Annotated in this window: 393 protein-coding genes, 4 tRNA genes, 1 other RNA gene, 5 pseudogenes and 2 riboswitches (2 of these 405 running past the window's edge); of the genes and pseudogenes, 204 read left to right on the forward strand and 199 right to left on the reverse strand. The window is 73.3% G+C overall.

Translation table 11 applies throughout. The features are described 5' to 3' along the window. Both nirB and AC6I72_RS21695 read right to left on the reverse strand, forming a co-directional pair. On the reverse strand, positions 1–301 hold the 5' portion of the coding sequence (nirB, locus tag AC6I72_RS21690) for a nitrite reductase large subunit NirB (protein WP_498004767.1). It extends 2,267 nt beyond the left edge of the window; the window shows 301 of its 2,568 coding nt (coding positions 1–301); its start codon is at positions 299–301; its stop codon lies beyond the left edge, outside the window. Positions 302–424: 123 nt separating this feature from the next. Beyond that, positions 425–1,642, reverse strand: coding sequence for an NAD(P)/FAD-dependent oxidoreductase (locus AC6I72_RS21695; protein WP_498002789.1), 1,218 nt, complete (start codon positions 1,640–1,642; stop codon positions 425–427). Positions 1,643–1,907: 265 nt separating this feature from the next. On the opposite strand from AC6I72_RS21695, the gene AC6I72_RS21700 reads away from it, so the two are divergent. After that, positions 1,908–2,690 carry a sulfite exporter TauE/SafE family protein gene (locus AC6I72_RS21700; RefSeq protein ID WP_498002791.1) on the forward strand — a complete coding sequence of 261 codons (783 nt, stop codon included), beginning with the start codon at positions 1,908–1,910 and terminating at the stop codon, positions 2,688–2,690. 174 nt (positions 2,691–2,864) lie between these two features. Here AC6I72_RS21700 and AC6I72_RS21705 read toward each other — a convergent pair whose 3' ends face one another. After that, positions 2,865–3,485, reverse strand: coding sequence for a class F sortase (locus AC6I72_RS21705; protein ID WP_498002792.1), 621 nt, complete (start codon positions 3,483–3,485; stop codon positions 2,865–2,867). Positions 3,486–3,609: 124 nt separating this feature from the next. Further along, a complete protein-coding gene (locus tag AC6I72_RS21710) occupies positions 3,610–4,182 on the reverse strand; it encodes a GVDTG sorting domain-containing protein (protein WP_498002794.1) in 573 nt (190 codons plus the stop codon). A gap of 323 nt (positions 4,183–4,505) precedes the next feature. Here AC6I72_RS21710 and AC6I72_RS21715 point away from each other — a divergent pair, with 323 nt between their 5' ends. Beyond that, a complete protein-coding gene (locus AC6I72_RS21715; RefSeq protein ID WP_498002796.1) occupies positions 4,506–5,102 on the forward strand; it encodes an NADPH-dependent FMN reductase in 597 nt (198 codons plus the stop codon). A gap of 216 nt (positions 5,103–5,318) precedes the next feature. Here the strand turns inward: AC6I72_RS21715 and AC6I72_RS21720 are convergent, their stop codons facing one another. Further along, positions 5,319–6,962, reverse strand: a complete 1,644-nt coding sequence (locus tag AC6I72_RS21720; protein ID WP_498002797.1) for a M4 family metallopeptidase — start codon at positions 6,960–6,962, stop codon at positions 5,319–5,321. A 328-nt stretch (positions 6,963–7,290) separates the two neighbouring features. Further along, entirely contained in the window at positions 7,291–8,136 is an 846-nt protein-coding gene (locus tag AC6I72_RS21725) for an arylamine N-acetyltransferase family protein (RefSeq protein ID WP_498002799.1), read from the reverse strand. Positions 8,137–8,308: 172 nt separating this feature from the next. On the opposite strand from AC6I72_RS21725, the gene AC6I72_RS21730 reads away from it, so the two are divergent. Continuing rightward, positions 8,309–9,742 (forward strand): IS1380 family transposase, encoded by a 1,434-nt coding sequence (locus AC6I72_RS21730; protein ID WP_498004681.1) that lies wholly within the window; start codon positions 8,309–8,311, stop codon positions 9,740–9,742. Between the two features lie 270 nt (positions 9,743–10,012). Here the strand turns inward: AC6I72_RS21730 and AC6I72_RS21735 are convergent, their stop codons facing one another. The 3 genes from AC6I72_RS21735 to AC6I72_RS21745 form a co-directional block, all read right to left on the reverse strand. Then, the gene (locus AC6I72_RS21735) at positions 10,013–11,263 is read right to left on the reverse strand and encodes an IS701 family transposase (RefSeq protein WP_498004768.1); all 1,251 of its coding nucleotides are present in this window, start codon (positions 11,261–11,263) and stop codon (positions 10,013–10,015) included. Positions 11,264–11,341: 78 nt separating this feature from the next. Then, on the reverse strand, positions 11,342–13,660 hold the full coding sequence (locus tag AC6I72_RS21740; RefSeq protein WP_498002801.1) for a molybdopterin oxidoreductase family protein: 2,319 nt from the start codon (positions 13,658–13,660) through the stop codon (positions 11,342–11,344). Between the two features lie 114 nt (positions 13,661–13,774). Then, on the reverse strand, positions 13,775–14,458 hold the full coding sequence (locus tag AC6I72_RS21745; RefSeq protein WP_498002802.1) for a SanA/YdcF family protein: 684 nt from the start codon (positions 14,456–14,458) through the stop codon (positions 13,775–13,777). A 348-nt stretch (positions 14,459–14,806) separates the two neighbouring features. Here AC6I72_RS21745 and AC6I72_RS21750 point away from each other — a divergent pair, with 348 nt between their 5' ends. The 5 genes from AC6I72_RS21750 to AC6I72_RS21770 all read left to right on the forward strand — a co-directional run bounded on the left by AC6I72_RS21750 (position 14,807) and on the right by AC6I72_RS21770 (position 22,102). Then, positions 14,807–15,628: a sirohydrochlorin chelatase gene (locus tag AC6I72_RS21750; protein ID WP_498002804.1), complete on the forward strand. Its 822-nt coding sequence runs from the start codon at positions 14,807–14,809 to the stop codon at positions 15,626–15,628. Positions 15,629–15,753: 125 nt separating this feature from the next. Continuing rightward, positions 15,754–17,124 (forward strand): deoxyguanosinetriphosphate triphosphohydrolase, encoded by a 1,371-nt coding sequence (locus AC6I72_RS21755; protein WP_498002805.1) that lies wholly within the window; start codon positions 15,754–15,756, stop codon positions 17,122–17,124. Positions 17,125–17,341: 217 nt separating this feature from the next. Further along, positions 17,342–18,607, forward strand: coding sequence for an NAD(P)/FAD-dependent oxidoreductase (locus tag AC6I72_RS21760; RefSeq protein WP_498002806.1), 1,266 nt, complete (start codon positions 17,342–17,344; stop codon positions 18,605–18,607). Positions 18,608–18,645: 38 nt separating this feature from the next. Then, positions 18,646–20,568, forward strand: a complete 1,923-nt coding sequence (gene dnaG, locus AC6I72_RS21765) for a DNA primase (protein WP_498002807.1) — start codon at positions 18,646–18,648, stop codon at positions 20,566–20,568. Positions 20,569–20,965: 397 nt separating this feature from the next. After that, positions 20,966–22,102, forward strand: coding sequence for an RNA polymerase sigma factor (locus AC6I72_RS21770; RefSeq protein ID WP_498002808.1), 1,137 nt, complete (start codon positions 20,966–20,968; stop codon positions 22,100–22,102). 59 nt (positions 22,103–22,161) lie between these two features. Here AC6I72_RS21770 and AC6I72_RS21775 read toward each other — a convergent pair whose 3' ends face one another. The 4 genes from AC6I72_RS21775 to AC6I72_RS21790 form a co-directional block, all read right to left on the reverse strand. Then, positions 22,162–24,090 (reverse strand): ABC transporter ATP-binding protein, encoded by a 1,929-nt coding sequence (locus AC6I72_RS21775; protein ID WP_498002809.1) that lies wholly within the window; start codon positions 24,088–24,090, stop codon positions 22,162–22,164. Further along, positions 24,090–25,823 (reverse strand): ABC transporter ATP-binding protein, encoded by a 1,734-nt coding sequence (locus AC6I72_RS21780; protein WP_498002811.1) that lies wholly within the window; start codon positions 25,821–25,823, stop codon positions 24,090–24,092. Before AC6I72_RS21780 ends, AC6I72_RS21775 begins: the two co-directional genes overlap by 1 nt. A 217-nt stretch (positions 25,824–26,040) precedes the next feature. Continuing rightward, complete coding sequence (locus tag AC6I72_RS21785; protein ID WP_498002813.1) at positions 26,041–27,516, reverse strand: xylulokinase; 1,476 nt, start codon at positions 27,514–27,516, stop codon at positions 26,041–26,043. 91 nt (positions 27,517–27,607) lie between these two features. After that, complete coding sequence (locus AC6I72_RS21790; RefSeq protein ID WP_498002815.1) at positions 27,608–27,892, reverse strand: YtxH domain-containing protein; 285 nt, start codon at positions 27,890–27,892, stop codon at positions 27,608–27,610. A 144-nt stretch (positions 27,893–28,036) separates the two neighbouring features. On the opposite strand from AC6I72_RS21790, the gene AC6I72_RS21795 reads away from it, so the two are divergent. The 3 genes from AC6I72_RS21795 (at position 28,037) to AC6I72_RS21805 (ending at position 28,472) form a co-directional block, all read left to right on the forward strand. Next, positions 28,037–28,109, forward strand: a tRNA-Asn gene (locus AC6I72_RS21795). A gap of 5 nt (positions 28,110–28,114) precedes the next feature. Continuing rightward, positions 28,115–28,187: transfer RNA gene (locus AC6I72_RS21800), tRNA-Asn, on the forward strand. A gap of 211 nt (positions 28,188–28,398) precedes the next feature. After that, positions 28,399–28,472, forward strand: a tRNA-Ile gene (locus tag AC6I72_RS21805). A 202-nt stretch (positions 28,473–28,674) separates the two neighbouring features. Here AC6I72_RS21805 and AC6I72_RS21810 read toward each other — a convergent pair. Both AC6I72_RS21810 and AC6I72_RS21815 read right to left on the reverse strand, forming a co-directional pair. Continuing rightward, the gene (locus tag AC6I72_RS21810; protein WP_199811557.1) at positions 28,675–28,848 is read right to left on the reverse strand and encodes a hypothetical protein; all 174 of its coding nucleotides are present in this window, start codon (positions 28,846–28,848) and stop codon (positions 28,675–28,677) included. A gap of 90 nt (positions 28,849–28,938) precedes the next feature. Beyond that, a complete protein-coding gene (locus tag AC6I72_RS21815) occupies positions 28,939–29,754 on the reverse strand; it encodes an ANTAR domain-containing protein (RefSeq protein WP_498002817.1) in 816 nt (271 codons plus the stop codon). A 227-nt stretch (positions 29,755–29,981) separates the two neighbouring features. On the opposite strand from AC6I72_RS21815, the gene AC6I72_RS21820 reads away from it, so the two are divergent. Beyond that, positions 29,982–30,350: an STAS domain-containing protein gene (locus AC6I72_RS21820; RefSeq protein WP_366724377.1), complete on the forward strand. Its 369-nt coding sequence runs from the start codon at positions 29,982–29,984 to the stop codon at positions 30,348–30,350. Beyond that, complete coding sequence (locus AC6I72_RS21825; RefSeq protein WP_498002818.1) at positions 30,347–31,279, forward strand: anti-sigma factor RsbA family regulatory protein; 933 nt, start codon at positions 30,347–30,349, stop codon at positions 31,277–31,279. Before AC6I72_RS21820 ends, AC6I72_RS21825 begins: the two co-directional genes overlap by 4 nt. 38 nt (positions 31,280–31,317) lie before the next feature. On the opposite strand, the gene AC6I72_RS21830 is transcribed toward AC6I72_RS21825, so the two are convergent. Next, positions 31,318–32,355 carry a rod shape-determining protein gene (locus tag AC6I72_RS21830; RefSeq protein ID WP_498002819.1) on the reverse strand — a complete coding sequence of 346 codons (1,038 nt, stop codon included), beginning with the start codon at positions 32,353–32,355 and terminating at the stop codon, positions 31,318–31,320. A 323-nt stretch (positions 32,356–32,678) separates the two neighbouring features. On the opposite strand from AC6I72_RS21830, the gene AC6I72_RS21835 reads away from it, so the two are divergent. Then, positions 32,679–36,356 carry a S8 family serine peptidase gene (locus AC6I72_RS21835; RefSeq protein WP_498002820.1) on the forward strand — a complete coding sequence of 1,226 codons (3,678 nt, stop codon included), beginning with the start codon at positions 32,679–32,681 and terminating at the stop codon, positions 36,354–36,356. A gap of 385 nt (positions 36,357–36,741) precedes the next feature. Here AC6I72_RS21835 and AC6I72_RS21840 read toward each other — a convergent pair. Then, a pseudogene (locus AC6I72_RS21840) lies at positions 36,742–37,323 on the reverse strand (PP2C family protein-serine/threonine phosphatase); the annotation flags it as partial. Between the two features lie 135 nt (positions 37,324–37,458). Here AC6I72_RS21840 and AC6I72_RS21845 point away from each other — a divergent pair. Beyond that, entirely contained in the window at positions 37,459–38,451 is a 993-nt protein-coding gene (locus AC6I72_RS21845; RefSeq protein WP_498002821.1) for an ATP-grasp domain-containing protein, read from the forward strand. 31 nt (positions 38,452–38,482) lie between these two features. Here AC6I72_RS21845 and AC6I72_RS21850 read toward each other — a convergent pair whose 3' ends face one another. Then, the gene (locus AC6I72_RS21850) at positions 38,483–39,085 is read right to left on the reverse strand and encodes a hypothetical protein (RefSeq protein ID WP_498002822.1); all 603 of its coding nucleotides are present in this window, start codon (positions 39,083–39,085) and stop codon (positions 38,483–38,485) included. Between the two features lie 132 nt (positions 39,086–39,217). On the opposite strand from AC6I72_RS21850, the gene AC6I72_RS21855 reads away from it, so the two are divergent. Together AC6I72_RS21855 and AC6I72_RS21860 are read left to right on the forward strand one after the other, a co-directional pair. Next, positions 39,218–39,991: an IclR family transcriptional regulator gene (locus AC6I72_RS21855; RefSeq protein WP_037854245.1), complete on the forward strand. Its 774-nt coding sequence runs from the start codon at positions 39,218–39,220 to the stop codon at positions 39,989–39,991. Then, complete coding sequence (locus AC6I72_RS21860; RefSeq protein ID WP_498002823.1) at positions 39,988–40,851, forward strand: SMP-30/gluconolactonase/LRE family protein; 864 nt, start codon at positions 39,988–39,990, stop codon at positions 40,849–40,851. The genes AC6I72_RS21855 and AC6I72_RS21860 overlap by 4 nt, the downstream gene beginning before the upstream one ends. Positions 40,852–41,087: 236 nt before the next feature. Here the strand turns inward: AC6I72_RS21860 and AC6I72_RS21865 are convergent, their stop codons facing one another. The 4 genes from AC6I72_RS21865 to AC6I72_RS21880 form a co-directional block, all read right to left on the reverse strand. Then, a complete protein-coding gene (locus AC6I72_RS21865) occupies positions 41,088–42,500 on the reverse strand; it encodes an FAD-dependent monooxygenase family protein (RefSeq protein ID WP_498004769.1) in 1,413 nt (470 codons plus the stop codon). A 293-nt stretch (positions 42,501–42,793) separates the two neighbouring features. Beyond that, positions 42,794–43,969: an MAB_1171c family putative transporter gene (locus tag AC6I72_RS21870; protein ID WP_498002824.1), complete on the reverse strand. Its 1,176-nt coding sequence runs from the start codon at positions 43,967–43,969 to the stop codon at positions 42,794–42,796. 79 nt (positions 43,970–44,048) lie between these two features. Next, positions 44,049–45,629 (reverse strand): MAB_1171c family putative transporter, encoded by a 1,581-nt coding sequence (locus AC6I72_RS21875; RefSeq protein WP_498002825.1) that lies wholly within the window; start codon positions 45,627–45,629, stop codon positions 44,049–44,051. Further along, the gene (locus tag AC6I72_RS21880) at positions 45,626–46,135 is read right to left on the reverse strand and encodes a toxin (RefSeq protein ID WP_498004770.1); all 510 of its coding nucleotides are present in this window, start codon (positions 46,133–46,135) and stop codon (positions 45,626–45,628) included. Before AC6I72_RS21880 ends, AC6I72_RS21875 begins: the two co-directional genes overlap by 4 nt. Before the next feature lie 579 nt (positions 46,136–46,714). On the opposite strand from AC6I72_RS21880, the gene AC6I72_RS21885 reads away from it, so the two are divergent. Genes AC6I72_RS21885 through arfA form a run of 4 tightly spaced genes read left to right on the forward strand, consistent with a single transcriptional unit; the run spans position 46,715 to position 51,433 of the window. Then, positions 46,715–48,070 carry an extracellular solute-binding protein gene (locus tag AC6I72_RS21885; protein WP_498002826.1) on the forward strand — a complete coding sequence of 452 codons (1,356 nt, stop codon included), beginning with the start codon at positions 46,715–46,717 and terminating at the stop codon, positions 48,068–48,070. After that, positions 48,067–49,011 carry a carbohydrate ABC transporter permease gene (locus tag AC6I72_RS21890; protein ID WP_498002827.1) on the forward strand — a complete coding sequence of 315 codons (945 nt, stop codon included), beginning with the start codon at positions 48,067–48,069 and terminating at the stop codon, positions 49,009–49,011. The genes AC6I72_RS21885 and AC6I72_RS21890 overlap by 4 nt, the downstream gene beginning before the upstream one ends. Continuing rightward, complete coding sequence (locus AC6I72_RS21895; protein ID WP_498002828.1) at positions 49,008–49,865, forward strand: carbohydrate ABC transporter permease; 858 nt, start codon at positions 49,008–49,010, stop codon at positions 49,863–49,865. Before AC6I72_RS21890 ends, AC6I72_RS21895 begins: the two co-directional genes overlap by 4 nt. Before the next feature lie 53 nt (positions 49,866–49,918). Beyond that, positions 49,919–51,433 (forward strand): arabinosylfuranosidase ArfA, encoded by a 1,515-nt coding sequence (gene arfA / locus AC6I72_RS21900; RefSeq protein ID WP_498002829.1) that lies wholly within the window; start codon positions 49,919–49,921, stop codon positions 51,431–51,433. 64 nt (positions 51,434–51,497) lie between these two features. On the opposite strand, the gene AC6I72_RS21905 is transcribed toward arfA, so the two are convergent. Beyond that, entirely contained in the window at positions 51,498–54,323 is a 2,826-nt protein-coding gene (locus AC6I72_RS21905) for a glycoside hydrolase family 35 protein (protein ID WP_498002830.1), read from the reverse strand. 78 nt (positions 54,324–54,401) lie between these two features. Between AC6I72_RS21905 and AC6I72_RS21910 the strand changes: the two genes are divergently transcribed. Further along, positions 54,402–54,869: an RrF2 family transcriptional regulator gene (locus tag AC6I72_RS21910; protein WP_037854530.1), complete on the forward strand. Its 468-nt coding sequence runs from the start codon at positions 54,402–54,404 to the stop codon at positions 54,867–54,869. A gap of 107 nt (positions 54,870–54,976) precedes the next feature. Here the strand turns inward: AC6I72_RS21910 and AC6I72_RS21915 are convergent, their stop codons facing one another. The 5 genes from AC6I72_RS21915 to AC6I72_RS21935 form a co-directional block, all read right to left on the reverse strand. Further along, positions 54,977–55,258 (reverse strand): type II toxin-antitoxin system RelE family toxin, encoded by a 282-nt coding sequence (locus tag AC6I72_RS21915; protein ID WP_498002831.1) that lies wholly within the window; start codon positions 55,256–55,258, stop codon positions 54,977–54,979. Between the two features lie 4 nt (positions 55,259–55,262). Continuing rightward, positions 55,263–55,544, reverse strand: a complete 282-nt coding sequence (locus tag AC6I72_RS21920; RefSeq protein ID WP_498002832.1) for a type II toxin-antitoxin system Phd/YefM family antitoxin — start codon at positions 55,542–55,544, stop codon at positions 55,263–55,265. 32 nt (positions 55,545–55,576) lie between these two features. Continuing rightward, positions 55,577–56,407: a M55 family metallopeptidase gene (locus AC6I72_RS21925; RefSeq protein ID WP_498002834.1), complete on the reverse strand. Its 831-nt coding sequence runs from the start codon at positions 56,405–56,407 to the stop codon at positions 55,577–55,579. Positions 56,408–56,663: 256 nt separating this feature from the next. Further along, positions 56,664–56,849, reverse strand: a complete 186-nt coding sequence (locus AC6I72_RS21930) for a DUF397 domain-containing protein (protein WP_498002835.1) — start codon at positions 56,847–56,849, stop codon at positions 56,664–56,666. Further along, positions 56,846–57,613 (reverse strand): helix-turn-helix domain-containing protein, encoded by a 768-nt coding sequence (locus AC6I72_RS21935; protein WP_498002836.1) that lies wholly within the window; start codon positions 57,611–57,613, stop codon positions 56,846–56,848. Before AC6I72_RS21935 ends, AC6I72_RS21930 begins: the two co-directional genes overlap by 4 nt. A 199-nt stretch (positions 57,614–57,812) precedes the next feature. Between AC6I72_RS21935 and AC6I72_RS21940 the strand changes: the two genes are divergently transcribed. Together AC6I72_RS21940 and AC6I72_RS21945 are read left to right on the forward strand one after the other, a co-directional pair. Then, positions 57,813–58,301: an ATP-binding protein gene (locus tag AC6I72_RS21940; protein ID WP_498002837.1), complete on the forward strand. Its 489-nt coding sequence runs from the start codon at positions 57,813–57,815 to the stop codon at positions 58,299–58,301. An 87-nt stretch (positions 58,302–58,388) separates the two neighbouring features. Continuing rightward, complete coding sequence (locus AC6I72_RS21945; protein ID WP_498002838.1) at positions 58,389–58,556, forward strand: hypothetical protein; 168 nt, start codon at positions 58,389–58,391, stop codon at positions 58,554–58,556. A gap of 54 nt (positions 58,557–58,610) precedes the next feature. On the opposite strand, the gene AC6I72_RS21950 is transcribed toward AC6I72_RS21945, so the two are convergent. The 7 genes from AC6I72_RS21950 to AC6I72_RS21980 form a co-directional block, all read right to left on the reverse strand. Then, the gene (locus AC6I72_RS21950) at positions 58,611–59,777 is read right to left on the reverse strand and encodes an aldose epimerase family protein (protein WP_498002839.1); all 1,167 of its coding nucleotides are present in this window, start codon (positions 59,775–59,777) and stop codon (positions 58,611–58,613) included. Positions 59,778–59,848: 71 nt separating this feature from the next. Further along, positions 59,849–61,090: a multiple monosaccharide ABC transporter permease gene (gene mmsB, locus AC6I72_RS21955; protein ID WP_498002840.1), complete on the reverse strand. Its 1,242-nt coding sequence runs from the start codon at positions 61,088–61,090 to the stop codon at positions 59,849–59,851. Then, complete coding sequence (gene mmsA, locus AC6I72_RS21960; protein WP_498002841.1) at positions 61,087–62,646, reverse strand: multiple monosaccharide ABC transporter ATP-binding protein; 1,560 nt, start codon at positions 62,644–62,646, stop codon at positions 61,087–61,089. Before mmsA ends, mmsB begins: the two co-directional genes overlap by 4 nt. Positions 62,647–62,687: 41 nt before the next feature. Continuing rightward, the gene (chvE, locus tag AC6I72_RS21965) at positions 62,688–63,800 is read right to left on the reverse strand and encodes a multiple monosaccharide ABC transporter substrate-binding protein (protein ID WP_037854221.1); all 1,113 of its coding nucleotides are present in this window, start codon (positions 63,798–63,800) and stop codon (positions 62,688–62,690) included. Positions 63,801–64,083: 283 nt separating this feature from the next. Beyond that, positions 64,084–65,052: a hypothetical protein gene (locus tag AC6I72_RS21970; protein WP_366724401.1), complete on the reverse strand. Its 969-nt coding sequence runs from the start codon at positions 65,050–65,052 to the stop codon at positions 64,084–64,086. 256 nt (positions 65,053–65,308) lie between these two features. Next, a complete protein-coding gene (locus AC6I72_RS21975) occupies positions 65,309–66,322 on the reverse strand; it encodes a zinc-dependent alcohol dehydrogenase (protein WP_498002843.1) in 1,014 nt (337 codons plus the stop codon). Next, a complete protein-coding gene (locus tag AC6I72_RS21980; RefSeq protein ID WP_037854213.1) occupies positions 66,319–67,482 on the reverse strand; it encodes a mandelate racemase/muconate lactonizing enzyme family protein in 1,164 nt (387 codons plus the stop codon). Before AC6I72_RS21980 ends, AC6I72_RS21975 begins: the two co-directional genes overlap by 4 nt. A 378-nt stretch (positions 67,483–67,860) precedes the next feature. Here AC6I72_RS21980 and AC6I72_RS21985 point away from each other — a divergent pair, with 378 nt between their 5' ends. Further along, positions 67,861–68,700 (forward strand): SCO2400 family protein, encoded by an 840-nt coding sequence (locus AC6I72_RS21985; protein WP_498002844.1) that lies wholly within the window; start codon positions 67,861–67,863, stop codon positions 68,698–68,700. 268 nt (positions 68,701–68,968) lie between these two features. On the opposite strand, the gene AC6I72_RS21990 is transcribed toward AC6I72_RS21985, so the two are convergent. Next, positions 68,969–69,412 carry a MarR family winged helix-turn-helix transcriptional regulator gene (locus AC6I72_RS21990; RefSeq protein ID WP_498002846.1) on the reverse strand — a complete coding sequence of 148 codons (444 nt, stop codon included), beginning with the start codon at positions 69,410–69,412 and terminating at the stop codon, positions 68,969–68,971. Positions 69,413–69,532: 120 nt separating this feature from the next. On the opposite strand from AC6I72_RS21990, the gene AC6I72_RS21995 reads away from it, so the two are divergent. The 3 genes from AC6I72_RS21995 to AC6I72_RS22005 all read left to right on the forward strand — a co-directional run bounded on the left by AC6I72_RS21995 (position 69,533) and on the right by AC6I72_RS22005 (position 72,110). After that, positions 69,533–70,555 (forward strand): NADP-dependent oxidoreductase, encoded by a 1,023-nt coding sequence (locus AC6I72_RS21995; protein ID WP_498002847.1) that lies wholly within the window; start codon positions 69,533–69,535, stop codon positions 70,553–70,555. A gap of 125 nt (positions 70,556–70,680) precedes the next feature. Then, positions 70,681–71,100: an organic hydroperoxide resistance protein gene (locus AC6I72_RS22000; RefSeq protein ID WP_498002848.1), complete on the forward strand. Its 420-nt coding sequence runs from the start codon at positions 70,681–70,683 to the stop codon at positions 71,098–71,100. Positions 71,101–71,240: 140 nt separating this feature from the next. Then, the gene (locus tag AC6I72_RS22005) at positions 71,241–72,110 is read left to right on the forward strand and encodes an EI24 domain-containing protein (protein ID WP_498002850.1); all 870 of its coding nucleotides are present in this window, start codon (positions 71,241–71,243) and stop codon (positions 72,108–72,110) included. Positions 72,111–72,216: 106 nt separating this feature from the next. Here the strand turns inward: AC6I72_RS22005 and AC6I72_RS22010 are convergent, their stop codons facing one another. Beyond that, positions 72,217–73,218: a LysR family transcriptional regulator gene (locus tag AC6I72_RS22010; protein WP_498002851.1), complete on the reverse strand. Its 1,002-nt coding sequence runs from the start codon at positions 73,216–73,218 to the stop codon at positions 72,217–72,219. 58 nt (positions 73,219–73,276) lie between these two features. Here AC6I72_RS22010 and AC6I72_RS22015 point away from each other — a divergent pair, with 58 nt between their 5' ends. Both AC6I72_RS22015 and AC6I72_RS22020 read left to right on the forward strand, forming a co-directional pair. Continuing rightward, positions 73,277–74,104, forward strand: a complete 828-nt coding sequence (locus AC6I72_RS22015; RefSeq protein ID WP_498002853.1) for an NAD(P)-dependent oxidoreductase — start codon at positions 73,277–73,279, stop codon at positions 74,102–74,104. 11 nt (positions 74,105–74,115) lie between these two features. Next, positions 74,116–74,505, forward strand: coding sequence for a RidA family protein (locus AC6I72_RS22020; RefSeq protein ID WP_498004771.1), 390 nt, complete (start codon positions 74,116–74,118; stop codon positions 74,503–74,505). Positions 74,506–74,892: 387 nt separating this feature from the next. On the opposite strand, the gene AC6I72_RS22025 is transcribed toward AC6I72_RS22020, so the two are convergent. After that, a complete protein-coding gene (locus tag AC6I72_RS22025) occupies positions 74,893–75,873 on the reverse strand; it encodes an aldose epimerase family protein (RefSeq protein ID WP_498002854.1) in 981 nt (326 codons plus the stop codon). A gap of 14 nt (positions 75,874–75,887) precedes the next feature. Further along, positions 75,888–76,784 (reverse strand): SGNH/GDSL hydrolase family protein, encoded by an 897-nt coding sequence (locus AC6I72_RS22030; protein WP_498002856.1) that lies wholly within the window; start codon positions 76,782–76,784, stop codon positions 75,888–75,890. Between the two features lie 249 nt (positions 76,785–77,033). Between AC6I72_RS22030 and AC6I72_RS22035 the strand changes: the two genes are divergently transcribed. Then, the gene (locus tag AC6I72_RS22035) at positions 77,034–77,528 is read left to right on the forward strand and encodes a DUF3145 domain-containing protein (protein WP_498002858.1); all 495 of its coding nucleotides are present in this window, start codon (positions 77,034–77,036) and stop codon (positions 77,526–77,528) included. A gap of 98 nt (positions 77,529–77,626) precedes the next feature. On the opposite strand, the gene fabF is transcribed toward AC6I72_RS22035, so the two are convergent. From fabF to fasR, 5 genes are all read right to left on the reverse strand, one after another. After that, positions 77,627–78,907 (reverse strand): beta-ketoacyl-ACP synthase II, encoded by a 1,281-nt coding sequence (fabF, locus tag AC6I72_RS22040; protein ID WP_498002860.1) that lies wholly within the window; start codon positions 78,905–78,907, stop codon positions 77,627–77,629. A gap of 87 nt (positions 78,908–78,994) precedes the next feature. Continuing rightward, entirely contained in the window at positions 78,995–79,243 is a 249-nt protein-coding gene (locus tag AC6I72_RS22045; protein WP_037854199.1) for an acyl carrier protein, read from the reverse strand. Between the two features lie 98 nt (positions 79,244–79,341). Beyond that, on the reverse strand, positions 79,342–80,373 hold the full coding sequence (locus tag AC6I72_RS22050; RefSeq protein WP_498004772.1) for a ketoacyl-ACP synthase III: 1,032 nt from the start codon (positions 80,371–80,373) through the stop codon (positions 79,342–79,344). A gap of 28 nt (positions 80,374–80,401) precedes the next feature. After that, the gene (locus AC6I72_RS22055) at positions 80,402–81,319 is read right to left on the reverse strand and encodes an ACP S-malonyltransferase (RefSeq protein ID WP_366728668.1); all 918 of its coding nucleotides are present in this window, start codon (positions 81,317–81,319) and stop codon (positions 80,402–80,404) included. 89 nt (positions 81,320–81,408) lie between these two features. Continuing rightward, positions 81,409–82,614, reverse strand: coding sequence for a fatty acid biosynthesis transcriptional regulator FasR (gene fasR, locus AC6I72_RS22060; RefSeq protein WP_498002862.1), 1,206 nt, complete (start codon positions 82,612–82,614; stop codon positions 81,409–81,411). A 140-nt stretch (positions 82,615–82,754) separates the two neighbouring features. Between fasR and AC6I72_RS22065 the strand changes: the two genes are divergently transcribed. Beyond that, complete coding sequence (locus AC6I72_RS22065) at positions 82,755–83,414, forward strand: pirin family protein (protein ID WP_498004773.1); 660 nt, start codon at positions 82,755–82,757, stop codon at positions 83,412–83,414. Positions 83,415–83,576: 162 nt separating this feature from the next. On the opposite strand, the gene AC6I72_RS22070 is transcribed toward AC6I72_RS22065, so the two are convergent. Together AC6I72_RS22070 and AC6I72_RS22075 are read right to left on the reverse strand one after the other, a co-directional pair. Then, positions 83,577–84,401 carry a serine hydrolase domain-containing protein gene (locus AC6I72_RS22070; protein ID WP_498002864.1) on the reverse strand — a complete coding sequence of 275 codons (825 nt, stop codon included), beginning with the start codon at positions 84,399–84,401 and terminating at the stop codon, positions 83,577–83,579. A 104-nt stretch (positions 84,402–84,505) separates the two neighbouring features. Further along, positions 84,506–84,976 carry a GNAT family N-acetyltransferase gene (locus AC6I72_RS22075; protein ID WP_498002866.1) on the reverse strand — a complete coding sequence of 157 codons (471 nt, stop codon included), beginning with the start codon at positions 84,974–84,976 and terminating at the stop codon, positions 84,506–84,508. Positions 84,977–85,083: 107 nt separating this feature from the next. Here AC6I72_RS22075 and AC6I72_RS22080 point away from each other — a divergent pair, with 107 nt between their 5' ends. Next, a complete protein-coding gene (locus AC6I72_RS22080) occupies positions 85,084–85,584 on the forward strand; it encodes a MerR family transcriptional regulator (RefSeq protein WP_498002867.1) in 501 nt (166 codons plus the stop codon). A gap of 78 nt (positions 85,585–85,662) precedes the next feature. Here AC6I72_RS22080 and AC6I72_RS22085 read toward each other — a convergent pair whose 3' ends face one another. The 3 genes from AC6I72_RS22085 to AC6I72_RS22095 all read right to left on the reverse strand — a co-directional run bounded on the left by AC6I72_RS22085 (position 85,663) and on the right by AC6I72_RS22095 (position 88,618). Next, positions 85,663–86,514, reverse strand: coding sequence for a DUF4429 domain-containing protein (locus AC6I72_RS22085; RefSeq protein ID WP_498002868.1), 852 nt, complete (start codon positions 86,512–86,514; stop codon positions 85,663–85,665). Positions 86,515–86,580: 66 nt separating this feature from the next. Further along, positions 86,581–87,798, reverse strand: a complete 1,218-nt coding sequence (locus tag AC6I72_RS22090) for an alpha/beta hydrolase (RefSeq protein WP_498002870.1) — start codon at positions 87,796–87,798, stop codon at positions 86,581–86,583. A 139-nt stretch (positions 87,799–87,937) separates the two neighbouring features. Next, on the reverse strand, positions 87,938–88,618 hold the full coding sequence (locus tag AC6I72_RS22095) for a TetR family transcriptional regulator (protein ID WP_498002871.1): 681 nt from the start codon (positions 88,616–88,618) through the stop codon (positions 87,938–87,940). Between the two features lie 204 nt (positions 88,619–88,822). Between AC6I72_RS22095 and AC6I72_RS22100 the strand changes: the two genes are divergently transcribed. Both AC6I72_RS22100 and AC6I72_RS22105 read left to right on the forward strand, forming a co-directional pair. Continuing rightward, positions 88,823–90,358 carry a DHA2 family efflux MFS transporter permease subunit gene (locus AC6I72_RS22100; protein WP_498004774.1) on the forward strand — a complete coding sequence of 512 codons (1,536 nt, stop codon included), beginning with the start codon at positions 88,823–88,825 and terminating at the stop codon, positions 90,356–90,358. A 284-nt stretch (positions 90,359–90,642) separates the two neighbouring features. Continuing rightward, positions 90,643–90,990: a small hydrophobic protein gene (locus AC6I72_RS22105; protein WP_498004775.1), complete on the forward strand. Its 348-nt coding sequence runs from the start codon at positions 90,643–90,645 to the stop codon at positions 90,988–90,990. Between the two features lie 90 nt (positions 90,991–91,080). Here the strand turns inward: AC6I72_RS22105 and aceE (AC6I72_RS22110) are convergent, their stop codons facing one another. After that, positions 91,081–93,828, reverse strand: a complete 2,748-nt coding sequence (gene aceE / locus AC6I72_RS22110) for a pyruvate dehydrogenase (acetyl-transferring), homodimeric type (protein WP_498002873.1) — start codon at positions 93,826–93,828, stop codon at positions 91,081–91,083. A gap of 443 nt (positions 93,829–94,271) precedes the next feature. Between aceE (AC6I72_RS22110) and AC6I72_RS22115 the strand changes: the two genes are divergently transcribed. From AC6I72_RS22115 to AC6I72_RS22150, 8 genes are all read left to right on the forward strand, one after another. After that, complete coding sequence (locus tag AC6I72_RS22115) at positions 94,272–94,709, forward strand: DUF3052 domain-containing protein (RefSeq protein WP_498002875.1); 438 nt, start codon at positions 94,272–94,274, stop codon at positions 94,707–94,709. Between the two features lie 147 nt (positions 94,710–94,856). Continuing rightward, positions 94,857–95,315: a peroxiredoxin gene (locus tag AC6I72_RS22120; RefSeq protein ID WP_498002876.1), complete on the forward strand. Its 459-nt coding sequence runs from the start codon at positions 94,857–94,859 to the stop codon at positions 95,313–95,315. A gap of 159 nt (positions 95,316–95,474) precedes the next feature. After that, a complete protein-coding gene (locus AC6I72_RS22125) occupies positions 95,475–96,050 on the forward strand; it encodes a TerD family protein (RefSeq protein WP_498002878.1) in 576 nt (191 codons plus the stop codon). Positions 96,051–96,147: 97 nt separating this feature from the next. Next, a complete protein-coding gene (locus tag AC6I72_RS22130; protein WP_037854182.1) occupies positions 96,148–96,726 on the forward strand; it encodes a TerD family protein in 579 nt (192 codons plus the stop codon). Positions 96,727–96,776: 50 nt separating this feature from the next. Then, positions 96,777–97,925, forward strand: coding sequence for a DUF475 domain-containing protein (locus tag AC6I72_RS22135; RefSeq protein ID WP_498002880.1), 1,149 nt, complete (start codon positions 96,777–96,779; stop codon positions 97,923–97,925). A gap of 139 nt (positions 97,926–98,064) precedes the next feature. Next, positions 98,065–98,802, forward strand: a complete 738-nt coding sequence (locus tag AC6I72_RS22140) for a TerD family protein (RefSeq protein ID WP_498002881.1) — start codon at positions 98,065–98,067, stop codon at positions 98,800–98,802. Between the two features lie 724 nt (positions 98,803–99,526). Beyond that, positions 99,527–103,357: a polymorphic toxin-type HINT domain-containing protein gene (locus tag AC6I72_RS22145; RefSeq protein WP_498002883.1), complete on the forward strand. Its 3,831-nt coding sequence runs from the start codon at positions 99,527–99,529 to the stop codon at positions 103,355–103,357. Continuing rightward, positions 103,350–103,700: a hypothetical protein gene (locus tag AC6I72_RS22150; RefSeq protein ID WP_498002884.1), complete on the forward strand. Its 351-nt coding sequence runs from the start codon at positions 103,350–103,352 to the stop codon at positions 103,698–103,700. Before AC6I72_RS22145 ends, AC6I72_RS22150 begins: the two co-directional genes overlap by 8 nt. Before the next feature lie 27 nt (positions 103,701–103,727). On the opposite strand, the gene AC6I72_RS22155 is transcribed toward AC6I72_RS22150, so the two are convergent. Further along, positions 103,728–104,561: a TerD family protein gene (locus AC6I72_RS22155; protein ID WP_498002886.1), complete on the reverse strand. Its 834-nt coding sequence runs from the start codon at positions 104,559–104,561 to the stop codon at positions 103,728–103,730. A 170-nt stretch (positions 104,562–104,731) separates the two neighbouring features. Here AC6I72_RS22155 and AC6I72_RS22160 point away from each other — a divergent pair, with 170 nt between their 5' ends. Genes AC6I72_RS22160 through AC6I72_RS22170 form a run of 3 tightly spaced genes read left to right on the forward strand, consistent with a single transcriptional unit; the run spans position 104,732 to position 109,280 of the window. Beyond that, positions 104,732–105,916 (forward strand): HpcH/HpaI aldolase/citrate lyase family protein, encoded by a 1,185-nt coding sequence (locus AC6I72_RS22160; RefSeq protein WP_498002887.1) that lies wholly within the window; start codon positions 104,732–104,734, stop codon positions 105,914–105,916. 50 nt (positions 105,917–105,966) lie between these two features. Continuing rightward, positions 105,967–108,468 carry a phosphoribosyltransferase gene (locus AC6I72_RS22165; RefSeq protein WP_498002889.1) on the forward strand — a complete coding sequence of 834 codons (2,502 nt, stop codon included), beginning with the start codon at positions 105,967–105,969 and terminating at the stop codon, positions 108,466–108,468. Beyond that, positions 108,468–109,280, forward strand: a complete 813-nt coding sequence (locus AC6I72_RS22170) for an HAD family hydrolase (protein ID WP_498002891.1) — start codon at positions 108,468–108,470, stop codon at positions 109,278–109,280. The genes AC6I72_RS22165 and AC6I72_RS22170 overlap by 1 nt, the downstream gene beginning before the upstream one ends. Before the next feature lie 44 nt (positions 109,281–109,324). On the opposite strand, the gene AC6I72_RS22175 is transcribed toward AC6I72_RS22170, so the two are convergent. Beyond that, entirely contained in the window at positions 109,325–109,540 is a 216-nt protein-coding gene (locus tag AC6I72_RS22175) for an FmdB family zinc ribbon protein (RefSeq protein WP_366728648.1), read from the reverse strand. 462 nt (positions 109,541–110,002) lie between these two features. Here AC6I72_RS22175 and AC6I72_RS22180 point away from each other — a divergent pair, with 462 nt between their 5' ends. From AC6I72_RS22180 to AC6I72_RS22190, 3 genes are all read left to right on the forward strand, one after another. Continuing rightward, complete coding sequence (locus tag AC6I72_RS22180; RefSeq protein ID WP_498004776.1) at positions 110,003–112,429, forward strand: transglycosylase domain-containing protein; 2,427 nt, start codon at positions 110,003–110,005, stop codon at positions 112,427–112,429. A gap of 95 nt (positions 112,430–112,524) precedes the next feature. Continuing rightward, a complete protein-coding gene (locus AC6I72_RS22185; protein WP_498002893.1) occupies positions 112,525–113,820 on the forward strand; it encodes a polysaccharide deacetylase family protein in 1,296 nt (431 codons plus the stop codon). A gap of 175 nt (positions 113,821–113,995) precedes the next feature. Then, a complete protein-coding gene (locus tag AC6I72_RS22190) occupies positions 113,996–115,129 on the forward strand; it encodes an amidase domain-containing protein (protein WP_498004777.1) in 1,134 nt (377 codons plus the stop codon). A 76-nt stretch (positions 115,130–115,205) separates the two neighbouring features. Here the strand turns inward: AC6I72_RS22190 and AC6I72_RS22195 are convergent, their stop codons facing one another. The 5 genes from AC6I72_RS22195 to AC6I72_RS22215 all read right to left on the reverse strand — a co-directional run bounded on the left by AC6I72_RS22195 (position 115,206) and on the right by AC6I72_RS22215 (position 118,509). Next, entirely contained in the window at positions 115,206–116,510 is a 1,305-nt protein-coding gene (locus AC6I72_RS22195) for a hypothetical protein (RefSeq protein WP_498002894.1), read from the reverse strand. 1 nt (position 116,511) lies between these two features. After that, positions 116,512–116,943 carry a hypothetical protein gene (locus AC6I72_RS22200; protein ID WP_498002895.1) on the reverse strand — a complete coding sequence of 144 codons (432 nt, stop codon included), beginning with the start codon at positions 116,941–116,943 and terminating at the stop codon, positions 116,512–116,514. 9 nt (positions 116,944–116,952) lie between these two features. Further along, positions 116,953–117,723, reverse strand: a complete 771-nt coding sequence (locus AC6I72_RS22205) for a DUF4097 family beta strand repeat-containing protein (protein WP_498002896.1) — start codon at positions 117,721–117,723, stop codon at positions 116,953–116,955. A gap of 246 nt (positions 117,724–117,969) precedes the next feature. Next, positions 117,970–118,041 (reverse strand) — tRNA-Val (locus AC6I72_RS22210). Positions 118,042–118,146: 105 nt separating this feature from the next. Further along, positions 118,147–118,509 carry a DUF8825 domain-containing protein gene (locus tag AC6I72_RS22215; protein ID WP_498002898.1) on the reverse strand — a complete coding sequence of 121 codons (363 nt, stop codon included), beginning with the start codon at positions 118,507–118,509 and terminating at the stop codon, positions 118,147–118,149. Positions 118,510–118,622: 113 nt separating this feature from the next. On the opposite strand from AC6I72_RS22215, the gene AC6I72_RS22220 reads away from it, so the two are divergent. Both AC6I72_RS22220 and AC6I72_RS22225 read left to right on the forward strand, forming a co-directional pair. Continuing rightward, positions 118,623–119,171, forward strand: a complete 549-nt coding sequence (locus AC6I72_RS22220; protein ID WP_498002899.1) for a GNAT family N-acetyltransferase — start codon at positions 118,623–118,625, stop codon at positions 119,169–119,171. Between the two features lie 13 nt (positions 119,172–119,184). Continuing rightward, the gene (locus AC6I72_RS22225) at positions 119,185–119,418 is read left to right on the forward strand and encodes a DUF2277 domain-containing protein (protein ID WP_498002901.1); all 234 of its coding nucleotides are present in this window, start codon (positions 119,185–119,187) and stop codon (positions 119,416–119,418) included. A 47-nt stretch (positions 119,419–119,465) separates the two neighbouring features. Here the strand turns inward: AC6I72_RS22225 and AC6I72_RS22230 are convergent, their stop codons facing one another. The 3 genes from AC6I72_RS22230 to AC6I72_RS22240 form a co-directional block, all read right to left on the reverse strand. Beyond that, positions 119,466–120,104 carry a DedA family protein gene (locus AC6I72_RS22230; RefSeq protein ID WP_037854155.1) on the reverse strand — a complete coding sequence of 213 codons (639 nt, stop codon included), beginning with the start codon at positions 120,102–120,104 and terminating at the stop codon, positions 119,466–119,468. A gap of 371 nt (positions 120,105–120,475) precedes the next feature. Then, positions 120,476–120,928, reverse strand: a complete 453-nt coding sequence (locus tag AC6I72_RS22235) for a DoxX family protein (RefSeq protein WP_498004778.1) — start codon at positions 120,926–120,928, stop codon at positions 120,476–120,478. Positions 120,929–121,906: 978 nt separating this feature from the next. Beyond that, on the reverse strand, positions 121,907–122,578 hold the full coding sequence (locus tag AC6I72_RS22240; RefSeq protein ID WP_498002903.1) for an HNH endonuclease family protein: 672 nt from the start codon (positions 122,576–122,578) through the stop codon (positions 121,907–121,909). A gap of 384 nt (positions 122,579–122,962) precedes the next feature. Here AC6I72_RS22240 and AC6I72_RS22245 point away from each other — a divergent pair, with 384 nt between their 5' ends. Further along, a complete protein-coding gene (locus AC6I72_RS22245) occupies positions 122,963–123,541 on the forward strand; it encodes a TMEM165/GDT1 family protein (protein WP_498002904.1) in 579 nt (192 codons plus the stop codon). A 522-nt stretch (positions 123,542–124,063) separates the two neighbouring features. Further along, the gene (locus tag AC6I72_RS22250; RefSeq protein ID WP_498002906.1) at positions 124,064–124,723 is read left to right on the forward strand and encodes an HAD-IA family hydrolase; all 660 of its coding nucleotides are present in this window, start codon (positions 124,064–124,066) and stop codon (positions 124,721–124,723) included. 324 nt (positions 124,724–125,047) lie between these two features. Here AC6I72_RS22250 and AC6I72_RS22255 read toward each other — a convergent pair whose 3' ends face one another. Further along, positions 125,048–126,406, reverse strand: coding sequence for a peptidoglycan-binding domain-containing protein (locus AC6I72_RS22255; RefSeq protein WP_498002907.1), 1,359 nt, complete (start codon positions 126,404–126,406; stop codon positions 125,048–125,050). Between the two features lie 163 nt (positions 126,407–126,569). Here AC6I72_RS22255 and AC6I72_RS22260 point away from each other — a divergent pair, with 163 nt between their 5' ends. Further along, on the forward strand, positions 126,570–128,729 hold the full coding sequence (locus tag AC6I72_RS22260) for a DHA2 family efflux MFS transporter permease subunit (RefSeq protein ID WP_498002909.1): 2,160 nt from the start codon (positions 126,570–126,572) through the stop codon (positions 128,727–128,729). Between the two features lie 110 nt (positions 128,730–128,839). Here AC6I72_RS22260 and AC6I72_RS22265 read toward each other — a convergent pair. Beyond that, a pseudogene (locus AC6I72_RS22265) lies at positions 128,840–129,412 on the reverse strand (GNAT family N-acetyltransferase); the annotation flags it as partial. 162 nt (positions 129,413–129,574) lie between these two features. Continuing rightward, positions 129,575–129,997 carry a DnaJ family domain-containing protein gene (locus AC6I72_RS22270; RefSeq protein ID WP_498002911.1) on the reverse strand — a complete coding sequence of 141 codons (423 nt, stop codon included), beginning with the start codon at positions 129,995–129,997 and terminating at the stop codon, positions 129,575–129,577. Positions 129,998–130,147: 150 nt separating this feature from the next. Here AC6I72_RS22270 and AC6I72_RS22275 point away from each other — a divergent pair, with 150 nt between their 5' ends. Continuing rightward, positions 130,148–130,540, forward strand: coding sequence for an FHA domain-containing protein (locus tag AC6I72_RS22275; protein WP_498002913.1), 393 nt, complete (start codon positions 130,148–130,150; stop codon positions 130,538–130,540). Between the two features lie 53 nt (positions 130,541–130,593). On the opposite strand, the gene AC6I72_RS22280 is transcribed toward AC6I72_RS22275, so the two are convergent. Beyond that, positions 130,594–131,265, reverse strand: coding sequence for an O-methyltransferase (locus AC6I72_RS22280; RefSeq protein WP_498002915.1), 672 nt, complete (start codon positions 131,263–131,265; stop codon positions 130,594–130,596). Positions 131,266–131,544: 279 nt separating this feature from the next. Next, complete coding sequence (gene proP, locus AC6I72_RS22285) at positions 131,545–132,921, reverse strand: glycine betaine/L-proline transporter ProP (protein ID WP_498002917.1); 1,377 nt, start codon at positions 132,919–132,921, stop codon at positions 131,545–131,547. A 753-nt stretch (positions 132,922–133,674) separates the two neighbouring features. Here proP and AC6I72_RS22290 point away from each other — a divergent pair. Continuing rightward, positions 133,675–135,708 carry a bifunctional glycosyltransferase 87/phosphatase PAP2 family protein gene (locus AC6I72_RS22290; RefSeq protein WP_498002919.1) on the forward strand — a complete coding sequence of 678 codons (2,034 nt, stop codon included), beginning with the start codon at positions 133,675–133,677 and terminating at the stop codon, positions 135,706–135,708. Position 135,709: 1 nt separating this feature from the next. Then, on the forward strand, positions 135,710–137,305 hold the full coding sequence (locus tag AC6I72_RS22295) for a glycosyltransferase family 39 protein (protein ID WP_498002921.1): 1,596 nt from the start codon (positions 135,710–135,712) through the stop codon (positions 137,303–137,305). Positions 137,306–137,350: 45 nt separating this feature from the next. On the opposite strand, the gene AC6I72_RS22300 is transcribed toward AC6I72_RS22295, so the two are convergent. Then, complete coding sequence (locus tag AC6I72_RS22300; protein ID WP_051812629.1) at positions 137,351–137,866, reverse strand: TetR/AcrR family transcriptional regulator; 516 nt, start codon at positions 137,864–137,866, stop codon at positions 137,351–137,353. A 293-nt stretch (positions 137,867–138,159) separates the two neighbouring features. Between AC6I72_RS22300 and AC6I72_RS22305 the strand changes: the two genes are divergently transcribed. Continuing rightward, complete coding sequence (locus tag AC6I72_RS22305; RefSeq protein ID WP_498002923.1) at positions 138,160–139,179, forward strand: aldo/keto reductase; 1,020 nt, start codon at positions 138,160–138,162, stop codon at positions 139,177–139,179. A gap of 76 nt (positions 139,180–139,255) precedes the next feature. Here AC6I72_RS22305 and AC6I72_RS22310 read toward each other — a convergent pair whose 3' ends face one another. Continuing rightward, complete coding sequence (locus AC6I72_RS22310) at positions 139,256–139,702, reverse strand: ATP-binding protein (RefSeq protein ID WP_498002924.1); 447 nt, start codon at positions 139,700–139,702, stop codon at positions 139,256–139,258. Between the two features lie 90 nt (positions 139,703–139,792). Here AC6I72_RS22310 and AC6I72_RS22315 point away from each other — a divergent pair, with 90 nt between their 5' ends. The 5 genes from AC6I72_RS22315 to AC6I72_RS22335 all read left to right on the forward strand — a co-directional run bounded on the left by AC6I72_RS22315 (position 139,793) and on the right by AC6I72_RS22335 (position 144,630). Then, positions 139,793–140,620, forward strand: coding sequence for a helix-turn-helix domain-containing protein (locus tag AC6I72_RS22315; protein ID WP_498002926.1), 828 nt, complete (start codon positions 139,793–139,795; stop codon positions 140,618–140,620). Then, positions 140,601–140,861: a DUF397 domain-containing protein gene (locus AC6I72_RS22320; RefSeq protein WP_498002928.1), complete on the forward strand. Its 261-nt coding sequence runs from the start codon at positions 140,601–140,603 to the stop codon at positions 140,859–140,861. The genes AC6I72_RS22315 and AC6I72_RS22320 overlap by 20 nt, the downstream gene beginning before the upstream one ends. After that, complete coding sequence (locus AC6I72_RS22325) at positions 140,858–141,427, forward strand: isochorismatase family protein (RefSeq protein ID WP_498002929.1); 570 nt, start codon at positions 140,858–140,860, stop codon at positions 141,425–141,427. The genes AC6I72_RS22320 and AC6I72_RS22325 overlap by 4 nt, the downstream gene beginning before the upstream one ends. A 576-nt stretch (positions 141,428–142,003) precedes the next feature. After that, positions 142,004–144,328: an RHS repeat-associated core domain-containing protein gene (locus AC6I72_RS22330; protein WP_498004779.1), complete on the forward strand. Its 2,325-nt coding sequence runs from the start codon at positions 142,004–142,006 to the stop codon at positions 144,326–144,328. A gap of 5 nt (positions 144,329–144,333) precedes the next feature. Continuing rightward, a complete protein-coding gene (locus AC6I72_RS22335) occupies positions 144,334–144,630 on the forward strand; it encodes a MafI2 family immunity protein (protein ID WP_498004780.1) in 297 nt (98 codons plus the stop codon). A gap of 263 nt (positions 144,631–144,893) precedes the next feature. On the opposite strand, the gene AC6I72_RS22340 is transcribed toward AC6I72_RS22335, so the two are convergent. After that, positions 144,894–145,604 (reverse strand): YoaK family protein, encoded by a 711-nt coding sequence (locus tag AC6I72_RS22340; RefSeq protein WP_498004782.1) that lies wholly within the window; start codon positions 145,602–145,604, stop codon positions 144,894–144,896. Between the two features lie 104 nt (positions 145,605–145,708). Between AC6I72_RS22340 and AC6I72_RS22345 the strand changes: the two genes are divergently transcribed. Then, positions 145,709–147,013, forward strand: coding sequence for an alpha/beta hydrolase family protein (locus AC6I72_RS22345; RefSeq protein WP_498002931.1), 1,305 nt, complete (start codon positions 145,709–145,711; stop codon positions 147,011–147,013). A gap of 131 nt (positions 147,014–147,144) precedes the next feature. Here the strand turns inward: AC6I72_RS22345 and AC6I72_RS22350 are convergent, their stop codons facing one another. The 7 genes from AC6I72_RS22350 to AC6I72_RS22380 form a co-directional block, all read right to left on the reverse strand. Then, positions 147,145–147,561, reverse strand: coding sequence for an aggregation-promoting factor C-terminal-like domain-containing protein (locus AC6I72_RS22350; RefSeq protein WP_498002932.1), 417 nt, complete (start codon positions 147,559–147,561; stop codon positions 147,145–147,147). 362 nt (positions 147,562–147,923) lie between these two features. Further along, positions 147,924–148,787, reverse strand: coding sequence for an ECF transporter S component (locus tag AC6I72_RS22355; protein ID WP_498002933.1), 864 nt, complete (start codon positions 148,785–148,787; stop codon positions 147,924–147,926). Further along, positions 148,784–150,559, reverse strand: a complete 1,776-nt coding sequence (locus tag AC6I72_RS22360) for an ABC transporter ATP-binding protein (RefSeq protein WP_498002934.1) — start codon at positions 150,557–150,559, stop codon at positions 148,784–148,786. Before AC6I72_RS22360 ends, AC6I72_RS22355 begins: the two co-directional genes overlap by 4 nt. After that, positions 150,556–151,719, reverse strand: coding sequence for an energy-coupling factor transporter transmembrane protein EcfT (locus tag AC6I72_RS22365; protein WP_498002935.1), 1,164 nt, complete (start codon positions 151,717–151,719; stop codon positions 150,556–150,558). Before AC6I72_RS22365 ends, AC6I72_RS22360 begins: the two co-directional genes overlap by 4 nt. Further along, positions 151,712–152,383: an SCO2322 family protein gene (locus AC6I72_RS22370; protein ID WP_498004783.1), complete on the reverse strand. Its 672-nt coding sequence runs from the start codon at positions 152,381–152,383 to the stop codon at positions 151,712–151,714. Before AC6I72_RS22370 ends, AC6I72_RS22365 begins: the two co-directional genes overlap by 8 nt. 47 nt (positions 152,384–152,430) lie before the next feature. Further along, positions 152,431–153,705 (reverse strand): SCO2321 family membrane protein, encoded by a 1,275-nt coding sequence (locus AC6I72_RS22375; protein WP_498002936.1) that lies wholly within the window; start codon positions 153,703–153,705, stop codon positions 152,431–152,433. Positions 153,706–154,452: 747 nt separating this feature from the next. Then, positions 154,453–155,091: a TetR family transcriptional regulator gene (locus AC6I72_RS22380; protein WP_498002937.1), complete on the reverse strand. Its 639-nt coding sequence runs from the start codon at positions 155,089–155,091 to the stop codon at positions 154,453–154,455. Positions 155,092–155,576: 485 nt separating this feature from the next. On the opposite strand from AC6I72_RS22380, the gene AC6I72_RS22385 reads away from it, so the two are divergent. Genes AC6I72_RS22385 through AC6I72_RS22395 form a run of 3 tightly spaced genes read left to right on the forward strand, consistent with a single transcriptional unit; the run spans position 155,577 to position 158,892 of the window. After that, complete coding sequence (locus AC6I72_RS22385; RefSeq protein WP_498002938.1) at positions 155,577–157,082, forward strand: glycosyltransferase family 4 protein; 1,506 nt, start codon at positions 155,577–155,579, stop codon at positions 157,080–157,082. Then, complete coding sequence (locus tag AC6I72_RS22390; protein WP_498002939.1) at positions 157,076–157,810, forward strand: class I SAM-dependent methyltransferase; 735 nt, start codon at positions 157,076–157,078, stop codon at positions 157,808–157,810. Before AC6I72_RS22385 ends, AC6I72_RS22390 begins: the two co-directional genes overlap by 7 nt. Beyond that, positions 157,807–158,892, forward strand: a complete 1,086-nt coding sequence (locus AC6I72_RS22395) for a prenyltransferase/squalene oxidase repeat-containing protein (RefSeq protein ID WP_498002940.1) — start codon at positions 157,807–157,809, stop codon at positions 158,890–158,892. The genes AC6I72_RS22390 and AC6I72_RS22395 overlap by 4 nt, the downstream gene beginning before the upstream one ends. A 40-nt stretch (positions 158,893–158,932) precedes the next feature. On the opposite strand, the gene AC6I72_RS22400 is transcribed toward AC6I72_RS22395, so the two are convergent. Then, positions 158,933–159,226, reverse strand: coding sequence for a hypothetical protein (locus AC6I72_RS22400; RefSeq protein WP_498004784.1), 294 nt, complete (start codon positions 159,224–159,226; stop codon positions 158,933–158,935). A gap of 172 nt (positions 159,227–159,398) precedes the next feature. Here AC6I72_RS22400 and AC6I72_RS22405 point away from each other — a divergent pair, with 172 nt between their 5' ends. After that, positions 159,399–159,980 carry a hypothetical protein gene (locus AC6I72_RS22405; protein WP_498002942.1) on the forward strand — a complete coding sequence of 194 codons (582 nt, stop codon included), beginning with the start codon at positions 159,399–159,401 and terminating at the stop codon, positions 159,978–159,980. A 106-nt stretch (positions 159,981–160,086) separates the two neighbouring features. On the opposite strand, the gene AC6I72_RS22410 is transcribed toward AC6I72_RS22405, so the two are convergent. The 4 genes from AC6I72_RS22410 to AC6I72_RS22425 form a co-directional block, all read right to left on the reverse strand. Next, positions 160,087–160,836, reverse strand: coding sequence for a hypothetical protein (locus tag AC6I72_RS22410; RefSeq protein ID WP_498002943.1), 750 nt, complete (start codon positions 160,834–160,836; stop codon positions 160,087–160,089). A 156-nt stretch (positions 160,837–160,992) separates the two neighbouring features. After that, on the reverse strand, positions 160,993–161,991 hold the full coding sequence (locus AC6I72_RS22415; protein WP_498002945.1) for an N-acetylmuramoyl-L-alanine amidase: 999 nt from the start codon (positions 161,989–161,991) through the stop codon (positions 160,993–160,995). A 10-nt stretch (positions 161,992–162,001) separates the two neighbouring features. Next, positions 162,002–162,664 carry a class I SAM-dependent methyltransferase gene (locus AC6I72_RS22420; protein ID WP_498002947.1) on the reverse strand — a complete coding sequence of 221 codons (663 nt, stop codon included), beginning with the start codon at positions 162,662–162,664 and terminating at the stop codon, positions 162,002–162,004. Between the two features lie 174 nt (positions 162,665–162,838). Then, positions 162,839–164,578 carry an MFS transporter gene (locus AC6I72_RS22425; RefSeq protein WP_498002949.1) on the reverse strand — a complete coding sequence of 580 codons (1,740 nt, stop codon included), beginning with the start codon at positions 164,576–164,578 and terminating at the stop codon, positions 162,839–162,841. A 455-nt stretch (positions 164,579–165,033) separates the two neighbouring features. On the opposite strand from AC6I72_RS22425, the gene AC6I72_RS22430 reads away from it, so the two are divergent. After that, entirely contained in the window at positions 165,034–166,461 is a 1,428-nt protein-coding gene (locus AC6I72_RS22430; protein ID WP_498002950.1) for a DHA2 family efflux MFS transporter permease subunit, read from the forward strand. Positions 166,462–166,593: 132 nt separating this feature from the next. Here the strand turns inward: AC6I72_RS22430 and AC6I72_RS22435 are convergent, their stop codons facing one another. The 4 genes from AC6I72_RS22435 to AC6I72_RS22450 all read right to left on the reverse strand — a co-directional run bounded on the left by AC6I72_RS22435 (position 166,594) and on the right by AC6I72_RS22450 (position 170,720). Beyond that, entirely contained in the window at positions 166,594–167,292 is a 699-nt protein-coding gene (locus AC6I72_RS22435; RefSeq protein WP_498002952.1) for a TetR/AcrR family transcriptional regulator, read from the reverse strand. A gap of 134 nt (positions 167,293–167,426) precedes the next feature. Next, positions 167,427–168,245 carry an SDR family NAD(P)-dependent oxidoreductase gene (locus AC6I72_RS22440; RefSeq protein WP_498002954.1) on the reverse strand — a complete coding sequence of 273 codons (819 nt, stop codon included), beginning with the start codon at positions 168,243–168,245 and terminating at the stop codon, positions 167,427–167,429. Positions 168,246–168,531: 286 nt separating this feature from the next. Further along, on the reverse strand, positions 168,532–169,581 hold the full coding sequence (locus AC6I72_RS22445; RefSeq protein WP_498002956.1) for an aldo/keto reductase: 1,050 nt from the start codon (positions 169,579–169,581) through the stop codon (positions 168,532–168,534). Between the two features lie 524 nt (positions 169,582–170,105). Next, entirely contained in the window at positions 170,106–170,720 is a 615-nt protein-coding gene (locus AC6I72_RS22450) for a TetR/AcrR family transcriptional regulator (RefSeq protein WP_498002957.1), read from the reverse strand. 135 nt (positions 170,721–170,855) lie between these two features. Between AC6I72_RS22450 and AC6I72_RS22455 the strand changes: the two genes are divergently transcribed. Both AC6I72_RS22455 and AC6I72_RS22460 read left to right on the forward strand, forming a co-directional pair. Beyond that, on the forward strand, positions 170,856–171,866 hold the full coding sequence (locus AC6I72_RS22455) for a hypothetical protein (RefSeq protein ID WP_498002959.1): 1,011 nt from the start codon (positions 170,856–170,858) through the stop codon (positions 171,864–171,866). A gap of 344 nt (positions 171,867–172,210) precedes the next feature. After that, on the forward strand, positions 172,211–172,957 hold the full coding sequence (locus AC6I72_RS22460) for a class I SAM-dependent methyltransferase (protein WP_498004785.1): 747 nt from the start codon (positions 172,211–172,213) through the stop codon (positions 172,955–172,957). 13 nt (positions 172,958–172,970) lie between these two features. Here AC6I72_RS22460 and AC6I72_RS22465 read toward each other — a convergent pair whose 3' ends face one another. The 3 genes and pseudogenes from AC6I72_RS22465 to AC6I72_RS22475 form a co-directional block, all read right to left on the reverse strand. Then, entirely contained in the window at positions 172,971–173,603 is a 633-nt protein-coding gene (locus tag AC6I72_RS22465; protein WP_498004786.1) for a response regulator, read from the reverse strand. Positions 173,604–173,932: 329 nt separating this feature from the next. Next, positions 173,933–175,315, reverse strand: coding sequence for a sensor histidine kinase (locus AC6I72_RS22470; RefSeq protein WP_498002961.1), 1,383 nt, complete (start codon positions 175,313–175,315; stop codon positions 173,933–173,935). 19 nt (positions 175,316–175,334) lie between these two features. After that, positions 175,335–175,652, reverse strand: a pseudogene (locus AC6I72_RS22475) (ABC transporter permease); the annotation flags it as partial. Positions 175,653–175,974: 322 nt separating this feature from the next. On the opposite strand from AC6I72_RS22475, the gene AC6I72_RS22480 reads away from it, so the two are divergent. Beyond that, a complete protein-coding gene (locus tag AC6I72_RS22480) occupies positions 175,975–176,880 on the forward strand; it encodes a MaoC/PaaZ C-terminal domain-containing protein (RefSeq protein WP_498002962.1) in 906 nt (301 codons plus the stop codon). A 171-nt stretch (positions 176,881–177,051) separates the two neighbouring features. Here AC6I72_RS22480 and AC6I72_RS22485 read toward each other — a convergent pair whose 3' ends face one another. Next, on the reverse strand, positions 177,052–177,210 hold the full coding sequence (locus AC6I72_RS22485) for a hypothetical protein (protein ID WP_366723265.1): 159 nt from the start codon (positions 177,208–177,210) through the stop codon (positions 177,052–177,054). A 105-nt stretch (positions 177,211–177,315) separates the two neighbouring features. Continuing rightward, positions 177,316–179,175, reverse strand: coding sequence for a hypothetical protein (locus AC6I72_RS22490; RefSeq protein WP_498002964.1), 1,860 nt, complete (start codon positions 179,173–179,175; stop codon positions 177,316–177,318). Between the two features lie 548 nt (positions 179,176–179,723). On the opposite strand from AC6I72_RS22490, the gene AC6I72_RS22495 reads away from it, so the two are divergent. Genes AC6I72_RS22495 through AC6I72_RS22505 form a run of 3 tightly spaced genes read left to right on the forward strand, consistent with a single transcriptional unit; the run spans position 179,724 to position 182,877 of the window. Then, on the forward strand, positions 179,724–180,581 hold the full coding sequence (locus tag AC6I72_RS22495; protein WP_498002965.1) for a Nif3-like dinuclear metal center hexameric protein: 858 nt from the start codon (positions 179,724–179,726) through the stop codon (positions 180,579–180,581). Continuing rightward, positions 180,578–181,321 carry a zinc ribbon domain-containing protein gene (locus tag AC6I72_RS22500; RefSeq protein ID WP_498004787.1) on the forward strand — a complete coding sequence of 248 codons (744 nt, stop codon included), beginning with the start codon at positions 180,578–180,580 and terminating at the stop codon, positions 181,319–181,321. Before AC6I72_RS22495 ends, AC6I72_RS22500 begins: the two co-directional genes overlap by 4 nt. 50 nt (positions 181,322–181,371) lie before the next feature. Then, positions 181,372–182,877, forward strand: coding sequence for a bifunctional RNase H/acid phosphatase (locus AC6I72_RS22505; RefSeq protein ID WP_498004788.1), 1,506 nt, complete (start codon positions 181,372–181,374; stop codon positions 182,875–182,877). Here the strand turns inward: AC6I72_RS22505 and AC6I72_RS22510 are convergent. Next, the gene (locus AC6I72_RS22510; protein ID WP_498002966.1) at positions 182,852–183,499 is read right to left on the reverse strand and encodes a bifunctional 4-hydroxy-2-oxoglutarate aldolase/2-dehydro-3-deoxy-phosphogluconate aldolase; all 648 of its coding nucleotides are present in this window, start codon (positions 183,497–183,499) and stop codon (positions 182,852–182,854) included. The genes AC6I72_RS22505 and AC6I72_RS22510 overlap by 26 nt on opposite strands. Before the next feature lie 176 nt (positions 183,500–183,675). Next, positions 183,676–184,473, reverse strand: a complete 798-nt coding sequence (gene yaaA / locus AC6I72_RS22515) for a peroxide stress protein YaaA (protein WP_498002967.1) — start codon at positions 184,471–184,473, stop codon at positions 183,676–183,678. Between the two features lie 424 nt (positions 184,474–184,897). Between yaaA and rnpB the strand changes: the two genes are divergently transcribed. Beyond that, positions 184,898–185,302: RNase P RNA component class A (gene rnpB, locus AC6I72_RS22520), an RNA gene on the forward strand. 86 nt (positions 185,303–185,388) lie between these two features. Here the strand turns inward: rnpB and AC6I72_RS22525 are convergent. The 3 genes from AC6I72_RS22525 to AC6I72_RS22535 all read right to left on the reverse strand — a co-directional run bounded on the left by AC6I72_RS22525 (position 185,389) and on the right by AC6I72_RS22535 (position 187,059). Then, positions 185,389–185,871 carry a hypothetical protein gene (locus AC6I72_RS22525; protein ID WP_498002968.1) on the reverse strand — a complete coding sequence of 161 codons (483 nt, stop codon included), beginning with the start codon at positions 185,869–185,871 and terminating at the stop codon, positions 185,389–185,391. A 51-nt stretch (positions 185,872–185,922) separates the two neighbouring features. After that, positions 185,923–186,327, reverse strand: a complete 405-nt coding sequence (locus AC6I72_RS22530; RefSeq protein WP_498002970.1) for a MazG-like family protein — start codon at positions 186,325–186,327, stop codon at positions 185,923–185,925. Positions 186,328–186,507: 180 nt separating this feature from the next. Continuing rightward, positions 186,508–187,059, reverse strand: a complete 552-nt coding sequence (locus AC6I72_RS22535) for a DoxX family protein (protein WP_498002972.1) — start codon at positions 187,057–187,059, stop codon at positions 186,508–186,510. A 105-nt stretch (positions 187,060–187,164) separates the two neighbouring features. On the opposite strand from AC6I72_RS22535, the pseudogene AC6I72_RS22540 reads away from it, so the two are divergent. From AC6I72_RS22540 to AC6I72_RS22550, 3 genes and pseudogenes are all read left to right on the forward strand, one after another. Beyond that, a pseudogene (locus tag AC6I72_RS22540) lies at positions 187,165–187,561 on the forward strand (nuclear transport factor 2 family protein). A gap of 11 nt (positions 187,562–187,572) precedes the next feature. Continuing rightward, entirely contained in the window at positions 187,573–188,682 is a 1,110-nt protein-coding gene (locus tag AC6I72_RS22545; RefSeq protein WP_498002974.1) for an aldo/keto reductase, read from the forward strand. 334 nt (positions 188,683–189,016) lie between these two features. Continuing rightward, positions 189,017–190,240: a D-alanyl-D-alanine carboxypeptidase family protein gene (locus AC6I72_RS22550; RefSeq protein WP_498004789.1), complete on the forward strand. Its 1,224-nt coding sequence runs from the start codon at positions 189,017–189,019 to the stop codon at positions 190,238–190,240. Between the two features lie 309 nt (positions 190,241–190,549). Here AC6I72_RS22550 and AC6I72_RS22555 read toward each other — a convergent pair whose 3' ends face one another. Both AC6I72_RS22555 and AC6I72_RS22560 read right to left on the reverse strand, forming a co-directional pair. Then, entirely contained in the window at positions 190,550–191,308 is a 759-nt protein-coding gene (locus AC6I72_RS22555) for an SDR family oxidoreductase (RefSeq protein WP_498002975.1), read from the reverse strand. A 105-nt stretch (positions 191,309–191,413) separates the two neighbouring features. Continuing rightward, a complete protein-coding gene (locus AC6I72_RS22560) occupies positions 191,414–192,439 on the reverse strand; it encodes a Gfo/Idh/MocA family protein (RefSeq protein ID WP_498002976.1) in 1,026 nt (341 codons plus the stop codon). Positions 192,440–192,609: 170 nt separating this feature from the next. Here AC6I72_RS22560 and AC6I72_RS22565 point away from each other — a divergent pair, with 170 nt between their 5' ends. The 3 genes from AC6I72_RS22565 (at position 192,610) to AC6I72_RS22575 (ending at position 196,197) form a co-directional block, all read left to right on the forward strand. Next, positions 192,610–193,998, forward strand: a complete 1,389-nt coding sequence (locus AC6I72_RS22565; protein ID WP_498002977.1) for a multidrug effflux MFS transporter — start codon at positions 192,610–192,612, stop codon at positions 193,996–193,998. Beyond that, complete coding sequence (locus tag AC6I72_RS22570) at positions 193,995–195,125, forward strand: serine hydrolase domain-containing protein (protein ID WP_498004790.1); 1,131 nt, start codon at positions 193,995–193,997, stop codon at positions 195,123–195,125. The genes AC6I72_RS22565 and AC6I72_RS22570 overlap by 4 nt, the downstream gene beginning before the upstream one ends. Before the next feature lie 61 nt (positions 195,126–195,186). Beyond that, positions 195,187–196,197 (forward strand): small ribosomal subunit Rsm22 family protein, encoded by a 1,011-nt coding sequence (locus AC6I72_RS22575; protein ID WP_498002979.1) that lies wholly within the window; start codon positions 195,187–195,189, stop codon positions 196,195–196,197. A gap of 122 nt (positions 196,198–196,319) precedes the next feature. On the opposite strand, the gene ddaH is transcribed toward AC6I72_RS22575, so the two are convergent. Then, complete coding sequence (gene ddaH, locus AC6I72_RS22580) at positions 196,320–197,141, reverse strand: dimethylargininase (protein ID WP_498002981.1); 822 nt, start codon at positions 197,139–197,141, stop codon at positions 196,320–196,322. Between the two features lie 264 nt (positions 197,142–197,405). Here ddaH and AC6I72_RS22585 point away from each other — a divergent pair, with 264 nt between their 5' ends. Further along, the gene (locus tag AC6I72_RS22585) at positions 197,406–198,032 is read left to right on the forward strand and encodes a TetR/AcrR family transcriptional regulator (protein ID WP_498002983.1); all 627 of its coding nucleotides are present in this window, start codon (positions 197,406–197,408) and stop codon (positions 198,030–198,032) included. A gap of 337 nt (positions 198,033–198,369) precedes the next feature. Continuing rightward, positions 198,370–199,122: a bifunctional DNA primase/polymerase gene (locus AC6I72_RS22590; protein ID WP_498002985.1), complete on the forward strand. Its 753-nt coding sequence runs from the start codon at positions 198,370–198,372 to the stop codon at positions 199,120–199,122. A 175-nt stretch (positions 199,123–199,297) separates the two neighbouring features. Here AC6I72_RS22590 and AC6I72_RS22595 read toward each other — a convergent pair whose 3' ends face one another. The 4 genes from AC6I72_RS22595 to efeO are packed head-to-tail and all read right to left on the reverse strand — an operon-like array spanning position 199,298 to position 203,575. Beyond that, positions 199,298–200,311, reverse strand: a complete 1,014-nt coding sequence (locus AC6I72_RS22595; RefSeq protein WP_498002987.1) for an SCO2278 family lipoprotein — start codon at positions 200,309–200,311, stop codon at positions 199,298–199,300. Then, positions 200,271–201,143 (reverse strand): iron uptake transporter permease EfeU, encoded by an 873-nt coding sequence (gene efeU, locus AC6I72_RS22600; RefSeq protein ID WP_498002989.1) that lies wholly within the window; start codon positions 201,141–201,143, stop codon positions 200,271–200,273. Before efeU ends, AC6I72_RS22595 begins: the two co-directional genes overlap by 41 nt. 4 nt (positions 201,144–201,147) lie before the next feature. Next, positions 201,148–202,413, reverse strand: a complete 1,266-nt coding sequence (efeB, locus tag AC6I72_RS22605) for an iron uptake transporter deferrochelatase/peroxidase subunit (protein ID WP_498002991.1) — start codon at positions 202,411–202,413, stop codon at positions 201,148–201,150. 10 nt (positions 202,414–202,423) lie between these two features. Beyond that, positions 202,424–203,575: an iron uptake system protein EfeO gene (gene efeO / locus AC6I72_RS22610; protein WP_498002993.1), complete on the reverse strand. Its 1,152-nt coding sequence runs from the start codon at positions 203,573–203,575 to the stop codon at positions 202,424–202,426. A gap of 222 nt (positions 203,576–203,797) precedes the next feature. Between efeO and AC6I72_RS22615 the strand changes: the two genes are divergently transcribed. After that, a complete protein-coding gene (locus AC6I72_RS22615; protein ID WP_498002995.1) occupies positions 203,798–204,451 on the forward strand; it encodes a PhzF family phenazine biosynthesis protein in 654 nt (217 codons plus the stop codon). A 319-nt stretch (positions 204,452–204,770) separates the two neighbouring features. On the opposite strand, the gene map is transcribed toward AC6I72_RS22615, so the two are convergent. Beyond that, positions 204,771–205,628, reverse strand: a complete 858-nt coding sequence (map, locus tag AC6I72_RS22620) for a type I methionyl aminopeptidase (protein WP_037855732.1) — start codon at positions 205,626–205,628, stop codon at positions 204,771–204,773. Positions 205,629–205,686: 58 nt separating this feature from the next. Here map and AC6I72_RS22625 point away from each other — a divergent pair, with 58 nt between their 5' ends. Then, positions 205,687–205,938, forward strand: coding sequence for a hypothetical protein (locus AC6I72_RS22625; protein WP_498002998.1), 252 nt, complete (start codon positions 205,687–205,689; stop codon positions 205,936–205,938). A 66-nt stretch (positions 205,939–206,004) separates the two neighbouring features. On the opposite strand, the gene AC6I72_RS22630 is transcribed toward AC6I72_RS22625, so the two are convergent. Together AC6I72_RS22630 and AC6I72_RS22635 are read right to left on the reverse strand one after the other, a co-directional pair. Continuing rightward, positions 206,005–207,270, reverse strand: a complete 1,266-nt coding sequence (locus AC6I72_RS22630; protein WP_498004791.1) for an MFS transporter — start codon at positions 207,268–207,270, stop codon at positions 206,005–206,007. A gap of 515 nt (positions 207,271–207,785) precedes the next feature. Beyond that, on the reverse strand, positions 207,786–208,385 hold the full coding sequence (locus AC6I72_RS22635) for a hypothetical protein (protein ID WP_498002999.1): 600 nt from the start codon (positions 208,383–208,385) through the stop codon (positions 207,786–207,788). Positions 208,386–208,525: 140 nt separating this feature from the next. Here AC6I72_RS22635 and npdG point away from each other — a divergent pair, with 140 nt between their 5' ends. After that, positions 208,526–209,230, forward strand: coding sequence for an NADPH-dependent F420 reductase (gene npdG / locus AC6I72_RS22640; RefSeq protein WP_498003000.1), 705 nt, complete (start codon positions 208,526–208,528; stop codon positions 209,228–209,230). Between the two features lie 116 nt (positions 209,231–209,346). Beyond that, the gene (locus AC6I72_RS22645) at positions 209,347–209,532 is read left to right on the forward strand and encodes a hypothetical protein (protein WP_037855740.1); all 186 of its coding nucleotides are present in this window, start codon (positions 209,347–209,349) and stop codon (positions 209,530–209,532) included. A 205-nt stretch (positions 209,533–209,737) separates the two neighbouring features. Here the strand turns inward: AC6I72_RS22645 and AC6I72_RS22650 are convergent, their stop codons facing one another. Further along, positions 209,738–210,538 (reverse strand): site-2 protease family protein, encoded by an 801-nt coding sequence (locus tag AC6I72_RS22650; protein ID WP_498003002.1) that lies wholly within the window; start codon positions 210,536–210,538, stop codon positions 209,738–209,740. 277 nt (positions 210,539–210,815) lie between these two features. On the opposite strand from AC6I72_RS22650, the gene AC6I72_RS22655 reads away from it, so the two are divergent. Further along, positions 210,816–210,995 (forward strand): hypothetical protein, encoded by a 180-nt coding sequence (locus AC6I72_RS22655; protein ID WP_498003004.1) that lies wholly within the window; start codon positions 210,816–210,818, stop codon positions 210,993–210,995. 58 nt (positions 210,996–211,053) lie between these two features. Beyond that, the gene (locus tag AC6I72_RS22660; RefSeq protein ID WP_498003006.1) at positions 211,054–214,515 is read left to right on the forward strand and encodes an AfsR/SARP family transcriptional regulator; all 3,462 of its coding nucleotides are present in this window, start codon (positions 211,054–211,056) and stop codon (positions 214,513–214,515) included. A gap of 30 nt (positions 214,516–214,545) precedes the next feature. Here the strand turns inward: AC6I72_RS22660 and AC6I72_RS22665 are convergent, their stop codons facing one another. The 6 genes from AC6I72_RS22665 to AC6I72_RS22690 all read right to left on the reverse strand — a co-directional run bounded on the left by AC6I72_RS22665 (position 214,546) and on the right by AC6I72_RS22690 (position 221,891). Then, on the reverse strand, positions 214,546–215,415 hold the full coding sequence (locus tag AC6I72_RS22665) for an ABC transporter permease (protein WP_498003008.1): 870 nt from the start codon (positions 215,413–215,415) through the stop codon (positions 214,546–214,548). Then, positions 215,412–216,437 carry an ATP-binding cassette domain-containing protein gene (locus tag AC6I72_RS22670; RefSeq protein WP_498003010.1) on the reverse strand — a complete coding sequence of 342 codons (1,026 nt, stop codon included), beginning with the start codon at positions 216,435–216,437 and terminating at the stop codon, positions 215,412–215,414. Before AC6I72_RS22670 ends, AC6I72_RS22665 begins: the two co-directional genes overlap by 4 nt. Positions 216,438–216,895: 458 nt before the next feature. Further along, complete coding sequence (locus tag AC6I72_RS22675; protein WP_498003012.1) at positions 216,896–218,116, reverse strand: MFS transporter; 1,221 nt, start codon at positions 218,114–218,116, stop codon at positions 216,896–216,898. Positions 218,117–218,206: 90 nt separating this feature from the next. Then, complete coding sequence (locus AC6I72_RS22680) at positions 218,207–219,265, reverse strand: endonuclease/exonuclease/phosphatase family protein (RefSeq protein ID WP_498003014.1); 1,059 nt, start codon at positions 219,263–219,265, stop codon at positions 218,207–218,209. Positions 219,266–219,460: 195 nt separating this feature from the next. Beyond that, positions 219,461–220,189, reverse strand: coding sequence for a TetR/AcrR family transcriptional regulator (locus AC6I72_RS22685; protein WP_498003016.1), 729 nt, complete (start codon positions 220,187–220,189; stop codon positions 219,461–219,463). A 103-nt stretch (positions 220,190–220,292) separates the two neighbouring features. Beyond that, positions 220,293–221,891: an MFS transporter gene (locus tag AC6I72_RS22690; RefSeq protein ID WP_498003018.1), complete on the reverse strand. Its 1,599-nt coding sequence runs from the start codon at positions 221,889–221,891 to the stop codon at positions 220,293–220,295. A 252-nt stretch (positions 221,892–222,143) separates the two neighbouring features. Here AC6I72_RS22690 and panB point away from each other — a divergent pair, with 252 nt between their 5' ends. Continuing rightward, positions 222,144–223,022 carry a 3-methyl-2-oxobutanoate hydroxymethyltransferase gene (gene panB, locus AC6I72_RS22695; protein WP_498003020.1) on the forward strand — a complete coding sequence of 293 codons (879 nt, stop codon included), beginning with the start codon at positions 222,144–222,146 and terminating at the stop codon, positions 223,020–223,022. Between the two features lie 88 nt (positions 223,023–223,110). On the opposite strand, the gene AC6I72_RS22700 is transcribed toward panB, so the two are convergent. From AC6I72_RS22700 to AC6I72_RS22715, 4 genes are all read right to left on the reverse strand, one after another. After that, positions 223,111–224,865, reverse strand: a complete 1,755-nt coding sequence (locus AC6I72_RS22700; protein ID WP_498003022.1) for an NAD+ synthase — start codon at positions 224,863–224,865, stop codon at positions 223,111–223,113. Between the two features lie 255 nt (positions 224,866–225,120). After that, the gene (locus tag AC6I72_RS22705) at positions 225,121–227,067 is read right to left on the reverse strand and encodes a S53 family peptidase (RefSeq protein WP_498003024.1); all 1,947 of its coding nucleotides are present in this window, start codon (positions 227,065–227,067) and stop codon (positions 225,121–225,123) included. 284 nt (positions 227,068–227,351) lie between these two features. Beyond that, positions 227,352–228,092, reverse strand: coding sequence for a DUF305 domain-containing protein (locus AC6I72_RS22710; RefSeq protein WP_498003026.1), 741 nt, complete (start codon positions 228,090–228,092; stop codon positions 227,352–227,354). After that, on the reverse strand, positions 228,089–228,859 hold the full coding sequence (locus AC6I72_RS22715; protein ID WP_498003028.1) for a thioredoxin-like domain-containing protein: 771 nt from the start codon (positions 228,857–228,859) through the stop codon (positions 228,089–228,091). Before AC6I72_RS22715 ends, AC6I72_RS22710 begins: the two co-directional genes overlap by 4 nt. 235 nt (positions 228,860–229,094) lie before the next feature. Here AC6I72_RS22715 and AC6I72_RS22720 point away from each other — a divergent pair, with 235 nt between their 5' ends. Further along, a complete protein-coding gene (locus AC6I72_RS22720; protein WP_498003029.1) occupies positions 229,095–229,553 on the forward strand; it encodes an RrF2 family transcriptional regulator in 459 nt (152 codons plus the stop codon). A 367-nt stretch (positions 229,554–229,920) separates the two neighbouring features. Here AC6I72_RS22720 and AC6I72_RS22725 read toward each other — a convergent pair whose 3' ends face one another. Continuing rightward, entirely contained in the window at positions 229,921–231,138 is a 1,218-nt protein-coding gene (locus AC6I72_RS22725; RefSeq protein WP_498003030.1) for a globin domain-containing protein, read from the reverse strand. A gap of 339 nt (positions 231,139–231,477) precedes the next feature. Between AC6I72_RS22725 and glnA2 the strand changes: the two genes are divergently transcribed. Continuing rightward, positions 231,478–232,839 carry a gamma-glutamylpolyamine synthetase GlnA2 gene (gene glnA2, locus AC6I72_RS22730; RefSeq protein ID WP_376360442.1) on the forward strand — a complete coding sequence of 454 codons (1,362 nt, stop codon included), beginning with the start codon at positions 231,478–231,480 and terminating at the stop codon, positions 232,837–232,839. A gap of 97 nt (positions 232,840–232,936) precedes the next feature. On the opposite strand, the gene AC6I72_RS22735 is transcribed toward glnA2, so the two are convergent. From AC6I72_RS22735 to AC6I72_RS22745, 3 genes are read right to left on the reverse strand one after another with little or no spacing between them, the layout of a single operon-like run. Further along, positions 232,937–233,998 (reverse strand): TolB family protein, encoded by a 1,062-nt coding sequence (locus AC6I72_RS22735; protein ID WP_498003031.1) that lies wholly within the window; start codon positions 233,996–233,998, stop codon positions 232,937–232,939. Beyond that, complete coding sequence (locus tag AC6I72_RS22740) at positions 233,995–235,425, reverse strand: MFS transporter (RefSeq protein WP_498003033.1); 1,431 nt, start codon at positions 235,423–235,425, stop codon at positions 233,995–233,997. The genes AC6I72_RS22735 and AC6I72_RS22740 overlap by 4 nt, the downstream gene beginning before the upstream one ends. Position 235,426: 1 nt before the next feature. Continuing rightward, positions 235,427–236,302, reverse strand: a complete 876-nt coding sequence (locus AC6I72_RS22745) for an alkaline phosphatase family protein (protein WP_498004792.1) — start codon at positions 236,300–236,302, stop codon at positions 235,427–235,429. A 278-nt stretch (positions 236,303–236,580) separates the two neighbouring features. Between AC6I72_RS22745 and AC6I72_RS22750 the strand changes: the two genes are divergently transcribed. After that, positions 236,581–239,589, forward strand: a complete 3,009-nt coding sequence (locus AC6I72_RS22750; RefSeq protein ID WP_498003035.1) for a bifunctional [glutamine synthetase] adenylyltransferase/[glutamine synthetase]-adenylyl-L-tyrosine phosphorylase — start codon at positions 236,581–236,583, stop codon at positions 239,587–239,589. A gap of 36 nt (positions 239,590–239,625) precedes the next feature. Here the strand turns inward: AC6I72_RS22750 and AC6I72_RS22755 are convergent, their stop codons facing one another. From AC6I72_RS22755 to AC6I72_RS22780, 6 genes are all read right to left on the reverse strand, one after another. Further along, entirely contained in the window at positions 239,626–240,462 is an 837-nt protein-coding gene (locus AC6I72_RS22755; RefSeq protein WP_498003036.1) for a phosphatase PAP2 family protein, read from the reverse strand. Positions 240,463–240,582: 120 nt separating this feature from the next. After that, a complete protein-coding gene (locus AC6I72_RS22760; RefSeq protein ID WP_498003037.1) occupies positions 240,583–241,611 on the reverse strand; it encodes a LacI family DNA-binding transcriptional regulator in 1,029 nt (342 codons plus the stop codon). Between the two features lie 25 nt (positions 241,612–241,636). Beyond that, complete coding sequence (locus AC6I72_RS22765; protein WP_498003039.1) at positions 241,637–243,301, reverse strand: glycoside hydrolase family 13 protein; 1,665 nt, start codon at positions 243,299–243,301, stop codon at positions 241,637–241,639. Between the two features lie 130 nt (positions 243,302–243,431). Then, entirely contained in the window at positions 243,432–244,352 is a 921-nt protein-coding gene (locus AC6I72_RS22770) for a sugar ABC transporter permease (RefSeq protein ID WP_498003041.1), read from the reverse strand. Between the two features lie 12 nt (positions 244,353–244,364). Continuing rightward, the gene (locus AC6I72_RS22775; RefSeq protein WP_199811590.1) at positions 244,365–245,363 is read right to left on the reverse strand and encodes a carbohydrate ABC transporter permease; all 999 of its coding nucleotides are present in this window, start codon (positions 245,361–245,363) and stop codon (positions 244,365–244,367) included. Positions 245,364–245,551: 188 nt separating this feature from the next. Further along, entirely contained in the window at positions 245,552–246,841 is a 1,290-nt protein-coding gene (locus AC6I72_RS22780) for an extracellular solute-binding protein (protein WP_498003043.1), read from the reverse strand. 811 nt (positions 246,842–247,652) lie between these two features. On the opposite strand from AC6I72_RS22780, the gene pulA reads away from it, so the two are divergent. Continuing rightward, positions 247,653–253,136, forward strand: a complete 5,484-nt coding sequence (gene pulA, locus AC6I72_RS22785; RefSeq protein WP_498003045.1) for a pullulanase-type alpha-1,6-glucosidase — start codon at positions 247,653–247,655, stop codon at positions 253,134–253,136. Between the two features lie 38 nt (positions 253,137–253,174). Beyond that, positions 253,175–253,531 (forward strand): 5-carboxymethyl-2-hydroxymuconate Delta-isomerase, encoded by a 357-nt coding sequence (locus AC6I72_RS22790; protein ID WP_498003046.1) that lies wholly within the window; start codon positions 253,175–253,177, stop codon positions 253,529–253,531. A gap of 173 nt (positions 253,532–253,704) precedes the next feature. On the opposite strand, the gene AC6I72_RS22795 is transcribed toward AC6I72_RS22790, so the two are convergent. The 9 genes from AC6I72_RS22795 to AC6I72_RS22835 all read right to left on the reverse strand — a co-directional run bounded on the left by AC6I72_RS22795 (position 253,705) and on the right by AC6I72_RS22835 (position 263,095). After that, complete coding sequence (locus AC6I72_RS22795) at positions 253,705–254,397, reverse strand: TetR/AcrR family transcriptional regulator (protein ID WP_498003048.1); 693 nt, start codon at positions 254,395–254,397, stop codon at positions 253,705–253,707. Between the two features lie 89 nt (positions 254,398–254,486). Continuing rightward, a complete protein-coding gene (locus tag AC6I72_RS22800; RefSeq protein ID WP_498003049.1) occupies positions 254,487–256,409 on the reverse strand; it encodes a hypothetical protein in 1,923 nt (640 codons plus the stop codon). A gap of 49 nt (positions 256,410–256,458) precedes the next feature. Next, entirely contained in the window at positions 256,459–256,971 is a 513-nt protein-coding gene (locus AC6I72_RS22805; protein WP_498003051.1) for a tetratricopeptide repeat protein, read from the reverse strand. A gap of 102 nt (positions 256,972–257,073) precedes the next feature. Then, positions 257,074–257,727, reverse strand: a complete 654-nt coding sequence (locus AC6I72_RS22810) for a response regulator transcription factor (RefSeq protein WP_498003052.1) — start codon at positions 257,725–257,727, stop codon at positions 257,074–257,076. Then, positions 257,712–258,998, reverse strand: a complete 1,287-nt coding sequence (locus AC6I72_RS22815; protein WP_498003053.1) for a sensor histidine kinase — start codon at positions 258,996–258,998, stop codon at positions 257,712–257,714. The genes AC6I72_RS22810 and AC6I72_RS22815 overlap by 16 nt, the downstream gene beginning before the upstream one ends. A 223-nt stretch (positions 258,999–259,221) precedes the next feature. Further along, entirely contained in the window at positions 259,222–260,232 is a 1,011-nt protein-coding gene (locus AC6I72_RS22820; RefSeq protein WP_498003055.1) for an NAD-dependent epimerase/dehydratase family protein, read from the reverse strand. Between the two features lie 128 nt (positions 260,233–260,360). Further along, positions 260,361–260,996 (reverse strand): winged helix-turn-helix domain-containing protein, encoded by a 636-nt coding sequence (locus AC6I72_RS22825; protein WP_498003057.1) that lies wholly within the window; start codon positions 260,994–260,996, stop codon positions 260,361–260,363. Between the two features lie 372 nt (positions 260,997–261,368). Further along, positions 261,369–262,406: a glutamine synthetase gene (gene glnII / locus AC6I72_RS22830; protein WP_037855799.1), complete on the reverse strand. Its 1,038-nt coding sequence runs from the start codon at positions 262,404–262,406 to the stop codon at positions 261,369–261,371. A gap of 326 nt (positions 262,407–262,732) precedes the next feature. Continuing rightward, positions 262,733–263,095: an arsenate reductase family protein gene (locus tag AC6I72_RS22835; RefSeq protein ID WP_037855801.1), complete on the reverse strand. Its 363-nt coding sequence runs from the start codon at positions 263,093–263,095 to the stop codon at positions 262,733–262,735. A 192-nt stretch (positions 263,096–263,287) separates the two neighbouring features. Between AC6I72_RS22835 and AC6I72_RS22840 the strand changes: the two genes are divergently transcribed. Both AC6I72_RS22840 and AC6I72_RS22845 read left to right on the forward strand, forming a co-directional pair. Continuing rightward, a complete protein-coding gene (locus AC6I72_RS22840) occupies positions 263,288–264,181 on the forward strand; it encodes a polysaccharide deacetylase family protein (protein ID WP_498003058.1) in 894 nt (297 codons plus the stop codon). Between the two features lie 203 nt (positions 264,182–264,384). Continuing rightward, positions 264,385–264,705 carry a hypothetical protein gene (locus AC6I72_RS22845; RefSeq protein WP_037855806.1) on the forward strand — a complete coding sequence of 107 codons (321 nt, stop codon included), beginning with the start codon at positions 264,385–264,387 and terminating at the stop codon, positions 264,703–264,705. Between the two features lie 335 nt (positions 264,706–265,040). On the opposite strand, the gene AC6I72_RS22850 is transcribed toward AC6I72_RS22845, so the two are convergent. The 4 genes from AC6I72_RS22850 to AC6I72_RS22865 form a co-directional block, all read right to left on the reverse strand. After that, complete coding sequence (locus tag AC6I72_RS22850) at positions 265,041–266,258, reverse strand: winged helix DNA-binding domain-containing protein (RefSeq protein WP_498003060.1); 1,218 nt, start codon at positions 266,256–266,258, stop codon at positions 265,041–265,043. A 76-nt stretch (positions 266,259–266,334) separates the two neighbouring features. Then, positions 266,335–266,919 carry a PspA-associated protein PspAB gene (pspAB, locus tag AC6I72_RS22855; RefSeq protein ID WP_498003062.1) on the reverse strand — a complete coding sequence of 195 codons (585 nt, stop codon included), beginning with the start codon at positions 266,917–266,919 and terminating at the stop codon, positions 266,335–266,337. Positions 266,920–266,921: 2 nt separating this feature from the next. After that, the gene (htpX, locus tag AC6I72_RS22860; RefSeq protein WP_366723327.1) at positions 266,922–267,845 is read right to left on the reverse strand and encodes a zinc metalloprotease HtpX; all 924 of its coding nucleotides are present in this window, start codon (positions 267,843–267,845) and stop codon (positions 266,922–266,924) included. 81 nt (positions 267,846–267,926) lie between these two features. Beyond that, positions 267,927–268,184: an SCO2583/SCO2584 N-terminal domain-containing protein gene (locus tag AC6I72_RS22865; RefSeq protein WP_498003064.1), complete on the reverse strand. Its 258-nt coding sequence runs from the start codon at positions 268,182–268,184 to the stop codon at positions 267,927–267,929. A gap of 276 nt (positions 268,185–268,460) precedes the next feature. On the opposite strand from AC6I72_RS22865, the gene AC6I72_RS22870 reads away from it, so the two are divergent. Then, positions 268,461–268,724 (forward strand): hypothetical protein, encoded by a 264-nt coding sequence (locus tag AC6I72_RS22870; protein ID WP_366723329.1) that lies wholly within the window; start codon positions 268,461–268,463, stop codon positions 268,722–268,724. 108 nt (positions 268,725–268,832) lie between these two features. On the opposite strand, the gene glnA is transcribed toward AC6I72_RS22870, so the two are convergent. Further along, positions 268,833–270,242: a type I glutamate--ammonia ligase gene (gene glnA, locus AC6I72_RS22875; protein ID WP_037855814.1), complete on the reverse strand. Its 1,410-nt coding sequence runs from the start codon at positions 270,240–270,242 to the stop codon at positions 268,833–268,835. A gap of 206 nt (positions 270,243–270,448) precedes the next feature. Here glnA and AC6I72_RS22880 point away from each other — a divergent pair, with 206 nt between their 5' ends. Continuing rightward, on the forward strand, positions 270,449–270,916 hold the full coding sequence (locus AC6I72_RS22880) for an RDD family protein (protein ID WP_498003065.1): 468 nt from the start codon (positions 270,449–270,451) through the stop codon (positions 270,914–270,916). A 96-nt stretch (positions 270,917–271,012) separates the two neighbouring features. Here the strand turns inward: AC6I72_RS22880 and AC6I72_RS22885 are convergent, their stop codons facing one another. The 4 genes from AC6I72_RS22885 to lipB form a co-directional block, all read right to left on the reverse strand. Beyond that, positions 271,013–271,714 carry a DUF4191 domain-containing protein gene (locus tag AC6I72_RS22885; RefSeq protein ID WP_498003067.1) on the reverse strand — a complete coding sequence of 234 codons (702 nt, stop codon included), beginning with the start codon at positions 271,712–271,714 and terminating at the stop codon, positions 271,013–271,015. 249 nt (positions 271,715–271,963) lie between these two features. Continuing rightward, positions 271,964–272,164: an SCO2195 family GlnR-regulated protein gene (locus tag AC6I72_RS22890; RefSeq protein WP_498003068.1), complete on the reverse strand. Its 201-nt coding sequence runs from the start codon at positions 272,162–272,164 to the stop codon at positions 271,964–271,966. Between the two features lie 274 nt (positions 272,165–272,438). Continuing rightward, positions 272,439–273,425 carry a lipoyl synthase gene (lipA, locus tag AC6I72_RS22895; RefSeq protein ID WP_498003070.1) on the reverse strand — a complete coding sequence of 329 codons (987 nt, stop codon included), beginning with the start codon at positions 273,423–273,425 and terminating at the stop codon, positions 272,439–272,441. Between the two features lie 155 nt (positions 273,426–273,580). Then, positions 273,581–274,378 (reverse strand): lipoyl(octanoyl) transferase LipB, encoded by a 798-nt coding sequence (lipB, locus tag AC6I72_RS22900; protein ID WP_037855820.1) that lies wholly within the window; start codon positions 274,376–274,378, stop codon positions 273,581–273,583. A 243-nt stretch (positions 274,379–274,621) separates the two neighbouring features. On the opposite strand from lipB, the gene AC6I72_RS22905 reads away from it, so the two are divergent. Then, positions 274,622–276,172, forward strand: a complete 1,551-nt coding sequence (locus AC6I72_RS22905) for an NsdA family TPR-like regulatory protein (protein ID WP_498003072.1) — start codon at positions 274,622–274,624, stop codon at positions 276,170–276,172. A gap of 39 nt (positions 276,173–276,211) precedes the next feature. On the opposite strand, the gene AC6I72_RS22910 is transcribed toward AC6I72_RS22905, so the two are convergent. Then, positions 276,212–277,711, reverse strand: a complete 1,500-nt coding sequence (locus AC6I72_RS22910) for an NAD(P)/FAD-dependent oxidoreductase (RefSeq protein WP_498003074.1) — start codon at positions 277,709–277,711, stop codon at positions 276,212–276,214. 544 nt (positions 277,712–278,255) lie between these two features. Continuing rightward, positions 278,256–279,152 (reverse strand): TIGR01777 family oxidoreductase, encoded by an 897-nt coding sequence (locus AC6I72_RS22915; RefSeq protein ID WP_498003075.1) that lies wholly within the window; start codon positions 279,150–279,152, stop codon positions 278,256–278,258. Positions 279,153–279,418: 266 nt separating this feature from the next. Between AC6I72_RS22915 and AC6I72_RS22920 the strand changes: the two genes are divergently transcribed. Then, positions 279,419–279,997 carry a GNAT family N-acetyltransferase gene (locus AC6I72_RS22920; RefSeq protein ID WP_498003077.1) on the forward strand — a complete coding sequence of 193 codons (579 nt, stop codon included), beginning with the start codon at positions 279,419–279,421 and terminating at the stop codon, positions 279,995–279,997. Between the two features lie 71 nt (positions 279,998–280,068). On the opposite strand, the gene AC6I72_RS22925 is transcribed toward AC6I72_RS22920, so the two are convergent. Further along, positions 280,069–281,262: a MarP family serine protease gene (locus AC6I72_RS22925; protein WP_498003079.1), complete on the reverse strand. Its 1,194-nt coding sequence runs from the start codon at positions 281,260–281,262 to the stop codon at positions 280,069–280,071. 474 nt (positions 281,263–281,736) lie between these two features. On the opposite strand from AC6I72_RS22925, the gene AC6I72_RS22930 reads away from it, so the two are divergent. Next, positions 281,737–282,558: a peptidoglycan recognition protein family protein gene (locus tag AC6I72_RS22930; protein ID WP_498003080.1), complete on the forward strand. Its 822-nt coding sequence runs from the start codon at positions 281,737–281,739 to the stop codon at positions 282,556–282,558. 24 nt (positions 282,559–282,582) lie between these two features. Here the strand turns inward: AC6I72_RS22930 and AC6I72_RS22935 are convergent, their stop codons facing one another. The 7 genes from AC6I72_RS22935 to AC6I72_RS22965 form a co-directional block, all read right to left on the reverse strand. Beyond that, complete coding sequence (locus AC6I72_RS22935; protein WP_498004793.1) at positions 282,583–283,101, reverse strand: DUF4240 domain-containing protein; 519 nt, start codon at positions 283,099–283,101, stop codon at positions 282,583–282,585. 243 nt (positions 283,102–283,344) lie between these two features. Beyond that, positions 283,345–284,541 carry a helix-turn-helix transcriptional regulator gene (locus AC6I72_RS22940; RefSeq protein ID WP_498003081.1) on the reverse strand — a complete coding sequence of 399 codons (1,197 nt, stop codon included), beginning with the start codon at positions 284,539–284,541 and terminating at the stop codon, positions 283,345–283,347. Between the two features lie 104 nt (positions 284,542–284,645). Continuing rightward, positions 284,646–287,348, reverse strand: coding sequence for a pyruvate dehydrogenase (acetyl-transferring), homodimeric type (gene aceE, locus AC6I72_RS22945; protein ID WP_498003083.1), 2,703 nt, complete (start codon positions 287,346–287,348; stop codon positions 284,646–284,648). A 400-nt stretch (positions 287,349–287,748) separates the two neighbouring features. Beyond that, the gene (locus AC6I72_RS22950) at positions 287,749–288,372 is read right to left on the reverse strand and encodes a GntR family transcriptional regulator (RefSeq protein ID WP_037855842.1); all 624 of its coding nucleotides are present in this window, start codon (positions 288,370–288,372) and stop codon (positions 287,749–287,751) included. Between the two features lie 261 nt (positions 288,373–288,633). After that, on the reverse strand, positions 288,634–290,433 hold the full coding sequence (gene sucB, locus AC6I72_RS22955) for a 2-oxoglutarate dehydrogenase, E2 component, dihydrolipoamide succinyltransferase (protein WP_498003085.1): 1,800 nt from the start codon (positions 290,431–290,433) through the stop codon (positions 288,634–288,636). 61 nt (positions 290,434–290,494) lie between these two features. Continuing rightward, positions 290,495–291,883 (reverse strand): dihydrolipoyl dehydrogenase, encoded by a 1,389-nt coding sequence (lpdA, locus tag AC6I72_RS22960; RefSeq protein ID WP_037855847.1) that lies wholly within the window; start codon positions 291,881–291,883, stop codon positions 290,495–290,497. Between the two features lie 354 nt (positions 291,884–292,237). Beyond that, on the reverse strand, positions 292,238–293,764 hold the full coding sequence (locus tag AC6I72_RS22965; RefSeq protein ID WP_498003087.1) for a leucyl aminopeptidase: 1,527 nt from the start codon (positions 293,762–293,764) through the stop codon (positions 292,238–292,240). Positions 293,765–294,064: 300 nt separating this feature from the next. Between AC6I72_RS22965 and AC6I72_RS22970 the strand changes: the two genes are divergently transcribed. Next, positions 294,065–294,976, forward strand: a complete 912-nt coding sequence (locus tag AC6I72_RS22970) for an endo alpha-1,4 polygalactosaminidase (protein WP_498003089.1) — start codon at positions 294,065–294,067, stop codon at positions 294,974–294,976. Here AC6I72_RS22970 and AC6I72_RS22975 read toward each other — a convergent pair. Both AC6I72_RS22975 and AC6I72_RS22980 read right to left on the reverse strand, forming a co-directional pair. Beyond that, positions 294,936–295,751 carry an RDD family protein gene (locus tag AC6I72_RS22975; protein ID WP_498003090.1) on the reverse strand — a complete coding sequence of 272 codons (816 nt, stop codon included), beginning with the start codon at positions 295,749–295,751 and terminating at the stop codon, positions 294,936–294,938. The two genes, AC6I72_RS22970 and AC6I72_RS22975, sit on opposite strands and share 41 nt — an antisense overlap. A gap of 109 nt (positions 295,752–295,860) precedes the next feature. Then, positions 295,861–296,682: an adenosylcobinamide-GDP ribazoletransferase gene (locus tag AC6I72_RS22980; protein ID WP_498003091.1), complete on the reverse strand. Its 822-nt coding sequence runs from the start codon at positions 296,680–296,682 to the stop codon at positions 295,861–295,863. A gap of 185 nt (positions 296,683–296,867) precedes the next feature. On the opposite strand from AC6I72_RS22980, the pseudogene AC6I72_RS22985 reads away from it, so the two are divergent. Next, positions 296,868–297,611 (forward strand): annotated as a pseudogene (locus tag AC6I72_RS22985) (hypothetical protein); the annotation flags it as partial. 341 nt (positions 297,612–297,952) lie between these two features. On the opposite strand, the gene AC6I72_RS22990 reads toward AC6I72_RS22985, so the two are convergent. Together AC6I72_RS22990 and cobT are read right to left on the reverse strand one after the other, a co-directional pair. Next, positions 297,953–299,722, reverse strand: a complete 1,770-nt coding sequence (locus AC6I72_RS22990; protein ID WP_498003092.1) for a phosphatidylglycerol lysyltransferase domain-containing protein — start codon at positions 299,720–299,722, stop codon at positions 297,953–297,955. A gap of 466 nt (positions 299,723–300,188) precedes the next feature. Continuing rightward, complete coding sequence (gene cobT, locus AC6I72_RS22995; protein ID WP_498003093.1) at positions 300,189–301,349, reverse strand: nicotinate-nucleotide--dimethylbenzimidazole phosphoribosyltransferase; 1,161 nt, start codon at positions 301,347–301,349, stop codon at positions 300,189–300,191. 276 nt (positions 301,350–301,625) lie between these two features. Between cobT and AC6I72_RS23000 the strand changes: the two genes are divergently transcribed. Continuing rightward, positions 301,626–302,717 (forward strand): class I SAM-dependent methyltransferase, encoded by a 1,092-nt coding sequence (locus AC6I72_RS23000; protein WP_498003094.1) that lies wholly within the window; start codon positions 301,626–301,628, stop codon positions 302,715–302,717. A gap of 22 nt (positions 302,718–302,739) precedes the next feature. On the opposite strand, the gene AC6I72_RS23005 is transcribed toward AC6I72_RS23000, so the two are convergent. Continuing rightward, a complete protein-coding gene (locus tag AC6I72_RS23005; protein ID WP_498003096.1) occupies positions 302,740–303,951 on the reverse strand; it encodes a bifunctional adenosylcobinamide kinase/adenosylcobinamide-phosphate guanylyltransferase in 1,212 nt (403 codons plus the stop codon). Between the two features lie 152 nt (positions 303,952–304,103). Here AC6I72_RS23005 and AC6I72_RS23010 point away from each other — a divergent pair, with 152 nt between their 5' ends. Further along, positions 304,104–304,322 (forward strand): hypothetical protein, encoded by a 219-nt coding sequence (locus tag AC6I72_RS23010; protein WP_360963209.1) that lies wholly within the window; start codon positions 304,104–304,106, stop codon positions 304,320–304,322. 384 nt (positions 304,323–304,706) lie between these two features. Here AC6I72_RS23010 and AC6I72_RS23015 read toward each other — a convergent pair whose 3' ends face one another. The 3 genes from AC6I72_RS23015 to AC6I72_RS23025 all read right to left on the reverse strand — a co-directional run bounded on the left by AC6I72_RS23015 (position 304,707) and on the right by AC6I72_RS23025 (position 307,745). Continuing rightward, positions 304,707–305,735, reverse strand: a complete 1,029-nt coding sequence (locus AC6I72_RS23015) for a S1C family serine protease (protein WP_498003097.1) — start codon at positions 305,733–305,735, stop codon at positions 304,707–304,709. A 595-nt stretch (positions 305,736–306,330) separates the two neighbouring features. Beyond that, entirely contained in the window at positions 306,331–307,032 is a 702-nt protein-coding gene (locus AC6I72_RS23020) for a methyltransferase domain-containing protein (RefSeq protein WP_498003098.1), read from the reverse strand. Between the two features lie 83 nt (positions 307,033–307,115). Further along, the gene (locus tag AC6I72_RS23025; RefSeq protein WP_498003100.1) at positions 307,116–307,745 is read right to left on the reverse strand and encodes a DUF3043 domain-containing protein; all 630 of its coding nucleotides are present in this window, start codon (positions 307,743–307,745) and stop codon (positions 307,116–307,118) included. A 255-nt stretch (positions 307,746–308,000) separates the two neighbouring features. Here AC6I72_RS23025 and AC6I72_RS23030 point away from each other — a divergent pair, with 255 nt between their 5' ends. The 5 genes from AC6I72_RS23030 (at position 308,001) to AC6I72_RS23050 (ending at position 314,639) form a co-directional block, all read left to right on the forward strand. Next, positions 308,001–308,798, forward strand: coding sequence for a PspA/IM30 family protein (locus AC6I72_RS23030; RefSeq protein WP_078884006.1), 798 nt, complete (start codon positions 308,001–308,003; stop codon positions 308,796–308,798). A 64-nt stretch (positions 308,799–308,862) separates the two neighbouring features. Beyond that, positions 308,863–309,141 (forward strand): PspA-associated protein PspAA, encoded by a 279-nt coding sequence (gene pspAA, locus AC6I72_RS23035; protein ID WP_498003102.1) that lies wholly within the window; start codon positions 308,863–308,865, stop codon positions 309,139–309,141. 181 nt (positions 309,142–309,322) lie between these two features. Next, complete coding sequence (locus AC6I72_RS23040) at positions 309,323–310,624, forward strand: sensor histidine kinase (RefSeq protein ID WP_498003103.1); 1,302 nt, start codon at positions 309,323–309,325, stop codon at positions 310,622–310,624. Beyond that, a complete protein-coding gene (locus tag AC6I72_RS23045) occupies positions 310,621–311,298 on the forward strand; it encodes a response regulator (protein ID WP_037855872.1) in 678 nt (225 codons plus the stop codon). The genes AC6I72_RS23040 and AC6I72_RS23045 overlap by 4 nt, the downstream gene beginning before the upstream one ends. A 215-nt stretch (positions 311,299–311,513) precedes the next feature. Continuing rightward, positions 311,514–314,639 carry an efflux RND transporter permease subunit gene (locus AC6I72_RS23050; RefSeq protein WP_498003105.1) on the forward strand — a complete coding sequence of 1,042 codons (3,126 nt, stop codon included), beginning with the start codon at positions 311,514–311,516 and terminating at the stop codon, positions 314,637–314,639. Positions 314,640–314,760: 121 nt separating this feature from the next. Here AC6I72_RS23050 and nadA read toward each other — a convergent pair whose 3' ends face one another. Then, positions 314,761–315,945, reverse strand: coding sequence for a quinolinate synthase NadA (gene nadA / locus AC6I72_RS23055; protein WP_498003106.1), 1,185 nt, complete (start codon positions 315,943–315,945; stop codon positions 314,761–314,763). A 306-nt stretch (positions 315,946–316,251) separates the two neighbouring features. Here nadA and AC6I72_RS23060 point away from each other — a divergent pair, with 306 nt between their 5' ends. Beyond that, a complete protein-coding gene (locus tag AC6I72_RS23060) occupies positions 316,252–316,608 on the forward strand; it encodes a HesB/IscA family protein (RefSeq protein ID WP_498003107.1) in 357 nt (118 codons plus the stop codon). Between the two features lie 83 nt (positions 316,609–316,691). Here the strand turns inward: AC6I72_RS23060 and AC6I72_RS23065 are convergent, their stop codons facing one another. Together AC6I72_RS23065 and AC6I72_RS23070 are read right to left on the reverse strand one after the other, a co-directional pair. Then, complete coding sequence (locus tag AC6I72_RS23065; protein WP_498003109.1) at positions 316,692–318,530, reverse strand: hypothetical protein; 1,839 nt, start codon at positions 318,528–318,530, stop codon at positions 316,692–316,694. Between the two features lie 400 nt (positions 318,531–318,930). Next, the gene (locus tag AC6I72_RS23070) at positions 318,931–319,155 is read right to left on the reverse strand and encodes a hypothetical protein (protein ID WP_498003111.1); all 225 of its coding nucleotides are present in this window, start codon (positions 319,153–319,155) and stop codon (positions 318,931–318,933) included. Positions 319,156–319,286: 131 nt separating this feature from the next. Between AC6I72_RS23070 and AC6I72_RS23075 the strand changes: the two genes are divergently transcribed. After that, entirely contained in the window at positions 319,287–320,261 is a 975-nt protein-coding gene (locus tag AC6I72_RS23075; protein ID WP_498003112.1) for a carbohydrate kinase family protein, read from the forward strand. Between the two features lie 45 nt (positions 320,262–320,306). Here AC6I72_RS23075 and AC6I72_RS23080 read toward each other — a convergent pair whose 3' ends face one another. After that, complete coding sequence (locus tag AC6I72_RS23080; RefSeq protein ID WP_498003114.1) at positions 320,307–321,686, reverse strand: cysteine desulfurase/sulfurtransferase TusA family protein; 1,380 nt, start codon at positions 321,684–321,686, stop codon at positions 320,307–320,309. Between the two features lie 344 nt (positions 321,687–322,030). Here AC6I72_RS23080 and ctaC point away from each other — a divergent pair, with 344 nt between their 5' ends. From ctaC to AC6I72_RS23100, 4 genes are all read left to right on the forward strand, one after another. Then, positions 322,031–322,990 (forward strand): aa3-type cytochrome oxidase subunit II, encoded by a 960-nt coding sequence (gene ctaC / locus AC6I72_RS23085; protein ID WP_366723361.1) that lies wholly within the window; start codon positions 322,031–322,033, stop codon positions 322,988–322,990. Then, positions 322,987–324,732 (forward strand): aa3-type cytochrome oxidase subunit I, encoded by a 1,746-nt coding sequence (gene ctaD, locus AC6I72_RS23090; protein ID WP_498003115.1) that lies wholly within the window; start codon positions 322,987–322,989, stop codon positions 324,730–324,732. The genes ctaC and ctaD overlap by 4 nt, the downstream gene beginning before the upstream one ends. After that, on the forward strand, positions 324,729–325,127 hold the full coding sequence (locus AC6I72_RS23095; RefSeq protein ID WP_498003117.1) for a cytochrome c oxidase subunit 4: 399 nt from the start codon (positions 324,729–324,731) through the stop codon (positions 325,125–325,127). Before ctaD ends, AC6I72_RS23095 begins: the two co-directional genes overlap by 4 nt. Positions 325,128–325,259: 132 nt before the next feature. Beyond that, the gene (locus AC6I72_RS23100; RefSeq protein ID WP_498003119.1) at positions 325,260–326,531 is read left to right on the forward strand and encodes a L,D-transpeptidase; all 1,272 of its coding nucleotides are present in this window, start codon (positions 325,260–325,262) and stop codon (positions 326,529–326,531) included. Positions 326,532–326,591: 60 nt separating this feature from the next. On the opposite strand, the gene AC6I72_RS23105 is transcribed toward AC6I72_RS23100, so the two are convergent. Then, entirely contained in the window at positions 326,592–326,987 is a 396-nt protein-coding gene (locus AC6I72_RS23105; RefSeq protein ID WP_037855891.1) for a response regulator, read from the reverse strand. A gap of 207 nt (positions 326,988–327,194) precedes the next feature. Here AC6I72_RS23105 and ctaE point away from each other — a divergent pair, with 207 nt between their 5' ends. From ctaE to AC6I72_RS23135, 6 genes are all read left to right on the forward strand, one after another. After that, on the forward strand, positions 327,195–327,815 hold the full coding sequence (ctaE, locus tag AC6I72_RS23110; protein WP_009188180.1) for an aa3-type cytochrome oxidase subunit III: 621 nt from the start codon (positions 327,195–327,197) through the stop codon (positions 327,813–327,815). Between the two features lie 62 nt (positions 327,816–327,877). Then, complete coding sequence (gene qcrC, locus AC6I72_RS23115) at positions 327,878–328,687, forward strand: cytochrome bc1 complex diheme cytochrome c subunit (protein WP_498003120.1); 810 nt, start codon at positions 327,878–327,880, stop codon at positions 328,685–328,687. Continuing rightward, positions 328,684–329,742 carry a cytochrome bc1 complex Rieske iron-sulfur subunit gene (gene qcrA / locus AC6I72_RS23120; RefSeq protein ID WP_037855896.1) on the forward strand — a complete coding sequence of 353 codons (1,059 nt, stop codon included), beginning with the start codon at positions 328,684–328,686 and terminating at the stop codon, positions 329,740–329,742. The genes qcrC and qcrA overlap by 4 nt, the downstream gene beginning before the upstream one ends. Then, entirely contained in the window at positions 329,739–331,376 is a 1,638-nt protein-coding gene (gene qcrB, locus AC6I72_RS23125; RefSeq protein WP_498003121.1) for a cytochrome bc1 complex cytochrome b subunit, read from the forward strand. The genes qcrA and qcrB overlap by 4 nt, the downstream gene beginning before the upstream one ends. A 149-nt stretch (positions 331,377–331,525) precedes the next feature. After that, positions 331,526–332,590, forward strand: coding sequence for an anthranilate phosphoribosyltransferase (trpD, locus tag AC6I72_RS23130; RefSeq protein WP_498003122.1), 1,065 nt, complete (start codon positions 331,526–331,528; stop codon positions 332,588–332,590). Positions 332,591–332,673: 83 nt separating this feature from the next. After that, positions 332,674–332,790, forward strand: a riboswitch (SAM riboswitch). 179 nt (positions 332,791–332,969) lie between these two features. Next, entirely contained in the window at positions 332,970–334,331 is a 1,362-nt protein-coding gene (locus AC6I72_RS23135; protein WP_498003123.1) for an aminotransferase class V-fold PLP-dependent enzyme, read from the forward strand. A gap of 98 nt (positions 334,332–334,429) precedes the next feature. Here AC6I72_RS23135 and AC6I72_RS23140 read toward each other — a convergent pair whose 3' ends face one another. After that, on the reverse strand, positions 334,430–334,711 hold the full coding sequence (locus AC6I72_RS23140; protein ID WP_498003124.1) for an Lrp/AsnC family transcriptional regulator: 282 nt from the start codon (positions 334,709–334,711) through the stop codon (positions 334,430–334,432). Next, a complete protein-coding gene (locus AC6I72_RS23145) occupies positions 334,708–335,460 on the reverse strand; it encodes a rhomboid family intramembrane serine protease (protein ID WP_498003125.1) in 753 nt (250 codons plus the stop codon). The genes AC6I72_RS23140 and AC6I72_RS23145 overlap by 4 nt, the downstream gene beginning before the upstream one ends. A 155-nt stretch (positions 335,461–335,615) precedes the next feature. Between AC6I72_RS23145 and AC6I72_RS23150 the strand changes: the two genes are divergently transcribed. From AC6I72_RS23150 to AC6I72_RS23170, 5 genes are all read left to right on the forward strand, one after another. Next, positions 335,616–335,855: a hypothetical protein gene (locus AC6I72_RS23150; protein WP_498003126.1), complete on the forward strand. Its 240-nt coding sequence runs from the start codon at positions 335,616–335,618 to the stop codon at positions 335,853–335,855. 59 nt (positions 335,856–335,914) lie between these two features. Continuing rightward, positions 335,915–337,264 carry an NYN domain-containing protein gene (locus AC6I72_RS23155; RefSeq protein WP_498003128.1) on the forward strand — a complete coding sequence of 450 codons (1,350 nt, stop codon included), beginning with the start codon at positions 335,915–335,917 and terminating at the stop codon, positions 337,262–337,264. A 291-nt stretch (positions 337,265–337,555) separates the two neighbouring features. Further along, complete coding sequence (locus AC6I72_RS23160) at positions 337,556–338,590, forward strand: C40 family peptidase (protein ID WP_498003129.1); 1,035 nt, start codon at positions 337,556–337,558, stop codon at positions 338,588–338,590. Positions 338,591–338,905: 315 nt separating this feature from the next. Continuing rightward, complete coding sequence (locus AC6I72_RS23165) at positions 338,906–339,961, forward strand: C40 family peptidase (RefSeq protein WP_498003131.1); 1,056 nt, start codon at positions 338,906–338,908, stop codon at positions 339,959–339,961. Positions 339,962–339,992: 31 nt separating this feature from the next. Next, a complete protein-coding gene (locus AC6I72_RS23170) occupies positions 339,993–341,183 on the forward strand; it encodes a hypothetical protein (protein WP_498003133.1) in 1,191 nt (396 codons plus the stop codon). Between the two features lie 85 nt (positions 341,184–341,268). On the opposite strand, the gene AC6I72_RS23175 is transcribed toward AC6I72_RS23170, so the two are convergent. Next, on the reverse strand, positions 341,269–342,573 hold the full coding sequence (locus AC6I72_RS23175; RefSeq protein ID WP_498004794.1) for a glycosyltransferase 87 family protein: 1,305 nt from the start codon (positions 342,571–342,573) through the stop codon (positions 341,269–341,271). Positions 342,574–342,755: 182 nt separating this feature from the next. Between AC6I72_RS23175 and AC6I72_RS23180 the strand changes: the two genes are divergently transcribed. Continuing rightward, entirely contained in the window at positions 342,756–343,898 is a 1,143-nt protein-coding gene (locus tag AC6I72_RS23180) for a glycosyltransferase family 4 protein (RefSeq protein ID WP_498003135.1), read from the forward strand. 239 nt (positions 343,899–344,137) lie between these two features. On the opposite strand, the gene AC6I72_RS23185 is transcribed toward AC6I72_RS23180, so the two are convergent. Next, complete coding sequence (locus AC6I72_RS23185; RefSeq protein ID WP_498003137.1) at positions 344,138–345,934, reverse strand: AMP-dependent synthetase/ligase; 1,797 nt, start codon at positions 345,932–345,934, stop codon at positions 344,138–344,140. A gap of 306 nt (positions 345,935–346,240) precedes the next feature. Here AC6I72_RS23185 and AC6I72_RS23190 point away from each other — a divergent pair, with 306 nt between their 5' ends. From AC6I72_RS23190 to AC6I72_RS23220, 7 genes are all read left to right on the forward strand, one after another. Further along, positions 346,241–347,038 carry a metallophosphoesterase family protein gene (locus AC6I72_RS23190; protein ID WP_498003138.1) on the forward strand — a complete coding sequence of 266 codons (798 nt, stop codon included), beginning with the start codon at positions 346,241–346,243 and terminating at the stop codon, positions 347,036–347,038. 143 nt (positions 347,039–347,181) lie between these two features. Then, entirely contained in the window at positions 347,182–347,652 is a 471-nt protein-coding gene (locus AC6I72_RS23195) for an SRPBCC family protein (RefSeq protein WP_498003140.1), read from the forward strand. 233 nt (positions 347,653–347,885) lie between these two features. Then, positions 347,886–349,070 carry an ArsA family ATPase gene (locus tag AC6I72_RS23200; protein WP_498003142.1) on the forward strand — a complete coding sequence of 395 codons (1,185 nt, stop codon included), beginning with the start codon at positions 347,886–347,888 and terminating at the stop codon, positions 349,068–349,070. A 57-nt stretch (positions 349,071–349,127) separates the two neighbouring features. Continuing rightward, positions 349,128–349,730 (forward strand): DUF5304 domain-containing protein, encoded by a 603-nt coding sequence (locus AC6I72_RS23205; protein WP_498003143.1) that lies wholly within the window; start codon positions 349,128–349,130, stop codon positions 349,728–349,730. 90 nt (positions 349,731–349,820) lie between these two features. Then, positions 349,821–350,774 (forward strand): ROK family glucokinase, encoded by a 954-nt coding sequence (locus AC6I72_RS23210; RefSeq protein WP_366723380.1) that lies wholly within the window; start codon positions 349,821–349,823, stop codon positions 350,772–350,774. A gap of 231 nt (positions 350,775–351,005) precedes the next feature. Then, a complete protein-coding gene (locus tag AC6I72_RS23215) occupies positions 351,006–351,752 on the forward strand; it encodes an endonuclease/exonuclease/phosphatase family protein (RefSeq protein WP_498003144.1) in 747 nt (248 codons plus the stop codon). 162 nt (positions 351,753–351,914) lie between these two features. Further along, complete coding sequence (locus AC6I72_RS23220) at positions 351,915–352,871, forward strand: IS481 family transposase (protein WP_498000915.1); 957 nt, start codon at positions 351,915–351,917, stop codon at positions 352,869–352,871. A 173-nt stretch (positions 352,872–353,044) separates the two neighbouring features. Here the strand turns inward: AC6I72_RS23220 and AC6I72_RS23225 are convergent, their stop codons facing one another. Continuing rightward, a complete protein-coding gene (locus tag AC6I72_RS23225; protein WP_498003145.1) occupies positions 353,045–353,575 on the reverse strand; it encodes a hypothetical protein in 531 nt (176 codons plus the stop codon). A gap of 712 nt (positions 353,576–354,287) precedes the next feature. Next, positions 354,288–355,067, reverse strand: a complete 780-nt coding sequence (locus AC6I72_RS23230) for an alpha/beta hydrolase (RefSeq protein ID WP_037863432.1) — start codon at positions 355,065–355,067, stop codon at positions 354,288–354,290. 198 nt (positions 355,068–355,265) lie between these two features. Between AC6I72_RS23230 and AC6I72_RS23235 the strand changes: the two genes are divergently transcribed. The 5 genes from AC6I72_RS23235 to AC6I72_RS23255 all read left to right on the forward strand — a co-directional run bounded on the left by AC6I72_RS23235 (position 355,266) and on the right by AC6I72_RS23255 (position 360,469). Next, entirely contained in the window at positions 355,266–356,102 is an 837-nt protein-coding gene (locus tag AC6I72_RS23235) for a lysophospholipid acyltransferase family protein (protein ID WP_498003146.1), read from the forward strand. 122 nt (positions 356,103–356,224) lie between these two features. Next, the gene (macS, locus tag AC6I72_RS23240) at positions 356,225–357,466 is read left to right on the forward strand and encodes a MacS family sensor histidine kinase (protein WP_498003147.1); all 1,242 of its coding nucleotides are present in this window, start codon (positions 356,225–356,227) and stop codon (positions 357,464–357,466) included. Continuing rightward, complete coding sequence (locus AC6I72_RS23245) at positions 357,463–358,146, forward strand: response regulator (RefSeq protein ID WP_498003148.1); 684 nt, start codon at positions 357,463–357,465, stop codon at positions 358,144–358,146. Before macS ends, AC6I72_RS23245 begins: the two co-directional genes overlap by 4 nt. A 154-nt stretch (positions 358,147–358,300) precedes the next feature. Further along, complete coding sequence (locus AC6I72_RS23250; RefSeq protein WP_037863436.1) at positions 358,301–359,329, forward strand: 6-phosphofructokinase; 1,029 nt, start codon at positions 358,301–358,303, stop codon at positions 359,327–359,329. Positions 359,330–359,473: 144 nt separating this feature from the next. Next, positions 359,474–360,469 carry a 2-hydroxyacid dehydrogenase gene (locus AC6I72_RS23255; protein WP_498003149.1) on the forward strand — a complete coding sequence of 332 codons (996 nt, stop codon included), beginning with the start codon at positions 359,474–359,476 and terminating at the stop codon, positions 360,467–360,469. Here AC6I72_RS23255 and AC6I72_RS23260 read toward each other — a convergent pair. After that, positions 360,421–362,301, reverse strand: coding sequence for an anthranilate synthase family protein (locus AC6I72_RS23260; RefSeq protein WP_498003150.1), 1,881 nt, complete (start codon positions 362,299–362,301; stop codon positions 360,421–360,423). The genes AC6I72_RS23255 and AC6I72_RS23260 overlap by 49 nt on opposite strands. A gap of 142 nt (positions 362,302–362,443) precedes the next feature. Then, positions 362,444–362,506: a trp operon leader peptide gene (locus AC6I72_RS23265; protein WP_107474434.1), complete on the reverse strand. Its 63-nt coding sequence runs from the start codon at positions 362,504–362,506 to the stop codon at positions 362,444–362,446. 77 nt (positions 362,507–362,583) lie between these two features. Here AC6I72_RS23265 and AC6I72_RS23270 point away from each other — a divergent pair, with 77 nt between their 5' ends. From AC6I72_RS23270 to AC6I72_RS23280, 3 genes are all read left to right on the forward strand, one after another. Then, entirely contained in the window at positions 362,584–363,960 is a 1,377-nt protein-coding gene (locus AC6I72_RS23270) for a glycoside hydrolase domain-containing protein (RefSeq protein ID WP_498003151.1), read from the forward strand. Between the two features lie 96 nt (positions 363,961–364,056). After that, positions 364,057–365,409: a class II 3-deoxy-7-phosphoheptulonate synthase gene (locus tag AC6I72_RS23275; RefSeq protein ID WP_498003152.1), complete on the forward strand. Its 1,353-nt coding sequence runs from the start codon at positions 364,057–364,059 to the stop codon at positions 365,407–365,409. Between the two features lie 180 nt (positions 365,410–365,589). Next, positions 365,590–365,871: a (2Fe-2S)-binding protein gene (locus AC6I72_RS23280; RefSeq protein ID WP_498003153.1), complete on the forward strand. Its 282-nt coding sequence runs from the start codon at positions 365,590–365,592 to the stop codon at positions 365,869–365,871. 180 nt (positions 365,872–366,051) lie between these two features. Here the strand turns inward: AC6I72_RS23280 and bfr are convergent, their stop codons facing one another. Beyond that, positions 366,052–366,555, reverse strand: a complete 504-nt coding sequence (bfr, locus tag AC6I72_RS23285) for a bacterioferritin (RefSeq protein WP_498003154.1) — start codon at positions 366,553–366,555, stop codon at positions 366,052–366,054. 181 nt (positions 366,556–366,736) lie between these two features. Here bfr and AC6I72_RS23290 point away from each other — a divergent pair, with 181 nt between their 5' ends. Continuing rightward, positions 366,737–367,393 carry a sulfite oxidase-like oxidoreductase gene (locus AC6I72_RS23290; protein ID WP_498003155.1) on the forward strand — a complete coding sequence of 219 codons (657 nt, stop codon included), beginning with the start codon at positions 366,737–366,739 and terminating at the stop codon, positions 367,391–367,393. A 90-nt stretch (positions 367,394–367,483) separates the two neighbouring features. On the opposite strand, the gene AC6I72_RS23295 is transcribed toward AC6I72_RS23290, so the two are convergent. The 5 genes from AC6I72_RS23295 to thiO all read right to left on the reverse strand — a co-directional run bounded on the left by AC6I72_RS23295 (position 367,484) and on the right by thiO (position 372,770). Continuing rightward, positions 367,484–368,383, reverse strand: coding sequence for a deoxyribonuclease IV (locus tag AC6I72_RS23295; RefSeq protein ID WP_498003156.1), 900 nt, complete (start codon positions 368,381–368,383; stop codon positions 367,484–367,486). A 61-nt stretch (positions 368,384–368,444) separates the two neighbouring features. Then, entirely contained in the window at positions 368,445–370,385 is a 1,941-nt protein-coding gene (gene pknB, locus AC6I72_RS23300; protein WP_498003157.1) for a Stk1 family PASTA domain-containing Ser/Thr kinase, read from the reverse strand. A 211-nt stretch (positions 370,386–370,596) separates the two neighbouring features. Next, positions 370,597–371,391, reverse strand: coding sequence for a thiazole synthase (locus AC6I72_RS23305; protein WP_037863451.1), 795 nt, complete (start codon positions 371,389–371,391; stop codon positions 370,597–370,599). Between the two features lie 3 nt (positions 371,392–371,394). Then, positions 371,395–371,607: a sulfur carrier protein ThiS gene (gene thiS, locus AC6I72_RS23310; protein ID WP_498003158.1), complete on the reverse strand. Its 213-nt coding sequence runs from the start codon at positions 371,605–371,607 to the stop codon at positions 371,395–371,397. Then, the gene (thiO, locus tag AC6I72_RS23315) at positions 371,604–372,770 is read right to left on the reverse strand and encodes a glycine oxidase ThiO (RefSeq protein ID WP_498003159.1); all 1,167 of its coding nucleotides are present in this window, start codon (positions 372,768–372,770) and stop codon (positions 371,604–371,606) included. Before thiO ends, thiS begins: the two co-directional genes overlap by 4 nt. After that, positions 372,768–372,879, reverse strand: a riboswitch (TPP riboswitch). Its footprint overlaps the gene before it by 3 nt. 52 nt (positions 372,880–372,931) lie before the next feature. On the opposite strand from thiO, the gene AC6I72_RS23320 reads away from it, so the two are divergent. The 6 genes from AC6I72_RS23320 (at position 372,932) to AC6I72_RS23345 (ending at position 378,093) form a co-directional block, all read left to right on the forward strand. Continuing rightward, positions 372,932–373,273 (forward strand): avidin-fold protein, encoded by a 342-nt coding sequence (locus AC6I72_RS23320; RefSeq protein WP_037863459.1) that lies wholly within the window; start codon positions 372,932–372,934, stop codon positions 373,271–373,273. Between the two features lie 175 nt (positions 373,274–373,448). After that, positions 373,449–374,678, forward strand: coding sequence for an NAD(P)/FAD-dependent oxidoreductase (locus tag AC6I72_RS23325; protein ID WP_498003160.1), 1,230 nt, complete (start codon positions 373,449–373,451; stop codon positions 374,676–374,678). A 77-nt stretch (positions 374,679–374,755) separates the two neighbouring features. Further along, complete coding sequence (locus AC6I72_RS23330; RefSeq protein WP_037863461.1) at positions 374,756–375,121, forward strand: Rv2175c family DNA-binding protein; 366 nt, start codon at positions 374,756–374,758, stop codon at positions 375,119–375,121. Between the two features lie 172 nt (positions 375,122–375,293). Then, positions 375,294–375,953 (forward strand): thiamine phosphate synthase, encoded by a 660-nt coding sequence (gene thiE, locus AC6I72_RS23335; RefSeq protein WP_498003161.1) that lies wholly within the window; start codon positions 375,294–375,296, stop codon positions 375,951–375,953. Between the two features lie 140 nt (positions 375,954–376,093). Further along, on the forward strand, positions 376,094–377,017 hold the full coding sequence (gene metF, locus AC6I72_RS23340) for a methylenetetrahydrofolate reductase [NAD(P)H] (protein WP_498003162.1): 924 nt from the start codon (positions 376,094–376,096) through the stop codon (positions 377,015–377,017). 56 nt (positions 377,018–377,073) lie between these two features. Further along, positions 377,074–378,093: an SCO2102 family sporulation regulator gene (locus AC6I72_RS23345; RefSeq protein ID WP_498003163.1), complete on the forward strand. Its 1,020-nt coding sequence runs from the start codon at positions 377,074–377,076 to the stop codon at positions 378,091–378,093. A 194-nt stretch (positions 378,094–378,287) separates the two neighbouring features. Here AC6I72_RS23345 and AC6I72_RS23350 read toward each other — a convergent pair whose 3' ends face one another. The 3 genes from AC6I72_RS23350 to AC6I72_RS23360 all read right to left on the reverse strand — a co-directional run bounded on the left by AC6I72_RS23350 (position 378,288) and on the right by AC6I72_RS23360 (position 382,211). Further along, the gene (locus AC6I72_RS23350; protein WP_498003164.1) at positions 378,288–379,790 is read right to left on the reverse strand and encodes a phytoene desaturase family protein; all 1,503 of its coding nucleotides are present in this window, start codon (positions 379,788–379,790) and stop codon (positions 378,288–378,290) included. 429 nt (positions 379,791–380,219) lie between these two features. Further along, positions 380,220–380,849 carry a TetR/AcrR family transcriptional regulator gene (locus tag AC6I72_RS23355; protein WP_037863471.1) on the reverse strand — a complete coding sequence of 210 codons (630 nt, stop codon included), beginning with the start codon at positions 380,847–380,849 and terminating at the stop codon, positions 380,220–380,222. Positions 380,850–381,008: 159 nt separating this feature from the next. Next, positions 381,009–382,211 (reverse strand): IS110 family RNA-guided transposase, encoded by a 1,203-nt coding sequence (locus AC6I72_RS23360; RefSeq protein ID WP_498003165.1) that lies wholly within the window; start codon positions 382,209–382,211, stop codon positions 381,009–381,011. Positions 382,212–382,689: 478 nt separating this feature from the next. Here AC6I72_RS23360 and AC6I72_RS23365 point away from each other — a divergent pair, with 478 nt between their 5' ends. From AC6I72_RS23365 to AC6I72_RS23375, 3 genes are all read left to right on the forward strand, one after another. Next, a complete protein-coding gene (locus AC6I72_RS23365) occupies positions 382,690–383,253 on the forward strand; it encodes an SAV_6107 family HEPN domain-containing protein (RefSeq protein WP_498003166.1) in 564 nt (187 codons plus the stop codon). A 213-nt stretch (positions 383,254–383,466) separates the two neighbouring features. Next, the gene (locus AC6I72_RS23370) at positions 383,467–384,297 is read left to right on the forward strand and encodes a class I SAM-dependent methyltransferase (RefSeq protein WP_498003167.1); all 831 of its coding nucleotides are present in this window, start codon (positions 383,467–383,469) and stop codon (positions 384,295–384,297) included. 276 nt (positions 384,298–384,573) lie between these two features. Then, on the forward strand, positions 384,574–384,963 hold the full coding sequence (locus tag AC6I72_RS23375) for an SCO2097 family morphological protein (RefSeq protein WP_037863395.1): 390 nt from the start codon (positions 384,574–384,576) through the stop codon (positions 384,961–384,963). A gap of 226 nt (positions 384,964–385,189) precedes the next feature. Here AC6I72_RS23375 and AC6I72_RS23380 read toward each other — a convergent pair whose 3' ends face one another. From AC6I72_RS23380 to AC6I72_RS23395, 4 genes are all read right to left on the reverse strand, one after another. After that, entirely contained in the window at positions 385,190–387,574 is a 2,385-nt protein-coding gene (locus AC6I72_RS23380) for a transglutaminase TgpA family protein (RefSeq protein WP_498003168.1), read from the reverse strand. 145 nt (positions 387,575–387,719) lie between these two features. Continuing rightward, on the reverse strand, positions 387,720–389,177 hold the full coding sequence (locus tag AC6I72_RS23385) for a DUF58 domain-containing protein (RefSeq protein WP_498003169.1): 1,458 nt from the start codon (positions 389,175–389,177) through the stop codon (positions 387,720–387,722). Next, positions 389,177–390,250, reverse strand: a complete 1,074-nt coding sequence (locus AC6I72_RS23390; RefSeq protein WP_498003170.1) for an AAA family ATPase — start codon at positions 390,248–390,250, stop codon at positions 389,177–389,179. Before AC6I72_RS23390 ends, AC6I72_RS23385 begins: the two co-directional genes overlap by 1 nt. 349 nt (positions 390,251–390,599) lie before the next feature. Next, entirely contained in the window at positions 390,600–391,145 is a 546-nt protein-coding gene (locus AC6I72_RS23395; RefSeq protein WP_037863387.1) for a beta-class carbonic anhydrase, read from the reverse strand. 421 nt (positions 391,146–391,566) lie between these two features. Between AC6I72_RS23395 and rsmH the strand changes: the two genes are divergently transcribed. The 16 genes from rsmH (at position 391,567) to AC6I72_RS23475 (ending at position 409,730) form a co-directional block, all read left to right on the forward strand. Continuing rightward, positions 391,567–392,523, forward strand: coding sequence for a 16S rRNA (cytosine(1402)-N(4))-methyltransferase RsmH (gene rsmH / locus AC6I72_RS23400; protein ID WP_498003171.1), 957 nt, complete (start codon positions 391,567–391,569; stop codon positions 392,521–392,523). Positions 392,524–392,536: 13 nt separating this feature from the next. Beyond that, entirely contained in the window at positions 392,537–393,148 is a 612-nt protein-coding gene (gene ftsL / locus AC6I72_RS23405) for a cell division protein FtsL (protein ID WP_498003172.1), read from the forward strand. A gap of 5 nt (positions 393,149–393,153) precedes the next feature. Then, positions 393,154–395,112, forward strand: coding sequence for a peptidoglycan D,D-transpeptidase FtsI family protein (locus AC6I72_RS23410; RefSeq protein ID WP_498003173.1), 1,959 nt, complete (start codon positions 393,154–393,156; stop codon positions 395,110–395,112). A 138-nt stretch (positions 395,113–395,250) separates the two neighbouring features. Beyond that, positions 395,251–396,930, forward strand: coding sequence for a UDP-N-acetylmuramoyl-L-alanyl-D-glutamate--2,6-diaminopimelate ligase (locus AC6I72_RS23415; RefSeq protein WP_498003174.1), 1,680 nt, complete (start codon positions 395,251–395,253; stop codon positions 396,928–396,930). A 119-nt stretch (positions 396,931–397,049) separates the two neighbouring features. Next, entirely contained in the window at positions 397,050–398,465 is a 1,416-nt protein-coding gene (locus AC6I72_RS23420; RefSeq protein WP_366723415.1) for a UDP-N-acetylmuramoyl-tripeptide--D-alanyl-D-alanine ligase, read from the forward strand. Next, positions 398,462–399,535 (forward strand): phospho-N-acetylmuramoyl-pentapeptide-transferase, encoded by a 1,074-nt coding sequence (gene mraY / locus AC6I72_RS23425; protein ID WP_498003175.1) that lies wholly within the window; start codon positions 398,462–398,464, stop codon positions 399,533–399,535. Before AC6I72_RS23420 ends, mraY begins: the two co-directional genes overlap by 4 nt. Then, positions 399,517–400,947, forward strand: a complete 1,431-nt coding sequence (murD, locus tag AC6I72_RS23430) for a UDP-N-acetylmuramoyl-L-alanine--D-glutamate ligase (protein WP_498003176.1) — start codon at positions 399,517–399,519, stop codon at positions 400,945–400,947. The genes mraY and murD overlap by 19 nt, the downstream gene beginning before the upstream one ends. Before the next feature lie 95 nt (positions 400,948–401,042). Next, positions 401,043–402,521: a putative lipid II flippase FtsW gene (gene ftsW / locus AC6I72_RS23435; RefSeq protein ID WP_498003177.1), complete on the forward strand. Its 1,479-nt coding sequence runs from the start codon at positions 401,043–401,045 to the stop codon at positions 402,519–402,521. Positions 402,522–402,527: 6 nt separating this feature from the next. Continuing rightward, positions 402,528–403,616 (forward strand): undecaprenyldiphospho-muramoylpentapeptide beta-N-acetylglucosaminyltransferase, encoded by a 1,089-nt coding sequence (gene murG, locus AC6I72_RS23440; protein ID WP_366723418.1) that lies wholly within the window; start codon positions 402,528–402,530, stop codon positions 403,614–403,616. Between the two features lie 27 nt (positions 403,617–403,643). Continuing rightward, positions 403,644–404,438, forward strand: a complete 795-nt coding sequence (locus AC6I72_RS23445; protein ID WP_498003178.1) for a cell division protein FtsQ/DivIB — start codon at positions 403,644–403,646, stop codon at positions 404,436–404,438. Between the two features lie 278 nt (positions 404,439–404,716). Then, a complete protein-coding gene (gene ftsZ / locus AC6I72_RS23450; RefSeq protein ID WP_037863365.1) occupies positions 404,717–405,934 on the forward strand; it encodes a cell division protein FtsZ in 1,218 nt (405 codons plus the stop codon). Then, positions 405,931–406,662 carry a peptidoglycan editing factor PgeF gene (gene pgeF / locus AC6I72_RS23455; protein WP_498003179.1) on the forward strand — a complete coding sequence of 244 codons (732 nt, stop codon included), beginning with the start codon at positions 405,931–405,933 and terminating at the stop codon, positions 406,660–406,662. Before ftsZ ends, pgeF begins: the two co-directional genes overlap by 4 nt. 6 nt (positions 406,663–406,668) lie before the next feature. After that, positions 406,669–407,388: a YggS family pyridoxal phosphate-dependent enzyme gene (locus AC6I72_RS23460; RefSeq protein ID WP_498003180.1), complete on the forward strand. Its 720-nt coding sequence runs from the start codon at positions 406,669–406,671 to the stop codon at positions 407,386–407,388. 127 nt (positions 407,389–407,515) lie between these two features. Further along, on the forward strand, positions 407,516–408,157 hold the full coding sequence (locus tag AC6I72_RS23465) for a cell division protein SepF (RefSeq protein WP_037863360.1): 642 nt from the start codon (positions 407,516–407,518) through the stop codon (positions 408,155–408,157). Between the two features lie 51 nt (positions 408,158–408,208). Further along, positions 408,209–408,499 (forward strand): YggT family protein, encoded by a 291-nt coding sequence (locus tag AC6I72_RS23470; protein ID WP_009188102.1) that lies wholly within the window; start codon positions 408,209–408,211, stop codon positions 408,497–408,499. 52 nt (positions 408,500–408,551) lie between these two features. After that, positions 408,552–409,730 carry a DivIVA domain-containing protein gene (locus AC6I72_RS23475; protein ID WP_037863356.1) on the forward strand — a complete coding sequence of 393 codons (1,179 nt, stop codon included), beginning with the start codon at positions 408,552–408,554 and terminating at the stop codon, positions 409,728–409,730. A gap of 239 nt (positions 409,731–409,969) precedes the next feature. Here the strand turns inward: AC6I72_RS23475 and ileS are convergent, their stop codons facing one another. Then, positions 409,970–413,125 (reverse strand): isoleucine--tRNA ligase, encoded by a 3,156-nt coding sequence (ileS, locus tag AC6I72_RS23480; RefSeq protein ID WP_498003181.1) that lies wholly within the window; start codon positions 413,123–413,125, stop codon positions 409,970–409,972. 602 nt (positions 413,126–413,727) lie between these two features. Between ileS and AC6I72_RS23485 the strand changes: the two genes are divergently transcribed. The 6 genes from AC6I72_RS23485 (at position 413,728) to AC6I72_RS23510 (ending at position 419,542) form a co-directional block, all read left to right on the forward strand. Then, a complete protein-coding gene (locus tag AC6I72_RS23485) occupies positions 413,728–414,744 on the forward strand; it encodes a TraR/DksA family transcriptional regulator (RefSeq protein WP_498003182.1) in 1,017 nt (338 codons plus the stop codon). An 89-nt stretch (positions 414,745–414,833) separates the two neighbouring features. Next, positions 414,834–415,574: a signal peptidase II gene (lspA, locus tag AC6I72_RS23490; RefSeq protein WP_498003183.1), complete on the forward strand. Its 741-nt coding sequence runs from the start codon at positions 414,834–414,836 to the stop codon at positions 415,572–415,574. A 78-nt stretch (positions 415,575–415,652) separates the two neighbouring features. Beyond that, on the forward strand, positions 415,653–416,597 hold the full coding sequence (locus AC6I72_RS23495) for an RluA family pseudouridine synthase (protein WP_498003184.1): 945 nt from the start codon (positions 415,653–415,655) through the stop codon (positions 416,595–416,597). Beyond that, the gene (locus AC6I72_RS23500; RefSeq protein WP_498003185.1) at positions 416,594–417,067 is read left to right on the forward strand and encodes a GNAT family N-acetyltransferase; all 474 of its coding nucleotides are present in this window, start codon (positions 416,594–416,596) and stop codon (positions 417,065–417,067) included. The genes AC6I72_RS23495 and AC6I72_RS23500 overlap by 4 nt, the downstream gene beginning before the upstream one ends. Before the next feature lie 86 nt (positions 417,068–417,153). Continuing rightward, entirely contained in the window at positions 417,154–418,740 is a 1,587-nt protein-coding gene (locus AC6I72_RS23505; RefSeq protein ID WP_498003186.1) for a Na+/H+ antiporter, read from the forward strand. 61 nt (positions 418,741–418,801) lie between these two features. Further along, complete coding sequence (locus AC6I72_RS23510) at positions 418,802–419,542, forward strand: SDR family NAD(P)-dependent oxidoreductase (protein ID WP_498003187.1); 741 nt, start codon at positions 418,802–418,804, stop codon at positions 419,540–419,542. A 19-nt stretch (positions 419,543–419,561) separates the two neighbouring features. On the opposite strand, the gene AC6I72_RS23515 is transcribed toward AC6I72_RS23510, so the two are convergent. Continuing rightward, positions 419,562–420,701, reverse strand: coding sequence for a mechanosensitive ion channel family protein (locus AC6I72_RS23515; RefSeq protein ID WP_498003188.1), 1,140 nt, complete (start codon positions 420,699–420,701; stop codon positions 419,562–419,564). A gap of 237 nt (positions 420,702–420,938) precedes the next feature. Between AC6I72_RS23515 and AC6I72_RS23520 the strand changes: the two genes are divergently transcribed. Next, positions 420,939–421,511, forward strand: coding sequence for a dienelactone hydrolase family protein (locus AC6I72_RS23520; RefSeq protein WP_366723432.1), 573 nt, complete (start codon positions 420,939–420,941; stop codon positions 421,509–421,511). Between the two features lie 81 nt (positions 421,512–421,592). Here the strand turns inward: AC6I72_RS23520 and AC6I72_RS23525 are convergent, their stop codons facing one another. The 4 genes from AC6I72_RS23525 to AC6I72_RS23540 all read right to left on the reverse strand — a co-directional run bounded on the left by AC6I72_RS23525 (position 421,593) and on the right by AC6I72_RS23540 (position 426,469). Then, complete coding sequence (locus AC6I72_RS23525) at positions 421,593–423,278, reverse strand: alkaline phosphatase D family protein (protein ID WP_498003189.1); 1,686 nt, start codon at positions 423,276–423,278, stop codon at positions 421,593–421,595. Between the two features lie 140 nt (positions 423,279–423,418). Continuing rightward, positions 423,419–424,237: a thioredoxin domain-containing protein gene (locus AC6I72_RS23530; RefSeq protein WP_498003190.1), complete on the reverse strand. Its 819-nt coding sequence runs from the start codon at positions 424,235–424,237 to the stop codon at positions 423,419–423,421. Positions 424,238–424,327: 90 nt separating this feature from the next. Next, the gene (locus tag AC6I72_RS23535) at positions 424,328–425,050 is read right to left on the reverse strand and encodes a hypothetical protein (protein WP_498003191.1); all 723 of its coding nucleotides are present in this window, start codon (positions 425,048–425,050) and stop codon (positions 424,328–424,330) included. A 69-nt stretch (positions 425,051–425,119) separates the two neighbouring features. Further along, entirely contained in the window at positions 425,120–426,469 is a 1,350-nt protein-coding gene (locus AC6I72_RS23540; protein ID WP_498003192.1) for a DUF2252 domain-containing protein, read from the reverse strand. Between the two features lie 248 nt (positions 426,470–426,717). On the opposite strand from AC6I72_RS23540, the gene dnaE reads away from it, so the two are divergent. Continuing rightward, positions 426,718–430,257: a DNA polymerase III subunit alpha gene (dnaE, locus tag AC6I72_RS23545; RefSeq protein ID WP_498003193.1), complete on the forward strand. Its 3,540-nt coding sequence runs from the start codon at positions 426,718–426,720 to the stop codon at positions 430,255–430,257. 212 nt (positions 430,258–430,469) lie between these two features. Here the strand turns inward: dnaE and AC6I72_RS23550 are convergent, their stop codons facing one another. Further along, the gene (locus AC6I72_RS23550; RefSeq protein WP_498003194.1) at positions 430,470–430,643 is read right to left on the reverse strand and encodes a hypothetical protein; all 174 of its coding nucleotides are present in this window, start codon (positions 430,641–430,643) and stop codon (positions 430,470–430,472) included. A gap of 236 nt (positions 430,644–430,879) precedes the next feature. Here AC6I72_RS23550 and AC6I72_RS23555 point away from each other — a divergent pair, with 236 nt between their 5' ends. The 4 genes from AC6I72_RS23555 to AC6I72_RS23570 all read left to right on the forward strand — a co-directional run bounded on the left by AC6I72_RS23555 (position 430,880) and on the right by AC6I72_RS23570 (position 434,904). Further along, on the forward strand, positions 430,880–432,106 hold the full coding sequence (locus AC6I72_RS23555; RefSeq protein ID WP_498003195.1) for an NYN domain-containing protein: 1,227 nt from the start codon (positions 430,880–430,882) through the stop codon (positions 432,104–432,106). A gap of 128 nt (positions 432,107–432,234) precedes the next feature. Beyond that, a complete protein-coding gene (locus AC6I72_RS23560) occupies positions 432,235–433,209 on the forward strand; it encodes an ABC transporter ATP-binding protein (RefSeq protein ID WP_037863682.1) in 975 nt (324 codons plus the stop codon). A gap of 65 nt (positions 433,210–433,274) precedes the next feature. Continuing rightward, the gene (locus AC6I72_RS23565) at positions 433,275–434,102 is read left to right on the forward strand and encodes an ABC transporter permease (protein WP_498003196.1); all 828 of its coding nucleotides are present in this window, start codon (positions 433,275–433,277) and stop codon (positions 434,100–434,102) included. 34 nt (positions 434,103–434,136) lie between these two features. Then, a complete protein-coding gene (locus tag AC6I72_RS23570) occupies positions 434,137–434,904 on the forward strand; it encodes a hypothetical protein (RefSeq protein ID WP_498003197.1) in 768 nt (255 codons plus the stop codon). Between the two features lie 184 nt (positions 434,905–435,088). On the opposite strand, the gene ybaK is transcribed toward AC6I72_RS23570, so the two are convergent. From ybaK to AC6I72_RS23590, 4 genes are all read right to left on the reverse strand, one after another. Continuing rightward, entirely contained in the window at positions 435,089–435,592 is a 504-nt protein-coding gene (gene ybaK, locus AC6I72_RS23575; RefSeq protein WP_498003198.1) for a Cys-tRNA(Pro) deacylase, read from the reverse strand. 61 nt (positions 435,593–435,653) lie between these two features. Further along, entirely contained in the window at positions 435,654–436,391 is a 738-nt protein-coding gene (locus AC6I72_RS23580; protein ID WP_498003199.1) for an LON peptidase substrate-binding domain-containing protein, read from the reverse strand. Between the two features lie 11 nt (positions 436,392–436,402). Beyond that, positions 436,403–437,533 (reverse strand): hypothetical protein, encoded by a 1,131-nt coding sequence (locus AC6I72_RS23585; protein WP_498003200.1) that lies wholly within the window; start codon positions 437,531–437,533, stop codon positions 436,403–436,405. Between the two features lie 295 nt (positions 437,534–437,828). After that, a complete protein-coding gene (locus tag AC6I72_RS23590; protein ID WP_498003201.1) occupies positions 437,829–439,406 on the reverse strand; it encodes an oxidoreductase in 1,578 nt (525 codons plus the stop codon). Positions 439,407–439,609: 203 nt separating this feature from the next. On the opposite strand from AC6I72_RS23590, the gene hisD reads away from it, so the two are divergent. From hisD to AC6I72_RS23640, 10 genes are all read left to right on the forward strand, one after another. Continuing rightward, complete coding sequence (gene hisD / locus AC6I72_RS23595; RefSeq protein ID WP_498003202.1) at positions 439,610–440,935, forward strand: histidinol dehydrogenase; 1,326 nt, start codon at positions 439,610–439,612, stop codon at positions 440,933–440,935. Next, positions 440,932–442,050, forward strand: coding sequence for a histidinol-phosphate transaminase (locus AC6I72_RS23600; protein ID WP_498003203.1), 1,119 nt, complete (start codon positions 440,932–440,934; stop codon positions 442,048–442,050). The genes hisD and AC6I72_RS23600 overlap by 4 nt, the downstream gene beginning before the upstream one ends. Continuing rightward, positions 442,047–442,640 (forward strand): imidazoleglycerol-phosphate dehydratase HisB, encoded by a 594-nt coding sequence (gene hisB / locus AC6I72_RS23605; protein WP_037863635.1) that lies wholly within the window; start codon positions 442,047–442,049, stop codon positions 442,638–442,640. Before AC6I72_RS23600 ends, hisB begins: the two co-directional genes overlap by 4 nt. Before the next feature lie 5 nt (positions 442,641–442,645). Then, the gene (locus AC6I72_RS23610; RefSeq protein ID WP_037863634.1) at positions 442,646–442,810 is read left to right on the forward strand and encodes a CG2302 family histidine operon protein; all 165 of its coding nucleotides are present in this window, start codon (positions 442,646–442,648) and stop codon (positions 442,808–442,810) included. Next, the gene (gene hisH, locus AC6I72_RS23615) at positions 442,807–443,454 is read left to right on the forward strand and encodes an imidazole glycerol phosphate synthase subunit HisH (RefSeq protein ID WP_498003204.1); all 648 of its coding nucleotides are present in this window, start codon (positions 442,807–442,809) and stop codon (positions 443,452–443,454) included. The genes AC6I72_RS23610 and hisH overlap by 4 nt, the downstream gene beginning before the upstream one ends. Then, positions 443,454–444,182 carry a bifunctional 1-(5-phosphoribosyl)-5-((5-phosphoribosylamino)methylideneamino)imidazole-4-carboxamide isomerase/phosphoribosylanthranilate isomerase PriA gene (priA, locus tag AC6I72_RS23620; RefSeq protein ID WP_498003205.1) on the forward strand — a complete coding sequence of 243 codons (729 nt, stop codon included), beginning with the start codon at positions 443,454–443,456 and terminating at the stop codon, positions 444,180–444,182. The genes hisH and priA overlap by 1 nt, the downstream gene beginning before the upstream one ends. Beyond that, positions 444,179–444,592, forward strand: coding sequence for a RidA family protein (locus tag AC6I72_RS23625; RefSeq protein ID WP_498003206.1), 414 nt, complete (start codon positions 444,179–444,181; stop codon positions 444,590–444,592). The genes priA and AC6I72_RS23625 overlap by 4 nt, the downstream gene beginning before the upstream one ends. Continuing rightward, a complete protein-coding gene (gene hisF / locus AC6I72_RS23630; RefSeq protein WP_498003207.1) occupies positions 444,589–445,344 on the forward strand; it encodes an imidazole glycerol phosphate synthase subunit HisF in 756 nt (251 codons plus the stop codon). Before AC6I72_RS23625 ends, hisF begins: the two co-directional genes overlap by 4 nt. 160 nt (positions 445,345–445,504) lie before the next feature. Continuing rightward, on the forward strand, positions 445,505–446,095 hold the full coding sequence (locus AC6I72_RS23635; RefSeq protein WP_498003208.1) for an ArsR/SmtB family transcription factor: 591 nt from the start codon (positions 445,505–445,507) through the stop codon (positions 446,093–446,095). Positions 446,096–446,329: 234 nt separating this feature from the next. Continuing rightward, positions 446,330–447,571 carry an MFS transporter gene (locus tag AC6I72_RS23640; protein WP_498003209.1) on the forward strand — a complete coding sequence of 414 codons (1,242 nt, stop codon included), beginning with the start codon at positions 446,330–446,332 and terminating at the stop codon, positions 447,569–447,571. 174 nt (positions 447,572–447,745) lie between these two features. Here the strand turns inward: AC6I72_RS23640 and AC6I72_RS23645 are convergent, their stop codons facing one another. Next, positions 447,746–448,381 carry a TIGR03085 family metal-binding protein gene (locus AC6I72_RS23645; protein WP_498003210.1) on the reverse strand — a complete coding sequence of 212 codons (636 nt, stop codon included), beginning with the start codon at positions 448,379–448,381 and terminating at the stop codon, positions 447,746–447,748. 83 nt (positions 448,382–448,464) lie between these two features. On the opposite strand from AC6I72_RS23645, the gene hisI reads away from it, so the two are divergent. The 11 genes from hisI to lgt form a co-directional block, all read left to right on the forward strand. Then, positions 448,465–448,887 carry a phosphoribosyl-AMP cyclohydrolase gene (gene hisI, locus AC6I72_RS23650; RefSeq protein ID WP_498003211.1) on the forward strand — a complete coding sequence of 141 codons (423 nt, stop codon included), beginning with the start codon at positions 448,465–448,467 and terminating at the stop codon, positions 448,885–448,887. Between the two features lie 11 nt (positions 448,888–448,898). Next, positions 448,899–450,389, forward strand: a complete 1,491-nt coding sequence (locus tag AC6I72_RS23655; protein ID WP_498003212.1) for an anthranilate synthase component I — start codon at positions 448,899–448,901, stop codon at positions 450,387–450,389. A gap of 83 nt (positions 450,390–450,472) precedes the next feature. After that, on the forward strand, positions 450,473–451,120 hold the full coding sequence (locus AC6I72_RS23660; protein WP_498003213.1) for a TIGR02234 family membrane protein: 648 nt from the start codon (positions 450,473–450,475) through the stop codon (positions 451,118–451,120). 140 nt (positions 451,121–451,260) lie between these two features. Continuing rightward, positions 451,261–451,509, forward strand: a complete 249-nt coding sequence (locus AC6I72_RS23665; protein ID WP_037863604.1) for an HGxxPAAW family protein — start codon at positions 451,261–451,263, stop codon at positions 451,507–451,509. Positions 451,510–451,619: 110 nt separating this feature from the next. Continuing rightward, complete coding sequence (locus AC6I72_RS23670) at positions 451,620–452,123, forward strand: DUF2752 domain-containing protein (RefSeq protein WP_498003214.1); 504 nt, start codon at positions 451,620–451,622, stop codon at positions 452,121–452,123. A gap of 185 nt (positions 452,124–452,308) precedes the next feature. Continuing rightward, on the forward strand, positions 452,309–453,118 hold the full coding sequence (gene trpC / locus AC6I72_RS23675) for an indole-3-glycerol phosphate synthase TrpC (protein ID WP_366723456.1): 810 nt from the start codon (positions 452,309–452,311) through the stop codon (positions 453,116–453,118). Positions 453,119–453,245: 127 nt separating this feature from the next. Next, on the forward strand, positions 453,246–453,410 hold the full coding sequence (gene trpM / locus AC6I72_RS23680) for a tryptophan biosynthesis modulator TrpM (RefSeq protein ID WP_199811710.1): 165 nt from the start codon (positions 453,246–453,248) through the stop codon (positions 453,408–453,410). Between the two features lie 126 nt (positions 453,411–453,536). Further along, on the forward strand, positions 453,537–454,820 hold the full coding sequence (gene trpB, locus AC6I72_RS23685; protein ID WP_498003215.1) for a tryptophan synthase subunit beta: 1,284 nt from the start codon (positions 453,537–453,539) through the stop codon (positions 454,818–454,820). Further along, positions 454,817–455,635, forward strand: coding sequence for a tryptophan synthase subunit alpha (gene trpA, locus AC6I72_RS23690; RefSeq protein WP_037863598.1), 819 nt, complete (start codon positions 454,817–454,819; stop codon positions 455,633–455,635). Before trpB ends, trpA begins: the two co-directional genes overlap by 4 nt. A 113-nt stretch (positions 455,636–455,748) precedes the next feature. Then, positions 455,749–456,522 (forward strand): DsbA family protein, encoded by a 774-nt coding sequence (locus tag AC6I72_RS23695; protein ID WP_498003216.1) that lies wholly within the window; start codon positions 455,749–455,751, stop codon positions 456,520–456,522. A 167-nt stretch (positions 456,523–456,689) separates the two neighbouring features. Further along, positions 456,690–456,705: the 5' end (the start) of a prolipoprotein diacylglyceryl transferase gene (gene lgt / locus AC6I72_RS23700; RefSeq protein WP_498003217.1), read on the forward strand. 1,127 nt of this gene lie beyond the right edge of the window; the window shows 16 of its 1,143 coding nt (coding positions 1–16); it begins with the start codon at positions 456,690–456,692; its stop codon lies off the right edge, out of view.

The raw sequence follows: 456,705 nt of genomic DNA on the forward strand, positions 1-456,705 counted from the left end.
GGTAGGAGCCGGTGGCGAGGACCAGCACGTCGTAGCCGACAGTGAGGCCGGAGCGGGCGGTGACCCGGCGCGCCTCGCGGTCGATCGTCTCGGCCGGGTCGCCCAGGTGCAGTTCGATGCCGTGGGCGTCGAGGAACGCGCTGTCGGTGAGGGAGAGTTCCTCGGCGGTGCGGCCCGAGAAGTACGAGGTGAGCTGGACGCGGTCGTAGGCGGGGCGCGGCTCCTCGCACAGCACGACCACGCGGTGCGTGGCGGTCAGGCCGCGCTCGGCGAGCGCTTCGAGGAAGCGCTGGCCGACCATGCCGTGGCCGACGAGCACGATCGTGGGCACCGGGCCGAGGGCGGCGCCGGTGGCACTCGTGGCGCCGGCGGCCTGCGTGGCGGTGGTGGCGTTCGCGGCCGCGGTGGCGGGGGTGGCGGTCATTCAGGAGCCTCCGTCAGGGGTGAGCAGGTGGAGCAGGGGGCCGCCGTCCGTGGGGAGCGGCTCTGCTCCCTCCCAGGCGCGGGCGAGCGCGCCGACGGTGCCGAGTTCGCCGACGAGGACCCCGCCGACCAGCCGGTCGCCGCGCACGACGACCCGGCGGTAGGTGCCGCGGGTGGCGTCGGCGAGCTGCACGACGTCGTCGCCGGGGCGGACGTCCGTCTCCCCGAACGCGGCCAGGTCCAAGGGGGCGTCCGGGCCGTGCAGGGTGAGCCGGGTGAGCGAGCGGGTGCCGGTGTAGGGGGCCGTGGCCGTGCCCGTGAGCAGTCCGGCCAGCGCGGCGACCTGTTCGAGGGCGGGGGCGGCGAGCCCGTAGACCGTGCCGGCGTGCTCGGCGCAGTCGCCGACCGCGCGGATGTGCGGATCGGAGGTGCGCAGGGCGCCGTCGACGACGACACCCTCGCGGACGGTGAGGCCCGCGTCCTCGGCGAGCCCCGTGCGCGGGCGCACCCCGCAGGCCAGGACCACGAGGTCGGCGTCGAGGGCGTACCCGTCGGCCAGTTCCACCGAGCGGACCGCGCCGCCCACGCAGCGCACGTCCCGGACCCGGCACTCGGTGTGCACCTCCACGCCGAGGCCGCGCAGGTGCCGCAGCACGAGCCGGGACGCGCCCGGGTCGAGCTGCCGCTCCATCAGCCGCTCGGCCTGCTGCGCGAGCACGACCTGCGCGCCCCGCTCGGCCAGCGCCCGCGCGGCGGACACCCCGAGCAGCCCGCCGCCGACCACCACCGCCCGCGCCCCGGGCCGCACCGCCGCGGACAGGCGCAGGCAGTCGTCCATCGTGCGGAAGGCGTGGACGCCCGCGGGCAGTTCGCGACCGGCGGAGAACAGGCCGCGCAGCGGCGGCAGCACGGGGTTGGAGCCGGTGGCCAGGACCAGCGTGCCGTAGCCGATGGCCGAGCCGTCCGCGCAGCGCACCTCGCGGGCCGCGCGGTCGACGCCGACGACGCGGGCGCGGACCAGCGCGGGCGGCGCGGGCAGCGTGATCACCTCGGGGCCGTACCGGCCGGCCAGCACCTCCGCGAGCAGCACCCGGTTGTACGGCCGGTGCTCCTCCTCGCCGACGACCAGCGCGGGCGTGCCCAGCTCGCCGAGCCGCCGGGCGAGCGTCACGCCCGCGAGTCCGGCGCCGATCACCACCACACGCGCATCCGAGGTCATGCCCACGAGCGTGCGGCGCGGAGGTTACCCGGCGGCATCGCCTCTGTTTCCCGCCAGGAACGCTGCCCTCAGCGGGGGCGGGCGGGCACTGTGAGGCCGGCCGGGGAGCGGGGAGGCCGGCCGGGGACCGGCTGCCGCCGGCCGGGGGCTCCGGAGGGCCGGCCTGGGACTCGGAGCGCCGGCCGGGGGCGGGTGCCGCCGTCCCACCTCAGAAGACGCTCATATGCGTGGACCGAGCACGTACCGCCTCCCTAGAGTCATGATCATGCCCGACATATCCCTGACCGTGGTCCTCCTCCTCTGCCTCGCCGCGCTCGCGGCCGGGTGGATCGACGCCGTGGTCGGCGGGGGCGGGCTCCTGCTGCTGCCGGTGCTGCTGCTCGGGCTGCCCTCCGGGACCTCGGCGGCGTCCGCGCTCGGGACCAACAAGGCCGTCGCCATCGTCGGGACGTCCGGCGCGGCGGTGACCTACGCGCGCCGGGCGCCCGTGGACGTACGCCTGGCCGTGCGGATCGGTCTCGCGGCGCTCGCCGGGTCCTGCGCCGGGGCGCTGTGCGCGGCCGGGATGAGCACCGACGTGCTGAAACCGGTGATCATGGTGGTGCTGCTCGCCGTGGGCGCGTTCGTGATCCTGCGCCCGGCGTTCGGCACGGCCCCGGCGCCCGGCCCGGCCACCCGCCGCCAGATCCTCGCGGCGATCGGCCTGGCGGGCCTGGGCATCGGCTTCTACGACGGGTTCATCGGCCCCGGCACCGGCACGTTCCTGGTGCTGGCGCTGACCGCCGTGCTCCACCTGGACCTGGTGACCGCTTCCGCCACCGCCAAGATCGTCAACTGCTGCACCAACGCCGGTGCCCTGGCCACCTTCGCCTGGCAGGGCGCGGTGCTGTGGCAACTGGCCGCCGTCATGGCCGTGTTCAACCTCGCGGGCGGCATGCTGGGCGCCCGCACCGCGCTGAAGAAGGGCAGCGGCTTCGTCCGGGTCGTGCTGCTGAGCGTGGTCTTCGCCCTGGTGGTGAACCTGGCGTACCAGCAGTGGGTGGCGTGAGCGTGCGGTGGGGGGCGCAGGAGGGGCGTGGGCGCGCGGTGGGGGCGGGCGCAGCAGGAGCGTGAGCGCGCACCGAGGGGCGTGGGCGCAGCAGGAGCGTGAGCCCGCACCGAGGGGCGTGGGCGCGCCCGCCGGGTCCTGCCGTCAGCGGCGTGAGCCTGCCCCTGCCCGCCGTCAGCGGCTGCCGGTCAGGTGGGCGAAGACGACGACGTTGCCCTGGTAGCCGGTGGCCCTGGAGTAGCCGCCGCCGCAGGTGATCACCCGCAGCTCCGGGCGCTCCGCGGCGCCGTAGACCTTCTTGTCGGGGAAGTCCTTCGCCGCGTACACCTCGATCGCGTCCACGGTGAACACCGCGACCCCGCCGTCGCGGCGGTCCACCTCGATCACGCTGTCCTTCTTCAGGGCACCGAGGTCGTAGAAGACGGCGGGACCCTGCGTGTTGTCGACGTGGCCGGCGACGATCGCGGTGCCGCGCTCGCCGGGGGTGGTGCCGGACTCGTACCAGCCGGCCAGGTTCTTGTCGGCGGCGGGCGGGACGTCGAGGCTGCCGGACGGGGTGAGGCCCAGTCCCATCAGGGGGGCGTCCACCCGGATCGAGGGGATGCGGATGCGGGTGGGCGGGGACGGCGGCAGCGCGGGGGCGCCCAGGCGCTGCGCGCCGGGGTCGGGCGTTCCCTCGGCCGCGGCGGGCTGGGGCGGGGCGTGCGTCGTGTCCGCACCGTTCAGCAGCCACACGCCGCAGCAGAGGCTGGCGACGGTGACGGCGGCTATCGCACAGTCGCCGATCCTGCGCATGGGAACCCCTCTCCCGGACGGGTACTGCGGTCGTGCCCCCCGCCCCCTCCGGGCCGCGAGGGGCGTCGCACCCGGAGGGGGAGGGGACGTGCGGTACCTGCGGACGGACAGCGGAGGGTGTCCGTCAGATCCCGTCGCCTCTCGCCCGGCGATGCAGGAGCCAGGTACCGCCCGCGGCGGCGACGGCGAGAGCCGCCACGCCGGCCGCGGTCTGCACGGGGTCGTGGCCCAGGGCGCCGCCGACCCCCGTCTTCACACTTCCCCGGGGCTCCACCTGCTGCCCCTGCGCCGCGGTCAGCGTGACCACCAGGTCGCCCCTGACCTCCCGGCCGCCCGCGGCGCACTCCGCGACGATCTCGTACGTCCCCGGCTGGGCGCTCTCGGGGACCCGGAACTGCCCGATCGCGTCGCCCTCGTGCGTGCTGGGGGCCAGCGGGAAGGGACCGGCGCCCACCGCGCTGGCGTCGCCCGCCGCGGAGGACTTCTCGCCGCACGCCTTGGTGTTCACGGTGACCTGCCCGCCCGGCACCACCGAGGAGGGGTACACCTCCAGGGTGGTCGCGGCCGAGCCGGCCGGGCGCGCGGCCACGGGAGCGGTGTCCGCGCCGTACGCGGGCCCGGCGAGTCCGCTCACGGCGGCGACGGCGAGCGCGGCCCCGGTCACGGCCCCGGCCGGCAGACGTGCGGTACGTCGCATCGGTGCTCCTTAGAGCTGCTCAGCGGTCGGGACACGGCCCGCGGCACCGGCATGTGCCGCCGTCGTCGCGTCCCTGCCCTTCCGAGGTAAGTGGCACAGGCGCCCGTCCGCTTCCTGAGAGACCGTCAGAAATACGATGAACGGGTGCTGCCGCTTTCGGCCCGCCGCGCGCCGTCACGTCCTTTTGCGCAGGTCAGCGGGCACGCCCTGACGGGGCGTCGGAATTTTCCCGAAGGGGGCGGCGGGCGGCGGTGAACGGGTGAGCGGGGTGCGCGGACCCTGCGCTTGACCTCAAGCAAGGTTGAGCTATCAGGCTGTCCCGCATGAACACCACCACGGCGCCCGGTGCGCCCCTGAACGTCACCCTCGTCCTCGGCAGCAACCGCCACGGCCGCTTCGGCCCCGTGGTCGCGGACTGGCTCCTGACCCGCCTGCGGGAGCGGTCCGGCTTCACCGTGCAGGTCGTGGACGTGGCCGAGGCGGCCGCCCTCCCGACGACCCTGGAGCCGGGTCCGGAGGCGAGGGCGGCCCTGGCGGAGATCACCCCGAAGCTGGCGTCCGCCGACGCGTTCGTCGTCCTCACCCCGGAGTACAACCACTCCTTCCCGGCCGGCCTCAAGAACCTCATCGACTGGCACTACACCGAATGGCAGGCCAAACCGGTCGCCCTCGCCTCCTACGGCGGTGTCGCCGGCGGTCTGCGCGCCGTCGAGCACCTGCGGCAGGTCTTCGCCGAACTGCACGCGGTCACCGTCCGCGACACGGTCTCCTTCGCCAACGCGGGCGACTCCTTCGACGGCGAAGGCAACCTGAAGGACCCCACCGCCCCGGACGTGGCGGCGAAGGTGATGCTGGACCGCCTGGAATGGTGGGGACGCTCCCTGCGGGAGGCAACGGAGCGCAGGCCGTACGGGGGTTGAGGGCGGGCGCGGACTCCTCCACCCGCGGTGGTAGTGCTGCCGCCGGGGCTCGCCGCCGGGTTCCCCCACCGGGTTGACGCCGCGGTGCCGGTGCAGCCCCTGCGTTCGGCGGCGATGCGGGCGTATGAGGGGCGACACGGTTCCCGGCGCGCGTGCAGGACGAACGGCCGCCCCCGCCGTGCGGGCGGGGGCGGCCGTCGTGTCCGGCGGGCGGGGTCAGTTCACGGCGACCGCGCTCCACGCCGCCGCCACCGCGTTGTACTCCGCGGAACCGGCGCCGTACAGGTCCTTCGCCGCGTTGAGGGTAGCCGTCCGGGCGGCCGCGTAGTTCGTCGAGGACGTCATGTAGACCGTGAGGGCCCGGTACCAGATCTTGCCGAGCTTGTCGTGGCCGATGCCCGTCACCGTGGAGTTGTTGCAGGTGGGGGAGTTGTACGCGACGCCGTTGACGGTCTTGGCGCCGCTGCCCTCGGCGAGCAGGTAGGCGAAGTGGTTGGCGACGCCCGAGGAGTAGTGCACGTCGAGGTTGCCCACCGAACTGCTCCAGCAGTCGGCCGAGTTGCCGTCCTTGGAGGGCTTGTCCATGTAGCGCAGGGCGGTGCCGCCGAAACCGGAGCGGACGATCTCCTCGCCGATCAGGTAGTCACCGGGGTCGGCCGGGTTGGCGGCGTACCACTCCACCATCGTGCCCAGGATGTCGGAGGTGGCCTCGTTCAGGCCGCCGGACTCGCCCGAGTACGTCAGGGCCGCCGTCTTGGACGTCACCCCGTGCGACATCTCGTGCCCGGCGACGTCGAGGGCGACGAGCGGCCCGAAGGTCGTACCGTCACCGTCGCCGTACGTCATGCAGAAGCAACTGTCGTCCCAGAAGGCGTTGTTGTAGTTGGTGCCGTAGTGGACGCGGTTGTACGAGCCCTTGCCGTCGCCCGCTATGCCGTTGCGGCCGTGGACGTTCTTGTAGTAGTCCCACGTCTCGTTCGTGCCGTACTGCGCGTCCACCGCCGCCGAGGCGCGGTCCGCCGTCGTGCCCGTGCCCCAGTGGTTGTCGGCGTCCGTGAAGAGGGTGGCGGGGGCCCGCTGGAAGCAGATGCCGAAGATGCACAGGTCGGTCTTGTTCTCCGCGTCGCCCGTGTACGTGTTGCCGCGCGTCGGGTCCTTGAGCTGGTACGCCGACCCGGACTGCGTCGTCTCCAGCGCGACCGTCCCGCTGTAGAGCGACTTGCCGTCGCCCGTCGCCGTCTCGATGCTGTCCCAGGCGTCGATCTGGGCACCGGTGAGCGCGTCGGTCAGGACGGTGCGGGCGACCGGGTTGCCGAGGGAGTCCAGGCCCGCGGCCACCGTGCGCCAGGCCAGGCGCGGCGCGCCGTGCAGGGCGTCGACGACCAGGCCCGGCTTGGCCTTGACCTGCTGGAAGCGGGTGGCGGGGTGCGCGGCGCGCAGCGCGTGCTCGGCGAGGTGGGCGGCCTCCGGGGCGGCGAGGCGCGGGGTGGTGGTCGCGAGCGACACGGTGGTGCGGGTGGCGCGGTCCGCTCCCCGGTAGGTTCCGTCCGGGGCCAGGTGCACCACGAAGTCGCCGCCCAGCACGGGGAGCCGGTCGTACGTGCGGTCGTAGCGGACGTGCTGGGTGCCGTCCTTGTCGACGATCACGTCCCGGACGCCGGTGCGCTCACCGGCGGTCAGCCCCAGGGCTCCGGCGTGCTCGGCGAGCGCCGACGCGGCGTTCTGGACGGCGGTGGCGCGGCTGGGTCCGGTCTCCGCGTGCGCGGCGGGGGACAGTGCGGTGGCCAGCAGGGCGGCGGCAGTGGCGGCGACGCCGGCTGCGGCAAGGCGGGAACCTCGGGTGTGCCGTGTCCGACTCATCGGTCTCCTTGAGCGCGGGCGCCCTGGGGCGCGCGGGGGTTGCGCTGACGGTGACCAAGATTTAAGTGGGCATGACATGTCATGTCCATAGCGCCTGCATCGGGAATGAGGGGCGGGGGGTGAGCGGGGAGCCGTCCACCGGCGCGGCGCGGCGCGGGCCTTCGGCGGCAGGCGGGCCCGCCCGCCGGTCCGGCCGACGGCGGCCCGCGCCACGCCGGTCCGGCGGGCGACGGCACGCCCGCCCGTCCGTCCCGGGGTGGCACCCCGGCCTGCTCGCCTGCCTGCCTGCCTGCCCGCCCGGCCGGTGGCCGGTGTCCTGCCCGCGCCCTCAGACCAGCAGGTTCATCCCCTGCGGCACCTTGATGCCGAACTCCTCGTCCGCGACGCGGCGCGCCTCCGCCTCGTCCGTGAGCGTGCGCTCGGTGACCGTGCCGTCGGCGCGGGACTCGGTGAACCGGGCGCCGTCCAGCGCGACATGCCGCTCCGCGGTGGCCTTCTGCAGGTAGGCGCGGCGCGTGAAGGGGGAGCGCGGGTGGGTGCTGACGTGCCAGTTGAACACCTCGAAGTCCGCCGCGGTGAACGGCTCCAGCGTGAAGGCGTACTGGGCGGCCCAGCGCGCCGATGCGCCGTCGTACGCCTCCAGCGCCCACAGCTCCAGGGGCCCGCCGTGCGGCAGCCGCGTGAACCGGTGCCTGCGCCCGGCGCCCTCGAACTCGGCGCCGAGGACCAGCGGCACCGGCAGGAGCAGCGCCCCCGTCGCCCCGAAGCCGACGTCCGCGAGATACGGCCGCGGCTCGCCCGGCACGCCGACCCGCAGCATCATGTGCGTGCGCGGCCGGCTCTGCGGCGAGTCGGCGCCCAGCACGACCCGCGCGGCCAGTCCCGACACCTCGAACCCGAGGGCGTCGAGCGCGCACGCCAGCAGGGTGTTGTGCTCGTAGCAGTAGCCACCGCGCCGTCCGCGCACCATCTTGGCCATCAGATCCGCCGGGGCCAGGGAGGGCGCGGTGCCGGACAGGGCGTCCAGGTTCTCGAAGGGGAGGGAGAAGGAGTGCGCGAGGTGCACCGCGCGCAGGGTCGCGAGACCGGGCTCCCGGTCGCCCTCCCGTCCGATGCGGCGCAGGTAGGCGTCGAGGTCGAACGGTTCGGGGGTGCTGCTCTGGGCGTCGGACATGCCCCGAACCTACGCCCCACCGCCCCGCCCCGGCCCCGGCCCCCGGCCCGGACCCCTCTCGTCCCGGGACAGCACACCTAGCCTCCGCGTTTCACTTGCGGTGGCGTCCGGATCTTGAGCGGGAACGCGAAAGTGCCTTCTGAGCTGGGATGATGAGGCTTGTCTAGGGCTTCTGTCACCACAGCAGGAAGGCACTTTCTGCGTGCACACTACCGGGTCGCGTCCCAAGCTCGTCGTATCAGCCGACGGTCGCGGAGTGGTCAGTCATGCCGGGTCCCGGCTGCTGGCCGATCTCGCCGATGCCACCGGCCTGACCACGGCCTTCACCGACGCGCTGCGCCAACTACGGCCGCGTGGCACCGGACACGCCCCCGGCCGGATCGCCGTGGACTTGGCGGTGATGCTGGCCGACGGCGGCGAGGCGATCGCCGACCTGGCCCTGCTGCGCGATCAGGCCGAGGTGTTCGGCCCGGTCGCTTCCAATCCCACCGCATGGCGCCTGCTGGCGGGCATCGATCCGGCCGCACTCGGCGCTCTGCGCGCGGCCCGTGCCACCGCCCGCGAGGTCGCCTGGCTGCAAGCCGGCGAGAGACGGGAGGCAATACCGGCCTCCCGCGCAGGCGGCCGCGAACTGCCGGGCCTGGTGCTGGACATCGACGCCACCCTGGTCACCTGCCACTCCGAGAAGGAGAACGCGGCGCCGACCTACAAACACGGCTTCGGCTACCACCCGCTGCTGTGCTTCCTCGACAACACCGGCGAGGCCCTGGCCGGCCTGCTGCGGCCCGGAAACGCCGCGGCCAACACCGCCGAGGACCACATCACCGTGCTCGACGCCGCGCTCGCCCAGCTCCCCGATGTCCACCGCCACGGCACCGACATCCTCATCCGTGCGGACAGCGCCGGATCCGCCAAAGCGTTCCTGGCCCACATCCGCGGCCTCCGCTCGCGCGGAATCCACACCTCCTTCTCCGTCGGATGGTCCATCACCGAACCGGTCCGCCGAGCGATACGCCAGCTGCCCGACCAGGTCTGGCACCCCGCCCTCGAACAGGACGGCACCCTGCGACAAGGCGCCCACGTCGCCGAGCTCACCGGCCTGGTCGACCTGCCGGGCCTGCCCGAGGACACTCGGGTCATCGTCCGCCGCGAGCGCCCGCATCCCGGCGCCCAGCTCTCCCTGTTCGATCTCGACGAGGGCATGCGCCACCAGGTCTTCCTCACCGACACCGCCTACGGCGAAGGCTCATTGCAGCACCTGGAAGTTCGCCACCGCGCGCACGCCCGCGTCGAGGACCGCATCCGCTGCGGCAAGACCACCGGCTTCGGCCGCTTCCCCTCCCGACACTTCCAGGTCAACCAAGCGTGGCTGGAGCTGTCCCTGACCGCCCTCGACCTGCTCGCCTGGACACGCATCCTGCTACTGGAAGGCGAACTGGCAGCCGCCGAGCCGAAGAAGCTCCGCTACCGGCTGCTGCACGCCGCTGCCCGCATCACTCGCGGCGGACGCCGCATGCACCTGCGGATCGCCGCGACCTGGCCCTGGCGAAACGAGCTGACCAGCGCATTCGCCCGCCTAGCGGCGCTGCCACGGCCAGCCACCTGAACCTCGGCACCGTCCCTGCACACCCACGACCGAGGAACCCTGGAGAACCCGACCCGCGCGTCGGGCCTCGACCATGCCCGCCCGGCTGCCAACAACCAGAACCCCCATTTCACGGCCATCACACCAGCTCAGCCACCCGAAGCGAAACGCGGAGGCTAGTAGGGCTTGGTCAGGTCCGTATCAGTGTGGGTATGTCGCGGTGGCAGGTGGGGCAGGCGCCGGCCCAGGCGGCGAGAAGGGTTTGGAGTTCTCGGACGACTTGGTAGAGGCTCAGACCTGCGCCGCGTCTTTTGGGTCTCGTGCCAGTCGTTGCAGCGTGCAAAAGGCATGGGCGGCCGATACGAGGGTGACGTGGTGATGCCAGCCACCCCAGGTGCGGCCTTCGAAATGGGCCAGGCCCAGAGCCTGTTTCATCTCCCGGTAGTCGTGTTCGATGCGCCAGCGCAGCTTGACCAGCCGGACCAGGGTCGCCAGCGGCATGCCGGAGGGCAGGCTGGAGAGCCAGAACTGCACGGGTTCGGCTTCAGTGGCCGGCCATTCGGCCAGCAGCCAGCGTTCGGGCAGCTCAGGACCGTCGGTGGCCTGGCGGACACCGCGTCCGGCCGGGCGGATGCGCAGAGCCACGAACCGCGAGCAGATGCGTTTGAAGCCGCTGATTCCTTTGCCAGGGCGGGAGCCTTCTCGCCAGGACACCGGTCTCGCGGCCGTCCTGCCGGCCGCGATGACCAGGTCTTTGACGGTCTGCGCAGGCTCGGGATACTGCAACTGCGGTGGCCGGCCGGTGCCGGCGTAGGCGGGCTGGACGGGCCGGGCGTCGGCCGGGTGGGCGGTGTGACGGCAGGAAATGCCCACCGCGTAGGGCAGGTTGCGTTCTTCCAGGCCGTGGCGGAAGGCGGCGGCATCGCCGTATCCGGCGTCCGCGACGACCAGGGGAATGTCGATGCCCCACGACCTGCTCTCGTCGATCATGTCCAGGGCCAGCTGCCACTTCTCCACGTGCCCCACCTGGTCGGGGATGCCGCAGCGACTGCGGCGGGCGACCTTGACCGCATCGGCCTCCGGCGAGTCGGGATCCCACGAAGCGGGCAGGAACAGTCGCCGGTTCACCGCGGCCGAGGCGTGATCCCGGGCCAGGTGCAGCGACACCCCGACCTGGCATTTGGTGACCTTGCCCGCGGTGCCGGTGTACTGCCGCGACACACACGCCGAGGCGTCCCCGTCCTTCAAAAAGCCGGTGTCGTCGACGATCAATGCCTCCGGACCGATCGCCTCGGTCATCCGCCAGGCCAGCCGGGCCCGGACATGGGCCGGATCCCACGGACTGGAGGTGACGAAGTGCGCCAGCGCCTGACGGTTGCCGTCCTCACCCAGACGTGCCGCCATCGGCTCCACCGACTTACGCCGGCCGTCCAACAGCAGTCCCCGCACATACGCCTGCCCCCACCGCCGCTGATCCGCACGGAAGAACCCGTCGAACAACTCCGCCGCGAACGCCTCCAGATCCTCCCGGACCCCGGCCATCTCCTCAGGTGTCACACCATTCCAACGACGCTCGCGAGCAGTAGACACGCATGCACGAGTGAAGATGACCAAGCCCTACTAGGACCGCTCGCCCGCGCCCCCCGGTCCCTCCGCGATCTCCACCCGTACCGCGCACACCTTGAACTCCGGCATCCGCGAGGCCGGGTCCAGCGCCGGGTTCGTGAGGGTGTTCGCGCGGCCCTCGCCGGGCCAGTGGAAGGGCATGAACACCGTGTCCGGGCGGATGCCGTCCGTGATCCGCGCGGGGGCGACCGCGCGGCCGCGCCGGGACACGACGGCCAGAGGGTCCCCCTCGGCCGCGCCCAGCCGTGCCGCCAGCCGGGGGTGCAGTTCGACGAAGGGGCCGGGCGCGGCGGCGTTCAGCTCGTCCACGCGCCGGGTCTGCGCGCCGGACTGGTACTGGGCGACGACCCGTCCGGTGGTCAGCAGCACCGGGTACGCGTCGTCCGGTTCCTCCGCGCTCGGCCGGTGCGACACGGCGACGAACCGCGCCCGGCCGTCCTCGGTGGCGAAGCGGTCGAGGAAGAGACGGGGGGTGCCGGGGTGCGGCGCGGGACGGGCACGGCGCGGGGACCGCGCGGCGCGCACGGGCTGAGCGGATGCGGTGGCGGCCGGGCTCGCGGTGTTCGCCGGACCCGCAGCGCACGCTGTTCCCGTGTCTGCCGTGTCCGCCGTGTCTGCCGGGTCCGCCGTGACCCTCGCGCCCGCCGTGCCCGTCTCGCCCGCCCGGCCGTCCGGGTCGCCCGGTCCTTCGGGAGCTGCCGGGCACGGCCAGAAGACCCCGTTCTCCTGCGCCAGTCGGCGGTAGGTGATCCCCGAGTAGTCCGCGGGGCCGCCCGCGCTCGCCCGGCGCAGTTCCTCGAAGACCTCCTCCGGGTCCGTCGGGAAACCCTTCTCCACACCCAGCCGGGCGGCCAGAGCGTGCAGTACCTCCAGGTCGCTGCGCACACCCCCGGGCGGGGCGAGGGCCCGGCGCCGCAGCAGCACCCTGCCCTCCAGGTTCGTCGTCGTGCCCGTCTCCTCGGCCCACTGCGTCACCGGCAGGACGACGTCCGCGAGCGCCGCCGTCTCCGACAGCACGACGTCGCACACCGCCAGGAAGTCCAGCGAGCGCAGCCGCTCCTCGACGTGTGCCGCGCGCGGCGCGGACACCACCGGGTTGGAGCCCATCAGCAGCAGCGTGCGGATGTCGGTGCCCAGCGCGTCCAGCAGCTCGTAGGCGCTGCGTCCGGGCCCCGGCAGACTGTCCGGGTCCACGCCCCAGACCCCGGCCACGTGCCGCCGGGCCGCCGGGTCGGTCAGCTTGCGGTAGCCGGGCAACTGGTCGGCCTTCTGGCCGTGTTCACGTCCGCCCTGCCCGTTGCCCTGCCCGGTCAGGCAGCCGTACCCGGACAGCGGACGGCCCGCCCGGCCGGTCGCCAGGCACAGGTTGATCCACGCGCCCACCGTGTCGGTGCCCTTGGCCTGCTGCTCGGGCCCGCGCGCGGTGAGCACCATCGCCGCCTCCGGCTCGCAGAACAGCCGTACGGCCTCCCGCAGGTGCGGGACGGGCACGCCGGTGACCCGTTCCACGTACTCCGGCCAGTGCGCCATGGCCGCCGCCCGCGCCGCGGCCCAGCCGGTCGTGCGCTCGCGGACGTACTCCTCGTCCACCCGCCCCCCGGCGACGACCAGGTGCAGCAGGCCGAGGGCGAGCGCGAGGTCCGTGCCGGGGCGGGGGGCGAGGTGCAGGTCGGCCTGCTCGGCGGTCTTCGTGCGGCGCGGGTCGACGACGATCAGCGTGCCGCCGTTCTCGCGCAGTTCGCTGAAGTACCGCAGCGACGGCGGCATCGTCTCCGCCGGGTTGGAGCCGACGAGGATCACGCACCCCGTCCTCGGGATGTCCTCCAGCGGGAACGGCAGCCCCCGGTCGAGACCGAACGCCAGGCTCGTGGCGGCGGCCGCCGACGACATGCAGAACCGGCCGTTGTAGTCGATCTGCGAGGTGCCGAGCGCCACCCGCGCGAACTTGCCGAGCGCGTACGCCTTCTCGTTGGTCAGCCCGCCCCCGCCGAACACCCCGCACGCGTCCGGACCGTGCTCCCCGCGCGCGCGTGCCAGCGCCCCGGCGATCCGGTCCAGGGCCTCGTCCCAGCCGGCCGGCTCCAGCACGCCCGCGCGCGAGCGCACCAGCGGCGAGGTCAGCCGCACCCGGGAGGAGAGCACCGCGGGGGCCGTACGGCCCTTGCCGCACAGCGCGCCCAGGTTCACCGGGAAGTCCGCGCGCTCACTCACCTCGACGCCCCCGCCGGGGACCGGGGTCAGGTTCATCCCGCACTGCAGGGCGCAGTACGGGCAGTGGGTGGGCGTCGCGGAGGCGGTGCGGGTGTTCGGCATGCCGCTCAGCGTGCGGCGGCCGTGTTACGCGCCCCTACGGCCGCTGTTACGCCGCCGGGACGGTGACCTCCCCGCGCCGGCGCCCGGACGGTGAGGCGGGCGGGCGGGCGCCGCTCACCCGGCCCCGGCCAGCGCCCGCGCGACCCCGTGCTCCTCGGGGCCGAGGAACCTCGGGTCCGGCCGGAAGGCCGCCTCCAGGGCCGCCTTGCCCGCGGCGAACACCTCTCGGGTGCCGCCGTAGTACCAGGTGGCGTCGTGCGTGGCCTCGACCCCGACACCGTAGGAGTCGATGCCCGCCGCCTCGCACAGCGCCACCGCCCGCCGGATGTGGAAGCCCTGGCTGACCAGGACCGCCCGGTCCACGCCGAAGATCCGTTTGGCCCGCACGCAGGAGTCCCAGGTGTCGAAACCGGCGTAGTCGGTCACGATCCGGGCGGCGGGGACGCCGTGCTCCGTCAGGTACGCGCGCATGGCGTCCGGCTCGTCGTAGTCCTCGCGGCTGTTGTCGCCGGTGACCAGGAGCACCTTGATCCGGCCTGCCCGGTAGAGCGCCGCCGCCGCGTCCAGGCGGTGCGCCAGGTACGGCGACGGTTCGCCGTGCCACAGGCCCGCGCCGAACACGACGGCCACGTCGGTGTGCGGCGCGTCGGCCGTGGTGCGCAGCCGGTCCCCGGTGGCGACGTACAGCCAGGTCGCCGGAAGCAGCGCCAGCACGCACACGGCCGCCACGGCCTGCACCAGGCGCCGCTGCCCGGTCCGCGTGCGCGGCAGGCGCGGCAGGCGCGGTCGCATCCGCATCGGACGGTTCCCCCTTCTGCCCCCGCCCGTACGTCGTACGGGCCTCGACCAGCTAGGACGAGGCGCGGCGCGGACCGGTTCGCTCCCCGTGTACCGCTCTCGCAACAGCGCACGCGCCGCGCACGCCCCTCCCGCGCCCTCAAGTCTCCCCTCCCGCGTCCCCGAGCCTCCCGCCCCACGCGCGAAGTCTCCGGTCCTCACGCCCCCTGCCCCGCGCGTGAAGCCCCGGGTCCTCAAGCCGCCCGCCCCGCCTCCTCACGCCCCCCGCCGTCGCCCGGCGCACCCCCCACAACACGGCCGACACGGTCACGCAACGGCGGCGCAACCCGTGCCCGCGAGGATCCCCCCATGACGGCCTCGTCCCCGCACGCCCCAGCCGGCCCGGTCCCACCGCTCGCTGCCCGCCCCGCCCCCGGTCCCTCCGCCACCGCCCCGCCCGCCCTCGTCCTCGTGGCGCACGGCAGCCGCGACCCGCGCGCGGTGAGCACCGTGCGCGCCCTCATGGAGCGCGTCCGCGCCCTGCGCCCTTCCCTGACCGTGCGCCTCGGGCACATCGAACTGGACGAACCGCCGCTGCCCGACACCCTGGCCCGCCTGGGCCGGTCCGAGGCGGTGCTCGTGCCGCTGCTGTTCGGGCGCGGCCACCACGTCAAGCGGGACATCCCCGAGATGGCGGCGGCGGCAGCGGCACGCACGCGCGTGGCCGCGCCGCTCGGCCCGCACCCGCTGCTCGCGCAGGCGCTGCACGCCCGGCTGACCGAGGCGGGCTGGCGTCCGCCGGCCGACGCGGCCGCCCGCCGCGCGAGCGCGGTCGTGCTGGCCGCCGCCGGGTCCCGCGACCCCGAGTCCGCGGCAGGCACCCGCCGCACCGCCCGGCTCCTGTCCGACCGCCTCGGCGTGCCCGTCGTCCCCGCCTACGCCTCCGCCGCCGCGCCCACCGTCCCCCAGGCGGTGCGCGCGCTGGCCGCCCGCGGCCGGCACCGCGTCGCCGTCGCCTCCTGCTTCACCGCCCCCGGCCGCTTCGCCACCGAGTGCGCCGCCGCCGCGCCCGGCCCGGCCGCGGCCCCGCTCGGCGCGCACCCGGCGATGGCCCGCCTGGTCCTCCACCGCTACGACCAGATCCTCACGCCCGCCCCGGCCGCGGCGCGCGCCGCGCTCGTCCCCGCCTGAGCCCCGTCCCGGCCCGCCGCCTTTGCCCCGGACGAACCCGCGGCGGCCCCGCCGGCCACCGCCCGCCACCCGCCGTGAGTGCACCGTGACATCCGGTTGTCAGTGGGTGCGCCTACTGTCGAGGCATGGAAGGGATCGATGGGACCGCAGGGACCGCGGAGCCGGCCCCCGAGGCAGCGCCGCCGTACGAGAACCACGTACCGCCCGTGGGCTACGACCCGGCGTCGGTCGACCGCTGGGCGGCCGAGCCGGACAAGCGGCCGGGGCGGACCGCGTTCCAGCGCGACCGCGCGCGGGTGCTGCACTCCGCGGCGCTCAGACGGCTGGCCGGCAAGACCCAGGTGGTCACCCCGGACGAGGTCCCGCGGACCGCCGGCGCGTGGGACGCCAGCCCCCGCACCCGGCTCACCCACTCCCTGGAGTGCGCCCAGGTGGGCCGCGAGCTGGGCGCCGCCCTGGGCTGCGACCCCGACCTGGTGGAGGCGGCCTGCCTCTCGCACGACCTGGGCCACCCGCCCTTCGGCCACAACGGCGAGCAGGCGCTCAACGAGTTCGCGCACGACTGCGGGGGCTTCGAGGGCAACGCCCAGTCGCTGCGCCTGCTCACCCGCATCGAACCCAAGCGGTTCGTCACCGGGCCGGTCCCGGGCGAGCCGGTCAGCGTCGGACTCAACCTGACCCGGGCCGCCCTGGACGCCGCCACGAAGTACCCGTGGCCGCGCGGCGCCCACCCCACCGACCCCGCCTCGCCCAAGTTCGGGGTCTACGAGGACGACCGGCCGGTCTTCGACTGGCTGCGCCGGGGCGCCCCCGGCACGCGCACCTGCTTCGAGGCCCAGGTCATGGACTGGTCCGACGACGTGGCGTACTCGGTGCACGACGTGGAGGACGGTCTGCACGCCGGCCACATCGACCCCGGCTGCCTGAGAGCCGCGCCCGAACGCCGCGCCGTCTTCGCCGCCGCCGTCGGCCGCTACGTCCCGGCGGACACCGACCATGCCGAGCTGGCCGAGGCCCTGGACCGCCTCCTCGACCAGGAGTGGTGGCCGCACGGGTACGACGGCTCCGCCATGGCCCAGGCCCGGCTGAAGGACGCCACCAGCCAGCTCATCGGCCGCTTCTGCCTGGCCGCCGAGGGCGCCACCCGGCAGGCGTACGGCGGCGGCCGGCTCACCCGGTACGGCGCGGAGCTGGTCGTGCCGAGAAGCACCCGGATGGAGTGCGCCGTCCTCAAGGCCGTCGCCGACCGGTTCGTCATGCAGCGCACCGAGCAGGAAAGACTCCGCGCCGACCAGCGGATCGTCGTCGCCGAACTCGCCGCGGCGCTCACCGCGCGCGCCCCCGAGGGCCTCGACCCGCAGTTCCGCGCCCTGTTCGGCCGGGCCGGCGACGACCGCGCCCGCAAGCGGGTGATCGTCGACCAGATCGCCTCCCTCACCGATGTCTCGGCGCGCTCGCTTCACGCACGTCTGACGGGGGCAGGCATGACGGCATGAGACTGACAGCGCGCTTACGGACCCCCGTGATACCGCTGTCACCCGTGGGACCAGGGTGACCGCTGAGCCCGGGCCCGGCGCCCGGAGGTGACCCTGCGTGGCCTGATCGGGCCACTCCCTCTTCCCGCATCACGCTCCGTGCGGGACGCTCGCATGTGGCGGCACACCCGCAGTTCCCCTGGGGGACACCCCCCAGACCCCCGGCAGGAGGCATCAAGTGGTCGACGCGGATCAGACATTCGTCATCGTCGGAGGAGGTCTGGCCGGCGCCAAGGCGGCCGAGACGCTGCGCGCGGAAGGGTTCAGCGGCCGGGTGATCCTCATCTGCGACGAGCGCGACCACCCCTACGAACGCCCGCCGCTGTCCAAGGGCTACCTGCTCGGCAAGGAGGAACGCGACAGCGTCTTCGTGCAGGAACCCGCCTGGTACGCGCGCCACGACATCGAGCTGCACCTCGGCCAGACCGTCGTCGCCATCGACCGCGCCGCCAAGACCGTCCACTACGGCGACGACGGCACCCACGTGCGCTACGACAAGCTGCTGCTGGCCACCGGCGCCGAGCCGCGCCGCCTGGACATTCCCGGCACCGGCCTCGCCGGCGTCCACCACCTGCGCCGCCTCGCCCACGCCGAGCGCCTGAAGAACGTCCTGACCCACCTCGGCCGGGACAACGGCCACCTGGTGATCGCGGGCGGCGGCTGGATCGGCCTGGAGGTCGCCGCGGCGGCCCGCGGGTACGGCGCGGAGGTCACCGTCGTCGAGCCGTCGTCCACCCCGCTGCACGGCGTGCTCGGCCCCGAGCTGGGACAGCTCTTCGCCGAGCTGCACCGCGAGCACGGCGTCCGCTTCCACTTCGGCGCCCGGCTGACCGAGATCGTCGGCCAGGACGGCATGGTGCTGGCCGCCCGCACCGACGACGGCGAGGAACACCCCTGCCACGACGTGCTCGCCGCGATCGGCGCCGCCCCGCGCACCTCGCTCGCCGAGGCGGCCGGCCTGGAGCTGGCCGACCGGGCGCACGGCGGCGGCATCGTCGTCGACGAACGGCTGCGCACCGCCGACCCCGACATCTTCGCCGCCGGCGACGTGGCCGCCTTCCCGCACGCCCTGTTCGGCACCCGGCTGCGCGTCGAGCACTGGGCCAACGCCCTCAACGGCGGCCCGGCCGCCGCCCGCGCGATGCTCGGCCAGGACCTCACCTACGACCGCGTGCCCTACTTCTTCTCCGACCAGTACGACCTCGGGATGGAGTACAGCGGGTGGGCGCCCCCGGGCTCGTACGACCAGGTGGTGATCCGCGGCGACGCGGGCAAGCGCGAGTTCATCGCGTTCTGGGTGAAGGAGGGCCGCGTGCTGGCCGGGATGAACGTCAACGTGTGGGACGTCACGGACCCGATCCAGCGCCTGATCCGCACGAAGACGCAGGTGGACACCGAGGCGCTGGCCGACCCGCACGTGCCGCTGGACACCCTCGCCTCCTGACGCACGGGGATGTCCGACCGCCCCCGTAGAATTCACCCGTGGCAGGACGGATCAACGACGAGGACGTGAAGGCGGTACGGGACGCGGTCCCGATCGACGCCGTGGTGTCCGAGTACCTCCAGCTGCGCAACGCGGGCGGCGGCAACCTCAAGGGCCTGTGCCCGTTCCACGACGAGAAGTCGCCGTCCTTCCAGGTCAGCCCCAGCAAGGGACTGTTCCACTGCTTCGGCTGCCAGGAGGGCGGCGACACCATCACGTTCGTGATGAAGGTCGACCACCTCACCTTCTCCGAGGCGGTCGAGCGGCTGGCCGCCCAGGCCGGCCTCACCCTGCGCTACGAGGAGGGCGGCTACAACCCCGCCCACCAGCGCGGCGAGCGCATCCGCCTGGTCGAGGCGCACAAACTGGCCGCCGACTGGTACGCCGAACAGCTCGCGAGCAGCGCCGAGGCCGAGACCGGCCGCGTCTTCCTGGCCGAGCGAGGCTTCGACCAGGCCGCCGCGCTCCACTTCGGCGTCGGCTACAGCCCGCAGGGCTGGGACCACCTCGTCCGCTTCCTGCGCGGCAAGGGCTTCACCGACAAGGAACTGCTCCTGTCCGGGCTCGCCCAGGAGGGCCGCCGCGGCCCCATCGACCGCTTCCGCGGCCGGCTGATGTGGCCGATCCGCGACATCGGCGGCGAGGTGGTGGGCTTCGGCGCCCGCAAGCTCCACGAGGCGGACACCGGCCCGAAGTACCTCAACACGCCCGAGACGCCGATCTACAAGAAGTCCCAGGTCCTGTACGGCATCGACCTGGCGAAGAAGGAGATCGCGAAGGCCTCCCGGGCGGTCGTGGTCGAGGGCTACACCGACGTCATGGCCTGCCATCTCGCCGGTGTCACCACCGCCATCGCGACCTGCGGCACGGCCTTCGGCGGCGACCACATCAAGATCCTCCGCCGCCTGCTGATGGACAACGGCAGCGCACGGGTCATCTTCACCTTCGACGGCGACGCGGCCGGGCAGAAGGCGGCGCTGCGGGCCTTCGAGGACGACCAGAAGTTCGCCGCCGAGACGTACATCGCCGTCGCCCCCGACGGCATGGACCCCTGCGATCTGCGCCTGGCCAAGGGCGACGACGCCGTCGCCGACCTGGTCCAGCCGCGCACCCCGCTCTTCGAGTTCGCGCTGCGCCAGATCGTCGCCCGCTACGACCTGGACACCCCGGCCGGCCGCGCCGCCGCCCTGGACGAGGCCGCGCCGGTCGTCGCCCGGATCAAGAACAGCGGCGCCCAGCACGAGGTCGCCGTCCAGCTCGCCGGGCTCCTCGGCATCCTCGACACCCAGTTCGTGGTCAAGCGGGTCGCGCAACTGGCCCGCTGGGCCCGCGAGCGCGGCACCGGCCGCAGCGGCGGACCGGGCCCCGACCGGCAGCAGCGCGGCGGGCAGCAGTACGCCGCCCCCGCACAGCCCGCCGCGCCCCGCGGCCCCGCGCTCACCCTGCGCAACCCCGTCCACGCCACCGAGCGCGAGCTGCTCAAGCTCGCCCTCCAGCGTCCCGAGCTGGTCTCCCCGGCCTTCGACGCCTACGGCGTGGACGAGTTCACCGCCCCGCCCTACGCGGCCGTACGCCAGGCGATCCAGGACGCGGGAGGCGCCGAGTACGGCACGGCCGACCCGCAGGAGTACCTGGTCCGCGTCCGCGACGCCGCCCCCGACGACACGGTCCGCGCCATGGTGACCGAGCTGGCGGTGGAGGCGATCCTGCTCCGCCGCGAGGTCGACGAGGCCTACGCGGGCGCGCAACTGGTGACGGTCCGCCGCCGTGCCGTCGAACGCCGCATCCGCGACCTGTCGAGCACCGTCGCCCGCCTGGGCACCGGCGGCGACCCCGCCCACCTGGCCGCCGCCCAGAACGAACTGTGGATCCTCCAGCAGTACGACCAGGCACTGGCCGTGAAGGGCGCGGCGGCGCTGTGAGAGACCCGGGGCTGCTCCTGTGAGGACGGCCCGGGCGGGGTGATCCCAGGCGGCCGGTGACCGCCTGGAGACGCGCAGTCACCGCGGGGGTGCCGTGTCGCGGCCCGCCGCTCCCGCCGGCGCCCCTCGGCCGATCCGCCGCCGGACGGCCCGGATATCCGCCTCGTAACGGACCGGATGCAAAAAGTCACCGCACGCCCCTCGTGGCGGCGATGTGTCGTACTCCACACTGGGGGCCGGTGCCCGAGTTCTCGGAGCGCGGCCGGCCCGTCCCCACGGAGCTTCTCCCGGCGACCGTGCTCCTCGCGTACGGACGGACAGCGGCGAGGCCGTCGTCCCCTGCCCCCGAGCAGCGCTGCGGCACAGGTCAGCAGCGATCACCCTGGAGGTCGCCCGCGTGCAGACCCAGACCCTCACCCCTACCGACAGCGCCACCGACCTCGTCCTGGGGGCGGCCGTGCCCCCGCAGGGCCGGGTCGCGCACCACCCGGAGGCGGCCGGGCCGGCCGAGGCGGAGGAGCCGCCCACCGCCGGTCCCGAGGAGCCGCCCGCCGGGGAGCCGGAGGCCGACGCCCCCGAGCCCGGCGGGCCGGCCGCCGCGCCCGCGCGGACCGAGAGCGGCGGGCCCTCCTCGGACCTGTTCCGGCAGTACCTGCGGGAGATCGGCCGCATCCCGCTGCTCAGCGCGGCCGAGGAGGTGGAACTCGCCCGCCGTGTCGAGGCCGGGCTGTTCGCCGAGGAGAAGCTCAGCAGCACGCCCGACCTCGACAGCGGCCTCGCCGTCGACCTGGACCGGCTCGTCGTCCTGGGCCGGATGGCCAAGCGGCGCCTCATCGAGGCCAACCTGCGGCTCGTGGTCTCGGTCGCCAAGCGGTACGTCGGCCGCGGGCTGACCATGCTGGACCTGGTCCAGGAGGGCAACCTGGGGCTGATCCGGGCGGTGGAGAAGTTCGACTACGCCCGAGGCTACAAGTTCTCGACGTACGCGACCTGGTGGATCCGCCAGGCGATGTCCCGGGCGCTGGCCGACCAGGCCCGCACCATCCGCGTGCCCGTCCACGTCGTCGAACTGATCAACCGGGTGGTCCGGGTGCAGCGCCGCATGCTCCAGGAGCGCGGCTACGAGCCCACCCCGGCCGAGGTCGCCGCCCAGCTGGAACTGCCGCCCGAGCGCGTGAGCGAGGTGCTGCGCCTCGCGCAGGAACCCGTCTCCCTGCACGCCCCGGTCGGCGAGGAGGACGACGTCGCCCTCGGCGACCTCATCGAGGACGGCGACGCCGCCTCCCCCGTGGAGTCGGCGGCGTTCCTGCTGCTGCGCGAGCACCTGGAGGCCGTGCTGTCCACGCTGGGGGAGCGCGAGCGCAAGGTCGTCCAGCTCCGCTACGGCCTGGTGGACGGGCGCCCGCGCACCCTGGAGGAGATAGGGCGGCTGTTCGGCGTGACCCGGGAGCGGATCCGCCAGATCGAGTCCAAGACCCTCAACAAGCTGCGGGACCACACCTTCGCCGACCAGTTGCGCGGCTACCTGGACTGAACGGGGGCCGCCCCGGGCGAACCCGGGCTGCGGCCCCCGTTCCGCGTCCTCCGGCCCGCTCAGTCGACCTCGGCGACCGCCTGCGCGAACTGCGCCTTGTACAGGCGCGCGTAGGCCCCGTCGGCGGCCAGCAGCTCGTCGTGGGCGCCCTGTTCGACGATGGCGCCGTTCTCCATGACGAGGATGGTGTCGGCGTCCCGGATGGTGGACAGCCGGTGCGCGATGACGAACGACGTCCTGCCGTGCTGGAGTTTGGCCATCGCCTTCTGGATCAGCACCTCGGTACGGGTGTCGACCGAACTGGTCGCCTCGTCCAGGACGAGGATCACCGGGTCGGACAGGAACGCCCGCGCGATGGTGATGAGCTGCTTCTCACCGGCGCTGACCCCGGTGCCCTCGTCGTCGATCACCGTGTCGTAGCCGTCGGGCAGCGTCCGGACGAACCGGTCCGCGTGCGCGGCCCGCGCCGCCTCCTCTATCTCCCCGCGGGTGACCTCGCGGGAGGCGCCGTAGGCGATGTTCTCCGCGATGGTGCCGCCGAACAGCCAGGTGTCCTGGAGCACCATGCCGATGGCCGAGCGCAGTTCGTCGCGCGTCATGCGGGCGATGTCCACACCGTCCAGGGTGATCCGTCCGCCGGTGACGTCGTAGAACCGCATCAGCAGGTTGACCAGCGTGGTCTTGCCCGCACCGGTCGGGCCGACGATGGCGACCGTGTGGCCCGGCTCGACCTTCAGCGACAGGTCCTCGATGAGCGGCTTGTCCGGTTCGTAGCGGAACGACACGTTCTCCAGCGCGACCCGCCCGCGCAGTTCCTCCGGCCGCACGCCCGGCACCGGGTCCGCCTCCTGCTCCTCGGCGTCCAGGAGTTCGAAGACCCGCTCGGCGGAGGCGACGCCCGACTGCACCAGGTTCGCCATCGACGCGACCTGCGTCAGCGGCATCGAGAACTGCCGCGAGTACTGGATGAAGGCCTGCACGTCACCGATGGACAGCGTGCCCGAGGCGACCCGCAGGCCGCCGACGACCGCGACGAGCACGTAGTTCAGGTTCGACACGAACATCATCAGCGGCTGCATGATGCCGCTGTTGAACTGCGCCCTGAACCCGGCCTCGTACAGCGCCTCGTTCTGCTCGGCGAACTGCTGCGCCGACTCCTCCTGCCGCCCGAACACCTTCACCAGGGCGTGGCCGGTGTACATCTCCTCGATGTGCGCGTTCAGCTTGCCGGTGGAGCGCCACTGCTGCACGAAGTGCGGCTGGGACCGCTTGCCCACCCGGGTCGCCACGACGAACGACAGCGGCACGGTGACCAGCGCGACCAGCGCCAGCAGCCAGGAGACCCAGAACATCACGATGAGCACGCCGACGATGGTCAGCAGCGAGTTGATGAGCTGGCCCATCGACTGGTTCAGGGTCTGCCCGATGTTGTCGATGTCGTTGGTGGCGCGGGAGAGCACCTCACCGCGCTGGCGCTTGTCGAAGTACGACAGCGGCAGCCGCGACAGCTTGGTCTGCACGTCCTCGCGCATCCGGAACATGGTCCGGTTGACCGACCGGTTCACCAGCCGGGTCGCCACCGCCATCAGCAGACCGGCGACGAGGAACGTGCCCAGCGCGAAGAGCAGGACCTCGCCGACGGCACCGAAGTCGATGCCCTGGCCGGGGGTGAAGTCCGTGCTCCTGAGCATGTCGGCGACCGAGCCCTGGCCGTGCGCGCGCAGTGAGGCGAGGGTCTCGTCCTTGGTCATGCCGGCCGGGAACTGCCGGCCGATGATGCCGGCGAAGACCAGGTCGGTGGCCTTGCCGAGGATCTTCGGCCCGATGACGCTGAGGGTGACGCTCACCACCACGCACGCCAGCAGGATGCCGATCGTGGCCCGTTCGGGTCTGAACTGGGTGATGAGCCGCTTGCCCGACTTCTTGAAGTCCATCGAGCGGCTGTCCGGGGAGCCCCCGGCCATCATCCGCCCCATCGGCCCGGCCATCAGGCAGCCTCCGCTTCCGTCAGCTGGGAGAGCACGATCTCCCGGTACGTCTCGTTGTCCGCCATCAGCTCGTGGTGGCGGCCGGTGCCGACGACCCGTCCCTCGTCCAGGACGATGATCCGGTCGGCCTCGCGGATGGTCGCCACCCGCTGGGCGACGATGACGACGGTCGCCTCGGCGGTCTCGCGGCCCAGCGCGGCGCGCAGGGCCGCGTCGGTGGCGTAGTCGAGTGCGGAGAAGGAGTCGTCGAAGAGGTAGATCTCCGGGCGCTGCACGAGGGTGCGGGCGATGGCCAGGCGCTGGCGCTGGCCGCCGGACACGTTGGTGCCGCCCTGGGCGATGGGCGCGTCGAGCCCGCCCTCCAGCCTGCCGACGAAGTCCTTGGCCTGCGCCACCTCCAGCGCGTGCCACAGTTCCTCGTCGGTGGCGTCCGGGTTGCCGTAGCGCAGGTTGGTGGCGACCGTGCCGGCGAACAGGTACGGCTTCTGCGGCACCATGCCGACGGTCTTCGCCAGCAGCTTCGCGTCCACCGTCCGCACGTCCACGCCGTCGACCAGGACCTCGCCCTCCGTCGCGTCGAACAGGCGGGCGACCAGGCCCAGCAGGGTGGACTTGCCGCTGCCGGTCGAGCCGATGACGGCGGTCACCTCGCCGGGGCGGGCGGCCAGGTCGACGGCGCGCAGCACGGGCTCCTCGGCACCCGGGTAGCGGAAGCCCGCCCCGCGCAGCTCCAGGTGGCCGTGGCGGCGCAGTTCACGCACCGGCGCGAGCGGCGGCACGACGCTGGACTCGGTGGAGAGGACCTCCTGGACGCGTTCGGCGCAGACCTCCGCGCGCGGCACCATCATGAACATGAAGGTGGCCATCATGACGGACATCACGATCTGCATCAGGTAGGCCAGGAACGCGGTGAGGTCACCGATCATCATCCCGCCGCTGTCGATGCGGTGCGCGCCGAACCACACCACCGCGATGGACGACAGGTTGACCACCGTCATCACGATCGGGAACATCAGGGCGAGCATCCGGCCGGTGGCCAGGGACATCTCGGTCAGGTCCCCGTTGGCCTCGCGGAAGCGGTCGTTCTCGTACTCGTCGCGGACGAAGGCCCGGATGACGCGGTTGCCGCTGATCTGCTCGCGCAGCACCCGGTTCACCGTGTCCAGGCGGGTCTGCATGGACCGGAACAGCGGGCGCAGCCGGCGCACGATCAGCGTCACGCAGATGCCCAGCACCGGTACGACGGCGACCAGGACCCCCGACAACGGCACGTCCAGACCGAGGGCCAGCACGACACCGCCCACACACATGATGGGCGCCGACACCATCAGGGTGAACGTCATCAGGGCCAGCATCTGTACCTGCTGGACGTCATTGGTCGTACGCGTGATGAGCGAGGGCGCGCCGAACTGGCCGACCTCGCGCGCCGAGAAGGACTGCACGCGGTCGAAGACGGCGGCCCGCACGTCCCGGCCGAGCGAGGAGGCGGTCTTGGCGCCGTAGTACACGGCACCGATGTTGCACCCCACCTGCACCAGCGAGATGGCGATCATCACGGCGCCGAACGTCAGGATGTAGTCCGTGTCGCCCTTCACCACACCCTTGTCGATGATGTGGGCGTTCAGGGTGGGCAGGTAGAGGGTGGCGCAGGTCTGCAGGAACTGCAGCAGCACCAGGAGGGTGATGGGTTTCTTGTAGGGCCTGAGATAGGTCCGCAGAAGTCGTATGAGCACGCTGGGTCTCTCGGAGTCGGCGGTGGGGGCGGTCGGTGTCCCCTGGCACCTATCGTCGAACACTCCACCCGCGTTACCTCAACTGATTAACCCGATAGAACCGCCGGGCCGCCCCCGGCCGACGCGCCGTCAGCCGGGAGACCGCCCGCAAGATGCCCCGTTCCGTCATACCTGCGGTGCTCCGCAGACGCTTTTCACCTTTCGTCCGCTCCGCGGCTCATGCGGTGAACGTACCGGGTTGCGCGGTGAAGGCACCCGGATGGGTCTGCTCCCGCACCGCCACGTACTGCTGACGGACCGCCTGGCCCACCGCCAGGTCCTCACCGGGCTCCAGGACCTGCGCGGCCGCGCCCTGCCAGGCCGGCGGGGTGCGCGGATCGAGGGCGCCCTGCGAGACGCCGAGCGCCCAGGCCGCCTGCCGGGCGGCGCCGATCGCCGCGTAGTCCGCGGGCTGCGGCACGACGACCTGCGCGCCGAACAGCGAGGGCGCCGCCGCCTGCACCGCGGGCAGTTCGGCGGCCGGCCCGAGCAGGAAGACCCGCCGCACCTCCACCCCCCGGCCGCGCAGCACGTCCAGCGCGTCCGCGAGCCCGCACAGCATGCCCTCGAACGCGGCCCGCGCCAGGTGCTCCGGCTTCATCGATTCGCGCCGCAGACCCGCCAGCGTCCCGGCGGTGTGCGGCAGCGCGGGCGTCCGCTCGCCCTCCAGGTACGGCAGGAGGACGAGCCCGTGGGCACCCGGGGTCGACTTCATCGCCAGCTCGGACAGGGCCTCCGGGTCGGGCAGGCCCAGCAGTTCGGCGGTGCCGCGCAGCGCCCGTACGGCGTTCAGCGTGGTGACCACCGGCAGGTGCATGCCGGTCGCGTCGGCCAGCGAGGTGATCATCCCGGTCTGGTCCACCAGCGCCTCGGGATGCACGGCCATCACCGACCCCGAGGCGCCCAGCGACACCACCGCGTCCCCGAGCTCCAGCCCCAGACCGAAGGCGGCGGCCATGGTCTCCCCGGTGCCGGCCGAGATCAGCAGCCCCTCCGGCGTCGTGCCGGCCGCCTCGGCCGGGCCGATCACCTCGGGCAGGACCGCCTGGTGGCCGAGCGCCAGCTCGACCAGATCGGGCCGGTAGGCGCCGGTGGCCGCCGACCAGTAGCCGGTGCCGGAGGCGCCGCCGCGGTCGGTGGTGCGCCGCACCGGACGGCCCAGCAGCTGCCACACCAGCCAGTCGTGCGCCTGCATCAGCACGGCGACCCGGCCGGCCGCCTCCGGCTCGTTCTTCGCCAGCCAGCGCAGCTTCGTCACCGGCTGCGCGGCCTGCGGCACGCAGCCGACCGCCTGCGCCCACGCCTCGCGGCCGCCGAGCGAGTCGATCAGATCCGCCGCGGAGACCTGGGCCCGCCGGTCGCCGCCCACCAGCGCGGGGCGCACCGTGGCGCCCTGCCCGTCGAGCGGGACCAGCGCGTTCTGCTGGGCGGAGACGCCGATCGCCTGCACGCCCTCCAGCAGTCCGCCGCCCGCGGCCTCCCCGAGCGACAGCAGCCAGGCCTGTGGATCGACGTCGGCGGGGCGCCCCCCTCCTTCGGGGCTCTCCACCGGATGCGGCGCGTAGCCCTGCCGGAGCACGGCGCCCGTCTCCGTGTCACAGACCACGATGCGAGTGAAATCGGGTGAACTGTCCAACCCGGCGACTATCCCCATGCGGAAAATTCTGCCGCATCGCCGCGGCCGTCCGGGCCGGGGGCGGGAAGTCGCCGGGGGAACCGGCGGCGCGTCACGTGTTGCTGGTGCCTCAGTCGTCGGCGCCGTCGCGGCCCGCGCGCTCGCGCAGGGAGCGGACCCGCTGGGCGACCGAGTCCGGCACGCGGTCGCCGACCTTCTCGCTCACCGCGTGGTACGCCTTGCCCGCGAACTGCCTCCCCTGCTGCGCGGCGGTCTCCGCGGTGTTGCGCACGGCCGGGTTCTGCGCCACCTGGCGCGCGGACTTGCGGAGCTGCTCGTAGCGCTCACGTCCCGCCTTGGTGCCCAGTACGTAACCCACGGCCAGCCCTGCGATGAACACGAGCCGGTAGCGCATGGTGCCACCCTTCCTTGCCTCGACGTCGGAGCCCGGGGGAACCGATTGGCGGAGCACCCCCCTGCTTGCGCTAATGTATGTGTCGCAGCGAGCGCACGCTCCCCGGGGACTACCCCGGAAGCCGCGTTCGATGCGACGAGGCATTCCTCCGTAGCTCAATTGGCAGAGCAGCCGGCTGTTAACCGGCAGGTTACTGGTTCGAGTCCAGTCGGGGGAGCTCGGTCCTCCGTAGCTCAATTGGCAGAGCAGCCGGCTGTTAACCGGCAGGTTACTGGTTCGAGTCCAGTCGGGGGAGCATGCTGAACGAGGACCCTTCGGGGTCCTTTTTCATGTCCGGCTCCGGACACGGGCACCCGCCGGACCTGTGTTCGGGGGAACCGCCGTGACCTCGCAGGAGTCCTCAAGGTCAGGAAGGACCGCAGCGAGCGACCACGGCGAAGCAGGAGATCGTATGAGCGGCTATGCTGCGGCAGACGGCGCGCACACGTGTACGCGACGCGCCGGACGGGGCGGTAGCTCAGCCGGTTAGAGCAGCGGACTCATAATCCGTCGGCCGTGGGTTCGAGTCCCACCCGCCCCACCGGGCGTTACGCGGGCAGAAGCGTTTCTACCTGCGAGGACGCGAACACGAGGGTCGCCGCGCTGATGCGGCGGCCCTCGTTCACTCGCTCGGGTCAGGACGGTACCCGCTCGGGCCCGGGCGGCGGCGGACGGATCCCGGGACGGGCTCCGCGGCGAGCCGGGCCGGCCGCGGTGCGGCCCAGGGACGGCGGGTCAGGAACTCACGGGCGGCGGCCGTCCTCCGCGTCGGCGGCGTCGGCCGTCTCCGGGAGGTCGTCGCGGTCGCCCTCGGCCTGGGAAGGCGTCGGGTAGGGCGTGTCCGGGGCCTCGGCGGTGCGCCGGGCGTCGTTGTCGTCCCGCTCGCCCTCGGCCTGGGAGGGGGTGTGCTCTCGCATGGTGACTCCTGGGGACGGGGTGGCCACTCGCCCGCCGGGTACCCGCCCCGGCCCGGAACGGAACGTCCGCGCGCCCCAGGGGGCCCCTCGTCACCCGGCGACGGGACCGGCCGGTCCGGTGCCCGTCGTCCGTACGACCGCCGAACGCAGGGCCGCGCGGATCTCCTCCGGGGGAGCGGGGCCGCCCGGCTGCGCGCCCGCGGTGACCGCGGCGGCCACCGTCCGCAGCTTGGTGTTGGACCGCTGGGAGGCCTCGCGGAGGATGTCCCAGGCCTGCTGCGGGGTGCAGGCGTGGGCGGCCATCAGGATGCCGCGCGCCTGGTCGATCACCGGGCGGGAGACGAGGGCGCGGCGCAGTTGCCGCACCTCCTGCTCCAGCTCCAGCAGCCGTTCCGTGCGCTCGTCGGCCACGGCGGAGGGCACCAGCGCGAGCAGCGCGGGCGTGCGGGGGGCGCGGGCGAGGGGCGGGTCCGTGGTGGACGCGTCCGGGGCGGGTGCCTGTGCGCAGGACCCGGGTCCGCGGGGCGGCGGTACGGCGCGGCCGATCGGGTCGAGCGGGTCGGTGGTGTCCAGGCCGGCCAGTTCCAGCACCCGGCGCGGCTGCCCCGTCCAGCCGGTCGCCGTCACCCGGGCGGGCGCCGTGCGGCCGAACGCGTCCAGGACGTCCAGGAACTCCAGTCCGGCCGAGTCCATGAAGGTCACCGCGGCCATGTCCAGGTCGACACGGCCGATTCCCGCGGGCAGGCGGGCCAGGGCCGTGGTCAGGACGCCCGCGCAGCCGTGGACCAGTTCCCCGCGCGGGGTGAGCGAGGCCCGGCCGTCCGGGTCCGTGCGGACGCCGATGGTCAGTGTGCGGGCCAGTGCGCTGAGCCGTCGAGCGAGAGGTGCTGGTGCCGCTGAGGTCATGTCCCCGCCTTGTTCCGTCCCCGCCTTGTTCCGTCCCCGGCCGTGCGTGTGCCGCCACGGCTCCGGCGCCGGTGTGCGGGACCGCGCGTGACGGCGCGGGGCCGCTCGGTCACCGGCGGCGCTGACGTCCGCCTGCCCGGTGGGCGGCTCCCTACACATGGCGGCGGCCCCGGGGCGTACTGTTCTCCCGTTCGTCGGCGACCGTTCAGGGGTGACAGGGAGACGGCGTGGACCTTCCTTACCGTGAGCCGGCCTCGCCGGACCCCGCTCTCGCGGACACCGCCGCACCCGTGCTGGCGGTGTCCCCGCTGGCCGGGCGCGCGGGGGTGAGGGCGGCGGGCGAGGTGAGCCTGGCCACCCGTGGGGTATGGGAGCGCGTGCTGGAACAGGCGCTGAGCGGAGGTGAGGACGTGTACCGCCTGGAGCTTTCGGACGTGACGTTCGTCGACGTGGCCGGCGCCGGCGCGCTCGCGGACGCCGCCCGGCGGCTCGGGCCCGGCCGCCGCATGGTGCTGCACCGTCCGCCGCCCGCGCTGCCCCGGCTGCTGGAGCTGTTCTGGCCGGGACTGCCGGGGATCGAGGTGACGGCCTCATGACCGCGACGGCCCGCCCCTTCGTCCACCCCGCCCTGTTCTACCGCGACGAGCAGGAGTACCTCGCCGGCACCGTGCCCTTCGTACGGGCCGCGCTGGAGGCCGGTGAGCCGGTCGCGGTGGCCGTGCCGGGCGAGAACCTGAGACTGATCGAGGCCGAACTGGGCGCCGTCGCACGGCAGGTGCGGCTGCTGGACATGCGGGAGGCCGGCCGCAATCCCGGGCGGATCATCCCCGGTGTCCTGCGGGCCTTCGCCGACGCCCAGCCCGCCGGCCGCCGGGTGCGCATCATCGGCGAGCCGATCTGGGCCGGGCGCACCCCGGCCGAGTACCCCGCCTGCGCCCAGCACGAGGCGCTGATCAACGCGGCGTTCGAGGGCCGCGAGGTGACCATCCTGTGCCCCTACGACGCCGTACGCCTGGACGAGCGGGTCCTCGCCGACGCGCACGCCACCCACCCCGTGGTCATCCCGGCCGGTGCCGCGGGGGAGCGGGCCAGCGAGGCGTACGACCCGGCGGGCGTCGTCGCCCGGTACAACGAGCCGCTGCCCGCCGCCCCGGACGCGCCGGCCTTCCGGTTCACCGCCGAGACCCTCTCGCAGGCGCGGCACGTCGCCGTCGCCGAGGGCGCGCGGCTCGGGCTGAGCGGGACCCGGCTGGAGGACCTCGCGCTGGTGGCGGCCGAACTGACCACCAACAGCGTGGTGCACGGCGGCGGCCGGGGCGAGGTGCGGGTGTGGGCCGCGGACGGCCAGGTGCTGTGCGAGGTGCGGGACGCGGGGCGCCTGGAGGACCCGCTGGCCGGACGCAGGCCCGCCGCCCGCGACCAGCGCGGTGGACGCGGCCTGTTGATGGTCAACCTGCTGGCCGACCTCGTCCGCCTGCACGCCGGCGGCGAGGGCACCACGGTCCGCGCCTGGCTCACCCCGTGAGCCCGGCGCACCCCGTGGGCCCGGCGTACAGGTAGGGCCTACGCCCCCAGCGGGTCCAGCACCAGTGGCTCGATCCGGCCCTCCAGCATGTCGCCCAAACCCTGCACCGCGCACACGTCGGGGCGTTCGGCGATGTGCACCGGCATGCCCGTGGCCCGGCGCAGCATCTGGTCGAGGCCGGGCAGCAGCGCGGAGCCGCCGACCATCATGATGCCGCGGTCGGCGAGGTCGGCCACCAGGTCGGGCGGGCACTCCCGCAGCACCTTGTAGATGCCGTCGAGCACGGCGGTCAGCGGTGTCTGGATGGCCTCCCGCACGGCGGCGGTGTCGACGAGGACGGACCGGGCGAGCCCGGTGGCCACGTCCCGTCCGTGGATCTCGGTGGCCGCCGGGCCGTGCGCGGTCAGCCCGTTGTCGTGCAGGGCGAGTTGCAGCGGCCGTACGGACTGGCTGGGCAGCACCAACGCGTGTTCCTGGCGCAGGTGCTGCACGATCGCGTGGTCGACCGCCTCCCCGCCCACGGGCATCCGTACGGCGGCGACGATCGAACCGAGGGAGAGGACGGCCACCTGGGTCGCGGCCGCGCCGCACACCATGATCATGGTGGCCTCGGGCCGTTCCACGGGCAGTCCGCAGCCGACGGCCGCGGCGATGAGCGTGTCGACGAGTTCGACCCGGCGAGCACCGAGGCCGACCAGCGTCTCCACGGTGGCGCGCCGGGCCAGCGGGTCGGCGTCGTGCGGGGTGCAGGCCGCCGCCCGCAACCGGGCCTTGCGGCGCAGCGAGCGGCGCATCCTGTCGCCGAGCAGGTGCCGCAGCATGCGCTGCGCCATCTCGATGTCGATGACCGTGCCGCCGGAGACCGGGCGGACCACGCGGATGTAGTCGGGGGTGCGGCCCGTCATCCGCTCCGCGAACTCGCCGACCGCGATCAGCGCACCGGTACGGGTGTTGACGGCGGCGACCGAGGGCTGGTCGACGACGACTCCGGCCCCCTTGACGTACACACGGGTCCGGGCCGCCCCCAGATCGACGGCGACATGGCAGCGGCGCAACTGCTCCAGACTGGCGGTCATGGCTGATCCTCCCGAGAGCGCGGACCGTGGCGGTCGCCGGGCGGCGGCCTCTTTCGCATCGTGCGCGGCACGGGGGAGCGGGCGCCTGTTCAAGGGGGCCGGGCGGGGTGCCGCTGGACGAGTGCATTTGGTGGCGGTCCGCCGGACGAACGCCGGATAAGCGTAAAGTGGGCGGCCTTGTCCTGGCGGGAACCTGCCACGGCAGCCATCCGCCAGCCCTCGTCAACTCCCCTGCCACACAAGTCTCCTGACACTCTTCGCAGCACTCGATGCAGCACTCGACGCACCATTCGACGCAGCTTCCGAAACGAAGAGAGGCACGGATGAGCAGAGGACCAGGCAGACGGAGAGCGACCCTCCTGTCGGCCGGGCTCGTGATCGCCCTGCTGCCCGCCGGGCAGGCCGCCGCCCAGCAGGCCGCCGCCCCCCGCCCCGGCGCCTCCGCCCCGGGGGCCGCCGGAGCCGCGAAGCCGGACGCCGCCCGCACCGTCACCCTCGTCACCGGCGACCGGGTCACCCTCACCCCGCTCGGCGGCGGCCGGAGCACGGTCACGGTGCAGCGGCCCGCCGGGGCCGTCGGCGCCGTGCGGACCAGCGTGGCCGACGGCGCCGTCACCGTCGTACCGGACGAGGCACGTCCCTATCTGCGGGCGGGCCGGCTCGACCCGCGGCTGTTCGACGTCAGCGAGCTGCTGCGCCAGGGGCTCGGCGACCGGAGCACCGGTGAGCTGCCGCTGATCGTGACCTACGGCAAGGGGCAGGCGGTGCGCACCCCGCGCGGCGCGGAGCGGACACGGAACCTCGCCAGCGTGCACGGCGCGGCCGTGGAGGCGGACAAGGGGCGGGCGTTCTGGCGGGAGTTCGCCCGGCCGGGCACGGCGCGCGGCCTGTCGGCGCAGGGCGTCGAGAAGGTCTGGCTGGACGGCCGGGTCAGCGCCGACATGGCCGAGTCCAACGCCCAGATCGGCACGCCGAAGGCGTGGGAGGCCGGGCTGACCGGCAAGGGCGTCACCGTCGCCGTCCTCGACACGGGAGTCGACACCACCCACCCCGACCTCGCCGGACGGGTCACGCAGACCAGGAGTTTCATCCCCGGCGAGGAGGTCGCCGACCGCAACGGCCACGGCACGCACGTGACCTCCACCGTCGGCGGCAGCGGCGCGGCCTCCGGCGGCAAGGAGAAGGGTGTCGCCCCCGACGCCACGCTCGCCGTCGGCAAGGTCCTCGACGACCAGGGCACCGGCAGCGAGTCGCAGATCATCGCCGGCATGGAGTGGGCCGCGCGGGATGTGCACGCGCGGATCGTGTCCATGTCGCTGGGCTCCACCGAGGCCAGCGACGGCACCGACCCCATGGCGCAGGCGGTGAACACCCTGACCGCGCAGACCGGCGCGCTCTTCGTGATCGCCGCCGGGAACACCGGAGCGCCCTCCTCCATCGGCTCGCCCGGCGCCGCCGACGCGGCCCTGACCGTCTCCGCGGTCGACTCCGCCGACCGGGCCGCCTACTTCACCAGCGCCGGACCGCGCCTGGGCGACAACGCCCTCAAGCCCGACCTCGCGGCACCCGGCGTCGACATCCTCGCCGCCCGCTCCCGCCTCACCGAGGGCAGCGGCGACTACACGACCATGAGCGGTACGTCCATGGCGACGCCGCACGTCGCCGGGGTCGCCGCGCTGCTCGCCCAGGAACACCCCGACTGGAGCGCGGCCCGGCTCAAGGACGCGCTGATGTCGACGTCGGAGCGGCTGGACGCCTCCGCCTACACGCTGGGCGCGGGCCGGGTCAGCGTGCCCGACGCGGTGGCCGCCGAGGTCACCGCCACCGGCAGCGCCGACCTCGGCTTCTACGGCTGGCCCTACGACGGGAACGAGCCGGTCACCCGCACCCTCACCTACACCAACTCCGCCGACCGGCCCGTCGACCTGACCCTGGCCGTGCAGGGCGCCCCCGAGGGCGTGGCCACCCTCGCCGCCACGAAGCTGACCGTGCCCGCCCACGGCACCGCCTCCACCACCGTCACGGGTGACGGCGCGAAGGCGCCGGTGGGGACCACCAGCGGGCAGATCGTGGCCTCGGCCGCCGGCACCCCCGTCGCGCACACCGCTTTCGGGCTGGTCAAGGAGGACGAGCGCTACACCCTCACCGTGCACGTCAAGGACCGGTCAGGCGCCGCCACCGCCGCCGACCTCGCCGTGCAGCAACTCGCCGCGGGGGCCGACCCGTTCAGCGCCCGCGTCGACGACTCCGGCACCCTGCGGCTGCGGCTGAAGCCGGGCGCCTACAGCGTCTCCTCCTTCCTGGACGTGCGCGGCAGCCACGGCGCCGACTCCCTCGGACTCGGTTTCCTCGCCGCCCCCGAGATCACCCTCGACCAGGACCGCGAGATCACCCTGGACGGACGCCGGCTGCGCGAGGTCCGCGCCGACGCCGGCCGCCGCACCGAACAGCGGCAGCTCCTCATGGAGTACGACCGCAAGGCGGGCGGCTCCGACCTGTTCGGCGCCGTCCAGGTGCCCCTGATGTACGACAGCGTCTTCGCGGCGCCGACGACGCCGGTGAAGCAGGGCAGCTTCGAGTACCGGACCGTGTGGCGGCTCGGCAAGCCCCTCCTGGAGGTCAAGGGGATCGGTGACGCCCTCGTCCAGGCGGGCAGCACCCTGGCCGAGGGCCGCAGCAGGCTCCCGCTGGTCGACGTCGGCACCGGGGACTTCACCGGCTCGGACGTGCGCGGCAAGGCGGTCCTGGCCCGGCTCCCGGAGGGCGGCGACCCCGCCGCCCTCGCCCAGGCCGCCCAGGACGCGGGCGTGCGGGCGCTGTTCGTGACCGACGACGCGCCCGGCCGGCTCAGCCTGTGGTGGGGCACCGACGACAACGCCGACCGCCCGCTCCAGATCGCCTCGGTGAACGCCGCCGACGCGGCCCGGCTGCGCGCCGCCCACCGCGTCGACATGACCGGCACCCGCCACACCCCGTACGTCTACGACCTCTCGGAGGGCCACCCGGGCGCCGTCCCCGACCGTGACCTGACCTACCGGCCGGACCACCGGCAACTGGCCGCCCTCGACGTGAAGTTCCACGCCGGCCGGGCGACGGGCGGCGGCGAGTTCCGGTACTCGATCACCGACACCTTCCCCGTCGGCATCGGCTTCCAGGAGAGCGTCGGCCTCCCGGCCGAGCGCACCGACTACGTCTCCACCGGCCCCGGCCAGCGCTGGCACGAGTCCGTGACGCTCGGCGAGGGCACCCTGGAGGAGCGCAGCGGCCTGGTCCGCTACACCGGCGGCTCGCACGGGGAACTGGACTGGTTCAAGCCCGTCCTGCACCCGTGGCTGGGCACCGGCCTCGGCTGGGGGCAGCAGCGGTCGGGCGACACCATCCGGTTCAACGCCCCCGGCTGGGGCGACTCCGGGCCCGACCACACCGGCTTCGGCGACGTGTGGAGCGCGGACAGCGGCATGACCCAGACCACGGTGGCCTACCTGGACGGCAAGGAGGTCGACCGGGGCGGCAGTTCGGCCGCGTACGTGTGGGACGCGCCCGCCGACGAGCACACCTACAAGCTCGTCACCGACACCGCGCTCGACCCGGCCCGCTGGAAGCTCGCGAGCCGGGGCCACGCCGAGTGGACGTTCCGCTCGGCGGCCACGCCCGGTGACAGGTGGACCGCGCTGCCGCTGATCAACCTCGGATTCGCCCTGGACACCGACCTCGCGGGCGAGCTGCGGGCCGGCGGCCGGATCCCGGTGGGCCTGCACGCCGAGTACGTGGCGGGCGCGCCCGGTACCGGCACCATCTCCGGAGGGCGGCTGGAGGTCTCCTACGACGAGGGCGGGACGTGGCAGGAGGTGCGGCTCAGCGGCTCCCACGCCTCCTGGAAGGGCACGCTCACCGTGCCGCGCGGCGCGGCCACCGTCTCGCTGCGGGCCTTCGCGGGCGACGACCGGGGCGGGTCCGTGCGGCAGGAGCTGGTCCGGGCCGTGGGTGTGGGGCGGCGCTGAGTCAGCGCGTCCCGAGAGATCCCGCGCACACGCGGGCGGCGCCGCCTCCCTGGGACGGGGAGGCGGCGCCGCCGTGCTGTCTGCGCTGTCGCTGCCGTCAGACCAGCCAGCCGACGATGTGGATCAGGCCGGCGAGGACGTCAGTGAGGAAGTTCATGATCGTGCGTTCTCCTTGTGTTGCTTCGTGTGGGACACGCGCCCGCCACGGTCTGCAGCCCGTCGCTTGCGCACCGTAAGTATCTGCCGCCCCACCGGCCCCGCACCGATCACTTCTGCGACGATCACCTGTTCCAGGGAACAACTGATCTCTTGTTCGGATCGTCATACGACTCCCCGCCGTCGCCCGCCGCCTCCCCCGCGGGCCCCCGCCCGGCGCCCCCGGGTGTCAGGCCGCTCCGGCCTCCGCCACGTCGGCCACCACGCAGCTGACGTTGTCCGGGCCGCCGGCGGTGTTCGCGGCCTCGACCAGGGAACGCACGGCCGCGTCCGGGTCCGCCGCGCGGGCCAGGAGGGCCTGGATCCGGTCGTCGGGGACGACTGCGGACAGGCCGTCGGAGCACAGCAGGTACCGGTCGCCGGGCAGCGGGTCGTGCAGGCGCAGGTCCGGGACGGGCGGGGTGCCGCCGCCGTCCAGCGCCCGCAGGAGCAGCGCGCGCTGCGGGTGGCTCACCGCCTCCTCGGGCGTCAGCCGCCCCTCGTCCAGCATCGCCTGGACCACGGTGTGGTCCTGGGTGACCCGGAACAGCCCGCCCCCGCGCAGCAGGTACGCCCTGCTGTCCCCGACGTGCACCAGGGCGAGCCGGGAGCCGGTCCACAGCAGCGCGGTCAGGGTCGTACCGGCCTCCTCGCCGCCGGCGGCGTCCGCCACCGCGCGGGTCGCGTCCTGGAGGGCGTCCTCCAGCAGGTTCAGCACGCTCCCGGCGGGCGGCTGTGCCGTGTCCAGCGTCCTCAGCGCCGGCAGAGGAGCGTGTTCCGGTTGCGGCGGTGGTTGTTAGCGTGCACCGCGGACCGCTCGCCCGGACCGTTCGCCCGCTGGAGCCGCGACCCGGCCGGCACGTGCCGCCGGCCGGACCCGAGAACCGCCCCGCAGAAGGAGCCCGCCGTGCCCCGTGTCGCCCTCGCCACCTACGATCCCGGAGCCGTGCCGAACCGCGACCGCGACCTCGGCCCGCTCCTCGGGGACCTGCGCGCCGCCGGAGCCGACGCCGACGCCGTGCCCTGGGACGACGCGGACGCCGACTGGGCCTCCTACGACCTCGTCGTCATACGGTCGACCTGGGACTACAGCTGGCGCGCCGCCGAGTTCGCGGCCTGGGCCGAGCGGTGCGCGAAGGTGACGCGGCTGGCCAACCCGGCCGCTGTCGTGCGCTGGAACACCGACAAGCGCTACCTCGGGGACCTCGCCGCGGCCGGGGTGCCCGTGGTGCCGACCCGCTACCTCGCACCCGGGGACCCGTGCGGGCCGCAGGACCTGCCCGGCGACCACGACTTCGTCGTCAAGCCGGTCTTCGGGGCGGGCGCCCGGTACGCGCCCGCCGAGCGGGAGACGGCCGCCGCGCAGGTGGCGCGCATGCACGCGGAGGGTCTGACCGCGATGGTGCAGCCGTACCTGACCCGCATCGACACCGGCGGGGAGCGGGCGCTGCAGTTCTTCGGGGGCCGGCTGCTGCACGCCAGCCGCAAGCAGGCCGTGCTCTCGCCCGGGACGGCCTTCGACGCCGAGAAGGTGGCCCACCCGGACCTCGAACCGTGGATTCCGACACCCGCCGAACTCGACGTCGCGCGGCGGGCGCTGGCCGCCGTGCCCGGGGCGCCCGAGCTGCTCTACGCCCGAGTCGACCTCGTGGACGGACCGGACGGGCAGACCGGACCGGACGGGCAGGACGGCCGGGGCGGACCGGCGGGGGCGGGCGGAGAAGGCGGTAAGGGCGGCGAGGGCGGTGCGCCGTGCGTCATGGAACTGGAGCTGGTCGAGCCGAACCTGTTCCTGTGGCTGCACCCCGGGTCGCGGGATCGGGTCGTGCGGGACATCCTGGCCGCCGTCCCGGCCCGCCCCGGGCACCCCGCGCGGGCCGCGCGCCCGGCCCGTCCCTGACCCGTGTCCGCTGGGACAGCGCCAGGACGGGCTACGCGCCGGGCCCGTCCCCGACCCGCGTCCGCTGGAGCAGCCCCCAGGTGAACTCCGCGACCACCTCGTGCCGTACGCCCTGTGCGTCGGGCGCGGTGAAGGCCAGTCCCCACCGCGTCGGCGCGGTGCCCTCCAGCGGGCGGGCGGGGGCGAAGGCGCGGGCGGCCTCGTCGACCGTGCAGGACCAGGGGGCGAGGTCGTCGACCGTCCGCAGGTCGGGGCCGTCGGCCCCGGGGGCGCGGACCAGCCACGCGTTCCAGACCTGGCCGTCGGGGCCGGCCAGCACCTCGAAGCGCAGCCCGGGCCAGAGCGGCAGCGGCCACTGCCGGGCCTCGCAGTCCAGGTCGCCGATGCGGCGGGCGGCCGTGGACTCGGGGGCGCCGAGGACGGAACGGTAGCGGGCGGCGGCCGAACGGGCCCGGGGCGAGCGCACCATCGCCTGCCAGCGCTTGTTGGCCTCCCGCATCTCCGTGAGCGACGCCCCCAGCTCACGCCGGGCGTCCGCGACCAGGTCCGGCTGGTGATCGGCCATGCGCCGCAGCAGCACCAGCTGGAAGTCACGTGCGGTGAAGGGCCCGGACGCGGAGGAGGAGACAGCCATGCGCACCATCGTCGCGCAGCGGCGCAGGGGCCGCCCCATTGCCCCCGCCCCCCGCCATGGCTAGCCTGTGTTCGTCATGCCGATCGCCTGTTGAAATCTCGAACAGGCCTGGATCCAGGGAGGGGACCGGTCGTGGGACGCCTCGTACCTGCCGTGACCCGGGCTCTCGACATACTCGAGCTGTTCCTCGACGGGGACGGCACGCTCTCCGCCCCCGACATCGTGCGCCGGCTCCAGCTGCCGCGCACCACGGTGCACGAGCTGGTCACCACGCTCGCCGCCCGCCAGTACATCGTCCCGGTGACCGGCCAGCCCGGACGCTACCGGCTCGGCGTCCGCCCCTACCAGCTCGGCAGCCGCTACGCCGAGCAGCTCGACCTCGCCGCCGAGGGCCAGCAGGTGGCCCGCGCCGTCGCGGAGACCTGCGACGAGACGGTGCACGTGGCGATCCTGGAGGGCGCCGACGTCATCTACATCGCCAAGGTCGACTCCACGCACGCGGTCCGCATGGTCTCCGCCGCCGGCCGCCGCCTCCCGGCGCACTGCACCTCCGTCGGCAAGATGCTGCTCGCCTCCCTCCCCGAGTCCGCACTCGCCGAACGCGTCCCGGACGGCGCCGAACTGGTCGCGATGACCCCCAACAGCATCACCGATCCGGCCGCCCTGCGCGAGGCGCTGGCCGAGATCCGGCGGCGCGGTCTGGCCGTGGAGAACCGCGAGTCCAACCCCGACGTCAGCTGCGTGGCCGCCCCGGTGCGCGACCGCACCGGCCGGGTGGTCGCGGCCCTGTCCATCTCCGTGCCGATGATCCGCTGGAGCGAGGAGCGCAGGAGCGAGCTGGAGCAGCTCGCCGTGAAGGGCGCGGCCCAGCTCTCGGAACGCCTCGGCCACCGGAGCGCGGCATGACGGCGACGGCGTACGACGTGGCGGTGGGGGCCCGGGCCGAGCTGGGCGAGGGACCGACGTGGGACCCGGCGCGGGAGCGGCTGATCTGGGTGGACATCCTCTCCTCCCGGGTGCACACCTACGATCCGGCGACCGGCCGGAGCACGGTCCGCGCCACGGGCCAGCACGTGGGCGCGGCCAAGCCGCGCGCCGGCGGGGGACTGGTGCTGAACCTGCGCGACGGGGTCGGCCTGGTGGACGCGGGTCCCGAGGGCGCCTTCCGCTGGCTGCACCGCGATCCGGTGCCCGGCCGCCGCGGCAACGACGCCGCCGTGGCGCCCGACGGCTCCCTGTGGGCCGGCACCATGCGCTACGACGAGGCCCCGGGCGGCGGCACCCTGACCCGCTTCACCGGTGACGGCGCGGCCGAGCCGTTCCTGACCGACGTGACGGTGAGCAACGGCACCGGCTGGAGCCCGGACGGCCGCCGGATGTACTACGTGGACACCCCGACCCGCCGGATCGACGTCTTCGACGTCCAAGACGGCGGCCGGCGGGCCGTGAACAGACGGCCGCTGGCACAGGTGGAGGAGGGCGCCGGCTACCCGGACGGGCTGACCGTCGACGCCGGCGGATGCGTGTGGGTGGCCCTGTGGGACGGCGGCGCGGTGCGGCGCTACACCCCCGACGGCGTGCTGGACCGCGTCGTCACCCTCCCTGTCCCGCGCCCCACCGCCTGTGCCTTCGGCGGCGCGGGCCTGAGCGACCTGTACGTCACCACGGCCCGCACCGGTCTGACCGCACCGCACCCGCTGGCCGGCTCCCTCCTGGTGGTGCCGGACGCGGGCAGCGGCCTGCCCCAGCCGGCGTTCGCGGGCTGAGGCACCGGGCCTGGCGGGGTGGGCCGGGCTGAGGGAACCGTCCTGGCTGGGTGAGCCGGGCTGAGTGCACGGCCCCGGCGGCCGGCCGCGGCTGGGGGCCGGGCCTGGCGGGCGTACGCGCTGAGGGAACCGCCCTGGCGAGATGAGCCGGGGTTGAGGGAACCGCCTTGGTGGGTGCGGGCCTCGGCTGAAGGAACCGCCCTGTCCCGCAGGCCGCGGCTGCGGGCCCGGTGGCCCTACCGCTTCGCCGCCGCTGCCCCCGTTTCCGCCCCCGCCCGGTCCAGTTCCCCGAGGATCTTGCGCTCGGACGCCGTCAGCGGCGGGCCGGACAGCGGGGGCAGCAGGGGGCCGCACGCCACGTCGAGGAGCGTGCGGGGGCGGAAGAGGCGCTCCGGGCCGGTGCGCAGGCTCGTCACGTCCCACAGGGCCGCCGCCGCCCGGTGGGAGCCGGTGGCGGCCCGGGTCAGCCGGCGGCTGTAGGCCGTGGTCAGCCGGTCCGCCGCGGTCGGCCGGGCGCCGCGCGTGTCCGGGTACCAGACGTCCTGGCCGACCGCCGCCGCCCAGGCCGCGTCGACCCACCGGGCGTTCCCGCGCTGCACCCGGCGGGCCAGGCCGGGCGCGTGGGGACCGCCCCGCCGCACCTGCCCGGCCAGCAGCCGCGCGCCCAGCGCGGCCACCGACATGCCCTGCCCGTAGGCCGGGTTGAAGGTGGCCACCGCGTCGCCCAGGGCGACGAAACCCTCCGGCCAGCGCGCGGTCCTCTCCAGGTAGCGCCGCACGTTGCTGGTGCTGCGGCTGATGTGTACGCCGGTGAGGGGTTCGGCGCCGGAGGCGAGGCGGCCCACGAGCGGGCTCGGCAGGTCGAGCGCGTACGCGAGGAAGCCGTCCGGGTCGGCCGGGGGCTCACCGCCGCCGCGGGTGCCGGCGAGGCTGACCATCCAGCGGTCCTGCTCGATCGGCAGGAGCATGCCGCTGCGGCCCGGACGCGAGCGGTACGGGTCGGCCTGCACGATCGTCAGCGGGAACTGTTCGGCGCCCGCAGGCGTACGGTAGACGCGCGTGGCGTTGACCAGGCCGCAGTCGACGCTCCTGGTCCGCACGTCCGTGACGCCGATCTCCTCCAGCCAGGTGACGACGCGTGAGCCGCGCCCGCTCGCGTCGACGACGAGGTCGGCGGCCAGTTCGGTCTCCTCCCGCGTCCCGTCTTCCGCCGCGCCGGGACCGGCCGCCGCGATCCGTACCCCGCGCACCCGCTCCGCGTCGCCCACCAGTCCCACGGCCCCCGCCCTGCGGACCTCGGTGCGGGTGTGCGCGAGGACGGCGTCGCGCACCGTCCAGTCCAGCAGCGCGCGGGTGCAGCTGAGCATGCGCGGGCCGTCGTGCCGCCAGCGCCGCAGCCACCCCTCGGAGGTGAGGGCCAGCATGCCCGAGCCGAGCGGTATCTCACGGGCGCCCGCCGCCAGCAGCCGCTCGCGCACGCCGCCGCCCGGCACCAGGTCCTCCATGGCGGCCAGGCCGCCGGCCATCAGCAGATGGGCATGGCGCCCCTGGGGCAGTCCCTTGCGGTGCTCAGGGCCGTCGGGCAGGTCGTCCCGGTCGAGCACGACCACCTCGTCCACGACGCCGGACAGCGCCGCCGCGGCCAGCATGCCGGCCAGGCCGGCACCGACGATCACAGCCCTGCGCCGGCCCGGACCGCGGCCCGGGGGCAGCGGCGGCAGGGGAGGCAGGGGCGGCAGGGACAGGGACATGGGGCTCCTCGGAGTGGATCACGGGCTGAGAGCTGCGGACAGAAGTGGGCCCCGGCGGGCGGCGCCCGGCACGCGCCCTCGCCGTGTTGCCGGAAGGCCCTGGCAGCTCCGCCACAAGGACCTTCCGGCGCCTTGCGATCGCACGCACCGGACACCGCCCGCTGACCGGAACCCACTTTTGTCCGCAGCTCTCAGCCATGGGAGGTCCTCACCGTTCCTCCCCGTACGGGGGTTCCGGCCGGCGGCCGGACCAGTGCCTGCGCCAGTTCCACCAGCCCGCTCGTCCCGGACACCTCCGTGGCGTGCAGGCGGTAGCCGCTCGGCGTCGGCAGGGGCTCCTCGCGGGCGGCGGCGCGGCGGGCGGCGTCGGCGAGCATCGCCGCCTCCGCCGCGATCCGGGCGTCGTGCGGGGTGCGGCCCGCGCGCCGGGCGGCTGCCAGGGCGCGTTCGCGGACCGTGTCGTCGAAGTACGGGGCGAGGCCCAGCAGCGCGTCGTGGATGGACACCTCACGCCAGTGCAGCCGGGCCCGCGGCAACTGCCACCAGCCGCTGGGCGGTTTGGGCGCGGTCGACACGAAGCGGATCCGCTCCCACAGCGGGGCGAGGGCGCGGTAGTCGTCCAGGCTGCGCAACTGGGCGAGGGCGGACGGCAGCAGTCTGGGCAGCACGAAACCCGCCGAGCACAGCAGCGCGCCGAGGGAGGCCAGCGGCGGGGCGACCTGCGTGGACAGCACGTCCAGGTCGTGGCCCGTCCACCGGGCGGCCACCGCCGTGTACTTGGTCAGCTGGAAGCCCACCACGTCCAGCGCGGAACCGGCGAGGATGAGGCGCAGCCCGGTCCGCAGCAGTCCGGTGACCTCGCGGCTCCACTTCACGCACAGCACGCACGTCGCCAGGGTCGCCGCGCTGTGCCCGACGAGGTAGAGCAGGATCATCTCGCACAGGTACGGGGTGTTGGCGTAGTACGTGTCGAGGTCGGTGAGCCGCTCGGTGCGGGCGTCGCCCAGCGCGAACAGGGCGACGATGGCGGCGATCAGCGGGACGTAGGCGGCGATGCTGCGCAGCACCATCCGCCGGACCCGCTCGGGGGGCCCGCCACGCCAGTGGATCAGCAGGATCAGCAGCGAGCAGCTGTACGCGCTGAGCATGCCGTACGTCAGCGGGGCGCCGAAGTTGGGGATGCCGGTGAGGTCGTTGACGGCGGCCAGGGTCAGCGGTGCCGAGCAGACGAACACCAGCGAGCCGAGCACGATCGCCACGCAGGTGGACACGGTCAGCGGGTCCCGCACGGCCCGCAGCGGCCGCCGGCACAGCACGACGGCCGACAGCCCGAACAGGCCCGCCGCGAGGTAGACGACGAGGCTCACGCGCGGCACCTCCGCCCGGCCGGGCCGGCGGCGCGCGGGCGCAGCGGTCCCCTCGCGCGCGCGGGCGCGGGTGCCCCCGTCACACCGCCTCCGACGGCCGCGGGCCGTGCGCCGGGCGCTGCGCGGCCCCCAGCGTGTCGGCGATCCGCACGAGCAGCGCGGGACCGGGCACCCGCCCGCCCGGCCGGCCGTACGGCCCTCCGTCCGCACCGGGCGCCGCCGGCCCGGCGGGGACCGCCGCGAGCGGCGCGCCGCGGACCGCTTCCCCGGCGGCCGGTGCGAACCGCTCCGCGTCCGGGACGAACCGCTCCGCGTCAGGGGCGAACCGCTCGGCAACCGGTGTGAACCACTCCGCGTCCGGGGCGAACCGCTCGGCGTCCGGGGCAGGCTGGGGCCGTCCGACACCGTCGAGCAGCACCGGCCACCGGCCGCCCCCGCCCTCGGACCCCGTCACCGGCCCGACGCCGTCGAGCACCCGCAGCGGCGGACCGGCCGCCTCCTCGGTCCGCGTACCGTCCCGCGGCACACCGCGCACCGCGGCCTCCGGCGCCGCACGGCCGGCGCCGGCGTCCGGCGCCGTGAGGCCGCCCCGCGCGCCGGATGCCGCGGCCCCGGTGCCCGCCTCGCGGGCCGGGCGGCCGCCGTGCTGCCGCAGCGCCCCGGTGATGACCGCCGCCCACGCCGCGGCCTCCGCCTGCTCCGGGTCGCCGGTGGCCGCCAGGGTCCTGGTCCGGGTGCGCTCGTACAGGGCGCGGTCGAAGAACGCGTCCAGGTAGCTGAGCGCGTTGTGGATGCTGGTCTGGCGCCAGATGAGCAGTGTGGTGGGGGAGCACCAGCGCGGGCGGGGAAGCCGGAGGGCGCGGCGGGTGAGGAGGCCGTCCAGTTCCCGCTCCAGCGGTGCCAGCCGGGCGTACGTCCGCCAGGACCGCCACCACTGCGCGAGCCGGGGCCCGGTCAGCGGCACCAGGATCCCGACCGAGGTGACCAGCGCGCCGAGCCCCGCGGCGGCGGGCGACACGTCGGTGCTGAGCGCCGACCAGTCCCGCCCGGTCCAACGGGCCGCCACCGCCACCGACTTGGTCACCCCGTACCCCGCGCTGCACAGCGAACCCAGGCCCAGGAGCACCAGCCCGGCGCGCAGCCAGCCCCGCACCTCACGGGCCCAGCGCAGCGCCGAGACCGTGGTGACACTCACCGCGGCGAGGTGCGCGGCCAGGTACAGCACGATCATCTCGGCGATGAACGGCGTCGTGGCGTAGTACGTGTCCAGGTCCGTACGGCGCTCCACCGGCGCCCGGCCGAGCACGAACATGGCGGCGATGCCGACGGCCACGCACGCGTAGGCGGTCATCCAGCGGCGGGTCACCCGGCGCACCCGCTCCCCGCCCCGCCAGTGGACGACGAGGACCTGGGAGGCGGCGCTGTAGGCGGTGATGGACGCGTAGGTGAGTGGCGCGGCGAGGTTGGGCACGCCGCTGAGCCGGTTGACGGCGCCGACCGTCGGCGCGGCCCCGAGGAAGAAGCAGGCGCCCGCCAGGGCCAGCACCACGCAGATCGCGCGCAGGTAGGGGTCGCGCCGGTGGCGGACGAGGTCGGGGGTCTTCACCGCCAGGCCGAGCCACAGCGCGCCGCAGCTGAGGTAGTTGATCAGTCCGCTCATCTCCGGCGCGCCCCACGGTAGTTGAGCGCGGATCCGATGCGCCCGGCGATGTCCTCCTCGGTGCCCGGCCGCGGGACGGCGTCCGCCGGGGCCTCCTCCAGCCAGGTGCGCAGCCTGCCGCCCATGAGCATGCCGAACCGGTCCGCCTCCTGCTCGTCGGCGAGGCTGAAGTCGGTGCGTGCGGCGACGGGCCGGGGCGGGGCGCCGGGCGGGACCGGGGGCGCCGCGTCGTCCGCGTCCCGCCGGTTCATGTGCCACACCTCGTGGCAGAAGATCACGATCTGGTGCCAGGAGGCGGCCCGCCGGTCGACGACCACCACGTCCTGGGACTCGCCCTCCAGCCACAGCCCGCTGGCGGTGTGCGGCGGGAAGATCTCCCGGCGGACGACGACCCGCCGGCCGCGCCAGGCGCTGACGGAGTCGACGAGGGCGGTGAACAACGCCTCCGGGTCCACGGGGACGGGCACCCGGATGGGGTCGATGAGAGTGTCGGCGAGGCGCCGCATCTCCCGTTTCCTACGCACGCGTTTCCCCTTGTTCCCCCGTTGTTCCGCCGGGACCGCCCCCCATCATCCCCGCGCCGCCCGCACCGGGAAAAGGTGCTTTCGCGGCGCGCTCGGCCCGGTGGCCGGCACGCCGCCCCGCCCGTCGGGCGGCACCGTGCCGTGCGCGGACGCCGCACACCGCACCGCGCCCCGAGCCTACGCGGCGGGCCGCCCCCGCCCCCGCCCCGCATCGGGCCCCGCCGCCACCACCGCCGCCGTACGCGGCACCCCGGCCGGCGCACGACCGGCGCCTGGCCGATATCCGACTCACGGCCCTCGGTGCCCGAACGACGTCCCCTCCGTGCCCGTTCCGTGCCCGTTCCGTGCCCGTGCGATCCCCGTCCAGCCCCCGGACGGTGCCCGTCCGGCGCCCGTCCGGCCCCGGCCGTCACCACGCCGACGCGGCGCCGCGCCGTCCCCGAGCCGCCCGCCGGCCGTCCGGAAGTCTTGTCCGACCCATTGACGCGCAAGCGCATCGATTCTACGGTCCCGTTCGAAGTTACGAGCATGTTTCGAAATCTCGAACAGTGAGGGCGGGTAATGGGACGACCTGGCCTGAATCGCAGGCAACTTCTCGCCGCCGCGGGCGGCGTGGCGGTCGCGGGCAGCTTCGGTTTCGCCGCGCTCGGCGCGGGCGCCGACGCCCTCGCCGCGAGCGCCCGCACCCGGGTGCGGTACTGGAACCTCTTCCAGGGCGGCGACGGCGCCAACATGGCCACGATGGTGGACGCCTTCCGCGCCGCCCACCCCGACGTGGCCGTCAAGGACTCCACGCTCACCTGGGGCGGCCCCTACTACACCAAGCTCGCCATGGCCGCCGCCGGCAACCGCGCACCGGACCTGGCCGTCATGCACCAGGGCCGCATCCCCGGCTTCGCGCCGGGCCGCCTCCTGGACCCCTTCGACATGGACCTCCTCACCCGGTACGGCGTCAGGGAGGCGGACTTCAACCCCGTGCTGTGGAAGCGCGGCATCGTCGACGGCAAGCTGTACGCGCTGCCCCTGGACATCCACGTCCAGCTCTGCTTCTACCGCAAGGACGTCTGCGCGAAGGCGGGCCTGCTCGACGAGCACGGCCGGCTGCCGGCCGCCACCAGCACCGACGACTGGTTCGCCGTCCTGCGCGCGGCCCGCAAGCAGCTGAAGAACGGTGTGCAGACCCTCGGCCTGCACGCCAACGACCAGAACTTCTGCTGGTGGTTCTTCGTCGCCTTCTACCAGCAGCTCGCCGGCACCTACTTCACCGACGACCGCACCGACGTCACCTTCGACACCGACAAGGCCACCGAGATCCTGGAGTTCTTCCGCAAGCACGTCACCGACGGGTACACCGTCGCGGGCGAGGCCGACGGCGAGGCCTTCCTGGCCGGATCCCCCTTCACCTGGGAGGGCGACTGGTCCGTCCCGTACTTCGGCGACCAGGTCGAGTACGGTGCCCAGCCGCTGCCGCCCGTCTTCGGCAGGCCCGCCACCCACGCCGAGTCGCACTCCTTCGTCCTGCCCCACCAGTCCGGCCGCGGCGGCGCCGCCAACGAGGGCGCCCACCGGCTCGCCGCCCACCTCGTGCGGCACGCCACCGCGTGGGCGGGCGGCGGCCACGTCCCCGCCTATCTGCCCACCTTCAAGGACCCCGCCTACCTGGAACTGGCCCCGCAGGACGAGTACTCCCGCCCGGCCATGGAGCACCCGGCCACCGAACCGCGCATCTGGTTCGCCGGCTCCACCGGCACCCTCGCCCAGCGCATCGGCCCGGTCATCGCCTCCTCCAACCTCGGCTCGGCGAAGCCGCCCACGGCCGCCCGCCGGATGCGCGGCGTCCTGGAGGAGCTGCTCGCCATGAAGAACCCCATGGACGGACGCACCGCCGCCCAGGAGCTGACGGGAGCCGCCGCATGAGCAGCACCACCGTCGCCACCGGCACCGCCCTGCGCCCGCGGACCACCACCGCCACCGACTCGGCCCGCGTCCGCTGGGGCCGCCGCTTCCAGCACGGAGGCTGGTTCGTCGCCCCCTTCCTCCTGCTGTACGCGCTGTTCGTCGTCCTGCCGGTCGTCCGCGGCCTCTACCTCAGCTTCACCGACGCCAACATCTCCGGCGACCACACCCGCTTCGTCGGCCTGGCCAACTACCGCGAGGCGCTGCACGACCCGCTGGTGTGGGACGCGCTGTGGCACAGCGTGCGGTTCACCCTCGAAGTCGTGCCCTGCATCGTCGTCGTCGCCCTGCTGATGGCACTGATCGCCCACCACGTCACCCACCTCAAGTGGCTGTGGCGGCTGTGCTTCTTCGCGCCCTTCCTGCTGCCGTCCGCGGTCGTCGGCAACTTGTGGAAGTGGCTGCTCCAGCCCACCAACGGCATGATCAACCACCTGCTCGGCCTCAACACCCCCTGGCTCACCCAGAAGTCCACGGCCCTGCTCGCCGTCGTCATCGCCACCCTGTGGTGGACCGTCGGCTTCTCGTTCCTGCTCTACCTGGCCGCGCTGCAGAACATCCCGCAGCACCTGTACGAGGCGGCCGAACTCGACGGCGCGGGCCCCTTCCAGCGGATGCTGCACATCACCGTCCCCAACCTGCGCGCCATCACCGGCCTCGTCCTCGCCCTCCAGGTGCTCGCCTCGCTCCAGGTCTTCGACCAGGCCGTCGTCATGTACGACTTCGGGCCCGGACCGGAGGAATCCACCCGCACCTTCGTCCAGTACACCCTCGAACAGGGCTTCACCAGCTACCGCGTGGGCTACGCCTCCGCCATCTCCTTCGTCCTGTTCGTCATCGTCGCCACCGTCGCCCTGGCCCGGATGTGGCTGCTGCGCCACCGTGAGGAGACCGCCCGATGACGACCCCGGCCCCCGCCGCGCGCCGGCCGCGCGGCACCTGGACCCCCGGCCAGATCGCCCTCACCCTCGTGGCCGCCCTCCTCTCCCTCCTGTGGATCTCGCCGCTCGCCTGGGCCCTGTCCACCTCCCTGAAGTCCCCGGCCGAGTCCGTCGCCTCCCCGCACTGGATCCCCGACCACGTCACCCTCGGTTCCTGGAAGGCGGTCTTCACGGCGGGCGACATCCCGAACTGGTTCGTGAACTCCGTCGTCGTCTCCGTCTGCGTCACCTTCATCGTGCTGCTGGTGAGCGCGCTGGCCGGATACGGCTTCGCCCGCACCGTGTTCCGCGGCAAGTCCGCGCTGATGGCGCTCACCATGGCCGGGCTGATGTTCTCCCCGGCGATCCTCGGCGTCCCGCTGTTCACCACCGTGCAGTCGCTCGGCATGGTCGACACCTACTGGGGCATGATCCTGCCGCAGTGCGCCCCGGCCGCGATGGTCCTCATCCTCTACAAGTTCTTCCAGTCCCTGCCCAGGGAGCTGGAGGAGGCCGCGTTCATCGACGGCGCCGGCCGCTGGCGGATCTTCTTCACCATCGTGCTGCCGCTGTCCAAGCCGTCCCTGTCGGCGGTCGGCATCTTCACCTTCATCGCCTCCTGGAACAACTTCCTGTGGCCCTACATGGTGACGAACAACCCCGACCTGATGACCATGCCCAACGGCATCGCCACCGTGCAGAACGCCTGGGGCATCGTCTGGCCCCAGCTCATGGCCGGCGGCCTCGTCGCGGGCCTGCCGCTGATCATCGTCTTCGTCTTCTTCCAGAGCCAGATCGTGCGGGGCGTCGCCCACACCGGCCTGGCGGGCCAGTGACCCGTCCCGGCCCCCGCTTCCCCGGGTTTCGCCCGCCTGACCGAAAGGACCCCATGCGCACCGCCCGTCTCACCCTCGACCCCGCCTTCACCGTCGGCGCCGTCGACCCCCGGATCTTCGGCTCCTTCGTCGAACACCTCGGCCGCTGCGTCTACACCGGTGTCTTCGAGCCCGGCCACCCGGCCGCCGACGAGGCCGGCCTGCGCACCGACGTGCTCGACCTGGTGCGCGAACTCGGCGTCACCGCGATCCGCTACCCCGGCGGCAACTTCGTCTCCGGCTACCGCTGGGAGGACTCCGTCGGCCCCGTCGAGGACCGCCCGCGCCGCCTCGACCTCGCCTGGCGCTCCACCGAGTCCAACCGCTTCGGCCTGTCCGAGTACATCGCGTTCCTGAAGAAGATCGGCCCGCAGGCCGAACCCATGATGGCCGTCAACCTCGGCACGCGCGGTGTCGCCGAGGCCCTGGAACTCCAGGAGTACGCCAACCACCCCTCGGGCACCGCCCTGTCGGACCTGCGGATCGCCCACGGCGACAAGGACCCCTTCGGTATCCGCCTGTGGTGCCTGGGCAACGAGATGGACGGCCCCTGGCAGACCGGGCACAAGACCGCCGCCGAGTACGGCCGCCTCGCCGCCGAGACCGCGCGGGCGATGCGCCAGATCGACCCGGACGTCCAGCTCGTGGCCTGCGGCTCCTCCGGCCAGTCCATGCCCACCTTCGCCGAGTGGGAGGCGACCGTCCTTCAGGAGACGTACGACCTCGTCGACCACATCTCCCTGCACGCCTACTACGAGCCGCACGACGGCGACGTCGACTCCTTCCTCGCCTCCGCCGTCGACATGGAGTCCTTCATCGAGAACGTGGTGGCCACCTGCGACCACGTCGGCGCCCGCCTCAAGTCGAAGAAGAAGATCAACCTCTCCTTCGACGAGTGGAACGTCTGGTACATGTCCCGCTCCGAGGAGCAGGCCCGCGCCGCCGACCCGGCCCACTGGCCCGAGGCCCCGCGGCTGCTGGAGGACAACTACAGCGTCCTGGACGCCGTCGTCTTCGGCTCCCTGCTCATCGCCCTGCTCCGGCACGCCGACCGGGTCACCGTCGCCTGCCTCGCCCAGCTCGTCAACGTCATCGCCCCGATCATGACCGAACCCGGCGGCCCCGCCTGGCGGCAGACCACGTTCTTCCCCTTCGCCCAGGCCTCGAAGTACGGCCGCGGCCAGGTCCTCGACGTCCGCGTGGACTCACCGTCGTACCAGACGCGCAAGTACGGCACCGCCGACCTGCTGCACGCCACCGCGGTCCGCGCCGAGGACGGCACCGTCACCGTCTTCGCCGTCAACCGCGACCGCACCGCCGCGCTGCCCCTGGAGGTCACCCTGAACGGCCTCGGCCTCACCCGGGTCGTCGAGCACAGCGTCCTCGCGGACGCCGACCCCGACGCCCGCAACACCCTCGCCGAACCCGACCGCGTCACCCCGCACCCGGCCGAGGGCACCGCCCTGAGCGACGGCACACTGACCGCGGCCCTGGAACCCCTCTCCTGGAACGTGATCCGCCTGGCGTGAAGGCCCGTGGACCTGCGAGGCCCGACGGTCGACGGGCCCGCGGGGCACCTGACGCGAGGCGGGCTCAGCGGCCGGGGGAGGACACCGGTGCCACCGGCACCCCTCCGGCCGCGCGGCCCAGCAGCGTCAGCCGCACCTGCCCCGGACCCGCCTCGCCCGAGCCCCCCGACAGGACGGCCAGCGCGAGCGTGTTGGTGCCCCGGGTGCGCAGGATGCCGTTCGGCAGCACGAACGTGTGCTGTGGGCCCACGTCGTTGACGTACTGGCCCAGGTTCCAGCCGTTCAGGAAGATCTGCGCCCGGTAGGAGCGGTGCGGCTCGTCCTGGAGGGTCAGCCCCACCGAGGCGTCCACCCCCGCGTCCACCGCCGGCCGGAACGTCGTCCGGTACCAGGTCACGCCCTGGCGCCGCACGGCACGCGGGAAGGACACCCTCTCCCAGTCGCCGTCCGCGAAGCCGGGCAGGTGCCAGCCCTCCCGCTCCCCGTACAGCCCGCCGTTGTTGAGCGGCCCGCGCACCGGATCGGGCGCGCCCGCGCCCTGGATGCGCCAGCGCACCCGCGGCGTGCCGCCGGTGAAGGTCACCGCCGTCAGCCCGCGCGCCGCACCGGACACGTCCTGCCCGGTGCCGCCCTGCTCGTGCGCCATCGGCCGCACCAGCACCGACAGCACGTGCCGCCCGCCGGTGCGCAGCCGCTCGGGCACGGCGAGGACGGCCGTGTCCGTCCAGGTCCCCCGGCCCGCCGCGTCCGCGCGCGGCACCGGCATGCGGCGCGTGCCCAGCGGCTCCCCGTCCAGCCACGCCATCAGCAGCCCCTGGGTGCCCGTGCTGTGGGCCAGGGACACCGACGCGATGCCGGACGCGTCCGTGAAGGTGCCCCGGTACCAGACGTCGCCGTAGTGGAAGCCGTAGTCGTCGGCGAACAGCACCGGCTGCCCCTCGGGGACGGGCGTGGTGCCGTACGAGGACGTCAGGTCGGCCTTCCGCCACGCCGAGTCGTCGAAACCGGGCGCGGACTCGGGGTTCTCCGCGCGCGCCCGCCAGCCGCCCAGCACGGGCAGCTCCACCGCGGGCGCCCCCTCCAGCGGCGCGAGGGAGCGCAGACTGCCGGTGCCGGTGGGGACGGTGCGCACCGGGCGGCCGTTCCACGTCAGCGCCGTCACGCCCTGCGGCGCCCAGACCTCCAGCTTCGCGGCCTCCACGGTGTCACCGGTCAGGTGCAGCGTCGCGCCCTCGACGACCGCCGAGCGCAGCAGCCTCGGCCCGCACACCAGCAACGAGCCCGACGGCGTCTCCCACGGCCACAGCCGCGAGGACGTCCGGTCGTCGGCGAACAGCATCAGCACCGCCCGGTCGACGGTCTCGCCCGCCTCCACCCGCGCCCCGGCCAGCCCCGCCCCGAAGGGGACGGTGATCCGCACCAGCCGGCGTTCGTACACGTAGGCGACCTGCTGGCTCAGCCGGGTGACCATCGGCTCCCCGGCCGCCTCCAGGGCCAGCCGGGCCGAGTCCCCGCGCCGCCCGCAGAACACCACGATGTCCTGCCGGCCGACGGTGAGGTACGCCATCGGCTGGGCGGTGGCGTACCGCAGTCTCAGCAGCCCCAGCCGCATCCGGGACAGCGCGATCCGGGCGTCCCGGGCGGGTACGGTCACCGGCAGGTCCTCGCCGGCGGCGGGCAGCGTGGTGGTGACGTCCTCGCCGGTGTCGTTGCGCAGGACGTGCACCCGGGCGCCCGTGTCCGGATTGCTCAGGTGGTACGTGGTGAGCCCGCGCGCGGTGCCGCCCTCGGCCCGGTCCAGCTTGGCGAGGTCGGGGACGTACCGCAGCATGTGCCCGATCTGGTGCGTCGCCACCGCCTTGTCGGTGACCTGCCGCCCCTCGTCGATCGCGGCACCGTAGTCGTAGGACGTGTACACCTGCGGGGCCGGCAGCCAGCCCCAGGAGGTGCCGCCGAAGGCCATGTACGTGGTGTGCAGGGTGAGGCCGTGGGCGAGGTCGGTCAGCAGCGTGCGCCGCTCGTGGGCCGCGTCGCGGGTGCGCCGCGCCCCCGCGTACCCTTCGCCGCCGAGGACGGCCCCGCCCCAGGGGTCCGCACCGCCGCCGGACTCCGGCAGGAACCCCGACGGCCGCGGGAAGGACGCCGGGGCCCACCGGCCGCCGCTGCCGTCACCGTGGAAGAGGGGCACGTCGATGCCGTCGGCGCGCACCTTCCGGTACAGCCGGGACACGGCGGCGGTCCCCGCGGCCCCGGCGGCCTCGTCCTCCAGCTGGTACAGCAGCACGGTCCCGTCACCCTTGGTGAACAGGTGCCGGGCGGCGATGGCGTTCACGCGCCCGAGCCACTCGCCGGCGTGCGCGAGGAGGTCCGCTTCGCCGGCGCCCGCGGTCCTCGCCGTGGCCGCCAGCCAGCCGGGCAGCCCGCCGCCGTCGACGTCGGCGCCGATGCGCGGACCCGGCCGCAGGACGACGTACAGCCCCGTCTCGGCGGCGGTGCGCAGGAAGAGACCGAGGTCCCGCACCCCGGTGAAGTCGTACGCCCCCGGCGCGGGGGAGTGCAGGTTCCACGCCAGGCGCACGCTGACCGCGTTGTGGCCGTGGGCCCGCATCTTCTGCAGCACGTCCCGCCACAGCGAGGGGCTGGGCAGCCGGAACGGGTGCATCTCACCGGCCCACAGCACCAGCCGCCGCCCGTCCACCAGCAGCGAGTAGTGGTCGAAGCCGACGGTGTGGCGCCGCCCGTCGGCGGACGGCACGGGCGGCGGGGGCCCGGTCGGCACACCGCGCACCGCGAACGCCGCCGACGCCCCCGGCCCGCCGCTGCCGCCCAGCGCGAGACCGAGCGCGGCGGAGCCCGCGAGGGCGCTGAATGTACGTCTGCTGAGCGCCAAGGTGTGTGCCTCCCGGGCGGATATTACGGGGCGCGGGTCCCGCCATTCTCCACTGTCCCGGACGCCACAATGGACGCCATGAGGATCTCGGCACGGGCGGACTACGCGGTACGGGCGGTTCTGGAACTGGCCGTACGGCAGGAAGCGGACCCGGCGAGCCCGGTGAAGGCCGAGGCGGTCGCCGCGGAACAGGGCATTCCGCACAAGTTCCTGGAGGGCATCCTCGGCGACCTGCGCCGCGCGGGCCTGGTCACCAGCCGCCGCGGCGGGGGCGGCGGCTACGCCCTGGCCCGGGAGGCGGCGCGGATCACGGTGGCGGACGTGATCCGCGCGGTGGACGGCCCGATCGTCTCCGTCCGCGGCGAACGCCCCACCGGCCTCACCTACACGGGCTCGGCCGAGCCCCTGCTCCCCCTGTGGATCGCCCTGCGCGCCAACGTCCGCCGCATCCTGGAGGGCGTCACGATCGCCGACATGGCGTCGGGCACGCTCCCGGCCCCCGTCCGCACCCTGGCGGCCGAACCGTCGGCCTGGGAGAACCCGTGAGGGGGCACTGCGTGGCGTGGGCGAGGAAGGCGTCCCAGCCAGGGGAGTACGTGGCCCGGGGGGCGGTCTTGGGTGTTGCGGACGCGGACGGCCACCGGCGTTGAGGACTACGGAACCTGACGGTAGACATCGCGGCGATTGCCGACGGCCAGGACCCAGACGATCAGTTGGCCGTTCTCGACGGTGTAGACGACGCGGTAGTCGCCGACCCGCAGCCGCCAGCGGACACTGTGTCCCTGAAGCGCTTTGATGTCGAACGCCGTGCCGTCCCCCGCGTCCATCGCCTTCTGGAGTTCGGCGAGGCGGTACAGGATCCGGAGGGCGTCCGGGCGCGGGATCTTGAGCATGTCCCGCTGTGCGTGCGGCGTGAAGCGTGTGACGTACCCCATGAGATCAGCCCTGATGAGCGCGCAGCAACGCGGCCATCTCCTCGAGGGAGACCGAGCCCTCCGTGCCCTCGGACTCGGCTTCGTCGGCCAGTCGGTTGAGCCACGCCTCTTCGGCGTTCTCCGCGACTTCGCGCAGGCGCTGGTACTCCTGGATGTCGATCACGACGGCTTCCTGCTTACCGCGCCGGGTGATGATCGTCGGGGTCTCCTCCCGGCGAGCACGATCGATGACGTCAGCGAGGTGGCTGCGGACCTCAGCCATGGACTCGATCACCGGATCACTCATGTCAGAAATGTAGCAGATGTACATGAAGTCGGTCAGCAGTAAGGATGCTGATTGGTCAGGGAGGCGGCCACTCGCATCCACACGCCGAAGAGGCGGTAGAGATGGGGCGCAGCGCCCTGCGCCTGGACGGTTCGGGAGTCCACCGAGGTGACGCCTGGGATTCCCAGGAGCGTCGAGGCGACGGAAGCCGATTGCCACCGCACCGTGAGGGCGGCGGGGGCCGCCGTGGCGGCCGGAGCCTTCGGCGATGCGGAGAGGTGCGCGGCGACCGCCTTCTCGATGGCCGTGCGTGCCTCTTCCGACGGCCGCATATCTGCCGAGAACCGGTCCCGGGCGTATTTCACGGCCACGGTCGTGACCGAGGCGTCCCATTCCGTCATCTCCGCGCAGGCGCAGTCGTCACCGGTGAGGACCGCCACCGGTACGCCGAAAGCGGCGGCGGTGGCGTGGGCCAGGCCGATCTCGCCCACAGGTCGGCCGTCCAGCCACATGTCCTCGATCTCGTGGCCCATGAAACTGTGGCTCAGCACACCGAGCGCACCGGCGCGTGAGTGGTAGCCGACGAAGACCGCGGCGTCGTGCTCGGGAGTGAGTCCTTCGAGCATGCCCATCTGTTTCGGCTTGCCGCGGATGAGGTGCGCGGCCGGGTGCAGCGACTCGGGCAGGAGGTTGCGCATCGGGCCGTGCGCGTCGTTGACGGTGATGTCGGTGGCACCGGCTGCGGTGGCACCGCGTATGGCCGCGTTGACGTCCTCCGCCATCATCAGCCGCCCGCGCTCGTAGTCCCGCCCGCCGGGCTGGACGTCGTCGGCATCCACCAGCCCGGTGACGCCCTCCATGTCCGCACTGATGTAGATCCGCACCGCTCAGTCTCCTCAGCCTTGATCGTCACAGAAGACGCGCTCGGTTTCCGCTCCGGTTCCTAGGACACAGACTCGGCGGCATGTCCCGGGGGCATCGACCTCACCTGATCCAGGAGCAGCGGCACCCGGCCGACCGCCCCGTGAGTGTCAGCCACTCGCGTCCAGTCCGTCACCTGGGTATTCAACTGTCCCGCGACCCTGCTGCCACCCCGCAGGAGGGCGCGGGCCGGGACTGCCGACGCGGAGACCGAGGAATTCAGCGTGCGGCGTGGGCGAGGAACGCGTTCCAGGCGGCGGGGGTGAGGGTGAGTGCGGCTCGGGGGCGGTCCTTGGTGTCGCGGACGTGGACGGCGACCGGAGTGAGGGCAACTTCGATGCAGTTGTCGCCGGAGCCGCTGCTGTAGCTGCTTTTGAACCAGGCCAGTTCCGCGGTGGTGCTCATAGGTCTCCTCGCATCCGTTGCAACAGGCTCACGGAGTCCTGCATGGTGAGTGCCTGTGAACGCATCCTGGCATACCTGCCCTGGAGCACGCTGATCACCTTCAGGTCGGAGATGAACTGACCACTCTCCTGCCCTTCGCTGTACCCGAACCACTTGTGTGCGGGGGCTTCGAGCAGGGCGATGGGGCCGTGCAGTCCCGCATGTGACGTCTGTACCAGCGGCATGATCTGGATCTCGACGTTCCGCAGTTCGGCCGACTCAAGAAGGTGGTCGACCGCCTCCTTGGTAACTTCCGACCCGCCGGTCCGGCGGAGGAGAACGTGCTCTTCGATGATGAAGTTGAAAGCGGTGTTCGGCCGCTCCCGCAACAAGCGCTGGCGTTCGGCCCGCGCAGCCCAACTGTCCTCGACCTGCTGGTCCGTGAGCGGTGGCAGCTCGTCGGTGAACAACTGCCTTGCGTACGGCTCTGTCTGGAGAAGTCCGGGGATCATCCGGCACTCATAGTTGAAAAGGCTGATAGCGGTCCTCTCCAAGGTCGCCCAGCGCCTGAACCAGGAAGCGAGACCCGGCTGCCGCTCCAAAAAGCCCGCCGCCCGACGCAACGCCCCCGTGTTCCCCAGTACGCCCTCGGCCGCCTCGACGAAGTCCACGTCCGGCATGCGCCTGCCCAGCTCGACCGATGCCACCGTGTGCTTGGAGAAGCCGACGTGCCTGCCGAACTCCTCCCGGCTCAGCCCCGCATGTTCCCGGAGTCCCTGGACCATCGCCCCGAACGTACGCAGACTGTCCGAAGACTCCGGTTCACCGCCCCTGCCCGCCCCAGCGTCCACCACTGTGCGTCACCTCCCGCGAACATGCTCACGGTCGGTCATCGGTACTGTCCAGTCGGTGACCGTGTACGCAGGCGCAGCGTACGCGGCTCAGGGCTGGTGAAGGGGTGGATCCAGGCCGCAGATTGAAGCCATGACCGCACCATCCACTCCCCGGACCTCCGTCACCGTACGTACGTTCGCGCAGCGGCTCAGTGCCACGCCGCGCGGCGCGCGCCTCGCCCGTCACCTCGCCCTGAACCAACTCGACGCCTGGGATATCCCGTACGGGTCGGCGCCGGCGGAGGCGGTGGCCGCGATCGTGGCGGAACTGGCCGCGAACGCCGTGACGCACGGCCGGGTCCCGGGCCGTGACTTCGAGCTGCGGCTCTCACTCGTCACCGGGAGCGTGCGGATCGAGGTGAGCGACACCCGGGTGGGCCCGCCGCTGCCGCCCGGCCCGGGCCACGTACCGCAACCGGACGGCCTCGCGGAGAGCGGGCGCGGGCTGGTGCTGGTCGAGGCGTACGCCGACCGGTGGGAGGTGGTGGACCGGGTGCCGCCCCCGGGCAAGACCGTCCGCGCGGAGGTCGACCTGCCACCGGGCCGGCGCCGGGCTCGCGGGCTTCTTGCGCCGGGGTGAGCGGCGGCCCCAGCATGGGGTGGTGCCCGGGTCCGGGCCGGAGGGGGAGGGGCCCTTGTGACGGAGCGGCGGTACAGCGTCGGAGGCGTGATTGGACTGGTCCTGGCGGTCGTGTGGACCGTCCTGGCCGTGCAGTGGCACGAAGTCGACTGCCCCCTCGTCCCGGATTCCTACGCCCTGGTCGTCACGCACGGCACCCCGAGCATCTTCGAGGGCTGCGGTGACGGCTACGCCGTGGACGTGCGGGGGGACTGAGGGGGCACCTCGGCCGACTGCCGGTGCCTCAATTCACTGGCGGCAGACCCGAATTCACGCGTCGAAGGAGTGGACCGTGGTCGTCCGGTAGGTCCGGCCCGGGCGCAGGACCGTCGACGGGAAGGCCGGCTGGTTCGGGGAGTCCGGGAAGTGCTGGGTCTCCAGGGCCAGGCCGTCGCCCTGGCGGTAGGTGTGGCCGGAGGGGCCGACCAGGGTGCCGTCGAGGAAGTTGCCCGAGTAGAACTGCACGCCGGGCTGGTCCGTGGAGATGCGCAGGGTGCGGCCGGAGTCCGTGTCGCGCAGGGTCACCACGTGGACCGGGCGCGCGGTGACGCCCTTGTCGAGGACGAAGTTGTGGTCGAAGCCCTTGGCGGTGACCAGTTGCGGGTGGCCGGTGCGGATGTCCCGGCCGATCTGCTTGGGGCGGGTGAAGTCGAAGGGGGTGCCCTTGACCCGGGCCAGTTCGCCGGTGGGGATCAGTCCCGCGTCGGTCGGGGTGTAGCGCCCGGCGGCCAGCCACAGCTCGTGGCCGTAGATGCTGCCGCTGCCCTCGCCCGCCAGGTTGTAGTACGTGTGGTTGGTGAGGTTGACGACGGTCGGCCGGTCGGTGACCGCCTCGTAGTCGATGCGCCAGTCCCCGTGCCGGGTGAGGGTGTACGTCACCTTCGTGCGCAGCGTGCCCGGGTAGCCCATCTCGCCGTCCGGGCTGACGTAGCGCAGGCGCAGCCCGACGTCGGTGCCCGAGGTGAAGGGCTCGACGTCCCACACCTTCGTGTTGAAGCCCTGCGCACCGCCGTGCAGGCTGTTCTCGCCGTCGTTGACGGACAGCTGGTAGTCCTTGCCGTCCAGGGTGAAGCGGCCCTTGGCGATGCGGTTGCCGTAGCGGCCGATGGTGGCACCGAAGAACGTGGTGCCGGCGACGTAGGCGTCCAGGTCGTCGTAGCCGAGGGAGACGTTGGCGTAGCGGCCGTGGCGGTCGGGGATCTCCAGCGACTGGACGATGCCGCCGTAGGAGAGGACCTTCAGCCGGGTGCCGCCGTTCGCCAACGACCAGCGGTAAACCTTCGTGCCGTCGGCGAGGGTGCCGAAGAGCTCCCTGACCGGTTTCCGGGCCCCGGAGGAGGACTCCTGCCCGGCGGCGTGGGCGGTGCCGCCCAGCGTGCTCGCGGCGACGCCCGCCGCCGCGGCTCCGGCGATGACCGTGCGTCTGTTCAGTTCCATGTACGGCTCCCGTGGAAGGACGTCGAAAGGAAAGGGCCCCGCCGGAGGAGGTCCGGCGGGGCCCGGCTGAGCTACGAACCGGACTTGCGCTTGTTCCACACGTCGAACCCGACCGCGGCCAGCAGGGCGAGGCCCTTGATGACCTGCTGCCAGTCGGTGCCGACGCTGAGGAGGTTCATGCCGTTGTTCAGCACGCCGAGGACGAGACCGCCGATGATCGCGCCGAGGACGGTGCCGACACCGCCGCTCATGGACGCGCCGCCGATGAACGAGGAGGCGATGGCCTCCAGTTCGAAGTTCAGGCCCGCCTTCGGGGACGCCGCGTTCAGCCGGGCCGCGACCACCAGACCGGCCAGGGCCGCGAGCACGCCCATGTTCAGGAAGACGTAGAAGGTGACCTTCTTGTCCTTCACGCCGGACAGCTTCGCCGCCGGCAGGTTGCCGCCGATCGCGTAGATGTGGCGGCCGAAGACCGCGTTGCGCATCACGTAGCCGTAGCCGACCACCAGCACACCGAGGACGAGCAGCACGATCGGCGCGCCCTTGTAGCTGGCCAGCAGCATCGTGACGACGAGGATCGCGGCGACCATGGCGGTCAGCTTGAGCAGGAAGAGCTTGAACGGCGGCACGTCGAGGGCGAACTCCTGCTGGCGCCGGCGGTCACGGACCTCCTGCCCGACCGTGAAGAGGATCAGGACGAGGCCCAGCAGCAGGGTGATGTTGTGGTAGTTCGTGTTCGGGCCGACCTCGGGCAGGAAGCCGTTGCCCATCTTCTGCAGGCCGTTGGGGAAGGGACCGAGGGTCTGCCCCGCGAGGAGGATCTCCGTCAGCCCCCGGAAGATCAGCATCCCGGCGAGCGTCACGATGAACGACGGTATGCCGAAGTAGGCGATCAGGAATCCCTGGACGGAACCCGCGACCGCGCCCACCACCAGGCACAGCACCAGTGCGAGAGGCCAGGCCAGATGGTGCTCCACCGTCAGCACGGCCGCGAAGGCGCCGACGAACGCGGTGAGCGAGCCCACCGACAGGTCGATGTGCCCCGCGATGATCACCAGCATCATGCCGATCGCGAGGATCAGGATGTAGCTGTTCTGCAGGACCAGGTTCGAGACGTTGCGCGGCAGCAGCAGGTCGCCGCCGGTCCATGCCTCGAAGAGGATGACGATCAGACCGAGCGCGATCAGCATGCCGTACTGGCGCATGTTGCGGCGCAGTCCGTTCAGCATCATCTGGAGCAGGCCGCCGCCGGCCGCTCCGCTGCCGCCCGGCGGCGCCGGGGCCGGGCTCTTGGCGGTCACATCCGTGCTCATCGCGTTACCTCTTTGTCCTGGGTGTCCTTCGTCATCCGACGCATCAGCACTTCCTGGGTGGCTTCGGCCCGCGGCACCTCGCCGGTCAGCCGGCCGGCGGACATGGTGTAGATGCGGTCGCACATGCCGAGCAGCTCCGGCAGCTCGGAGGAGATGAAGACGACCGCCTTGCCCTGGGCGGCCAGTTGGTCGATGACCGTGTAGATCTCGTACTTGGCGCCCACGTCGATGCCCCGCGTGGGCTCGTCCAGGATCAGCACGTCGGGACCCGAGAAGATCCACTTGCTGAGGACGACCTTCTGCTGGTTGCCGCCGGACAGCTTGCCCACCGGCTCGAACACGGTGGGCGCCTTGATGTTCATGGACGTGCGGAAGCCCTCGGACACCTGGCGTTCCTCGTGCTCGTCCACCACACCCCGCCTGGCGACCTTGCGCAGGGCGGTCAGCGAGATGTTGCGGTTGATGGTGTCGATGAGGTTCAGGCCGTAGTGCTTGCGGTCCTCGGTGACGTACGCGATGCCGTGCGCGACCGCCTCCGGGACGGTCTTCGTACGGATCTCGGTGCCGTCCTTGAGGACCGTGCCGCCCGCGTAGCGTCCGTAGGAGCGGCCGAAGACGTTCATGGCCAGCTCGGTGCGGCCCGCGCCCATCAGGCCCGCGATGCCGACGATCTCCCCGCGCCGCACCTGGATCGACACGTCGTCGACCACCTTGCGCTGCTGGTCGATCGGGTGGAACACGGTCCAGTTGCGGATCTCCAGCGCCGGCGCCGCCCCCTCCTCGGGCCGGTGCGGGGTGCGCTCGGGGAAGCGGTTGTCGAGGTCGCGGCCGACCATGCCCGAGATGATCCGCTCCTCGGTGGTGGTGGCCGCCTTCACGTCGAGGGTCTCGATGGTGCGGCCGTCGCGCAGGATCGTCACCGAGTCGGCGACCTTGCGGATCTCGTTGAGCTTGTGGGAGATGATGATCGAGGTGATGCCCTGGTTCTTCAACTCCAGGATCAGGTCGAGGAGTTTGTCGCTGTCCTCGTCGTTGAGGGCGGCCGTCGGCTCGTCCAGGATGAGCAGCTTCACGGACTTCGACAGCGCCTTGGCGATCTCCACCAGCTGCTGCTTGCCCACGCCGATGTCGGAGACGCGGGTCTCCGGGTGCTCGGCGAGGCCGACCCGGCGCAGCAGTTCGGTGGCGTGCTGCAGCGTGCCGTTCCAGTCGATGAACCCGCGCTTGGCGTGCTCGTTGCCGAGGAAGATGTTCTCCGCGATGGACAGGTACGGCACCAGCGCCAGCTCCTGGTGGATGATGACGATGCCGTGCTGCTCGCTGGCCCGGATGTCCCGGAACCCGCAGACCTCCCCCTCGAAGAGGATCTCGCCCTCGTAACTGCCGTGCGGATGGACGCCGGAGAGCACCTTCATCAGGGTCGACTTGCCGGCGCCGTTCTCCCCGCAGATGGCGTGGACCTCGCCCTGACGGACGGTCAGGGTGACGTCCGACAGCGCTTTGACACCGGGAAAGGTCTTGACGATCGAGCGCATTTCCAGGACGGGTCCCGCCATGGTCGTGCCTTCCAGTCGGTCGGTTCGGTGGGTGCGGCGGGTTACTTGCCCAGCTGGGCGTCGGTGTAGTAGCCGCCCTTGACCAGGACGTCCTCGTAGTTGCTCTTGTCCACGCTCACCGGCTGGAGCAGGTAGGCGGGCACGACCTTGGTGCCGTTGTCGTACGACTTGGTGTCGTTGACCTGCGGCTTCTTGCCGTTGATGAGGTCGTCGACCATGGTCGATGCGACGTCGGCGAGCTTGCGGAGGTCCTTGTAGACGGTCTGCGTCTGCTGCCCCGCGATGATCGACTTCACGGAGGCCAGCTCGGCGTCCTGCCCGGTGATGACGGGCAGCGGCTTGCTGCCGGACCCGTAGCCGTCCGACTTCAGCGCGGACAGCACACCGATGGAGATGCCGTCGTACGGCGACAGGATCGCGTCGACCTTCTCGCTCTTGTACGAGGAGGTGAGGATGTCGTCCATGCGCCGCTGGGCGGTGGCGCCGTCCCAGCGCAGGGTGGTCACCTTGTTGAGCTGCGTCTGGCCGGACCTGACCACCAGCTGCTTCTTGTCCATGTACGGCTTGAGCACGCTCATCGCGCCGTTGAAGAAGTAGCGGGTGTTGTTGTCGTCGTTGGAGCCGGCGAACAGCTCGATGTTGAACGGCCCCGTCTTGCCGCTGTCCAGGCCGAGCCGGTGCACGATGTACGTGCCCTGGAGCCGGCCGACCTTCTCGTTGTCGAAGGAGGCGTAGTAGTCGACGTTCTTCGTGCCGAGGATCAGCCGGTCGTAGGAGATCACCGGGATCTTGGCGTCGGCGGCCTGCTGGAGCACGTTGTTCAGCGACTTGTTGTCGATGGCCGCGATGATCAGGCCCTTGACGCCCTGGGTGATCAGGTTCTCGATCTGCGAGACCTGGGTGTCCGGGTCGTCCTCGCCGTAGACCAGCTTGGTCTTGTAGCCCTTGGCCTCCAGGTCCTTGACGACGTTCTTGCCGTCGGAGATCCACCGCTCGGAGGACTTGGTCGGCATCGCGATGCCGATCGTGCCGCCCTTGCTGCTGCTCTTGTCCTCCTTGCTGCCGCCCTCGCTGTTCTGCCCGCAGGCGGACAGGGCCAGGGCGAGGGTGGCGGCGGTGGCGGTCGCGGCGAGTGCGGCTCTGCGGTTGCGCATGGTCATCATCCTCGATGTGGGTGCGGGGTAGGTCCGGCGGTGCGGGGCGGTGCGGACGGTGCGGCGACGCCGGGGTGGTGCCGTGGTCCCGGAGGCGGTGCGGGTGGTGCCGTCGTGCCGGTGGTGCCGGTGGATCCGGTGGTGCGTCGGTCCGGTGGTGCCGTGGTGCCTGGTGGGTCGTGCCGGGCAGTGGTGCGGCGAACGGTCCGCCGGGGGACCGGAAACAGATGTGTGGGATTGTGCGCGGCTGTGTGGGCTTCTGTGAAGCTCAGTTTCCGGAACGTTATGCCGGTGTGTCGAAGCGGGTCAGCGCGCCCGGCAGCCGGGAGCCCAGCGGAGCCATGTCACCGCCCGCTCCGTGCCGCTCCAGCAGGTCCAGCGCCAGCCTGCCGCGCCGCACCCGCTCCCGCGCGGTCGCCAGGGTCACTTCGCGCAGCTGGTGCCCGTACGGGTAGATCCCCGGCGCCTTCGACAGCCCGAACTTCAGGTACAGCGGCGCACCGCGCCGGATCAGCTCCGCCACCTCGTACATCCGCACATAGCCCCCGAGGTCGTCCGGCGCCTCGATGTACATGTCCATCGGCGCGGCCGACACCCGCCGGATCTCGGTGAGGTGAGCGAGCGTCAGGTCGCTGGGCACGTTGACGGAGTCGGCGCCCAGATGCTCGTAGACGGCGTACGAGGCCGGGTTGACCGGACCGATCAGCGCGGACACCTTCAGGGTGGTGTCGGCCGGGACGATGCCGGCCAGCCGCGCCCGGTGCAGCGTCCACAGCACGCCCTCGTCGGCGACGAGCAGGCACTTGACGCCCAGCTCCGTCGCCCGCACCGCGTCCTCGACGCATCCGGCGACCGCGTCGTGGCCGCGGGCGCGCAGCCCCGCCCCGCGCGAGTCGGTGCGCACCGAGGCGCCGGTGTCCCAGGTGCCGCGCGGCCCGGTGAACAGGCACAGCTCGATGCCGCGTTCGGCGGTCGCCTCGACCATCTCGGTGATCTCGGCGTCGGTCAGCATCCACACGCCGCTGCCCTGGCTGATCCGGTGGATCGGCACGTCGAGCCGGGAGGACTCCTTCAGGACCGCCGCCAGCGCCTCGGGGCCCTCGCACGAGGGGATCTCGGTGCGCCAGCGGCCCCCGCCGGGGAAGGTGTGCGGGGAGGCGTCGGCGGGATCGGGGGCGGGGGCGGCGAGGCCGAGCGCGGTGAGCGCCGGCTCACCGGGCCTGCGGGCTGCCGTGTCGGGAGCGTCGGTCACAAGCTGTCCTTCGGGTCGAGCGAGCCGTGTCCGGTGTCCCGGACAGGGTTCGTGGCTCATGGCGTGGAAGCGTCGGAGGGGTGGCGCCGGGCGGTGCACCGGCCGCGGGGCCGTCAGGCAGTCCCGCGGCCGGCGTCCGGTGCGGAGCCGACCGGCGTACGGTCACGGGCGGACCGCGCGGGACCCGGGCGTACCGGTGCACGGGCGCGGGCCGCGGGACGGTGCGTGGTCACGGGTGGACCGGACCGGCGTGCGGTCACGGGCGGAGCAGGATCTTGCCGACCTCCGGATCACCGGACCCGGCCAGCTCGACGGCGTGCGCGAAGTCGGTGAGCGGGAGTTCGTGGGTGACCAGCGGCAGGGGGTCGAGCAGACCGGCCGCGAACACCCGGACGGTGTGCGCCCAGGCCTCCGGCGGCGCTCCGAAGACGGTCTGCACCTCCAGTTGCCGGACCACCAGGTCGGTCGGGTCGAGCCCGTCGGCGCCGGGTGCCGGGATGCCCGTCAGGACCAGCCGCCCGCCGCGCCGCAGCAGCGCGGCGGCGGTGCGGGCCGCGTCCGCGGACCCGGCGGTCTCGACGACCACGTCGAAGCCGCCCGGGAGCGCGGGATCGTCCTTGGTGCGGAAGTCCGTCGCCCCGAACCGCCGCGACAGAGCCTCCCGGTCACCGCGGGTGCCCACCACCAGCAGGCCGGCCGGCGAGAGCGCCTTCAGGAACTGCACGGCGAACATGCCGAGCGTGCCGGTGCCGACCACCGCGACCCGCTCGCCCGGCCGGGCACCGGCCTTGAGCACGGCGGCGGCGACGCACGCGGCGGGCTCCAGCAGGGCGGCGGCGGTGAGGTCGGCGTCGTCGGGCAGGATGTGCAGCAGCCGGGCCGGCAGCGTGAGCGTGCCCGCCATCGCGCCCGGCCGGGTGAAGCCGGTCTCCTCGTACCCGGCGGTGCACAGGGTGGTCTGACCGGCGTGGCAGCGGTCGCAGACCTGGCAGTTGCGGAACCCCTCCCCGACGACCTTGCGGCCGGTGAGGGAGGAGGGCACGCCCGCGCCCACCGCGCGCACCGTGCCGGACCACTCGTGACCGGGCGTCAGCGGGTAACGGACGTACCCCTCGGGCCGGTTGCCCTGGTACACCTCGCGGTCGCTGCCGCAGACGCCGACCGCGTGCACGGCGACCAGCGCCTCGCCCGGCCCCGGCTCGCGCGGCGTGTGCGGCACGAGCCGGTGCTCACCGGGTGCGTCGACGACGACGGCGGTCGCGGCGCTCACTTCGTGCCCTTGGGCTTGCGGGTCTCCCAGCCCTCGGCCCACAGGTCGAACCGGGCCTGCTGCTGCGGGAACTCGGCCGCCGCGTCGACGTCCAGCTCCACGCCGAGGCCGGGCGCCTGGGAGAGGTGGAAGCAGCCGTCCTCCGGGTCGACCTGCGGGGCGCCCTTGACGACCTTCTTGATCTCCGCGTCCGCGAAGTCGTTGAAGTGCTCGAGGATCTTGAAGTTGGGGGAGGTGAAGCCGACCTGGAGGGAGGCGGCGGTCAGCACGGACCCGCCGACGTTGTGCGGGGCGACCAGCATGTAGTGCGTCTCGGCGGTGGCCGCCAGCTTGCGGGTCTCCCAGATGCCGCCGATGTGGCCGACGTCCGGCTGGATGATGTCGACGGCCTGGCTCTCGAACAGCTCGCGGAACTCGATCCGGTCGTGGATGCGCTCACCCGTGGCGACCGGGAGGTCCACCTTCGCGGCGACCTTCTCCAGTGCCTTCAGGTTCTCCGGCGGCACCGGCTCCTCCAGCCAGGCCGGCTTGAAGGGCGCCATCTCCTTGGCCAGCCGCACGGCGGTGGCGGGGGAGAAGCGGCCGTGCATCTCCAGCATCAGCTCGGCGTCCGGGCCGATGGCGTCGCGCACGGCCTCGATCAGCGAGACGGCGTAGAGGGTCTGCTCGTGGTCCAGTTCGAAGTGCCCGGTGCCGAACGGGTCGATCTTCAGCGCCCGGTAGCCGCGCTCCATGACCCCCTGCGCGGCCTTGTGGTACGCCTCCGGGGTGCGCTCGGTCGTGTACCAGCCGTTCGCGTACGCCTTGACCTTGTCGGTGACCTTGCCGCCCAGCAGCTGCCACACCGGGACACCGAGGGCCTTGCCCTTGATGTCCCAGCAGGCCATCTCCACGACCGCGATGCCGGACATGACGATCTCGCCCGCGCGGCCGTAGTCGCCGTACTTCATGCGGCGCACCAGGTCCTCGGCGGCGAACGGGTCCGACCCGAGGATGTGGTTGGCCTCGGCCTCCCGCAGGTAGCCGATCAGCGCGTCGGTGTGGCCCAGCATCCGGGTCTCGCCGACCCCCGTGATCCCTTCGTCGGTGTGCACCTGGACGTAGGTCAGGTTGCGCCACGGCGTCCCGACCACGTGTGTGCTGATTCCGGTGATACGCACGGCAGTTGCCCCTCAGCTGTTCGCGATTGCTGTACTGGCTGTTCGAGATGACTGTTGCAAGGTGACCGGCCGGTCCGGTCCCGTCCGGCACGGCCTCGTCCCGCTTCCGGTCCGGTCCGGCACGGCCTGGTCCGGACCGGCGCGGGGCCGGCCGGAAACGGTCCGGGTCCGAAAGGTCCGGGTCCGAAACCGCCCGTTCGAGATTTCGTCACGCGTTCGAAATGCTGGCGTGACAGTAAGGAAGCGCCAGGGGGAGTGTCAATGGGGCGGGCAGGTAACGGTTTCGGCAAGCCTTTCGGGAGTTCTCGCGTTCCCCCACGGAACCTTCACAGATGCCCCTAGGAACGGCGGCCGCCCGGAACTTAGTCTTCCCGCGTCATGAACTACTGCCACCCGTGCCGACGGCATCTCAACGGCGCTCTCGCCTGCCCGGGGTGCGGCACCCCCGCCGAGTCCCTCCCGGCGGACGCGGAGGAGCCCGAACGCCCGCTGGCGGAAGCAGAGTTCGCGGCGGCGCAGCAGCCGGAGCACGAGACCGCCGACACCGGCCGCGATCCGGCGCCGGGGCGGGCGGCGCGCCGCAGGGCGCGGGAAGAGGGACGCGGCGCACCCGTCGAGGAGACCACCGGCAGGGCGGCGCGACGGGCGGCCGGCGGCGGTGCGAGCCGCCGCGACCGCAAGGCGGCGGCCCACCGCAGGCGGCGCCGCAAGGCCCTGCTGATCACCGCCGGGTTCGTGCTGGCGGCGGGCGGGCTGAGCCTCGCCGAACTGGGCTCCGACGCGCCCGGTCTGCCGGGCCTTTCCGGCCCGGGCCCCGAAACGGCGGGCGACGCGGCGGCCGACGGCGGCGCGAGCCCGGAGGCGGCGGCGGGCGCGACGGGGGCGGCACGGCCGCTCGCCGACGCGCCCGGGCGCACCGCGAGTGCGAGCGCGGACCAGCCCTCGGCGTCGGCCTCGCGCCAGGCGTCGCCGTCCGCCTCCGCGACGGACCGCACGCCCGGGCCGGGCGCCGGCGGTTCGGCCGGCCCGGGGCGGTCGGCTCCGGCCTCGGCGGGCGCGGTGACCGGCGCGGGCGGCCCCGCGGGGGGCAGCGCGCCGTCCTCGCAGGCCCCGCAGGCACCCCAGTCCCCGGCCGCGCCGGCCTCCTCACCCCCGGCCCCGCCCCCGACCCCCACCCCGACGCACACGTGCAACCGCTTCCTGTGGTGGTGCACGTAGCTGTGTAAGGAGCCGCGGCCGGGCGGCGCGCGGCACCCGGCCTCAGCCGCGCGTCACCCGGCCGCGGCCGGAGGCCGACGAGGCGGACGAGGCCGAAAGCCGCCGCTGGACCCCGTGGACCCCGCTCGACCCGTTCGTCCCGCTGGACCTCCTGCGCCCGACGCCCCCTGCGCTCACTGGTTCCCCCGCGCCCGCCGGCCTGCGCTCACTGATCCCCGCGCCCGCCGGTCCCACGCCGGCCGGCCCTGCGCCCGGGCGACCCCTTGGGTCAGGTGCCCGCCACCATGCGTCTGAGCAGGTCCCGCAGCACGCGCCGCTCCTCGTCGCTCAGTCCCGCCAGCGGCTCCCGCGCGAAACGCAGCCCCTCGCGCAGGTCGCGCGCCACCCGGCGCCCCTCCTCCGTCGCCGCCGCCAGCTTCACCCGGCGGTCGGCCGGATCGGGCCGCCGCTCCGCGAGCCCCCGCGCCTCCAGGCGGTCCACGATGCCCGTCACGTTCGACGGCTCGCACTTCAGCTTCTGCGCGAGTTTGCGCATGGGCAGCGGTTCCACGGACAGCAGGCTCAGCAGCCGTGCCTGCGGGCCGGTCAGCGCGTGCTCGCCCGCGGCCTCCTCGTAGTCCGCGTAGAACCGGGCCACGACGTCACCGATCAGCTCGACGACCTCCAGGGCCAGGGCGTCGGGGCGGCGGGGGTGCGGGTCAGTGGTGGCCATGGCGACCAGGGTACCCGCTTACTTGACAACCTGAAATATCCAGGAGCATGGTTGTTTCAGGTACTGAAATATTCGGCTCCGTCCGGACGGGCCGAGCCGCACCGAGGAGAGGCGCACCCCGTGTCCGACACCCCCACACTTCCCGCCGTCAGCCGTGAGTGGCACCTGCTCAGCCGTCCGGTCGGCTGGCCCAAGCCCGAGGACTTCGCCCTGGTGGAGGCCGGGCTGCCGCAGCCGGGCGAGGGCCAGGTCCTCGTACGGAACGAGTACCTCTCCGTGGACCCGTACATGCGCGGCCGGATGAGTGCCGCCAAGTCGTACGTGGCGCCCTACGAGCTGAACGAGCCCATGCAGGGCGGGGCCGTCGGACAGGTCGTCGCCTCCCGCGCCGCGGGCGTCGCGGTCGGCGACCACGTCCTGCACTTCGGCGGCTGGCGCGAGTACGCCGCCGTGGACGCCGCCCAGGCCGTCAAGGTCGACCCGGAGGCCGCGCCGCTGTCGACCTACCTGGGTGTGCTCGGCATGACCGGCCTGACCGCCTACGCGGGCCTGCTGCGCACCGCCTCCTTCAAGGAGGGCGACGCCGTCTTCGTCTCGGGCGCGGCCGGAGCGGTCGGCAGCCAGGTCGGGCAGATCGCCCGGCTCAAGGGCGCCTCGCGGGTCATCGGCTCGGCCGGGTCCGACGAGAAGGTGAAGCTCCTCGTCGACGAGTACGGCTTCGACGCCGCCTTCAACTACAAGGACGGCCCGGTCGCCGAGCAGTTGCGCGCCGCCGCACCCGACGGCGTCGACGTGTACTTCGACAACGTCGGCGGCGACCACCTGGAGGCCGCCATCGGCTCCCTCAACCGGGGCGGCCGGATCGCGATCTGCGGCGCCATCTCGGTCTACAACAACACCGAGCCCGCCCCCGGCCCGAGGAACCTGGCCCGCCTGATCCAGACCCGCGGCCGGATCGAGGGCTTCCTGGTGGGCGACCACTACGACCTCCAGCCGCAGTTCGTGCGCGAGGTCGGACCCTGGGTGCGCTCGGGCGAGCTGAAGTACCGCGAGACGGTCGTCGAAGGGGTGGAGAACACGCTGGAGGCGTTCCTCGGGGTGCTGCGCGGCGACAACACCGGAAAGATGATCGTCAAGCTCTGAGCCGGGACGCGGTCCCGTCCGGCCCGGCAGGCGTTCCCTGGATTTCCGTCATGCGGTAACTTCTTTCCGAAACCGCTGGCGACCGTGGGCGCGAGTCGCGGCGGACCGAGGAGGAGACGCACGCTATGGCCATCCAGCAGTCCGACGTCCTGTACACCGCCGTCGCCACCGCCGAGGGCGGACGCGACGGCCGGGTCGCCACCGACGACGGCAAGATCGACGTCGTCGTGAACCCGCCCAAGGAGATGGGCGGCAGCGGCACCGGAACCAACCCCGAGCAGCTGTTCGCCGCCGGCTACAGCGCCTGCTTCCAGGGCGCCCTCGGCGTGGTCGCCCGCCAGGAGGGCGCCGACATCTCCGGCTCGACCGTCACCGCCAAGGTCGGCATCGGCAAGAACGAGGACGGGTTCGGGATCATCGTGGAGATCTCGGCCGCCCTCCCCAACGTCGACGCGGCCACCGCGAAGAGCCTGGTGGAGAAGGCGCACCAGGTGTGCCCGTACTCCAAGGCCACCCGCGGCAACATCACCGTGACGCTGGCCTGAACCGGTCGTTGCCCCGTACGGCGGCGGTCGCACCTCTGGACGTGGGGTGCGGCCGCCGCCGTCGCGCGTCGGCGCCGGGCCGGGCCGTTGTCGCACCCCACGGGCGGGGCCGGGCCGCCGCCCCTCGCTACAGTGACCCCATGCGTGATCTCGGGGTGGGGTTCGGTTATCTCCTGAAGGGCCAGCGGTGGATGGCCCGGCACCGCAGGTCGTACGGTTTCGGCCTGCTCCCCGGTCTGATCACCCTCGTCCTGTACGCCGCGGCGCTCACCGCGCTCGCCCTGTGGGGCACGGACGCCGTCGGCTGGGCCACCCCCTTCGCCGACGGCTGGCCGAGCCCCTGGCCCGGTCTCTTCCGCGGCTTCCTCACGGCGGTGCTGTTCGCCCTCGGCCTGCTCCTGGCCGTCGTCACCTTCACCGCCGTCACCCTGCTGATCGGCCAGCCGTTCTACGAGAGCCTCTCCGAACAGGTCGACCGGGACGTCTCCCCGGACGGCACCGCGCCCGAGTCCGGCCTGCCGCTCTGGCGCAAACTGTGGATCTCGGGACGCGACAGCCTCCGCGTCCTGGTCCGCGCCGCCCTGTGGGGCGTCCTGCTCTTCGCGCTCGGCTTCCTGCCCTTCGTCGGCCAGACCGTCGTCCCGGTGATCGGGTTCTTCGTCACCGGCTTCTTCCTCACCGAGGAACTGGCCGCCGTCGCCCTCCAGCGCCGCGACGTCGACCTCCGCGCCCGCCTGCGCCTCCTGCGCTCCCGCAAGACCCTGGTCTGGGGCTTCGGAACCCCGCTGGGCCTGGCCTTCCTGGTGCCGTTCGTCGCCGTGTTCCTCATGCCGGGCGCGGTCGCGGGCGCCACCCTGCTCGCCCGCGACCTCCTGGACGAGGGGACGGGCGAGGGAGCGGACGGCGAGCGGGACGGGCAGCGGGGCCACCGCCCGGACGCGGATGCGGGCGAAGGGGGGACGGACGGCGGTCCGGCCCTCACCCGTAACCGGCACCCGTGGCCGGCCTAGGCGTGTTGTTCGGAAGGTTCGCCGGGCGTCGCGAGCCGGTGGGCCTTCCCGGTCTTAGCGCTGGTTCCTGGCCGAGGCCCGTCCGGCGGATCGGGCCGCGGGGCACTCACGGCGCCTGGTCGTCCGGGGCGTGATCCGCCGGACGGGCCGTGGCACCCACCGCCTGAGCCGCCTCCCGCAGCACGCCGATGAACGCCGCCGCGGCCGGTGACGGCGAGCGCCCCCTCACGGTCGCCGCGTACACCGCGCGAGCCGGCGCGTCCTCGTCGCGCACCGGGAGCAGGGTCACGTCCGGCCGTACGGACGCGGCGGCGAGCGCGGGGACCAGGGCGACCCCCAGACCGGCCGCCACATAGCCCTGCTTGGCGGTCCACTCGGCCACGACGTGGGCGATGCGCGGCCGGAACCCCGCCCGCAGCGCCGCGTCCAGCAAGGTGCCCTCCGGGCGGGCGCTGCCCGACACCCAGTCGGCGCCGGCGAGCTGACGCAGCCGCACGGGTCCGGGACGGTCCGCCAGGGGATGCCCGGCCGGGACGGCGACGTACAGGGACTCGTCGAGCAGGTGGTGCAGCGTGTACGCCTCCAGCGGGGCCCGCCCGGTGGTGGAGACCACCGCCAGGTCGAGGTGCCCGGCGGTGAGCCGTTCCAGCAGCCCGGCGGTCAGGCCCTCCTCCCGGGAGACCCGTACGCCCGGACGGCGGGCCCGGAAGGCGCCCAGCGCCCAGGGCACCAGCGCCGCGTCGGCCGAGGCGAACGCCCCGAACCGCAGCCGCCCGCCCGTCGCCTCCCGCAACGCGGCCAGTTCGCGCACGGCACCGTGCAGCGACTCGGCGACGGCCCGCGCGTACGGGACGAGCGTCCGCCCCGCCTCGGTGAGCCGCACCCCGCGCGGCAGCCGGTCGAACAGCGGGGCGCCGCCGAGCGCCGCCTCGAGCGCGGAGACCTGCCGGGACACCGCGGACTGGGTCCAGCCCAGCGTCCGCGCCGCCACGGTGAACGACCCGCACCGGTCCACCTCCAGGAACACCCGCAGCCACAGGGTGGACAGGTCGGGGACGGCGTCGTCGTGCCCGGACCCGGCGGGGTCCGCGCCATGCATGTTCGGCATGTCAGCCATGCCAGAGATTCGCTTGTCGCATCACTTGCCCGACCTTAGCGTCGACGGCATGCAGCACAGGGAGAAGATCGCCTTTCTGGGGCTCGGCCGTATGGGCACGCCCATGGCCCGCCGGCTCCTCGCCGCCGGGCACCCGGTGACCGTCTGGAACCGCACGGCGGCCAGGACCGGCCCGCTGGTCGCCGAGGGCGCCGTCCACGCGGCCCGCCCCGCCGACGCCGTCCGGGACGCCGACGTGGTCATCACGATGCTGGCCGGCCCGGACGCGCTCGCCGAGGTCGCCGACGCCGTACTGCCCGCCCTGCCCGGCGGCGTGCGCTGGGTGGAGATGTCCACCGTGGGCCCGGACGCCGTACGCGCGCTGGCCGCCCGCCTCGACGGCCGGGCCGTCCTCGTGGACGCGCCGGTCACCGGCAGCACCGACCGGGCCGCCGACGGGAGCCTCGGCATCCTCGCGGGCGGCGCGACGGCCGGGGTGGAGCACATCCTGGCCCGCCTCGGCACCGTCACCCGCACCGGCCCCCTCGGCACCGGGGCCGCGCTCAAACTGGTCGTCAACACCGCCGTGATCAGCGGCGTCGTCCTCGTCGCCGAGGCACTGCGACTGGCCGACACGCTCGGCGTCGACGGGGAGACCGCCCGCACCGCGCTGGCCGGCGGCCCGCTCGCCGGGGCGGTCGCCCGCGCCTTCGCCGAGGACGCCCACTTCGCCACCGCGCTGGCCGTCAAGGACCTCGCGCTCGCCACGGCCGCCGCCCGGCTCCCCGCCGTGCAGGCCGTCTCGGCGGCCCTGCGGCAGGCGGCCGGGGAGCCGGGGCTCGCCGGCGCCGACCTCTCCCGGGCCGCCGCCCGGATCCGTACCACCACCACCGCGTGAGGAGCAGCACCGTGCAGACCACCCTCGACAACCCCGTCGACGCCCCCCAGCCGCTCAGCCCCTACTACTCCCAGGTCGCCAGGGTCGAACACGCCGACGGCAGCGCCCTGCTGTTCCTCTCCGGCCAGATCGCCGAGGGCGAGACGCTCGCCGAGCAGAGCGAGGGCGTCTTCCGGGCCATCGCCGCGCTGCTGGAGGCGCACGGCGCGAGCTTCGCGGACGTCATCGGCGTGCGCACCTTCCTCACCGACATCAGCCGGCTCGCGGAGTACGGCGCCGTGCGGCAGCGGTTCCTCACCGGCACCCCGCCCACCAGTCTGACCGTCGAGGTGCCCCGGTTGTTCCGGCCCGGGGCGCAGATCGAGGTGGAGGTGGTGGCCGCCGTGCCCGGCCGTTTGTGAAGGGTTCGTACGAGGTTCCGGCCGGGCGCCTCCTGCCCGGCCGTCGCGCTCCCGCGGCGATTAGGGTCGGATCCGGGGCAAGCTCCCCACGTACAGCCCCGGCCCGGGACCTGACCCCTGGACCGGGGCTCGTGGCGTCCCGGCCGGATGGGGCGGACTCCCGGCCCGGGACGGCCGCCGACGGAGGCTCAGGCGGACGTCCGGGGGAGAGGCCGAGTGGATGCGCGGCGAGACCGCCGCAGGCGACCGGACGGCCGCACGGGGACGGGCCGCCGCACGGCGGCGAGACCGCCCGACGACCGCGTGACGCGACCGATGACGGCGTGACGCGCCCCGACAGGGCGTGACCGCCCGCGTGTTCTGCCCGCCGGACGGGCGCCCGGCGGCCTACCGCACCGAGAAGCCGTACACCGTCTCCGAGCGGAACACCTCGCCCGGACGCAGTACGGTGCTCGGGAAGTCGGGGCGGTTGGGGGAGTCGGGGAAGTGCTGGGTCTCCAGGGCGATCCCGGCGCCGGGCGCGAAGGGGCCTGCGGACAGGTGGTCGGCGGTGTAGAGCTGGAGGCCCGGCTCGGTCGTCGCCACCGTCAGCACCCGCCCGGACGCCGGGTCGTACAGCTCGGCGGCCTCCTCGGCCCGCTCGGTGACCCCCTTGTCCAGGACGAAGTTGTGGTCGTAGCCCGCGCCTGCGGTGCGCGCCCGGCGGAAGTCGAAACGGGTCCCCGTCACGTCCGCCGCGGCGCCCTCGGGGATCAGCCGCGCGTCGACCGGGGTGTAACGCGAGGCCGCCAGGCGCAGTTCGTGCCCGGCCGCCTCGCCGGAGCCGGCGCCGCCCAGGTTCCAGTAGGAGTGGTTGGTCGGGTTGAACACGGTCGGCGCGTCCGTGACCGCCTCGTAGCGCAGGTGCAGGGCGCCCGAGGCGTCCAGCGTGTAGGTCGCGGTGACCTCCAGACGGCCGGGGAAGCCCTCCTCGCCGTCCGGGCTGACCCGGGACAGCCGCACGCCGTGCTCGACCGGCGTCACGTCCCACACCCGCTTGTCGAACCCGCGCTCGCCGCCGTGCAGCGTGTTGGCACCCTCGTTCGGCGTGACCGTGCACGGCCGCCCGTCCAGCTCGAAGCGGCCGCCGGCGATCCGGTTGGCGTACCGGCCGACCAGAGCGCCGAGGTACGGCTCCGGATGGGTGAGGTAGCCGTCCAGACCGGCGAAGCCCAGCACCACGTCCGCCGTGCGCCCGTCCCGGTCCGGGACCTCGGCCGACTGCACGATCCCGCCGTACGACAGCACGCGCACCCGCACTCCGGCCCGCTCCAGCGTCCAGCGGTGCACCGGGGTGCCGTCGGAAAGTGTGCCGAAAAGTTCGTTCATGAGAGAAACTGTAGTCACGGGTTCCTGGCGGTGACAGTGCGGTACGCGATCTCCGCGAGCCTGGCCTGGCCGTTGCGGCTGGGGTGGAACCAGTCCCAGTGGCTGAGCTGCTTCGTGTCGAACTCGTACTCGAAGACGGCGTTCTTGTCGAAGCGGCAGCGGCGGTCCTTCGCGCACACCTCGGCCAGCACCTTGTTGTACTCCACCACCCGGGCCTGCACCGTCTCCCGCCGCCGGGTCGCCGCCGGGTCCAGCGCGTCCGCGTCGCCCAGCATCGACGGGCAGATGCCCAGCTTCCAGACCTGCTTGCCCAGCGCGTTCGTGCGGCCCTCGGACCACAGCCGCTTCAGGTTCGGCACGCTGGAGACGTACACCTCCGTCTTCGGCAGCGCCTGGCGCAGCGCGTCCATCGCCGACTGGAACTGCCTGCGGAAGTCGGCCACGGACGTCATCTGACCGGTGGAGTCGCGGCAGGCGTCGTTGGCCCCGGCCATCACCGTGACCAGCTCCGGCCGGTGCAGCGCCGCCCGGGTCATCTGGCCGCGCAGATCGGCCATCCGGGAACCGGTCACCGCCTCGTTCCAGCTGCGCTGGGCCGCGCCCGTCACGCCGAGCAGCCGCACGGCCAGGCTTTCCACGCCCGCGTCACTGCCCGTCGCCCAGGACACCTCCGGACAGTCCGTCAACACCATGCACGCGTCGAAGCCCCGGGTGATGGAGTCGCCCACCGCCGCGACGGAGTCCGGGTGGGTGTCCCACAGCGGCGTCGGCGACGCGGACGGTGCCGCCCCGGCGCCCGCGTCCCGGTCGCCGGAGACACCCGCACCGGCCGCGTCACAGCCGGCCACGGCCAGCACGGCAGCCGCCGTGACCGCATGGACGGCGCGCAGCCGGTGACTTCGCTTCCGCATGGCCGGTGCTCCCCTCGGTCGTCGTGCGGTGGTCCCTTCCAGAACAACGTCTGAGGGTTCCCAGCCTCACCCGAGGTGACGGCGCGCACCCGTACAAGCGTCCCCCTGGGTGAATGCGGGGTGTTTCCGGACCCCGGGACCGACGGTACGTCACACTCCCCACCCCGTCGCACGGTAGCCTCGCCATCAACGTGGCCGTCGCGCCACTGCCGCCCGCCCGCCCCTGACCCGCTCTGCCCGGAGGTCCCGGTGACGACACGTGGAGTTCTGTACGTGCACTCCGCGCCGCGCGCGCTGTGCCCGCACGTCGAGTGGGCCGTCGCGGGGGTGCTCGGCACGCGCGTCAGCCTGGACTGGATCCGCCAGCCCGCCGCCCCCGGCACCTGGCGCTCGGAGTTCTCCTGGCAGGGCGAGGCGGGCACCGCCTCCAAGCTCGCCTCGGCGCTGCGCGGCTGGCAGCTGCTGCGCTTCGAGGTCACCGCCGAGCCCTGCGCCAGTGCCGAGGGCGAGCGCTACAGCTGCACCCCCGACCTCGGCATCTTCCACGCCGTCACCGGCATCCACGGCGACATCCTCATCCCCGAGGACCGGCTGCGCGCGGCGCTCACCCGCTCCCAGCGCGGCGAGACCGACCTGGAGGCGGAGATCGCCAAGCTTCTGGGCAAGCCCTGGGACGACGAACTGGAGCCCTTCCGCTACGCGGGCGAGGGCGCCCCGGTCCGCTGGCTCCACCAGGTGGTCTGAGAGCCGCCCGCGAGGGGCGCGGGACTTCCGCACGAGAACGGCGCCGGCCCGGACCCCTCACGGGGGCCCGGGCCGGCGCCGTTCACGGCGACTGCGGCTCAGATCGTGCGGAACGCCAGCACGACGTTGTGCCCACCGAACCCGAACGAGTCGTTGAGGGCGGCGATCCGGCCCTCGACGGGCAGCTTCCGCGCCTCCCCGCGGACCACGTCCGCGTTCGCCTCGGCCTCGGGGTCGATGTTGTCCAGGTTGATGGTCGGCGGTGCCACCCGGTGGTACAGGGCCAGCACGGTCGCCACCGACTCCACGCCGCCCGCGCCACCGAGCAGGTGACCGGTCATCGACTTGGTCGCGGAGACCGCCATGTGGTCCGCGTCGTCGCCGAACACCTTGCGCAGCGCCTTCAGCTCGGCGATGTCACCGGCAGGCGTCGAGGTGGCGTGCGCGTTGACGTGCACGATCTCGGCCGGGTCCAGGTCGTTGCGGTCCAGCAGGTTCTGCAGGGCGTGCGAGATGCCGCGGCCCTCGGGCTCCGGCTGCACGATGTCGTGGCTGTCGGCGGAGATGCCCTGGCCGACCGCCTCCGCGTAGACGCGGGCGCCGCGCGCGGCGGCGTGCTCGGCGGACTCCAGGACGAGCACACCCGCGCCCTCGCCGAGGACGAAGCCGTCCCGGTCGACGTCGTAGGGGCGCGAGGCGCCCTGCGGGTTCTCGTTGTTCTTGGACATCGCCATCATGTTGCCGAACGCGGCGATCGGCAGCGGGTGGATCGCCGCCTCCGTGCCGCCGGCGACGACCACGTCGGCGCGGCCGGTGCGGATCATCTCGATGGCGTAACCGATGGCCTCGGCGCCCGACGCGCAGGCGGAGACCGGGGTGTGCACGCCCGCGCGGGCGCCCACGAGCAGGCCGACGTTGGCCGAGGGGCCGTTCGGCATCAGCATGGGGACGGTGTGCGGGGAGACGCGGCGTACGCCCTTCTCCTTGAGCACGTCGTACTGGTCCAGCAGGGTCGTCACGCCGCCGATGCCGGAGGCGATGACCGCACCGAGCCGGTCGGGGTCGACGGCGCCGTCGCTGCCGTCCTCACCGGCCTTGCCGGAGAAACCGGCGTCCTTCCAGGCCTCCTGGGCGGCGATCAGCGCGAACTGCGCCGAACGGTCCAGGCGGCGGGCCTGCGGCCGCGGAATGGTCTCGGTCGGCTCCACGGCGACCGGGGCCGCGATGCGGACGGCCTGCTCGGCCGCCCAGTCCTGGGTCAGCGGCTTGACGCCGGACTTGCCGGCGACCAGACCCTCCCAGGTAGAGGCTACGTCGCCACCCAGCGGTGTGGTTGCGCCGATACCGGTGACGACCACGGTGCGATTGGTCGGGCTCACGGGAATTCTTTCTCCAACGGAACGAGGATCAAAAACGGCGCCACCGCCGGGTGGCGGGGCAGTCAGCCCACAGCAGTGATCGGTAGATCAGCTCTGGTGCTTGAGGATGTAGTCGGTGGCGTCCCCGACCGTCTTGAGGTTCTTGACGTCCTCGTCCGGGATCTTGACGTCGAAGCGCTCTTCGGCGGCGACGACGACCTCGACCATGGACAGCGAGTCGACGTCCAGGTCATCGGTGAAGGACTTGTCCAGCTGGACGTCCTCGACGGGGATACCGGCGATCTCGTTCACGATCTCGGCGAGACCGTCGACGATCTCCTTCTGAGTGGCGGCCATGTCGGCGCTCCTTCGTAGTGTTCCAGAGGGTGTGGCGCCCGCCGCGGCAGCGGCAGGTGTGGCGGTGCCGTACCGGAGCATGATCCGGCACGGAGTGCCTAGGGGAGGGTAACGACCGTCGCGGCGTAGACGAGACCCGCCCCGAAGCCGATGACGAGCGCGGTGTCGCCGCTCTTCGCCTCGCCGGTCGCCAGGAGCCGCTCCATCGCGAGCGGGATCGAGGCGGCCGAGGTGTTGCCGGTGGTGCGGATGTCACGGGCGACCGTGACGTGCTCCGGCAGTTTCAGCGTCTTCACCATCGAGTCGATGATCCGCACGTTGGCCTGGTGCGGGATGAAGACGTCCAGGTCGTCCGGGCTGATCCCGGCCGCGTCCAGCGCCTGCTGGGCGACCTTCGCCATCTCGAACACGGCCCAGCGGAAGACCGCCTGGCCCTCCTGCGTGATCGCGGGGAACTTGACGTTGCCCTCGCTGTCCACGGGCAGCTCGGACACGTCGCCGATCCGGAACCGGTCCCAGGGGACGGTCTGCTTGATCGTCTCCGACTTGTCGCCCTCGGAGCCCCACACGGTCGGGCCGATCGCCGGCTCCCGCGAGGGGCCGACCACGACCGCGCCGGCGCCGTCACCGAACAGGAAGGCCGTCGCCCGGTCCTCCAGGTCGGTCAGGTCGCTCAGCCGCTCCACGCCGATGACGAGCACGTACTCGGCGGAACCTTCCACCACCATGCCCTTGGCGAGGGTGAGGCCGTAGCCGAAGCCCGCGCAGCCCGCCGAGATGTCGAACGCGGCGGCCTTGTCCGTGCCCAGCTTGTCGGCGATCTCGGTGGCGACGGCCGGGGTCTGGCTGAAGTGCGACACGGTGGAGACGACCACGGCGCCGATCTGCGCGGCGTCGATCCCGGCGTCCGCGATCGCCTTGCCCGCCGCCTCGATCGACATCGCCGCGACGGTCTCCTCGGGGCCCGCCCAGTGCCGGGTCTCGATGCCGGAGCGCGACCGGATCCACTCGTCGGACGAGTCGATCTTCTCGAGGATCACCTCGTTGGGCACCACCCGGGTGGGCCGGTAGCCGCCCACGCCGAGGATGCGCGCGTACGGGGCGCCCCTGCTCGGCTTGATCTTCGACATCGGCATGTTCGGTGGGCTCCTTCGGTCGTCAGGCGCTCGCGTGCTCGGTGATGAGCGCGCGGGCCGCGTCGAGGTCGTCGGGGGTCTTCAGCGCGAGCGTCTGGACGCCCGGAAGCGCCCGCTTGGCCAGACCGGTCAGGGTGCCGCCCGGGCACACCTCGATCAGTGCGGTGGCGCCCAGCTCCTTGAAGGTCTCCATGCACAGGTCCCAGCGGACCGGGTTGGCCACCTGGCCGACCAGCCGCTCCACGACCTCGGCGCCGCTCGTCACGGTCCGGCCGTCCTTGTTGGAGACGTAGGTGATCTTCGGGTCGCCCGGTTCGAGCGCCTTGGCGGCCTCGGCGAGCTTGTCGACCGCGGGAGCCATGTGGTGGGTGTGGAAGGCGCCGGCCACCTTCAGCGGGACGACCTTGCGCACGCCCTCCGGCTTGTCCTCGTTCAGTGCGGCGAGCTGCTCCATGGTGCCGGCGGCCACGATCTGGCCCGCACCGTTGACGTTCGCCGGGGTCAGGCCCAGCTTCTCCAGGTGCGCCACGGAGACCTCGGGGTCGCCGCCGAGCAGGGCCGACATGCCCGTCTCGGTGACGGCGGCGGCCTCGGCCATCGCCAGACCGCGGCGGCGCACCAGGGTCAGCGCGGCGGTGTCGCCCAGCACGCCCGCGAAGGCGGCGGCGGTGATCTCACCGACGCTGTGGCCGGCGACGGCATCGGGTGCCACGTCACCGAGCGCCGCGGCCGACAGGATCCCGGCGGCGACGAGCAGCGGCTGCGCGACCGCGGTGTCACGGATGGCGTCCGCGTCGGCCTGCGTCCCGTAGTGGACGAGGTCCAGGCCGATGGCGTCCGACCAGGCGGCCACACGATCGGCGGCACCGGGCAGTTCGAGCCAGGGGGTCAGGAAGCCGGGCGTCTGGGCGCCCTGGCCGGGAGCGACGAGTACGAGCACTCTCACACTCTCTCTTGGGGACGGGCACGGCCGCCCGTGGGGACAGGGACGAAGAACACGGAGGGGTTTTGTGGACCCCCGACAAAAAGCTAGGCCTGGGGATCTCCATCGGCCAGACGCCCCAGGATCAGCGCGATCCGCAGGGTGAACGCGGATCGTACATCGGAGGGCGACCACCCGGTGACGTCAGTCACACGTCGGAGCCGGTAGCGCACGGTGTTCGGGTGAACGAAGAGCATCCGGGCCGCGCCCTCCAGGCTGCTCGCCTGCTCCAGATAGACACTCAGCGTCTCCAGGAGCGCGGACCCGGCCTCCTCCAGCGGTCTGTAGATCTCCTCTACCAACTGGTCCCGCGCGCCCGGATCACCGGCGATGGCGCGCTCCGGCAGGAGATCGTCCGCGAGCACCGGGCGCGGCGCGTCCTGCCAGGCGTAACAGGCTTTCAGGCCCGCCGCGGCGGCCTGCGCGGAGCGGGTGGCGGCCAGCAGGTCGGGCACGATCGGCCCGGCCACCACCGGGCCCGCCGCGTACGGGCCGATCAGCGACTTGGCGACGGCCAGCGGATTGTCGTTGCCGCCCGCGATCACCACCAGCCGGTCCCCGAGGACCCCGGTGAGCACCTGGAGCTTGGCGTGCCGGGCGGCCCGCCGGATGGCCTCCACGGTCAGCTCGGAGTCCCCGTCGGGCGCGGTGCCCAGCACCACGCAGACGTGCTCGGGCGAGTTCCAGCCGAGGGCGGCGGCCCGGGACACGGCGCCCTCGTCGGCCTCCCCGCTCAGCACCGCGTTCACCACCAGCGACTCCAGCCGCGCGTCCCAGGCACCGCGTGCCTCGGCGGCCTGGGCGTAGACCTGCGCGGTGGCGAAGGCGATCTCCCGGGCGTACACGAGCAGCGCCTCGCGCAGCACGGACTCGTCGCCGGGCGCCGCCACCTCGTCGATGGCGGACTCCATGACCTCGATGGTGGTCCGCACCATCTCCACGGTCTGCCGCAGCGTGATCGCCCGCGTCAGCTCGCGCGGAGCCGTCCCGAACACGTCGGTGGAGATCGCCTGCGGGGCGTCCGGGCGCCGGAACCACTCGGTGAACGCGGCGATCCCCGCCTGGGCCACCAGCCCGATCCAGGACCGGTTCTCCGGAGGCATGGCCCGGTACCACGGCAGCGTCTCGTCCATCCGTGCGATCGCCTGCGCGGCGAGCGACCCGGAGGACTTCTCCAGCCGTTTCAGGGTCGCGGAGTGCGAAGGGGCGGGGCGGGCTGCGGCTTCGGGGCTGTGGGATTCGGGTTCGGGCACGGGACAAGACTGCCTTATCCGGACGTGCGTGCGTGCCGCGGGTCGGTCTGGGCGCCCGCACCCCGGCCGGCAGGGTCCCGGCCGGCCGTCGCGGGGCGGGCGGGAACCGGCCGGCAGGGCCTACGGTGGGGCCCGTGAGGATCGACGTACGACGCGCGGCGGACCGCTACCGGGGCGGCGAGGAGAGCGCCGGGATCACCACCCGGCACGCCTTCTCCTTCGGCCCCCACTACGACCCGGACAACCTCCGCTTCGGAGCCCTGATCGCCTGCAACGAGGAACACCTGGCCCCCGGCGCAGGGTTCGCCGAACACCCGCACAGCCACACGGAGATCGTCACGTGGGTGGTGGAGGGGGAACTGACCCACCAGGACTCCACGGGCCGGCGCACGGTGGTCCGCCCCGGCGACCTCCAGCACCTGTCGGCCGCGGCCGGCGTCCGCCACACCGAACGCAACGACGGCACCGCCCCCCTGACCTTCGTCCAGATGTGGCTGGCCCCGCGGGAGCCCGGCGGCGAGCCCCGCTACGAGGTGGTACGCGCCGTCGCGGACGCCACGCCGTACCCGGTCCCGGCGGCGGGAGCCGCCCTCCGTGTCCACCGCCCGGCGCCCGGCGGGCACACGGCCCTGCCGCCGGCCGCGTCCGTCCACGTCCACGTCGTACGCGGCGAAGTGGAGCTGGCCGGCGAGCGGTTGGGCCCGGGGGACGCGGCCCGGATCACGGCCGCGGACGGGGGCCTGGAAGCGGTGGCGGTGAGCGCGGCGGAGGTGCTGGTGTGGGAGATGGCGGCGGGGTAGGCGCGGACCGTCGGCCCCCGGCCGTGTCCAGGACGTCCGCCGCCGGAGGGCGGATCTCCAGCGGCTCGTCGAGGGCGCTGGAGGACAGCGCCCTCCCCGCCGACGACGGCCCACCGCGCATGCGCGTCCGTGTCCCCTCCCCTTCCCCCGGCGGCGCGGGGGTCAGGCCCCGCGCAGCTCCCTCAGCACCGCGTCCGTGAAGAGCGGCCACGCCTCGGTCGCCCACGGTCCGAAGGCGCGGTCGGTCAGGGCCACGCAGGCCGCGCCCGCGTCCGGGTCGGTCCACAGGAACGTACCGGACTGGCCGAAGTGGCCGAAGGTGCGCGGGGAGGAGGAAGTCCCCGTCCAGTGCGGGGACTTGGCGTCGCGGATCTCGAAGCCGAGGCCCCAGTCGTTGGGGTTCTGGTGGCCGTAGCCCGGCAGGACGCCCTTGGTGCCGGGGTACTGGACGGTCATCGCCTCGGCGACCGTGCGCGGGTCGAGCAGACGCGGGGCCTGGAGTTCGGCGGCGAAGCGGAGGAGGTCGTCGACGGTGGAGACGCCGTCCTTCGCGGGGGAGCCCTCCAGCGAGGTGTCCGCCATGCCCAGCGGCTCCAGCACCGCCTGGCGCAGGTACTCCGCGAAGGGGATGTCCGTCGCCTCGGCCACGTGGTCGCCGAGCTGCTCGAAACCGGCGTTGGAGTACAGCCGCCGCTCACCGGGCGGGGCCGTCACCCGGTGCTCGTCGAAGGCCAGGCCGGAGGTGTGGGCGAGGAGGTGGCGGACCGTGGCCCCGGGCGGGCCGGCCGGCTCGTCCAGCTCGACGGCGCCCTCCTCGTACGCGACCAGCACCGCGTAGGCCGCCAGCGGTTTGGTCACCGAGGCCAGCGGGAAGCGGTGCCCGGCCGGGCCGTGGGTGCCGGCGACCGTGCCGTCCGCGCGGACCACGCCCGCCGCGGCGGTGGGAACGGGCCAGTTCTCGATCGACGCCAGGCTGTTCAACGACATGGCCCGAGCCTACGACGAGGAGCGGGCCACGCCTCGGGTGGGGCGCCGGGCAGGGCCGGCGGCGACGCCGTGCCCGGCCCGGCGGTGCCGCCGGCCGCAAGCCCTCAGAGCCGCAGCTCCAGCAGCGGGTCCGGCTTCGGGAGGAAACCGAGCGAGGCGTACAGCGGCGCGGCCTCCGCGGACGCGGTGAGCTGGATCCGCAGCGCGCCGCGCGCACGGAACCACTCCAGGAGCGTCTCCATGCACGCGCGCGCGTACCCGCGCCTGCGGGCGGTGGGGTCGGTGGCGACGCTGAAGACGAAGCCGACCGCGCCGGTGGGGTTGCCGGCCCTTCCGATCCGGTACTCGATCGTTCCGGCCACCAGCGCCGCGAGCGTCCCCGGCCGCTCGGGGTGGTCGATGACGAAGGCCGCGAAGTCGCCCTCCGTGTCACCCAGGCGTGAGCGCAGTATGGGCAGCGACTCCGTGTGCCAGCCGGTGGACCGGTCGGCCTGGAACAGCGAGTCGATCATCACCTGGCGCAGGCGCAGCACTTCCTCGGCGTCCGCGGGTTCGGCACGTCGTACGAGACTCATGACTCCGCACGCTAGCCACCGCGGCCGCGCCGTGTCCTGCGCTTTCTCCACGGAGTTGACGGGTTCTCCTTGCCTGGAGTGCACTCGAAGGTCATAGCGTGGAGGGCATGACGGTGACGCAGACCACGGCCGTGGACATCCGGGACGCGCAGGAGCCCGAGAACGTGCCCGCGAGCGCGCTCAGCCGCGCCGACCTCTGCTCCGGCCCGCCCCGGCGGCATCCGCGCCCCGACGGACAGGACAGCTACACGATCAGCGAGGTCGTCGCCTTCACCGGGCTGACGGCCCACACGCTGCGCTGGTACGAGCGGATCGGACTGATGGCGCACGTCGACCGCTCGCACACCGGGCAGCGCCGCTACAGCAACCGCGACCTGGACTGGCTCGACCTGGTCGGCAAGCTGCGGCTGACCGGCATGCCGGTGGCCGACATGGTCAGGTACGCGGAGCTGGTGCGCGAGGGCGAGAGCACGTACGGGGAGCGGTTCGAGCTGCTGGAGGCGACCCGCCGGGACGTCCTGGCCCGGATCGCCGAACTCCAGGACACCCTCTCCGTGCTGGACCGCAAGATCATGTTCTATGGCGAGGCCGGGAGCCGGGCGCGCTGAGCAGGCGGGTTCCCTGAGCGGGCGGGCCCGCTGAGCGCGCCGGCCCGTCTCCCGGGCCCACCGGCGGCGCCGGGGCGTTCACAGCTCGGCGAGCAGTTCCGCCTTCTTCACCGAGAACTCCTCGTCCGTCACCAGCCCCGCCTGGTGCAGTTCCCCCAGGTGGCGGATCCGCTCGGCGATGTCGGCGGGGTCGCGGCGGCCCGCCGTGAGCGACATCGCCGGGGCGGGCGCGGCCACGCGCACCGCCGCCAGCACCGCCGCCGCGAACGGCAGCGATTCGTGCACCGGCCCGTACCCGAGCCCGAAGACGACCGCGGCCGGGTCCTGGTCCGGCTGCGGCGCCGGTGCGCCGTCCGCCTCGCGCGGCAGCAGCCGCAGGTGCCCCTCGAGCACCTCCGGCGAGCGCCACTGGACCCCGCCCAGCTCGTCGACGGGGAAGCTCTGGTCGCCGGCCTTCCACTTCGTCGACGACGCGCCCGTCCACGACCAGCGGAACCGGACCGCGCCGCCGTCGAAGGACGCCTTGCCGTCGTACGCCTTGAACTGCAGCGGCGGCTCGGGCGCGGCCACCAGGTGGCGGTCGGCCGGGCCGCTGTCGCCGAGCCGGGCGCGCAGTTCGCCGGCGTAGTGCCCGGCGAGCGCCTCGTGTTCGGCGGGCAGCACCAGCCGGTAGGGGTCGCTGCCCTCCTTGAGCTGGCCGTCGGCCGCGTCCATCAGCGGGTCGGCGCCCGGCCGCGGCTCGGCGCGCAGGACCACGGTCCCGCGCCGGCCCGGCGTGAGCGTCACCGACGCGAGCGCGGCCAGCGGAACGCGGCGCTCGCCGAGCGCCTGGAAGAGCTTCGGTGTCCGTATCCCCCGTTCGTAGCGGATGAGCACGGAATCGGACTCGAACTCCCAGGCAGCGTGAAATCCGGTCAGTACGTCACCCATGCGGCTCATCGTAGGGGGCACGAGCTGCTTCGTCCCTCCCCGCGCAGAGCGCACTTCCTGCTGTCTCTACGCGCGTCCGGCCGTCGTCGTGGCGGGCAGACCCGCCCGGCAACCGTCATTGTCATGGGCGCACTGCACCGACCCGTACGCCCCCACACCGATGTCGGCGAGGTTGACGAGGCTGTCGGTGCCCGGCTCGAAGTAGCCGGCGTGGCCCTGGGCCGCCTCGGCCGACACCACCCGGGCGCCGAACGCCGGGGAGACCGGGTCGGCACCGTGGCCGAGGCCGCCGAGTTCCAGGTAGGGCACGTCCCGGATCCAGTCGGTGGCGTCCCGCATCGCCCACACGTTCGCCGAGGTCCGCAGGCGGGAGGCGCTCGCCGCGCGCATGCCGGGGCTCGCGGCGACCGCCAGGTCGGAGACCCGGCCGGGCAGGGCGCGCGCGGCGACGCCGCAGAGCACCGAGCCGTAGCTGTGGCAGAACAGGGCCACGGGCGAGGTGCCGGGCAGCCCGCGCAGCAGCCCGTTCAGCCGGACGGCGCCCTCCTCGGCGCGCATCGCCGTGGCCGCGTCCACGCCGATCCCGCTGGGCGCGGTGTAGTCGGCCCAGGCGATCACGGCCGTCCGGGTGCCGGGGGCGGCGGTGCGCTCGGCGGCGAACAGCGACTGCGCCATGCCGTACGGCGCCGAGTACGGGCGGTAGGTCTTGCGGAACGTGACCAGGTCGGTGTCGACGCCGGGGACGACGACGGAGATCCGCTGGGCCCGGGGCAGGTCCCCGAAGACCTCGGCGATGCGGCCGGAGCCGGCCGGGTCGAAGGCGAGGATCTGGCGGCCCGGCGTCATCAGGTTGCCGAAGCGGTGCATCCGCAGGCCGGCGGCCTGCTGTCCGGCGGGGGAGAGCCTGCTGTCGTGCGTGCGCTCCCGCTCGGCGTCGCGTGCCTGGCCGAGCGCGATGCGGTTGGCCAGGTAGCGCAGCGGGACCGGGGCGCCGTTCATGTTGCCGACCGCGAGCGGGTAGCGGTGGGCGAGCCGGGCGCGGTCCTGGGCGGTGAGCGAGGCGAAGAAGCGGGTCAGCCGGGCGGGGCCGGCGTCCGGGTCGGGCAGCCGGTGCCCGTGCAGCCGGCCGGAGTCCCAGGCGGTCAGGGAGGCCTGGAGGGCGGTGGTCCCGCGGTGGTGGCGCACGGCGGTCCAGCCGGTGGTCGCCAGCATCACGAAGACGACGGCCAGCGCGAGCAGCGCGCGCCAGACGTTGAGCTGCGGGGAGGTCTCGAAGGAAGTCACTGGGAGGACACACTAGGAGAACGAGGCGGTCTCGCGTTAACCGAGTGATGGGGATCACGTTTCGCGTGGCGTGACGAAGTTCTCCGACCGTACACACGTTCAAGATCGGTGGTGGGTACGGAAGTTCATGATCCGGCGCTCAAGTGCCGCAGGGCCGTGCGCCGGTGGTACGCCAGTTCCCGGCCAGCGCCGGTCCCACCTGATCGAGGTACGCGGCGGTGAGCGCGCGGATCGCCTCCAGGCTGAGGTCCGGGCCCGTGCTCCACTGACGGCCCGTCACCCGCATCGCGCCGCCGAAGACGGCCACCAGCAGTCGCGGGCGCGGGTCGGCGTCCACGTCGAGCCCCTCGCGGGCGGCGAGCAGCCGGGCGATCTGCTCCTCGGTCTCCACCGAACGGCGCAGGTGGGAGGCGAGCAGGGCGGGGGTCGACTCGATCACCTGGAACATGCGCAGGTACAGCGCGACGGGGACGACGCTCAGCACGGCGTCGCTGATGGTGTCCCAGCCCTCCAGGACCGCGCGGCGCAGCGCCTCCAGCGGGGCCTCCTGGGGCGGACGGGCGCGCAGCGACTCGACGAAGTGCGCCTCGACCATGTCCTGCACGGCGAAGGCGGCCTCCTCCTTGCCGGGGAAGTAGCGGAAGAAGGTGCGCTGGGAGACGCCGACGGCCTCGGCGATGTCGTCCACGGTCGTGCGCTCGTAGCCGACGGTGGTGAACAGCTCCAGCGCGGCCCGCAGCAGGGCGTCCCGGGTGCGTTGCTTCTTGCGCTCGCGCAGCCCCGGGCGCGGTGCCGTCTCGGCGGAACCCGCCGTCTCCATGTACCTCTCCGGACCTCTCCAGCGAACTGTTTCCCCAGTTCAGCCTATAGGAGGGTGACATGTCAGTTACCGACTTGTGAATTGGTTTGTCATTTGTCAGCGGCTGACATTAGCCTCGAATGTATGACTAGTCAGACCACCGTCAACACGACAGGGCCGGGGGACAAGGCGTCAGCCCTGTCGGACCCCGCACCGGCCAAGGGGATGCGCGGACACCCGTGGTTCACGCTGATCACCGTCGCCGTAGGGGTCATGATGGTGGCCCTCGACGGGACCATCGTGGCCATCGCCAACCCGGCCATCCAGAAGGACCTGAAGGCCAGCTTCGCCGACGTCCAGTGGATCACCAACGGTTACTTCCTCGCGCTCGCGGTCTCGCTGATCACCGCGGGCAAGCTCGGTGACCGCTTCGGGCACCGCCAGACCTTCCTGATCGGCGTGACCGGCTTCGCCGCCGCCTCCGGCGCCATCGGCCTGTCCGACAGCATCGCCATGGTCGTCACCTTCCGCGTCTTCCAGGGACTGTTCGGCGCGCTGCTGATGCCGGCCGCGCTCGGCCTGCTGCGGGCCACCTTCCCGGCCGAGAAGCTCAACATGGCCATCGGCATCTGGGGCATGGTCATCGGTGCCTCCACCGCGGGCGGCCCGATCCTCGGCGGCGTCCTCGTCGAGCACGTCAACTGGCAGTCGGTGTTCTTCATCAACGTGCCGGTCGGCGCCCTCGCCCTCGTCCTGGGCACGCTGATCCTGCTCGACCACCGCGCCGAGAACGCGCCGCGCTCCTTCGACATCCTCGGCATCGTGCTGCTCTCCGCCGCGATGTTCTGCCTGGTGTGGGCGCTCATCAAGGCTCCCGCCTGGGGCTGGGGCGACGGCAAGACGTGGGCGTTCCTCGCCGGGTCCGTCCTCGGCTTCGCGCTCTTCGCCGTCTGGGAGACGAAGGTCAAGGAACCGCTGATCCCCCTCGGCCTCTTCCGTTCGGTGCCGCTGTCCGCGGGCGTCGTGCTGATGGTCCTCATGGCCATCGCGTTCCTCGGCGGCCTGTTCTTCGTCACCTTCTACCTGCAGAACGTGCACGGGCTGAGCCCGATCAGCGCCGGCCTGCACCTGCTGCCGCTCACCGGCATGATGATCGTCGGCTCGCCGCTCGCGGGCGCGATGATCACCAAGGCGGGCCCGCGCATCCCGCTGGCCGGCGGCATGGCTCTGACCGCCGTCGCCATGTTCGGCATGTCCACCCTGGACACGGGCACGGGCAGCGCCACCATGTCGCTCTGGTTCGCCCTGCTCGGCCTCGGCCTCGCCCCCGTCATGGTGGGCGCCACCGAGGTCATCGTCGGCAACGCGCCCATGGAGCTGTCCGGCGTGGCGGGCGGTCTCCAGCAGGCCGCCATGCAGATCGGCGGCAGCCTCGGTACGGCCGTGCTGGGTGCCGTGATGGCCTCCAAGGTCGACAACGACCTCGCCGGCAACTGGAAGGACGCCGGTCTCCCGCCGCTGACCGCCGCCCAGTCGGCCCAGGCCTCCGAGGCGGTGCAGGTCGGCGTCGCGCCGGTGCCGAAGGGCGTTCCGGCGGAGGTCGCCGCGAAGATCACCTCCGTCGCGCACGACACGTTCATCTCCGGCATGAGCCTCGCTTCGCTGGTCGCCGCCGGTGTCGCGGTGGTGGCCGTCCTGGTGGCCCTGCTCACCAAGCGCGGGGCCAACGCCGAGGCGGGCGCGGGCGTCGGGCACATCTGACCGGCGCGGTCCGGGGGTGCGGCCGAGGCGGCGCGGGCCGGTGCGGTTCCCCTATCAGGGTGACCGCACCCCGGAAGCGTCGCCTCCGGTCCGCGCCGCAGGTGACAGTGGGTCAAGTCCTCCGCAGGGGAACGGAGGCGACGGCCGCGGCGCGCTGCTGGAGGGGGGCAGCGCGCCGGGCGGCCCGCCGCGGACGGCGGTGCGATAGTCCGCCCGGACCCGGGTACCCGCAGGGATGAACCCCGATGGAACTCCAACCCGACCCGGGGTTCAGGGAGTTGATGATGGCGGGCTTCGGACACGGAACGCGCGGGTACCCCCGTTCACGGGGCCGGATGGGGCACGGGTGGGGGTCCCCCCTGTTCGAGCGGAGCCGAGAACTTGGGGGAGGGCCGGACCGCGCGACGCTCGGAATCATCGGAACCGTCTGCGCGGTCGCGGGCTTCTTCGCCCTGGGCATCGTGCTCGGCCCGGTGGCGGTGGTCTGCGGCTGGCTGGCCATGGGCCGCAGCTGGGCGGGCGCGAGCCGCTCGGTCCCGGCGCTGGTCGCCGTGGCACTCGGCGCCGTCGACACGCTCCTGGCCCTGGTCGCGCTCGCCGGAGCGGCGACCTGGGGCCACGGCGTGCTCTGACCCGGCCGGCCGGTCCCCGCGCGCATCGGGTGAACACCGCGGGGGCGGTGGAGCGACAGCTCCACCGCCCCCGCTGCGCTGCCGGTGCCCCTACGCGTCGCCCCCGGCCGCTCCGGGATCCGCTGCCGTGACCTCCAGCAGCCGGTAGCGGTCGACGGCCTGCTTGAGGGCCGAGCGGTCCACCTTGCCCGCACGGGCCAGTTCGGTCAGTACGGCCACCACGACCGACTGGGCGTCGATGTGGAAGAACCGCCGGGCCGCCCCCCGGGTGTCGGCGAAGCCGAAGCCGTCGGCGCCCAGCGACTGGTACGGGCCCGGCACCCAGCGCGCGATCTGGTCCGGCACCGACCGCATCCAGTCCGAGACGGCCACGAACGGCCCCTGCGCGCCGCTCAGCTTCCGCGTCACCCACGGCACCCGCTGCTCCTCCTCGGGGTGCAGCAGGTTGTGCTCCTCGCAGGCCACGGCCTCGCGTCGCAGCTCGTTCCAGGAGGTGGCGGACCAGACGTCCGCCTTGACGTTCCACTCCTCGGCGAGGATCTTCTGCGCTTCCAGCGCCCAGGGCACGGCCACGCCCGAGGCCATGATCTGGGCCGGGATCTCGCCGCCGGTGCCCTCGCTGATCCGGTGGACGCCCTTGAGGATGCCCTCGACGTCCACGTCCTGCGGCTCGGCCGGCTGACGGATCGGCTCGTTGTAGACGGTGAGGTAGTAGAAGACGTCCTCGCCGTGCGGGTGCTGCTCGTCACCGCCGTACATCCGGCGCAGGCCGTCCTGCACGATGTGCGCGATCTCGTACCCGTACGCCGGGTCGTAGGCCACGCACGCCGGGTTGGTGGAGGCCAGCAGCTGCGAGTGGCCGTCCGCGTGCTGGAGGCCCTCGCCGGTCAGGGTCGTGCGCCCGGCGGTCGCGCCCAGGACGAAACCGCGCGCCAGCTGGTCGGCCATCTGCCAGAACTGGTCGCCGGTGCGCTGGAAACCGAACATCGAGTAGAAGACGTAGACGGGGATCAGCGGCTCGCCGTGCGTGGCGTACGCCGAACCGGCCGCGATGGCGGAGGCCGTGCAGCCCGCCTCGGAGATGCCGTCGTGCAGCATCTGCCCGGTCGGCGACTCCTTGTAGGCGAGCAGCAGATCGCGGTCGACGGACTCGTACTGCTGGCCGAGCGGGTTGTAGATCTTCGCGCTCGGGAAGAACGAGTCCATGCCGAACGTGCGGTACTCGTCCGGCGCGATCAGCACGAACCGGCGGCCGATCTCCTTGTCCCGCATGAGGTCCTTCAGGAGCCGCACGAAGGCCATGGTGGTGGCGATCGACTGCTGGCCCGAACCCTTCTTCACGGACGCGTACGCCTTGTCGTCGGGCAGCGCGAGCGGCTTCGCGCGCACGATCCGGGTCGGGACGTAGCCGCCGCAGCCCTTGCGGCGGTCGTGCATGTACTGGATCTCGTCCGAGTCGCGGCCCGGGTGGTAGTACGGCGGCGCGCCCGACTCCAGCTCCTTGTCGGAGATCGGCAGGTGCAGGCGGTCCCGGAAGCGCTTGAGGTCGTCGACCGTGAGCTTCTTCATCTGGTGCGTGGCGTTGCGGCCCTCGAAGTTGGGGCCCAGTGTCCAGCCCTTGACCGTCTTGGCCAGGATCACCGTCGGCTGGCCCTTGTGGTCCAGGGCCGCCTTGTACGCCGCGTAGATCTTCCGGTGGTCGTGACCGCCGCGGCCCAGGTGCAGGATCTGCTGGTCGGTCATGTTCTCGACCATCTGGCGCAGCCGGTGGTCGTCGCCGAAGAAGTGCTCGCGGATGTAGGCGCCGGACTCGGTGGCGTACGTCTGGAACGCGCCGTCCGGCGTGGTGTTCATCTTGTTGACCAGCACGCCGTCGCGGTCCTGGGCGAGCAGCGGGTCCCAGGTGCGGTCCCAGATGAGTTTGATCACGTTCCAGCCGGCGCCGCGGAAGACGGACTCCAGCTCCTGGATGATCTTGCCGTTGCCGCGCACCGGGCCGTCCAGGCGCTGGAGGTTGCAGTTGACCACGAAGGTCAGGTTGTCCAGGCCCTCGCGGGCGGCGATGGACAGCTGGCCGAGCGACTCCGGCTCGTCCATCTCGCCGTCGCCCAGGAACGCCCACACGTGCGAGCCGGAGGTGTCCGCGATGCCGCGCGCCTGCATGTACCGGTTCATCCGGGCCTGGAAGATCGCCCCGATCGGGCCGAGGCCCATGGAGACCGTGGGGAACTCCCAGAAGTCCGGCATGGAGCGCGGGTGCGGGTAGCTGGAGAGGGCGTACGGGGCCTTGGACTTCTCCTGGCGGAAGCCGTCCAGGTGCTGTTCGCCGAGCCGGTCCAGCAGGTACGCGCGCGCGTAGATGCCCGGTGAGGCGTGGCCCTGGAAGAAGACCTGGTCGCCGCCGCGGCCGTCGTCCTTGCCGCGGAAGAAGTGGTTGAAGCCGACGTCGTAGAGCGAGGCGGAGGAGGCGAAGGTCGCGATGTGGCCGCCGACGCCGATGCCGGGGCGCTGGGCGCGGGAGACCATCACCGCGGCGTTCCAGCGGGTGGCGTTGAGGATCTTGCGCTCGATCTCCTCGTTGCCCGGGAAGAACGGCTCGCTCTTGGTGGGGATCGTGTTGACGTAGTCCGAGCTGCGCATCTCCGGCACGGCCACGCGCCGCTCACGCGCGCGTTCGATCAGCCGGAGCATGAGGTAGCGGGCCCGTTCGCGGCCCCGCTCGTCGACGGCGGCGTCGAGCGAGTCGAGCCACTCCTGGGTCTCCTCGGGATCGAAGTCAGGAACCTGACTCGGAAGGCCGCCAATGATGATCGGGTTTCGATCGGATCCGGAAGCCACGCTGTTCCTTACCTGTCAGAGGGATGACATGTCTCGGGCGTTCTGGGGCTTTTCCTGCTGATTTCCTGGGTTTTGCGTCGGTCTGCCAGTGTGTGCCTGCACCGTTCCCCATCGTGTACCTCGGGTGAGGCAAACGTCATCTTTACTCACCGGTAACAGGGGTTGCGGGCGTCCCCGGACCCCGATTCGGGGGTCCCCTTCCTGATCTCCTGCCGGGAGAGGGTTCCCAAACACGCAAAAGCGGGCAGAAGGGTGTGGTGTGTGTCACCGCTGATCGCGATACCGTGTCAGGAGTTGCGGCGACACAGCCGGGAACGTCACCGTTTCGGCGGTCCGGACCGCCGGGTACTTGCGCGATCCGGCCCGCCCGTGTGGACTACGGCCAACGCTTCGCGCACGCGCGGGGCTGAAGACCCAATCGCAACACCATCAGGAGGCAACCCGTGAGCGCGACCGCGGACCACGCGGAGGAGCGGACTAACCCGGCCGCCAGGCTGGGTTTCCAGCCCGGGCAGGTGGTCCAGGAGATCGGCTACGACGAAGACGTCGACCAGGAGCTCCGCGAGTCCATCGAGGAAGTCATCGGCAGCGAACTCGTCGACGAGGACTACGACGACGTGGCCGACGCCGCGGTGCTCTGGTTCCGCGACGAGGACGGCGACCTGACGGACGCGCTGGTCGACGCCCTCGGGTTCCTCGAGGAGGGCGGCGTGATCCTGCTCCTGACGCCGAAGACCGGCCGGGACGGGTACGTCGAGCCCAGTGACATCGGCGAGGCCGCGACGACGGCCGGCCTGTCGCAGACCAAGAGCGTCAGCGTCGGCAAGGACTGGAACGGCACCAGGCTGCTGCCGCCCAAGGCCGCCAAGCCGAAGAAGTAGCCCTCGCCCGCCCGCCCCGGACCCCGTGTCCGGGGCCCGGGCGTGCCCCCGGACGGGCCGGCTACGTGTCGGTCCGTCCGCAGGCCCGCGGTGGTCGCTGCGTAGGGTGGTCTCACCCGAACAGTCCCACCGAAGGGAAGCAGCACGATGGCGATCCAGGTCGGCGACAAGGCACCCGACTTCGAGCTGAAGGACAACCACGGCCGCACCGTGCGGCTGTCCGACTTCCGCGGCGAGAAGAACGTGGTGCTGCTCTTCTACCCCTTCGCCTTCACCGGCGTGTGCACCGGCGAGCTGTGCGCGCTGCGCGACAACCTGCCGAAGTTCGTCAACGACGACACCCAGCTGCTCGCCGTCTCCAACGACTCCATCCACACCCTGCGTGTCTTCGCCGAGCAGGAGGGCCTGGAGTACCCGCTGCTCAGCGACTTCTGGCCGCACGGCGACACCTCGCGCGCCTACGGCGTCTTCGACGAGGACAAGGGCTGCGCCGTGCGCGGGACCTTCATCGTCGACAAGGAGGGCGTCGTGCGGTGGACCGTGGTCAACGGGCTGCCGGACGCGCGCGACCTGAACGAGTACGTGAAGGCGCTCGGCACTCTGTGAGGCGACCTGTGCGCCGGCCCGGGTTCGGGAGACCCGACACCTGGGAATCTTCGGCCACAGGGCCTGCGTGGGTCGGGAACCCGTCACTAGGATCGACACGTTGATCCCATATCCGATGCACGACGGGGCTCCCCGCCCCCGGACACCAATGGAGGACTCGTGGGAGTCAGCCTCAGCAAGGGCGGCAACGTTTCGCTTTCGAAGGAGGCGCCGGGCCTGACCGCGGTCCTCGTCGGTCTGGGCTGGGACGCCCGCACGACGACCGGCACCGACTTCGACCTCGACGCCAGCGCCCTGCTGCTGAACAACTCGGGCAAGGTCGGCAACGACCAGAACTTCGTCTTCTTCAACAACCTCAAGAGCCCCGACGGCTCGGTCGAGCACACCGGCGACAACCTCACCGGTGAGGGCGAGGGCGACGACGAGGTGATCAAGGTCAACCTCGCGGGCGTCCCCGCCGACGTCGAGAAGATCGTCTTCCCGGTCTCCATCTACGACGCCGAGAACCGCCAGCAGTCCTTCGGCCAGGTCCGCAACGCGTACATCCGCGTGGTGAACCAGGCCGGCGGCGCGGAGATCGCCCGGTACGACCTCAGCGAGGACGCCTCCACCGAGACCGCCATGGTCTTCGGCGAGCTGTACCGGCACGGAGCGGAGTGGAAGTTCCGCGCCATCGGCCAGGGGTACGCCTCGGGCCTGCGCGGCATCGCCCAGGACTTCGGCGTCAACGTCTGAGCGACGAAGCACCCCCGCCGTCCGGCGCCGCGCGTTCTCGCGCGGCGCCGGACGCGCAGGAACCCACACACGCACCATCCACGGGGAGGACCAGATCATGGGCGTCACGCTCGCCAAGGGAGGCAACGTCTCCCTGTCCAAGGCCGCACCCAACCTGACCAACGTCATGGTCGGGCTCGGCTGGGACGCGCGCTCCACCACCGGAGCCCCCTTCGACCTCGACGCGAGCGCGCTGCTGTGCGGCGCCGGCAACCGGGTCCTGGGCGACGAGTGGTTCGTCTTCTACAACCAGCTCACCAGCCCCGACGGCTCGGTCGAGCACACCGGCGACAACCTCACGGGTGAGGGCGAGGGCGACGACGAGTCGATCCTGGTGGACCTCTCCCGGGTCCCCGTCCAGTGCGAGAAGATCGTCTTCCCGGTCTCGATCCACATGGCCGACGAGCGCGGGCAGACCTTCGGACAGGTGAGCAACGCGTTCATCCGCGTCGTCAACCAGGCCGACGGTCAGGAACTCGCGCGCTACGACCTCAGCGAGGACGCCTCCACCGAAACGGCGATGATCTTCGGCGAGCTCTACCGCTACCAGGGCGAATGGAAGTTCCGGGCCGTGGGACAGGGGTACGCGTCCGGACTGCGCGGCATCGCTCTAGACTTCGGAGTCAACGTTTCGTAAAGCCGGGTACGGCGACGGGGGAGACCCGTACACAACGGATTGGGTAGCCAGTGCTTCTGAAAACCTTCGGCTGGTCGTTCGCGATCACCGTGCTCGGCTTGATCGCGGCAGTGTTCTACGGGGGCTGGACCGCCTTCGGGGTGGTGGCGATCCTCGCGGTCCTGGAGATCTCGCTCTCCTTCGACAACGCCGTGGTCAACGCCGGGATCCTGAAGAAGATGAATGCCTTCTGGCAGAAGATCTTCCTCACGGTGGGCGTGCTGATCGCCGTCTTCGGTATGCGGCTGGTCTTCCCCGTGGTCATCGTCGCCATCACCGCCAAGATGGGACCCATCGAAGCCGTCAAACTGGCGTTCGACGACAAGGACCGGTACCAGCAGCTGGTCACCGACGCCCATCCGTCGATCGCGGCCTTCGGCGGCATGTTCCTGCTGATGATCTTCCTCGACTTCATCTTCGAGGACCGGGACATCCAGTGGCTGCGCTGGATCGAGCGGCCGCTGGCCAAGCTCGGCAAGGTCGACATGCTGTCGGTCTGCATCTCCCTGATCGTCCTGCTGATCACCTCCTTCACCTTCGCCACCCACGCCCACCAGCACGGCGGCGCGCACGCCGACAAGGCGCAGACGGTCCTGATCGCGGGGATCGCCGGCCTGATCACGTACATGATCGTGGGCGGTCTGTCCGGGTTCTTCGAGGACCGGCTGGAGGAAGAGGAGGAGCGTGAGCACGAGGAGGAGGAAGAGGCCGCCCGCAGCGGCAAGCAGCGCTCGGCGGTCAAGCTGGCCGGCCAGGCCGCGTTCTTCATGTTCCTCTACCTGGAGGTCCTGGACGCGTCCTTCTCCTTCGACGGCGTGATCGGCGCCTTCGCCATCACCAACGACATCGTCCTGATGGCCCTCGGCCTCGGTATCGGCGCCATGTACGTCCGGTCCCTGACCGTCTACCTGGTCCGCCAGGGCACCCTCGACGACTACGTCTACCTGGAGCATGGCGCCCACTACGCGATCGGCGCCCTGGCCGTGATCCTCATGGTCACCATCCAGTACGAGATCAACGAGGTCATCACCGGCCTGGTCGGTGTCGTCCTGATCGCCTGGTCCTTCTGGTCCTCCGTCCGCCGCAACAAGGCCCTGGAGGCCGCCGAGGGCGAAGCGGCGGGCCCGGGAGAGAAGACTGAGGTCGAGTCCGGGGTGTGACGCCCCACCCGGTACGGGAACGCTCTGAGCGGGGCGGCCGACGGAACCACACGGCGAGCCGAGCCGGGTGGCCTCCTCACCGGCCGTCCCGCTCCATGCGTGCGGGGGTGGTCGAACGCGGTGAAGGTGGGGGCAGGAGATGGGTTTCTTCGACGGTCTGCGGGGCGGACGCCTGGCCGAGTTCGACTCGGGCAGTGCCGCGTCCAACGCGATCGAACTGACCAAACGGCACAGCCAGGTGTCGCTGACCAAACAGGGCGCGGCCACCGGCAACCTGCGCATCAACCTGAACTGGCGGATGCGCACCTCGGACATCGGCGGCGCCGCCCGGCAGAGCCTGCTGCGCCACCCCTTCAGGGCGCTGAAGCCGCCGGAGGTGCTCGGGCACAGCCAGTCGATGGTCAACGTCGACCTGGACCTCGGCTGCCTGTACGAGCTGGCCGACGGCACCAAGGGCGTCGTCCAGCCCCTAGGCGGCCTCCTCGGCGACGTCAACGCACCGCCGTACGTCAAGCTCAGCGGCGACGACCGGTTCGGCTCCGCCTCCGGTGAGACGATCTACGTCAACCTCGACCACCGCGACGACATCAGGCGGCTGCTGGTCTTCGTCTACATCTACGACCAGACCCCGGCCTTCGACCGCACCCACGCCGTCGTCACGCTCTACCCGAGCAACGGCCCGCGCATCGAGATCGGCCTCGACGAGCGCCACCCCCAGGCCCGCTCCTGCGCGGTCGTCCTCATCGAGAACGTGAAGGGCGAACTCACCGTCCGCCGCGAGGTCAAGTTCGTCTACGGCTTCCAGTCGGAACTGGACCGGCTCTACGGGTGGGGACTCCAGTGGGGCAGGGGCTACAAGACGAAGGCGGACCGCTAGGCCCTGTCGTCAAATTCCCGCCTGCCTCGCGACGCCATGCACGCACTCTCGCCGCACCGGGCCCAGACCCGAGTACGTCCAGTACGAGGGTCAGGGCCCGGCACGCCGAGAGCACGCACCTGACGCCGCGAGGCCCGCCCTCCGGGCGGACGACGGGAATTTGACGACAGGACCTAGGTCCTGACGCCTGCCGGCTCAGCCCCGGGTCAGCTTCTTGTAGGTGGCCCGGTGCGGGCGGGCGGCGTCCGGGCCGAGCCGTCGGATTCCCGTCGTCGCCGGCAGGGCGGCCCTGCGGCGTCCGGTGGCTGCCCTCGGCGCGCCGGGCGGTCCGCCAGGTCCGCTCGCGCCCGGAAGGCGGTGCCAGGGCGCCGCTGCCGCTCGTATTCCGTCATGGCATGGCCGGTTCTGGCTGATAAGTTGCTGTGCACATGATCAAGCGCAGGTAATGATCACCAAGTTTTGTTGTGCCTGTTTCCGTGTGCTCGCGCACGCCGGGGCAGGGGGTGCGGGTCGAGGCGGTTCGCACACGGGGGAACACACACGGTGCCGCACGGACCGCCGGTGACCGACCGGATTCCTGGCCGCAAGGGCACCCTCCAGGAAGCGCCGCGCCGCCGAGCCCCCTGAACCGCTCTCCGTCCGCCGCACACCGCGGTGGACGGTCAGGGAGAAGGAGAAGGCATTGGCAACCGGATTCCGGGCTGTGCCGGGCGGGCGTGGCGTCGTGGTGACGCTCGTTGCCCTGGCGCTGCTCCTGGGACTGGATCTGCGCCCGGCGGCGGCCGACACCGCGCCGGCGTACGACAGAGCGGACGTCCTGGAGGTGTGGGGGACCGCGGGCCCGGGCGTGAAGCGGGCGGCGGAGGCCGCCCTGGTGGGCTCCGACCAGGACATCCAGACGTTCATGGGCAAGGACCTGCCCGTCCTGGAGGAAGAGGACCTGCGGGTCCAGGTCGCCCAGGTCATGGCCATCGGCGGCCCCGGCGTGCGGGCGGCGGCCGACACCGCGCTGAGCGGCGGGACCGACCAGCTCAAGGCGTTCCTCGACGAGGGCTTCGAGGCCCCGTACGACGAGGACCTGCGCGTGCAGGTCGCGCAGATCATGGCGTACGGCGGTCCGGGCGTGAAGGCCGCGGGGAACACGGCGCTGAACGGGACGCCCGCAGACTGGCAGGCGTTCATCGACAAGGGCCAGTTCCGGCCCCGTGAGGACGACAACCGGATCCAGGTCCTGCGGCTGATGTCCGCGGGCGGTCCGAACGTCAGGCAGGTCGCGCAGCAGGCGCTGGACGGGACGCCGGAGGACGTGCAGGCGTTCCTGGACGACGGGTGGCAGGTCGCTTCCGCCCGGGACCAGGAGACGCTGACCGTCGCCCAGCTGGCCGACCTGGCGGACCACGCGCAGAAGCAGGCCAAGGAGCTGACCGACAAGGCCAAGGAGGAGGCGGCCAAGGCTGCGGCGGCCACCGCGGCCGCCAAGGCGGCGGCCCAGACCGCCGCGCAGGAGGCGCTGGAGGCCAAGTCGTCCGCCGGGAAGGCGGCGGCGGCGGCTTCGCGCGCCGCTGCGGCGGCGGACCGGGCGGCGCAGGCGGCCCGTACGGCGGTGTCGGCGGCGGCTGCGGCCAACCGGACGGCCCGGGTGGCCGCCAGCGCCGCGGCGCAGGCGGCGTACGCGGCCTCGCGCGCGGGCAGCGCCGCGTCCTCGGCCCGTTCGGCCGCCGCGGCGGCGGCCGGTGACGCCAACCAGGCCCAGCAGGCCCGCGAGGCGGCGGAGAACGCGCGCAAGGCCGCCTCCGGCGCCAAGAAGGCGGCGGACGCCGCCGACCAGGCCGGTATCGCCGCGGACAACGCGGCGAAGGCGGCCGGTGCCGCCGCGTCGGCCGGTGCGAACGCGGCTGCCGCAGCCGCCGCCGCGGCGGACGCGGGCCGGTGGGCCGGTGAGGCCGGTTCCAAGAGCACCGAGGCGCAGCAGGCGGCGGCGCGCGCCAAGCGGCTGGCCGACCAGGCCACCCGGGCGGCCGGGGCCGCGCAGTCCAACGCCAACCAGGCCGCGACGGCGGCACGGCAGTCGCGCGACGCGGCCAACGCCGCCGCCGCGCACGCCGAGGCCGCCGCGACGGCCGCGGACAAGGCCGCCGACGAGGCGGGCAAGGCGGTGGACGCCGCCCAGGCGTCGACGGACGCGGCGAACGAGGCGAGCAAGGCGGCTGACGACGCGCAGACCGCGGCCGACCAGGCGGCGACCGTGGCCGACCTGGCCCGCAAGGCGGACGCCGAGCGGCTGGCCGAGCAGCAGGACGAGGACGTCCTCGCGGCGGAGGAGGCCAACAAGGAGCACGAGGCGCAGGTCGCCCAGGCCGAGTGGCAGGCGGGCCGGGTCCAGCAGCTGGACGCCGAGACCCGGCAGCTCGTGCAGGACGCCGCCGCCTCCACCGACCCGCAGGTCACGGCCGCCAAGGGCCGCCAGGCCGCGGTCAACCTGCTCACCAGCGGGGGCACGTGGGTGAAGGACGCGGCCGAGACGGCCGTGACCGGCACCGACGAGGACGTGGCCGAGTTCGTGCGCACCGGGCTGGACATCGCCCTGGAGCAGGACGACCGGGTGAGCGCGGCGAACATCGCCGAGACCAGCGACAAGCCGGCGCAGCGGCAGGCCGCGCTGGACGTGCTGGACAAGCCGATCGACCAGGTCCGGGAGTTCCTGCGCACCCGCGCCTACCCGGGCAAGGAGGACGACGACCGGATCGCCGTCGGCAAGATCATGGCCGAGGGCGGCCCGGGCGTGAAGGCCGCCGGCAGCAAGGCGCTGGACGGCACCGCCGCCGATCTGCAGGAGTTCCTGGAGAGCGGCCAGTACAAGGCGCGCGAGGACGACGACCGGGTCGCCGTCTCCGAGGCCCTGGCGAGCGGCGGGCCCGAGGTCCAGGCCGCCGCCCAGGCGGCGCTGACCGGACCGCCGGCCGGCCTGCGTCCCTTCCTCCAGGCGGGCCTGTACCGGGCGCGGCAGCGCGACGCCAACGCCGCGTCCCACATCGCGGAGATCAACACCCTGCTGAGCGCCGCCTACAAGTCGGCCGCGCTCGCCCACGCGGACGCCGCCGAGGCACAGCGCGTGGCCGCCCTCGCCCGCAAGGACGCCGCCAAGGCCCTGGAGTGGGCCGACAAGGCGAAGCACTCGGCCGAGCAGGCCTCCGACTACGCCGCGCAGGCCGACAAGTCGGCCGACGACGCGGCGGCCTCCGCCACCCGCGCCGCCGAGTCCGCGAAGACCGCCCGGAACGCGGCGGCCTCGGCCCAGAAGGACGCGCAGTCGGCCGCCCACTCCGCCCAGCAGGCGGAGCACTCCGCGGCGGTCGCCTCGGGCTACTCCGCCCAGGCGAGCACGGCCGCGTACCAGGCGGCGGCCTCCGCGAGCGCCGCGGGCAAGGACGCCGCCGCGGCGGCCAAGGCCTCCTCGGAGGCGCTGAAGATCGCCGCCGACAAGCTCGTGGCGGAGCTGAAGGCGCAGGTCCAGGAGGAGTCCAAGGACCCGAGCAAGCCGCTCTCGGACAAGGAACTGCGCAAGACCCTGGAGAAGCGGCTGTTCCAGTTCCGCAGGGAGCACGCCTTCAACGGCGACATCAAGGCCGGCGACACCATCCTGGTCTGCGGCGGTGACGGCGCCGGCGGCATGGGCTGCATCACCACCACCTACCTGGACCGCCTGATCGCCTGGTACGTGGGCATCGACGAGATCGAGAAGTGCTTCGACAAGTTCGACTCGTCGTGCATGAAGGACCTCGCGCTGCACGCTCTCATGTACAAGTTCCTGAGAAAGTCGCCGTGCAACAGCTTCGCGCCCGGCACCCGGGTGCTGCTGGCCGGCCGGCGGACCAAGCCCATCGAGGACGTCAGGGTCGGCGACCGCGTGGTGGCCACCGACCCGGAGTCCGGGCGGACGGTGGCCGAGCCCGTCGAGGCGACGATCACCGGCAGGGGACGCAAGGCACTCGTCGACGTCACGGTCGGCCGGTCGGCGGCCGGGTACGGCGGCACGGTGGTCGCCACCGACAAGCACCCCTTCTGGGTGGCGGACGGCCGCGGCGCCTGGCGCGACGCGGACCGGCTCGCCCCCGGGATGCGGCTGCGCACCGACGCCGGCAAGCGGGCGCGGATCACGGCGACCCGCGCCTGGACCGCCCCGGACCAGCGGGTCTACAACCTGACGGTCGCGGAACTGCACACCTACTACGTCCTCGCCGGTGACACCGCGGTGCTGGTCCACAACGCGGGCAAGTTCTGCGGGGCCGACGCGGACGCGCTGGAGCACTGGGACAAGGCGACCTTCAGCAGCGCGGAGGAGACCGCGGTCTACCATCTCGACAAGCACGGCAAGGGCAGGACCCTCGCCGAGTACACCAAGGAAGCGATGGATCTCTGGAACAAGACCAAGCCCGAGGACCGCATCCCGTGGAAGCTGAGGAACGGCGAGATGGGGTGGAAGATCCGCGGTGGCCTGTTCGGCGGCGAGGGGATCTACACCAAGGACGGGAAGATCGTCACCTGGCATGACTGAGACAGCAGCAGCCGGGTTCCGCGCGGCCTTCGAGGCCTTCCGGGCCCTGCCCTACCCCGACTACCCCCGTGAGGAGGCGCTGCGCGACTGGAACTCCCGCCTGCTCGACCTCGACGGGTACGTCGCGGGGTACGCGACACGGGTGTACGACGGCCGGATCGGCGCCGCCGAGGTGCCCGACACCGGGGCGCTGGTCCTGGAGGCCGAGACCCTCCGTCGGGACCTCGACGCGATCACCCCGCACGGGGCGGACGAGGCGAGGCTGGTGAGCGACTACCGCGCGTACACCGAGGCGCTGGAGCGGATGGTCCGGCTGCTCGCGGCGCTCGCCCGGACGGCGTGAGCGCCGGGGCCGCGGTTCACCGGCGGGTCACCGTCCGATGAACTGCGGCCCCTGCGGGGGAAGCCGGAAGTCCGGGTCGGGGACCGCCGCCACCGGCGGCGGGTACCCGTGGCCCGAGGGCGCCCCCGTGGGCTGCGGGCCGGAGCCGTACGCCGGCTGCGGATACCCGTAGGCCGGCTGCGGCGCCTTGGCCGGCGGAGTCTGCGGCGGGTGCGGATACCCGTACGTGGGGGGCTGCTCGGGCGGCAGCGGCTGGGCCGCCGGGGGCGCCGCCCCCGCCGCCGTGCCGTCCGTGCCGCCGCTCCCGGCGGACTCCTCCGTCTCGTCGACCGAGATGCCGTAGTCCGTCGCGAGCCCCATCAGCCCGTTCGAGTAGCCCTCGCCCAGCGCGCGGAACTTCCACGACTCGCCCCGGCGGTACAGCTCACCGCAGATCAGCGCGGTCTCCTGGCCGGTCTCGGGCTTGATGTCGAAGGACGCCAGCGGCTCCGCGTCGGCGGCCGCCGCGTCGTACAGCAGGATGCTCAGCTCCCGCACCCGCTCGAAGGCGACGCCGTCCGCCGAGGCGACCAGCAGGATCCGGCTCACCTCGGGCTCCACCCCGAGCAGGTCGGTCTGGATCGTGTCGGTCAGCATCTGGGCGGTCCGCCGCTTGCCCAGCCGCCACACCTTCCCCGACGGGTGCCGCGGCTGGTTGTAGAACACGAAGTCCTCGTCGGAGCGGGCACGGCCGCCGGGGCCGAGGAGCAGCGCCGACGCGTCGACGTCCGGCACCCCCTGGCCGGGCGTCCACCGCACCACGGCCCGTACCGTGGCGGCCTCCAGCGGGACGTTCGACCCCTTCAGCATCGCGCGCGTCATGCGGTCATCCTGCCCTCTCGGTCCTGGTCACGACAACGCGACCCGGACACCGCAAGGCCGCCCCCGCCCCGTTACCAGAAGTTCATGCCCCCCGGGAACTACCGACACCGACTCGTACGTACTATTACCGGCCACCTTTTCCACGTCGCGCGCCACCACGGGGGAGCTACATGCGTCATTTCGGGCACCTCGCTCCGCAGGTGCGTCAGCGCCTCTTCCACCGGGAGCCGGGGGCGTTCACCGCCGACTCCCCGGCGCGGCTGCTCTCCGCCGCCCTGGGCGCCACCCTGTACAGCCCGGCCACCCGCCCGCACCTGGCCGACGACGTCGTCAAGCAGGCCGCCCGCGGCGTGGTCTCCATGGTGCTGTGCCTGGAGGACTCCATCGACGACGCGGAGGTGGAGCAGGGCGAGGCGAACCTCGTGCGGCAGTTCGCGGCCCTGGCCGCGCTCCCCGGGCCCGCCCCGCTCCCGCTGCTGTTCGTCCGGGTCCGCACCGCCGGGCAGATACCCGACCTGGTGCGGCGCCTGGGACCCGCGGTCCGACTGCTGTCCGGATTCGTCCTGCCGAAGTTCACCGGCGAACGCGGACTGCCGTTCCTGGAGGCGGTGCAGGCCGCCGAGGCGGCCTGCGGACGGCGGCTGTTCGCCATGCCCGTCCTGGAGTCGCCCGAACTGCTCTACCGGGAGAGCCGGGTGGAGACCCTGGAGGGGATCTTCCGGGCGGTCGACAAGTACCGCGACCGCGTCCTCGCCCTGCGCCTGGGCGTCACCGACTTCTGCTCCTCCTACGGGCTGCGCCGGGCCCCCGACATGACGGCCTACGACGTCCAGATCGTCGCCTCCGTCATCGCCGACGTCGTCAACATGCTGGGCCGCGCCGACGGCACCGGGTTCACCGTGACCGGCCCGGTGTGGGAGTACTTCCGGGCCCAGGAGCGCATGTTCAAGCCGCAGTTGCGGCAGAGCCCCTTCCTTGAGGTGCAGGCGGCCGGGCTGCGCGAGACACTGATCGAGCACGCCATGGACGGGCTGCTGCGGGAGATCTCCCTGGACCAGGCCAACGGGCTGCTGGGCAAGACCTGCATCCACCCCTCGCACGTGCTCCCCGTGCACGCCCTGTCCGTCGTCAGTCACGAGGAGTACAGCGACGCGGCGGACATCCTGCGGCCCGAGCGCGGCGGCGGGGGCGTGCTCAGGTCGGCGTACACCAACAAGATGAACGAGGTGAAGCCGCACCGCGCCTGGGCCGAGCGGACCCTGCTGCGGGCCGAGGTCTTCGGCGTCGCCCGGGAGGACGTCGGCTTCGTGGAACTGCTCGCCGCGGGCATCCCCGGCGGACCGGCCGCCCCCTGACCGCCGCCCGCCCCGGCCTTTCCGACCCTGCCCCCCATCCCAAGGAACGCATGAACAAGGCAGTGCACGACGGCATATGGTCCGGCACCTGGGTCGCCGAGCGGCTCGGCGTGGAACTCGTGGGCGGCGGCGAACTGACCGGCCTGCTCGGTCTCGCGCTGCGCCGCAACCCCAAGCGCGCCCACCTCCTGGTCTCCCACGTCCTCGGCAAGCACGTACCGCAGTCGCCGTCGGTGGTCTACGGGCACGGGCTCGACCTGGGCCGCCGCGTCCGGGACCTGCTCGGCGAGGACGAGGCCGCCCGCGCCGTCGTCCTCGGGTACGCGGAGACCGCGACCGGCCTGGGCCACTCGGTCGCCGACGGCCTGGGAGCGGTCCCCTGCCTGCACTCCACCCGCAGGCCGGTCCCCGGCGTGCGCCCGGCCGGCGGCTTCGAGGAGTCCCACTCGCACGCCACCTCCCACCTGCTGCTGCCGGAGGACCCGGCGCTGCTGGCCACGAGCGGCCCGCTGGTGCTGGTGGACGACGAGTTCTCCACCGGCAGCACCGTCCTGAACACCATCCGCGACCTGCACGCCCGCCACCCGCGCACGCGGTACGTCGTGGTCGCCCTGGTGGACATGCGCTCGGCGGCCGACACCGCCCGCCTGGACGACTTCGCCCGCGGCATCGGCGCCCGCGTCGACCTCGTCGCCGCCGCCTCGGGCACGGTCCGCCTCCCCGAGGGCGTCCTGGCGAAGGGGCAGGAACTGGTCGCCCGGTACGAGAAGGCGGCGCCGCACGCCCAGGAACCCGCCGCGCCCCCCGCCCGGCACACGCCCGGCCAGGTCGTCCGGGTCGGACTGGACTGGCCCCGCGGCCTGCCGGACGGCGCCCGGCACGGCTTCACCCCGGCGCACCGCGAACGGCTGGAGCGCGCCCTGCCCGCCATGGCGGACCGGCTCGCCCGCGCCCTGCCCGCCGGCGCCCGCCGGATCCTGGTCCTCGGCTGCGAGGAACTGATGTACGTGCCGCTGCGGCTCGCCCACGAGCTGGAGCGCACCACCGGCGCCGAGGTACGCTCCTCCACCACCACCCGCTCACCCGTCCTCGCCGTCGACGACCCCGGCTACGCCATCCGCAGCCGCCTGGTCTTCCCCGCGCACGACGACCCGGCCGACGGCCCGGGCGAGCGCTACGCCTACAACGTGGCGGGCGCCGGCTTCGACGCCGTCCTCGTCGTCGTCGACTCGGCCGCCGACACCCCGTCCCTGCACGCGCCCGGGGGCCTGCTGGCCCGTCTCGCCGCCCACACCCCGCACGTCCTGCTCACGGTCGTGCCGTCCTACGTCCCCGCCTTCGCGCAGGAACCCCGGCCGGACCGGGGAGCCCAGGAAAGTCAGGAAAGTCCCCCCATGCTGCCCGAGCCCCTGCGCGGCCCCGCCTTCTCCTCGTACGCGCCCGAGGAGGTCGGCTGGCTGCTCCAGGACCTCTCGGACGTCACCCTGGAGGCACCGACCGAGGAGCGCGAGGAGGCCATCCAGAGCGGCGGCGCCCACTACGCCGAGTCCCTGCCGGTGGAGTACCAGCCCAGCGCCCAGTACCAGGAGCTGTTCCACGCGGCCCTCGGCGCCTCGGCGGGCCGGCTCGCCCAGGCCGTCGGCGCGGTCACCGAACTCGTCCTCGCCGAGCGCTCCCCCCGTCCGGTCCTGGTCTCCCTGGCCCGCGCCGGAACGCCCGTCGGTGTGCTGATGCGCCGCTGGGCCGCCTTCCGGCACGGACTCGAACTGCCGCACTACGCCGTCTCGATCGTGCGCGGCCGGGGCATCGACGCCAACGCGCTGCGCTGGCTGGCCGCCCACCACGACCCGGCCGACGTCGTCTTCGTCGACGGCTGGACCGGCAAGGGCGCCATCACCCGGGAACTCGCCGAGGCGGTCCGCCAGTTCGAGGAGGCGGGCGGCGCCACCGGCTTCGACCCGGAGATCGCCGTACTCGCCGACCCGGGCTCGTGCGTACGCACCTACGGCACCCGGGAGGACTTCCTCATCCCGTCCGCCTGCCTCAACTCCACCGTCTCCGGGCTGGTCTCGCGCACCGTGCTCCGCGCCGACCTGGTCGGACCGGACGACTTCCACGGCGCGAAGTTCTACCGGGAGCTGGCCGGCGCCGACCTGTCCGGCGTCTTCCTCGACACCGTCACCGCCCGCTTCGGCGAGGTCGCCGACGCCGTCGAGGTGACCGTCAAGGAACTGCTGGCCGGCGACCGCGCACCGACCTGGGCGGGCTGGGCGGCGGTCGAGCGGATCAGCGAGGAGTACGGCATCCACGACGTGAACCTGGTCAAGCCGGGCGTCGGCGAGACCACGCGTGTGCTGCTGCGCCGGGTGCCGTGGAAGATCCTGGCGCGGGCCGGGGCCGGCGCGGACCTGGACCACGTGCGCCTGCTGGCCGGGCAGCGCGGGGTGCCCGTGGAGGAGGTGGACGCACTGCCGTACACCTGCGTGGGGCTGATCCACCCCCGCTACACGCGCGGGGCGACCGGCACCGACGGGAAGGCGGTGGCGCTCTGATGCCGGTGATGGTGGCCAGCGACCTCGACCGCACGCTCATCTACTCCGCCGGGGCGCTGGCCCTGAGCGGCCCGGACGAGCGGGCACCGCGGCTGCTGTGCGTGGAGGTGTACGAGGGAAGGCCGTTGTCGTTCATGACGGAGACCGCGGCCAGGCTGCTCGGCGGCCTCGGGGACGCGGCGCTGTTCGTGCCGGCCACGACCCGCACCCGCGAGCAGTACCTGCGCGTCCGCCTCCCCGGCCCGGCCCCGGCCTACGCGGTCTGCGCCAACGGCGGCCACCTGCTCGTCGACGGCGTCTGGGACCAGGACTGGCACCGGCAGGTCACCGGCCGGCTGGCCGAGGAGTGCGCGCCGCTCGACGAGGTGCGCGAGCACCTGCTGCGGACCGCCGACCCGGCGTGGGTGCGCAAGCACCGCACCGCCGAGGACCTGTTCGCCTATCTCGTCGTGGAGCGCGAACTGCTGCCCGAGCAGTGGGTGAAGGAGCTGGTGGCGTGGGCCGGACAGCGCGGCTGGACGGTCTCGCTCCAGGGCCGCAAGGTCTACGCCGTCCCCGGGCCGCTGACCAAGGGCGCCGCCGTCCGCGAGGTCGCCCGCCGCACCGGGGCCGACCTGGTGCTCGGGGCGGGCGACGCGCTGCTGGACGCCGACCTGCTGCTGGCCGTGGACCGCGGCTGGCGGCCGGCCCACGGGGAACTGGCGGAGACGGGCTGGACGGCGCCCGGCATCAGCGCGCTGCCCGAGCGCGGGGTGCTGGCGGGGGAGCGGATCGTACGGGAGTTCCTCGCGGCGGCCGCCGCACCGCGCTGAGGCGGGCCGGGCGGGTGCGGACGCCGCCCGGCCGAGCGCCCCGGTCAGCCGCAGCAGCCCCCGCCGCAGCAGCCGCCCCCGCCGCCCGGTCCCTGGGCGCGCGGGGCGCTCGCGGAGCCGCCCACCGCGACCGTGGACAGCAGCTTGACGGTGTCGTCGTGCCCGGCGGGGCAGGTCGCCGGGTCGGCGGACTGCGCCATGGGACGGTTCAGTTCGAAGGTGTCGCCGCAGCTGCGGCAGCGGTACTCGTAGCGAGGCATGTGTCCAGGTTAGGACAGGCCCCGACGGGCGTGACCGGAGACACAAAGCTTGGTGGTTCTTGTGTGTTCGCTTCTGTCCCGTTCTCATGCGGAGAAATTGAAAAGACGGCTGATAATTTTGTCTCGCCGTGAGGGCCGCGAAGCGGCTGGGAGTGAGGGGGCAGGCGGCCGCGGTTGCGGCGGCTGTGTCGACCCGCGCGAGCAACACGGGGTGCGGAGGGAGACGCAGTCGTGAGCGAGGCAGGGCAGGGGGAGGGCCGTCCGGAGGAAGGCCGCCCGCCCCGGGCGCGCCGGGCCGGGCCGGGCAGCGCCCCGGACGCGCCGGACGTGCCGGACACCGGCGGGGACGGAGCCGCAACGCGCGGACGCGCGGACGAGACCGTCCAGTTGAGCGTCGACGCGCTGCGCAAGGAGCGCGCGGCACGGCAGGACTCCGGCGCCGCCCCGCGCCCGGACGAGACGATGCAGCTGAAGGTCGACGCCCTGCGCGCCCGCCTGCCCGGACGCCCGCGGCGGCCGCGGGAGCGCAGCGAGCGGGAATCCGGCGAGCCGCGCGAGCGGGGAGCGGACGAGCGGGGCACGCGGGAACCGGACGGCCGGGCTCCGCGGGAACAGGACGGCCGTGGCGGGCGGGAACAGGACGGGCCGCAGCCGCACGAGACCATGCAACTGCGCGTGTTCCGGCCGAAGTCGGACCCCACCCGCGCCTCCGGCCCGAGCGCATCGGACCCGACCCGCGCATCGGACCCGACCCGCGCCTTCGAGGCGTCCCCTGCGGCCGAGGATGCCCGTACGTCCGAGGCGTCCCGGGCCTCGGACAGCGCCCGCACGCCCCGGCGGCGGGCCGGGCGCCGCAAACCGAGCCGGCCGCGCATCCTGCCGCACGCCGTCACCCGCGTCACCGACCCCGTCGCCCGGCGCCTGGCGCCCTTCCTCGCGGTGCTCGCGCCCTGGGCCCGCAAGCTCAAACCGGTCTACCCGCGCCGCGGACGCACCGGCTGGCGCCGCTGGATGCCCTCCTGGCGGCAGTGGATCGGCCTCGCCTTCTCCGGCATCGGCCTGACCACCGTCTTCCTCGTCGTCGCCTACGCCGCCACGGACATACCGGAGAACCTGAACTCGTACGCCACCCAGCAGGACAACGTCTACTTCTGGTCCGACGGCACCCCCATGGCCCGCACCGGCTGGGTCCAGCGCCAGGCGATGCCGCTGAAGGACATACCCGAGGACGTCCGCTGGGCGGTGCTCGCCGCAGAGAACGAGAGCTTCTACAGCGACCCGGGCATCTCCTTCAAGGGCATCACCCGTGCCCTGTGGCGGACCGTCGGCAAGGGCGACACCGAGGGCGGCTCGACCATCACCCAGCAGTACGTCAAGAACGTCTACCTGACGCAGAACCAGACCGTCAGCCGCAAGTTCACCGAGGCGATGATCTCCCTCAAGCTCGACAACAAGATGAGCAAGGACAAGATCCTCGAGGGCTACCTGAACACCAGCTGGTTCGGCCGCGGCACGTACGGCATCCAGCGCGCCGCCCAGGCCTACTACGGCAAGGACGTCAGCGAACTCAACGCCAGCGAGGCCGCGTTCCTCGCCTCCCTGCTCAAGGGCGCGGGCCTGTACGACCCCACACTCGGCCCGGCGAACCACGCCCGCGCCGTCAAGCGCTGGAAGTGGACCCTGGACCGCATGGTCAAGATCGGCAAGCTGTCGAGGGACGAGCGCGCCAAGTACACGGCGTTCCCCGAGCCGCTCCAGCGCAACCCGCTCTCCGACACCGGCCAGCAGAGCGACTACCTGGTCGAACTGGCGTCGCAGTACGCCAAGGACACCGCACACCTGTCCGACAAGGACTTCGACCTGGGCGGCTACCAGATCTACACGACCTTCGACCGCAAGCGGGAGACCGCCCTCACCGACGTCGTCACCAAGGCCCGCAAGGAGGCCCGGGAGAGCGACCCGAAGACGGCGAAGACCGCGCACTACGGCGCCGCCTCGGTGGCCGCCGACGGCCGGATCGTCGCCGTCTACGGCGGCCCCGACCACCGTACGCAGGGCTACAACGAGTCCAACGCCGCCACCGTCCCGGCCGGTTCGGCCTTCCAGCCGTTCGTCTACGCGGCCGGCCTGGAGCACGGTGTCGTCAAACAGCGCGACGCCCCGCGCGTGCAGATCTCCCCGGACACCGTCTACGACGGGGACGACGCCGTGCCCGTCCACACGCCCGAGGGCCCCTACTGGGACCGCAGCGGCCGCAAGGTCGCCGCCCACAACGACGGCAAGAAGTCCTTCGGTCCCGTCACCCTGCGCAAGGCCCTCGCGCAGTCCGTGAACACGCCGTTCATGCAGCTGGGCATGGACACCGGCCTGGACAAGGTCAAGGAGACCGCCGTCGCCTCCGGGCTGCTGTCCTCCAGCATGGGACCGCAGGTGCCCGCCCTGTCCACGGGCAACGCCCGGCCCAGCGCCATCCGCATGGCCAGCGGCTACGCCACCTTCGATGCCGCGGGCGTGCACACCGAGCCGTACTCGGTGCTCCGCATCACCCGCAACGGCTCCGTCGTGCCGGTGGACCGGCCGCTGAGCGGGCAGGCGGTCAGCACCCGTGTCGCCCAGCAGGTCGACGACGCGCTCGCCGACGCCTTCCGCACCGCCCACCCCGGGGCGGCCCCGGCAGCGGCCAGGGTCACCGGCAAGGCCGGCACCACCGAGGACGACACCGCCGCCTGGTACGTGGGCAGCGCGCGGAAGGTGACCACGGCGGTCGTCCTCTACCGCATGGACCTGGCCAAGAGCCTGGAACCGCTGCCGCTGAAGGGGATCGACACCACCGGAACCGGCAGCGTCCCGTATTCCATCTGGGAGGGTGCCATGACGCCACTCGGCTGACCCGTCTCGTGAGCCGCCCCCGCTGCCGGCGTCCCCCGCCCAGCGGAGCCTGCGGCAGCCTCCCGCAGCCCTCCCCACGCAGATTCGAGCCGCCCATGAAGCCGCCCCCCGGCCGCCGTCGCAAGGCCCCCGCGCGCCGCCGCCCCTCCCGACCGCAGTTCATCACCCTGGCCGCCTTCCTGGTCGTCGCCTCCGTGGTGGCCGGCTTCCTCGCCCTGACCCGCCCCGACTCGACCGCGCCGACCGCCTCCGACGGCGTGAAGGGCACCACCCGCAAGAGCCCCGCCCCCTCGCCCACGGCGAGCAAGGAGCCCGAGTGGGACGGCAAGGTCAAGGTGCTCGGCGACGGCTCCACCTCCTACACCGGGCCGCAGAAGGGCGAGTTGAAGCCCGTACCGCTGAAACCGGGCGAGAAGCCGCCGCAGTTCGTGGTGTTCTCCTGGGACGGCGCGCTGGAGGGCAGCGACCACCTGTTCTCCCACTACCGGGAGCTGGCCAAGGAGTACAACGCCCACATGACCTTCTTCCTCACGGGCATCTACCTGCTGCCCAAGAGCAAGAAGAGCCTCTACCACCCGCCGATGCACAAACCCGGTGACGCCGCCATCGACTACGCCACCGACGAGCACATCCGCGACACCCTGGGACAACTGCGCCTCGCCTACGAGCAGGGCAACGAGATCGGCACCCACTTCAACGGCCACTTCTGCGGCTCCAAGGGCGGCGGCGACTGGAGCGTCAAGGAGTGGAAGAGCGAGATCGACCAGTTCTACGACTTCGTGGAGAAGTGGAAGACCAACACCGGCTTCAAGGACATCGCGCCGCTGCCCTTCGACTTCCGCAAGGAGGTCACCGGCGGCCGTGCGCCCTGCCTGGAGGGCCAGCCCAACCTGCTGAAGGCGATGAAGGACTACGGCTGGCGCTACGACGCCTCCTCGCCCGGTGACTTCCAGATCTGGCCCACGAAGAAGAACGGCATCTGGGACTTCCCGCTCCAGATGCTCCCCTACGAGTCCGGCAAGTACCAGGGCCTGTCCATGGACTTCAACTTCCTCTACAACCAGTCCGAGGGCGAGACCAAGGGCGACCCCGCCAAGTACCCGCAGTGGGAGAAGCAGACCGTCGACTCGTACATGGCGGGCTTCAACCGCGCCTACTACGGCAGCCGGGCACCGCTGTTCATCGGCAACCACTTCGAGGACTGGAACGGCGGCATCTACATGAAGTCCATCGACCAGGTCATCAAGAACGTCTGCACCAAAGAGGGCGTCAAGTGCGTGTCGTTCAGGGAGCTGGCGGACTGGATGGACGTGCAGAAGCCAGAGACGCTGCAGGCCCTGCGCGGACTGGATCCGGCGCAGTCGCCCGACTGGTCGTCGGTGGTCAAGTGAGCCCGGTAACCCCTTGGTTGCGCTTGCGCACACCCTCTTCACAACCGGCGCTCACATCATGCGAAGATGCGACCGCCCGGTAGGTGTACCGGCGTAGAGGGGAACATCATTGAAATCCAGAAAACTGAGCCGTAAGCGGCGTCGCGCCACCATAGTCACCGCCGCTGCCGCCTCGGTGGTCGCGGGCGTGGCCCTGGTGCCCAACTGGAGCGCGGGCGCGGCGGTCACCGACGACCCGACGGTGGACGCGGCCACCAAGGCCACCTTCCAGAAGCTCGCGGACGCGGTCTTCACCGACCGCACCCAGGCCCTGGTCGACGGCGAGGCCGGCGGCGGGCAGGGGAAGAAGGGGCACCACGAGCGGCTGTCCTCGCGCTTCTCCGGCAAGGTCCGCATGTCCGGCACGCAGTCCCACCACGAGGACTCCGCGCTGTCCGAACTGCGCGGCCGCAAGGACCGCCTGGAGAAGCTCGGCGAGAAGTACAGCGCGGGCAGCACCACCGTCACGCTGGACGCCACCCAGGTCAAGGGCCACGACGCCAAGGTCGCGGTGACCGAGAGCACGACCCTGACCTACGAGAAGGTCCGCGGCAACGAGCCGAAGAACACCGGCTTCCAGGCGCACCACGAACTGTCGTTCCACGCCGACAAGCACGGCAACTGGCAGCTCACCGGCATCCGCGACACCGACGACGGCGTGGCCGTGAACCAGCCCGCCGCCCCGTCGGCCGCGAAGCCCGCCACGGCCGCCGACGACGGCAACCCGCCGGACGCGCCGCGCTCGTCGACGGCGAAGAGCGCCCCGGCCGACAAGAAGAACCTCACTTCGGGCACGTACGACTACCAGGCCATGGCGGCGTACGCGAAGAAGTACTGGAGCAACTACAACCCGGACTACCCGAACTTCAACGGGCAGGGGGCGGGCGGCGACTGCACCAACTTCGTCAGCCAGTCCCTGAAGGCCGGCGGCTGGAAGCACGTCCCCGGCTACACGACCGACTTCCACAAGTGGTTCGGCAACAACGAGATCCAGTCGGACTCGTTCGTCGGGGTCAACGAGTTCTCCTGGTTCGCCCTGTCCTCCAAGCGGGTCACCAGCCTGCCGTACGTCTACCAGATGGACGTCGGTGACGTGCTGCAGGTGGACTTCAACCGGGACGGGTCCAAGGACCACTCCATGATCGTCACCTACCGCAGCCCGCAGGGCGTGCCGTACGTGTCGTACCACTCCACCAACACCTACAACAGGTCGGTGGCGAGCCTCATCGCGTCGTACCCGAACGCGTACTACTACGCCTACCGCACGTGACCGCTGCCGGTGCCACCACCGGTGTCTTAGAGCTGCGAACAACGGAGCGGGAGCCGGGCCACCGCGGGCCCCGGCCTCAGTGACCGGCTCCCCGCTCCTCGCGGATCTGCGACACCACCCGGGCCGCCGTCCGCCGGACCGCGTCGGTCTCCGTCAGGAAGTGCCAGTAGTCCGGGTGGCGGCCCTCCAGGTCCGTGACCGCCCGTTCCAGCCGGGCCACCGCGTCGTCCAGCGGACGCGCGTGCCGCGGATCCGGCGTCGTACGGCCCGTCATCGCCAGCCGCTGCGCGTCCCGGATCGCGAACCGGGTCTTCTCGATCTCTCCCTGCGGGTCCTTCTGCACGGCGTTCAGCCGCGTCAGCCGGTCCCCGGCCGCCGAGACCGCCTCGTCGGTGGTGTTCAGCAGCGCCCGCACCGTCGACAGCAGCGCCGTCGCGTCCGGCCAGCGCTGCGCGTCCCGGGCGGCCTGCGCCTCCGTCAGCCTCGCCTCGGCCTGCCGCACGTTCTGCGCGGCCTGCTCGGGGACGTGCTGGAGGTCCTGCCAGCAGGCGGCCGTGAACCGCCGCCGCAGCTCGCTGAGGACCGGCTCCACCTGGCCGCTGCGGGTGGTGAGCGCCTGCGCGCGGGTGCGCAGGGACACCAGCCGGTGGTCGATCTCGGCGGCCTTCTCCGGCAGCCGCCCGGCCTCGGCCCGGATCGCCTCCGCCTCCCGCGACACCCGCTCGGCCCGCTCCAGCGTCGCCTGCACGCCGTGCTGCCCCGCCCCCTGGTTCAGCTTCGTCAGCTCGGGGGCGAGCGCGGCCAGCCGGGCCGCGAGGTCGTCCGCCCTGAGTCCGGCGCCCCGGGTCGCGTCCAGCGCGTTGCTGGCGGCCAGCAACGCCTGCCGGGCGCGCTCGACGGCGGGCGCGAGCCGGGCCAGCTGGGTCTCGGCCTTGCCGAGCAGCGGCCCGAGCCCACTGCTGAAACGGTCCAGCTCGCGCTTGACGTCCAGCAGTTCGTCCTTCGCGGCGGTCAGGTCGGTGCGGGCCCGGGCGGCGGCGGAGGCCTCCAGGTCGTCGCGGTCCAGGTCGGTCGCGTCGACGGCCTGGATGTAGCGCCGGCTGGCCTCGTCGATCCGCCGGCCCAGCGCCTCGAAGTCGGCGACCGCGCGGCGGGCGGCCGGCGAGGCGTCGACGGCCGTGATGGTCTCCATCGAGATCCGCAGGTCGCGCTGGGCGGTGTCCAGTTCGTAGAAGGCGGACGCCGCCGCGTCCTTGGCCGCCTGTGCCTCGGCCCGCTGGCTCTCGGCCCGGCCGCCGAACCAGCGCCGGGTGCCGCCGCCGGCGAAGGCGCCGGGCAGCGCGAGCACGGCGAGCAGGGGCAGGGCCACGAGGGCGAGCACGTCACCGGCGGGCCGGGCGCCGGAGCGGGACCGCCGGGAAGCCGCGCGCGGCCGGCGGGAGGGGTGGGGCGCGGGCGGGACGGCTGGTTCCGGCGCAGCGGCCGGACCTGCCGGGGTGGCTGGTTTGCGCGCGGGGGGCGGTCCTGCCGATGCCGTCGGCACCGTGACCGTTGCGGTCGGGGTGACCGGTGCCGTGGACGTAACCGTGGCCGGGGCGGTCGGGGTGACCGGTGCCGTGGACGTAACCGTGGCCGGGGCGGCCGGGGTGGTTGGTGCCGGTGGAGAGGCCGGTCCTGTCCGCGTGGCAGGAGCAGCCGGAGTGGGCGGTGTCGCCCCTGCCGCCGGTGTGGCCGTCATCCCTCTCCCCGTGCCGTCGTCCGCCCCGCGTGGAATCAGCGTGGAAATCATTCTCCCACCAGTGCAGGACGAACACACGGGCCGATCAGTTCGCCGTACGCACCGTGATGCTTCCGTCGGCGGTCCGCGCGGACACGACGTGGGCGCTGGAGGCGTCGCGGGGCACCGACACATGGGTGGAGCCGTCGTGGGTCCTCGTCGTCACCCGGTACGGGGCCCGGGGCAGCGCCACGGTGACGGAGGCGTCGGAGGTGTGCGCGTCGACGAGGTCGGGCACGGCGCCGAGGTCGAGGTGGACCGAGCCGTCGACGGTGGTGGCCCGCACCCGGCGCGAGGACACCTGCGCCCGCACGGAGCCGTCGTGGGTGCGCAGTTCCAGCGGTCCGGTGCTGCCGGTGACGCGCACGGACCCGTCCGAGGTGCGGATGTCCAGCGGATCCCTGAAGCCGTGCGCCCGCACGCTGCCGTCCTTCTCCCGCACCTTCACGGTGACGCCGCGCGGCACCTCGATCCGGTGCCTGGCGTCGCAGTCCGCGACGATCCCGGAGCACTTCAGGCGCAGCACCAGCCGGTCGTCCTTCATGGACCAGGTCACCCGCGGGTCGTCGCCCACCAGCACGTGGCCCTTGAACCACCGGGTGACCCGGACGGTCTGCGCCTTGACGTCGTCGGCGGAGACGATCTCCAGCGCCGAGTCGTCGGAGTCCACGGTCAGGGTGCGGCCGTGCAGGGCGAAGGAGCGGTGTTCGGGGTCCTTGTCGTCCCCGGCCGAGCCGCCGCAGGCGGTCGCCGTGGCGAGCAGGGCCGCGACCACGCCGGTGACGGCGACGGCACGGACGGGAACGGTTCGGGACATGACGGTCTCCCCCTGGGACAGGCCGGTACGGACTGACGTGGACGGTGTGCGGACGGTGTGTTCCGCTGTGGTCACCATCGACCGTAGGGGGAGCGGGCGGGGCGGAGAATCCGGTGCACCGGCGGATCGGCGGTGGGGAAAACCCCCGTGCGTGCCCGGTGCGTGCCCCCGTGGGAATGCCGAAGGCCCAGGTCCTCGGGGGCAACCCCGTGGACCTGGGCCTTGGCTCGCGTGTCGCGACCGCGGTGGGCGCGGACGGTTTCGAACCGCCGACATCCTGCTTGTAAGGCAGGCGCTCTACCCCTGAGCTACGCACCCGGGACGAGTGGACAGCCTACCCTGCCGGGGGGACTGCCCCGCAAACCCGTTGCGCGCCCCCGGGCGCGGTGCGGCGGACCCGGGGGCGGGCCGGGCGGCGGCGGATCATGCGCCGTCGGTCCCGTCCCCGCCTCCGGGTCCGGCGTTCTCGTGGGCGTGCTTGAGCCGGCTGCGTGCGGTGACGGCGTCGGTGCCGGTGAACTCGGACCAGTACCGGTGGGTGGTGACGAACACCGCCAGCTCGTGCTCGCGGCGGCGGAGCTTCTCCACCTCGGCCTGTTCGTCGGCGGTCCAGCCCGGCGAGGCGGGGCGTTCCACCTTGCGCCAGCCGCCGTCGTCGCTGAACCCGTCCAGCGGTTCGACCGACCACGGCAGCCGTTTCAGCAGGGCGGACAGCTCGGCCCGGACCTGATGCAGTTCCTCCTGGCCGGCGAGGAGGTCACTCGGGAAGTCATAGGGCGTAGCCACGCCGCAATGCTACGCCTGTTCGATTTTGGGTCGCGACTTGCTTCGGTGGGCTCATCCGTTCGAGAACTCGCCGGTCACGGCCCGTTGTCAGACCCCTGTCCTACGGTGGCGGAATGGAGAAGACGGACGGTGGCACGGACACGACGGCGGTACGGCTGGAACCCTGGGGCGAGGACGACCTGTGGCTGCTGCGGCTGCACAACAGCCCCGAGATGACCGCGCACCTGGGCGGCTCCGAGAGCGAGGAGAAGCTCGCCGAGCGCCACCGGCGCTACCTGGAGCTGCCGGCCGGCCGGATGTACCGGGTGGTGTCGGCGGACGACGGGCGCACCGTGGGCTCGATCGGCTTCTGGGAACGGTCCTGGCGGGGCGAGACCGTGTGGGAGACGGGATGGGCGATATCGCCCGCCTTCCAGGGGCGGGGACTGGCGGCGCGCGCGGCGTCGGCGCTGGTGGAACAGGCGCGTGCCGCCGGCACGCACCGTCGGCTGCACGCGTACCCGAGCGTGGACCACCCCGCCTCCAACGGCGTCTGCCGCCGGGCCGGCTTCACCCTGCTGGGAGAGGCCGAGTTCGAGTATCCGAAGGGTCACTGGATCAAGACCAACGACTGGTGCCTGGACCTGACGGCACCGGCGGGCCGGCCCGACGGCCCGCGGTGAGGAGACTGGAGACATGTGCCGGAGCATCAAGACGCTGCGTCCGCCCGCCCTGCCCGAGGAGGCGACGGGTGACGAGATCCGCGCCGCCGCGCTGCAGTACGTCCGCAAGGTGTCGGGGTTCCGCGCGCCCGCCGCGCACAACCGCGAGGTCTTCGACCACGCGGTCGAGGTGATCGCGGCGGCCACGGAGGAACTGCTCGCGGGACTGGAGGTGCGGGGACAGGGGACGCGCACAGCGACCGGGTGAGGGCCGTCCGCCGGGCCGGGCGGACGGAGACCGACGACAGGGCCTAGCTAGGACGCCTTCGGGTGCTCCGGGGTGCGGCGCATCAGGTACGCCGCCCCGGCGCCCGCCACGAACAGGGCCGCCACGGAGACGCAGGTGGCGAGCCAGGCGGCGCCCAGCCAGCGGGTGCCGAAGTAGCCGAGCGCCACGCTGTAGGCGGCCCAGGACAGGCCGGCCAGCGCGGACCAGGGCAGGAACTCGCGCACCCGGCGGTGCGCCGCGCCCGCGCTGAACGAGACGACCGAGCGGCCGGCCGGGGCGAACCGGGCGATGACCACGAGCGCACCGCCGCCGCCGCGCGCGAGGGCCGCGCCGAGTCGTTCCTGCGCGGTGCTGAGCCTGCGGGAGCGGGCGATGGCCCGGTCCAGGCGCTCGCCGCCGCGCCGGGCCAGGCGGTAGGCGAAGAGGTCGCCCAGCACCGAGGCCGTCGCGGCGCACAGAATCAGCGCGAGGATGTCGGGCACGTCGTGCGGGACGTGCCCGGCCGCGGCGCCCGTGCCGGCGGCGGCCGCCGTGGCGGCCGTCACGATCAGGACACCGCTGGGCAGCACCGGCAGGAAGACGTCGAGCAGCACCGAGAGGGTCACCGCGACATAGATCCACGGAGTGCCGGTGAGCGCCCCCACCCTCGCCACACTCTCCAGCACCGCGAACTCCCTGAACTCCCCCGTGGACCGGACCGTGTGCCGCGATGTCGCGGGGGAGCGGCAGGGGCGGTCTGTGAACAGCCATACAGCGTACGCCTGGGGTGTGACAGGAGGTCCACGGGGGGGCTCAGGTGTTCGTGAGGGGAGCAGGAGACCGAGCGTTCGCGGGACCCGGCAGGCCACGCGGCTCAGGGGACGCGAGGCGGCCGGGGCACCCGCACCCGGCCTCGGATGCGCGCCACGGCGGAGCACCGGCACCCGTCCGGGATGGGCGCCGCGGCCGGGGCGCCGGCACCCGCACGGGGCGGGCGCCGCGGCGGGGGTGGGCGCCGTGCCGGGCGGGTGCCGCCGGGTGGGGTGCCGGGCGGCCGTCAGGCCGCGACCGGTGTCTGCTCGGTGGCGGGGGTGCGCTGCGCCGAGCGCCGGGCGAGCAGCCCGTCCAGGGCGAACGCGCCGGACCCGGTGAAGACCAGCAGCAGGAAGGCCCAGCAGAACATCACCGGCATCTCGCCGCCGTTCTGGATCGGCCACAGCGCCGCCTTCTGGTGCACGTCGAAGTAGGCGAAGGCCATGGAGCCGGAGGCGACGAACGCGGCGGCGCGGGTGCCCAGGCCCAGCATGACGAGGGCGCCGCCGACCACCTGGATGACCGCCGCGTACCAGTTCGGCCAGGTGCCGGCCGCGAGCGTGCCGCCGTGGGTGCCCGGCGCGCCGCCGAGCACGCCGAAGAGGGACGCGGCGCCGTGGCAGAAGAAGACCAGTCCCACGACGATGCGGAAGAGGCCGAGGACATAGGGCTGCGCGGAGTTGAGACGTCCGGTCAAGCCGGTCATGGGGGGTTCTCCTTCGGTCAGGCCGGCCCGGGGAGGGGCCGGCTGGGGGACGCGTCCGAACGGGTGACCTAGGTTAGGTCGGCCTAATCAGTACTTGCAAGTTCAACATCTGGCCAGAGTGGGGGTCCCGCCCGGGTTCCGTTTGACGCGGTACGCAGCGGATTGGGTGAAGTGCGCGAACCTCCCGCGGGGCGGACAACCTGGTGAATAACGGGGTGTGCCACCAGGTGGACCACCGGGCGCCCCGGAGACCGCGCGGGACTCCGCTACGGCCCCCGGCCGGTCCCGGCCGGCGGTCGCGGCCTGCGCCCGGAGCCGCCGCTGACGCGGCCGGCGCGCACGCTGACGAACGCCGAGTTGACGAACACATGACCGAACCAAAAGAGCCGGGTACGGCCCCGGGCGGCCGATGGCTCGGATCAGCCATCGGCGGGCGGGCGGCGCGCGGAGGCGGGCGGACCGTGTCCGGCCGGGCACCCCGCCGACCCCGCCAGGCGGCCCGGCTCGGACGGGCGCGCTCGGACAGGCGGGGCGGAGGGCCGGACGGAGCGGCGCGGCGTCTGGCCGGGCGATGCGACGGCGGGCGGCGGGCGGACGGCGGCCGGACGGCGCAGCGGCGGCCGGACGGCGGCGGTTGGGCGGCGACGGTGGCGGTCGTGGCGGGACGGCGCTGACCGGGCGGCGGTGGCGGGCGGCGTGACCGGATCCCGGTGGCCGGATGGCGGTGGCGGGCGGCGGTGACCGGATGCCGGTGGCCGGATGGTGGAGGAGGGTGGCGGTGGCCGGATGGTGGTGGCGGGCGGCGGTCGCCGGGAGGTGGCGGCCGGGCGATGGCCGCCGGACGGCGAAACCCGCCCTCCTCCGTCAGCCCGTACGGGCGTGCGCAGTAGGGCGGGCGGAGGGCGGGGCCGAAGGGGGCGGTGACGGGAGGGGCAGCCGTGGACGGGGCCCGTGGCGCGGCGGGGCCCGTCAGCAGCTTGCGAGGTAGCCCTGGAGGGCGCTCTTCTCCGCGGAGTCGACCGACAGGTTGTAGTAGTACTTCACCTGGACCCAGGCGCGCACGTACGTGCAGACGTACGCCGACCGGGACGGCACCCAGGTCGCCGGGTCCTGGTCGCCCTTGGCCTGATTCACGTTGTCGGTGACGGCGATGAGCTGCGGGCGGGTCAGGTCGTTGGCGAAGGCCTGGCGCTGCGCCGTGGTCCACTTGCTCGCCCCCGAGTCCCAGGCCTCGGCGAGCGGCACGAGGTGGTCGATGTCCAGGTCGGAGGCGGCGGTCCAGGTCGCGCCGTCGTAGGGCGAGTACCAGCTGCCGCTCGTCGCGGCGCAGGAGGAGTCGGTGGTGACGTTCGAGCCGTCCCGCTTGAGGACGGTCTCGCGGGTGTTGCAGCTGCCGCTGATGGTGATCCAGTGCGGGAAGAGGGCGCGGTCGTAACCGGTGCGGTTCTCGGTGGCGACGGTGAGGGAGGCGAGGTAGCCGCGGGCGGTGGCGGCGCTGACCGGTGTGGGCAGGGCGGCGGAGGCGGCCGGGGAGTTGATCAGTGCGGCGGTGGCGAGGAGGCCCGTGAGGGCCGTGAGTATGCCCAGTCGTCGACGCGCGTAGAACGCGGGCCGGGAAGACCTGCGGAACCTGCGGACCATGTGAACTCCCTTGAGTCGTGGGGGTTTTCGGCGCGAGTGTGGGAATGCTCGCGGCGGCGCGTTGCGGGGAGGTGTGCGCGCGGTGAGAAGTTAGTGACGCGTGCATGACATGACAAGCCCCGTGACAGAACTTCCGGTCGCGTAGGATGGACGGCGCAGAAGGGGAGTAGCTCTTCGCCGGACCGTCGACATACTGCTCAGCTGGGCTGAGCCGGCGCCCGGAGGCAGGCCTCGGACAGGGTCCGGGGGCGGCCAGCGAGACCTTCGGCACAGCAGTGCACGCCCGTGCGTACGGCACGGGTGCATCCGTGCGCTGCCCTGCCGAGGCTCTGGTCGCACGGATCGCAGCACTCTCGGCGGGGTGGCCCGACCGATTGAGGGACAGTGATCAGTCTCAGCGTCCTGGCGCTCGTCTTCGGCGTCGTCTTCCTCGCCGAGCTGCCGGACAAGACGGCCCTGGCGGGACTCGTCCTCGGCACCCGTTACCGCGCCTCCTACGTCTTCGCCGGAGTCGCCGCCGCCTTCCTGCTGCACGTCGTGCTGGCCGTGGCGGCGGGCAGCGTGCTGACGCTGCTGCCGCAGCGGATCGTGCACGCGCTGACGGGCGTGCTCTTCCTCGGCGGCGCGGCCGTGCTGCTGCTGAAGAAGGACGACGACGACGAGGAGATCCGGCAGCCGCAGGACCAGTCCTTCTGGCGGGTCGCGGGGACCGGCTTCATGCTCATCCTGGTCGCCGAGTTCGGCGACCTCACCCAGATCATGACGGCGAACCTCGCCGCCCGTTACGACGACCCCGTCTCCGTGGGACTGGGCGCGGTCCTGGCCCTCTGGGCGGTCGCCGGGCTCGGCATCGTCGGCGGCAAGGCGCTGATGCGGCGCGTACCGCTGAACCTGATCACCAAGGTAGCGGCCGTGCTGATGCTCGCCCTCGGTGTGTGGAGCCTGTGGGAGGCGGTGGCCTGAGCACCCGAGGCGGCCCCCGGCCGCGCGGCGCCCGCGGTGCTGTCGCTCGGCGGTGCGGCCCCCGATCGCGTGGCGCCCGCGGCGCTGTCGCTCGGCGGTGCGGCCCTGGTGCTGCCGTCCGGGGCTCCGGCCCGGAGCTGCGGCCCGGGTGCCGTCGCTCGGGGCTACGGCCCTGGTGCTGTCGCCCGGCGCCGCGTCCGCCGTGCTCCCGCTCCTCACTGCGGCCGGGCGCCTGGTCGCGGGGTGCCGTGCCCGCCGCTGGGCGTGCCCCGGGACGCCTGGTCGCGGGGTGCCGTGGGCGCCGCTGGGCGTGCCCCGGGGCCGGCGCGGAGCTGAACTCCGGATGAAGGTTTCGCCCGGCGGTGGCGTGATGCCCGACTTGTTTTGTACCGTGGAGGAACAAAGTGGCTCCCGCCCGCACTCCCTGACCGGCGGGCGGGGCCGCCTTGTCCTCCACCCCCGGAACGTCCGGCGGGTCACCCCGGGGCCCACCCCACGCCCCTGCGCGCCTTGGAGCTGCCGATGACGGCCACCGCCGTGCTCACCGCCCGAGCCTTCCTGCTGGACATGGACGGCACCCTCGTCAATTCGGACGCGGTCGTCGAGCGCGTCTGGCGGCGCTGGTCCGACCGGCACGGTCTGGACGGCGACGAGGTGATGAAGGTGGTCCACGGCCGGCAGGGACACGCCACGATGGCGCTGCTGCTGCCGAACCGGCCCCAGGAGCAGAACCTCGCCGAGAACGCCCGCATGCTCGCCGAGGAGACCTCGGACATGGAGGGCGTGGTGGCGGTACCCGGCGCGCCGGAGTTCCTGGCCGCGCTGCGCGGCCTGCCGCACGCGCTCGTGACCTCCGCGGACGTGGCCCTCTCCACGGCCCGGATGGCCGCCGCGGGCCTGCCCCTGCCGGACGTGCGGGTCACCGCCGAGTCCGTCGGCGCGAGCAAGCCCGATCCGGAGGGCTTCCTGAAGGGCGCCGCCGAACTCGGCATCGCCCCCGCCGACTGCCTGGTCTTCGAGGACTCCGGCGCGGGCATCGCCGCCGGGCGGGCCGCCGGGATGCGGGTGATCGGCATCGGCCCGCGCGCCGCCCTGCACCGGCCCGACGCGGCGGTGCGCGACCTCACGCAGGTCCGGGTCGAGCCGGCCGAGGACGGCACGGTCCGCCTGCACGTGGGCTGACGACCCGCCTGAACCTGGCCTGACCGGGTTGCCCGCCCGCGAGGGCCCGCCTCAACGTGGCCTGACCGGTCCGCCCGCACGTGGGGGACCCGGGTCGAATCGGCCCGGGCCCGCCTCGGCGGCGGGAAGAGGCTCCCGGTACCTGGGCCCACGGGTGGAATCAGGGGTGGAGATCCACCGCCTCCCCACCCCCACCCCCCCAAGCCACCCTCACCTCACGGGGCTCCCACGGGCTGACCACGCGCGGTCTGTCAGACCAGACCGGACCACCGGACCAGACCGGACCAGACCGGGTCGGACCTGGCTTGCCCGGCGGAACGGGCCTCACCGGTGGGACGTCTCCGCCTCCAGGCTCGCCCGCGTCGCCGGGCCGTAGACGCCGAGGCCGTCCGTGGTGATGCCGCGGGCCCACTGGTAGGTCCGTACCGAGTTCTCCACGTGCTGGTCGTAGAAGCCGTCGATCCGGCCGGTGTAGAGGTACAGCCGCGCCAGGCGCTCCTGCAGTTCGCTCACCTCGGGGCCGCGGTCGCCCCGGCGCAGCGTGGCCGGGGGGAGGGGCGTCCGCGTGACCCGGGGGGACGCGGAGGCGGTCTGGGCGGGGGCGGTGGGTGCGAGCCCCGGCGGGGCGGAGCCCGTGGACCCGGACGGTGACGGTGAGGCGCTCGTCGCGGAGGGCGACGGGGACGCGGACGGGCTCGCGGTGGCGGACGGCGACGCGCTCGCCGACGCCGACACGCTGGGAGAGGGCGCGGGGACGTGGCTCCTCGGCGGGGCCGCGGGCGCGGCGGACGTCGGGGCGTCGGGGATGCCCTCCCGTACCTCGTGGGCGGCGCCGTCCCGGGCCGGGGACTTGTACGAGAACAGGCCCCCGGCGTACGCGCACGCCGCCGCGAGCGCGACCACCGCCGCCGAGACGGCGAGCAGGGCGGCGGGCCGGCGGCGGCGACGGCGCCCTTCCGGCGCCGCGCCTTCACCGCCCGCACCGCCTTCACCACCGCCGTCGCCCGCCGCGCCCCCGATGCTCTCGAAGGCGTGGGTGCCGCCGGAGTCGAACAGGTTCAGGTCGGTCGCGCTCGGCGCGTCCGCCCGGGGCGTCAGCGGAGCGGGGAGCGCGACCGTCCGCAGCGGCATGGTGGCCTCGACGGCCGGGACGGCCCGCGTCGGCGCCTCCGTGCGGGCGCCGGCCGCCGTCTCGCCGTTGTGCGCGGCGTCGGCCGGGTGTGCCGCGCCGGTCGTACGCGGCGCGTCCGTCCCGTCGGTCGTCGGCACCGGCGTCGGCGTGGGCTTCGTGGCCGGGGGCGTCGTCGTGGTCGTGTCCGGCCCGGCACCCGGGGCGGCCTGCGGGTTCCCCGGCGCCAGGGTCACGCCCGAGCCTTCCGGGGACGCGGAGCCCTCCGTGCCCCGCGTGCCGCCTGCGCCCTCCGCGCCGCCCCGGCCGGTGCCGTCGCCGCCATGGTCCCAGGAGCCCTCCTGGCCTCCAGAGTCCCCGGAGCCCCCGTAGTCCCCGTAGTCCACGTATGGCCGTATGCGCAGCGGATCGAAGTCCTCCGCCGCTGCCGCTTCCGCCGTCCGCGCGTCGCGCAGGGCGTCGGCCGCTCGCTGCCGGCAGGCGCACGACGGGGAGTTGTCCGCGCTCCGGGGCGCTCCGCACTCCGGGCAGACATGCCCCTTCGGCTCTTCCACGCGTGGGTCCCCTCCCAGTCCGGACTCCAAGGATTATGCAGATCCTCTCCACACCTTCTCCCCGAAGCCCCCGGAACGGCGGGCCCGAAGGGGGGACTCGACAGGCCATACCGGGACACACCGGTGACGATGGAAGAGGTCACGAGAGCGTCGGGAGGTCTTCATGGCCGGGGATGGACAGGGCAGGGCCGGCATGTCGGAGACGCCCGGGGTGCCGACGACGGCCGCAGCGGCGGGAACGGCGGGAACGGGGGGGTCGCCCATACCGCCGTCCGTACCGCCGCCTCCGCACGGCGCCGACCCGGGTGAGTCCGAGCACGTCTCGGGCAACGTGCTCGTCTCCATCGGCGCGCTGCTCCTCGGCATGCTGCTCGCCGCGCTGGACCAGACGATCGTGTCCACCGCGCTGCCCACCATCGTCAGCGACCTCGGCGGTCTGGAGCACCTGTCCTGGGTGGTCACCGCCTACCTGCTGGCGTCGACCGCCGCGACCCCGCTGTGGGGCAAGCTCGGTGACCAGTACGGGCGCAAGAAGCTGTTCCAGACCGCCATCGTGATCTTCCTGATCGGCTCGGCGCTGTGCGGGATGGCGCAGAACATGCCCGAGCTGATCGCGTTCCGGGCGCTTCAGGGCCTGGGCGGCGGCGGGCTGATGGTGCTGTCCATGGCCATCGTGGGCGACGTCGTCTCACCGCGTGAACGCGGCCGGTACCAGGGGCTGTTCGGCGCTGTCTTCGGTGCGACGAGTGTGCTCGGACCACTGCTCGGCGGGATCTTCACCCAGCACCTCAGCTGGCGCTGGGTCTTCTACGTCAACCTGCCCGTCGGCATCGTGGCCCTGGCCGTGATCGCCGCCGCCCTGCACATCCCGCGCAAGGCGCAGCACCACGTCATCGACTACCTCGGCACGCTGCTGATCGCCTCGGTCGCCACCTGCCTGGTGCTGGTCGCCTCGCTCGGCGGCACGACCTGGCCGTGGGGTTCGCCGCAGATCATCGGCCTGGTGGTGGCCGGTGTCGCCCTCGTGGCGGCGTTCGTGGCCGCCGAGCGCCGGGCGGCCGAGCCGGTGCTGCCGCTGAAGCTGTTCCGCATCCGCACCTTCACGCTCTCCGCCGTCATCAGCTTCATCGTCGGCTTCGCGATGTTCGGCGCGATGACGTACCTGCCGACGTTCCTCCAGGTCGTGCGGGGCATCTCGCCGACGCTGTCCGGCGTGCACATGCTGCCGATGGTGGTCGGCATGCTGCTGGCCTCCACCGGTTCCGGGCAGATCGTCAGCCGCACCGGCCGCTGGAAGGTGTTCCCGGTGACCGGGACCGCCGTCACCACGGTCGGCCTGCTCCTGCTGCACCGCCTCGACGAGCACAGCTCCACCGCCGAGATGAGCGGCTGCTTCTTCGTCTTCGGCCTGGGGCTCGGCCTGGTCATGCAGGTGCTCGTCCTCATCGTGCAGAACGCCGTCAGCTACGAGGACCTGGGCGTCGCCACCTCCGGTGCCACCTTCTTCCGGTCCATCGGCGCGTCCTTCGGGGTGGCGATCTTCGGCACGGTCTTCGCGAGCCGGCTCGCCGACCAGCTCGCCGCCGCCTTCCGGGGCGCCCACCTGCCGCCGGGCGTCTCGGCGGGCTCCCTCAAGTCCGATCCGCGCGGCATCGCCGCCCTGCCGTCCGCGCTGCGCCCGGCCGCCCTGCACGCGTACGCCTCCGCCATCACCGACGTCTTCCTCTACGCCGCTCCGGTGGCCCTCCTCGCCTTCGTGCTGGCCTGGTTCCTGAAGGAGGACAAGCTGCGCGGCTCGGTCACGGCGCCCGACGGCACGCAGACGCTCGCCACCAACCCGGTCGAACGGTCCTCCTACGACGAGGTGTGCCGGGCGCTGTCGGTGCTGGGCACCCGCGAGGGGCGGCGCGAGATCTACCGGACGATCACGGCGCGGGCGGGCTACGACCTGCTGCCCGCCACGAGCTGGCTGGTGCTGCGCATCAAACGGTACGGCTGGGTGGAGCCCGCCCTGCTGGCCGAGCGGGTGCCCGTCCCGCTGACCGTCATCCTGGAGGCGGCCCGCCAGGTGGAGGAGCGGCACCTGGCCCAGCGGCTCGGTCTGGACCTCGTCCTGACCGACCGGGGGCGCGAGGTCGCCGAGCGGCTGGCGCGGGCCCGCGAGGAGTCGCTCGCCGAACTGCTCGGCGACTGGTGGGGCCCCGACCGGCCGACCGACCTGGCGCAGTTGGTGAAGGAACTGACCGGGGAGCTGTGCGGCTCGGACGCGGAACGGCCGCACGACGAGCGGGCGGTCACCCGGCAGACGCCCCGCTACGCGTGACCCGGCCGGCTCACCCCGTCCCGGTCGTGCGCGGCCGGGGCATCGGCGCCGACGCGCTGCGCCGCCCGGCCGCCCGCCACGGCCCCGCCGGCGCCGTCCTCGTGGACGCCGAGCGGCTTGCTGAACCAGTGCTCGGCGTACGGGTCGTCGTTGTGCCGGGCGGTCTCCGTGTAGCCGAGGCGCGCGTACAGGGCGCGGGCCTCCACCAGGTCGCCGCGGGTGTCCAGGATCATCCGCCGGGCGCCGAGCGCGCGGGCCGCGTCCTCGGCGGCGGTGACCAGCAGGGCCGCGCCGCCCCTGCCGCGCGCCTCCTCGCACAGGAAGACGCGGGTCAGCTCGGCGGTGGCCGCGTCCAGCAGCCGTACGCCCGCCGTGCCCGCAGGCCGGCCGCCGTACCGGGCGACCAGCAACCGGCCGGTGGGCGGGGCGAGTTCGGAGCCGGTGCGGGCGGCGATCTCCCGCTCCAGCTCGGCCGGGTCGGTGCGGTGGCCTTCGTGCAGCAGGTACCAGCGGTCGCTGACCTCGGTGTAGTACGCCCGCCAGAGTGCGAGGGCGACCGCGGAGTCGTAGGGCTCGGGGGCCACGGTCCAGGCCCCGGCCCCGCTCGCGGTCGCCGTCGCGGGCCCGGTCGGGGGCGCGGACGTGGGTGTGCGGGCGGGCGGGGGGTCGGTCCTGGGCGGCATGCGGACATTCTCGGCGGGGGGCGGCGGGGCCGCGCAACCGGTTATCGGGTGCGGCAGGGGGCCGACGCGGCAAGCGGGCGGCCGGACCGCAGGGGCCGTGGGGCAAGGAGGCGGCAGCGGTCGCAGGAGCCGCGCGGGAGCGCGCTCACCGTGCGGGTGCCGCTACTCGCCCGCCGTGCGGGTGCCGTGCGGTCCGCGCCGGGTGCGCCACTCGTGGACGACCTCCTCGACGTCGTACCGCTTCAGTCCCAGGGGCGGGCCCGGCGGCGGCTTGAGCATCATGTCGAGGATCTTCGTGTTGATGTCCGCGACGATCTTCCGGACGGTGCTCTCAGAGGGGGCGGCGTACGCCGCCGCCAGCGCGTCCTCGGCCTCCTTGCGCAGGGCGAGGGACGGGGGCAGCACGGACAGGCCCTCGCGGGCCATCTTGCGCTTGACCCACCACAGTTCGTCGTAGGTGGTGTCGTCCGGGAGGGGCTTGCCCGCGCCGGGCAGCCGGTCGAAGTCACCGCGCCCCTGCGCGTCCCGGATCTCCTTCTCGACCCAGGACTCGAACGGCACACCCGGTGGCTTTCGCTCGGTCATGAGGCCATTGTGCCGGACGCGCCCGGCCCAGGCGATTTATCATTCCGCCGCGGTGCGTCAACCGGGCGCTCCGTCACCGGTGTTGGCGCGCACGGCCGGGCACGCGGCGAAGGCAGCGGCCCGGGGCGCCCCGAACCACGAGGAGCGCACGTGCTCGAACTCACCATGGCCTCCGTCTCCGGGACGGAGGCGGGCGCCACGGCCGGCATGCTGATGGCCGACGCGCCCAGCGAACCGGGCGCAGTACTGCGCGTGGGCCGGGACGGGACCGCGTGCCGCCTGGTGACGCCCGACGACTGGCTGTTCGTCTCCCGGGTGCACCTGGAGTTCCGCTGCGGGGCCGAGGGCGCCTGGCAGGTCACCTGGCTGCGCGGCTCGCAGCCCGAGCCGTCCTCCGAGGTCCGCCTGACGGTCGGCGAGCACGCGCAGCCCCTCGCCTACGGCGCCACGGCGGCGCTGCCCCGGGGCGGCTCGGGCGAGATCGTCGTCCAGGACCGCACCAGCCCGCGCAGCGTGAACGTGGGCTTCTACCACGAGGTCTGAGCGCGGACAGGCGGTCTGCCTGCCGGGTGCCGGGTGCCGGGCGCCCGGTCCGGTCAGTCCAGTACGCGGGCGATGGCGAAGCCGTCGTAGCCCTTGCTGCCGACCGTCTGGATCGCGGTGCCGTCCAGGCGGGGGTGCTCCGCGATGAGTTCGAGGGCGGCCCGGGTGCCGCGCACGCTCGGGTCCGTGCTCGCCGGGTCGGTCACCCGGCCGCCGCGCACCACGTTGTCCAGGATGATCAGGCTGCCGGTGCGCGTCAGGCGCAGCGCCCACTCCACGTAGTGCGGGTTGTTGACCTTGTCGGCGTCGACGAAGACCAGGTCGAAGGGGGGCGGGTTCTCGTCGGCGAGCTTGGGCAGCGATTCCAGGGCCGGGCCCACCCGCACCTCGGCGATCCGGTCCAGGCCGGCGTGGGCGAGGTTGCGGCGGGCGACGTCGGCGTGGTGGGCGTCGTACTCCAGGGTGACCAGGCGGCCGTCGGCGGGCAGCGCGCGGGCCAGCCAGATGGTGCTGTAGCCGCCCAGAGTGCCGATCTCCAGGATGTTGCGGGCTCCCTGGAGGCAGGCGAGGAGCTGGAGCAGCTTGCCCTGGTTCGGCGTGACGTTGATGTGCGGCAGGCCTTCCGTGTCGCTGTCGCGCTGCGCGGCCTGGAGGGATTCGTCCTCCGGGGAGAGCAGGGCGGTGAAGTAGGCGTCCACGTCGTCCCAGAGCTGCGAGTCGCTCATGCACCATGCCTTTCGTGTGCCTAGTTAGATGCGCTAACTAGCTGCGCTAACGAATATAGCCCCGGAGTGGAGACCGCAGGGAACAGTTTCGGGGAATTTCCGCCGAGGGGCGCGGGGGCGCGCAGGCATGCGGACGTGCGGAAGGGGGCGGGCAGGGCGTGCGGAAGGGGGCGGGCAGGGCGTGCGAAAAGGGCTGGGCAGGGCAGGCGGAAGGGAGGCGGGGCCGGGCATGCGGAAGGGGTGGACGCGGCATCGCCACGTCCACCCCTTCCGTCCCGGTCAGGACTCCAGCGACGGCGGGGAGCCGGGCAGCGGGCGTCCCGCCGACTCCGTCATGAACCACACGGCCACGCCGCCGATCAGCGACGCCGCCATCATGTAGTAGGCGGGCATCATCATGTTGCCGGTGGCGCCGATCAGCGCCGTGACGACCAGCGGAGTCGTGCCGCCGAACAGCGACACGGAGATGTTGAAGCCGATCGACAGGGAGCCGTAGCGCACCCGGGTCGGGAACAGCGCGGGCAGCGCGGACGGCATCGCCGCGGTGAAGCAGACCAGGAGCAGGCCGAGCGCGGCCATGCCCAGGCCCACCGCCAGCAGGCTGCCCTGGCGGATCAGCAGCAGCGCCGGGATCGACAGGAGCAGGAAGCCCGCGCAGCCCGCCGCGATCACCGGGCGGCGGCCGACCCGGTCGGTGAGGGCGCCGGCGAACGGCTGGACGATCATCATCAGCGCCATCACGGCCAGCACGACCAGCAGGCCGTGCGTCTCGTCGTACTTCAGCTGACTGGTCAGGTAGCTCGGCATGTACGACAGCAGCATGTAGTCGGTGACGTTGAAGACCAGCACCAGGCCCATGCACAGCAGCAGCGTCTTCCACTGGCCCGTGACCATCTCGCGCAGCGGAACCTTCGGGCGGCTCGACTCGGCCTTCTCGACCTGGGCGGCGAACGCCGGGGTCTCCTCCAGGCGCATCCGCAGGTACAGGCCGATGATGCCCATCGGGCCCGCGATCAGGAACGGGATCCGCCAGCCCCAGGACGTCAGGTCGTCCGTGGACAGCAGGGCCGTCATCAGGGTCACCAGGCCCGCGCCGCCGATGTACCCGGCGAGCGTGCCGAACTCCAGCCAGCTCCCGAGGAAGCCGCGCCGCCGGTCGGGGGCGTACTCGGCGATGAAGGTGGAGGCGCCGGCGTACTCCCCGCCGGTCGAGAAGCCCTGCACCAGCCGGGCGGCCAGCAGCAGGATGGGGGCGCCGACGCCGATCGTCCCGTACGACGGGATCAGGCCGATGGCGAAGGTGCCCGCGGCCATCATGATCATGGTGACGGCCAGCACCTTCTGGCGGCCGATCCGGTCGCCGAGGGGGCCGAAGACCATGCCGCCGAGCGGGCGGACCAGGAAGGCCGCGGCGAAGGCGCCGAAGGTGGAGAGCAGCTGTGCCGTGGGGTTGCCGGACGGGAAGAAGACCTTGCCCAGGGTCACCGCGATGTAGCTGTAGACACCGAAGTCGAACCACTCCATGGCGTTGCCCAGCGCGGCTGCCTTCACGGCGCGCCGGACGAGTGCCGGGTCCGTGACGGTGGCGCGGGAGCGGTCGGAGCGGTTCTTGGTGAGGGACACGGAACGGGGCGCGGTGACGGTGGCAGCCGACAAGGCTTCGCTCGCCTACCTTTCGACGGGGGCAGGGACACGGCCCACGCGGCAGCGCTGTCGGCGGACCGAACCGGCCCGCGCCGAACGCGGACCGAAACCGGCCCGCACAGGGACGGACCGACACCGGCCCGCGCGGATGACGGACCGAGGCGGCCCGCGCGGATGCCGGACCGGAACCGGTCCGCGCCGGGCGCGAACCGGGCGGCCCGTGTGCGTCACGGACCGAACGGGACGGTCCGCCGTACCGCGTGGCCGGAAAGCGACCACCGCGGCGGGCCAGAAATCGACCATACGACCGGTTGGTCCCTTTACGTATCGTGAGCATGCAGATGCACAGTGCAGCTAAATGCGCGATACGCAGGTACGTATGCCCGCCGTCGGGCGCCGTGCACGTGCCGGCGCTGTGATCCTTGTCGCGCCGCACGGCCCCCCGGTGCACGCTTTTCCGCCGCCCGGAGGGCTCTCGCGCGCCCCCCGGACACCGCAGACGCTCCCCGCGGCCCCCGCGAGGGCGCCTGCCGAACCACCGCCGGACACTCTCCGTCACCCCTGTCCGCGCCCTCGGGCGCCCGTCACCGTCCGGCAAGCGGCGCGTTCCGGGGGCGGGGGGCGCACTGGAGGCAGGGGGAAACCGGCGCATAGGGGGTCTTTTCGCGCCCGTCCGCGCGCCCCATAGGGTTCGTACCGGGACAGAACCAGGAGATCCCGGACGTTGTGGGACGCATGACAAGTGGGGCGGGAGGCCGACAGGGCGTGGCGGATACGGAGCGCAGTGGCGGACCGAGGGCGGCCTACCCGGGAGCGGCGGCTGCCGCCGCCCCGGCCGGAGCGCGGATGCGGGCGGCCCGCCTGGGCCTCTGGCTGGTCGCCGGGCTCCTCGCGGCACGGCAGGTGGCCGCCGTCCTCGCCACCCCCCGCGGGGAACGGCTGCCGGCCCTGGAGACGTGGGCAGGGCCGGGCGGCGTCCTGCACGTCAACGGGTCGCTGTACGACTCGACCCGGTTCACCGGCACCCCTTTCAGCGGTCTCGTCCTCAAGCCGCTGACGAAGGCCGCCGAGGACGCACTCGGCTGGACCTGGATCTTCGGCACCCTCCTGCTCGTCGTCGCCCTCGGTCTGATCGCCGCCCACGCGCTGCCCCAGCCGGCGGGGCGCCGTGCCTCGCTGACGGCCGCGCCCGTGGCGATCAGCCTGCTCATGCTGTCGCTGCCGGTGCGCGACGCGTTCTGGCTCGGCCAGAGCGGCGTCATCCCGGTCCTGCTGGTGCTGCTCGGCCTCTTCGTGGTGCGCGGGCAGCGGGCCTGCGGCGTCCTGGCCGGTCTCGCCGCCGCCCTCCAGCCCACCGTGCTGCTGTTCGTGCCGCTGCTGTGGTGCACCGGCCGCAGACGGGCCGCCGCCGTCACCGGCGGCACCTTCGCCGCGGGCACCGCCCTCGCCTGGGCGGCCATGCCGCACGACTCCGCCACGTACTGGATCCACCACATCGCCGGGACGGGTCTGGGCGGCCGGGCCGACGGCCTGGCCAACCAGTCCCTGCACGGCGCGCTGCTGCGCCTCGGCCTGGCCGGACCGCTGGAGATCGGCCTCTTCCTGGCCCTGGGCGCGGCCGTCGCCGTCCTCGCGCTGCGCCGGGCGGTGCGCTACGCCCGCGACGGCCAGCTGCTGCTCGCGGTCGCCGTCACCGGCTGCGCCGCCATCGCCGTGTCGCCCACCGCCTGGCAGCACCAGCTGCTGTGGGTGCTGCTCGCGATCGTGGGCCGGGCCGGACGGCGCGCCTCGCACCGGTACGTCTGGCCGGTCGCGGTGGTCCTCGTGATGACCCTGCCGGCGAAGATGCTGCTGCCGGACATGCCGGTCCTGCACCTGGTGCGCGAGAACACGGTCCTGGTGGCCGCGCTGGCGGCGGCGACCTCCGTGCCGTTCCTGTCCCGGGCCTCGGACCACTACCGCACCCCGGTCCCCACCCGGTACGCGGCCCCGGTCCCGGCCCGGTTCCGGCACGTGCCGCTCGTCCCGTTCCTGCGCCGGGTGCTGACCCGCCCCAGCCTCCTGCTCGAACTCCTCCTGATCCGCGTCACCTACGCCGCCTACTCCCAGGTGCGGCTGGCCGCCCGCGGCAGCCGTGCCACCGCCGAGCACCACGGCCGCCAGATCCACTCCCTCGAGCACGCCCTGCACCTCGACGTCGAGCACTGGGCGAACCACGCGATGGTCCGGGTGCCCCGGCTGGACCACTTCCTCAGCTACTACTACGAGACGTTCCACTTCGTCGTGCCGCTGGCGGTCCTCGCCGTGCTCTACGTCCGGCGGCCGGTGGACTACCGGTGGGCGCGCACCGCCCTGGGCGGCGCCACGCTGTTCGGCCTGCTCGGCTTCTGGCTCTACCCGCTGGCCCCGCCCCGGCTCATGCCGGGCCTCGGCTTCATCGACACGGTGCACGGCGCCCAGGACTTCGCCAAGCCGGACTACGGTGCGATGACCGCGCTCACCAACCAGTACGCGGCGATGCCGTCGCTGCACTTCGGCTGGTCGCTGTGGTGCGGTCTGGTGATCGCCGTCGTCGCGCCGAGGTGGTGGATGAAGGCCCTCGGGCTGCTGCACCCGCTGTTCACGGTCTCCGCGATCGTGGGCACCGCCAACCACTGGGTGCTCGACGCGGTGGGCGGCGCCACCGTGGTCTGCGCGGGCTTCGCCCTGACGTACCTGCTGTCGGGCCCCCGCGCGGCGGCGGAGCCCCGCCCCGCCCACGCCGCCGAGGAGCCGAGACCCGCACCGGTCGGGAGCTGACATGGCGTGGCAGGGGGGCCGCCGGACGGCGCGCGTGTCCGCCTCCCTCGCGCCCGCCCTCCTGCCCGCCGCGCTCGCCGTGGCCCTGGGCCTGTGGGGGATCGGCCGGCAGGACAGCATGTGGCGCGACGAGTCCGTCACCTACCAAGTGGCCCACCGTTCGACGGGTGAGCTGAGGCACCTGCTGGGCCACATCGACGCGGTGCACGGCCTCTACTACCTCCTCATGCACGCGCTGTTCGGCCTCTGGGACGGCGGTCCGCTCGCCCTGCGGCTGCCCTCGGTGCTGGCGACGGCGGTGGCGGCGGCGGGTGTCGGGGTCACCGGCGCGCGGCTGGCGGGCCGCCGGACCGGTGTCCTGGCCGGGCTAATCTTCGTCCTGCTCCCGGTGACCCAGCAGTACGCGCAGGAGGGCCGGTCCTACGCGCTGGTCACCGCGGCGGTCACCTGGGCCGCGTACCTCTTCGTGCGCGGCACCGGCTCGGCGCCCCGCCGCTGGTGGGCGGGGTACGCGGCGGTCCTGGCGCTGGCCTGCTGGCTGCACGAGTTCGCCGTCCTCGTGCTCGCGGCCCACGCCCTGACGCTGTGGCGGCTGCGGGTGCCGCGCCGGGTGCTGCGCCGCTGGGCGGTCGCGTCGGCCGCCGTGCTCGCCGCGCTGCTGCCCCTGGCCGTCGTGAGCGCCCGCCAGGCGGACCGGCAACTGGGCTGGCTCGGCCGCCCGAGCGCCGCCCAGTGGCTCGCGTACGCGGCCGTCGCGGCGGTCTGCGCCCTGCTGGCCGGGCTGCTGCTGCCCCGCCGCCCGGTCCGTGACGACGGGGACGGCGGGATCACCCGGGATGGCGGCGGCCGGGACGGCGAGGGCATCCGGGACGACGGGGGTGAGGGTGACGCCGGGGACGAGGCTGACGGCGGGGATCACGGTGACAGCGGGCGCCGGACCCTCGTGTGGCTGGGCCTGTGGCTCGCGGTGGCCCCGGCCGGGCTGTTGATGACGGTCTCCCTCGCCGAACCCCTGTACGTCGACCGGTACGTGATCTACGGCATGACGGGCGCCGCCCTGCTCGCGGGCGCGGCCCTGGACCGTGCGCTCTCCGCCCGTTTCCGGGTTGCTCCGGCCATCCGGGTCCCGGCGGCCTGCCTGGCGGCCGTCACGGCGGTGGCCGTCCTGCTGCCCTGGTCGCTGTCGGTCCGCTCCCCGCAGAGCCGCAAGGACGACGTGGTCGCCGTCTCCCGCGCGGTCCGTAATCTCGCCCGGCCCGGGGACGCCGTCCTGTTCCTGCCCGCCCGGCGCCGTGAGTGGCTGCTCTCCCGCCCCCGCCTCTACGCCGGTCTGGACGACCTCGCCCTGGCCGAGTCACCCGCGTCCTCGGGCACCCTGGAGGGCACCGAACTGCCCGCCGCGACGATCCGGCGGCGCCTCCTCGCGGCCCGCCGGGTCGTCGCCCTCGCCGACCCGGCCGGGCAGCCCCTGGACCCCTACCCGCAGGAGGCGGTCAAACGGGACGTCCTGCGCCGCCGCTTCGAGGTCTGCGCCCGCACCCGCGTCCACGGCGCCCAGGTGATCGTCTACGCCCCCACCGGCCGCTGCGCACGCTGAGACGGGCCGCCCGGGCCCTGCGGCGACCCGGGCCTCCCCTCTGGCTCAGTCGGCCCGCCGCAGCCCCGCGACCAGGAGCTGGGCCAGGCGGCGTGCGTCGTAGCGCGGGTCGTTCTCCGCGCCGATGCAGAGGTTGCCCACGCCGCGCATCAGCTCGTAGGGCGCCACGCCGGGGCTGATCTCGCCGGCGGCCGCCGCCGCGTCGAGCAGCTCACCGCAGACCGGGACGAGGCGGTCGAGGAAGTAGGCGTGCAGCGTCTCGAACCCGGCGTCGTCGGACTGGAGCGCGGCGGCCAGGCCGTGCTTGGTGACCAGGAAGTCGACGAAGAGGTCGATCCACCGCGCCAGCGCGGCGTGCGGGCTCGCGCCGCCCTCCAGCAGGGCGGGGCCCGCCTCGGCGCAGGCCTCCACCTGGTGCCGGTAGACGGCGACGATGAGGTCCGCCCGGGTGGGGAAGTGGCGGTAGATGGTGCCCATGCCGACACCGGCCTTCGCCGCGATGTCACGGACCGGCGCCTCCACGCCCGACGTGACGAAGACCGCGGCCGCCGCGTCGAGCAGGGTCTCCTTGTTGCGCCGCGCGTCCGCCCGCTTGGCCCGCTCGCCCCCGGAGGCCGCGCCCGCCGCAGCCGAGCCGCCCCGGCCCGCGCCCGGGGCGCCCCCCGTCCCCTCGTCGCTGTCCTTCACCGTGCCGTGTCCTTCCCTGCCGGGATTGCGGGTTGCCAAAGCGGAACGATGTTCCGTATCGTTCGTCAGGGCTTACCGGAGCGTCGTTCCGTTTGTTCATGATGCCAGAACGGCGACCCTCCGGCCACCCCTGCCCGCCCCCGCTCCCCTCCCGGAGGAACCAGCTCATGCAGTACCGCACCCTCGGCCGTACCGGCGTACAGGTCAGCTCCCTCGCGCTCGGCGCGATGAACTTCGGCCCCATCGGCCGCACCACCCAGGAGGAGGCCACCGCCCTCGTCGACGCCGCCCTCGACGCGGGGATCAACCTCATCGACACCGCCGACATGTACGGCGACGGCGAGTCGGAGGAGATGGTCGGCAAGGCCATCGCCGGCCGCCGCGACGACATCGTGCTCGCCACCAAGGCGGGCATGCCGATGGGCGACGAGCGCAACCACCGCGGCGGCTCCCGCCGCTGGCTGGTCACCGCGCTGGAGGACAGCCTGCGCCGCCTCGGTGTCGACCACGTCGACCTCTACCAGCTCCACCGCTGGGACCCGGCCACCGGCGACGAGGAGACCCTCTCGGCCCTGACCGATCTGCAACGCGCCGGGAAGATCCGCTACTTCGGCTCCTCCACCTTCCCCGCCCACCGCATCGTGCAGGCCCAGTGGGCCGCCCGTGAGCACCGCCTGAGCCGCTACGTCACCGAACAGCCCAGCTACTCCCTGCTCCAGCGCGGTATCGAGGCGCACGTCCTGCCCGTCACCGAGGAGTACGGCCTCGGCGTACTGGCGTGGAGCCCGCTGGCCTCCGGCTGGCTGTCGGGCGCCGTCCGCGCGGGCCGCGACATCACCACCCACCGCTCCGGCCTCCTGCCGGACCGCTTCGACCTGAGCGTCCCCGCCAACCAGGCCCGCCTCGACGCGGTCGAGAAGCTCGCCCGGGTCGCCGACGAGGCCGGACTGACGATGATCCAGCTCGCCCTCGGCTTCGTGACCGCCCACCCCGCCGTGACCAGCGCCCTCATCGGCCCCCGCACCCTGGACCACCTGCGCGCGCAGCTCGCCGCCGCGGACACGGTGCTGCCCGCCGACGTCCTCGACGCCGTCGACGGGATCGTCGCCCCCGGCACCGACCTCGCCCCGGACGAGAAGTTCGACACCCCGCCGTCCCTGCTGGACGCCTCGCTGCGGCGCCGCTGACCGGACCGGCCGGGGGGACCCGGCCGCTCCGGCCGCTCCTGGACGTGCGGCCCGTACGGCGCGCAGGTCCAGCGGTTCAGCCGCCGAGGTGAGTGAGGCGGCGGGGCGCGGGACCGCATTCGAACCACACCGTCTTGCCGCCCTGCCGCATCCGCTCCACCCCCCACTTGTCCACCACCGCGTCGAGCAGCAGCAGACCGCGCCCGCCCTCCGCGTCCGGAGACAAGTCCCCCGGCGTCGCGGGCAGTTCGGACGAGCTGTCGGTGACTTCCACCCGTACCCCGGCCGTCTGCCGCAGCAACAGCAGCGTGCAGCGGCGGTCCGGGACGTGCCGTACGACGTTGGCGACCAGCTCGGTCACGGCCAGCTCCACGGCGTCGGCCAGCTCGACGAGGTCCCATTCGGCCAGGTACGAGCGGACGATGCGGCGGATGTGCCGCGCCGAGTGCTCACCGGCGGTGAAGGTCATGCGGTACTGGGCGGGGCGGGGACCGGCCAGGACCGAGGGGAAGTAATCGTTCACAGGACGAGACTGACGTGCTGTCACTACGCTGTGCCACGGAACGGACACAACGGGTCCGCCCGTGGGCGTCCCGTGGAAAGGGGACCGCGCGTGACCAACATCAATGTCCTCGACCCGGGGGCCTCGCCGCTGGACTACTACGGCTACGAGCTGCGGCGGCTGCGGGAGGCCGCGGGCCTGACCCAGCGGCAGTTGGGGGAGATCGTCAACTACACGGCGTCGCTGGTGGGACAGGTGGAGACGGCGCGGAAGCTGCCGACGCCCGCCTTCAGCGAGCGGGTGGATGCAGCTCTCGGCACAGGGGGACTGCTGTCCCGGCTGGTCGAGTTGGTGATGAGGAGCCAGCTTCCGGGCTGGTTCCAGCAGGTGGCGGAGTTGCAAGCGCGCTCTGCCCGGATCTACTCCTTCGAGATGGGCATGGTGCCCGGGCTCCTTCAAACCGAGGCGTACGCGCGTGCTGTGCTCGGTGCGCTGGACCAGTCCGATCTCGACGACCGCACCGCTGTGCGACTGGACCGCCAGCGCATCTTCGAGAAGGAGCAGCCCCCGGTCTACTGGGTGATTCTGCTCGAAGCAGCTCTCTACTTGGAGATCGACGGGCCGGAGACCATGCGCGAACAACTGGCCCGCCTGTTGTCGTTCGAACACCACCCCCTGATCAACATCCAGGTGCTGCCGTTCAAGAGCGGCGCACACGCGGGAATGACCGGCTCGTTCGACGTCTACCGCTTCGCCACCGATCCGACGATCGTCTACACGGAGGGCTATGGGAGCGGGCATCCGACCGCCAACCCGGAGACAGTAAAGGACTGTTCGCTCCGTTACGATCACCTTCAGGCCGCCGCACTCTCCCTCAAGGACTCGGCGGAGCTGATCCGGCGCGTGATGGAGGACCGCTATGGGAAGCAACTGGCGTAAGTCCAGCTACAGCAGCGACCAGGGCGGTAACTGCGTGGAGTGCGCGCCGCTCGGGTCCCTGGCCTGGCGCAAGTCCACGTACAGCGGCGACCAGGGCGGTAACTGCCTGGAGATCGTCGGCACCCCCTGCGCCTCCGTCGCCGTGCGCGACTCGAAGGTGGCCGCCGGGCCGGTGCTCACCTTCCGGCCCGGAGCGTTCACCGGTTTCGTGGGCTGGGTCTCGCAGGCCGGGCAGCGATGACCACGCTCGAAAACCGGCCCGGGACCGCGCTGCTGGTCGTGGACGTCCAGGTCGACGCCGTCGCCAGGGCCCACGCACGGGACGCGGTCGTCGCGACCATCGCGGCCCTGGTCGAGCGCGCCCGGCGGGAAGACGTGCCCGTCGTGTGGGTGCAGCACTCCGACGACGAGCTGGTGAAGGACAGCGACGGCTGGCGGATCGTCCCCGAGCTGACGCCGGCGGAGGGGGAACCCCTCGTCCACAAGAACTACGGCGACTCCTTCGAGGACACCACTCTGGAGTCCGTGCTGTCGGACCTCGGCGTCGGCCGGCTCTTCGTGGCCGGCGCGGCGACCGACGCCTGCATCCGCTCGACCCTGCACGGCGCGTTCGTGCGGGGGTACGACACGGTTCTGGTCGGCGACGCCCACACCACGGAGGACCTGACGCGCTGGGGCGCTCCGCCCGCGGACCAGGTGATCGCCCACACCAACCTGTACTGGCGCCACCAGGCGGCACCGGGCCGCACGGGCGGGACGGTGAACAGCACGGACGTGGACTTCGGGGGCGCGCCGGGCCGGGAGTGACCGCTCACGCGATCACTCCCGGCCCGACGGCGCCGGTGCCCGGACCCTCCCCTCGCTGCGATGGGCGGGCGCCCGGGTCAGAAGATGCCGGTGATGGTGGTGTCCCAACTACTGGTGCCCACGAGCCTCGGTTTGCGCAGGGTGGTGGCAGTTCCGGGATAGAAGAGCAGGCAGCCGGTGGGACATGTGGTGGTCTGCTCGGTGCCGCTGCTGTCGGCGTAACTGACGGTGTAGTTCGAGTCGGCCGGTGTCGTCGCCCAGACGTCGCCGTAGGCTTCTCCGGTGGTGGGCTGGTACTGGTGGTAGGTGATGTCGGAGCCCGCGTCGGGGTCGCTGTAGATGCCTGTGGTGACGGTTCCCTGGACGTTGCCCGGTGAGGCGAGGTGCGGACGCCGGTCCCAGCCGCTTGTCCCGTACAGGATGCGTGTGCCCAGGGAGTAGGTCCCGTCGGTGATGCGGCCGGGGTAGAGGAAAAGTTCGCCGGTGTCGGGATTGCGGGCGATCAGGTCCTGGACGCCGTCACCGTTCTGGTCTCCGAGGGCGAGGTTGGTGTAGTCCTTCCAGCCGCGGGTGCCGATGACGGTGCGGTTGTTGAGGTCGAACGGCTCGGTCTGGTCCCCTGCCGCCGCTTACAAAACGGAAGTCACGGGCTACGACACCGCAGGCAAGCCGACCGGCACCAAGGTGACAGTGCCCTCGGTGACCGGTGAGGAGAAACTCGCCGGCACGTACACCGTCGCCACCACCGCAACCTCCGTCAACGGCCTGCCCGCGACCACCGCCTACAGCACCACCAACACCAACGCCACCACAGCCCTGCCCGCGGAAACGGTCACCGACCACTACGTGCAGGACCAGCTCTCCATCGTCGACAGCACCCTGAACCAGGCATACCTGCGCGGCGCTACGTACACCCCGTTCGGCCAGCTTGCCCAGGCCCAGCTCGGCAACCTCGGCACTCTCGTCACCCCGACCCTCAGCTACGACCTCGTCACCCAGCGCCTGGCCACCTCGATCACCGACCGCCAGGCCGCGGGCCCGAAGACCCTGTCGAACATCAAGTACTCCTACGACACGGTAGGAAACCTCACCCGGGTCCGCGACGACCAGAGCGACGGCACCGTAGTCGACGACCAGTGCTTCGCCTACGACTGGGCGCGCCGCCTCAGCGAGGCATGGACCACGGGCGACGGATGCGCCACCAAGCCCGTCAACGGCACCGGCACCCCGAAGCTGGGGACCACCGACCCCTACTGGACCAGCTGGACCTTCACCGACAGCGGGGACCGCGCCACCGAGACCCAGCACAAGGCCGGCCCCGTCACCGCCGACACCACCCGCGCGTACAGCTACCCCACCACCGTCCGCGCCGCCCAGCCGCACGCCGTACGGACCGTCACCGCCACCGGAGGAGCGACCGGGGCGGATGCCTACCAGTACGACGCGACCGGCAACCTGACCAAGAAGACCCCCGCCGGCGGCCCCGCCCAGGACCTCACCTGGAACGAGGAAGGCAGACTCGCCACTTCCACCGTCTCCGGCGCCACCACCAGGTTCCTCTACGACGCCGACGGCACCCGCCTCCTCAAGCGGGAACCCACCGCCACCACCCTCTACCTGCCCGGCGGACAGGAACTCGTCCTCACCAAATCCACCAACGCCCTGGCCGGCACCCGCTACTACACCGTCCCCGGCGGCTCAGCCGTCCGCACCAGCAGCGACGGACGAGTCCGGCTCCTCGTCGCCGACCCCCACGGCACCAACACCCTCTCCATCTCCGCCACCACCCTCGCCACCAACCGCCGCAAGACCCTCCCCTACGGAGCCCCCCGCGGCACCGCCCCGACCTTCTGGCCCGGCCAGAAGGGCTTCATCAACGGCGACACCGACTCCACCACCGGCCTCACCCACATCGGCGCCCGCGACTACGACCCCGCCACAGGCCGCTTCATCAGCGTCGACCCCCTCCTCGAACTCGACAAACCCCAGACCATCGGCGGCTACGCCTACAGCGCCCACAACCCGACCACTTACAGCGACCCCACGGGTGAGGGCCTCGACAACGGCTGGGGCCACAACGGAACGCCCGACTGGATCATCAAGGACGACGGAACCACCCAGGCAGCCCCCTGGGCCGACCCTGGCAACGACGGAAACAGCGGAAACAGCGGCACCAACGGCGGAACAGCTGGTACTGGCAGTTCTGGGAGTAGCGGAACCGGTGTGAAGAAGGACTCCGGGAGTTCCAAAGGATGCGGCTCTTGGGGGTTCCTATCCCGTATCTGCTCAGGGGTGGGAGAGGCCTTTTATGGTGCAGTCAGCAATGTGCCCCACATGGCGGAATATGCTGGCTGGATTTTCGATAGCGACTGCCGTGGTGATGGCGGGCCCGGGGCGCCTGGTTGCGACTACGGCGCACAATTCGATAATTGGATCGCAGGGTACGGATACGACACCACTAGCGATGCCTATCAGGTCCCCACTGCGCTCGCAGCAATTTTTGGAACCCGAGAAGGAGGGCTGCAGAAGCCTAGTGCCAGGCAGGCCCCCAGGTTTATTGTCGGTGAGGCTGGTGATGTTCTTGAACTGCCGAGTGTTCAGGTAAAAATTAGTCGCCAAAAGCAGGATCGTCATATACTGAACGGGAATGGGTATAGAGGCGGCGGATACTTCAATTCACACGACGACGCCCAGGCGGTGCTTGACGCCTATCATGGAGGGCAGGCGCAGATCATGGGAGTGACCAAGACGGGAAATGTCCAAATCCGGGTTCCCGCGGTCACCGGCTTCGATAACAACCCGAGAGCGGGTCGACTGGGTGTACCGACGCACATCTTTATGATCAAGGGAACAAAAAGTCCAAGTGTGGTGCCGATGAACCCCAATGCAGGTGCTCCGTGACCGAGATGGATAGGCTAGACCGAGAGAACGGCATCGTTCTGAGCGCGGTTCAGGCGCTGCTGGGACTGATTTCCCCGGATGTGATCGCTGTTGCAGTCCTTGTTGAGGCGCATCGCGTGGAATTGTCCTTCTGGGTCCGACGCTACACGTCCGATATTGAAGAGGATGCCGATCAAGCAGCTTTCGAACTAGATGCTCTCTTTTCCGGAGAGCATCCGCTGGTCGAGCACAGGATTATTATGGGAGAGCCGGATCCGCATATGCTTAATTCATACGGGAGAATGATTTATTGGGCCAAATAGGGTAACGGTCTTGTGCGTGGTAGGTAATTACGGCCGCGGCACCAGGTGAAGATTGAGCGGCAGAGGGGCGAGCGCTACCGACCGACAGATGGAGCTCGCTTGGGAGTGTTCACCCGCAGCCGGTGGCCTTCGCCCGGCCAACAGTGCGACCAACCGCACCAGACGTCCACCCGGGGAGATGGCGAGTTCGGCCACGAACTCGCCCAACCCGGGGAAGCAGTCGTAAAACACGCCCTTGCGCCGCGTGGGCCCCTCTGTAGACGTCAGGGGCCCCGTTCCCGCCCCGAAGTAACCACCGCCAGCACCCCCGCCGCCAGCGCCGCGATCAGCAGTGGTGTGCCCAGGTCGCGGTGGACGACCAGCCAGGCGCCGAGCGTGGCGCCCGCCAGCATCGCGAACACGGATGCCGTGCGGCGCGGGGAGCGGTGGCCGGAGCCGCCGCCCGCGCGGGAGTCGGAGGCGAGGCCGGTCAGCGTCATCGTGAGGACCGTCGTCGTCAGGTCGGCCACGCCCAGCTTGCGGACCGTCGCGTTGCGCAGGCCCATCGCGAAGGCGGTCAGGGCGATGAGCGCGTACGTCGTGGTGGTGGCGTCCGGCACGGTGAACGCCACCACCGCCGAGGCCCCGACCAGGACCGCCTCCGCGGCCAGCGTCACCCGTGCCCAGGTGCGGCGCGAGCCACCGCCGTAGCGGACCGCGACCCGGCCGCCGGCCAGCGCGCCCGCCAGGAAGCACACCAGCGAGGTGAGGGTGTGCGGCACCGAGAAGCCGGGGGCGCCGGCCGCGGCGAAGCCGAGGACGACCACGTTCCCGGTCATGTTGGCCGTGAAGACGTGCCCGAGCCCCAGGTAGCTCACCGCGTCGATGATCCCGCTGACCACGGTCAGTCCCAGCAGCACCGGCACCAGGGGCAGCCCCCGCGCCTCCGGGTCGGCGTCGTCCGGCCGCGCGTCCTGTGCGCCCTCCGCTGTCATCGAACCTCCGGTCACCTGGACGGTCAGGGGTGTTCCCAAGTCCACCATGGAGGCGGGGGAGTCCCGGATGCCGGGGCGCCCCGCGTGTCCGTAGCGTCTGGGACATGACGATGCACATGAACAACACGCGTACAGCGCAGGGTGGTTGGCGGATGCGGCGCGGTCTCGCCGCCTCGGCGGCGCTGCTGCTCGCCTCCCTCGCCGTCGCCCCCGCGGCCACTGCGGCGACCGCGGCCTCCGCCGCCACGACCGACGTGCGCACCGCGACTTCCGCCCACGGCACCCGGGGCACACTGCTCTCGGTGGTCCCCGTCGCCGCGCACAGCCGTGCCGGGGTCGTGCGGTACCTGGCCGCCCTCCCCATGGACACCGGCACCGTGCGGTACGGCGTACGGGCGTACCGGCTGACGTACCGCACGGTGGACCCGTACGGCCGCCCCACCACCGCCACCGGGCTGCTCACCCTCCCCGAGGGCGGCGGGCGGCGGCTGAGTCTGGTGTCGGACACGCACGGCACCATGGTCGCCCGGGACTACGCGCCGTCCGTGGCGGAGGACAACCGGGCGCAGTCGTATCTGTTCGCCTCGGCCGGGCACGCGGTCGCCGCGCCCGACTACCTCGGGCTCGGCAAAGGGCCGGGCGTCCACCCGTACATGGACACGCGGTCGGCCGTGACCGCTTCGGTGGACATGCTGCGCGCCGCGCGTACGGCGGCGGCCGGACTCGGGCGGACAGTGACCGGGGACGTGTACGTGACCGGGTTCTCGCAGGGCGGGCAGGTCGCGATGGCGCTCGGGCGGGCCCTCCAGGAGGGCGCCGACCGGCACTTCAGGCTGCGGGCGCTCGCGCCGGTCAGCGGGCCCTACGACCTGGCGGGCACGGAGACGCCGGCGCTCACCGACGGGCGGGTCAACGACATCAGCGGTGTGTTCTACATGTCGTACTTCCTCGTGGCGCAGAACCGGCTGCATCCCATCTACAAGGACCCGGCCGAGGTCTTCCGCGCGCCCTACGCGGACCGGGTGGAAGCGCTCTTCGACGGGCGGCACACCGAGGAGGAGGTGATCCCGCAGCTCGCGCCGAACGTGCGGGAACTGCTGACGGACGGCTTCTACGCGCAGCTCACCCACCCGAGCGGCGGCCTCGCCGAGGCGCTGAAGGCCAACGACGGCACCTGCGACTGGAAGCCGGCCGTGCCGGTGCGGCTGTACGCGGGAAGCGGGGACACGGACGTGCCCATCGGCAACGCCCGCAGCTGCTCCCGCGCACTGGCCGGGCACGGGGTGACGGCACCGGTGATGAACCAGGGGGACGTCGACCACGGGGGCTCGGCCATGGCCGCACTGCCGAAGATCGCGCGGTGGTTCGGCGCGCTGGAGAACGGCCGCACGAGGTGGGCCACGAGGTAGGCACCGCACGTGCGGACATGGCGAAGGCGGCGGCCCGGGGATCGGGGGCCGCCGCCTTCGCGACTGCGGTGCCGGTGGCCCGCGCCGGGTGGATCGCACCCGGGGGCTCATTCCGACAGGGCCTGGTCGGCTCAGTACCAGCCGTTGGCCTGCCAGAAGTTCCAGGCGGCGGCCGGGCTGCCGTAGCGGGAGTTCATGTAGTCCAGACCCCACTTGATCTGGGTCTTCGGGTTGGTCTTCCAGTCGGCGCCGGCCGAGGACATCTTGGAGGCCGGGAGCGCCTGGACCAGACCGTAGGCGCCGGAGGAGGCGTTGGTGGCGTGCGGGTTCCAGCCGCTCTCGTGCTCGACGATGCGGCTGAAGGCGTTGAACTGGGCGGCGTCCGGGATCATCTGGTGCGCGATCGTCTTCGCGTCGGCGCCCGAGCCGGTGGTGGCCGCGTGAGCGGGGGCGGCGGTGAGGGCCATGCCGACGGTGGCGGCGGCCACGGCGGCGGTGGAGAGGGCCTTCTTCGGAGTGGCGATGCGGCGGATGAAGGAGACGGACACGGAGAACCTCTTGCGTCGGGGACGGGGGGCCGCGGACAGCCGGAGCCCGCGGGAGCGGGGGAGGAGCTGCCTGGTGCCGCGACCCCGGGGGGACCGTCGGCTCCTTGCGACGTCGTCCAGAGAAGCAGCCGGGAAATCCGTCCGCAAGCACCCCTTTTACTAGTGGTCGTCGCATCCGGGGTGATCCGTCCCCACGTGAGCGGCGTCTCAAAGCCCAGGTGGACGCGGGTAAAGCCGCGTGCATGACAGCCGCTCCTGGCTACGGCCCGGCATCGTAGGTGACCCACGTCATGTGGGGCGCCTCACCGCGGCCGTCACCGTGGGTCGGCGGGGCTCACCGACGGTTCACCGCGCGGCCGGGGTCAGGGACCGTCGAAGGTGACCGGCGTCTCGAACGCGGCCCGCCGGGTGGCCCGCCGCAGTGCCCGCAGCACCGCCGGACCCACCACGAGGGTCAGGACGACCGTGACGACGGCCCGGCCCAGGTCCCAGCCGAGCGAGGTGGCCAGGCAGTACGCGAGGAAGCGGGCCAGGTTGGCGCCGACCGCGGCGTGCGGGTCGAAGGCGACGGAGGAGGCGAGGGTGCCCATGAAGGGCCAGCCCGCGAGGTTCATGACCGTGCCGTAGGCGAACGCGGCGAGGAACCCGTACAGGGCCAGCATCAGCAGCTCGGCACGGCCGCGCAGCCGGTCGGGGCCCGGCAGCAGGCCCGCGCCCATGGTGAACCAGCCCATCGCCAGCATCTGGAACGGCATCCACGGGCCCACCCCGCCGGTGAGCAGCGCGGAGGCGAACATCGTCACCGAGCCGAGCACATACCCGAAGCCCGGCCCGAGCACCCGCCCGCTCAGCACCATCAGGAAGAACATGGGCTCCAGGCCCGCCGTCCCGGCGCCGATCGGGCGCAGCGCCGCCCCGGTGGCCGCCAGCACGCCCAGCATGGCGACCGCCTTCGGGCCGAGACCGGACTCGGAGATCGTCGCGGCGACTACGGCGACGAGCAGCACGAGCAGACCCGCGAAGAGCCAGGGCGCGTCCTGCGCGTGCGCGCTGAGCTGGGCGGTCGGCGGGGCCAGGAACGGCCAGGTGAACGCGGCCACCCCGACGGCGCTGACCAGGACGAGGGCGGCCAGCGAGCGCGGGCCCAGACGGACCGCGCGCGCCTGCCGGCCGGCCGGGGCGGCGGGCGCGGGGGCGGCGGCGCGGAGGGAGGAGGGCGCGGTCACGTCAGCGCCTCGCGGACCTGGGAGACCGTGAGCCAGTGCTGCGGGGCGAGGATCTTGGTGACCTGCGGGGCGTAGGAGGGGGAGGAGACGACGACCTCGGCCGTCGGGCCGTCGGCGATCACCTCGCCCTCGGCGAGCAGCACGACCCGGTGGGCGAGTTCCGCAGCCAGTTCCACGTCGTGCGTGGCCAGCACGATCGCGTGCCCCTCGGCGGCCAGGCCGCGCAGCACGGCGACCAGGCGCGCCTTGGCGCCGTAGTCCAGGCCGCGGGTCGGCTCGTCCAGGAGCAGCAGCGGCGGGCGCGCGGCCAGCACCACCGCGAGGGCGAGCGCGAGGCGCTGGCCCTCGGACATGTCGCGCGGGTGGGTGGCGTCGGCGACGCCGGGCAGCAGCTCGTGGACCAGGGCGCGGCAGGTGCCGGGCGCCGCGTGCGCGTCCCGGTCGGCCGCCTCGCACTCGGCGGCGACCGTGTCGGCGTACAGCAGGTCGCGCGGCTCCTGCGGGACCAGGCCCACCCGGCGCACCAGCTCACGGGGCGAGGAGCGGTGCGGCACCGCCCCGCCGACGCGGACCACTCCGCTCCGCGGCTCCACCAGGCCGGTCAGCGAGCCGAGCAGGGTGGACTTCCCGGCGCCGTTGCGGCCCATGAGCGCGATGGTCTCACCGGGCGCGACGGTCAGATCGACGTGCCGCAGCGCCTGGACGCCGTCGCGGCGGACGCCGAGGGCGCGGACCTCGGCTACGGGGGCACCGGCGGCCGGGACGGCGGCCGGGGACGCCGTCCCGGCCCCGGTCGCGCGCCCGCGCAGGAGCGCGCGCAGACCCGGCCGGCGGACCGTCCCGGGTGTGGTGGAAGCCGTCCCGGCTGTTCGGGGAGTCGCCGGTGCGCCGGGTGCCGTGGGCGTGGCGGGTGCGGGCGGCGCGGTCGGCGGGAGCGGCGCCGGGGCGGGCTCGCGGCCGCTCAGGCGCTCGCGCAGGTCCCCGGCGCGGCGCCGGGCGTCCCGGACCGTCAGGGGCAGCGGCGACCAGCCCGCGAGCCGGCCCAGGTCCACCACCGGCGGGTACACCGGCGAGACGGCCATGACGTCGGCCGGGGCGCCCAGCAGCGGGGCGGCGCCCGGCGCGGGCAGCAGGACGACCCGGTCGGCATACTGGACGACCCGTTCCAGGCGGTGCTCGGCCAGGAGGACCGTCGTTCCGAGGTCGTGCACGAGGCGCTGGAGGACGGCGAGGACCTCCTCGGCGGCGGCCGGGTCGAGGGCGGAGGTCGGCTCGTCCAGGACGAGGACCTGCGGGTGCGGGGTGAGCACCGAGCCGATCGCGACCCGCTGCTGCTGGCCGCCGGAGAGCGTGGCGATGGGCCGGTCCCGCAGGGCGGCCAGGCCCAGCAGGTCCAGGGTCTCCTCCACCCGGCGCCGCATGACGGCGGGGGCGAGCCCCAGCGACTCCATGCCGTAGGCGAGTTCGTCCTCCACGGTGTCGGTGACGAAGTGGGACAGCGGGTCCTGCCCGACCGTGCCGACGACGTCGGCCAGCTCGCGCGGCTTGTGGGTGCGGGTGTCGCGTCCGGCCACGGTGACCCGGCCGCGCAGGGTGCCGCCTGTGAAGTGCGGCACCAGCCCGCTCACCGCGCCCAGCACCGTGGACTTGCCCACCCCCGACGGGCCCGCCAGCAGCACGAGTTCACCCTCGGGCACCTCGAAGTCCACCGCGCTGACGGTGGGTTCGGCGGCCCCGTCGTACGTCACGGAGACGTCCTCGAAACGGATCACGACGGCTCCTTGCGCGAGGCGGCGTCCGCGGGGGCCACGAACGCGGGGACAAGACCGAGCAGCACGGCCGCCGCCGGCCACACCGGCAGGCCGGGGGCGGTCAGCGGGACGACACCGGGGTGCAGCGCCTGCGGGTCGCGGGCGGCGGCCAGCGTCAGCAGCGCCGCCACGGCCACACCGGAACCGGCCACCAGACAGGAGCGCGGGTTCCAGGTGTCGGGGCGGTAGCGGGTGCGCACCGAGCGCCGGCCGCCGAGCCACAGCCCGGCGAGCGCGGCGGCGAGCCCGGCCAGCAGCACCGGAAGCCCGTAACTGCCGCCCTCGGCGGTGAGCAGCCCGTACGTTCCCGCGCACACCCCGAGCAGCCCGCCCAGGGTGAGGGCGGCGGTGGTGCGGCGCACGGCGGGCGCGACCTCGGCGGTGCGGCCGTAACCGCGGGCGTCCATCGCGGCGGCGAGCGCCACCGAACGCTCCAGCGCGCCCTCCAGGACCGGAAGTCCCACGTGCAGCAGCCCGCGCACGCCGCGGTCGGGCCGTCCGCGCAGCCTGCGGGCGGCCCGCAGCCGGCGCCCGTCGGCCACCAGGTGCGGGGCGAAGGTGAGCGCGACGACGACGGCCACGCCCGTCTCGTACAGGGCGCCGGGCAGGGACTTGAGCAGCCGGGCAGGGGCGGCCAGTGCGTTGGCGGCACCCACGCAGATCAGCAGCGCGGCCAGCTTCAGGCCGTCGTACAGGGCGAACAGCAGCGCCTCGGCCGTGACCCGGCCGCCCAGCCGGATGCCCTGCGCCCAGTGCGGCAGCGGGACTTCGGGGAGCGTGAGGAGCACGTGCGTGCCGGGGATGGGGGAGCCGAGGGCTACGGCGAAGAAGAGCCGGATGACGAGGACGGCGAGCGCCAGCCGCAGGAAGGCGGAGTAGGAGCGCGCCGAGGGGGTGTTCGGGCGGCAGGTGACGACGACGTACCCGGAGACCGTGAGGAGCAGGGCGAGCAGCAGCGGGTTGGTGGTGCGGGTGGCACCGGTGCCGAGCGCCAGCGCCCACAGCCACCAGGCGCCCGCGTGGACCCGGGGTCCGCAGGAGCGGGCGCGGGGACCGGACTCGCGGGCGCGGGGACCGGACCGGTGGGCGCCCGCTCCACCGGCCCCGGCCCCGTCACGCATTCCTGCGCCGCCTGGCCTGCCAGAGGGCCGCGCCGGCGAGGACGACGACCACGGCACCGCCCGCGACGAGGCCGACGGACGGGCCGCCGCCGTCCTCGGCGGCGGCCGTGCCGGTGTCCTGGCCCGGCTTGCCGTCCTTGTCCCGGGCGCCGCCGTCCGACGAGACCTGCTCGCCGCAGCCCTGGCGCGGGTATCCGGAGATCGCGCACAGCAGCGCGTTCGTGTCGTACCGCAGGGGCTTGGCGACGGCCGCCAGAACCTCCGCCGTGGTGGCGTCGGAGGGCACGCGGGCGCAGGCCGTGCGCGGGGCGGGCGGGGTCTCGCCGGAGGGCGCGTCGGCCCGGGTGCCGAAGTCGAGGACCAGCGCGACGCGCTTGGCGTCGTCGCGGGCCGGGGTGCCCGCGCAGACGGCCGCGAAGTCCGCCGTCCCGCGCGGCCGGGCCGCGTCCTGCGAGTCCTGGCTCACCGCGAAGCGGAAACCCTGCACGTCGCCGTCGGCGGGCCGGGCCGTGGACGGCCCCTGCGTGGCGTACGTCCACCGCGCGCCGTCGCGGTCCCAGAAGGACCAGTACCGGTACCCGGCCGCCCGGGCCGGGGCGACGGCCGCCGACAGCAGGAACACGGCGGCCACCAGCAGCACGGCCGACGCGGACAGCACGGACAGCGGGGAGGCGGCGGACGGCGCGGGCAGGGCGCGCGGGCGGCGGAGCGTCACGGCTGCTGCCTCTCGGCGCGGCTGCCCCGGGTGACCAGCCAGGCGACGGCGCCGAGGACGACGACCAGGCAGATACCGCCGACGATCCACCAGAGGTGCGAGGAGCCCTCCCACCAGACGGTGTGCGACGAACTGCCGCTCTTCTCCGTCGCGGCCTGCCGGGGCGCCGGGCCGGTCGCGTTCAGCGCCTCGACCAGGTCGAGGCCGCCGAAGGCGCGCGGGTCGGTGCCGGTCGCGTGGGCCGCGAAGATCAGCTGGGCGTACGCGGCCGGGCCGCTCTGCGCCGCCCACTTCCCGGCGTTCTTCTCCAGCCACTCCAGCGGCTTCCGCGCTTGCCCGGCACCGCCCTGCGCGGCGAGCGCGACGACCGCGTCGGCGGTGTTGCCGTAGTCGGGCTGGTCGGTGGCGCCGGGCAGCGCGGAGGTGAGGTGGCCGTCCGCGGCGACGGCGCGCGCGAGGTAGGCGGCACCGCCCGCGGCTGCCCGCGCCGGGGTGGCGGTACCGGTACCGGTGCAGTGGGCCGCGTCACCCGTCTTCCCCTGCGGTGTGCCCTCCGCCTTCCCCTGCGGTGTGGCGGCCAGTCCCTGACCGAGCGCGGCGACCACACCGGCGGCGGTCGCGTCCGCGTTGGCGGCGAGCTTGCCGTGCTGGTCGGGCTGGTAGGCGAAGGCGCCCGCGCCGTCGCCCGAGCACGGCAGGGCCAGCTTCAGCAGGGCGTCGTAGGGGGACTTGCCGTCCTTGACGACGGAGGCGGGCCGGTCGCCCACGGCGGCGAGGGCGCCCACGACGACCGAGGTGGAGTTGGCGTCACTGGGTCCGCCGGGCGTGTACCCCCAGCCGCCGTCCTTGTTCTGCACGGACTTCAGCCAGGACACCGCCTTGCCGGTCACCGCGTCGTGCCCGCCGAGCGCGGCGAGCGCCTGGACGGCGGCGGCCGTGCTGTTGGAGTCGACGGCCGTCCTGGCGTCGCAGGCGCGCGACAGGTCGGCGCGGAAGGGCGCGAACGCGCCGCTCGCGCACTGCTGCCCGGCCAGCCAGTCCACGGCCTGCGCGGTGGGCCGCACCCCCACGGTGTGCTGCGCGAGCAGGGCGAGGGACTGGCGCCAGACGCCGTCGTACTTCGGGTCGGAGCTGCCGTAGAGGCCCGGCGGCAGCGCGGGCGAGGCGGAGGCGGCCGGGGAGGAGCCGGCGACGGCGGCCTGCGCCGGGGCCCCGATCACGGCGACGGCGGCGACGGCGGCCAGGGCCGCTGCGCTGCGGCGTATGTTCATGATCGGCGGATGCCTCTCCCTGCGGGGAGCCGGACAGCACGGGACACCCCGGCGGCTCGGCTCCGTATCCCTCGACGGTGCCGTACGGCGGCGGGCTGCCGGCGTACGCGAGCCGCTCACGCGCGCGCCCGGGGCATTCCGGCTCCCGCCACGGGGGGCGGTCCACGGTTGCGGGTCAGCGCCGGATTTCCACCGGCTTCCCCCCGGACAGGCGTGAAACGACCGGGCCACTCTACCGGCCCGGCCGGCGGCGGCCGTGGGGCGGCCGTGCGGACGCAGGGACGCAGGGACGCAGGGACGCAGGAAGGCAGGGCGTGCTGGGGCTGCGGTCCCGAGGCGGGTCCGTCGAACGGCAGGCGCAGGTCCGGGAGGCAGGCGGCCGGTCGCCGCTGCCCGTCCGGCCGATCCACGGGCCCCCAGCAGCCGCACACCGGCGCGGGCACGCGGAAACCCCCCGCGGGAAGCCGCAGAGGGTGGTGGCATGCGAGAACCTACGAGACGGGTTCCCTTCGCCGGTATGGTCCGGATCAGGTGATGGGGGTCGCCTTCCGGTTCTCTGCTACGAACCTTCCGGCCTCTCAGCCCTACCGTCGACGTCGGCCCCGGCGGATGCTTCGGCATCTCGCGGATGCCTCAGCGTCTCGCGGAAGTCGGCTACTCCGGTCGGACTCCCTCACTCGTCCCGTAGGCCCTTTCAGGATAGAACGCCAGCGGCCGGGCGCAATACCCTAAACCGGGAAATTCGGGCTATTTGCGCCTGCTCTCCGCGAGGCCGATCAGCCGGCACGCCGTCTCGATGTCCCCCTGGACCTGCGCGATGGAGGCACGGCCGGAGAGCCAGGTGATCAGGGCCGACAGCCAGGTGTGCTCGATGACCCGGACCGCGGAGAGCTGCTCGGGCGTCGGGTCTTGCTGGCCCATCGCGTCCAGGATGATCGCCGTCGTCTGCCGGGACACCTGATCGACCTCGGGGCTCACGCTGCGGTCGGCGAAGGTCAGGGCGCGGACCATGGCGTCCGCGAGATCGGGCTCGCGCTGGAGGGCGAAGAAGGCGCGCATCAGCGTCTCCGCCACCCGCTCGGCCGCGCTGTCACCGGCCGGGGGCCGCTTGCGCAGCGTGCCGTGCAGCCGCTCCAGCTGGTCCTGCATCGTGGCGACCAGCAGGTGCACCTTGGACGGGAAGTACCGGTACAGCGTGCCGAGCGCGACCTGCGAGGACTCCGCGACCTCCCGCATCTGCACCGCGTCGAACCCGCCCCGGGAGGCGAGCTGCGCGCTCGCGCGCAGGATGCGGCGGCGGCGCTCCTCCTGCCGCTCGGTGAGCGGCGGCGCGTCCGACCGGGAGGTACCGGCATGCGGCCGGGAGGTACTGGCGTGCGCAGGCATGGGTCGCGCTCCATGGCAGTCGGTGGGACGGGCGGTCGGACAGCGTGGCAGGGGCGCGGGCCGCCGCGCGACCCGGCGTACGTCCGGGCGTACGGCCGAGTGCCCGGCGCCCGCCCCGTCGTGCGCCCCGGCACCCGCCCCGGCGTGCGCCCCCGGACCGGAGGGCGCCGCCCGGCCGGGCCGGTGGCACCGCCCCGGCGGCGGACCGGGCGAGCCCCGGAGCGGACCGGGGCGCCACCGGCCGGACCCGGAGCGGGCCGGGGCGGACCGGGTGGCCCCGGACCGGGCCGACGCGCGGTGGGCCGGGACGGCGGAGCCGGGGCCCGAGCCGTGGCGCGAATCACCCGGTTCACTGCTCACAGCGCGGCTACCTGCCGGTAGATTCGGAGCCTCCTGAACGATCAAGACGATCAAGTCTGAAACTTGTTCTAGATTAGCGTCCCGGCGTAATCTCGCGGGACGGTGCAGTCAGAAGGGGGCCCAGAGTGACCGCTGAGGCCAGTCAGGCCGGGTCCCCGGCGGACCTCGCCGCGGACGGCGGGCGACCGCTCAGGATCGCGCTCCTCACCTACAAGGGAAACCCGTTCTGCGGCGGCCAGGGCGTCTACGTCCGGCACCTCTCGCGCGAACTGGCCCGCCTCGGCCACCACGTCGAGGTCATCGGCTCCCAGCCCTACCCTGTCCTCGACGAGGACGAGGAGTACGCCGGCGCGCTGCGCCTGACCGAGCTGCCCAGCCTCGACCTGTACCGCCAGCCCGACCCCTTCCGCACCCCCAAGCGCGACGAGTACCGCGACTGGGTCGACGCGCTGGAGGTCGCCACCATGTGGACCGGCGGCTTCCCCGAGCCGCTGACCTTCTCCCTGCGCGCCCGCCGCCACCTGCGCGCCCGCCGCGGCGAGTTCGACGTCGTCCACGACAACCAGACCCTCGGCTACGGCCTCCTCGGCGACGTCGGCGCCCCCCTGGTCACCACCGTCCACCACCCCATCACCGTGGACCGGCAACTGGAGCTGGACGCCGCGACGACCCGGCAGCGGCAGTGGTCGGTGCGCCGCTGGTACGCGTTCACGCGGATGCAGAAGAGGGTCGCGCGCCGCCTGCCGTCCGTGCTCACCGTCTCCGGCACGTCCCGGCAGGAGATCGTCGACCACCTCGGCGTACGCCCCGACCGCATCCACGTCGTCCACATCGGCGCCGACACCGACCTGTTCTCGCCCGACCCGTCCGTGCCGCAGGTGCCGGGCCGGATCGTGACCACCTCCAGCGCGGACGTCCCCCTCAAGGGCCTCGTCTTCCTCGTGGAGGCCCTGGCGAAGGTCCGCGCCGAACACCCCGGCGCGCACCTGGTCGTCGTCGGCAAGCAGCCGGCCGAGGGCCCGGTCGCGCGGGCCGTCGAGCGCTACGGACTCAAGGACGCCGTCGAGTTCGTCAAGGGCATCTCCGACGCCGAACTGGTCGACCTGGTCCGCTCGGCCGAGGTCGCGTGCGTGCCCTCGCTGTACGAGGGCTTCTCGCTGCCCGCCGCCGAGGCCATGGCCACGGGGACCCCGCTGGTCGCCACGACCGGCGGCGCGATTCCCGAGGTCGCCGGCGAGGACGGCGAGACCTGCCTGGCGGTGCCGCCGGGCGACGCGGGAGCGCTGGCCGCCGCCCTGACCCGGCTGCTGGGCGACCCGGAACTGCGGGCCAGGCTGGGAGCGGCCGGCCGCGCCCGCGTGCTGCGCCGCTTCACCTGGGCCCGTGCCGCCGAGGGCACCGTGACCCGCTACCGCGAGGCCATCGCGGACTCCGCACGCCCCCGCCGCGCACAGCGGTCCCCGCACCGCCCCGCGACCGCTCCGGCGGGGACGGAGGCGGCCCGGACCGCACCGGCAGCGGCGGCGGCCGACGCGGCCCCGACCGCACCGGCGGCGGCCGAGGCGGCACAGACCGCACCAGCAGCAGGCGCACCCGCCGCAGACGCATACGAAAGCAGGGCCACGTGCTGACCGTCGACTTCTCCCGGTTCCCGCTCGCCCCGGGCGACCGCGTCCTGGACCTCGGCTGCGGCGCGGGGCGGCACGCGTTCGAGTGCTACCGGCGCGGCGCCCAGGTCGTCGCCCTCGACCAGAACGGCGAGGAGATCCGCGAGGTCGCCAAGTGGTTCGCGGCGATGAAGGAGGCCGGCGAGGCACCCGCGGGGGCCACCGCCACCGCCATGGAGGGCGACGCGCTCGCCCTGCCCTTCCCCGACGAGTCCTTCGACGTCGTCATCATCTCCGAGGTGATGGAGCACATCCCCGATGACAAGGGCGTCCTCGCCGAGATGGTCCGCGTGCTCAGGCCGGGCGGCCGGATCGCGGTCACCGTGCCGCGCTACGGACCCGAGAAGGTCTGCTGGGCCCTGTCCGACGCCTACCACGAGGTCGAGGGCGGCCACATCCGCATCTACAAGGCCGACGAGCTGCTCGCGAAGATGCGCGAGGCCGGCCTGAAGCCGTACGGCACCCACCACGCGCACGCCCTGCACTCGCCGTACTGGTGGCTCAAGTGCGCCTTCGGCGTCGACAACGACCAGGTGCTTCCGGTGAAGGCGTACCACAAGCTGCTGGTCTGGGACATCATGAAGAAGCCGCTGGCCACCCGGGTCGCCGAGCAGGCGCTGAACCCGCTGATCGGCAAGAGCTTCGTGGCCTACGCGACCAAGCCCCACCTGCCCCGGGCGGACGCCAAGTGACCACCCCCCGGACAGAACACCTCGTCCTGCCCGGGGTCCTCACCGCCGAGCAGGCCGCCGCGACCGTGGACGGCATCCTCGCCGCCCAGCGGGAGGACGGCGCCATCCCGTGGTTCCGCGGCCACCACCTCGACCCGTGGGACCACACCGAGGCGGCGATGGCGCTGGACGCCGCGGGCGAACACGAGGCCGCCGGGCGCGCGTACGAGTGGCTGGCCCGGCACCAGTTGCCCGACGGCTCCTGGTACGCCGCCTACGCCGACGGCGCCCACGACGACGTCACCGACCGCGGCCGGGAGACCAACTTCGTCGCCTACGTCGCCGTCGGCGTCTGGCACCACTACCTCTCCACCGGCGACGACACCTTCCTGGACCGTATGTGGCCGGTCGTCTACGGGGCCGTCGAGTACGTGCTGCGCCTCCAGCAGCCCGGCGGGCAGATCGGCTGGAAGCGCGAGGACGACGGGACGGGCACCGCGGACGCCCTGCTCACCGGTTCCTCCTCCGTCCACCACGCGCTGTGCTGCGCCCTCGCCATCGCCGAGCAGCGCGAGGAGCCGCAGCCCGACTGGGAGCTGGCGGCCGGCGCGCTGCGGCACGCGATCCGCAGGCACCCGGAGCGCTTCCTGGACAAGGACCGCTACTCGATGGACTGGTACTACCCGGTGCTCGGCGGTGCGGTGACCGGCGAGGAGGCCAAGGCGCGCATCGAGGCCGGCTGGGACCGCTTCGTCGTGCCCGGCCTCGGGGTGCGCTGCGTGGTGCCCAACCCGTGGGTGACCGGCGGCGAGTCGGCCGAACTCGCCCTCACCCTGTGGGCGGCGGGCGAGTCCGACCGCGCGCTCGACGTCCTGAAGTCCATCCAGCACCTGCGCGACGCGGACAGCGGCCTGTACTGGACGGGGTACGTCTTCGAGGACGACGCCATATGGCCGCGGGAACTGACCACCTGGACGGCCGGTTCGCTGCTCCTCGCGGTCGCCGCGCTCGGCGGCCACGAGGCCACCTGCACGGTCTTCGCCCAGGACGGCCTGCCCAGGGGCCTGGAACCGGACTGCTGCGGCACGACCGCCGGCGGCTGAGGCACGCCCGCCGGCGGCTGGGGCCTCCGGCCCGCCGGGGTCAGCCGCGGTGGATGCGGTTGGCGATGGCGTGGCCGACGAAGAGGTACACCACGGCGGCCAGGCCGTACCCGGCGACCACCCGCGCCCAGGCCTCGTCGAAGGTGAACAGGTCGCGCGACCAGCCGGCGAGCCAGTCGGCCGCGTCATGGACGAACCGCACCAGGTCGTTGGCCCGGTTCGCGTCCAGCAGGTACATCAGGATCCACAGTCCGAGGATGACGGCCATGATGTCGGCGACCACCGCGATGACCGTCCCGGCGGAGCCGGAACCCGTGCGATATCGAGGGGACATGCCCTTGCGTCTGGCCGCGTGCCGCCGGTCGAAACCCGCACCCTCACGGAAAGTCAGGCGCACCGCACGGAAGGTGCCCTGTTTCGGGCGCCGCGGCCCGGTTCACACGGACCCCTGGAGTACCCGGAGCAACACCTTCCGGGACCGGAGCAACACCTTTCGGGAGGACACCGTGCCCGTACCGATACGGCGCCTCGCTGTGGCGCTCACCCTGTGCTGCGCCCTGCTCGCCGGATCCACCACCGCGTGGGCCACCGGCCAGGGCGACGGGCGGCAGACCAGTCCCACGGTCGCGGTCGCCGCGGCCACGCCCAGCCCGAGCACCTCCGCCGAGCGGCAGAAGTTCGCCAAGACACGCTTCGTGGCGAACGCGGCCCTGGCGGCCGGAGCCACCTACCAGTGGATCTGGAAACCGTACAAGGAGGGCAAGTTCAAGAAGGGCACCAAGCACCGCAAGGCGACCCTCGTCAAGGCCGGTCTGGCCGGCGCGTTCACCTACAACCGGCTCAAGGCGGCGGTGCACAACGCCCAGGGCGACCCGACCCTCTCCAAGGCGCTCGAACCGCTCAACGCGGCCATCGCCGGGCTGAAGGACCTGCCGGCCAAGCTCCGCAAGGGCGACGGCTCGGCGGCGAACGCGTTCAACGACACCCTCAACAAGGTGAAGGACGCGGGCAAGAGCGCGGGAGCCCCGGTCAAGGACAAGGTGCCCACGCCCTCCGAGCTGAAGAGCGGTGCCCAGTCCGGTTCCTGACAGGAGGTCCGGCCCGCCCGAGCACGGCGACGGCCCCCCGCCCGCGAGGACGAGGGGCCGCAGCAGGGTTCGCGGCGCGGAGGATGCGCGGCGCCGCAGGCGGCTGTCAGCCGCGCTGGATGTTCGAGGCGTCCTGGAGGACACCGCGGCGGCCGTCCTGCATCTCCGTCAGCAGGCCGTGGCCGCGCTGATCCACCGCCAGGTACCAGGTACCCGGGGCCAGTTCGGCGATCGGCGCGGGCGAACCGTCCTCCGCGAACAGCGGACGCGGCGCCGGGACGGCGAACCAGAACGGCGAGAAGGCGGGCGCCGGCTGACCACCGGCGGCCGGGGCCGGCTGGCCCGGCTGGGGCTGGCCGCCGTACGACGGCTGCGGGCCGCCCTGGGCGCCCGGGTAGCCGTAACCGGCCTGCGGCTGCGCGCCGTAGGGGTGCGGGGCGGCCGGCCTCGGTGCCGGGACGAGCGCGGCCTGCAGGGCGGGGACCAGCGGGGTCGCGACCGCCGCGCCCGCGAGGACGAGGGCCGCGATGAAGCCGAGGACCAGGCCCGAACCCGCGCCGTACATGCCCGGGTCCACCAGGTCCCAGAACAGGATCCACGCCACGAGCACCGTGAACGCCGTGCCCACCGTGCCCAGTTCCAGCCCGGCCACCTTGCGCGGCTGGGGCAGGCACCGGCTGACGACGACCAGCGCGGCGCCGGCCAGTCCGCCCACGTAGACGCCGAGCCCCATGCCGAGGCCGTCCCAGGCGGTGGAAGTCAGGTAGTCGTGGGTGTGGAGGAACGACGCGATGAACAGCAACACCGCTGCTCCGATCACCACGCCGTCGCCCCGAGTGAGGGAGCGGATATTCACTTCAGGTCCTTCAGGTCGTCTCGTCGTCGGTAGAGGCGTCGCTGTCACCAGGTCGCTGTTGCCGGGTCCTGGCGTGAAGCGCGGGGATGGCCCCTCATCGTACGGGTGACACTATCGCCCGTACGGTCGGCCTGTCCGCCGGGACGGCGGCGCCGGTCACGACCCGCGCAGGAAACTCACGATTCCCTCAGACATGCCCTCGGCCGCCTTCTGCCGCCACGTTCCGCTGGTCAGCAGGGCCGCGTCCGTGCTGTCGCGCATGTTGCCGCACTCGATGAACACCTTGGGAACCGTTGACAGATTGAGACCACCCAGGTCCTTCCGCGTGACGAGTCCGCTGCCGCCGCCGAGGTAGTTGGAGGGCGGCTCGCCGGTGACCCGCAGGAAGTTGCCCGCCACGCGCTCGCCCAGGTCGCGGGAGGCGGCGGCGATCGCCCGGGTGTCGGCCGCCCCGTCGTGGACGGCCGCCGGAAGGATCACGTGGAAGCCGCGGTCACCGGGCGCCGAGCCGTCGGCGTGGACGGAGATCGCCGCGTCGGCGTGCGCGGTGTTGCCGATCCGGGCGCGTTCGTCCACGCACGGGCCCCAGGCGGGGGAGCCGTCGTCGTGGGTCAGCTTCACCGTGGCGCCCTGCCGTTCCAGCAGGGTGCGCAGCCGGTGGGCGACGTCCAGGGTGAACCGGGCCTCGGCGTAACCGGCGTTCGTGGCGGTGCCGGTGGTGTCGCACTCCTTCCAGCCGGTGCCGATGTTCACCCTGCGGGCGATCTCGGACGTGTGCCGGAAGTTGCCCGGGTTGTGGCCCGGGTCGATGACGACGACCTTGCCCGCCAGCGGGCCCGCCGCGCCGCCGGGCCGCTTCCCGTCGTCACCGGGAGCGGCCGGGGACGAGGTGCTCCCGGACGGTTCCCCGGACGGCTTCCCCGGCGGTCCGCCCCCCGGGGAGGACGCCGGAGCGGAGGCGGCGGAGGAGGCCGGTGCGCCCGCAGAGGCGGCGCCGGCGCCGTCCGGGGCGCCCACCGCCTCGTACCCGAGCCAGCACAGCAGCCCGCCGCACACCAGCGCGGCCACGGCGAGGGCCGGCCCCCGGCGCGGCCGGCCGGGCCGCCCGGAGGGGTCCGGACGCGGGGGTTCGAATTCGGGGCCTGCGTAGGACACGACTGCGACCCTAACCGCGGGCCGGGGCGGCCGGGCCGGTTCGCCGCAGGACGCGCAGCGAGCCGGTCACCGAGACCTCGGTGAACTCACCGGACTCCAGCGCCCGCAGGTACACGCGGTACGGCGCCTGCCCGGTGAACTCGTCCACCGGGTCGGGGAACACGTCGTGGATGACCAGCAGACCGCCCTCGGCGACGTGCGGGGCCCAGCCCGCGTAGTCCGCGCCCGCGTGCTCGTCGGTGTGCCCGCCGTCGACGAAGACGAGGCCGAGCGGGGTGTTCCACACGGCGGCGACCTGCGGCGAACGCCCCACGAGCGCCACCACGTGCTCCTCCAGGCCGGCCCGGTGCAGCGTGCGCCGGAAGGCGGGCAGCGTGTCCATCAGGCCGAGTTCGGGGTCGACCGTCTCCGGGTCGTGGTACTCCCAGCCGGGCTGCTGCTCCTCGCTGCCGCGGTGGTGGTCGACGGTGAGCGCGGTGACCCCGGCCCCGCGGGCGGCGTCGGCGAGCAGGATCGTGGACCGTCCGCAGTACGTGCCGACCTCCAGCAGCGGCAGTCCCAGCCGGCCCGCGTCCACCGCCGCCGCGTACAGCGCCAGCCCCTCGTCCGTGGGCATGAACCCCTTCGCGGCCTCGAAGGCGGCCAGGATGTCGGGCTTCGGTGCCGCGGTCATGCAGCGGGTCCTTCCGGTCGTACGGCGTTCAGGGCGCCCATGCTGCCGCACCCGCTGCCGGGCGGGCGACAGCGGGTGCGGTGGCGTACGTCTCAGAGCTGCGGACGGCCGCGCGCACGCGGCGGTCCCGGGACCGCCCGGCCGGGCGGTGGTGGCCGGGCCGGGCGGGGTCCGTCAGGCCGTGACCGTCTCGGCCGGGAGGGCGAGGTCGAGGTCGACCGGGCGGTCGTCGCCCGCGTGGGTCGCCGCGGAGGCGTGCGGACCGTGACCGGCGGCGCGGGCGGCCAGGACGTAGGGGCCCTGGGCCGGCACCGCGAGGGTGTAGCGGCCGTCCGCCGCGGAGAGCGTGGCACCGGCCTGGCGGCCGTGCCGGTCGATCAGGGTGACCTTGGCGCGGGCGACCGGGGCGCCGCCGGCGTCCAGCACCCGGCCGCGGAAGCCCCGCAGCACCTCCTCGGCGTGCGCCAGGTTGGCGTCCTCCTCGCTGCTGGCGCGCAGCTGCGTGGTGGTGGAACGGTTCGGCCGGGGCAGGCACAGGGCGAGCACCAGACCGACGGCGACCGCGGCGGTGGCGATCAGGAAGGAGACGCGGAAACCGTGCATGGTCGGGATCGCGACACCGTTCACGTGGTGCGCGGTGTTGGCCAGCACCATGCCGATCACGGCGCTGGACACCGAGGTGCCGATGGACCGCATCAGCGTGTTGAGGCCGTTGGCCGCGCCGGTCTCGGAGGCCGGGACCGCGCCGACGATCAGCGCGGGCAGCGAGGAGTAGGCGAGGCCGATGCCCGCGCCCAGCAGCACCGAGGTGAGGACGGTCTGCCAGGCCGCGTTCATCAGGCCGAGGCCGCCGCCGTAGCCGACGGCGATGATCAGCAGGCCGGTGATCAGGGTGACCTTGGGGCCGTAGCGGGCGGACAGGCGGGCGTAGACGGGCGCGGTGAACATCATCGTCAGGCCCAGCGGGGCCACGCACAGTCCGGCGACCACCATCGACCGGCCGAGGCCGTAGCCGGTGGCGGCGGGCAGCTGGAGCAGCTGGGGCAGGACGAGCGAGACGACGTAGAAGGCGACGCCGACCATGATCGAGGCGAGGTTGGTGAGCAGCACCTCGCGGCGGGCCGTGGTGCGCAGGTCGACCAGCGGGGCCTTGCTGCGCAGCTCCATCAGGCCCCACAGCAGCAGGACGACGACGGCGGCGGCGAACAGGCCGAGCGTGGTGGCGGACGACCAGCCCCAGTCGCTGCCCTTGGTGATCGGCAGCAGGAACAGCACCAGTCCGGCGGACAGGCCGAGCGCGCCCGGCAGGTCGAAGGAGCCCTCGGCGCGCATCGGGGACTCGGGGACGGTGAGGAGGGTGAGGACGATGGAGAGGACACCGAGCCCGGCGGCGCCGTAGAAGAGGGCGTGCCAGTCGGTGTGCTGGGCGACCAGGGCGGCGGCGGGCAGCGCGAGACCGCCGCCGACGCCGATCGAGGAACTCATCAGGGCCATCGCCGAGCCGAGCTTCTCGCGGGGCAGCATGTCGCGCATCAGACCGATGCCGAGCGGGATCGCGCCCATGGCGAAGCCCTGGAGGGTGCGGCCCACGATCATGACGAGCAGGGCGTCGGTGAAGGCGCTCACGAGAGCGCCCACCACCATGACGGCGAGGCTGGCTATCAGCATCCGGCGCTTGCCGTACAGGTCGCCGAGGCGGCCCATGATCGGCGTGGCCACGGCGCCCGAGAGGAGGGTGGAGGTCAGGACCCAGGTGGCGTTGCTGGGCGAGGTGTCCAGCAGTTGCGGCAGGTCCTTGATGACCGGGACGAGCAGGGTCTGCATCACCGCGACAACGATGCCCGCGAAGGCGAGCACCGGGACGACGGCCCCGCTCGCGCTCCGGGTGGGCCGGTTGGTCGTCGTGAGCGTCATTGAGGGCGGCCTCCAGGCCTTGAGTCGAGAAGAATCGGTGATCATCCGTGCGGGATAAGTGGTGGGTAAACCTCGTTCGCCGAGGCACCTATTCCGATGCTTCGGCGTACTAACGAATTCTTGACCGTTCCGAAAGAATCTGACTGGACGTCAGGTGGAGGGCCGGTCACGGCGGGGTCAGGGGAGGGACGGGAGACGCCGGAGGGAGGAGCGGCGGGCGCCGGGAGAGGGGAGGGCAGGGGGCCGGGGAGCGGGAGGTGGCCGGGGAGGGAGGCGAGGGTGCCGGGGGAACCGGGAGGGGGGCTGGGCAGGGTGCCGGGAGGAGCGGGGGGTGTGCGGGGAGGCAGGGCAGGGTGCCGGGGGGAGCGGGGCGCGAGACGTAGGTCCGCGGGACCAGGCGGGTCGGCGCGAAATCCCGATGCAAGGGGCACGGGCGGCTTGAGACCATGACATCCATGCTCGAAGCCGCCGGTCTCACCCCGACCGCCCCCCACCGCCCCCCGCCGCCCCCCACCTGGCTCGTCATCGCCCTCGCCTGCGCCGGGCAGTTCCTGGTCGTCCTCGACGTGTCCGTCGTCAACGTCGCCCTGCCCTCGATGCGCACCGACCTGGGACTGAGCGGACCGGGCCTGCAGTGGGTGGTGAACGCCTACGCCATCGCGTTCGCCGGGTTCATGCTGCTCGGCGGCCGGGCCGGCGACCTCTACGGGCGCAAGCGCATGTTCCTGGTCGGGCTCGGCCTGTTCACGCTGGCCTCGCTCGGCGGCGGCCTCGCCCAGGAGGGCTGGCAGCTGCTGCTCGCCCGCGCCGTGCAGGGACTCGGCGCCGCCGTGCTCGCCCCCTCCACCCTGACCCTGCTCACCGCCGCCGTGCCCGAGGGGGCCGCCCGCGCCCGGGCCATAGCCACCTGGACGGCGGTCGGCGCGGGCGGCGGCGCGGCGGGCGGCCTGGTCGGCGGGATCCTCGTGCAGGGCCTGTCGTGGCGGTGGGTGCTGCTGATCAACGTGCCGGTCGGCGCCGTCGTCCTGGCGGCCTCCGCGCGCCGGCTGACGGAGAGCCGGGCCGGCGACCGCAGACGGCTCGACCTGCCGGGCGCCCTGCTGGTCACGGCGGGCCTGGCCACCCTCGCGTACGGCATCTCGCAGACCGAGGCCGAGGGCTGGACCGCCCCGGCCACCCTGGTCCCCCTGCTCGGCGGACTCGCCCTGGTCGCCGCCTTCCTCGCGGTGGAGGCGCGCACCGCCGCCCCGCTGATGCCGCTCGCCCTGCTGCGGGTGCGCTCGGTGGCGTCCGCGAACGCGGCGATGCTCGTCTCCGGCTCGGCGATGTTCTGCATGTGGTTCTTCATGACGCTGTACGCGCAGAACGTCCTCGGCTACTCCCCGCTGGACGCCGGACTCGCCCTCGTCCCCAGCTCGCTGGCCGTCGTCCTCGGCTCCAAGGTCGCGCCGCGCCTGATGCGGGCGGCGGGCGCGCGCAGCGTCGCCGTGCTGGGCACGCTGGTGGCGGCGGCCGGGTTCGGCTGGCAGTCGGCGATGCGGGCGGACGGGGCGTACCTGACGGCGATCATGTTCCCCGGGATCCTGATGATGCTCGGCGCGGGCCTGGCCGGGACACCGCTGGCCGCGCTGGCCACCTCGGGGGCCGCCCCCGGCGACGCCGGACTGGTCTCCGGGCTCATCAACACCTCGCGCACGATGGGCGGTTCGCTCGGCCTCGCCGTCATGTCCACCCTCGCCGCGGCCCGCACCGCCGGACGCACCACACCGGTGGGCCTCACGGAGGGGTACGCCCTGGTCTTCCGCACCGGCACCGCGGTCCTGCTCGCCGGGGCGCTGCTGATGCTGGTGTGGCTCCCGCGCGCGGCACGGAGGGCGCCCTGAGCAGCGGCTGTCCTCGCGGGCCGCTCACCGCGGTTCCGCCGGCCGGGCACAGGGCGGGCCCGGGGACGCGGTGACACGCCGACGAGGGGCCGGCCTCGTGGACGTCAGCCTGAATTCGGCGTGCCCCCGCCGTCAGGTGGTCCCTTCTCCCGCCCGTTCCCCCAGGTCGAGCAGTCCGGTGGCGGCGACATGGAGGGTGCGGCCCAGCCGCTCGGCGAAGTCGACCTTCGTGGAGGCGAGTTCGGGGTCGCGCTGCGCTTCGGCGACGGCCTGCGAGGGATGGGCGAAGGGCCACAGTCCGGCCGTGGACACCACGGTGATGGAGACCAGCTCGCGAGCGGCCGCGGGGCTCAGGGCGGTGATGTGCTCGCGCAGCAGCTCCGCCAGGGCGCCCAGCAACCGGCCGTGGGCCCGCTTGAAGGCGCGCGCCGACTCCGCGGAGATGTTCCGTTCCAGTTCGGAGCCCAGCGAGCTGAGCAGTTCGCACAGCAGGGTCCGGCGGGCCAGGGACCGGGCCAGGGACTCCGTCACGACGCGGGGCGATGCCGTTCCTGCGGCCCCGGCGGACGCCAGTTCGGCGGGCAGCTCCTCGATCCACCGGGCCAGGTCGCGGTTGAGGAGTTCGAAGAAGACCGCCTCCCGGGTCTCGAAGTAGCGCACGACGTTCGTCTTCGACAGTCCGACCCGCCGGCTGAGTTCCCGCAGGCTGATGTCGCTGACGGGCATCTCCGTGAGAAGTTCCGCGGCGGCCGCGAGGATGGTCTGCTTCCGGACCTCGCGCTGTTCGGCGCTGCGGGCGCGCTGGAAACCGGTCGGCCGGTCGTCTGTCATCGTCGCTTCCTCGGGAACTCTCGCGGCTCACCGCTGTGCCGCTCGCGGTAACCCTACGACCTGCCGGTGCCGCCGGGAGGGGCGGCGCCGGGCAGGCCGGCGGTGGGCGCGGGTGCCGGGCCCACCGCCGGGCGTCACACGGATTCGCTCACGTGACGCCACTTGGCGTCCGACGCGGCGAGGGTCTCCGCGGCGAACCGGCCCACCTCGACGGCGTCCTTGCCGAGCAGCAGGTGCAGCGGCGGCTCCTCGGCCTCCACGATGTCCAGCAGGACCTGGGCGACCCGGGCGGGGTCGCCGCTCTGCCTGCCGTCCGAGGCCCGCTGGCGGGCGATGGCGGGTTCGACCACCGGCTTGTAAGGGTCGCTGACGGGCGGGGTGGCCATGGAGGAGCCGGCCCAGTCGGTGCGCATGGCGCCCGGCTCGGCGACGGTCACCTTGACACCGAGAGGGGCGACTTCCTTGGCGAGGACCTCGGAGAAGCCGCCGACCGCCCACTTGGCCGCCTGGTAGGCGCCCAGTCCCGGGCCGCCCACGCGCCCGCCGACGGAGGAGATCTGGATGATGTGCCCGCGGCCCTGCGCACGCAGGACGGGAAGGGCGGCCCGGGTGACGTTCACCACGCCGTAGAGGTTGGCGTCGATCTGGGCGCGGAAGGCCTCGTCGGTCATGTCCTCGATGGCGGCCATGTCGGCGTAACCGGCGTTGTTGACGACCACGTCCAGGCGGCCGAAGGCGTCGACGGCGGCCCGGACGGCCCGGCGGGAGGCTTCGGCGTCGGTCACGTCCAGGGTGACCGGGCGGACCTTGTCACCGTACTCGTCGACGAGGTCGGTCAGGGACGCGGTGCGCCGGGCGGTGGCGACCAGATTGCCGCCGGCCTTGAGGACGGCCTCGGCGACAGCCCGGCCCAGTCCGCGGGAACTGCCGGTGACCAGCCAGGTCCTGCTCATGATGGTGCCTCGATCCTGTGTGTCGGAGGGTGTCTGTCGGAAACGGGGGGAGGGGAGCCCGAAGGCTGGGGGAGAGGGGGCCGGTGTCAGATGAGGCCGGTCGGCCGCCGCGGCGCGGGTCAGCCCGTGGGCGCCGTGCTTGCTCGCGCCGTAGGCGGCGCGGTGGGGCAGACCGCGGTGGCGAACACGCTGGGGATGGTGACGAGGGCACCGCCGCCGGCCGCTCAGCGGGCGGCCGTGGCGGCCGCTGCGGCCGGCCGTCGCGCGGGGTGTTCCGCGCCGGGCGTCACTTCGCGGTCTCGTCCGCAAGCGTGTTGAGGGCCCCGTACCGGCCGCCCTTGATCCGCGCGGGGTCGAACATGTCGCTGAGACGGGCCACGTCGTCGGCGCTGAGCCGGACCGAGGTGGCCGCGAGGTTCGCCCTGATGCGGGCCGGACGTCTGGAGCCGGGGATCGGGACGATGTCGTGGGGCCGCGCCAGCAGCCAGGCGAGAGCGATCTGGCCGGCGGTGCCGCCGGTGCCCGCGGCGAACTCCTCCAGCTCGGCGACCAACTGCCGGTTGTGCTCGAAATTGTCGCCCTGGAACTTGGGCAGCGTGGAGCGGAAGTCGTCCCGGCCGAACTCGGTGCCGGCGGCGAAGGCGCCGGTGAGCATGCCGCGGCCCAGCGGGCTGTAGGGCACCAGCGTGATCCCGAGCCGCCGGCACTCCGGCAGGACTTCGGCCTCGACGCCCCGTTCCCACAGCGAGTACTCGCTCTGCAGGGCGGCGACGGGATGAACCGCGTGGGCCCGCCGCAGGACCTCCGGGGGCACCTCGCTCAGTCCGATCGCACGCACCTTGCCCGCGGCCACCAGTTCGGCCATCGCGCCCACGGTGTCCTCGACGGGGACGGCGGGATCGAGCCGGTGGTAGTAGTACAGATCGATCCGGTCCGTGCCCAGCCGCCGCAGGCTCGCCTCGCAGGCGGCCTTCACGTACTCCGGACGACCGTCGAAGAAGCTGCGGCCCCCCGGACCGGGGCGCGCCGAGAACTTCGTCGCCACGATCGCGCGGTCGCGCCGTCCTCGAAGGGCGCGCCCCAGCAACTCCTCGTTGTGGCCGAACCCGGCGACCGGCCGGCCAGGGGTGGCGCTGCCCGCACCGTAGTAGTCCGAGGTGTCGAACAGCTCCACCCCGAGTTCCATCGCCGTCCGGATGGTGGTGACCGAGGTCTCGGGATCCGCCTCGCCGTAGAACTGCGACATCCCCATGAGCCCGAGCCCGACGGGCCGCACGGAGATGCCGGATCCGCCCAGGGGTGCCCGGGCCGTGTGCGCGGTGCTTTCGATCGACACCTGAACCCACCTTCGCTCGCGCCGTCGTGGCGCGTAAGAGGCCACTGGAACCTTACAAGCCGAAATTAACAGGCCACTGGCCTCTTGTCGAACGCGGGGTGGGGAGTGCTGCCGCGTCCGGTCGCGTGGCCGGGCGGAAGAAGGTGTGAGGGCGTGGGGTGGCGGGCCGAGTCCCGGCCGGGCGCCTGGTGTTCGCCGCTGCCCGTGTCGCGGGCTGGAGGGCGGCCGGTGTGCGGTGCCGTCCCGGTCGCTGCCCGGGCCGGGTCCTGCCCGGCGCCCCCACGGTCCGTAGGTCCAGACCCACTCGGTGATTGGGCGGCGGGTGCTGTTCCCGGTCGGGGCGCCGGATCACCGGGGCAGGGCGCGGACCGTCTCGGCCATGTGTGCCCGGCCGTCCCGGTCGGGGGGTGCCGGCCCCTCTCGGACGGGTGCCGGTCCGTCTCGGTCGGGGGTCGGGGTGCCGGGTCGTCTCGGTCAGGGCGCCGGGGCGGCGTCTTGAGGGCCGGACGGGCGGGTGCGCGTGGTCAGTGCGACAGGAGCGCCGTCGACGCCTGGGCTTGGAGCCATGCCGTCGCCTGGGGAGAGGGCCAGCCCATTTCCCTCATGGTGCTCCAGGCGGAGATGCCGAAGTAGAACCACATGATGTCGCGCGTCTGTCGGCGCGTCAGTTCGGCGCGCACCTCGCCGAGGTCGAAGAGCCGGTCGGCGATGACGTCCAGGACGCCTCGGTAATGCCTGATCTTGTATTCGGCGGCGCCGGCCACGTCGGCGTCGGAGTTGCGGGCGTCCAGCAGCACCGTGAGCGTCTTGGCGTGCCGCTCGATCACCTCGCAGGTGCCCGTGGCCGTCAGCCGCAGGATCTCGTGACCGTCGCCGGCCGCCAGCACCCGCTGCCGGGTCAGCTCCGCCTGCTCGTCGTCGGCGCTGTCCGCGGCCAGGGCCAGGATCAGGGCGGGCTTGCCGCCGATGCTGGCGTACACCGTGTTCAGCGCGACGTCGGCCTCCGCGGCGATGGTGGCGAGGCTCACCCGGCCGTATCCCCGCTCGGCGAAGAGATCCCTGGCCGTCTCGAGGATCGCCCTGCGGGTCTGCTCGGCGTTCTGGGCGCGGAGCCGGGAGGTGTACGCGCGCGGGCTCATGGGAGAGATCGTACCCAGCCGGGTTCGCCGCAACGCGAAGCTATTGAGTGTATGTTCCTTACTATGAAATCGGCGACGACACCGCGGTGCGGGTGGCGTGGCAGCCGGTGCCCCTCCGACAGGAAGCGGAAGATCATGAGAACCAGACTGGCCGTGCTCGCCTGCGCCGTCACAGCCGTGGCGGCGACCGCCGGCCCGGCCCTCGCTCAGCCCTCCGCCCCGGAGGCGACCCGTGCGGCGAACGGTCCTCGCATAGCCGCCCACTTCGACCTGCCGCACGGCCAGACGCCGGAGAACATCGCACTGGCACCCGACGGCACAGCTGTCGTCACCTTCGCCGCCGCCCGCCAGGTGGCCGCCGTCGGCCCGCGGGGCGTCACACGGATCCTGGCCACCCTTCCCGCGCCCGCCGATGGCGGGGCGCACACCCCGAGGCTCGGCTTCGCCCTGACCGCGGGCGTCGTCCGGGCCCAGGACGGAACGCTGTACTTCCTCTACGCCAGCGGCACCGCGGACCTGACCGGCCTGTGGCGACTGCGTCCGGGCCAGGCCCCGCACCGCATCGCGGCACTCCCCGCTGACGGACTCCCGAACGGGCTGGTGCTGGACGAGCGCCACGACCGGCTCTACATGGCCGACTCCGCGCTGGGGAAGATCTACACCGTGCCCACCACGGGCGGTACGCCCACCACCTGGTCCGCCGCTCCCGAACTCGCCCCGACCGGCTTCCTGGGCGTCAACGGCCTGAAGATCCACCAGGGCGCGCTGTGGGCGACCAACCTGGACCGGGGCACCGTGGTGCGCATCCCGTTCGGCCCGGGGGGCCGGCCCGGACCCGTCAGGATCACGGCCAGGGGGCTGGCCGGCATCGACGACTTCGCCTTCACCGGCCGGGGGGACGAGATCCTGGCCGCTCTCGACGGCCCCAACGAAGTCGTGCGCGTCCAGCCGGACGGCACCTCCACGACCGTGCTCACCGGCGCGGACGGCCTCCAGAACCCGACCTCCGTCGCGGTGCGCCGGAACGTCGCCTACATACCCAGTGCCGCCTACACCACCGCCCGCGACCCCAACCTCCTGATCGCTCCCGTGGCGGGACCCGAGGGCGGCGCCGGGCACACCCCCGACCACCGTCGGCCGCAGTAGAAAGAGGGGCCGGCGCGGCGGAGACAGATACCGTCCAGGCCCTCGGAGCGGTCCCCGACAGGACTTCGGCGGGCCGGCGGCATGATCCCCCACCGCCACCGCGCCGCCCCCGCACCGGCCCGCACAGAGCACCCCGCCCCCGTCGATAAACCCCACCTGACCTGGGCTTTCCGGTCGTCCGTCGCTACTGTCGCGGTACCGGAACGGGCCCGGCGGAGGGCCCGGTGAGAGGGGGAGCCCGCATGGGCCAGGACACGGACCGGGGCACGGAGCGGAGCGCGAACGGAGACGGGGGCGCGGACCGGAGCGCGGACGGGGGCGTGGACCGGAGCGCGGACGGGGGCGTGGACCGTGACATCCGTACCGTGGACGACGTACTCCGGCTGCTGGACGGGCTGTTCGCGCCGGACGCCGACCGGTGGTCGGACGGCGCGGCCGGCTGGTGGGACGGCTTCTACGCCGACCGGACGCGGCCGGTGCCGTTCTTCGCCGCCCGGCCGGACGAGAACCTGGTGGAGTGGCTCGACTCCGGGCTGATCGACGGCCGGCGTGCGCTGGACCTCGGGTGCGGGCCGGGCCGCAACGCCCTGCACCTCGCGGCGCGCGGTTTCGAGGTCGACGCCGTGGACCTGTCGCCGGCCGCCGTGGCGTGGGCGCGGGAACGGGCCCGGGAGGCCGGCGCCGAGGTGCGGTTCCTGTGCGGGGACGCCTTCGCGGCGGCCGGCGACCGTCTCACCGGGCCGTACGACCTGGTCTACGACTCCGGCTGCTTCCACCATCTGCCGCCCCACCGCAGGATCAGCTACCTCGCCCTGCTGGAGCGGGTCCTCGCCCCCGGCGGCCGGTTCGCCCTCACCTGCTTCGCCGCCGGCGCCATGGGCAGCGAGCTGCCCGACGCCGAGCTGTACCGCACCTCCCGGCTGCACGGCGGGCTCGCCTACACCCCCGCGTCGCTGCGCCGGATCTTCTCGGGGCTGCGGGAGGTGGAACTGCGCCGGATGCGCGACGAGCCGGACGGATCGCCGTGCTTCGGGGAGGACTTCCTGTGGACGGCACTGTTCCGGAACGAGCCCGCGAACGACGGGACCTGACCTCCCGCTCCCTCTACAGCCACCCCTGCTGCCGGGCCTCGCGCATCGCCTCCATGCGGTTGCGGGTGCCGGTCTTGCCGATGGCCGAGGACAGGTAGTTGCGGACGGTGGACTCCGACAGGTGCAGCTTCGCGGCGATGTCGGCGACCGTCGCCCCGTCCACGGACGCCTTCAGCACGTCGCACTCACGGGCCGTCAGCGGGTTCGGACCGGCGCTCAGCGCGGCGGCGGCGAGGGCCGGGTCGACCACCGTCTCGCCCGTCAGCACCCGGCGGATCGCGGCGGCCAGCTCCTCCACCGGCCCGTCCTTGACCAGGAACCCCGCCGCGCCCGCATCCATCGCCCGGCGCAGGTAGCCGGGCCTGCCGAAGGTGGTCAGGATGAGCACCCGGCAGTACGGCGCCTGCTCCCGCAGCTCGGCGGCGGCGTCCAGACCGCTCATGCCCGGCAGTTCGATGTCCAGCAGGGCCACGTCGGGCCGGTGGGCCAGCACGGCGTCCACGATGGCGTCCCCCGCCGCCACCTGGGCGACGACCTCGATGTCCTGCTCCATGCCGAGCAGCAGGGCGAGCGCGCCCCGCATCATCCCCTGGTCCTCGGCGAGCAGGACGCGGACGGACTTGGCGGGCCGGTGGTCCCGGGGCATCTCGTTCACGGACCAAGGGTAGGGAGTCGCGGCGGCGCCCGCCGGGGGAGTGCGGGGGTACGGGCAGAGCGGGGGAAGCGCATCGGGGCGGCCGCCCGGGAACGCGCCGGTGCACGGGGCTGCCGGCGCCCAGGCGCCGACCGCTCTCGCCGGCGACCGCCGTACGTCGCTCGCCGGGCACCGGCGGCGGCGGTTCAGCGGCCCGCCGCGCTTCCGCCTCCGGGATCGGCACTCGCGGCGTCCATGCTGCTCGGGGCCGTTCATGCTGCTTCCCGCACTTGCGGACTCGCGGCGTCTACGCTGCTCCCCGCGCCCCCCGCTCGCGGCGTTCACCTGCTCGCGGCGCTCGCCGCACCACCCGCGCTCGTGCTGCTCCCCGCCCTCGTGCTGCTCCCCGTGCCCCCCGCGCTCCCCCCGCTCCCTGCGCTCGTCGCGGCGGCCAGGGCCGCGGCCGTCAGTTCCTCCGTGTTCGTCGGGAGCCGCGCGGTGACCGTGAAGCCGCCGCGCGGTGACGGGCCCGCGTCGAGCGAGCCGCCCGCCGCCGCGAGGCGTTCGGTCAGGCCCTTCAGGCCGGTCCCGCCGATGCCCGGCACGGCCGGCTGGACCACGGCCGGCACGCCGTTCCCGTCGTCCGCGACCGTGAGGCGGACGTGCTCGGCCCCTCCGGTGACACTGATCTCGCAGCGGTCCGCGCCGCTGTGACGGACCGCGTTCGTCACCGCCTCGCGCACCACCCAGCCCAGCAGCGCCTCCGACTGCGGTGTCAGCGGCGGCCCCGAGCGGCGGACGACGGGCTCGATGCCGGCGGCGCTCAGCGCCGAACGCGCCCGGTCCAGCTCCGTGCTCAGGCTGCCCTCGCGGTAGCCGGTGACCGCCTCACGGATCTCGGTGAGCGCCTGCCTGCCGACCGACTCGATGTCGGCCACCTGCGTCAGCGCGGCGTCCATGTCCCGGGGAGCCAGGCGCCGGGCCGCCTCCGACTTCACGACGATCACCGACAGGGTGTGGCCCAGCAGGTCGTGCAGGTCGCGGGAGAACCGCAGCCGCTCCTCCTCCACCGCCCGCCGGGCCAGTTCCTCACGGGCCGCCCGCAGCTCCCGTACGGCCTCGCTCAGGCTCAGGATCGCGGCGGTCACCATGGTCGACAGGAACGTGGCGTAGGCGATGTTGATGCCGTCCCAGCCCTCGTGGAAGGCGGCGACGCAGCCGGAGAAGACGGCCAGCGCCATACCGGAGCGCCCCAGCCACGGGCCCCGCAGGATCGCGCCGGTCGCCAGCCCGAACAGCGGGAAGAACAGCAGCCAGTTGCCGCCGTAACCGAGCCCCAGCGCGGTGGTGACCACGCCCATCAGCGCCAGCGCCGTCCGCGTCGCCGTCGCCGCCCGCCGCTTCCTGTCGAAGGCGTTGAAGACGACGTAGATGTAGAGCGAGTTGAAGGCGAGCAGGCCCAGGCCGCCTATCCACGGGTTCGGGGTCTCGCCCTGGAAGATGTTGGAGAGCGAGCCCAGCCCCATCAGCAGCCAGGGCAGCAGGGCGAAACCGGAGGGCGGCGGCCCCGGGTTCTCGGGCACCTGCCCCGCCTTCTGCGCGGCCCGCCACTCGGCCTTGAGGTGTTCCTTGTTCGCCTTCCAGTGCCGCTGCGCCTCCCGCGCCTCGCGGACGGCCTCCCGCCACGACCGCGCGTGGCAGGAGATACTGCGCCTCCAGCTCATGTTCCGTTCCCCCCGAGTGTCAGACGGTTCCCGCGTTGCGGCGGTACGACAGCACAGCGTACGAACCGAACGCCACGAGCCGGCCCGTCAGCACGAGGACGGCCCCCGCGGCCGGGGTGTGCCCCTCGGTGACCGCGACCCCGAGCTGGGCGAACCGGCTCGTGGGCGTGTACGCCGACACCGAGCGCAGCCAGTGCGGGAAGAGGCCGGCCGGGAACCACAGGCCGCCGAGCGCCGCGAGCCCCAGGTCGCACACCAGGTTGGCCACGGCGGTGGTCCGCGGGGTCAGCCCGTAGCCGTTGCCGAGGCCCAGCAGCGTGAACGGGACCGAGCCCAGCGTCTCGCCCCGCACGGTGTCGAGGTCGATACCGTCGACGGCACGTACCGCCCCGCAGGCCTTGGCCGTCCCCCGGAAGGACACGGCACTTCGTGTCTGTGTCATGACAGCGACGCTACGGATCCGGGCGGGGCGTACGGCAGATCCGCATGTACGGAGTCGGACGGGACGTCCGCACCACGCCGGGCAGGACAAATGTCCCGGGCAGGCCGGGCAGGATCGATGCCCCGGGCAGGCTGGGCAGGATCGATGCCCTGGCCGCGCCGGCGGCCGGGCCGCCGGGAACTTCACGGGCCGCGAGCGCCGGGTGTACAGAGGGCGCATGCCCATCGACGCAGCCCGTGCCCTCGCGGCCGGACCCCGCACCCGTGAGATCTCCTGGACGCCCCGGGACGTGCAGCTCTACCACCTCGGCCTCGGCGCGGGCGTCCCCGCGACCGACCCCGGCGAACTGCGCTACACCCTGGAGACCCGGCTGCACGTCCTGCCCAGCTTCGCCACCGTCGCCGGCGGCGGGGCACCCGGCGTGATCGGCGCCCTGTCCGTGCCCGGCGTCGACGTCGGCCTCGCCCGGGTGCTGCACGGCGGTCAGGCGCTGACCGTCCACCGCCCGCTCCCCGCCGCGGGCACCGCCACCGCCACCAGTGAGATCACCGCCGTCTACGACAAGGGGACGGCGGGCGTCCTCGTCCTGCGCACCGAGGCCGCCGACCCCGAGGGGCCGCTGTGGACCGAGGAAGCGCGGATCTTCGTACGCGGAGAGGGCGGCTGGGGCGGCGACCGAGGGCCCTCCGCCCGGCTCGGCGCGCCCTGCGGTGAGCCGACGCGCACCGTGCGCCGCCCGGTGCGCGAGGACCAGGCCCTGCTGTACCGGCTGACCGGCGACGACAACCCGCTGCATGCCGACCCCGGCTTCGCGCGGGCCGCCGGGTTCGACCGTCCGATCCTGCACGGCCTGTGCACCTACGGCATGACCCTCAAGGCGGTCGTCGACACGCTGCTCGGCGGTGACGTGACCCGGGTGCGCTCCTTCACCACGCGCTTCGCCGGGGTCGTGTACCCGGGCGAGACCCTGCGCGTCCGCATGTGGCAGGGGCCGCAGGGGCGGGAGCAGGGGCACGGACACGAGCAGGGGCGGGAGCGGGGCGGTGTGGTGCGGGTGGCGGTGAGCGCGGTCGAGCGGGACGACGCGGCCGTACTGGCCGACACGGTCGTCGAGTACGGCTGAGCCCGGCCGGGGGCCCCACCCGTGGCCCCCGGCGCACCGGAGGCCACGCGTGGGGCCCCCGGTGCGCCGGGCCGGCGGCACCCGTCTCTCAAGTGTGTGCGCCGGGCCGGGACGCGGAACGGCCCCGTCCTCCTCCCGGGAGGACGGGGCCGCGTCTCGCTCTCCGTGCCGTCAGGCCGCCATTTCGGTCTGCCCGTCGCCCGTCTTGCGGTGCCGGCCGCTGGGGGCCGTCTCGCCGTCTCGGGAGGAGACCGGGCCGCGGTGCTTGCCGTGGCCCTCCGCCTCCTGGACATCGGTCGTCAGCGGCTGGGTCTTGCTGGCGTCGCTCATCGGAAAGAACTCACCCCGTCAACATCATCTTTCGTACAGCCGGGCGAGTTTAACCGGCACACCTCGGGCGAAATCCAGGCGGACGCGCCAACCGGCACGACTTCGTTACCTGGCCGCCATGCGCCCCGTGACCGGCCCTGTCATCCGCCCTGTGAGCGCGGCCTGTTGCAGGGTTACGGGCCGGGGAACGACGGGTGACGGAGGCTCCTGTTCCGGGAGCGGGAGGGGTTCGGAGGACGGCGGGAGGGGGCCGGCGGCGGGGGCTGCGGCCGGGGGGAGCGGACCGGCGGCCCGCTGGTCCGCCGCCTCCGGAACCGGACTCTGCGCGTGCGCACTCCCGGCGGGCGGCGCGTGGGTGTGCGGGGCCTGTGTGTGCGGGATCTGTGTGTTCGGGGTCTGTGCGAGCGCCGCTTGTGCGAGCGCCGCTTGTGCGAGCGCCGCTTGTGCGGGCGCAGCTTGTGTGGTCCGGCTCTGTGGGTGGTTCGGAGTCCGTGCGTGCGCAGTCCCCGTGCCCGGCGTCCGGGCGTCGGGGGCCTGCGCACTCCGCGCACTCCCGGTCCCGTGCGAACCGTCCCGCGGCTCGTCGTCCGGTGCGCCCGCGGGGGCCGGGAGCGACGGGTTCAAGGACTCCGGCACCGGCAGCGTGGGGGCCGGGAGCGACGGGTTCAAGGACGTCGGGTCCGGCAGCGTCGGGGCCGGGACGGCCGACGTCCGGCGCACCGGTACCCACCGCGCCCCCCGGATCACCGGGGACGGCCGGCGAGCCGCCGGGAGCGGCATCGGGAGCGGAGCCGGAAGCGGCGCCGGAAGGGGGGCGAGGCCCGTGGGCCCGGTCGCCGGCGCGCCGGACGGCACCCCGGGCGGAAGGGCCGCGGGAAGGGCCGTCCACGCGTCCGGCGCCTGACTTCCCGGCGCGGTCCAGCGCGCCACCCCGCACGGCACCGCGCTCGTACTGAACGGCAGCCGCAGCGTGCCCTCGGCCGTCCACACCCCGGCGCCGGCCAGCCACCCCTCGGGCGCGGGGACATGCCGCACCCTCCGCTCCGCGGGCCGCCACACCCCGACCCAGCTGCCGAACGGTCCGTCGCAGCGCAGCGCCACCGCGCAGTGCTCCGGGGTCAGCACCTGCCCCGGCTGGATCGCGAACGGCGTGACCGTGCAGTCGGGCACCCGCAGGCACTGCGGGAACCGCACCGGCAGGGTGCTGCCGAGCACGCCCCAGCCCAGCCGGTACCGCCCGGGGGAGGGCGCGTCCGAGCGGATCAGCAGCAGTCCGCTGTCGGGGTCGGCCAGCAGCAGCCGGTCGTCGCTGTGCGGCGCGATCTGGAGCAGCGGGGTCACCTCGCCGCCGCCCCCCAGATCGACCACGACCGTCTTGGTGCGCCCGGCCGCCCGCCGGTCCAGGGCGAGCATCCGCCCGGCCCGGTCCAGCCAGACCCCGCCCGAGCAGTGGCCCGGCACCTCGGCCACCATCTCCGGCCCGAAGGTGCCGCCGGCCACCAGCCACACCGCCGAGGACCGCGGCCCCACCGCGAGCGCGTACGCCCGCTCGCCGCCGGGAGCACAGGGCAGCAGCCGCATCCCGGTCTGTTCCGGGCACTCGACCGCGCCCAGGGGCAGTTCGCCGGTGCCGGGGCCGGTCGGGTACAGCAGCGAGAAGGTGTGGCGGCCTGCCACCAGGCGCCGGATGAGGACCCGGCCGTCGCCCATCGGCTGCACCTCGGTGCCCGGTTCCTCGGGCTGGTCGGCCGGCAGCGGCACGGCGTACGGCTCGGGGCCGTCCAGCGTCCAGCGTTCCGGGTACCAGGAGTCGCCGCTGCGGGCGAGCCGTGCGGCGTAGGCGCCGTCCGCCGTGATCGCGCAGCCCGCCGCGGGTCTGGCGCCGTCCTCGCCGACCGCCGACGGCGGTGGGGCGCCCTCCTGTTCGTGTGCTGCCGAGGGCCCCGGAGAGGCACAGACTGTCATCGCTCGGTCACCTCCTGTGAGGACGCTAGTTTTCGTACGCACAGGCGGAGGACCGGCGGGCGGGCGCTTCACACATACGGGTGGCCAAGGAACGATTCGCCTGAGAAAAGCGGAACGTTTGTGCTGGAGAAGTACGAATCCTCTGTGCGACCGATCCCGGCGCCGGTCCGACCCCGGCCGCGGCTTCTGTCCGACCTGGGCCGCGGCTCCGGTCCGGCCCCGCCTCCTGTTCCGGTCCGGCCCCGCCTCCTGCTCCGGTGTGACCCGGGCCGCGGCTCCGGTCCGGCCCCCGGCCCCGGTGTGATCCCGCGCCGGCCGCGCACCGGGCCCCGGACCGGACCCGGGTGGTCCCAGGCCGAACCCGGCGAGTCCGGGACCGGACCGGGAGGAGACCCGGACGGGACCTGGGCGGGACCCGGGTGGCGCGAGGCGTCCCCTCCGGGGCGGGCGCCGGGCGGGACCCGACAGGAGTCCCGGGCCGGGGCGGTCCCCTCCGGGGCGGGTGGCGCCGGTTCAGCCGCGCCGAACACCCAGGTAGCCTTGCACCCGTGCCCCGTCTGTCTGAAGTCATCACCGCGCTGGAGACCCTGTGGCCCCCCGAGCGGGCCGAGTCCTGGGACGCGGTCGGCACCGTCGCGGGCGACCCCGGCCAGGAGGTCGGCCGGGTCCTGTTCGCCGTCGACCCGGTCCAGGAGATCGTCGACGAGGCGGTGAAGCTGGGCGCCGACCTGCTCGTCACCCACCACCCGCTCTACCTGCGCGGTACGACGACCGTGGCGGCCTCCACCTTCAAGGGCCGGGTCGTGCACACCCTCATCAAGAGCGACATCGCCCTGCACGTCGCCCACACCAACGCGGACACCGCCGACCCGGGCGTCAGCGACGCGCTCGCCGGAGCGCTGGACCTCAGAGTCGTACGGCCCCTCGTCCCGGACCCGAGCGACCCGGAGGGCCGCCGGGGCCTCGGCCGCGTCTGCGAACTCGACCACCCGCTGACCGTGCGCGAGCTGGCCGCCCGCGCCGCCGAGCGGCTGCCCGCGACCGCGCAGGGCATCCGTGTCGCCGGCGACCCCGATGCGGTCGTCCGCACGGTCGCCGTCAGCGGCGGCTCCGGCGACAGCCTCTTCGACCACGTACGGGCGGCGGGCGCGGACGCCTTCCTCACCGCGGACCTGCGCCACCACCCGGCCTCGGAGGCCCGCGCCCACAGTCCTCTCGCGCTGCTCGACGCGGCGCACTGGGCCACCGAGTGGCCCTGGTGCGAGCTGGCCGCAGCCCAGCTCGACGAGATCTCCGACCGGCACGGATGGGGCCTGCGCGTCCACGTCTCCAAGACGGTCACCGACCCCTGGACCGCCCACGCGGCGTCCACCACCACCGACGAACCCATGGGAGCCCCCAACTGAACGCCGCGCCCGCCGACCAGATCCGACTCCTCGACGTCCAGGCCCTCGACGTCCGCCTGCAGCAGCTCGCGCACAAGCGGAGGTCGCTGCCCGAGCACGCCGAGATCGAGACGCTGACCAAGGACCTCACGCAGCTGCGCGACCTGCTCGTGGCCGCGCAGACCGAGGAGAGCGACTGCGCCCGCGAGCAGACCAAGGCCGAGCAGGACGTGGACCAGGTGCGCACCCGCGCCGCCCGCGACCAGCAGCGCCTGGACTCCGGTGCGGTCACCTCGCCCAAGGACCTCGCCGGCCTCCAGCACGAGATCGCCTCGCTCGCCAAGCGCCAGGGCGACCTGGAGGACGTCGTCCTGGAGGTCATGGAGCGCCGCGAGTCCGCGCAGGAGCGCGTCGCCGAGCTGACCGAGCGCGTCGGCTCCGTCCAGGCGAAGGCCGACGACGCCGTCGCCCGCCGTGACGCCGCCTTCGAGGAGCTGGACGGCGAGGCCGCCACCGTGACGAAGGAGCGCGAGGTCGTCGCCGCCTCCGTCCCGGCGGACCTGCTGAAGCTCTACGACAAGCTGCGCGAGCAGCAGGGCGGCATCGGCGCGGCCAAGCTGTACCAGCGCACCTGCCAGGGCTGCCGCCAGGAGCTGGCCATCACGGAGCTGAACGAGGTCCGCGCCGCCGCCCCCGACACGGTCGTCCGCTGCGAGAACTGCCGCCGCATCCTGGTGCGCACCGCCGAGTCCGGCCTCTAGAGGCGCAAGGGGCCGCTGGCGTGCGGGAGTCGGACGGGCGGGAGTCGGGCGTGCGGGAGTTCGTCGTGGAGGCCGACGGCGGGTCACGGGGCAACCCCGGGCCCGCGGGCTACGGTGCGGTGGTGCTCGACGCGGTGACGGGTCAGGTGCTGGCGGAGACCGCCGGGTACCTGGGCACCGTCACCAACAACGTCGCCGAGTACCGGGGCCTGCTGGCCGGCCTGCGCGCCGCGCACGCCCTGGACCCGGCGGCGACGGTGCACGTGCGCATGGACTCCAAGCTCGTCGTCGAGCAGATGTCCGGCCGCTGGCAGATCAAGCACCCGGACCTGCGCCCGCTCGCCACCGAGGCGGCCCGGGTGTTCCCGGCCGGGCGGGTCGACTACGAGTGGATCCCGCGCGAGCGCAACAAGCACGCCGACCGCCTCGCCAACGAGGCGATGGACGCGGGCGCCCGGGGCGAGCAGTGGTCGCCGCCGGCGTCACCGTCGCCGTCGACGGCGGAACCGGACGCCGGGGCCCGCGCAACCGAGGCACCCGCCCTCACAGGCACCGCACCGGCGACGCCCCCGGCCGTCAGCGGGACCGCACCGACGACGCCCCCGGCCGCCACCGCGCGGGACGCCGTGGCGGACCGCGCCAAGGCACCGGATACGCCGACCGCACCGGCCGCCCCCGGAACGACCCCGTCCGGAACGACCCCCTCCGGAACGGCCCCCTCCGGCGCCGCCGCCGACCCGCGGGCGGCTGCCGCTGCCGGTGCGGAGTCCGGTACCGACGCTGACGCCGCCCAACCCCCTGTCGCCGCCGACGCGCAGACCACCGCCGGCGCCGGGGCGAAGGCTGTCGGGGACGTGCGGGCCGCTCGGGCGGTCGCCGGTGCGGAGGCCGCCCGGCCCGTCGCCGCGCCCGGGTGGGCACCGGCCGACCTCGGGGCGCCCGCCACGCTCGTGCTGCTGCGGCACGGGGAGACCCCGCTGACCCCGCAGAAGCGGTTCTCCGGAAGCGGCGGCAGCGATCCGTCGCTCTCCGCCATCGGCCGCGAGCAGGCGGAGAAAGCGGCGGTCGCGCTCGCCCGGCGCGGCACGATCCAGGCCGTCGTCTCCTCCCCGCTGGCCCGTACCCGCGAGACGGCGGCGATCGTCGCCGCCCGTCTCGGCCTGCCGGTGACGGTCGACGACGGGCTGCGCGAGACCGACTTCGGGGCCTGGGAGGGGCTCACCTTCGGCGAGGTGCGCGAACGCCACCCCGAGGACCTGAACGCCTGGCTGGCCTCCCCGGACGCCGAACCGACCGGCGGCGGCGAGAGCTTCGTGACGACCGCCGTCCGGATCGCCGCGGCCCGCGACCGCCTGGTCGCGGCGCACGCCGGCCGCACCGTCCTGGTCGTCACCCATGTGACGCCGATCAAGACGTTCGTACGCCTGGCCCTCGGGGCCCCGCCGGAGTCCCTGTTCCGGATGGAGCTCTCGGCGGCCTCCCTGTCGGCGGTGGCGTACTACGCGGACGGCAACGCGAGCGTCCGGCTCCTCAACGACACGTCCCACCTGCGCTGAGCCGGGCCGCCTCGCGGGCCAGCCGTTCGACCCGGGCCCAGTCGCGGTCGGCGAGCGCGTCCGCCGGGACCATCCAGCTGCCGCCGACACAGCCGACGTTGGGCAGGGCGAGGTAGTCGGGAGCGGTGCCGGGACCGATGCCGCCGGTCGGGCAGAACCGCGCCCCGGGGAGCGGACCGGCCAGCGACTTGAGGTAGGCCGTGCCGCCCGCCGCCTGGGCCGGGAAGAACTTCATCTCGCGCACCCCGCGCTCCAGCAGCGCCACGACCTCCGAGGCGGTCGACACCCCGGGCAGGTACGGCAGCCCGGACGCGGCCATGGCCGACAGCAGGGTGTCCGTCCAGCCGGGGCTGACCAGGAAGCGCGCGCCCGCGTCAGCGCACCGGGTCACCTGCGCGGGCGTGACGACCGTACCGGCGCCCACCACCGCGTCCGGCACCTCGGCGGCCATGGCCCGGATGCCGTCCAGCGCGGCCGGTGTCCGCAGGGTCACCTCGATCGCGGGCAGCCCCCCGGCGACCAGCGCCCGGGCGAGGGGCACCGCGTCGGCGGGGTCGTCCAGCACGACGACGGGCAGAACGGGGGCGAGGTCCAGTACGGAGGCAGGCAGAGATGCGGGCATGGCGCCATCCTGCCGGGCCCGAACAACATGCGCAAAGCCCGTTGCGCATGCTGCAACAGTTGGAATTGGGGGTAGGTCGTCGGCGCCTGGTGACGTCCGCAGGGCTCGGGCGGTCTGTCCGTCGACGCTCCGGCGACGGTGGGACGGCCGAGAACGGGCCGGCGCTTCGAGGGGCGTCAGTGCACCTCGGTCACCAGCACGTCCAGGGACCAGGGCCGTCCCGCCGCCGTGGGAGCCTGCGCCTCCACCTCGTACCCGAGGTCGCGCAGCGCCTCCACCAGCTCGGCGGGACCCTGCGGGACGGCCCCGGCCGACAGCAGGCTCCGGACGATCCGGCCCTTGGTGGCCTTGTTGAAGTGGCTGACGACCTTCCGGGTGGGCGCGTGCAGCACCCGTACGGTCGCCGTCCGCTCCGCGACCTCCCCCTTCGGCTTCCACGCGGCGGCGTACGCGGCGGAGCGCAGGTCGAGCACCAGCCCGCTCCCGGCCGCCTCGGGCAGTACCGAGGCCATCGGCGCGCGCCAGTGCGCGCCCAGCGCGCCGAGTCCGGGCAGCTTCACCCCCATCGAGCAGCGGTAGGAGGGGATCCGGTCGGTCACCCGGACCGCGCCCCACAGCCCCGAGAAGACCAGCAGCGACCGGGCCGCGCGCCGCTTGGCCGCGGTGTCGAGGGAGGCCAGGCCGAGGGCGTCGTAGAGCACACCGGTGTAGATCTCCCCGGCGGGCCGGGTCCCCGCCGTGCGCAGTCCGGCGTTCTTGGCGACCTCGCCGCGCAGCCCCTCGCTCAGTCCGAGCACCTCGCGCGCCTTGTCGTTCCGCGCGGGGTCGAGGTCACCGGAACACAGGCCGACCAGCTCGTCGAGCACGGCCGTTCGGGCCTCGGTCAGCCCGGGCAGCGACAGCGACTCCAGGCGCAGCGGGGCGCCCCGGCCGGAGGCGGCCTTGCCTTCGGAGGGCGGCAGCAGGACGAGCACGGGTTCTCCTTCGGGTAGGGCTCCCGGCCAGCGTACGGGCAGGGCGCGGCGCCTTCGGGCGCGGGCGGCCGGGCGGTCCGTCAGCCCCGGCCGGGGGCGGCCACCAGCCGGTCCGGTTCGCCGGCGTGGAAGCGGACGACGCGGACCGGGCGCCGGCGGCCGGGGAAGCGTGTGGCGCCGTGACCGTGGGAACGCCGCCCGGCCTCCCGGGAGCAGCCCCGGTGGATGGTGGTGCCGCACGGTCCGCGTGGCGACGCTGACGTCCGCGGCGAGTTCTCCGCTCCGCATGAGAGCGGTGCGGACGTTGACGTCGCGACAAGGCCGGACGCGGACGGCAGGGCCGCCTGACCACCGTTGCGGCGCCCCGGACGGCGGAGCGGCGACCGGCCCCCGTCGCGCCCGGTATCATGGTCGGCACGGCAGACGAGCCGGGCGGACGGCCGCGTGAAGTTCCCGTCAGGGAACCTCCCGAGGAACGTCCGGGCTCCACAGGGCAGGGTGGTGGCTAACGGCCACCCGGGGTGACCCGCGGGACAGTGCCACAGAAAGCAGACCGCCGGACGCTTCGGCGCCCGGTAAGGGTGAAACGGTGGTGTAAGAGACCACCAGTGCCCAAGGTGACTTGGGCAGCTAGGTAAACCCCACCCGGAGCAAGGTCAAGAGGAGCGCCCTGAAAAGCGCTCTGCGCGGACGTTCGAGGGCTGCCCGCCCGAGTCCGCGGGTAGACCGCACGAGGCCGGCGGCAACGTCGGCCCTAGATGGATGGCCGTCACCGGAGGGCCCGCGAGGACCCCCGGTACAGAACCCGGCGTACAGCCCGACTCGTCTGCCCCACGCTCATGGGACCCTGCCGGCCGTCGCCGCCCCAGGGAGCGGTGCGACGAAGCTCGCGCCGAGGGCGACTCGGGCTCCGGCTCAGGGAGTGCGGGGCGAGATCCAGGCCTCGTCGCTCCGGTGACGGTCCAGGCCTACGGCCTCGAACTCGTCCTCGCCGAGAGTGCGCACCGCACCGAGCCGCCGCAGCGCCTGCGAGACCGGGCTGACCGTACGGGAGAAGCGTCTCTTCGCAGGCTTGTCCGTGGGGCCCCACACCAGTGCTCCGTCCGCCCACACGGCGGCTCGTTGCTCGCCGACGCCCCCGAAGTACTCGGCCTCGCAATAGGCGACCGGCCCTGCGGCGGACCACTGGGCGAGCAGCTCCTCGAGGCCCGGGGGCAGCCGCCGGAATTCCGGACCCCCCTCGGAGCTGCCGTCCGTGACCGAGTCGAAAAGCTCATCCGTGATCGGCAGCAGGGACAGGCCCTGGCGGAGACGCGCCACTCGGGCGCCGGGAATGTCCGCCGACGCGTCACGGAGCAATGCCTCGTCCGCGATCACTGCGTGCAGTTCGTACCCCACCCGGATCCTTTCACCGGTCGGTCGCTGATCGGTTCATCGAGGGCTGCCACGTCATGCCTGACCTGCCCGAGGAGACCCCGTCCCGGCGTCCTGTTCCCCTGCCCCGGCTCCCGTCGGTCCGGCCGGGCCCAGCGACCGTTCCCTGACCCTCGTCAGGTGGTGGGCGAAGACCTCGCCGGCGTCCGGGGTGAGGGTGCGCAGGGCCACCATGGCCGTGATCACCACGTCGCACAGTTCCGCCTCGACGTCCTGCCAGGTGTGCGTGGTGCCCTTGCGCGGGTTCTGGCCGGTCGCGCCGATGACCGCCTGGGCGGCCTCGCCGACCTCCTCGGAGAGTTTCAGCATGCGCAGGAGGAGCGTCTCGCGGGAGTCGTGCGCGCGGTGGCCGTCGAGCCAGGCCCACAGGGCGTCGATGGTCGCCCAGGGCTCGGCGGCGGGGTGATCCGGGTCGGTCATGGGCGCAGCATCCCACGGTCCCGGAACGGACGGTCTCGGAACGGACGGTCCGGGCACACACAGGCCCGGCACACACAGTCCCGGACCGGACAGTCCTGGACCGGACAGTCCCGGACCGGACAACCCCCGCACGGACCGTCCGGGTGCGGATGGCCCAGTACGGCGGAACCGCGGCGGCGGCTACCCCTCGTCCTCGAACAGGGCCTCCTGCCGGCCCTCCTTCTCCCGGCGCAGGTGCCGGACGCGGACGCCCAGGACCACCGCCGTGCCCGCGGCCGTCGCCGCGATGGCCGCCGGCACCATCCAGCCGCGGTTGACCGCGTGGCCGAGGGCGTGGTCCAGGGAGAGCCGGCCGGGGCCGGTGATCGCGAGGCCGGTGGCGGTGAGGCCCAGCGAGGCGGCGTACTCGTAGCCGCCGCTCTGGGCGAAGAAGCCGCTCGGTGCGTGCACCGCCGCCGCGCCCGCCATCGCACCGGCCGCCGCCGCGCCCGCCGCCGGGGTCGCCAGGCCCAGCGCCAGCAGGAGACCGCCGCCCGCCTCCGCCGCTCCCGCCGCCATGGCGCTCGCCTTGCCCGGGCGGTAGCCGACGGACTCCATGAACCGGCCGGTCCCCTCCAGGCCGGCCCCGCCGAACCAGCCCAGCAGTTTCTGCGCCCCGTGCGCGGCCAGGACGCCCCCGGTCCCCAGCCGGAGCAGCAGCAGACCGAGATCACGGCGGTCGTAACAGGTCACGGCGACTCCTCGGGAGAACCGGCAACACCGGTGAACACCCTGCCACCGGCCGGGCCAGCCGGCGCGTCCTGCGTGCCGTTCGGGTGGCCGGGTGCCGTGAGCGGTGTGACGCCGGCCGGCAGGACGATTCAGACCGCCGAGCCCAGCGACCCGGCCGTCCGCGCCTTCGTCACCGCCTCAACGCCCATGGCCGCGAGGGGTCCCCGCACCTCCTGGCGCCCGGCGCGACCCTGTCGGACGACGGCCGCGACCGCGATCTCGCCGAGTGGATCGAGCGGGAGATCTTCTCCCCGCACGGCCACCTGGAGGTCGACAACGAGTCCCGCGGCGGCCGCGCCTTCCCCGCCCGCTACCGCAACGTACCTGGGGCGAGATGCGCACCCGGTGGTCCTTCGCCGGCACCGGCGACGGACGGATCGCGCGGTTCGAGACCGGGCAGCCTGACCGGCCGGGAGCGGACACCGCGCGGAAGCCTTGCCTTCGGGTGCGCTTCAACTCCTAACGTCCCCAGGCATGGAGACCACCAGCAGCACCGATTTCCCCTCCACGGGAACCACCGGCTCTTCCTCCGCGGGGGCCGCCGCCTCGGCCGCCCCGGACGCACCCGGCACCCCCGGCTCCGCGGAGTCCACCGCCTTCACCGGTACCAGGACGCTCGGCCGCAGCGGCATCGAGGTCAGCGCGCTCGGGTTCGGCTGCTGGGCCGTCGGCGGGGAGTGGCAGACCCCGGACGGACAGCCCCTGGGCTGGGGGAAGGTCGACGACGAGGAGTCCGTGCGGGCGATCCACCGGGCCCTCGACCTCGGGGTCACCTTCTTCGACACCGCCGACGCCTACGGCTGCGGGCACAGCGAGCGGCTGCTCGGGCGGGCCCTGGGCCGGCGCCGGGACGAGGTCGTCGTCGCCACCAAGTGGGGCAACCTCTTCGACGAACGGACCCGGACCGCGGACGGCCAGGACGCCACCCCGGCGTACGCCCGGCGCGCGCTCACCGCCTCCCTCGCCCGGCTGGGCACCGACCACATCGACCTGTACCAGTTGCACATCTCCGACGCCGACCCCGAGGCCGCCGCGGAACTCCGCGACGCCTGCGAGGAGTTCGTGCGCGAGGGGCTGATCCGCGCGTACGCCTGGAGCACCGACGACCCCGGCCGTGCCGCCCTCTTCGCCCAGGGGCCGCACTGCACGGCCGTCCAGCACGCGCTCAACGTGCTCCAGGACGCGCCCGCGGTGCTCGCCCTCTGCGAGGAGGCGGGGCTGGCGAGCGTCAACCGCAGTCCGCTCGCCATGGGCCTGCTCACGGGCAAGCACACCGGCGGAGCGCCCCTGGAGGCGGGGGACATCCGCAGCCGCCCGCCCGTCTGGCTGCCCGGCTTCCGGGCCGGTGCGGGCGCCGATCCGGCGTGGCTGGCGCGGGTGGAGGCGGTGCGGGAGGTGCTGACCGGCGGCGGCCGTACGCTTGCCCAGGGCGCCCTCGCCTGGCTGTGGGCGCGCAGCCCGCGGACCGTGCCGATCCCGGGCTTCCGCTCGGTGGCCCAGGCCGAGGACAACGCGGGCGCCCTCGCGAAGGGCCCGCTCACCGCGGAGCAGCTCGCGGAGGTCGAACGACTCCTCGGAAGATGAGGCCGCGCCGCCACACCCCGGGCAGCGGGAAGAGGGCGTGCGGAAGGGGCGTACGGAAGGGGCGTGCGTGAGACGGCGCGCCGGGGCGGTACAGGAGAGCGCGGGGAGCGCGGGGGAGCGCGGCGGCGGAAAACAGCGTGCGGAGGAAGCGTGAGGGCGCGGTGTGGGGCGTGCGACCGGGTGAGCGACACGAGTGACACGACATCCCTCCTTCGGTGATCTTTTGATCAGCCTTTGAAGACCCGTCGTGCACCGGCCCGCTCTCCCTTTGTACGGTCCCGGGGTGCGCGATTCCTCTCCGTCCCCCCGGCCCGCCTCCCCGTCCGCCCCGCCGCTGCCGGCGTCCGCGCCGTCCCGGCGCTCCCTGCTCGCCGCCCTGGCCGCCGCGGCCCCGGTGACCGTGGCGGCGGGCGGCAGGGCCTCGGCCGCCACCCCCGCCGCTCCTGCCGCGCCCGCGGTCCCGGCTGCGCCCACCACCGTCATCGGCGGCGAGCGGCTGGCCCGTGCCGGGGTGCAGGTCCGGGGGGTGAGCGGCCTGCCCGGCAGACTCTCCGCCCGGGCCTGGCTCGTCGCCGACTGGGCGACCGGTGAGGTACTGGCCTCCTACCGCGCCCACCAGCGTCTCGCACCGGCGTCCACGCTGAAGATGCTCTTCGCCGACACCGTGCTGAAGAAGTTCGACCGCACCGAGCGGCACACCGTCACCGCCGCCGAACTGGCCGACATCCCCGCGGGTTCCAGCCTCGTCGGCATCCAGGCCGGGACCACGTACACCGTCGAGCAGTTGTGGCAGGGCGTGTTCCTGCGCTCGGGCAACGACGCGGTGCACGTGCTCGCGCACATGAACGGCGGGGTCGCCCGCACGGTCGCCGAGATGCAGGCCAGGGCGGAGGACCTGCAGGCCCTGGACACGCACGTGGTCAGCCCGGACGGGTTCGACCACCCGGGCCAGATCTCCTCGGCCTACGACCTGACGCTGTTCGCCCGGCACGGGCTGCGCAACGCCGACTTCCGCGGATACTGCGGCACCCGCACCGCGGACTTCCCGGCCGGCGGGAAGAAGACGTTCCAGATCCAGAACACCGACCGCCTGCTGACCGGTGCGTGGGGCCTGAAGCCGTACGAGGGGATGATCGGGGTGAAGAACGGTTACACCAGCCACGCCGGGAACACCTTCACCGGGGCCGCGGTCCGCGGTGGCCGCACCCTGCTCGCCACCGTGATGCACCCCGGGGTCGGCAGCAACGCCGTCTACGAGGAGACCGCCGCCCTGCTCGACTGGGGCTTCGCGCAGGGCGGTTCGGCGCGGGCCGTGGGCACGCTGGTCGAACCGCTGAGCGAGGGCGGCGCGAAGGCGGGCGGCGCGCCCGGCACCAGGGCGGCGGCGGGTTCCGGTGCGGGGGCGGCGGGGCCCCCGGCCGACGGCGGGCCCTCGGCCTGGCGGCTGCTGGAGGGGGCGGGAGGCACGGCCGCACTGCTCGCCGGCGGGGTGTGGGCGTTGCGCAGACGCCGCGCGGCGGCGCGGGCGGCGGACACGGGCGGCCGTCACCGGCGGTGAGAGGCCGGGCGTCATCGCTGTCGAGGCGTCGAGGGCCCAGGACGTGATCTGCACAACCGGAATCGACAATTCCGTGCCGTCCGGGCCGGTGGACGGCATATGCTCGACATCTCTTCACCAGAGCTTCACAGTTGGGGCATCGGGCGTCCGCCGCCGCGGCCGTCCGCCGCCCCCGTCGGCCACATCCAGGGGAGGGGATGCGGCAGCCGTTCCACCGCACCGGCTGGGGGTGGACCCCGCGCGGGACGCGGGATGCGCACCGGCGCGTGGAACGGCTGCCGCGCACACCGGGGCATGCGCCCCTTGCGCTCAGCCCCGGCCCACGTAGGGCATCGTCGTCGCCAGCACCGTCGCGAACTGCACGTTGGCCTCCAGCGGCAGCTCCGCCATGTGCCGCACCGTGCGCGCCACGTCCGCGACGTCCATCACCGGCTCCGGCACCACCTCGCCGTTCGCCTGGAGGGCGCCGGTCCGCATCCGGGACGTCATGTCGGTGGCCGCGTTGCCGATGTCGATCTGCCCGACCGCGATGCGGTACGGCCGCCCGTCCAGCGACAGGGCCTTGGTCAGGCCGGTCAGCGCGTGCTTGGTGGCGGTGTACGGCGCCGAGTGCGGGCGGGGCGTGTGTGCCGAGATCGAGCCGTTGTTGATGATCCGGCCGCCCTGCGGGTCCTGTTCCTTCATCTGCCGGTACGCCGCCTGCGCGCACAGGAAGGCCCCGTTGAGGTTGGTGTCCACCACGTGCCGCCACGCCTCGTACGACAGGTCCTCGACGGGCACGCCGCCGGGGCCGAACGTGCCCGCGTTGTTGAACAGCAGGTCCACCCGGCCGAACCGGTCCACGGCCGCCGCGAAGAGCGCGGCCACGTCCTCGGGGCGCGCCACGTCCGTGCGCACGGCGAGCGAGACGGCCCCGGGCACGAGGGCCGCCGTCTCCTCCAGGGGCTCCGGGCGCCGGCCCGCCAGGACCACGGACCAGCCCGCGCCGAGCAGTTCCACGGCGACGGCCCGGCCGATGCCGGAGCCCGCCCCGGTCACCACGGCGATCTTCGATGGGGTGTCAGTCATGGCACCGGAGCGTACGAGTCCGGTCCGCCATGCGGAATCCCGCGTCCGCCATACGGATGCCCGCCGCGGGGGGTGCGCCGGCCGGCACCTCCCGCCGGCCGAGCCTCACACGAGCGCGGGTGCGGACTCGGGCTCGGACTCGGGGTCCGCCGCCTCCCCCGGGTAGCGCACCCCGATCCGCTCCCGCACCGCGTCCAGCGTCCGCATCACCGCGAGCGTGCCGTCCAGCGGCACCACCGGCGACTCGGTCTCGCCCGCCCGCAGCGCGCGCATCACCTCCAGCGCCTCGTGCCGCATGCTGGTGCGCGGACCGTCGGCCGGGTCCGCCGTGAACTCCTCGGGGTCGCGGCCGTCGCGGTGGAGCACGAAACGCTCCGGGTGGAAGAAGCCGGACGGCACGTCGACACGGCCGCGGGAGCCGGTGACCGAGGCGGTCGTCCCCGTACCGCCGGTGATGGAGCAGTGCACCTGGGCCAGCGCCCCGCCGTCCCAGGAGAGCAGCGCGCCCGTCTGGAGGTCGACGCCCTCGGGCGAGAGCACCGCCTTCGCCGTGACGTCCGAGGGCTCACCGAGCAGCAGGTGGGCGAAGGACACCGGGTAGACGCCGAGGTCGAGCAGCGCCCCGCCGCCGAGTTCCGGGTCGCGCAGCCGGTGCGCCGGCGGGAAGGGCCCGGCCAGCCCGAAGTCGGCCTGCACCGTGCGCACCTCGCCGATCGCCCCGTCGTCGACGAGCGCCTTCAGCCGCCGCACCAGCGGGTTGCAGTACATCCACATGGCCTCCATCAGGAAGCGCCCGCGACGGCGGGCCAGCGCGACGAGTTCGGTGGCCTCGCGCAGGTTCAGCGTGAACGGCTTCTCGCACAGCACACCGCGCCCGGCCTCCAGGCACAGGCCCGCGGCGGCGCGGTGGGCGACGTGCGGGGTGGCGACGTAGACGACGTCGATGCCGGGGTCGTGCGCCAGTTCGTCCCAACTGCCGTACGCCCGCGGGATCCCGAACCGCTCCGCGAACGCCTCGGCGGAGTCCGCACGGCGGGAGGCCACCGCCACGACCTCGGCGTCCGGCAGGTCCACCAGGTCCGCGGTGAAGGCGGCGGCGATCCCGCCGGTGGCGAGGACGCCCCAGCGCACCTTCTCTCCCGCCCGGCCGGACGCTCGACCCGGCGCCCCGCCGGAGGTCCCACCGGACGCCTCACCGGATATTCCAGGCATTACCGGACCCCACCCTCGCTCATGCGTTCCTCGGCACGGTGTACGAGCTGAGAGCATAGGTGGCGGACCAGCCGGAGAGGGAGGGACACATGTCCGAGGGTGGGGCGTCGGCACCGCACAGGACGGCCGCGGGGGACACGGCCGTACCGAAGCCGAGGCCGGAAGCCACCCCGCCACCGCCGTCACCGGCGCCGGACCGCGCCGCCCGCCGGACCGGACTGCTGGTGACGCTGATCCTCGGCAGCCTGACCGCCACCCCGCCGCTCGCGATGGACATGTACCTGCCCTCGCTGCCGGAGGTCACCCGGTCCCTGCACGCGCCCGCCGCGACCGTCCAGCTCACCCTCACCGCCTGCCTGGCCGGCATGGCGCTCGGGCAGATCGTCGTCGGTCCGATGAGCGACCGGTGGGGCCGCCGCCGCCCGCTGCTCGCCGGTCTCGCGGTCTACGTCCTCGCCACCGCGCTGTGCGCGCTCGCGCCGAACGTCGAGGTCCTGGTCGCCTTCCGGCTGGCGCAGGGCCTGGCGGGCGCGGCCGGCATAGTGATCGCCCGGGCCGTCGTCCGCGACCTGTACGACGGCGTGGCCATGGCCCGGTTCTTCTCCACCCTGATGCTGATCTCCGGTGTCGCGCCGGTCGTCGCCCCGCTCATCGGCGGGCAGATCCTGCGGGTCACGGACTGGCGGGGCGTCTTCGTGGTCCTCACCGTGGTCGGCGCGCTGCTCGGCGCGGTGGTGTGGACCAGGCTCCCGGAGACCCTGCCGCCCGCCGAACGCCACGAGGGCGGCATCGGCGAGGCACTGGGCTCGATGCGCCGGCTCCTCGCCGACCGCGTCTTCACCGGCTACATGATCGCGGGCGGCTTCGCCTTCGCCTCCCTGTTCGCCTACGTGTCCGCGTCGCCGTTCGTGATCCAGGAGATCTACGGCGCCTCGCCGCAGACGTTCAGCCTGCTGTTCGGGCTCAACTCGATCGGCCTGGTCGCCGTCGGCCAGATCAACGGCAAGGTGCTGGTCGGCCGGGTCCGCATGGACCGGGTGCTGGGGGCCGGGCTCGTCGTCGTCATCGTGGCGGCGACCGCCCTGCTGCTGATGGCGGCGGGCGCCTTCGGGCAGGTGGGCCTCGTGCCGGTGGCCGCCGCGCTGTTCGTGCTCATGTCCGCGATGGGCATCACCCTGCCCAACACCCAGACGCTCGCGCTGATGCGCACCAGGCACAACGCCGGTTCCGCCTCCGCGCTGCTCGGCACGTCCTCCTTCCTCATCGGCGCGGTCGCCTCCCCGCTCGTCGGGATCGCCGGGGAGCACACCGCCGTGCCGATGGCCGTCGTCCAGCTGGCGGCGGCGCTCGTCGCGCTGGGCTGCTTCGCGGGAATGTGCCGTCCCTGGGACACGGCCACGGCGGCGGACCCGGCGCACGGCGCAGCGGGAGCAGGGGGAACACAAGGAGCAGCGGGAGCAGAGGGAGCGGAGAGCTGAGCGCGTCGAGACTGCGCCGGGACAGCCCGCAGAAGGCCGGGCTCGACCCCGCCGAACTGCGAGAACTCGTCCACGAGGTGCACGCCCTCACCGCCGGGAGACGCCCCTGGGCGGCGGGCGCCGTCGTGGTCGCCGGGCGCGGCCCGGTGATCGCCGTGGAGGAGGCGGCGGGCTGGGCCGTGCGGTACGCGTCCTACGACCCCGACACCGACCGCGGTGTCGAACTGCCGCCCCGGGCACGGGTCCCCATGACCGTCACCACCCCCTTCGACCTGGCCTCGGTCACCAAGCTGTTCACGGCGGTCGCCGCGATGCAGCAGATCGAACGGGGCACGCTGGGCGTCGACGCGCGCGTGGGGGCGTACCTCCCGGAGTTCCACGCCGCCGCCGCGCACGGCGTCACCGTACGGCAACTGCTCACCCACACCTCCGGACTGCGGCCCGAGATCCCGCTGTACGACTGCCCCGACCCCACCGCCCGGCTCGCACGGCTGCGCGCCGAGCCGCCCGTGGGGGTGCCCGGCACCTACACCTACTCCGACCTCAACCTGCTGCTCCTCCAGCACATCCTGGAGCGCGTCACCGGCCGGCCCCTGGACGACCTGGTCCGCGAGGGCATCACCCGCCCGCTCGGCATGACGGACACCCGCTTCGGCCCCTGCCCCGGCGCGGCGGCCACCGAGGACCAGCGGCGGCCCTGGGCCAAGGCGGACCGCGGGATGCTGCGCGGCGAGGTGCACGACGAGAACGCGTGGGCGCTGGGCGGGGTGGCCGGGCACGCGGGCCTGTTCTCCACGGCGGGCGACCTCGCGGTCTTCTGCCGCGCGCTCCTGGCAGGCGGGTCCTACGGGTCCGCCCGCATCCTCGGCCCCGACTTCGTCGAACTCCTCCTGGCCCCGCCGGGGCTCGGCTTCGCCGTGGACCAGCCCTCGTTCATGGGCGAGCTGGCCGGACGGGGAGCGGCGGGCCACACCGGCTTCACCGGCACCTCGGTGGTCCTGGACCCGGCGACGGACACCTTCCTGGTGCTGCTGGCCACCACCGTGCACCCCCGCAGACGGCGCCCCGACAGCCGGCCGCGCGCGGCGGCGGCCACCCGCCTCGCCCGGGCCGTGCGCGGGACCTGAGCGGGGACCGGGGCCCGGCGCGGGGGGCCGAGCACCCCGTGCGGACTGAGAGAATCGCGTGGTGAACGACGTCGTACTTCCGTCGGAGACCCTCCGCGCCGCGCTCTCCGGACTGCTCGACGGGCTGCCGCCGAGGCAGGCCGCGGGGGCCGTGGAGCGGCTGATCGCGAACTACCGCGGCAGCACCCCGACCGACGCCCCCATCCTGCGGGACCGCGCCGACGTGGCCGCCTACGCCGCGTACCGCATGCCGGCCACCTTCGAGGCGGTACGCGCGGCGCTGACGGCGTTCGCCCGGACCGTCCCCGGCTGGACGCCCGCCGACCACGTCGACGTCGGCGGCGGGACCGGCGCCGCGACCTGGGCCGTCGCCGCCACCTGGGCCGGCGAGCGCCCGGTCACCGTGCTCGACTGGGCGGAGCCCGCGCTCGCCCTGGGCCGGGAGATCGCCGCCGCCCACCCGGACCTGCGCGCCGCTCGCTGGCAGCGGGCACGCATCGGCGCGGCACTCGACCTCGGCACGGCCGACCTCGTCACCGTCTCCTACGTCCTCGGCGAACTGACCGGCCAGGACCGGACGGCCGTCGTCGACGCCGCCGCGCGCGCCGCGCGGACCGTCGTGGTCGTGGAGCCGGGCACCCCCGACGGCTACGCCCGCGTCATCGAGGCCCGTGACCGGCTCGTCGCGGCCGGCTTCCGCATCGCCGCGCCCTGCCCGCACAGCGCCGCCTGCCCCATCGTGCCGGGCACCGACTGGTGCCACTTCTCGGCCCGGGTCAGCCGCTCCTCGCTGCACCGCCAGGTCAAGGGCGGCTCCCTCGCCTACGAGGACGAGAAGTTCGGCTACGTCGCCGCCACCCGTCTGCCCGACGCCACGCCCGCGCCCGCCCGCGTCGTACGCCGCCCGCAGATCCGCAAGGGGCAGGTCCTGCTCGACCTGTGCGAGCCGGACGAGCAGCTGCGCCGCCGTACGGTCACCAAACGCCACGGCGACCTGTACAAGGCGGCCCGGGACACCGACTGGGGCGACGCCTGGCCGCCGGACGGCACCACCGGCGGCCCGGACGCGTAACCGCGGCCCACCGGCCACACGTGCGGCTCCGCCTCACCGGCGGGCCGACACACCGCGGGCCCGCGGGCAACGGCCGGTACGCACCGCGGGCCCCGGCCACGGGACGGACGCCCGGCTCCCTCTCAGTCACGCAGCTCCAGCGAGCAGCCCTTCACCCCGCCGCCGCCCTTGTGCAGTTCGCTCAGGTCCACACCGACGGGCGTGAAGCCGCGTTCCCGCAGCGCCCCGCAGAGTCCGGCAGCCGCCTGCGGCAGCACCACGTGCAGCCCGTCGGACACGGCGTTCAGCCCGAAGACGGCGGCGTCCTCCTCGCTCACCACCAGGGCGTCGGGGAAGAGCCGGCGCAGCACCTCCCGGCTGCCGGGGGAGAAGGCGGCCGGGTGGTACGCCACCTCGTCCGCCGCGTCGTCGAGGACGGCGAGGGCGAGCCCGAGGTGGTAGAAGCGGGGGTCGACCAGCTCCAGGCCGACCACCGGACGGCCCAGGAACTCCTGCGCCTCGCCGTGCGCGAGCGGGTTGGTGCGAAAGCCCCGCCCCGCCAGCACCCAGGAGGCGGTGACCGCGAAGTCACCCTCGCCCTCGTTGATGTGCACGGGCACGTGCAGGTGCCCGAAGCCGTTTTCGGCGAACCACCGCAGGTGCGCCTCGGCCTCCGGCTCCCGCCGCGCGTGGGCGAACCGGGCGCCGAACACCCGCCCGTCCACGACGAGGGCGCCGTCCGCCGTGAACACCATGTCCGGCAGCCCCGGCTCGGGGGCCAGCACGTCGACGGTGTGCCCCAGGGACCGGTACACCTCGCGCACCTGCTCCCACTGGGCCAGTGCCAGGGCCGCGTCGACCGGCTTGGCCGGATCCGCCCAGGCGTTGTCGGCGCAGGTGACGGTGAAGTGGGCGGGCGGGCACATCAGATAGCGCCGGGGACGGGCGCTGCGGGAACGGGCCAAGGCGGGCTCCTCGGAGAGATACCACAGGGACGGGGACGTCGTACCCGCGTGCGGAACAGGGACGCCGTACCCGCGTGGCCGGTGGCCGGGTCGCTTGCTGCCATGGTGCGCCGGGACCGGCCGTCGCGCGCGGGCCGGGGGGCCGCCTTCGCCCGCGCGGGTGGCGCGGGCGGCGGGGCGCCGCACGAGACCCGTCCCGGCGGCGCTCCGGCGGCGGGCGCCGCGGCGAGACGGCCCGTCTCATCACCCTGCTACCGTCGGCCCATGGTCAAGAAGCCCGCCCCCGACGCCGCCCGCCGCAGTGAGAAGTCCCGCCGTGCGATCTACGACGCCGCGCTCGCGCTCGTCGCCGAGGTGGGGTACCCGAGGACCACGGTCGAGGGCATCGCCGCACGGGCCGGGGTCGGCAAGCAGACCATCTACCGGTGGTGGCCGTCCAAGGCGGACGTCCTCCTGGAGGCCTTCCTCGACCTCTCCGAGCAGGGCGCACGGGACAGCGGGGAGAAGCTGGGGGAGACGCAGGGCGGCATCCCGGACACCGGTGACCTCGCCGCCGACCTGAAGGCCGTGCTGCGCGCCACCGTCGACGGGCTCCTCGACCCGAAGTTCGAGGCGCCCTCACGCGCGCTGGCCGCCGAGGGCCTGGTGAACGAGCCGCTCGCCCGCGAACTGGTGGCCCGGCTCCTGGAGCCGCAGCTCCAGCTGTACGTGCGCAGACTGCGCTCCGCGCAGGCGGCCGGAGCCGTACGCCCCGACATCGATCCGCGCATCGCCCTGGAACTCTTCGTCTCCCCGCTCGCCCAGCGCTGGCTCCAGCACACCGGCCCCCTCTCCTACGCGTACACCGACACCCTCGTCGACTACGCGCTGCACGGACTCGCCCCGCGCTGATCCCCCGGCGTCCTGGCGCTGATCCTCCGGTGTCCCTCGCGCTGAGCCCCTGGCGCCGCTCCCGCATGTGAGCCCCCGGCGCCGCCCGCGCGCCGAGTCCCCGGCGGCCCCGCCGCCCCCGCGCTCGACGGCCGTGCACCACGGCCGTGCGCCCGCGCTGCGCCCGCGCTGCGTCGGACCGCGCCCGCGCTGCGCCTGCGTGCTCCGCCCCGCGCGAAGCGGCCGCCGCCCCTGCCCGCAGGACCCCGGATACCGGCTCCGGTCACCGAAGGCGCAGGATGGTGGGACCATGGGAGGCCATGGAGCATGCTGTCCAACCAGCGAGGCGAGGGGATAGATGAGCGGCGCGGAGTTCGGCGGCCGTACCGGCCGGCAGGGCAAACTCTCCCAGTGGCTGCGCGGACGCCGCCCCAAGGAGGCCGCCGGGGACGGCGGCCGGGAGGCCCTGCTGCTCGCCGCCGCCGGCGCGGGACTGCCGCTGGCGCCCGCCGCGCACCCGGGGTCCGGCTACGGCTGTTCCTGCGACCGCGTCGGCTGTCCCACGCCCGCCCGGCACCCGGTGTCGTTCGCCTGGCAGACGCAGTCCACGACCGACCGCGCGCAGGTCGAGCGCTGGGCCAGGCACCAGCCGCAGGCGAACTTCATCACGGCCACCGGCATGACCCACGACGTCCTCGACGTGCCGCTGGAGGCCGGACAGGAGGCGCTGGAGCGGCTGCGGGCCACCGGCGTCGACGTCGGCCCGGTCGCACGGAGCGACGACGGCCGCATGCTGTTCTTCACCCTCACCCGCGGCACCCCCGAGGACGAGGACGAGTGGTGGCCGTGCGAGCTGGACTGCCACCCCGAGACCATGGACGAGCATCCCGGCCTGCGCTGGCACTGCCGCGGCTCCTACGTCCTCGTCCCCCCGGCCCGGCTGCCCGGTGACGGGGGCCGGGCGGTGCGCTGGGTCGAGGGCCAGGGCCCGGAACACGCCCTCCCGGACCCGCTCACCCTGCTGGAAGCCCTCACCGACGCCTGCGCCCGCCACACCGCCGACGACAGCGACCCGGGCCACGCGCACGCGGCCTGGCCCGTACGCCACTGACCGGGGACGGTCACTGAAGCGAGGACGGCCCCTGCCCGCGTGGACGGCCCCTGAAGCGGGGACGGCCACTGACCGCCGAGGTCACTGACCCCGGACCAGCCCCTGAGCCCGCACGCCCCGGCCTCCTGAGCCCGGACCCCCGCTCCCTGCCCCCTCGAAGGGGACCCGGCGCGCGTCAGCCGCCCTGCGCCGACGTCATGCCCTGCACACGGCCCACGACCGACACCTTCTTGCCGCCCGCGCCCGCGCCTGCTCCCGTGGCCGGGTCGAGAGCCACTTCGTTGGAGACGAACTCCATCGTCAGCGACTGCTTGATCTCGCCCTTGGTGAGCGCCCGCACGCCCTTGTTCGGGGTCGGCACCGAGGCGCCCGAGGCGGCCGTCTGCTTCTGGTAGTGGTGCGTGGCGAAGAACACCAGGGCCCCGCCGTCGGCCGTGCGCAGCGCCAGCGGGGCGTAGTCGCCGCCGGTCAGCGGCTCGTCGATGTACTGCGTGGCCAGCCCCGGCCGCACCGCGTTCTTCGCGCGCAGCGCACGCCAGCCCGAGGTGTGCACCCCCGCGGCGAACGTGTCACCGCCGTCCTTCAGGTACGTCGCGTAGCCACGGCTCAGCCCGCCCGGCGCGGCGGCCAGACCGGCGGCGCCGGCGGGCACGGCCTCCGCCCAGCCGTCCTTGTCCTCGCGGAACTTCGGCACCTCCTCGGGAGCCACCAGCGTCAGGTACGCCACCTGCCACTTCTCGGTGAGCGCGTGCCGGGTGAACACCAGCAGCCAGCGTGCGCCGCCGCCCTTGTTGCCCTTCGCGTCGGCGAGGAACCAGCGCGGCCAGCCGGCCTTCCGGGGGATCGTGAACTTCGCGTCCGTCAGCTTCAGCGGCGCGTGGGCGGTGTTGCCGCCCGGGCTGTTGATGTGGCCCGCCTTCAGCCGGGCCGCGTCGATCGCGCCGAACGCGCCGGTGACGTGACCGGCGTCCAGCGAACTGTCGTACGCCTTGTCGGCCTTGTTGTACGCGGCCGTGAACTGCGCCAGCGCCGTCGCGGCCTCGGCCCGGGTGGCCGAGGGGAGCACCTCGCGTTCCCCGTGCACCACCACGCACCCGCCGGCGGTCAGCGCCAGCGCGGTCACCGAGGCCGCCAGCGCGGTCGTCCGCTCAAGCCTGCGAAGCCTTCGAGGGCCGCGACCCCTGCTCATCAGCTACCGTCACCTTCCCCTTCCCGGAGGCGAACCCTACCGGGGCGAAGAACACGGTGAGCGTCGGGACCAGGTACAGCAGCCACACCGTGACCTGGAGGACGGTCGGGTCCGGCTGGAAGTTGAACACGCCCTTCAGGAGCGTGCCGTACCAGCTGTCCGGCGGGATGGTGCCGGAGATGTCGAAGGCCAGGTTCGTCAGCCCCGGCAGCCAGTCCGCCTCCTGGAGGTCGTGGAAGCCGTACGCGAGCACGCCCGCCGCGACGACGACCAGCATGGCGCCGGTCCAGGTGAAGAACTTGGCCAGGTTGATCTTCAGCGCGCCCCGGTAGAACAGCCAGCCGAGCAGGACCGCGCTGGCGATGCCGAGGGCCACGCCGATCAGCGGGCGCGGGGTGCCGTCGGAGGCGGCGTGCACGGACGCCCACACGAACAGCGCCGTCTCCAGGCCTTCGCGGCCCACCGCCAGGAACGCGGTGGCGACCAGCGCGCCGGTGCCCATCGCGAGGGCCGCGTCCAGCTTTCCGTGCAGCTCGGACTTCAGGTGCCGGGCGGTGCGCCGCATCCAGAACACCATCCACGTCACCAGGCCGACCGCCATGACGGACAGCGAACCGCCCAGCGCCTCCTGCGCCGCGAACGTCAGCTCCTGCGAGCCGAACTCGAGGACGCAGCCGAAGCCCATCGCGATGGCGACCGCGATGCCGATGCCGGTCCAGATCGGCCGCAGCGCGTCCCTGCGGCCGGTCTTGACCAGATAGGCGATGAGGATGCACACGACGAGGCTGGCCTCCAGCCCCTCGCGCAGACCGATCAGATAGTTGGAGAACACGGACCTACGCCTCCTCGGACAGCAGTGTGCGGCCCCACCAGTCGTCCGCGTCGCGGACGCCGGGCGGGATCGCGAAGACCGCCGAACCCACGTGCTGGATGTATTCGTTGAGCGCGTCGTGCGCGGCCAGCCTGCGCTGGAGCGGGATGAACCCCGTGCGGGGGTCGCGCTGGTAGGCCAGGAAGAACAGGCCCGCGTCGAGGCGGCCGAGGCCGTCGGTGCCGTCGGTGAAGGAGTAGCCCCGGCGCAGGATCGTGATTCCGCCGTTGGCGTCGGGGTGCGCGAGCCGGACGTGCGCGCCGGGCTTCATCGCCTTCAGGAACGGCTCGTCGTGCTCCTTGGCCTTGCCTACCGGCGCGCCCTCGCCCTTGTCCCGGCCGAAGACGTCCTCCTGCTCCTGCAGCGAGGTCCGGTCCCAGGTCTCGATGTTCATCCGGATGCGCCGGGCGACGAGGTACGAACCCCCGCTCATCCAGGCGTCCTTGGCGCCCCCGTCCCCGCCCTTGGCCCACACGAACTTCTCCAGCCGGTCCGTCTCGGTCCCGGCGATGTTGCGCGTGCCGTCCTTGAAACCGAAGAGGTTGCGGGGCGTCTGGGAGCCGGGGGTGGTCGAGGAGGTCTTGCCGAAGCCGAGCTGGGACCAGCGGATGGCGACCTTGCCGAAGCCGATGCGGGCCAGGTTGCGGATGGCGTGCACGGCGACCTGCGGGTCGTCCGCGCAGGCCTGGATGCACAGGTCGCCGCCGGTGCGGGTCCGGTCGAGGTTGTCGCCGGGGAACTTGGGCAGGTCGACGAGGGCCGCCGGGCGCTTCTCCTTCAGTCCGAACTTCTCGAACAGGGAGGGCCCGAAGCCGAGGGTGAGGGTGAGCCGGGAGGGCGGCAGACCCAGCGCCTCGCCGGTGTCGTCCGGAGGCGCCTCGGCGAGCCCGCCGTAGGCGCCCTCGCCGACCGCCCTGCCCGCGGTCATCCGGCGCGCGGCGGCCGTCCAGTCCTTCAGCAACCGGACGAACTCGGCGCGGTCGTCGGTCTTCACGTCGAACGCGGCGAAGTGCAGCCGGTCCTGGACGGGCGTGGCGATGCCCGCCTGGTGGGCGCCGTGGAACTCCACCGCGCCGGACTCCTGCGGACCGGAGGCGTCCGGGCCGTCCCCGTTCTTCGCCAGCGCCACCGCGCCGCCGGCCGCGACCGCGCCGAGCGCGAGCCCGGCGCCGCCCCAGCCGATCAGCGCCCGCCGGGAGGGCGCGGTGCCCTGCGTCTGTCCCTCTGCCATGACCCCGCCCCTACTTCTTCACCACGGCGACGGCGAGCTTGGACAGCGGCTCGGCGAGCGCGTTCACCGCGTCCGACAGCTCCTTGCGGCCGTCCTTGCCGACCGTGTCGTAGGAGACGAAGTCGTACTGCGTCTTGTCCGAGCCCTTGGTGCGGTAGCTGTCGAGGAGGGTGTTCAGCGCGCCGAACTGCTTGTCGAGGTCCTTGGTGAGCGCCGGGTCGTTCTTCGCCGCGACCGGCTTGAGCAGGTCGTACGCCTTCTGCGCGCCCTCGACGTTGCCCTTGAAGTCGACCAGGTCGGTGTGGGCGTAACGGTCCTCCTCGCCGGTCACCTTGCCGGTGGCGACCTCGTCGAGGAGTTCCTTGGCGCCGTTGGCCATGGAGGTCGGGGTGATCTCGGCGGTGCCGACCCGCTTCTGCCAGTCCTTGAGGTCGGTGACGAGCCGGTCGGCGAGGGTCTTCTCCTCGGCGCCGATCTTGCCGTCCTTGAACAGCGACTTCTCCAGCCGGTGCCAGCCCGTCCACTGCTGGCCGTCCTCCAGGCCGTCCTCGCGCACGTCGACCTTGGGGTCGATGTCGCCGAAGGACTCGGCGACCGGCTCGGTGCGCTCCCAGCCCAGGCGCGAGGGGGCGTAGGCCTTCTTGGCGGCGGCCAGGTCCCCGGCCTTGACGGCCTTCACGAACGCCTCGACGCGCGGCAGGGTCTCGTCGGCCTGGTCCTGGGCGTACTGGCGGTAGTCGGCGACGGCCTTGTCCAGCCGGGGGTCGCGCGCGGCGGCGGCGCCCTTGCCGGTGACGGTGAGCTTCTGCCGTACGCCGTGGCCCTTCATGCCGGGGCGGCAGGCGATCTCGTACGAGCCCGCTTTGACCTCGGCGGTCAGCGTGTACTTGGTGCCGGGGCCGATGTTCTCCTTCTCGGAGACGATCCGGTCGTCCGGGAAGACGATCTCCACCTCGGTCGCCCGGGACCCCTTGTTCTCTATCTTCAGCGTCACCTGGCCGGCCGGGACGCTCTTCGCGGACGTCTCGCACGTGGAGTCGGCCGCGGTCACCTGGATCGCGTCGCCGTCGGAGGCGTCGCTCTTGGCGGTGCAGGCCGTCACGGCGGTCAGAGCGGCCGCGGTGGCGGCGGCGGTGACGACGGAGAGTCGGACGGCTCGCATGCAGGCTCCAGGTGAGAACAGTTGGTGAGGCTGCCCTAACTTACCCGAGGCTTACCTCACCTCCACCCGTCCGGTCCGTGATTCAGCTCGCATCGGCCGCCCGGAAAGATCACAGGCACGGCTTGGTCTCGGCACCGCAAAGAGAAGGTCATGCAATGGCAAAGTGCCGGTAATGCCGGTCTGGCGCCGGGCCCCGGGCTCCGCTGGTGCTTCAATTCCCCGGTGACTGACTACGACGTGCTGCGCGTCTTCTGCGGCCCCCGCGGCGGCTACGGCAACGAACTGGGCGTGGTCCGCGACGGCGCCCTGCTCCCCGGCCGCGACGACCGCCAGGCGTTCGCCGCCGAACTCGGCTTCAGCGAGACGGTGTTCGTCGACGACCCCGAGCGCGGCGTCATCGACATCTACACCCCCACCCTGCGCCTGCCCTTCGCCGGCCACCCCTGCGTCGGCACCGCCTGGCTGCTGGACGTACCGGAACTGGTCACCCCGGCGGGCCGGGCCGGCGCCCGCATGGACGGCGAGTTCACCTGGATCGAGGCCCGCCCCGAGTGGGCCCCGCCCCGCACCCTGCGCCAGTACGCCACCCCCGCCGAGGTCGACGACCTTCCCGTCCCGCCGCCCGGAGAGTGGATCTACGCCTGGTCCTGGGAGGACGAACCGGCCGGCCGCATCCGCGCCCGCGCCTTCCCCGGCCGCGACGACGGCATCGACGAGGACGAGGCCACGGGCGCGGCAGCCCTGCTCCTGACGGCCCGACTGGGCCGCGCCCTGAACATCACCCAGGGCTCCGGCTCCCAGATCCTGACGGCACCCCAGCCGGAGGGGTGGGTGGAGGTCGGCGGGCGGGTGGTTCTTGAGGGGCGGGAACGCTGACCGGTGCCGGGCCCCGGGACGAGGGCGGGTCCGCGGGCGGGGGCGGCGGCGTCTCGTCCGGAGATACCAGCGGCGCTGTGCCGCCGCCGCTGCCCGAGGCATGCTCTTCCTCGCCGGGCCAGGTCATCTCCGCGTAATCGGCGAGCCGGGACCTGGGGACGCGCCTGGTCTCCTCGTTGTCACCCCCGTGATCAACCATGTCCGGAAGGGTCCCGACATCGGAGGGTGATGTGCAACGCGGGCAGCGGAGGGGCGTTCGTTTCCGGCCTTTCGCGTGGCGGGCTCGTGTCGTGCCGGCCGGTCCGCGGCAAGGGTGGGGCTACGGCAGCGTCAGAATGTCCGCGCCCGTTTCCGTGACGACCAGGGTGTGCTCGAACTGGGCCGTGCGCCTGCGGTCCTTGGTCACGACGGTCCAGCCGTCGTCCCAGACGTCGTACTCGATGGTGCCCAGCGTCAGCATCGGCTCGATCGTGAACGTCATGCCGGGCCGCATGACCGTGGTGGCGTGCGGGCTGTCGTAGTGCGGGACGATCAGGCCGGAGTGGAAGGACGTGTTGATGCCGTGGCCGGTGAAGTCGCGGACCACGCCGTAGCCGAAGCGCTTGGCGTAGGACTCGATGACCCGGCCGATGATGTTGATCTGCCGGCCCGGCCTGACCGCCTTGATCGCCCGGTTCAGGGCCTCGCGGGTGCGCTCCACCAGCAGGCGGCTCTCCTCGTCGACGTCACCGACGAGGTAGGTGGCGTTGTTGTCGCCGTGCACGCCGCCGATGTACGCCGTCACGTCGAGGTTGACGATGTCGCCGTCGCGCAGCACCGTCGAGTCGGGGATGCCGTGGCAGATCACCTCGTTGACCGACGTGCACAGCGACTTGGGGAAGCCGCGGTAGCCGAGGGTGGACGGGTAGGCGCCGTGGTCGCACATGTACGCGTGGGCCACCCGGTCCAGTTCGTCGGTGGTGACGCCCGGCGCGATGTGCTTCGCCGCCTCCTCCATCGCCTGCGCGGCGATCCGCCCGGCGACCCGCATCGCCTCGACGGTCTCCGGGGTCTGCACCTCCGGCCCGGTGTACGGCTTCGGCGCGGGCCTGCCGACGTACTCGGGGCGGCGGATGTTTCCGGGCACGGAACGGGCGGGGGACAGCTCCCCGGGGACGAGCAGCGACTGGCCAGACATGCCGGTGAGTCTATCGAGCGCCGATGGGGGAACATGTCGGTGGCGAGAGGAGCTGGTCATGGCCCTGTTCAAGAAGCGCACCGCGGGCAAGCCGGGCGAGTGGTTCTACTGCCTGGAGCACCAGAAGGTCGAGGAGGGGCCCGAGTGCCCGGCCAAGGACCGGTTCGGCCCGTACACCTCCCGGCAGGAGGCGCAGCACGCGATGGACACCGCCCGCGAGCGCAACCTCCAGTGGGAGACCGACCCGCGCTGGCACGACGCGCCGGCCGGCGGCGAGCGGGAAGAGGACGGGCGCGGCCCGCAGAGCTGACCGGACGGCGTCGAGGGCGGCCTCCCGGAGGCACCGGTGGCGGCGGACGCCTGGCGCGGCGTCCGCTCAGGTCGGTGCCCGTACGGCGGCCGCGCGGTCCTCGCGCAGCCGCACCGCGTGCTCGTCGGTGCGCGCGTCGTACCTCATCAGCCCCGGCAGGCACAGCGCCAGCAGCCCCACCGCCCCCGCGCACAGCACGCCGCCGGACCACACGGACGCCCGTACGCCCCACCAGGCGGCGACCGAGCCGGAACGGACCTGCCCGAGCTGTGGACCCACCGAGTACGACAGCAGTTCGATCCCGGCCAGCCGGCCGCGCAGCGCGTCCGGGATGGTCTGGTTCCACATGGCGCCCCGGAAGATCCCGCTCACCATGTCGCAGCCGCCCGCCACGGTGAGGCACAGCAGCACCAGCCAGACGTCGCCGGCGAGTCCGGCGGCGGCCACGGAAAGCCCCCACATCAGCGCCGCCAGCACCACCGTCCGGCCGTGCCGGTGCACCCGCGAGGTCCAGCCGCTGGTCACGCTGACCAGCAGCGACCCCAGCGGTACCGCCGCGTACATCAGGCCCAGCGACCAGCGGGCGTGCAGCTCGTCCGCGAGGAAGGGCAGCACCGCCAGCGGCATCGCCAGGAACATAGCGGCCAGGTCGACCGCGTACGTCCCGAGCAGCTCCTTGCGGCCCCACGCGTAGCGGGCGCCCTCGGCGATCGCCCGCAGCGACGGCTTCGCGGCCTCGTGCGCGGCGGGCTGGGCGGCGATCCGGACCACGAGGACCACCGAGACGGCGAAGGTCGCCAGGTCGGCCGCGTAGGCCGGGGCGAGGCCCGCGTACGCCACGATCACGCCCGCCACCGCCGGGCCCGCCACCCCGCCCACGGTCCAGCGCAGCGAGTTCAGCGCGGTCGCGGCGGGCAGGTGGTCGTGGGCCACGATCCGCGGCCACAGCGAGTCCAGGGCGGGCCGCTGCACGGCGGTCAGCGCGGAGGACAGGGCGGCGACCGCGTACAGCGGCCACACCGCCGGGTGCGGCAGCAGGGCGTCGAACAGCAGTCCGGCGCTGAGCACGCCGAGCCCGGCCTCGGTCCACAGGATCAGCCGCCGCTTGTCGGCCGCGTCGGCGAGCGCCCCGCCGTAGAGCCCGAACACGATCAGGGGCACCAGCTCCACGGCCCCGATCGCGCCCACCGCCGCGGCGGACCCGGTCAGCTCCTTGATCTGCACGGGCAGCGCGACGAAGGTCAGGAACGTCCCGAAGTTGGAGATCAGCCCCGACACCCACAGCCTGCGGAAGTCCCGGGAGGCCCGCCAGGGCGCGAGATCGGGCAACAGCGCGCGGAGACCGGCGGGCGGGGCAGAGGGCGGGGCAGGGGCGCCGGTGACGGCGTCCGCGGGGGCGCCGGTGGGGGGTGCGAGGGGCGGCCCGGCGGGCGGCGCGTCACAGGGCGGTGCGGAGGACGCCGCGGCGGGCGCGGCCGGGGAGGGGGCGGGGGAGGGCGCGGGGCCGTGGTCGGTCACGTCGGGCCATGCTCGGGCGGACGCCGGACGAGGGGCAACCGGTTTTCCGGGAGGCGGACGGAACCCGTGCCTGACGCGCTGTCCGGCCACCTATAGGGCGCGCTGCCTTCGCCTGTCCCTGACGGGGGCGTCGCCCAGCTTCGTGCTGGGCGCTTCGCCCAGCCACGTGCCGGGTGCGTCATCCGGCTCCTGTCGGGGCGGTTCCTGCCGGGAGCGCAGTCCTCGCTCCCGTCGGGCGCCGCCCTCTGCCTCCTGCCCGCGTCACCCCTGCGCCCGCCGGGCCGGGCGCCCTGTCTCCCGGCCCGACGCCGGTCGCCCCCTCGGCCCGGTCACCAGCGCGCAGGTGGCGGGGCCGTCAGGGTCTCCGCCAGGCTCGACAAGCGGTCCCGCCACCGGCCGCGTCCCCGGGGCCCGGGCAGCGGGTTCTCCCCGGCCGCCGCGCTGACCAGGTGCTGCACGGTGTCCAGGTCCAGCTCCGCCTCGTCCGGCACCGCCAGTGTCTCGTGGGCCATCGCCGCCAGCTCGCCCCCGCCCGTGCCCAGCGCCAGTACCGTCGCCCCGGCCCGCCGCGCCGCGTGCACCCGGGGCAGCAGCGGCTCGGGCTCCCCGGGCGCCACGACGAGCAGCGTCTCGCCGCGGCGGGCGGCCTCCAGCCGGCCGAGCCCGACCGCGAGGTGCGCCGGATCGGCGGGGCGCGCGCCGTGCCGCACCAGGGTGGGGACCAGCTCGGGCGTGCCCGACCAGGCGGCCTCGTCCACCAGGTGCGCCGCCAGGTGCCACGGCTCGTGGTCCGGGGTGCCGACCAGCAGCAGCCCGCCCCCGTGCGACACCACCGACCCGCGCAGCGCCCTCGCGAAACGCCGGGTGGCGTCCAGCCACTCGGTCCCGGCGAGCACCTCGCGCAGCAACGCGACCCGTACGGCGTCCATACGAGCGCATGGTGCCCCGAACCGCCGCGCGGGATGCGGAGTTCGGCCGGGATTCGCCCGCACCGGGGACACGGCGCGGGCCGCGGTGACGCGGCTCACCTGGGCGGGTGGGGGCCGGGCCGCGGACGTAGAGTCGGCCCATGACCTCTAGCGACAGTGCACAGAAGGCCCCCGCCAAGGACCCCTGGGACCTGCCCGACGTCTCCGGGCTGGTCGTCGGCGTGCTCGGCGGGACCGGCCCGCAGGGCAAGGGCCTGGCCTACCGGCTCGCCCGGGCCGGCCAGAAGGTGATCATCGGCTCCCGGGCCGCCGAGCGGGCGCGGGCCGCGGCGGAGGAGACCGGGCACGGCGTCGAGGGCGCGGACAACGCCGAGACCGCCCGCCGCAGCGACATCGTGATCGTCGCGGTGCCCTGGGAGGGCCACGGCAAGACCCTTGAGGCGCTGCGCGGGGAACTGGCCGGCAAGCTCGTCGTGGACTGCGTCAACCCGCTCGGCTTCGACAAGAAGGGCGCCTACGCGCTCAAGCCCGAGGAGGGCAGCGCCGCCGAACAGGCCGCCGCACTGCTCCCGGACTCCCGGGTCACCGCCGCCTTCCACCACCTGTCGGCCGTCCTCCTGCAGGACCCGGAGATCGAGCGGATCGACACCGACGTGATGGTCCTCGGCGAGGAGCGCGCCGACGTGGAGACCGTCCAGGCGCTGGCCGGCCGCGTCCCCGGCATGCGCGGCATCTTCGCCGGCCGGCTGCGCAACGCGCACCAGGTGGAGTCGCTCGTCGCCAACCTGATCTCGGTCAACCGCCGCTACAAGGCGCACGCGGGTCTGCGGATCACGGACGTCTGAGCCGTCCCCGCGCGCCCCGGCACGCCCCCGCACCGGTCCGGGGCACGGATGGGGGACACTGGTCGGCGAAGCAGTCCCGAGCAGTGTCCCCGTGTTCCCGACAGGAGCCCACCGTCATGCCCCGCCTCGCCCTCTACGCCCTGATCGTCTGCGTGCTCGCCGTGGCCGCGGCCGTCGTCTCCTTCGTGCAGGGCAGCTGGCTGGGGGTCGTGTGGATCCTGCTGGCGGGCCTGTCGTCCAACATGACCTGGTACTACGCGCGCCGGGGCCGGGCGGCCCGCGGCGGCTCCGTCACCGGCTGACCGACGGGCCCCTCACCGGACGGCCGGGCACCAGCGGCACCGGACGAGCGGGCACCAGCGGCTCCGGACGGCCGGAGGCGTACGCGGCTCCGGACGGCCGGACGGCCGCGGCACCCGCGGGCCGAAGCCGGCCGTCGCTCACTGCCCCGACGCCCGCCGTCACCCGCCGGCCGAAGTCCGCCGTCGATCACTGCCCGCAGTCCCGTCACCCGCTGACCGAGCAGAAGTCGCTCGGGCCCTCCCAGAAGCGGTACAGGTCCTGGCCGCAGTACTGCTCCAGGTCCCCGACGCCGAGATGGCGCATGACCGCGTGGATCACGTCGAAGAACGCGCCGTTGACCGCCGGCACCCACAGCAGCGCGAAGACGAACAGCAGTCCGAACGGTGCGAAGGGCTCCACCTGCCGCTTCACCCCGTACGACAGCCACGGCTCGATCACGCCGTAGCCGTCCAGGCCCGGGACCGGCAGGAAGTTCAGGATCGCGGCCGTGACCTGGAGCAGCGCGAGGAAGGCGAGCGCGTAGCGGAAGGCGGCCGGCACGCCGTCCAGCGCGTGCAGCCAGAACGGGGCCGTGCACACCACCGCGAACAGCACGTTCGTCAGCGGGCCCGCCGCCGAGACCAGGCTGTGCCGCCAGCGGCCCGGGATCCGGCCCCGCTCGATGAAGACCGCGCCGCCCGGCAGACCGAAGCCGCCCATGATCACGAAGATCACCGGCAGCACGATGCTCAGCAGCGCGTGCGTGTACTTCAGCGGGTTCAGCGTGAGGTAGCCCTTCGCGCCCACCGTGATGTCCCCGCCGTGCAGCGCGGTGCGGGCGTGCGCGTACTCGTGCAGGCACAGGGAGACGATCCAGGCGGCCGTCACGAACAGGAACACCGCGACCCCCGGCCGCTCGGCGAACCCGGTCCAGGTGGCCCACCCGGTGACGGCGGTGACGGCCAGGATCCCCACGAAGACGGGACTGATCCGGCGGTCGCTGCGGCGGGCGGTGGCGGTGGTCATGGGCGGGGCGCTCCTGGGGGCGGTGTGGGTGCCGCCGTGCTCGGCGGGTGGGGTCGACCGTACCGGTGCTACGGGGGGAACGTCCGGCGGAGAGCCTTCGGTTCCTCGATCGTCCCGCGACGGGAGGGCTGCTCGCCCGAACCGGACGTCTCCGCCGTCCCGGAGAGCGAGGTGGATGCCGGCAGGAGCGAGTTCGACGAGGCGCAGCCGCCCTTCGTGGCCGAGGTGGCATCGCCGGAGAGCGGGAACCGTCACTACAGCACGAAGCCGGACCACTGTGCGTCGCGAGGCAGCTCACCTCGCCGTCGGCGTGCTCGCGGCCCGCTGGACCCTGCTGGCCCGGCCCGCGGACGGTGTCCACCGGCACGAGGAGCCGGGTGACTTCGGGAACGAGATCCGGGTCCCCGTCGCCGACCAGACGCTGTCGCTCGATTCCTCCCAGTTCGTACGGATCTGAGGCAGGCGCGCCCGGTCGCGGGGAAACCCCGGGCGGCGTTCCCGCGTCCCCGGGGACAATGGACCCCGTGCGCTACCGCATCCTCGGCACCACCCAGGCGTTCCGCCCCGACGGCACCCCCGTCCCCGTCGGCGGGGCGCGGCTGCGTGCCCTGCTGACCGTGCTCGCCCTGCGGCCCGGCCGGACGGTCACGGTGTCCGTGCTCGTCGACGAGGTGTGGCTGGACGAGCCGCCCGCCGACGCCCCGGCCGCGCTGCAGGCGCTGGTCGGGCGGCTGCGCCGGGCGATCGGGGCGGACGCGGTGGCCTCCGCCGAGGGCGGGTACCGGCTCACCGCGGCGCCCGACGACATCGACCTGCACCGTTTCGAACGGCTGGCCGACGAGGGCCTGGCAGCGCTGGCCGACGGCGACCCGGCGAAGGCGGCCGTCGTCCTCGACGACGCCCTCGCCCTGTGGCACGGCCCGGCCCTCGCCGACCTGCCCGACCGCACCGCCGAGGCGGCCCGCCGGGAGACCCGCCGGCTGGACGTGCACCGGGCGCGGCTCGCCGCCGCCCTCGCCCTCGGCGACGCCGAGCGCGCGCTGCCCGAGCTGACGGCCCTGTGCGACACCCACCCGCTGGACGAACCCCTCCAGGCCCTGCGGCTGCGGGCCCTGCACGAGGCGGGCCGCACGGCCCAGGCGCTGGCCGCCTACGCGGACGTACGGCAGCTGCTGGCCGACCGCCTGGGCTCCGACCCCGGGCCCGAACTGCGCGCGCTGCACGAACGGTTGCTGAACCCGGAGGAACCCGCCGGGGGCGGCCGGCGGTACGGCCCCCCGGCCCGCACCGCCGCACCCGCCGTACCTGCCACACCCGCCGTACCCGCCGTACCTGCCACACCCGCCGTACCAGCCGCACCCGCCGAATCCTTCGCGTCCGCCGGATCCGCCGCGTCCGCGCCACCATCCGCCGGTTCCACGACGCCCGACGCGTCCACCGCCTCCACCGCCCCCGCCGTGCCCCCGAGCAACCTCCGCGCCCGGCTCACCTCCTTCGTCGGCCGCGAAACCGACATCGAGGCGCTCGGCGCGGACCTCGGGGCCGCCCGCCTGGTCACGCTGCTCGGGCCCGGCGGGGCCGGCAAGACCCGGCTGTCGCAGGAGGCCGCCGAGGCCCTGCGGCCGGCCCCGCGCGACGGGGTGTGGCTGGCCGAACTGGCTCCCGTCGACGACCCGGACGCCGTGCCCGAGGCCGTACTGACCGCCCTGGGCGCCCGCGAGACCGTGCTCTACGGCGCCGGCGCGGAGGAGATACGGGCCGCCGTCGCCGACCGCCACGACGACCCGGTCGAACGGCTGGTCGAACACTGTTCCCGGCGCCGGATCCTCCTGCTCCTGGACAACTGCGAGCACGTCGTCGACGCCGCCGCCCGCCTCGTCGAGGAACTCCTCGCCCGCTGCCCCGGCCTCACCGTCCTCGCCACCAGCCGCGAACCCCTGGGCGTGCCCGGCGAGGTGCTGCGGCCGGTGGACCCGCTGCCCGAGCCGGTCGCGCTGCGCCTGCTCGCCGAGCGCGGCGCGGCCGTACGGCCCGGGTTCCGCGTGGACGCCGACGAGGACACCGCCGCCGCGTGCGCCGAGATCTGCCGCCGCCTGGACGGCCTGCCGCTGGCCATCGAACTCGCCGCGGCCCGGCTGCGGATGCTCACCCCCCGGCAGATCGCCGACCGGCTCGACGACCGCTTCCGGCTGCTCACCTCCGGCAGCCGCACCGTCCTGCCCCGCCAGCAGACCCTGCGCGCCGTCGTCGACTGGTCCTGGGACCTGCTCGACGCGGACGAGCGGGACGTGCTGAGCCGCCTGTCCGTCTTCGCCGGCGGCTGCGACCTCGCCGCCGCCGAGGCCGTGTGCGGGCCCGCCGCCTTCGACGCGCTCGGCTCCCTCGTCGACAAGTCGCTGGTGGTGGCCGCGCCCGCCGCCGACGGCGAGATGCGCTACCGGCTCCTGGAGACCGTCGCCGAGTACGCCGGTGAGCGGCTGGAGGAGTCCGGCGGGCGCGCGCCCGCCCGGCGCGCCCACCTCGTGCACTACCGCGAACTCGCCCGCACCACCGACCCGCTGCTGCGCGGCCCCGGCCAGCGCGCCGCCATCGCCCGCTTCGAGCTGGAGTACGAGAACCTGCGCACCGCCCTGCGGCACGCCGTCGCCGCGCGCGACGAGCAGGAGGCGCTGTGCCTGATCCACTCCCTGTGCCGGTACTGGCAGATGCGGGACGTGCGCATCGAGACCCGCAACTGGTGCGCCGAGGTGATGGAGTTCAGCCCCGACCCGTTCACCGAGCCGGTGCGCCGCGCCGGCCCGGTGTGGCAGCGGTGCACGGACGCCCCGCCGCCGATGGCCGACGACGTCCTCGCCGAGGCCCGCCGCGGCCTGCACCTCCTCCACCTCGCCTGCATGGACACCGAGATGGAGGCGTGGCAGACCCCCGAGGCGCAACGGAAGCTGCGCGTCATCGCGCAGGTCTACGAGCCCGGCCTGCCCCAGACCTGCCGCCACCCCGGCATGCTGTGGTTCCTCGCCGTGGTGCTGAGCGGCGACATGGCGCGGCTGCGGGCCGTCCTCGACGCCTGCGTGGACACCTGCCGCAACGCCCAGGGATTCGACTGGGAACTGGCCGGCGCCCTGCAGATGCGGGCCAATCTGCTGGCCAACCGCAGCGACTGGACGGGTGACGCCGTCCGCGACGCCGACGAGTCGCTGGAGATCTTCCAGCGGCTCGGGGACGCCTGGGGCACCGCCGAGGCGCTCTCCGCACGCGGCGAGGCCCACGAACGCGCCGGGCACCACCGCAGGGCCGCGGCCGACTACGAGACGGCCGTGCGGCACGCCGACCGGCTCAGTGCCTGGGCGCAGGTGGCGGTGTTGCGGGCCCGGCTCGGCAGCTGCCTGATCGAGGCGGGCGACAGCGAGCGGGGCGAGCGGCTGCTGCGCGAGGTGATCGCGGGGAAGCAGGGAGCGTCGAACGAGGCGATGCCCGCCGCCCGGCTCTTCCTGGCGGGCTGGCTCGGCATGACCGGCCGCCTGTCCGAGGCGCGCGAGCAACTGCGGGAGCTGCGCGGGGAGTTCGGTATCTCGCATTTCGTCCTGTTCGACGCCTTCATCCTCGGTGCCGAGGCGTGGCTCGACGCCGTCGACGGGCAGGCGGAGGAGGCCCTGGCCAAGGTGCGCCAGGCGCTGCGGCATGCCGACGACCCGCTGTCCCGGGCCATCGCGCCGCACATGCGCTCGGTGTACCTGACCACCGGTGCGATGGCCCTGGCCGGGCTGGACGGCGGCGGCCGGGTCCGCGACGCCGCCCGCTGCCTGGCCGTCGCCGACGCCCTGCTGCCGGCCGGTCACCCGTCCTCCGGCCTGGAGCGCCACGTCCGCGACCTGGTCGTGGAGCGGATCAGGGGCGTCCTCGACGAGGCGGAGTTCGCGGCGGCGTACGCCGAGGGCGGCGGCCTGTCCCCGGAGGAGGCCGCCGCCCTGGTCTGAGCCCCGGTTCTCGGGTCGCGGTGCGGACGCTCAGGTCTTGGTGCGGAACTTGTGGATGGCGAGCGGGGCGGCGACGGCGGTGATCGCGACGGACCAGGCCACCGTGATCCACAGGTCGTGCGCGACCGGTCCGCCCAGCATCAGGCCGCGGGCGGCGTCCGCGAGGGTGGAGAGCGGGTTGTAGTCGGTGAAGTGCTGGAGCCAGCCCGGCATCGACTGGGTCGGCGCGAAGATCGACGAGCCGAACTGGAGCGGGAAGAGCACCAGGAAGCCCATCGCCTGCACGGACTGCGCGTTCTTCAGCATCACGCCCAGGGTGAGGAACACCCACATGATCGACGAGGCGAACAGCGCCGACAGGCCCACGGTCGCGAACAGGCCGGGCCAGTTGCCGATGTGGAAGCCCACCAGCACGGCGACGATCATCAGTACGGCCGTGGCGAAGACCATCCGGAACAGCTCGACCGCGATCTTCGCGAACAGCACCGAGCCGCGGCCGATCGGCAGGGACCGGAAGCGGTCCATGACCCCGCTGTTGAAGTCCTGGCTGAAGCCGGTGCCGACCCCCTGGGAGAGCGTCATGCTGTTCATCGCCAGCATGCCGGGGATGACGTACTGGACGTACTGCTTCTGGCCGCCGCCCAGCGCCTGCCCGATCGAGCCGCCGAAGACGTACACGAACAGCAGGGTGAAGACGATCGGCATCAGCAGCGCGTCGAACATGGACTCGGGGTCCTGGCGGATCCACAGCAGGTTGCGGCGGATCAGCGCGCCGGTGTGCCGCAGGTGCCCGCGCAGCGGGATACGGACGTCGGGGGCGGGGGCGGGGGCGGTGACGTCGAGAGGGGCGGCGCGAAGCGGCTCGTTCAGGGTGGTGGTGGGAGACGGGTGGGAGCTCATACGGCGACCTCCTCGCGGTCGTCGCTGGGGCGGGCGTCCTGCGGGGCACTGGCGCGGTGGCCGGTGAGGGACAGGAAGACCTCGTCCAGACTGGGGAGTTCGGTGGTGATGGAGCTGATGGTGATGCCGCGTGCGGTGACGGCGCCGACCACGGCGGTCAGCTGCTCGTCGCTGAGGACCGGCACGAGCAGGGAACCGTTCTCGGAGTCGACGACGGTCGTCGCCAGTCCGGTGATGCCCAGCTCGTCGAGCATCCCGGCGAGCGGGCGCAGCTCCCCTGCGTCGGCCGGCCTGACCCGCAGGGTGCGTCCGCCCACCTTCGCCTTGAGTTCCTCGATGCCGCCGTTCGCGATGACCTTGCCGCGGTCCACGACGGTCAGCTCGGAGGCCAGTTGCTCGGCCTCCTCCATGTACTGGGTGGTGAGCAGGACGGTCACCCCGTCGCCGACCATCGCCTCGACCTCGTCCCACACCTCGTTGCGGGTGCGGGGGTCGAGGCCGGTCGTCGGCTCGTCCAGGAACAGGACGGCGGGCCGGCCGATCATCGAGGCGGCGAGGTCGAGACGGCGCCGCATACCGCCGGAGTACGTGCGCGCCGGGCGCCGGGCCGCGTCGGTGAGCGAGAACCGCTCCAGCAGCTCGTCGGCGCGGGCGCGGGCGTCCTTGCGGGACAGGTCGAGCAGCCGGCCGATCAGGTAGAGGTTCTCCCAGCCGGGCAGCTTCTCGTCGACGGAGGCGTACTGCCCGGTGAGCCCGATCACCCGGCGCAGTTGCCGGGGCTGCCGTACGACGTCGTAGCCGGCCACGGTGGCCTGGCCCGCGTCGGGCGAGAGCAGGGTGGACAGGATCCGTACGAGGGTCGTCTTGCCGGCCCCGTTCGGCCCGAGCACACCCATCACGGTGCCCTCGCGCACGTCGAGGTCCACACCGTCGAGCGCCTTGGTCTCGCCGTAGTGCTTGACCAGTCCCCGTACCGTCACGGCGTCGCCCGCGCCGCCGGGGTTCTTGTCGATTCGCGTCATGCCGAAGACGATCCCACCCGCCACCGACAAACCACCGACAGTCCACCGACGCCCGCGCCCGGCCCCGACAGGACACCGACACGACGACGTCCTGTGACGGTCCCCGTGTTCCCGTGGCCGGCTTCCGTACTCCTGTGGCTCCCTGCCCCGTGACCCGCCGTGCCCTCCCTTGGCCAGCCGCGGTCCGCATGGCCCGTCACGGCCCGCATGGCCCCTCACGATTTCCATGGGCGCGTCACGGGCCGCAGGCTCCCGGGCCGACGCGCCGACGCCCGGCCGCGTGTGCTGCGGCCGGGCGTCGGGGGAGGGTTGCCGGCTGCCGGTCGGGGCTCGGCGGTTGGCGTTGATCGTGGGCGGCCGGTGGTCGTCCGTCGACGATCGGCGGCTCGACGTGGCGGTCGCCCGGCGTGGCGGTCGCCCGGGGTGGCGGGCGCCGGGAGACCGCGACCACGGGTTCCTCAGCGGTGCAGTGCCTCCGCCGGTTCCGGGACGTGGCCGGTGACGACCCGGGCGGGGTGCGCCGGTTCAGGACGCCGGTGGTCGACGGCGTAGGAGACGGCGGCCACGGCCAGGCCCAGTACGGCGAGGACGGCACCGGCGAGAGCCGGGGAGGTCGCACCGAACCCGGCGGCCAGGGCGAGGCCGCCGATCCACGCGCCGCCCGCGTTGGCCAGGTTGAACGCGGCCTGGTTGGCCGAGGAGGCCAGGGACGGCGCCGCCGACGCCTTCTCCATGACCATGAGCTGGAGCGGCGAGCCGGTGACGAAGGCGGCCATGCCGAGCAGGGTGACCGCCAGGGCGGCGCTCCACTCGGCCCGCATCAGCAGCGGGAAGAGGAACAGGACGACCGCCAGCGAGCCGAGACCGCCGAACAGGGTGCCCCGCAGGGAGTGGTCGGCCAGCCGACCGCCGAGCAGGTTCCCGGCCGTCGCACCGACGCCGAACAGCGCCAGCAGCAGCGTCACGCTGGACTCGGCGTAACCGGCCGCGCCGGTGAGCATCGGGGTGATGTAGCTGTAGGCGGCGAACAGCGCGCCGAAACCGGCCACGGTGGTCAGCAGGGCCAGCCAGACCGGGAGCGAGCGCAGGGCGGCCAGTTCGCCGCGCAGGCCGGAGGCCGGGGAGGCGTGGGCGTGGTCGCGGGGGACGAGCAGGGCGAGGGCGGCGATGGCCGCCACGCCGATCGCGCTCACGCCGAGGAAGGTCGCCCGCCAGCCCAGGTGCTGGCCCATGAGCGTGGCGACCGGGACCCCGGCGACGTTGGCGACGGTGAGGCCGAGGAACATCAGCGACACCGAGCGGGCCTTGCGCTCGGGCGGCACCATGCCCGTCGCGACCACCGCGCCGACGCCGAAGAAGGCGCCGTGCGGCAGACCGCTCAGGAAACGGGCGGCCAGCAGCCAGCCGTGCCCGGGGGCGAGCGCGGAGAGCGCGTTGCCCACGACGAACAGGGCCATCAGGCCGATCAGGACGTACCGGCGGGACATCCGCGCGGTGAGCGCGGCCAGCAGCGGTGCGCCGATGACCACGCCCAGCGCGTACGCCGACACCAGGTGCCCGGCGGTGGGGATCGAGATGTGCAGGTCGTCCGCGACGTCGGGCAGCAGGCCCATCATCACGAACTCGGTCGTGCCGATGCCGAAGGCGCCCACGGCGAGGGCGAGCAGGGCCAGGGGCATGAGAGACCTTTCGGGGTGGGGTTCCGTACAGCGTGCGCGTTTTATGTTCAGCTGCGGAACAAAGTCTCTCGGGCCTGGTATTCCGGCAGGTTACGAGCCGGTTGCCGATGTGGTGACCTTCACACGCGCCGCGATCGGCAGGTGGTCGCTGCCCGTGCGCGGCAGCGTCCAGGAGCTTACCGGTTCCACACCCCTGACCATGATCTGGTCGATGCGGGCCATCGGGAAGGACGCCGGCCAGCTGAACCCGAAGCCGCTGCCCGCCGCACCCTGCGTGGAACGCATCTGCGAGGTGATCGCGCCCAGCGAACGGTCGTTCATCGTGCCGTTGAGATCACCGAGCAGCACCACCCGGGGCAGCTTCTCGTGCGCGATGGCCGCGCCCAGCGCGTTCGCGCTCTGGTCACGCTGCGAGGCGGTGAACCCGGCGTTCATCTTCACCCGGACGGAGGGCATGTGGGCGACGTACACCGCGACCGCCCCCTCGGGCGTCGCCACCGTGGCGCGCATCGCCCGCGTCCAGCCGAGCCGGATGTTCACCGGCCGGACCGCGCTGAGCGGATACTTGCTCCACACGCCCACCGTGCCCTCCACGGCGTGGTACTTGTACGCCGACGCCAGCGCCCTCTCGTACACGGGCACCGCCGAGGCCTTCAGCTCCTCCAGCGCGAGCACGTCCGCGCCGGACGCCGCGACCTTGCGGGCGGTGGCGGTCGGGTCGGGGTTGTCGGCGTTGACGTTGTGCGTGGCCACCGTCAGGTCGCCGCCCCCGCCGGTCTTCCCGGTGACCAGGCCGCCGAAGAGGTTCAGCCAGACGGCGACGGGCAGCACCAGTGCGATCAGCGCGGTCGCCGACCTGCGCACCAGGGCCAGGACGAGCAGCACGGGGACGAGCAGCCCGAGCCAGGGCAGGAAGGTCTCGGTGAGACTGCCCAGGTTGCCGACGCGGTTGGGGATGTGCGAGTGCAGCAGCATCACCAGCGCCAGCAGCACCGCCAGCACGGCCGGCACGATGCCCCGGCGCCAGATCCGCCGGTCGCCGCGCCAGCCGCCGAAGAGCCGGTCCACCAGGCGCCGAATCCGGTTCTTCGCACGCTCGGGTCCCGAGCCGTCGTCGTCCGTCTCCGTCAAGAACGCCTGCTGCGCCATACCGTCGCCTCACTGCCTGCCGTGCACACCGTTCACCCCGTGGGCTACGACCCTAGGGGATGATCGGTTCCGATCCTGCCGTCCATGACGGCCGTACGGGCACGAGGACGAACGGGGCGGCACGGGGAGTTCCGGTTGGGGCGCCCCGGACGTGGTCTGTGACGAAACGGGCACATTACGGGGGGAGCGGCCGGTTCAGGTCCGAGTGACCGGCGTGGCCCCTTTCGCCGCCCCGGCCGGGCCCGGGGTGCCGGCCGCGCCGGGCCCGTTCGGCGTGTCCGCCGGGTCCCGCGGGGAGCCGACGTGCCGCGGGAGGGGGCGGAGCCCTTCGAGGACCGTGTCCACTATCTGCTCGGCGAGCCCCTCGGGCAGGTCCGCGTCGGGCCGCATGACGCTGCGCACCAGCATCGGGCCGACGAGCAGGTCGGTCAGCAGTTCGATGTCGACGTCCGTGCGCAGTTCGCCGTTGAGCTGGCCGCGGCGCAGGACCTCGATCTGGAGTCTGCGCCGGGGTTCGACGACCGTGGTGTGGTAGGCGCACCAGATCTTCGGGCTGGACTTCATCTGGGCGTACACGTTGTGCAGGATCGCCGAGGAACGGCTCACCAGTCCCCGGCGGCGCAGTTGCTCCAGGAGGGCGACGAGGTCGTCGCGCATCGAGGTGCCGGGCAGGTCCGCGTCGGGCGGCTCGGCGGCGCGCACGACGTCGACGAACAGCTCGTCCTTGCCGCTCCAGCGGCGGTAGATGGTGGCCTTGCCGACGCCGGCCGTGCGGGCGATGCGCTCGATGGAGAGTTCGGCGAGCGGCACCCCCTCCTCCAGCAGCTTCATCACCCCCTCGACGATGGCGCGTTCCACCGCCTCGCTCCGGGGCCGGCCCCGTGCGGGGAACCCGGGAGCGGTCTGGCTGTCGGCGAGGCTCACCTGAGACGTCCTTTCGTCGTACCGGGTCATTGTCCCCCGCTGGCGTTGCCGTCCTGTCGGCCCTCCCGTCCCGTCGGCCTTCCCGTCCCGCCGGCCCTCGTGGTCAGTCGGCCGCCGCGACCAGTTCCGGTTCCTCCCGGTCCCCGGGCCGCTTCGGTGTCCGGCCGGGCAGGAACACGGCGACCACGACCGCGCCGATCAGCGCGACCACGGTGCCGCACAGCGAGGTCACGTGCATCGCGTGCAGGAAGGCGTTGTTGGCCGGGTCGACCAGTGCCTGCCCGCGCGGGCCGAGCTTCGCGGCGACGCCGAGCGTGGCCTCGATGGACTCCCCGGCGGTGTCCCGCAGCGCGGGCGGCAGCATCCCGAGCCGGCCCTCGATGGAGTCGCGGTACGCCGTGGAGAGCACCGAGCCGAGCACCGCGATGCCGAGCGCGCCGCCGACCTGGCGGAAGGTGTTGCTCAGCGCGGAGGCCGAGCCGGCCTTCTCGCGGGGCAGGGCCTGCATGATGACCACGCTGGTCGGGGTCATGATGTGGGCCATCCCGGTGCCCATGAGGAAGAAGACGGCCTCCAGTACCCAGATGGGCGTGTCCGCCTCGAAGCCGGCGAACGCGGCCAGCATGCCGGCCAGGACGACGAGACCCGCCGTCGTGGTGGCCTTGTAGCCGAAGCGGTCGACGACCAGCCGGGCCCGCGGTGCGAAGATCATCTGCGCGGCGGCCAGCGGGATCATCAGCAGGCCGGACTCCAGCGGGGAGTAGCCGCGCACGCTCTGCGTGTAGAAGACGGAGAAGAACGTGACGCCCATCAGGGCGAAGAAGACCAGCGCGATGGCGGCCATGGCGGCCGAGAACACCTTGTTCCTGAAGTAGGTCACGTCCAGCGACGGGTGGTCGCTGCGCTTCTCGAACACGATGAACGCCGTGAGGACGGCGACACCGGCGACGATGGCCGCCAGGACGGTGCCGTTGGTGAAGTCGGCCAGTTCGCCGCCCTTGATGATGCCGTAGACCAGCAGGACCAGGCCGACCACGGACAGGACGACACCGACGGGGTCGAGCCGCCCGGGGCGCGGGTCGCGGGAGTCGGGCACCAGCCACACCATCAGCACCACCGCGGCGATCACGATCGGCACGTTGACCAGGAAGACCGAGCCCCACCAGAAGTGGTCCAGCAGCAGGCCGCCGGTGATCGGGCCGATGGCGATGGCCAGGCCCACCCCGCCGGCCCAGATGCCGATGGCCTTGGGCTGCTCCTCGCGCTCGAAGACGTTCATGAGGACGGCGAGGGTGGCCGGCATGACGAACGCGGCACCCAGCGCCATCAGGGCGCGGTAGGCGATCAGCTGGCCCGGGGAGCCGGACTCGGCGGCCAGGGCCGAGCCGATGCCGAAGACCACGAGGCCGCCGAGCAGGACCTTCTTGCGGCCCACCCGGTCACCGACGAGGCCCGAGGTGAAGAGCAGGCCGGCGAAGACGAGCGTGTAGGCGTTGATCGCCCACTCCAGCTCGCTCTGGGTCGCGCCGAGCCCGGTGGGGGCCGGGGTCGAGATCGTCTTGATGGCGACGTTCAGGATCGAGTTGTCGAGCACCACTATCAGCAGGCTCAGCATCAGCACGCCGAGGATCGCCCAACGGCGGCGGTGCACCGCTTCCGGCGTCCGGGGGCTGGTACCGGCGCGGTCGGCAGGAGTAGTCATGCCACCGAGCGTAGGACACTTTCGATACGAGACCGTCTCGTATCGAAATCCTTTACCCAGGCCTTACGGGCGAGGGCCCTTGCCGTGCCCGTCCGCCATCGGGCCGGCGCCCGCCGCGCGCACGGACCTCCGGCCGGCCGGGACGCGGAGCACAGGGGGGTGCTCTGGTCCACCGCGGCCGGAGGTGCCACCATGGAGGGGAGTCCGGGGACGCCGTCAGGGCGCCTCGAGATGACTGAAGGAGCCGTTGCAATGACGCAGCTTCCGGCTGCCCAGCCTGCACAGAAGAGCACCTCCGACGGCAGTGGCAAGACGCTGTACGGAGGCAAGGGCACCCGCCGCATCACCGTCCGCGACCTCGCCCTCGCCAAGGAGCGCGGCGAGAAGTGGCCCATGCTCACCGCCTACGACGCGATGACCGCGTCCGTCTTCGACGAGGCCGGCATCCCGGTCGTCCTGGTCGGGGACTCGGCGGGCAACTGCCACCTCGGGTACGAGACGACCGTGCCCGTCACCCTCGACGAGATGACCATGCTGTCGGCCGCCGTCGTGCGCGGCACCCGGCGCGCCCTGATCGTCGGCGACCTCCCCTTCGGTTCCTACCAGGAGGGCCCGGTGCAGGCGCTGCGCTCGGCCACCCGCCTGGTGAAGGAGGCGGGCGTCGGCGCCGTGAAGCTGGAGGGCGGCGAGCGCTCGCACGAGCAGATCCGCCTCCTGGTGGAGTCCGGCATCCCGGTCATGGCGCACATCGGCCTGACCCCGCAGTCCGTCAACGCCATGGGCTACCGCGTCCAGGGCCGCGGCGAGGAGGCCGCCCAGCAACTGCTGCGCGATGCCAAGGCCGTGCAGGACGCGGGCGCGTTCGCCGTCGTACTGGAGCTGGTGCCCGCCGAACTGGCGGCCGAGGTGACGCGGATGCTGCACATCCCGACCGTCGGCATCGGCGCGGGCCCCGAGACGGACGCGCAGGTCCTGGTCTGGACCGACATGCTCGGACTGACCGGCGGGCGGGTGCCCAAGTTCGTGAAGAAGTACGCCGACCTGCGCACGGTCATGGGTGACGCGGCCAAGGCCTTCGCGGAGGACGTCGTCGGCGGAACGTTCCCGCTGGAGGAGCACTCCGTTCACTAGACCATTGCGGTGACACAAAGGAGCCCCGGCCGATCTTCCCCCGTCGGCCGGGGCTCCTGCCGTGTGCCGCGGCGCTCGCGCCGGGCCGTCAGGCGTGCTCGCGCCAGCCGTTGGTGATCGGCAGCCTGCGGTCCTTGCCGAAGCCCTTCGCGGAGATCTTGGTGCCCGGCGGGTACTGGCGGCGCTTGTACTCGGCCCGGTCGACCATCCGCAGCGTCTTGACGACCAGCTCACGGTCGTAGCCCGCCGCGACGATCTCGTCGGCGCCCCGGTCCCGGTCGACGTACAGCTCCAGGATCGCGTCGAGCACCGGGTAGTCCGGCAGCGAGTCCGTGTCCACCTGCCCCGGGCGCAGCTCCGCGCTCGGCGGCTTGCTGATGGAGTTCTCCGGGATCGGCGGGGTCTGGCCCCGCTCGGCCGCGGCCCGGTTGCGCCACTCGGCGAGCCGGAAGACCGACGTCTTGTACACGTCCTTGATCGGACCGTACGCGCCCACCGAGTCGCCGTACAGCGTGGAGTACCCCACCGCCAGCTCCGACTTGTTGCCGGGGGCGAGGACGATGTGGCCCTCCTGGTTGGAGACCGCCATCAGCAGCGTGCCGCGCAGCCGCGACTGGAGGTTCTCCTCCGCCAGGCCGGTCAGGCCCAGCGAGCCCATGTACGCGTCGAACATCGGCTCGATCGGCACGGTGCGGAAGTGCAGACCGGTGCGCCGGGCCAGCTCGGCCGCGTCGTCCCTGGAGTGCTCGGAGGAGTACTTCGACGGCATGGAGATGCCGTACACGTTCTCCGCACCGACCGCGTCGCAGGCGATCGCCGCGACGAGGGCGGAGTCGATGCCGCCGGACAGGCCGACGAGGACGGAGCGGAATCCGTTCTTCTGCACGTACGCCCGCAGGCCCACGACCAGCGCCGAGTAGACCTCCTCGTCGTCGTCCAGGTGGGCCGTGTGCCCGCCGGTGCGCTCTGGCGCGTAGGCGGGCAGCGGCTCCTCGGACAGGACGACGCGGTCGATGCGCAGCCCGTCGTCGACCACGCCGTCGGGCGCGTCGGCCGCCGCGGCCGGCAGGTCCAGGTCGAGCACGACGCAGCCCTCGGTGAACTGCGGCGCCCGCGCGATCACCTCGCCGTCCGCGCCGACCACGATCGAGTCGCCGTCGAAGACCAGTTCGTCCTGCCCGCCGGTCATGGCCAGGTAGGCGGTGGTGCAGCCGGCCTCCTGGGCCCGCTTGCGCACCAGCTCCAGGCGGGTGTCGTCCTTCTCCCGCTCGTAGGGGGAGGCGTTGACGGAGAGCAGCAGACCCGCGCGCGCGGTACGGGCGGCCGGGACGCGCCCGCCGTCCTGCCACAGGTCCTCGCAGATCGCGAGGGCCACGTCGACGCCGTGCACGCGCAGGACGGGCATGGTGTCGCCGGGCACGAAGTAGCGGAACTCGTCGAAGACGCCGTAGTTGGGCAGGTGGTGCTTGGCGAAGTTCAGCACCACCCGGCCGCGGTGCAGCACCGCCGCCGCGTTCCGCGGGGCGCCGGCCGGCATGCCGTACTTCGGCTGGGCCGTCTCGCAGCGGTCGAGGTAGCCGACGACGACCGGCAGCTCGCCGAAGCCCTCCTCGGCGAGCCGGGCGGCGAGGGCGCGCAGCGCGGCGCGGGACGCCTCCACGAAGGACGACCGCAGGGCCAGGTCCTCGACGGGATACCCGGTCAGCACCATCTCCGGGAACGCCACGAGGTGCGCTCCCTGCTCGGCGGAGTGCCGGGTCCAGCGGACGACCGCCTCGGCGTTCGCGGCGAGGTCACCGACACGTGAGTCGATCTGGTTCAGGGCGAGACGTAGTTGAGGCACGCGCACCAGTGTAATCGTCAGAGCGACGCGATGGGGTGCCGAGCAGTGTGTGCCGCCCCACGCCCACACCCACGAGGCCGACCGTGCACCTCGCACTGTGCACCTCGGACCACCGCACCCGCAGCGCCCCCTCCCGCCCCGCGCCGCGGGAGGGCCGGCGTCCGGGCCGCTGTCGCGGGGCGCGCGGGTGCCGTACACGCACGCGCGCCCGCCCCCGGGTGCAGGGGCGGGCGCGTGACCGGTGGCCGGTGCGGGTCAGTGACGGCGACCGTAGGAGTCGACGTAGCCCTCCGCGGGGGAGCCGACGCCGGTGACGTCGTCGTACCCCTTGACGGCCTTGAGCGAGCTGTCCTTGCCGAGACTGCGGACGGAGACGCTCAGACCACCGGTGGCGTCGACGCCGTTGACGAAGTCGACGCGCGCGACCGCGAGGTCCTTGCCGGTCGGCTGGTCCACCACGTCGTGGTACAGCTCAGAGCCGTACTTCGAGTAGATCGCCGGGTTGGCGAAGCCGATCGCCTTGCCGCCCTGGGCCTGCTGGGCGAGGGCCTGGACGGCCGCGATGACCGGCGCGGCCAGCGAGGTGCCGCCGATGCGGTACTCGGCGTACTGCTGCGAACCGTCGGGGAAGGTCTGCGTCTGGCCGACGAGGAAACCGGTGTTCGGGTCGGCGATGGCCGCGATGTCCGGGACGACGCGGTTGCCGGCGGCGTTGTTGGCCGTGGCCAGCGCGCCGGGGACGACGCCCTTCTGGTAGTACGGCTGCGGAACGGTCTTGCTGGTGCCGCCGCCAGCGCCGGAGGTGTAGGCGCCGGGGAAGCCCTGCCAGCTCTTGCCGTCGGCCGACAGGGTCGCCTTGTCGGTGCCCCAGCCGGTCTCCCACAGGTACTTGTTCCCCTTGCCGACGGCCAGCGAGGTGCCGCCGACCGCGGTCACCCAGGCCGAGTTGGCCGGGGTGTCGACCTGCTTCGTGCCGGTGTTGGCGACCTCGTCGCCGTTGTCACCGGAGGAGAAGTAGAAGCCGATGCCCTCCGCCGCGCCGAACTGGAACACCTGGTCGTAGGCGGCGGCCAGGTCCGGCGTCTGGTTGGCCTCGATGTCGCCCCAGGAGTTGGAGACGATGTCGGCCAGGTGGTTGTCGACGACCTTGCTGAGCGAGTCGAGCAGGTCGTCGTCGTAGCAGGAGGCGGCGCCCACGTAGGTGACGTCCGCGTCCGGCGCGACCGCGTGCACGGCCTCGACGTCGAGGGTCTCCTCGCCGTACCAGCCGGCCGCCCCGCACTCCTCGGTCTTCGTGTACTGCGCGGGGAGCACCTGGCGCAGCTGGTCCGTCCGCCACGCCTTGTCGCCGTTCTTCTTCGCGTACGCGGCCGCGTCGAAGGCGATGGTCGGGGAGGCGTAGGCGTCGGTGATGGCGACGCGGACGCCCTTGCCGGTGTACTTGCCGGCGCCGTAGGCCGAGCGCAGCTGCTTGCCCGTGTAGCCCTTGACGGCGTACGGGATCTTCTCGCCGTAGGCGGACGGCAGCGTCGTCGCGATGTTCGAGCCGTAGTACGAGGAGAACGGCCCGGAGTTCTTGAACACCGCGTCCGGCGGCGGCAACTGGTCCTTGTGGTCGGACTTGTGCGGGGCGTTGTCCAGGCCGGTGACGGTCAGGACCGTGCTCCGCAGGCCCGCCGGCACGGACGCCGACTGCGCCGGCGCGCGGTAGGTCTTCGAGCCCTTGGCGAAGTTGTGCATCTGGGTGCCGAACGCCTTCTCGGCGGCGGCGACGTCACCGGAGACGGCGACGTAGTGAGCAGTGACCGAAGTGACCTTCAGGCCCGCCGACTTCAGCCACGACGTGACGGCGGCCACCTGGGCCTTCGTCGCACCGAAACGCGCCTGCGCCTCCTGGGCGCTCAGGTACTTGCCGTACTGCGGCGAGGACGGGTCGGCGACCGCCTTGGCGTACTCGGCCAGGCCCGCGGCGTCGCGGCCGGCCAGGTACACCCGGGCGTTGACCGGGGCGCTGTCCGCGGTGGCACCCTTGTCCGCCTTGGCCGTCGCCCACGCGGGCTTGGTGCCCGCGATCGCGTGGCGGGCGTCCGGGTGGCCCGCGGCGTGGGCCGCGGGTATGCCGAGCACCAGCGCACCGGCGACCATCGGCAGTGTCGCTGCCAGGCTCACTCCGGTACGCACGGTGGCGCGGTTGGATCTCATATAACCCCCTGCGATGCGGATCGCATGTAACGCAATGAGTGGTGGGACCTCGCGTGATCCGCATGCCGGCCGCGGCGGTTCGGCCCCTGAATGGATCACACGATCGAGTGCCACTCTTCCCGAAGAACCGTTCATGCCAGGGGAATGGGCAGGCCAAGAGAAGCCCAAGGAACCGTCAGGACCGGTGTATAGGGCATGAATTGCGGTCTTCGTTCCCCGGATTCCGGTCGCCCGTGCTCAGGAAGCGGGCGCCGTACGGTCGTGCGACGGGGGTCGTCCGGACCCTAACGGGACGCTGCCCCGCGCTCGTTGAGCATGTCGGCCATGAGCCGGATCTCCGACTGCTGCGCGTCCACCATGCCCTGCGCCAGCCGCTTCTCCACGCCCACCGTGCACTGGGCGGCGCACGCCTGCGCCATGTGGATGCCGCCCCGGTGATGGGCCGTCATCAGCCGGAGGTAGAACACCTCGGCCTGCCTGCCCCGGAGCCGGCCGAGCTTCTTCAGCTCGGTGTCGGTGGCCATGCCGGGCATCAGCGCCCCGTCCGCCCCGTCTGTCCCGTTCGCCCCGTCCCTGGCGTCCGCCCCGGCCGTACCGCCTCCGGCGGAAGCGGTGTTCCCCATTCCCATCCACGCCATCGGCGGGTCCGCCGACACCTTCGGCAGCCCCCACAGGTCCAGCCAGCCCAGCAGCATGCCGCGCTGGTTGGCCTGGGTCTGCGCCATGTCGTAGGCGAGACGGCGCACTTCCGTGTCGCTCGTGCGGTCGCGCACGATGTACGACATCTCCACGGCCTGCTGGTGGTGGACCGCCATGTCCCGGGCGAAACCGGCGTCCGCGGACGAGGCGGCCGGGACGGCCAGGGCCGGTGCCGTGGCCTGTCCGCGTGCCTGGGCCGTGGCCGCCGGGACGGCCGCGCCGCCGCCGGGCCCGCCGTCCTCGCCCGCGGCGACCGCGTAGGTGATCGCCCCGGCCGCGACCACCGCCGTGGCGACGGCGCCCGCGACCAGCCCGGCGACCCTCACCGGCCCACCCCGCCCGTGCAGGCGGCGCCCGGCTCCGGCGTCTGCGGGCCCTGCACGAACTTGGCGAGGAACGCGTCCACGGCCGGGTCGGTCGCACCCGTCACCGTGCGCTGGTGCGCCCACGCCGAGAGCATGATCGGGTCCTTCTGGCCGGGCACCGGGCTCATCAGCGTGTACGGCGTGCGGCGGACCTTCGCCGCGAGCGCGGCCACATCCGCCTCGGAGGCCTTGGCGTTGTACGTCACCCAGACCGCGCCGTGCTCCAGGGCGTGCACGGCGTGCTCGTTCTTCAGCGGGGCGGTGTAGACGTCGCCGTCGCAGTTCTGCCAGACCGGGTTGTGGTCGCCGCCGACCGGGGGCTCCATCGGGTAGGTCACCGGAGCGGTGGTGTGGGTGCGGCCGAGCGTGCCCTGCCAGGTCCGCACGCCGTCCGCGCCCGTGACGAAGCGGCCGGAACCACCCTTGCCGCCCTTGCCGTTCCCCCCGCTCGGGTCCGCCGCGTCCTGGCCGTTCTTGCCGCTCATGCCGCTCACGCCGGTCGGCGTCGCCGCGGACGCGCTCGCCTCCGCGACCGGTGCCGTGTCGTCGGACCGCGACTGGACCAGCACCACACCGCCGACGGCCAGGCCCGCGACGACGACCACGCTCGCCGCGATGGCCAGGAGGCGGTTGCGGCGCTCCCGGGACCGGTCGGCACGGCGCATCTCCTCGATGCGCGCCTTGCGCTGCCCGGCTGCGGTGCTGTCCGGCTTCTTGGCGGAGCCCATGGGGGAGTCCTTCGTGTCACGGTCGGATGGAGCGGGGCGGGTGGAGCGGGGAGCGGGTGCGCCGAGGGTGAGGCGTGCTGATCGTAGTGGGGAGGGCGGGGCACGGGGGAGACCGGGAAGCGCCAGAGGCGAGCGGCGACGGGCTGCGCGGCGGAGGTGAGCGTCGGCGGGCCGCGCGGCGAACGTGGGCGCCGGATAAGTTGAACCGCAGATGCGCATTATCTAGGCTTGCCGCATGCGGCTGCTGCGCTCCACCGACATGGCGCTGCGCGTCCTGATGAGGCTCGCCGTCGCGGGCGGGTCCAGCCCCACGACCCGGGAGGTCGCGGCGGACATGGGCGTGCCGTACACGCACGCCGCGAAGGTCGTCGCCGAACTCCAGCACCGCGGGCTGCTCGCGGCCCGCCGCGGCCGGGGTGGCGGCCTGACCCTCACGGAGGCGGGCCGCGGCGCGTCCGTCGGCGCGATCGTGCGCGCCCTGGAGGGCGAGGGCGACGTCGCGGACTGCGAGGGTGGTCCGACCCCGTGCCCGCTGAACTCCGACTGCCGCCTGCGCGGTGCCCTGCGCCGGGCCCAGGAGGCGTTCTACGCCGCCCTCGACCCGCTCACCGTCGCCGACATGGTCGCTTCCCCGACGGGTCCGCTGCTGCTGGGCCTGCCGAGCGCCCGGCGACCGGCCGGCACGGAGGACTGACCGGAACCGGCAGCTGCGGGGCGGAACCCGACGGATCCACCTGAGCTAGCGGACTCACCTGCCTCAGTGGACCCACCTGAGCTAGCGGACTCACATGACCCAGCGGACCCACGTGACCCGGTGGACTCCCCGCGCCACCTGAGTCAGCCACCAGACCCACGGCACCCCCCAGGGCGACGGGCCGGCCGGTGAGCGGCCCGCCGGTGAGCGGGAGGCCGGTCAGGCGGACGGGAGACGGGAACGGAAAAAGCCGGCCGGAGGCGGTCGGGGGAACCGCTTCCGGCCGGCGGCTTTCACACCGGGCCGGGCCGCGCAGCCGTCAGGTCAGGCGGCCGTCGGGCCACGCGACCGCCCGGCGGTACGGCTCTCAGGCCGCCTCGGTGGCCTCCTTGGCCAGCCACAGGTCCGGGCCGAAGACCTCGTAGTGGATGTCGGCCGCGGCCACACCCTTGGCGAGGAGCTGCTCGCGCACCGCGCGCATGAACGGCAGCGGGCCGCACAGGTAGGCCTGGGTGCCGGCCGGGACCTCGACGTCGCCGAGGTCGGCCAGACCGGGCCGGCCGGCGCCCGCCGCGTCCGCCGCGTCCTCGTCGTACTGCTCGTAGAAGAAGACCGTGCGCGCGTCCGCCAGCTTGGCCGCGTACGCCTCGTGGTCGGCCCGCAGGGCGTGCGCAGCGGGGGAGCGGTCGGCGTGCACGACGGTCACCGGGGCGCTGTGGCCGGCCTCGGCGAGCTGGTCCAGCATGGCGATCATCGGGGTGACGCCGATGCCCGCGGAGGCGAGCAGCAGCGGCGCGGCGGTGTCCTCCAGGACGAGGTCGCCGTAGGGGGCGGACAGCTGGAGGACGTCGCCCTCGCGCACGTGGGCGTGCAGGTGGTTGGAGACCTCGCCGTCGGGGGTCGTGGCGTCGCCGCTCACCCGCTTGACGGCGAACTGCCGCTCCGGGGAGCCGGGCGCCGCGGTCAGGCTGTACTGGCGGATCTGCCGGGCGCCGTCCGCGAGGGTGACGCCGACGGAGACGTACTGGCCGGCGCGGTAGCCGGGCACCGGACCCCCGTCGGCGGGGCGCAGCCTGAAGGTGGCGACGTCGGCGGTCTCCTCGATCCGCTCGACCACCTTCCACTCGCGCCAGCCGGTCTGCTCGCTCTGCTCGTACAGGCGCTTCTCGATCGCCATGAGGGCATTGGCCATCAGCCAGTAGACCTCGGTCCAGGCGGCGGCGACCTCGGCCGTCACGGCCTCGCCGAGGACCTCGGCGATGGCGGCGAACAGGTGTTCGTGGACGATCGGGTACTGCTCGGGGACGATGCCGAGGGAGGCGTGCTTGTGGGCGATGCGGTGCAGCATCAGGTCGGGGCGCTGGTCCGGGTTGTTCACCAGGTACGTCGCGAAGGCGGCGATGGATCCCGCGAGGGCCTGCTTCTGGGCGCCGGAGGCCTGGTTGCCACGGTTGAACAGGTCGCGCAGCAGTTCCGGGTGAGCGTCGAACAGCTTGGCGTAGAACAGCTCGGTGATCTCGCCGATGGCACCGCCCACGGCGGGCAGGGTGGCGCGGACGGTGGCTGCTGACTGTTCGGACAGCATCGTGACTCCTCGAAGGCTCGACCGGATCGCTCGACAGTTCGATCGCTCGACTGAGGTGAACGGTATTGAAACTTGCATTTGAGATGCAAATTAAACGGGCGTGGCGTCGCTCACTCGCGAAACGACTCGGCCATTACGAGGAGGCCGCTCAGGAGGCAAGATGGGCGGCAGGGCAGTACACCGCCCGTCCGCGCGGCGTTCGGCCCGGCGGCCACCGGACGATCAAGGTCCGCAACGCGCGTGAAACGCTGGTGTGGTGTGATGCTCGCGTGCCCGACCGCCTCCCGTGCCGACGTACGGACACAGGCGGCCTGACCAGCAAGGATGGGGAAGCGGAAGATGGACAAGCAGCAGGAGTTCGTGCTCCGGACGTTGGAGGAGCGCGACATCCGGTTCGTACGCCTGTGGTTCACGGACGTGCTGGGCTTCCTCAAGTCCGTGGCCGTGGCCCCCGCCGAGCTGGAACAGGCCTTCGACGAGGGCATCGGCTTCGACGGCTCCGCCATCGAGGGCTTCGCGCGCGTCTACGAGTCCGACATGATCGCCAAGCCGGACCCGTCCACGTTCCAGATCCTGCCCTGGCGGGCGGAGGCCCCCGGCACGGCCCGCATGTTCTGCGACATCCTCATGCCGGACGGCTCCCCGTCCTTCGCCGACCCCCGCTACGTCCTCAAGCGCGCCCTCGCCCGCACCTCCGACCTGGGCTTCACCTTCTACACCCACCCGGAGATCGAGTTCTTCCTGCTGAAGAACCGCCCGCTGGACGGCTCCCGCCCCACGCCCGCCGACAACTCCGGCTACTTCGACCACACCCCGCAGGCCATCGGCATGGACTTCCGCCGCCAGGCGATCACCATGCTGGAGTCGATGGGCATCTCGGTGGAGTTCTCCCACCACGAGGGCGCGCCGGGCCAGCAGGAGATCGACCTGCGCTACGCCGACGCGCTCTCCACCGCCGACAACATCATGACGTTCCGCCTGGTCATGAAGCAGGTCGCGCTGGAGCAGGGCCTGCAGGCGACCTTCATGCCGAAGCCGTTCTCGGAGTACCCGGGCTCCGGCATGCACTCCCACCTCTCCCTCTTCGAGGGCGACCGGAACGCGTTCTACGAGTCCGGCGCCGAGTACCAGCTCTCCAAGGTCGGCCGTTCCTTCATCGCGGGCCTGCTGCGCCACGCGGCGGAGATCTCGGCCGTCACCAACCAGTGGGTCAACTCCTACAAGCGCATCTGGGGCGGCAGCGAGCGCACGGCGGGCGCCGGCGGCGAGGCCCCGTCCTACATCTGCTGGGGCCACAACAACCGCAGCGCCCTGGTCCGCGTCCCGATGTACAAGCCCGGCAAGACCGGCTCGGCCCGCGTCGAGGTCCGCTCGATCGACTCCGGCGCGAACCCGTACCTGACCTACGCCGTCCTGCTCGCCGCCGGCCTCAAGGGCATCGAGGAGGGCTACGAACTCCCGCCCGGCGCCGAGGACGACGTGTGGGCCCTCTCCAACGCCGAACGCCGCGCCATGGGCATCGAACCCCTCCCGCAGAACCTCGGCGAGGCCCTGACCCTCATGGAGAACAGCGACCTCGTCGCAGAGACCCTCGGCGAACACGTCTTCGACTTCTTCCTGCGCAACAAGAAGCAGGAGTGGGAGGAGTACCGCTCCGAGGTCACGGCGTTCGAGCTGCGGAAGCATCTGCCGGTGCTGTAGGGGCGCGGTGGCGATGCCGGTGGGGCCGCTCCGCCGGCCCCACCGGCCGGTCCGGCCCGCGGCAGCACCGAAGGGAGGGCGGGAAGCGGCCTGCCCGTCAGTGCCTGGAGTCCGGGGGCGGCGCAGCCGGAACCGCCGGCCGGTCGGTGAACGCCGGTGACACCGCCGCCGTGCTGATGCGGCGCGAGCGGCCCGTGCCGTCGGCGGGGACCGCGTACAGGTCCGCGCCGTAGTCGCCGGGCAGGGCGTAGACGATGGTCCGGGGGTCCTGCCAGACCGCCTGGTCGTCCACGCTCCTGGGTTCTGCCAGGGGCGTTTCGCGCATCGTCCGGAGGTCCAGGACGTACAGGCGCCAGGGGGCGTCCCCGGGCAGGCCCGGTACCCGTTTCTTGTAGGCGATGCGCGTGCCGTCCGGGGACAGGGACGGGCATTCGACGTTCTGGTGGACCGTGGTGAGGGTGTTCGCCGTCAGGTCGCCTCTCACCAGGTACGTCTTGCCCTTCGTCGCCAGCGTGGCGTAGAAGGTGCGGTCGTCCGGTGCGAAGGTGACGCCCCAGAAGTTCACGTCGGGGGACGTGTAGGGCCGGCCGTCCTTGACGATGCGGAACTTCTCCAGGGTGGGGATCAGCCTCCCCGTGCGGACGTCCACGATCGCCGCGCGGGTCGAGAAGTCCGTGCCCGCGTACGAGTCTCCGCCCACGAACGCCGTCCATGCCGCGAAGCGGCCGCTGGGGGAGACGCGGGCGCGCGAGGGGATGCCGGGGACGTCGTACCGCGTGCGCTCCTTGAGCCGGGCGTCCAGGATCAGGGCGCGGTAGGTGTCCGAGACCGGGCCGTGCACCGACTGGAGGCACACTCCGGTGCCCGCGGCGGCGTAGAAGCGCAGGCACTTGACGCCCGAGGCGGTGCGCGGGGCGGCGGGGTCGGTGGACGGGACCGTCGTCAGTTCGTCGCGGTGCGGGCCCCACGCCATGTTGCGGAAGACCATCCGGCCGGGGGCCGTCAGGGTCACCTCGCCCGGCGACACCCGGGGGCCGCCCGCCTGCGGCAGGCCGCGGCGGTCCGCGCGGGCCGTGGCGTGCAGCACGGAGGCCACCGCCACCGCCGCCAGGACGAGGACCGTCCCGAGCAGGATCATGATGCGGGCGCGTGCCGTCATGCCGGTGCCGTGCCTTTCGGGCGGGGGCGCAGGGAGCAGGAGAGCACCGCGCACGCCGCCAGGATCAGTGTCGATGCCGTCAGTGCCGTGCGGTCGCCCCACACGGTCCACGCCGCCCCGAAGGCCAGCGAGCAGACGAAGCGGGTCGTGGCCTGGCCCGTCTGGACCAGGGCCAGGCCCGAGGAGCGCAGTTCCGGTGGTACGCCGTCCGAGGCCGCCGCCATCAGGACGCCGTCCGTCGCCGCGTAGAACGTGCCGTGCAGGAGCAGGACCGCGTACGGCAGCGCGGTGCCGTGCCAGGAGGTGAGCAGCAGGGCGTAGGCGAGGAGCAGGGCGCCATGGCCGGCCACGAAGACCGTCCAGCGGCCCACCCGGTCCGCCAGCCGGCCCAGCGGGACCGCCAGCAGCAGGAACGCCGCCGCCGTGCCCAGCGGGAGCAGCGCGAACCAGCGGTCGGGGACGCCCAGGCGGCGCTGGAGCAGGAGGTAGACGAAGGAGTCGCTGACCGTGGCCAGCCCCAGGAGGAGGGCGCAGAGGGTGATCCGGCGCAGGTCACGGTGGCGGAGCAGGGCGAGGGCCGCGCGCAGGGTGGGGGGCGTGGAGGGGGTGAGGGGCGTGGGCGGGGCGGGCGCCTCACGGGGCGCGGGCGCCTCACGCGGCGCGGTCGCCTCACGCGGGGTGGGCGCCTCACGCGGGGTGGGCGCCTCACGCGGCGCGGGTGCCTCACCTGGGGCGGGGTGTTCGCGCGGGGGTTTTGCCGGGGGACGCCCGGTCCGGCCGGACGGTACGAACAGGACCAGGACCACCACCCCCGCCGCCGCCACGCAGAAGCTCACCGTGAAGACCGCGTCGTAGCCGTCCACCGTCGCCCGCAGGATCCAGAACGCCGCCAGCGGGCCCAGCAGCGCGCCCGCCGTGTCCATCGCGCGGTGGACGCCGAAGGCGCGGCCCCTCGTCTCCGGGGTGCTGGACAAGGAGATCAGCGCGTCGCGCGGGGCGGTGCGCAGGCCCTTGCCGGTGCGGTCGGCGGCCAGGACCAGACCGATGGGGGTGAGGCTGTGCACGAGCAGCAGCAGCGGCTTGCACAGCGCCGAGATGCCGTAGCCCAGCCCGGCCACCCACTTGTGGCCGCCCCTGCCCCGGTCGGCCAGGTGGCCCCCGGCCAGCCGGACCAGGGCCGAGAAGCCGTTGTAGACGCCGTCCAGCAGGCCGAAGCCCAGCGGGGAGAGCCCGAGGCCCGTGACCAGGTACAGCGGCAGTACCGCCGTCACCATCTCCGACGACACGTCGGTGATCAGGCTGACCGTGCCCAGGGCGAGGACCGTGGGGGCGACCGCGGCGCGGCGCCGCCCGGCACCCGGCCGGGCGGCGCCTTCCGCGGACGCCGGTGCGTGCGCGGTGCCCGCGCGGCTGTCCGCTACGTACATGTCAGGACGCCCAGACGCCCGTGATGTCGTGGGCGTTCGCCGCGTTGCCCGCGTGCGTGCTCAGGCGCTGCGTGTCCTCCAGGGTGCGCAGCAGGTCGTAGTGGTTGTAGGTGGTGGCGCTGGTCGAGCCGGCAGCGACCGGCTGGCCGTACAGGACGGTGGGGATGCGGTTGCCGCTGAGCTTGTCGTCCTCGTCGAAGGTGACGACGAGCAGGCTGTTGTGCGTCTTCGCCCAGGTGGCGTACGCGCCGAGGTTGTTCTTCAGCCAGGTGTCGCCCGTGGAGACCGAGCAGTCGTGCATGTCGCTGCACAGGTTCGGGGTGACGAAGGACATCTGGGGGAGCGTCGAGTAGTCCGTCGGGAACTGCGCGAACGTCTTCGCCGACGACGTCGGCACGTTGCTGAAGCCGAACCACGGGTTGTGCTTGCGGGCGTACTTGCCGCTGCTGCACGTCGTCGAGCCCTGGCTGGGCAGCGTCTCGTTGTAGCTGGCCCAGCTGCGGCCTGCGGCGAGCTGCTCGGAGGCCAGGTTCGGTGCCGAGGAGAAGCCGGGCGTGTAGCAGCTGTCGTCGGTGACGCCCTGGGTGGAGCCGGAGAACAGGGCGAAGTAGTTGGGCTGGCTGGGGTGGGTCTCGGCGTAGGCCTGGGTGAGGTTCGCGCCGCCGGACTTGAGGGAGTTCAGGTACGGGGCACTGGAGGAGCCGATCACCTGGCTGTAGGCGTGGTTCTCGAAGACCACGACGACCACGTGGTCCGGCGCGGGCACCGCGGTCGCCGCCTGCGCGGACGCGGCGCCGCCGCTCAGGCCCGTCCACAGGCCCGCCGCCGCGGCCGCGAGGGCCGCGGCGGACGCCAGGGCGGCGCGGCCGCGGCGCAGCGCCCGCTTGCCGGGGCCGAGGGGAGCGCCGCAACGGCTGTCGGCAGCGAGGGGACTGTCGGACACGGTTACCTCCGGGGAATGAGGAGACTCGGCGGGGAAGAGCATGCACACGCCAAAGTGATGCCGTGCCGCCGTGCCCGGCCCAGCAGGTGAAGAGCAGGTGAACTGCTGACGCACGGTCCCCTTCCGGACCGCCGGCGCCCCGCTCCGCAGCCGTAGGGGGAGTCTCCCGCTACGCTCTGGCCAGGACCACGTAGATCCGACGGGAGGCCGGGATGACGGCGCCGGGGCGCAGGAGCAGTACCTTCACTCGGCTGCTGCGGCACGGCTTCACCGATGCCCTGGCCGCCGAACGGCTGCTGGACAGCGCCGAGCTGGCGCCGGTGCGCAACGACCCGGTGCTGCTGGAGGCGCTCGGCGCCACCGCCGACCCGGACCTCGCCCTGGGCGGGCTGGTGCGGCTGCTGGAGGCCCAGCCCTCCCCGACCGCCCGGCGGGAACTGCTCGACACGCTGATAGCGGCCAAGCCCCTGCGCGACCGGCTCCTCGGCGTGCTCGGCGCGTCCGCCGCGCTCGGCGACCACCTCGCCCGGCACGCCGGGGACTGGCGCGCCCTCGTCACCTACGAGCCGCAGGACCTGCACCCGGGGCTGGCCGAGTTCGAGCGCGGCCTCGCCGAGGCCGGTGACCCCGTCGCGCTGCGCGTCGCCTACCGCCGCTGCCTGCTGTCGATCGCCGCGCGCGACGTGTGCGGCACCACCGGCGTCGCCGAGACCGCCGCCGAACTGGCCGACCTCGCCACCGCCACGCTGCGCGCCGCGCTGCGCATCGCGGCCGCCGAGGCGCCCGAGGACGCCGCGCTGTGCCGGCTCGCCGTGATCGCCATGGGCAAGTGCGGCGGCCACGAACTGAACTACGTCTCCGACGTCGACGTCATCTTCGTGGGGGAGAGCGCGCACGAGGACGGCGGCGACGAGACCGCCGCGCTGCGCGCCGCCACCCGTCTCGCCTCGCGGATGATGCGCGTCTGCTCCGAGACGACCGTCGAGGGCAGCATCTGGCCCGTCGACGCCAACCTGCGGCCCGAGGGGCGCAACGGCCCGCTCGTACGGACCCTGAGCAGCCACGTCGCCTACTACCAGCGGTGGGCGAAGACCTGGGAGTTCCAGGCGCTGCTGAAGGCCCGCCCGGTCGCCGGGGACGAGCGCCTGGGCGCGGAGTACGTCGCCGCGCTCTCCCCGCTGGTCTGGCAGGCCGCCGAGCGGGAGAACTTCGTCGCCGACGTGCAGAAGATGCGCCGCCGGGTCGTCGAGAACATCCCCGTCGGCGAGGTCGAGCGCGAGCTGAAACTCGGGCCCGGCGGGCTGCGGGACGTCGAGTTCGCCGTGCAGCTCCTCCAGCTCGTGCACGGCCGCGCCGACGCCTCCCTGCGCAGCGGCACCACCCTGGACGCCCTCCAGGCCCTGGCCGCGGGCGGCTACGTCGGCCGCGCGGACGCCGGCCGGCTCGACGAGGCCTACCGCTTCCTGCGCTTCATGGAGCACCGCATCCAGCTCTACCGGCTGCGCCGCACCCACCTGCTGCCCGAGGACGACGCGGACCTGCGCCGCCTGGGCCGCTCGCTCGGCCTGCGCGCCGACCCGGTGGCCGACCTGACGCGGGAGTGGAAACGGCACACCGGTGTCGTACGGCGCCTGCACGAGAAGATCTTCTACCGGCCGCTGCTCGACGCCGTCGCGCAGCTCGCCCCCGGTGAGGTCCGGCTCAGCACCGAGGCGGCCCGCGAGCGGCTGGTCGCGCTCGGGTACGCCGACCCGGCCGCCGCCCTGCGCCACCTGGAGGCCCTCGCCTCCGGCGTCACCCGCAAGGCCGCCATCCAGCGCACCCTGCTGCCCGTGCTGCTGGGCTGGTTCGCGGACTCCGCCGACCCGGACGCCGGACTGCTCAACTTCCGCAAGGTCTCCGACGCGCTCGGCAAGACCCCCTGGTACCTGCGGCTGCTGCGCGACGAGGGCGCCGCCGCCGAGAACCTGGCCCGCGTCCTGTCCGCCGGACGCCTCGCCCCCGACCTGCTGATGCGGGCACCGGAGGCGGTGGCGCTGCTCGGCGACGGCGGCGGCGACGCGGGCGGCCTCCGGCCGCGCGGCCGGGCCCAGCTGGAACAGGAGATCCTCGCCGCCGTCGGCCGTGCCGAGAGCGCCGAACAGGGCGTCACGGCCGCGCGCGGGGTGCGCCGGCGGGAGCTGTTCCGCACCGCCGCCGGCGACATCGTCGGCTCCTACGGCACCGAGGCCCAGCCCGCCGAGACCGACCCGGGCCCGCTCGTGGACCGGGTGGGCGGCGCCGTGTCGGACCTGACGGCGGCGACGCTCGCCGGCACCCTGCGGGCGGTGGTGCGCGACGGGTGGGGGGACACGCTGCCGACCCGGTTCGCCGTCATCGGCATGGGCCGCTTCGGCGGTCACGAACTGGGCTACGGCTCCGACGCCGACGTGCTGTTCGTGCACGAGCCGCGCGAGGGCGCCGACGAGCGGGAGGCCGCCGACGCCGCGGGCCGCGTGGTCGCCGAGATGCGCAGGCTGCTCCAGATCCCGAGCGCCGACCCGCCGCTGCTCATCGACGCGGGACTGCGCCCCGAGGGCAAGTCGGGACCGGTGGTGCGCACCCTCAAGGCGTACGAGGCCTACTACCGGCGCTGGTCGCTGGTGTGGGAGTCGCAGGCGCTGCTGCGGGCCGAGCCGGTGGCCGGGGACGAGGACCTGGGACGGCGGTTCACCGCGCTGATCGATCCGCTGCGGTACCCGGCGGGCGGCCTCGGCGAGGACGCGGTGCGCGAGATCCGGCGGCTGAAGGCCCGCATGGAGTCCGAGCGGCTGCCGCGCGGCGCCGATCCCAAACTGCACACCAAGCTCGGACCCGGCGGTCTCTCCGACGTGGAGTGGACCGTGCAGCTGCTGCAGCTGCGGCACGGCGCCGAGGTGGCGGGCCTGCGCACGACCCGCACCCGGCAGGCGCTCGCCGCGGCACGGGCGGCCGGTCTGGTCACCGAGGAGGACGCCGTCGTCCTGGACGAGGCGTGGCTGCTGGCCACCCGGGTGCGCAACGCGGTGATGCTGGTACGCGGCCGGGCGGGCGACACGTTCCCCACCGAGTCGCGGGAACTGGCCGCCGTGGGCCGCTACCTCGGCTACGGACCCGGTCACGTCGGCGACATGCTCGACGCCTACCGGCGCACCGCACGCCGGGCCAGGGGCGTCGTGGAGTCGCTCTTCTACGAGATGTGAGGAGGCGGGGGCGCGGGCCCCCGCCCCGGCCCGCGCCTACGCCCCCGCCGCCTGCCAGGCCGCCCTCGGCAGGGCGTGCGGCAGGACGCCGTACCAGGCCCGCGCGGCGGTGAGGCCGAGGGCCAGGCAGAGCACCCCGCCGACCGCGTCCAGCCAGAAGTGGTTGGCGGTGGCGACGATGACGACCAGGGTCACCGCGGGGTAGAGGGCGGCGAGGACCCGCACCCACGGCACGGTGGCCAGGGCGAGCAGGGTCAGACCGCACCACAGGGACCAGCCGATGTGCATGGACGGCATCGCGGCGTACTGGTTGGACATGTGCTTGAGGTCGCCGGAGGCCATGGAGCCCCAGGTGTGGTGCACCTGGACGGTGTCGACGAAGCGACCGCCCGCCATCAGACGCGGCGGCGCCAGCGGGTACAGGTAGTAACCGAGCAGGGCCGTGCCGGTGGTCGCGAAGAGGGCGAGGCGGGCCGCCGCGTACCGGCCGGGGTGGACGCGGTAGAGCCACACCAGGACGCCCACGGTGATCACGAAGTGCAGGGTCGCGTAGTAGTAGTTCATGCCGACGATCAGCCAAGTCACCGAGTCGGCGGCATGGTTGACGGCCTGCTCGACGGCGATGCCCAGGCGGTGCTCGGTGTGCCAGACCCAGTCGGCGTTGCGCAGGGCCGCCGCCTTCTGCTCCGGGACCGCGTTGCGGATCAGGGAGTACGTCCAGTAACTCACCGCGATCAGCAGGATCTCGAACCAGAGGCGGGGCCGGCGCGGGGCCCGCGGCCGGCGCGCGGGCGGGGTGCGCCCGCCGGCCGTGACGGGGTACGGAAGGCCCTTTCCGGGACCTTCCCGTCGAGTCACGGCCGTATCACCCATAGGCACAGAGTGTGCCAGAAAAGCCCTCTTCCGCCGGTGATGCCCCGGCCGGGTCCCGCGCGCCTGTTCCGCGGCGGGCGCGGACGCGGGGGCGGGCGCGGCGGCGAGCTGAGGGCGGGGTCAGGAGCGGGGCTTGGGCGCCGACGCCGTCGAGCCGCGGACCACCAGCTCGGGCATGAACACGAACTCGCTGTGCGGCGCGGGCGTCCCGCCGATCTCCTCCAGCAGCGTGCGCACCGCCGCCTGGCCCATCGCCGGGACCGGCTTGCGGACCGTGGTCAGCGGCGGGTCGGTGAAGGCGATCAGCGGGGAGTCATCGAAGCCGACGACGGAGAAGTCCCGGGGAACCGCCATGCCCTGCTGCCGGGCCGCGCGGATGGCACCGAGCGCCATCATGTCGCTGGCGCACACGATCGCGGTGCAGTCTCGCGCGATGAGCGACGTCGCCGCGGCCTGGCCGCCCTCCAGCGTGTACAGGGAGTGCTGGACCAGCTCCGTCTCCACGGCGTCGGGCGCCAGGCCCAGCTGGTCCTGCATCGCGCGCACGAAGCCCTCTATCTTGCGCTGCACCGGCACGAACCGCTTCGGCCCGAGGGCCAGACCGATCCGGTGGTGGCCCAGCGAGACGAGGTGGGTGACGGCCAGCGTCATGGCGGCCCGGTCGTCGGGGGAGATGAACGGCGCCTGCACCTTCGGCGAGAAGCCGTCGACCAGGACGAACGGCACGCCCTGGGCGCGCAGCCGCTCGTAGCGCTCCATGTCGGCCGTGGTGTCCGCGTGCAGTCCGGAGACGTAGATGATGCCCGCGACCCCGCGGTCCACCAGCATCTCGGTCAGCTCGTCCTCGGTGGACCCGCCCGGCGTCTGGGTGGCCAGCACCGGGGTGTACCCCTGCCGGGTCAGCGCCTGCCCGATCACCTGGGCGAGCGCCGGGAAGATGGGATTCTCCAGCTCCGGGGTGATCAGGCCCACCAGGCCCTCACTGCGCTGGCGCAGCCGCACCGGACGTTCGTAGCCCAGAACGTCGAGTGCGGCGAGCACGGACTGGCGGGTGGTGGCGGCGACGCCCGGCTTCCCGTTCAGGACGCGGCTGACGGTCGCTTCGCTCACCCCCGCCTGCGCAGCGATGTCGGCAAGCCGTGTGGTCACAGGAGTGGACTGTACCGGCTGCATCTCAGACTGCCCACCAGACGGCGCAGTCCCCGGGAAGTTGCGTCAAGTCGGTGCCGGGCCCCACGTCGGAGCTGGCGAGCAGAAGAGTGCCCGGTGTGGCCAGCGTGACCGGTGTGGCGGTCAGGTTGACCGTGCACACGAAGGAGCCCTCGTCGGTGTCGCGACGGAAGGAGAGCGTGCCCTCGGGGCTGTCCAGCCAGGTGATCTGGCGGCCGGCGCCCAGCGCGGGGTGCTCGCGGCGGACGGCGAGCGCGCTGCGGTAGAACTCCAGCGTGGAGTTGGGGTCGCCCTCCTGCGCCTCGACGGTCAGGGCGCGCCAGCTCGCGGGCTGCGGCAGCCAGCTCGGGCCGCCCTCGACGGGACCGAAACCGAACGGCGGGAGCTGCCCGGACCACGGCAGGGGCACCCGGCAGCCGTCGCGGGTGCCGTCCTGGCCCGAGCTGCGGAAGAACGCCGGGTCCTGGCGGACCTCGTCGGGCAGGTCGACGACCTCGGGCAGACCCAGCTCCTCGCCCTGGTAGAGGTACGCCGAGCCGGGCAGCGCGAGCATCAGCAGCGTCGCCGCCCGGGCCCGGCGCAGACCACGCGCCTCGTCCCCTTCCGCGAGGCGCGTGGAGTGCCGTACGACGTCGTGGTTGGAGAGCACCCAGGTCGCGGGCGCGTGCACGGCGTTCATGGCGCGCAGCGAGCGGTCGATGACGTCGCGCAGCTCGGCCGCGTCCCAACCGGTCGTCAGGTAGGAGAAGTTGAACGCCTGGTGCAGCTCGTCGGGGCGCAGGTACAGGGCGCTGCGCTCCACGGTCGGCGTCCAGGCCTCGGCGACGGCGATCCGGTCCCCGGCGTACTCCTCCAGGATCCGGCGCCAGCTGCGGTAGATCTCGTGCACGCCGTCCTGGTCGAAGTACGGGACGGCCTGCGTGCCGAGCAGCTTGACCTGCTCGTCGTGGCCGATGTCGGGCAGCCCGGCGGCCTTGACCAGGCCGTGCGCCACGTCGATGCGGAAGCCGTCGATGCCCAGGTCCAGCCAGAACCGCAGGATGGAGCGGAACTCGTCGTGCACGGCCGGGTGGTCCCAGTTGAAGTCGGGCTGCTCGGGCGCGAACAGGTGCAGGTACCACTGGCCCGGGGTGCCGTCCGGCTCGGTGACCCGGGTCCAGGCCGGCCCGCCGAAGATGGACTCCCAGTCGTTGGGCGGCAGTTCGCCGCTGTCGCCCTTGCCGGTGCGGAAGTGGAAGCGGTCGCGCAGCGGGGAGCCGGGGCCCTCGCGCAGCGCCTGCTTGAACCACTCGTGCTGGTCGGAGCAGTGGTTGGGGACCACGTCGACGATGACCCGCAGACCCAGGGCGTGGGCGTCGCGGACCAGGTCGTCGGCGTCGGTGAGGGTGCCGAACATCGGGTCGATGGCCCGGTAGTCGGCGACGTCGTACCCGGCGTCGGCCTGCGGGGAGGCGTAGAACGGCGAGAGCCAGACGGCGTCGACCCCGAGCTTCTTCAGGTACGGCAGACGGGCGCGGATGCCGGGCAGGTCGCCCATGCCGTCGCCGTTGCCGTCGGCGAAACTGCGCGGGTAGACCTGGTAGATGACCGCGTCGCGCCACCACTCCCGGCGCCCGGAGGCGGCGGCGGAGGCTTCGGTGGGGACTGTGTCGGTGACGTGCTGGGTCATGGATTCCCTTAAGGGGTACGAGGGGAACGACGAAGGCGCTGGACCGGCGGGCGGGGCCGGGGTGGCGGCCGGGCCCGCCGGTGCCGGGCCCGGCGGGCCGGCCGGCGGGCGGCCGGGGAGCCGGGTGCGCTCAGGACTTGGTGCCGCCGGCCGTCAGCCCGGAGACCAGGCTGCGCTGGACGAGCATGAACACGAGGGCCGCCGGGATGGTGATGATGATGGCGGTGGCGGAGGTCCACGCCCAGTCGGGGCGCTGGTCCTGCGCGAAGGTGCGGATGCCGACGGCGAGCGTGTAGTGGTCGGACTGCATGAACTGCGTCGCGTAGGCGACCTCGCCCCAGGCGGTGAGGAAGCTGTAGAACGCGGTCACCGCCAGGCCCGGCTTGGCCAGCGGCACGATCAGCCGCCAGAAGGTGCCGATCGGGGTGAGCCCGTCCACCCGGCCCGCCTCGTCTATCTCCTTGGGGATGGTGTCGAAGTAGCCCTTCATCATCCAGGCGCAGAACGGCACCGCCGTGGTCGCGTACGCCAGGATCAGCCCGAAGTAGTTGTCGAGCAGGTGCAACTCGGACATCAGCAGGTACAGCGGCACGATCAGTACGATACTGGGGAACATCTGGGTGACCAGGAACGTCCACATCAGCTGCCGGCTGCCCGGGAACCGCATCCGGGACACGGCGTATCCGGCGGTCGAGGCGAGGAAGACGCCGAGCACGGTGGTGCCGCCCGCCACGATGACGGTGTTCAGGAACCACTTGGCCAGGTCCGAATGGGCCAGTACGTCGCTGTAGTTGTGCAGGCTCAGGTGCTTGAACACCTGCCCCGGCTCCTGCCAGGCGTTCTTCGGGCCGAGCGAGATGAACAGGATCCACACCACGGGGAACGCGGCGATCACGGTGGCGAGGATCAGCGTGCAGTGCAGGACCACGGAGGCCCAGGGACTGCGCTCCTCGCGCCCGCGCACCTTGCGCGGGCGCGCGTCGGCGGCGGCGGGGCGGGCGGGGGCGGCAGCGGGCGCGGCGGCGCCGGTCTCGTGCGTTGCTGCGGTCATGGCGGTGGCTCCTTACGCCTGCTCGGACTTCAGGGTGCTGCGGCGGTAGAAGGTCGAGAAGGCCAGCAGGAGAGCGAGGATGATGATGCCGTAGGTGGCCGCTCCCGCGTAGTCGGAGATCCCGTTGAAGGCCTTGTGGAAGGCGAAGGTGACGAGGATGTCGGTGTCGCCGGTGGTGTTGTTGCCCAGCAGCAGGTAGATGACGTTGAACATGTTGAACGTCCAGATGCAGCCCAGCAGGATCACCGTGCTGGAGACCGGCTTCAGGCCGGGCAGCGTGACGTTGACGAAGCGCTGCCAGGGCGAGGCGCCGTCCATCTCGGCGGCCTCGTACAGCTCCTTGGGGATCGACTGGAGTCCGCCGAGCAGGGCGACCATGTTGAAGGGGATGCCGATCCAGACGTTGACCATGATGACGGCGATCTTCTGGGCCAGCGGGGTGCCCAGCCAGTTCTGCGCGGGCAGGCCGAAGGCCGTGATGATGTCGTTGAAGACGCCGTACTGGGAGTTGAGCATCAGCCGCCAGGCGAAGACGCCGATGAACGACGGGACGGCCCAGGGCAGGATCAGCATCGCCCGGTAGAAGCCGCGCAGCCGCATCTCGCGGTTGAGCAGCACGGCGAGCGCCATGCCGAGACCGACCTGGAGCACCACGCAGGACACGGTCCACACGACCGTCCACACCAGGCGCGGGTAGAAGTCGCCGTCCGCGCCCGACAGGACGTGCCAGTAGTTGTCGAGGCCGACGAAGTCGTAGGTGGCCGGGCGGTGGAAGGCGCCGATGGTGGTGGCGACGTTCGACTCGTTCGCGTTCGTCAGCGACTGGTAGAAGCCGTACCCCAGCGGATACAGGACGAGCAGGGTGATGACGATGGCGACCGGGGCCACCATGGCCCAGGCGTACCAGTACTTGTCCCAGGATCGCCTGAGCGCCGAGGGGCGGGCCGGGCGCGGGGACCTGTCGCCGCTCGCTGTCTTGTGGGTCTGTCCGGTGCTCGCTGCGGTCGTCATACTCATCGGCTCTTTCGCGGACGAAGTCGGGTGGTTCCGCAGCCCCGGGGAGCCCCGGTCGGGGCGGCAGCGGGGAGGTCCTTTCCCCGGGGCTGCGTGTCCTTCGGTTGCCGTAGCGCTACGGCGGGCCGCCGCGCGGCCACGGCCGGCTGCCGTACGGCGGCGGCAGGGCCTGCGGCGGGTGCGGGTCAGCCGATGGAGAAGCCGGGCAGGAGCTTCTGGAACTCCTTGGCGGTGGCGTCGAGGCCGCCCTTGACCGACTGGTCGCCCTGGAGGATCTTCACGTAGTTCTGCTGCAGCGGGGTGAAGAGCGAACCGACCTGCGGCAGGGCCACGCGCGGGCGGGCGGTCTGCTCCAGGATCGGCTTGAAGCCGGCGATCTTGGCGTTGGCGGTGACCTCGCCGGTGTACGCCGACTTGCGGGTCGGCAGCGTGCCGGTGCCCTTGGCGATGGCGATCTGGCTCTCGGTGGAGGTCATGAACTGCGTGAACAGGTAGCTGGCGTCCAGGTTGCCGGAGCCCTGGTAGACCGTGAGGTTGTGGCCGCCGGTCGGGGCCTGGGCCTTGCCGCCGGCGCCGGCCGGGACGTTGGCGAAGCCCAGGTTGGACTCGTCGCCCTTGAACGCCGAGCCGGTGAGGTCGTCGCTGACGGACCAGGGGCCCTGGATCAGCATGGCGACCTTGCCGTTCTTGAAGGCCGTCTGCATGTTCTGGTAGGCGTTCGCGAAGTCGACCTTCATCGAGGCCTCGTCGTTGATCTTCTTCGCGGTGGTGAGCGCGGTGACGGCGGCGTCGTTGCTGATGGTGATCTTCTTGCCGGACGGGTCGGCCAGGTCCGCGCCGTTGCTGTAGAGCAGCGGCAGCAGGAAGTAGGAGTCCGGGTTGACGTAGGTGCCGTAGGCCCCGGTCTTCTGCTTGATGGCCTTGGAGTCGGTGATGAACTCGTCCCAGGTGGCCGGCGGCTTGGCGATGCCGGCCTGCTTGAGCAGCTTCTTGTTGTAGAGCAGGCCCAGCGTGTCGGTGACCGACGGGACGCCGTAGGTCTTGCCGTTGTACTTGGCGGTGTTCAGCGGCGTCGCGTTGAAGTCGGAGGCGTCCTTGAGGGCCGGGGTGCCGTCCAGCGGGGCGATGTAGCCCAGCGAGGCGTACTCCGCCATCAGGCCGACGTCGGTGCGGACCACGTCGGGCGCGCCCTTGCCGCTCTTGGCGGCCGACTTGAACTTCTGCTCGACGTCGGTGAACGGAACGCTCTGGTAGTTCACCTTGATCTTCGGGTACTTGGCCTCGAACTGCTTGACCAGGGCCTTGTACGTCGGGGCTTCGGTCGCCGCGTCCGAGGTGTCCCAGTACGTGATCGTCCCTGAGATGTCCTTGGGGTCCTTCGGCTTGCTCGACGAGTCGCTGTCCGACCCGCCGCAGGCCGAGGCGGCCAGCGCGACCACGGTGACCGCGGCGGCGATCGATATGCCACGTCGCATATGAACTCCCTAGAAGTGGGTGCCCGGATCATCCCTTGGGAGGACCGCGGGTGCCGTCTGTCCCAATCGACGGCCGCCGGGCGCGGGAGGAACGTAGCAAGACTGCAATCCCTTGCGAAAGACGTTGCAAGAAAATTTCCGCAAGGTCCTGCAAGCGTGACGTTTTCGTTACCGCCAGGTGTCGGGATCGGTCGCGGGCGGTCACCTGCCGCGTCGCACCCTAGGCCCTGTCGTCACATTCCCGCCTGCCTCGCGACGCCATGCACGCACTCTCGCCGCACCGGGCCCAGACCCGAGTACGTCCGGTACGAGGGTCAGGGCCCGGCACGCCGAGAGCACGCACCTGACGCCGCGAGGCCCGCCCTCCGGGCGGACGACGGGAATGTGACGACAGGACCTAGCGGGCGGCGCGCCCGCGGGGGAGGGTTCGCGGCACGCCGGCCGGGGAGAGGCCGCACCGGGCCGCCCCGCTCTCCGCCTTCGCTTTCCGCGCGGCACCGCCGGCGCCCGTTCGGCGCGGTTCCCTCCTGCCGCGCGCGGCGTGCGCGGGGCGCCCGCGCCCCCGTCGGCGGACGGCCCGTCAGGACGTGCCGCTCCCACGCCTCGCAGCGGCGTGACAGCCGGCCGAAGCCGCCGCCCCGAAGGAGGGGGAGTGTCAGAGGTGTCCCGTGAAATTTCTTGCCACGGTTTTCAAGACCCTTGCTGTAAACGATTCGTCAGGGATACGGTCACGCCCGGCGTCCGGCCACGAAGCCGTACCGCGGCGCGGGCACGGACCCGATCGAGCCGTCATCGCAAGGAGTTCACGCTCGTGATACCCAGATGGCCGGCGCCCCTTCGGCGCCGCTTCCACCAGGGCGGGCAGAGCGGACGGGGCAGACGCGTCGCGGCCCTCGCCGTCGCCGCACTCGCCGCCACCCTCGTCCAGCCGCAGGCCGCCGGGGCCGCCGCGCCCGCCCCGCCCCCCGCGCCGCCCTCCGACGCGCGACTCGCCGCCGTGCCCGCCCGGCACGACGCCACGCGCGAGCAGTTCTACTTCGTCATGCCGGACCGTTTCGCCAACGGGGACCCGTCCAACGACCGGGGCGGACTGACCGGTTCCCGCCTGGCCACCGGCTACGACCCCACCGACAAGGGCTTCTACCAGGGCGGTGACCTCAAGGGCATCACCCAGCGGCTCGACTACATCAAGGGCCTGGGCACCACCGCCATCTGGCTGGCGCCGATCTTCAAGAACCGGCCCGTGCAGGGCACCGGCAGCGCGGCCTCCGCCGGGTACCACGGGTACTGGATCACCGACTTCACCCAGGTCGACCCGCACTTCGGCACCAACGCGGACCTCTCCGCCCTCATCGCCAAGGCGCACGCCAAGGGCATGAAGGTCTTCTTCGACGTCATCACCAACCACACCGCCGACGTCCTCACCACCACGGACGCGTCGCACGCCTACCTGTCCAAGGGCGCCTTCCCGTACCTGACCGAGGACGGCAGGCCCTTCGACGACACCGACTACGCGGACGGCACCAGGAAGTTCCCCGCCGTGGGCACCTCCTCCTTCCCGCACCCCCCGGCCGTCGCCGCCGCCGAGAAGAACCTCAAGGTCCCCTCGTGGCTCAACGACCCGACGATGTACCACAACCGGGGTGACTCCACCTTCGTCGGCGAGAGCGCCCAGTACGGCGACCACACCGGCCTGGACGACCTGTGGACCGAGCGTCCCGAGGTCGTCAGCGGCATGGAGAAGATCTACGAACGCTGGGTGCGCGACTTCGACGTCGACGGCTTCCGCATCGACACCGTCAAACAGGTCGGCATGGAGTTCTGGACCCAGTGGGCCACGGCGCTCGACGCCTACGCCGCCCGGCACGGCCGCAAGAACTTCTTCATGTTCGGCGAGGTCCTCTCCTCCGACGCCTCCGTGACGTCCCCGTACGTCACCCAGGGCCGCCTGGACGCCACCCTCGACTTCCCCTTCCAGGACGCCGCCCGTGCCTACGCCTCCCAGGGCGGCAGCGCGGGCAAGCTCGCGGCCGTCTTCGGTGACGACTACAAGTACACGACCGACAAGGCCAACGCGTACGAGCAGGTCACCTTCCTCGGCAACCACGACATGGGCCGCATCGGGTCCTTCCTGAAGCAGGACGACCCGAAGGCCTCCGACGCCGAACTGCTGCGCAGGGACCGCCTCGCCAACGAGCTGATGTTCCTCAGCCGCGGCAACCCGGTCGTCTACTACGGCGACGAACAGGGCTTCACCGGCGCGGGCGGTGACAAGGACGCCCGCCAGACCATGTTCGCCTCCAAGGTCCCCGACTACCTCGCCGACGACGAGATCGGCACCGACCGCACCCACGCCAGCGACTCCTACGACACCGCCGCGCCCCTGTACCGGCAGATCGCCGACCTGGCCCGGCTCCGCAAGGAGAACCCGGCCCTCACCGACGGCGTCCAGACGGAGCGGTACGCGGCCGACGGTGCCGGCGTCTACGCCATGACCCGCACGGACGCCGGCAGCGGCGCCGAGTACGTCGTCGCCTTCAACAACGCCACCGAGGCGAAGACCGCCACCTTCGCCACCGGCTCGGCCGGCATGACCTACCGGGGCATCTACGGCACCCGCGCCACCGTGACCTCCGACGCGGGCCACCGGGTCACCGTCACCGTCCCGGCCGGATCCGCCGTCGTCCTCAAGGCGGCCGGACGGCTCGACGCGCCCGCCGCGAAGCCCGCCCTCACCCTGACCGCCCCGCCCGCCGGAGCCACCGGCACCGTCGATCTGAACGCCGGCGTCACCGGCGGACAGCTCGACCGGGTCGTCTTCGCCGCCCAGGTCGGCAACGGCCCCTGGAAGGTGCTCGGCTCCGCCGACCACGCCCCGTACAAGGTCACCCAGACCCTCGGCAAGGACGTACCGGCCGGTACCGCGCTGCGCTACAAGGCGGTCGCCGTCGACTCGGCGGGACGCACCGCGAGCGCCACCGCCGCCTCCGCCACCGGCACCCCGCCGCCCCCCGAGGTCCCCACCGCCTTCTCCCGCGACTACGCGGTCGTCCACTACAAGCGCACCGACGGCGACTACGCGGACTGGGGCCTGTACGCCTGGGGCGACCTCGCCGACGGCGAGGCGACCACCTGGCCCGCCACCCACCCCTTCACCGGCCGGGACGCCTACGGCGCCTTCGCCTACGTCAGGCTGAAGCCGGGCGCCTCCAGCGTCGGCTTCCTGGTCATCGACAAGGACGGCGACAAGGACGTCTCCGCCGACCGGACCGTCGACGTCACCAGGACGGGCGAGGTCTGGATCCAGCAGGGCGACGCGACCGTACGGACCGAGCGGCCCACCGCCGACTACCCGGAGCAGGACCGGACCAAGGCCGTCCTCCACTACCACCGCGCCGACGGCGACTACGACGGCTGGGGCCTGCACGTGTGGACCGGCGCCGCACAGCCCACCGACTGGTCGAAGCCCCTCACACCGGTGCGCACCGACGCCTACGGCGCGGTCTTCGAGGTGCCCCTCGCGGACGGGGCCACCAGCCTCAGCTACATCGTCCACAAGGGCGACGAGAAGGACCTGCCCAACGACCGCTCGCTCGACCTCAAGGCCGCCGACGGCCACGAGGTGTGGCTGATCGGCGGCCAGGACGGTGCCCTGCTGCCGCAGCCCGCGGGCAGCGCCACCGCCCTGGACCTGTCCACCTCCAAGGCCGTCTGGATCGACCGTGACACGGTCGCCCTCGACGGCTCGGCCGGTGCCGCCTCCACCCAGCTCCTCTACTCCCGCGACGGCTCGATCACCGTCAAGGACGGGACGCTGACCAGCGACGACGAGCGCTGGCTGCGACTGGGCAAGACGACGCTGAGCGACGCCCAGAAGGCGAAGTTCCCGCACCTGAAGGACTACACCGCCTGGTCCGTCGACCCGCGCGACCGCGGCCGGGTCCGCGAGGCGCTGCGCGGCCAGGTCGTCGCCTCCCAGCGGGCCGCCAACGGGGCCGTGCTCACCGCGACCGGCGTCCAGCTCGCGGGCGTCCTCGACGACGTGTACGGCACCGCCGCGGCCGGGACCCGGCTCGGCCCGGTCTTCCGCCACGGACGGCCCACCCTGAGCGTGTGGGCGCCGACCGCGCAGAGCGTCGCCCTGGAACTGGACGGCAGGACCGTCGCCATGCGCCGCGACGACGCCACCGGCGTGTGGTCCGTGACCGGACCGGCCTCCTGGAAGGGCAGGCCGTACCGGTACGCGGTGAAGGTGTGGGCGCCCAGCGTCCGCGCGATCGTCACCAACAAGGTCACCGACCCCTACTCGCTCGCCCTCACCGCCGACAGCGAGCAGAGCCTCGTCGTCGACCTCGACGACCGCCGGCTCGCCCCGAGCGGCTGGTCGCACCTGGCCAAGCCCAAGGCGGTACCGCTGCGCGACGCGCAGATCCAGGAACTGCACATCCGCGACTTCTCCACCGCCGACAAGACCGTCCCGGCCCGGGACCGGGGCACCTACCTCGCCTTCACCGACCGCTCCGGCGACGGCTCCCGCCACCTGCGCGAGCTGGCGAAGGCGGGCACCTCCTACGTCCACCTGCTGCCGGCCTTCGACATCGCCAACGTGCCGGAGAAGAAGTCCGAGCAGGCCACCCCGGCCTGCGACCCGGCCTCCTACCCGGCCGACTCCGACCAGCAGCAGAAGTGCGTCGCCGCCACCGCCGCGAAGGACGCCTACAACTGGGGCTACGACCCGTACCACTACACGGTTCCGGAGGGCTCCTACGCCACCGACCCGGACGGCACGGCCCGCACGGTCCAGTTCCGGCAGATGGTCCAGGCCCTCAACCAGGACGGGCTCCGGGTCGTCATGGACGTGGTCTACAACCACACCGCGGCCGGCGGCCAGGCCTCCGCCTCCGTCCTGGACAAGGTGGTGCCCGGCTACTACCAGCGGCTGCTGGCCGACGGCTCGGTGGCCAACAGCACCTGCTGCGCGAACACCGCGCCCGAGAACACCATGATGGGCAAGCTCGTCGTCGACTCGGTCGTCACCTGGGCCAAGGAGTACAAGGTCGACGGCTTCCGCTTCGACCTCATGGGCCACCACCCCAAGGCCAACATCCTCGCGGTCAGGAAGGCACTGGACGCCCTCACGCCCGAGAAGGACGGCGTGGACGGCAAGAAGATCATCCTCTACGGCGAGGGCTGGAACTTCGGCGAGGTCGCCGACGACGCCCGGTTCGTGCAGGCCACGCAGAAGAACATGGCCGGCACCGGCATCGCCACCTTCTCCGACCGGGCCCGTGACGCGGTGCGCGGCGGCAGCCCCTTCGACGCCGACCCCGGCGTCCAGGGCTTCGCCTCCGGCCTGTACACCGACCCCAACTCCTCCACGGCCAACGGCACCGAGGCCGAGCAGAAGGCGCGCCTGCTGCACTACCAGGACCTGATCAAGGTCGGTCTGAGCGGCAGCCTCGCCACGTACCGCTTCACGGACTCCGGCGGCAAGGAGGTCACCGGCGCGCAGATCGACTACAACGGCGCGCCCGCGGGTTACGCGGCCGCCCCCGGCGACGCCGTCGCCTACGCCGACGCCCACGACAACGAGACGCTGTTCGACACCCTCGCCTACAAACTGTCGAAGGACACCTCCGCCGCCGACCGCGCCCGGATGCAGGTCCTGGCGATGGCGACGGCCGCCCTCTCGCAGGGACCCGCGCTCTCCCAGGCCGGCACCGACCTGCTGCGCTCCAAGTCGCTGGACCGCGACTCCTTCGACAGCGGTGACTGGTTCAACGCCGTCCACTGGAACTGCGCGGACGGCAACGGCTTCGGCCGCGGCCTGCCGATGGCGGCCGGCAACCAGGCCAAGTGGCCCTACGCCAAGCCGCTGCTGACCTCCGTCAAGGTCGGCTGCCCGCAGATCCGGGGCGCCTCGGCCGCCTACCAGGACCTGCTGCGGATCCGTACGGGCGAGAGCGCCTTCTCCCTCGCCACGGCGGGCCAGGTGCAGTCCCGGCTCTCCTTCCCGCTCTCCGGCAAGGAGGAGACGCCCGGCGTGATCACCATGCGGCTCGGCCACCTGGTCGTGGTCTTCAACGCCACCCCGCAGCGGCAGGACCAGCGGATCTCCGCCCTGGCCGGCGCCCCCTACCACCTGCACCCGGTGCAGGCACGGGGCACGGACCCGGTGGTGAAGACCTCGTCCTACGCCCCGTCGACCGGCACGTTCACCGTGCCGGCCCGCACGGTCGCGGTCTTCACCGACCAGGGCCTAGCGGCTCGGCACGACCCGGACGCGAGGCCCTAGGGTGACCCCGTCACCGTAGAAGCAGAACAGGAGTGCTCATGCCGCAGATCACCGTCGACTACTCCGAGCAGTTGGCGGAGGCCTTCGACCGGCGTGCCTTCGCGCGGGACGTGCACGCACGCACCGTCGAGATCGCGGACGCCAGGCCCCAGGCCTGCAAGACGCAGTTCCGGCGCACCGAGGACACCACCGTCGGCCCGGACACCGAGGGACACGCGATCGTGCACGTGACCGTCGGGCTGCTGGCCGGGCGCACGGAGGAGACCAAGGCGCGCCTGGCCGAGGCGGTGCTCGACGCGGTGCGCGCCCACGTGAAACCGGCCGCGGATCTGGCCCTGCACGCCTCGGCCGAGATCCGCGACCTGGAAGCCTCGTACCGCAAGTTCGACAACTAGGACCTGTCGTCACGTTCCCGCCTGCCTCGCGACGCCATGCACGCACTCTCGCCGCACCGGGCCCAGACCCGAGTACGTCCAGTACGAGGGTCAGGGCCCGGCACGCCGAGAGCACGCACCTGACGCCGCGAGGCCCGCCCTCCGGGCGGACGACGGGAATGTGACGACAGGACCTAGGGCGCAGCCAGTTCCAGGAGCCGGCCGAGCAGGTCCCCGAAGGGGCCGTCGGCCGGCTCCGCCGTGAAGACGCCGCGCAGCAGCGCGGCCAGCTCCCCGTCGTGGGCGGCGGCGACGGCCATGAGCGCGGCGAAGTCGTGCACCAGCTGGACCTCCAGCTCCGCGCGCGGGATGCGGCGCCCGTCCAGCCAGATCAGCGCCGTCGACTCCGCCAGCGAGATCCAGGAACGCACCACCAGCTCCAGCCGCGCGGGCGGCACCTGGACGTCGAGGTGGGCGAGGATCTGGTCGTAGGCGGTCTGCCGTACGGCGTCGATGAGGGCGTCGGCCGTGCTCGAACCGACCGCCGGGCCGCCGCGCATCAGGGCCGAGAAGCCGGGCCCGTGCTCGTCCACGAAGTCGAAGAAGCGGCGCATCACGCGCAGCAGCCGCGCGCCCAGCGGCCCCTCGCGCGGTTCCGTGAACCGGCCGGCCAGATCGTCGACGGCGCGCTGCAACGCGGCCTCGTACAGGCTGATCTTGCCGGGGAAGTAGTGGTAGACCAGCGGGCGCGATATGCCCGCCGCGGACGCTATCTCGTCGATGGAGACGTCCTCGGGGGAGCGCCGGCTGAACAGTTCGAGGGCGACGCCGATCAACTGCTGCCGTCGCTCCTCGACTCCCATCCTGCGGCGCACCCCGGTAGTCATGAACCCACCCTACCGATCGGATCCGGCCGCGAACGATCAGGACCGGACGAGGTGTTCGTCCCGGTGGACAGGGGTCCTCCTTCCCGGGCCTAATGCAGAGCCTCCAGCGAGCCGCCGTCCTCCAGCGTGCCCTTCAGCTGCGCCCGGGCGCCCTGCCGGGCCCGGGCGGTGAGCAGGTTGCCCCGGGCGGTCGCGGCGACCCCGCCCGTCGCGGTGACCGAGGCTGTGTCCTTGCCGCCGGCCGCGAGCAGGTACCAGGTGCCGGCCCGCGACTTCCACAGCACCCCGGCCAGGACGTGCGGATCACGGGCGCCGCACGCCGGCACGTCCTCGGCCTTGGCGGTCACCGCCCCGTACGTCGCGCCGGGCACGCGGACCTGGGCGAGCACCCGCGGGCCGGCACCCCGCCAGGTCTCGGCCCGGGTGCACACCCACGCGGCCGTGCCGTTCGCCCCGGGCAGCGGCTGCTCGGCGAACTGCCAGGCGTTGACCGACCGCACGCCCTGCCCGCGCACCGCACCCAGTGAACAGGCGAACGGTGCCCAGGTGCGCAGGGCCGCCGTGCTCGCGGCCCCGTGCGGGGCGGCCGGCCGGCCCGTGGTGAGGCGGGCGGGCACCAGCTCGCCCAGGTCGCTCAGCACCTGCGAACCGCCGTCGCCGGTCAGCTGGAGCACCCGCCACGACGTGCAGGCCCCGGTCTGCTGCGCCGCGCCGGCCAGCGGCCCGGTCACCCCGTCCGCCGACAGGCCCAGGTCCAGCGCGGCCGACGCGGGCTTCAGCAGATCGCGCTGGGCCGCCCTGCGGACCCAGGGCGCCGTCAGGTAGCGGACGTTGCCGTCGGAGCGGGCCAGCACCACCGCGGACGCCTCCGCGCCGCTCGCCCCGTCGGCGCGGGCGAAGTCGAGGGCCGCCCCGGCCGTGGAGTCCTCGGGCTCCGCGTAACGGACGACGCGCAGGCCGTCGTAGAGGATCACCACGTGCGCGGCGTCGACGTCCCCGGCGTACAGGAGCTGCGGCGGTCCGGCGGGGGCGCCGGACGCGGTGCCGGGCGTGGCCGAGACCCGGACGGAGCCGCCGGGGCGGGCCCAGACGGCCAGCGCCCGGCGCAGCAGGGCCGTGTCCCCGGTCAGGTTCCCGCGCGCCGGCCACACGGAGAAGTCCAGCCGGCTGGAGGTCCGCCAGGTGGCCGGTGCGACCCTGGTCAGCCGGCCCGGGTCCAGGGCCGCCTCGGCGGACGGGTTCTGCGCGTAGGCGGGGGCGGCGGCGCCGTCCGGGCCCCAGCCCCCGCCGGGAAGCGCGACCAGCGCGCCGCACACGGCGAGCGCCGCGGCGGCGGCGAGCGCGGCCCTGGTGTGCTGCCTGCGCCGCACCAGGTCGGTGGGGCGTGCCTGCAGTGAGCACGGGTCGAACTCGGGGGACTCCAGCAGCGCGTGGTGGGCGGGCACCCGGTCCGCCTGGCGCAGCGCGGCCCCCGGATCGGCCACGCCCGCGGCCGACAGCACCTCGCGCACGGCGGTGTCCGGCAGCCGCTCCAGGCCGCGCAGGACGTAGGCCGCGCGGGCCGGACCGGTCAGGGACGACAACTGCTGGTCGAGCAGGAGTTCGTCGGCTCCTCCCGAGCGCGGGAAGAGGCGCAGACCCCACACCTGCGGCAGCAGCGGCGGCAGCGGGCGGCGCCGGGGCCACCGGCCGCGCCCGGCCGCCCGGCCCGCCTCCAGGGCCGTACGGAGCACCTGGAGGCGCAGGTAGGTGTAGCCGAGGTCGCCGTCGCGGCCGGTGGACTGCGCCGGGATCGCGGGCGCGCAGGAGCGGCCCCGGGGCAGCGCGCGCTGCACGAGGGAGTGTGCGAGCAGGACACGCCGGCCGCGTCCCCGGCCGGACGGCAGCACCAGGTAGGCGAGCCGGACCAGCCGGGGGTAGTGCTCGACGAGGGCGGCTTCGGCCTGTTCGACGCCGACGGCGGACCGGGAGGCGGACGAGGGGCGGCGCGGGGCGACATCCTGTGACTGCACGTTCAGCAGAACGAGCGGACCGGCGGTTGGTCACCGCCGCCCGGTGGGCTCAGGCGTGCCGCCCGTCGTCCGGATCCACCAGGAGGCGCGCGTAGTTGGCCATGGACCGCTGGTAGCGGGGCAGGTGGGGCGCGAGGGCGCCCAGCACGAGGGACAGGCCCTCGCGGTCGCGGCCCAGGCTCGACAGGCACAGCGCGAGGCACGCCCGTACCGCGTCGTCCAACTCGTCCGAGGGCGCGTCCAGCTCGGGGGTGAGCAGCTTGACGCCCTCCTCCGGCTGCCCCAGGTTCCGCAGCGAGCTGGCCAGCTGGATCTTCGCGCGGCGGCCCCGGTAGCCGTCCAGCCCGCGCGCCAGGGCCTCCCGGTACAGCGGCACGGCCCGGTCCGGGTGGCCGGTGGAGTCCCAGGCACTGGCCTGTTCGAACGGTCCGACCGGGCTGTCGCCGGGCAGTTCCGCGACGAGCGCGTCGAGCTGCGCACGGAAGGCGGGGGCCCCGCTCTCGGGGAGGTCGCCGATGCGGGCCCAGACGGCGGCCACGCGGTCTTCCCAGTCCTGGTTCATCGGCCCACTTTCGCACATGTGTGCCTGGCGGGCCGGGGATTCGAGCGGGACGCGGCCTCCGGCCCGTGAACCGCCGTGCGCCCCAGGCGGACCGGGGCGGTGTCAGCGGTCGCGGTCGAGGTGGGCGAGGACGGCCAGCACGCGCCGGTTGTCGTCGTCGGAGACCTCCAGGCCGAGCTTGGCGAAGATGTTCGAGGTGTGCTTGGCGACGGCCCGTTCGGTGACGACGAGCTGGGCGGCGATCGCCGTGTTCGAACGTCCCTGCGCCATCAGCTCCAGCACCTCCAGCTCACGCGGCGTCAGCCGGGACAGCCGCCGGTCCGGGCCCGCACGCCGGGCCAGCAACTGCTGGATGACCTGCGGGTCCATGGCCGTACCGCCCGTGGCGACCCGGCGCACCGCGTCCACGAACTGCGCCGCGTCGAACACCCGGTCCTTGAGCAGGTAGCCCACCGCGCCGGCGCCGTCGGCCAGCAGCTCGCGCGCGTACAGCTGTTCCACGTGCTGGGAGAGGACCAGCACCGGCAGTCCGGGCCGCTCCCGCCGGGCCGTGAGCGCGCACTGCAGCCCCTCGTCGGTGTGCGTGGGCGGCAGGCGTACGTCGACCACCGCGACGTCCGGCTCCAGTTCGCTCAGCGCGCGGGCCAGCTCGGGGCCGGACCCGACGGCCGCCGCGATCTCGAAGTCATGGGCCTGAAGGAGCCTGACCAGCCCGTCACGCAGCAGGAACAGGTCTTCGGCTAGGACAACGCGCACGGGATCTCCATGGTGACCATGGTGGGGCCGCCCGCGGGACTGCTGACGGCCAGGACGCCGTCGAATGTACCCAGCCGCCGCTCGACACCGGCCAGTCCCGAACCGGCCCCGACGACCGCGCCCCCCTTGCCGTTGTCGGTGACCGTGAGGCGCAGCATGCCGTCGCCGTGGTGCAGGTCGATCCACACGCGCTGCGCGCCGGCGTGCTTGACGGCGTTGGTGAGCACCTCGCTGACCGCGAAGTACGCCGCCGACTCCACCGGGGCGTCGGCCCGGCCCGCCAGGTCGACCGTCACCTCCGTGCCGACGGGCATCCGCAGCGCCAGCGCACGGACCGCGTCGCCCAGACCGCGCTCGGCGAGCACCGGCGGGTGGATGCCGCGCACCAGGTCCCGCAGTTCGGCCAGGGCGTCGGCGGAGTTCTTCCGGGCCTGTGCCAGCAGTTCCTTGGCCCGCTGCGGATCGCGGTCGACGAGCGTCTCCACGGTGCCCAGGTCCATGCCCATCGCGATCAGCCGGGCCTGCGCGCCGTCGTGCAGGTCCCGTTCGATGCGCCGCAGTTCGGCGGCGGAGGTGTCGACGGCGTCGCGGCGGGTCTCGGTGAGCACCCGCACCCGCTCGGCCAGCTCACCGCCGCCGCCGAGCAGGGCCCGGGTGAGCCGGAAGTGCCCCTGGAGCAGGAGCGGGGCGAGGTACCAGGCGGCCACCAGGAGGGCGGCCCCGAGGGCGGCCGCGCCGAGGGCGGAGGCCTGCCCCGAGACCGGCACGAACGCGTACCAGTACCCGACGTGGGTCCCGTCGGTGACCGCCCGCCACAGCCCCGCCGCCAGCGCGAACCCCTCCAGCGGGTAGAGCACCAGGACGGCGGGCAGCAGCGCGGTCACGAACCCGGCCGTCATGTCGGCCGGCAGCCAGCGCAGGTCCCGCCAGGTCGCCGGGTCGCCGAGCATGGCGGTGGTGCGCCGCCACGGGCCGGCGCCCTCGGGCAGCGGGCGGTAGGCGCGCGGTATCCGTACGCCGGCCCACTCGGCGGCCCTCACCCGCCGCCGGTCGGCGAACGTCCGTACGGCGTCGAGCACCGGCGGTGTGGTGAGGACGCCCACGCCGAGCGGGACCAGGGCGATCGACAGGACCGCCGACACGAACAGCGTGAGCGATCCGGCGAGCGAGCCGACCGCGAGGACGAGTCCCCGCAGCCCCGCCGTGACGACCGCCCGCACCCGCCCGGCCGTGTCCCGGCCGCCCCCGCTGTTCCCGCTCTTCGTCTCCATGCCCGTCAGTCTGGCCCGCTCCCTGGGCCCCCGTCACGGGGCCGGCCCCCCGCACCGGGAGTGTCGCCGGCACCACCCCCGGGACCCGGCGGACGGCAGAGGCCCGCTGCCCGGGGGCGGGCGGTACCGGCGGCACCTGTCTCGCTGCCGGGGCGGGCGGTACCGGCGGAACCCGCCCCCCGCTGCAGGGGCGGGCGCGGCACCGGCGGGGCCTGCCGCCGAGCTACGGCTGCTCCAGGCCCAGGACCTTCGCCTCCACCGCCGGGTCGAGGCCGACCGGGGGGAGGTCCGGGCGCCGCGGCGCGGTGCCGCCGACGGAGCGCAGCCACTCCCAGGTGTCGGCGACCGTCTCGGCGACCGGGCGGCAGCGCAGCCCCGTCGCGACGGCGCGGGAGACGTCGGCGGCGTGCAGGGCGTCGTGCATGTCGCTGCCCGGGGGCACCCACACCGGGAGCTGGGTCCACGGCTCGATGCCCGCGCCGAGGACGGTGCCGGGGTCCGTCCACCGCAGCTCCGCGCCGGCGCCGGTCACCTCCGCGCAGGCCTCCAGCAGCGAGCCCATGGTGGCGTGCCCCTGCGGGCTCATCAGGTTGTACGGCCCGCTCAGCTCCTGCTCCACCGCCCCGAGGATCCACCCGGCGAGGTCGCGCACGTCGACGTACTGCAACGGCAGGTCGCGCGGGCCGGGCGCCAGCACGGGACCGCCCCGGGCGATCCGGCCGAGCCACCAGGGCAGCCGGCGCATGTTCTCGTACGGCCCGAGGATCAGTCCCGAGCGCACCAGTACCGCGCGGTCGTCCCCGAACGCGCCGGCCGCCGCCAGCTCGCCGCCCAGCTTGTCCCGGGCGTAGTCGGTGGCGTCCGCGTCCGCGGCGGCGCCCTCCACCAGGGGCGCGTCCTCGGTGAACCCGGCGGGCGGCGCCCAGGCGTACACCGAGCACGTCGACACGTACACGTACCGCCCGGCGCGCCCCCGCAGCAGCCGCGCCGCGTCGTGGACCGGGCGGGGCGCGGCCGACCAGGTGTCGACGACCGCGTCCCACTCGCCGTCGTCGGCGGCGAGGGCGGCCAGTCCGTCGGGCGCGGTGCGGTCGCCGCGCAGCGCCCGCACCCCGGGGACCGGGTCCGGCAGCCGTCCCCGGTTCAGGACCGTCACCTCCCAGCCGCGCCCGGCCGCCGCCTCGACGACGGCCCGCCCCGCGAAATCCGAACCACCCAGCACCAGAAGTCTCATACCGGTGACTGTGCCCGGCCCGGACCCGGGAGGGAACGGGCCTCTGCTGTCGGCAGAGCGGCGGCCCGGCACGCGGGTCAACGGCCGGTCAGGGGCGGCGGCGGGTCAGGGCCGACGGCCGGTCAGGTTCAACGGCCCGTCGGCGGCACGTACTTGTAGCCGACCCGGCGCACCGTCCGGATGGCGCCCCGGTGTTCGGCACCGAGCTTGCGGCGCAGCCGGGCCACGTGGACGTCCACGGTGCGGCCGTCGCCGACGTGGCCGTAGCCCCAGACCGTGGTGACGAGCTGGTCCCGGGTGTGCACGCGGTGCGGGTGCGCCACGAGGTGCGCCAGCAGCTCGAACTCCAGGTAGGTCAGGTCGAGTTCGCGCCCGTCGACGCGGGCGACGCGCCGTACCGGGTCGACCCGGACGAGCGGGTCGCCGCCGCCGGTGCCGGCCTCGGCGGCCGCCGCGTCCGGTGCGGTGCCGGGGGCCGGCAGGGCCTGCGGCCGGCCCGGCACGGCCACCGGGGCGAACGGCGGCTGCTGGTCGGCCGGGACGAGCACCAGGTAGCCGACCATCGGCGGCCGGCCGGGCAGGGAGGGCAGCGCGTGCGGCGGGGCCGGCAGCCAGGTGGCGCCCGGCGGCAGGAAGTCCGCCGGCTCCACGACCTCGTCCCGGTCCACGGCCCGCAGCCGGTGCCGGGCTGCGGGGGGTGCGGGGGAGGGGGAGGCCGGAGCGGCGGGGAGGGCTGCGGTGGTCAGGGAACGAGTGGTCGCCATGAGAGGTCAGCTCTTTCGCGCGAGGAGTTCGTCGGACGAGGCGGCGGCCGCGAGTTCGTGGTCGGGCGCGCCGGGGGACGTACGTCGTTCCGCGCTGGCCGAAGGCCGGGGTGTACGGCTTTAGAGGGCCCGCGCGTTCGTCGCGCGGCAACACACCCGGTCGAAGTCGTGGTGCTGACGGGAAGGCCAGAACGGCTCGAGGTCATGGCGACCCGTCGCGGTGTGCTTCTGGAAGCTGGCCATGTGTCCATTGAAGCAGACACCGCGCCCGGACAGGACCCTCCTCTCACAGCGTGGACGGTTCCCGGACGGCCGCGAGGGCGCCCACCCGGCGGTGGGCGCCCTCGCGGGAGCGTGCGGTCCGGACCCGGCTCAGACCTGGCCGGCCTTCTCCAGCGCCGTGCAGCAGGTGTCGACGAGCAGCCGCGTCACGACGTACGGGTCGACGTTGGCGTTGGGGCGGCGGTCCTCGATGTAGCCCTTGCCGTCCTTCTCGACCTGCCAGGGGATGCGGACCGAGGCGCCGCGGTCCGAGACGCCGTAGGAGTACTTGTCCCAAGGGGCGGTCTCGTGCAGGCCGGTGAGGCGGTCGTCGATGCCCGCGCCGTAGTTCTTGACGTGGTCCAGCGGCTTGGAACCCTCGCCGAGCGACTCGCACGCGGTGATGATCGCGTCATACCCTCCCGGGCCCTCGCGCATGGCCCTGGTGGAGAAGTTGGTGTGCGCGCCGGCGCCGTTCCAGTCGCCCTTGACCGGCTTGGGGTCGAGGGTGGCGGAGACACCGAAGTCCTCGGCCGTGCGGTAGAGCAGCCAGCGCGCCACCCACAGCTGGTCGGCGGCCTGGAGCGGGGCGAGCGGGCCGACCTGGAACTCCCACTGGCCCGGCATGACCTCGGCGTTGATGCCGGAGATGCCCAGGCCCGCCTTCAGGCAGTTGTCCAGATGGGCCTCGACGATCTCGCGGCCGAAGATCTCGTCGGCGCCGACACCGCAGTAGTAGCCGCCCTGCGGGGCCGGGAAGCCGTTCTCCGGGAAGCCGAGCGGGCGGGCACCGCTGAAGAAGGTGTACTCCTGCTCGATGCCGAAGACCGGCTCCTGCGCGGCGAACCGCTCGGCCGTCCCGGCGAGCGCGGCCCGGGTGTTGGACGCGTGCGGGGTGAGGTCGATGTCGAGGACCTCGCACAGGACGAGGACGTCGTCGCCGCCCCGGATCGGGTCCGGGCAGGAGAAGACCGGCTTGAGCACGCAGTCGGAGGAGTGCCCCTCGGCCTGGTTGGTGGAGGAACCGTCGAAGCCCCACAGGGGCAGCGCGGCACCCTTGGCGTCGTCGCCGAGGATCTTCGTCTTGGAACGCAGCTTGGCCGTCGGCTCGGTGCCGTCGATCCAGATGTACTCGGCCTTGAAGCTCACGGGCCCTCATCCTTCGGGGTGTCACGGGCGCACTCGCGGGCGCGGTGGTACGGCCGGCGGCGCTGCGGCACTCGGGCGCCGCGGTGGATGACCGCAGCCTGGCAACGGCCGGTTTCCCGGCCGTTGCCCGAGTGTGAACCCCGCGTTACCGGTGTGACCGGCGGGCGACCGGCCACCGCCGTGCCCGGCCCCGTGCCCCCACTGCCCGCTCTCCGTGCCTCCGGCTGCCCGCTCCCCGTGCCCGGCCCCAGGCCCCCGCTGTCCGCTCCCCGTGCCCCGCCGCGCGCTGCCGCGCCTCCCGTTCCCGGTGGCGGGGGAGGGGCGGCTCAGCCGCGGCCGAGCGCGTCCCGGACGGCCTCCTCCGTCCGGGCCACCAGCGCCGTGCCGTCGTCGGCCGTGATGATCGGGCGCTGGATCAGCTTCGGATGCGCGGCGAGCGCGCCGATCCAGCGGTCGCGCGCCGCGGCGTCCCGCGGCCACTCCCGCAGTCCCAGCTCCTTCGCGTCGGCCTCCTGGGTGCGGGTGATGTCCCACGGTTCGAGACCGAGCCGGTCGAGCACCGCCCGGATCTCGTCCTCGGTCGGTACGTCCTCCAGGTAGCGGCGCACGGTGTACTCGGCGCCCTCGGCGTCGAGCAGGCCGATCGCGCTGCGGCACTTCGAGCAGGCCGGGTTGATCCAGATCTCCATACGGCCACGGTAGCCGCGGCACCCCGCCCCGCGGGACGCGCCCGCACGCGCGGCCCGCGGACGCGCACCGGTCACACCGGCCGGGACGCGCACCAGTCACACCGGCCGGGACGGCACCGAACGCGCGTGCGACACGTCTTCAGGGGTGCCAGTACGGCACGTCCTTACGCACTTCAGAGGGAGAACGGCGCGGTGAAGCGGCACACCAGGAGGAGCAGGTTCTACGGAGCGCTGGCGGGCACGGCCGCCCTGGCGCTGGCGGCCGGCGGCTGCGGCACGGGCGGCGGCGGGGACACGGGTGCACGGCCCGGCGACGGCGCCGGGTCCACCACCTCGGCGCGGCGCCCCGCGCCCCCGACGGGCTCCGGCGGCGACGCGGCCGGCGTCTCCGCCGCCGCCTGGCACAAATGGGGGCTCGAGCCCCTGCCCGCCGCCCCGCGGCCGCCGGCCGACAAGCCCGTCAAACTCTCCGCACACGGAACCGTCCCGGTCCTCACCCACATACCGACCGAGCAGAAGATCGTCTTCGTCACCCTCGACGACGGGCAGGAGAAGGACCCCGCGTTCATCCGGATGATGCGGGACCTGAAGGTACCGGTCACGATGTTCCTGATGAACGACGCGGTGAAGTCCGACTACGCGTACTTCAAGCCGCTGCAGGAGATGGGCAACCACATCCAGAACCACACCCTGCACCACCCGGTCATGAACACCCTCCCGCTCTCCCGCCAGAAGCAGGAGATCTGCGGCGACCAGGAGATCCTCACCCGGAAGTACGGCACCGCGCCGCTGCTGTTCCGGCCGCCCTACGGCGCGTACAACGCCGACACCAAGGCCGCGGTGGGCGCCTGCGGACCCCGGGCGATCGTGTGGTGGCGGGAGTCCATGCAGATCCGCAACATGCAGTACCAGACCGCGGACAAGAAGCTGCGCCCCGGCGACATCATCCTGGCCCACTTCCGCGGGCCGAGCGAACTCAAGGGCACCAGCATGACGAAGATGTTCGCCAACCTGCTCAGGCGCATCCAGGAGCAGGGGTTCGCCGTGGCCCGGCTGGAGGACTACGTCCAGCCGCCCGCCCGGTGACGTGCTGTTCGATTTTCTTCCGCCCCGCCCGCCCCGTCCGAACCAGTGCTGACGGGTCGCCAATTCTGCGGCTCACCTGGGGATTTCCGTATCGCTGCGACCCTCCCGTTGTCAGTGCCCGGCAGTAGAATGGAGGCAGTGTTCGAGGGAGTCGCCGGGGGTTCGGACCCCGGTCGGCGCCCGCTCGCGACAGGAGGATGCCTGTGCCCGCTGCCGCACTGAAGCCGAAGCCGAAGTCGTTGCCGACCCAGTCCACCGCGAAGCGCCCCGTCCTGCTCGACCAGCCCTACGCACCCGTGCACAAGCGTCCGTTGCCGCCCGGGCGTCCGCGCGAGTGGTACATCACGCACAACCGGCGCCTGAAGGCGATGAGGCTCGCCATCGCCCTGCTCGACTCCGGTGTCCACCAGCCGGGCCAGGCCCGCGACGAGACGATACGGAGCACCGCCGAACTCATCGGCGTGCACCCGCCGTCGGACACCACCTGCCACATGGTCCGCGCCCTGATGCGCTACGCCCGCTGACCCGCCACCGGGTGCCCCGCGCGACCGGGGCACCCGCCCACGGCTCGGCGCCCGCATGCCCGAACCGCCCACCGGCGCCCGCACGATGGCCGGGCCGGTGTCAGCGCTCCCGGCGGTGCGGGCGCGCCCGCACCGAGGCGCTCGCACGCCCGGCCCACCCGTCGGCGTCAGCGTGTCCGCACGCCTCAACCCGTCCGCCGACGGCTGCCCGAACCCGACCCGCCCGCCGGCGGCAGCGGCCCGCGCGCCGGTGTCCGTGCCCGCCACGGGCCCGCCTCCGCACAGGACCGAGCCGGGGCGCGAGCCGGGGTCGAGCCCCCGCGCCCCGGCACTCCTCAGACCGCCCCCGCCAGCTCCTTCTCCAGGGGTGTGCGGAAGCGCGGTGTCACCCGCGTCGGGCCCAGCAGGGCGCTCAGGGCCGCCGCCCGCTCGGCGACGGCCGTCTCCGCCTCCCGGCCCACACCGTCCCGGTCCAGGATCCGCCAGACGATCTCCCCGTCCGGGCGCTGCGCCCAGGCGCCGATCACCCGGCCGTTCCACCACACCGTCGGACCGATGTTGCCGCTCCTGTCGAACAGGGCGGGCCGCAGTTCGGGCGCGAGATACCAGTCGCGTCCCTGCCAGCCCATCGCCGTCGGATCCAGGCCGGGCAGCAGCGCCGCCCAGGGATCCGGCGGTACGGCCACCGGGTCCGTGTCACCGTCGACCACGTACCCCGTGCCCTCGTCCAGGGAGACCTCCCCGGCGCCCATCGCGGTCAGCGCCCGGCGCACCTCGGTCACCCGCCACCCGGTCCACCACTTCAGGTCGGCCTCCGTCGCCGGGCCGCACGCGGCGAGCCAGCGGCGCAGCAGCTCCCGCTGGGCGTCCGCGACGTCCAGTTCGGGGTGCGGGGGCGCGACGGCCCACCGGAACTGCGAGGAGATCCAGGAACCGACCGGCCGGCCCCGTACGACCTTCCCCTCCACGCCCAGCACCCGCAGCAGCCGGGAGGAGACCGTGTGCACGCCCTCGTAGCTCTTCCCGGCGGAGTGGGCGAACTGTTCGCGCAGGCGCGGCTCGTCCCGGGTCAGTTCGGCCGCCGTGGCCTGGCCGCGCCGTGCCAGCGCCGCCAGCACGGACTTCTCCACGTCCTCCAGCCAGGCCGCGTCCGGCGCCCCCGCCTTCGCCATGTCCCTGAGCAGCGCCGCCCGGGCCCGGGCGGCGATCGCGATGCCGGTGGAGGCGTGCACCACGGCGGTCAGCTCCGCGGGGAAGACGAACACCGTGTGCCGCATGCCGTGCATGCGCACCAGGGTGCGGTCCTCGTAGAGCGCGCGTTCGGTCACCGCGACCGCCTGCACCGGGTCCGCCAGCCGCGCGGCCACCCCCAGGTGCACCGTCGCCGGGTCGGAGCCGTGCAGTGCCACCAGGGAGTCCGCCACCTCCTCGGCCCGCGCTGCCCGCGCCCCGCCGGCCAGCCGGTGCCGCAGCCCCAGCCGGGCCCGCCGCTCGGTCACATCGATGTGCCGGTTCCCCATCGCCCCTCCGCCGCGCTCGTCCTCCACGGTCATCTTCGCCGACCCCACTGACAACGGGCCCCCTGACAACCGGTCCCCCTGCAACCGGCCTCCCCGACCGGCCCCCCGGTCACAGTCCCGGCGCCCCCCACACGGGGAACCAGCGGCTCAGGTCCTGCTCGACGCGCAGGTCACCGGCGAGCGCCGACTTGACCCGGATCTCCAGGGCGTTGTCGCGGCGCCGGTCCTGGCCGGGCAGCGGGGCGAACGGGTAGAAGGTGCCCCGTTTGTACAGGTACACCAGGGCGAGCCGGCGGCCGGCGCCGTCGTCGAAGCCCGCCAGGGAGCACAGGAGCTGGGGGCCGAAGCCGTCGGCCTCCAGGGCGCTGTTCACCGCGTGCAGGTCGTTGACGAGGTCGGGCAACTGGTCCGGGGTGCGGCGGGAGACCAGCCAGGAGTAGCCGTAGGAGTCCCGGGTCAGCTCCACCGGCGGGCCGCAGCGGCCGGTGTCCGCGCCCAGGAGGGCCCGGACCTCGCGGTGCGTCTGTTCGAAGGCCGCGCCCTCCACGGTGGCGAAACACACCGCGCCCCGCCCGGTCGGGGTGAACCCGGCCGCCGCCTGGAGCGTCACCGCCGCGGACGGCAGCGCGAAGAGCTGGTCGAGGTCGGGGAGGGCGGGCCTGGTGCGGCCGAGCAGGGTGTCCCAGAAGCCCATGCTCAGCCCGCCTTCCCCGGCGTGGCGGCCTCGCCCAGCTCGGCGGAGATCCGCCCCAGCTGTTCGAGGCGCTGCTCCAGGGTCGGGTGGGTGGAGAAGAGCCGGGCGAGGCCGGGGTCGGAGCCCAGCGCCGGCGTGAAGTAGAACGCGTTGAAGGCCTGGGCGGTGCGCAGGTCCTCCGAGGGGATCCGGGCGATGGTGCCCGTGACCTTGGTGAGCGCGGAGGCCAGCGCGGAGGGCCGTCCGGTCAGCAGCGCCGCGGCCCGGTCCGCGGCCAGCTCGCGGTAGCGCGACAGCGCCCGGATCAGCAGGAAACTGATCGCGTACACGGCCGCCGACACGCCCATCACCATGGCGAACAGGGCCAGGGTGTTCTGGTCCTTGCGGCCCCGCCCGCCGAAGATCTCCGAGTAGAAGGCGAACCGGACCACCAGCCCCGCGAGCACGCCGAGGAAGGACGCGACCGTGATCACGGCGACGTCCTTGTGGGCCACGTGCGACAACTCGTGGGCGAGGACGCCCTCCAGCTCGGCGGGCTCCAGGCGCCGCAGCAGGCCCGTGGTCACGCACACCACCGCGTTGTCCGGGTTGCGGCCGGTCGCGAACGCGTTGGGCATGTCCATGTTGGACACGGCGACCACCGGCTTGGGCATGTCCGCGATGGCGCACAGCCGGTCGACCACGGCGTGCAGCTCGGGGAACTCCTCGCGCTCCACCACCCGGCCGTGCATCGCGAACAGCGCGATCCGGTCGGAGAACCAGTACTGGGCGATGAGGACACCGGCCGCGATCACCACGACCAGCACCCACGACTTCAGCAACACGATCAACGCGGCCACGAACGCCACGTACAGCAACCCGAGCAGGAACAGCGTGAGACCCATGCGCACGGTCAGCCGCCGGTCGCTCCCGAAGCGGCTCTGCATCTTGCATCACCCCGCAGTCAGGCACTCGTCCCGCCATCCAGTGTGCACCTGGGAGAGCGCACGGGACCGGCTGCCTGCGGCTCAGTACAGCGCGCGGGTCCGGGCGTAGCCGATGAGGAGGATCAGGGCGGCGACGCAGCCGAGGACCACGGCCGTGGACACCCACGAGGAGCGGCGGGGGGCCGCGGGTCCGGGGTCGCCGCGGAAGGGGACCGGCCCGGGCGGGTTGTCCTTCCAGCGGGCGGCGAGCATCCGGGCCCGCGCGGAGGGCTCCTTGTGCTCGGCGGCGCTCACCCACCGGTGATCGAACTCACGCTCGAATTCGTCGTGTCCGGACATCCCCGTCACTGCTCCTGCCTCTCGGTGGTCCCGGCCGCCCGGCCGGGCGACGGCTTCCGTCAGTAGGAGACACGCGGGGCGCCGGAAGGTTGCACGGCGGCCGGGCAGGCCCGTGACGTGCCGCGACGCGGACCGGGGCGGGCCCGCGGTCCCTCGTTCGGCTCAAGATGCTGAGTCGTCCGGGGGAAGCTAGCCTCGTTGAGTGTGATCGCGCTGCGGCCGCGGCCTTCCGTCACGTTCCCCGAGAAGCTGCAGTGGGTGGAAGGAAGGTATTCCATGAAAGCACCACGCGCGAGGCGTCTGTTCGCACTCTCCGCCGCCGGCGTCCTGCTGGCGGGCGGCGCGGCGATCGGCGCGGCGGGCACCGCCTCGGCGGCCACGCCGCAGACCACCTCCGTCACGACCAACCACGGCTGCGGCTGGTGGAGCAGCAACTGCTACGGCCACCGCGGCGACCGCGGAGCCCTCTACGGCCCCGGGTACGGCTACGGCTACGGCTTCGGCTACAACCAGAGTTCCGTCGTCGTGATCGTGCTGTGACGCCGGCGGCCCCGGCCGGCACCACCGACGAGAACCGCCCCCCGTGCGGGAGACGCACGGGGGGCGGTTCCACGGCGGCACCGGCACCGGGGCGCCGGGCGGGGTCCGTCACACGTCGAAGTACAGCTCGAACTCGTGCGGGTGCGGACGCAGCTGGAGCGGGGCGATCTCGTTGGCGCGCTTGTAGTCGATCCACGTCTCGATCAGGTCGGGCGTGAACACGTCGCCCTGGAGGAGGAACTCGTGGTCGCGCTCCAGGCGGTCCAGGACGGCGCCGAGGGAGGTCGGGACCTGCGCGACGTTCGCGTGCTCCTCGGGAGCCAGCTCGTAGAGGTCCTTGTCGATCGGCTCGGCCGGCTCGATCTTGTTCTTGATGCCGTCCAGGCCCGCCATCAGCAGGGCCGAGAAGGCCAGGTACGGGTTGCCGGAGGCGTCCGGGGCGCGGAACTCCACGCGCTTGGCCTTCGGGTTCGAACCCGTGATCGGGATACGCATCGCGGCGGAGCGGTTGCGCTGCGAGTACACCAGGTTCACCGGGGCCTCGAAGCCCGGCACCAGACGGTGGTACGAGTTCACCGTCGGGTTGGTGAAGGCCAGCAGCGACGGCGCGTGCTTGAGGATGCCGCCGATGTAGTAGCGGGCGGTGTCCGACAGACCCGCGTACCCGGCCTCGTCGTAGAACAGCGGGTCGCCGTTGCTCCACAGCGACTGGTGCACGTGCATGCCCGAGCCGTTGTCACCGAAGATCGGCTTCGGCATGAAGGTCGCCGTCTTGCCGTTCTTCCACGCCACGTTCTTCACGATGTACTTGAAGAGCTGGAGGTCGTCCGCGGCGGCCAGCAGCGTGTTGAACTTGTAGTTGATCTCGGCCTGGCCGGCGGTGCCCACCTCGTGGTGCTGGCGCTCGACCTTCAGGCCGGACCGCTCCAGCTCCAGGGAGATCTCGGCACGCAGGTCGGCGAAGTGGTCGACCGGCGGGACCGGGAAGTATCCGCCCTTGTAGCGGACCTTGTAGCCGCGGTTGTCCTCCAGCGCACCGGTGTTCCAGGCGCCCGCCTCGGAGTCGATGTGGTAGAAGGACTCGTTCTCCGCGGTCCGGAAGCGGACGGAGTCGAAGACGTAGAACTCGGCCTCGGGGCCGAAGAACGCGGTGTCGGCGATCCCGGTGGAGGCCAGGTACGCCTCGGCCTTCTTCGCCACGTTGCGCGGGTCACGGGAGTACTGCTCGCCCGTGATCGGGTCGTGGATGAAGAAGTTGATGTTGAGCGTCTTGTCCCGGCGGAACGGGTCCACGCGCGCGGTGGACAGGTCGGGGCGCAGGGCCATGTCCGACTCGTGGATGGCCTGGAAACCACGGATCGAGGATCCGTCGAAGGCCTGCTCGTCGTCGGGGTCGAACGCCTCGGCGGGCAACGTGAAGTGCTGCATGACGCCCGGCAGGTCACAGAAGCGGACGTCGACGAACTTGACGTCCTCGTCCGCGATGAACTTCTTGGCCTCGTCGGCGTTCTGGAACATCCAGCTCCTCCTACTCCCGACCGTCCCGCCGGGGTGGTAGATCGTTCGTGCGGCCAGTGCGGTGGCACACGGTGCCTCGACCCTAGGGACGGGTGATTTCCCGGGCGTGACCCATTTGTTTCGCAGAAGTTAACCGGCCCGGGCGGGGTCACGTCGCGGACACCCCGGCCGCCTTCCTCCTTCCAGCCTCGCAGTACCGTGGACGGGTGGACAACAGGCAAGCAGTGGGATCGTGGCTCTCGGGGCCGCGCGCCGCCATGGAAGACGCGGGTGCCGACCTCGGTTACCGGGGTGAACGGCTGGGACTGCCCGAGGAGGGACCCGGCTCGATCGCCCGCCCGGGCAGGCGGCTCGGCGCCATCGCCGTAGACTGGACCCTGTGCATGCTGATCGCATACGGCCTGATCACCCACGGCTACCAGCAGGCCACCGGCAACTGGGCGCTGCTCATCTTCTTCGTGCTCGGCGTCCTCACCGTCGGCACCGTCGGCTGCACCCCCGGCAAGCGCCTGCTCGGCCTGCGCGTGGTCGCCCTGCGCACCGGCGGCGTACAGCCGCTGCGCGCCCTGCTGCGCACCGTCCTGCTGTGCGTGGCGATCCCCGCCCTCGTCTGGGACCGTGACGGCCGCGGCCTGCACGACCGGCTGGCGGGGACGGTCGAGGTGCGGATGTAGCGTCCACGCGAAGACGCCGTACGTACGACGAGGGGGCGCCCGGATCGATCCGGGCGCCCCCTCGTCGTACGACGTCTCGGGCCGGCAGGCGGAAGGTCAGCGGGCCTTCGGGCCGCCCCGCGGCATCCGCATGCCCTTGGGCATCGGGCCCTTCGGCACGGGCATGTTGCTCATCAGGTCGCCCAGGGCGCGCAGCCGGTCGTTGGTGGCGGTGACCTGCGGGCCGCTCAGCACGCGGGGGAACTTCAGCATGGTCGTGCGCAGCTTCTTCAGCTCGACCTGGCCCTCGCCGGTACCGACGATCACGTCGTGCACGGGCACGTCCGCGACGATGCGGTTCATCTTCTTCTTCTCGGCGGCGAGCAGGGACTTCACGCGGTTGGGGTTGCCCTCGGCGACCAGGACGATGCCGGCCTTGCCGACCGCGCGGTGCACCACGTCCTGGCTGCGGTTCATGGCGACGGCCGGGGTGGTGGTCCAGCCGCGGCCGACGTTGTCCAGCACCGCGGCCGCGGCGCCGGGCTGGCCCTCCATCTGTCCGAAGGCGGCGCGCTCGGCCCGCCGTCCGAAGACGATCGCCATCGCGAGGAACGCGAGCAGGAAGCCCAGGATGCCCAGGTAGACGGGGTGGCCGATCAAGAAGCCGATCCCGAGAAGGACACCGAAGACGACGATGCCGACGGCCGCGAGTACAAGACCGATCTTCGGGTCGGCCTTGCGGGTCATCTTGTACGTCAGAGCGATCTGCTTCAGTCGCCCCGGGTTGGCAGCCTCGGCTGCGGTTTCCTTCCTCGCCATGCCACGAAGTCTACGTGGCCCCGGGAGTGACCGACGACGCAGTCTCCGGGGGGTGTGCGGCCAGCGGCAGGCTAGGCCCTGTCGTCACGTTCCCGCCTGCCTCGCGACGCCATGCACGCACTCTCGCCGCACCGGGCCCAGACCCGAGTACGTCCAGTACGAGGGTCAGGGCCCGGCACGCCGAGAGCACGCACCTGACGCCGCGAGGCCCGCCCGGGCGGACGACGGGAATGTGACGACAGGACCTAGTTAGGGACCCACGGCGGTGAACCGGTCGAGGGCGCGTTCGGCCTCGACGCGGTCCTTGGCGCGGCGGCGGTCCTCCAGCACGGAGGTCCAGGCGTTGCGCCGGGCGGTGCGCTGGCCGCCGCTCATGAGCAGCGACTCGACCGCACGAAGTGCGTGCGTGAAGGACGGGATGGCTGTGGCGCGGACGGGCGCGGCCTGCATGGTGGAGGTCCCCCCTCGTAACGGCTCCGGGTGCGCGTGGCGTGAGTCCAGGGTCACTGACTGGTGTTACCAGGGCGTGACCGACCGGTCAAACAGGGATGAAGCCCTGGCGCCGGGGGCCGAACGGGCGACGCGGTCCCCGCCGGCGCCCTCATCTGCGGCGACGGCCGGAACCGCGTCGTACCGGCCACTACTCAGTAGTAGTTTCTTGTGCGCGAATTCACACAGTCACGGCGGCCGGGCAGGGCACGGCCTGTGACGGGAGGTCAGGCGGTCAGACGGCCTGTGCGGCGACGACGGAGTCGGCCGGCCGCGGAGCGGCCGCACGCTGTTCGATCGCCATCCCGTACAGCCGCCCGGCACGGTAGGAGGACCGTACCAGCGGTCCGGACATGACGCCCGAGAAGCCGATCTGCTCTGCCTCCTCCTTCAGCTCGACGAACTCCTGCGGCTTGACCCAGCGCTCCACCGGGTGGTGGCGCACGCTCGGGCGCAGGTACTGCGTGATGGTGATCAGCTCGCAGCCCGCCTCGTGCAGCTGCTTCAGCGCCTCGCTGACCTCCTCGCGGGTCTCGCCCATGCCGAGGATGAGGTTCGACTTGGTGACCAGGCCGACGTCACGGGCCTCGGTGATCACCTTCAGGGAGCGCTCATAGCGGAAGCCGGGGCGGATCCGCTTGAAGATCCGCGGGACCGTCTCGACGTTGTGCGCGAAGACCTCCGGGCGGGAGGAGAAGACCTCGGCCAGCTGCTCGGGGACCGCGTTGAAGTCGGGGGCCAGCAGCTCGACCTTCGTACGGCCGCCCTCGCGCCCCGCCGTCTGCGCGTGGATCTGGCGCACGGTCTCGGCGTACAGCCAGGCGCCGCCGTCTTCCAGGTCGTCGCGGGCGACGCCGGTGATGGTGGCGTAGTTCAGGTCCATGGTGACCACGGACTCGCCCACCCGGCGCGGCTCGTCGCGGTCCAGGGCCTCGGGCTTGCCGGTGTCGATCTGGCAGAAGTCGCAGCGCCGGGTGCACTGGTCGCCGCCGATGAGGAAGGTCGCCTCGCGGTCCTCCCAGCACTCGTAGATGTTCGGGCAGCCGGCTTCCTGGCAGACCGTGTGCAGGCCCTCGCTCTTCACGAGGTTCTGCATCTTCGTGTACTCGGGACCCATTTTCGCCCGGGTCTTGATCCACTCGGGCTTGCGCTCGATGGGGGTCTGGCTGTTGCGGACCTCCAGGCGCAGCATCTTGCGTCCGTCGGGTGCGACTGCGGACACGTCGGCTCCCTGTAGCTTCGATTCTTCGGCGTACACCAGGGTACGCCCGTGATTGTTGCGCCCAGTCGGTGAGGGCAACCCCGGGTCCCGGGAGATCATTCCCGCCGGACGGCCCGTGCCGGTCCCGGCGGCCCGCGCCGTCCGGCGGGCTCCCGTCAGGCGGTCGCCTTCTCGATCACGCGCGGCTTGAGGTCGGCGTTCTCCAGGACGTCCCGCAGGTGGCGCTCGACCACCGGCAGCACCTCGTCGAGGGTGACGTCTCGGCCCAGCTCGCCCGCGAGGGAGGCGACACCGGCGTCGCGGATGCCGCACGGGATGATGCGGTCGAACCACTTCATGTCGGGGTTCACGTTGAACGAGAAGCCGTGCATGGTGACGCCCTTGGCCACGCGGATGCCGATCTGGGCGATCTTGCGGTCCTCGCGGCGCTGGCCCGCGTTGGAGGGGGCGTACTCCGGACCGTTCAGACGCGGGTCGAACTCGTCGTCGGTCAGGCGCGGGTCGAAGTCCAGGGACAGCCCGCCGAGCGCGGGCCGCTGCTCGACGGGGTCGCCGAGCACCCACACGCCGCTGCGGCCCTCGACCCGGGTGGTCTCCAGTCCGAAGTCCGCGCAGGTGCGGATCAGCGCCTCCTCGAGACGGCGTACGTGCGCGACCACGTCCACCGGCCGGGGCAGCTTCTGGATCGGGTAGCCGACCAGCTGGCCGGGGCCGTGCCAGGTGATCTTGCCGCCGCGGTCCACGTCGATGACGGGCGTGCCGTCGAGCGGGCGCTCGCTGTCCTCCGTGCGCCGGCCGGCCGTGTAGACCGGAGGGTGTTCGAGCAGCAGCACGGTGTCGGGCACCTCGTCCGCGAACCGGGCGGCGTGCACCCGGCGCTGCTCGTCCCAGGCCTCCTGGTAGTCCACGGCCTCGGCACCGAATCCCCTGCGGACGAACCGCAACTCACTCACGGCAAGCGCCTCCCTGAAGGTCGTCAGGCACGTAACGTGCCCACGCCACTGTACGTCCGGCCGTCACGCGTCAGCCGCGCGGGCAATCCTCACACGATCGGATGAATGCGTGCCGAACTCTGCGGTCGACCGCTCACTCTCCGCTACATTCACGCCGTTCATGAGGCCATAAGGGCTGCTCACAGGCAATCCGGGCACCACGCGGCCGCGTGCAGGCCCGAAAGGCAGGAGACCGCACCGCAGATGACGGAACGACCCGCGCAGCGCACTCCCAACCGCCAGCTCGCCGCGCTCATCGCAGAAGCGGGGTTCTCCAACGCAGGTCTGGCCCGTCGTGTGGACCAGCTCGGCCTCGAACACGGCCTGGACCTGAGATACGACAAGACGTCGGTCACCCGCTGGCTGCGCGGCCAGCAGCCGAGGGGCACCACGCCCGCCCTCATCGCGGAGGTCTTCACCCGGCGCCTCGGCCGCCGCCTGACCGCGCAGGACCTCGGCCTCGACGCCTGTGCCCCGGTCTACGCCGGGCTGGAGTTCGCCGCCGCCCCCGAGGAGGCCGTCGACATCGTCAGCGGGCTGTGGCGCAAGGACTCCGGGAGCCACGCCGAACTGCGCAAGATCGCCTTCACCCCGGCCGGTCTGGTGGTGCCCAGCCGTGACTGGCTGATCGGGCGGGCCGACGACCGGGTCGCCCGGGCCGCGCCGCCCGCCGCCGCCCGGGTCCCCGCCCAGGGCCGGACCGCCGCCGCATCCCCGCTCGCCGCGCCCGCGCCCGTGCTCGCCGCCACCGGCCGGCCCGCCCCCGGTGAGCCCGCGTCCGGCCGGCCCGTCTCCGGCGTGCCCCGTCAGCGCGGCCGGGCCGAGCGCCCGCGGACCGAACGCGAGACGGTGCAGCGGGTCACCGCGGGGGACATCGCCGCGCTGCGCTCGGTCGGCGAGCTGTTCCGCGGCATCGACGACATGTACGGCGGCGGCCACGCCCGCCAGGCCCTCGTGCGCTACCTGGAACACGAGTGCGAGCCGATGCTGCGCGGCAGCTACGGCGAGCAGACGGGCCGCCGCCTGTTCGCGGCGGCGGCCGACCTGACCCGGCTCGTCGGCTGGACGTCGTACGACATCGCCGCGCACGGGCTCGCCCAGCGCTACTTCGTCCAGGCCCTGCGGCTCGCCCAGGCCGCCGGGGACCGGCCCTACGGCGCCTACGTCCTGGTCACCATGAGCCGTCAGGCCGTCTACCTCGCGCACGGGCGGGAGGCCGTCCAGCTGGCGCGGGTGGCCCAGCAGGGCCTCGGCAGCTCGGCGCCGCCCGCCGTGCAGGCACTGCTGCACGCCGCGGAGGCGCGCGGGCACGGGGTGCTCGGCGAGGTGCGGACCTGCACCGCCTCGCTCGCACGCGCCGAGCGCGCCCTGGAGGCGGCCCGGCCCGGCGACGAGGTGCCCTCGTGGGCGCGCTCCTTCGACGAGGCCCAGCTCGCCGGCGAACTCGCCCACTGCCACCGGGACCTGCAGCAGCACCGCGCCGCCGCGCAGCACGCCGAGCGCGCGCTGCAACTGCGCCCGCCGGCCTATGCCCGCAGCCGCCTGTTCTGCCGGGTCGTCCTCGCCACGGCCCGCCTCGCCCTCGGCGACCTGGAGCAGGCCTGCCGTCTGGGCGCGGAGGCGGCCGCCCAGGCCGCGGACATGCGTTCGGTACGGGCCGACGAGTACGTCCGCGACTTCGAACGCCGTCTGGAACCGTACAAGGACGCGCCGCCGGTCCGGGCCTACCGCGACAAGGTCGCGGCCCTCGGCTGACGGGGGAGGAGGGGCGGGGCCGGGGCCCCGCCCCGGGTGTCAGGCCGCCGCCGCCCGCGGGGCCTGCGTCGCGCGGGGATCCGCGCTGTGCATCGGGCGGCCGGCGCCCAGGTCGGCCAGGATCGCCGCCGCCGCGCGGTGGGCCGAGTGCAGGGCGCCCTGGAGCGTGCTGGTGTCCCGGTGGTCGCCGCAGACGTACAGGCCCGCCAGCAGCCGCACCGGCCGCCGCGCGTCGTGCGGGGGACGCATCGCCGGTACCGCCTCCGCGGTGTGGTGGACGGCCAGCGTCTCCCAGCGCCCGGTCGGCGTGCCGTACAGGCGGGCCAGATGGCGGCGTACGGCGGTGTCGAGGCCGTCCGGCGGCTCGCCCAGGACCGTCGAGGAGACCAGGGCGCGGCCGGCCGGGGCCCGGGACGGGTCGACCCGGCTGATCACCGCCGTGTGCGCGACCGGGCCGCCCCGCTCCGCGTCCAGCAGCAGGTGGCCGCCCGTCCGGGGCGGCTCGTCCGTCGTGTGGTGGACGACCGTCACGGGGTGGAAGTCCGGCACGTGCAGCCCGGGCAGCAGCTCGGCGGCGGTCCGCGCGCCGGTCGCGACCAGCACCGCGTGGCAGCGGATCTCGCCGTGCTCCGCGGTGGTCACTGCGTTGGTGGACACGGAGGTGACGCGGACACCGGTGCGCACGGTGCCCGGCGGCAGCGTGCTCGCGAGCAGTTCCGGCAGCACCTCGGCCCCGCCCTCCGGCAGGCACAGCCGGCCCGTGGCGAAGGCGCGCAGCGCCAGGTCCGCGCACCGGCTGGAGGTGGTGAGGTCCGGGTCGCACAGCAGCGCGGACAGCAGCGGGCGCAGGAAGCCGTCGACGGTGCGGGCGGGCAGTCCGCGGTCCGCGAGGGCCTGGCCGGCGGGGAGTTCGGGCCGGGCCATGAGGCGTTCGACCGGGGTGGCGGCGATACGGGCGAGCGCGGCGCGCAGCCGCAGGGGGGTGCCGATGCCGAAGGGCTGGGCGCGGTCGGCCGGTGCCGCGGAGCGGCCGGCGCCCCCCGGTACCGCGAAGCCGGGCCCTGCGGCCTCGTCGAGCAGGGCCGCCGCCGGTGCCGCGCCGGCCCGGGGCCGCAGCGGCGGGACGGCGCGCAGGGCGCGGCCGGCCCGTCCCCCGGGCGCGGCCGGTGAACGGGGGGCGCTCGCCAGGGCGCGCACGGCATGGAGTGCGCTCCGCGCGCTTCCGCCGCCCGCCGGGGCGCCCGCGCGGTGGTGGCGTCCGTCGCTGTGCAGCAGGACTCCCGGCGCGAAGGGCCGCAGCACGAGCGCGTCCAGCCCCGGGGTACGGCCCAGTTGGGGATAGGACGTGAACAGCAGCTGCCCGATCCGGTCGAGCCGGAAGCCGTCGATCTTCTCCGTCGCCATACGGCCGCCCACGCAAGGGGCGGCCTCCAGGACTGCGGTCGTTACTCCTGCGCTGGTGAGCCGGTGCGCGGCGGAGAGCCCGGCGACTCCGGCTCCCACCACCACGACATCCACCTGGTACGCGGGCTCAAGCACGTGCCCCTCCTCGAGGTTGCGCGGCCGGTGGAGCGGTGATGCCCGCGACCGGCTTGAGGAATACCCGAGTTCGGCACGAGGCTAGGGCCGCGTCCGGTCAGGAACAGTCGCGCATCGGCAGGGCACGGTCGCACGGCGGTCGCATACGGGCGCGGACTTTCGCAATCCGCCGGGATCCACCGGGATCCATCGAGAAACGTCACCGGCGGTTCGCCCCACCGGTCGCACACCGCCCGCGCCGGCGGTCGGGAGACGGTGGGGCCGAGGCTCTTCGTTCCGGCGCTCCCAAGCCACTCGTCCCGGCGGTCGGGAACCGTTCGTCCCGCGGGTCCCCTGCCGCTCCTGCCGGTGGTCGGGGCGGTCGGGAAGCGGTGGCCCCGGCCGTCCCCTGCCGCTCGCTTCGGGGCCGGGTCCCGGGGCCCCCGGCCGTCACGCGCCGCTCGCGCCGGCGTTCACGCCCGGCGGGCGCTGCTCGTCCCGGCCGTCCCGCGGGCGCTCGCACGGTGTTCGTGCGGCCGGCTCGTACGGCGGCTTCCGCCGCTCCTCACAGCGCCGCTCGTACGGCGTCCTCGATTCCCGGGAAGGCGAAGGAGAACCCCGACTCCAGCAGCCGCCGCGGCACCACCCGGGCACTGCCCAGCACGTCCCCGGCCATCTCCCCGAGCGCGGCCCGCAGCACCGGCGCCGGCACCGGGAACAGCGCCGGCCGGTGCAGCACCCGGCCCATCGCCGCGGTGATCTCACGGTTGGTCAGCGGATGCGGAGCGGTCAGGTTGACCGGTCCGGACAGGCTCTCGGTGTCGATGAGGTGGCGCAGCGCCGCCACCTCGTCGTGCAGCGCGATGAACGACCAGTACTGCCGCCCGTCCCCCATCCGGCCGCCCAGACCGGCCCGGAACAGCGGGAACAGCCGCCCCCACGCGCCGCCCTCGCGGGCCACCACCAGCCCCGTCCGCGCGAACACCGTCCGCACGCCCGCCTCCTGCGCGGGGGCCGCGGCCTCCTCCCACTCCACGCACAGCGAGGGCAGGAAACCGTCCCCCGGCGGCGCGTCCTCGTCGACGGCCCGCGCGCCCGTGTCGCCGTAGAAGCCGATCGCGCTGCCGCCGACGAAGACCCGCGGCGGTGTGCCGAGGGCGGCGACGGCCTCGGCGAGCGCCGCCGTGCCGAGCACCCTGCTGTCCCGCAGCGTCCTCTTGTACGCGTCCGTCCAGCGGTGGTCGCCCACCCCCGCACCCGCCAGGTTGACCACCGCGTCGCACCCGATGAGCCCCGTCGTGTCGACGTACTGCCGCTCCGGGTCCCAGCGGACCTCGTCCGCGCCGCGGGCCGGACGGCGCACCAGGCGCACCACCTCGTGCCCGTCCGCGGCCAGGGACCGCACCAGCGCGCTGCCGATCAGACCGGACGCGCCGGCCACCGCGATGCGTGAACGTTCCATGGGCCCATCCTGCCCCGCCGCGCCCCTTCCGCCCCGCCCGCCACGGAAATACCCGGCGGCAGTGCCCCGGCCGCCCCTAGGTCCTGTCGTGAAATTCCCGTCGTCCGCCCGGAGGGCGGGCCTCGCGGCGTCAGGTGCGTGCTCTCGGCGTGCCGGGCCCTGACCCTCGTACTGGACGTACTCGGGTCTGGGCCCGGTGCGGCGAGAGTGCGTGCATGGCGTCGCGAGGCAGGCGGGAATTTGACGACAGGGCCTAGAGTGCCCCCATGCCCGACAGTGCCGCCCCCGTGCCCGACAGCGCCCCGATACCTGACGGCGCCGCACCCCTGCCCGGCAGCGCCGCCGAGCCCGGCGGCGGCCGCGTCCCGCGCATCCGCCGTGCCACGCCCGGCGACGAGGAGGCCCTGGCGCGGCTCGACCGGGCCGTCTGGTCCCCGCTGCACTCCGTGCAGCCGCGCCCCGAGGAACCGTACGAGCCGTTCTTCACCGAGCGGTCGGGCCCCGGGCAGCACCTGGTCGCCGAACTCGACGGCCGGCTCGTCGGCTACGTCCGCCTCGGCCGCCCCACCGAACTGGCCGCCAACGCGCACGTCCGCCAGATCCGCGGCCTCGCCGTGGCCGACGCGGCCCGCGGCGCCGGCGTCGGCCGCGCCCTGCTGCGCGCCGCCGTCGAGGAGGCCCGCCGTCTGGGCGCCCGCCGCATCTCCCTGCGCGTCCTCGGCCCCAACACCCCGGCCCGCAGGCTGTACGAGTCCGAGGGCTTCGTCGTGGAGGGGATCCAGCCCGGGGAGTTCTTCCTCGACGGTGCCTACGTCGATGACGTCCTGATGGGCCGCCCGCTGTGACCCGCTGAGGCGGCCCCGTCAGGAGGCGACCGGACGTCAGGGACGGTGCAGGGCCAGGCGGCCACCACGCGTCAGGAGGCGACCAGCCGGCCCGTGTCCACGGGCGCCGTGGCGCTCGCCGCCCGCTGCGCGTCCGGGGCCACCTCGGCCGCCGTGAGCGCGTAACCCGTCTCGGCGTCCGAGGTCGAACGGGCGAACACCATGCCGTACACCCGGCCGCCCGTGGTCAGCAGCGGGCCGCCGGAGTTGCCCGGCCGGACCGTGGAGCGGATCGAGTAGATCTCGCGGGTGACGGTGGCGTCGCTGTAGATGTTCTGGCCGGTGGCCCGGATCCGGTTCGCCACCGTCGCCGCCTGCAGGTTCAGCCCGCCGTCCTGCGGATAGCCCGCGACCACGGCCGCGTCGCCGCGCCCGGCAGTGTTGTCGAAGCGCAGCACGGGAGCGCGCAGCCCGGGGACGTAGAGCACGGCCACGTCCCGGTCGGGGTCGAAGAGGACCACCCGCGCCGCGTACGAATGCCCGACGCCGCCGATCTGCACGTAGGGGCTGTCGATGCCCGCGACCACGTGCGCGTTGGTCATCACGTGCTGCCGCGCGTACACGAAACCGCTGCCCTCGCGGCCCTGGTTGCCCGAGGAACCCTCGATCTTGACCGTGCTGAGCCGGGCGGCGCTCGTCGCGCTCGCCGTCACGCTGTCGCCGGAGGGGCGGGCGACGCCCGCCGCCGGCTCGTTCTCGAACGGGTTGAAGACCTGCGGGAATCCCGCCTCGGTCAGTGCGGAGGTGGCCCGCGAGAACCAGGCCGGGGTGGTGTCCGGCATCGCGTCCTGGACGGTGCCGAGCAGCGCGGAGTCCCGTATCGCCGAGGTCACCACGGGGGAGGAGGAGGCGCCCAGGACGCTCGCCGCGACCCAGGCCACGATCAGCACCGCCACCGAGTTGGCGGCGGCACCGCCGATGCCGTCGGCCACGCGCAGCGGGCCGCGGCCGGCCCGGTCCAGCTCGCGCCGCAGCCGCAGCGCCAGGCGCCCCGCCAGCTCGTGCCCCACGACCGCGGGCACCAGGACGGTCAGCACGGCGGCGACGGTGGCCGCCGTCGTGCCGCGGGTGACCAGGTCCATCACCCACGGCAGCACCCACACGCCGACGACGGCGCCGCCCACGAAACCGGCCAGCGAGACACAGCCGGCCACCAGTCCGCGCCGGTAGCCGGACGCCGCGTACAACACGATCACCAGCAACAGCACGAGGTCGAGCAGGTCCACGCATGCCGCCTTTCTCTCGGACCCGGATACGCGCGGGACGGGCCCGGTGATCAGCGTGATCGGACACACGCACGTGGGTCCGGGAACCGGCCACGTGTACGTGTACCCACAGAAACGCCCCGGACCAGGACGATGGTTCCACCAGGTGGCACAGCACACATCGCGGACGGGGCGGATGGGGGTGAGGGTGAGGTCATGCGTGGAGTGGGGAAGGAAGGGCGCGCCGCCCTGCGCCCGTTGGGCCCCAGGCGGCGGCGCGCCCCGTGGCGGCGGCGGACGAGGTGGGCCCGGCGGACGCCGTGCACCGGACGGTCGCCGTGGACACCGTGGACGCGGTGGGCCCGGCCCGTCCGTCCGGCCCGGCCGGATCAGCCGGCCCGGGCGGATCAGCCGACCGGGCCGGGGCGGCCGGACCGGCGGCGACCGCGAAACCGTTGGGACAGGACCCCCCAGGAGCCGCGGAGCGTCCTGGCGGTGCGCCGCCGCACCCGGCTGCTGCGGCGCGCCCTCGTCGCGCTGCTGTGCCTCCTGCCGGTGGCCGGCGCCGTCGGCGCGCTGCTGCTGGGCGCGAAGGACGCCGGGCGTACGGTCACCGAGCGGGCGCCCATGGGAGCGCACGCACAGGACGCCGGACCGTGGGCCGGGCAGACCGTGACACCCGGCCCGGCCGCCCCCGCGCACCAGGCGCCCCGGCCGCGCATCATGCCCCGGTCGGTCTGGCTGGACGCCACCGCGCGGCACGTGCAGCCGCCCCCGCGCTACGACGACAAGGTCGTCGCCGTGTTCGTCCACCACACCGACTCGCCCAACGGCTACGCCTGCGCCGACAGCCCGAGCATCATCCGCCACCTCTACGCGGGGCAGACCGGCGCCCGCAAGTGGGACGACATCGGCTACAACTTCCTCGTCGACCGCTGCGGCACGATCTACGAGGGCCGTGCCGGCGGCGTCGAACGAGCCGTCACCGGCGCCCACACCCAGGGCTTCAACCACCGCACGGCCGGGGTCGCGGCCATCGGCACCTTCACGGCGGGCACGCCCGTGCCCCGCGCCCTGACCGACGCGATCGCCGCGCTGGCCGCCTGGAAACTCGGCCTGGCCGGGGTCGACCCGCGCGGCAGCGTCACCCTGGTCTCCAGCAACAAGCTCGCCCGCTACGCCGCGGGCACCGCCGCGCTGCTCCCGGCGCTCGCCGGCCACACCGACGGCTTCCGCACCAACTGCCCCGGCGCGGCGCTGACCGTCCGCCTCCCCGCGATCCGCGAGACGGCGGCCCGGCTGCAGGGCCGGCGCTGAGACCGGGCTCCGCCCCCGTCCGCGTCAGTCGTGGAAGCGGCCCCACAGGCGGGGGTAGCGCTCGGCCAGTGCGCCGTCGTCCTCGAACTCGACCGGGGTGCCCTCCGGTTCGGCCGGCGCGGGCGGGAGGCCGAGGTCGGGGGCGACCGTCCCGGTGAGCTGCTCGTAGGCCTCGTCCGCCGCGTACCCCAGTTCCTCGCCGTCGCCGTCGATCTCCTCGTCGAAGTCGTCCAGCAGTTCGGCGAGCGAGTCCGGGTCGTGCAGGGCCCCCTCGAACACCTCCCGGCCCTGGCCGATCAGCCAGCACCGGAAGTAGTCGAAGGCGTCGTCGCTCGCCCCGTCCAGCAGCACCCACGCGGCGCCCCACAGATCCCAGCGGTACGCGCGGTTGTAGCGGGACTCGAAGTGACGGGCGAAGTCGAGAACCTGCTCCGGATCGAACCCGAGCAGCCGCTCCACGAGCAAATCGGCCTGCTCCTCGGGATCCCCCTCGGCGGCCCCGCGCGTCGCGTCGATCAGCTCCCAGAACTCCGTCTCGTCCATCACGGGTTCCAGCATCGGCCCTCACACCGCCCCCCGCACGCGGAGTGCGGCGGATCGTTGCACGTCCTACACCCTCCGCCCCCGCCGCCCCGCGAAGGCGCGCCGGGCACCCTGCGGCGGCCTGCCTCCCCGTGCCGCGCGCCGGCGGCCCACGTCCCCGCACCGCGCACCGGGGCCCGCGCCCCCCGCCGCCGGCCCGCGCCCCCCGCCGCGGTCCGCGTCCCCCGCCGCGGGCCGGCGTCCTCACGCCGCCCCGGTGCCCTCTCCGCCCGCCCCCGGTGCTTCCTCTCCGGCGGCCGGCGCCGCAGGGCCCCCGGTGCCGTACAGGGCGGTCAGGCGCAGGGCGTCCCGGGTGAAGCGCTCGCGCAGGGAAGCGGGGGCCAGGATCTCGGCTTCCGGACCCAGGACCCTGAGCTGAGCGTGCGCGACCTCCTCCGATTCCACCGGCAGGGTCACCGTCGTCCGGCCGTCTCGGTCCGGGGAACCGGCGGCGGCCAGGGCCTCGCGGGCCGCCGCCGGGTCGACGGCGTGCGGCAGCCTGCGCAGCCCCTCCTCGGACAGCCGTACGACCACCTCGGCGCGCAGGATCGAGCGGGCGAACTGCTCGGCGCGCTCCGCCCAGAAGGCGGCCAGGTCGAAGCTCTCGTCCCGGTCGAACCGCTCCCCGCCCGGTTCGACCGCCGTGAACCGGTCGAGCCGGTAGACCCGGTGAGCCGCCGTTTCGGCCCCGCGAGCCGTTCCGTCCCGGTGAGTCGCTTCGGCTCGGTGAGTGGTTCCGGCCCGGTGAGTCGCTCCGGCCCGGTGAGCCGTTCCGTCCCGGTGAGTCGTTCCGGACCGCTGCGCCCCCTGCCCGCCGTCCGGCGCGCGCTCCGCGACCCGCGCGCACAGGTACCACGCGCCCGCCTTCAGCACGAGCCCGTACGGCTCCAGCTCGCGTACGACCTCCGTCCCGCCCTCCCCGCGCCGGTAGCGCACGGTGAGGACGAGGTCGCTCCAGACCGCGTCCGCCACGGCGGGCAGCAGCGGGGGCACCGTGGGTTCACGGAACCAGGCCGGGGCGTCCAGGTGGAAGCGCTGCGCCGCCGTGCGGGGGGCGTCGCGCACGGCGGGCAGCAGTGCCGCGGACACCTTCAGCCGGGCCGCCGAGGCCGCGTCCTCCAGCCCCATGTCCCGCAGCGCGCCCGGCACACCGCTGAGGAACAGGGCCTGGGCCTCACCGCGCGCCAGGCCCGTCAGCCGCGTGCGGTAACCGCCCACCAGCCGGTAGCCGCCGGCCCGCCCCCGGTCGGCGTACACCGGCACGCCCGCCTCCGACAGCGCCTGCGCGTCCCGCGTGACGGTCCGCTCCGACACCTCCAGCTCACGGGCCAGCTCGGCGGCGGTCATCGGCTGCCGCGACTGGAGCAGCAGCACCATCTTGATCAGGCGGGCGGCACGCATACGGCCATCATGCCGGGGACCACTGACAGCGCCGACGGCGAAGGGGCACGGCGGACGCCGTGCCCCTTCGTGGCGGGAACCCCGGCCCTTGCGGGCCGTGCTCCTTACAGGCCGTACTTCTCCCGGGCCTCCTTGACCGCCGAGGCCTTGACCTCGCCGCGCCGGGCCAGCTGGGCCAGGGCCGCGACGACGATCGACTCGGCGTCCACGCCGAAGTGGCGGCGGGCGGCCTCACGGGTGTCCGACAGGCCGAAGCCGTCGGCGCCCAGCGACGAGTAGTCCTGCTCGACCCACTGCGCGATCTGGTCCGGGACCTGGCGCATGTAGTCGGAGACCGCCAGCACCGGGCCCTCGGCGCCCTGGAGCGCCTGGCGTACGAAGGGCACCCGCTCCTCGCCGCGCAGGAGGGCCGCGTCGGCCTCCAGCGCGTCGCGGCGCAGCTCGCCCCACGAGGTCGCCGACCACACGTCGGCGGCCACGCCCCACTCCTCGGCGAGCAGCTGCTGGGCCTTGAGCGCCCAGTGGATCGCCGTGCCCGAGCCGAGCAGCTGGATGCGCGGCGCGTTCGCCGGGGCGGTCAGACCGGCCGACTCCGCCGTGTTGAAGCGGTACAGGCCCTTGACGATGCCCTCGTCGATGCCGAGGCCGGACGGCTTGGCCGGCTGCGGCAGCGGCTCGTTGTAGACGGTGAGGTAGTAGAAGACGTTCTGGTCCTCGCCCTCGGCCGCCTCGCCGTACATGCGGCGCAGGCCCTCCTTGACGATGACCGCGATCTCGTACGCGAACGCCGGGTCGTAGGAGAGAGCCGCCGGGTTGGTGGCCGCGATGACCGGGGAGTGGCCGTCGGCGTGCTGCAGGCCCTCACCGGTGAGCGTGGTGCGGCCGGCCGTGGCGCCGACGAGGAAGCCGCGGCCGAGCTGGTCGCCGAGCTGCCACATCTGGTCGGCGGTGCGCTGCCAGCCGAACATCGAGTAGAAGATGTAGAACGGGATCATCGGCTCGCCGTGCGTCGCGTACGACGACGAGGCGGCGATGAAGTCGGCCATGGAACCGGCCTCGGTGATCCCCTCGTTGAGGATCTGGCCGTTCTTGGCCTCCTTGTAGTACATCAGCTGGTCGCGGTCGACCGGCTCGTACGTCTGGCCCTTGGGGGAGTAGATCCCGAGCGAGGGGAACAGCGACTCCATGCCGAAGGTGCGCGCCTCGTCGGGGACGATCGGCACCCAGCGCCTGCCGGTCTCCTTGTCGCGGACCAGGTCCTTGACCAGGCGGACGAAGGCCATGGTGGTGGCCACGCTCTGCGAGCCGGAGCCCTTGTCGAAGGCGCCGAACGCCTTGTCGGCCGGGGCCGGCAGGGCCGCGACGGGGTGCACCCGGCGGGCCGGGGCCGGGCCGCCGAGGGCCGCGCGGCGCTCCTGGAGGTAGCGCACCTCGGGGGAGTCGGCGCCGGGGTGGCCGTAGGGGACCTGGCCGTCGACGAAGTCGCTGTCCTTGATCGGCAGCTCCAGCAGGTCACGCATCTGCTTGAACTCGTCCACCGACAGCTTCTTCATCTGGTGGTTGGCGTTCTTCGAGGCGAAACCGCTGCCCAGGGTGTGGCCCTTGACCGTCTGCGCCAGGATCACCGTCGGGGCGCCCTTGTGCTCCAGGGCCGCCTTGTACGCGGCGTAGACCTTGCGGGCCTCGTGGCCGCCGCGCGAGTAGTGGAAGCACTCGATGATCTTGTCGTCGCTCAGCAGCTTCGCCATCTCGGCGAGCGCCGGGTCGGCGCCGAAGAAGTCCTGGCGGATGTAGGCCGCGTCGCGGGTCTGGTACGTCTGGGTCTGCGCGTCCGGCACCTGGCGCAGGCGGCGCAGCAGCGCGCCCGTGGTGTCGAGCTGGAACAGTTCGTCCCAGGCGGTGCCCCACAGCGACTTGACCACGTTCCAGCCGGCGCCGCGGAACTGGGCCTCCAGCTCCTGCACGATCTTGAAGTTGGCGCGGACCGGGCCGTCCAGGCGCTGCAGGTTGCAGTTGATGACGAACGTGAGGTTGTCGAGCTGCTCCCGGGCGGCCAGCGCGAGCGCGGCCGTCGACTCGGGCTCGTCCATCTCGCCGTCACCGAGGAACGCCCACACGTGCGAGGCGGAGACGTCCTTGATGCCGCGGTTGGTGAGGTAGCGGTTGAAGCGCGCCTGGTAGATCGCCGACAGCGGGCCGAGGCCCATGGAGACGGTCGGGAACTCCCACAGCCAGGGCAGGCGGCGCGGGTGCGGGTAGGACGGCAGGCCGTTGCCGCCGGCCTCCTGGCGGAACTTGTCCAGGTGGGCCTCGGTCAGGCGGCCGTCCAGGAAGGCGCGGGCGTAGATGCCGGGGGAGGCGTGGCCCTGGATGTACAGCTGGTCGCCGGAGCCGTCGCCCTCCTTGCCGTGGAAGAAGTGGTTGAAGCCGGTCTCGTACAGCCATGCCGCCGAGGCGAAGGTGGCGATGTGGCCGCCTACGCCGTACTTGGAGCCGCGGGTGACCATCGCCGCCGCGTTCCACCGGTTCCACGCGGTGATCCGGGCCTCCATGGCCTCGTCACCGGGGACGGCCGGCTCGGCCGCGGTCGGGATGGAGTTGACGTAGTCGGTCTCCAGGAGCTTCGGCAGGGCGACACCAGTGCCCTCGGCGCGCTCCAGCGTGCGGCGCATCAGGTACGCGGCACGGTGCGGCCCGGCCGCCTTGGCAACGGCGTCCAGGGAGGCCTGCCATTCGGCGGTCTCCTCGGGGTCGCGGTCCGGGAGCTGGTCGAGCTCGCTCGGCTGGATGGCGTTGGGGTCGGTCATGTCGCCGCCTTCCTCAGTCGAAGGGGGTTCCCTCATCTGCAAGGGTTCGGGGGTGCCCTAGGTCTTTGGCAGGACAGGGCTGGAGGGGCTCTGGTAGAAGCCCGTCGCCGACTGTAACTCCCTGATCGATGATCGATCAAAGGGTTGAGGGTGAAAACCTCTTGATTCCGAGAAAGTCGGCACCCGGTGCCTTTCGAACAGGCACGCGGTGCCGTGTTTTCGAAGCGTTTTCGCAGGTGAGCGGCGGAGTGCTCGACTGCTCGGGCGGGGGAGCCGGCGGCTCAGGGACGCGGCATGCGGCCCGGGGACCCGGTGTCACGGACGCGGCGCGCAGGCCGGGAGGCGGTCCGCAGGCCGGGACGCGGTGTCGCGGACGCGGCGGGCAGCCCAAGGACGTGCGTCACGGACGCGGCGCGCAGCCCAGGACGTGCGCCTTCACCAGCTCCGCGATGCGCGCGTCACGCCTGCGGAACGCCTGCACCAGCTCCTCGTGCTCCTCCGCGTACGACTGCTGGACGGTGCCCAGCCAGCGGATCGACAGCGCCGTGAACACCTCGATGCCCAGGCCCTCCCAGGTGTGCAGCAGCACCGAGTTGCCGGCCGCGCGCACCAGCTCCCGGTGGAAGCCCACCGTGTGCCGCACCTGCGCGGTGCCGTCGGCCCGCCGGTCGGCCTCGTACAGCGCGGACACGTGCGGCTCCAGGGCCGAGCAGTCCTCGGCCAGCCGCTCGGCCGCCAGCTCCGCCGCGATGGCTTCCAGACCGGCCCGGACGGGGTAGCTCTCCTCCAGGTCGGCGGCGCTCAGGTTGCGCACCCGCACGCCCTTGTTCGGGGCCGACTCGATCAGCCGCAGCGACTCCAGCTCGCGCAGCGCCTCCCGCACCGGGGTCTGGCTGACCTCCAGCTCGGTCGCGATCCGCCGCTCCACGATCCGCTCGCCCGGCTTCCAGCGCCCGCTGACGATCCCCTCCACGATGTGCTCGCGGATCTGCTCGCGCAGCGAGTGGACGACGGGCGCGGTCATGGAGGCTCCTTAAAGCGGGACCGGGCGGCGGCCCCCGGGGGCGTTGACGCTTAGACAATACGGCGGCCGGCGCGGGGCGGAAGGGCGCATACGGGCGCTTTCACGCAGGTGAGACGAGGCTTACACGCCGTGATGGCCAAGAAACGGCAAACGGCGGCGCCCCCGCCCGGAGTGCTCCGGACGGGGGCGCCGCACCCGCTCTTCCCGTGCAGGGACGAGGTCACAGACCGGTCCCGACGCCGTCGGGACCCTCGGCCCGGGTCACAGACCCAGCTCGACCTCGAACTCGCCCGCCTCCAGGATCGCCTTGACCGCAGTCAGGTAACGGGCCGCGTCGGCGCCGTCCACCAGGCGGTGGTCGTAGGAGAGGGTCAGGTAGGTCATGTCGCGGACGCCGATGACCGTGCCCTCCTCGGTCTCGATGACGGCCGGACGCTTGACCGTGGCACCGATGCCGAGGATCGCCACCTGGCCCGGCGGCACGATGATCGTGTCGAACAGCGCGCCGCGCGAACCGGTGTTGGAGATGGTGAAGGTCGCACCGGACAGCTCGTCCGGCGTGATCTTGCTCGCCCGGACCTTGCCCGCCAGCTCGGCCGTGGCCTTGGCGATGCCGGCGATGTTCAGGTCACCGGCGTGCTTGATGACCGGGGTCATCAGGCCCTTCTCGGAGTCCACCGCGATACCGACGTTCTCGGTGTCGAAGTAGGTGATGGTCCCCTCGGCCTCGTTGATCTTGGCGTTGATGGCCGGGTGGGCCTTCAGCGCCTGCGCGGCGGCCTTGACGAAGAACGGCATCGGGGAGAGCTTGACGCCCTCACGCGCGGCGAAGGAGTCCTTCGCCTTGGCCCGCAGCTTCATCAGCCGCGTCACGTCGACCTCGACCACCGAGGACAGCTGCGCCTGCTCGTGCAGGGCCTTGACCATGTTGTCGCCGATGACCTTGCGGATCCGCGGCATCTTCACGGTCTGGCCGCGCAGCGGGGAGGCCTCCAGGGCGGGGGCCTTCTTCGCGGCGGGCGCGGCAGCGGCGGCGGGGGCCGGGGCGGCCGGGGCCTTCGCGGCCTCGGCGGCGGCGAGGACGTCCTGCTTGCGGATGCGACCGCCGACGCCGGTGCCCTTGACGGAGCCCAGGTCGACGCCGTTCTCGGCGGCGAGCTTGCGCACCAGCGGGGTCACGTAGGCGCCCTCGTCGGTCGCCTGGGCGGCGGGAGCCGGAGCCGCGGGAGCGGCGGCCGGGGCCGGAGCCGGGGCGGCCGGAGCCTGCGGGGCCGGGGCCGGGGCCTGCGGAGCCGGGGCCGGAGCGGCCGGGGCCGCGGGGGCCGGGGCCGGGGCGGCGGCCGGGGCCGGGGCCGGGGTCTCGGCGGCGGGCGCCGGGGCCGGGGCGGCCGGGGCCGGGGCAGCGGCGGGAGCGGCACCCGGAGCGCCGATGACGGCGAGCTTGGCGCCGACCTCGGCGGTCTCGTCCTCGCCGACCACGATCTCCAGGAGCACACCGGAGGTGGGCGCCGGGATCTCGGTGTCGACCTTGTCCGTGGAGACCTCGAGCAGCGGCTCGTCGGCCTCGACGGAGTCGCCGACCGACTTCAGCCAGCGGGTCACGGTGCCCTCGGTGACGGACTCGCCCAGCGCGGGCAGGACCACGTCGGTGCCCTCGGCGGCACCGGCCGGGGCGGCCGGGGTCTCCGCGGCGGGGGCGGGCGCCTCGGCGGCGGGGGCCTCGGCGGCCGGAGCCGGCGCGGCCTCGGCGGCCGGAGCGGGGGCGGCGGCCGGGGCGGGGGCGGCCTCGGCGGCGGGCGCCGGAGCCGCGGCGGGTGCGCCGGAGCCGTCGTCGATGACGGCCAGCTCGGCGCCGACCTCCACCGTCTCGTCCTCGGCGACCTTGATGGAGGCCAGCACACCGGCGGCGGGCGAGGGGATCTCGGTGTCGACCTTGTCGGTCGAGACCTCGAGCAGCGGCTCGTCGGCCTCGACGCGCTCGCCCTCGGCCTTCAGCCAGCGGGTGACAGTGCCCTCGGTGACGCTCTCGCCGAGCGCCGGCAGGGTTACGGAAACCGACATGGTTTCGGTTGCTCCTTACGAAGTACGGAAGTCTGTGTCGTCGCGCCCGTTGACCGAAGGCTCAGTCGTGGGAGTGGAGGGGCTTGCCGGCCAGGGCCAGGTGGGCCTCGCCGAGCGCCTCGTTCTGCGTCGGGTGGGCGTGGATGAGCTGCGCGACCTCGGCCGGCAGCGCCTCCCAGTTGTAGATCAGCTGCGCTTCGCCGACCTGCTCGCCCATGCGGTCGCCGACCATGTGGACGCCGACCACGGCACCGTCCTTGACCTGGACGAGCTTGATCTCGCCCGCGGTCTTGAGGATCTTGCTCTTTCCGTTGCCCGCCAGGTTGTACTTCAGGGCGACGACCTTGTCCGCGCCGTAGATCTCCTTGGCCTTGGCCTCGGAGACACCGACGGAGGCGACCTCCGGGTGGCAGTACGTCACCCGGGGGACACCGTCGTAGTCGATCGGAACGGTCTTCAGACCGGCCAGGCGCTCCGCCACCAGGATGCCCTCCGCGAAGCCGACGTGCGCGAGCTGGAGGGTGGGGACCAGGTCGCCGACGGCCGAGACGGTCGGGACGTTGGTGCGCATGTACTCGTCGACGAGGACGTAACCGCGGTCCATCGCGATCCCGGCCTCCTCGTAGCCCAGGCCCTGGGAGACCGGGCCGCGGCCGATGGCGACGAGCAGGACCTCGGCCTCGAACTCCTTGCCGTCGGCGAGGGTGACCTTCACGCCGTCCTGGGTGTACTCGGCCTTCTCGAAGAACGTGCCGAGGTTGAACTTGATGCCCCGCTTGCGGAAGGCGCGCTCCAGCAGCTTGGAGCTGTTCTCGTCCTCGACCGGGACCAGGTGCTTGAGGCCCTCGACGATGGTGACGTCGGTGCCGAAGGACTTCCACGCGGAGGCGAACTCGACGCCGATCACGCCGCCGCCCAGGATGATCGCGGACTTCGGCACGCGGTCCAGGACGAGGGCGTGGTCGGAGGAGATGACGCGGTTGCCGTCGATGGTCAGGCCGGGCAGGGACTTCGGCACGGATCCGGTCGCCAGGAGGATGTGGCGGCCCTGGATCCGCTGACCGTTGACGTCGACGGAGGTCGGGGAGGACAGCCGGCCCTCGCCCTCGATGTAGGTCACCTTGCGGGAGGCGATGAGGCCCTGCAGACCCTTGTACAGGCCCGAGATGACCTCGTCCTTGTACTTGTGGACGGCGGGGACGTCGATGCCCTCGAAGGAGGCCTTGACACCGAACTGCTCGCTCTCGCGGGCCTGGTCGGCGATCTCGCCCGCGTGCAGCAGGGCCTTGGTGGGGATGCAACCCCGGTGCAGGCAGGTACCGCCGACCTTGTCCTTCTCGATCAGGGCGACGTCCAGGCCCAGCTGCGCCCCGCGCAGGGCCGCGGCGTAACCGCCGCTGCCACCGCCGAGGATCACTAGGTCGAAAACGGTGCTGGCGTCGTTCGCCACGTCACGTCCTCCATGCATGTGCGCCGTGCCGGTCGTCGCTGACCGGCGGGCGGCTTGTGTCCGGCCGCTCGTTCTTCGGCCCTTTGGGTGGGGGCCCTGTCCTGCCGTCGCCCATCTTCGCACTTGTCGGGGGTGAACGAGACGCGGGGCCGGGGTGTGAGACATCCCACCCGCCGTGGCCACCGCGACGGACCGCCGGAACCACGACGACGGACCGCCGGGACCACGACGACGGACCGCCGCGGCCGGCCGGCCGCGTGTCCGGGAGCCCGCCGGACGCCCCGGGAGCGCGCCGGGCGTGAAGCGGCCCCGGGTGCGTCGCGCACCCGGGGCCGCCCCGGTGGAGGAAGGGCCTCAGCCCAGGTCGCCCGCCGCCGTCAGCTCGGCGAGCCGGACGAGCGTGCGCACCGCGCTGCCCGTACCGCCCTTGGGCGTGTAACCGAAGGGACCCTGCTCGTTGAAGGCCGGACCCGCGATGTCCAGGTGGGCCCAGGTGATGCCGTCACCGATGAACTCGCGCAGGAACAGACCGGCCACCAGGCCGCCGCCCATCCGCTCGCCCATGTTGGCGATGTCGGCGGTGGGGGAGTCCATGCCCTTGCGCAGGTGCTCCGGCAGCGGCATCGGCCACGCCGCCTCGCCGACCTCCTCCGCGGCCTCGTGGATCGCGGAGCGGAACGCGTCGTCGTTCGCCATGACCCCGAAGGTGCGGGTGCCGAGCGCCAGCACCATCGCGCCGGTCAGGGTCGCGACGTCCACGATCGCGTCCGGCTTCTCCTGCGAGGCCGCCCACAGCGCGTCCGCGAGCACCAGCCGGCCCTCGGCGTCCGTGTTGAGCACCTCCACCGTCTTGCCGCTGAACATGCGCAGCACGTCACCGGGACGGGTGGCGGAACCGGAGGGCATGTTCTCGGCGAGCGCCAGCCAGCCGGTGACGTTGACCTCCAGGCCGAGGCGGGCGGCGGCGACGACGGCGGCGAACACGGCGGCGGCACCGCTCATGTCGCACTTCATCGTCTCGTTGTGACCGGCCGGCTTGAGGGAGATGCCGCCCGAGTCGTAGGTGATGCCCTTGCCGACCAGCGCCAGGTGCTTCTTCGCCTTCGGGCTGGTGTACGACAGCTTGACCAGACGCGGTGCCGCCGCCGAGCCGGCGCCGACGCCGAGGATGCCGCCGTAACCGCCCTTGGCGAGCGCCTTCTCGTCCAGCACCTGGATCTTCAGGCCGTGCGCCTTGGCCGCGTCCTGCGCCAGCGCCGCGAAGGCGGCCGGGGTGAGGTCGTTCGGCGGGGTGTTGATGAGGTCGCGGGCGCGGTTCAGCTCCTCGGACACCGCGGCGGCGCGCTCGATCGCCGCCTTGTACGCCTTGTCGCGGGGCTTGCCGCCGAGCAGCACGACGTCGGCCAGCGGCGCCTTGCCGCCCCGGCCCTTGGCGTCCTTGCCGTTCTCCTTGTACGCGTCGAAGGAGTACGCGCCGAGCAGCGCGCCCTCACCGACGGCACCGGCGTCCGCGGCGTCCGCGAGCGGCAGCGCGAACGCGGCCTTCTTCGCGCCGTTGAGGGCGCGGGCGGCCACACCGGCCGCCCGGCGCAGCGCCTCGGCGTCGAACCCGGCGTCCTTCTCGGGCTCCGCGCCCAGGCCCACCGCCAGCACGAGCGAGGCCTTGAAACCGGACGGCGCGGGCAGCTTCGTCACCTCGCCCTCGGCCCCGGAGGCACCGAGGGTCTCCAGGACGTCGGCGAGCTTGCCGTCGTAGCCGGCGTCGACGGCTTCGGCACCCGGTGCGACGACCGGGCCCTTGGCGCCCTTGGCGACACCGACGACGATCGCGTCGGCGCGCAGGCCGGGCGCCGCGGCGGTGCTGAGAGTGAGAGCAGTCACGGTGGTGATTTCTCGCTTCCCTGTGAAAGGTGGTTGGCCGAATGCGGGTGGGTCGACCGGGCCCCGCGACCGACCTTAAGGCCCTGTCGGACCCGACTCCTCCTGCGGTGCGGTCTTCACCCGGGCAGGCAAACACCCGGCACGAGCCTACGCGCGTCGGTGCGGCGATCCGTCGCGTGGGCGCCGTCCGGGGGTGGCGGGCCGTCGTCCGCCGCCCCGCGCCCCGGTGCCCCCGGGACCGCAGGGCACGGCAACTCCCCTGGCGGCGGGGCACGTCGGGGCATCGGAGATGATCGTCGGGTGCACACCCCCACAGTTCACCCCGCTCACCCCGCGGACCACCGCCCCGCCCGCCCCCCGGCCCGTCCGACAGGACGCCCGGCCCTCCTCGCCGTCCTGCTCCTGCTGCTGCTCACCGGATGCGCGGGGCGGGCGGGCGGTGACGGCGGCTCGGCCGAGGGCGGCTCCACGGGCCGCGCCACCGACTCCCCGGGCGCCGCCGCGAGTCCGGCGGGCCGCTGGCAGCCCCGCCCGGGCACCACGTGGCAGTGGCAGCTCAGCGGCCGGCTCGACACCTCCGTCGACGTGGCCGTCTACGACATCGACGGCTTCGACCACTCGAAGGAGACCGTCGCCGGGCTGCACCGCGCGGGCCGCAAGGTCATCTGCTACGTCTCCACCGGCGCCTGGGAGGACTTCCGGCCCGACGCGGACCGGTTCCCCGAGGCGGTGCTCGGCAAGGGCAACGGCTGGAAGGGCGAGCGCTGGCTCGACATCCGCCGCACCGACGTACTGGAACCCCTCATGGCCGCCCGCCTCGACATGTGCCGCGACAAGGGCTTCGACGCGGTGGAGCCCGACAACATGGACGGCTACAAGAACCGGACCGGCTTCCCGCTGACCGCCGCCGACCAGTTGCGCTACAACCGCCTCGTCGCCTCCCTCGCCCACGAGCGCGGCATGTCCGTCGGCCTGAAGAACGACCTGGGCCAGATCCCGCAGCTGGTGGGGGACTTCGACTTCGCGGTCGACGAACAGTGCGCGCAGTACGGCGAATGCGACGGCCTGAAGCCGTTCGTCGCGGCCGGCAAGGCGGTGTTCCACGTCGAGTACGAACTGCCCACCAGCCGCTTCTGTGCCCAGTCCCGCCGCCTGAAACTGAGTTCGCTGCTCAAGAAGTACGAGTTGGGGGCGTGGCGCCAGGCGTGCTGAAGCCGGGGCCGCCCGGCGGTGCGGGGAAACCCGGCCCGGCGGGCGGGGCGGAGAAGCCGGGACCGGCGGGCGGTGCGGGGAAGCCCGGCCCGGCGGGCGGCGACGGGAAACCCGGTCCGGGCGGCGGGGTGAAGTCCGGTCCGGCGGGCGGTGCGGGGAAGCCGGGTATCGGTGCGCCGGGGGCGCCCGCGTGGGCTGGTGCGCCGGGGGCGCGCAGCCACAGGCCGGTGACCGCCGTCCGCGCCACCCGGTCGGCCAGCGACCGCCGGGCGGGGAAGAGCACCGGCAGGGCGTTGACGAGGAAGAGCAGCACGGCCAGCGCCCACACCAGCACCGACAGCAGGAAGTGCCCCTCGATCAGCAGGACGCAGGCCACGGCGTAGACGGCGACGTCGGCCGCCGTGGTGACGGCGGCCCTGAGCGCGGCCGAACGGGCCCGCCGGGAGAGCGGGGAGAGCGGCGCGACCTTCAGGCCGAGCAGCGCCTTGCCCACCGTCCGCCCGGTCAGGGCGAGGCAGGCCCACTGGTAGAGGAAGGCGGCGAGCACGAGCAGCCCGAACGCCTGCTCCACGTACAGCACCGCCTTGTTCCACAGCGACAGCCCGAGGTGCTCGGAGCTGCCGATGACGTCACCGCGCGAACCGAGCAGGTCCAGGCCGCCGCGGGTGGCCAGTTCCGGTACGTCGGTGACGAGGAGGGAGATCCGGTGGAAGGTGAGTACGGCGAGCGCGGCGGCCGCGGCGACCACCAGCGCGAAGTCGATCAACCAGGCCATGGCACGGCGCAGCTTCGGCACAGACGTCCCCCGATCCCGCTCACTGTCTGTTCGGCCGTTCAGCCTACCGAGGGCGAACGGCGGGCCGAAGGGGTCGGCGGGAATCGTTTCAGCCCAGTGACAGAACGACCAGCGCACAGGTCGCCGCCGTCTCGGCGAGGCCGCCGAAGACGTCACCGGTCACTCCGCCGAAGCGGCGCGTGCAGTGGCGCAGCAGGAGTTCGGCGGCGGCGAGGGAGGCGAGCACGGCGCCCGCGGACAGGAGGGCGGTGCCCGTCCCGAGAGCCGCGCCGGCCGCGCCCGCCGCCAGCGTGACGGCGAGCGCCGCGGCGAGCGCGCCGGGCACCGGCACCACTCCGGCGACGGCCGCCCCCAGGCCCTCCGGTCGCGCGGCGGGCACCCCGGCACGCGCGGCCAGGGTCAGCGCCAGCCGGGCGGCGGTCGCCGCGACGACGGCCGCCAGGGCGCCCCGGGCCCACGAGTCGGCGTAGGCCTGCGCCAGGGCGGCCACCTGGGCCAGCAGCACGAACAGCAGGGTGATGACGCCGAAGGGGCCGATGTCCGACTGCTTCATGATGCGCAGCGCGTCCTCGGCGGGTTTGCCGCTGCCGAGTCCGTCGGCGGTGTCCGCGAGCCCGTCCAGGTGCAGACCGCGGGTCAGCGCGGCGGGCACGGCGGCGGTGGCGACGGCGGCGAGCAGCGGTGCGGCGCCGAGGAGCAGCAGCAGCAGACCCACGGCGGCCGCCACGAGACCGGTCACGAGTCCGGCGAGCGGGGCGCACAGCATCCCGCCGCGGGCCGCCCGGCGGTCCCAGCGGATCACCCGCACCGGCAGCACGGTCAACGTGCCGAAGGCGAACCGGAGCCCGTGCAGCACCGCCCCCGACGAGGACGGCGGCGACCCGGGAGAGGAGGGCGAGGACACGGACACGCAGGCAGCCTACGGGACGCCCACGCGCCCCCCGGCGGACGGGCGCCTCGCCTCGCGGCCGGGGCGGTCCGCCCTGCGCTCGGGCGTCTCGCGCGCCTCGCCTTGCGGTCGGACGGTGCTCCGGCGGACGGGCGGCGGCCGCCGGTGGAGGAGCGGCACCCCCGCGGGCGGGGCAGACTGCATACATGGGGCACTGGCTGTACCGCAACATCGTCGAACCCGGCAAACTGCCCCTGCTCCTCGCGCTGGGCGCGTTCGTCGTCACGTTCGTGGTCACCCGGGTCATCACCCGTCTGATCCGCGCCGGGAAGGGCCCCTTCGGGAACGTCAGAGCCGGTGGGCTGCACATCCACCACGTCGTCCCGGGCGTCGTCCTCACCGTCGTCGGCGGCTTCGGCGCGGTCGCCACCAGCAGCCGGCACGGCGTGGGCACGTCGGTCTTCGCGGTGATCTTCGGCGCGGGCGCGGGGCTCGTCCTGGACGAGTTCGCGCTCATCCTGCACCTGGACGACGTCTACTGGACGGAGGCGGGCCGCAAGAGCGTCGAGGTGGTGGTCCTCACGGCGGCCCTGGTCGGTCTGGTCCTCGCCGGCTTCTCCCCGTTCGGCGTCAACGACGTGACACCCGCCGAACTCCAGGACCGCGGCTCGGTCATCGCCGGCGTGGCCGTCAACTTCCTCTTCTCCCTGGTGGCCCTCAGCAAGGGCAAGCTGCGGCTGGCCGTCTTCGGCGCGATCGTGCCCTTCCTCGCCCTGGTCGCCGCCGTCCGTCTCGCCCGGCCCGGCTCGTACTGGGCCAGGCGCTTCTACCGCCACCGCCCGCGCGCACGGGCCCGCGCCGACCTGCGCGCCCACCGCCACGACCGCCGCTGGGCCGCACCCCGCCGCGCCCTGCAGGACTGGATCGGCGGCAAGCCGGACACCCGGCCGGGGGCCCTGGCGCAAGCGGCCCCGGGGGCGGGCTCGGGCGCGGGCACGCATGCGGGCAGGGGTGCGGCTTCGGGCACGGGCACGGCCTCGGGCAGGCGTACGGATCCGGGCAGGGGTACAGGTACGGATCCGGGTACCGCGTCCGGGAGGGGGACGGGTCCGGGCACCGGTACGGCCTCCGGCCCCGCGTCCGGACCGGGCCCGGAGGCGGACCCCGACCGGCGCACGTCCGAGTGACCGGGCACGGCAGACCGTTTTCGCCAGGCCGTGTCCGTAAGACCGTGTCCGGCAGAAGACCGTGTCCGGCAGACCGTGTCCGGCGGGGATGCGTCAGGTCTGCGTCAGGGCTGCCTCGCCGCCGTCCGCGTGGCGGGCAGGCCCGGGGCCGTGGGCCCCGCCGTCAGGAAACCCTCCGCGCGCGCCGCCGCGAGGCCGATGCGCGGCAGGTCCGCGCTCTTCTCGAAGAGCAGGAACCGCGGCTCCCAGACGGGCCGGTACTTGGCGTTGGCGCGGTACAGCGACTCGATCTGCCACCACCGGGAGAAGAAGCCGAGCAGCGAGCGCCACACCCGCAGCACCGGCCCGGCGCCGAGGCGCGAGCCGCGCTCGAAGACCGACCGGAACATCGCGAAGTTGAGCGAGACCTGGGTGACCCCGACCTCCCGGGCGCGGCGGAGGAGTTCGATGACCATGAACTCCATGAGCCCGTTCTCGGCGCCCCGGTCGCGGCGCATGAGGTCGAGGGAGAGGCCGCGGGGTCCCCAGGGCACGAAGGAGAGCAGGGCCCGCAGCTCGCCGTGCGCGTCGTGGCACTCCAGCATCACGCACCGCCCGTCCCGCGGGTCGCCGAGCCGGCCCAGCGCCATGCTGAACCCGCGCTCGGTGGGCCCGTCCCGCCAGTCCTCCGCCCGGCGCACCAGGGACGCCATCTCGCCCGGGGGAATGTCCTCGTGCCGCCGGACGCGCACCGTGTACCCGGCCCGCCGCACCCGGTTGCAGGCCTGCCGCACGGTCCGCATGGCCCGGCCCTCCAAGGTGAACTCGGCGACCTCCACCACGGCCTCGTCACCCAGCTCCAGGGCGTCGAGCCCGTGGCGCGCGTACACCGTGCCGGCCTCCTCGCTCGCGCCCATCACGGCCGGGATCCAGCCGTGCGCCCGCGCCTCGGCCAGCCACGGCCCGATGGCGCCGGACCACGCCTCCGGGTCGCCCAGCGGGTCCCCGGACGCCAGCGACACCCCGCCCACCACCCGGTAGGCGACGGCGGCCTTCCCGGTCGGCGACCAGACGACGCTCTTCTCGCGGCGCAGCGCGAAGTAGCCGAGCGAGTCCCGCTCGCCGTGCCGGTCCAGCAGCTCGCGCAGCCGCTTCTCGTCGTCCGCGCCGAGCGGGTCGACGGCGCGCCGGGAACGGAAGGCGGCGTACAGGACGACGAGCACGAGCGCCGTGGACATGACGTTGATGGCGACGTTCGCCCAGTTGGGGGTGGCGATGCCCGGGAAACGGGCCTCCGGCGCGGCGACCGAGACCAGCCGCAGCGTGCCGTAGTGCCAGCGTTCGAGGTACGTCGAACGGGCCGCGTCCGGCGCCTGGTTGGTCACCGTCACCAGCAGGGCGGCCAGGAGCGAGGCGGCCGGAAGCCCGGCCGCGGCGACGCCGGCGGCCAGCCGGGGGTTGGCGCGGTCGCCCTTGGCGTAGAACTCGCGCCGCCCGAGCAGCAGGGCGGCCACGAAGGCGGCGGTGAGGACCAGGGAGATCCAGTTCTGCGCGGAGCGGCGGATCTCGGGGAGCGACAGCGCGAACCCGAACAGCACCAGGAACGGCCCGCTCAGCCCGAGGTTCAGGATCCAGGCGGCCCGCTTGCGCCGCCGCATGGTGACGGCAAGGAAGGCGGCGAACACGCCGGAGGCGAAGCCGGCGGTGAGCAGGTACGGGGTGAACAGGTTCTGCTGGTTGTGCCGGCGTACGTCCTGGCCAAGGGAGACCCACACCGCGCTGAGGAAGTTGACGAAGGCGACGGCCCGCAGATACCAGACGGCCCAGGCGGCGGCCCGCCGCGAGACCGCTGCACCGGGCTGAGGGCGAACAGGTGCGACTCGGGCATCTCCCATGAAAGCTGATCATATGGGCGCACGCGTGGCAGGGGGCGGCACGGACGCGCGTCGCGCCGCACCGCCCCGCGCGGGCCCCGGACCCCCGGACGCCCTGGTCTCCGTGGCCGGTGACCCCGGCCTCGGCATCACTCCGTCCCGGCCTCCGTGGCCCTTGATCACGGGCCCGGCATGACTCCGTCCCGGCCCTCCATGTCCTGTGACCCAGCCTCGGCATCGCTCTGGATCCCGTGGCCCGTCGCCACATGCCCGGCGTCACGCCGTCCTGGATCCCGTGGCCCGGGTCACAGGACCGGCGTCACACGACGCGGCGACCACCGCCCTCGGCGACGCCCTCGCGTTCGCCGAGCGGCGGGCGCCACGCGTGCCGCAGAGGCGTCACTCCGTCCCGGACCTCACGGCCCGTGGTCACAGGACCGGCGTCACTCCGTCCCGGACCTCACGGCCCGTGGTCACAGGGCCGGCCTCACTCCGTCCCGGACTCCGCCTTCTCGCCCGCCGGGCTCCCGGCCCGGTCCGCCGGGCCCTCGGTGCCGTCGACTCGGCCCCCGGTCCCGTCCACCCGGCTCTCGGGCTCGTCCGCCGGGCCCTCGGGCAGCTCGGCCGCCAGGGCCGCCGCTGCCTGGACCAGCGGAAGCGCCAGCAGCGCCCCCGCGCCCTCCCCGACGCGCACCCCGTGCTCCAGCAGCGGCTCCAGCGCCATCCGGTCCAGCGCCTTCGCCTGCCCCGGCTCACCGCTGCTGTGCCCCGCCAGCCACCAGTCCGGCGCCCGGAACGCCACCCGCTGCGCCACCAGCGCGCACGCCGCCGAGACGACCCCGTCCAGGATCACCGGCAGCTTGCGCACCGCGCACTGGAGCAGGAAGCCCGTCATCGCGGCCAGGTCGGCCCCGCCGACCGTCGCCAGCAGCGCCAGCTGGTCGCCGAGCACCGGACGCGCCCGGCGCAGCGCGTCCCGGATCGCGGCGCACTTGCGCATCCACGCCAGGTCGTCGATCGCCTCGCCGCCCCGGCCGGTCACCACCGACGCGTCCGTCCCGCACAGCGCCGCGATCAGCACGGCCGCCGGGGTCGTCCCGCCCACGCTGATGTCACCGAGCACCACGAGGTCCGTGCCGGAGTCGGCCTCCTCGTCGGCCACCGCCACCCCGGCCCGGAACGCGGCCTCGGCCTCCTCCGGGGTCAGCGCGTCCTCGATGTCGATGCGTCCGCTGCCGCGCCGCACCCGGTGCCGTACGACGTCCTCGGGCAGCGTCTCGGGCGCGCAGTCCAGGGCCATGTCCACCACCCGCACCGGCACACCGTGCCGCCGGGCCAGCACCGACACGGGCCGGCCGCCCTCCAGGACCGCCCGCACCAGCTGCTCGGCACCGCCCGCGGGACGGACCGACACACCGAGTCCGGCGACCCCGTGGTCACCGGCGAAGAGGACGACCCGCGGCCGCTCGACCGGCCGCACCGGCACGGAGCCCTGCGCCGCGGCCAGCCACTCACCCAGGTCGTCGAGGCGGCCCAGCGCACCGGGCGGCACGATCTGGCGCTCCCTGCGCGCCTCGGCGTCACGGCGCACTCCGCCGTCGGGGCGCTCGATCAGATCGGTGAAGTCGTCGAGATTCAGCGAGCTCATTCGCCGAACAGTACCGGCCCCGGTCGAACAGGACGGAGCCACGTCCTCATGTCGACCCACCGCCCCCACGGCACGCCGCGGCACCGCTGCCCCGGCGGTCCGCCTCCCCCCGGTTCCGCCTGCGCGGCGCACCCGTACGGCGTCTTCCCGCCCGGGACATGGATCCCATACGTTCCCTTTGCACCTTTACGGGGAATTGTCGACAGCGGCCGGCCGGACCAGCCGGCCGCCCGGCGGCTCCCCGCCGTACGCCCTCTCGCCCACCGGGAGCCGCCCATGCCGCCCCTGCCGTACGCCCCGCGGGTCTACGACCCGCGCCGCATCGGCTACGCCGCCGAACTGGCCCAGGGCACCGACCGGTTCCACGAACCGCGCCGCGAGGACTGCCCCTGGTGCGGGTCGGCCCGGCTGCGCACCCGGCTGCGCGCGCCCGACCTGCTCCAGCGCAAGCCGGGCCGGTTCACGCTCGACCAGTGCCGGGACTGCGGACACGCCTTCCAGAACCCCCGGCTCACCCCGGCGGGACTGGCCTTCTACCACCGGGACTTCGACGAGAGCGACCCGGGCGGCCTGCCCGACCCGGTGCTCGCCGCCCGCCGCAGCCACCGCAGGCACCGCTGGGACGCCCGTCTGATGCGTGAGGTGGGCGAGCCGGAGAGCTGGCTCGACGTCGGCACGGGCCACGCCCACTTCCCCGCCGCGGCCCAGGAGGTGTTCCCGTACACCTCCTTCGACGGACTCGACCCGACGCCCCGCGTCCAGGCCGCCCGCGCGGCCGGACGGATCGAGGAGGCCCACGTCGGACACCTCTCCGACCCGCGGATCGCCGAACGCCTGCGCGGCCGCTACGACGTGGTCAGCATGTTCCACCACCTCGCCCACGCCCCCGACCCCCGCGCGGAACTGCGCGGCGCGCTCACCGCGCTGCGCCCCGGCGGCCACCTCCTGATCGAACTGCCCGACCCGCGCAGCGCGTTCGCCCTGCTCCTCGGCAAGTGGTGGCTGCCGCACGGCCAACCACGCCACCTGCACCTGCCGCCCCTGCGCAACCTCCGCGCCGAGCTGGAGTCCGCGGGCTGCACGGTCCTCGTCACCGACCGGCGCACCCCGCACACACCGAACGACCTCTCGGCGGCCCTCGCCCTGGTCCTCGCCCGCGCCCTGCCGGCCCCCGACGCGCCCTGGCGCCGGACCCCGCCGACCGCGCCCCGGCGGGCCCTGCGCGCGGTCCTCGCCGCCGCGACCGGCCCCCTCGTCGACGTGGCCGCGCTGGTCGACCTCGTCCTCGCCCCGCTGCTGCGCCGTATTCCGGGCCTGTCGAACACCTACCGGGTCGTCGCCCGCCGCGACACGGCCCGGCCGCTGTGACCCGCCACCGGCGCCGGCGGCGTCACCCGCGCAGCGGCAGCGCCTGGCCCGCCACCACCAGCAGGACCTGTTCGCACTCGGCGGCGAAGGCCGCGTTCAGGCGGCCCAGTTGGTCGCGGTAGCGGCGGCCCGAGGCGGTGGCCGGGACGATGCCCGAGCCGACCTCGTTGGAGACGGCGACCACGGTCCGGCGGGCGGCGCGCACGGCCGACGTCAGCGCGGCCGTACGCTCCCGCAGCGACCGTTCCCCGCCGGCCGCCCACTCGTCGTCGTCCCAGGCGCCGACCGCGTCCATCGCGTCCGTCAGCCACAGGGACAGGCAGTCGATCAGCAGGGGCGGCCCGTCCTGTGCGAGCAGCGGCACGAGGTCGCAGGTCTCGGCCGTGCGCCACGAGCCCGGCCGCCGATCGCGGTGCGCGGCGACCCGCGCCGTCCACTCGCTGTCTCCGCCCCGGGTGCCGCCGGTGGCCACGTACAGCACCTCGGGAAAGGCCTCCAGCCGCCGCTCGGCCTCCACCGACTTGCCCGACCGCGCGCCGCCCAGCACCAGCGTGCGCCGGGGCACGTCGGGCACGGCCGCCATGTTCTCGTACGCCCCGATGGCCAGCGTGGTGCCGTCCGGCACGGCCCGTGCCCCCGCCGCCGCCAGCCGCCGCGACAGCTCCGCACCGGGCGGCACGTCGTGGTCGAGGTGGACGGCGACGACGTCCGTCGCCCGGCCCACCGCTCCGACCGCCCGCAGCTTCGCCAGCGCGTCCGGCCGCCCCACCACGTCGAGGAGGACCATGTCGTACGTCTGGACCGACCCCTCCTCCAGACCGGCCGGTGCGCCGCCCGGCGGCAGGTACAGCAGCCGCTTGCCGTCCGGCCCGGTCACCGCGTACCCCGTGCCCGGCGCGTCCAGCGCCACCGCCCGCACCCGGTGCCCGGTCAGCAGGGCCAGTTCCCGCCCGTCGGGCACCCGGCCGGGCTGCGGCAGCCCGGCGGGCACCTCCACGGCGGGTCCGTCGTGCGGATGGGACATCAGCACCTGCGCCACCTGCCCCAGCGACTGTCCGGCCCGGGCGGCGGCGAACGCCACCCCGGGCGTCAGGTCCAGCAGCAGCGCCCCGTCCACGAGCAGCGCCGTCGCCGCGCGGGCCTGCGCGCCGAGGGCCGTCGCGCAGGCCGCGCAGGGGCAGTGGGGGCGGGGAAGCCCCTCGGGGGCACCGGTGCCGAGCAGAGTCACGTCCACGGACCCGATTTTCCAGTGTCGCCGCAGGTCTCGCGCATCCGGCTAGGCTGCGGGCAGCAGCCGGGCCATGATCCGCGTGGGGCGGCTCCGGCTGGGCAGTGTGTGCAGTAGGTGCAATGCGTGCGGAGTGTGCTCACATCAGGGAGGCGTACATGGCGGCATGGACGTGGCGGTTCGAGACGGCCGACGGGGCGGAGGTCCAGCCCGCGGTGCAGCCGGAGGAGTTCACCACGCAGGGCGACGCCGAGTCCTGGATCGGTGAGAACTGGAAGGCCCTGGCCGACGGCGGCGCGGACCAGGTGCGGCTGTTCGAGGACGCCGCGGAGATCTACGGCCCGATGAGCCTGCACGCCGACCAGGCCCAGGCGTAGCACCACCCGGCCCACGGCCCGGCCCGCCGCCGGATCCGGCACCGGACCACGGTTCCGGTACGGCCGGCGGGGCCGGGCTTTCCGGTTCCGGTGCGGCCGGCGGGGCCCGGACCGCCGGCTCCGGCGACGGCCCGCGGGGCCCGGGCCTCCCGGTCACCGGACGGCCCGCGGGACCGGGGCTCCTCGGTTTCGCGCGGTCCGCAGGGCCGCCTCTCCGGTTTCGGCGCGATGCCGGCCTGTCGGCGGCGCCGGGCTCCGCGGTCGAGCCCGGCCGCCGGGGCCGGGTGCTGCGGTCGGCCCGGTCCGCGGCGCCCGGCTCCTCCGGTTCCTGCGCGGCGGGGGAGCGGCCACCGGCCGCCCTCGCCTCACCGCCGCCCGTGGTGCTCACTGCTCGCCGAGCGTCACGTCCACCGTCTTCTCCACGCCGTCGCGCGAGTACGTCACCTTCGTCCGCTGCCCCGGTCTGTCCGCGGCCAGCGCCTCCGACAGCGAGGTGATGTCGGTGATGCCGGTGCCGCCCACCCGCAGGACGATGTCCCCGGCCCGGATGCCCGCCCGGTCCGCCGCGCCGCCCGCCTTCACGTCGACGACCGCCACCCCGGCGGGCTGGTAGGAGGCGTCGACGACGGTGCGTCCGGTGATGCCGAGCGCGGCCCGTCCCGAGTCGACGACCCTGCCGTACTTCACGATCTGACCGGCGATCGTCTTCACCAGGGACGCCGGGATCGCGAAGCCGATGCCGGGCGCCGCGCTGCCCCCGAGCTGCGGGTCGGTGGCGGCCAGCGTCGGGATCCCGATGACCCGCCCGTCGAGGTTCACCAGCGCGCCCCCGCTGTTGCCGGGGTTGATCGCCGCGGAGGTCTGCACCATGTCGGCGATGGTCGCCCCGGTGCCGCCGCCGCTCTGCCCCTCGCTGACGGTCCGCCCGGTCGCCGACACGATTCCCTGGGTGACGCTCGACGACAGCCCCAGCGGGGAGCCCATGGCGAGCACGATCTGCCCGACGGCGACCTTGTCCGAGTCGCCGAAGGCGGCCGCCTTCAGCCCGTGCGGCACCTTGTCCAGCTTGACGACGGCGAGGTCCTGCTCCGGGTAGGCGGAGACGAGCGTCGCCGTGAGCGTCTCCTCGCTGCCCGCCGTGGTGACGTGGAACCGCTTCTCGTTCCCCACGACGTGCGCGTTGGTGACGATGTGCCCCTTGTCGTCGTAGACGACCCCCGAGCCGAGGTCGCGGCTCGCCTGGATCTGGACGACCGACGGCAGGACTTCCTTGATCACCCGCTGGTAGTCGCTCTGCAGGTCGTCCGCGGTCGCCGGGGCGGCCACCTGCCGCCCGCCCGACGGCGCCCGGGTCCCGGAGGCCGCCGCCTCCTCCTCGGGCGGCGCGGTGGACCCGCTGCACCCGGACAGCACGGCGGCGCAGCACACCAGCGCGGCGAGCGGCCCGGTCAGGCGACGGGACCGGACACCCGCACGGAGCTCCGGACGAGGACGGGGATGAGGACGAGAGCGAGCACGGGAGCGGGAACGAGTACGGGCCCGGGCGCGGCCGAAGGCACGGACACGGGCACAGGCACGGGAAACGTCCATGAGCCGAGTCTGTCGCCGCCCCGGGCGCCGGGCCCCCGGGACTCCGCCGTACGGGCGCCCCGCCCCCACCGGCGAGGGCGCGCCCCGCCCGCCCGCGGCCGGGCCAGGCGGAGACGGCCCGCGGCCCCTCGCAAGACGGCCCCCGCGACCGTGGCCCGGCGGTCGGCAGGGCGACAAGAACGCCGGCCGGCAGGACATACGGAGACGGCCGACAGGGCGGCGAGGCGGTAAGAAGGCGGCCGGCAGGGCCTGTACGAAGGCCGGGCGGCGGGCCACAGGAACGCGGTCGGCAGGGGGAGCCGACAGGAACGCGGCCGACAGAGTGACACGAAGGTCGCCGGAGGGCATACGGAGACGGCCCGCGGGGCGACCGGGGGCCGGCCCGTCCGCGGGCCGGCCGGAAGGCCGTCCGCGGGTGCTACCCGCGCACTCCGCACAGATGCAGCAGCGCCGCCACTCCGCGGTACGGGTCGGTCCGCCCGGCCCGCTCCTCGGTGTCCAGCAGCGCCGCCACGTCCGCCGGCGGTTCGGCGCCGTCCGCCGCCGTGTCCGTGAAGACCCGCACCCCGTACCAGGCGTGCAGCGGCGCCCCGATCCCGGCGAGGGTCGCGGTCAGGTCGGCGAGCCGGTCCGCCCGTACGTCCAGGCCCAGCCGGTTGCGGTACACCGTCGTGTCGAACGCGGCCAGTGCCGCCGTCCAGTCGCCGGACAGCCCCGGCCGCATCGCCAGCGCGTCGGCGTTGCGCACCAGCAGCGACAGCAGGCCGCCCGGTGCGAGCATCCGGGCCAGCCCGGCCAGCAGCGGGTCGGGCTCCTCGACGTACATCAGCACGCCGTGGCACAGCACGACGTCGAAGCTGCCCGGCAGGAAGTGGACGCCGGTGTCCTGCCCGTCGCCCTCGACGATCCGCATCCGCGCCCGGATACCCTCGGGCTCGGCGGCCAGCGACCGGCGGGCCACGGAGATCATCTTCTGGTCGCGCTCCAGACCGGTGACCTGGTGCCCGGCCCGGGCCAGCCGCAGTGCCTGCGTGCCCTGCCCCATCCCGACGTCGAGCACCCGCAGCCGCTGCCCGACGGGAAAGCGCCCGGCTATCTGCTCGTCGAGCTGCCGGGCCACCAGTTCCTGCCGTACGACATCACGCAGTCCGCCCAGCTTCGCCAGCCAGGCGTCCGCCGCACCCCCGGAGAAAGCGGTCGTACTCAGGGCCGTTCCCCACGCTTGACCTGCGGCTTCGGCAGGCGCAGGCGGCGCATCTGGAGCGAGCGCATCAGCCCGTAGGCGACGGCGCCCTTGCGGCTCTGGTCCGGGAAGCGCTCCGCCAGCCGCTTCTTCAGCCGCAAGCCGCTCGCGAGCGAGTCGAGCACGATCAGCACGATCACCACGAGCCACAGCAGCAGCGCGATGTTCTGCAGATAACCGACCCGCACCATGCTCAGCACCAGGATGACCACGGCCATCGGCAGGAACCACTCGGCGATGTTGAACCGCGAGTCGATGAAGTCACGGGCGAACTTGCGCACCGGGCCCTTGTCCCGGGCCGGGAGGTAGCGCTCGTCACCGCTGGCCAGCGCCTGGCGCTGCCGCTCCATCTGGACGCGGCGCTCCTCCCGCTGCCGCTTGGCGGCCTCCTTGCGGTTGGTCGGCGTGGTGGCGACGCTGCGGCGCTGGCTCTGGGCCTCACTCCTCTTCGGCGTGGGGCGGCCCTTGGGCGCCTGCGGGTCACGGGGCTGCTTGGAGATGCTCACCGGCGTCTTTTCGGCCACCGGCGCCTTCTCTTCCTTGGCACGGCTACGGAACACAAATCCCAAGGGTACGGGCTCGACCCGCATGGACCCCAGTCCGGTGGGGAACGATCCGGCAACGCCGGTCGTCTCACAGGGACAGGGGGAGGGCGGTGCGCACGCCCGGCGGAAGGCGCCTCGGGGGTCACCTACTCCCTACGCCGGATCGGAAACGCGCGCAGTCGTCCTTGGGGATGACCGCATCCGTTCCCGAACAGTGCGGTAATGGATGCAGGGCCCGTACTGTGGGTTCTGTCGCAGAGCTGTGAGCTGGAGTCCGTCAGAAGGGGGCGCGCGAAGCCCATGAGCGGTGTCATGAAGCGTATGGGGATGATCTTCCGCGCGAAGGCGAACAAGGCCCTTGACCGGGCCGAGGACCCGCGCGAGACCCTCGATTACTCGTACCAGAAGCAGCTCGAGCTGCTGCAGAAGGTCCGGCGCGGCGTCGCCGACGTGGCGACGAGCCGCAAGCGGCTGGAACTCCAGCTCAACCAGTTGCAGCAGCAGTCCGGCAAGCTGGAGGACCAGGGCCGCAAGGCGCTCGCGCTGGGCCGCGAGGACCTGGCCCGCGAGGCCCTCTCCCGCCGCGCCGCGCTCCAGCAGCAGGTGACGGACCTGGAGACGCAGCACTCCACCCTCCAGGGCGAGGAGGAGAAGCTCACCCTCGCGGCCCAGCGGCTGCAGGCCAAGGTCGACGCCTTCCGCACCAAGAAGGAGACGATCAAGGCCACCTACACCGCCGCCCAGGCGCAGACCCGGATCGGCGAGGCGTTCTCCGGCATCTCCGAGGAGATGGGCGACGTCGGCCTGGCCATCCAGCGCGCCGAGGACAAGACGCAGCAGCTCCAGGCCCGCGCCGGCGCGATCGACGAACTGCTCGCCTCCGGAGCGCTGGACGACCCCACCGGCACGGCCAAGGACGACATCGCCGCCGAGCTGGACCGCATCTCCGGTGGTACGGATGTAGAGCTGGAACTGCAGCGCATGAAGGCCGAGCTGGCCGGAGGCTCGTCCGCGGACCGCCAGGCGATCGAGGGCGCCCAGGGACAGGCGCAGTCCCAGCAGCAGCCGAAGGACACCCCCCGCTTCGACAAGCAGTGAGCACCGTGGCACCGGCCGCGGCCACCTCACCGGGAACCGGGGCCCAGGCGCCGAGGAGGGCGACATGATCGTACGGATCATGGGGGAGGGACAGGTGAGGCTGGCCGACGGCCACTTCACCGAACTGAACAGGCTGGACGACGAACTCCTGGCGGAAGTGGAGAAGGGCGACGGGCCGGGCTTCCGCCGCACCCTGGCCGCGCTCCTCGCCAAGGTCCGGGAACTGGGCGACCCCCTCCCGGACGACTCGCTGGAACCGTCCGAGCTGATCCTGCCCGCCGCGGAGGCCACCCTGGAGGAAGTGCGGGACATGCTCAGCGACGACGGTCTGATCCCCGGCTGAGCATCCCCGGCACGCGACTCCGGGGCGGGCGGCCCCTCCCGGCTGAGGATCCCGGCCTGAGAGCCCGCCGGGTCAGGACGCGTACCGGCAACCCCGGCCCGGGGGAGCGCTCCGGGGCCGGGGGCCGGGTGACGCCCAGGGCACCGCTCCCGCACGGCCCGAGCCCGTACCGTTGGCACACGTGACGACCCTCGACCGCATCCGCAGCCGGCTCACGGCGCACCCCCTCGCACTGGACGCGGGCATCGCGGCGGGGGTGCTGGTCTGCATGGTGGCCGGCTCCTTCGTGGGTCCGCGCGGGGAACACGGCGTCAGCTGGGCGGTGCGCCCGCCGGAGCCGCTCGGCCTGGTCCTGATGGCCCTCGGCGCCGCCGCCCTCGTGCTGCGCCGCCGCGCCCCGCGCACCGTCCTCGCCGTCACCGGCACCGTCTCGCTCGTCGAGTGCGTCACCGGCGACCCGCGCGCCCCGGTCGCCATGTCCGCCGTCGTCGCCCTGTTCACCGTCGCCGCCGCCACCGACCGCCCCACCACCTGGCGCCTGGGCCTGTCCACCATGACCGTGCTGACCGGCGCCGCCATGCTCGGCGGACCCGAACCCTGGTACGCGCAGGAGAATCTCGCCATCTTCGCCTGGACGGGCATGGCCGCCGCGGGCGGCGACGCCGTCCGCAGCCGCCGCGCCTTCGTCCGCGCCATCCGCGAGCGCGCCGAACGCGCCGAACGCACCCGCGAGGAGGAGGCCCGCCGCCGGGTCGTCGAGGAGCGCCTGCGCATCGCCCGTGACCTGCACGACGTCGTCGCCCACCACATCGCCCTGGTCAACGTGCAGGCCGGTGTCGCGGCCCACGTCATGGACAAGCGCCCCGACCAGGCCAAGGAGGCCCTCGCGCACGTCCGGGAGGCGGGCCGCTCCGCGCTGGACGAACTGCGCGCCACCGTCGGCCTGCTGCGCCAGTCCGACGACCCCGAGGCCCCCACCGAACCCGCCCCCGGCCTGGACCGGCTGGACGACCTCGTCGGCACCTTCCGCAGCGCGGGCCTGCACGTCGAGGTCGCCCGCGCCGACGACGGCACCGCCCTGCCCGCCGCCGTGGACCTGGCCGCGTTCCGGATCGTCCAGGAGGCCCTCACCAACGTGCAGAAACACGCGGGCGGCCGGGCCAGGGCCGAGGTCAGCGTCGTACGGGTCGGACCGAACCTGGAGGTCACCGTCCTGGACGACGGCGCCGGCGCGGACGACGTCCCTCCCGTCGGCGGAGGCGGCCACGGACTGCTCGGCATGCGCGAGCGGGTCACCGCCGTGCGCGGCACCCTCACCACCGGCCCCCGCTACGGCGGCGGTTTCCGCGTCCATGCGATCCTTCCCGTCAGGACCGACACCGGCACCCGCACCGAGCCCGGCACGAGGACCGGCACCGGTGCCGACGGCCGCGCCAGCACGTGCGCCCGCAACCGCACCCGCCCCCAGGGGGACACCGCATGACGATCCGTGTCCTGCTCGCCGACGACCAGGCACTCCTGCGCAGCGCCTTCCGCGTGCTCGTCGACTCCGAGCCCGACATGGAGGTGGTCGGCGAGGCCTGCGAGGGCGCCGAGGCGGTCCGCCTGGCGAAGGAGCAGCGCGCCGACGTCGTCCTGATGGACATCCGCATGCCCGGCACCGACGGCCTCGCCGCCACCCGCCTGATCAGCGCCGACCCCGCCCTCGACCAGGTCCGCGTGGTCATCCTGACCACCTTCGAGGTCGACGACTACGTCGTGCAGTCGCTGCGCGCGGGCGCCTCCGGCTTCCTCGGCAAGGGCAGCGAACCCGAGGAACTGCTGAACGCCATCCGGATCGCGGCCGGCGGGGAGGCGCTGCTGTCCCCGGCGGCCACCAAGGGCCTCATCGCCCGCTTCCTCGCGCAGGGCGCCGACGACGGCCGCGACCCGGTCCGCTCGGCCCGGCTGGACGCGCTGACCGGACGCGAGCGCGAAGTGCTCGTCCAGGTCGCCGGCGGCCACTCCAACGACGAGATCGCCGAACGCCTCCAGGTGAGCCCGCTGACCGTGAAGACCCACGTCAACCGGGCCATGTCCAAGCTGGGGGCGCGCGACCGGGCCCAGCTCGTCGTCATCGCCTACGAGTCCGGTCTGGTCCGCCCCCGGGTGGACTGAGCCCGCCGCACCCCGGTACATCCACGGGTGGAGCGCCCTCCGCCCGGGCGTACTGCGGCCGGAGTAGGCGCCCCGTACGGAAATGGACCAGGGGTCTACGGATCACCGGGTGCCCGTGCCCCAGGGTGTAGGGGTGGGCGCCGCTGCGCGCCCGTGCCGCTCCTCCTGCCGCTCCGCCTGCCACTGTGGCGCTCACAGAAGAGAGACCCTGACCCATGTCCTGGCTGTCCAGATTCAGCCTCGCGCAACGGGCCCTGATCGGACTGATCTCGATCGTCGCCCTCGTCTTCGGGGCCATCGCGATCCCCCAGCTCAAACAGCAGCTGCTGCCCAGCATCGAGCTTCCCGTGGTGTCCGTGCTCGCGCCCTACCAGGGTGCCTCCCCGGACGTGGTGGAGAAGCAGGTCGTCGAACCGCTGGAGAACAACCTCAAGGCCGTCGACGGCGTCACCGGCGTGACCGCCACCGCGAGCGAGGGCAGCGCCGTGATCACGGCGTCCTTCGAGTACGGCAACGACACGCAGCAACTGGTCGCCAACGTCCAGCAGGCCGTCAACCGCTCGCGCGCCCTGCTCCCGGACGACGTCGACCCGCAGGTCGTCGCCGGGTCCACCGACGACATACCCACCGTGGTCCTCGCCGTGACCTCCGGCAAGGACCAGCAGGCGCTCGCCGACCAGCTCGGCAAGACGGTCGTACCGGCCCTGAAGAACATCGACGGCGTCAGCCAGGTCACCGTCGACGGTGTGCGGGACCTCCAGGTCACCGTCACCCCGGACGACGCGAAGCTCGCCCGTGCGGGCCTGTCCACCGCCGACCTGGCCCAGGCCCTCCAGGCCGGCGGCGCCACCGTCCCGGCCGGTTCCTTCGACGAGGACGGCGCCAACCGGACCGTGCAGATCGGCGGCGGCTTCACCGCACTGCGGCAGATCCAGGACCTGATGGTCGCCGGCGGCGCCGGCCAGGGCGGCAGCCGCGCCGGCAAGGCGCCGGTCCGCCTCGGCGACGTCGCCACCGTCCGCCAGCAGCCCGCCAAGGCCGACTCCATCACCCGCACCGACGGCCGGCCCAGCCTCGCCGTCTCCGTCACCCTCGACCACGACGGCAGCGCGGTCGCCGTGTCGGACGCCGTCAGGGACAAGCTGCCCGAGCTGCGCAAGAACCTCGGCTCCGACGCGAAGATCACCACGGTCAGCGACCAGGGTCCGGCCGTCTCCAAGTCCATCGAGGGCCTGACCACCGAGGGCGCCCTCGGTCTGCTCTTCGCCGTCCTCGTCATCCTGCTCTTCCTGGCGTCGCTGCGCTCCACCCTGGTCACGGCGGTCTCCATCCCGCTCTCTGTGGTCGTCACCCTGATCGTCCTGTGGACCCGCGACCTGTCGCTGAACGTCCTGACGCTGGGCGCGCTGACCATCGCCATCGGCCGCGTCGTCGACGACTCGATCGTGGTCCTGGAGAACATCCGGCGTCACCTCGGCTACGGCGAGGAGCGCCGCGAGGCCATCCTGGGCGCCGTGCGCGAGGTGGCCGGCGCGGTGACGTCCTCGACGCTCACCACGGTCGCCGTGTTCCTGCCGATCGGCCTGGTCGGCGGGCTGGTGGGCGAGCTGTTCGGCCCGTTCAGCATCACCGTCACGGTGGCCCTGCTGGCCTCGCTGCTGGTGTCGCTGACGGTCGTCCCCGTGCTGTCGTACTGGTTCCTGCGCGCCCCGAAGAACATGCCGGCCGACCCGGAGGAGGCCCGCCGCGCGGCGGAGGAGAAGGAGACCAACAGCCGCCTCCAGCGCTTCTACGTGCCCATCCTGCGCTTCGCCACCCGCCGCCGCCTCACCAGCGTGCTGATCGCGGTGGTCGTGCTGGTCGGCACCTTCGGCCTGGCCCCGCTGCTGAAGACCAACTTCTTCGACCCCGGCGACCAGAAGGTGCTCAGCGTCAAGCAGGAGCTGAGGCCCGGCACCAGCCTGGCGGCGACCGACGCGCAGGCGAAGAAGGTCGAGAAGCTGCTCGCCGGCACCAAGGGCGTCAAGGACTACCAGGTGACGGTCGGTTCCTCCGGCTTCCTGGCGGCCTTCGGCGGTTCCACGGACGCCAACCACGCCTCCTACCAGGTGATGCTGGAGGACTCCGCGTCCGCCGAGGACGTCCGCAAGGACATCGAGGCCGGGCTGCACAAGCTGTCCGGCATCGGCACCACCACCGTCAACGCCGGTGACGGTTTCGGCGACCAGGACCTGAAGGTCGTCGTGAAGGCGCCCGACGCGCGGTCCCTGCGCACCGCCGCCGAGCAGGTCCGCAAGGCGGTCGCCGGACTCGGTGACGTCAGCGACGTCACCAGCGACCTCTCGCAGAGCGTGCCGCGCGTCTCCGTGCGGGCGAACGGCAACGCGGCGGCGGCCGGCTTCACCGAGCAGACCCTCGGCGCGGCCGTCGCCCAGTCGGTGCGGGGCACCACGGCCGGCAAGGCCGTCCTGGACGACACCGAGCGGGACATCGTGATCAAGTCGGCGAAGCCGGCGGAGACGCTGGCCCAGCTGCGCGACCTGCGCCTGGGCCCGGTCAGGCTCGGCGACATCGCCACCGTCGAGCTGGTCGACGGCCCGGTCTCCATGACCCGGATCGACGGGCAGCGCGCGGCGACCGTCACCGCCAAGCCGACCGGTGACAACACCGGCGCCGTCAGCACCGAGCTCCAGTCGAAGATCAAGGCGCTGGACCTCCCGGCGGGCGCGACGGCCGAGATCGGCGGTGTCACCTCCGACCAGAACGACGCGTTCAAGAACCTCGGCCTGGCCCTGCTGGCGGCCATCGCCATCGTGTTCATGCTGCTGGTGGCGACGTTCCGTTCGCTGGCCCAGCCGCTGATCCTGCTGGTCTCCATCCCGTTCGCCGCCACCGGCGCGCTCGGTCTGCTGATCGCCACGGGCACGCCTCTGGGCGTCCCGGCGATGATCGGCATGCTGATGCTGGTCGGCATCGTGGTCACCAACGCGATCGTCCTGATCGACCTGATCAACCAGTACCGCAGGCAGGGGCACGGGGTCGTGGAGGCCGTGGTGGAAGGCGGCCGCCACCGTCTGCGCCCCATCCTCATGACGGCCCTGGCGACCATCTTCGCCCTGCTCCCGATGGCCCTGGGCATCACCGGCCAGGGCGGCTTCATCGCTCAGCCGCTCGCGGTGGTCGTGATCGGCGGCCTGATCACCTCCACCCTGCTCACGCTGCTCCTGGTCCCGACGCTCTACGCCATGCTGGAACTGCGCAAGGAGCGCCGCGCGAAGAAGCGTGCGGCGAAGCGGCAGCCGGCGCGGGAGTCGGAGGAGCTGGAGCCCGCGGGCGTCTGACACGGCGGCACGAGGAACGGCCGGGACTCCCGTACAGGAGGCCCGGCCGTTCGTCGTGCGGTGCGTACTCGGCGCCTGCGGGCGGCTGCCGGAATCCTGGTCCCGCCCGCGGCGCGAGGCCCTACGGCAGCGCCAGCATCCGTTCGAGCGCGAGCTTGGCGTAGGTCTCCGTCTCCCTGTCGACCTGGATGCGGTTGACCAGGTTGCCCTCGGCCAGGGATTCCAGGGCCCAGACCAGGTGGGGGAGGTCGATGCGGTTCATCGTCGAGCAGAAGCAGACCGTCTTGTCGAGGAAGACGATCTCCTTGCCCTCGGGGGCGAAACGGTTCGCCAGGCGGCGGACCAGGTTCAGTTCCGTGCCGATGGCCCACTTGGAGCCGGCCGGGGCCGCCTCCAGCGCCTTGATGATGTACTCCGTCGAGCCGACCTGGTCCGCGGCGGAGACCACCTCGTGCTTGCACTCGGGGTGCACCAGGACGTTCACGCCGGGGATGCGGGCGCGGACGTCGTTCACCGAGTCCAGGCTGAAGCGGCCGTGCACCGAGCAGTGGCCGCGCCACAGGATCATCTTCGCGCCGCGCAGTTCCTCGGCGCTCAGCCCGCCGTTCGGCCTGTGCGGGTTGTAGACGACGCAGTCGTCCAGGGACATGCCCATGTCCCGCACCGCGGTGTTGCGGCCCAGGTGCTGGTCGGGCAGGAACAGCACCTTCTCGCCCTGCTGGAAGGCCCATTCCAGGGCCCGCTTCGCGTTCGACGAGGTGCAGATGGTGCCCCCGTGCCGGCCGGTGAACGCCTTGATGTCGGCCGAGGAGTTCATGTAGGAGACGGGGACGACCTGCTCGGCGACGCCCGCCTCGGTCAGGACGTCCCAGCACTCGGCGACCTGCTCGGCCGTCGCCATGTCGGCCATCGAGCAGCCGGCGGCGAGGTCCGGCAGGACCACCTTCTGCGCGTCGGACGTCAGGATGTCCGCGGACTCCGCCATGAAGTGCACACCGCAGAAGACGATGTACTCGGCCTCCGGCCGCGCCGCCGCGTCCCGGGCCAGCTTGAAGGAGTCGCCCGTGACGTCGGCGAACTGGATGACCTCGTCACGCTGGTAGTGGTGGCCGAGCACGAAGACCTTGTCCCCGAGCTTCTCCTTGGCCGCGCGGGCGCGTGCCACCAGGTCCGGGTCGGACGGGGCGGGGAGGTCGCCGGGGCACTCGACGCCGCGCTCGCTCCTCGGGTCGGCCTCGCGGCCGAGCAGCAGCAGGGCGAGGGGCGTCGGCTGAACGTCGAGCTCCTGGGTCTGGGCGGTGGTCACGACACGCACCCTTTCTACTTTTCGTCGAATTGACATTATCTATCATAACCGCTTCACGTCACTTTGACGATGTCCATCGTGTCGATGTGACGTGAATCCCGGCGCCGCCACGGCCCCGGGCCGGCGCGCCGCCACCGCCGCGGCCGGCCGTCCACAGGGCCCTGCCCGGTCCCCGGCGGGTGTGCGAGCATGAAGGGGGCGAGCATGGACAAGAGAACAATCAAGTGCCCGGCCCGGAATGAATCCGCGGCCTTGCCGGTTGCACTCGTCGGCAAGCAGTCTCCGTACAACCCGGGAGAGATGTAGATGTCCGTATCGGACGAGACCACCACCGTCACCGACGGCATCATCCTGACCGACGCCGCCGCGTCGAAGGTCAAGGCCCTGCTCGACCAGGAAGGCCGCGACGACCTCGCCCTGCGGGTCGCCGTCCAGCCCGGCGGCTGCTCCGGCCTGCGCTACCAGCTCTTCTTCGACGAGCGTTCGCTCGACGGCGACGTGGTGAAGGACTTCGGCGGTGTCAAGGTCGTCACGGACCGCATGAGCGACCCCTACCTCAGGGGCGCCACCATCCACTTCGTGGACACCATCGAGAAGCAGGGCTTCACGATCGACAACCCGAACGCCACGGGTTCCTGCGCCTGCGGCGACTCCTTCAGCTGAGCCGCGCCCCGGCACGACGGGAAACGCACGGAAGGCGGCAGCCCCCGCGAGGGCTGCCGCCTTCCGTGCGTCTGCGCCCCGGCTCAGCGCACCGGCGTCCCCGACTGGGGCAGCCCGGCACCCGCCGCCCGGGAGGGGATCGCCCGGCCGTCCGGCCCGACCACCGCCCGGCCGTCGAGCGGCCGGTCCAGGTGCACCGTCCGGTGGAACACCTTGGCGATCATGATGCAGACCTTGCCCCGCCAGGGCGTCTCGGTCACCGTGACCGTCACCCGCCCGGAGTCCTCCCGGGCCGAGACCCGGTAGTCGGCGCAGACCCCGCCCTCGAAGGTCACGGTCAGGCCCCTGCCGTGGGCGCTGTAACCGGCCGGCCGCACCTCGCGGGTGGCCGGAGCGGCCGTGCCCGCGCCGGCCGCAGGGCCGGACGGGTCCGATCCGCTCGGCCGCGGCTCGGTCTGTCCGGCCGTCGCGCCCGACGAGGCCAGGTACTTCGGGTCGACGGCCGGGTACGTCACCGTGAAGGCGTCCTGCCCGGCCGCCCCCCGTACCCGGAACAGCCAGGACGGCACCAGCGTCTGCCGCCCGCCGGACGGGTGCGCCGCCAGCCCGAACACGGCCTTCTCGACGGTCAGCGTGTTCCGCGTGCCCTTGCCGGGTCCGGACGCGCCGCACGGGGTCTCCAGCCGGTCCTTCAGCGGCACCGGCTCGGCGCAGCCGCCGATGCCCGTGCGGCGGTCGGTGTCCGGCGCGGCGTTCATCAGCTCCAGCGTCCGGCGCGCGTCGAGCACGGGGTACGTGTCGGCCTTCACCGGCGCCGCCAGCTGCCCGCTACCGCCGATCACCGCGCCCTGCGGGTCCAGGATCAGACTCGTCGCCCAGCCCTGGGTGGGCAGCCCGCCGACCACCGGATCGGCGTTCACCACCCGCTGCGCGCCCTGGGTCCGGCTCGCGTCCACCTTCGCGTCGTCCTGACCGGCGGCCTTGAGCACCGGCGCCGCCGCCCTCATCGCGGCGGCCACGCCCACCGGGTGCGCGGCGGGGGCGGCGGGGTCGTGCCCGCACACCACGCCCTTGCAGTCGTCGGTGCCCGGGGCGTACCGGTCGAACGTCCAGGTGCCCGGCGCCGACCTGCCGATCCGCAGCACCGGACCACCGCCGTCCTTCGCGTTGCCGACCCGCCACGCCTGCCCGTCGGCCACCGGCGTGCCCGTGATGCCGAGCGCCGCGGCGAGCCGGGCCGCCTCGTCCCGGGTGACCTCGCCCCGCGCCGTGTACACCGGCGCCGAACCGGGGCCACCGGGCAGTGTGCCGACGGCCTGGTACGTGGTGCCGTACGGGGCGGGCTCCCCGGGCGCGATGCCGTTGGCGCCGCCCGAGCCGCCTGCGCCCCCGGGACCGCCCGTGCCCGCTCCCGCGCTCGCGGCGCCGGAGTGGTCGTCCAGGACGAGCGGCGGGGGAGTGCCGTGCCCGCCGGACGCCGCCGTGTCCGTACGGTCCCCGGAGGCGCCGGAGGCACTCGTGGCGAGGTACGCCCCGCCGCCGCCCGCCAGCAGTACGGCCGCCGCGACCGAGGCGGCGACCAGGGGCGACCGCCCCCGCCCCAGGCGCCCGCCACCGCCCTCGCCGGGCTCACCGTCGCCGCCGTCACCCTGCTCGCCGCCGGGCCCGCCGCCCTGCCCGGCGTTCCCGCCTCCGCCTCCGGCACCGCGCTCCGGGCCGGCCGGCGTCCCCTCCTCCGGATTCGTCTTCTCCGGGGCCCCGTTCTCCAGGGCGCCGTTCTCAGACGCCTCGGCGGCGCGCCCCGAGGGTTCCCCGGCGGGCCCGGCGGCGCCGCCGCGGGCGCCCGCGTCTCGGGCAGTGGCCGCGGACCCCGCCGTCGCCGTCTCCACCGCGTCCTCGTGGTCGGGTCGCTCGGTGTTCACCGCATCGCTCCTTCGACTGCGCAGCCGTCCCGGTGACCCTGACCCGGCCCTGACAAAGTCAGCGGCCGACGGGTCGTATCCCGCATCCCCCCTACGGAGGACAGCGATGGGACGCACGGGAGGAGTGCCCGGTTCCACCCACCGCCCACCGCCCTTCGCCCACGGACCGCGGGACAGCCGGACCACCGACGGACCGCAGGACGGCCGGACCACCGACGGACGGCCGGCCGCCCACGGCCGGCCGCACTGCTGCCGGGCCGCTCACGGACGGCCGTACTGCCGGGTCGCTCCGACGGCCCCCCGCCCGTCCGACCGCTCACGGCCGGACCCCTCCCCGGCCGCCGAAACGCACACCCGAGGACGGCCCGGCCGCGTCCGCCGGCTCCCGAGCGCGCCGCGCTCAGTCCCCGTAGTCGGACATCGACTCCAGCAGCCGGGCGGACGAGTCCGGTACCGACACGCCGTGGATCCGGGCGGGGGACACCGTCCCCGGCCCCTGCGGTCCGGACTTCCGGCCCGGCGCCGACCAGCGCGGGGCCATCCGGGCACAGTCACCGCGCAGCGACGCCAGATCACCGTCCAGGTCGGCGGGGGCGGGGGCAGCATGGACCTCGTGGTTCGTCATGACCGAACCGTAGGCACGTCACACCCCGCCGAGAAAGATCTACTATCGGGTAGTTTCGCCCGCTTCAGCGCTCTGTGCGGAACGGGTAGCGTGAACTGTCCGTCCCTCCGCCCACCAGGAGCGTCCACGCCGTGCGCATCGCAGTCACCGGCTCCATCGCCACCGACCACCTCATGACCTTCCCCGGCCGCTTCGCCGACCAGCTCGTCGCGGACCAGCTGCACACGGTCTCGCTCTCCTTCCTGGTCGACCAGCTGGACGTGCGGCGCGGCGGGGTCGGCGCCAACATCGCCTTCGGCATGGGCCAGCTCGGCACCCGTCCGGTGCTGGTCGGTGCCGCCGGCGCCGACTTCGGCGAGTACCGCGCCTGGCTGGACCGCCACGGCGTCGACACCGCCTCCGTACGCATCTCCGAGACCCTGCACACGGCCCGCTTCGTGTGCACCACCGACGCCGACCACAACCAGATCGGCTCCTTCTACACCGGCGCGATGAGCGAGGCCCGCCTCATCGAACTGAAGACCGTCGCGGACCGCGTCGGCGGCCTCGACCTGGTGCTGATCGGCGCCGACGACCCGGAGGCGATGCTGCGGCACACCGAGGAGTGCCGCTCGCGGTCCATCTCGTTCGCCGCCGACTTCTCCCAGCAGATCGCCCGGATGAACGGCGACGAGATCCGGATACTGCTGGACGGCGCCACGTACCTGTTCTCGAACGAGTACGAGAAGGGCCTCATCGAGACCAAGACCGGCTGGAGCGACGCCGAGATCCTCGACCGCGTCGGCCACCGGGTGACCACCCTCGGCTCGCGCGGCGTGCGCATCGAGCGGTCCGGCGAGGACCCGATCGAGGTCGGCTGCCCGGACGAGGAGCGCAAGGCCGACCCGACCGGCGTCGGCGACGCCTTCCGCGCCGGGTTCCTCTCCGGCCTGGCCTGGGGCGTCTCCCTGGAACGCGCCGCCCAGGTCGGCTGCATGCTCGCCACGCTGGTCATCGAGACCGTCGGCACCCAGGAGTACCAGCTGCGCCGCGCCCACTTCATGGAGCGCTTCACGAAGGCGTACGGCGACGAGGCGGCCCGCGAGGTCAGGGCCCACCTCGCCTGAGACGGTCCGTCAGGGCCGTCAGGCCCGTCGGGCGTGCCGGGCGTGTCAGGAGATCCGGCGGACGAGGTAGGCCGCACCCCGCTCCGCCGGTTCCTCCCCGGCGTACTCCTGCCCCCGCATCTCGCACCAGGCCGGAATGTCCAGGCGCGCGGCCTCGTCGTCCGCCAGCACGCGGACCGTGCCGCCGACCGGAACGTCCCCGATCACCTTCGCCAGCTCGATCACCGGGAGCGGGCAGCGCTTGCCCAGAGTGTCGAGGACCAGCTCCCCCGGGCGCGCGGCCGTCTCGGGCGCGGGCGGCGCGCCCAGCTTCTCCCGTACGCCCGCCACCACGCCCGGCAGCACCGACAGGAACCGCTCGACGTCCTCCTCCGGCGTCCCGGCGGGCAGCGACACCCGGACGTTGCCCTCGCTCAGCACCCCCATCGCCTTCAGCACATGACTGGGAGTCAGGGTGCTGCTGGTGCAGGAGGAGCCGGACGAGACCGAGAAGCCTTCGCGGTCCAGCTCGTGCAGCAGGGTCTCCCCGTCGACATAGAGACAGGAGAAGGTGACGACCCCCGGCAGCCGGCGGACCGGGTCGCCCACCACCTCCACGTCCGGGACCGACCGCGGCACCCGCGCCCGGATCCGCTCGGTCAGCTCCCGCAGCCGTACCGCCTCCGCCGCCGCCTCCGCCCGTACCGCCCGCAGCGAAGCCGCCGCGGCCACGATCGCCGGGAGGTTCTCGAACCCCGCCGCCCGGCCCGACTCCCGCTCGTCCACCGGGCCGCGGGGCGCGAACCGCACCCCCTTGCGCACCACGAGTACTCCGACCCCCGGCGGGCCGCCCCACTTGTGCGCGCTCGCCGTCAGCAGCGACCAGCCGCCGCCCACCGGCCCCCAGCCCAGCGACTGCGCCGCGTCCACCAGCAGCGGCACACCGGCTGCCCGGCACACCTCGGCCACCTCGGCCACCGGCTGTTCGGTGCCGACCTCGTGGTTGGCCGACTGCAGACAGGCGAGCGCGGTGTCCGCGCGCAGCGCCCGCTCGTACGACGCGGCGCTCACCGCACCGCCCCGGTCGACCGCGACCCGGGTGACCGTCCCGCCGTCCGCCTCGTGCGCCTCGGCCGAATGGAGCACCGAGGAGTGTTCGACGGATGACACGATCAGGTGACGTCCGACCCGGCGCCGCCCGTTCAGCGCCCCCGCGACACCGGTGTGCACCGCCCGCGTGCCGGACGAGATGAACACCAGCTCGTCGGGCCGGCACCCCACCGCGCCGGCCGCCGCCTCCCGGGCCGCGTCCAGCAGCAACCGCGCCCGCCTGCCCTCCTTGTGGAGGCGCGCGGGATCGGCCCACCCCTCGTCGAGCGAGGCGAGCAGGGCCTGCCGGGCCACGGGGTGCAGGGGGGCGGCGGAAGCAGCGTCGAAGTAGGACACGTGCTCACGCTAAGCGCTCCGCCGGGGCGCGGGACAGTGCCCGCCGTGCGGCCGCGCCGCCGGGCGCGGCAGTCCCCGCACGCCCCTGGCCACCAAGAACGGCGTGTCCCCGGGCCGAAGGGCGCCCCGGCTCGCCCGGCCAAAGCACGCCACTTCGGGGCATCCCACCCGTCGGCGTGACCCGCGGCGCGTTGGGCACCCCTCCCCGCGACCCGCCGGAAGGCGTCCAGTAGGGTTTGGTCCGCATAAACATCCAAACCCCTGCCCGACGCAGGGCGGCGACCGACCAGCGAGAAGGCAGGCCGCAGCCAACCGCGCGGGCGAGACTCTCGGGAAGGCGCTACGTGAGTCCCAACGGCTCCGACCGCTCGCCGCGGCGCCCGATGCGGCGGAAGCTGCTGCAGGCACTGACTGCGGGCCTGGTCCTGGCGACCGCGACCGGTTGCACATACAAGGACTTCCCCCGGCTGGGTATGCCCACCCCGGCCACGGAAGAGGCTCCGCGGATCCTCTCGCTGTGGCAGGGGTCCTGGGCGGCCGCGATCGCGGTCGGCGTGCTGGTGTGGGGTCTGATCCTGTGGAGTGCTTTCTTCCACCGGCGCAGCCGCACCAAGGTCGAGGTACCTCCGCAGACCCGGTACAACATGCCCATCGAGGCCCTGTACACGGTGGTCCCGCTCATCATCGTCTCGGTGCTCTTCTACTTCACGGCCCGCGACGAGTCGAAGCTCCTCGACGAATCCAAGAAGCCCGACGTCACGGTCAACGTCGTCGGCTACCAGTGGAGCTGGGCCTTCAACTACGTCGCTCCCGTCGCCGGTTCGGCGGGTGACGCGAAGACCGACAAGAACCTGCTGGCCATTCCGGACCGGTTCAAGAAGGACTTCCCGGCGAACGCCGGCGGTGTCTACGACTTCGGTACGCCGGCCACGCGGAACCCGCAGAACGGCAACCCGGGTCCGACCCTGTGGCTGCCCAAGGGCAAGACCGTCCGCTTCATCCTCACCTCACGGGACGTCAACCACTCGTTCTGGGTGCTGCCGTTCCTGATGAAGATGGACGTCATCCCCGGCCACACCAACTCCTTCCAGGTGACCCCCAACCAGGAGGGCACCTTCCGGGGCAAGTGCGCCGAGCTCTGCGGCCAGGACCACTCCCGGATGCTGTTCAACGTGAAGGTCGTCTCGCCGGACCGTTACGAGCAGCACCTCAAGGACCTCGCTAAGAAGGGGCAGACCGGTTACGTTCCCGCCGGCATCGCGCAGACGAGCCACGAGAAGAACCGGGAGACGAACAACCTGTGAGCATCCTCAACGAACCCCAGGGTGCCGCGGCGGCTGAGGGCTCTTACGAGAGCGAGCTGCCGGTCCGGCGCAAGCAACCCGGGAACGTGGTGGTGAAGTGGCTGACGACCACCGACCACAAGACGATCGGCACGCTGTATCTGGTGACGTCGTTCGCGTTCTTCTGCATCGGTGGCGTGATGGCGCTGCTGATGCGTGCCGAGCTGGCCCGGCCGGGCCTGCAGCTCATGTCGAACGAGCAGTTCAACCAGGCGTTCACGATGCACGGCACGATCATGCTGCTGATGTTCGCGACGCCGCTGTTCGCCGGCTTCACGAACTGGATCATGCCGCTGCAGATCGGCGCCCCGGACGTGGCGTTCCCGCGGCTGAACATGTTCGCCTACTGGCTGTACCTGTTCGGCTCGCTGATCGCGGTGGGCGGCTTCCTCACCCCCCAGGGTGCGGCCGACTTCGGCTGGTTCGCCTACGCGCCGCTGTCCGACGCGGTGCACTCGCCGGGTATCGGCGGCGACATGTGGATCATGGGTCTGGCCTTCTCCGGCTTCGGCACGATCCTCGGCTCGGTCAACTTCATCACCACGATCATCTGCATGCGCGCGCCCGGCATGACCATGTTCCGCATGCCGATCTTCACCTGGAACGTGCTGCTGACCGCGGTGCTGGTCCTGCTCGCCTTCCCGGTGCTGGCCGCCGCGCTGTTCGCCCTGGAGGCGGACCGCAAGTTCGGTGCCCACGTCTTCGACGCGGCGAACGGCGGAGCCCTGCTCTGGCAACACCTCTTCTGGTTCTTCGGCCATCCAGAGGTGTACATCATCGCGCTGCCGTTCTTCGGCATCATCAGTGAGGTCATCCCGGTCTTCTCCCGCAAGCCGATGTTCGGCTACATGGGTCTGATCGGTGCCACGATCTCCATCGCGGGTCTGTCCGTGACGGTGTGGGCCCACCACATGTACGTCACCGGTGGTGTGCTGCTGCCGTTCTTCTCCTTCATGACCTTCCTGATCGCGGTCCCGACCGGTGTGAAGTTCTTCAACTGGATCGGCACCATGTGGAAGGGCAGTCTGTCCTTCGAGACGCCCATGCTGTGGGCGGCCGGCTTCCTGATCACCTTCACCTTCGGTGGTCTGACCGGTGTCATCCTGGCCGCGCCGCCGCTGGACTTCCACATCTCCGACTCGTACTTCGTGGTGGCGCACTTCCACTACGTCGTCTTCGGCACGGTGGTCTTCGCGATGTTCTCCGGCTTCCACTTCTGGTGGCCGAAGTTCACCGGCAAGATGCTCGACGAGCGTCTGGGCAAGATGACCTTCTGGATGCTGTTCATCGGCTTCCACGGCACCTTCCTCATCCAGCACTGGCTGGGCGTCGAGGGCATGCCCCGCCGCTACGCCGACTACCTGGCGGCCGACGGCTTCACCGCACTGAACACGGTGTCGACGATCTTCTCCTTCCTGCTGGGTGCGTCGATCCTGCCGTTCTTCTACAACGTCTGGAAGACGGCCAAGTACGGCAAGCCGGTCGACGTGGACGACCCGTGGGGTTACGGCCGCTCCCTGGAGTGGGCGACCTCCTGCCCGCCGCCGCGGCACAACTTCCTCACCCTGCCGCGGATCCGCAGCGAATCCCCGGCGTTCGACCTGCACCACCCGGAGATCGCCGCGCTCGACCAGCTCGAGAACGCAGGTCACGGGGGCTCCGAGACGGCTGCCCTCGCCGGCGGCAAGGAGGCCGGCAAGTGAAGATCCAGGGCAAGATGTTCATCTGGCTGAGCGTCTTCCTGCTCGTCATGGCGATCGTCTATGGCGTGTGGTCGAAGGAGCCGGCCGGCACCACGGCCCTCTTCCTCTCCTTCGGCCTGAGCATCATGGTCGGCTTCTACCTCGGCTTCACGGCCAAGCGGGTCGACGCGGGCGCTCAGGACAACAAGGAGGCCGATGTCGCGGACGACGCCGGTGAGCTGGGCTTCTTCAGCCCGCACAGCTGGCAGCCGCTCGCCCTCGGCGTGGGTGGCGCGCTGGCCTTCCTGGGCGTGGCCCTCGGCTGGTGGCTGCTGTACTTCGGCGCGCCGATCGTCTTCCTCGCGCTGCTCGGCTGGGTCTTCGAGTACTACCGCGGTGAGAACCGCACCCAGTAGCACACACTGAACACCGGGGAACCCGGGCACTCCATCGGACGAGTGCCCGGGTTCCCTCTTTTTGTCGTACCGGCATCCCCCGGACGGACGACCCACCGTGCCGGAGTTGACGAAGCTCCTTAGCGTGCTGCCATGAGCACCACACTGTTCTCGCGGGGCGCAAAGGCCGGTGTCAGCTGCACTCTTCTGGTGGTCGCCCTCGGCGCGGGCGTCACCGCCTGCGGTGCGGACGACAACCCCCTGGCCGCCGACCCCTACGACGCGGCGGACCAGATCTCCTTCAGCGGCCTCACGGAGGCCGGCAAGAAGGCCGACCCGGAAAAACCCCTGGTGGTCACCGCCTCGGGCTCCGAGGGGCGCATCACGGACGTCACCGCCGTGGACGCCACCGGGCGGCACGTCTCCGGTGAACTCGCCGCCGACGGCAGCCGCTGGCACAGCACCTCACCACTGGCCGCCGGCGCCCACTACACCCTCACGGTGAGCACCGAGAACGACGACGGCGCACCCGGCCGCAAGGTCGTCGGCTTCGACACCAGCAAGCCCGCGACCACCAAGCGCCTGAACGTCACGTTCGGCCCGGAGGCGGGCACCTACGGCGTCGGCGAGCCCGTCGTGGCCGAACTGGACCAGCCCGTGAAGGACAAGGCGCAGCGCGCCGTAGTGGAGCGCGGTCTCCAGGTCGTGTCCACGCCCGCCGTGCAGGGCTCCTGGTACTGGGTGGACGACAAGCAGCTCCACTACCGGCCCAAGGACTACTGGCCCGCGAACGCCACCATCCAGGTGCACAGCACCCTCCAGGACATCCGCATCGGCGACCAGCTGTACGGCGGCACCGCCAAGCCGCTGACCGTCACCACCGGGGACCGGGTCGTCGCCGTCACGGACGCGGCCACGCACCGGCTGACGGTCTACCGGAACGACGAGAAGATCAAGGAGATCCCCGTCACCACCGGCAAGCCCGGATTCGAGACCCGCAACGGCGTCAAGGTGGTACTCGCCAAGCAGTACTTCGTGCGGATGAAGAGCACCACCGTCGGCATCGCCGCGGGCTCCTCCGACTCCTACGACCTGCCGGTGTACTACGCCACCCGGGTCACCTGGAGCGGCGAGTTCGTGCACGCCGCCCCCTGGTCCGTCGGCTCCCAGGGCAGCGCCAACGTCAGCCACGGCTGCACCGGCATGAGCACGCCGAACGCCAAGTGGTTCTTCGACAACATCCACGAGGGCGACGTCGTCCAGGTCGTCAACTCCAAGGGCGACCCGATGGAGCTGTTCGACAACGGCATCGGCGACTGGAACCTGTCCTGGCAGAAGTGGCTCCAGGGCAGCGCGCTGGCCTCCGGGACCCGGTCGGCCGCCCCGCAGGGGAACCAGGCGCGGCTGAGCCCCCAGGGCCTCTGAGACCGCCGTCCCGGGTCGGCCCGCACCCGCTGGGCAGCGGGCCGCCCCGGGCCGCCGCTCCTACACCAACGCGGGCTTGCGCAGCAGCGCGGCCAGGGCGGCGGCGAACTCCACCGGCTCCACCGGCAGGGTGACCGCCGCGTCCGCGCGGCTCCAGGTGGCCAGCCAGGCGTCCTGCGGCCGTCCGATGAGCAGCAGCACCGGCGGGCACCGGAAGACCTCGTCCTTGATCTGGCGGCACATCCCCATGCCGCCCATCGGCACGGCCTCGCCGTCCAGGACGCAGACGTCGATCCCGCCCCGGTCCAGTTCGGCCAGGACCGCCGCGGGCGTGGCGCACTCCACGAACTCCACGACGGGCGCGTCCTGGGCCGGCCGCCGGCCCGTGGCCAACCGCACCTGCTCCCGGGTGTTGGCGTCGTCGCTGTAGACCAGGACCGTCGCGGTCGCCTGCATTGTTCCTCCACGCCTCTTGAGAAGAGCTTGAGAAGACACAGCATTGTGCGGGAACTTCCGGGTACCGATGGCGCGGATGCTACTCCCTCGCGGACCCGGTCAACACCGCCTTGAACACCCCTTCGATGGGCCATACGGGCTGGACACACCCCACAGACACTCCGAACGGCACCCCCCGGAGTGAGGGCGGGATAAGCGACCGACATAATGTCGGTCGTGGCGACAGCAACGACAGTAGAAACCGGGCACGCGCACCCGTCGGTCAACCGGCCGAACCTCACCAGCGTCGGAACCATCATCTGGCTGAGTTCCGAGCTGATGTTCTTCGCGGCCCTCTTCGCGATGTACTTCACCCTGCGATCGGTGACGGGTCCGGCGCACTGGAAGGAGATGGCGGACCACCTCAACGTCCCCTTCTCGTCGGCGAACACCACGATCCTGGTGCTCTCCTCACTCACCTGCCAGCTCGGCGTCTTCGCCGCCGAGCGCGGTGACGTGAAGAAGCTCCGGGGCTGGTTCATCGTCACCTTCATCATGGGTGCGATCTTCATCGGCGGTCAGATCTACGAGTACACCAGCCTGGTGAAGGAGGACGGGCTCTCCCTGTCCTCCGACCCGTACGGCTCGGTGTTCTACCTGACCACCGGCTTCCACGGCCTGCACGTGACAGGCGGCCTCATCGCCTTCCTGCTGGTCCTCGGCCGTACCTACGCGGCCCGGAGGTTCACCCACGAGCAGGCGACCGCGGCCATCGTCGTGTCCTACTACTGGCACTTCGTCGATGTCGTCTGGATCGGCCTCTTCGCCACGATCTACCTGATCAAGTAGCCGACGAACCGATCCAAGTCCGCAAAGCATCGACGCAGAAGATCCTGACACCGGGGTAATCCGTGAAAAAGCTCTCCGCACGACGACGCCATCCGCTGGCGGCGGTCGTCGTCCTCCTTCTCGCGCTGGCGGCCACGGGGGGGCTGTACACCGCGTTCGCGCCCGCGAGCAAGGCGAAGGCCGACGACTCCGCTCAGTCCCTCACCATCGAGGAGGGCAAGAAGCTCTACCAGGTCGGCTGCGCAAGCTGCCACGGCACCGGTGGTCAGGGCACCACTGACGGTCCGTCCCTGGTGGGCGTGGGCGCCGCCGCAGTCGACTTCCAGGTCGGCACCGGCCGTATGCCGGCCCAGCAGCCGGGCGCTCAGGTCCCGCGCAAGAAGGTCATCTACACCCAGGCCGAGATCGACCAGCTGGCGGCGTACATCGCCTCCCTGGGTGCCGGCCCGGCCGTGCCCACGAAGAACGAGTACAGCCCCCAGGGCGCGGACATCGCCCAGGGCGGTGAGCTGTTCCGCACCAACTGCGCCCAGTGCCACAACATCACCGGCAAGGGTGGTGCGCTCACGCACGGCAAGTTCGCGCCGGACCTCGCGGGCGTCGACCCGAAGCACATCTACGAGGCCATGCAGACCGGCCCGCAGAACATGCCGTCCTTCCCCGACACCACGATGTCCCAGAAGAACAAGAAGGACATCATCGCGTACCTGAACGCGGTCAACGGCGACCAGACGGAGAACCCCGGCGGTCTGGAGCTGGGCGGCCTCGGGCCGGTCAGTGAGGGTCTGTTCGGCTGGATCTTCGGGCTGGGCGCCCTGATCGCCGTCGCCGTGTGGGTCGCCGCCCGGACCGCAAAGGCCAAGAAGTCATGAGTAGCCAAGACATTCCAGAAGAGAACCTGCCTGCCGAGCAGGGCACGGCGCACGGCGCCGTAGGGGTCGCGGACGACAAGAACCCGTTCGCCGACCCGGGCCTGCCGCCCCACGAGCACCGGATCCAGGACATCGACGAGCGGGCCGCCCGGCGGTCCGAGCGTGCCGTCGCCCTGATGTTCACGGTGTCGATGCTGGCCACCGTGGGCTTCATCGCCTCGTACGTGACCATCCCGAACGACAAGTCGATCTACGTCTTCCCGATCGGGCACATCAGCGCGATGAACTTCGCGCTGGGCCTGACGCTGGGCGTGGCGCTGTTCTGCATCGGCGCGGGCGCGGTCCACTGGGCCCGCACCCTGATGTCGGACGCGGAGGTCGCCGACGAGCGTCACCCGATCGAGGCGTCCCCCGAGGTCCGTGCGAAGGTCCACGCGGACTTCAAGCAGGGTGCCAAGGAGTCCGCGATCGGCCGCCGCCCGCTGATCCGCAACACCATGCTGGGCGCCCTCACGCTGGTGCCGCTGTCCGGGCTGTTCCTGCTGCGCGACCTGGGCCCGCTGCCCAAGGAATCGCTTCGCCACACCATGTGGGCGAAGGGCAAGCGCCTGGTCAACATGAACACCAACCAGCCGATGCGTCCCGAGGACATCGCCGTCGGTTCGCTCACCTTCGCCAAGCCCGACGGCCTGGAGGAGACGAGCGAGGAGTTCCAGCAGGAGATCGCCAAGGCGGCCCTGATGATCGTCCGGCTGCAGCCGGACAACATCAAGGACAAGCGCGAGCTGGAGTGGTCGCACCAGGGTGTCGTGGCCTACTCGAAGATCTGCACCCACGTCGGTTGCCCGATCTCCCTGTACGAGCAGCAGACGCACCACGTGCTGTGCCCGTGCCACCAGTCCACCTTCGACCTCTCCGACGGCGCCCGAGTCATCTTCGGCCCGGCCGGTCACGCCCTGCCGCAGCTGCGCATCGGCGTGGACAGCGAGGGGTACCTCGAGGCGCTCGGCGACTTCGAGGAGCCCGTCGGTCCTGCATTCTGGGAGCGCGGATGAGTACTACAGCGAGCAACCCGACCCGCTCGCGCGGGAAGGCACCGGCCGGCGAGAAGCTCGCCGACTGGGCCGACGGCCGGCTGGGCATCTACAGCCTGGCCAAGGCCAACATGCGCAAGATCTTCCCCGACCACTGGTCGTTCATGCTGGGTGAGGTCTGCCTCTACAGCTTCCTGATCATCATCCTCACGGGTGTGTATCTGACGCTGTTCTTCCACCCGTCGATGAACGAGGTGGTCTACCACGGCAGCTACGTCCCGCTCCAGGGACAGCTGATGAGCGAGGCGTTCAACTCGACCCTGCACATCTCCTTCGAGGTGCGCGGTGGTCTGCTCATCCGGCAGATCCACCACTGGGCCGCGCTGATCTTCCTCGCGGGCATGTTCGTGCACATGATGCGTGTGTTCTTCACCGGCGCGTTCCGCAAGCCGCGTGAGGTCAACTGGATGTTCGGCTTCCTGCTGTTCGTCCTGGGCATGTTCACCGGTTTCACCGGTTACTCGCTCCCGGACGACCTGCTGTCCGGCACCGGTGTCCGCTTCATGGAGGGCGCGATCCTGTCCGTGCCGATCGTCGGCACGTACATCTCGTACTTCCTCTTCGGCGGCGAGTTCCCCGGTCACGACTTCGTGGCCCGGTTCTACTCGATCCACATCCTGCTGCTGCCGGGCATCATGCTCGGCCTGGTGGTCGGCCACCTGATCCTGGTCTTCTACCACAAGCACACGCAGTTCGCGGGCCCCGGCAAGACCAACAACAACGTCGTCGGCATGCCGCTGCTGCCGGTCTACATGGCCAAGGCCGGAGGCTTCTTCTTCCTGGTCTTCGGTGCCATCGCGGCCATCGCGGCGATCGCGCAGATCAACCCGGTCTGGGCCATCGGCCCCTACCGTCCGGACCAGGTGTCCACCGGCGCCCAGCCCGACTGGTACATGGGCATGGCCGAGGGTCTCATCCGTGCGATGCCCGGCTGGGAGATCAACTTCTGGGGCCACACGCTGGTCCTGGGCGTGTTCATCCCGCTGGTGCTCTTCGGTGTGGTCCTCGCGGTCATCGCGCTGTACCCGTTCATCGAGTCCTGGGTCACCGGCGACCGGCGCGAGCACCACATCCTGGACCGCCCGCGCAACGTCCCGACCCGTACGGCCTTCGGTGCCGCGTGGATCGCCTGGTACTTCGTGCTGCTGGTCGGTGGTGGAAACGACCTGTGGGCCACCCACTTCCACCTGTCGATCAACGCGATCACCTGGTTCGTGCGCATCGCGTTCTTCCTGGCGCCGGTCGTCACCTTCGTCGTCACGAAGCGGATCTGCCTCGGCCTGCAGCGCCGGGACAAGGACAAGGTGCTGCACGGCCGCGAGTCCGGCATCATCAAGCGCCTGCCGCACGGTGAGTTCATCGAGGTCCACGAGCCGCTCAGCCAGGAGCAGCTGTACACCCTCACGGCCCACCACCAGTACGAGCCGGCCGAGATCGGCCCGACGGTCGACGAGAACGGTGTCGAGCGCAAGGTCGGGGGTACGGAGAAGCTGCGCGCCAAGCTCAGCAACGCGTACTTCGGTGAGGACAGCCAGATCGCGAAGCCGACCGTCGAGGAGTACAAGGAGATCACGAGCGGCCACGGCCACCACTGATCACTTAACCCTGAGCGTCGCCACGCCAGGCCGAAGGGCCCCGTCCGAACCCCGGACGGGGCCCTTCGCCGTGCCCGGGGCTGGATAGGGTGGACACCGGTACGAGAGATAGCGTCCGGGAGCCCCGGGCACCGATTCAGGAGCGGCTTATGAGCGCTGTGACCCCCGCTGGAGGCGACACCGCGGCGGGCCGTTCCTGGCCCCGGATACTGAACGGTCTGCTGGAGGGCCGGGACCTGGTCGCCGACGACACCGCCTGGGCCATGGACCGGATGATGGGCGGCGAGGCGACCGACGCCCAGATCGCGGCCTTCGCGGTGGCCCTGCGCGCCAAGGGCGCCACCGTCGAGGAGATCACCGGCCTCGTCCGCACGATGTACGAGCACGCCAACGTGATCCAGGTGCCCGGCGCCACCGTCGACATCGTCGGCACCGGCGGCGACGGCGCCAAGACGGTGAACATCTCCACCATGTCCTCGATCGTCGTCGCGGGCACCGGCGCGAAGGTCGTCAAGCACGGCAACCGGGCCGCGTCCTCCGCCTCCGGCGCCTCCGACGTCCTGGAGAAGCTCGGCGTCAACCTCGACCTGACGCCGCGGCGGGTGGTCGAGGTCGCCGAGGAGGCCGGGATCACCTTCTGCTTCGCGGTGAAGTTCCACCCGGCGCTGCGCCATGTGGGCGCCGCCCGCGGGCAGTTGGGCATCCGCACGGTGTTCAACCTGCTCGGTCCGCTGACCAACCCGGCCAAGGTGAAGGCCCAGGCGGTCGGTGTCGCGGTGGCGCACGAGGCGCCGATCGTGGCGGGCGTCTTCGCCGAACGCGGCAACTCCTCCCTGGTCTTCCGCGGCGACGACGGGCTCGACGAGCTGACCACCACCGCGACCTCGCGGGTGTGGGTCGTCCGGGACGGCAAGGTCACCGAGGAGGCCTTCGACCCGCGCGACGTCGGCCTGGACCTGGTGCCGGTGGAGGCGCTGCGCGGCGCGGACGCCTCCTACAACGCCGAGGTCGCCCGCCGGCTGCTGGAGGGCGAGAGCGGCCCCGTACGGGACGCCGTCCTGCTGAACTCGGCGGCGGCCCTGGTCGCCCTGGAACCGGGCCGGGGGACGCTGGCGGAGCAGATCCGGGCCGGGATGGAGAAGGCCGCCGAGTCGATCGACTCCGGGGCGGCCCGGCGCACGCTGGAGCGCTGGGTGGCCGCCAGCAACGCCTGAGCCGTGCGGTGCGACGCGGGGCGCGGTCCACGATCCGGACCGCGCCTTGCGCCCGGAAGATCGTGTGGCAAGATGTTGGACCAGGTCATGAGTGACAGCCATGTGGCCCCGGCCGGCTGTCCGGCAACCCTCCGTCCGTGGCGGGGTGCCCCGGGTGAAGACCAGGTCGTAGGCAGCGAGGTCTACGGCAAGCGCGGACCCCTCGCATCACCAGGGGTCCTGGTCGTACGAGGGAGCCTTCCGTGAGCAACCGAATGCGTTAGGGCGACCGGCCCCGAGGCCGCAGAGCCCCGCCTCCGCACACCTCTTCTCACTTCACCACGCTGGAGCCCTGTCCGCTCGCGTGGTGGATTCAGCCTGCTCTCACGGGAGTTCACCCATGTCTGTCTCCACCCTTGCCGCCGACCAGTCCGTTTGTGCCCCGCTGCCCGTTCTGGGACGGGATGTGACCGTTCCGCTGGTCACCGGCGGCGAGGTCACCTACGCGGCCCTCGACTACGCGGCCAGCGCCCCCGCGCTCCAGCGGGTCTGGGACGACGTGGCCGCGTACGCCCCCTACTACGGCAGTGTCCACCGCGGGGCCGGCTACCTCTCGCAGCTCTCCACCGACCTGTTCGAGAACGCCCGGCGCACCGTCGCCGAGTTCCTCGACTGCCGCGCGGACGACCAGGTGGTGTTCACCCGCTCCACCACCGACTCCCTCAACCTGCTGGCCCGTGCCGTCCCGGACGACTGCCGGGTGTTCGTCTTCGAGACCGAGCACCACGCCTCCCTGCTGCCCTGGCGCGACGCCCAGGTGACCTACCTCAACGCCCCGCGCACCCCGGAGCAGGCCGTTGCGACCCTGGAGCGGGCGCTGGCCGAGCGCGAGCCCCACGGCCCCGCCCTGGTCTGCGTCACCGGCGCCTCCAACGTCACCGGCGAGCTGTGGCCGGTGCGGGAACTGGCCGCCGCCGCCCACGCGCACGGTGCCCGGATCGTCCTGGACGCCGCCCAGCTCGCCCCGCACCACCCGGTGTCGGTCAAGGACCTCGACGTCGACTGGGTCGCCTTCTCCGGGCACAAGCTGTACGCCCCCTTCGGCTCCGGTGTGCTGGCCGGGCGCGCGGACTGGCTGCGCGAGGCCGAGCCGTACCTCGCGGGCGGCGGCGCCAGCCGCCGGGTGACGCGGCGCGCGGACGGGGGAGTGGACGTGCAGTGGCACGACAGCGCCGCCCGCCACGAGGCCGGCTCGCCGAACGTCATCGGCGCCTACTCGATCGCGGCGGCCTGCAAGGCGCTGACCGAGGCCGGGTTCGACACGCTGGTGGCCCGCGAGCGGTACCTCATCGCCAAGGTGCGCGACGGGCTGGCCGGAGTGCCCGAGGTGAAGGTGCTCTCCCTGTTCGGGGACGACGCCCCGCGGGTCGGTGTGCTCTCCTTCGTGGTGGCGGGCTGGAACAGCTCGCACTTCGCCGCCGCGCTCTCCGCCGAGTACGGCATCGGGGTCCGCGACGGCCTGTTCTGCGCCCACCCGCTGGTGCGCACCCTGCTCGGCAGCGACCCGCAGACCCAGGGCGAGTGCGGCGCCCCCGAGGCCGCGCCCGGCGAGAAGTCCCTCAACGCCATCCGCGTCAGCTTCGGCGCCGGCACCCCCGACGAGCACGTGGAGCGCTTCGTGGCGGCGGTGCGGGAACTGGTGGCCGAGGGCGCGAAGTGGACGTACCGCACCGAGGACGGCCGCTGCGTGCCCGCCGTGTGAGGCCCCGCGTCCCGCGGGCGGTGACGAGCCGGTGCCGAGGCGGCGGAGTGCCGCGGGCGGTGACGGCGGACGGCGTCCCGGAGGCGGCGGTCAGGCGGTCAGGAGTCCAGCCCGATCGCGAACGCCGCCTCCAGGTCGTGCTGCGAGTACGTGCGGAAGGCGACGTGCGTGTCCGTGGCCTCCACTCCGGGGATCTTGCTGATCCGGCCGGGGATGATCTCCGCCAGGTCCTCGTGCCGGGCCACCCGGACCATGGCGATCAGGTCGTACGTGCCGGTGACGGAGAAGACCTCGCTCACGCTCTCCAGCGAGGCGATCCGCTCGGCGATCTCGGGGATCCGGTCCACACTGGTCTTGATGAGGACGATCGCGGTGATCACGGCTGGTTCTCTCCCTCGGGGGCCGGAGCAGGGGTGGCCTTCACTCTAGTCGGCCGTCCGGACCTGGCCCACGCGTAGCCGAAGCCGAGCGCGAAGCCGATGACGTGGGCCAGGTAGGCCACGCCGGGTCCGTCGGGGGCCCGGCCGGCGGCCAGCCACTGCAGGGCGGCCCAGAAGGGCAGGACGACCCAGGCGGGCAGGCGCAGCGGCAGGAAGAAGAGGAACGGCAGCACGCTGGTGACCCGGGCCCGGGGGAACAGGTAGAGGAAGGCGCCGAGGACCGCCGAGATCGCCCCCGACGCCCCGACCAGGGTCTGGCCGGAGTCCGCGTGGGCGCCGGCGTACCCCAGCAGGGCCAGGTAGCCGCAGCCGACGTAGAACAGCGTGAACTGGACGCGGCCCATGCGTTCCTCCGTCAGCGCGCCGAAGACGTGCAGGAAGAGCATGTTGCCGAGCAGGTGCACCCAGCTGCCGTGCACGAACAGGGCCGTGGCGGGGGTGAGCGCGGCCCGGGCGGAGCCCGTGAACAGGTCGGCGGGGATCACGCCCCAGCGCCGGAAATAGGCCTGCTGGGCCTGGAGCAGGGTGTCCCCGGTGCCGTGGGCGGGGACGAGTCCGGCGGCCGGGCTGATCGCGAAGGCGGCGCAGCACAGGACGATCAGGGCGGTCGTCACCGGCGCCGGTGTGGACCGCACCGCCCTGAGTGCCCTGACCGTCCGGGCGGCCACCGCGTTCCTGGAGCTGATCATGTGTACAGAGCATGACGTAACAGGACGCATCCGCACACACCGCCTCGCCGCCGTGGACAGCCGGGCGCCGAGTGGCCTCCAGGCCGTAGGGTTACGAGCCGGCGCACCGGGGAAGCCGGCGCGTCGCGGAATCCGGATGGAAAGTGAGCAGCCCGATGACGGTTCCCCTGCCGACCGCCACGACGCGGTGGCGCTGCACCCTCTGCGGCAACCTCACCCGTTTCGACGTGACGCGCTCGTCGAAGGTCGTCGAGTACGTCCACCTCGACCTGGCCGGGGAGCCCATGGTCGAGGAGCGCGAGGTCGTCAGTGAGACCATCGAGTCGGTGCGCTGCCGCTGGTGCAACGCGGTGGACAAGGTGGAACTCGTGGACAGGCCGGGCGCCGGCTCCTGAGCGGAGCGGACCCGCACAGGCGACCCCGGGAGGGGTCCCGTGAGGCATTGGGGTGACGGATGGCGCAGACACGAGGCGGGGAGCCGGACGACGGCGCCGCTGAGGTGCTCGACCGTCCGCTGCCCGACGGCGTGCGCCGCAGGGTCGTGCAGATCGTGGCCGACGCCTTCGGCCGGCTGACCGTCGCCGAGCTGCCCGCGCAACTGCGCCAGTACGCCCGGTTCGCGCCCAACCGCCGGGCCAAGTTCGCCGGCAACGCGATGGCGGCGGCGCTGGAGACCGACACGCTGTTCCGGCAGCGGGTCGGGGAGAAGTTCCGGGAGGCGCAGGCCGAGCTGTGCGGCGCCCTCGACTCCGGCGCGCCGCCCCCGGCCGCGGACCCGCTCGACGTGGCCGCCGCGGCCTACGTCCTGCGCCCGGCGGGCTGGGTGAAGCTGGTGACCGCCGCGGGCGAGGAGGCGCTGCGGGCGCACGCCGAGCGCGCAGAGGAGGAGAGCCGCGCCGAACTGGAGCGGCTGCGCGAGCAGCTGGCCGCCGCCCGCGAGCAGGCCCGCGCCGAGACCGAACGCCTGCGCACCGAGCTGGACGCGGCGCGCAAGGAGGCCGATTCGCTGCACCGCAAGCTGCGCGCCGCGCTCAGCGACGTCAAGCGCGGCGAGGCGGCGCTGCGCAAGACGCGCGGCGAGACGGAGACGGTGCGCGCCGAGGCGCAGGTGCAGGTGTCGGCCGCCGAGAGCGAGAACCGGCGGCTGAAGGCGCGCCTGGGCGAGGCGGAGGCCGCTCTGGAGGCCACCCGCAAGGCCGCCCGTGAGGGGCGCAGCGTCGAGGACATGCGGGTGCGGCTGCTGCTGGACACCGTGCTCGACGCCGCCCAGGGGCTCCGGCGCGAACTCGCGCTGCCGCCGGTGTCCGTACGGCCCGCCGAGACCGTCGACGCGGTGGAGCCGGGCCGGATGACACCGAAGGACATCGCCGCCCGCGCGCTGTCCGAGCACGATCCGGCGGTCCTCGACCAGTTGCTCGCGCTGCCGCAGGCGCATCTGGTCGTCGACGGCTACAACGTCACCAAGACCGGCTATCCCCAGATGCCGCTGGAGAAGCAGCGTCTGCGGCTCCTCGGACAGCTCTCGCAGCTCGCCGCGCAGACCGGCGCCGAGGTCACCTGTGTCTTCGACGGGGCCGAACTGGCCGCGCCGGTGCTGCTGGCGCCGCCACGCGGGGTGCGGGTGCTGTTCTCCAAGCCGGGTGTCACCGCGGACGAGCTGATCCGTCAGCTGGTGCGCGCCGAGCCGCCGGGCCGGCCGGTCATCGTCGCCTCCACCGACCGCGAGGTGGCCGACGGGGTCGCCCGGGCGGGGGCGCGCCCGGTGGCGTCGGCGATGCTGCTGAAGCGTCTGTCGCGCGGCTGAGGACGGACACGGGCGGGCCGCGGCGGCCCGCCGGCCGCTCTCCTGGAGCCGCAAAACGGTCATAAGCCGATCTACGTCTTATTCACAACGTAGAGGTTTGATGCCCGAATTGACGGATCCGTCACGCAACGTAGCGTCAACCATGCCTCACCCCTGGTGAGTTGAGGGCAAAGAATGCGGGCTGTGACGGAATTTCTTGGTGGGAGGATTTGAATTCATCACGATGAGGTCACTAGGGTCTGGCCTCGAACCTCCGAGCGGGTGGTCACTCACAAGAAGGAGCTTTCTTCCGTGGCGTCCCACCGTCGACCCAAACAGCCCAGTCGCGCACGCGTGACGATGCTCACCACCGCGGCCGCCGCCGCCGTCGCGATCAGCGCGCAGGCGGCCAACGCGGCTCCGAGTGAGAAGCCGAGCAAGGACGAGGTCAAGTCCAAGGTCGACAAGCTCTACGAGCAGGCCGAGCAGGCCACCGAGAAGTACAACGGGGCCAAGGAGAAGCAGGAGAAGCTCCAGAAGGAGATCTCCACCATCCAGGACAACGTCGCCCGCGGTCAGCAGGACCTCAACAAGCTGCGCGACGGCCTGGGTTCGATGGCGGCCGGCCAGTACCGCTCCGGCGGCATCGACCCGTCCCTCCAGCTCTTCCTCTCCTCCCACCCGGACGAGTACCTGGACCAGGCCGCCACCCTCGACCAGGTCAGCGGCCAGCAGGCCGACGCGCTGAAGAAGATCCAGGACAAGCAGCGCCAGCTCGCCCAGCAGCGGGCCGAGGCCACCGCCAAGCTCAAGGACCTCGCCGCCACCCGCACCGAACTGGGCAGCAAGAAGAAGGAAGTCCAGGGCAAGCTCGCCGAGGCGCAGAAGCTCCTCAACACGCTCACCGCCAAGGAGAAGCAGCAGCTCGCCGCCGCCGAGCAGACGCGCGCCACCCGGGGCACCGAGCGGGTCTCCCTGGGCAAGATCACCCCGGGCAGCGGCCACGCGGGCGCCGCCTTCTCCGCGGCCCAGAGCAGGATCGGCAGCCCGTACGTCTACGGCGCCACCGGCCCGTCCTCCTTCGACTGCTCGGGCCTGACCTCCTGGGCGTACGCGCAGGCCGGCGTCTCCATACCGCGCACCTCCGAGGCGCAGGCCAACGCCGGCCAGCGCATCTACTCGCAGAGCCAGCTCCAGGTGGGCGACCTGGTCCTGTTCTACGGCGACCTGCACCACGTCGGCCTCTACGCCGGCAAGGGCATGGTCCTGCACGCCCCGCACACCGGTGCCAACGTTCGCTACGAGTCGATCGGCAACATGCCCTTCCAGTTCGGCGTGCGCATCTGACGCGGAGGCACCCCGGGCCCGTACCCCGGGCACCGCACGCGCACCGTCTGCCCCGGCCTGCGCGCCGCACACCCCGGCACGCTGTCACACCGCCCGAACGGGCGAATCGCATCAACGCACGCTGACCCCGCGCCCCGCCCCTGACCTGTGTCGGAGGCGGGGCGCCCGGTTGTGCGGCCCCCGAGGTCTTTGGCCGGTGCCCGTCGGCGCGGCTACTGTCGGGCGCGTTTCCCCCCTGCCGCCGCCGCGCGTCAGCCCGGCCTGTGGCAGCGGGGGAGGCAGTCCTTGCTGGCCAGTGGAGGAGTTCGGCTTCCTGTGGGGTCCCATCGCCGCCTTGCACCATCCGCGTCCGACCGGGGCACCGGTGCCGCCCGCGCCGCCGTCACCCTGCTGTCCGCGGCGGCCGCCGCCCTCGGCGCCCTCCCGGTCACCTCGGCCGCCGCCGCACCGCACGGCGACCCGCGGGCCGAGGTGGACCGGCTCTACCACGAGGCCGAGCAGGCGACCCAGGCCTACGACCGGGCCGACGAGCGCGCCGATGTGCTGCGCCGTCAGGTACGCGACGCACAGGACCGCATCGCCCGGCGCCAGCAGCACGTCAACACGCTGCGGGAGTCGATCGGTTCGGTGGCCGGGGCGCAGTACCGCTCCGGCGGCATCGACCCGTCCCTGGCGCTGCTGTTCTCCCGCGACCCGGCCGAGTACCTCGACAAGGCGACCACGCTCGACCGGATCGGCGCCCAGCAGGCCGGCGAACTCCAGGAACTGCGCCACGCCCTGCGCGCACTCGCCCAGGAGCGCGCCGAGGCCACCGGCGCGCTGGCCGAACTGGACAAGAGCCGCAGGGCCGTCGCCGCCCACAAACACACCGTCGAACGGAAACTGGCCCAGGCCAGGCGGCTGCTCAACTCCCTCACCCGCTCCCAGCGCGACGCCTACGAGCGGGTCTCCCGCTCCACCGGCGACGGCCTCCTGTCCGGCCGCGACGACCTGCTGTCCGGTCCCGGCGGGGGCCCCGCCGCCTCCTCGCGCGCGGCCGCCGCCCTCGCCGCGGCCCGCTCCGCCCTCGGCCGCCCCTACGTGTGGGGCGCCAACGGCCCCGCCGGCTTCGACTGTTCGGGCCTCATGCAGTGGTCGTACGCCCAGGCCGGGGTGCACCTGCCGCGGACCTCGCAGGAGCAGCGCTACGCCGGCCGGCGGATCCCGCTCTCCCAGGCCCGCCCCGGCGACCTCGTCGTCTACCGCTCCGACGCCAGCCACGTGGCGATGTACGTGGGCGGCGGCCGGGTGATCCACGCCCCTTACCCGGGCGCCCCCGTGCGCTACGACTCCGTGCACATGCTGCCGGTCTCCTCGGTCACCAGGGTCTGACGGCGCACCCGAGCGGTCGTACGATCGGAAAATGGCTGGTCGAGGGCGGGTGCCGGGAACGATGGCGGCGGTGGCGTCCCTGCTGCTCGCCTCACTGACGGCCTGCGGCGGGCGCTCCGCCACCGACACCGCCCGTGACCAGGTGCAACGGCTGCTCGACTCGCGCGCTGCGGCGGTCCTCCACCACGACCCGGCGGCCTACGCCACCACCGGCGACCGGGCGCCGTACACGAAGCTCGACTCCGTCCCGTTCACCGCCTGGTCCTACCGCGTCACCGCCCTGCACCGCGGCGGCGGCCGCACCACCGCCGACGCCGACCTGAGCTACCGGATGACCGGCTACGACACCGCCCCCGTCACCGTCGGGCGCACCCTGACCCTGTCCACCACCGCCGACGGGAAGTGGTACGTCGACTCCGACCGGCCCGCGCGCGGCTTCGCGCAGCAGCTGTGGGACCAGGGGACCGTGTCGGTGGTGCGCGGACGCAGCAGCATCGTCCTCGGCGTCGGACAGAGCGCCGGGTCGCTGCGCGGTTACGCCGGGCTGGCCGACCAGGCGGTGCCCGCCGTCTCGGACGCCTGGGGCACCGACTGGAGCCGGAGGGTGGTCGTGCTCGTCCCCGGGTCGCTGGACGGGATGGCCGCGCTGCTCGGCTCACCCGCCGACGACTACCGCGGCATCGCGGCCGTCACCACCGGCGAGGCGGGCGGCGGCGGGCGGGCGCCGGCCGACCGGGTCGTGATCAACCCCGACGCGTACAGTCTGCTCGGTCCGCTCGGCCGACAGGTCGTGCTCACCCACGAGACCACCCACGTCGCCACCCGCACCCACACCGACGCCGCCACCCCGCTGTGGCTGTCCGAGGGCTACGCCGACTGGGTCGGCTACCGGCGCTCGGGACGCACCCCCGAGCAGGCCGCGCCCGAACTCCAGCACGCCGTGGCCGGCGGGCAGGTGCCCGCCGCGCTGCCGTCCGACAAGGACTTCGGCTTCGCCGGGGACCCCACCCGCCTCGCCCAGGCCTACGAGGGCGGCTGGCTGGCCTGCCGGATGATCGCCGCCCACTGGGGCGAGGACCGGCTGGACGCCTTCTACCGCGCCGTCGGCGCGCACCAGCGGCGGGCGGGAGCGGTCGAAGACGCGCTCCGCACGGAGCTGGGCACGACCTTGGAGCGGTTCACCGGGCAGTGGCGGGAGTACGTGCGGGCGCAGCTGGGGTGAGGGTGTGCGGGGGGCCACCGAGGCCATGGGGGAGCCTTCGGAACGGAGGTCTCCGGGGAAGAGGGGTCTTCTGGAGGGAGAGCCTTCAGGGGGCGGGGGAGGGCTGCCTGCCGTGGGCGGCGGCCTGCTCCGGCAGGGCCGGGTGTCCGGCCCCGGCGGCGGGGCGCCACAGGGTCCGGGCCGCGCTCACGGCGGCGGCCACCAGCAGGCCGTTGCGCAGGAACAGCAGCGTGACGCCGAGCGGGTCGCTCGCCACGACGTTCCCGAAGTACACCGGGAACTCCAGCACCGTCACGAAGGCCGCGGCCAGGACCAGACCGACCGGCAGCCGCATCCGGCTCCCCGCGAAAGTCCCGCAGACCGCACCGAGCCCCACCAGCCACACCAGATACTGCGGACTGATCACGCGGCTGGTGACCGTGAACAGCAGCACCGCCGTGAACGCGGCGTCCGCGACCGTGTGCGGCGCCGTGTGCGGCCCCTGGTGCCGCGCCGTTCGCCGGGAGCGCAGCCGCCACCACAGCAGCCAGCCGAAGGCCGCCGCCGTCAGCGCCTGGGCGCCCGCGCTCACCGCACCGACGTGCGGTCCGATGAACTCCATCGAGCCGTAGTGGAGCTGGACCTCACCGTGCCAGCCGAGGTGCCGGGCCACGTGCAGGACGAGCGCGCCCAGCGACTCCACCTCCGTGCCCCGGCCGCCCTGCGCGCCCAGGAACGACAGTGCGCCGGGCACGAGGGCCGCGCACAGCGTGACCGGCACGGCCGCCGTCACCGCCGCCGCCGTCCACGCCCGCCGCCCGGCCGCCGCCCGCACACCCGCCAGCAGCAGCACCGGCCACACCTTGAGCAGCGCCCCGAAGCCCGCCAGCACCCCGAGGACGCGCGGTCCGCGGGCGCCCGCGAGGAGCGCGGCCACGGCCACCGCGGTCACCATCACGTCGTAGCGGGCGTACAGGGTCGGGCCCAGCAGAGGCGCGCCCGCCGTCCACACCCAGGCCCCGCGCAGCGGGCGCCCGGGCCGCCGGCCGCCGTACAGCAGCAGGCACAGCACCGCCAGGTCCGCCGCGCACGCCAGGACGAAGAACGCCGGGGCGTAGCCGAGGAAGGGCAGCGCCGCCGGGGCGAGGACGGCGAGCGCGGCGCCGGGCGGGTACTGCCAGGCGACGTCACCGGAGGGGAAGACGCCCTGCCGCAGCACCTCGTACCAGTCCCGGTAGATCACCCACACGTCGCTGGTGACGTCCGGCCCCGGGAAGCCCAGCACCCCGGACACGACGAGCAGCAGCACCGCACGGGTCACCGCCCAGGCCGCCAGGAGCCCCGCCCAGGGCGCCGCCCGGACCGCCGCCGGGAGCCCGGCCGGACGCCCCGCCGTGCCCGCCTCGTCCACCACGGCCTCTCCCCGTCCCTTCGCACCGGCTGCCGTCCCGGGCTCCCATGCTCCCCCGGCCCCCGGGCGCGGGCCATGCGAGTACCGCCGCACGGGGGCCGGCGGGCGGACGGACGGCCGTGAGGGATCCGGGCCGGGCGGGGATCAGGGCCGGGCGGGCCGATTGGGTAGGGTCTGCGGCGATGCACAAGACCCTCGTCGTCACCAACGACTTCCCGCCCCGCCCCGGCGGGATCCAGGCGTTCCTGCACAACATGGCGCTGCGGCTGGACCCCGAGCGGCTCGTCGTCTACGCCTCCACCTGGAAACGGAGCGCGGAGGGCGTACGGGCGACGGCCGCCTTCGACGCGGAGCAGCCCTTCACCGTCGTGCGCGACCGTACGACGATGCTGCTGCCCACCCCGGACGTCACCCGGCGCGCGGCCGGACTGCTGCGGGAGCACGGCTGCACGTCGGTGTGGTTCGGCGCGGCGGCCCCGCTGGGGCTGATGGCCCCCGCGCTGCGCAGGGCCGGGGCCGAGCGGCTGGTGGCCACCACCCACGGCCACGAGGCCGGCTGGGCCCAGCTGCCCGCGGCACGGCAACTGCTGCGCCGCATCGGGGAGTCCACGGACACGATCACCTACCTCGGCGAGTACACCCGCTCCCGGATCGCCGCCGCCCTGACGCCCGCCGCGGCCTCGCGGATGGTGCAGCTCCCGCCGGGCGTGGACGAGAAGACCTTCCACCCGGGATCCGGCGGCGACGAGGTGCGGGCCCGGCTCGGGCTCACCGGCCGGCCGGTGGTCGTGTGCGTCTCCCGGCTGGTGCGGCGCAAAGGGCAGGACACCCTGATCCGGGCCATGCCCGCGATCCTGGCCGCCGAGCCGGACACGGTGCTGCTGATCGTGGGCGGCGGCCCCTACGAGAAGGACCTGCGGCGGCTGGCGCGCGAGACCGGCGTGGCCGCCTCCGTACGGTTCACCGGACCGGTGCCCTGGAGCGACCTGCCCGCCCACTACGGCGCCGGGGACGTCTTCGCCATGCCCTGCCGTACTCGGCGCGGCGGACTCGACGTCGAGGGCCTCGGCATCGTCTACCTGGAGGCGTCCGCGACCGGACTGCCCGTCGTCGCCGGCGACTCCGGCGGCGCGCCCGACGCCGTGCTCGACGGCGAGACCGGCTGGGTCGTGCGCGGCGGCTCCCCCGAGGAGACCGCCGACCGCGTCACCGCCCTGCTGGCCGACGAGGAACTGCGCCGCCGGATGGGCGAGCGGGGCAGGCAGTGGGTCGAGGAGAAATGGCGCTGGGACCTGCTGGCGGAGCGCCTGCGGGAGCTGCTTTAGCGAGCAGCCTCTTGGGTTCGGGGGCCCTGCGGGGGCGCGCCTGGCCACTCACCGGGCCGGGCGGCCGGTGGGCGAGCCTGCGGGGTCCGGAGGCCCGCGGGGGCGCGCCTTGCGGCCCGCCGGGCCGGGCGGGCCGTGGGTGAACTCCCTGCGGGGCCCGGAGCGGAGCCCCGCGAGGGCGTCCGGCGGCCCGCCGGGCCGGGCGGCGGGAGGGGCGGGCGAACCCCGCCCCCGCCGCACTATTTCGCGTAGATCGCCTCGATCTCGTCCGAGTAGTCCTTCGCCACCACGTTCCGCTTCAGCTTCAGCGACGGGGTCAGATGTCCCGAGTCCTCGGTGAACTGCGCCGCCAGCACACGGAACTTGCGTACGGACTCCGCCTTCGACACCGCCGCGTTGCCGTCGTCCACCGCGCTCTGGACCGCCGCGAGCAGATCCGGGTCCTCGCGCAGCGACGCCGCCGTGGACCCCGCCGGCTTGCCGTGCTCCGCGCACCAGCGGCCCAGGAACTCCTCGTCGAGGGTGACCAGCGCGCCCACGAACGGCCGTCCGTCCCCGACCACCATGCACTCGGCGACCAGCGCGTGCGCCCGGATGCGGTCCTCGATCACGGCCGGTGCGACGTTCTTGCCGCCCGCGGTGACGATGATCTCCTTCTTGCGGCCGGTGATCCGCAGGTACCCGTCCTCGTCCAGGGTGCCGATGTCACCGGTGTGGAACCAGCCGTCCGCCAGCGCCTCCGCGGTGGCGCCGGGGTTGTTCCAGTACTCCTTGAACAGGTGCTCCCCGTGCAGCAGCACCTCCCCGTCGTCCGCGATCCGGATCACCGAACCGGGCAGCGGCTGCCCGACGGTGCCGATCTTCGGCCGGTCCCACGGGTTGAAGGCGGTGGCCGCGCAGGACTCCGTCAGCCCGTACCCCTCCAGCACGGTGAAGCCGATGCCGCGGAAGAAGTGACCGAGGCGCTCACCGAGCGGGGCGCCGCCGGAGATCGCGTACTCGCCGCGCCCGCCGAGCACCGCGCGCAGCTTGCTGTAGACCAGCTTGTCGAACGCCTTGTGCCTGAGCTTGAGGCCGAACGACGGACCGGACGCCGTGTCCAGCGCCCTGCTGTAGGCGATCGCCGTGTCCGCCGCCTTGTCGAAGATCTTTCCCTTGCCGTCCGCCTGCGCCTTGGCGCGCGCCGAGTTGTAGACCTTCTCGAACACCCGCGGGACACCCAGTATCAGCGTCGGGCGGAACGCGGCCAGCTCGTCGGTGAGGTTCTTGATGTCCGGCACGCAGCCCAGCTTGATCGGCGCCATCATCGGCGCGATCTGCACCAGCCGCCCGAAGACGTGCGCGAGGGGCAGGAACAGCAGCACCGAGCACTCGCCGGTGCGGAACAGCGGACGCAGCCGCTCCACCACGTTGCCGCACTCGGCGAAGAAACTGCGGTGGGAGAGCACGCAGCCCTTGGGGCGGCCGGTGGTGCCGCTGGTGTACACGATGGTCGCCGGGTCGTCGGCCTTCGCCAGCGAACCGCGCTCCTCGACCGTGGCGTCGCTGATCCCCTGGCCCGCCCGGCCCAGTTCCGCGACCGCACCGGCCTCGATCTGCCAGACGTTCTTCAGCGCGGGCAGGCTCTCGCGCACCGACTCCACGGCGGCGGCGTGGGCGTCCGTCTCCACCAGGCAGGCCGTCGCCCCCGAGTCGCCGAGGATCCACTGCACCTGCTCGGGCGAGCTGGTCTCGTACACCGGCACGGTGACGGCACCCGCGCTCCAGATCGCGAAGTCCAGCAGCGTCCACTCGTAGCGCGTGCGGGACATCAGGCCGACCCGGTCGCCCGGCTGGACGCCGGAGGCGATCAGGCCCTTGGCGGCGGTGTGCACCTCGGCGAGGAAGTCCCGCGCGGTGACGTCCTGCCAGACGCCGCCCGCCTTGCGGGCGATCACGGCGACCTCGGGATGCTGCGCGGCGTTTCTGCGGACGATGTCGGTCAGATTCCCGTCCGTGGGGACCTCGTACAAAGCCGGAAGGCTGAACTCGCGCAAGACTGCTGCTCCTCATAGGGCGCCGGCGCCACGACGTTGTGTGATGCGACGGTGCGGTCCAAGGCTCGGTCGGGTGCCCAGGGGCTTCGCCAGGGAGCCGCTTCGGGCCCGGTGGTTGAAATCCAGAGCACGACTGGACTGCCCGGAGGTTACCCGTCGGTATGCCTTTTTCGACAGGGGGTCCCCGTGAGATGTTCGCTGCGTCACACGATGGGTGTTTCCTCGCGCACAGTAGTCGACCGGCTGAACGACTGGCCAGTAACCGCAGGTCCGCCCGCCAGTGTTCACCGCATACCCTCTGTCTCCATGGCAGCCACACCACCCCGTCGCAGCGGCACGCGTGTCCATGTGGTCAGCGACGTGCACGGCAACGCCCGTGACCTGGCCCGGGCCGGCGAGGGTGCCGACGCCCTGATCTGCCTCGGCGACCTGATCCTCTTCCTCGACTACGCCGACCACTCGCGCGGGATCTTCCCCGACCTGTTCGGCGTGGAGAACGCGGACCGCATCGTCGAGCTGCGCACCGCCCGCCGCTTCGGCGAGGCACGCGAACTCGGCGCCCGGCTGTGGGCCGGCCTGGACGGCGACCGGGCCACGGTCGTCGAACAGGCCGTGCGCAAGCAGTACGCCGAACTCTTCGCCGCATTCCCCGCCCCGACGTACGCCACTTACGGCAATGTCGACATGCCGCCCCTGTGGCGGGAGTACGCCCGCGAGGGCACCACCGTTCTCGACGGCGAACGCGTCGAGATCGGCGGCCGCGTCTTCGGCTTCGTCGGCGGCGGCCTGCGCACCCCCATGAGGACGCCGTTCGAGATCAGCGACGAGGAGTACGCCGCGAAGATCGAGGCGGTCGGCGAGGTCGACGTGCTGTGCACCCACATCCCGCCCGACGTGCCCGAACTCGTCTACGACACCGTCGCCCGCCGCTTCGAACGCGGCAGCCGCGCCCTGCTCGACGCCATCCGCCGCACCCGCCCCCGCTACGCCCTGTTCGGCCACGTCCACCAGCCGCTGGTCCGGCGCATGCGCGTCGGCGCCACCGAGTGCGTGAACGTCGGCCACTTCGCCCGCACCGGCACACCCTGGGTGCTGACGTGGTGACCACGTCCGCCCGCGGACGCGTCGTTCCCGCCATGTCCGCAGGTGGGGGTGGAGTCCGCCGCTCGCCTGCGCGGTAGCCTTCACGCTGCACACCCGTGCGCACGACGACCGACTTCCGGCCCGCATCTGGAGGAGCCACGGCGATGGCGGAACACACCAGCTCGAGCATCACGATCGAGGCGGCCCCCGCCGACGTCATGGGGGTGATCGCCGACTTCGCCCGCTACCCCGACTGGACCGGCGAGGTCAAGGAGGCCGAGGTCCTCAGCACGGACGGCCGCGGCCGCGCCGAGCAGGTCCGCCTGGTCATGGACGCGGGCGCCATCAAGGACGACCAGACCCTCGCCTACACCTGGACCGGCGACGACGAGGTTTCCTGGACCCTGGTCAAGTCCCAGATGCTGCGCTCCCTCGACGGCTCCTACCTGCTCCGGCCGGCCGGCGCGGGCGCCACGGAGGTCACGTACCGCCTCACCGTCGACGTCAAGATCCCCATGCTCGGCATGATCAAGCGCAAGGCCGAGAAGGTCATCATCGACCGCGCCCTGGCGGGACTGAAGAAGCGGGTCGAGTCGGGCGAGACCCACGACACGTTCCAGGAGTCCGAGAAGTAGCGGAAGCCGCGGGGCCACGCCGCTCCCCGCCCCGCGCCGGGCTCACCGTCCGCGGGACGCGGGCCGCCGGGGGCCGCGCGTCCGCACGCGCCGGCCGCGGGAGTGCCGCGGGGGTGCGCCGGTGCCGGCAGAGCGCGCGGGGGCGCGCGGCGCCGAGCAGGCGCGCGCCGGTGACACCGGCGCGGGCGCCCCGCAGGCGAACGAGCCGCCGGACACGGCTAGCGTTCACCCCCATGCGCACCCTGCTGATCACCGGACCGGGCGGTTCCGGTCGTACCACCGTGGCCGCGGCCACCGCGGCCGCCGCCGCCCGCGAGGGCACCCGCACCCTCGTCCTCAGCGGCGACCGCACCGACACCCTCGGCGCGGCCCTGGGAGTGCCCACCGGCGCGCGCCCCGGACCGGCCGCCCCGGACCTCACCGCCTGGCGCCCCGACGCCGCCGCCGGCTTCCGGGCCGACCTCGCCGCCTTCCAGGACCGCGCCGCGAGCGTCCTCGACCTGCTCGGAGCCTCCCGGCTGGACGCCGAGGAAGTCACCCCCCTGCCCGGCGCCGAGGAACTCGCCCTGCTGCGCGCGCTGCGCGACGCCGCCCTCAGCGAGCGCTTCGAGCTGCTGGTCGTCGACCTGCCGCCCGCTCCGCAGGCCCTGGCCCTGCTCGCCCTCCCCGCCGAACTCCGCCGCTACCTGCGCCGCCTGCTGCCCCCCGAGCGGCAGGCCGCCCGCGCCCTGCGCCCGGTCCTCGGCCGCCTCGCCGGTGTCCCCGTGCCCGCCGACCGGTTCTACGAGACGGCCGCCCGCTGGGACGCCGAGCTGGCCGCCGCCGAGGCCGTCGTCGCCGACCCGGGCACCGCCGTCCGGCTGGTCGCCGAGCCCGGCCCGGCCGGCACCGACGCCGTCCGCGACACCGCCCTGGGCCTGGCCGTGCGCGCCCTGCCCGTCGAGTCCCTGGTCGCCAGCCGCGTCCTGCCCGACGCCCCGGCGGACTCCTGGCTGACCGGCCTGGCCGCCCAGCAGCGCAAGGCCCTGGAGGAGTGGGGCCAGACGTACACCGTCCACCCGGCCGCCCACCTGGGCCGGGACCCGCGCGGCCCCGACGACCTCGCCGCCCTCGCCGCCCTCGCCGTCCCCGCGACCGGACCGGCCCCCCTCGCCGCCCCCGTCGAGTGGCCCGTCGAGGACCGGCTGGCCGAGGACGGCGTCCTGGTGTGGCACATCCCGCTGCCCGGCGCCCGGCGGGACGAACTGGACCTCGTGCGGCGCGGCGACGAACTCGTGCTCACCGCCGGCGGCTTCCGCCGCATCGTGGGCCTGCCCTCGGCGCTGCGCCGCTGCACCGTGGACGGCGCCGCCCTGCGCGAGGGCGGGCTGCGCATCAGGTTCGCGCCGGACCCGGCGCTCTGGCCCCGCGACAGGTGAACCGGCGCCCCGCGTTCGGGTAACGTCGGAAGGACGAACCGTAGTCAGGAGTGCGCCATGAGCGAAGAGCGCCCACCGTCCGACGACGCCGCACGGGACGACGCCGCTCAGGAGCGGACCGAGGGAGAGCGCCGGGCCGCGGACGCCGACGCGTGGGCCACGGCCTGCGCGGAGGACCTGGAGGCGGAGAAGGCCCGGCGCCGCGCCCAGTACGGGCCGCCCCCGGGTTCGGCCGCCGAGGAACTGCGCAAGCTCGTCGACACCGTCGCCGACAAGCTGTCCTCCCTGCGCTCACCGCTGCTCGGCCCGGTCGCCGGACCCGCCGCCCAGGAGATGGTGCGGCAGGTCGTGCAGCAGGCCAGGGCCGCCGTGGAACCGGTCCGCGAACGCAACCCGGACGTGTTCGGCCACCTCGCGGCGGCCGGCGGCGAACTGCTCGCCGCCTACCGCTCGGCCGTCCAGGCCCAGGAACGCCGCTGGACCTCCCGCACGGGCGGCGCCGAGGACGGCCGCGGTGACGGCGGCCTCGGCGAGGACGGCCCGCGCCGCGGCCCGCAGGACGGCCCGCACACCCGTCCGGGCGGCGACGGGGAGGGCCCCGGCGACCGCCGCGACAAGGGCGAGGGCACGGGCGGCGGGGAACGCATCGACCTGGACTGACCCTCCGCCGGGACACTGCCGCCGGGACCCCGACGGCAGTGCCTCGGGTACGGTTGGCCGTAGCGGGGCTCGACCGGAACTGAGGGATTCATGGGACTCACCATCGGCGTCGACATCGGCGGCACGAAGATCGCGGCCGGCGTGGTCGACGAGGAAGGCAACATCCTCTCGACCTTCAAGGTGCCGACCCCCACCACGCCCGAGGCCATCGTGGACGCCATCGCCTCGGCGGTGGAGGGCGCACGCGCGGGGCACGACATCGTGGGCGTGGGCATCGGCGCCGCCGGATACGTCAACCGGCAGCGCTCCACCGTCTACTTCGCGCCCAACATCGACTGGCGCCAGGAGCCGCTCAAGGAGAAGGTCGAGGCGCGCGTCGGCCTCCCCGTCGTCGTGGAGAACGACGCGAACGCCGCGGCCTGGGGCGAGTACAAGTTCGGTGCCGGCAAGGGCCACCGCAACGTCATCTGCATCACACTCGGCACCGGCCTCGGCGGCGGCATCATCATCGGCAACAAGCTGCGCCGCGGGCACTTCGGCGTGGCCGCCGAGTTCGGGCACATCCGGATGGTCCCGGACGGCCTCCTGTGCGGCTGCGGCTCGCAGGGCTGCTGGGAGCAGTACGCCTCCGGGCGCGCCCTCGTGCGCTACGCCAAGCAGCGCGCCAACGCCACCCCGGAGCGCGCCGAGGTGCTGCTCGCCCTCGGCGACGGCACCCCGGACGGCATCGAGGGCAAGCACATCTCCATGGCCGCCCGCCAGGGCTGCCCGGTCGCCGTCGACTCCTACCGCGAGCTGGCCCGCTGGGCCGGTGCGGGCCTGGCCGACCTGGCGTCCCTGTTCGACCCGTCCGCCTTCATCGTCGGCGGCGGCCTCTCCGACGAGGGCGACCTGGTCCTCGACCCCATCCGTAAGTCGTACAAGCGGTGGCTGGTCGGCGGCAACTGGCGTCCGGTCGCGGACGTGATCGCCGCCCAGCTCGGCAACAAGGCCGGACTGGTGGGCGCGGCCGACCTGGCCAGGGAGCCCGACCCGGTCATGTGAGGCACCCGCCGCGGGGGCCGTCTCCGGCCGCCCGCGGCGCACACGAGGCCATGAGCGCCCACCGTCCCCTCCGTCCGGGCCGGTGGGCGCCGTCGTACGGGCAGGCCGTGGGCCGGCCGTACGGGACCGCGGGGACGGCGGACCGGCCCCCTGGGACCCGCGCACGGGCACCCGCGACACCGGACGGACCGCCGTGCGGAAGCGGTTCCGTCGCCGCGTATGTTGATCGTCATGCAGCTGCCCAACTCCCGCACTGAACCCGACGGTTCCGCCGTCGTCCGCGTCCTGAGCCTGAACATCCGGTCGATGCGGGACGACACCGCCGCCCTCGCCCGGCTGATCAGCGCCTGCGCGCCCGATCTGGTCCTCCTCCAGGAGGCGCCCCGGTTCTTCCGCTGGCGCAAGAAGCTGGCGCAGCTGGCCTCGGCGTCGGACCTGGTCGTCCTCACCGGCGGTGCGACGGCCGCGGGGCCGGCGGTGCTGTGCTCGCTGCGGGCCACGGTCGAACGCACCGAGGACGTCCTGCTGCCGCTCACCCCCGGCCTGCACCGGCGCGGCTTCGCCACGGCCGTGGTCCGGTTCGGGGGTGTCCGGCTCGGTGTGCTCGGCTGTCACCTCTCGCTCGACAAGGACGAGCGGTACGCGCAGAGCGGCATGCTCCTGGACCGGCTGGCCGGGATGGGTGTGGAGCACGCGGTCGTGGGCGGCGACCTGAACGAGGGGCCGGCGGGTCCCGCCTTCCGCCGGCTGGCCGGGGTGCTCCAGGACGGCTGGGCGACGGCGCCGTGGGGCGGCGAGCACACCTGGACGGCCCGCGACCCGCAGCGGCGTATCGACGCGGTGTTCGCGACGCGGGGCGTCGAGGTGCTCGGCTGCGGGGTGCCGCACGGTCTGCCGTCGGTGACGGAGGCGGACCTGAAGGCGGCCACGGACCACCTTCCGGTCCTGGCGGCCCTCCGCATCCCGGCTGACGCCTGACGCGCCCGGCGCCGGCGGCGCCCTGCGCCGCACCCTGCGCGACGGCGCCGTCCCGCCCTAGGTGTATTGATCACGAGCGTTGTTGACGCCTGTCGGGCTTGATCATGGCGAAGACCTCCGGTGTGGTGGAGCTGTCTAGGACCGCACCACACGGAGGTCTTCGTGTCCCACCGTAATGCCCGGCTGACCGTTCACGGCAGGCGGCTCCTGGTCGAGCGTGTCCTTTCCGGCCGCCCGGTAGCGCACGTCGCGGCCGAGATGGGCATCTCGCGGCCCACGGCACACAAGTGGCTGCGTCGCTGGCGGACAGAGGGCGAAGCCGGCCTGCACGACCGTTCCAGCCGACCCCACCGCACGCCGCACCGGACTCCGGCAGAGACGGAAGACCAGGTCTGCCGCCTGCGGCAAGAGCGCAAACTGGGCCCGGCCCGCATCGGCCCGATCCTGGGCCTGCCCCCCTCGACCGTCCACCGGGTCCTGTCCCGGCACGGCCTGAACCGCCTGGCCTTCCTCGACCGGCCCACCGGCCAGGTCATCCGCCGCTACGAACGCGACCGGCCGGGCGAGCTGGTCCACGTGGACGTCAAGAAACTCGGCCGCATCCCCGACGGCGGAGGCTGGCGCGTCCACGGCCGTGCCGCCTGCCCCGACCGCCGCCGCACCACCGGCTTCGACTACATCCATTCCGCAGTCGACGACCACAGCCGCCTGGCCTACAGCGAGGTCCACCCGGACGAGAAGGCCACCACCTGCGCGGCCTTCCTGACCCGGGCCGCAGCCTTCTTCGCCACCTGCGGCATCCTCCGCATCGAGCGCGTCCTGACGGACAACGCGTGGCCCTACCGCAAGAGCTTCGCCTGGCGGCAGGCGCTCGCCGACCTCGGCGCGGCCGGCAAGCTCACCCGCATCTACCGGCCGCAGACCAACGGCAAGGTCGAGCGCTTCAACCGGACCCTGCTCGACGAATGGGCCTACCTGCGGCCCTACACCAACAACGACGAACGCACCGCGGCCCTGGCAGACTTTCTGCACACCTACAACCACCACCGCTGCCACACCGCACTCGGCGGCCAGCCACCGATCAGCCGTGTGAACAACCCTGCAGGTCAATACACCTAGGCCCTGTCGTCGAATTCCCGCCTGCCTCGCGACGCCATGCACGCACTCTCGCCGCACCGGGCCCAGACCCGAGTACGTCCAGTACGAGGGTCAGGGCCCGGCACGCCGAGAGCACGCACCTGACGCCGCGAGGCCCGCCCTCCGGGCGGACGACGGGAATTTCACGACAGGACCTAGACGACGGCCCCGCGGCCGGGGTCGTCGTCCTCCTCGTCGCCCGGGTTCATGCGGGCCACCAGGGTGGCGACACCGCCGACGAAGCCGCCGATGCCGAGGGTGGTCAGCCACCAGGTCATGTCCCAGCCGAGCAGGACGGCCAGCAGGAGCAGGACGGGGCCGCCGATCACGCCCAGCCAGGCGAACTTCGCGGTCGCGTCCGCCTCGGGCAGCGGCGGCGGCTCCGGCGGGACGAAGTGGCCTTCGTCGTCCGCGTCGAAGTCGTCGTCGGAGGGCTCGCGCGGTGCGAAGTCGCGCGGACCCGTACCGGGTGCGGCCAGGCCGGGCGCGAAGGACACCGAGCTGCCCAGCGGCTTGGCCGGGCTCTTCCCGCCGCCCTCGGCTCCGTCCGCGTCCGGCGGTTCCGGCAGCATCAGGTCCTCGATGGGCTTGAAGGGGCTGGCGCCCGGCGGGTCCGGCGGCTCCTGCCCGTACCCGGCGACGATCGCAGCCCACGCCGCCTCCTCGTCGAAGCCGACCCCACCCACGCCGGACCCGGCGCCACCGGCGGAAGCCCCGGCGGTGCCGGAACCGGCGGAAGCCCCGGAGCCCCCGGGAGCGGCGGAAGTCCCGGTACCACCGGAACCGGCGGGAGTCCCCGAGCCGTCGGCACCCGCGGAACTCCCGGGACCGCCGGCACCCTCGGCGCCGCCGGAACCGCGAGGTCCGGCAGAACCCCCGGAATCCAGGGAGCGGCCGCCGGCCTCGGCCGACTCCACGGCCTCGGAAGCCTCGACCGGCTCGGAAGCCTTGACGGGCCCGGCGGGCGGCACTGTCTCCTCGGGCCCGGCGTCCCCAGGCCGCACCGGGCCCCCGGCCCGCGCCGACTCCACGGCGTCTGCCGGGTCCGCGGCACCTGCCGGCCCTACGGCATCCACCGGTCCCACAGGGTCCCCAGGCCGCACCGGACCCCCAACCCGCGCCGACTCCACGACGTCTGCCGACTCCACGGCGTCTGCCGCTCCGTCGGCGTCTACGGCGCCCCCGGCATCCAACGAACCCAGGGCACCCACCGGGCCCACGGCCTCCACCGATCCCGCGGCATCCCCCGCCTGCACGGGCTCGACCGGCTTGACGCGGTCCCCCGCCCGTACCGGCTCCCCGGCCCGCCCGGAGTCCGCCGCCCGTACCGGCTCCGCGGGCCGCGCCGGGTCGGCCGTGGGCTCGCGGTGCTCGCGGCCCTCGCGGTCGGAGTCGTGCTCAGCCACCTGCGGCCGTCCCTTCCTTGCCGACACTGGGTGCGATCCGGCCGATGAAGGCGAGGCTCTCCTCGAAGATCCGGTCCGCGTCGTGGTCCAACGTCGCGACGTGGTAGCTCTGTTCCAGCAGGATCTCCGTGACGTCCACGGAGGAGACCCGGCTGAGGATCCGCGCCGAGTCGGCGGGCGGCACCACGTGGTCCTGCGGGCTGCGCAGGAGCAGCAGCGGCTGCGTGACCTGCGCCAGCTCGCCGTCCACCAGCCGGAAGAAGGTCCGCAGGGAGTGCGCGCAGTGCAGCGGCACCCGGTCGTAGCCCAGCTCCGCGCCGTCCTCCTTCGCGATGTCGCTGGCGATGCCCTTCGTGGTGCGCACCAGGTGCCGGGCCACGGGCAGCGCGTACGCGGACAGGCCGTGCACCTTGTTGGCCGGGTTGACCACCACCACCCCGGCGACCGCGTCCCCGTGCTTGGCGGCGAGCCGCAGCGCCAGCGCGCCGCCCATGGACAGCCCGGCCACGAACACCCGCGCGCAGCGCTCGCTCAGGGCGCGCAGCTCGCGGTCCACCTCCGCGTACCAGTCCTGCCAGCCGGTGACCTGCATGTCCTCCCAGCGCGTGCCGTGCCCGGGCAGCAGCGGCAGCGAGACCGTCAGGCCGTGCTCGGCCAGGTGATCGGCCCAGGGGCGCAGCGACTGGGGGGAGCCGGTGAAGCCGTGGCAGAGGAGGACGCCGACCTCGCCGCCCTCGTGGCGGAACGGCTCGGCTCCGGGGAGGACCGGCACGTCGGTCTCCTGTTCGTGAAGTGGACTGGGCACGTCGGTGACAGGTGTGCGGCGCGGCAGGGTGGTGCGCCGACGGCACACGGCAGCCGATCGCGGGTACTTCACCGTACGCGACGGCACTGACACCGACCAGGGCCGCAGGCGCCTTCCGCGCCGCTGCGGGTTATGGTCTGAGCGACACACACGGGAGGCAGTCGGTTGTTCTACGGCACGATGAAGGTCGCCATCGGGGGGCCGCTGAAGCTCGCCTTCAGGCCCTGGGTGGAGGGTGCGGAGAACATTCCGGCCGAGGGTCCCGCCATTCTGGCCAGCAACCACCTCTCGTTCTCGGACTCGTTCTTCCTGCCCGCGGTGCTCGACCGGAAGGTCACGTTCATCGCCAAGGCCGAGTACTTCACCACGCCCGGCGTGAAGGGCCGGCTGACCGCCGCGTTCTTCAAGGGCGTCGGCCAGCTCCCTGTGGACCGCTCCGGCGCGCGCGGTGCCGGTGAGGCGGCGGTGAAGAGCGGCATAGAGGTGCTGGAGCGCGGCGAGCTGTTCGGCATCTACCCGGAGGGCACCCGCTCGCCCGACGGGCGCCTCTACCGCGGCAAGCCGGGGGGCCTGGCCCGGGTGGCGCTGGCCACCGGCGCGCCGGTCATCCCGGTCGCCATGATCGACACGGAGAAGATCCAGCCGCCCGGGAAGGTCGTCCCCAAGCTGATGCGGCCGGGGATCCGGATCGGCGAGCCGCTCGACTTCAGCCGTTACCAGGGCATGGAGCACGACCGTTTCGTGCTGCGCGCGGTGACCGACGAGGTCATGTACGAGATCATGAAGCTCTCCGGCCAGGAGTACGTCGACATCTACGCGACCGCGGCCAAGCGGCAGATCGCGGAGGCGGCGAAGGCGGAGAAGGAGGCGGGGAAGGCCGAGAAGGAAGCGGAGAAGGCGGAGAAAGAGGCGGAGAAGGCGGCGCGGACCGCCGTCGCGCAGGGCGGGTCCGGCGCGGGGAAGAGCCCGGCGGGCCCCGAGCGGGAGACGGACGCGCACTAGGGTCTTTTGTGGATCAGGGCGGGTCAGGGCCGCGGTGTCGGAGCCGGCGAGCCCTGCTTGATCCGAACGAGAGGCCCTGGCGTCGGGGGCCGGCGCGGGGACGGAACGGGGACTGGGGGGACATGGCCAGGCGCGAGCGCGTCATGAGGATGTCGGTCGAGCAGCCGCTGTGGCGTGCGCTCGCCGCCTACCGGGTGCTGACCCTGTTCTACGCGGTCGGTCTGTTCGCCACCGCCTACAGCCGTTTCCCGCACGCCTGGGTCGCCATCGCGTACTACTGCGTGCTGTTCGTGTGGACCCTGGCCACCCTGCCCCGGGTGGCGAGCGCCGCGCACTGCACCAAGCGCTTCCTCGCCGCCGACCTGACGCTCGCGGTGGGCGGCATCCTGCTCACCCCGCTCGCCGACGCGCACGCGCGGATCGCGGGCGGCGGCCCGACGCTGCCGTCGATATGGACCGCCGGCTCCGTCCTCGCCTTCGCAGTCAAGGGCGGCTGGCGCTGGGCCGCCGTGGCCTCCACCGCGGTCGCCCTCGCCAACCTGGTGGAGCGCGGCACCCCGGCCCGCGACACCGTGCACAACGTGATGCTGGTCTGGGTCGCCTCCATCGCCATCGGCTACGTCGTCGAGGTGGCCCGCGCCTCCGAGCGCACCCTGGCCCGCGCCCTGGAGATCGAGGCGGCGACCAGGGAGCGCGAGCGGCTGGCCCGCGACATCCACGACAGCGTGCTCCAGGTGCTCGCCATGGTGCAGCGGCGCGGCGCGGTCATCGGCGGTGAGGCGGCGGAACTGGGCCGGATGGCGGGCGAGCAGGAGGTGGCGCTGCGCACCCTGGTCTCCGGCGGGCTGGTCCCCGTCTCCCGGGTCTCCCACGACGCGGCCGACGGCGCGGTGGTCCGGGTGGTCGAGGAGCACGACGGGCACGGGGAGGGGGACGGCGACGAGCCGGTCGACCTGCGCGCGCTGCTCGCCCCGTACGCCGGTTCCCGGGTCAGCCTCGCAGAGCCCGGCGCCCCGGTCCCGCTGCCGCCCGCCGCCGCCCGGGAGGTGGCCGCCGCGGTCGGGGCCGCGCTGGACAACGTCCGCCGGCACGCGGGTCAGGAGGCGCGCGCGTGGATCCTCGTCGAGGACGAACCGGACGCCGTGCTCGTGACCGTGCGCGACGACGGGCCCGGCATTCCGGCCGGGCGGCTCGCGCAGGCCGAGGGCGAGGGCCGGCTCGGCGTGGCCCAGTCGATCCGGGGCCGGCTGCGCGACATCGGCGGCACCGCCGAACTGGTCTCGGTGCCCGGCCAGGGCACGGAAGTCGAACTGAACGTACCGAAGCGGGCGAAGCCGGCGCGGGGGAAGGCGGAGAGCCGATGAGCACACAGCAGGACCCGATCAAGGTGATGGTGGTCGACGACCACCCCATGTGGCGCGACGCCGTCGCCCGCGACCTGGCCGAGTCCGGGCTCGACGTGGTCGCCACGGCGGGCGACGGCGAGCAGGCGGTGCGCCGCGCCAAGGCCGCGGCACCGGACGTGCTCGTGCTGGACCTCAACCTGCCCGCCAAGCCCGGCGTGCAGGTCTGCAAGGAACTCGTGGCGCACAACCCGGCGTTGCGGGTGCTGGTGCTCTCCGCCAGCGGTGAGCACGCCGACGTGCTGGAGGCCGTGAAGTCGGGCGCGACCGGCTACCTGCTGAAGTCGGCCTCCACGGAGGAACTGCTGGACGCGGTGCGCCGGACCGCCGTCGGCGACCCGGTGTTCACGCCCGGGCTGGCCGGTCTGGTCCTCGGCGAGTACCGGCGCCTGGCCGCCGAGCCGGTGCCCGCGGGCACCGTGGCCGACAGCGGTCCGAAGGCCCCCCGGCTCACCGACCGCGAGACCGAGGTGCTGCGCCTGGTCGCCAAGGGCCTGAGCTACAAGCAGATCGCCGAGCGTCTGGTCATCTCGCACCGCACCGTCCAGAACCACGTGCAGAACACCCTCGGCAAGCTCCAGCTGCACAACCGGGTGGAGCTGGTCCGCTACGCCATCGAACGCGGACTCGACGGCGAGTAAACCCGCGTACACGGCCCACCCACTCTTTCGAGTGGATTTGCTGTGATCAACTACCGGACATTCCACCGGAATTGACTTTTCCGCCCATGTCGGAGTGACGTGGGTCACCATTAACGTGCCCTTCACCAGGCAACCGCGGCGAAGGGACATTTCCATGCGCGTCGGAGTACTGACCGGTGGCGGCGACTGCCCCGGGCTCAACGCCGTCATCCGGGGCGTCGTCCGCAAGGGCGTGCAGGAGTACGGCTACGACTTCGTCGGCTTCCGGGACGGCTGGCGTGGCCCCCTGGAGAACGACACCGTCCGCCTCGACATCCCCGCCGTCCGCGGCATCCTGCCCCGCGGCGGCACCATCCTCGGCTCCTCGCGCACCAATCCGCTCAAGCAGGAGGGCGGCATCCGGCGCATCAAGGACAACCTCGCCAAGCAGGAGGTCGGGGCGCTCGTCGCGATCGGCGGCGAGGACACCCTCGGTGTGGCCGCGCGGCTGAGCGACGAGTACGGCGTGCCCTGCGTGGGCGTGCCCAAGACCATCGACAACGACCTGTCGGCCACCGACTACACCTTCGGCTTCGACACCGCCGTCTCCATCGCCACCGAGGCCATCGACCGGCTGCACACCACCGCCGAGTCCCACATGCGGGTCCTGGTCTGCGAGGTGATGGGCCGCCACGCGGGCTGGATCGCCCTGCACTCCGGCCTCGCGGGCGGCGCCAACGTCATCCTCGTCCCCGAGCAGCGCTTCGACGTCGACCAGGTCTGCGCCTGGATCACCTCCCGGTTCAAGGCGTCCTACGCCCCCATCGTGGTCGTCGCGGAGGGCGCCATGCCCAAGGACGGCCAGATGGTGCTCAAGGACGAGTCGCGGGACTCCTTCGGGCACGTCCGGCTCTCCGGGGTGGGGGAGTGGCTGGCCAAGGAGATCGAGAGGCGCACCGGCAAGGAGGCCCGGACCACCGTCCTCGGGCACATCCAGCGCGGCGGCACGCCCAGCGCCTTCGACCGCTGGCTCGCCACCCGCTTCGGCCTGCACGCCGTCGACTGCGTCCACGACGGCGACTTCGGCAAGATGGTCGCCCTGCGCGGCACCGACATCGTCCGCGTCCCGATCGCCGAGGCCACCGCGAAGCTGAAGACCGTGGACCCGAAGCTCTACGAGGAGGCGGGGGTGTTCTTCGGCTGACGGCGCGGCCCCGCCGCGGCGCGGACACGGTCACGGTCACGGTGCGGCCCGGTGGCGCGCGGGCAGGGGCCGTCTGTCGTCCGTCCCCGTATATTCGGGGTATCCGGCGTATTCGGCCCATACCCCACCAGAACGGGAGCCGCTGTGGAGATCCTGGCCTTCGGAGTGCAGGCCGACGAGAGGCCCCTGATCGAGCACGCCTTCCGGGACCACCACGAGGTCCGCTGCCTGGACGTCTTCCTCAACGAGGACACCGTGCCCATCGCCGCCGGCTACGAGATCGTCTCCACCAGCGTCAACGCCGAACTGGGCGCCCGCGTCCTGGAGACCCTCGCGGCCGGCGGCACCCGGCTGGTCGCCCAGCGCTCCACCGGGTTCAACAACATCGACCTGCACGCCGCCGAACGGCTCGGCCTGACGGTCGCCCGCGTGTCGTCCTACTCGCCTTACGCGGTCGCCGAGTTCGCCTGGGCGCTCGCCCTCGCCGTCAACCGGCGCATCGTGCGCGCCTCCACCCGCACCCGCGACTTCGACTTCCGGCTCGACGGGCTGATGGGCCGCGACCTGCACGGCCGCACCGCCGGGGTGATCGGCACGGGCAAGATCGGCGAGGCGTTCGCCCGGATCGCCCACGGCTTCGGCATGCGGCTGCTCGGCTGGGACATCGCCGAGAACCCGTCCTGCATGGAACTCGGCATGAAGTACGTCCACAAGGACCAGCTCCTCGCCGAGTCCGACCTGGTCTCCCTGCACGTCCCGCTGATGCCCCAGACCCAGCATCTGATCGACGCCCGTGCCCTGAAGACGATGAAGGACGACGCGATCCTGGTGAACTCCAGCCGCGGCGGCCTCGTCGACACCGCGGCCCTCGTCGCCGAACTGCGCGAGGGCCGCTTCACCGGCGTCGGCCTGGACGTCTACGAGTCCGAGGAGGGCGTGTTCTTCCTCGACAAGTCCCTGGAGGCCATCGAGGACGACACCCTCGCCCGCCTGGTCACCTTCCCCAACGTCCTGGTCACCTCCCACCAGGCGTACTACACCGAGGACGCCCTGCGGCAGATCGTCGACACCACGGTGCGCAACGTCCTGGACTACAAGGCGGGCCGCCGCTCGGAGAACGTGCTGGTGCCGCACAGCTGACCCACCAGGTCCGTCACCACGGCCGCCCCGTTCAGCGTCAGCACCGACTCCGGGTGGAACTGCACCGAGGCGAACCCGGGGCCGCGCAGCGCGTGCACCTCGCCGCTCCCACCGCGGCTCACCTCGACGCCGTGCGCGGCCAGTTCGGCGTGGGCCTCGTCGTCGCAGGTGGCCACGAAGCTGTTGTAGAAGCCGACCGTCTCCGGACGCCCGAACAGGTCGATCACCGTCTGCGCGCCCTGGTACGGCACCTCCTTGCGGACGATCTCCAGGCCCAGCTCGGCCGCGATCAGTTCGTGCCCGAGGCAGACACCGAGCACGCCGTGCCGGTGGCCGGCGATCACCTCGGCGGTCAGCGCGCGCAGCGTCCGCATCTTCGGGTCGGCCAGGTCGCAGGGGTCACCGGGGCCGGGCCCGAGCACGACCGGGCCCTCGTGCGCGAGGACGGCCTCCCGCAGCCCGGGCTCGTCGTGGCGGCGGACGGTGACGTCCAGCCCGCCGGAGCGCAGCACATGGGCGAGCATCGCGGTGAACGTGTCCTCGCCGTCCACCACCAGGGCGTGCCCGGACAGCACGTCCGACGCCTCCTGCATCCGCAGCCAGAACGGCGCGAGCGAGGCCCGGCGCCCGTCCAGCGCGGCCCGCACCCGCGGATCGCCGGCGAGGCGGGGCAGCTCGCGCTCCGCGCGCGGCCGGGAGGGGCGTACGCCCAGCGCGGCCAGCACGCCGGCCGCCTTCGCGTGCGTCTCCGCGACCTCGCCCGCCGGGTCCGAGCCGCGCACCAGCGTCGCGCCGACCGGGACGCGCAGCCGGCCGGCCGCGTCGATGTCGGCGGTGCGGATCAGGATGGGGGAGTCCAGGGTCTGGGCGCCGCCCGCGTCCCGGCCGAGCAGCGCCAGCGCGCCCGCGTAGTAGCCGCGCCCGCCGGCCTCGTGGCGTTCGATGACCCGGCAGGCGTTCTGCACCGGCGATCCGGTGACCGTCGCCGCGAACATGGTCTGCCTGAGCACCTCGCGCACGTCCAGCGACGACCGCCCGCGCAGCTCGTACTCGGTGTGCGCGAGGTGCGCCATCTCCTTCAGCCGCGGCCCGACCACGACCCCGCCCCTGTCGCCGACCGTGCACATCATCTTCAGTTCCTCGTCGACGACCATCGACAGCTCCTCGATCTCCTTGCCGTCGGCGAGGAAACCGAGCAGGTGCGCGGGGGTCGGCCCCTCGGCGGGATAGCGGTACGTGCCGCTAATCGGGTTCATGACGACCGTGCCGCCGGACATCCGCACGTGCACCTCGGGACTCGCGCCCACCAGCGTCCGGTCCCCGGTGTGCACGACGAACGTCCAGTACGCCCCGCGCTCGCCCTCCAGCAGCCGCCGGAACAGCGCCAGCGCGTCGGCCCGGGAGAACCCGGGGATCGCGCCCTCGTACGTCCGCCGGATCACGAAGTTGGCGCCCTGGCCCGTGCCGATCTCCTCGCGGAGCACCCGGTCGACGATCCGCGCGTACTCCTCGTCACCGACGTCGAAGCCCCCGCCCTCCACCCGGACGTCGTGCGCGGGCAGTTGCGCCAGCGCCCCGGCGAGCGGGAGGGCGTACGTCTCCTCGGGGACCAGCACCGTCAGCGGGGTGCCGTCGTCACGGACGTCGAATCCGCGCTCGCGGATCTGCCGGAACGGCACCAGGGCAAGGCCCTCGCCGGGCAGGTCCGCGAGGCGCTCGCACGTGGTCACCGGGCCGAGGAACACCTCGACCAGGTCGTGGTCGTGCCCCGGGGTGCGGCGCCTGAGCAGCGCGAAGGGGCGGTCGTCGTGCAGGAGCCGAGCCAGGTCCATGGTTCCTCTTCCGTCGGTGGGAGCGACCGATGCGGTCACGGACGTGGTGACCGATGCGGTGATCGATGTCGGTGAGGAACGACCGCGGAAACGCCGAAGGCCGCCCCTCGGGCGGCCTTCGCGAAGTCTGGGATACGCGCAGTCAGCGGGCCGCCGGAGAAGCGGTCCACCACCAGTTCTGGATCTGGGTCGAGTGCGCGAACATGCCCGCACCCTACCGCATCCGGCCCGCACACCGGGTCGCCCGGACGCACCACACCCGGTTTCCGCCGGGCACGGGCGGTGGAAGGACGGCGGGCGTCCGCACCCCGTCCGACCGAGGAGCACGCCATCTCCGCACCCCGCCCGCCCCGCGCCCTGGCCCTCCTGTCCGCGCTGACCGCCTGCGCCGCCCTGGCCGCCGGCGCCACCTGCGGCCCGGCCGCCGCCCGCCCCGCGTCCGGCAGTGCCGCCCGCCCCGCGTCCGGCAGTGCCGCCCGCCCCGCGTCCGGCAGTGCCTCCGGCCGTCTCTCCGGCCCCGCGTCCGGCGCGACCAGGAACGTCGCCTACCGCGGCCACACGTTCACCGTCCCCGCCGACTGGCAGGTCGTCGACCTCACCGCCGACCCCACGGCCTGCGTCCGCTTCGACCGGCACGCCGTCTACCTCGGTGACCCGGCCGGGAACCAGGACTGCCCGGCCCGGGTCACCGGCCGCACCGAGGCCCTGTGGGTACGGCCCGCCCCCACCACGAAGGCCGCCGTCACCGAGAACCGCACCGCCCACCTCTTCCACGCCACGGCCGCCGCCGAGGGGATCGCCGTCACCGCCCCCTACCGCGACGACCGGGCGACGGTCGAGCGGGTGCTGGACAGCGCCGGGCTGCCCGTCGCCACCGCCCGCGCCGAGACGGCCCCGGCCGACCCGGTGACCGACCCGGCGGCCGACCCCGCCCAGTCCGTCCCGGCGCTGCCCGCCGACGCGACCGCCTACCGGGGAAAGGGCTTCGACACCTGCGCCGCGCCGGGCCAGAGCGCCATGGACGCCTGGAAGGCCGGCTCGCCCTACGGCGCCGTCGGCATCTACATCGGCGGCGTCAACCGAGGCTGCGCCCAGGCGAACCTGACCGCCGACTGGGTGCGCGCGCAGTACACCAAGGGCTGGCGCATCCTGCCGCTCTACGTCGGCCCGCAGCCCTCCGCGGGCGCCGGGAGCTGCGCGGACGACTGCGCCGCCATCACCGACCCGGCGGCGCAGGGCAGGGCCGCGGCCGAGGACGCGGCCGTCCAGGCCGGCGCGCTCGGGCTGGGCAAGGGCGCGGTGCTCTACAACGACCTGGAGCAGTACACGCCCGGCGCCGCCGTCACCGCCCGGGTCCTCGGCTACCTGGAGGCCTGGACCGGCCGGCTGCACGAGCTGGGTTACCGCTCCGGCGCCTACGGCAGCGTCTCGTCCCTCGTCGCCGACCTGGTCGGCAACGCCACCGGGACCACCCTGCCCGACGTGATCCACTTCGCGCACTGGAACGACGAGGCCGTCACCACGGACGCGGCCCTGCCCGCCGCCCTGTGGGCCGACGGGCAGCGGGTCCACCAGTACGCGGGCGACCGGACCGAGACGTACGGCGGGGCGAAGATCAGCATCGACCGGGACCAGCTGGACGTGGGCACCGGCGCGTGAGGCGGGCGCGCGCGGGGTGTCCGCGACCGAGCGCCGTTCGTCTCACTTGATGAGCAGATGAAGGGACCCGCTGAGTGACCCCGTAGTGTTTGTGGTGTGACCGTGAACGCTAAGACCAGCGCGAGCGCTGGCAACACCTGGCGAAACCTGCCCGCGGCGCAGCAGCCCGAGTACCCCGACGCCGAGGCTCTGCGCGCAGTGATCGCGGACCTCGAGTCGTATCCGCCGCTCGTCTTCGCGGGCGAGTGCGACCAGCTGCGCGCCCGGATGGCGGCCGTCGCCAAGGGAGAGGCGTTCCTCCTCCAGGGCGGCGACTGCGCCGAGGCGTTCGACGCGGTGTCCGCGGACCACATCCGCAACAAGCTCAAGACCCTGCTCCAGATGGGCGCCGTGCTGACGTACGCCGCCTCGGTGCCGGTGGTGAAGGTCGGCCGGATCGCCGGCCAGTACTCCAAGCCGCGCTCCAAGCCGACCGAGACCCGCGACGGCGTGACGCTGCCGACCTACCGCGGCGACTCCGTCAACGGCTTCGACTTCACCGAGGCCGCCCGCGTCCCGGACCCGGAGCGGCTGAAGCGGATGTACCACGCCTCGGCCTCCACGCTGAACCTGGTGCGCGCCTTCACCACCGGCGGCTACGCCGACCTGCGCCAGGTGCACGCCTGGAACCAGGACTTCGTGAAGTCCTCCCCGTCCGGCCAGCGCTACGAGCAGCTCGCCCGCGAGATCGACAACGCGCTGAACTTCATGCGGGCCTGCGGCACCGACCCGGAGGAGTTCAAGACCGTCGAGTTCTACTCCTCGCACGAGGCGCTGCTGCTCGACTACGAGTCCGCGCTCACCCGCACCGACTCGCGCACCGGACAGCTGTACGACGTCTCCGGGCACATGGTGTGGATCGGTGAGCGCACCCGGCAGCTCGACCACGCGCACATCGAGTTCGCCTCGAAGATCCGCAACCCGATCGGCGTCAAGCTCGGCCCGTCCACGACGGCCGAGGAGGCGCTGAAGTACATCGAGCGCCTGGACCCGGACCGGGAGCCCGGCCGGCTGACCTTCATCGTCCGCATGGGCGCCGACAAGGTCCGCGACAAGCTGCCCGAGCTGGTCGAGAAGGTCACCGCCTCGGGCGCGACCGTGGCCTGGGTGACCGACCCGATGCACGGCAACACCTTCGAGGCGGCCTCCGGCCACAAGACCCGCCGCTTTGACGACGTGCTCGACGAGGTCAAGGGCTTCTTCGAGGTGCACAAGGAGCTGGGCACGCACCCCGGCGGCATCCACGTCGAGCTGACCGGTGACGACGTCACCGAGTGCGTGGGCGGCGGTGACGAGATCTTCGTCGACGACCTGCACCAGCGCTACGAGACGGCCTGCGACCCGCGGCTCAACCGCAGCCAGTCGCTCGACCTGGCCTTCCTCGTCGCGGAGATGTACCGGGACCAGTAGGCGCCGCACCGGGGCCGCCGGGAGCCCGGCGGCCCGTCGGTGCCGGACTGGGGCGCGGATCACACACGGTCCGCGCCCCACCCGCTTTCCCGGGTCCCGGCCGAAAGGTAAGGTTAGGTTTGCCTCACCGAGAAGTCGGGGCGGCACCACTGATCGATCCCGGCGGGAGGTGAGCCGAGCGTGTACGTCTGCAGTTGCTTCGGCATCACCGAGCAGCAGGTCAAGCAGCACGCGGAGTCCGGCGCCTGCACGCCCCGCCAGATTGCCTCGGCCTGCAAGGCGGGCACGGACTGCGGCGGGTGCGTCCGCCGCATCCAGGCCCTGCTCGGCCGCGGCGCGTGCCCGCGCCGGGAACTGATCGAGCGGCGCGCCCCGGCGTTCGCGCAGGTCGGCCCCCAGGCGGCCGACGCCGCCGCGCAGGCCGCCGACGCCGCCCCCGGGGAACTGGGCGACGCCGCCTAGCAGCCCGTCCGGCCCTCAGAGCTGCGGACAGAAGTGGGCCCGGCGGGCGACGCCCGGCACCCGCCCTCGCAGCGTTGCCGGAAGGCCCTGTCAGCTCCGCGACAAGGAGTTCCCGGGCGCCTTGCGATCGCGCGCACCGGACACCGCCCGCTGACCGGAACCCACTTCTGTTCGCAGCTCTCAGTGGGTGCCCGGGCCGGACGAGTCCGGCTGGCTCTGCTCGATGACCGTCGACAGGTACAGCGCCTCGCCCAGCTTGTCGACCAGTTCCAGCTGGGTGTCCAGGTAGTCGATGTGGTGTTCCTCGTCGGCCAGGATCGCCTCGAAGACGTTCGCCGAGGTGATGTCGCCCTTCTCGCGCATCACGTCCACGCCCCGGCGCAGCCGGTCGATGGCCTCCACCTCGATCTGCCGGTCGGCCCGGAACATCTCGGTCACCGTCTGCCCGACCTGCACGTGGAAGAGCCGCTGGTAGTTGGGCAGGCCGTCCAGGAGCAGGATCCGGTCGGTCAGGATCTCCGCGTGCCGCATCTCGTCGAACGACTCGGCCCGGGTGTACTCCGCGAGCTTCGACCACCCCTTGTGGTCCTGGAGCTTGGCGTGCAGGAAGTACTGGTTGATCGCGGTCAGCTCGGCGGTGAGCTGCTCGTTGAGCAGTTCGATGACCTCGGGGTCGCCTTGCATGCGGGTAACTCCTTCTGGCTGACGGGGCTGACTGGACGGATATGGGCCGGTATAGACCGATATCCGCCGCATGATTTCACCGGCACCCACGGTCGTCCAGTAAGTGCACGCTTAGTGCGAGTTGTCCGTATCGGCGCGGGGCTGGTCCTGCACACCCCGTCCGGTCTGTCAGGATGGAGGCATGGGTCAGCCGGTGGAACGCGCATCTGGGGAGGCGTCGGGAGCAGCGCCGGGAGCGGCGGCACAGCCGGAGCTTCCGCCGGGGCAGCGGCTGCAGCGGGGCTGGCCGGTCACGCACTACGGCCCGGTGCCGAAGTTCCGGCCCGAGCGCTGGGACTTCCGGGTCTTCGGTGCCACCGCCGACGGCGAGAAGCACTGCTGGAACCACGACGAGTTCACGGCCCTGCCGTACACCACCGTGGTCGCCGACCTGCACTGCGTCACGAAGTTCAGCATGCTCGGCGCCGAGTGGGGGGGCATCCCGGCCCGTACGGTCCTGGACATCGCCCCGCCCGCGCCGGACGTCACCCATGTGATGGTCTGGGCGGAGTACGGCTTCAGCTCGAACCTGCGCCTGACGGACTTCACCGCCGACAGGACGCTGTTCGCCACCCACAAGGACGGCGAGCTGCTGACCGCCGAGCACGGCTTCCCGCTCCGCCTGATCGTCCCCCACCTGTACGCCTGGAAAGGCCCCAAGTGGGTCCGCGGCGTGGAGTACATGACCGCGGACCGCCGCGGCTTCTGGGAGGAACGCGGCTACCACAACATCGGCGACCCCTGGCAGGAACAGCGCTACTCCTACCAGGAGGGACCCGGCGACGGCCCGGGGCTGTGACCGGGGACGGGGCGCGCGTGCGCCCCGGGACGCGGCTGGTCGGGCCTGAGCCCGGGCCGGGGTCCGGCCCTCGCCGGGTCCGGGTGCGGCTCAGCCGTCCCTGAGCTTCTTCAGGCGGGCCACGTCCGCCGCGTGCCCCTCCTTGCCGCCGGGCGTCTCGATGACCAGGGGCACGCCCGCGGTCGCGGGGTGGGTCATCAGGGCGCGGAAGGGATCCTCGCCGATGTGGCCGCCGCCGATGTTCTCGTGCCGGTCCTTGTGGGCGCCCGCCACATCCTTGGAGTCGTTGGCGTGGATCAGCTTCAGCCGGCCCTCACCGACCGTGTCCACCAGCAGGTCGAGTGTCTGGTGCATGCCGTCCGGGCCGGTCAGGTCGTGGCCGGCGGCGAAGATGTGGCAGGTGTCCAGGCACACGCCCAGCTTCGGATGGGCGTCCAGCGCCTCGAAGTACGGTCCGAAGTCCCAGGTGCGCGAGCACAGCGACGCGCCCTGTCCGGCCGTCGACTCCAGCAGCAGGTACGGGTCGTCGTCCCGGGTCAGCTCGTCGAGCAGCGGCAGCAGGTGCTCCCGTACCTGCTTCAGGGCCACCGCGCGGTCCCGGCCGCCGGTGGCGCTCCCGGTGTGCACGACGACCCCGAGCGCGCCGATCTCCCGCCCGCGCCGCAGCGAGTGCCGCAGCGAGTGGACCGAGCGCTCCACGGTCGCCTCGGTGTGCGAGCCGAAGTTGATCAGGTACGGAGCGTGGACGTACGCCGGGACCGACGCCTCGGCGCAGGCCGTGCGGAACGCCTCGTCCTGGCGCGGGTCACCGGTGGGCGTGGCCCAGCCGCGCGGGTTGGCGACGAAGACCTGCACGGTCTCGGCCTCCAGCTCACGGGCGTAGGACAGGCCCACGGAGTGCAGGCCGCCGGCCACCGGTACGTGGCCGCCGATCGGATTGCGGGCGGCGCCCGTGCGGGGAGGGGAAGCGGGGGACTGCTGACTGCTCACCCGTTCAGGGTGTCATGCGGCCCGCGGCCGGTGGCCGCGGGCCGTCGTGATCCCCGTCTCGTCACCTGATGGTGATCTTTATCGTCGAGCCCTTCGGCGCCTGCTCGCCGCCCTGCACCGACTGCTTCTTGACGGTGTCGCCGAACAGACCGAGGAGCCCGCGGTCCTCCTCGACCTGGAAACCGGCGTCCTGGAGCGCCTTCTTCGCGTCGTCGACGCTGTCGCCCGTGACGTCGGGGACGTCGACCATCTCCGGGCCCCTGGACAGCGTCAGCGTGACCGTGTCGCCCTCGGCCACTTTGCCGTCGGGTCCCGGCGTCTGCCGCGCGACCTCGCCCTTGTCGAACTCGGAGTTGACCTGCTCGGACGCGATCGTCACCTTCAGGCCCGCGTCCTCCAGGTCCGACTTCGCCTGGTCCAGGTCCTCGCCCGTGACGTCCGGCACGTCCACCGGGCGGCCCCTGCTGACGACGAGCGCGATCGCCGAGCCCGCGTGGCGCGCGGTGCCCGTCCCGGGGTCCGTGCTGATCACCGAGCCCGCCGCGACGTCCTCGCTGAAGGCGCGGCTCACCATGCCCGGCTCCAGCCCGGCCTTGCCCAGCAGGTCCTGGGCCTCGTCCAGCGGGCGGCCCTTCAGGTTCGGCACCTTCACCGTCTCCGGGCCGTCGGAGACGGTGAGGGTCACGGAGTCGTGGCTGCGGATCCGGGCGCCCGCCGCGGGGTCCGTACTGATGACCGTGCCGCGCCTGACGGTGTCGCTGTAGGCGTGCTTGACGTCCTTGACGTCGAGACCGGTGTCCCTGAGCCGCTCGCGGGCCTGCGCCTCGGTCTTCGCCAGCAGCGGCGGCACCTTCGTGAACTGGCCGGAGTTGATGTACCAGACGCCCCCGCCCAGGGCGAGGACGAGCAGTACGGCGGCGACGACCGTCAGCACCAGCCGCCGGGGCCGCCGGGCCGGGCGCCGGGGCGCGAGAGCCGCGGGCGCCTCCAGGCGGCTGGTGCGGTGCAGCGCGGCCCCCGCCGCGGCGTCCTCGTCATCCTCGTTGACGGGCAGAGGGCGCGGCATCGTCAGCGCGCGCGGGATCACGCTCGTGCGGTCCTGCGCGTTGTCGTGCTCCGCGCTGCGGGCCTGCGGCGGCAGGGCGTCCAGCTGCTGCGTGCTGAGGGCCGCCCGGGCCTCGCGGGTCCGGGCGAGCAGCGCCACCGCGTCGTGCGGCCGCACCTGCGGGGTGCGCGCGGTGGCCGCCGCGACCAGCTCGTCCAGTCCGACGGGCAGCCCGGGGACCGCGGCGGACGGGGCCGGCACGTCCTCGTGCAGGTGCTGGTACAGCACCTGGGCGGGACTGTCGCCCTGGTGGGGCTTGGCGCCGGTCAGCATCTCGTACAGCACCACACCGCACGCGTACACGTCGACCCGGGGGTCGGCGGTGCCCTGCTCGATCTGCTCGGGGGCGAGGTAGGAGACGGTGCCGAGGACGGCGCCGGTGGTACTGGTGACCGAGTCCACGGCCCGGACCAGCCCGAAGTCGGCGACCTTGACCCGGCCGTCGTCGCCTATCAGGACGTTCTCCGGCTTCATGTCGCGGTGCACGAACCCGGCGCGGTGCGCCGCGCCGAGTGCCGCGAGCACCGGCTCCAGGATGTCCAGCGCGGCCCGCGGCTGCAGCGCCCCGCGCTCGCGCAGCACGTCCCGCAGCGTGCAGCCGGCGATGTACTCCATGGCCAGGTAGACGTACGACCCGTCGGTGCCCTGGTCGAAGACCTGCACCACGTTCGGGTGGTCCAGGCGGGCCACCGACTTGGCCTCCCGGATGAACCGCTCCACGAACGACCCGTCGGCCGCGAGCGCCGGGTGCATCACCTTGAGGGCGAGTACCCGGTCCAGGCGGGTGTCCAGGCCCCGGTAGACCGTGGCCATCCCGCCGACGGCGATCCGCGCGTCGACGCGATACCGGCCGTCGAGCACCTGCCCGACGAGAGGGTCCTGAAGGGTCGTATCCACGCAGGGGAGTCTACGAGCCGCCACGGACACCCGAGCCGCCGAGCGGCGCTCCGCGGCGGGACTGCAGCCGACCTGTGACGCTTCCCACGCGCGCGGGCGGCGAGCCGGGAGCGTGCGCGGGGCGCGCGGGCGAGGCCCGCCCTCGGGCAGCGACCGGGGCCCCTCCCTGTGCGAGGGGCCGGGGAAGACCCAGGTGCGTGGCCGGCCGGCCTCAGAAGGCCGGGCGTTCCGGGTCCAGGTCGGCCAGGCCCTCCACCGGGGACGAGGCCTCGGCGAAGTGGCGCCGGGGGATGCGGCCCGCCAGCCGGGCCAGGCGGCCGGCCGTCACCGCGTGCCGCATCGCCTCGGCCATGACCGCCGGCTCCTGTGCCCGCGTCACCGCCGAGGCGAGCATCACGCCCGCGCACCCCAGCTCCATGGCCAGCGCCACGTCCGAGGCCGTGCCGGCGCCCGCGTCCAGGATCACCGGCACGCGCGCGTGCTCCACGATCAGCTGGAAGTTGTGCGGGTTGCGGATCCCGAGCCCGGAGCCGATGGGCGAGCCCAGCGGCATGACCGCGGCGCAGCCGACGTCCTCCAGCTTCCGGGCGAGCACCGGGTCGTCGTTCGTGTACGGCAGCACCGTGAAGCCGTCGTCGACCAGGGTCTCCGCCGCGTCCAGCAGTTCGATCGGGTCCGGCAGCAGGGTGCGCTCGTCGGCGATGACCTCCAGTTTGACCAGGTCGGTGCCGAGCGCCTCCCGGGCGAGCCGGGCCGTGAGCACCGCCTCGCCCGCCGTGAAGCAGCCCGCGGTGTTGGGCAGCACCCGGATGCCGAGCTTCTCCAGCACGGACAGCACGGAGCCGTGCACGGAGGGGTCCACCCGGCGCATCGCGACCGTGGTCAGCTCCGTTCCGGAGGCCACCAGGGAGCGTTCGAGGACGTCCAGGCTGGGCGCACCGCCGGTGCCCATGATCAGCCGGGACGTGAAGGACGTACCACCGAGGACGAAGGGGTCGTCGGCCATGGTTCAGCCTCCTTGGACGGCGGTGAGGATCTCGACGCGGTCGCCCTCGGACAGAGCGGTGGAGGGCCACCGGTCGCGCGGGACGACGGTCTCGTTGAGGGCGGCGGCCACCCCGGAGGGCGCCGCGGTCAGGGTCCGTACGACGGCGTCGAGGGCCGTGCCGTGCGCGAACTCGCGCGGCTCGCCGTTGACGGAGATGCGGACGGGGGTGCTCATGCGGGCTGCTCCGTGAGGGGGGCGGCGTGGAAACGCCGCGGGCTGAAGGGACGGGCCTCGTCCGGCAGCTCGCCGGTGGCCAGGACGTGCGCCATGACGTCACCGGTGACCGGGGTGAGCAGCACACCGTTGCGGTAGTGCCCGGTGGCCACCAGCAGCCCGTCCAGACCGGTCGGGCCGAGCAGCGGCGCGTTGTCGGGGGAGGCGGGGCGCAGCCCGGCGCGGGTCTCGGTCAGCGGCAGCTCGGTGATGCCGGGCACCAGCTCGTGCGCGTCGCGCAGCAGCTCGTAGACGCCGCCCGCCGTCACCGTGGTGTCCCAGCCCAGCTCCTCGCTGGTGGCCCCGACGACCAGCTCGCCGCTGAGCCGCGGCACCAGGTAGAGGTGGCCGCCGCGCACCACGGCCCGCACCGTGCGGCTCAGGAACGGCGCGTACCGCTGGGGCACGGTCAGCCGGAGCACCTGCCCCTTCACCGGCCGCACCGGCGGCAGCAGGTCGTCCGGGACCCCCGCGAGGCGTCCGCTGAGGCTGCCGGCGGCCAGGACCACCTGCCCGGCGCCGAGCGCGGTGCCCTCGCGCAGCACGCAGCCCGTGGCCCGCTCCCGTTCGACGGTGAGCCGCTCGGCCCAGGCGCGGTGGAAGACCACGCCAGCGCGCTCGCAGGCCACGACCAGTGCGGCGGCCAGCCGCCGCGGATCGATCTGGTGGTCGCCGTCCACCCGCAGCCCGCCGCGCACGCCCGGCGCGAGCATCGGCTCCAGGCGCCGGCACTCACGCCCCGACAGCCACTCCGACTCCAGCCCCGAGCGGTGTTGCAGGGCGTGCAGTTCCCGCAGGTGGGCGCGGTCGTCGGCGTCCAGCGCGACGGCCAGCGTGCCGCACCTGCGGTAACCGAGGTCGTGGCCGGTCAGCTCGGTCAGCTCGGCCGCGAAGTCCGGGTAGCGGCGGGCCGAGGCCAGGTTCAGGCCGAGCAGCGTCTCCTCGCCGTAGTGCAGTTCCGTGACGGCGGCCAGCATCCCGGCCGCCACCTGCGCGGCACCGCCGCCCGGCTCGGGGTCCACCACGGCCGTGGACAGGCCGCGCCGGGCCGCGCGCCAGGCGGTCACGAGCCCGATGATCCCGCCCCCGATGACGAGGACGTCAGACGTACGTGGCAACGACATGGGCGTCCAGCCCCTCCCTTCGCCGGCATGACCCGGATCAGGTTCGTACGGTCGGAGGCCGCCAGCCTCCCTCTCAGCCCGGTGCGTCCGGGCTCCCGCGAGTGCTTGTACGGTGGCCACCCTAGTCCTTGGAGCAGCGCTTTTGTAAGGGAGCCTCCCGTATGCCGCCCTCGCTGGACGGTCTCGTCCTCGCCCCCGTCGCCGATCAGGCCCCCGGCCAGGTGGGCACCCGGACCCGCTTCACGTACCACGAACGGGGCGGGGAGATCTGGGCCGAGTACGCGGGCGGCGACGTCGTCCGCGGTCACCTGGTGGGCACCAGGGAGGGCGACCGGCTCGACTTCCGTTACGTCCAGCTCAAGCACGACGGCACGACCTCCTCGGGGCACTGCGTCTCCACGGTGGTCGAACTGCCCGACGGGCGGGTGCGGTTGGAGGAGACGTGGGAGTGGGAGTCGCAGGCGGGGAGCGGCACGAGCGTGGTGGAACAGGTGGGTGACTGACGGCGGCGGGCGGGGCGCGGTCCCGTCGGGGGCGGCGTGACCTCGGCCGGCGTGACCGGGAATCGCGGCCGGGGCACGGCCTCGGCCGGCGTGACAGGGACGCGGCGGGCGTTGTGGAGCACGTCACTCCGCACGCCCCCTGACTGACTGAACGTCAGCTGACTATGGTGATCAGGTGAGCGAGCAGACGCAGGAACAGGGCACGGCTCAGCCGCGGCGCGTGGTCGTCGCCGGCGCTGGCATGGCCGGTGTGCAGACCGCGGTCGCCCTGCGCGAGCAGGGCTTCACCGGCACGATCACCCTGATCGGCGCCGAACCCCACCAGCCCTACGACCGGCCACCGCTGTCCAAGGCCGTCCTGCTCGGCAAGGCCGAGGGGTCCGCCTTCGACGTCGACTTCGAGGCGCTCGGCCTGGAGCTGCGGCTCGGCTGCGAGGCCCTGGCGGTCCGCTCCGAAGCGCACGTTCTCGACACCTCCGAGGGACCCGTCCCCTACGACGTCCTCGTCCTCGCCACCGGCGCCGAGCCGGTGCGGCTGCCCGGCGCGGAGGACGTCCCCGGCGTGCACCTGCTGCGCACCCTGGACGACGCCGAACGGCTGCGGCCGGTCCTCGCCGAGCAGCACGACGTCGTCGTGGTCGGCGCCGGCTGGATCGGCGCCGAGTTCGCGACGGCCGCGCGCGAGGCGGGCTGCGCGGTGACGGTCGTGGAGGCCGCCGACCGGCCGCTGGCCGGGGTGCTGCCCGCCGAGGTGGCCGCTCCGATGACCGCCTGGTACACCGACAGCGGCACCGTGCTGCGCACCCGCGCGCGGGTGGCACGCGTCGAGCCCGGCGCGGTCGTGCTCGACGACGGGTCACGGCTGCCCGCGGGCGCCGTCGTCGTCGGCATCGGCGCCCGCCCCGCGACCGCCTGGCTGGCGGGCTCCGGCGTCGAGCTGGGCGAGCGCGGAGAGGTGCTCGCCGACGACCACCTGCGCACCAGCGCGGCGGACGTGTACGCGGTCGGCGACTGCGCCTCCTTCCCGTCGGGCCGGTACGGCGAACGCCTGCTGGTCCACCACTGGGACAACGCGCTCCAGGGCCCGCGCACGGTCGCCGCCAACGTGATCGGCCTGACCCCTGCCGTCTACGACCCGGTGCCGTACTTCTGGTCCGAGCAGTTCGGCCGCTTCGTGCAGTACGCCGGCCACCACACCGCGGCCGACGCCACCGTCTGGCGCGGCGAGCCCTCCGGCCCGGCCTGGACGGTGTGCTGGCTGCGCGACACCCGGCTGGTCGCCCTGTTGGCGGTCGGCCGCCCGCGGGATCTCGCCCAGGGCCGACGGCTGATCGAGGCCGGTGCGGGGATGGACGCGGGGCTGCTGGCGGACCCGTCGAGGCCGCTGAAGGCGGCCACCGCGTAGCCCGCTCGCCGGACGGTCTCCGCCCAGGTGGACGGGGTCGGCTTCCGAGTGCCGGTGGCAGATGGCACGCTTGTCCCGTGACCGAGATTGACGCGAAGACCGATGCGCTCGTCCCCGCCTGGCTGACCCTGCCCGACATCGCCGAGATGCTCGGCGTCGACGTGACGCGTGTGCGGCAGCTGGTCAAGGAGGGCCAGCTCATCGCCGTACGCCGCGGTGAGAACCGCGCGCTGCACGTCCCCGCCGCCTTCATCGACGGGGACAAGGTCGTCAAGGGCCTGTCCGGGACCCTGACGCTCCTGCGGGACGACGGCTTCACGGTCGAAGAGATGATCGAGTGGCTCTTCACCCCCGACCCGACCCTGCCCGGCACCCCCGCACAGGCCCTGAGCGAGAATCGCGGCACGGAGGTGAAGCGCCGCGCCCAGGCGCTCGCCGTCTGACCCCGGGCGCCACTGACAGGGCGGCCCGCCGGCAGGGCCGCCCGCTGCCCGGACCGAACCATTCGTCCGGCGTACGGGTACCGCCGCCGTGGACCGGGACCCGTACGGGCCCCGGAGCCGCGGCCCGTACGCCATCGACACCACCGCAGACCCATCACGGGGGGACCCACGCATGTCCGACACCGCCGCAGCCGCCGCCCGCGCCCGCCTGGCCGACGCGCGCCTGTACCTGTGCACGGACGCCCGCAGGGACCGCGGCGACCTGCCCGAGTTCCTCGACGCCGTGCTCGCGGGCGGTGTCGACATCGTGCAGCTGCGCGACAAGGGCATGGAGGCCGGGGAGGAACTGGAGCACCTCGCGGTGTTCGCCGACGCCTGCGCGCGCCACGGCCGGCTGCTCGCGGTCAACGACCGCGCGGACGTCGCGTACGCCGCCCGCGCCGACGTGCTGCACCTCGGCCAGGGCGACCTGCCGGTCCCCGCGGCACGCGCGATCCTCGGCGACGACGTCCTGATCGGCCGCTCCACGCACGCCGGGTCCGAGGCCGCCGCGGCCGCCGCGCAGGACGGCGTGGACTACTTCTGCACGGGCCCCTGCTGGCCCACCCCGACCAAGCCCGGCCGTCACGCGCCCGGCCTCGACCTGGTCCGCTCCACCGCCTCCCTCGGGACCGACCGCCCCTGGTTCGCCATCGGCGGCATCGACCTCGGCAACCTCGACCAGGTGCTGGAGGCGGGCGCCCGGCGCGTCGTCGTGGTGCGGGCGATCACCGAGGCCGACGACCCGGGCGCGGCGGCGGCCGAGTTCGCGAAGCGGCTGCGGCAGGCCTGACCGGGCCGGCCGCCGGCGCGCACCGGGGCGCCCGGGAGCCGATGCGCCGAAGTGTCCACGGAGTGGACAACAAGTCGGCAAATCGGGCAAAACACCAGCGTTCGGTTGGGGGACCGCCGCACCCTGGCTAACCTGCGGGTATGGCCCTCGGCACCGCATCCACCAGGTCGGACCACGCCCGCACCGTCCGCGACATGCTCGCGACCGGCAAGACGACGTATTCCTTCGAGTTCTACGCCCCCAAGACCCCGAAGGGCGAGCGGAACCTGTGGAACGCGCTGCGCCGGGTCGAGGCCGTGGCGCCCGACTTCGTCTCCGTGACCTACGGCGCGGGCGGCTCCACCCGCGCGGGCACGGTCAAGGCGACCGAGGCCATCGCGTCGGACACCACCCTCACCCCGATCGCCCACCTCACCGCCGTCGACCACTCCGTGGCCGACCTGCGCAACATCATCGGGCAGTACGCCGACGCCGGGATCCGCAACATGCTGGCACTGCGCGGCGACCCGCCCGGCGACCCGATGGGCGAGTGGGTGCCGCACCCCCGCGGGCTGCGCTACGCCGCCGAACTCGTCGAACTGATCAAGACGTCCGGCGACTTCTGCGTCGGCGTCGCGGCCTTCCCCGCGATGCACCCGCGCTCCGCCGACTGGGAGACCGACGTCCGCCACTTCGTCGACAAGTGCCGCGCGGGCGCCGACTACGCCATCACACAGATGTTCTTCCACCCGGAGGACTACCTGCGGCTGCGTGACCGGGTAGCCGCCGTCGGCTGCGAGACGCCCATCATCCCCGAGGTCATGCCGATCGCCGGAGCCAAGACGCTCGCGCGGATCCCGTCCCTCACCAACGCAGCCTTCCCGGACGCCCTGAAAGAGCGGATCCTCGCGGCGAAGGACGATCCGGCCGCTGTACGCTCCATTGGCATCGACTTCGCCACCGAGTTCTGCGCGCGGCTGCTGGCCGAAGGAGTGCCCGGGCTGCACTTCATCACGCTCAACAACTCCACGGCGACACTGGAAATCTACGAGAACCTGGGCCTGCACCACCCGCCGCAGGCCTAGACCGGTCGCACCCGTGTACGACACACTGCGGAGCGACCACTGGGAGAGGGGCGTACATGGGCTGGGCGGTCCTCTACATCGCGTTCGGCGGCGTCGCGCTGTGGTTGCTCGGCGAGGTGCTGTTGCAGTACAAGGCACGCCTGCGCTGGCGGCTGCTCGCCTTCGGCGGCTTCCTCTGCGTCGTGCTCGGTGTGCTGATGCCCTCCGTCCTGGTGATCGCCCTGGGAGCGATCGCGTTCGCCGTCGGGCAGACCTTCGTGACGCTGTCCTTCCGCCGCGGTTTCGTCGCGGGCTGGGCGGTGCGCCACCCGGGCGCCGAGGCCACCGGCAGCAAGCGCCGCCGCGGCCGGGGCGGCCGCAAGGACCCGGCCCCCGACGCCGCAGGTCCTGACGCCGTCGCCGGCGCACCCGCCGAGCCGGCGGCCGAGGAGGGGCCGGCCGGCGCGGAGGGCGCGGACGGCCGGCCCGTGCACGACGGCCCGGCGTACGGGCGCGACGACGACGAGCACGACGACGTCTTCACCCCCGCCCGCCCCCTGGAGCCCACAGCCGCCGAGTCCACGGCGGTGTACGCGCCCCAGCCCCTGCCCGACGAGACCGGCTCCTACGGCGTCTACAGCGACTTCGGCGGCCAGTCCGGCCCGTCCGACGGAACTGCCCCGGACCCGTACGCCACCACCGCCCAGGGCTCCGACGCGGGCTACGGGTACGACTACTCCGGGTACACGCAGCAGGGTTACGGCTACGACGGCACGGGCCAGCAGCAGTACGCCGCCTACTCGGACCCGTACATCGGCACCCAGACCTACGACGGCGCCCCCTACTCCGGCGGCTACGGCCAGCAGGGCTACGGCACCCAGGAGCCGTACGCCCCGGGCGGGTACGGCGGGGAGACCCCGGCCGGCGGTGTGTGGGTCCCGCAGCAGCGCGCCGACGACCCCTACGGCGGGGAACTCCCGGCGGAGCAGACCTACCCGTACCAGGCCAACGGCCAGGGCGGCACCGCCCCAGGGCAAGGACAGGGGCAGGGGCAGGGACACCACGGCGCGGGCTACGACGAGCAGTACCGTTTCTGAAACGGGCTCACGAGTTCCCACGGGGCTTCCGGTTCCCCACCGGGCTCAGGGTACCGTGGCGGACGATCGGTCGCTGGCGGGCTTCGGGTCACGTGCCGGACCACCTGGCCGCGCCCGGGTGCCGGCCTCGCGCCGGACCACCGGTCCCGTGCCGGGCTATCGGTCCCGTGCCGGGCGTCCGGTCCCGTGCCGGCTCACTGGGAGCCGCGGAACTCAGGGCCCTCGACGACGAGTCCGGCCACCAGGGCCCCCGACATCCCGGCGTGCGGCAGACCGCCCCCGGGATGGGACCAGCCGCCCACCGTGTAGAGACCCTCGACCCGCGTCGAGTTCGCCGGGTGCAGCAGCCGCCCGCCGGCCGAGGCCAGCGCCGGTGCGGGCACGGCGCCGCCCGCGGCGCCCGTCACCCGCTCGACGTCGGCGGGGGTGCGCACCTCGTGCCACAGCAACCGGTCGCGCAGACCGGGCACGGCACGCTCGGCCACGCCGATCATCCGCGCGACACGGTCCTCCACGGAGCCTTGGCCCGTCTCACCCGCCGGGACCGTGGCCGTGAGCGTGACCGCCTCGTGGGCGGTGTCGGGCACCAGCGCCGGGTCACCGGGACGCAGCACGGTGACGGTCGCCTCCGAAGCCGCCACCGGAGCCGTGCCGAACAGGCCGTCCAACTCGGCGTCGCGGTCCCGCGCGTGCACGACGGTGCGGTGGGCCGTCCCCTCGGGACGGCCGCCGCGCAACGCCAGGAGCACGGTCAGCCGGCTCGGCACGCCCCGCTGGGGCGGCACCGCGTCCTCGCCCCGGGGCGCCGCCCCGGGGGTGAGGGCGCTCAGCGTCCCGGGTGCCACACCGGCGACCACGTACTCCGCGTCCGCCGCCTCCCCCGTGGCCAGCTCCACGCCCGCCACGCGGCCGTCCTTCTCGGTGATCCGCGTGACCTCGGCACCGAAGACGAACTCGACCCGGCGGGCCACGCACCGCTCGTACACCGCCCGGGCCAGCTCGCGCAGCCCGCCGCGGACGTACCACATGCCGAACGCGTGCTCCATGTACGGCAGGACGGCGGCGCTCGCCGGAGCGGTCCGGGGATCGAGGCCGTACGCGAGGGCGTGGCTCTCCAGCAGCGCGGCCAGGCGCGGATCGCGCAGCTCCCAGGCACCGACCTCCGCGAGCGTGCCCGCCCGCCGGGTGCGCAGCAGCCGCTTGTGCGGCACCGCCGGATAGGGCTCCCGCTCGGCGAGCACCTGCCAGTTGGGCCACAGCGGCTCTTCGAGGAGGGGGCGGCGGGTGCGGTCCCAGGCCTCGCGCGCCCGGACCAGGAAGTCGCCCCAGCGCTGTCCGGCGCCCTCGCCGAGCGCCTCGTCCAGGGCAGCGACGACACCCGCGCGGGACGCGTTCGGCAGGGAGACCTCGGTGCCGTCCGCGAAGACGTGCCGGGCCGCGGGGTCGACCTGGACCAGCTCGACGCGGTCCTCCAGGGGCTCCTTGCCGGTCTTCACGAACAGGTCGCGGTAGACCGCGGGCAGCGGGAGCAGGCCGGGACCGGTGTCGAAGGCGAAACCGTCGCGCTCGAAGCGGCGCACCGCCCCGCCGTACGTCTCCGTCCGCTCGTACACCGTCACCCGGTGGCCCGCGACGGCCAGCCGGGCAGCCGCCGCCATCGCGCCCGTCCCGGCGCCGATCACCGCAATCCCTGCCATGCCCGCGACTTTAGCGACCACCGCTGACAATCCCGGCCCTGGGGGCGGTGACCAGCGGCTTTCCGGCCGGCCGGCAACAGGTGGGGCGGGTGCCCGGGGACCTGCGCGCAGGGCTGAGTACCTGTACCTATGCGGCGAGATGAGTACCTGTGCGGATGGGCCCCGACCTGCGCGGACGAGAGAGTGGAGGCACGGGAAGGGGCACGGCACCGGCACCGCCGACACGGGGCGGCGGAACGGCGCCGCCCTGGACCGCTCCTTCCGCCGGCTCGCGTCGGCGGGAGCGAGGCACGGGGGAGCCCGGAGCCGACCGAACGGGGTCCGACGGGGGAACGGGGGACACGGGGGAACGGGTTCGGGGGAACAGGAGGGGGCGCCGGTGCGTGGTGGCCCGCGGCGACGCGGCCACGGCGCACCGGCGCCCTCGTCTCAGCGGAGGCCGCTCACCCTGCCCTGCAGGAGCCTGGACAGCGCGGCGTGGACGTCGTCCAGGGAGCGCTCCGGCTGGAACGCCTTCCAGTCCAGGGCGGCCACCAGCACCATGCCGACCAGCGCGGCGGCGGTCAGCGGCACATCGATCTCCTCGCTGAACTCGCCGCTCGCCACCCCGTCGCGCAGCACGTCCTCGACGACCGCGACCGCCTGCCGCCGGACCACCATGAGCGTGGACTGCCAGGCCCGGTTGGTGCGCCACAGTTCCGCCACGTACAGCTGGGTGAAGGCGGGATAGCGGTCGATGAAGACGAGGCCGGCCCGGATCATGGCGTCCAGCGCGTCGACCCGGCCGCCGCCCTCCCGTGCCGCGCCCTCCGCCGCCTGCTGGAGGGAGGCGGTGAGAAGGCCCACGCCGTGCCGCAGCAACTCCTCGAAGAGGACGGACTTGCTGGCGAAGTTGTAGTAGACGGTGCCCTTGGCGACCCCGGCCCGCTCGGCGATCTCGTCCACCGTGGTCGCGGAGAAGCCCTGTTCGGCGATGAGCGTGACGGCCGCCTCGTAGAGCTTCTGCCGGGTGGCCTCGCGGCGGGTACGGCCGCCCGACGTGGCGCTGCTGCTTTCCATGGCCCTGATTGTCACAGGAGCGCCCCGCCCGCCGACCGGCGCCACCGCCGGCGCCGGTGGTGGTGCCGGTCGGCGGGCGGGGGCGGCTGCGGCAGGGGGCGGCCGTGGCGGCGAACGGTGGGGGCGGGCGCGGCGGGGGGGGTGCCTCTATGTCGTTCGTCAAGCGAGGCGTGGGGTTCTGGGTTCGTAGAAGGTGCCGTCGCGGAGCATCGCGAACAGCACGTTGATCCGTTGTCGGGCCAGACGGAGCAGTGCCTGGGTGTGGGTCTTTCCTCTGGCCCGGCATTTGTCGTAGTAGGTGCGGGAGGCGGGATCGTGCAGGGCTGCGAACGCGGACAGGAACATCGCCCGCTTGAGTTGCCGGTTGCCGCCGCGGGGTGCGTGTTCGCCGTGGATCGAGGTCCCGGAGGACTTGGTCGTGGGGGCGAGGCCGGCGTAAGAGGCCAGGTGGGCGGCGGTGGGGAAGCTGGTGCCGTCGCCGACGGTGACCAGCAGTGTGGCGGCGGTCCTGACGCCGACGCCGGGCAGCGACGTCAGGACCTTGGAAAGAGGGTGATCCTCCAGCAGGGCCTCGATCTGGGCTTCGAGTGCCCGTCGCTGTTCGTGGACGGCGCCGAGAGAGCGGGCCAGCGACGGGATGACGATGTCGAGGGTGCCGGTGCCGGGAACGACGACGGTCTGTTCGTCGAGGGCGTCGAAGACGTCGTCGATCAGCCGGGCGGCCATGCGCGGGGCCTTGGGCCGTATGACCTCGACGAGTTTGCGGCGTCCGGCCTTTCGCAGGGAGGCGGGGGATCCGTAGCGTTCCAGCAGCCAGGTGACGGCCTGGTGGTCGAGCCGGGGGCCCAGGACGCGCTCCAGGCTGGGGTGGAACTGGGTGAGCAGGCCGCGGATCCGGTTGCTGGTTCGGGTGGCCTCGGCCGCCAGGTCCTGATCGAAGCCGACCAGCACGGTCAGTTCGGCGGTGATCTCGTCGGTCAGTTCCAGCGAGCGCAGGGTGTGCGGCATCGTCCGTGCGGCGTCGGCGATCACGGCGGCGTCGCGGGCGTCGGTCTTCGCCTCGCCCGGATACAGGTCGGCGATCCGTCGCATGGCCAGTCCGGGCAGGTAGGCGACCTGGCAACCCGTGTCCCGGGCGACCGTGAGCGGGAGGGCTCCGATGGAGGCGGGCTGGTCCACGATGACCAGCACGGTGCCGAACTTGGTCTTCAGCTTGGTGAAGACCTCCCGCAGTCTGGGTTCGGTGTTGGGTAGCTGCTTGTCGAAGACCTTCTTGCCGGCCGGGGTGAGCCCGTGCCCGTGATGGTTCGTCTTGCCGACGTCCAGGCCAAGGAAGACGCCTATCTCGTCGCTGTCGTACAAGCCGTCCTCCCGAACGGATGTCGTGCGTGCTGGCCGGGGCGTTGGCGTCGTGCGCGCATCCACGTTATGCAGACCTGCCACCCGCAAGCGGCCGGGCGTTGCACCAGGCCGGGCGGTAGTCGGACCTCTCATCAGCGTCTCCAACGGCGCCTCTCGGGCCCGGTGGCACCACCCCCCAGGTCATCAGTTCGACAGGGGGGAACAGCCATGCCGGGTCCGGAGGCCAGCGGCCCTCTTGCAGGACCGCGGAAAACATAACGGGGGGATGGTGGCGGCGGGCGCGGCCCACCGGGAGGGCGGTACGGGCGGCGGTGCGCGGTCCACGGCTCATGGCCCACGGCCCTGTCCCATGTCCGACGGCCTACGGCAGAGCATCGCGAACGACGAAAAGACCAGGTCAGAACGGATTGTCAGTGGCATACCTCACGATGGGCACATACGGCACCCGTGCCGTGACCCAGACGACAGGAGGTTCGTCATGGCCAACTCGTCCGCAGCCGCCGCCCGTCGGCGCCGCGCCACCGGCCCTGCCCCCTCACTGACCGGCCCGGCGAGCGACGTGCACCCCGTGCTCCGCCGGGCCACGGCCCCGCCCGCCGCCCTCGACCTGCTCGCCCAGGCCCGCGCCGGGCTGGAGGAAGCCGCAGTCCTCCCCACCCCGAACGAGCGCTACGCGACGGCCCACCTCGCCGCCCTGCGCACCGCCGCGGCCGTCCTCGCCGCGCGCGGGCGCCCGGAGACCACGCCCCGCAGGCGGGCACGGATACGCAGCGCCTGGGAGGTGCTTCCCGAGATCGCTCCCGAACTGACCGAGTGGAGCGCTCTGTTCGCCTCCGGTGCCCGGCGCCGTGCCCTGGCCGAGGCCGGTGTCCAGGGCGCGGCCGGCCGCCGGGACGCCGACGACCTGATGCGGGACGTGGCGATGTTCCTCCGCCTTGTCGAGCGCATGCTGGTCCTCCAGCCGGTCCTGCCCCCGCCCCGCCCCGCCGAGGAGGACCGCGAGCCCCGCCCCGCCGGCGGCGACATGCCGAACGCGGGCTGACACCGCCCCGTGACCGCCGGTGCTCCGCGGGCCGGCCGCGTTCACCCGCCGCCGGTGGTCCGGCGTGCGGAGGCGAGGAGCGGAGCGGGCGGGACAGGCAATAGGGTGGAACCCGCCTGAAGCCTTCCCACCTCCCGTGTTCCGGGCGGCCGGGCGGGCAGCCCGATCGCTCCGCCGTCTCCGAGGCGGTGCCGCCGCGAGGAGTCAACTGCCGTGTCGGACCCGATGCGCCCGCCCGTCTCCCACCACCACTCCCGACCGACGTCGTCGCTGCGCTCCGACCCCTCCCGTTCCCGCGCCTCCCTCCGCACCGCCGTGGTCTGGGACGTCCTTCAGGACGCCCTCGACCGGCGGGTCAAGGCCACGGGCCGCACCGCCCTGGACGTCCTGGACACCGGCGGCGGCAGCGGCAACTTCGCCGTGCCCGTCGCCCGCCTCGGCCACCGCGTCACCGTCGTCGACCCCAGCCCCAACGCGCTCTTCGCGCTGGAGCGCCGTGCCGCCGAGGCGGGTGTGGCCGACCGGGTGCGGGGCGTGCAGGGCGATGTGCACGGGCTCTTCGACGTGGTCGAGCGCGGCGGCTACGACGCGGTCCTCTGCCACGGCGTCCTGGAGTACGTCGACGACCCGGCCGAGGGCGTGCGCAACGCCGCCGCCGCCCTGCGCGACGAGGGGGTGCTCAGCCTGCTCGCCGCCGGTCTCGGCGGTGCCGTCCTCGCCCGGGCGCTGGCCGGTCACTTCAAGGAGGCCCGGCAGGCGCTCGGCGACCCGCAGGGGCGCTGGGGCGACAGCGACCCCGTGCCGCGCCGTTTCACCGCCGAGCAGCTCACCGCCCTCGTCGACGGGGCGGGGCTGACGGTCGGCGCGGTGCACGGCGTACGGGTCTTCGCGGACCTGGTGCCCGGCGTCCTGGTGGACACCGAGCCGGGGGCGCTGGACGCGCTGATCCAGCTCGAGGCGGCGGCCGCCGAACTGCCCGCGTTCCACTCCGTGGCCACACAGCTCCACGTGCTCGGCGAGACCAGGGGTGCCGCAGCGGCCTGAGCGGGCCGGTGGGGAGGGCCGCTGATCGGCGTCCCGGCCGGGGATGGAGTGTGCCACAGGCCCCCCGATCCAGGTGCGGGCGCCGTATGATCGAGGGAGACCGTCCGGCATGACGGGTCGGCCGCCGGGGAATGGAAGCCTCAGCGAGTCGGCTCCGCCGTGGCGGATTCGGTTGGCCAATTGGCGCAGAGGGGCGGGTTTCACGGGGGCGATTCCCTGCCTATCCTGAAGGGACCCCCCGGGTCGCCCCGGCGACCGCACGATGAGGAGGACTCCGTGCCGCTCTCTGAGCACGAGCAGCGCATGCTCGAGCAGATGGAGCGAGCGCTGTACGCCGAAGATCCCAAGTTCGCGTCGGCGCTCGAGGGAAGCGGGCTGCGTACGTACACCCGGCGGCGGGTCTACCAGGCGGTCGCGGGCTTCCTCGTAGGTATCGCGCTCCTCATGGCAGGTGTGATCGCTCAGTATCCCTGGGTGAGTGTGGTGGGCTTCCTGGTGATGCTGGGATGCGCGCTGCTGGCCGTGACCGGCTGGCGCAAGGCCCCGAAACCGGGCGAGCAGCCCGCCGGCGGCCCGCACGCCCGACGCCCGGTGCGGCCCAAGCGCTCCATGATGGACCGTATCGAAGAGCGCTGGCAGCGCCGCCGTGACGAGCAGGGGCGCTAGATCCGCAGTTCCGGGGTCCCCGTGAGTTCCGTGTAGCGGTACTCCAAGACCGTGCCGAGGGGCCGGCCACGACAAGTGGCCGGCCCCTTACGCATCGTATGGCAGACCGCCCGGCGCGGGCCGGTCAGCACGGCAGGGCCTGCTGCCGCCCCGCCGGACGGCCGCCCAGCCCTTTCCCTCCAGGCGCCGAACGGCCATCCCCCGTGCCGTCCGCCGCGCGTGCTGCTCAGCCCTGCTGCCGTGAGGGTCTGCGCAGGGCCGGGCGGACCGCTGCCGCCCGGGACCGCAGCGCCGCCCAGCGGGCCGAGAGGGCCCAGGCCAGCCGCGTGGTCGAGCGGGGGGCGAGCACGGCGCGCAGCCGGGCGCCCCGCGAGGCCGTGTCCCGCAGTCCCGCGACGACCTGGCGGACGTCCTCCGTGAGCCCCGGCATCGGCCGGGGGCTCGGCGCGTAGAGCACCTGTTCCAGCGCGTCGGCCAGCCGGTGCACCGAGGCGGCGGCGGCCGCGTCGAGGCGCCCGAGCCGGGCGATCCGCGCCGCCGTCTTGCGGGGGGTCTGCGACTCGTCCGGGAGGATCCCGAAGTCCCAGGCGGTGTCCGTGAGTTCCTGCCAGAGGGCGAGCCGGTGGGCGGGCGCGTCCGCCGCACCGCGGCCGTGCGCACCGAGCCGGACCGCTCTCCTGCGCTTGCGCCACAGCAGGGGTGACAGCAGCAGGACGACGACGGCGAGTCCGCCCAGCGCCCACCCCGTGACCGCGTACCACTTCGGGCCGTCCCCGCCGGTGGGCAGCGCGGCCTGCGCGGACGGGCTCGGGCACTCCTGGAGCTTCTTCATCTGCGGCGTGCACCCGGTGCTCGCCGACGGCGCGGTCGAGGGGCGCGAACTGCTCTGCGGGGAGGGCACCGCCGGGTTCGGCAGCGTCGTGTTCGAGGGGTCCGACTCGGTGTACTGCGGGACCGTGCCCCGCGTCGGCGTCGGCTCGAAGCGGGTCCAGCCGACGCCCTCGAAGTACAGCTCGGGCCAGGCGTGCGCGTCCTTGAGACCCACCTCGACGGAGCCGTCGCCCCCCGGCGTCCCGGGCGCGAAGCCCACCGCCACGCGGGCGGGTATGCCCAGCGTGCGGGCCATCGCGGCCATCGCGAAGGAGAAGTGGACGCAAAAGCCCCGCTTGTCCTTCAGGAACCGGGAGATCGCCTCGGAGCCGGTGCCCGCCTCCACCTGGGTGTCGTACTGGAAGCCCCCCTCGAAGGCGAACCAGTCCTGGAGCCTCACCGCCTGCTCGTAGTGGTTCGCCGCGCCCTCGGTGACCGCGCGGGCGGTGTCGGCCACCAGCCCCGGCAGCGACCTGGGCACCTTGGTGTACTCGCGGACCACAGCGGCCGGAGGCTCCCCGGCGAGGGCGAGCTGATCCGCGGTGGGCTGCACCTCCAAGCTCTTGACCTGGTAGTTCAAGCCGCGCGTGTTCTGCCCGTGGTCACCGACCAGGGTCATGCCCACGGGTTCGTACCGCCAGTTGCCGTCGATCCGGACGCCGCTCGGCGGATACGGCATCGGCAGCCAGTCCTGGGCGTACCAGTCGGCGGCGGCGATCGACGTGGTGATCTCCGTGCGCCGGACGGCGCCGTTCAGGCCGGCCGGGGCGGGGAAGGGGTCGGGCACGCCGACGATGTGCCGCTGCGACGGCTTCCAGGTGGTGCCGTCGAAGTCGTCGAGGGACACGATGCGCAGATAAAGGTCGGAGGCGTCCTGCGAGTTGGTGCGCAGGGTCAGGACCGTGCGGTCCTCGTCGACGTTCAGGCTGTCGCGCAGGGAGACCAGCGGGTTGACCGCGGAGATCGTGCCGCCGCCTCCGATGCCCGAGCCGGCCCCGGCCCCGGCGGCGTCCAGCAGTCCGCCCCGCATCCCGGGCAGCGCGAGCGGCACCACCAGGGCGACGCCCAGTGCCACCGCGCCGATCCGGCGCCCGGTACGGATCGGCGCCACCGCCCCGCCGGACTCACCGCCCGCCGCGCGCGAGGCGCCGCTGAACACCCGGCCCCACTGCGAGAGCCGGTCCCGGCCCTCGACCAGCAGCAGCATCAGGTAGCCGGCGGCGGCGAGGAGGAACCAGAGCCAGGCGGTGCCGCCGTCGGACAGTCCCGCGGCCACCGAGTACAGCGCGAGCAGCGGCAGTCCGGCGGGCGCCGCGCTGCGCAGGGTGACGGCGAGGGTGTCCACGATCAGTCCGATCACCAGGACCCCGCCGATCAGCATCAGCCGGATGCCGTCGGACAGCGGTGCCGGGATCGCGTACCGGCCCACGTCCTGGCCGCCCTGGTGCAACAGGGCGGCCAGGTGGCGGAAGGCCTGCGGGCCGGGGAGCAGCCCGGCGACGGCCTGGGACCGGGCGAAGACCAGGGTCAGCAGCAGCAGGGTGACCAGGGCCTGCGCGGCCACGGTGAGCGGCCGGGCCAGCGGCACCCGCCGCGCGGCCACGCCGACGCCGGACTGCACCGCGAGCATCAGCGTCACCTGAAGGATCCAGGTCGCGGGGGAGACCAGGGGCAGCAACGCGCACGCTGCCATCAGCGTGGCCGCCGCGGCGCACAGCGCCAACCGTGTCCGCCCGCTCATGCCCGCACCTTTCCCCGGCCCACCGGACCTGTCCCGCCCCGCATGCCCCCGCCTTCACTCACCTTTCCGGAACACCGCCCACCGCCCGGTCCGCCACCGCGCCCGTCGCCCGAGGCCGCGCCCCACCCCCGGCTCGGCGGGGCGCTCATGAAGGCCCCGCCCCGGTGCCCGTCCCGCGTGCCGCGCCCACGGCCGTCGCGGGCCCCGGCCCGCCGGCCGTGCCGAGGTCCGTCGCGGCGGGCGGGCTCTCGAGGTCCGGCCCGCCCGCCGCGCCCGTGCGTGTCCGGTCCGCGCGGCGCCAGGCCTCCTCCAGGGAGGTGCCCCGTGGCACGCTCACCGCCGTCCAGCCCGCGTCGTGCAGCATCCGCAGCCGCTCCGCCGCACGGTCGGCGGGGCCGCCGGGCCCCTCGGCCGTCTCGCGGCCCCAGGCCTCGCTGTCCAGCACGAAGGCGACCGCGCCCCCGCTGCGCTGCCGCATCCTGGCGGCCATCGTGGCCTGCGCCTCGTCGAGGTCACCGAGGAAGGCCACCAGCAGGCCCTCGTTGCCGCCGCGCAGCACGTCGTACGCGCGCGACAGGCCCGCCCCGTCCGAGTGGTCGATCACGGCGAGGGTGTCCATCAGCAGCCCGGCCGCGTCCGCCGACTCCTGCCCCGAGACCGCGAACCCGTCGGAGCCCTCGCCGGGCACCGAACTGCCGGTGTCCGTCAGCAGCCGTACCGAGAAGCCGCGTTGCAGCATGTGCACGAGGACGGAGGCGGCTCCCGACACGGCCCACTCGAACGCCGAGTCGGGGCCCGCGCCCCGGTAGGCGACCGCGCGGGTGTCCAGGAGCACGGTGCAGCGGGCGCGCTGCGGCTGTTCCTCGCGGCGCACCATCAGCTCGCCGTGGCGCGCGGTGGAGCGCCAGTGCACGCGGCGCAGGTCGTCGCCGTGGCGGTACCCGCGCGGGATCACGTCGTCCTCACCGGCCAGGGCCAACGCACGCTGCCGGCCGTCGCCGTACCCCCTGGCCTCGCCGCCCAGCCGCACCGGTGGCAGCGACTCCACGCGCGGGACGACGGTGAGGGTGTCGTGCGTCGAGAAGGAGCGGGTCAGCTCGCACATCCCGAAGGGGTCGGTCAGCCGCAGTTGCAGGGGGCCCAGCGGATAACGCCCCCGCAGGTCGGAGCGGACCCGGTAGGACACCTCGCGGCGACCGCCCGGCTCCACCCGGTCGAGCACGAAGCGGGGCCGCGGCCCGAGGACGTAGGGCACCCGGTCCTGGAGCATCAGCAGGCCCGTGGGCAGCCGGGAGACGTTGTCCATCCGCAGGTGCACGCGGGCCTCGGCGCCGGCGGGCACGCGCGCGGGGGAGAGGCGGCGGCTGCCCGCGACCCGGTAGCGCGTGCGGTACAGGACGGCCGCGCAGACCAGGGGCAGGACGGCCAGCAGCAGCCCGACGCGCAGCAGTTCGCTCTGACCGAGGAGGTAGGCGCAGACGGCCGCCGCGATCCCGGCGGCCAGGAAGGACCGTCCGCGGGTGGTGAGCCCGTCCAGCGCGGTGCGCAGTCCGCCCCGTCCGCCCTGCTCGTCCTCCGCGCGTGTGGGCCCCCCGCCCGCCATCACAGCCTCCGCGGCTGCTGCCGGCCGAACTCCGGCGTGGTGTGGCCCATGCCGAGACCGCCGCCCGCCTGGGCCGCCGCGGGCACCGGCGTGTGCTGCACGATCTCCTCGACGACCTGCTCGGCCGTACGCCGGTTGAGCTGCGCCTGCGCGGTCGGCAGCAGGCGGTGCGCGAGCACCGCCACGGCGAGCGCCTGCACGTCGTCCGGCAGCGCGTACTCCCGTCCGCTGAGGGCGGCGGACGCCTTCGCGGCGCGCAGCAGGTGCAGCGTCGCGCGCGGGGAGGCGCCGAGTCTCAGGTCGGGGTGGGTGCGGGTGGCGGCGACCAGGTCGACGGCGTAGCGCTGCACGGCCTTGGCGACGTGCACCGAGCGCACCGCCTCCACGAGCTTGACGATGTCGTGCGCGTGCGCCACCGGCTGCAGGTCGTCCAGCGGGCTGACCCCGCCGTGCACGTCCAGCATCCGCAACTCCGCGTCCGGGCTGGGGTAGCCGATGGACACCCGGGCCATGAAGCGGTCGCGCTGCGCCTCGGGCAGCGGGTAGGTGCCCTCCATCTCGACCGGGTTCTGGGTGGCCACCACCATGAAGGGGCTGGGCAGTTCGTAGGTCTGCCCGTCGACGGTGACCTGGCGCTCCTCCATCGACTCCAGCAGCGCGGACTGGGTCTTGGGCGAGGCGCGGTTGATCTCGTCGCCGATCACGATCTGCGCGAAGATGGCGCCCGGCTTGAACTCGAAGTCCCGGCGCTGCTGGTCCCAGATGGACACGCCGGTGATGTCCGACGGCAGCAGGTCGGGCGTGAACTGGATCCGCCGCACCGAGCAGTCGATGGACCGCGCCAGCGCCTTGGCGAGCATCGTCTTGCCCACCCCGGGGACGTCCTCGATCAGGAGGTGTCCCTCGGCGAGCAGCACGGTCAGTGAGAGCCGTACGACCTCGGGCTTGCCCTCGATCACCGCCTCCACCGAACCGCGCACCCGCTCCACGGTGGCGGTCAGATCGTCCCCCACGCTCGACCTCGCTCGCGCGGGGGCACCCCCCTGGCTCGCTCGATCGTCATAGGTCGTCACCCGGCCCTCCTCGCCCTTCCCCGCGCCCGTCACCGAGCGGGGGATTCCCCGATTTCCGGGCCGACGTCCCGCTGCGCGGACCGGGCCCACCCCGAACGCGGACACCACGCCGGAACGGTTCCGCGTGATGTCACACCCGCATTCTTGCCGCCGTTACCGATTCGTGTCACTCGCCTGTGGACAACTGACCGCGATATTCGGGTTCCACGACTTTTCGCCGGGGACGGCGCGAGGCCCGCCCCTGGTCACCCGGGCCGGCCGTGCACCGGCTCGGCACGGCGGTGCACCGGCTCGGCGTGGGTGGGCGGCGGCACCGCCGGTGCCGGACCGCCGGGGGCGGGCACGCGGGTCACGCGGGGTCGATCTCGCGCAGCCGGCCCGTCCTGACGTCGAACACGAATCCGCGTACGTCGTCGGTGTGCGCCAGGAACGGCGAGGTGCGCACGCGCTGCATCGACTGCCGCACGTCCTGGTCGGCGTCCTTGAAGGCCTCCACCGCCCACGAGGGACGCTGCCCGACCTCCATCTCCAGGTCGTGCCGGAAGTCCTCCGTGATGGTCTGCATGCCGCAGCCCGTGTGGTGGATGAGCACCACGCTGCGGGTGCCGAGCGCGCGCTGGCTGATGGCCAGCGAGCGGATCACGTCGTCGGTGACCACGCCGCCGGCGTTGCGCAGCGTGTGGCAGTCGCCGAGCCGCAGGCCGAGCGCCGCGTGCAGGTCGAGGCGGGCGTCCATGCACGCCACCACCGCGACCCGCAGGACGGGCCGGGCGTCCATGCCCGGGTCGGTGAACGCGTCGGCGTAGGTCCCGTTGGCCGCGACGAGCCGGTCGATCACGGAGTGGTCGGTTATGGCGCCCTCGGAGTTGGCGGGAACTGATGCAGAAGTCGTCATACTCATGACGTTACTGGGAGTGCGCGCCGCGGTCGCGTCATGGGAGGGGACAAAGAACGCCTCCGTGGCTTGTTGTGAGCGACTCCACACACAGCGAGACGCGTCCGTGCGGGTGAATTCCGGCGGGCGGCCGTGTCCCGGCACTCCGGCGGGCGACGCGCAGGCCGGTTGATTGACCGGGCGACCGGGTCGACTAAAGTGACGCGAGGCGGGAGGCGCGGCCCTCCCTGCTGCACTGCATCCACCGGAGACCCCGGCATACACCCGAACGGTCTCCCCACGTGCGCGGCGCGTACGTACGGCTCGGCCTCCACCCGCTCCCGGTCGGCTGACGCCTTTGGCGCCGGCAGGGCCCCATCGTCTCGCGAGCGGCCGGGGACCCGGCGGTGCGTGCGGGGCGCGCCGGACCTGAGAGGGCCCCTTGAGCGACAGCCGACACGTCCCCGTGATGCTCCAGCGGTGCCTGGACCTCCTGGCACCCGCCCTGGAGCGGCCGGGAGCGGTGGTCGTCGACTGCACCCTCGGCCTCGGCGGGCACAGCGAGGCGCTGCTCACCCGCTTCCCCGAGGCCCGCCTCGTCGCCCTCGACCGCGACAAGGAGGCGCTGCGCCTGTCCGGTGAGCGCCTCGCCCCCTTCGGCGAGCGGGCCACCCTGATGCACGCCGTCTACGACGAACTGCCCGACGTGCTCGACCGGCTGCGCATCCCGCGCGTGCGGGGCGTGCTGTTCGACCTCGGGGTCTCCTCCATGCAGCTCGACGAGGCCGACCGCGGCTTCGCCTACGCCCAGGACGCGCCCCTGGACATGCGCATGGACCAGTCCACCGGGATCAGCGCCGCCGAGGTGCTCAACACCTACCCGGCCGGTGAACTCGTGCGCATCCTGCGGGCGTACGGCGAGGAGAAGCAGGCCAAGCGGATCGTGGCCGCCGTCGTGCGCGAGCGCGAGAAGGAGCCGTTCAGCAACAGCGCACGCCTGGTGGAGCTGATCCGCGACGCGCTGCCGCAGGCCGCCAAGCGCACCGGCGGCAACCCGGCCAAGCGCACCTTCCAGGCCCTGCGCATCGAGGTCAACGGCGAGCTCTCCGTGCTGGAGCGGGCGATCCCGGCCGCCGTGAAGGCGCTCGACGTCGGCGGACGGATCGCCGTACTGTCGTACCAGTCGCTCGAAGACCGCCTGGTCAAGCAGGTGTTCGCGGCCGGCGCGGCCACCACGGCGCCGCCCGGCCTGCCGGTCGTCCCCGAGCGCTACCAGCCCCGGCTCAAGCTGCTCACCCGCGGTGCCGAACTTCCCACCGAGGAAGAGATCGCCGTGAACCGGCGGGCGGCACCGGCCCGGCTGCGCGGGGCCGAGCGCATCAGGGAGGACGCCGAGTGAGCCAGGGGGACCAGTGAGCAGCAAACCCGAGCTGCGGGGCCGTGCCGCCCGGCTGGCGCGGCTCCTGCCGGGGAAGGGGCGGCAGGCGGCCCGCGCCCCCTTCGTGCTGCTCGTCGTGCTGCTCCTGGGCGGCGGCCTCATCGGCCTGCTGGTGCTGAACTCCGCGCTCAGCGAGGGCGCGTTCCAGATGGACGACCTGAAGAAGGACACCAAGAGCCTCACGGACGAGGAGCAGGCCCTCCAGCGGGACATCGACTCCTACTCCGCCCCGGACGCCCTCCAGCGCCGCGCCCTCGAACTGGGCATGGTGCCCGGCGGCGACCCGGCCTTCCTGAACCCCGACGGCACTGTCAAGGGCGTGCCCTCGGCCGCCGAGCAGTCCCTCGCGCAGGACCTGCCGGTGTCCGTGCGGCCGCCCGAGAGCCTCACGGCCGCGAACGCCGGCTACCCCGAGGTCACCACCGGCACCACCGCCCCGGCCGCCGGGCAGACCGACCCCGCCGCGCCCCCGCAGACCCCGCCCCCCACGGTCCCGGGAAGCGGCACGGCCACCGACGCCGCCCCCGGCGACCCGGCCGCCATGACCGCCCCCCGGCCCGCCACGGCCCCGACCCCCGGCAGGTGACGGAAGTGACCGACAGGGAACCGCCGCGCCGCCGCGTGCCCGGACCCGCCAGGCCCGCCCGCCCCGGCGGCAGCCGGCCGCGCCCCGGCCCCGGCGCCCGTCCGGCCCGGCGCCCCAGCTCCACCTGGCGGCCCCCGCCGGTGCGCGTCCTGCGCCTCGGCAGCCCCCGGCCCCGGCTGCGCATGGTCGCCCTCGCGCTGACCCTGGTGATGCTCGTCTTCGTGGTCCGGCTGCTGCAGGTGCAGGCCGTCGACGCGAGCGCCTACGCGGCCAAGGCCGACGAGAACCGCTACGTGGTCCACACGATCGCCGCCGAGCGCGGCGCCATCACCGACCGCACCGGCGTGGCCCTGGCCACCAGCGTGGACGCCGAGGACATCACGGCCGACCCGACCATGTTCACCCGCGAGACCCTGAAGGTCGGCGACGGACCCGAACAGGCCGCCGCGCTGCTCGCCCCGATCATCGGACAGGACCAGGCCGGTCTGGCGAAGAAGCTGCGCACGCCGAACACGCGGTACGTGCTGCTGGCCCGCCGCCAGACCCCGCAGGTGTGGACCCAGATCAAGGACCTGAAGGCCGCGCTCACCAAGAAGGGGCAGGCGGACCGGTCCACCGTCAACGTGCTGGCCGGGGTCTTCTCCGAGCCCAGCACCAAGCGCGTCTACCCGGGCGGTGACCTCGGCGCCGCACTCCTGGGCTGGGTCGACGCCGCGGGCAAGGGCGGCGGCGGCATCGAGCAGCAGCTGGACAAGCAGCTGGCCGGCAAGCCCGGCAAGATCCGCTACACCCAGTCCGGCGGCCGGGAGGTGCCCACCGCCGGCTCCAGCGGGACGCCGGCCGTGCCGGGCACCGACGTCGAGCTGACCATCGACCGCGACATCCAGTGGGCCGCGCAGAACGCCATCACCGAGCAGGTGCGCAAGTCCGACGCGGACCGCGGCTACGTGATCGTGCAGGACACCCGGACCGGCGAGATCCTCGCCATGGCGAACTCCCCGGGCTTCGACCCGGGCGACCTGGCCCACGCCGACCCCGCCGCGCTCGGCAACGCGGCGGTCCAGGACGCCTTCGAACCCGGCTCCACCGCCAAGGTCATGTCCATGGCCGCCGTCCTGGAGAAGCAGGCGGCCACACCGCTCACGCACGTCGTCGTGCCCAACCGGCTGCACCGCGGCGACCGGCTCTTCCAGGACGACGTCGACCACGAGACCTGGTACCTCACGCTGAACGGCGTCCTCGCCAGGTCCAGCAACATCGGCACCATCATGGCCACCGGCCGGCTCGGCCGGACCCAGGCGGAGGCCAACAAGGTCCTCTACTCCTACCTGCGCAAGTTCGGCATCGGCAGCTACACCGGCATCGGCTTCCCCGGCGAGACCAAGGGCATCCTGGCGCCGCCCGAGAAGTGGTCCACTTCGCAGCAGTACACGATCCCGTTCGGCCAGGGCTTCTCCATCAACGCGCTGCAGGCGGCGTCCATCTACTCGACGATCGCCAACGGAGGGGTCCGGATCCAGCCGACCCTGGTGCGCGGCACCAAGGGGCCCGACGGCCGTTTCAGCCCCGCCCCGGAGCCGGAGAAGCGCCGGGTGGTGAGCGCGGGGACGGCGAAGGAACTGGCCCAGATGCTGGAGTCCGTCGTCGACGACGAGCACGGCACCGGTCTGAAGGCGCGCATCCCCGGCTACCGCGTCGCCGGCAAGACCGGTACGGCCAACCGTGTGGATCCGGCCACCGGCAGGTACCGCGGTTACACGTCGTCCTTCGCCGGGTTCGCGCCCGCCGACAACCCCCGTGTCACCGTCTACTGCGCGATCCAGAACGCCACCGAGGGCAGCTATTACGGCGGCGACATCTGCGGCCCGATCTACAAGCAGGTCATGGAGTTCGCGCTGAAGACGCTCCAGGTGCCGCCCACCGGCGCGCAGGCCGCCAACCTGCCCGTCGAGTTCAAGCCCTGACCCCGCCGGCCCCTGGGCCGGCCGAAGTCCCCACGCCCCACCCCAGCCCCACGGCCCCCGAGAGCCCCACGGCCCCGACCGGCACCGCGGCACCCGCCGCGGCCCGTACCACCGGAACAGAACCACCAGGAACAGCCCGTGACGACGATCACCCCGGAACCCGGGAACCGCCCGCAGCCGTCGCCCTCGCTTCGCCCGCAGGCGGGTACGCCCGGTACGCTCACCGCCGTGCCACACCCTGATCAGTCCCAAACCACCCAGAAGGGCGCTTCCGTGACATACCCGGGGCCGCCGCGACCGGTTCAGGTCACCGCCACCACCCTCGCGGAGCTGGCCGGTCAGCTGGGTACCGCGCAGCCGGACAGCACCGCCGAGGTCACGGGCATCACCCACGACTCGCGTGCCGTGCGCCCCGGCGACCTGTACGCCGCCCTGCCCGGGGCCCGCGCGCACGGCGCCGACTTCGTCACCCAGGCGGCGAGCCTGGGCGCGGTCGCCGTGCTCACCGACCCGGCCGGTGCCGAGCGCGCCGCCGCGACCGGCCTGCCGGTGCTGGCCGTGGCGGACCCGCGCGCGCGGATGGGCGAACTGGCGGCCACGATCTACGGCCGGCCCGGCCACGATCTGCTCCAGATCGGCATCACCGGCACCTCCGGCAAGACCACCACGGCCTACCTCGTCGAGGGCGGCCTGAAGACCGCGAGGTCCACCGGCCTGATCGGCACGGTGGAGATGCGGATCGGCGAGGAGCGCATCAAGTCCGAGCGCACCACCCCGGAAGCGACCGACCTGCAGGCCCTGTTCGCCGTCATGCGCGAGCGCGGCGTCGAGGCCGTCGCCATGGAGGTCTCCAGCCACGCCCTGGTGCTCGGCCGGGTCGACGGCTGCGTCTTCGACATCGCCGTCTTCACCAACCTCAGCCCGGAGCACATGGAGTTCCACTCCGGCATGGAGGACTACTTCCAGGCCAAGGCGCAGCTCTTCACGCCCCGCCGCAGCAGGCTCGGCGTCGTCAACCACGACGACGAGTACGGCCGCAGGCTCGCCCGGGAGGCCACCGTCCCGGTCGTCACCTTCTCCGCCGAGGGCCACCCGGACGCCGACTGGCGCGCCGAGGACGTCCAGGTCGGACCGATGGACTCCACGTTCACCGTGATCGGCCCCGAGGGGCAGCGGATCGCCGCCCGGTCCCCGATCGCGGGCCCGTTCAACGTCGCCAACACGCTCGCCGCGATCGTCGCGCTGGCCGCCGCGGGCCTGGACCCGCAGAGCGCCGCCGACGGCATCGGGGCCGTCCCGGGCGTGCCGGGCCGCCTGGAGCGCGTCGACGCCGGGCAGCCCTACCTCGCGGTCGTCGACTACGCGCACAAGACGGACGCCGTGGAGTCGGTCCTCAAGGCGCTGCGCAAGGTCACCAAGGGGCACCTGCACGTGGTGCTCGGCTGCGGCGGCGACCGGGACACCACCAAGCGCGCCCCGATGGGCGCCGCCGCGGCCCGGCTCGCCGACACCGCGGTCCTGACCTCCGACAACCCCCGTTCCGAGGACCCCCTCGCGATCCTCGCCACCATGCTCCAGGGCGCCGCCTCGGTGCCCGCGCACGAGCGCGGCGAAGTGCTCCTGTTCGAGGACCGGGCCGCCGCGATCGCGGCCGCCGTCGGCCGTGCGCGGCCCGGGGACACGGTCCTGGTCGCGGGCAAGGGCCACGAGCAGGGCCAGGACATCGCGGGCGTCATCCGTCCCTTCGACGATCGCGAGGTCCTGCGCGAAGCCATCCGGAGCACCCAGCGCGAAGCCGTCGGGGACACCCGGGGATGAACGTCCGCCAGACCCCGGCGGCGCGCCCGTGCCGGACCCGGGGACGACCGTGAAGACCCAGGGACGACCGTCCGAACGACCCAGGGATTGAAAATCCAGAAGACCCAGGGGATGAACTTGTGATCGCCCTCTCCCTCGCCGAGATCGCAGCAGTCGTCGGCGGGCAGACGCACGACATACCGGATCCGTCCGTCCAGGTGACCGGACCCGTCGTCCGGGACTCCCGGGAGGCGGTGCCCGGCAGCCTCTTCGTCGCCTTCGCCGGCGAGCGCGTGGACGGCCACGACTTCGCCGCCGCCGTCGTCGAGGCCGGCGCGGTCGCCGTGCTGGCCACCCGTCCCGTCGGCGTGCCCGCGATCGTGGTCGAGGACGTCCAGTCCGCCCTCGGCGCCCTCGCCCGCCACGTCGTGAACCGGCTCGGCGCCACCCTCGTCGCCCTGACCGGCTCCGCGGGCAAGACCAGCACCAAGGACCTCATCGCCCAGGTGCTGCGGCGCAAGGCTCCGACCGTGTTCACGCCCGGCTCGCTCAACAACGAGATCGGGCTGCCGCTGACCGCCCTGAGCGCCACCGAGGAGACGAAGTTCCTCGTGCTGGAGATGGGCGCCCGCGGCATCGGGCACATCCGCTACCTCACCGGACTGACCCCGCCGAAGGTGGGCCTCGTGCTCAACGTCGGCAGCGCCCACATCGGCGAGTTCGGCGGCCGGGAGCAGATCGCCCAGGCCAAGGGCGAACTGGTCGAGAGCCTGCCGCCGGCCGAGGAGGGCGGGACCGCGATCCTCAACGCCGACGACCCGTTGGTCCGGGCCATGGCCTCCCGTACGACGGCGAAGGTGCTCCTTTTCGGAGAGTCCGACGAAGCGGACGTACGCGCCGAGAACGTGAGACTCACGGACAGCGGACAGCCTTCCTTCAGCCTTCACACACCCTCCGGTGCATGCGATGTGACCATGCGCCTGTACGGTGAGCACCACGTGTCGAACGCGCTCGCCGCGGCCGCCGTCGCCCATGAGCTGGGCATGTCCGCAACCGAGATCGCCACCGCGCTCTCCGAGGCGGGCTCCCTCTCCCGCTGGCGGATGGAGGTCACCGAGCGCCCGGACGGCGTGACCGTCGTCAACGACGCCTACAACGCCAACCCGGAGTCCATGCGGGCCGCCCTGCGCGCGCTCGCGGCGATGGGCCGGGGGCGGCGGACCTGGGCGGTGCTCGGCAAGATGGCCGAGCTCGGGGACGAGGCGCTCGCCGAGCACGACGCGGTCGGACGGCTCGCCGTCCGGCTCAACGTCAGCAAGCTCGTCGCGGTCGGGGGCAGGGAAGCGTCCTGGCTGCAACTGGGCGCATACAACGAGGGTTCGTGGGGTGAGGAGTCGGTGCACGTGTCCGACGCACAGGCGGCGGTCGACCTGTTGCGCAGCGAGTTGCGCCCGGGGGACGTCGTGCTCGTGAAGGCGTCCCGTTCGGTCGGTCTGGAGAGCGTTGCCCAGGCGCTCGTCGAGACCGGTGCCGAGGGTGAGGTCGCGGCCCGATGATGAACCAGATCCTGTTCGCGGGAGTCATCGGCCTCTTCCTGACGCTGGTCGGCACCCCGCTGCTGATCAAGCTGCTGGCCCGCAAGGGCTACGGCCAGTACATCCGCGACGACGGACCGCGCGAGCACGCCAGCAAGCGCGGTACGCCGACCATGGGCGGCATCGCCTTCATCCTGGCGACGGTCGCCGCCTACTTCCTGTCCAAGGTGATCACCGGCAAGCCCCCGACCTACTCGGGTCTGCTGGTGCTCGGCCTCATGGTCGGCATGGGCATGGTCGGCTTCCTCGACGACTACATCAAGATCGTCAAGCGCCGTTCGCTGGGTCTGCGCGCCAAGGCCAAGATGGCGGGCCAGCTGATCGTCGGCATCGGCTTCGCGGTCCTGTCGCTGATGTTCTCCGACAACCGCGGCAACACCCCGGCCTCCACCAAGCTGTCGTTCATCACGGACTTCGGCTGGACGATCGGCCCGGTGCTGTTCGTGATCTGGGCGCTGTTCATGATCCTCGCGATGTCGAACGGCGTGAACCTCACCGACGGCCTGGACGGCCTGGCCACCGGCGCCTCCGTCCTGGTCTTCGGCGCCTACACCTTCATCGGCGTGTGGCAGTTCCAGGAGTCCTGCGCCAACGCGATGACCCTGACCAACCCCAACGCCTGTTACGAGGTGCGCGATCCGCTCGACCTCGCGGTCGTCGCCTCCGCGCTGATGGGTGCCTGCCTCGGCTTCCTGTGGTGGAACACCTCACCGGCCAAGATCTTCATGGGCGACACCGGTTCGCTCGCGCTCGGCGGTGTGCTCGCGGGCCTGGCCATCTGCTCCCGCACCGAGCTGCTGCTCGCGCTGCTCGGCGGCCTGTTCGTGCTCATCACCATGTCGGTGGTCATCCAGGTCGGCTCCTTCCGGCTCACCGGCAGGCGCGTCTTCCGGATGGCGCCACTCCAGCACCACTTCGAACTCAAGGGCTGGTCCGAAGTGCTCGTCGTGGTCCGTTTCTGGATCATCCAGGGCATCTGTGTGATCGTCGGACTGGGCCTCTTCTACGCGGGATGGGCAGCGGACAAGTGACCGACTGGCAGGGGAAGAACGTCACCGTCGCCGGGCTCGGCGTCTCCGGGATCCCGGCGGCCAAGGTCCTGCACGGCCTCGGCGCGCACGTCACCGCCGTCAACGACGGCGACGACGAACGCTCCCGCGCCCAGGCGGCCGAACTGGAGTCCCTGGGTGTCACCGTGCGCCTGGGGGACGGCGATTCCCTGCCCGACGGCACCGAGCTGATCGTCACCACCCCCGGCTGGAAGCCGGACAAGCCGCTGTTCCAGGCGGCCGGCAAGGCCGGCGTCCCGGTCTGGGGCGACGTCGAACTCGCCTGGCGGCTGCGGGGCCTCGACGGCCGGGAGCCGGCCCCGTGGCTGGCCGTCACGGGCACCAACGGCAAGACCACCACCGTGCAGATGCTCGCCTCCATCCTCGAGGCGGCGGGCCTGCGCACGGCGGCGGTCGGCAACATCGGCGTCTCGCTGCTGGACGTCGTCCTCGGCGAGGAGCGCTACGACGTGCTCGCCGTCGAACTCTCCAGCTACCAGCTGCACTGGGCGCCCTCGCTGCGCGCCCACTCCGCCGCCGTCCTCAACCTCGCCCCGGACCACCTCGACTGGCACGGCTCCATGGAGGCGTACGCCGCCGACAAAGGCCGCATCTACGAGGGCAACCGCGTCGCCTGCGTCTACAACGCCGCCGACCCGGCCACCGAGGAGCTGGTGCGCGCGGCGGACGTCGAAGAGGGCTGCCGCGCCGTCGGGTTCACGCTCGGCACGCCCGCACCCTCCCAACTCGGCGTGGTGGAGGGCATCCTGGTCGACCGTGCCTTCGTCGAGAACCGGCAGAAGAACGCCCAGGAGCTGGCCGAGGTCGGCGACATCGACCCGCCCGCCCCGCACAACATCGCCAACGCCCTTGCCGCCGCCGCCCTCGCGCGCTCCTTCGGCGTCCCGGCGACGGCCGTGCGGGACGGGCTGCGGGCCTTCACCCCCGACGCCCACCGCATCGCGCACGTGGCCGACGTCGACGGCGTCGCCTACGTCGACGACTCCAAGGCCACCAACACCCATGCCGCGCAAGCCTCGTTGGCGGCATATGAACCGATCGTATGGATTGCGGGCGGTCTGGCGAAGGGTGCGGTCTTCGACGAACTGGTCGCGGGCGCGGCGAAGCGGCTGCGCGGCGTGGTCCTCATGGGCGCCGACCGCGCGCTCATCCACGACGCCCTGACGCGACACGCGCCGGAAGTCCCCGTCGTCAACCTCGACCGGACCGACACTGGGGCGATGCTCCAGGCCGTCCAGGAGGCGCGGCGGCTCGCCCGGCCCGGCGACACGGTGCTGCTGGCCCCGGCCTGCGCCTCCATGGACATGTTCGCCAACTACAACCGGCGTGGTGACGCGTTCGCGGAGGCCGTTCGCGAACTCGGCGCCCGCTGACCCCGGCCGCCCCCGCTGCCGGGCGACCTTGGAGGGACGCGTGGGATCCGCGAACCGAGCCAGACGCAGGCGGCCGACGTACAGCGGAGGCTCAGATGCCCGGTAGTCCCGGCAGCCGGGCGGGCCGTCCGCCCGCGCAGCGGACCACCCGGCGGCCCGCCGCCGGCCCGGCCGCGCGCGACAACGCCGTCCGCACCCTCGTCACCCGCGCCCGCAAGGCCTGGGACCGGCCGCTCACCGCGTACTACCTGATCCTCGGCGGCAGCTCGCTGATCACCGTGCTGGGCCTGGTGATGGTCTACTCGGCCTCCCAGGTCACCGCGTTGCAGATGGCGCTGCCCGGCTCGTACTTCTTCCGCAAGCAACTGCTCGCCGCAGTGATCGGCGCCGGGCTGCTCCTGGCCGCCGCCCGCATGCCGGTGAAGCTGCACCGGGCGCTGGCCTACCCGATCCTGGCGGGCGCGGTGTTCCTGATGGCACTGGTGCAGGTGCCGGGGATAGGGATGTCGGTCAACGGCAACCAGAACTGGATCTCGCTGGGCGGCTCCTTCCAGATCCAGCCCAGCGAGATCGGCAAGCTCGCCCTGGTGCTCTGGGCCGCCGACCTGATCGCGCGCAAGCAGGAGAAGCGGCTGCTCACGCAGTGGAAGCACATGCTCGTGCCGCTCGTGCCGGTCGCCTTCATGCTGCTCGGCCTCATCATGCTCGGCGGCGACATGGGCACCGCGATCATCCTCACCGCCATCCTGTTCGGGCTGCTGTGGCTCGCGGGCGCGCCCACCCGCCTCTTCGTGGGCGTCCTCTCGGTCGCCGGCCTGATCGGCCTGGTCCTCATCAAGACCAGCCCCAACCGCCTGGACCGGTTCGCCTGCGTCGGCTCCACCGACGTGACCAAGTGCTGGCAGGCGGTGCACGGCATCTACGCCCTGGCCTCCGGCGGATTCTTCGGTTCCGGCCTCGGTGCGAGTGTGGAAAAATGGGGTCAACTGCCCGAGGCCCACACCGACTTCATCTTCGCCGTGACCGGTGAGGAACTGGGCCTGGCGGGGACGCTGTCGGTGCTCGCCCTGTTCGCGGCTCTAGGCTATGCGGGCATCCGCGTGGCCGGACGCACGGAGGACCCCTTCGTGAGGTACGCCGCGGGAGGCGTGACGACCTGGATCATCGCGCAGGCGGTGATCAACATCGGTGCGGTGCTCGGCCTGCTGCCGATCGCCGGCGTCCCGCTCCCGCTGTTCTCCTACGGAGGGTCCGCCCTGCTGCCGACCATGTTCGCCATCGGGCTGCTGATCGCCTTCGCGCGGGACGAGCCCGCTGCGCGGGCGGCGCTTGCCATGCGGCAACCTCGGTTTGGTAGAAAGCGGGCGTCGGGCTCCGCGGCCGGCCGGAGAACCGGCCGCAAGCCCGACCGGACCTCCGGCCGCAAGCCCGGCCGGGAGTCCGCCGGCAGACCCGGCCATGGCTCGGGTCAGGGATCCGGGGCAGGATCGGGGCAGGGGTCCGGCCAGGGGCCCCGCAGATGGAACACGATGCGACGGCGCGCCTCGGCGGCGCGTTCGTCCGGAGAGCGGTGAATTTCGGTGCATGTCGTACTCGCCGGCGGAGGTACCGCGGGCCACATCGAGCCCGCGCTCGCCCTCGCGGACGCCCTGCGCAGGCAGGACCCGACCGTGGGGATCACGGCCCTGGGCACGGAGCGCGGTCTCGAGACCCGGCTCGTCCCGGAGCGCGGTTACGAGCTGGCGCTGATCCCCGCGGTCCCGCTGCCGCGCAAGCCCACCCCCGAGCTGATCACCGTCCCGGGCCGGCTGCGCGGCACGATCAAGGCCGCCGAGCAGATCCTGGAACGCACCAAGGCCGACGCCGTGGTCGGTTTCGGCGGTTACGTCGCCCTGCCCGGCTACCTCGCCGCCAAGCGGCTCGGCGTGCCCATCGTGATCCACGAGGCCAACGCCCGCCCGGGCCTGGCCAACAAGATCGGCTCGCGTTACGCGGCCCAGGTCGCCGTCTCCACCCCGGACAGCAAGCTGCGCGGCGCCCGCTACATCGGCATCCCGCTGCGCCGGGCCATCGCCACCCTGGACCGGGCCGCCGTACGCCCCGAGGCCCGCGCGGCGTTCGGGCTCGACCCCAACCTGCCCACGCTGCTGGTCACCGGCGGCTCGCAGGGCGCCCGCCGGCTCAACGAAGTGGTCCAGCAGGTCGCGCCCTGGCTGCAGCAGGCGGGCATCCAGATCCTGCACGCCGTCGGCCCGAAGAACGAACTGCCGCGCGTGCACCAGATGCCGGGTATGCCCCCCTACATCCCGGTAAGTTATCTGGATCGGATGGACCTCGCGTACGCCGCGGCCGACATGATGCTCTGCCGCGCGGGCGCGATGACCGTCGCCGAACTCTCCGCCGTCGGACTCCCGGCCGCCTACGTCCCGCTGCCCATCGGCAACGGCGAACAGCGGCTGAACGCCCAGCCGGTGGTCAAGGCGGGCGGCGGACTGCTGGTCGACGACGCGGACCTCACCCCGGAGTGGGTGCAGCAGAACGTCCTGCCCGTGCTCGCCGACCCGCACCGGCTGTACCAGATGTCCCGTGCCGCCGGTGAGTTCGGCCGCCGGGACGCCGACGACCTGCTCGTCGGCATGGTGTACGAGGCCATCGCCTCGCGCCGTTAGGACCATATGAACGAAGGGGTTTGAGACGTGGCCGGACGGACGACCGCCGAACGCGGTGAACGCCAGCAGCAGTCGTCCGGCCCGCTCCGGGGCCGCCGGCTGCGGCGGCCGCCCCTTCGTGCGGTCGTCGCCCTGGCCCTGGCCGTGGTCCTCCTCGGCGGCGGAACCCTCTGGGTCCTGTACGGCTCGTCCTGGACCCGGGTGGAGCGGGTGTCCGTCTCCGGCACCCGGGTGCTGACCCCAGCACAGGTGCGCGCGGCCGCCGAGGTCCCGGTGGGCGATCCGCTCATTTCCGTCGACACCGCCGCGGTCGCGGCCCGCCTGCGCCGCCAATTGCCCCGAATTGACTCGGTTGATGTCGTTCGTTCATGGCCGCACGGAATCCAGCTGAATGTGGTCGAGCGCACCCCGATCATGGTGGAGGAAAAGGGCGGAAAGTTCGTCGAAGTGGACGCGCGGGGCGTGCGGTTCGCCACGGTCGCCCAGGCGCCGAAAGGCGTTCCCGTCCTGGAATTGTCCCTTTCCCGCTCCGCCCCGGCGGCCGCGAGCCTGCGGCGCTTCGACGAGGCCCGCCTGGTGCGCGAGGCCGTCACGGTCGCGGGCCGCATCCCGGCCGCGGTCTCCCGCCAGACGCGCGCCGTCAAGGTCCGTACCTACGACGACATCTCGCTGGAGCTGAGCGGGGGCCGCACCGTGGTGTGGGGCAGCGGCGAGAGCGGCGCCGAGAAGGCCCGCGCCCTCACCGCGCTGATGAAAGCGGTGCCCGGCGCCCGGCACTTCGACGTCAGTGTCCCCACCGCGCCCGCGTCATCGGGGAGTTGACGGGTATACGTGCAGGCCAGCACCCTGGTTGGGCACCGCTATGCCTGATCACATAGGGTGAAAAGAAAAACGGGAGGTTCGGCGTGTTCGTTGAACGGGCGCCACTTGTCGACTTAGTGTCCTGTTCAGAAGACTTCAGGGAACAGGCACACTGGTAACCCTAAACTTCAGGGTTAGGGTTCGGGTCGGCGTTACGGACCGTCCCATTCGGCATCAGCCGTCGCGGCGCGGACAGCGCGCAACGACGGCGACGTAATTCGAGGCGAGAGGCCTTCGACGTGGCAGCACCGCAGAACTACCTCGCAGTCATCAAGGTCATCGGTGTCGGCGGCGGTGGTGTCAATGCCATCAACCGGATGATCGAAGTCGGTCTCAAGGGCGTCGAGTTCATCGCCATCAACACCGACGCACAGGCGCTGTTGATGAGCGACGCCGACGTCAAGCTCGACGTCGGCCGCGAACTGACCCGCGGACTCGGCGCCGGAGCCAACCCGGCCGTCGGCCGCAAGGCCGCCGAGGACCACCGCGAGGAGATCGAAGAGGTCCTCAAGGGGGCCGACATGGTCTTCGTGACGGCCGGTGAAGGCGGCGGCACCGGCACCGGCGGCGCGCCGGTCGTGGCCAACATCGCGCGCTCCCTGGGCGCCCTCACCATCGGCGTGGTCACCCGCCCCTTCACCTTCGAGGGACGGCGCCGCGCCAACCAGGCGGAGGACGGCATCGCCGAACTCCGCGAAGAGGTCGACACCCTCATCGTCATCCCCAACGACCGGCTGCTGTCCATCTCGGACCGCCAGGTCAGCGTGCTCGACGCGTTCAAGTCCGCGGACCAGGTGCTGCTGTCCGGTGTGCAGGGCATCACCGACCTGATCACCACCCCCGGCCTGATCAACCTCGACTTCGCCGACGTCAAGTCGGTCATGTCCGAGGCCGGTTCGGCCCTGATGGGCATCGGCTCGGCCCGCGGCGACGACCGCGCGGTGGCCGCCGCCGAGATGGCGATCTCCTCCCCGCTGCTGGAGGCCTCCATCGACGGCGCCCGCGGCGTGCTGCTCTCCATCTCCGGCGGCTCCGACCTCGGCCTGTTCGAGATCAACGAGGCCGCCCAGCTGGTCAGCGAGGCCGCCCACCCGGAGGCCAACATCATCTTCGGCGCGGTCATCGACGACGCCCTCGGCGACGAGGTGCGGGTCACCGTGATCGCGGCCGGCTTCGACGGCGGCCAGCCCCCGGCCCGCCGGGACAACGTCCTCAGCTCGGCGTCCTCGTCCCCGTCCGCCTCGTCCTCCCCGCGCCGCGAGGAGCCCGCGCCGGTACGGCAGCCCGAGAACCGTCCGTCCTTCGGCTCGCTCGGCAGCGTGAAGCCGAAGGAGGAGCCGGAGCCGGTCGCGCCCGAGCCGCTGAGCGACCTCACCCCGCCGCCGGCCCCGCCGGCGCCGCGGACCTACACCGACAGCGCGGCCGAGGAACTGGACGTACCGGACTTCCTGAAGTGATAGGACAGCGCGACACCGTGAACGGCGCGCACTTCGCCTTCACCGACCGGTGGGGCGGGGTGAGCGCCGTTCCGTACGAGGAGCTGAACCTCGGCGGCGCGGTCGGCGACGACCCGGCCGCCGTACGGACCAACCGCGAACTGGCCGCCAAGTCCCTCGGACTGGACCCGGCCCTGGTGGTCTGGATGAACCAGGTGCACGGCGCGGACGTGGCGGTCGTGGACGGACCGTGGGACACCGCGGCCGGCGTCCCGTCCGTCGACGCGCTCGTCACCACCCGGCGCGGTCTCGCCCTCGCCGTGCTCACCGCCGACTGCACACCGGTGCTGCTCGCCGACCCGGCCGCCGGTATCGCGGCCGCGGCCCACGCGGGACGGCCCGGCCTGGTGGCCGGAGTGGTGCCCGCCGCCGTACGCGCGATGGTGGAACTCGGCGCCGACCCGGCCCGGATCACCGCCCGCACCGGACCCGCCGTGTGCGGCCGGTGCTACGAGGTGCCCGAGGCGATGCGCGCCGAGGTGAGCGCGGTCGCGCCGGCGGCGTACGCCGAGACGAGTTGGGGCACGCCGGCTCTCGACGTGAGCGCCGGGGTGCACGCGCAGCTCGAACGCCTCGGCGTGCACGACCGGGAGCACTCGCCGGTGTGCACGCGCGAGTCGGACGACCACTTCTCGTACCGCCGCGACCGCACCACCGGTCGGCTCGCGGGCTACGTCTGGCTGGACTGATGGGGCATGACGGAACGTAAGGACGAACTCGCCGCGAATCTGGCGAGGGTTCAGGAGCGCATCGCCGCCGCGTGCGCCGCCGCGGGACGCCCGCGCGAGGACGTGACCCTGATCGTGGTCACCAAGACCTATCCGGCGGCGGACGTGCGGATGCTGGCGGACCTGGGGGTGCGGCACGTCGCGGAGAACCGCGACCAGGACGCGGCGCCGAAGGCCGCGGAATGTTCGGATCTGCCCTTGAGTTGGCATTTTGTCGGTCAACTTCAGACCAACAAGGTTCGATCCGTCGTCGGTTACGCGGACGTCGTGCAGTCCGTGGACCGCTCCCGGCTCGTCACGGCGCTCTCCAGGGAGGCCGTGCGCGCGGAGCGCGAACTCGGGTGCCTCATCCAGGTCGCGCTGGACGCCGGGGTGAGCGGCCGGGGCGAGAGGGGCGGCGTGGCACCCGAGGGGATCGGGGAGTTGGCCGACCGGATCGCTTCCGCCGAAGGGCTGCGGCTGGACGGGCTGATGACCGTCGCGCCGCTGACCGGTGAGTACGCCGGGCGTCAACAGGCGGCGTTCGAGCGGCTCATGGATTTGTCGACCTACCTGCGCCGGGCCCATCCGGCTGCCACCATGGTCTCGGCAGGGATGAGCGCGGACCTCGAACAGGCCGTGGCCGCCGGAGCGACACATGTGCGCGTCGGCACCGCGGTACTCGGAGTCCGCCCCAGGCTCGGGTAACGTCGCCAAGAAGTCGGACCACAGCAGAAAATATGGTCAATACCGCCGAAGAAGGCGCAACGACCTCGTGGATCGCGGGGACTTGGCGGTCGTCAGTCGATCCACCACAGAGCGGAGGACTCAGAGCATGGCCGGCGCGATGCGCAAGATGGCGGTCTACCTCGGCCTCGTGGAGGACGATGGGTACGACGGCCGGGGTTTCGACCCCGATGACGACTTCGAACCCGAACTCGACCCGGAGCCCGAGCGGGACCGCCGACGGCACGAACCGTCGCACCAGCCGCACGGAACACATCAGCCCCAAAGGGACGAACCGGTACGCGTGGTGCAGCCTCCGGCGCCACGCGAACCTGTGTCCCATTCCGCTTCGCTCCCGGCGGAATCCCCTCGTCCGGCGCGCATCGCGCCCGTGGCATCCATCACACAAGAACGCGCCAGCCTGGAGAAGAACGCACCGGTGATCATGCCCAAGGTCGTGTCCGAACGTGAGCCGTACCGGATCACCACACTTCACCCCCGGACCTACAACGAGGCCCGTACCATCGGGGAACACTTCCGTGAAGGCACCCCGGTGATCATGAATCTGACGGAGATGGACGACACGGACGCGAAGCGACTTGTCGACTTTGCCGCCGGTCTGGTGTTCGGTCTTCACGGCAGCATCGAGCGGGTGACACAGAAGGTGTTTCTGTTGTCGCCTGCTAACGTCGATGTCACGGCGGAGGACAAGGCCCGCATCGCAGAGGGCGGGTTCTTCAACCAGAGCTGAGACGCACCACCGGAAAACAGGCACGGAACAGGGGAGAGGGAAGCACCGATCATGGGCGTGGCCATGGAGGTTCTCTACATCGCGCTGATGGTGTTCCTCATCGTGCTGATCTTCCGTTTGGTCATGGATTATGTGTTCCAGTTCGCCCGCTCGTGGCAACCCGGCAAGGCGATGGTGGTCGTTCTGGAGGCCACCTACACTGTCACCGATCCACCGCTGAAGCTTCTGCGGCGGTTCATTCCGCCGCTGCGTCTCGGGGGCGTGGCGCTCGACCTGTCCTTCTTCGTCCTGATGATCATCGTCTACATCCTGATCTACATCGTGGGGAACCTCGCGACGTGACTGTGGACGATACGGTCTTGCCGACTGCCGATGACTACGTTGAGGTGAAGAGATGCCGTTGACCCCCGAGGACGTGCGGAACAAGCAGTTCACGACCGTCCGCCTCCGAGAAGGCTATGACGAGGACGAGGTCGATGCCTTCCTCGACGAGGTCGAGGCCGAGCTGACCCGCCTGCTCCGCGAGAACGAGGACCTGCGCGCCAAGCTGGCCGCGGCCACCCGGGCCGCCGCGCAGAACCAGCAGAACATGCGCAAGCCTCCGGAGCAGCAGGACCAGCAGCACCCGCAGCAGGGTCCCGGTGGCCCCGGCATGCCCCAGCAGGGCGGGATGCCCCAGCAGGGCGGCATGCCGCAGCAGGGCATGCGAGGTCCCGGCGCTCCGGTGCCTGCCGGGATATCGGGCCCGCCGCAGCAGCAGATGGGCGGCCCCATGGGTGGCCCGCCCCAGCTGCCTAGCGGTGCCCCGCAGCTGCCCGCCGGCCCCGGCGGACAGGGCCCGCAGGGCCCCGGCCCGATGGGCCAGGGTCCCGGACCGATGGGCCAGGGCCCCGGTCCGATGCAGGGGCAGATGGGTCCGGGTCCGATGGGCGGCCCGAACCCGATGGGTCCCGGCCCGATGGGTCAGGGTCCCGGTGGCGACAGCGCCGCGCGCGTCCTGTCGCTGGCCCAGCAGACCGCCGACCAGGCGATCGCCGAGGCGCGTTCCGAGGCCAACAAGATCGTCGGCGAGGCCCGTTCGCGCGCCGAGGGTCTCGAGCGTGACGCCCGTGCCAAGGCCGACGCCCTGGAGCGGGACGCGCAGGAGAAGCACCGCGTCGCGATGGGCTCCCTGGAGTCCGCCCGCGCCACGCTGGAGCGCAAGGTCGAGGACCTGCGCGGCTTCGAGCGCGAGTACCGTACGCGACTGAAGTCGTACCTGGAGTCGCAGCTGCGTCAGCTGGAGACTCAGGCCGACGACTCGCTGGCCCCGCCGCGCACCCCCGCGGCCGCCTCGCTGCCGCCGTCCCCGGCGCCGTCGATGGCTCCGGCCGGTGCGAGCGCCCCGTCCTACGGCGGCAACCAGTCGATGGGCAGCGCGCCCAGCCCGTCCGGTCCGTCCTACGGCGGCCAGCAGCAGATGTCCCCGGCGATGACCCAGCCGATGGCACCGGTACGACCGCAGGGCCCGTCCCCCATGGGCCAGGCGCCGTCCCCGATGCGCGGCTTCCTCATCGACGAGGACGACAACTGAGGAGCCCTGACGGGTTCCCGAGCGAAGGAACGAACAAGGCGTCGGCAGCCTGAGAGAACGGCCCCGGAGGACTTCCTCCGGGGCCGTTCTCGTACGCGGATGCGACCCACAAGGGCGCGGGGGACCGCGCGAGGGGGTCCGGGCGAAAGGGGAGCTGGACGCGTAGTTCCCCAGGGACGGACCGGGACGGGCAGGGCCGGCGGGGGCGAACGCCCTTCAGGCGCTCGCCCCCGCGCCGCTCACGCCTTGCGCAGACGGAACGTCAGCGACAGGCCCTCGTCGGTGAACACGTCACCGTACGTGTCGTCCGCCTCGCCCTGCGCGAAGTCCGTCGCGAGAACCTCCTCGGCGATGAGCCCGGAGTGCTCGGACAGCGCGGCGATCACCGCCGCGTCCGTGGACGTCCACCGCAGCGCGATCCGGTCCGCGACGTCGAGACCGCTGTTCTTGCGCGCCTCCTGGATCAGCCGGATCGCGTCGCGCGCGAGCCCGGCCTGCCGCAGCTCCTCCGTGATCTCCAGGTCGAGCGCCACGGTCGCCCCCGCGTCGGACGCCACCGACCACCCCTCGCGCGGGGTCTCCGTGATGATCACCTCGTCCGGAGCGAGCGTGACCGTCTCGCCGTCGACCTCCACCGACGCCGTGCCCTCGCGCAGCGCCAGCGACAGCGCCGCCGCGTCGGCCCCGGCGATCGCCTTCGCCACGTCCTGGACGCGCTTGCCGAACCGCTTGCCCAGCGCACGGAAGTTGGCCTTGGCCGTGGTGTCCACCAGCGATCCGCCGACCTCGCTCAGCGACGCCAGCGAGGAGACGTTCAGCTCCTCCGTGATCTGCGCGTGCAGTTCCCGGTCCAGGGTGTCGAAGCCCGCCACCGCGACCAGCGCGCGCGACAGCGGCTGACGCGTCTTGACGCCCGACTCCGCGCGCGTGGCCCGGCCCAGCTCCACCAGCCGCCGCACCAGCACCATCTGCTGGGACAGTTCGGGGTCGATGGCCCCGAGGTCGGCCTCCGGCCAGCTCGCCAGGTGCACCGACTCCGGGGCGCCCGGCGTGACCGGCACGATCAGGTCCTGCCAGACCCGCTCGGTGATGAACGGCGTCAGCGGCGCCATCAGCTTCGTCACCGTCTCGACGACCTCGTGCAGCGTGCGCAGCGCGGCCTTGTCGCCCTGCCAGAAGCGGCGGCGCGAGCGGCGGACGTACCAGTTGGACAGGTCGTCGACGAACGCGGAGAGCAACTTGCCGGCACGCTGCGTGTCGTAGCCTTCCAGGGCCTGGGTGACCTGGTCGGTCAGCGCGTGCAGCTCGCTCAGCAGCCAGCGGTCGAGCACCGGGCGGTCGGCCGGGGCCGGGTCGGCCCCGCTGGGCGCCCAGTTCGACGTACGGGCGTACAGCGCCTGGAAGGCGACCGTGTTCCAGTACGTCAGGAGCGTCTTGCGGACGACCTCCTGGATGGTGCCGTGACCGACCCGGCGGGCCGCCCAGGGCGAACCGCCGGCCGCCATGAACCAGCGCACCGCGTCGGCGCCGTGCTGGTCCATGAGAGGGATCGGCTGCAGGATGTTGCCCAGGTGCTTGGACATCTTGCGGCCGTCCTCGGCGAGGATGTGGCCCAGGCACACGACGTTCTCGTACGACGACTTGTCGAACACCAGCGTGCCGACGGCCATCAGTGTGTAGAACCAGCCGCGGGTCTGGTCGATCGCCTCGGAGATGAACTGCGCCGGGTACCGGCTCTCGAACAGCTCCTTGTTCTTGTACGGGTACCCCCACTGCGCGAACGGCATCGAGCCCGAGTCGTACCAGGCGTCGATGACCTCCGGCACACGTGTGGCCACCGCCCCGCAGCCCTCCTGCGGGCAGGCGAAGGTGACCTCGTCGATGAACGGGCGGTGCGGGTCCAGGCCCGACTGGTCGGTGCCGGTCAGCTCGGTCAGCTCCGCGCGGGAGCCCACGCAGGTGAGGTGACCCTCCTCGCAGCGCCAGATCGGCAGCGGCGTGCCCCAGTAGCGGTTGCGGGACAGCGCCCAGTCGATGTTGTTGTTCAGCCAGTCGCCGAAGCGGCCGTGCTTGACGGTGTCCGGGAACCAGTTGGTCTTCTCGTTCTCCTGGAGGAGACGGTCCTTGACCGCCGTGGTGCGGATGTACCAGGACGGCTGGGCGTAGTACAGCAGCGCGGTGTGGCAGCGCCAGCAGTGCGGGTAGCTGTGCTCGTACGGCAGGTGCTTGAAGAGCAGGCCCCGCTGCTGCAGGTCCTCGGTGAGCTTCTCGTCGGCCTTCTTGAAGAAGACACCGCCGACCAGCGGGACGTCCTCCTCGAAGGTGCCGTCGGGGCGGACCGGGTTGACGACCGGCAGGCCGTAGGCGCGGCCCACCTTGAGGTCGTCCTCGCCGAAGGCGGGGGACTGGTGGACCAGACCCGTGCCGTCCTCGGTGGTGACGTACTCGGCGTTGACGACGAAGTGCGCGCCCGCCTCGGACTCGGGGAACTCCACCAGCTCGAAGGGGCGCTGGTAGGTCCAGCGCTCCATCTCGGCGCCGGTGAAGGACTCGCCGGTGGTCTCCCAGCCCTCGCCGAGCGCCTTGGCGACAAGCGGCTCGGCGACGACGAGCTGCTCCTCGCCGTTCGTCGCCACGACGTAGGTGACCTCGGGGTGCGCGGCCACGGCCGTGTTGGAGACCAGGGTCCACGGGGTCGTCGTCCACACCAGGAGCGCGGCCCGGCCGGCCAGCGGTCCGGAGGTGAGCGGGAAGCGGACGTAGACGGACGGGTCGACGACCGTCTCGTAGCCCTGCGCCAGCTCGTGGTCGGACAGGCCGGTGCCGCAGCGCGGACACCAGGGGGCGACCCGGTGGTCCTGGACCAGCAGGCCCTTGCCGAAGATCTCCTTAAGGGACCACCAGACGGACTCGATGTACTCGGGGTCCATCGTGACGTAGGCGTCGTCGAGGTCGACCCAGTAGCCCATGCGGGTCGTCAGCTCGGAGAAGGCGTCGGTGTGCCGCAGCACGGACTCGCGGCACTTGTCGTTGAAGGCCGCGATGCCGTACGCCTCGATGTCCTGCTTGCCGGAGAAGCCCAGCTCCTTCTCGACGGCCAGCTCGACGGGCAGTCCGTGGCAGTCCCAGCCGGCCTTGCGGGCCACGTGGTAGCCGCGCATGGTGCGGAAGCGGGGGAAGACGTCCTTGAAGACGCGGGCCTCGATGTGGTGGGCGCCCGGCATGCCGTTGGCGGTGGGCGGGCCCTCGTAGAACACCCACTCGGGGCGGCCCTCGGACTGCTCCAGGCTCTTGGCGAAGATCTTCTGCTCGCGCCAGAAGTCGAGCACCGCGTGCTCGAGCGCGGGCAGGTCGACCTGGGCGGGCACCTGACGGTACTGCGGCTGCGTGTTCAACGAGCTTCCTCCGGCGGATGTGCTGCCTTCCGTCGGAGGGACGAGAGCCTTCGTGCTGCCTACGCCGTGTGCGGCGCGCTCCCGCGGTACCACCCTCCTTGGCCCCCCGGTGCGCCGTCCGCTCCGGTGAGCCCCCTCATTGGGCTCGCGATGCCGGTTCTACTCGCCCCGCGGGCTTTCTTCCGGCGGCTCCGGGGTGATCTTCACGCCGCGCTCGCCCCCGGGCTCACACCGTCCCCGGGTCGCTCTGGGCTGCGTACGCCGCTACTCGTCCCCATCCACGCTTCTCGCTGCGCCCAGTGTACGGCGCCCCGGGAGCGGCGGCCGACCGGTTTTCGGGGCGGCGCGCGGGCCGGGCCGGGGGAGGGCGGAGGCGGGGCGCGGGTGACCCGAACGGCGCCGGTGCGGCCGGTCGGATCGTAGGACACCCGGCTCGTCGGATTACCCGGCGGGGAGCTGGGCACAACGCATGCATGCCCACCGCGCGGCACGCGCGAGGCGGGCGAATCGGGCGGCGTGCCCCGTTGCCGCGGGACTGAAGTCGATTTATCGTCCCAGCACGATTCGCGAGCAAGATCACAATATGTGAAGGGGCCGCGGCCATGGTGGCGAAGAAGACCGCCGAGCAGTCGGCGTCCGGCGGGTCCCGGCACAGCGGCGCCGACGGCGCGGCCGCGCCCGCGATGCCCGGCACCGCGATGCCCGTCGCCGGGGAGCGGGGCGCCCCGAAGCGTGGCGCTCCGGCGACGGCGGGGAACCGGCGGACGGCCGGCCGCACGGCGCCGGCGAAGGAGGCTGAGGCGGAGGTCCCCGGGTCCGGGGACGCCGGGGGCCCCGCGCGCGGGCAAGCCGGTGCCGGGCGCACCCCGGCGCGGAAGACCGTCGCGCGGAAGGCCCCCGCGAGGGACGCCCCCGCGAGGAAGTCCGCGGGGAATACCTCCGGGCGGAAGTCGTCCGAGGCGGAGCCGCCGGAGCCGGAGTCGTCCGAGGCGGAGTCGTCCGGGGCGGAGTCCGCCGGGGCGCGGTCGTCCGCGGCGAGTGCCTCCGCGCAGGGTGGGACCGGGGCCGCCGTGGGCAGGAAGAGCACGGGCAAGAAGGTGGACGCGGCCGAGGCCGCGAAGCAGACGGGAGCCACGACGGTGGTTGCGAAGAAGACCCCTGGTACGGCCGCGGCGGCCACGACCGCCGTCCCCAAGGCACGCGTCGCCGCGGCGGTGGACCCGGGTGACCTCGTGGTGCGCGCGGGCGAGGACCCGTGGACCGAGGAGGAGGTCGCCGAGGCCCGTGCGGAGCTGGAGTCCGAGATGGAACGCCTGAGCGCCGAGATCAGCGCGTCCGAGGCGGCCCTGGCCGGTCTGATGCGCGACTCCGGGGACGGCGCGGGCGACGACCAGGCGGACACCGGCACCAAGAACATCACGCGTGAGCACGAGCTGGCGCTCGCCGCCAACGCGCGCGAGACGCTCACCCAGACCGAGCGCGCCCTGGACCGCCTGGAAGCGGGCACCTACGGCGTGTGCGAGAACTGCGGCAACCCGATCGGAAAGGCCCGCATGCAGGCCTTTCCGCGGGCCACCCTGTGCGTGGAGTGCAAGCAGAAGCAGGAGCGCCGTTACTGAGCAGGCGGCGGGGCCCTCCTGAGCACCGCGGTCCCGGGAGGCGTGCCGTAGTCTCGTCCTCAGTCAGGTACCTAGGTCGAGGGACTCACGTGGCAGAGGCGGAGCGCATCATCGGTACGCCGGACAGCACCCCGAAGGACGCTGAGCGTCCCGGGCGGCAGCGGCAGCCCGACGTCGCGGCGGAGACGGCCGCCGCACCTTCAGCAACGACGCCGGACGCGCCGGACGCCGGAAGCGCGCCTGCCGCGCCGGACGGCTCGGCCGAGGCCGCCCGCGCGGACGCGGACGCGGCGGTGACCCGCGCGGACGAGCGGTCCGGCACCGCCACGGACGAGCGGCCGCGGGGCAGGCGGCGGATCGGGGTGCTGTTCGCGGTGGCCGCCGTGGCCTACGCCCTCGACCTCGTCAGCAAGCTTCTGGTCGTGGCGAAGCTGGAGCACCACGCGCCGGTGGACATCATCGGGGACTGGCTCCAGTTCCAGATGATCCGCAACTCCGGCGCCGCCTTCAGCTTCGGCGAGGCGTACACGGTGATCTTCACGGTCATCGCCGCCGCCGTGATCGTGGTGATCGTCCGGCTCGCCCGCAAGCTCTACAGCCTGCCGTGGGCCATCGCGCTCGGACTGCTGTTCGGTGGCGCGCTGGGCAACCTCACCGACCGGATCTTCCGCTCGCCGGGCGTCTTCAAGGGCGCGGTCGTCGACTTCATCTCCCCGAAGCACTTCGCCGTCTTCAACCTCGCCGACTCGGCGATCGTCTGCGGCGGCATCCTGATCGTGCTGCTCTCCTTCGGCGGCCGCGACCCGGACGGCACCGTCCACAAGGACTGAGGCGCCCGGGGCCCGAGTTTTCCACAGGGGCGGGGCCGCGCGTGCGGGAGTGTCCGGCCCGTCCGGCATACTCGACGGGTGAGCACGCTTCCCGAGATCCGTACCCTGCCCGTGCCCGACGGCCTGGAGGGCGAGCGCGTCGACGCCGCCATCTCCCGCATGTTCGGCTTCTCCCGCACGAAGGCGGCCGAGCTGGCCGCGGCGGGCAAGGTGCTGGTCGACGGCACGGCGGTCGGCAAGTCCGAGCGGGTGCGCGGCGGCGCCTGGCTGGAGGTCGAGATGCCGCAGGCACCCGCGCCCGTGCAGGTCGTCGCCGAGCCGGTCGAGGGCATGGAGATCGTCCACGACGACGACGACGTCGTGGTGATCGTCAAGCCGGTCGGTGTCGCCGCCCACCCCAGCCCCGGCTGGTCCGGGCCCACGGTCATCGGCGGTCTCGCCGCCGCCGGGTACCGGATCTCCACCTCCGGCGCCGCCGAGCGCCAGGGCATCGTGCACCGCCTGGACGTGGGCACCTCCGGCCTGATGGTCGTCGCCAAGTCCGAGTACGCGTACACGTCGCTCAAGCGCCAGTTCAAGGAGCGCACGGTCGACAAGCGCTACCACACCCTGGTCCAGGGCCACCCCGACCCGACCAGCGGCACCATCGACGCCCCCATCGGCCGCCACCCGAACCACGACTACAAGTGGGCGGTCACCGCCGAGGGCAAGCCGTCCGTCACGCACTACGACCTCATCGAGGCCTTCCGCGCCGCCTCCCTGCTCGACGTGAAGCTGGAGACCGGACGCACCCACCAGATCCGCGTGCACATGGCCGCCCACCGCCACCCCTGCGTCGGCGACCTCACCTACGGCGCCGATCCCACCCTCGCCAAGCGGCTCAGGCTGACCAGGCAGTGGCTGCACGCCGTGCGGCTCGGCTTCGAGCACCCCGGGGACGGCCGGTGGGCCGAGTTCGCCAGCGACTACCCGGCGGACCTCCAGCAGGCCCTCGACCAGGTCCGCGAGGAGACCTACGCATGACCGCCCCGGCCCGCTGCCGGACCCGCGTCGCGCGGGACGCCGCCGACCGTGAGGCCTGCTTCGCGGTGCGCAAGGAGGTCTTCGTCGCCGAGCAGGGCGTGCCCGAGGAGATCGAGTACGACGACCTCGACGCCGTCGCGGTCCACGTGCTCGCCGTGCACGACGACGGCACCCCGCTGGGCACCGGCCGGCTCCTGTACGGCGAGGCCGCCGCCGGCCGCACCGGCGGCGACGCGGCCGTCGGCTCCCTGGGCCGCCTCGCCGTCACCGCCGCGGCCCGTGGCCTCGGCGTCGGCGCCGCCCTGGTGCGCGCCCTGGAGGAAGCGGCCCGCGCGCGCGGCCTGACGGCGATGGACCTGCACGCGCAGACCCACGCGCTGGGCTTCTACGAGCGGCTGGGGTACGCGGCGTACGGCCCCGAGTTCCCGGACGCCGGCATTCCGCACCGGGCGATGCGGCGCGCCCTGTAGCCCCCTGGCGAAGAGGCCGACCGCGGGGACGGCATGGCACGCTGGAGGCTGCCGTGTGAACGTCCGACCTCCCGGAGCGCTGATTCGTGGATCAGTTGGCCCTGTTGTTCGTCGTCCTGCTCGGGGCCGTGATCAGCGTCCCCGTCGGAGACCGGCTCGGGCTGCCCGCCCCGGTGCTCATGACGCTCCTCGGGATCGTGCTCGCGGTCCTGAACTTCGTACCGAACGTCGACATCCCGCCCGGCCTGATCCTGCCCGCGCTGCTGCCGCCGCTGCTGTACGCCGCCGTACGGCGCACCTCCTGGCGGCAGTTCGCGGCGAACAAACGGCCCATCTTCCTGCTGGCCGTGGCCCTGGTGTTCGTCACGACCATCTGCGTCGCGGTCGTCGCCCACACCATCGTGCCGGGGCTGCCGCTGGCCGCCGCGGTGGCGCTGGGCGCGCTGGTCGCCCCGCCCGACCCGGTCGCGGCGACCGCCGTCGCCGGACAGCTCGGGCTGCCCCGCCGCCTGGTGTCGATCCTGGAGGGCGAGGGACTCTTCAACGACGTCACCGCCATCGTGCTCTACCACGTGGCGATCGCCGCCGCCGTCAGCGGCGAGTTCTCCGCCTGGCACGCCGGACTCGACCTGGTGCTGTCCGCGGTGGTCGCCGTCCTCGTCGGCGTGGCGCTCGGCTGGGGCGCCAACAAGCTGCTCGACCTGCTGGGGGACGCCACCCTCCAGATCGGCCTGACCCTCCTCGTGCCGTACGCCTCCTACGTGCTGGCCGAGGAACTGCACGGCTCCGGCGTCCTCGCCGTGCTCACCACCGCCCTCTTCCTGGCCGAGTACGCCTACGACGCCGACGACGTGCTGAGCCGGCTGGCCGGGCACACCGTCTGGGACGTCGTGGACACCCTCGTCACCGGGGTCGCCTTCGGCCTGATCGGCCTGGAACTGCACAACGCCATCCGCACCGCCTCGGGCCGCTGGGGCGAGCTGCTGGGCTGGGCCGGGGTGGTCGTGGGCGTGGTCGTGTTCGTCCGGCTGCTGTGGCTGCTCCCGGCGACCTGGCTCACCCAACGCCTGCACGCCCGGCGGGACTACGACGAGGACATCCCGACGAGCTGGCGGGAGACCGTCGTCATGTGGTGGTCGGGGATGCGCGGCGTGGCCTCGGTGGCGCTGGCGCTGGCCATCCCGCTGAGGACGGACAGCGGCGCGCCGTTCCCCGACCGCGACGAGATCGTCTTCATCGCCTTCGGAGTGATCATGGTGACGCTGGTGGTACAGGGGCTCACCCTGCCCTGGCTGGTGAAGCGGCTCGGCGTGCGGGCCGACACCGAGCGCGAGAAGGAGTTCGAGAAGGAACTGGCGGTGCGGGCGGCGCGTGCGGCCAAGCGGCGGCTGAAGGAGATCGAGGCCGTCGAGGACCTGCCCGACGAGGTGTCCGAGCAGATGCTGCGGCGGGCCTTCGAGATCGGGCTGCGGATCAACCCGCAGATCGGCGACGAGGAGCGCCGGGAGGCGCAGGAGAACCGGGTGCGCCGGATCAAGCGGCTGCGCCGCATCCAGGGCGAGATGCTCAGCGCGGCACGGCACGAGGTGCTCGCGGCCCGCAGCGAGCCGGGGGCCGACCCGGAGATCGTCGACCGGGTGCTGCGCCACCTCGACGTACGCAGTCTGCGCTGACCCCCGCGGCGGGGTGCGCCGACCGGGCCCTGTCCGCCGGGCAGGGCCTAGGCTCGGGTACATGACACGCAACGTGGTGATCAGCGGTGGCGGTACCGGGATCGGACTGGCCACCGCACAGATGTTCGCGGCCGGAGGAGACCAGGTCCTGCTGCTCGGGCGGCGGGAGGAGGTCCTGCGCAAGGCGGGGGTGCCCGGGGCGCTCGTCTGCGCCGCCGACCTCGGTGACGTGGACGGCGTACGGCGGGTGGCCCGCTTCGTGGCCGACGAGATGGGCGCCGTGGACGTGCTCGTGCACAGCGCGGGCGGCACCGGGCTGCTCGAACCACCGGTGGAGCGGGACGATCCGCTCGACCGGGTCGCCGACCAGTGGAAGGTCAACTTCCGGCTCAACACACTGACCGCCGTACTGCTCACCGAAGCCCTCCGGCACCGGCTCGCCGAGCCCGGCGGACGCGTGCTGTTCCTCAGCTCCATCGCCGCCTACCGGGGTTCGGGCACCGGCGCCTACGCCGCCTCCAAGGCGGCCCTGCACCCCTACGCCCACGATCTGGCCCGGCAGTTGGGGCCGCACGGCATCACGGTCAACGTCGTCGCGCCCGGCTACATCGAGGACACCGAGTTCTTCGGCGACGCGATGGACGAGCCCCGCCGCGCGCAGCTGGTCGCCGAGACCTCCACGGGCCGCCCCGGCACCCCCGGCGACGTCGCCGCCACCCTGCACTGGCTGGCCTCCCCGGCCGCCGCCCACGTGACCTCGCAGATCATCCAGGTCAACGGCGGCGCGGAACGCGGCCGCTGAGGCACCGGCGGACGAGCCGTCAGCCGCGGCCGGTACGGGACTTGTCCAGGGAGGGCAGGGAAGGCGGAGCGGGCCGCACCGCCCCGCCGCCGGCCGCGCCCCTGCCGCCCGCCCGGCCCCGCGGCGGCTCCGCCTCGGCCGTGTTGACGCGGGGCAGCGCGGAGGGGTGTTCCTCGCACAGCCAGCGGAGCATCTCCTCGCGCACCGCGACCCGCACCGTCCAGATGTCGTCGGAGTCCTTCGCGGTCATCAGCGCCCGCACCAGGATGGTGTTCGGGGTCGTGTCGGTGATCTGCAGGTTGTAGGCGCGGCCGTCCCAGGCCGGACAGGCGCGCAGGATGTCGCGCAGCTTCTCGCGCATCGCCTCCAGCGGCGCCGAGTGGTCGAGGTGCCAGAAGACGGTGCCGGTCATCTGCGGGGTGCCGCGCGACCAGTTCTCGAACGGGTTGGACGTGAAGTGCGAGACCGGCATGGTGATCCGGCGCTCGTCCCAGGTCCGCACGGTCAGGAAGGTCAGGGTGATCTCCTCGACGGTGCCCCACTCGCCGTTCACGACGACGGTGTCGCCGATGCGCACCATGTCGCCGAAGGCGATCTGCAGCCCGGCGAACATGTTGGACAGGGTGGACTGCGCGGCGACACCGGCGACGATGCCGAGGATGCCGGCCGAGGCCAGCAGCGAGGCGCCGGCCGCGCGCATCGCCGGGAAGGTCAGCAGCATCGACGCGGCGGCCACCACCATGACGATCGCGGTGACCACCCGCATGATCAGCTCGACCTGGGTGCGCACCCGCCGTACCCGGGCGGGGTCCCGGTGCGCGCGGGCGCTGGCGTAGCGCGCGTACGAGGTCTCGACGACGGCCGCCGCGATGCGCACGGCGAGCCAGGCCGCGGACCCGATCAGCACCAGGGTCAACGCCCGGGCGACGCCGTCCCGGTGCTCGTCCAGGAGTTCGGCCCGGTCGTAGGAGCCTCTGAGCAGGGCGGAGCACAGGACGAGTTGGTAGGGCACGCGAGCGCGGCGCAGCAGGCCCCACAGGGGCGTCTCGTGGTGCCGTCCGTCGGCCTTGCGCAGCAACAGGTCGGTGGCCCAGCCGATGACCAGGGTGAGGACGACCGAGCCGCCGATCACGACGAGCGGGCGGAGTGCGTTCTCCATGCCTGCGAACGTAACCGGCGGTGGCCGGACACGAACATGTGTCTTGCGGCGGTTCCTGGGTAGGGCCGGGCCCGTGTGGCGAGGCCCACGCAGGACGTTCACATCCGGGGCGTCCGCGCGCGGACGCTCGCGTCCGGGGGCGGGCCCCGGGGGCCGGGGGCCGTGCAGGGTGCCCGGGCGCCCGTGTCCGGGCGGGTGCGCGCGGGCGTTGTCGTACCCGGCTGGCACCATGGCCTCATGAACATCATGCTCTTCCACTCCACCCATGGCCTCAGACCCGCGGTGCGGCAGGCCGCGGACCGGCTGCGGGCCGCCGGGCACGAGGTGTGGACACCCGATCTCTTCGAGGGCCGTACGTTCGACTCGGTCGAGGACGGCATGGCGTTCAAGGACGAGATCGGCAAGGACGAGCTGCTCAGGCGGGCCGTGCTGGCCGCGGCCCCCTACTCGGAGCGCGGCCTGGTCTACGCCGGGTTCTCGCTCGGCGCCTCCATCGCCCAGACCCTCGCCCTCGGCGACGACAAGGCGCGCGGCCTGCTGCTCCTGCACGGCACGTCCGACATCGCTCCGGGTGTCCAGGCCGACGAGCTGCCGGTCCAACTGCACGTGGCCGAACCCGACCCGTTCGAGACGGACGACTGGCTGAGCGCCTGGTACCTGCAGATGGGCCGCACCGGCGCCGACGTGGAGATCTACCGGTACGCCGGGGCCGGCCACCTCTACACCGACCCCGGCCTGCCGGACTACGACGCCCAGGCCGCCGAGGCCACCTGGCGGGTGGCGCTCGGCTTCCTCGACAGCCTCGGGTGAACCCCGCGGCGCCCCGGCACCAGACCCTGTCCTCGGATTCCCGTCGTCGCCCGGAGGGCGGGAGGAAACCCGCGACACGGCCTAGACCGGGTCGTAGGTCCGCTCGATCCTCTGCGTGCCGCTGCGCGTGCGGTACGAACGCGCCCAGGCCGAGGTCGCGTTCGCGCTCGTGCGGTCGGAGACGACGTAGTAGTCCATCTGCGCGCGTTCGGGGGTGATGTCCAGGACGCCGTAGCCGTGGCGGTCGGTGTCGACCCAGTGGACGTGCCGGTTGGCGGCCCGGATCACCGGCGCGGCGACCGCGGAGACGGTGCCCTCGGGGACCTTGACCATGTCGTCGAGGTTGTCCGAGGTCAGCGAGGTGACCACGAACTCGGTGGCGGCCGAGGGCGACAGCGGGTACGTCCCCGCGTCCACCGGTACGTCGTTCGCCCACGCCATGTGGATGTCCCCGGTCAGGAAGACGGTGTTGCGGACGGCGTGGGCGCGCAGGTGGCCCAGCAGTTCGCGGCGGTCGTCGGTGTAGCCGTCCCACTGGTCGGTGTTGACGGCCAGGCCCTCCTGCGGCAGGCCCAGGAGCTTCGCCAGCGGCTTCAGCAGGTCGGCGGAGAGCGAGCCGACGACGAAGGGGGAGATCATCACCGAGTTGCCGACCAGCCGCCAGGTGGTGTCGGACGCCGCCAGGCCCGCCTTGAGCCAGTCCAGTTGGGCGCGGCCGGTGATCGTACGGTCCGGGTCGTCGACCGAGCCGCTGCCGGTGGACGCCTGCTGGGAGCGGAAGGACCGCAGGTCCAGCAGGGACAGGTCGGCGAGCCGGCCGAAGCGCAGCCGGCGGTAGGTGGTGCCCGCCACGGCCGGGCGCACCGGCATCCACTCGAAGTAGGCCTGCTTGGCCGCGGCCTGGCGGTCGCTCCAGGCGCCCTCGGCCCCCTCGGTGTGGTTGACCGCGCCGCCGGACCAGGCGTTGTCGGCGAACTCGTGGTCGTCCCAGATCGCGATGACGGGCGCCGTGTGGTGCAGCGCCTGGAGATCGGGGTCGGTCTTGTACCGGGCGTGCCGGACGCGGTAGTCGGCGAGGGTGACGATCTCGTGCGCCGGTTCGTGCGGGCGTACGACTGTGCCCCGGGCCGCGTACTCGCCCGACCTGTACTCGTAGATGTAGTCGCCGAGGTGCAGCCAGGCGTCGAGGTCGCCGCGGTCGGCGAGGTGGCGGTAGGCCGCGAAGCGGCCGGCCTCCCAGTTGGCGCAGGAGACCACGCCGAAGCGCAGTGAGGAGACGGCGGCGTCGTGGGCGGGCGCGGTCCGGGTGCGGGCCACCGGCGAGTCGGTGCCGCCGGCCGAGAAGCGGAACCAGTAGTCGGTGGCCGGCCGCAGGCCCCGGATGTCGGCCTTCACGGTGTGGTCGCAGGCGGCGGTCGCGGTGGTGGAGCCCCGGGCGACGACGGCGGTGAACGCCTTGTCGCGGGCCACCACCCAGCTCACCTCGGTGTCGGGCCCCTCACCGGAGCCCGGTACGGCCTCCGGGACCGGGGTCACCCTGGTCCACAGCAGGATGCCGTCGGGCAGCGGGTCGCCGGAGGCCACGCCGTGCAGGAAGGCGGGCGCCGCGGTGGCGGCGCGGGCCGGCAGCGCGGCGGCGAGCGGCGCGGCCAGGACGGCGGTGGCCGCGGCGGCCTTGACGACCGTACGGCGGCGGGGTGCGAGCGGGGGGCCGTCGGGGCGCGGTGGCGTCGGGACGGGGGCGGACGATCTGTGTCGGCTGGTCACGGCCGATCAGATTACTGACGAGTACACGCCGAGAGCGGGCGAACCGGCAAAAGTTCGCCCGCTCTTCGGCGGAGGTTGGCGTGAACCGGCACGGACCGGCGCGGACCGCGGGGCAGCCGCGCGGATCCGGGCCGCCCGGATCAGCCCTTCAGCGCGGCGCCGACCACCGAGTCGAAGTCCTGCACGGTCATCGGCGCGTTGTCCGAGCCGGGGGTGGTGAGCTTCTTGCCGTCCATGACCAGGCTGGGGGTGCCGGACACCTTGTCCTTGTTGTCGTCGAAGGTCTTCGACATCGCCATGGCCCAGGGGTCGTACGTGCCGTTCTTGACCGCCGTCTGGAACTTGGCGTTGCCCTTGAGCGCCGAGACGGTGTCCGCGACCTTCAGCAGGTAGCTGTCGTCCTTGAACTTGTCGTCGTTCTCGTCCGGGTGCCACTTGGCGGAGTAGAGCGCGGTCTTGTACTCCAGGAACGCCTCGGGGCTGACGTCGAGCGCGGCGCCCAGGGCGCTCAGCGCGTTCTTCGAGCCCTCGCCGTTGTCGTGGTCGTCGAGGAAGGTGCCGGAGATGAACTGCATCTTGAACTTGCCGTCGTCGAGGTCCTTCTTCAGGGTCGAGCCGACGGTCTGCTCGAACTGGGCGCAGACCGGGCAGCGCGGGTCCTCGTAGACCTTGAGGGTCTTGGCGGCGGTGGACTTGCCGAGGATCACGGTCGTGCCGTCGGTGCCCGAGGTGTTGGCGGGCGCGACGACCTTGTCGTCCTTCACCGCGTCCCAGTGGCCGGGCTTGTTGGCCTGGACGACGGCGTAGCCGATGCCGCCGGCCGCCGCCAGCACGACGACGACGGAGGCGGCGACGGTGATCTGCCGCTTGGCCTTGGCGCGCTTGGCCTCGCGCTCGCGCTCGGCGCGCAGCCGCTCCCGGGCCGCCGTCTTCGCCGACTGGCTGTTCCGCTTGCTCATGGTGGTGTTCTCCTGTGGGACGCGCAGCTTCGTGCGCGGGATGCATATGACGTGGTGGGGGACCGGGCGGCCCGGACCGGCCGTCGCCGCTCAGCCGAGGGCGGGGGCGGGGGCGGGGCGGTGGGCCGGGGCGGTCGGACGAGGTGGTCCGCGTCGTCCCAGGGAGTGCACGAGCAGGCGGGTGCGCAGGGCGGTGCGGTGCGGCGCGGGGCGCGTGGGCCGGTGGACCGCGGGACCGCGGCGGACCGCGGTCACCGCGACCGCGATCAGCAGGGGCCGGAAGGTGGTGGCGGCCACCGCGCGCAGCAGCTGGGCCAGCGCCCGCTCGCCGCGGTGCAGCCAGCCGGCGGCGAGGAGGCCCACGCCGACGTGCGCGCCGAGCAGCAGCCAGGCGGTGGCCGGGTCCGCGTGGGAGAGCAGCACCGCGAGCCGGTCGGTGCCGGTGCCGGTCATCCGGGCCAGCGGGGTGCCGACGTGCGTGCCGTTGCCGCACAGGACGTCCCAGCCGACCGAGCGCAGGGGGCCGGCCAGCGGGCCGCCCGCGGTGCCGTAGCAGACGTGCTGGCCGGTGGTGAAGACGGTGTCGGCCGCCAGCTCCAGCGGAATCAGCAGGGCGGCGATCCGCCCGAAGCCGCGCTCGCGGCCGGCCAGGGCGTAGGCGAGCACGAACACGGCGCCCGCGACCGAGGCCACCGTGTTCAGCGGCAGCGGGACCTGGGACAGCAGGACGTGCGACGCGGTGCTGAGCGTCACGACCACCGCCGTGAACAGCGCCGCGCGCACGGCTCTGAGTCGGGTCCCGGATATGTCCATAGCAGAAGGAGAGTCTGGCACGTCTGCCGGTAAGGGGCTCCTAAAGGGTCCCTGTGAGCGGCCGCCCCGTCACAGACCTGGGATCCGGCCGTTGCGGAACAGGTCGACGAAGATCTGGTGGTCCCCGCGCGCGCGGGCCCCGTAGGCGTGCGCGAAGTCGACGAGGAGCGGGGCGAAGCCCTCCTCGTCGGCGGCGATCGCCGCGTCGATGGCCCGCTCGGTGGAGAACGGCACCAGGGACTCGCCGGACTGGTCGTCGGCCGCCGCGTGCATGGTCGCCGTGGCCCGGCCGAGGTCGGCGACGACCTGCGCGATCTCCTCCGGGTCGTCGATGTCGTCCCAGTCCAGGTCGACGGCGTACGGCGAGACCTCCGCCACCAGCTGGCCCGCGCCGTCCAGCTCGGTCCAGCCCAGCCACGGGTCGGCGTGCGCCTGCAGGGCGCGCTGCGAGATCACCGTGCGGTGGCCCTCGTGCTGGAAGTAGTCGCGGATCGCCCGGTCCGTGACGTGCCGCGAGACGGCCGGGGTCTGGGCCTGCTTGATGTAGATCACGACGTCGTTCTCCAGGGCGTCGCTGTTGCCCTCCAGCAGGATGTTGTAGGAGGGCAGCCCGGCCGAGCCGATCCCGATGCCCCGGCGGCCCACGACGTCCTTCACCCGGTAGGAGTCCGGGCGGGCCAGCGACGACTCCGGGAGCGTCTCCAGGTAGCCGTCGAAGGCGGCGAGCACCTTGTAGCGGGTGGCGGCGTCCAGCTCGATGGAGCCGCCGCCGGGCGCGAAGCGGCGCTCGAAGTCGCGGATCTCGGTCATCGACTCCAGCAGGGAGAACCGGGTCAGCGAGCGGGCGTCGCGCAGCGCGTCCAGCAGCGGGCCCTCGGCGGTGTCCAGGGTGAAAGGCGGCACCTCGTCGCTCTTGGCGCCGGTGGCCAGGGCGTGGATCCGCTCGCGGTAGGCGCTCGCGTAGACCGTCACCAGTTCCGTGATCTGCGCGTCGCTGAGCGCCTTGGCGTACCCCACCAGGGCGATGGAGGCGGCGAAGCGCTTGACGTCCCAGGTGAAGGGGCCGACGTAGGCCTCGTCGAAGTCGTTGACGTTGAAGACCAGACGGCCGTTCGAATCCATGTAGGTGCCGAAGTTCTCCGCGTGCAGGTCGCCGTGGATCCACACGCGCGAGGTGCGCTCGTCCAGGTAGGGGCCGCCGGCCGTCCGCGCGCCGTCCGGCCCCGCCTTCCCCCGGGCCAGGTCGTGGTAGAAGAGGCACGCCGTGCCCCGGTAGAACGCGAAGGCGGAGGACGCCATCTTCCGGAACTTCACGCGGAACGCGGCCGGGTCGGCGGCCAGCAGCTCGCCGAAGGCGGTGTCGAAGACGGAGAGGATCTCCTCGCCGCGCTGCTCGTCACTGAGCTGGGGGACCGACATCGCGGGGTGCCTCCTGGTACGGGGTGGTGCGTGAATGAGGGGACGGATCTCCCCTTCCACCAACGTCCGACGCCACGGCCGAGTGCCCGGTTCTCGTGTCCGGCGTCACGGACCCCCGGCAGTGTCACGGATCCCGGTGAAGGTACACCCGGCGGGCCGCCGGGTGTCGGTGCCGGGGCATAGACTTCGACGCTGACCCCCAGACCGTCCGCAGCCCGTCGCCGATCCGTTCCCCAGGAGGCCGCACCGTGTCGAAGCCGCCGTTCACGCACCTGCACGTCCACACCCAGTACTCGATGCTGGACGGTGCCGCGCGGCTGAAGGACATGTTCGACGCGTGCAACGAGATGGGCATGACGCACATCGCCATGTCCGACCACGGCAACCTGCACGGCGCGTACGACTTCTTCCACTCCGCGAAGAAGGCCGGGGTCACCCCGATCATCGGCATCGAGGCCTACGTCGCCCCCGAGTCCCGGCGCAACAAGCGCAAGATCCGCTGGGGCCAGCCGCACCAGAAGCGGGACGACGTCTCCGGTTCCGGCGGTTACACCCACAAGACGATGTGGGCGGTGGACCGGGAGGGCCTGCACAACCTCTTCCGCCTCTCCTCCGACGCCTATGCCGAGGGCTGGCTGCAGAAGTGGCCCCGCATGGACAAGGAGACCATCGCCCAGTGGTCCAAGGGCATCGTCGCCTCCACCGGCTGCCCCTCGGGCGAGGTGCAGACCCGGCTGCGGCTCGGCCAGTACGACGAGGCGCTGAAGGCCGCCGCCGACTACCAGGACATCTTCGGCAAGGACCGCTACTTCCTGGAGCTGATGGACCACGGCATCGACATCGAGCACCGGGTCCGCGACGGCCTGCTCGAGATCGGCAAGAAGCTCGGCATCCCCCCGCTGGTCACCAACGACTCGCACTACACCTACGCGCACGAGGCCGGCGCCCACGACGCCCTGCTGTGCATCCAGACCGGCAAGAACCTCTCCGACCCCGACCGCTTCAAGTTCGACGGCACCGGCTACTACCTGAAGTCCACGGACGAGATGTACGCCATCGACTCCTCGGACGCCTGGCAGGAGGGCTGCGCCAACACGCTCCTGATCGCCGAGATGGTCGACACCACGGGCATGTTCGAGAAGCGCGACCTCATGCCCAAGTTCGACATCCCCGAGGGCTACACCGAGGTCACCTGGTTCAAGGAGGAGGTCCGGCGCGGCATGGAGCGCCGCTTCCCCGGCGGCATTCCCGAGGACCGCCAGAAGCAGGTCGAGTACGAGATGGACGTCATCATCCAGATGGGGTTCCCGGGCTACTTCCTCGTCGTCGCCGACTTCATCATGTGGGCCAAGAACAACGGCATCGCGGTCGGCCCGGGCCGCGGCTCGGCGGCCGGCTCGATCGTCGCCTACGCCATGGGCATCACCGACCTCGACCCGATCCCGCACGGCCTGATCTTCGAGCGGTTCCTCAACCCCGAGCGCGTCTCCATGCCCGACGTCGACATCGACTTCGACGAGCGCAGGCGCGTCGAGGTGATCAGGTACGTCACGGAGAAGTACGGCGCCGACAAGGTCGCCATGATCGGCACCTACGGCAAGATCAAGGCGAAGAACGCGATCAAGGACTCCGCGCGCGTGCTGGGCTACCCGTACGCGATGGGCGACCGCATCACCAAGGCGATGCCCGCCGACGTCCTCGGCAAGGGCATCGACCTCAACGGCATCACCGACCCCTCGCACCCCCGCTACTCGGAGGCCGGCGAGGTCCGCTCGATGTACGAGAACGAGCCGGACGTGAAGAAGGTCATCGACACCGCCAAGGGCGTCGAGGGCCTGGTGCGGCAGATGGGCGTGCACGCCGCCGGCGTGATCATGTCCAGCGAGACCATCACCGAGCACGTGCCCGTGTGGGTCCGGCACACCGACGGCGTGACCATCACCCAGTGGGACTACCCGAGCTGCGAGTCGCTCGGCCTGCTGAAGATGGACTTCCTCGGCCTGCGCAACCTGACGATCATGGACGACGCCGTCAAGATGGTGAAGTCCAACAAGGGGATCGACATCGATCTCCTGAGCCTCCCGCTGGACGACCCGACCACCTTCGACCTCCTCCAGCGCGGCGACACCCTCGGCGTCTTCCAGTTCGACGGCGGCCCCATGCGCTCCCTGCTGCGCCTGATGAAACCCGACAACTTCGAGGACATCTCCGCCGTCTCCGCGCTGTACCGGCCGGGCCCCATGGGCATGGACTCGCACACCAACTACGCGCTGCGCAAGAACGGCCTCCAGGAGATCACCCCGATCCACAAGGAGCTGGAAGAGCCCCTCAAGGAGGTCCTGGACGTCACCTACGGCCTGATCGTCTACCAGGAGCAGGTGCAGAAGGCCGCCCAGATCATCGCCGGCTACTCGCTCGGCGAGGCCGACATCCTGCGCCGCGTGATGGGCAAGAAGAAGCCCGACGAACTGGCGAAGAACTTCACCATCTTCCAGGCCGGCGCCAAGAAGAACGGCTACAGCGACGAGGCCATCCAGGCCCTGTGGGACGTCCTGGTCCCCTTCGCCGGCTACGCGTTCAACAAGGCGCACTCGGCGGCGTACGGCCTGGTGTCCTACTGGACCGCCTACCTGAAGGCCAACCACCCCGCCGAGTACATGGCGGCGCTGCTGACCTCCGTCAAGGACGACAAGGACAAGTCGGCGGTCTACCTCAACGAGTGCCGCCGCATGGGCATCAAGGTCCTCCCGCCCAACGTCAACGAGTCGGAGGCGAACTTCGCCGCCCAGGGTGACGACGTGATCCTCTTCGGCCTCTCCGCCGTCCGCAACGTCGGCACGAACGTCGTCGAGTCGATCATCAGGAGCCGCAAGGCCAAGGGGAAGTACTCCTCCTTCCCGGACTACCTCGACAAGGTCGAGGCCGTCGTCTGCAACAAGCGCACCACCGAGTCGCTGATCAAGGCGGGCGCCTTCGACACCATGGGGCACACCCGCAAGGGCCTCACCGCGCAGTACGAGCCGATGATCGACAACGTGGTCGCGGTCAAGCGCAAGGAGGCCGAGGGCCAGTTCGACCTCTTCGGCGGGATGGGCGAGGAGACCAGCAGCGAGCCCGGCTTCGGCCTCGACGTGGAGTTCACCACCGAGGAGTGGGACAAGACCTACCTGCTCGCCCAGGAACGCGAGATGCTCGGTCTCTACGTCTCCGACCACCCGCTCTTCGGCCTGGAGCACGTGCTCTCCGACAAGGCCGACGCGGGCATCGCCCAGCTCACCGGCGGCGAGCACGCCGACGGCGCGGTCGTCACCATCGGCGGCATCATCTCCGGCCTCCAGCGCAAGATGACCAAGCAGGGCAACGCCTGGGCGATCGCCACCGTCGAGGACCTGGCCGGCTCCATCGAGTGCATGTTCTTCCCCGCCACCTACCAGCTGGTGTCCACCCAACTCGTCGAGGACGCCGTGGTGTTCGTCAAAGGCCGCCTCGACAAGCGCGAGGACGTGCCGCGCCTGGTCGCCATGGAACTCCAGGTCCCCGACCTGTCGAACGCGGGCACCAACGCGCCCGTGGTCCTCACCATCCCGGCCACCCGCGTCACCCCGCCCATGGTCAGCCGCCTCGGCGAGATCCTCACCCACCACAAGGGCGACAGCGAGGTCCGGATCAAGCTCCAGGGCCCGTCCAGGACGACGGTGCTGCGCCTGGACCGGCACCGGGTCAAGCCCGACCCCGCCCTCTTCGGCGACCTCAAGGTGCTGCTCGGCCCCTCCTGCCTGGCGGGCTGAGCAGCCGCGGCGAGTGAGCCGGAGGGGCGCGCCGGAGGCGGACCACGAGCGAGCGGAGGCCCGAAGGGCCGAGCACGGTCGGGGTCCCGGCGCCGGCTCCGGCGCTCCGGAGGCGAACCGAGCCTCAAAAAAAGAGGGGAGGGGCGTCCCCGTGCGCATCGGGTACGCCCCTCGAAGGTGCCAGGGCCGGCTCGACGGCCCCCGCCGCGGCCTCAGTTGTGGCCGAAGCGCTTCTGCCGGCCCTTGCGGGCCACGTCCGTGGGACTGAGCTGCGGCCCGTGGTGCTCGGGCTGCGGTTCCGACACGGAGTGCTCCGTCTCGCGCGGGCCGTTCGCGGCCACGGACGCCTTCTGCCGGCTGCGGTCCTGCTTGCGGTTCTTGGCCATGGTGATCAGCCTCCTGTGGGGGATCTAGGGGCCAGGGCCGCGACCAGATTCACATACGCCGACAATGAACGCATGTCGGATAATTACCGTATGTAACAAGGGTCATCGGACCACGGACCCCCGAAACGCCACGCCGAAGATCGAGTTCGGGCCGTTAACCCCGGCGCCGTCGGGCAGACTCGAAAGAAGCCCGAAGCACATCCCTGAGCAACCTCCCCGGAAAGAGGGTGGATCGCGTGGACCGCTGCATCGTCCTGGTGGACGCCGGGTACCTGCTGGGGGCCGCCGCGAGCCTCCTCGCCGGCGAGCCGTCACGGTCCCGGATCACCGTCGACCACACCGCGCTCATCCAGGGGCTGCGCGAACAGGCCGAGTCCGAGACCGAGCGGCCGCTGCTGCGCATCTACTGGTTCGACGGCGCCCCCGACCGCGTGCCCCAGCCCGAGCACCGCCGGCTGCGTGTGATGCCCCGGGTCACCGTCCGGCTCGGCGCGCTGACCCGCAGCGACGGACGCTGGGCGCAGAAGGGCGTGGACGCCGCCATGCACGCCGAACTGACCGAACTGGCCCGCAACCGCGCCTGCTCCGACGTCGTCCTCGTCACCGGCGACGGCGATCTGCTGCCCGGCATGATGGCCGCCAAGGAGCACGGCGTCGCCGTCCACCTGTGGGCCGTGCAGGCCGCCGACGGCGACTACAACCAGTCCGAGGACCTGGTCGCCGAGGCCGACGAGCGCCGCGTCCTGGACCGCAACTGGATCACCAAGGCCGTCCGCGCCAAGGACCTCGGCGGCGTCTGCGCCCCGCCGCCCGCGCCCCGCCCCGAGATCGCGGCGATCCTCTCCGCGCCGCTGCCCGAGTCCGGCCTCTCCGCCACCCGGGAGCGCCCCGCCGAGGAGCCGCGGCACACCGTGGCCGCCGGGGCGCGCAGCGGCACCGAGGAGCGGCTGCCGGTCACCGTCAAGGGCGGCGTCCCCACCCCCAAGGACCTCGCCGCCCTGCGTGCCCCCGGCGCCCAGCCGGCCGACCGGCAGCCCGCCACCGCCACCCTGCGCTGGTCCTCGGACAAGGGTTGGGTGGACCGGCCCGGCGTGGCCGCCGAGCCGCCCGACGCCGCCTCCATGCCGACCCTGGCCCAGCTCACCACGGCCGAGCAGCGCTGGGCGGACCGGGAGGAGGACATCACGACCGTCGGCGGTGACCCGTACGAGGTCGGACAGGTGTTCGCCAGGCGCTGGATGGAACGCCTCGGTGACCAGTCCCACCTGCAGAAACTGTCGTCGATGTACCCGCGCGTGCCGCACCGCATCGACGGCGAGCTGCTGCGCTACGCCGCCCGGTTCGGGCTGCTCGCGCACAAGGACGACCAGATCGACGAGCACGACCGGTACGCGATCCGGGCCGGGTTCTGGCGGGAGATCGACGTCCGCACGGCCGCCGGGCACACCCCGGCGGGCGACTGACCCCGGCCCGGGGACACCGGAGGAACGGGGAGAGGTCGCCCCAAGGACGAGTAAAGGCCGCGGACCCCGTACTCTCGTCCCTTGTGAGTAAGCGCGCGGCACCGGGACTTCGGCACACCGACGACGTCGTGTGCGCGGTGCGCGGACTGACCAAGACCTATCCCGCCGCCCGTGGCCGGCGCGGCACCCCCGGCACCCCCGAGGTGCGGGCCACCGACGAGGTGGAGCTGGACGTCGGGCGCGGAGAGATCTTCGGACTGCTCGGACCCAACGGCGCCGGGAAGTCCACCCTGGTGCGGCAGCTCACCGGACTGATGCGGCCCGACCGCGGCACCGTCGAGATCCTCGGCCACGACATCGTGGCCCACCCCGAGCGGGCCGCCCGCCTCCTGGCCTACCTCGGACAGGAGTCCAGCGCCCTGGACGAGCTGACCGTCTCGCTCGCCGCCGAGACCACCGGCCGGCTGCGCGGCCTCGACGTGCGCTCGGCCCGGGCCGAGCGCGACGCCGTCCTCGACGAACTCGGCCTCGCGCCGATCGCCGGACGCCCGCTGAAGAAGCTCTCCGGCGGCCAGCGCCGGCTGGCCTGCTTCGCCGCCGCGCTGGTCGGCGAGCGCCCGCTGCTCGTGCTCGACGAGCCCACCACCGGCATGGACCCCGTGGCGCGGCGCGCGGTGTGGTCGGCCGTGGACCGGCGGCGCGCCGAGCACGGCACCACCGTCCTGCTGGTCACCCACAACGTCATCGAGGCCGAGACCGTCCTCGACCGGGTCGCCGTCCTCGACCGGGGGCGGGTCATCGCCTGCGACACCCCGGCCGGGCTCAAGGAGCGGGTCTCCGGCGAGGTGCGGGTCGAGCTGGTGTGGCGCGAGCGCGCGCCCCTGGACGTCCCGGAGGTGGCCGCGCTCCAGGAGCGGGCCGCCCGGTCCGGGCGGCGCTGGACGCTGCGGCTCGCGCCGGAGGAGGCCCGCGCCGTCGTCGCCACGGTCACCGGCGGAGCCGCCTTCGCCGCCCTGGACGACTTCACCCTCACCACGCCCAGCCTGGAGGACGTGTACCTGGCGCTGGGCGGCGCCGCCCGGCAGGGGCTGGTGAAGGCGTGAGCGGTGCCCGGACTACGTCGTGGACAGGGCCTGGGGCAGGCAGTGGAGCAGAGGAGCAGTTCGACGTGAGTGTCGTACCCGCCGACGTGCTGGCCGGCGCGACGGCCGCGCAGGACACCGGCCCCGCACGGCCGGCGGTCGCCGCACTCGGGCCGCGGGCGCGGCTGTGGCCGTCCCTGGCGGCCGTGTACCGGGCCCAGCTGTCCCGGGCGCGGGTGGCGCGTATCCCGCTGCTGTTCGTGGCGACCTTCCAGTCCGTCGGCATCATGATCATGATGCGGGGCGTGGTCAGCGGCGGCGGCGAGGCCGAGTCCGTGGTGGCCGGCGCGTCGATCGTCGTCGTCGCCTACGTCGCCCTCAACCTGCTCGCGCAGTACTTCGGCCAGCTGCGGTCCAGCGGCGGGCTCGACCACTACGCGACGCTGCCCGTGCCGCCCGCGGCCGTGGTGCTGGGCGCAGCGGCGGCGTACGCCTCCTTCACGGTGCCCGGAACACTCGTGACCGCGGTCTTCGGCTGCGTGCTGTTCGGGCTGCCGCTGGGCAACCTGTGGGTGCTCGTGGCGGTGATCCCGCTCGCGGGCGCGGCCCTCTCCGGACTGGGTGCCGCCTGCGGGCTGCTCGCCCCCCGGCCGGAACTCGCCACGCTGCTGGGCCAGTTGGGCATGTCGGCCGCGCTGCTGCTCGGGGTGCTGCCGCCCGAGCGGATGCCGGAGATCATCCGCCTCGCGCGCGACCTGCTGCCCTCGACCTACGGCGTGGAGGCCTACGCCCGCAGCTTCGCGGGCCGTCCCGACTGGGCGTGGGTGGGGATCGACATGGCGGTCTGCGCCGGGGTCGGGGTGGTCTCGCTGGCCGTGGCCACCTGGGCCTACCGCCGGGCGGCCGTCCGGTGACGCGGCCGGTGGAGTCACCTGGCACGATGACAGGGTGACCGCTCCGTTGACTCCCCCTACGCCGCCGAACCGGCGGCCCGCCCAGCCGTCCGAGCCCGCCCAGCCGTCCGAGCCCGACCAGGCGTCCGGGCCCGACCGGCCCGCCGGGTCCGCGCAGCCCCCGGCGCAGCCGCCCGCCGGAAGCGCGCCGGGACAGCCCTGGCAGGCATCCGCCGGCGGCGGTGGGACGGAGGGTTCGGTGTACGGACAGGACGGCCCCGGGATGAGGACCGAATTCCGGGAGGCCGCCGTGGTCACGGTCGCCGTGGCGCTCGGCGGTGTCCTGCTGGGGCTCCTGTGGCTGTGGCTGGCGCCGCGGGTCCCCCTGGTCGGGAACGTCACCGGGAACAGCTGGGTCGTCTACCTCAAGGACACCGAGGGCGAGCAGGCGATCGGCGTCGACGGAACGTTCACGCTGCTGGCCGTCGGCTTCGGGGTGCTGAGCGCGGCGGTCGTCTTCCTGCTGCGCCGGCGCGGGGGAGTGCCCCTGGTGGTGGCCCTGTGCGTGGGCGCGCTCCTCGGCTCGCTGCTGGCCTGGCGGCTCGGCGTGTGGCTCGGCCCCCAGCAGGACGTCGTCGCGCACGCCAGGTCCGTGGGCGAGGGCAGGACCTTCCCGGCCCCGCTCCGGCTGGGCGCCAAGGGCGCGCTGCTGGCGTGGCCGCTGGCCGCCCTGGTGGTCCACCTGGCGGTGACGGCCCTCTTCGGGCCCCGCGACCCGGACCCGTACACCCAGGAGTCCCACGAGGGCCCCTCGCCGGCGTAACCGAACGGCCGGGGCTCACGGGCCCGGGCCGGCCCCGGGGCGCCGGTCCGCCGAAGCGCGCCGGACGCTCGGCGGCCTGGGCCGGGCGGCCGAGGCTCGGGGCCGGGGGCACGCCGCCCGCCGGGGCACCGGCCCGGCGGGAACGGGAAGCGGGAAGCGGGAGGTGGGAAGCGGCCCCAGGGCGTCAGGCTCGGCCGATGGGGGCCAGTACCGCGCTGGTCAGGCGGGCCAGGTCGGCGGGGGAGAGTTCGACCTCCAGGCCTCTGCGGCCCGCCGAGACGCAGATCGTGGCGTGGTCCGTCGCCGAGGCGTCCAGGACGGTGGGGAGCTTCTTGCGCTGGCCCAGCGGGCTGATGCCGCCGCGGACGTAGCCCGTGGTGCGCTCGGCCAGGGCGGGGTCCGCCATTGCCGCGCGCTTGCCGCCGACCGCCGACGCCAGGGCCTTCAGGTCGAGGGAGCCCGCCACCGGCACGACGGCCACCGTCAGGGCGCCGTCGACGTCCGCGACCAGCGTCTTGAACACCCGTTCCGGCGAGACGCCCATCGCCTCGGCCGCCTCCTCGCCGTAGGAGGGGTGGGCCGGGTCGTGCTCGTAGGAGTGGACGGCGTGGCGCACGCCCGCCGCGGTCAGGGCCACCGTGGCGGGGGTCCCCCCGGACTGCTGCTGCTTCTTCGTCTTCTTCGCCATGCGGCCCCGATCTCTCCCTGCGCTCGTCGTTCGCCTGCTCGCCCGTCCGTCCCGCGCCGCCTCAGTTGAAGCTGGTGGGCCCCCGTGTCAGGTCCGGGGACGGCAACGAGGGCAGGCTGCGGATGATCGCCGTCTCCGAGCGCAGCAGCCGCAGTTCGTCGCGCAGCCGCGAGGAGGTGTCCGGAGCCTGGAGCAGCCGCTGCTTCGTCGGGGTGTCCAGCACCATCGCGGCGGCCACGAGGTACGACACCACGCTCGGCTCGTCCGGCAGTTCCGCGCCGGTCAGCGACCGCTCCCGCGCGCCGGCCAGCCGTTTCTGGTACTGCCGGAAGGACCGCAGCACCCCCTGGGCCAGCGTGCCCGCCTCGTCGCCCGGTTCCTCGGGCAGCTCCTCCAGCTCCGCGGTGAGGAACGGCCCGGAGGCGTCCACCGACAGCAGCCGCACCCGGGTGGTGCCGGTCGCCAGCACCTCGAAGGTCCCGTCCGCCCGCTCCCGTATCGTCGCCGCGTCCGCCACGCAGCCCACCCCGTGGAACGCCCGGCCGGGGTCGGGGCCGAAGCCGGCCGCCGGGCCGAGTTCGGGCAGCGCGGTCGGGTCGGGCAGGCCCGGAGCCGTCGGGGCCACCTCGTGGCCGTCACGGATCGCCACGACGGCGAACCGGCGCGGTTCGTCCTCGGGCGTCTTCAGCAGGGCGCGCAGCATGGCGCGGTAGCGCTCCTCGAACACGTTCAGAGGCAGCACCAGTCCCGGGAAGAGCACCGAGTTCAGGGGGAAGAGCGGGAGCCGGACGGTGGTCACGGCGCAAAAGCCTAATGGCCGCGCGTCCCGGCATGTCGGCCGCGCCCGGTTTCTCCGGAGTCCGGGGTGCCCGGGACGGGGCCGAGCCGTACGGAGCGGACGTCGGCGCGCAGTTCCAGGAACAGCCCGAGCGGGTCGTCGGACACCCGGTCCCAGGGGTAGGAGGTGGCGTACGGGCCGATCAGCCGCAGCTGGGCCAGCGCGTCCCGGTGGCGGCCCAGCCGGACCAGGACGTACGTCAGCAGGTTGCGCAGCTCCGCGTACCGGGGGGTCGCCGCCGGGCACCGGGCGGACAGCGCGATCGCCCGGTCGGCGGCGGCGTCCAGCCGGGCCCGCTCCACCCCGGCCCGCTCCTCCCCGGGCCCGTCCTCGGCCAGGCAGGCGAAGGCGGCCCGCACCGGCAGGCCCTGCACGAGGGCGTCCGAGGGGGCGTCCTGGGCCGCCCGGTCGGCGAAGTCGAAACAGGCGCGCAGCGAGTCGTGCCGGGCGCCCGGGGTGTGCGGGGCGCGAGGGCCGTGCGGGCCGTGCGTGTCCTGCGTCGGGACGCGGCAGGAGTCGGCCAGGTACCGCAGGGCGGCCACGTGGCAGCCGTGGTGGTGCGGGGCGCGGCGCACCGCGGCCTCCCACAGCTCCTCGAAGTAGCGGTGTCCGGCGCGGCTGCCGCGGGCGTGGTCCAGTGCGACGCGCCAGGGCACCGGGTCGCGGTCGTCGGCGCGGGCGGCGGCCGTGATGAGGGGGCTGACCTCGCGCAGCAGTTCGGCCCTGGCCGGGGAGGGCCAGGCGCGGTCCACGGCGAGCTGGGCGGTGAGCAGCAGCGCGTCCGGGTCGCCTGGGGCGGCGGCGCGCCAGGCGTCCAGCCATGCGCCGCGGGAGCGCGCGAACGCGGCCAGGCGGTGCGCGTACCGGTCGCGGTCTTCCCACTCGGCCCGTTCCCGGGTGCCGGCGAGGAGCCGTGCGGCGGCCCCCCAGTCGTCCCGGGCGGCGGCGACCAGGGCCGGGCCCAGCCGGTCGTCGGGCGCGTCGAGGAGCACCTCGTCGTCGGCGGGCAGCCCGGGCAGGGGGCGCGCGGCGGCGCCGGCCGGGGTTCTGGCCATCCGGGTGGGGCGGATGAAGGGGGGCAGCAGAGCCATGGTGCCGACCATTGAAAGTCCGCAGGTCGAAGCGGCGCCAGAGGGCCGGGGCAAGCGGGAGAAAGTTGTACGGCGACCGGTCAAGGTCCAGTAAAAAGGTGACTGTTCAACAATTGTTCGGACGCGGCACGTGCGTCCGGCGTGATCGGCCCGGCACGTGTGTCCGGCGTGATCGGCCCGGCACGTGTGTCCGGCGTGATCGGCCCGCCGCGCGTGATCCGTCCGCCGCGCGGGCCCGGTCGTGCCGCCGTGCGGACTCCGTGGTGCCGGTTCCGCCGCGTCGGCGCGGCCGTGCCGCGGGCCGGGCTCAGCTGCGGCGCAGCATGCGGGTCGCGCCCGCCGCCACGGTGGTGGCCAGGGTCCAGCCCAGCAGCACCATCGCCGCCGCGACCCACTGCCAGGGACCGTCCAGCTGCCACTGGCTGGCCTGCCCGAAGTCGACGACCGGCAGCAGCAGGTCGAGGGCGTACAGGGCGGGGTTCCACTGCTGGTGGGCGCCGGGGCCGGGCTCGGGGCGGCCGGCGTGCGCGAAGGCGAGCGATCCGGCCGCCCACAGCACCGCCATCCACACCGCCGCCCGGCCCGGCCGGTACCCGTAGGCGACGGCCCCGTCCTGCACGTACCCCCACAGCTTGGCCGCGGGCGGCAGGGTCTCGCGGCGGCGGCGGTGCTTGGCGAGCAGCACCTCGCGCGCGTCCTCGTCCTCACCCGCCTCGCGCAGCACCGCCGCCAGCCGCTCGTACGGCTCCGGGTTGAACTCGGCGGTCGCCGCCGCCACCCAGTCCAGGCGCTCGGCCAGCGGGAACGGGCCGCGCGGCACCAGGTTCTCGTAGACGAAGCCGCCCATGTGCAGACAGCCGGGCCCGGGCCAGCCCGCCGCCCGGTCGACGAGGGTGGCGATCCGCGCACCGGAGAGCACCACCTGGCCGCGCGGCGGACGCTCGCCGAGGAAACGCAGCTCCGGCGCCTGCACCCGGCGCAGGGTCAGCGCCTGCTCGTCGGTGAAGGCGAACCGGGCGCCTTCCAGGTCCACCGCCTCCCCGAAGCGCCCGTCGTCCAGCCGCAGCCCGCCCTGGCACTCGAAGGGCTGGATCCGCGTCCCGCGCGCGGGGGTCACCCCGCTCAGCAGCGGCGAGCCCAGGGCGGCCGGGGTCAGATAGAGCGTGCGGCCGACGGTCAGCTGGGGCGCGTTCAGCGCGAAACGCGTGTACGGGCTGGTGACCTGCGCGCCGCGCAGGCTCAGCGAGGCGCCGATCTTGGCGCTGCGCAGGCTGATCTCGCCGTGCGCCCGCAGCAGCTCGGCCTGGAGGTCCTGGCCGACGGTCAGCCCGTCGGCGGCGATCGAGCGCCCCGTGCGGTCGTGGTGCACGTTCGCCTGGTTGAGCAGCAGGTCCGTGCCGATCCGGGCGTCGGTGAGCCGCACCCCCGCCAGGAACCGGCACCGGGGCAGGTGCAGGTCGCCCTCGGTGTGCACCCGGGCGGCCTCCAGGCGCGGCACCGCGCAGTCCACCAGGCGCACGGTCGTGAACCGGGCCTCCGGCAGCAGCACGTCGTTCTCGAAGCGGCAGCCCTTCAGCTCCACGTAGGGGACCACCGTGCCCCCGGCGAGGTCCAGGGTGCCCGTGATCCGCAGCCCGGTCAGCTTCAGGGACGACACCCGCCCGGCGAGCGCGGGCGGCCCGTCCAGCAGCAGCCAGCAGACCACCCGCGCGCGGACGCTCCGCCCCGGCCCCCAGGGGCTCGGCCCGTGCGGATCGTCCACCGCAGCGTCCCCGCTGCGCAGGTCGTACACGCTGCCGTCGCGGAAGGCCTGCCACATCCCGGCCTCGACATCGGTCAGGTCGTCCGGCAGGTCCCCGGCGCGCCTGCCGGTCCCCTCGGTCACGGTTGTTCCCTTCTTTCCCAGCTACCCGCCAGTTCTGTCGTTTTGTACAACCGGTGATGCCCGTTGTGTGACGGTCTGAACGCGGAATGTGAAGCTGATCTTCCGACTTGTGCCGGAAGGCCGGAACCGTGCGCTCCCAGGTTCTGTATCAGCCATTGATACGGGCGGACGGTGCCCGAGCGCGGTCTGAGAGAATTGGAGACGTGATCTCCCGAATCGATCTGCGCGGCGACGCCCTCCCCGAGGGCCCCGCCCTGCGTGACCTGCTGCCCCGAGCCGACTTCGACGTCACGGCCGCCCTGGAGAAGGTGCGTCCGATCTGCGAGGCCGTGCATCATCGTGGCGACGCGGCACTGATCGACTTCGCCGAGAAGTTCGACGGGGTCCGACTGGAATCGGTACGCGTTCCGGCCCAGGCGATCAAGGACGCCCTGGAGCAGCTGGACCCGGCCGTGCGCGCCGCCCTGGAGGAGTCCATCCGCCGGGCCCGCCTCGTCCACCGCGCCCAGCGCCGCACCACGCACACCACCCAGGTCGTCCCCGGCGGCTCGGTCACCGAGAAGTGGGTCCCGGTCGAGCGCGTGGGGCTCTACGCGCCCGGCGGCCGGTCGGTCTACCCGTCCTCCGTGATCATGAACGCCGTACCCGCCCAGGAGGCCGGCGTCGGGTCGATCGCGCTCGCCTCGCCCGCCCAGGCGGACTTCGGTGGCCTGCCGCACCCCACGATCCTCGCCGCCTGCGCCCTGCTCGGCGTCGACGAGGTGTACGCCGCGGGCGGCGCCACCGCCGTCGCGATGTTCGCCTACGGCACCGAGTCCTGCCCGCCCGCGAACATGGTCACCGGCCCCGGCAACATCTGGGTCGCCGCCGCCAAGCGCTACTTCACCGGCCGGATCGGCATCGACGCCGAGGCGGGCCCGACCGAGATCGCCGTCCTCGCCGACGCCACCGCCGACCCGGTGCACGTCGCCTCCGACCTGATCAGCCAGGCCGAGCACGACCCGCTGGCCGCCGCCGTCCTGGTCACCGACTCCGCCGACCTCGCGGACGCCGTGGAGAAGGAACTGGAGCCCCAGGTCGCGGCCACCAAGCACGTCGAGGACCGCATCCGCCCGGCGCTCGCCGGCCGGCAGTCCGCGATCGTCCTGGTCGACGGCCTGGAGGAGGGCCTGAAGGTGGTCGACGCCTACGGCGCCGAGCACCTGGAGATCCAGACGGCCGACGCCGCCGCCGTCGCCGACCGCGTGCGCAACGCCGGCGCGGTCTTCATCGGCCCCTGGGCGCCCGTCTCCCTCGGCGACTACGCGGCCGGCTCCAACCACGTGCTGCCCACCGGCGGCTGCGCCTGCCACTCCTCGGGCCTGTCCGTGCAGTCCTTCCTGCGCGGCATCCACATCGTCGACTACACCCGCGACGCCCTCGCCGAGGTCGCCCACCACGTGGTGACGCTGGCGGAGGCGGAGGACCTGCCCGCGCACGGAGCGGCGGTCAAGGCCAGGTTCGGCTGGAAGGTACCCGAGAGCAAGTGAGCGACGTGAGGATCGACGATCTTCCCGTACGGGACGAGCTGCGCGGCAAGTCCCCCTACGGCGCCCCCCAGCTGGACGTCCCCGTACGGCTGAACACCAACGAGAACCCCTACCCGCTGCCCGAACCGCTCGTCGAGCGGATCGCGGAGCGGGTGCGGGAGGCCGCCCGCCACCTCAACCGCTACCCGGACCGGGACGCGGTCGAGCTGCGCACCGAACTGGCCCGGTACCTGACCCGCACCGGCGGCCACCGGGTGGCCACCGAGAACGTCTGGGCGGCCAACGGCTCCAACGAGGTCATCCAGCAGCTCCTGCAGGCCTTCGGCGGCCCCGGCCGCACCGCGATCGGCTTCGAGCCGTCGTACTCGATGCACGCGCTCATCGCGCGCGGCACCGGGACCGGCTGGATCTCCGGTCCGCGCCGCGAGGACTTCACCGTCGACCCCGCCGCCGCCCGGCGGGCGATCGCCGAGCACCGGCCCGACGTCGTCTTCATCACCACCCCCAACAACCCCACCGGCAACGCGGTCGCCCCCGAGACGGTCGTCGCGCTGTACGACGCCGCGCAGGCGGCGAAGCCGTCCATGGTGGTCGTCGACGAGGCGTACGTGGAGTTCAGCCACGGCAGCTCGCTGCTGCGGCTCCTGGAGGGCCGGCCGCACCTGGTCGTCTCCCGCACCATGTCCAAGGCGTTCGGCGCCGCCGGGCTGCGCCTCGGCTACCTGGCCGCGGACCCGGCCGTCGTCGACGCCCTGCAGCTGGTCCGGCTGCCGTACCACCTCTCGGCGATCACCCAGGTCACGGCGCTGGCCGCGCTGGAGCACACCGACACGCTGCTGAAGTACGTCGAGCAGCTGAAGGGCGAACGCGACCGGCTGGTCGCCGAACTGCGGGCGCTCGGCTACGACGTCACCGAGTCGGACGCCAACTTCGTCCAGTTCGGGCGGTTCGCCGACTCCCACACCGCCTGGCGGAAGATCCTCGACCGGGGCGTCCTGGTCCGGGACAACGGCGTACCGGGACGGCTGCGGGTGACGGCCGGGACCCCGGCGGAGAACGACGCGTTCCTCGATGCGGTACGCGATCTCAAGAAGGAACAGGAGCAGAGCGGATGAACCGCGTCGGGCGCGTGGAGCGCACCACCAAGGAGACCTCCGTCCTGGTCGAGATCGACCTCGACGGCACCGGGAAGACCGACATCGCCACCGGCGTCGGCTTCTACGACCACATGCTCGACCAGCTCGGCCGGCACGGGCTGTTCGACCTGACCGTGAAGACCGACGGCGACCTGCACATCGACTCCCACCACACCATCGAGGACACCGCCCTCGCGCTCGGCGCCGCCTTCAGGCAGGCCCTCGGCGACAAGGTGGGCATCTACCGCTTCGGCAACTGCACGGTTCCGCTGGACGAGTCCCTCGCCCAGGTCACCGTCGACCTCTCCGGCCGCCCCTACCTCGTGCACACCGAGCCCGAGAACATGGCGCCGATGATCGGCGAGTACGACACCACGATGACCCGGCACATCCTGGAGTCCTTCGTGGCCCAGGCCCAGGTCGCCCTGCACGTGCACGTGCCCTACGGGCGCAACGCCCACCACATCGTGGAGTGCCAGTTCAAGGCGCTGGCCCGCGCCCTGCGCTACGCCAGCGAACGCGATCCGCGCGCGGCCGGCATCCTGCCCTCGACGAAGGGCGCTCTGTAACCGCCATGAACAGTTTCTCCACCATCCTGATCGTCCTCGGCCTCTTCCTGGGCGGCGGTGTCTACTCCTTCGTCAAGCAGAAGATGCCCACCAGCCTGATCGTGCTGCTGTCCATCGGCGCCGCGATGTGCATCTTCACCGGCGTCCTGCGGCTGGAGGTGTGGAATTGACCGGTCCCGCCGCCAAGAAGGTCGTCGTCTTCGACTACGGCTTCGGCAACGTCCGCTCCGCCGAGCGGGCGCTCGCCCGCACCGGCGCCGACGTCGAGATCACCCGTGACTTCGACGCGGCGATGAACGCCGACGGCCTGCTCGTGCCCGGCGTCGGCGCCTTCGCCGCCTGCATGCGCGGCCTGAAGGAGGCCCGCGGCGACTGGATCATCGACCGCCGGCTGTCCGGCGGGCGCCCGGTCATGGGCATCTGCGTGGGCATGCAGATCCTCTTCGCCCGCGGTATCGAGCACGGTGTCGAGGCCGAGGGCCTGGACGAGTGGCCGGGCACGGTCGCGCCGCTGGAGGCCGACGTCGTCCCGCACATGGGCTGGAACACCGTCGAGGCACCGGCCGGCTCCGAGCTGTTCGCCGGCCTCGACGCCGGCGCCCGCTTCTACTTCGTGCACTCCTACGCCGTCCAGGACTGGCAGCTGGAGGCGCACAACCCGGCGATGCACGCCCCCAAGGTCACCTGGGCCACCCACGGCAAGCCGTTCGTGGCCGCCGTGGAGAACGGCGCCCTGTGGGCCACCCAGTTCCACCCCGAGAAGTCCGGCGACGCCGGAGCGCAGCTGCTGAACAACTGGATCGGAACCCTGTGATGGCTTCGAAGCTCGAACTCCTGCCCGCCGTCGACGTCCGCGACGGCCAGGCCGTCCGCCTCGTCCACGGCGAGTCCGGGACCGAGACCTCCTACGGCTCTCCGCTGGAGGCCGCCCTCGCCTGGCAGCGCTCCGGCGCCGAGTGGCTGCACCTGGTCGACCTCGACGCCGCCTTCGGCACCGGCGACAACCGCGAGCTGATCGCCGAGGTCGCCCGCGCCATGGACATCAAGGTCGAACTGTCCGGCGGCATCCGCGACGACGACACCCTCGCCGCCGCCCTCGCCACCGGCTGCACCCGCGTCAACCTCGGCACCGCCGCCCTGGAGACCCCCGAGTGGGTCGCCAAGGTCATCGCCGAGCACGGCGACAAGATCGCCGTCGGCCTGGACGTACGCGGCACCACCCTGCGCGGGCGCGGCTGGACCCGCGACGGCGGCGACCTCTACGAGACGCTGGCCCGCCTGGACAAGGAGGGCTGCGCCCGCTACGTCGTCACCGACATCGCCAAGGACGGCACCCTGCAGGGTCCCAACCTGGAGCTGCTGAAGAACGTCTGCGCGGCGACCGACCGCCCGGTGGTCGCCTCCGGCGGCGTCTCCTCGCTCGCCGACCTGCGCGCGCTCGCCTCTCTGGTGCCGCTCGGTGTCGAGGGCGCCATCGTCGGGAAGGCCCTGTACGCGAAGGCGTTCACGCTCGAAGAGGCCCTGGAGGAAGTGTCGTCATGACGTCCGATGCCGTACGGCGCGTGCAGAGCGGAGTTCCCTGGGAAGAGACGTTCGGGTTCGCACGGGCCGTCGCGGCGGGTGACCGCGTCCTGGTGGCGGGCACCACCGCCTTCCGGGGCGACGTGCTCTACGGCGAGGGCGACCCGTACGAACAGGCGAAGGTCGCCTTCACCAGCGCACTCGAGGCGATCGGCGAGTTCGGGCTCGGCCCCGAGTCGGTGGTCCTCACGCGCATGTATCTCAGCCACGCCCGGGACGTGGACGACGTGGGCCGCGCCCACAAGGAGCTGTTCGGCTCGGTGCGGCCGGCGTCGACCCTGCTCGTCGTGGAGGGCTTCGTCGATCCGCGCGTCCTGGTGTCGGTGGAAGTCGAAGCATTCAGAGGAACATCGAAGGAGCCCGATTCATGACCCTGGCGGTCCGAGTGATCCCCTGCCTGGACGTGGACAACGGCCGGGTCGTCAAGGGCGTCAACTTCCAGAACCTGCGCGACGCGGGCGACCCCGTCGAGATGGCCAAGGTGTACGACGCCGAGGGCGCCGACGAGCTGACGTTCCTGGACATCACCGCGTCCTCGGGCGACCGCGAGACGACGTACGACGTGGTGCGCCGCACCGCCGAGCAGGTGTTCATCCCGCTCACGGTCGGCGGCGGCGTGCGCACCGCCGAGGACGTGGACCGGCTGCTGCGGGCGGGCGCCGACAAGGTGGGCGTCAACACGGCCGCCATCGCCCGCCCGGACCTCATCCGGGAGATCGCCGAGCGGTTCGGCCGCCAGGTGCTGGTCCTGTCGGTCGACGCGCGCCGCACCGCGGCCGGGTCCTTCGAGGTGACCACCCACGGCGGGCGCCGCGGCACCGGCATCGACGCGGTGGAGTGGGCACACCGGGCCGCCGAGCTGGGCGCGGGGGAGATCCTGCTGAACTCCATGGACGCCGACGGTACGAAGGACGGCTACGACCTGGAGATGATCGCCGCCGTCCGCAAGCACGTCACCGTTCCGGTGATCGCTTCGGGCGGTGCCGGGCGGCTCGCCCACTTCCCGCCGGCGATCGCGGCGGGTGCGGACGCCGTGCTCGCGGCCTCGGTGTTCCACTTCGGTGATCTGCGCATCGGCCAGGTCAAGGAGACGCTGCGGGGGGCCGGGCACCCGGTGCGGTGACGACGGCCGCCCGACCGGTTCGGCAGGGCCCCGGCCGCCTGCGGGCGGCCGGGGCCTTCTCGTGCGCGCGGACGCGGGGAAGACGGCGCAGGAGCAACTGCACAAGAAGAGTTGCGCAAAAAAAGTTGTGCAATTTTTCTTGCGCGTCTAGCGTGGAGGCATGTCGGACAGGGAACGAGACCGCCGGATCAAGGACCTGGGCACGCTCAAGGCGATCGCCCACCCCCTGCGGATGAATCTGTACCGGGCGCTGACCGTCGCCCGCACCGCGACCGCCTCCCAGCTCGCCGAACAGGTCGACGAGGCCGTCTCCCTCGTCAGCTACCACCTGCGCAAGCTGGCCGAGCACGGGCTCATCGAGGAGGCCGAGCCGCAGACCACGGACGGCAGGGAACGCTGGTGGCAGCCCGCCAGCGACGGCGTCAGCATCCACGACGAGGACTTCTCCGACGCCCCCGAGAAAGCCGCCGCGCACACCGCCGCCAGCCGCCTCTTCTTCGAACAGCGCGCCGACCTGTACCGGCGCTTCCTGGACGAGCGCGCGCACTGGCCCGAGGTGTGGACGAAGGCGTCCGACACCTCCGAATGGCTGCTCAAGCTCACCCCGGACGAACTGACCGAGCTGTCCAAGCGCATGTACGACCTCGTACGCGAGTACGAGGAGCGCGGGCGCGCGGCCACCGCCGCGGGCGACACGGAGAACCGCGAGAACGTGGCGGTCCACACCTACGGCTTCCCGTTCCGCACCTGACGGCTTAGAGCTGCGAACAGAAGTGGGCCCCGGCGGGCGGCGCCCGGCACGCGCCCTCGCCGCGTTGCCGGAAGGCCCTGACAGCTCCGCTACAAGGACCTTCCGGCGCCTTGCGATCGCACGCACCGGACACCGCCCGCTGATCGGAACCCACTTTTGTTCGCAGCTCTTAGACCGCGCCCGGCCCCCCCGGCGGCCGGCGCCCGACCTCGCGCCCCGAGAGGACGTACCGCCGTGACCAGCACACTCGCGCCTGCGGCAGGCCTGCGCCGCAGACCGGCCCACCGTGACCCCAACGTCCTGCGCTGGCTCGGCGGCTACGCCTCGTCCGCGGTCGGGGACAACGTCTACTACATCGCCCTGTCCTGGGCGGCCGTCCAGGCCGGCACCCCCGCGCAGGCCGGGCTCGTCACCGCGGCCGGTGCGCTGCCGCGCGCCCTGCTGATGCTGGGCGGGGGAGTGGTCGCCGACCGCTACGGGCCGCGCCGTGTCGTCCTGGGCAGCACCGCCGCGCGCGGCGCCCTCGTCCTGACCGCGGCCGTCCTGCTGCTCGTGACCAGCCCCGGTCTGTGGGTGCTGGGCGCGGTCGCCGTGCTCTTCGGGGTCGTCGACGCCGTCTTCCTGCCGGCCGCGGGCGCCCTGCCCGCGCGGATGGCCGACCGCTCCCAGCTCGCCAGGGTCCAGGGCATGCGCGGCCTGGCCACCCGGCTCGCCAACGTCCTCGGCGGCCCCCTCGGCGGCCTCGGCGTCGCCGTGGGCGGCACCGCGGGCGCGTTCGGCCTGGCCGCCCTCCTGGTCGGCCTGTCCCTGCCGCTCCTGCTGACCGTCCGCGTCGGACGGCCGGACCCCGCCGACGGGCCCGGCGGACGTGCGGTCCTGACCGAGCTGCGGGACGGTCTGCGGCACATCCGGCAGGACCCCGTACTGCGTCCCCTCGTCGTCGCCATCGCCCTCAGCGACCTCGGCTTCGTCGGGCCGATGAACCTCGGGCTCACCCTCCTCGCCCAGCAGCGCGACTGGGGCTCGGCGGGCATGGGCTGGGTGCTGGCCGGGTTCGGCGCCGGCGCCGGCGCGGCCTCGCTGCTGCTCACCTGGCGGGGCCGGGTGCCGCATGCCGCGGCGGTGGCCGCGGCCGCCGGCCTGCTGTCCGCCGTCGCCGTCGCCGCCCTCGCCCAGGTGCCGTCCGTGCCCGCCGCGGCCGGCGTGGCGGTGCTCATCGGCGTGAGCGCCGGTCTCGCCGGAGCGCTGTGCGGGGCACTGGTCCAGGTCCGGGCCGGCGCCGCCTACATCGGCCGGGTGACCTCGGTCTCCACCCTGGTGAGCTTCGGCGTCGCGCCCCTCACCTTCCCGCTGGTCGGCGGGGCCGTCGCCCTGTGGGGGACCGGGCCGGTGTTCGCGGTCTGCGCCGCGGTGAGCGGTCTGGCGGGACTCGTCGTCCTGGGCGTCCCCGACCTGCGCCGCGCCGAACTCCCCTGACGCTCCCGGCCCCCGCCTCCGCGGAGCCCTCGCCCCGGAGCCCCGGCCCCGCGCCACGCCGCCCCCTCAAGACCGGTGCCACCCCGCGCCCCGCCCGGGGGCAGGGACCGGCCCTCTTCCCGGCCGGTCCCCCCGGTCGCGGCAGGCGCCTGCCGCCCCGCTCCCGCCCGGGGTTCAGAACCCCAGCTGCTTGGTCTCCGACACCTTCGCGACGGCGTCCTGCTCGCCCTCCAGCTCCACCCGGGCCGCGCTCTGCCGGCCGAAGGCGAACAGCAGCAGCTCCGCCGGTTCGCCGGTCGCCGTGACCACGGGCGTGCCGCGGTGGGCGACGGCCGTCTCACCGTTCGGGCGGCGCAGCACCAGGCCCGTCGGGATGCCCCGGCCCAGCAGCCGGGCGGTGCGCTCCAGGCGCGACCACAGGGCCTCCTGGAAGACCGGGTCGAGTTCGCGCGGCGACCAGTCCGGCTGGGCCCGCCGCACGTCCTCCGCGTGCACGTAGAACTCGACGGTGTTGGCCGCTTCGTCGACCTGCTTGAGCTGGAAGGGTGAGAACCGCGGCGGGCCGGTCCTGATCAGCTGGATCAGCTCCTCGTACGGCTTCGCCGCGTACTCCTCCAGAACCTTCTCCAGCCGGGACGCCAGCGGCTTGATCAGCGCACCCCCCGCCGCGTCCGGGCGCCGCTCGCGCACCACCACGTGCGCGGCGAGGTCACGGGTGCGCCAGCCCTCGCAGAGGGTGGGCGCGTCCGGGCCGGCGGTCTCCAAGAGGTCGGCGAGCAGGAGCCGTTCACGCTTGGCAAAGGTCGACATGGGCTCAGCCTACGACTCCGGGCCGGGTCCGCCCACTGGACGGCCGGCCCTGGCCACCGGCCGCGCGCGGCACAATGGCACCCATGACCAGCACGCCCGGCACCCCCCGGCCCAGCAGCCTCGACCCGGAGATCGCCGCCCGCCTCAAGCGCGGCGCCGACGGGCTCGTCCCCGCCATCGCCCAGCAGTACGACACCGGCGAGGTGCTCATGCTCGGCTGGATGGACGAGGAGGCGCTGCACCGCACCCTGACCACCGGCCGCTGCACCTACTGGTCGCGCAGCCGCCGGGAGTACTGGGTCAAGGGCGACACCTCCGGCCACTTCCAACGGGTCAAGTCCGTCGCGCTCGACTGCGACGCGGACACCGTGCTGGTCAAGGTCGACCAGGTCGGCGCCGCCTGCCACACCGGCGACCGCACCTGCTTCGACGCCGACGTCCTGCTGGAGGACGGCGGCGCCGCCCGGACCGCCGCCGATTCCGGCGCACCCGCCGCGGATCAGTAAGGTCGGCCGCCATGGACCTCGAGACCTTCCGCAAACTGGCCGGCGACCGCCGCGTCGTCCCGGTCACCCGCAAGCTCCTCGCCGACGGCGACACCCCCGTCGCGCTCTACCGCAAGCTCGCCGCCGAGCGCCCCGGCACCTTCCTGCTGGAGTCCGCGGAGAACGGCCGCTCCTGGTCCCGCTACTCCTTCGTCGGCGTCCGCAGCTCGGCCACCCTCACCGAGAAGGACGGCCGCACCCACTGGCTGGGCACCCCGCCGGTCGGCGTCCCCGTCGAGGGCGACCCGCTCGCCGCGCTGCGGGCCACCGTCGAGGCCCTGCACACCCCGCGCGACCTCGCCCACGACCTGGGCCTGCCGCCCTTCACCGGCGGCATGGTCGGCTACCTCGGCTACGACGTCGTGCGCCGCCTGGAGAAGATCGGCCCCGGCGAACGGGACGACCTGAAGCTCCCCGAGCTGACCATGCTGCTCACCTCCGACCTCGCCGTCCTCGACCACTGGGACGGCACGGTGCTGCTGATCGCCAACGCGATCAACCACAACGACCTCGACACCGGCGTCGACGAGGCCCACGCCGACGCCGTCGCCCGGCTGGACGCGATGGAGGCCGACCTGTCCCGGCCCGTCGCCCAGCCCCCGGCCGCCCTGCCGCCCTCCGAACTGCCCGAGTACACCGCCCTGTGGGGCGGTGCCGACTTCCGGGCGGCCGTCGAGGACGTCAAGGAGCGCATCCGCGCGGGCGAGGCCTTCCAGGTCGTCCCCTCCCAGCGCTTCGAGACACCGTGCACGGCGAGCGCGCTGGACGTCTACCGGGTGCTGCGGGCCACCAACCCCTCGCCGTACATGTACCTGTTCCGCTTCGACGGCTTCGACGTCGTCGGCTCCTCGCCCGAGGCCCTGGTGAAGGTCGAGGACGGGCGGGCCATGGTCCACCCCATCGCCGGCACCCGGCCCCGCGGCGCCACCCCGCAGCAGGACCAGGCCCTCGCCGACGAACTCCTCGCCGACCCCAAGGAGCGCGCCGAGCACCTGATGCTCGTCGACCTCGGCCGCAACGACCTCGGCCGGGTCTGCGAGCCCGGCTCCGTCGAGGTCGTCGACTTCATGTCCATCGAGCGGTACTCGCACGTCATGCACATCGTCTCGACGGTGACCGGACGGGTCGCCGCCGGCCGCACCGCCTTCGACGTGCTCACCGCCTGTTTCCCGGCGGGCACCCTCTCCGGCGCGCCCAAGCCCCGCGCGATGCAGATCATCGACGAACTCGAGCCGTCTCGGCGCGGGTTGTACGGCGGCTGCGTCGGATACCTCGACTTCGCGGGCGACTCCGACACCGCCATCGCCATCCGCACCGCCCTGCTGCGCGAGGGCACGGCCTACGTCCAGGCGGGCGCCGGGATCGTCGCGGACTCCGACCCGGTGGCCGAGGACACCGAGTGCCGCAACAAGGCCGCCGCGGTGCTGCGGGCGGTGCACACCGCCAACCGGCTGGCGCCGTAGGGCGGCTGCGCCGGAGCGGGGCGGGCCGATGGGGTGCATCTCACGGAACCCCGGGTGACGGTTCGCCCCGGCTCCACGCGATAGTGGAGTACGTGACTGCTGTTCCTCACCCCCGTACCGAAGCCGCCGCGTCCGCCCGCTCCGGCCGCCGCAGCCTCGCCGTCGCCCTGCTGTGCGGGGCGCTCGGCGCGGCCGTGGCGCTGCTGGCCTCCCGGCAGCGCTGGGCGGAGGGCACCACGACGGTCGCCGGCGGCGTCTTCCCCCTGACCGCCAAGGGCAGCGAGGTCACGGGCGTGCCCGCGGCGCTCGCCATAGTGGGCCTGGCCGCGCTCGTCGCCGTCTTCGCCGTGCGCCGCTCCGGCCGGCTGCTGGTCGCCGCCCTCCTCGCGCTCTCCGGCGCGGGCACCGTCGCCGCCGCCCTCTCCGGCGCCTCCGACGGCGGGGTGCTCGACGAGAAGGCCGCGCAGACCTCCGGCGTCACGGCCGCCACCGCCGCCTCGCTCAGCCACACCGCCTGGCCCTACGTCGCCGCGGCAGGCGGGGTGCTGCTCCTGCTGGCCGGGCTGCTGGCCCTGCGCTACGGCCGCCTGTGGCCCGCCATGTCCGGCCGCTACGAGCGTTCCGGGGCGCCCCGCCCCCGCGCGGCCAAGCCCCTCGACCCCGACCGCCCCGAGGACCTCTGGAAGGCCCTGGACCGCGGCGAGGACCCGACCGGCGCCGGCCCGGCCTGACCGCCGCCCGGCCAAGTCCGCTTCCCGTTGTGATGAAACGGGTACGCGAGGCGCCACCCCCGCTCACGTCCCGCGCACGCGTACGGGACAATGGACCCGAGCGTCCGGCTCAGACACGTACAAGCAACGAGGAGCAAGTCATGGCGGGCAGCAGCCACGGTCACACCCCGGCCGCCTGGACCGGTGTCATCATCGCCTTCATCGGTTTCCTGGTCGCGGGCGCCTTCATGGTGATGGCCCAGCCGGTCGGCTTCTGGGTCGGCATGGGCGTCGTGCTGCTCGGCGGTGTCGTCGGCGGCATCATGCGCATCATGGGCATGGGCCAGAAGAACGAGCACCCGGTGCACCAGGTCGCGGCCAAGGGCGCACCGGCCGGCGCCAAGGGCTGACACCGCCACGGCGGACCCGTACGAGACGACGTGGAGGGGCGGCCCGGTGCCGCCCCTCACGCGTGCCGCGCCGGCCTCTCCCCGCGCGCGGGCGGCCCCTTGCGGGCAGAATGCCTGGCGTGAACGCTGACAGGCAGCGGGTGGCGCGCGGGCGGCTGCCCGTTCCCGCCCCGAGGTGCACGCCCGAGGACAGGGCGGTGCCGGCGCGGGGCGTCCGGGCCGTGTACGGGCGGCTCGCCGTCCCGGGCGCGGTCCTGGCCGCCGTCGCCGGCGCCTTCGCGTACGTCGGGGCGGTCGACCCCGGCCGGCCGGGGCACTACCCCGCCTGCCCCCTGCTGGCCTGCACCGGCCTGTACTGCCCCGGCTGCGGCGGACTGCGCAGCGCCCACGCCTTCGTCCACGGCGACCTCCTCGCGGCCCTGCGGGACAACGCGCCCGCCGTCGCCGGCTACCTGGCCTTCGCCGTGCTGTGGACGCTCTGGGCGGTCCGCTCGATCCGCGGGCGGCCCCTGCGGATCGAACCGCGCCCGGTGCACCTGTGGACCCTGGGCGTCCTGGTCGCGGCCTTCACCGTTGTCCGGAACCTGCCCTTCGGCGGCTGGCTCCACCCTTGATCCACGGACGTGTGTCCAGGTAATGGGACCGGGGTCGGCCGGATGCGAGGCCTCGCCCCTCCTGCGGATACCATCGCAGTGACCACCGGTTCCGCCCGCTTGATCCGCCCGATCCGCCTCAAGCGGTCCGCCGGAGGCCGCTCGATCCGCTGGAACATCCCACCGTCTGGAAGGGGGCCGCTCGCGTGAGTGTGCTCGACGAGATCATCGACGGAGTCCGTGCCGACCTTTCGGAGCGGCAGGCGCGCGTCAGCCTCGACGAGCTCAAGGAGCGCGCGGCGAAGGCGCCGGCCGCCAAGGACGGCGTGGCCGCGCTCCGCGGCGACGGCGTCAAGGTGATCTGCGAGGTCAAGCGCTCCAGCCCGTCCAAGGGCGCGCTGGCCGCGATCGCCGACCCGGCCGGACTCGCCGCGGACTACGAGGCCGGCGGCGCCTCCGTCATCTCGGTCCTGACCGAGCAGCGGCGCTTCGGCGGCTCGCTCGCCGACCTGGAGGCCGTCCGCGCCCGCGTGGACATCCCGGTGCTGCGCAAGGACTTCATCGTCACGTCGTACCAGCTGTGGGAGGCCCGCGCCTACGGCGCCGACCTCGCCCTGCTGATCGTCGCCGCCCTCGACCAGCCGGCCCTGGAGTCGCTGATCGAGCGCGCCGTGTCCATCGGCCTCACCCCCCTCGTCGAGGTCCACGACGAGGAAGAGGTCGAACGCGCGGTCGACGCCGGCGCCAAGGTGATCGGCGTCAACGCCCGCAACCTGAAGACCCTCGAGGTCGACCGCGACACCTTCGAGCAGATCGCCCCGGAGATCCCCGACCACATCGTCAAGGTCGCCGAGTCCGGCGTCCGCGGCCCGCACGACCTGATCGCCTACGCCAACGCGGGCGCCGACGCGGTGCTGGTCGGCGAGTCGCTGGTCACCGGCCGCGACCCGAAGACCGCCGTCGCCGACCTGGTGGCCGCCGGGACGCACCCGGCGCTGCGGCACGGCCGGGGCTGAGAGTTGCGAGCAGAAGGGGAGTCCGATCAGCTCGCGGCGTCCGGCACGCCGCGAGCGTGCGTGCCGGACGCCGCGAGCCGGGCTCCCCTTTTGTTCGCAGCTCTGAGGCGCCGGTAGGCTGGGCCCGATGACTCTCACCGTGACGACCGTCGACCGGCACGCCCGCCTGGCGCGCGGCTGCCGCCCCCGGGGCTGCCGTGCCCCGGCGCGGCGCGTGCACGGCCGCCGTGTCCGGTACGTCATCGGTGACGAACCGGGGCAGGTCAACGGGCGCCGATGGCAGCGTCCCTGAAGGGGCGCGGGGAACTGCGCGAGCAACCACGTCCGGTCCGCGGCCGCGAGTAGACCGCGGCCGGGAGGAGACCCCCGCCCCCACGGCGAACAGTGTTCTTCCACGCACTCACCGTGAGGTTCTGGCATGCCCAGCGATTTCTTCTTCCCCGACCCGGAGGGTCAGGTCCCCAGTGCCGAGGGCTACTTCGGCGCCTACGGCGGCAAGTTCATCCCGGAGGCGCTCGTCGCCGCCGTGGACGAGGTCGCCGTCGAGTACGACAAGGCGAAGGCCGACCCCGCCTTCGCCCGCGAGCTGGACGACCTGCTCGTCCACTACACCGGACGGCCCAGCGCCCTGACCGAGGTGCCCCGCTTCGCCGAGCACGCCGGCGGCGCCCGGGTGTTCCTCAAGCGCGAGGACCTCAACCACACCGGCTCCCACAAGATCAACAACGTGCTCGGCCAGGCCCTGCTCACCAAGCGCATGGGCAAGACCCGCGTGATCGCGGAGACCGGAGCCGGCCAGCACGGTGTCGCCACCGCCACCGCCTGCGCCCTGTTCGGCCTCGACTGCACGATCTACATGGGCGAGATCGACACGCGGCGCCAGGCGCTCAACGTGGCCCGGATGCGCATGCTCGGCGCCGAGGTCGTGGCCGTGAAGTCCGGCAGCCGCACCCTGAAGGACGCCATCAACGAGGCGTTCCGGGACTGGGTCGCCAACGTCGACCGCACCCACTACCTGTTCGGCACCGTCGCCGGCCCCCACCCGTTCCCGGCCATGGTCCGCGACTTCCACCGGGTCATCGGCGTCGAGGCCCGCCGCCAGCTCCTCGAACGCGCCGGACGGCTGCCCGACGCCGCGGTCGCCTGCGTCGGCGGCGGCTCCAACGCCATCGGCCTCTTCCACGCCTTCATCCCCGACGAGGGCGTCCGCCTGATCGGCTGCGAACCCGCCGGACACGGCGTGGAGACCGGCGAGCACGCGGCGACCCTGACCGCGGGCGAGCCCGGCATCCTGCACGGTTCCCGCTCCTACGTCCTCCAGGACGAGGAGGGCCAGATCACCGAGCCGTACTCCATCTCCGCCGGTCTGGACTACCCGGGCATCGGCCCCGAGCACTCCTACCTCAAGGACTCGGGCCGCGGCGAGTACCGCGCCGTCACCGACGACGCCGCCATGCAGGCGCTGCGCCTGCTGTCGCGCACCGAGGGCATCATCCCGGCCATCGAGAGCGCCCACGCGCTGGCCGGCGCCCTGGAGGTCGGCCGCGAACTGGGTCCGGACGGGCTGCTCGTGGTCAACCTCTCCGGCCGCGGCGACAAGGACATGGACACCGCGGCCCGCTACTTCGGCCTGTACGACACCGACGCCGAGGTGGCCGCCGACGCCGCCGACACCGCCGAGATCGAGGGGGACGCCAAGTGAGCGGCACCATCCAGCTTCTGTCGGACACCCTCGCCGCCGCGCGCGCGGAGGGCCGCTCGGCACTCATCGCCTACCTCCCGGCGGGCTTCCCCACCGTGGACGGCGGCATCGAGGCGATCAAGGCCGTCTTCGACGGCGGCGCCGACGTCGTCGAGGTGGGCCTGCCGCACAGCGACCCGGTGCTCGACGGGCCGGTCATCCAGACCGCCGACGACATCGCCCTGCGCGGCGGGGTCCGGATCGCCGACGTGATGCGCACCGTCCGCGAGGCGCACGCGGCCACCGGCAAGCCGGTCCTGGTCATGACGTACTGGAACCCCATCGACCGCTACGGCGTCGAGCGGTTCACCGCCGAACTGGCCGAGGCGGGCGGCGCCGGGTGCATCCTGCCCGACCTGCCCGTCCAGGAGTCCGGCCTGTGGCGCGAGCACGCCGAGAAGCACGGCCTGGCCACCGTCTTCGTCGTGGCGCCCAGCAGCAAGGACGCTCGGCTGGCCGAGATCACCGCGGCCGGTTCCGGCTTCGTCTACGCCGCCTCGCTGATGGGCGTCACCGGCACCCGCGAGTCGGTGGGCGCGCAGGCGCAGACCCTGGTGGAGCGCACCCGCGCCACCGGCACCGGCCTGCCCGTCTGCGTCGGCCTGGGTGTCTCCACCCCGGCCCAGGCCGCTGAGGTCGCCGGGTTCGCGGACGGGGTGATCGTCGGCTCTGCGTTCGTCAAGCGGATGCTGGACGCCCCGGACGCCGCGGCCGGTGTCGAGGCGGTCCGGACGCTCGCCGGGGAGCTGGCCCGCGGAGTGCGCGGACAGGCGTAGCCGGACCGACACCCGGGCAGGCATAGCTGGACAACACGGGACATTCGGTCACTCGAACGGGTGGACCTGGGACCGGGGAGGCGCAATGCGCCTCCCCGGTTCGTTCTGGTGGTGTGAGCGAGAAGAACCATGACGGAAAGCGCACCGCCCGCCGGCGGCTGGCGGCCGAGCGCGAGAAGCAGAAGGCCTCGGAGCGGCGCCGCCGCACGCTGATCGTGGCCGCCAGCGTGGTCTGCGTGCTGGCCCTGGCGACGGTGATCGGCGTGCTCGCCGCGAACTCCGGCAAGAAGAAGAGCACCGGTACGGGCCCCGTCGCGGCGCCCTCGGGCGCGCAGGGCAAGGACAGTCTCGCGATCCCGGTCGGCAAGGACAGCGCCAGGTCGACGCTCACCGTGTGGGAGGACTTCCGCTGCCCGGCCTGCCAGGCCTTCGAGGCGGCGTACCGGCCGACCGTCCACGAACTGACCGCCGCAGGCAAGCTCAGGGTGGAGTACCACCTGGTCCGGCTGATCGACGGCAACCTCGGCGGCAGCGGCTCGCTGCGCGCGGCCAACGCCGCGGCCTGCGCCCAGGACGCGGGCAGGTTCCCCGCCTTCCACGACGTGCTGTACGACAACCAGCCCAAGGAGACGGACGACGCCTTCGCGGACAACGCCAAGCTGATCGAGCTGGCCCGCAAGGTGCCCGGCCTGGACACCCCGGCCTTCCAGACATGCGTCAGGAACGGCACGCACGACAGCTGGGTCGACAAGTCCCACCAGGCCTTCCAGGCCGGCGGCTTCTCGGGCACCCCGACGGTCCTGCTGAACGGCAAGAACATCATCGAGGACCGCTCGATGACCCCGGCCAAGCTCAAGCAGCAGGTGGAGGCCGCCGACAAGGGATGAACCCGGACGGACGAGCGGCGGGAGAAGGTGACCGGGGATGAGCAAGAGGCCGGTGAGGGGGGCGCGCGGGTGCGGGCCGCGACGTCCCCGGGCGGGTGCCCGTTATGGACCCGTAGCCGGGATGCCCGTCCTGGGCCCGCTCCGGCTGCGGTAGCGTCGACCCTGCCATGGAACTTGCCTACA

Source organism: Streptomyces sp. Xyl84 (genome assembly GCF_059731885.1).

What these genes read in the sequence shown, in the direction of transcription:
- AC6I72_RS22935 (WP_498004793.1), bottom strand. Translation starts at nt 283,101, where the DNA reads ATGGACGAGACGGAGTTCTGGGAGCTGATCGACGCGACGCGCGGGGCC.
- AC6I72_RS21950 (WP_498002839.1), bottom strand. Translation starts at nt 59,777, where the DNA reads ATGGAACTGAACAGACGCACGGTCATCGCCGGAGCCGCGGCGGCGGGC.
- AC6I72_RS22725 (WP_498003030.1), bottom strand. Translation starts at nt 231,138, where the DNA reads ATGCTGTCCGAACAGTCAGCAGCCACCGTCCGCGCCACCCTGCCCGCC.
- AC6I72_RS21850 (WP_498002822.1), bottom strand. Translation starts at nt 39,085, where the DNA reads ATGGCTGTCTCCTCCTCCGCGTCCGGGCCCTTCACCGCACGTGACTTC.
- AC6I72_RS22305 (WP_498002923.1), top strand. Translation starts at nt 138,160, where the DNA reads ATGCAGTACCGCACCCTCGGCCGTACCGGCGTACAGGTCAGCTCCCTC.
- AC6I72_RS22790 (WP_498003046.1), top strand. Translation starts at nt 253,175, where the DNA reads ATGCCGCAGATCACCGTCGACTACTCCGAGCAGTTGGCGGAGGCCTTC.
- AC6I72_RS21865 (WP_498004769.1), bottom strand. Translation starts at nt 42,500, where the DNA reads ATGCTGGCCGCGGCGGCGCTGTCCGGCGTCGTGGACGAGGTGGTCGTG.
- AC6I72_RS22240 (WP_498002903.1), bottom strand. Translation starts at nt 122,578, where the DNA reads ATGGTCCGCAGGTTCCGCAGGTCTTCCCGGCCCGCGTTCTACGCGCGT.
- AC6I72_RS22420 (WP_498002947.1), bottom strand. Translation starts at nt 162,664, where the DNA reads ATGACCGCGGCACCGAAGCCCGACATCCTGGCCGCCTTCGAGGCCGCG.
- AC6I72_RS22165 (WP_498002889.1), top strand. Translation starts at nt 105,967, where the DNA reads ATGAACAAGGCAGTGCACGACGGCATATGGTCCGGCACCTGGGTCGCC.
- AC6I72_RS22005 (WP_498002850.1), top strand. Translation starts at nt 71,241, where the DNA reads ATGCGTGATCTCGGGGTGGGGTTCGGTTATCTCCTGAAGGGCCAGCGG.
- AC6I72_RS22480 (WP_498002962.1), top strand. Translation starts at nt 175,975, where the DNA reads ATGCCCATCGACGCAGCCCGTGCCCTCGCGGCCGGACCCCGCACCCGT.
- AC6I72_RS21935 (WP_498002836.1), bottom strand. Translation starts at nt 57,613, where the DNA reads ATGGTCCAGGGACTCCGGGAACATGCGGGGCTGAGCCGGGAGGAGTTC.
- AC6I72_RS22270 (WP_498002911.1), bottom strand. Translation starts at nt 129,997, where the DNA reads ATGACCGAGCGAAAGCCACCGGGTGTGCCGTTCGAGTCCTGGGTCGAG.
- AC6I72_RS21985 (WP_498002844.1), top strand. Translation starts at nt 67,861, where the DNA reads ATGAACTACTGCCACCCGTGCCGACGGCATCTCAACGGCGCTCTCGCC.
- AC6I72_RS22665 (WP_498003008.1), bottom strand. Translation starts at nt 215,415, where the DNA reads ATGAGCTCCCACCCGTCTCCCACCACCACCCTGAACGAGCCGCTTCGC.
- AC6I72_RS23215 (WP_498003144.1), top strand. Translation starts at nt 351,006, where the DNA reads ATGCAGCTGCCCAACTCCCGCACTGAACCCGACGGTTCCGCCGTCGTC.
- AC6I72_RS22375 (WP_498002936.1), bottom strand. Translation starts at nt 153,705, where the DNA reads ATGAACATACGCCGCAGCGCAGCGGCCCTGGCCGCCGTCGCCGCCGTC.
- hisF (WP_498003207.1), top strand. Translation starts at nt 444,589, where the DNA reads ATGACCCTGGCGGTCCGAGTGATCCCCTGCCTGGACGTGGACAACGGC.
- aceE (WP_498003083.1), bottom strand. Translation starts at nt 287,348, where the DNA reads ATGACCGACCCCAACGCCATCCAGCCGAGCGAGCTCGACCAGCTCCCG.
- AC6I72_RS22075 (WP_498002866.1), bottom strand. Translation starts at nt 84,976, where the DNA reads ATGAGTCTCGTACGACGTGCCGAACCCGCGGACGCCGAGGAAGTGCTG.
- AC6I72_RS22365 (WP_498002935.1), bottom strand. Translation starts at nt 151,719, where the DNA reads ATGCGTGACGGGGCCGGGGCCGGTGGAGCGGGCGCCCACCGGTCCGGT.
- ftsW (WP_498003177.1), top strand. Translation starts at nt 401,043, where the DNA reads ATGCCCGGTAGTCCCGGCAGCCGGGCGGGCCGTCCGCCCGCGCAGCGG.
- AC6I72_RS23070 (WP_498003111.1), bottom strand. Translation starts at nt 319,155, where the DNA reads ATGACGAACCACGAGGTCCATGCTGCCCCCGCCCCCGCCGACCTGGAC.
- AC6I72_RS22435 (WP_498002952.1), bottom strand. Translation starts at nt 167,292, where the DNA reads ATGACAGACGACCGGCCGACCGGTTTCCAGCGCGCCCGCAGCGCCGAA.
- AC6I72_RS23635 (WP_498003208.1), top strand. Translation starts at nt 445,505, where the DNA reads ATGTCGGACAGGGAACGAGACCGCCGGATCAAGGACCTGGGCACGCTC.
- AC6I72_RS23500 (WP_498003185.1), top strand. Translation starts at nt 416,594, where the DNA reads ATGACCGCCCCGGCCCGCTGCCGGACCCGCGTCGCGCGGGACGCCGCC.
- AC6I72_RS22740 (WP_498003033.1), bottom strand. Translation starts at nt 235,425, where the DNA reads ATGTACGTAGCGGACAGCCGCGCGGGCACCGCGCACGCACCGGCGTCC.
- qcrA (WP_037855896.1), top strand. Translation starts at nt 328,684, where the DNA reads ATGAGTAGCCAAGACATTCCAGAAGAGAACCTGCCTGCCGAGCAGGGC.
- AC6I72_RS22150 (WP_498002884.1), top strand. Translation starts at nt 103,350, where the DNA reads ATGACTGAGACAGCAGCAGCCGGGTTCCGCGCGGCCTTCGAGGCCTTC.
- AC6I72_RS22225 (WP_498002901.1), top strand. Translation starts at nt 119,185, where the DNA reads ATGTGCCGGAGCATCAAGACGCTGCGTCCGCCCGCCCTGCCCGAGGAG.
- AC6I72_RS23025 (WP_498003100.1), bottom strand. Translation starts at nt 307,745, where the DNA reads ATGCGGGTCGAGCCCGTACCCTTGGGATTTGTGTTCCGTAGCCGTGCC.
- thiS (WP_498003158.1), bottom strand. Translation starts at nt 371,607, where the DNA reads ATGAGCACCCCCGTCCGCATCTCCGTCAACGGCGAGCCGCGCGAGTTC.
- AC6I72_RS22650 (WP_498003002.1), bottom strand. Translation starts at nt 210,538, where the DNA reads ATGACCACCGCCACCGCCCGCCGCAGCGACCGCCGGATCAGTCCCGTC.
- AC6I72_RS23290 (WP_498003155.1), top strand. Translation starts at nt 366,737, where the DNA reads ATGGGTCAGCCGGTGGAACGCGCATCTGGGGAGGCGTCGGGAGCAGCG.
- AC6I72_RS22625 (WP_498002998.1), top strand. Translation starts at nt 205,687, where the DNA reads ATGGCCCTGTTCAAGAAGCGCACCGCGGGCAAGCCGGGCGAGTGGTTC.
- AC6I72_RS23520 (WP_366723432.1), top strand. Translation starts at nt 420,939, where the DNA reads ATGAACATCATGCTCTTCCACTCCACCCATGGCCTCAGACCCGCGGTG.
- AC6I72_RS23610 (WP_037863634.1), top strand. Translation starts at nt 442,646, where the DNA reads ATGAACAGTTTCTCCACCATCCTGATCGTCCTCGGCCTCTTCCTGGGC.
- AC6I72_RS22825 (WP_498003057.1), bottom strand. Translation starts at nt 260,996, where the DNA reads ATGGCGACCACTCGTTCCCTGACCACCGCAGCCCTCCCCGCCGCTCCG.
- AC6I72_RS23250 (WP_037863436.1), top strand. Translation starts at nt 358,301, where the DNA reads ATGCGCGTCGGAGTACTGACCGGTGGCGGCGACTGCCCCGGGCTCAAC.
- AC6I72_RS23625 (WP_498003206.1), top strand. Translation starts at nt 444,179, where the DNA reads ATGACGTCCGATGCCGTACGGCGCGTGCAGAGCGGAGTTCCCTGGGAA.
- AC6I72_RS23550 (WP_498003194.1), bottom strand. Translation starts at nt 430,643, where the DNA reads ATGGCCAAGAACCGCAAGCAGGACCGCAGCCGGCAGAAGGCGTCCGTG.
- AC6I72_RS23305 (WP_037863451.1), bottom strand. Translation starts at nt 371,391, where the DNA reads ATGGCCGACGACCCCTTCGTCCTCGGTGGTACGTCCTTCACGTCCCGG.
- AC6I72_RS21990 (WP_498002846.1), bottom strand. Translation starts at nt 69,412, where the DNA reads ATGGCCACCACTGACCCGCACCCCCGCCGCCCCGACGCCCTGGCCCTG.
- AC6I72_RS21745 (WP_498002802.1), bottom strand. Translation starts at nt 14,458, where the DNA reads ATGCGGATGCGACCGCGCCTGCCGCGCCTGCCGCGCACGCGGACCGGG.
- AC6I72_RS23210 (WP_366723380.1), top strand. Translation starts at nt 349,821, where the DNA reads ATGGGACTCACCATCGGCGTCGACATCGGCGGCACGAAGATCGCGGCC.
- AC6I72_RS22835 (WP_037855801.1), bottom strand. Translation starts at nt 263,095, where the DNA reads ATGGAGATCTGGATCAACCCGGCCTGCTCGAAGTGCCGCAGCGCGATC.
- hisB (WP_037863635.1), top strand. Translation starts at nt 442,047, where the DNA reads ATGAACCGCGTCGGGCGCGTGGAGCGCACCACCAAGGAGACCTCCGTC.
- glnA2 (WP_376360442.1), top strand. Translation starts at nt 231,478, where the DNA reads ATGGACAAGCAGCAGGAGTTCGTGCTCCGGACGTTGGAGGAGCGCGAC.
- AC6I72_RS21825 (WP_498002818.1), top strand. Translation starts at nt 30,347, where the DNA reads ATGACCGCGACGGCCCGCCCCTTCGTCCACCCCGCCCTGTTCTACCGC.
- AC6I72_RS22770 (WP_498003041.1), bottom strand. Translation starts at nt 244,352, where the DNA reads ATGACCGCAGCAACGCACGAGACCGGCGCCGCCGCGCCCGCTGCCGCC.
- AC6I72_RS22400 (WP_498004784.1), bottom strand. Translation starts at nt 159,226, where the DNA reads ATGTCCCCTCGATATCGCACGGGTTCCGGCTCCGCCGGGACGGTCATC.
- AC6I72_RS21930 (WP_498002835.1), bottom strand. Translation starts at nt 56,849, where the DNA reads ATGAGCACCACCGCGGAACTGGCCTGGTTCAAAAGCAGCTACAGCAGC.
- AC6I72_RS21790 (WP_498002815.1), bottom strand. Translation starts at nt 27,892, where the DNA reads ATGCGCTACCGGCTCGTGTTCATCGCAGGGCTGGCCGTGGGTTACGTA.
- AC6I72_RS22100 (WP_498004774.1), top strand. Translation starts at nt 88,823, where the DNA reads ATGCGCGGACACCCGTGGTTCACGCTGATCACCGTCGCCGTAGGGGTC.
- arfA (WP_498002829.1), top strand. Translation starts at nt 49,919, where the DNA reads ATGCGCACCGCCCGTCTCACCCTCGACCCCGCCTTCACCGTCGGCGCC.
- AC6I72_RS22705 (WP_498003024.1), bottom strand. Translation starts at nt 227,067, where the DNA reads ATGAGATCCAACCGCGCCACCGTGCGTACCGGAGTGAGCCTGGCAGCG.
- AC6I72_RS22185 (WP_498002893.1), top strand. Translation starts at nt 112,525, where the DNA reads ATGAAGCCGCCCCCCGGCCGCCGTCGCAAGGCCCCCGCGCGCCGCCGC.
- AC6I72_RS22015 (WP_498002853.1), top strand. Translation starts at nt 73,277, where the DNA reads ATGCAGCACAGGGAGAAGATCGCCTTTCTGGGGCTCGGCCGTATGGGC.
- AC6I72_RS23260 (WP_498003150.1), bottom strand. Translation starts at nt 362,301, where the DNA reads ATGGACCTGGCTCGGCTCCTGCACGACGACCGCCCCTTCGCGCTGCTC.
- bfr (WP_498003154.1), bottom strand. Translation starts at nt 366,555, where the DNA reads ATGCAAGGCGACCCCGAGGTCATCGAACTGCTCAACGAGCAGCTCACC.
- AC6I72_RS22530 (WP_498002970.1), bottom strand. Translation starts at nt 186,327, where the DNA reads ATGACCGACCCGGATCACCCCGCCGCCGAGCCCTGGGCGACCATCGAC.
- AC6I72_RS22155 (WP_498002886.1), bottom strand. Translation starts at nt 104,561, where the DNA reads ATGACGCGCGCGATGCTGAAGGGGTCGAACGTCCCGCTGGAGGCCGCC.
- AC6I72_RS22345 (WP_498002931.1), top strand. Translation starts at nt 145,709, where the DNA reads ATGACGATGCACATGAACAACACGCGTACAGCGCAGGGTGGTTGGCGG.
- AC6I72_RS22045 (WP_037854199.1), bottom strand. Translation starts at nt 79,243, where the DNA reads ATGGCCGCCACTCAGAAGGAGATCGTCGACGGTCTCGCCGAGATCGTG.
- AC6I72_RS22485 (WP_366723265.1), bottom strand. Translation starts at nt 177,210, where the DNA reads ATGAGCGACGCCAGCAAGACCCAGCCGCTGACGACCGATGTCCAGGAG.
- AC6I72_RS23540 (WP_498003192.1), bottom strand. Translation starts at nt 426,469, where the DNA reads ATGTCGGTCCCCCAGCTCAGTGACGAGCAGCGCGGCGAGGAGATCCTC.
- AC6I72_RS23320 (WP_037863459.1), top strand. Translation starts at nt 372,932, where the DNA reads ATGCCGCCCTCGCTGGACGGTCTCGTCCTCGCCCCCGTCGCCGATCAG.
- AC6I72_RS21695 (WP_498002789.1), bottom strand. Translation starts at nt 1,642, where the DNA reads ATGACCTCGGATGCGCGTGTGGTGGTGATCGGCGCCGGACTCGCGGGC.
- npdG (WP_498003000.1), top strand. Translation starts at nt 208,526, where the DNA reads ATGACCTCTAGCGACAGTGCACAGAAGGCCCCCGCCAAGGACCCCTGG.
- AC6I72_RS23655 (WP_498003212.1), top strand. Translation starts at nt 448,899, where the DNA reads ATGGACCTCGAGACCTTCCGCAAACTGGCCGGCGACCGCCGCGTCGTC.
- AC6I72_RS23150 (WP_498003126.1), top strand. Translation starts at nt 335,616, where the DNA reads ATGACGGTTCCCCTGCCGACCGCCACGACGCGGTGGCGCTGCACCCTC.
- AC6I72_RS22680 (WP_498003014.1), bottom strand. Translation starts at nt 219,265, where the DNA reads ATGGCGCAGCAGGCGTTCTTGACGGAGACGGACGACGACGGCTCGGGA.
- AC6I72_RS22890 (WP_498003068.1), bottom strand. Translation starts at nt 272,164, where the DNA reads ATGCAGGCCGCGCCCGTCCGCGCCACAGCCATCCCGTCCTTCACGCAC.
- AC6I72_RS22750 (WP_498003035.1), top strand. Translation starts at nt 236,581, where the DNA reads ATGACGGCGCCGGGGCGCAGGAGCAGTACCTTCACTCGGCTGCTGCGG.
- AC6I72_RS22865 (WP_498003064.1), bottom strand. Translation starts at nt 268,184, where the DNA reads ATGTCCGGACACGACGAATTCGAGCGTGAGTTCGATCACCGGTGGGTG.
- AC6I72_RS22000 (WP_498002848.1), top strand. Translation starts at nt 70,681, where the DNA reads ATGGCCATCCAGCAGTCCGACGTCCTGTACACCGCCGTCGCCACCGCC.
- AC6I72_RS23045 (WP_037855872.1), top strand. Translation starts at nt 310,621, where the DNA reads ATGACGATCCGTGTCCTGCTCGCCGACGACCAGGCACTCCTGCGCAGC.
- AC6I72_RS23465 (WP_037863360.1), top strand. Translation starts at nt 407,516, where the DNA reads ATGGCCGGCGCGATGCGCAAGATGGCGGTCTACCTCGGCCTCGTGGAG.
- AC6I72_RS22450 (WP_498002957.1), bottom strand. Translation starts at nt 170,720, where the DNA reads ATGAGCCCGCGCGCGTACACCTCCCGGCTCCGCGCCCAGAACGCCGAG.
- AC6I72_RS21830 (WP_498002819.1), bottom strand. Translation starts at nt 32,355, where the DNA reads ATGACCGCCAGTCTGGAGCAGTTGCGCCGCTGCCATGTCGCCGTCGAT.
- AC6I72_RS21875 (WP_498002825.1), bottom strand. Translation starts at nt 45,629, where the DNA reads ATGAGCGGACTGATCAACTACCTCAGCTGCGGCGCGCTGTGGCTCGGC.
- AC6I72_RS23475 (WP_037863356.1), top strand. Translation starts at nt 408,552, where the DNA reads ATGCCGTTGACCCCCGAGGACGTGCGGAACAAGCAGTTCACGACCGTC.
- AC6I72_RS22085 (WP_498002868.1), bottom strand. Translation starts at nt 86,514, where the DNA reads ATGGGTGACGTACTGACCGGATTTCACGCTGCCTGGGAGTTCGAGTCC.
- AC6I72_RS22870 (WP_366723329.1), top strand. Translation starts at nt 268,461, where the DNA reads ATGAAAGCACCACGCGCGAGGCGTCTGTTCGCACTCTCCGCCGCCGGC.
- AC6I72_RS22335 (WP_498004780.1), top strand. Translation starts at nt 144,334, where the DNA reads ATGGATAGGCTAGACCGAGAGAACGGCATCGTTCTGAGCGCGGTTCAG.
- AC6I72_RS23380 (WP_498003168.1), bottom strand. Translation starts at nt 387,574, where the DNA reads ATGAGCGGGCGGACACGGTTGGCGCTGTGCGCCGCGGCGGCCACGCTG.
- AC6I72_RS23530 (WP_498003190.1), bottom strand. Translation starts at nt 424,237, where the DNA reads ATGAGCAAGCGGAACAGCCAGTCGGCGAAGACGGCGGCCCGGGAGCGG.
- AC6I72_RS21895 (WP_498002828.1), top strand. Translation starts at nt 49,008, where the DNA reads ATGACGACCCCGGCCCCCGCCGCGCGCCGGCCGCGCGGCACCTGGACC.
- AC6I72_RS22990 (WP_498003092.1), bottom strand. Translation starts at nt 299,722, where the DNA reads ATGGGAGATGCCCGAGTCGCACCTGTTCGCCCTCAGCCCGGTGCAGCG.
- AC6I72_RS22920 (WP_498003077.1), top strand. Translation starts at nt 279,419, where the DNA reads ATGCCCGACAGTGCCGCCCCCGTGCCCGACAGCGCCCCGATACCTGAC.
- AC6I72_RS22160 (WP_498002887.1), top strand. Translation starts at nt 104,732, where the DNA reads ATGCGTCATTTCGGGCACCTCGCTCCGCAGGTGCGTCAGCGCCTCTTC.
- AC6I72_RS21785 (WP_498002813.1), bottom strand. Translation starts at nt 27,516, where the DNA reads ATGGGGATAGTCGCCGGGTTGGACAGTTCACCCGATTTCACTCGCATC.
- mmsA (WP_498002841.1), bottom strand. Translation starts at nt 62,646, where the DNA reads ATGGCGGGACCCGTCCTGGAAATGCGCTCGATCGTCAAGACCTTTCCC.
- AC6I72_RS23010 (WP_360963209.1), top strand. Translation starts at nt 304,104, where the DNA reads ATGGCGGCATGGACGTGGCGGTTCGAGACGGCCGACGGGGCGGAGGTC.
- AC6I72_RS22050 (WP_498004772.1), bottom strand. Translation starts at nt 80,373, where the DNA reads ATGTCGAAGATCAAGCCGAGCAGGGGCGCCCCGTACGCGCGCATCCTC.
- AC6I72_RS22565 (WP_498002977.1), top strand. Translation starts at nt 192,610, where the DNA reads ATGTCCGAGGGTGGGGCGTCGGCACCGCACAGGACGGCCGCGGGGGAC.
- AC6I72_RS23195 (WP_498003140.1), top strand. Translation starts at nt 347,182, where the DNA reads ATGGCGGAACACACCAGCTCGAGCATCACGATCGAGGCGGCCCCCGCC.
- AC6I72_RS22470 (WP_498002961.1), bottom strand. Translation starts at nt 175,315, where the DNA reads ATGAGCTGGAGGCGCAGTATCTCCTGCCACGCGCGGTCGTGGCGGGAG.
- AC6I72_RS22755 (WP_498003036.1), bottom strand. Translation starts at nt 240,462, where the DNA reads ATGGGTGATACGGCCGTGACTCGACGGGAAGGTCCCGGAAAGGGCCTT.
- macS (WP_498003147.1), top strand. Translation starts at nt 356,225, where the DNA reads ATGGCCAGGCGCGAGCGCGTCATGAGGATGTCGGTCGAGCAGCCGCTG.
- AC6I72_RS22590 (WP_498002985.1), top strand. Translation starts at nt 198,370, where the DNA reads ATGAGCGGCGCGGAGTTCGGCGGCCGTACCGGCCGGCAGGGCAAACTC.
- AC6I72_RS22295 (WP_498002921.1), top strand. Translation starts at nt 135,710, where the DNA reads ATGGCGTGGCAGGGGGGCCGCCGGACGGCGCGCGTGTCCGCCTCCCTC.
- AC6I72_RS21740 (WP_498002801.1), bottom strand. Translation starts at nt 13,660, where the DNA reads ATGCCGAACACCCGCACCGCCTCCGCGACGCCCACCCACTGCCCGTAC.
- AC6I72_RS23515 (WP_498003188.1), bottom strand. Translation starts at nt 420,701, where the DNA reads ATGGAGAACGCACTCCGCCCGCTCGTCGTGATCGGCGGCTCGGTCGTC.
- AC6I72_RS22675 (WP_498003012.1), bottom strand. Translation starts at nt 218,116, where the DNA reads ATGCCCCTGGCCCTGCTCGCCCTCGCCGTGGGCGCCTTCGGCATCGGC.
- AC6I72_RS22175 (WP_366728648.1), bottom strand. Translation starts at nt 109,540, where the DNA reads ATGCCTCGCTACGAGTACCGCTGCCGCAGCTGCGGCGACACCTTCGAA.
- AC6I72_RS21860 (WP_498002823.1), top strand. Translation starts at nt 39,988, where the DNA reads ATGACGGCGACGGCGTACGACGTGGCGGTGGGGGCCCGGGCCGAGCTG.
- AC6I72_RS23105 (WP_037855891.1), bottom strand. Translation starts at nt 326,987, where the DNA reads ATGCAGGCGACCGCGACGGTCCTGGTCTACAGCGACGACGCCAACACC.
- AC6I72_RS22325 (WP_498002929.1), top strand. Translation starts at nt 140,858, where the DNA reads ATGACCACGCTCGAAAACCGGCCCGGGACCGCGCTGCTGGTCGTGGAC.
- AC6I72_RS21735 (WP_498004768.1), bottom strand. Translation starts at nt 11,263, where the DNA reads ATGGCCGGGGTCCGGGAGGATCTGGAGGCGTTCGCGGCGGAGTTGTTC.
- AC6I72_RS22205 (WP_498002896.1), bottom strand. Translation starts at nt 117,723, where the DNA reads ATGTCCCGAACCGTTCCCGTCCGTGCCGTCGCCGTCACCGGCGTGGTC.
- AC6I72_RS21810 (WP_199811557.1), bottom strand. Translation starts at nt 28,848, where the DNA reads ATGCGAGAGCACACCCCCTCCCAGGCCGAGGGCGAGCGGGACGACAAC.
- AC6I72_RS22670 (WP_498003010.1), bottom strand. Translation starts at nt 216,437, where the DNA reads ATGACGCGAATCGACAAGAACCCCGGCGGCGCGGGCGACGCCGTGACG.
- AC6I72_RS23670 (WP_498003214.1), top strand. Translation starts at nt 451,620, where the DNA reads ATGCCTGGCGTGAACGCTGACAGGCAGCGGGTGGCGCGCGGGCGGCTG.
- AC6I72_RS22715 (WP_498003028.1), bottom strand. Translation starts at nt 228,859, where the DNA reads ATGGGCTCCGCCAAGAAGCCGGACAGCACCGCAGCCGGGCAGCGCAAG.
- AC6I72_RS22690 (WP_498003018.1), bottom strand. Translation starts at nt 221,891, where the DNA reads ATGACTACTCCTGCCGACCGCGCCGGTACCAGCCCCCGGACGCCGGAA.
- AC6I72_RS21725 (WP_498002799.1), bottom strand. Translation starts at nt 8,136, where the DNA reads ATGTCCGACGCCCAGAGCAGCACCCCCGAACCGTTCGACCTCGACGCC.
- AC6I72_RS23395 (WP_037863387.1), bottom strand. Translation starts at nt 391,145, where the DNA reads ATGACGACTTCTGCATCAGTTCCCGCCAACTCCGAGGGCGCCATAACC.
- AC6I72_RS23665 (WP_037863604.1), top strand. Translation starts at nt 451,261, where the DNA reads ATGGCGGGCAGCAGCCACGGTCACACCCCGGCCGCCTGGACCGGTGTC.
- AC6I72_RS21890 (WP_498002827.1), top strand. Translation starts at nt 48,067, where the DNA reads ATGAGCAGCACCACCGTCGCCACCGGCACCGCCCTGCGCCCGCGGACC.
- AC6I72_RS22585 (WP_498002983.1), top strand. Translation starts at nt 197,406, where the DNA reads ATGGTCAAGAAGCCCGCCCCCGACGCCGCCCGCCGCAGTGAGAAGTCC.
- AC6I72_RS22330 (WP_498004779.1), top strand. Translation starts at nt 142,004, where the DNA reads ATGACGGTGCGGTTGTTGAGGTCGAACGGCTCGGTCTGGTCCCCTGCC.
- trpM (WP_199811710.1), top strand. Translation starts at nt 453,246, where the DNA reads ATGACTCTCACCGTGACGACCGTCGACCGGCACGCCCGCCTGGCGCGC.
- mraY (WP_498003175.1), top strand. Translation starts at nt 398,462, where the DNA reads ATGATGAACCAGATCCTGTTCGCGGGAGTCATCGGCCTCTTCCTGACG.
- efeO (WP_498002993.1), bottom strand. Translation starts at nt 203,575, where the DNA reads ATGCGAGCCGTCCGACTCTCCGTCGTCACCGCCGCCGCCACCGCGGCC.
- AC6I72_RS23485 (WP_498003182.1), top strand. Translation starts at nt 413,728, where the DNA reads ATGGTGGCGAAGAAGACCGCCGAGCAGTCGGCGTCCGGCGGGTCCCGG.
- AC6I72_RS21815 (WP_498002817.1), bottom strand. Translation starts at nt 29,754, where the DNA reads ATGACCTCAGCGGCACCAGCACCTCTCGCTCGACGGCTCAGCGCACTG.
- AC6I72_RS23030 (WP_078884006.1), top strand. Translation starts at nt 308,001, where the DNA reads ATGAGCGGTGTCATGAAGCGTATGGGGATGATCTTCCGCGCGAAGGCG.
- AC6I72_RS21915 (WP_498002831.1), bottom strand. Translation starts at nt 55,258, where the DNA reads ATGGGGTACGTCACACGCTTCACGCCGCACGCACAGCGGGACATGCTC.
- hisI (WP_498003211.1), top strand. Translation starts at nt 448,465, where the DNA reads ATGACCAGCACGCCCGGCACCCCCCGGCCCAGCAGCCTCGACCCGGAG.
- AC6I72_RS22260 (WP_498002909.1), top strand. Translation starts at nt 126,570, where the DNA reads ATGGCCGGGGATGGACAGGGCAGGGCCGGCATGTCGGAGACGCCCGGG.
- AC6I72_RS22320 (WP_498002928.1), top strand. Translation starts at nt 140,601, where the DNA reads ATGGGAAGCAACTGGCGTAAGTCCAGCTACAGCAGCGACCAGGGCGGT.
- AC6I72_RS23205 (WP_498003143.1), top strand. Translation starts at nt 349,128, where the DNA reads ATGAGCGAAGAGCGCCCACCGTCCGACGACGCCGCACGGGACGACGCC.
- panB (WP_498003020.1), top strand. Translation starts at nt 222,144, where the DNA reads ATGACGCAGCTTCCGGCTGCCCAGCCTGCACAGAAGAGCACCTCCGAC.
- AC6I72_RS23200 (WP_498003142.1), top strand. Translation starts at nt 347,886, where the DNA reads ATGCGCACCCTGCTGATCACCGGACCGGGCGGTTCCGGTCGTACCACC.
- AC6I72_RS22950 (WP_037855842.1), bottom strand. Translation starts at nt 288,372, where the DNA reads ATGACCGCGCCCGTCGTCCACTCGCTGCGCGAGCAGATCCGCGAGCAC.
- AC6I72_RS22430 (WP_498002950.1), top strand. Translation starts at nt 165,034, where the DNA reads ATGCTCGAAGCCGCCGGTCTCACCCCGACCGCCCCCCACCGCCCCCCG.
- sucB (WP_498003085.1), bottom strand. Translation starts at nt 290,433, where the DNA reads ATGTCGGTTTCCGTAACCCTGCCGGCGCTCGGCGAGAGCGTCACCGAG.
- AC6I72_RS22805 (WP_498003051.1), bottom strand. Translation starts at nt 256,971, where the DNA reads ATGAACCAGGACTGGGAAGACCGCGTGGCCGCCGTCTGGGCCCGCATC.
- priA (WP_498003205.1), top strand. Translation starts at nt 443,454, where the DNA reads ATGGCTTCGAAGCTCGAACTCCTGCCCGCCGTCGACGTCCGCGACGGC.
- AC6I72_RS22940 (WP_498003081.1), bottom strand. Translation starts at nt 284,541, where the DNA reads ATGCGTGCCGCCCGCCTGATCAAGATGGTGCTGCTGCTCCAGTCGCGG.
- mmsB (WP_498002840.1), bottom strand. Translation starts at nt 61,090, where the DNA reads ATGAGCACGGATGTGACCGCCAAGAGCCCGGCCCCGGCGCCGCCGGGC.
- AC6I72_RS22280 (WP_498002915.1), bottom strand. Translation starts at nt 131,265, where the DNA reads ATGAGCGACTCGCAGCTCTGGGACGACGTGGACGCCTACTTCACCGCC.
- AC6I72_RS22775 (WP_199811590.1), bottom strand. Translation starts at nt 245,363, where the DNA reads ATGACGACCGCAGCGAGCACCGGACAGACCCACAAGACAGCGAGCGGC.
- AC6I72_RS23190 (WP_498003138.1), top strand. Translation starts at nt 346,241, where the DNA reads ATGGCAGCCACACCACCCCGTCGCAGCGGCACGCGTGTCCATGTGGTC.
- AC6I72_RS23155 (WP_498003128.1), top strand. Translation starts at nt 335,915, where the DNA reads ATGGCGCAGACACGAGGCGGGGAGCCGGACGACGGCGCCGCTGAGGTG.
- trpD (WP_498003122.1), top strand. Translation starts at nt 331,526, where the DNA reads ATGAGCGCTGTGACCCCCGCTGGAGGCGACACCGCGGCGGGCCGTTCC.
- AC6I72_RS23000 (WP_498003094.1), top strand. Translation starts at nt 301,626, where the DNA reads ATGCCGCCCCTGCCGTACGCCCCGCGGGTCTACGACCCGCGCCGCATC.
- AC6I72_RS22905 (WP_498003072.1), top strand. Translation starts at nt 274,622, where the DNA reads ATGACGGAACGACCCGCGCAGCGCACTCCCAACCGCCAGCTCGCCGCG.
- AC6I72_RS21700 (WP_498002791.1), top strand. Translation starts at nt 1,908, where the DNA reads ATGCCCGACATATCCCTGACCGTGGTCCTCCTCCTCTGCCTCGCCGCG.
- AC6I72_RS22425 (WP_498002949.1), bottom strand. Translation starts at nt 164,578, where the DNA reads ATGACGCTCACGACGACCAACCGGCCCACCCGGAGCGCGAGCGGGGCC.
- ybaK (WP_498003198.1), bottom strand. Translation starts at nt 435,592, where the DNA reads ATGGCGAAGAAGACGAAGAAGCAGCAGCAGTCCGGGGGGACCCCCGCC.
- AC6I72_RS22170 (WP_498002891.1), top strand. Translation starts at nt 108,468, where the DNA reads ATGCCGGTGATGGTGGCCAGCGACCTCGACCGCACGCTCATCTACTCC.
- AC6I72_RS23050 (WP_498003105.1), top strand. Translation starts at nt 311,514, where the DNA reads ATGTCCTGGCTGTCCAGATTCAGCCTCGCGCAACGGGCCCTGATCGGA.
- AC6I72_RS23135 (WP_498003123.1), top strand. Translation starts at nt 332,970, where the DNA reads ATGTCTGTCTCCACCCTTGCCGCCGACCAGTCCGTTTGTGCCCCGCTG.
- glnA (WP_037855814.1), bottom strand. Translation starts at nt 270,242, where the DNA reads ATGTTCCAGAACGCCGACGAGGCCAAGAAGTTCATCGCGGACGAGGAC.
- AC6I72_RS22180 (WP_498004776.1), top strand. Translation starts at nt 110,003, where the DNA reads ATGCAGCTGAAGGTCGACGCCCTGCGCGCCCGCCTGCCCGGACGCCCG.
- pspAB (WP_498003062.1), bottom strand. Translation starts at nt 266,919, where the DNA reads ATGGGCTTCTGGGACACCCTGCTCGGCCGCACCAGGCCCGCCCTCCCC.
- AC6I72_RS21705 (WP_498002792.1), bottom strand. Translation starts at nt 3,485, where the DNA reads ATGCGCAGGATCGGCGACTGTGCGATAGCCGCCGTCACCGTCGCCAGC.
- AC6I72_RS22885 (WP_498003067.1), bottom strand. Translation starts at nt 271,714, where the DNA reads ATGGCGAGGAAGGAAACCGCAGCCGAGGCTGCCAACCCGGGGCGACTG.
- AC6I72_RS21885 (WP_498002826.1), top strand. Translation starts at nt 46,715, where the DNA reads ATGGGACGACCTGGCCTGAATCGCAGGCAACTTCTCGCCGCCGCGGGC.
- pspAA (WP_498003102.1), top strand. Translation starts at nt 308,863, where the DNA reads ATGATCGTACGGATCATGGGGGAGGGACAGGTGAGGCTGGCCGACGGC.
- AC6I72_RS22490 (WP_498002964.1), bottom strand. Translation starts at nt 179,175, where the DNA reads ATGACAGTCTGTGCCTCTCCGGGGCCCTCGGCAGCACACGAACAGGAG.
- AC6I72_RS22250 (WP_498002906.1), top strand. Translation starts at nt 124,064, where the DNA reads ATGACGGCCACCGCCGTGCTCACCGCCCGAGCCTTCCTGCTGGACATG.
- AC6I72_RS22635 (WP_498002999.1), bottom strand. Translation starts at nt 208,385, where the DNA reads ATGGACGCCGTACGGGTCGCGTTGCTGCGCGAGGTGCTCGCCGGGACC.
- murD (WP_498003176.1), top strand. Translation starts at nt 399,517, where the DNA reads ATGGGCAGCGGACAAGTGACCGACTGGCAGGGGAAGAACGTCACCGTC.
- chvE (WP_037854221.1), bottom strand. Translation starts at nt 63,800, where the DNA reads ATGCGCAACCGCAGAGCCGCACTCGCCGCGACCGCCACCGCCGCCACC.
- AC6I72_RS22850 (WP_498003060.1), bottom strand. Translation starts at nt 266,258, where the DNA reads ATGACCGTGGAGGACGAGCGCGGCGGAGGGGCGATGGGGAACCGGCAC.
- AC6I72_RS23100 (WP_498003119.1), top strand. Translation starts at nt 325,260, where the DNA reads ATGAGCACCACACTGTTCTCGCGGGGCGCAAAGGCCGGTGTCAGCTGC.
- AC6I72_RS22645 (WP_037855740.1), top strand. Translation starts at nt 209,347, where the DNA reads ATGCCCCGCCTCGCCCTCTACGCCCTGATCGTCTGCGTGCTCGCCGTG.
- AC6I72_RS22465 (WP_498004786.1), bottom strand. Translation starts at nt 173,603, where the DNA reads ATGCCCCGGGACCACCGGCCCGCCAAGTCCGTCCGCGTCCTGCTCGCC.
- AC6I72_RS23145 (WP_498003125.1), bottom strand. Translation starts at nt 335,460, where the DNA reads ATGATCAGCTCCAGGAACGCGGTGGCCGCCCGGACGGTCAGGGCACTC.
- AC6I72_RS23060 (WP_498003107.1), top strand. Translation starts at nt 316,252, where the DNA reads ATGTCCGTATCGGACGAGACCACCACCGTCACCGACGGCATCATCCTG.
- AC6I72_RS21750 (WP_498002804.1), top strand. Translation starts at nt 14,807, where the DNA reads ATGACGGCCTCGTCCCCGCACGCCCCAGCCGGCCCGGTCCCACCGCTC.
- htpX (WP_366723327.1), bottom strand. Translation starts at nt 267,845, where the DNA reads ATGCAGAGCCGCTTCGGGAGCGACCGGCGGCTGACCGTGCGCATGGGT.
- AC6I72_RS21940 (WP_498002837.1), top strand. Translation starts at nt 57,813, where the DNA reads ATGACCGCACCATCCACTCCCCGGACCTCCGTCACCGTACGTACGTTC.
- AC6I72_RS22140 (WP_498002881.1), top strand. Translation starts at nt 98,065, where the DNA reads ATGGGTTTCTTCGACGGTCTGCGGGGCGGACGCCTGGCCGAGTTCGAC.
- AC6I72_RS23245 (WP_498003148.1), top strand. Translation starts at nt 357,463, where the DNA reads ATGAGCACACAGCAGGACCCGATCAAGGTGATGGTGGTCGACGACCAC.
- AC6I72_RS22595 (WP_498002987.1), bottom strand. Translation starts at nt 200,311, where the DNA reads ATGAGCAGGGGTCGCGGCCCTCGAAGGCTTCGCAGGCTTGAGCGGACG.
- ctaE (WP_009188180.1), top strand. Translation starts at nt 327,195, where the DNA reads ATGTCGGTCGTGGCGACAGCAACGACAGTAGAAACCGGGCACGCGCAC.
- AC6I72_RS23355 (WP_037863471.1), bottom strand. Translation starts at nt 380,849, where the DNA reads ATGGAAAGCAGCAGCGCCACGTCGGGCGGCCGTACCCGCCGCGAGGCC.
- AC6I72_RS22380 (WP_498002937.1), bottom strand. Translation starts at nt 155,091, where the DNA reads ATGCCTGCGCACGCCAGTACCTCCCGGCCGCATGCCGGTACCTCCCGG.
- AC6I72_RS23460 (WP_498003180.1), top strand. Translation starts at nt 406,669, where the DNA reads ATGACGGAACGTAAGGACGAACTCGCCGCGAATCTGGCGAGGGTTCAG.
- AC6I72_RS21835 (WP_498002820.1), top strand. Translation starts at nt 32,679, where the DNA reads ATGAGCAGAGGACCAGGCAGACGGAGAGCGACCCTCCTGTCGGCCGGG.
- AC6I72_RS23345 (WP_498003163.1), top strand. Translation starts at nt 377,074, where the DNA reads ATGGGCTGGGCGGTCCTCTACATCGCGTTCGGCGGCGTCGCGCTGTGG.
- AC6I72_RS23645 (WP_498003210.1), bottom strand. Translation starts at nt 448,381, where the DNA reads ATGTCGACCTTTGCCAAGCGTGAACGGCTCCTGCTCGCCGACCTCTTG.
- AC6I72_RS22010 (WP_498002851.1), bottom strand. Translation starts at nt 73,218, where the DNA reads ATGCCGAACATGCATGGCGCGGACCCCGCCGGGTCCGGGCACGACGAC.
- efeB (WP_498002991.1), bottom strand. Translation starts at nt 202,413, where the DNA reads ATGGCAGAGGGACAGACGCAGGGCACCGCGCCCTCCCGGCGGGCGCTG.
- AC6I72_RS22795 (WP_498003048.1), bottom strand. Translation starts at nt 254,397, where the DNA reads ATGACTACCGGGGTGCGCCGCAGGATGGGAGTCGAGGAGCGACGGCAG.
- AC6I72_RS22130 (WP_037854182.1), top strand. Translation starts at nt 96,148, where the DNA reads ATGGGCGTCACGCTCGCCAAGGGAGGCAACGTCTCCCTGTCCAAGGCC.
- thiO (WP_498003159.1), bottom strand. Translation starts at nt 372,770, where the DNA reads ATGTCGTTGCCACGTACGTCTGACGTCCTCGTCATCGGGGGCGGGATC.
- AC6I72_RS22025 (WP_498002854.1), bottom strand. Translation starts at nt 75,873, where the DNA reads ATGAACGAACTTTTCGGCACACTTTCCGACGGCACCCCGGTGCACCGC.
- AC6I72_RS23470 (WP_009188102.1), top strand. Translation starts at nt 408,209, where the DNA reads ATGGGCGTGGCCATGGAGGTTCTCTACATCGCGCTGATGGTGTTCCTC.
- AC6I72_RS23170 (WP_498003133.1), top strand. Translation starts at nt 339,993, where the DNA reads ATGGCTGGTCGAGGGCGGGTGCCGGGAACGATGGCGGCGGTGGCGTCC.
- AC6I72_RS21910 (WP_037854530.1), top strand. Translation starts at nt 54,402, where the DNA reads ATGAGGATCTCGGCACGGGCGGACTACGCGGTACGGGCGGTTCTGGAA.
- AC6I72_RS21755 (WP_498002805.1), top strand. Translation starts at nt 15,754, where the DNA reads ATGGAAGGGATCGATGGGACCGCAGGGACCGCGGAGCCGGCCCCCGAG.
- AC6I72_RS22070 (WP_498002864.1), bottom strand. Translation starts at nt 84,401, where the DNA reads ATGTCGTTGAACAGCCTGGCGTCGATCGAGAACTGGCCCGTTCCCACC.
- AC6I72_RS22735 (WP_498003031.1), bottom strand. Translation starts at nt 233,998, where the DNA reads ATGACGGCACGCGCCCGCATCATGATCCTGCTCGGGACGGTCCTCGTC.
- AC6I72_RS22820 (WP_498003055.1), bottom strand. Translation starts at nt 260,232, where the DNA reads ATGAGACTTCTGGTGCTGGGTGGTTCGGATTTCGCGGGGCGGGCCGTC.
- AC6I72_RS22220 (WP_498002899.1), top strand. Translation starts at nt 118,623, where the DNA reads ATGGAGAAGACGGACGGTGGCACGGACACGACGGCGGTACGGCTGGAA.
- AC6I72_RS22660 (WP_498003006.1), top strand. Translation starts at nt 211,054, where the DNA reads ATGGACCCCGTGCGCTACCGCATCCTCGGCACCACCCAGGCGTTCCGC.
- AC6I72_RS22120 (WP_498002876.1), top strand. Translation starts at nt 94,857, where the DNA reads ATGGCGATCCAGGTCGGCGACAAGGCACCCGACTTCGAGCTGAAGGAC.
- map (WP_037855732.1), bottom strand. Translation starts at nt 205,628, where the DNA reads ATGTCTGGCCAGTCGCTGCTCGTCCCCGGGGAGCTGTCCCCCGCCCGT.
- qcrB (WP_498003121.1), top strand. Translation starts at nt 329,739, where the DNA reads ATGAGTACTACAGCGAGCAACCCGACCCGCTCGCGCGGGAAGGCACCG.
- AC6I72_RS23385 (WP_498003169.1), bottom strand. Translation starts at nt 389,177, where the DNA reads ATGGCGGGCGGGGGGCCCACACGCGCGGAGGACGAGCAGGGCGGACGG.
- AC6I72_RS22510 (WP_498002966.1), bottom strand. Translation starts at nt 183,499, where the DNA reads ATGCCCGCATCTCTGCCTGCCTCCGTACTGGACCTCGCCCCCGTTCTG.
- thiE (WP_498003161.1), top strand. Translation starts at nt 375,294, where the DNA reads ATGTCCGACACCGCCGCAGCCGCCGCCCGCGCCCGCCTGGCCGACGCG.
- AC6I72_RS22455 (WP_498002959.1), top strand. Translation starts at nt 170,856, where the DNA reads ATGAGAACCAGACTGGCCGTGCTCGCCTGCGCCGTCACAGCCGTGGCG.
- AC6I72_RS23535 (WP_498003191.1), bottom strand. Translation starts at nt 425,050, where the DNA reads ATGGACATATCCGGGACCCGACTCAGAGCCGTGCGCGCGGCGCTGTTC.
- AC6I72_RS22030 (WP_498002856.1), bottom strand. Translation starts at nt 76,784, where the DNA reads ATGCGGAAGCGAAGTCACCGGCTGCGCGCCGTCCATGCGGTCACGGCG.
- AC6I72_RS22720 (WP_498003029.1), top strand. Translation starts at nt 229,095, where the DNA reads ATGCGGCTGCTGCGCTCCACCGACATGGCGCTGCGCGTCCTGATGAGG.
- AC6I72_RS22440 (WP_498002954.1), bottom strand. Translation starts at nt 168,245, where the DNA reads ATGAGCAGGACCTGGCTGGTCACCGGCAGTTCCCGCGGACTGGGCCGG.
- trpB (WP_498003215.1), top strand. Translation starts at nt 453,537, where the DNA reads ATGCCCAGCGATTTCTTCTTCCCCGACCCGGAGGGTCAGGTCCCCAGT.
- AC6I72_RS22095 (WP_498002871.1), bottom strand. Translation starts at nt 88,618, where the DNA reads ATGGAGACGGCGGGTTCCGCCGAGACGGCACCGCGCCCGGGGCTGCGC.
- AC6I72_RS21715 (WP_498002796.1), top strand. Translation starts at nt 4,506, where the DNA reads ATGAACACCACCACGGCGCCCGGTGCGCCCCTGAACGTCACCCTCGTC.
- AC6I72_RS23585 (WP_498003200.1), bottom strand. Translation starts at nt 437,533, where the DNA reads ATGGTCGGCACCATGGCTCTGCTGCCCCCCTTCATCCGCCCCACCCGG.
- AC6I72_RS22105 (WP_498004775.1), top strand. Translation starts at nt 90,643, where the DNA reads ATGGCGGGCTTCGGACACGGAACGCGCGGGTACCCCCGTTCACGGGGC.
- AC6I72_RS22555 (WP_498002975.1), bottom strand. Translation starts at nt 191,308, where the DNA reads ATGACTGACACCCCATCGAAGATCGCCGTGGTGACCGGGGCGGGCTCC.
- AC6I72_RS23350 (WP_498003164.1), bottom strand. Translation starts at nt 379,790, where the DNA reads ATGGCAGGGATTGCGGTGATCGGCGCCGGGACGGGCGCGATGGCGGCG.
- AC6I72_RS23510 (WP_498003187.1), top strand. Translation starts at nt 418,802, where the DNA reads ATGACACGCAACGTGGTGATCAGCGGTGGCGGTACCGGGATCGGACTG.
- AC6I72_RS21710 (WP_498002794.1), bottom strand. Translation starts at nt 4,182, where the DNA reads ATGCGACGTACCGCACGTCTGCCGGCCGGGGCCGTGACCGGGGCCGCG.
- AC6I72_RS22080 (WP_498002867.1), top strand. Translation starts at nt 85,084, where the DNA reads ATGACGGTGACGCAGACCACGGCCGTGGACATCCGGGACGCGCAGGAG.
- AC6I72_RS22545 (WP_498002974.1), top strand. Translation starts at nt 187,573, where the DNA reads ATGGAGACCACCAGCAGCACCGATTTCCCCTCCACGGGAACCACCGGC.
- AC6I72_RS22340 (WP_498004782.1), bottom strand. Translation starts at nt 145,604, where the DNA reads ATGACAGCGGAGGGCGCACAGGACGCGCGGCCGGACGACGCCGACCCG.
- cobT (WP_498003093.1), bottom strand. Translation starts at nt 301,349, where the DNA reads ATGAGCTCGCTGAATCTCGACGACTTCACCGATCTGATCGAGCGCCCC.
- AC6I72_RS21720 (WP_498002797.1), bottom strand. Translation starts at nt 6,962, where the DNA reads ATGAGTCGGACACGGCACACCCGAGGTTCCCGCCTTGCCGCAGCCGGC.
- AC6I72_RS22975 (WP_498003090.1), bottom strand. Translation starts at nt 295,751, where the DNA reads ATGGCCTGGTTGATCGACTTCGCGCTGGTGGTCGCCGCGGCCGCCGCG.
- AC6I72_RS21880 (WP_498004770.1), bottom strand. Translation starts at nt 46,135, where the DNA reads ATGCGGCGCCTCGCCGACACTCTCATCGACCCCATCCGGGTGCCCGTC.
- AC6I72_RS23365 (WP_498003166.1), top strand. Translation starts at nt 382,690, where the DNA reads ATGGCCAACTCGTCCGCAGCCGCCGCCCGTCGGCGCCGCGCCACCGGC.
- metF (WP_498003162.1), top strand. Translation starts at nt 376,094, where the DNA reads ATGGCCCTCGGCACCGCATCCACCAGGTCGGACCACGCCCGCACCGTC.
- AC6I72_RS21920 (WP_498002832.1), bottom strand. Translation starts at nt 55,544, where the DNA reads ATGAGTGATCCGGTGATCGAGTCCATGGCTGAGGTCCGCAGCCACCTC.
- AC6I72_RS23180 (WP_498003135.1), top strand. Translation starts at nt 342,756, where the DNA reads ATGCACAAGACCCTCGTCGTCACCAACGACTTCCCGCCCCGCCCCGGC.
- AC6I72_RS21775 (WP_498002809.1), bottom strand. Translation starts at nt 24,090, where the DNA reads ATGGCCGGGCCGATGGGGCGGATGATGGCCGGGGGCTCCCCGGACAGC.
- AC6I72_RS22815 (WP_498003053.1), bottom strand. Translation starts at nt 258,998, where the DNA reads ATGGAGACGAAGAGCGGGAACAGCGGGGGCGGCCGGGACACGGCCGGG.
- AC6I72_RS22765 (WP_498003039.1), bottom strand. Translation starts at nt 243,301, where the DNA reads ATGACCCAGCACGTCACCGACACAGTCCCCACCGAAGCCTCCGCCGCC.
- AC6I72_RS22780 (WP_498003043.1), bottom strand. Translation starts at nt 246,841, where the DNA reads ATGCGACGTGGCATATCGATCGCCGCCGCGGTCACCGTGGTCGCGCTG.
- AC6I72_RS22915 (WP_498003075.1), bottom strand. Translation starts at nt 279,152, where the DNA reads ATGGAACGTTCACGCATCGCGGTGGCCGGCGCGTCCGGTCTGATCGGC.